A 461,373-nucleotide genomic window follows, 5' to 3' on the forward strand; every position below is an offset into this window, starting at 1 on the left:
ACAGCCGAGCGTTACTAATTGCCCGATGACTTTCTTTTATTGTCTTTTATGGTTTATATATCCGTTTAGCTTTCCTATCGGGTGATAGACGGCTAAGTTTACTTTTGTACATTATGTCTACCTTATTCAGGTGACTATAGCATCAGGGTTCCACCTCTTCCCATTCCGAACAGAGAAGTTAAGCCTGATCACGCCGATGGTACTGCGTAACAGTGGGAGAGTAGGTAGTCGCCGTTTTCAGAGAGTTCATCCCCTCGGGTCAGAAGACACGAGGGGATGACTTGTTTATAGACGTAGGAAAAGAAGGAGGGAGGATAACAACCGAACTGATGCACTCGTTTATAAATAAAGAACTTTACTCTTCCGGATAAACAACATTCCCTGTCAATCATTTTATCAGCTTTATTCGGAATGTTTCTGGTTAAAAGAAGCTGTGTGGGACAGAACCCTAATGGCGAAAGTCAAGGAGGCTATGAGAAAAGCCTCCCTGTTATTAGTGATAAATGAAATATTATACTCTGCTGTCAGCTCCCCACATCATTTTAGTGCGAAGAGTGTCGAAAAAGATGTGATTAAAGCGTTTTACTACTTTAATGCTATAGTCAGCTCTCCGGATTGTGAGGCGGGTTGTTTCCTTACAGGTTTCGCTACTGCCGTCAATTGCAACCAGGAAATTGTGGCTACGACTTTCTACATCTAAAGTGATTTCCCAGTCATCACAGATCACTATAGGCCTTACGTTTAAACTGTGTGGAGCAACCGGAGTAATTGCGATGGTTTTGGAATGGGGAACAATGATAGGACCACCTACGCTTAACGAATATGCAGTGGAACCTGTTGGAGTGGCGATAATGAGCCCGTCAGCCTGGTAAGTCGTGAGGTGTGCTCCGTTAATAGCAGTACGGATACTGATCATGGATGAACTGTCCCGTTTTAATACGGCTATTTCATTGAGCGCATAAGGTGAATCTTGCAAATGTTTGTCGTCACAAAGCAATTGGAGTACACTCCGTTCTTCAACTGTATAATGGTTCTGGTAGATTTCTTCAATCGTTTCTTCCATTTCTTCCGGGGATACATCTGCTAAGAATCCTAATCGTCCGGTATTGATACCCAAAATAGGGATTCCTTTGTTACCTACCCGTCGTGCCGCTTTTAGAAAAGTACCATCTCCGCCGATACTGATCACCATGTCTGCATCAAAATAGTCTTCATCGAACAAATTATCCGCCTTGACGTTCAGTTTTAAGTCGGATTTCAGGAAACGATGAAATTCTCTGCATACACAGATTTCTGCTCCATGTTTTTCGAGCAAATTGAACAAAGTAGCAGCATGTGAAGACTTCTTGGCTTGGTATGTATTTCCGAAAATGGCAAATTTCATGTTGATAAAAGTTTCTAGTGTGTCGCAAATTTGGGATTTTTTTTCGGTATTGCTGTTATCTTATCACTAATATTTGTACTTTTGCGCAAAACATATGGGTAAAAGGTCCGTATTATATTAAGACATGGAACTATGACTAAATTAAGTGTGAACATAAACAAAGTGGCTACCCTTCGGAATGCCCGTGGGGGAAATGTTCCGAACGTGGTTAAGGTGGCGTTGGATTGTGAGAGTTTCGGTGCTGACGGCATAACGGTTCACCCACGTCCGGATGAACGTCATATCCGTCGTTCGGATGTGTATGATTTGCGTCCGTTGCTTCGGACTGAATTTAATATTGAAGGATATCCTTCTCCGGAGTTTATCGATTTGGTGTTGAAGGTGAAACCTCATCAGGTGACTTTAGTGCCGGACGATCCTTCTCAGATAACTTCTAATTCAGGATGGGATACAAAGGCTAATTTTGATTTTCTGACGGAAGTCTTGGACGAGTTTAACGGGGCAGGTATCCGTACATCTGTATTTGTGGCAGCCGATGCGGAAATGATTGAGTATGCGGCAAAAGCAGGTGCCGACCGTGTAGAGCTATATACCGAACCTTATGCTACTGCTTATCCGAAAGATCCGGCAGCGGCTGTTGCTCCTTTTGTTGAAGCTGCTAAAGTGGCCCGCCGGTTGGGAATTGGTCTGAACGCCGGTCACGACTTGAGTTTATTGAATCTGAATTACTTTTATAAAAACATACCCTGGCTGGACGAGGTCTCTATCGGTCATGCTTTAATAAGTGATGCGCTGTATCTGGGATTGGAACGTACCATTCAGGAATATAAAAACTGTCTTCGCTAATGAATGCAATGCTACTATTAGCCCAAGTGGCTACCAACCTGGCTGATTCCGTTGCATCGGCCAACCCTGTACTGACTCCTGTATCTGCTCCGGCTGAAATGAATATGCTTGATATGGCTATTAAGGGTGGATGGATTATGATTGTTTTGGGAGTACTGTCTGTAGTTTGTTTCTACATCCTGTTTGAACGTAACTATGTGATCCGAAAAGCCGGTAAGGAAGATCCGATGTTTATGGAGAAGATCAAAGACTATATTCATAGTGGTGAGATTAAGTCGGCAATTAATTATTGCCGAACGATGAATACCCCTTCCGCCCGTATGATCGAAAAAGGGATTAGCCGTCTGGGACGTCCGGTAAATGACGTACAGGTTGCTATTGAGAATGTGGGAAATATTGAGGTGGCTAAGTTGGAAAAAGGCCTGACTGTGATGGCTACTATTTCAGGTGGTGCTCCGATGCTCGGTTTCCTGGGTACAGTAACCGGTATGGTGCGGGCTTTTTATGAAATGGCAAATGCCGGAAGCGGTAATATTGATATCACACTGCTTTCAGGAGGTATTTATGAAGCTATGATTACTACCGTAGGTGGTCTGATTGTCGGTATTATTGCTATGTTTGCTTACAACTATCTGGTGATGCTGGTAGACAGAGTGGTCAATAAGATGGAGTCCAGAACCATGGAGTTTATGGACCTGCTTAATGAACCTGCACAGAAATAAGGTGCTGAGATAAAATAGAGTGCGTAGCCAATTGGCACATTGACATATTGGCATATTGAAGAATTATTTTATGGCATTAAAGCGTCGAGCAAAAATATCACCCAACTTTAGTATGGCATCTATGACGGACGTCATATTCCTGTTGCTTATCTTTTTTATGATAACCTCAACTGTTGTGTCGCCCAATGCGATTAAAGTGTTATTGCCACAAGGCAAACAGCAAACTTCGGCTAAACCGTTGACAAGAGTTATCATTGATAAGGACCTGAACTATTATGCAGCGTTCGGTAATGAAAAAGAGCATGCTTTAGGCTTGGAGGAATTGACTCCATTCCTGCAAAGCTGTGCGGATAAAGAACCTGAGATGTATGTTGCTCTCTATGCGGATGAAACTGTACCTTACCGTGAGATCGTTAAGGTGCTGAATATCGCGAATGAGAATCATTTTAAAATGGTGCTGGCTACCCGCCCGCCGGAAACAAGGAAGAAATGAACATAAAAAGAAAGAGTGAATATATAGGGGCGTTGGGTGCATTGTTGGTGCATGTGGCTATTATTGCTCTTTTGATTCTGGTAAGTTTTGCTGTTCCACGTCCGGACGAAGAAGCCGGCGGTGTACCGGTGATGATGGGAGATGTGGATGCGGCTTATGGAAATTATGATCCCTCCACTATGGTGGACGTGGAAGTAATGCCTGAAGAAGTGCCGGCTCCGCAACCCGTACCCGAAGTGGAAGCCGAACAGGAAATGATTACGCAGACCGAAGAAGAAACGGTTGCTATAAAACCCAAGGCCGAGCCTAAGAAGGAGAAGCCGAAAGTAGAGAAGAAGCCTGAAAAAACAGCCGAAGAAAAGGCTGCCGAAGCTAAAAAACTTGCTGAAGAAAGGGCAGAGCGTGAGCGCAAGGCCGCTGCAGAAGCTGCCAGTAAACGAGTAGCCGGTGCCTTTGGTAAAGGCTCGCAGATGGGGGGAAGCAAAGGTAGTGCTACTTCGGGTGAAGGAGTAGAAGGAAGTAAAGATGGCAATTCGTCGACCGGAGCAAAGTCCGGAGTCGGGGGATATGGAACATTTAATCTTGGCGGACGTTCTATAGGAGAGGGAGGTTTGCCCCGTCCCGTATACAACGTTCAGGAAGAGGGGCGAGTAGTTGTTTCTATTACCGTGAATCCAGCTGGTCATGTGATTGCTACCAGTATCAACCGATTGACTAACACGGTAAATTCGACTTTGCGTAAAGCTGCTGAAGATGCGGCTAAAAAAGCACGTTTTAATGCCGTAAACGGAGTGAACAACCAGACAGGAACGATTACTTATTATTTTAATTTGAAATAATTAATGCTTAAAGTACCGTGTTTTTAGAAAGGTGGGCTTTGAGTTTATAACATCTAAATGATATAGATTATGGGAACAGTTTATGCATTTTTCGCAGACGGATTTGAAGAAATTGAAGCGCTTACTACAATTGATACATTGAGACGCGCTGGTTTAGATGTAGAAATTGTATCTGTTACGCCAGACGAGATTGTAGTCGGAGCGCATGATGTATCTGTGCTTTGCGATAAGAATTTTGAGAATTGTGATTTCTTTGATGCTGAGTTGCTGTTTTTGCCGGGAGGAATGCCGGGTGCTGCCACTTTGGACAAACATGAAGGGTTGCGTAAGTTAATTCTTAGCTTTGCGGAGAAAAACAAGCCTATTGCCGCTATTTGTGCCGCCCCGATGGTACTTGGAAAACTGGGACTTCTGAGAGGTCGCAGAGTAACCTGTTATCCCAGCTTCGAACAGTACCTGGAAGGTGCGGAGTGTACTAACGAGCCGGTTGTCAGAGATGGTAACATCATTACCGGTATAGGACCGGGTGCTGCGATGGAATTTGCATTGACTATTGTAGATACATTGTTAGGCAAGGAAAAAGTAAACGAGCTGGTAGAGGCCATGTGCGTAAGACGTTAAGCCTATGTATCGGACTGCTTTGATTGTAGCCGGGGGGAAGGGACTCCGCATGGGAAGTGAACTTCCCAAACAGTTTCTTCCCATTGGCGGAAAGCCTGTATTGATGCATACGTTGGAAGCTTTTCATCGATTCGATAAGAGAATGCAGCTTATTCTCGTATTGCCCCGGGAACAGCAGGGGTTTTGGCGGGAACTGTGTGAAACGCATGGATTTAACATCAGGCATGAAATTGCCGATGGAGGTGAAACCCGTTTCCACTCGGTTAAAAACGGATTGGCTTTGATAAACGGTATCGGTGGTATGGTGGGGGTGCATGACGGTGTTCGTCCTTTCGTATCGCAGGAAGTGATTGCCCGTTGTTTCCGGGAAGCTGCTGTGCGAAAAGCCGTAATTCCTGTCATCGATGTTGTAGAAACCGTGCGCCATCTCACAGGATCAGGCAGTGAGACTGTAAACCGTAATGATTATAAACTGGTTCAAACTCCCCAGGTATTCGATGCCGATTTACTGAGAAGAGCTTATGAACAAGAGTTTACTCCCTTTTTTACTGATGATGCCTCCGTGGTAGAGGCTATGGGAGTTCCTGTCCATCTGGTGGAGGGAAACCGTGAAAATATAAAAATAACTACTCCATTTGATTTGAAAGTAGCTTCAGCCTTGTTGTAATGTTCGATTTAGCTACACGAGACATAAAGTACTTATCCGGTGTTGGTCCGCAAAAAGCTGCGGTTCTGAATAAAGAGTTGGAGATTTATTCATTGCATGATCTGCTCTATTATTTTCCTTATAAATATGTAGACCGGAGTCGCATCTATTACATTCATGAAATAGATGGTAATATGCCGTATATACAGTTGAAGGGAAAGATACTTGGCTTTGAAACTTTTGGTGAAGGGCGCCAGAGAAGATTATTAGCACATTTCTCGGATGGCACAGGAGTCGTTGACCTCGTGTGGTTTCAGGGTATAAAGTATGTCACAGGTAAGTATAAACTTCACGAAGAATATATTATCTTTGGTAAGCCGACCGTGTTTAACGGAAGAATTAACGTAGCCCATCCCGATATAGATAATCCCGCTGATTTGAAATTGTCATCAATGGGACTCCAACCTTATTATAATACAACGGAGAAGATGAAACGTAGCTTTCTCAACTCCCATGCCATTGAAAAGATGATGGCAACCATTATCGGACAGATTCAGGAGCCTTTGCCCGAGACACTTTCACCTAAACTGATTGCCGACCATCATCTGATGCCTTTGACGGAAGCTTTACGGAATATTCATTTTCCTTCTAATCCGGAGCTGTTGAGGAAGGCGGAATATCGTCTTAAGTTCGAAGAGCTCTTTTATGTACAGCTCAATATTCTGAGATATGCCAAAGACCGGCAACGTAAATACCGCGGTTATGTTTTCGAAACAGTCGGTAAAATCTTCAATACATTTTATTCTAAGAATCTTCCTTTCGAACTGACCGGGGCTCAAAAGCGGGTTTTGAGAGAAATCCGGCAGGACGTCGGTTGCGGAAAGCAAATGAATCGCCTGTTGCAGGGGGATGTGGGAAGTGGGAAAACACTGGTGGCCTTGATGAGTATGCTGATTGCCCTTGATAATGGTTTTCAGGCTTGTATGATGGCGCCTACTGAGATTTTGGCTAACCAACATTACGATACAATCAAAGAGTTGTTGTTTGGAATGGATGTGCGGGTGGAACTCCTGACAGGTTCGGTGAAAGGAAAGAAACGGGAAGCTATCCTTGCGGGACTCCTGACCGGAGATGTACATATATTGATCGGTACCCACGCCGTTATTGAAGATACTGTAAATTTTGCTTCTTTAGGATTGGCCGTAATTGACGAACAACACCGCTTTGGTGTGGCACAGCGTGCCAGACTGTGGAGCAAGAGTATTCAGCCGCCCCATGTATTGGTTATGACTGCTACTCCGATTCCACGTACGCTGGCAATGACACTTTATGGTGATTTGGATGTCTCTGTCATAGATGAATTGCCTCCCGGACGTAAGCCGATCTCTACTATTCACCAGTTTGATAACCGGAGAGAAAGTTTATATCGTTCGGTACGTAAACAAATTGAAGAAGGGCGCCAGATTTATATTGTATATCCCTTGATTAAGGAGAGTGAAAAGATTGATTTGAAAAATCTTGAAGAAGGGTATTTGCATATTTGTGAGGAGTTTCCCGACTGTAAGGTTTGTAAAGTGCATGGCAAAATGAAACCTGCCGAGAAAGATGCGCAGATGCAACTTTTTATTTCGGGTGAAGCGCAGATTATGGTAGCTACTACAGTGATTGAAGTAGGAGTGAATGTGCCTAACGCTTCGGTGATGATTATCGAAAATGCCGAACGCTTCGGACTTTCACAGTTACATCAGTTGCGTGGCCGGGTAGGGCGTGGAGCCGACCAATCATATTGCATTCTGGTCACTACCTATAAGCTGACTGAAGAGACCCGGAAACGTCTGGAAATAATGGTACGCACCAATGACGGATTTGAAATAGCTGAAGCCGATCTTAAACTCCGGGGACCAGGTGACCTGGAAGGTACACAGCAAAGTGGTATTGCTTTCGACTTAAAGATTGCGGATATTGCCCGTGACGGTCAACTCTTGCAATACGTGCGTAATATCGCAGAAGAAATAACGGATGCCGATCCGGGTGGCGTGTTGCCGGAGAATGAAATTCTATGGCGGCAGCTGAAAGCATTGCGCAAGACGAATGTTAACTGGGCTGCCATTAGCTGAAAAACGGTTAAACATGTAGCTTTTTTACATAAACATGTTGCATAACATATTTCTCTTTATTTCCTCTGTTTATGGAGGTTTAGAGAAATATTTCTTTAATTCTGCTATTTATCCTTATAAAAAATAGTTAAGAGGATACCTGCCGTTTCGCTTAGAAATGCTATCTTTGGAGGAATTTTAAAATAAATGAGCACTTTAACCTTTTGAAACTGTACGTTATGATGGAAAAAACATTGGTCATTCTGAAACCTTGTACTCTTCAGCGAGGACTGGTTGGCGAGATTACTCGTCGTTTTGAGCGTAAAGGATTGCGTTTGGCAGGAATGAAAATGATGCAGTTGACAGATGAAGTGTTAAGTGAGCATTATTCACACCTTAGTTCGAAACCATTCTTTCAGCGAGTGAAAGATTCTATGATGACGGCTCCCGTTATCGTTTGTTGTTTTGAAGGTGTGGATGCTATTCAAGCCGTTCGTGCATTGGCAGGACCAACTAACGGACGTCTGGCAGCCCCGGGGACCATTCGCGGAGATTATAGTATGAGCTTTCAAGAGAACATTGTTCATACCTCTGATTCGCCGGAAACCGCAGTTGTCGAATTAAACAGATTCTTTAAACCGGAAGAAATATTCGATTACAAACAGGCTACTTTTGACTACCTGTATGCAAATGACGAATATTGATTGAATTGAATTAAACAAGACGAATGAATTTCAATTGCATTAAAACAGTAATGATTGCCGCTGCGGCTATGATCAGCCTGAACTCTTTTTCTCAGGATTTGATTGCCCGTCAGGCACCGATTGACAGAAAATTAAAAAGTGTAGATTCATTAGCATTGCAGAAACAGATTCGCGCAGAACAGTCTGAATATCCTGCACTGAGTCTGTATCCTAATTGGAACAACCAGTACGTACATGCTTACGGAAAGGATGCTATAATTCCCGATTCTTATACAATCGATCTCACGGGCTTCCACATGCCTACTCCCAGTACCCGTATCACTTCTCCCTTCGGACCACGCTGGAGAAGAATGCATAATGGACTTGACATCAAAGTGAACATTGGAGATACTATTGTAGCTGCTTTCGACGGAAAGGTACGTATTGTGAAGTATGAACGTAGAGGTTATGGTAAATATGTCGTTATTCGTCACGACAATGGACTGGAAACCGTATACGGTCACTTATCCAAACAGCTTGTAGAAGAGAACCAATTGGTAAAAGCCGGTGAACCCATTGCCTTGGGAGGAAATACCGGACGTTCAACGGGATCTCACTTACATTTTGAGACCCGTTTCCTGGGTATTGCCATCAATCCTGCATTAATGTTCGACTTCCCGAAACAGGATATCGTTGCCGATACATATACATTCAGAAAAACAAGAGGTTACGAACGTAACAAAGCCGGTTCACATGATACTAATATAGCATCGGACGGCGAAATCAGATATTACAAGGTTAAGAAAGGCGACAGTTTGTCCAGAATCGCTAAACTGCGCGGTGTTTCAGTCAGCACACTTTGCAAGTTGAATCGTATTACCACGAAGACAACACTTCGTCCGGGTCAAGTATTGCGCTGTTCATAATAGTTATACTACATAGACGGAAGAGGGCACTTTAATATTATTTAGAGTGCCCTCTTTTCATTTTTCTTTAATTATTGTTACCTTTGCACACTATTTGTAAGGAAATGAAAGATACCAGGCAACAATTTGAACATGTCATAGCATTATGCCGTGACCTATTCTCTAAGAAACTGCATGATTACGGTCCTGCATGGCGTATTCTGCGTCCTGCTTCTGTAACAGATCAGATATTTATCAAAGCCAATCGTATTCGTAGTATTGAAGTAAAAGGGGTGACTCTTGTCGACGAAGGAATCCGTTCCGAGTTTATTGCTATTGTCAACTATGGTATTATCGGGTTGATACAATTGGAACTCGGATATGCAGAGTCGGCTGATATAACAGTAGATGAAGCATTGGCTTTGTACGATAAGCATGCAAAGGAAACATTGGAATTGATGCTTGCCAAGAATCATGATTATGATGAGGCATGGCGCAGTATGCGCGTTAGCTCGTATACTGATTTGATACTGATGAAGATTTATCGTACCAAGCAGATAGAGAGCCTTGCCGGTCAGACATTGGTATCAGAAGGCATTGACGCCAATTACATGGATATGATTAACTATTCTGTTTTCGGATTGATTAAGATAGAATTTGAAGGATAAGGAGCTACATATTATTCAGAAAGTATGGACCAATCTGTGCCGCTTCGTGCTGGCAGGGGTGTTCATCTTTTCAGGATTCGCGAAAGCAGTCGATCCGTTGGGATCGGAATATAAGATACAAGATTATCTGGATGCTTTCGGGATGGGAACGTGGTTTCCGGCCTTTTTCCCTTTGTTGGCGGGTATTGTTTTGTCAGCTGTCGAGTTCTCGGTAGGTGTGTTTCTGTTTTTGGGTATCCGGAAAACAACCGCTACCTGGTTGGCTTTGTTGCTGATGATCTGTATGACTCCTCTTACTCTGTATTTGGCATTGGCTAATCCGGTATCCGATTGTGGTTGTTTCGGTGACGCCTGGGTATTGACAAACTGGCAAACATTTTGGAAGAATGTTATTCTGCTGATTGCAGCAATTTCCGTTTTCCGGTGGAAGCATCAGATGATCCGTTTTATCAGTGCTAAGATGGAATGGCTCGTATCTCTATATACTTTCCTGTTTGTGTTTGCGCTTTCGTTCTATTGTCTGGGCAACTTGCCGATACTGGATTTTCGTCCTTATAAGATAGGGAAGAATATTCCGGAAAACATGAGTATTCCGGCAGGGGCAAAGCCGACGGTTTACGAGAGTGTTTTCGTGTTGGAGAAGAATGGTGAAAAGAAAGAGTTCTCGTTGGAAAATTATCCCGATAGTACCTGGAAATTCATTGAAGCGCGGACCGTTGTGAAAGAGAAAGGTTATGAGCCTTCTATCCATGATTTCTCAATGACTAATCTTGAAACAGGTGAAGATATTACAGATAAAGTACTGGCAGATAAAAACTATACATTCTTATTGGTAGCCCATCGGATTGAAGAGGCAGATGACAGTAACATCGATCTGATAAATGAGATTTATGATTATGCGGTAGAGCATGGTTATGGCTTTTACTGCCTGACCTCTTCGCTGGATTATCAGATAGAACAATGGAAAGATAAAACCGGAGCGGAATATCCGTTCTGCCTGATGGATGATATTACGTTGAAAACGATGATACGTTCCAATCCGGGACTGATGCTGATTAAAGAAGGTACCATTTTAAATAAATGGAGTGATAGTGAATTGCCTGATGAATATGCCCTGACTGACAAACTGGAAAACCTTGAACTGGGAAAACAGAAACAAGAGAGCGATGTGCATACGATCGGTTATGTACTCCTTTGGTTTGCTATCCCTTTATTGATGGTTTTGGGAGTTGATATTCTGGTTGTGAAGCGTCTTGAAAAGAAACGTAAAAAGGCTGCAGACAAAGCTGCCGGAAATTCACAAGTCTCTTCTGAAACGCAGAAGAATGAATAATTGAATCGTAAATTTATTAACCCTTTTAATAAAAAACAAAATGAGAAAAAACATTGTTGCAGGAAACTGGAAAATGAACAAAACCCTCCAGGAGGGTATTGCTCTTGCAAAAGAACTGAATGAAGCATTGGCTAACGAAAAGCCTAACTGTGATGTTATCATCTGTACTCCGTTTATCCACCTTGCTTCTGTAACTCCTCTTGTAGATGCTGCCAAGATTGGTGTTGGTGCTGAAAACTGCGCTGATAAAGAATCAGGTGCTTACACAGGTGAAGTTTCAGCCGCTATGGTTGCTTCTACAGGTGCTAAATATGTCATCCTGGGTCACTCAGAACGTCGTGCTTACTACGGTGAAACAGTTGAAATCCTGAAAGACAAAGTGAAATTGGCTTTGGCTAACGGTTTGACTCCTATTTTCTGTATCGGTGAAGTTCTGGAAGAACGCGAAGCTAACAAACAGAACGAAGTGGTTGCTGCTCAGTTAGAATCTGTATTCGATCTTTCTGCAGAAGACTTTGCTAAGATCGTTTTGGCTTACGAACCGGTTTGGGCTATCGGTACAGGTAAAACTGCTACCCCTGACCAGGCACAGGAAATCCATGCATTTATCCGTTCTGCTGTAGCCGGAAAATATGGAAAAGAAATTGCCGACAACACTTCTATCCTTTACGGTGGTAGCTGTAAACCTTCTAATGCAAAAGAACTGTTTGCCAACCCGGATGTTGACGGTGGCTTGATCGGTGGTGCTGCTTTGAAGGTTGCCGATTTCAAAGGTATCATTGATGCATTCAACTAATTAAAAGATTAAGAACTGGAAGTTGGGAATGTTGGTTATACCAATCAATCCATTCTCAATTTTCAGTTCTCCATTCCTCAATTGACAAGCTTATGAAGAAATTGAGCTTACTGTTTTTACTATTGGTTCTTGCGGCAGGTGTACAGGCTCAAAGCGATATTGTGAAGAGTCTGGAACGTAACGTGCCGGGGCAAGGGAAAGTGACCATTCATCAAGATCCACGCATTGCAGCTTTATTGGGTAGTGTTCCTCCCAGTACCGGTGAACAGAAGATACTCAAGTCTTCCGGATACCGGATACAGACTTATGCCGGCAACAATACTCGCCAGGCCAAGAACGAGGCGCATAACGTAGGCTCCCGGGTTAAGGAGTATTTTCCGGAACTTTCCGTTTATACCTCTTTCAATCCTCCCCGCTGGTTGTGCAGGGTAGGCGATTTTCGTAGTATCGAAGAAGCTGATGCCATGATGCGCAAGCTGAAAGCAACCGGTGTGTTTAAGGAAGTCTCTATTGTTAAAGATCAAATCAATATCCCCCTGTAATTATGTTAGAAAAAGAAGAAATCAATTCTCCGGCTTTGGAGGATTTAAAGAAGCATTATCGCAGTATTATCACTCTTTTAGGTGAGGATGCCGAACGGGAAGGTTTACTGAAGACCCCCGAACGTGTTGCTAAAGCTATGTTGACTCTGACCAAAGGTTATCACATGGATCCGCATGAAGTGCTTCGTTCGGCTAAGTTTCAGGAAGAATACAGCCAGATGGTGATTGTGAAAGATATCGATTTCTTCTCTCTTTGCGAACATCATATGCTGCCTTTCTACGGCAAAGCGCATGTGGCTTATATTCCTAACGGTTATATCACCGGACTTAGCAAGATAGCCCGGGTGGTAGATATTTTCTCTCACCGGTTGCAAGTGCAGGAGCGCATGACGCTCCAGATTAAAGAGTGCATCCAGGAAACCCTCAATCCATTGGGAGTGATGGTTGTCGTTGAAGCCAAACACATGTGTATGCAGATGCGTGGTGTTGAGAAACAAAATTCTGTAACTACTACTTCCGATTTTACAGGTGCTTTCAACCAGGCTAAAACCCGCGAAGAGTTTATGAATCTGATTCGTCAGAGATAAGTCTGGTGTAGTATATTATTGGTATATAGGGGCAATCGCGCTGAATTTATTAGTATTTAAGTTTGTTTATATAGCTTTTGTTTTTTATTTTTGTGCTAAATGAATTAACTTTTATTTTAGCGTATGCCCTCCAATTCCAGTGACTTAATCCGGTTCAACAAGTTCTTTTCCGAAAATCAGCAACGGTTTATCCGGTTTGCATGGACTTATACGCGTGACGAGATCGTAGCCGAAGATATCGTTATGGAGGCTTTAATGTCCTATTGGGAAAACCGTCTTAAGATCTCTTCTGAGATCAATCCTTCTGCCTATGTCCTTACGGTCGTAAAGAATAAGTGCCTTAATCATCTCCGCCATTTACAATTGGTCAATGAAGTGTCCGATCGCGTCAGTTCTCATTCAGAATGGGAGTTGTCCAATCGTATCGCCACTTTGGATGCCTGTGAACCCAGTGCTTTATTTGCCGGAGAGGTGCAGAACATTATCGATCATGTGATTTCCCGTCTGTCCGCCAATACCGCCCGGATTTTTGTTCTGAGCCGTTACGAAAATAAATCCCACAAAGAAATAGCCGAGATAATGGGAATGACTGTAAAAGGCGTTGAATTTCATATCTCCAAAGCCACTAAAGAGCTTCGTGTAGCTCTGAAGGACTATCTGGTCTTGTTCCCTTTCTTATATGACTTCCTCACTTAAAAACCATTCAGAAAAATGTATTCCGGGTATCCGAAGAAGGTACTGCCCATAAAAAAAAGAACTTTTTTACTAGGGAGGCAATCTGTTTGCGTGTTATTAAGATGAATGCAGATAAAAACAGACCTATGAAAATAGAAAAAGAAATATTATATCGCTACTTTAACGGGGATGCCGGCCCTGAAGAAGAAAAGAAGATCCGCCAGTATATTGAAGCTTCCGAAGAAAACTGGAAGGAATATCTTCGGGAGAGGAAATTCTTCGATACGATTATTCTGAAGGAGCGGGCCGTTTCTGTCCAAAAGCAGGCCGGGCGACGACGGATGATCCGTAGAATCGGTTTTGAATGCCTGAAGGTGGCGGTTGTTCTGCTGATTGCCTTGGGGACAACGTATTTTTGGCTTAACCGACCCTCCGAAACAGAATCGAGAAGTGTGGTCAGCACTTTGAAGGGACAGATGGCGAACATCACTCTTCCCGACGGCAGCCGTGTCTGGCTTAACTCCAATACCCGAATTGAGTATCCGCAAAACTTTGCAGATAAAAGACGTGACGTAGAGATAGACGGCGAAGCCTATTTTGAGGTAACGCATGATGCAAAGAAACCCTTTGTGGTACATACTTCCGAAAAAGAACAGATTGAAGTACTCGGCACCCGGTTTTATGTAGAAGCCTATTCGGGTACCAAGGAGTTTGAGACAGCCTTGATAGAGGGAAGTGTCCGTGTGAAAGCAGGCAATTCCCAGTTAACGCTGCGTCCTTCGTACAAAGCCGTACTTAAAGGGGGCAAAATGACTGTCGAAAAAATCACTGATTTTGATACTTACCGTTGGCGTGAAGGACTGATTTGTTTTAAGAGTAAACGGTTTACTGAAATACTGCGAGAGTTTGAAAAGTATTATGGTGTCGGGATAGGATTTGATGCCGCCAAAGTAGACAATCCGGTACTTACTGTCAAGTTCCGCTTGTCCGACGGAATAGAATATGCATTACGTGTTTTGCAGAGGGACGTGAACTTTAAGTACGTCCGGGATGATGAGAAGAATACATTTACCATTAAATAAATTGTTGAACCTTTAATAAGAATACTGCCTATGAAGAATACCGCTTAAATCTGATTGAAACAAAAGGCCGGTAAGTACTGCAATACCTACCAGCCTAAAGGAGAAACATTCTTCTTTTACCTGAAAAAGAAAAATATTAAATGAATTTATAAAGCAAAGATATGAAAAATACTCGTTGCACGGATTTTTATGTACCTAAAAATTCGTCAATCAAACCATTATTTAAAACTATGAGAGTCACTACATTCTTACTTTTCTTTTGTGTATTCGGTGCCATGGCAGGTACTGTCAATTCTCAGAATGCAAGAGTGTCCATTAAAAAAACGAATGTCCCTTTAGAGGAAATACTGAATGAGATAGAACGTCAGACAGATTACCTGTTTATGTACTCGAATGCTGTCGATGTGAAAAGACACGCATCAATCCATGTTTCAGAGAAACCCGTATCGGAGGTCCTGAATCAGTTGCTTGGAAATCAAGTCTTGTACGAGATGGAAGGAACACACATCATTTTGTCCGACAAGCACAGCCCCCGGAATACGATAATCGTACAGCAGGAAGACAAAATTCCGGTGAAAGGGAAGATTACCGACATGGCGGGTGAGCCCATCATAGGTGCCAGTATACTTGAGAAGGGCACTACCAACGGAATTATAACAGATCTCAACGGCGGCTTTTCGTTGGATGTATCTCCGGGAGCCATACTTGTCATCTCGTATATCGGATATGCCAAACAAGAAGTCAAAGTGATTCCCGGCAAGACTCTGAAGATAAAGATGAAAGAAGATGCCGAGTTGCTGGACGAAGTTGTTGTCGTGGGTTACGGTACGCAGAAGAAAGTAAACCTGACAGGTGCTGTTGAGACCATCGAGTCGGATGTCATTGAAAACCGTCCCATCCGTAGTGCCACGGATGCACTTCAGGGAACAGTATCGGGGCTGACAGTCAGTTCGGGTACCGGAAAGCCCGGAGAGTTTGCCTCTTTCAAGATACGTGGAAACACTTCCATCAATAGCGCCGGTGCTTTAGTGATTATCGACGGTATGCCGGGAGATATTAATGTGGTAAATCCACAGGATATTGAAACCATTTCAATATTGAAAGATGCCGCTTCTGCTGCTATTTATGGTGCACGTGCTGCCGAGGGAGTGGTATTGGTGACTACTAAGAAGGGGGCTTCGGAGAAGGTGAAGGTAGAGTATACCGGTAATTTTTCTTTTAATTCTCCTACGCGTTTACCTGAAAGCAATACGGGATTGGACCATGCATTATTATCCAACGTTGCATTTGCCAATGCCGGATTGGCTGCTCCTTTTTCACAGAAAGCAATTGATGCTATTAAAGATCCCAATACCATTGCTATTCCTAACGGTAAAGAGTGGATATATACTTCGGATGTGGACTGGATTGGTCTGATGATGGATCATAGTTTTCAGCAGACCCATAACTTAACTATTTCGAAAGCATCTGATCGTTTGAAGTATCTCTTTTCCATCGGCTGGCTTGATCAGAATGGAATGTTTTCTGAATATGGTCCTGACAATTATGACCGTATTAATCTCCGCTCAAATATCAGTGTTGAATTGATAAAGAACAAGCTGTCGTTTGATAGCCGTATCAGCTATTCACGGGGAGTAAACCTCTATCATGCTGCCGAAGGTTCGTGGTCAATTCCTTATATCACTTTTATACAGGCCGGTCCCAATATGCCTATTTATGATCCGAATGGAAATTATTCCCGCCACCGAATGCAGTTGAATCCGATTCAGGCCTTGAAAGAAGGCGGTGAAGGGCGTACCCGTAATCAACGGATTGAAGGAGTATTTACTTTAGAGTATAAACCGGTGAAAGGTCTTTCTCTACGGGCCGTCGGAGGTGCGAATATTCTTGACGGACAAAAAAAGGAATGGCGTAGAGCTTATGGAAAATATGGTGTGGAAGGTTTAATCTCGACTGCTTTTGGACAGAAAAGCCCGAACTCTGTAACGCAGAACAATTCCCATCGACAATATCTGACCGGGCAACTGATTGCCGAATACAAAGGTGTATTTGGAAAACACGATATTAATGTTCTTGGAGGATGGTCGGCAGAAGAGAATCTGTATGAAGATCTTCAGGGAAAACGTACCGATATCATAGGAAATGAACTGCCTGCGCTTAATCTGGGTGATACGGACGGATGGTCGAATGGTGCCGATGAAAATGAATGGGCATTGGTTTCAGGATTCATGCGTATGAATTATGCGTTTGCTTCCAAATATCTGGTTGAGGCCAACTTCCGTGCGGACGCTTCTTCACGTTTTTCAAAAAAGCACAGATGGGGTGTATTTCCTTCCGCTTCGGTCGGCTGGCGAATTACGGAAGAGAAGTTCATGAAGAATCAGCGCATTTTCGATAACCTGAAGTTGCGTGTTTCCTGGGGACAGTTGGGAAACCAGAACGGGTTAGGAATGTATGACCATATTGCCAGTTATAATATTAAGGGGTACTATCCGTTTAAGTCGGAACTCGGACAGTGGGCCGTCATTTCCAAACTGCCATCGGAAACAAGAACCTGGGAAACGGTAGAAATGAATAATTTTGCGGTAGACATGGCGTTTCTCAGAAACCGTCTGACAGTGACCGGAGAATATTTCATCAAACGGAACAAGGACATGCTGGTCAATGTCGAGGTTCCGAGTGTGATTGGAGTTGATGTGCCTACCGGCAATTATGGAGAACTTGAAGTGAAGGGCTGGGAAGTGACCGTAGGCTGGCAAGACCGGATTAAAGACTTTTCCTATAGTGCCCGTTTCAACTTATCCGATCAGAAAGATAAGCTCGTCGATTACGGAGTGGAGTATAACGGATTTGTGGCCGGTGTCAATCAGAAAGTTCAGGGATATTCTCTGGGGTCAATCTTCGGATACCGCACCGACGGATATTTCACGTCTGAAGAGGAAGTTAAGAATTCGGCTGCTTATAATAAATCTATTACCGGTGTAGGTGATATTAAGTATGTTGATAAAGACGGAGATGGTAAGATTTCAGCTCCTAACGATCTGGAATATCTGGGGACCACCACTCCGCGGTATACCTTTGGATTGAATCTGACTGCGGCATGGAAAGGGTTCGACCTGGGAATACTGTTCCAGGGCGTAGGCAAAAGAAATTTCTATTTGTCGAGTGAGGTGATGAATCCCTATTATGCTACCTGGAATAACTTCTCCTATAAGATGCACAATGATTATTGGACTCCGGAGAATCCGAATGCAGCCTTTCCGCGCTATTATGCCGGGGCCAATCATAACTATCAGATTTCCGACCACTGGTTGCAGAATGCGGCTTACGTACGTCTGAAAAATCTGCAACTGGGATATACGATAGACCCGAAACTGACCAAATCATGGGGCATCCAGCGCTTGAGAGTCTATTTTAGCGGCGATAACCTTTGTGAGTATAGCAAACTGAACGATAACTTCGATCCGGAGCTGTCTAATGTAGACGGATATGTATATCCTATCATGAGAAACTTTTCATTTGGACTAAACGTGACATTTTAATTCTTGAATTATGAAGATGAAAACTATATATCTTTGGTTGCTGACTGCAATCGTATTGTGTGGCTGTAGCGATTTCCTGGATCGGGAACCTAAAACCAATCTTTCACCTGCTAGCTTCTGGAAGTCGGAAAGCGATTTGAGACTGGCCACCAATGTGTTTTATCAGAATATGAATCGTTCGTATACATTAGATAACCAGAGTGCGGACGGTTTTGCTAACGTGAGCAATCAAGTCAGTTCGGGAACTCAGAGTCCGGGCAATACAGATGCTATCTGGACTGCGGCGTATAAGCAAATCCGGAATGCCAATAATTTTCTGGAGAATTATCAGAATGCCGAAGTCTCGGATGCCGTCAAGAACCGTTATGCCGGTGAAGCCCGGTTCTTCAGAGCCTATTTCTATTTTAATTTAGTGAAGCGTTTTGGCGATGTTCCCTATGTACTGAGCACGCTCGATATGGACTCGGAAGAATTGATGGGCCCCCGCACTCCTAAAGAACAAGTGATTGCAGGTATCATCGAAGACCTTGAATTTGCGGAGACCCACATTCCGCTGAAAAGCAAATTGTCTACCGACGTGGGACGACTGACCAAGGGAGCCGCCCAGGCAATGCTTGCCCGTGTGGCGCTCTATTGCGGCACGAGAAATAAGTTCCACGGTGACGGAGAGTATAAGAAATATCTTCAGATGGCCAAAGAAGCCAGTAAGCGGCTGATTGACACGAAAGAATATTCTTTGTATAAAGATTACCGCGATCTGTTCCTGCTGCCCGGAGAAGACTCAGACGAGCACATTCTTTCATATCGTTATTCTGCTGAGGCCGATACATACAATTCCCGTATCCGCGCTACGATAGCCGATCCCTCTCACACCCCTACCAAAGTGCTGGCCGATGCATTTCTCTGTAAAGACGGGCTTCCTGTGGAGAAGTCTGCTTATAAAGTAGAATATCTGCCTGCCGGTAAGGAGTTTGAGAACCGCGACCCGCGTATGGCACTTACTCTCTGGAAACCGGGAGATCCGTTCCTGGGAAAACCGTTTGTGCCCAACCTTTCGAGCCAGACACGTACCGGATACATGTTCAAGAAGTATGGTGACGAAGAATCTTACTCGAATATGAAGTCGCGGATTGATGAAATACTGATTCGTTATGCCGAAGTGTTGCTTATCTATGCTGAGGCCTGTTTTGAACTGGAAGATAAGATCTCGGATGCCGACCTGAACCTTTCCGTCAACCGGCTCCGTGCCCGTTTCGAAGGTCATCCCGACCAATTGCCTGCCTTGACTAATGCTTTTGTAGAACAGCACGGTTTGAGCATGCGCGAAGAAATCCGCCGGGAACGCAGGGTGGAACTGGCTGCCGAATCGTTCCGTTACGATGACATTATCCGCTGGAAAACAGCCGAATCGGAATTACCGGTAGCCATCTTGGGTGCGAAGTTTGACTCGGCGCTCTATCCGACAACTATACCGGGAAAAGACGTAACTTTGGATAAGAACGGATTTTTGTTGGTACAGAAAGCAGAAAGCCGTACATTTGATGTTTCGAAACACTATCTCTTCCCATTGCCGCTTCGTGAGGTATCATTGAATCCGGCATTGGTGCAGAACCCCGGGTGGTGAGGCCGGATGACTGATATCGAGGATATATTCCATAAATAAAAAAGTATGTAATGAAAACAAATCGAGCTTTTAAAGAATTTTGTGTGTTAGGCGGCTTGGCATATTCCGTTTGCGGAGTGGCTCAGGAGCGTCCGAATATTATTGTTTTTCTGGTTGATGATATGGGACTGATGGATACTTCCGTCCCCTTTCTGACAGATGAAAATGGTCAGCCGACGCGCCATCCCCTGAATGACTGGTATCATACTCCGAATATGGAAAGACTGGCTAAACAAGGTATTTGTTTTTCTACTTTTTATGCGCAAAGTGTAAGTTCCCCCTCCAGAGCTTCAATTATGACCGGACAAAATGCGACAAGGCACGGTGTCACCAACTGGATTAATGCCGAAAGCAATAACCGGACTCCTTTCGGGCCGCCCGAATGGAACTGGAAAGGTCTCAGGGAAGATATGCCCACTATGCCGAAAGTTTTGCAGCAGGCCGGGTATAAGACCATCCATGTCGGAAAGGCACATTTTGGTTGTATGGGTAGCGAAGGAGAGAATCCGCTGCATCTTGGTTTTGATGTAAATATCGCCGGTTCCGGCATAGGACATCCCGGCAGCTATTATGGCGAATGGGGATATGGGCATATCAAGGGGGAAAAGGCCAGGGCGGTTCCCGACCTGGAAAAGTATCATGGGACGGACATCTTTCTAAGTGAAGCTTTGACGATAGAAGCGAACCGGGAGATAACCAAGGCGGTAGAAGAAAAGCGTCCTTTTTATCTGAATATGGCTCATTATGCGGTCCATGCGCCTTTTCAGGCAGATAAACGCTTTTTGTCACGGTATACCGATCCGGATAAGAGCGAACAGGCAAGGGCGTTTGCTACTTTAATAGAAGGCATGGATAAATCCTTGGGGGATATTATGGACCAACTTGAGAAGTTGGGAATTGCCGAAAATACCTTGATCTTCTTTTTAGGAGATAATGGTGGCGACGCCCCTCTGGGAGATGAACGCGGATATGGCTCTTCTGCTCCGTTGAGAGGGAAAAAAGGTACGGAGTTCGAAGGAGGTATGCGTGTTCCTTTTATTGCGGGCTGGGCAAAGCCTGAGAAAGAGAGTAAAGTGCAGAAGCGTTTACCGATTGAAGCGGGAGGTATGCAGACACAGTTGGGGACAATAATGGATATTTATCCGACAGTGCTGGCCGTGGCCGGATGTAAAGCTCCTCAGGGCTATGCGATAGATGGATTCGACCTCAAAAAGCAATTAAGCGGTAAAGTAAACCGGAGGCGTCCCGAGTCTTTCTTGATGCACTTTCCGCATGCTCACCGTGGCAACTACTTTACGACATATCGTATGGGGGACTGGAAACTGATTTATTATTATCTTCCCGAGACCCCGCAACAACCGAAGGCTCTGCTTTACAATCTGAAGGATGATCCTGAAGAAAGGAACGAACTCTCTTCTGCGTATCCCGATAAGTGTAAAGAGATGATCCGGAAAATGTCTGACCAGTTGGTAAAGGAAGGAGCTCTTTATCCGGTAGATAAGCAAGGAAATGAACTGAAGCCCTTTGTCTACTTCTGACAAGTGAAGGTTTACTGATACATCAAGAGGGTGTGTCGAGACTCACATTTTTTCGACGCACCCTCTTTTTAGTTCGTTACAAACTGTATGTGTATCCGCTTCTTTAAGAAAACGATGGCGGTGCATAACCGGATGTGGTCAGCGCAACACCACCCGGTCGCCCAGGCGTTTGGCCATCAGGTTCTGTATTTCCTTCATCTCCTTATACCGTTGCATGACGGCGTCACATTGAGCGTTGTCATTGGCTATCGCAGGATCTTGCAGCGCATACATGATGTGCTTCAGTTCTTCTGCCACGATGGCATTCTTGAAGTTGATCATCAGCATCGGAACCATTTCGTACAAACGCTCTTCGTCCGTTACCAGCTTTTGTGTTTTCGAGTGATATTTACTCAGTTGATACCGGTCGCTTGCCAGTTCGGTGGCTATTGTGCTGATAGCCGGATCGGGGTGCGCCACAAAGAAACGTTCGGAGGCGAACTCCTGTTCGCGGATATGTTCGGCGGCTTCCGAGAGGATACGGCGGTGCAGCGGGTTATGGAACGCCAGTTCGTCTTCTTTCAGGTCGTTGATGACATACTCCACCACTGTGACCGGTACTTCGTTCCCCTCTTCATCCGTCATGTTGCACATCACCCTTTCTCCGTAGCGGATGATCATCTGGATGATAAGGCGTTCGTATTTGTAGAACTCCTGTCCCTCTTTGCCCTCCTGGGGGATAAACGACTGGTAGGTATCGATTTCTGCCTCTTCCGGCGGAAATGGAGGAGGTATCTCGCCTGCTTCCGGTACCGGAGCATGGTTGGCGACGGCCGGTTTATTCCCTTTCTCGGCCTGAAGTTCACGGCGCTTGGCCACTTCCGAAACCAACAGTTTGTCTTCTATCCGCAATAACTGTCCGCACTCTTTGATATAAACATCCCTGACGATGGCTTCCGGAATGACCGCGATGCTGCGTACGATGTCGTTTATCAGTTCCGCCCGTTTCATCGGATCTTTGCCCGCATCCTCCATCAGGAGTTGTGCCTTGAAACGTATAAAGTCCGTTTCGTGTTCCTGTATAAAGTTCTGGAACTCCGTGGCGTTGTGTTTCCTTGCAAAAGAGTCCGGGTCGTCGCCGTCGGGCAAGAGGCATACTTTGATGTTCATTCCCTCTTCGAGCAACATGTCTATGCCTCGGATCGACGCTTTGATTCCCGCCATGTCGCCGTCATAGAGCACGGTGATATTGTTGGTGAAACGGTGAATCAGCCGGATCTGTCCCGGTGTCAGGGACGTACCGGAAGAGGCCACTACGTTTTCCACCCCCGACTGGTGCATCGAGATCACGTCCGTATATCCTTCCACAAGGAAGCAGCGGTCCTGCTTTACGATGGCCTGTTTGGCAAAGTAGATGCCGTAAAGTTCGTTGCTTTTATGATAAATTTCCGACTCCGGAGAGTTGACATACTTGGCGAGTTTCTTGTTTTCCGTACTGAGCACACGCCCGCCGAACGCAACCACTTTGCCCGAAAGCGTGTGGACCGGGAACATGACACGTCCCCAGAAGCGGTCACGCAGTTTATGGTCGTCCGTCTCATAGCAAAGCCCCGTCTTTACGAGAAACTCTTTTTTGAAGCCTTTGCGCATCGCCTCCTGTGCCAGAGCGTCACGCCCTTCGGTGCTGAACCCCAGTTGGAATTTGTCGATAATATCATCACGGAAGCCTCGCTGGCGGAAGTAAGCCAGTCCGATGCTGCGTCCGTCTACGTGGTTTTTCAGGATGTTCTGGAAATAGTCGCGGGCGAAGTTGTTGACAATGAACATACTTTCTCGGTTGCTCTGCACCTCTTTCTCTTCATTGGTCAGCTCCCGTTCCTTGATTTCTATATTATATTTCTTGGCCAGATAGCGGAGTGCTTCGGGGTAGGACATCTGTTCGTGCTCCATGATAAAGTGCACCGCGTTACCGCCCTTACCGCAACTGAAGCATTTGCAAAGTCCCTTTGAGGGAGACACGCTGAACGAGGGTGTTTTCTCGTTATGGAAAGGGCAAAGTCCCACGTAGTTCACACCGCGTTTGCGCAGCGTGACGAAATCCGAAACCACTTCTACGATTTGTGCGGCATCGAGTATACGGTCTATGGTTGCCTGGTCTATCATTGTTTTATCTCCTTGCGGATGCAAATGTACGTGATATTTCTTGGATAATCAAATGGCTTTTCAGTGGATTCGGCAGGCCGTGCCGATTTATCGGATATTTGCTTTATGTCGCAAATACGGATTGTTTTGCATTAAAAAGTCAGCCAATAAGGCTTTTGTCTGGCGGATGCCCGATTGTTTTTGATCCAACGGGAGGAAGAAAAAGGAAATCGGCGGGCTTTTTCGGTTGGAGAGCCGGGCTTTTGAGTGGGCAGAGCCTTTGTCCGGGGTAAAAAGAGCCTTTGTTTTTCGAAAAAGACGGTTGTATTTCCACCGAAAGACGGTTACATTTTCCGAAAATGATTACTTCTTTTTCAAATATCTCTATATGTTTTTCATAATTACATATATTGTTCCGTTTAAGATCCGGATTTTCCCTGTTTTTCTCTCTGGTTGCTTGCCCGTCCCGGAACTTCCTTTTCTACCAGAAAGGTACTCTTGTCGCTTCTGAGTGGATAATATGATACAGGGAGAGTTCTTTTCTGCTCAATATGCTTCTTATATCGATAAATGCGATCAATCGGATCGGAGGAAAAATGAATTAGAGCCGTTTTTTCCTTCTTGCCTTTCCCTCGGGACTAAAGAATGAAAACTGAGCGTTTCTTATTATCATTTTGACATTTTGCTCATCCCGCAAATAATAAAAGAAAGGAGAGGGGTGTCTGTGGTGAATGATGACACCCCCTCATACTTATGATAAAGATTCTTATTTAATCTTTTCCCGTATCTTCGTCAGATACTTTTTCATTCCTTCCGCATCTTTGCTTGTGATAATTTCAAGCAACTGTTTCAGCTCTGTGCGGATGTTCTCTACCTGTGACGGCGTGCGCGGATTGAACAGGATTTCCTGCAATAAGTAATCATCTTCGCTCAAAAGCCCTTTTGCAATAGCCATGTGCTTCTTGAATGTGGTTCCCGGTGCCTCTTGGTGTTTCATGACAGCTGCGAAAACAAACGTCGAAACAAACGGGATGGACAAGGAGTAAGCCACTGTTTCATCATGCTCGTCGAAGGTATACTCAAAAATATTCAGGTTCAGGCTATTGTATAAGTCTTTAAAGAATACTTTCCCCAAATGATCGCTCTCACTGATGATGATGGCACTTTCGCTGCTCAGATTGCTCAGACTGGCAAAAGTAGGGCCAAACATCGGGTGAGTGGAGACATAACGGAATCCGCTTTCTTCGTAGAACTTCTTCAGTCCGGTTTTCACCGAAGCGATATCACTCAGGATACAGTCTTTGGGCAAAACAGGCAGAATTTTGCGGAAAGCGTCCAGCGTATACTTCACTGTGGCAGCATTGATCACCAGTTCCGGTTCGAACTCCTTGATCTCCTCCAATGTTGTGAAGCGATACGTGTTGTACACGAACCGAAGCTGATGCGGGTTGACGTCGAACACGGCCGTCTCGTGCTGGAAACTTAGTATGTCAGTAAAGAAGGAGCCCATCTTGCCGGCTCCCAAAATTAGAATTCGCATAATATGAATGATTTGCTATTTATTGATAATTTCCATCTGTTGACGAACCGATTCTTCGTGGATGGCTTCGAAGATCACTTTCACAAACTCTGCACTCATGCCGCACTGTTCGCCCTGGGCACCGCGTTTCTCAAGAATCTCGTTATAACGTCCGGTCTGAAGTACTGTGATATCGTGTTCTTTTTTGTAAGTACCGATTTCGCGTGCTACGCGCATACGTTTTGCCAATTCCTGTATGATGTTATCATCGCATTCGTCAATCTGTTTACGCAGTACGTTCAGGTTCTCCGTTGTTTGTGTCTCTTTACGGATGACGAGCAGGTTGAGGATGTAGTCCAGTACGTCCGGAGTTACTTGTTGTGAAGCGTCGCTCCATGCACAGTCCGGGTTACAGTGACTTTCCACTATCAGTCCGTCGAAGTTCAGGTCCATAGCCTGCTGGCAGAGAGGAGCTACCAGTTCGCGCTTTCCGCCGATGTGGCTCGGGTCGCAGAAGATAGGCAGTTCGGGGATGCGGCGGCGCAACTCGATAGGAATGTGCCATTGCGGCAGGTTGCGGTACAGCTTCTTGTCGTAGCTGCTGAAGCCGCGATGAATGGCTCCCAGACGTTTCAGTCCGGCATTGTTGATACGTTCCAGAGCACCGATCCATAATTCCAGATCCGGATTTACCGGGTTCTTCACCAGCACAGGGATGTCTACACCTTTCAGTGCATCGGCTATTTCCTGTACGGCAAAAGGATTGGCAGTGGTACGTGCTCCTACCCAGAGTACGTCGATACCCGCTTTCAGGCATTCGTATACGTGCTTGGCTGTAGCCACTTCGGTAGATACGTACATGCCGGTTTCTTTTTTCACCTCTTTCAGCCAGGCGAGGCCTTCTACGCCGATACCTTCGAAACCTCCTGGTTTGGTGCGCGGTTTCCAGATTCCCGCACGGAAGATTTTTACTCCTTTGGCTGCCAGTTGTGTGGCGGTTGACATTACTTGCTCTTCTGTTTCGGCACTGCAAGGGCCGGCTATCACCATCGGGCGTTTATCTTCCACGCCCGGCAATAAGATTGATTCGAGTTCCATATCGATCTAATTCGTTTAGTTGTTATTTCATTATTGATTTGATTCTTTCCAGCGCTTCTGCTAACTTGGCGTCTTTGCAGCAGAGAGAGATGCGGATGTATCTCGCTCCGTTGCTTCCGAAAATAAATCCCGGAGTGATGAAGACGCGTGCCTCCTGCAGCACTTTCTCTGTCAGTTCTTCTACATCGGCGCAACTTGCGGGGATTTTTCCCCAGAGAAACATGCCCACCTGCTTTTCGTCGTACGTACATCCTAACGTTTTCATAATCTCTCCGGCCAGGTGGCGGCGGTTCCGGTAGTTGACATTGTTGCCTTCGTACCATTCTGCATCCGCTTCGAGTGCTTTGGTAGCTGCCAGTTGCATGGCACGGAACATTCCGCTGTCGATATTGCTTTTCACCTTCAGAATCCATTGTACACACTCTGCGTTCGAAGCTAACATACCGATACGCCATCCCGGCATATTGTGACTTTTACTCATGGAGTTGAATTCGATACAGCATTCTTTGGCGCCCGGCACACTCAGGATACTGATCGGCTTATCGTTCAGGATAAAGCTGTACGGATTGTCGTTCACAATCACGATATTCTTGCGGAGGGCAAACTCCACCAGGCGTTCGTAAAGTTCCGGTGTGGCATTGGCACCGGTCGGCATATTCGGATAGTTGGTCCACATCAGTTTCACGCGGCTTAGATCCATCTTTTCCAGTTCATCGAAGTCCGGCATCCATCCGTCCTCTTCTTTGAGGTTATAGTTCACCACCTCGGCACCCAGTATTTTGCTTAACGAAGTGTAGGTGGGATATCCCGGATTGGGTACCAGTACCTGTTCTCCCGGATTGACAAAAGCGAGTGTCACGTGCAAGATTCCCTCTTTCGATCCGATCAGCGGCTGAATTTCTGTTGCCGGATTCAGTTCCACTCCATACCAGCGTTTATACCAGTCGGCAAAACCCTTGCGAAGTTCCGGTATGCCCACATACGGTTGATAACCGTGTCCGTTCGGGTCGTGAGCATTGTTACACAGCGTTTCGATGGTTTGCTCCGAAGGGGGCATGTCCGGGCTTCCGATTCCCAGGCTGATTACGTCTTTACCTTCTGCGTTCATCCGTGCCACTTCTTTCAGTTTCTTCGAAAAGTAGTATTCGCTTACACCGCCCAGTCTGTCGGCCGGCGCTACCTTATACGTTTGATTTTCCTTCTGCATATTCGCCTAATATTTTAAGTTCTTTCGTCAATGGAGTGATTGCTGTAATCGATTGTTTGTATCTCAGATAATCGTTGAAAGCCACATCTACGTAGAACTGGTATTCCCATTCCCGTCCGATGATAGGGAGCGATTGTATTTTTGTTAAGTTGATGTTGTAAAAAGATAAGATAGACAGAACCTGTGAGAGGCTTCCTTCGGAGTGGGGGAGAGTGAAAACGATGTTTGCTTTGTTGAGAACGGTGTTTTGTTTTCGTATCTCGTCCACCTGCCATGGATCTGCCACTACCAGAAAACGGGTGAAATTATGTTTGTTTGTTTCTATGCCTTCTTGTAGTACTTTCATTCCGTACCGTTCGGCGGCGGCATGTGAGCAGATGGCGGCATGTCCTTTCAGGTTTTCCCGTTTGATGATTTCAGCACTCAAGGCCGTATCTTCAGCTTCTACCACTTTGATACGCGGGTGTTGGTTCAGGAATTCCCGGCATTGCATCAGGGCGATCGGGTGTGAGTTCACTTCGGTGATGTCATTCCAGTCCTCTTCGGGCAGGCAAACGAAGCTGTGCGAAATGCGTAATTTGTATTCGCCGATAATCTGCGTGCCGCTTTGGCGCAACAGTTCGTTGTTGTGCAGCAGGCTTCCTGCAATCGTGTTTTCAATGGCCAGCATCCCGATTGTCTGACTATCTTTCCGGATGGCAGCAAACACATCTTCAAAGTTGGCGCAACAGATTAACTCTATTTCTTCCCCTTCGAAGTACTTGTGTGCGGCTATATCGTGATACGAGCCCAGTGTCCCTTGAATTGCTATTCTTTTCATTCCTAATTGAGTATATGGTATAAAAAAATCCCGCGTCCATGTCGGAGCGGGATTCATATTATTAGTTTCTCTTAATCTCAGTTCTTAAGCACCCTGTCACTTGATACATACAAACTCCCGCTCTACTTTCTGGCTAAAGTAAAAGTAAAAAAAGAAGTAATATGTAAAAGTGAATACGTTCATCAGATCTATTTTTCTTTTTGTTTTAAATCTGAGGCAAAATTAATGCTTTTATCTTAAACACAAATAAAAAACGGACTTTTTTTTGTGATTTATATATTTATATTCCCAATTTGTGCTTTTATATCTGTAAATGTTATCTGTTTGTAACTTCTTCATCTCTTATCTTTTTCTTTTTCTATATAATATGGTATAGAGGCTTAGTTGTGTTAATATTTACTAAATGGAGCGTTTCAGTTCTTAAGATGTTAGTTTTTCTGCGAAAAACTTCTTTTATTTGTCAGACAAATAAGATTAATCTTATTTTAACTAAACTGAATTGTTATACTATGGATACATTAAAACTACATGGTCAGGCGATAACTTTGGTCGATCAGGTCGAAGATAACCTACTTACTTATTTTAGAACTAAAGATCTGCGGGCAGGAGATGCCATTCCCAATGAGATGGAACTGGCCGCCGCTTTGGGTGTGGCGCGTAGTGTGCTGAGGGAGGCTCTCAGCCGATTGAAAATGGTAGGGATGATAGAAACACGTACCAGACGAGGCATGATTCTGACTGAGCCCTCTATTCTTGGAGGTATGAAGCGAGTTGTCGATCCGCGTATTCTAAGTGAACATTCTCTGTTTGATCTTTTAGGTTTTAGAATTGCTTTAGAGTTGGGAATTTGCAGTGATCTCTTTCAGAATATAACTCCGGAAGATATTATTGAACTGAAAGAGATTGTCCGATTGGGTATCGCTTTTGAGAATAATGAATATGCCCCTATCAGTGAATTTACTTTTCATGCTAAACTTTATGAAATAACCGGCAATGCCACTATCCGTGAGTTTCAGGAGATTATTCATCCCGTAATGGTTTTTGTGAAAGATAAATTCAAAGAGTTGCTCGAGCCTATTAATATAGAGATAAAAGAGCGGGGAGAATTGGTAACTCACGCTGACCTTCTCGACTTTTTGGAGAAACATGATGAGCCCGGTTACAGAAAGGCGCTTGAGAAACATTTTGCCGTATATAAGATTTTTATGAAACGTAGAATCGTTAACGAATAATCGGGGGATTGCAAAAAGTCAAACAGAATTTTAGCATTCCCTTGGGAAATATCTGGAGGATGGCCGTTCTTTTATTGCGGGTAACCGGGTAAATAACAATTTATTATAGCTGCGCAGCCATTTTATACCTTTGTTATCGACGCAGAGAAATGGGTTTCCAATCAGAGATTCCTTATTCTTAATTAATATCTAATTAAATAATAAAATGAAACATTATCAACGTTTGGAAGGAATGGTTGCCGCCACTTTTACTCCTATGGATGCGCGGGGAGATATCAATCTTTCTGTTATAGACAAATACGCCGACCTGATGGCTGAATCAGGAATGGCAGGTGTATTTATTTGTGGAACCACAGGAGAATCTCATTCACTGACTACGGATGAGCGTAAAGTTATTCTTGCTCAGTGGATAAAGTCTGCCCGGAAACGCTTTAAGGTGATTGCGCATGTGGGTAGTAACTGTCAATTGGAAGCTATGGAGCTGGCTCGGCATGCACAAGAGGTGGAAGCTGATGCTTTTGCCGCTATGGCTCCCTGTTTTTTTAAACCCTCTTCGGTAAAGGATCTGGTGGACTTTTTTACTCCAATTGCTCAAAGTGCTCCCGATCTTCCTTTCTATTATTATAATATGCCGTCTATGACGGGAGTATCTCTTTCGGTTCGCTCTTTTCTTATAGAGGGAAAAAAAACGATGCCTAATCTGGTTGGAACGAAATTCACACACAATAACCTGATGGAGATGGGTGAATGCTTGGAACTCAATAATGGAGAATTCGAAGTGCTGCATGGATACGATGAAATTCTGATTGCCGGATTGGCTTTAGGAGCCGTTGCCGGTGTTGGTAGTACCTACAATTATTTACCTGTTGTATATCAGAATCTTTTTGATGCGTTCAAGAAAGGTGATATCTGTACTGCTCGCCGGATGCAGCAGAAGTCGATTGAAATAGTAAAAATAATAATTAAATATGGAGGAGGTGTACGTGGAGGAAAAGCAATAATGAATTTAATAGGTGTTGATTGCGGCCGGTGCCGTCTGCCCATCACACCGTTTGGCGATGATGAATATTCTTCGCTCAAAAGAGATCTTGAAAAAATAGGTTTCTTGAATTAAAAAATAAAAGTAGGGAAGGGGAAATAGACTTTGGACGGAATATACCCCCTTCGCTCTACGCCTTAAATTTTATATTAAAAGCATACAAAGATGAGAAAAATTACTCGAATTAAGTGTCTCATTGTTGTTTTATTGACATTTATTGGGACATTAGCACCCGTTCATGCTCAACAAAGTGGCAATTTTGAGATTAGTGGTGTTGTTAAGGACACATCCGGAGAACCGGTCATAGGTGCTACAGTTATTGTAAAGAACACACAAATAGGTACAACTACCGATGTCGATGGAAAATTTAAATTAAAGGTCCCACGTAAATCTTTGTTACAAATCTCCTTTGTTGGAATGAAAACCAAGGATCTGAAAGTAACCAATAATACATTTTATGAAATTACTTTGGAAGATGAGTCGGTTCTACTTGACGAGGTCGTAGCCATCGGTTATGGAACTCAATCTAAGGCAACTGTTACTTCAGGAGTTGTATCTGTGAAGAAAGCGGAGTTAATGTCTTCTGTCTCTGCATCTCCTTTGAACAATCTACAGGGAAAGGTCGCTGGACTGGATATTCGACAGACTACCGGACAGCCTGGTGCACAGCCGGTAGTGCTGATCCGTGGCGGGTCAACCGATCCGGCTAACGACTCTCCTCTTTTTGTCATTGATGGGGTTGTCCGTAGCAATATGAATGGACTCAATCAGGAAGATATTGAGTCTATGGAAGTATTGAAAGATGCCGCTTCCGCTGCAATTTATGGTGCTAAGGCTGCCAATGGTATCATTCTTATTACTACCAAGCAAGGTTCTTCAAAAGATGGTAAAGCCACTATTTCCGCTTCCTACCGTTTGGGAGTTGAGCAGATTCGGCAGCATTATCCGTTTTCTGGTGCACGCGACTATCTGTATGCTTCCCGCTTAGCCGGTTCCCGCGGAATCAATGACGCGAATGTCAGCGGACGCCTGGAAGGCGGCGCATATCCTTATTCAACAGGTAATATCAATTATAAAAATGGAGCCTTGGAAGGATATGGCTATTCTCGTTTCACTACCGAATATTTAGATGATTTGATTTCCAATATGGGGCAGTCTTATGTCGACGATTTGCTGAACAGACAAGGATATGAAACGATGACCGATCCTTATTCGGGAAAACAGTTGATATTTAAAGACAATCACTATCAAAAAGATGTATTGTTTCAGACTGCATTGACACACAACTACGATCTGAGTGCTTCCGGTGGAAATGACAAAGGTAATTATTATGTGAGTCTGGGGTATATTAATTCAGAAGGTATTGTTCTGGGTACGGGGTACGATCGTTTCAGCCTTACTGCCAATGGAAATTACAATCTTCGCAGTAATTTAAAATTAACCGTCGGATTGAAACACTCCACAATCTCGAATAAAGCGACTGATCCGGAGAACTCGGGCACAAGCACAATGGACCGTTCTTCTCGCTATCCTACGACCTTCCGTCTGTATTATGACGATGGAACTCCCGGTATTGGTGAAGCCGGAGGCTCACCTCGGAATAGACTGCACGAATTATATTATCAGGATATTTCGGACAAAGCTTATCGAAACACGATTCAGTTAGGATTGGATTGGGAGATTCTGAAGGGATTGCATTTTAAACCGTCAGCCTCCTATTATATGCAGGAAAATATCTATCGTTTTTTTGAGAAGTATAACGAGTTTAATAAAGGTCGTAAAACACTCGAGAAACACGATCAGTATAAGCAAATCATGGCAGACGCGGTGTTTACCTATGATAAAGTATTCAGTGATAAGCACACTTTTAATGCAATGATAGGTATGAACTATACCCAGGACGATACCTATAAATTGAAGGGAACAGGCTCGGAAGCCCCTACGGATTATGTACCTACGTTGGCGCCTACCAAGCCCGATTTACAGCGTACCACTTCCTCTTTGGATAAAGAAGTACTGGTAGGTTTCTTTGCCCGTGTCAATTATGACTATAAGCGCCGCTATTTGCTGACGGTTTCAGCACGCTATGACGGAGCCTCCCAATTTGCCGAAGATCATAAATTCGCATTGTTTCCGGCCGTATCCGGAGGATGGAATATGCATTATGAAGACTGGTTTCCCAAAACCGTTGTCAGCCGGATGAAGTTGCGGGCGAGCTGGGGACAGACCGGAAATAATAAGTTGTCGTATTCTAATACACAAGGCGAATATGCTTCATATATTTATGCCGGAAATCCGGGGGTACTGAATAGTGTACTTGCCAATAACAGTTTGGTATGGGAAACAACCTCTAATGTGGATTATGGTTTTGATGCCGGTTTCTTTGATAATCGTCTTGAACTGTCGGTAACCGGATATAATAAATTGACTTCCGATCGTTTGTATGACAAAGCTCTTCCGGCACAGACAGGTTTTAGTTCTATAAAGGCCAATTTGGGGACTGTACAGAACAAAGGTTTTGAGTTATCGCTGACAGCACATCCTCTTTCAACAACTTCCCCCGTGAGTTGGGATGTTACGGGTACTTTCAGTATGAACAGGACGTATATGAAAAAGCTTCCTTATAATGGGAGAGACAAAAATCGGGTACAGGGCGGACTTGTATGGGATGCTAAATCCGGTACTTATGTTGAGACCGGCGGCCTGGCCGAAGGCGAGAGGATAGGTGGACGTTGGGGATATAAGTATCTGGGGGTATACGATACAGATGAAGAAGCTGCAAAAGCTCCGGTCGACACCAAGGTTTCCGGTTCTAAGATGAATAAGAAAAAGGTTGCCGGAGATGCTATCTGGGCCGACCTTGACAATAATGGAGTTATCGATGATAAGGATATTACTTTTATTGGCTGGGCCAATCCGGATAAGAAGGGAGCCTTGATTAATAATTTGTCTTACAAGAATTTTTCTCTTCGTTTGGTTGTCGATTTTGCTTTAGGACATTCCATTGCCAATATATGGAGATGCCGTGCCAATGCCAATGCACGCAATGCTATTATAACGACTACTGACGTTACGAATGGAAACATCTGGTGGCAGACTGGTGATGCTGCAACAGCCAAGTATCCGCGTTACGATGTTGCTTCGGACTGGGATAACGGATATCGCAATCACATGCGTACAATAGCTTATGCCGGGATGAATTCAAATGGAAATGCCGACAATACGGCTTATTATTCAAAGGGAGATTATTTGTGCTTCCGTGAGGTTTCGTTAGGTTATGAACTACCGCGTTCCGTATGTTCTAAAATGAAGGTGAAAGGGGTTTCTTTGAATGCCGGTGTGACAAATATCGGATACATTACAGCCTTTGACGGATTAAATCCTGAACAGTACGATGGACAAGAGACCGGTGAATACTTCCTCCCGATTCAATTTAACTTTGGTGTAAGACTAACTTTTTAAAATGATTTTCACTATGAAAGCAACAAAAATATTGATCTGTATTCTCTGCTGCACATGGATTTGCAGTTGTAGCTTGTTGGAGGTTGATCCGGTTTCTACCATCACTTCACAGTCGTTCTGGAAAACTCCGGGAGATGCCAAAGCTTATCTTACGGGCATTTACAATAAGGTGCGTGACCTGAATAATACTTCTTATTACGGTGAAGATCGAGGAGATGCTTTTAAAGCCGGTGAAATCGGCCCTACAAGTGTGGCATGGGCTCACACATTGCTTGAGAGCAATGCTCCTTCTTATCGCTCGGCTTATAATATCATTCATCACGCCAATCTTCTTTTCAATAAAATTGAAAGTCTGAAGTTTACTAATGAGACTGAGAAGAATCGTATAAAAGCTGAGTGCCATTTCTTAAGAGCATATACTTATTTTCTTATAGTACGCATTTGGGGAGATGCTCCCATCATTACTGATCCTGTGCTTTCGGACAACGTTGAACTAAAACCTCGCTCTCCCAAAGAAGACGTCATGAAGTTGATCCTTGAAGATATAGAACAGGCTGTCCTGTTATTTCCGGAGGATGGATATATCAATAAGAATTTAGCTTCAAAGCCGGCTGCCTATGCTTTGAAAGCCGATGTTTTAATGTGGAAGGCAAAGGTCCTGAATGGTGGAAATGCGGATATGGAAGAAGCGATCAAGGCAATCGATCAGGTAGGCGGGAGTGGAGTGTCTTTGCTACCGGATTATGCAAAGGTATTTGCCAATGATAATAAAAAGAATAATGAGATCATTTTCTCTTTTTATTTTGAACGTTATGAAACTGGAAATCTTTCTATTGCAACCAACACTACATCGAGAACCGATAATTTATCGATGGCTGTCAACTTGGCCGATGCGGCAACTTCACCTAATCAGAGCCGCCATGTCTATGCCCCAAGTGACAAGGCCAGAGAGTTGTATCTTAAGTATCCGGGCGATAGGCGCTATAAAGTCGCCATGATTGATTTGGTGGATAAAGATGGTAACCTGATTTTAACCCAGACAAACAAATTCAGGGGGAAGGCCTATTCCGACGATCGTTATTTTGACGATGACTTGATAGCTTATCGTTGGGGAGATCTTCTTCTGTTGCGTGCTGAGGCCAATGCTGCACTCAATAAGATATCTGAGTCTCTTGTCGATTTGAATGAGGTTCGTGACCGGGCGGGCCTGGAGCCCTATGATGGCCCGAAAGATAAGATTGCTGTAGAGAAAGAAATCTGTGACGAACGTTTAAGAGAGCTTTTTATAGAGCAAAAACGATGGTTTGATTTGGTGCGTTTCCATTGTGGCGGGACCATTGACATTTATAAGGAGGTGCCCAATTTGAATGACAAGCCCGGTTATCCATTGTATTTCCCAATCAATTATAATGATATGGTCTTAAATGACAAACTGGTGCAGACAGATGGGTACGAAAGTAATGTAGAGAGATAGAATATAAAAAGAAGGAACTGTGTGGAGTAGCTGTTATATACTTTTACACAGTTCTTTTGATATGGAAGTATAATAATTTAAAGCATAAGTTTATGAAGAACACAATCTTGAAACTGTTTCTATTGTTTTGTGCTGTTCCTTCAATCGGACAAAATGTCCATCCCAATCTGCCTTGGATCGACATATCGGGGCAGCGTGAACGGCAGGTGACAATAGCTCCGGGCAGACCGGATTTATATAACGGACATCCTACTACTGTAATGATGGATGATCATAAGACTATTCTTTGTACCTGGTCTTACGGGCATGGAGGTAAAGCGTCTTTCATAGCCGAAAGTAAGGATGCCGGGCTGACTTGGAAAAATGGTAAAACCCCTGCTGACTGGCAGACGATGAGCAATTGTCCCAGTATTTACAAACTGACGGATAAGCAGGGGAAAGAACGTGTCTTTGTGTTTAGTGCCTGGCCGGACATGCCTATGACTTATAGTGAAGACGGAGGGAAGAGCTGGAGTCCGGTCCGTAGTTTGAATAAACCTTGTGTGATGGCGTTTTCAAGCATTGTAAAATTGAAGAATGGCGATTATCTCGGGTTGTATCACCGTGGACTGAATGATCGGGACCGTCCTCCGTTGACTTTGTGGCAATCTGTCTCACATGACGGAGGATTGACCTGGAGCGAGTCGGTGAAAGTAGGCGAGATGGAGGGGCGTTCACCCTGTGAACCCTGTGTCTTCCGTGCTCCCGATGGCAAACGGCTTGTCTGTGTAGCGCGTGAAAATAACCGGGTAGGCAATTCTCTGATGATGTTTTCTGATGATGAGGGAACCACCTGGTCTCCTTTGCAAGAAACTCCCTGGGGCCTGACCGGAGACAGGCATGTAATAAAGTTTACTCCTGACGGTCGTATGATTGCCGTCTTTCGGGATATGGCTCCCAACAGTCCGACGAAAGGGCATTTTGTAGCCTGGGTCGGTAATTATAAAGATTTGCTTGAGGGAACTTCCGGACAATATAAAATAAAGCTTTTACATAGTTATGCCGGTTCGGATTGTGGATATCCTGGTCTCGAAATCCTACCGGATGGGACTATTGTCGCCATCACTTATGTTAAGATGCGGCCGGGCCCCGAACAACACTCCATTGTCGGCGTACGCTTCAAACTTGAAGAAACTGATAAAATGCTATATTAACTTTTATCCCCAATTTTACCAATATGCGTTATATTTCGATATTGTTTTTATTTAGTTGTTTTTTACTCAGTACTCCGTTACGTGCCGAGCGGGTGAAAGTTATTGTTCGACAGCCCATAGTACCGGTCTTGACAAAAAAGGAGATTAATCCGGTTTTGCAATTAAAGTTGATAAAGAGCTGTCCGGGACCATGTTTTGTAAAGGAGATCGGATTATCCCTGAAAGGTACTACTTTGTTGACCGATTTAACTCATTTGAGTTTATATAGAGTTGCCGGAAAGAGGGGGCTTTCTGACTGGGAAAAGTGTGTCGACTCAGTTGCTCCCGCTTTAAAAACGGTTTTAGACACTCCGTTGGAATTGAAATCAGATACTACCATACTGTGGGTAACTGTTAAATTGAAAGATAAAGTTGACTTAACCCATCGTGTGACGGTCAGTTGTGATCATGTGACAACGACTTGTGGTAAGGCTTCTGTAACTTCCGTTCGTCCGATTGTCGCACTCCGTACCGGGGTTGCTGTACGGCAAAGAGGGGAAGACGGAGTTCATACTTCGCGTATTCCCGGCATTACTACTTCCCTGAAAGGAACTTTGATGGCCATATTTGATGCCCGTTACGATAGTTCGCGTGACTTGCAAGGTGATATCGATATTGCGATGATGCGAAGCCTGGATGGTGGAATGAGCTGGCAGCCGATGCAGATAGTGCTCGACCGCAAAAAGTGGGGTGGATTGCCAGAGAAATATAATGGAATCAGTGATGCTTGTATCCTGACCGATGAAAAGAACGGTACTATTTATGTGGCGGGACTCTGGATGTATGGAGTCTTAGATCCCCGATCGGGTAAATGGGTGGAAGGAATGACGCAGGACAGTACCCGTTGGATACACCAATGGCATGCGAAAGGTTCTCAGCCCGGGCTCGGGGTTAAAGAGACCTGTCAGTTCTTGATTACGAAAAGCGTGGATGACGGACTGACTTGGAGTGACCCTGTAAATATAACAGCACAAACCAAGAAACCGGAATGGTGGCTGTATGCTCCGGCACCGGGGCATGGCATTACTTTGAAAGACGGTACATTAATATTTCCCACACAAGGCCGTGATAAAGATGGAATACCATTCTCTAATATTACGTATAGCAAGGATGGGGGAAAAACATGGATAGCCGCTAAGCCGGCTTATCACAACACTACGGAGTGTATGGCAGTCGAATTACAGGATGGCAGCGTCATGTTGAATATGCGTGATAACCGTAATCACGGTAATAAAAAGGTCAATGGGCGCCGTATTTGTGTCACCGCCGATCTGGGAAGCACATGGACGGAACATCCCACTTCCCGAAAAGCATTGATAGAGCCTACTTGTATGGCAAGCATTCATCGACATACTTATCAGGAAAACGGCAGACAAAAGACTCTTCTTTTATTCTGCAATCCGGAGTCTTATGACAGTAGAGACCATATGACGTTAAAGTGCAGCCTGGATGATGGAAGTACCTGGGATTCAGGCCGGAAAATCATGTTGGATGAGTTGGGAAGTTTTGGCTATTCCTGTATAACCTCGGTCAATGATTCTACGATTGGTGTCTTTTATGAAAGTAGCCAGGCACAGATGGTTTTCCAACAAATACAGTTGAAAGAGCTCATTGATAAAGGTAAATCATATAAAGAGAGATAGTTGGTATGAAAGATAGAAAAATATATCCTTGGATCGTTGTCGGACTTTTATGGTTTGTGGCATTATTAAATTATATGGATCGTCAGATGCTGTCAACCATGAAAGATGCGATGCAGATAGATATTATAGAATTGCAGTCGGCTACCAATTTTGGGCGGCTAATGGCAGTTTTCCTTTGGATTTACGGTCTTATGAGTCCGATGGCAGGAATTATTGCCGATCGCGTCAGTCGTAAATGGTTGATTGTCGGGAGTCTTTTTGTCTGGTCGGCAGTCACTTATGGCATGGGGTATGCCGATACATTTAATCAAATCTACTGGTTGCGCGCATTGATGGGAGTCAGTGAGGCATTATACATTCCTGCGGGCCTCTCTTTGATAGCCGATTGGCATCAGGAGAAATCACGTTCGCTGGCAGTCGGTATCCATATGACGGGATTGTATGCCGGTCAGGCCATTGGCGGGTTTGGCGCTACGGTAGCTGCGGCCTATTCGTGGCATACTACATTCCATTGGTTCGGTATTGTAGGCATTGTCTATGCATTGGTCTTGATTATATTCCTTCGTGAGAATGAAGAGCATGCCAGGGTCATTCGGGCCATGCATACAGATAAATCAAAAAAGATTCCGTTGTTTAAAGGAGTGACTCTTTTATTCGGTAATATTGCTTTTTGGATTATTCTGTTCTATTTTGCAGCTCCCAGTCTTCCCGGATGGGCTACGAAGAATTGGTTGCCTACCCTGTACGCTGAGAATCTTGATATCCCTATGGCTGAGGCAGGTCCTATATCCACTATAACGATTGCTGTCTCTTCTTTTATCGGAGTTATTCTGGGAGGGTTATTGTCAGACCGTTGGGTATGCAAAGACATACGCGGACGTATCTATACAGGCGCAATCGGGTTAGGGTTGACCATACCTGCGCTTCTTTTATTGGGCTTAGGCAATGGTTTCATCAGTATAGTAGGTGCGGGATTTCTGTTTGGTGTCGGTTTCGGTATGTTCGATGCCAATAATATGCCTATTTTGTGCCAGTTTGTTTCGGCCAAATATCGGGCAACAGCCTATGGTATAATGAATATGACCGGAGTTTTTGCCGGAGCAGCTGTAACAAGCTTGTTTGGAAAATGGACGGACGGTGGCAATCTGGGATTGGGATTTGCTATTCTGGGAGGTATTGTATTGCTGGCTTTGGGTATGCAGTTGTGCTTTCTTCGTCCACACACGGATAATATGGAATGATACATAATCGTTTCCCGGACAGGGAGTAAGATTCCGGTCCGGGAAATGACTGTATCAGAACGGTTAGTTTACAATCCCAATACGTTTGGAGTAGTCTCTGCCTGCTGATTATTGAACTGTCCGTTCAGGTTCTCCCCTTCTTTCGGGTTCAGTTCCAGCGATTTCTTCATATCTTCTACTGAGCCTTCTTTGTCACCGTTCAGCAGTTTGGCACGTCCTCTTTCGTGGTAGGCCGCAGCAAAGTTCGGATTCAGGTCTATTGCTTCATCGAACAGTTCGATAGCCGCAGACAGTTTCTTCTGTGTAATGAACAATTGTCCCAGATATAGATAGGCCTGTTCGTTGAAAGGGTTCATTTCCGTCACACTGAGGTAATCGTTTTCGGCTTCTTCCTGCTTTCCGGTGGCTTCTTTTATTTTGCCACGTAACAGGAGGGCAGCTTCTTCGTCCGGATTCTGCGCAAGTATGGCTTCAATATCTTCCATAGCCTCTGCGAATTGCTGCATTTTGTACAGTGCTTCGGCACGAAGCAGCCGGGCTTCCGTGAAATCATCTTTCAGCACAATGGCCTTTGTCAGATGGGCAATGGTCATTATTCCGTTATCCAATCCATGATTGGCTTTACCTAACAGGTAGTGTGCCATTGCGTTACCCTCTTCCAATGCGATGGCCTTCTGGGCAGCATCGGCCATTTCCTGATAATTTTCTTGCATGAAGCACAGGTTGGCCAGCGTCAGGTACGTGCTCGTCAGTTCCGGTTCCAATGCAATCATACGTTCCAGCAGTTCATGTGCTTTCACGAACTCTCCGGTCTGCATGTAAATCTGGCTCAGATAGTTCAGTGTTTCGAAATCCTCTTCGATGGCCAGTGCTTCGTTGAAGCATTTAATGGCATAGTCCGGGCGTCCCATACGTTGAGCACGCAGGCCGTCATATTTAAATATCTCAAAGTTCTTTTTGGCGTTTTTCTGTTTTTCCTCCTCAGGGTTTTCTGTTTTACCTGAGAAAAAAGATTTAAAGAAGTTTGGCATGATCGATGTTTTTTTAGTTTGGTTGCAAATGTAGTAATTTCATCACATACCCTTACTGCTTTTCAGGAAGTTTTTTCGGTGAGCAACCCGTTCTCTGAACTTAGCAAGCCCTCGTCCAGCATAAACCGTACCACTTCGCCCAACTGTTCTTTATCTGTATTTATGTGCGAAGCTATCTCTGCCGGAGTCATCGGGTGTTCTTTCAGCAGGGTCGTTATTTGTTCCTTTAATTCGTCGAAGCTGCTTTGTGGCACGTCCGGTTGTGTGCGGTGGCTGAGGCAGACATCACATTGTCCGCAGTTGTGTTCGTTCTTCTCTCCGAAGTAGCGGAGCAACATCCGGCTGCGGCAGACATTCTCTGAAGTAACATACTCCACCATGGCATGAATGCGTTTCTCGTAGCGCTCTTTCCTTTCTTCGTATACCGCCCGGGGAATCTGCAGATAATGCAAATCTACCCGTTCGCGCGTATATATAATGTAAGGTGTCTTTTTATGCGGAATGTAGTCGACGATACGGCGCTTGCTCAGCATCACCAGCAAGTCGTAAATCTGCTGCCGGGTCAGTCCCGTACGTACCGCCAGAGTCTGCTCGCTGATGTAGGCATAGTCTGTAAAGACACCCGTGTAAGATCGCAGAATCATTTGTATCAGTTTCTCTGCGGCTTCCCCCATCTCACGGAGTTTATACAATTCATCCCGGCGGATCGTGAAGATGATTCGTGAGGCATTGTCCTGTTCGTCGGTATATTCCAGGTATCCGGCCTGTGTGAGTATCTTCAGAGCACTGTCGGCAGGTACGGGGAAATATTTGAATTTACGGCAGAATTCTTCCAGGCTGAAGTCATACATGCATCCCAGTCCGTCGCCCATCGCCATTTGATAGTGGTATTGCAGATGTTCGTACACATCTTTTATATAATCCTTATCCGGAAAGGTATCCGTAATACGTTTGTTGAGTGTCGTTTTATCCGATTTTGCGTAGAGTATGACTGCGTATGCTTTCTGACCGTCACGCCCTGCCCGTCCGGCTTCCTGGAAATAAGCTTCGGGGGAGTCGGGGAGGTCCAGATGGATCACGATGCGTACATCCGGTTTGTCAATACCCATACCAAACGCATTGGTGGCTACCATTACCCGGCTCTCACCGTTTTGCCATCGTTTCTGGCGGAGATCTTTGGTTGCATTGTCTAACCCTGCATGATAAAAGTCGGCAGTGATTCCTTCATTTACCAGCAGCTCGGTCGTTTCTTTGGTTTTCCGCCGACTGCGTACGTATACGATTGCACTGCCCTGTATCCGGTTCAGGATGTGAAGCAATTCTCCGTTTTTATTATCGGTGGAGCGGACAATGTATGCCAGGTTTTTCCGTTCGAAACTCATACGGAATACATTTTCCCGGCGGAAGTGGAGACGTTCCTGTATGTCTTTCACCACTTCGGGGGTGGCGGTAGCGGTCAGTGCTAGCACCGGAGCATCCGGCACCAGTTCTCTGATATCTGCTATTTTCAGGTAGGCCGGACGAAAGTCATATCCCCATTGCGAGATGCAATGGCTTTCGTCCACGGTGATCATGCTGATTTTCATTGACCGGAGTTTGGCCCGGAAAATTTCCGTATCCAGCCGTTCGGGAGAGATATAGAGAAACTTATAGTCTCCAAAGATACAGTTCTCTAATGCCACTACAATCTCTTGCCGTGTCATTCCGGAATAGATGGCTACCGCTTTGATTCCGCGTTTTTTCAGGTTCTGCACCTGATCTTTCATTAAGGCGATCAGTGGAGTGATGACAATGCACAATCCCTCTTTGGCAAGGGCAGGAACCTGAAAGGTGATTGACTTTCCGCCTCCGGTGGGCATCAGTCCCAGTGTGTCTTTGCCATTGCCAATGCTGGTTATGATGTCCTCCTGCAAATCGCGGAAGGAATCATAACCCCAGTATTGTTTTAAAATCTCTTGGTAAGTCACTCTATCGGCATGATATCTTCAATCTGCAACTGTACTTCCCCTCGTTTGTGGGTGTTCTCCTCAATGGTGTAGCAGATATCAAATGAGCGTTTGGTTTTGATGTATCTTACGTGCGAACTTTGTCCGAAAGCGATTCCGTTCATCACGTTGTTCGATTTGTTATCTACCAGTTCCAGCTTGATATGTTCCTGATCGCGTCCGACCACTTTGCTTGTTCCATAATCGTACACGTGGTGCGTGCAGAACACCGGTTTCTGATTATCGGGACCGAACGGGTTGAATCGTTTCAATTCATTGAAGAACTTCGGAGTGATGTCTTTAAAGTCTATTTCGGCATCGATGTCGATCACTGCACTGGTCTGTTCAGGCAGTATGTGTTCCGACACGAAACTTTCGAATCGTTCGGTGAATGCCTGTACGTTTTCCACTTTCATCGAGAGTCCGGCAGCATAGGTATGCCCTCCGAAGTTTTCGAGCAAGTCGCGGCAATGCTCGATAGCTTTGTAAACATCGAAGCCGGATACCGAACGTGCCGAACCTGTCGCCATGTCATCTGTCCGCGTCAATACCACTGCCGGACGATAGTAAATTTCTGTCAACCGTGAGGCTACGATTCCGATCACTCCTTTATGCCAGTCTTCATTGTAAAGCACTATGGAACGGCGATCCACTAATCCTTCCAGCTCGGCTACAATCTTATTGGCCTCTTCCGTCATGCTTTTATCCAGATCCTTCCGGGTTTCATTGTATTGGTTGATTTGTCCGGCTTTCTCAAGTGCTGCCGAGAAATCCTTCTCAATCAACAGGTCTACCGCTTCTTTCCCGTTCTGTATACGTCCGGAAGCGTTGATACGCGGACCTATTTTGAATACAATGTCGCTCACCGTAATTTCTTTCTCCGATAATCCGCATACATCGATAATCGCTTTCAGCCCTACGCTCGGATTGCTGTTCAGCTGTTTCAGTCCATGATAGGCTAAGATACGGTTTTCGCCCATGATCGGTACAATATCCGATGCAATGCTTACAGCGGTCAGGTCGAGCAACGGAATCAGATGATGAAACTCGATGCCGTTACTGATGGCAAAAGCCTGCATGAATTTGAACCCCACGCCACATCCCGAAAGATGGGTGTATGGGTATGTATTATCCAGTCGTTTGGCATTCAGAATGGCAACGGCCGGCGGCAATACATCGTCCGGTACATGATGGTCGCAGATGATGAAGTCAATTCCCTTCTCTTTGGCATACGTAATCTCCTCCACTGCTTTAATTCCGCAGTCCAGCACAATGATAAGTCCCACTCCTGTCTCTGCGGCATAGTCAACTCCTTTTTTGGAAATTCCGTATCCTTCGTTGTAACGGTCGGGGATGTAATAGTCAAGGTTCGAGTAGAACTGTTGAATGAACTTGTAGACCAGTGCCACAGCGGTGGTGCCGTCCACATCGTAATCTCCATAAATCAGAATGCGCTCTTTCTTTCCCATTGCCATGTTCAGGCGTTCCACTGCTATGTCCATATCCTTCATCAGGAATGGATCATGCAAATCGGGCAATTGTGGACGGAAGAATTTCTTGGCATCCTGTGCCTTTGTAATTCCCCTTTGCACCAAAAGTTGTCCCAGGACCGGGCTAATACCCAGTTCCTGAGCCAGTGCCCGGCTTGTCTCTGCCTGTTCTTGTGTAATGGGTCGATAATTCCATTTGTGATTCATTTTATATATTGTTTTTTCTTTTTATCTGTTCTCAGATGCCGGAAGTGCATAACTTTCCAACAAGCTGTAAAAGTACGAAAAAAACCGGAAGTGAGGGGTATATACTGAAAAAAATAATTGCCATTGTCCGAGATACAAAATACTATTTGCGCACATTTTAGAAAGATATTACCGGGACTTCGAGGCTTTTATACCGATATGGGCGAGATGTCCGGGCATTCATACGCCTTGGAAAAGAGAAGTGATGCAGGAATTGTCCGAAAGCCAAATACAAATCGGCTGGGGCAACAATGCGTTGGAGCAGTTGTCCGATTGTCTTTCATAATTCTTTATTTCAACAGCTTACGATTCCGATTATTACCATTTTCCAATATGCTCATTTGATGGATAGCTATTTGGTTTAGCTTAACAAGACGTTCCCTTTGTGTCATATTCTGTTCGATAAACACAGCATTTAGATTCTCCATATTCGACAAACAGATAAGTTCATTGATAGTAGCATAATCACGGATATTTCCTTTCAGCTCGGGATTCGCTTCTCTCCATTGTTTTGCTGTCATACCAAACATTGCCACGTTCAGCACGTCGGCTTCATTGGCATAAATAATGCTTGCTTGTATCGGTGTGACTTCCATTGGAATAAGGTTTTGCTTTATGGCATCAGTATGTATGCGGTAGTTGATTTTCGACAATTCACGTTTCGCTGACCAACCGAGCAGCCTTTGTTCTTCTGTCTTTAGCCGCTGATACTCCTTAACAAGAAGTAATTGGAATTTAGGAGAAATCCACATACCAAAATGATATGCTATATCCCGATGTGCATATGTACCGCCGTAGCGACCAGCCTTAGAGTGAATCCCGATTGCACTAGTCCGTTCTATCCACGTTTTCACCGAAAGTACAAAATTATTGCTTCCTGCCGCATTTTTAATTGTACCGAATTCGGTACAATTAAAATCGGGATTATACAACATTTCCCATTCGCCAAGATACTCGATAGTGCTTTTAAGGCTAAGCCAACGGAAGATAATATGCTCTTGCAGTTGGCTTCTTGCCATGTCTGTAAGGCTGATGTAGTCTTCTTCATTGTACTTGACAACGCTAATATCTGTATTTTGAACGGTAATTTTTGCCATTGTAATTGATGCATTGAGTTTCAATCACAAAGGTCGCTATAATTTGTGAGACTGCATCCTTTTTAATGGACTATTTACAAAGATAGGATGCCGTTTTTTCGATAGTAGGCATTATTTTCCGAATAATTGTTATACCTTTGTAAATGCAAAGAGTTATTTGACAGTATAGCACCGTAAATCGCTGAAAATTGCATGGCTGCTAAATCGTTACCTCTATATCTCAAATGCTCCGTTAAAAGTTTATTCGGTTGAGTCCGAATCCCCGTGCCATTTGCACCTGCTTGTCTGACAAGTGATGCCTCTTTTGAGCTGTCAGCCATTTTTCAATTTGTAAATATCACAAATATGGTTCGTTTATTCCAGAGATTTCTGTAAGTTTGTATCGTACTATTAAGTGTTATGATTATGCAAGATATAATAAACGGACGTTGCGGTTGGTGCGGGAGTGACGAACTGTATGTGAAGTACCATGATCAAGAGTGGGGAAAATTGGTGACCGATGACAAGACGCTGTTTGAGTTTCTTGTATTGGAGAGTGCTCAGGCTGGCTTGAGTTGGATAACCATCCTTAAGAAACGTGAGGGGTATCGCAAAGCCTTTTGCAATTTCGATGCTGAGTCGGTGGCACAAATGACCGATGAAGATGTTGAACGGTTGATGCACTTTGATGGCATTGTGAAAAATCGTCTGAAGATCAAATCGACAATCACAAATGCAAGGTTATTTCTCGCTATACAAAAAGAGTTCGGTAGTTTTTATAACTATACACTGTCATTCTTTCCCGACAGAAAACCAATAGTCAACAGTTTTCAGTCATTAAGTGAGATTCCGGTATCATCTCCCGAATCTGATGCTATGAGTAAGGATATGAAAAAACGGGGATTTAAATTCTTCGGAACTACGATTTGTTACGCCCACTTGCAGGCCTCCGGATTTATTAATGATCATCTGGCGGATTGTGTCTGTCGAAAAAGATAAATAACAATATAACTATGTACAGTGATAGAGGATATCTTATGCCTTTTGCCCGTTAACATTGTTAATGCCATTTTCCGATGGTTTTGTTCTTGTCTGCAAATAACAAGTCTTTTGCATTTAAAGAATTTGTTATTTGCAGACGAAAAACGAACTTTAACTCTGTGTTAAAACAAAGCTTTTACTGACAGATATTTTGTACTTTGAATATCTTGTTTTTCAGTTTGTTAAGTTCGATCTTCACTTCTTAGCCTTACTGAAGGTCTTTGCGGGCTATAACCGATATACTTGCTTTTTTATCAACTATAAACGGAGATCTTGCACTATCCGTTTATTTCCTTTTTGCCTTATTCAGTGCCGCAATCAGATACCTTCCTTTCGCCCCAATGTCACTCCAGCAAGTGTTGGCAATCAGCCGCCACACCGTTGTTCCCTTTCTTCCATAGTCCGACAGCCTGAGAATGGCGTTTACTTCGCTCACTTCGTTTATTCCCAATCTTTTTAGTGTGTCCGTCAGTCCCGGATAATTGTGCGTCATCGTATTGAAAGCGTATCCCGGTATCGGGAGAGAAGCAGAATCCTCCTTCCTTTCTTCCTCCTTCCCCTTGGGGGGAGCTGAGGGGGGAAATTCTTTATTTTCCTCTGCTTTATTTTCTTTTACTTTACTTTGTCCGGAATTGCATGCATTTTTTGCGTTAACGGCTACATCATGTACTACATTTCCCGGATTAACGGTTACATTTTCACCTTCCGGCGCTTCATCTTCCTGCTGAGTCAAGTCTTTCACCAGCAGATAGGGCAATGCTTTCAGATCCCTTTTTCTTCGCTTTGTCGCCTCCATCCATACCTTCTGTATGTTTGCCGAAGTCAGTATTCCGTTTTCCAGATAACTGTTTCTGTCCAATATTCCTTTGATGAAGAGAATTTCGATGATCCCCTGTACCTCAGCTACCTGCACTTCCCTTCCCGTCTTGTTGGCAAAGATCAGGCACTGTTCTTCATCCCAACGGATGAAGTATCCCTCCTTGTATATTTTACAAAGCAGCTTCAGTACGATTGCCGCCCCCTTTATTCCGTATTTTGCCTCTATCACTTCCATTGCGTTCTCTTCCATGAAGTTTACGCCTACCGGGAAATAGTTGATTCCGTCGTATGCTATTGCCATTGTTTTTTTAGATTAGTTGTTTTTTTATCCGTAATACTTTTATACCGAATTACCCCGGATTCCCAAAGATGTTTTCATTTGATTCCTCAAAATAGAAATAATTCATCTGTGAAAATCCGTGTAATCTGTGGTGTCCGATCTATACTGTCGGTCTCCATTCCATAAAGTTCTCCACCTGGAATGTTGTCCATCGCTGTTCGTCCACATTCCAGTAGACTACGGCACCTTCCACAGCCATCGGATCGTACTTTTTGCGGAACTCCGTCTCGTAGTGGATCAGTGTTGCCTTTACCATCCGGAAACTTCCGTCCTGTTTTCGGTAAGCCACCGTCGCATGCCCGTATAGCATATGATCTAATAACGCTTCCAATCGTTCCGCCATCCATTCTGCACAGGACTCTGTGTATCCTTTTTCGAAGATGATGCGTCTTTTCCATTTCAGTCTCAGTGATTCGCTTTGTGAGGCGTGTCTTTTTCTCTTTTTCATATTCCTATGATTTAAAAGGTTAATAAATAGATTGTTGCCTCAAAGATAAGTGGGTCCGGACGTACTCCGGTTCAATAAAATTCATTGTACGTATTTCGGCGGTTGATCTTCGGTTTCGTATTTTCCTTTTCTACCTCTTTCCACAGGCTATTTATATAAGTCTTGATTGTGCTATAATCCAGTGGTTTGAATACTCCACCTCTGAGCTTTCCGAAGAGTTCTTTTTCATAAATGTAGCGTGTTAGTGAAGCCTGACATGTATTGATGTTTTGTAGCTTTGCATCTATGATATAGGATCTTATCAACGCTTTTATGATCCCTTCATTGTTGGAGATAATCCCTTGTATCGGTACTCCCTTTTTTCTTCCTCTTGTTTCTATAACTGTTTCTGTTATAGTTGATTGTGTTTTCTTATTGGCGTTTTTTTACACTTTTGTTCATGACTTGAGATAATACCTTTTCTTTCTTCATTGGATGATTTATTTAGTTAATATTTAAATGAAGTTAATATGTTGCAAAGGTAGAAAGGAATCTGTCAGTGAACAAGTAAATGTGAAATTAAAGGGGAAATGAATACTCTTCTATAATTTAATTATTTGATATACAATGTCGTATTGGATAAAAAGATAAGTGTTTCAATAGACGTTCGTTTAATTGAACGCAAAGATAGAGGGTATTTTTAGAACTACAAAATGTTTAATAAAAAAAATGATTTTGCTCTTTTGATCGTTGTCTTAATATACTAAGCAATAGGTGTTTATGAATTAATAAAAAACGGCTTATTATCTGTCTGATTTTGTTTTCTGCCCTCTTCTGATTTATATACAAAAATCATGTGTTTTTAAACGAACGTCTATTGAAACATTTCTGCTTCATAATACGCTTGTTTACAAAATCTAAGATCAAAAATTCCCTGCTTCTTTGTGAAGATGGTCTTTTTTGCTCTGAATCCCTTTTCAAACCGTCTCTCCTGCGATAGGGGAGTACCTGATGAAATGATATACGCTGCAAGGCAAATAACAGAATTAGCAAACTTGACCGGAAGGTATTTCACTACCCCGGTGTCCCCCAATCATATCCTTTCGTGAACAAGAGTATTGATAAATCCTGGTACGCCCTTCGTATCACCTATAGCCGTGAGCTTGCCTTTAAGGAATACCTGGACTCCCGTGGAGTGAAGAATTTTCTTCCCATGCGCTACGAATACGTATTCCGTGGTGAGCGTAAGATCCGCAAACTGGTTCCTGTTGTTCACAACCTGGTTTTTGTTTATGCCACCCGCAGTGAGGTTGACGAAATGAAATCCACTGTCGGCGCTTCTCTTCCCATTCGTTATATCATGGACCGTGAGACCCGTCAGCCCATTACCATTCCTGAAGTCCAGATGCGTAGTTTTATTGCTGTTGCCGGTAATTACGATGAACAGGTTGTTTATCTGGATCCTTCCACCGTTTCCATGAAGAAGGGAGACCGTGTCCGTGTCACCGGTGGCATCTTTGAGGGTGTCGAGGGTGAGTTTGTCCGTATTAAAGGTGACCGCCGTGTGGTGGTTTCCATCCAGGGGGTTATGGCAGTTGCCACTGCTTTCATTCATCCCTCTTTAATCGAACTAATAAAGAATTAAAAACTCAGTGAACTCTGTGCCCTCTGTGGTGCATATTCCAATACGTAAATAAATCACCATGTTGTCTTTGCAATCAGAAATCGATTCTTTGTGCGCTGTTTCGCACGAACTTCTCCATTTAGGTCTGGATGGCGAACCCATCTACTCCGACCGTTTCCGTCAGTTAAATACGGATGTGTATCATCGTTGTGAGCATCTTTTCGGTTCACATGGACGTACCCTCGAAGAGGAAGCTTCTCTTTGTATTGCTTTGTTGACCGGCTATAATGCTACCATTTATAATCACGGTGATAAGGAAGATAAAATCCAGTCGGTTCTCAATCGTAGTTGGGATATCTTGGATACACTTCCCGTCTCGCTTTTGAAATGCCGTTTGTTGGTAGCCTGTTACGCCGAGGTCTTTGACGAAGAGCTGGCAGCGGAGGCACACGCAATAATAGACGGTTGGAAGGAGCGGGAATTGACGAGGGAAGAGTTTGAGATGGTGGAGCATTTAAGGCGTTTGGAGGAAAATCCGTATCCATATGTGGATATAGTTGATTAATTTATTGTAATAATCTATTGTAGATTGTGTTCTACATGTTTTAGGTGTAATTGTGTGATTTATAACTTATGTATTTTGAACTAATTTATTGAAAGAAAATGGAAATAATAGCTCATAGAGGATTCTGGAATAAAGAGTCTGAGAAGAATACCTTAACTGCAATCAAGCGTGCTATTGATAATGGTTATGGCTTTGAAACAGATTATAGAGATAATAACGGTACAATTGTAATATCTCATAATATGCCGTTGGGTAATGAGCCTACTGCTGAGGAAATTTTCAGATTGTATCGTGATAGTGGTACGGAAAGCACCCTAGCTTTGAATATAAAAGCAGATGGCCTGCAAGAGTTATTAAAGGACATGCTAAATACATATCAGATAAAGAAATATTTTTTATTTGATATGTCTATACCTGATACAATAGATTATATTCTTGATAATATGAATATAGCTACCCGGCACTCAGAATATGAAAAAGAATTTCCTTTTTACAGTCAATCCTCTTATGTTTGGATGGATTGTTTTAAAAGTGAGTGGATTAGCTGGGGTAATTTGGAAGAGCATCTTAAAAGTGGTAAAAAAGTATGTATTGTCTCACCAGAATTGCACAGACGTCCATATAAAGAAGTTTGGAACAAGTATGCAAGTTTCAATCATGCTAACTTGATGTTATGTACAGATTTTCCTATGGAAGCTGACTTTTTTTTTAATAAATAAATAATGTAAAAATGGATAAAATTAAGGCTGTTATATTTGACATGGATGGGGTTCTTATTGATGCCAAAGAATGGCATTATGAGGCTTTGAATAAGGCTTTAAGGCTTTTTGGATTTGAAATATCTAGATATGACCATTTGGTTACATTTGATGGTTTGCCGACAGCGAAAAAACTCGAAATGATGACGGTAGAGAGGGGGCTTCCGAAAAGCTTACATCAATTGATCAATGATATGAAGCAAATATATACGATGGAGTACGTATATATGAAATGTAAGCCTCTTTTTGTTCATCAATATGCTTTATCACGCTTAAAATCGGAAGGTTTTCGTTTGGCACTGGCCTCGAATTCGGTACGGGTTACCATAGATATGATGATGGAGAAAGCAGATTTGAATCAATATTTAGATTTCTCTTTATCTAATCAAGATGTAAAAAAATCCAAACCTGATCCGGAAATTTATATTACGGCAATAAACAGGCTGGGTTTGTCTCCTGAAGAATGTCTGGTAGTGGAAGACAATCAGAATGGGGTTAAAGCAGCTTTAGCCAGTGGAGCTAATCTTCTCAAAGTAGAGACAATCAATGACGTCACCTACTCGAATATAATTAATCGTATAAATGAAATAGAGAATAATATATGAACGTAATTGCATTGATGGCTGGAGACAGTAATGACTTCAAAGAGAAAGGCTATACTTATCCTAAATATTTTTTAGAACTAGATAATAAACCTCTTGTACAGAACATTGTGGAGTCTCTTAAAAAGATAGACTGTAAAATCACTTTTATTATTCGTAAGGAAGATAATGATCAGTTCTTCTTAGGAAGTTCATTGAAGATTTTAGCACCATTTGCGGATGTCGTTTGTATTTCTGGTTCCACAAAAGGAGCTGTATGTACCACTTTGTTTGCTATTGATTCAATAAATAATGAAGATGAGGTATTGCTGATTAATGGGGATCAATTGGTGAAGTACGATATAAATGATATTATTGCTGATTTTAGAGAAAGAAACTTAGACGGCGGCATAGTTACTTTTGAGTCCGTTCATCCCAGATGGAGCTATGTTTGTTTGGACGAGCAAGGCTTGGTGGTGCAAACAAGTGAAAAACGTCCTATTTCTAATGTTGCAACAGCTGGAATTTATTATTATAAAAGGGGCTTGGATTTAGTGGAATCATGCTTTTCGGTTCTAAAAAAAGATGTTCAGCTAAATGGTAGTTATTATATAAGCTCTACTTTTAATGAATTGATATTGAGACAAAAAAAAGTAGGTGTATATAAAATTGATAAAAAGGAATATATATCGTTTGCGACGACTCAAATGTATGAAAACTATATAAACAAGAAATAAAGATGATTAATATTGTGATTCCTATGGCCGGAGCGGGTAGTCGCTTCGCACAAGCCGGTTATAAAAAGCCAAAGCCATTCATTGATGTATTAGGTAGGCCTATGATTTGTCATGTTTTGGATAACTTGAATATGCCTGATGCTAGGTTTATTCTTTTAACTCGTAAAGAGCATTTTGAGAATGAACAAGAAACTGTGAACTGGATAAAATCAAAATACAATGTCGAATTTGTGTTAATAGATAATTTGACGGAAGGAGCAGCCTGTACAGTGCTTCATGCTCATAAACTTATTGATAATAATACTCCGTTATTAATTGCTAATTCGGATCAGATAGTGGATATGAACATTGCTGAATTTATCAATGATAGTGAGAATCGAAATTTAGATGGTTCAGTGTTGTGTTTTAAAGATCATGATACAAAATGGTCTTATGCCAAAATAGATGGTGAAGGTTTAATAACTGAGATAAGAGAGAAAGTTGTTATTTCGGAATTTGCAACTGTCGGTATCTACTATTTTGCGAAAGGAGGTTTTTTTGTAAAAAATGCAATTGATATGATTATACGTAATGAACGTGTAAAAAATGAATTCTATGTTGCGCCGGTTTACAATTTTGGAATACAAGAGGGACTTAAATTCGGAATATTTAATATAAACATAAATCAAATGCATGGAATCGGCACTCCAACAGACTTAAATGTATATATTGATTTAGTGCAGAGAAATAAATGAAAACAGCGAAACTTGAGGATATGATAAAAGGTTGGTTTATAGGAAATTTTGAACCAACTCTTTTAAGAACGAACGATGTTGAAGTAGCAGTTAAGTCTTATAACAAAGGTGACTATGAAGAGAAGCATTATCATAAAATTGCTACGGAAATAACTGTTATCGTCAGTGGTAAGGTGAAGATGAACGGAATAGAATACTCCAAAGGAGATATAGTAGTTATGGAGCCCAATGAGGCGACTGATTTTGAGTGTCTAGAAAATGGTACACAGAATGTAGTTGTGAAATTACCTGGAGCAAATGATGATAAATACTGCCTGTGATTATCAGTGATAAATTGAGATGAGGACAAATAAAGCTTTAAAGAATATATTTTACTCTGTCTTTTCATACGGTTCTTTGTTTATTTTGTCCTTAATATTGCGAAAAGTATTTTTAAAATATATAGATATTGAATATTTGGGGCTTGACAGTGTGTTTGAGAATATGTTTTCTCTGATGGCACTGGTAGATGTAGGGACAGGGTCGCTAATATCATATTTACTGTATAAAGCTTTTTCGGAGAATAATAGAAGGGAAGTATCTGTTTTAATGTCAATGTACAAAAAGATGTATCTATTCATAGCTGTTGCTATGGGGATAATTAGCATCTTTTTAATCCCATTGTTGCCCATTTTAATTAAGTCCAAAGGGTTTGATTGGAACTATATTATAGTAATATATCTTATTAGAGGAATAGCTATGGTTGGTTCTTATTGCTTCTCTTATAGAAGGCTTTTATTTAAAGTTGATCAATGTGAGTATGTATGTACTAAAATTGATACAATAACTAATTATTTTAAATATTTGAGTTGGTTTATTGTAATTATTGCTACTCAAAGCTATATCGCATATTTGATTATTCAGACTATTTCTGTATTTGTTGCCAATATCATTATAGCTAGAATGTCTTATACGAAATATCCATACTCAAAAGAAGTCAAGGTTAGTATTCCTGATTTTAGGGAGAGAAATTTTTTCATGGATATGAAGAATGTATATATGTCTAAAATAGCTGGTACAATTTTTGGCAGTACTAATAGTTTGGTTTTATCTTCATCGTTAGGGGTAAAGTCTGTCGCAATGTTAGCAAATTATACATTGATATCAGAAGCTATTGCCGCTGCGTTCTCAAAGATATTTTCACCTTTGCAAGGCAGCATAGGAAACTATGTGTATTCTGAAGATAAAGCGGAAGGATTTAAACTGTTCAGAATGTTTGAATTACTTTCTTTTATTATTGGATCAACTGTTTCTATTTGTTTTGCAAATTTAATAAATCCTTTTATATCCATTTGGATAGGCGAGAAATACGTATTGTCCCTTTTCGTTGTAATATTGATATCTATGAAATTGTATATTGGTTTTGCCTCTCATTTTGTTTCGTGTTATAGGGAGGTTTTTGGCAGATTTGAAATTGATAGATTTTACAATTTGGGAGGTGCGTTGTTAAGCTTATTTGTATCGATTATGTTAGTTAATAGCTATGGTATAGCTGGGGTATATATTGGAACTATTATAGCTATGTTGGGGTTTTGGATTGGTCGTTATAAAGTTCTGAAAGAAGAATATTTTGGTAATATATCTACCGGATATATAAAAAGGCAGTTGTTGAGAATTATTGTTTTGTTTATTGGCTATTTTATAACATTTGTAATTTGTTCTTTTTTGGGGAATGGTATAATTTCTTTTATTGCTAAATTATTTGTTTGTATTTCTGTGATTAGCGTGATGAATTATATTATATACCGGAAAACAGAGGAGTTTCAACGTATGCTGTTTTATTTTAATAGAAGTAAAAATGTCATTATAAATAATTTAAATAATCATCGATGAAAATACTAAGTAGTTTTTTAAAGAACATTATTCAACATACTGTTTTTGTAAGGTATTTCTTAGACTATATCGAACGCCGATGTAATATAAACTCTGGTATGGAAAATGATTTATATCATGAAGGATGGTCATTCATAATTATAACAGATGGGAAGAATAAAAAATTGTTAAATTCTTCTATTAAAAGTATTTTAGACGAATTTGGTGAGGATCGCTATGAGATTATTGTTATTGGTCAAAATAGAGATTACCCTCAATTAAATAATAAAATTAGGTATATACCATATTATAGCTTTCCATTTTTGGCCGGTTGGATAACAATTAAAAAAAACATAGGTGCTAAAGTTGCTATTTATAATAAACTAGTAATAATGCATGATTATGTATCTCTAAATAGAGGTTGGAAAGTAGGTTTTGATGAGTTTGGCCAAGATTATGACATCTGTATGAATAGAATCAAATTGAAAAATGGGAATAGAACCAGGGATTGGTTAGTCTATGATTATCCTAACTTAGGGCCGGCTCTATTGCCATATAAGATTCAGTGTAAAAAATATCAATATATTAGTGGTACCTATTTCGTAGTGAAGAAAGACTTTTTTATTCGCAATCTGCTTGACGAAAAATTAAGATGGGGTGAAGGAGAGGACGTTGAATGGTCAAAGAGAGTAAGAGAAAAAGCTAATATAGTTTTTAATAATAATAGTTGTGTTTCTTATTTGAAAGATAAGTTACCAAATGATGCACCATACTGTGATAACTGGATAGAAAATACGATTAAATTATATGGTATGTATTCCATTAATATTAATAAAGGAAATTATGCCGAAGATATTGCCAAATATTAAGAAGTGTATAAATTAGGTTTTGCTTGTTTTATATAGAGCAAATGTAAGGTTTAAGTTGAGAAAAAAGTAAAAACTCTTTTGGCTCATCTAATTATTTGTATGAAGGTAATGATATTTGTTCTTCAAAAATAGAATTAAAATAGTGATGAAAATTGGTATTGTTCCATTTTATGATGGATTACTAAACAATAAGTTGTTTGACATAACGGACTGCAATTTAAATGCGGATAATTTGATAACTCCTTATTTTGAAATAAAGGAAAAGTTAAAGGATACTTATGATATCAATACTATTGATAAATACAGTGATTTACAGGATGTTGACTGTGTACTATTTTTCTATCTTGATTATAAACTTTTGCTCCGATGTATTAAAAACGGGGTTAAGAAGTTAGTTTATTTTGCTTGGGAACCAGAAGTGGTGGATGAAAGGCATTCTAAGAAGAACCTAAAAAAGATAGAATCGTTTTTTGACGCAATAATGACGTGGAACGATGATATTGTAGATAATATAAAATATTTTAAAATCAATTATCCGTACTTTTTTGACAAACTGATTAGCGTATGTACAATAGAGGAGTTTAATAAGAAGAAATTGTTAGTGAATATTTCAGGGAATAAGTTTTCTTCCCATAAAAGTGAATTATATTCAGAGCGCTTGAAAGTTATTCGATTTTATGAACAAGGTTGCGGAGATACTTTTGAATTATATGGAAGAGGGTGGTCAAAAGGCATGAGAACATTTAAAGGAGAATGTTTAAGGAAGAGTGATGTTTATAGAAATTTTAAGTTTGCTTTATGCTTAGAAAATATGTGTAATGTTAATGGTTATATTACGGAAAAAATATTTGATTGCTTTATCTCTGGGGTAGTACCTGTTTATTGGGGGGCAAACAATGTGTTAAACTATATTCCAAAAGAATGTTATATTGACTACCCAAAATTTAATAATATATGTGAACTGGATAATTTTTTATCTTCTATGACTTATCAGGATTATGTAAAATATATTGATAATATAAATAGGTATTTGCAAAGCTCTAAGAAAGACTTGTTTACTTCTTCCTTCTTTTGTGAGAGTATGGCAATTGTTTTGCAAAAAGAATTTTGTAAAAGAGGCAAAGCTAATATATGGAAATTAAATTATTATAGAATATACTATGTTATTAAAGGAATACTTAAAAAGGTGGATGTGGTTTAAAAAGAAAGTGAAAGTAATGCCTGGAACAATTATTAATGGAAATACTACTATTGGATTTAATAGTTATGTTGGGTACAATTGTATTATTTCATGGAGTACCATAGGGAATTATGTCTCCATTGCTAATAATGTAAATATAGGCCATGGAGAGCATTTGACGAATGATATATCTACAAATGTGTTTTTCTATAAAGATAAAAGCGTATTAACTCAACTTCCAATAGTTATAGAAGATGATGTCTGGATTGGGACAGGTGCTATTATTTTGAGAGGATTAAAGGTGGGACGTGGTGCAATAATTGGTGCTGGTGCAGTAGTGACGAAAGATGTACCACCCTATGCTATTGTTGTAGGAGTTCCTGCACGTATATTAAGGTACCGTTTCGATTCTTCCTGCATTTTAAATATCGAAAAAACGAGTTGGTGGAATCTGGATGTAGATGAAGCCAATAAGGTTATTGAAAAGCTGAGGGAAGAGAATATTGAATAGATCAGCTATATTTAAAAAAAACGTATGAAAATAGTACAAATAATTGGTGGATTAGGCAACCAAATGTTTCAGTTCGCATTTTATTTAGCATTAAAGGAAAAGTATGTTAATGTAAAATTAGACACTTCTTCGTTTGGTACTTATACGCACAATGGATTTGAACTTGATAAAGTTTTTCATGTTGAATATCTAAAGGCGTCCATCCGAGAAAGAATAAAATTGTCTTACCAGGGAAGTGAAATATGGATAAGGGTGTTGCGTAAACTATTGAAACGAAAAAAAACAGAATATGTAGAGCCATATTTGTGTTTTGATGAGAATGCTATATCATTATCGTGTGATAAATATTATATAGGATATTGGCAAAGCTATAAATATTTTACGAATATAGAAGCGGCTATTCGTGGACAGTTTCATTTTTCTAAAGTTTTAAGCGATAAGAATGAGTTCATAAAGAAGCAAATGCAAAATTCAAATTCAGTGAGCCTTCATGTTCGATTAGGAGACTATGTTAATAATCCTGCTTATTCTAATATTTGTACTTCTGCTTATTATAATAAAGCCATAAATATAATTCAAAGCAAAGTCTCAGAACCAAAATTTTTTGTTTTCTCAGATGATACTGTGTGGTGTAAGGATCATCTAAAAATACCTAATTGCCATATTATAGATTGGAATAACAAAGAAGAATCGTATTGGGATATGTGTTTAATGACTTATTGCAAACATAATATAATAGCAAACAGTTCTTTTAGTTGGTGGGGAGCTTGGCTTAACACAAATCCCGAGAGGATTGTTATTGCCCCTGGGAAGTGGATTAATGATGACAGAGTACAAGTAAGTGATATTATTCCTTCTGATTGGATTTGTGTATGAATAGTAATCCTTTTGTCTCAGTTGTAATGTCGGTATATAATGGAGGGGAGTTTTTAAAAGACGCTATCAATAGTATACTTAGTCAAAGTTATAAGAATTTTGAATTCATTATAATAAATGATGGCTCCTCGGATAATTTTTCGGAGATATTGGAATTATATGATGATGAAAGAATTAAAGTCCTAAATAATCAAGAAAATAAGGGTCTTGTTTATTCATTAAATAGGGGATTACTGGAATCTATTGGTAAATATATCGTTAGAATGGACGCTGATGACATCAGTTTGCCAAATAGAATTGAAAAACAAGTCGAGTTTATGGAGAGAGAGCCTGAAGTTGGGGTTTGTGGCTCTTATATTGAGATCTTTGGTGATACAATAAAGCGGAAAGTACAAAGATTCCCAAGTAATGTCAATGTGAATGAAGCTTTTCTATTATTTTCTACTTGTTTAGCTCATCCATCCGTTATTATCCGTAAATCTATTGTAGATAAATATAAGTTACGTTATGATGACCGATATTTGCATGCAGAGGACTATGCTATTTGGTGTCAGGCAGTTAAATATACTAAGATTTCTAATATTAGGGAAGTATTATTGAAATATAGAATATTAGAATCAAGTGTCACTAGACAAGCAAATAAAAATTTTCAGTCGCGTTTTGATGTTCACAAGTCAATTTATAAAGATATTTTTAGAAATAAAGGGATAGATTATACGGAAAAAGAGTTGTATTTGCATTTCATCATTTCGGATAATAATAGATTTAGAAATCAAGCTTTAACAATAAGACCATCAGAAATAAATGCTCACCTTACAAAAATATTGTCTCATTATAGAGGGGCTAGCAATTATAAATATATTGCTTTCTTAGTGAATAAAAGAGGGTTGAGTTTGTCGAGATGGTACTCAGAGAGCAGAGGTTTCTATTTTATTATGTATCTTTTTAAATTCTTGTATTATAAGATTCAGATAAAGAAATGATACCTTACGCTTTCATTATATTATTAGTTGTGTTTTTCAGTGTTTTTGATTTTTCTAATTTAAATGTTTTTAAAAAGAAAATATTATTATTTTTTCTTTCCTTTATTCTAATATTATTTGTTGGAACACGATTTGAAACAGGTGATGATTGGGGCGAATATACAAAGGTGTTTGATAAAATTCCACTAGTAAGCGATTTATGGAATGATAACGGTATGTTTCTTTTGTTCAGAATGGAACCTGGTTACATTTTATTTAATAGTGTAATTAAATCTTTTGGTGGGAGTATAAATGAAGTCTTTTTATTATCGTCAATAGTTGTTATTTCCTTATTTTTTGTATTTCAAAAAAGGTATACACTACTTCCTTTTTTAGCTGTATTACTTTATATGCGTTATGGGTATATGCAGTTTAATATGATGTTTGTCAGACAAGGAATAGCTATATCTATCTTCTTTTATTCTTTAAAATATATAGAAGATAAAAAAATAATAAAGTATTTATTAATCAATATATTATCCTCTCTTTTTCATTCGAGTTTATTAATAGTTCTTCCTCTGTATTTTGTTATTAACAGAAGATATAGTAACATTTTTTTTTGTACAGTTGTATTTATTTCTGTACTATTGTCTTTCTTTGACTGGATGGGAGCTATTCTTAGTTTTTTTCCTCCTTTTATACAGAGCAGTTTAACAAGCTATACAGAATCAGACGTGTGGGGCGGTATGACTGGTAAGATAAATATAGCAGTTGCTGAAAAATTTATATTACTTTTAATGTGTTTGAGGCTTCGGGAAAAATTGGAGCAAAAAAACATCTCATTTAATCTGGTTTTTAATCTGTTTGTATTGAGTATTATTTGTTATTATGCCTTTTTCCAAACGTATGTATTTCAGCAGAGGACTGTACTCATATTTCAACTGTCGACAATTTTTATTATTTCGCAATTGTTTCTGTTCTTTTCTGTTAAGAATAGAATGATGGTGCTTTTTATATTGAATTTGATGGTAATCTATTTTTTCTTTAGATATATAAATATAGGGAAGGATGTTTATCTGCCTTATAGGTCGTGGTTGATTTAGAATTAGATTACTGAGCATCTATAATCTAATGACAATGCTTTTATCTATTATTGTTCCCACATTTAAACCTCAAAAAACTTATTTTGAGGAGTGTCTTTTTTCGTTATTTAACCAAACGATGTTTCACTATTTATATGAAGTGATAGTTGTATTGAATGGTGATATTGACACACAGTACACGGATATGATATTAGATATATTTGCTTATAAACCAGCTGGCTTGTATTGTAGGTTGATAAAAACTGATCAAGCAGGCGTATCTAATGCGAGGAATCTTGGCATTGATGCTGCAAAAGGGCAATATATTGGTTTCGTTGATGATGATGATATTGTCTCTTCTGATTACCTTGAAGAATTGTGTAAAATATCTTCTCGGAATATAGTTGGAGTTAGTAATGTGCATACATTTAGAAAAACGATAGAAGAGAAGGAGGATAATTTTTTTGCTTGCCGAATTATTCAACAAAGAGAGTGTCAGTATTCTTTGTTTAGAAATCGAGCTATATTAGCATTTCCTGTCGCTAAATTGATACATCGAGATATTATTGGAAATAGAAGGTTTAATCCACGATTTAAAAATGGAGAGGATGCGCTTTTTATGACCGAAATATCGGATTTGATTGGAGGATTTCGTTTTACGAAAGAAGATACTACTTATTATGTGAGAGAGAGAGCTGGCTCTGCTTCAAGAAGACCTCTTAAACGAGGACAATTGTGTTGGGATACTTTTATGCTAATAAAAGCATATGTATCTATTTATTTGTCTTCTCCTTTCTCGTATAATTTCTTACTTTTTGCTTCTAGAATTCCAGGGTCCATTAAAGGGGCCATAAAACTGTCACGTAATACAGCTTTTTTTTAGTAAAGTTTTGTCTGTCTTGTGTTTTTGTTTAATATTGTTGAATAATGAATGAACTTGTTTCTATTATTACTCCCTGTTATAATTCTGCGGCTACTATACGAGAAACGATCCGATCTGTCATAGCACAGAGCTATGTTAACTGGGAGTTGTTGATAATTGATGACTGTTCAAATGATGATTCTGTGAAAATTATAATGGAATTTATGGATACGGATTCTCGAATTTATTATTTGAAAACAGAGCATCCTTCTGGGGGACCAACTCTTCCTCGTAACGTCGGGATACAAGCTGCAAAAGGACGTTTTATAGCATTTTTAGATAGCGATGATATTTGGCTTCCTAATAAATTGTCTACTCAACTTCCTTTATTTATTAATGATAATGTTGCAATTGTCTATTCTGATTATGAGAAAATATCTGAAGAAGGAAATCGTACGGGAAGAATCGTTAAATCAGATCCCTATCATCATTATAAATCTTTATTGTGTGGAAATGAGTTAGGATGTTTAACTGTGGTTTATGATACGCAAAAAATAGGGAAACGTTATTTTAAGTTTATTGGACATGAGGACTACAATCTTTGGTTAGATATTCTCAAAGAAGGTTTTATTGCTATAAATACAAATATTTGTTTGGCGTTGTATAGAATACGCAAAGGTTCTGTCTCTTCAAATAAATTGAGAGTTATAAAATGGATTTGGCATATTTATAGAGTGGAACAGAAAAAAACAATCTGGTTAAGTTTGTATTACTCATTGTCAGATTTGAATAAATCTCTTTTTAAATATTTAAAATGAATCTTCTTTTTACGGGTGCTTCTGGTTTTCTAGGGAGAAATATTTGTTTTTTGCTAAAAGAAAAATATAAGATAGATACTATGGGACTTGCTCTGCAGGATAATTACAAAGTGGATATAGCGCAAGAAATCCCGACACTAAATATGCCATATGATGTTGTTTTACATGCTGCAGGAAAAGCCCATTCAATACCTAAAACGGAGGTAGAAAAACAAACCTTCTTTGATATCAACCTGCAAGGTACAAAGAATTTGTGTACGGCTTTGGAAAATTTTTGTACGCCTAAGGCCTTCATTTTCATTAGTACTGTTGCTGTTTATGGCTGTGATTTTGGTGAGAATATTACCGAAGAATATTCGTTGAATGGAACTAGCCCTTATGCTTTAAGTAAGATCAAAGCTGAGAAATATCTCGAAGGGTGGTGTAGTATGCACAATGTAAAATTGAGTATACTTCGTCCTTCTTTAATTGCCGGGCCTAATCCTCCGGGAAATTTAGGGACAATGATCCATGGTATTAAGAGTGGCAAGTATCTGAGTATTGCGGGAGGAAAAGCCCGGAAGAGTGTTTTGATGGTGCAGGATATTGCCAATCTTGTTCCTTTATTAGTAGAAAAAGGAGGGATATATAATGTTTGCGATACTTATCAACCTAGTTTTCGTGAGTTGGAAGAGATTATATGTAATCAGTTAAATAAAAAATTGCCTTTGTCTATTCCTTATTATTTTGCTAAAGGTATGGCAGTTGTTGGTGATTGTTTGGGAGAAAAAGCTCCGATTAATTCTTTGAAGCTCCGTAAGATTACGAACTCTTTGACTTTTAGTAATGAAAAGGCAGTACGGGAGCTTGGATGGAAACCTGTGAATGTGTTAGAGAGTTTTCGGATAGAGTAAATTGAATTATGACTATTATTTGCTGGATTTTGGGAATACTTATTGTAATTATTCTCGTAGCTTTTCTTTGTGTTCAATTTTGGTTTTATCTGATTTATAAAAACGGTTAACTTACATGTATTATATTCTTATATTAGTTCTGCTATTTCTGGCAGAACTTTTTTATTTTCGTATTGCTGATAAATGTAATATTATCGACAAGCCGAATGAACGGAGTTCGCATACCCGTATTACTCTGAGAGGTGGAGGAATCATTTTCTATTTGGGTGCATTGACTTTTTTCCTGACGAATCAGTTTGAATACCCTTGGTTTATACTGGCTTTGACCTTGATCACTTTTATCAGTTTTGTAGATGATATCCGTTCTACTTCGCAGGGTTTGCGTTTAGTCTTCCATTTTACGGCAATGGCCCTGTTGTTCTATCAATGGGGATTGTTCAGCCTGCCTTGGTGGACGTTGCTTATCGCTCTGATCGTCTGTACGGGGATTATCAATGCCTATAACTTTATGGATGGCATTAACGGCATTACCGGCGGGTATTCATTGGTTATCCTGGTTTCTTTGGCATATGTGAATGCGGAAGTGATCTCCTTCACAGAACAGAGTTTTATTTATACGATGATTTGTTCTGTGTTGGTGTTTGACTTCTTTAATTTCCGTAAGAGAGCGAAATGCTTCGCCGGTGATGTGGGTTCGGTCAGTATAGCTTTTGTGGTCCTGTTCCTGATCGGGAGTTTGATTCTTCAAACTAAGGATTTCAGCTGGCTTGTATTGCTTGTTGTGTACGGGGTGGATAGTGTGTTGACGATCGTACACCGCCTGTTACTACATGAAAATATTGGTTTGCCTCACCGGAAACATTTGTATCAGATCATGGCCAATGAACTGAAGATACCACACGTGGCAGTGGCATTGACCTATATGTCGGTGCAAGCTGGGGTTGTAGCAGGATATTTGGCATTGCGGGAGTATGGATATGAGTATTTATTAGGGAGCATCTTGGTGTTGGGGCTATTATACTTCCTATTTATGAAGAGATTCTTCTATTTACATAAATCAAATTAATTACTCCTGGAAAACTTAACAGAGAATGATTTTCAACGTGTGGCAGATTGGCTTGGCGTTGAAGTGGCAGTGATAAAAGCCGTACAGACAGTTGAAACCGGTGGTCGTGGGGGCTTTGTGGCTCTGGGGTGACCGATGATCTTATTCGAAGGACACATCTTTTGGCGTGAACTCCATGGGGAATGTTTCAGGTGATGGGCTTTAACTATGTGATGTGCGGGTATGGCTGTGTAAATGAAATGGTGAAAGATATGTGTACCGGAGAAGATAAGCAACTGGAGGCATTTGCGAGGTTCATTAAACTTGCTGGGTTACGGCCCAATCTGGAGCGGAAAGACTGGACCGGTTTTGCCAAAAGATATAATGGTTCCGGATATGCTCAGAATCAGTACGATAAAAAATTAGAAGAGGCTTATCGGAGATTTACGAAGTAGAAAAGAGATATACCCGGTTTTCGGGTGTAGATTTTTGTTTCGTCCCCAGATTTATACTATATCGGGTATAAATCTGGGGACATTCCGTTAAACGGATATAATATGAATAATCGAACCATAGCAGAGTATGTGAAGTAGATGTATGAGAAAGAATTAAGTAATAACTCTGATAATGTGATGATTATAACTTGTTCTGTATAACTTGATCCGGACGCCTCATTTTCCTTTGTCATCTTCCTGCAAATGTTCACCTTTGCAATGTTGATCAACGCAATGTGAATAAAATCAGTGGTAATAACATTAAAAAAAGGAGATTAGGAATATGGCATTATTTTATAAAGCAGTAAAATCGACTATGGCAACTAAGTCCGGTGATAAGAAATGGCACTTGAACTTGGTGAAGGTAGGCAAGGTGGTATCTACTCAGCAATTGGCTGAAATGATTGCGGAAAAGTCGTCGTTGACTCCGGGTGATGTGCATAATGTGGTTCGGAACTTGATGACAGCGATGCGTAGTGCACTGCTGGACAGTAAGACGGTACGCCTGGACGGATTGGGTACTTTTACGATGAAAGCGCGTACACGGGGAAGGGGAGTGGACAAAGAGGAAGAGGTGAATCCGAATCAGGTGGCAGCCCTTCTTTGTCATTTTACTCCTGAATATACTCGTCCTGCGGCTATCGGTACTACCCGGGCTTTGTTTCAGGGAGTTGAGTTTCAGAAGGCGAGTGGGATCGGTGCTTCGGGCAATAATGGTTCCGGAGGTGGTGATGGAGACATAGTAGATGATCCGACTGCGTAGTTGCATTTTTAATAGGATGAAAAAGATGAAGAAAAATAATTGGAACGTTATTTTGAAAGTGATTATTGCTGTAGCAAGTGCTATTGCCGGGGTGATCGGAGGGCAGGGATTGCTTTGATAGGTGGCTGACAGCTTCGGTTGGAATGATAAATGCCGGTGTCCGTTTGGAAGAATGGATGCCGGCATTTTATTATATTACCTGTAGAACCGGGAATGTAAAAGAGCATTAATAATAGGGCCTATATAGTGGTGTGAATGATATTATAGGATAAAGGAGAATGAAATCTACATTAAAATGATCAAATTTTGTAAGTTTCTGTTTTTTTTGATATTTTTGTACAGTGGAATGGATTACTGAGATTACTGATATATGGTGACCTCGCACAAACGAACAAACAGAGTCTTATGGGAAATAATGTATCATTGCTGAAGTATGCACCGCTGATAGTACTTTTTTGCACCTCATGTGTAAAAGAAAAAGATTTGTATGAACCGTCGGGTAAGAATCCTGATGATACGGAAGAACTGGATTTATCATTTAAATTCTCTTTGAGAACCGATAAGCAGATCGGTGTGATGGCTACCTCTGCGGATGAGAAGGTGGCTGAAGGCATCTTGATAGGGATTTATCCCCAACAACCTTATGAGGAGGATGGGACTATTGTCATTAAGCCTCTTTATGTTGGTTATACAGATGTGGATGGATGCATTTATGCTATTATATCTGTTCCGGTAAATGTCGATAAGGTATATATAACTTCATTGACTGCCGGTTTTCCCGGTGTGCAGGAGGTTGATGTGCAACCGGGAATGACGTGTGTCTTGTCTGCCGTACCCTTTCAAGTCAGTACCAATGCTTCTACTCGCATGGCTGTTGCCCGGAGCGGGGCAGAGTTGGAGATTCCTGTCAGCCAGAAGCTAAGCAATCTTTATGAACTGTATAGTCCATATGCGGATGCAGAAGTTGGGAAAGACGGCATCCCGCTTTTAAATGCTTCGCCGCTTGTTTCAAAAGAAGAATTGTCACCTAAATTTTTAAACCGGGTGAATAGTTGGTATCCGGAACAGAAGAATGTACAGGATGTGGATCTGAATAAGAGTTCGGATCTGGTGGTTACTGACGAACTGGGAGCAGAAGTGTGGGCTACGTATGTTGGTGATGGGGGATTCTATGTAAATAATAGGACTGTTTACAATGTTTTGACTTACTATAGTTATAAAGAAGGGGAACTCAATAAACGCGAAGATATACAGGGACATCGTATGACCTTGCTGTTGCCGAACACCCATCAGGAAAAATGTCCATCGGGACTGAAAGTGCAATTATTATATTGGGACGGAAACAAGTATGATACAATATTTCCGAAGGGTACACGTATCGGTTTTGCCGTGGCACGTGACGGGTTAAACATGACGAATATTGCTACTGGCGGTGTAAACTCGAAGAGCGCCTATAAATTCCAGAATCAGACATTTCCTAATGCGAATGTAAACGGATTCTATTATTCTACTCCAACTTTGAATACAACTAAAAAAACAAATGCCGTGATCCGTAGCATGTCCGATTACAACTGCTGCATTATGGGGTTTGATATCCGTCCTTATGGCGATGCGAAGGCTGATTATGATTTCAATGACGTGCTGATAAAGCTTACCGCATCACCGGTATCTGCCGTTAAACCGGAAGAAGATATTCCGGTAATTGATGAATTCGCTCCTTCGGAGGCTGTTTATGGAACACTTGCTTTTGAAGACCAGTGGCCTAAGATGGGAGATTATGATTTCAATGATTTTGTGATGAATTATGCTTATGAGCTGGAGAAAGGAGATGGTAATTCTATTACTGCCGTGAAATTGACTTTCACACCAATTGCGAAGGGGGCAGCCCCGTGGACGCATATTGGGGTCGGGATTGAACTTCCGCTTTCTGAGGACATTATTGATCGGTCAAAACTGGAAGGTGCTATTATTGAGGAAGGGAATGAATGGGCCACTTTTATTGTGTGGAACGATGTAAATGTAGCTTTGGGGACTACTGAGGGATATGTGAATACGGAAGGGACGGCAACCGGAATTTCCGGGACTCCCGCTGAAATAACCGTTCGGTTGAAAACTCCTGTCAGCAATCTGCAGACTCAAAAATTTAATCCGTTTATCTTTGTCAACAGCCGTCAAAAAGAGATTCATCTGGTAGATTATAAACCGACAAAGCATGCGGATGTTTCACTTTTCAAAACAGAAAATGATCGCTCGGATCCTGAGTCCGGAGTTTACTATCGCATGGACAACCGCTATCCCTGGGCACTTGATTTCCCACGTAAAGAAGCCTCCTCACCGGCATGGAAGTATCCGAAGGAGAGAATTAATGTCATACAGGCATATCCTAATTATGAAAAATGGGTGCTTGATCAATCGAACCTTTCGTGGTTTGATGCGAGTGTGTCGGGGAACGTGAATAAGGAATTCTTATATTAAGGAGAAAATAAAATCCTCCGTAGAAAAAGGCATCTACGGAGGATTATTTATTTTTTCTTTCTCAAGTCTCTTCCTTCAAATCGGCAAATTGCCTCTATCCACTCTTCGGTCAGTGGCTTGGATTGATGTTTCTCCAAGTCGAATGTCACCATGACCGAGCGACAAATACATTTCACTTCCATTGTTTCGGTATCGATAACCCGTTGCATCAGATGAAAACTTTTGGTTCCGATCTCACAGACGGCAGTTTGAACGGCAATGTGGTCGGATGAAAAAATCTGTGCCAGAAAGTCGGCTTCAATGTGTACTACTACAATACCATCTTTTTCCCAGTCAACACCCGGACAAACCGAGGCAAAGTATTCTGTTTTGCCGAGGTCGTAGAATGAAAAATAGACGGTGTTGTTGACGTGTCCGAACTTGTCTACGTCATTGAATCGTAGTTGTATAGGTAAACTGTGATGAAATTCGATTTCTTCCATTTGTTTTCTCTTAACCTTTGTTATTATTGGGCAAAATTAGTATTTTTGCACGTTATTCTCACAAGAAATAGATCAAGAAATGATAGAAGACATTAAAAAAGCTTGTCAAGTGATGAGCGAAGGCGGGGTGATTCTCTATCCCACCGATACGGTTTGGGGAATTGGCTGCGATGCTACCAATGAAGACGCTGTGCGCCGGGTGTATGAGATAAAACAACGTGCTGACAGCAAGGCGATGTTGGTATTGGTGGATTCGCCGGTGAAGGTCGAATTTTATGTGCAGGATGTCCCTTCGATTGCTTGGGATTTGATGGAAGTTGCCGATAAACCATTGACTATCATTTATTCCGGTGCTCGTAATTTAGCTTCAAATCTGCTTGCCGAAGACGGTAGCGTAGGCATCCGGGTGACGAACGAAGCATTCTCCCGTCGTTTGTGCCAGCAGTTTCGTAAGGCTATTGTTTCGACATCTGCCAATATCAGTGGACAGCCGGGAGCTGCCAATTTCAATGAAATCAGCGAAGAAATAAAATCGTCGGTAGACTACATTGTCAATTTCCGGCAGGATGATATGAGTCGTCCTAAACCATCGAGTATCATTAAACTGGATAAAGGTGGAGTGATTAAGATTATTCGCGAATAATGGAAAAAGAAAAGATAAGTTTATTACAGCGCTTTATTATTTGGCGCGAGAATAAGATTAAAGAAAAGCAGTTTATTCTCATTTTAAGTTTTCTGGTAGGTATTTTTACAGCTATTGCTGCATTGATCCTGAAGTTCTTCATTCATACGATACAGAACTTTCTCACAGATAATTTTAATACGACAGAGGCCAACTACCTTTATCTGGTCTATCCGGTAGTCGGTATTTTCCTTGCCGGATGGTTTGTGCGCAATATCGTAAAGGATGATATCAGTCATGGGGTTACGAAGATCCTTTATGCAATTTCACGTCGTCAAGGACGTATCAAACGCCATAATATCTGGTCGTCGACCATTGCCAGTGCCATTACCATCGGCTTCGGCGGATCGGTAGGAGCCGAGGCCCCTATTGTACTTACCGGATCGGCTATCGGATCGAATCTGGGAAGTATGTTCAAGATGGAACACCGTACGTTGATGTTGCTGGTGGGATGTGGTGCTGCCGGTGCCATTGGAGGTATTTTCAAAGCGCCGATAGCGGGATTGGTATTCACTTTGGAAGTATTGATGATTGATCTTACCATGTCATCCTTGTTGCCGTTGTTAATCTCGGCTGTTACGGCTGCTACTGTTTCGTATATTACAACCGGGCAAGAGGCTATGTTTAAATTTCATTTGGATCAGCCTTTTGAGTTGGAACGTATTCCTTATGTGATTCTCTTAGGTATCTTTTGCGGATTGGTATCACTCTATTTCACACGTGCCATGAGTTCTGTAGAAGGGGTATTTGGTAAACTGTCCAATCCGTATAAGAAGTTGGCATTGGGTGGTGTGATGTTGAGTGTACTCATCTTTCTTTTTCCGCCTCTTTACGGTGAAGGTTACGATACGATTGAATTATTGCTGAACGGTACGAGTAATGCCGATTGGGATACGGTATTGAATAACTCCTTGTTCTATGGATATGGCAATCTGCTGTTGGTTTATCTGGTATTGATTATCCTGTTGAAGGTATTTGCATCGAGTGCGACTAACGGTGGAGGCGGATGCGGTGGTATTTTTGCTCCTTCGTTGTATTTGGGATGTATTGCCGGTTTTGTTTTCTCCCACTTTAGCAATGATTTTGATTTTACTTCCACTTTACCGGAAAAGAACTTTGCTCTAATGGGAATGGCAGGAGTCATGAGTGGGGTCATGCATGCCCCGTTGACCGGTGTGTTTCTGATTGCTGAACTGACCGGTGGATATGACCTTTTTCTGCCTTTGATGATTGTTTCGGTCAGTTCTTATCTGACAATCATTGTGTTCGAACCCCACAGTATTTATTCCATGCGTCTGGCCAAGAAAGGACAGTTGCTGACCCATCATAAGGATAAGGCTGTACTGACATTGATGAAAGTGGAAAATGTAGTCGAAACAGACTTTGTCTGTGTACGTCCAGAAATGGATTTGGGTGAATTGGTAAAGGCTATTTCGACCTCCCATCGTAATATGTTTCCTGTGACAGACAAGGATGGAATTCTATTAGGCGTCGTGCTGCTGGATGATATCCGGAACATCATGTTCCGTCAGGAACTTTATCATCGTTTTACCGTTAGTAAATTGATGACTTCCGTTCCTGCCCGTTTGTATGATACCGACAGTATGGAACAGGTGATGCAGACGTTTGACGATACAAAAGCGTGGAACTTGCCGGTAGTCAACGAAGAAGGAAAGTATCTGGGATTTGTTTCAAAATCTAAAATATTTAATTCGTATCGCCAGGTATTGGTGCATTTCTCGGAAGATTGACGGGTTACAATTTCCGGAAACTTATAACTCATAGCTTTTTAAATATGAAAAAAGAAGATTTAAGAATCGTATATATGGGGACTCCTGATTTTGCAGTGGAGGCCCTGCGCTGTCTGGTGGAAGGCGGCTATAATGTAGTCGGGGTGATTACAATGCCTGATAAACCTGCCGGTCGTGGACACAAAATCCAATATTCTCCGGTAAAGCAATATGCGCTGGATCATCAGTTGCCTTTATTACAGCCGGAGAAACTGAAAGATGCAGAATTTGTTCAGGCACTTCGCGAATGGAAGGCCGATCTGCAGATTGTTGTGGCTTTTCGGATGTTGCCGGAAGTGGTATGGAACATGCCTTGTTTTGGAACTTTCAATCTTCATGCTTCTTTGCTTCCGCAGTACCGTGGGGCAGCTCCTATCAATTGGGCGGTTATCAATGGAGATACGGAGACGGGGATTACTACTTTTTTCCTGAAACATGAAATCGATACAGGTGAGGTGATCCAGCAGGTGCGCGTTCCTATTGCTGATACGGACAATGTGGAAGTGGTGCATGACAAATTGATGCAGTTGGGCGGACGGCTGGTGATAGAAACGGTAGATGCTATTCTGGAGGGAAATGTAAAGGCAATTCCCCAGGAAGAAATGGCAGTGGTCGGCGAGCTTCGTCCGGCTCCGAAAATCTTCAAAGAAACCTGTAGGATTAATTGGAATCAACCGGTGAAACGGGTTTATGATTTTATCCGCGGGCTTTCTCCTTATCCTGCTGCGTGGAGTGAATTACTTAATCCGGAAGGTGAAGCGGTTGTAGTGAAAATCTTTGAGAGTGAGAAAGAAGAGAAAGTACATGCACTGACTCCGGGGAGCATTATTACAGATGGAAAGCACTTCCTGAAAGTAGCCGTGTCGGATGGGTTTGTAAATATCCTTTCTTTACAGTTACCGGGTAAAAAGAGGCTGAAGACAGATGAACTTTTGCGTGGGTTTCATCTGACTGAGGCATTTAGGATGAAGGCGGAATAATTGGCGGTGAGGCTCTCTATCTTATGCTTTGATAGTGTAAAGGCAACGTACTGGAAAGCAGAGTCTGTCACTTGCAATTGTGGAATTGGAATAGAAGGAAAGAATTTCTGCCAAATAAACTGTTATAGAAGAGGGAGCTCTGATGTTTTTTTGTTAATTTTGTGCTATTATTAAAATATTGATGAATATGAAACCTATTATATCCCCTTCTATCCTTTCGGCAGATTTTGCATATCTGGCAAAGGATCTTGAGATGATTAACCGTAGTGAAGCCGACTGGGTGCACATTGACATTATGGACGGAGTATTTGTTCCGAATATATCCTTTGGCTTTCCGGTGCTGAAGTATGTTGCTAAGTTGACTCAGAAACCGTTGGATGTACATTTAATGATAGTCAATCCTGAGAAGTTTATTCCTGAAGTAAAGGCATTGGGGGCGCATATTATGAATGTACATTACGAAGCATGTCCACACCTTCATCGGGTGGTGCAACAAATCCGTGAGGCCGGTATGCAGCCTGCTGTTACCATAAATCCGGCCACTCCGGTAGCTTTGTTGCTGGACATTATCCGGGATGTATACATGGTGTTGATCATGAGTGTGAATCCCGGTTTCGGAGGACAAAAGTTTATTGAGCACTCGGTAGAGAAAGTACGTGAACTTCGTGAACTGATTGAGCGTACCGGATCGAAAGCGCTGATCGAGGTAGATGGTGGAGTGAATCTGGAAACAGGTGCCCGTCTGGTGGCTGCCGGGGCGGATGCGTTGGTAGCAGGAAATGCCATTTTTGCTGCTGAGAATCCGGAAGAGACGATTCATGCCATGAAAGGGCTGTAAGGCCGGCTTGTGAGCTTCCGGTATTTACATCGATATCCATTTTTACGCCTGCTATTACCTCTGATAGCAGGCTTTCTTGTTGGTAATTATTTGTTTTTCAAGGAGGTGTATGTTCCGGATACCGTGTTGGTGGGAGTTTCTGCCGGATTATTTTTTCTGCTGCTGGCAGTCTATTTTTCACGTCGCTATTCGTTTCGGTGGATATTCGGCAGTGTTGCCTATCTACTTGTTTTTGGGGCCGGAACCGGCGGCATGAATCAGGTTTTACAACAAACTGTATATGCTTTCCAAAAACAAGAATGCGTTTATCGGGCTATCCTGACTGATCGGCCCGACGAGAAGGAACATACTTTTCTCTGTCCGGCATTTCTGACAGAAAAACAAGACTCAGTGGGAGTCGTACCGGTGAATCGGAAAGTATTGCTTTACATTTCGAAAGATTCACTCGCCGGAAGTTTACATAATGGGGACGAGTTAGTATTGATGGCGCGCGTATCTCCACCTTCCAATAATGGTAATCCCGATGAATTTGATTATGCCCGTTATTTACGTTACAGAGGGATTGGAGGAGTTGCTTTTGTTGCAGAGGGAAAATGGCAGATAATCGGACACAGGATGTCCCGTTCCTTTCGGCAGATTGCATTGGACTGCCGGGACCGGATTCTGGATAAATATCGTGCTTTGAAGTTCGAACCGGATGAGTTTGCCGTACTTGCCGCGCTTACTGTTGGCTACAAAGAGGAATTAGGTGAAGATATTAGGGAGACTTATTCCGTGTCAGGGGCCAGTCATGTACTGGCACTTTCCGGACTTCATATCGGATTTTTATATATGCTGCTTCTTTTACTTCTGAAGTGGTTGCCGGGGAATGTTTGGGGGGTGAGGCTGTTTCGTGCGATAGTGATAATTACTGCATTGTGGGGATTTGCTTTCATTACAGGGCTGTCCCCTTCTGTGGTTCGTTCGGTTATTATGTTTTCATTGTTGGCTTTGTCGGTCTTATCCGGGCGTACGGGTATTTCACTTAATACGCTTGCGCTGACTGCATTTATTATGTTGGCGGTTCATCCTTTCTGGCTGTTTGATGTTGGATTTCAACTCTCTTTTTCGGCTGTTACTGCCATTCTACTGATATATCCCCGGTTGTTCAGGTTGCTTCCGATTGGTAATGGAGTATTAAAAAAAGTCTGGGCATTAATGTGTGTTTCGCTTGCTGCGCAGATAGGTACAGCCCCTTTGGTATTGTTGTATTTTTCCAGATTTTCCACCCATTTCTTATTGACTAATCTGTTGGTAATTCCACTTGTGTCGGTGATTATGTATTCAGCGGTTATTCTGCTGGTGGTCAGCCCTTTTTCTCAGCTTTATACCTGGTGTGCTGTGGCGGTGAAGTTTCTTATCGATTTACTGAATGCTGCGGTTCGTTGGGTAGAGCATCTACCGTTGGCATCTATCGATAATGTTTGGATTTATCCGGCGGAAGTTCTTGCCTTTTATCTGGCTTTGTTGGCCTGTATGCGTCATATGATGGTTCGTAGTGCGAAAAGTTTGTACCTTGTAGGTGTTTGCCTGTTGGTTACAGGTAGTCTTCATTGGGCATGGAGGATGGCTGACCGACCGGTGCAGAGCATTGTTTTCTATAATGTCCGGGGATGTCCGGTTGTACATTGCATTGAGTCTCAAGGTAAATCCTGGCTTGCCTATGCAGATAGCATTCCGGATGAAAGACGGCTTTCGCGTGCGGTAACCGGCTATTGGAATCGGTTACACCTGAATACCCCGATACCCATAACAAAAGACTATCGCTCTTCCGGCTTCTGGATGCAGGACCACCTGCTTCTGTTCGGTAATAAACGTATTTGTATGGTCAGTGATAACCGTTGGCGGAACAAAACTGTCGCTGAACCGTTAAACATAGATTATTTGTATTTGTGTAAGGGCTATACAGGACGATTGGAGTCATTGGCCCAACTGTTTCATTGCCGGGAGGTTATTCTGGATTCTTCCCTGTCCGCTTATTATAAGGGAGTGTTCAGTGAAGAATGCCGTCGGTTGGGATTGCATTTTATCTCCCTTTCCGACGAAGGTTCTGTGAGGTTTTTGCTCTAAGTACAAAGATTTATCGTATTTTTGCCAACTCATATTTATACAAACAAGTTATGCTGACTAAAGTAATTGCTCAAACCCATATTGATCATTTTACTAAATGGTTTGAACGGGCCGACAAAATAGTAATCGTATCCCATGTGTCGCCTGACGGAGATGCCATTGGCTCATCGTTGGGATTGTATCATTTTCTGGATTCTCAAGATAAAATTGTAAATGTAATTGTCCCTAATGCTTTCCCCGATTTCCTGAGATGGATGCCGGGTAGCAAGGATATTTTGCTGTATGACCGTTATAAAGAGTTTGCCGATAAGTTGATTATGGAAGCAGACGTTATCTGCTGTCTTGATTTTAATGCATTGAAGCGCATTGACGAGATGGCTGATATAGTAGCTTCCTCACCGGGACGTAAAATAATGATAGATCATCATCTTCATCCCGAAGACTTTTGTCGGATCACTGTTTCACATCCTGAAATTTCTTCTACTTCCGAATTGGTGTTTCGCCTGATTTGCCGGATGGGATATTTCAGTGACATTTCCAAAGAGGGGGCTGAATGTATTTATACCGGTATGATGACAGATACCGGAGGATTCACTTATAACTCTAATAATCGTGAGATTTATTTCATTATCAGCGAACTGCTTTCAAAAGGAATCGATAAAGATGATATCTACCGGAAAGTCTACAATACTTATTCCGAAAGCCGTTTGCGTTTGATGGGATATGTATTATCGAATATGCGGGTGTATAAAGATTACAATTCTGCGCTTATATCGCTGACCAAAGATGAACAGGGAAAATTTGATTATATCAAAGGCGATAGCGAAGGGTTTGTAAACATCCCGCTTTCGATTAAGAATGTCTGTTTCTCTTGTTTCCTCCGTGAGGATACGGAAAAGAAAATGATTAAGATTTCACTTCGTTCCGTAGGTAAGTTTCCTTGCAACCAGTTAGCTGCCGAGTTTTTCAATGGTGGTGGGCATCTCAATGCGTCAGGCGGAGAGTTTTACGGTACGATGGAAGAGGCTGTGAAAGTGTTTGAACAGGCATTGGAGAAATATAAGCCGCTTCTGAAACAATGAGGCTGCGGGTTGTCGGTTACAATTTATGAATAAGGAATGACAAGTGTATAACTTCTTGTTACTTTTGACTTATAGCCCATGGCTCCTTGCTCTTCCGTTAAAAGTTGAAAGTCAAAGGTTAAAAGACTTGAACTTTCTGCTTTTAAATCTAAAGATTCGACTAATTTAAAATACATTTGTACGGAATATACATAAGATACAGAAATGAAAAAACTTCTATTGTTATTTTTTTCCTTGTTAGCCTTCGGATATATGTTCCAGGCTTGCGACAATTCGAAGACTTATGCAGAAATGCTGGATGAAGAGAAAGATGCGGTAAACGCTTTTATTAAAAAGCACGATATCCGTACTATTTCTGAGAGTGACTTTGAAGCAAACGGATATAAGACGGATACGACCAAGAATGAATATGTAGCTTTCTCAAACGGAGTCTATATGCAGATTGTGGATAAAGGTATTGTTACCGATAAACCGGAGAACGATTCTATCAAAAATAATAATATTGTAGCCGTACGCTTCGTGGAGCATGATATTAAGGCCAATGATACTACTTGCTTCAATGTGGTGCTTCCCGGTTTTGAAAACTATCCGAACTACTATACTTATCCGGATGTATTCCGTTACGTAGATAATGGAACTTCGGTGGCCGGTGTATTCACAGAAGGTTCGATGTATGCCAAATATGGTACGACAGACGTTCCTCCCGGATGGCTGCTTGCTTTGAAATATGTTACCAACTATGCCCATGTGAGAATGATTGTACCTTCAAAGATGGGACATCAGAGTGCAAACCAATATGTAAACCCCTATTTCTACGATATTCGTAAATTCCAGAAAGCATTGAACTAAAACTACTAAATAACCAATTTTCTAAAACAACAACCTATGACTCTAATCAAATCTATCTCTGGTATCCGTGGAACCATTGGCGGAGGCGCAGGCGAGGGACTGAATCCGCTTGACATTGTAAAATTCACGTCGGCTTATGCCACTTTGATTCGCAAGACATGCAAATCGAACAGTAACAAGATAGTAGTGGGCCGCGATGCCCGCATCTCGGGTGAGATGGTGAAGAACGTTGTAGTCGGTACCTTGATGGGTATGGGCTGGGACGTGGTTGATATCGACCTTGCTTCTACCCCGACAACAGAATTAGCTGTGACAATGGAAGGGGCTTGCGGAGGGATCATCCTGACTGCATCACACAACCCCAAGCAGTGGAATGCACTGAAATTACTGAACGAACACGGAGAATTTTTGAATGCAGCCGAAGGACAAGAAGTGCTTCGCATTGCTGCGGCTGAAGAATTCGATTATGCAGATGTTGATCATCTGGGTTCTTATCGCAAAGATCTTACTTATAACAAAAAACATATCGACAGTGTATTGGCGCTTGACCTGGTAGATGTAGAAGCTATCAAGAAAGCTAACTTCACTGTAGCCATCGATTGCGTAAACTCCGTAGGGGGTATTATTCTGCCTGAACTGTTGGAACGTCTGGGAGTGAAACACGTAGAAAAACTCTATTGCGAACCGACCGGTAATTTTGCCCACAATCCCGAACCTCTGGAAAAGAATCTGGGTGATATCATGAACCTTATGAAGGGGGGAAAAGCAGATGTCGCATTTGTTGTTGACCCTGACGTAGACCGTCTGGCCATGATCTGCGAGAACGGTGTGATGTATGGTGAAGAATATACATTGGTCACAGTGGCCGACTATGTACTGAAACATACTCCGGGTAATACGGTATCTAATTTGAGCTCTACACGTGCTTTGCGCGATGTGACCCGTAAATATGGTATGGAGTACAATGCTTCTGCAGTAGGTGAAGTGAATGTAGTGACCAAGATGAAGGCAACCAATGCGGTGATCGGAGGTGAAGGTAATGGTGGAGTGATTTATCCTGCCAGCCATTACGGACGTGACGCTTTGGTAGGTATCGCATTATTCCTTAGCCATTTGGCTCACGAAGGCAAGAAGGTGAGCGAGTTGCGTGCAACTTATCCTCCTTATTTTATTGCTAAGAATCGTGTAGATCTGACTCCGGAAATAGATGTAGATGCTATCCTTGCTAAGGTAAAGGAAATCTATAAGAACGAAGAAATCAATGATATCGACGGTGTGAAGATTGACTTTGCAGACAAGTGGGTACACTTGCGTAAGAGTAATACCGAAGCCATTATCCGTGTATACAGTGAAGCATCGACTATGGAGGCTGCTGAGGAAATAGGACAGAAGATTATGGATGTAATCAATGAATTGGCTAAGTAAAGATTCTAAAAAATAATCGAAGGGCTGCATTGACAACGATGCAGCCTTTTTTATGAATTATAATGGAATAATCTTTTAAAAATCATAAGATTGTCCATCTTTTAAGAAATAAAGTCTATTTTTTGCGAATGATATTTCTTGTTCCTTTGTACCTTTAATTAACCTTCTTATATCGTATATCATGAAATTGAGACTTTCTTTGTTTACTGTAGTGGTCGGTCTATTTTTCTTGTTTTCTGCTATGTCGGCTACTGCTGCACCTTTTACCTCTTCTTCGTATCCTGCTTATACTATCCCTGTGGAACAGGAAGGAGTTCGACAGCCTGTAATACTGCTAAATGGAATCTGGCAATTTAAATATTCACCCCAAAGCAAATGGACTACAATTAAAGTTCCCGGTGAGGCAGCTATGCAAGGATATGCCATAGAACACGACAAGCCTTTTTTCTACCGGAAATCGTTTACTATTCCTGCCGATTATGCCGGAAAACGTATTATTCTCCGTTTTGACGGAGTTTACAGCCATGCCAAATTAAGTGTCAATGGGCAGTTGGTGCGCGAACATCACGGTGGCTTTACTCGTTGGGAAACCGATATAACAGCACAGGCCCGTCCAGGGAAGAAAAATGAAATACAGTTGGAAGTGACCGACCGGCTGGATGAAATCTCTTATGCTTCGGGATATGCACATCACCCTGTTGGAGGGATTCTTCGGGATGTGACTTTGTTCACGTTACCTGTTACCCATCTTTACGATATTAGTGTAGAGACTCATTTGGACTCATTGTACCGAGATGCTGTCCTTCGTTTTGCCTGTACATCTGCCGGAAATGAACCTGCTGAGGTCCGGTTGCAGCTGACAGCTCCTGACGGAAAACCTGTACAACTTCCTCAGGATTGTTTTCCGTTGAAGGCAGGAGCAGAAGAACAGGTCTGGTCACTGCCTGTTTCAAGTCCGTTGAAGTGGGATGCTGAACATCCGAATTTATATACCCTGACTGTTGTACTTCTGCAGGATCGGAAAGAAATCAGCCGTTTTATCCGTAAAGTGGGATTTCGTGAAGTTAAAATAGCAGGTAATCGTATGTTGGTGAACGGACAGCCTGTGAAATTGCGCGGAGCCTGCCGGCATGATATTCATCCCACTCTGGGACGAACCACTACCGCTGAATTGGACAGCCTTGATGTACTTCTGTTCAAAGAAGCGAACATGAACTTTGTACGTACGTCGCACTATCCTCCTTCTGAAAGATTCCTGGAATACTGTGACCGTTATGGGGTGTATGTCGAGAGTGAGACTGCTGTCTGTTTTGTAGATACTTATCGGCAGAAAAATTATGCTCCCGGTAAAACGCAAAGCAATCCCGAATATACTGACCGTTATCTGGGACAGTGTCAGGAGATGGTGAAGAGTTTCCGCTCTCATCCGTCTATTTTGTTTTGGAGTATCGGTAATGAGAGTGTGTATGGTACTAACTTTCAGCTTTGTTGGGACTGGGTGAAGGCAACAGACACGACTCGTCCCGTTATTTTCAGTTATCCGGGATCGGTAGACACAAAGGAGAAAATTTATGATATACTCAGTATGCACTATCAGGATGTGAACGGTAACCTTTCGCAATGGGGAATGAATACCCGCCACTTTCAGGGACATGGGATTCCTGCTCTTTTTGACGAATGGGCACATCCGGCCTGTTATACTTATTCTACTTTGCAGACTGACCCGAATATCCGTGAGTTCTGGGGAAAATCACTTGACATGATGTGGAGTGGACTGTTTGATGCGCCTGGAGGATTGGGAGGAGCTATTTGGGGATATGTAGATGAAACTTTTGCTTTGCCTGTGCCCAAGGCCGGTATTTCGTTCTGGAAAGAGTTTGCCCACACAGCCAAGCCCGAAGGCTATCAAGGTAATTGTGTAGGTTATGGTGAGTGGGGAATCGTAGATGTATGGAGACGTCAGAAACCGGAATTTTGGGCTACGAAGAAAGCGTATTCGCCGGTGCGTCTGTTAGTTGATGATATTCGTAACTTCACTTCCGGACAGCGTTTGGTGCTTCCGGTTTATAATCGCTTTGATCATACGAGCCTGAACGAACTTCAGATGAGTTATACTTATCGGGGGGTGAAGAAGAATTTTGCACTTCCGGCCATTCCGCCCCATCAGAAAGGGAGCATAGTGATCCCCGCTGACCGGTGGGAAGAAGGTGAGCATCTGTTGATTGAATTTTGGACGGCCGATGGAAGCCTGATCGACACTTACCGTCCGATACTCGGAACGGAGAAGATTGTTTTTCCACCTGTGCTTGACGGAAATAAGCTATCGGTGGAAGAAACCGGTGATTGGGTGATCATTCGTGGGGAAGGTTTTGAAATACCGTTCAGTAAAGAGACAGGGTTGATTACACAAGCCAAAGCCGGCGACCGGGTACTGATAGAAAAAGGACCTTTCCTGAACTTGTATATTAACCTGAATCATTTGACAGGAGCGGAAGTACGCAAAGCAGCTACGCGGTTTATGATTTTGGAAGAGGACTGGAAGAAAAGTGCATTCAGTTACCGGCAGGAAACAAACGGAGATGTATATATCGACCTTGCCGGAAATTATAAGGAGGTAACTGTTGATTTTTCGATAAAAATAACTCCCGATGGACAGTTGGAGGTGGATTACCTGACAGATGGAGCTCCCAACGGATTTCTGCGTGAAACAGGTTTGTCTTTCCATCTGGCAGATGCCATACAGCAGTTGGACTGGAAACGTAAAGGGTATTGGAACTATTATCCGGAAAAAGCTTTTGCTGGAAATGAAGGAAAGACTGCTTTATACATTTCGAAGCAGGCTGCTTACGGTAAAGAACCCCTTCAACCTTGGGGAGACGATACACACAACTATTATTATTGGGCAGATGCAGGAGCCAATTGCCGCTACCCGTTGACTCAAACCGCTAAGGGGATGAAAGAAAACATCTATTATTATACTCTTTCGACAGCTTCCCCTTCTATCCATCAGCTTTCGGTTTTGTCTACAGATGCTTCGGTGGCATGCCGGATCAATAAACAACCGGATGACCAACTGATCCTGTATGTCAACAATTGCTGGGATTATCCCGAAATAGCATGGGGGAATTTTTGCAAAACCCTTGAAGCGCTGCCTTGCTTCGGAAAAATAAAGATGAGGCTTAAATAATAATAATTCAATAAAACCCAAGAACAATACAATAATAACATGAAAAAACTGATTTTACTTCTCGTACTGATTTTTTCGTTGCCTGTCGCGGCGCAGAACTTTACGATCGGGAAGAATACCTTTCTTTTAAATGGCAAGCCTTTCACCGTAAAGGCTGCCGAGTTGCATTATACCCGTATTCCGGCACCTTACTGGGAACATCGCATCGAGATGTGTAAGGCATTGGGCATGAATACCATTTGTCTTTATGTGTTTTGGAACATTCACGAGCAGACTGAGGGTAAATTTGACTTTACCGGACAAAATGATATAGCAGCTTTCTGCCGTTTGGCACAGAAGCACGGAATGTACGTTATTGTCCGTCCAGGTCCTTATGTCTGCGCCGAATGGGAAATGGGCGGACTTCCCTGGTGGCTATTGAAGAAGAAAGATATCGTTCTCCGTACACTCGATCCTTACTTCATGGAGCGTACAGCTATTTTTATGAAGGAAGTTGGCAAGCAGCTCGCACCTTTGCAAATTACCCGGGGAGGGAATATCATTATGGTACAGGTAGAAAATGAATACGGTGCCTATGCTGTTGATAAACCTTATGTCTCGGCGATTCGTGACATCGTGAAAAGTGCCGGGTTTACTGAGGTTCCCCTTTTCCAATGTGATTGGAGCAGTACTTTCGACCGGAATGGTCTGGACGATCTGCTTTGGACTATCAACTTTGGTACGGGAGCCAACATTGAGCAACAATTCAAACGTCTTAAGGAGGCTCGTCCGGACACACCGTTGATGTGCAGCGAGTTTTGGAGTGGGTGGTTTGATCATTGGGGGCGCAAACACGAGACTCGTCCCGCCAAGAGTATGGTACAGGGCATAAAGGATATGCTCGACCGCAATATCTCTTTCAGTCTTTATATGGCACATGGGGGTACTACTTTCGGCCATTGGGGAGGTGCCAACAACCCTGCTTATTCTGCTATGTGCAGTTCGTATGATTATGACGCTCCAATCAGTGAACCGGGATGGGCTACAGATAAATATTTCCAACTGCGTGATCTGCTGGAAAACTATTTGCCTGCAGGTGAACAGTTACCGGCTGTTCCCGTAGCTTTTCCGGTCATAGAGATACCCGAGGTGAAGTTTACGCGGGTGGCTCCCCTCTTTGCCAATCTGCCGGAAGCGAAACAGAGCACGGATATACAGCCGATGGAAGCTTTCGATCAGGGATGGGGAACTATTTTGTATCGGACTGTTTTACAGCAGCCTGTAGATGCCGGTACGACGATGAAGATTACAGAAGTACACGATTGGGCACAGGTTTTTGCGGATGGTAAACTATTGGCTCGCCTCGATCGCCGTCGTGGTGAATTCACTTTGCAGCTGCCGGCTTTGAAGAAAGGGACCTGCATCGATATTCTGGTAGAAGCTATGGGGCGTGTCAACTTCGATGAATCCATCCATGACCGTAAAGGTATCACTGAGAAAGTAGAACTTGTCTGTGATAAGCAAACCACGGAGTTGAAGAACTGGACAGCTTACAATTTCCCGGTCGATTACTCATTTGTGCAAGACAAAAAATATAAAAGTGGAACGGCCCAGACAATGCCTGCTTATTATAAGGCCACTTTCCATTTGGATAAAGCCGGCGATACGTTCCTTGATATGAGTACCTGGGGTAAAGGTATGGTATGGGTCAATGGTATTGCTATCGGACGTTTTTGGGAGATCGGTCCGCAACAAACACTTTTTATGCCCGGTTGTTGGCTGAAAGAGGGAGAAAATGAAATAATTGTCCTCGATCTGAAGGGACCTGAGAAAGCCTCTGTTCGCGGTCTGAAGAAACCCATACTGGATTGGTTGCGTAATGAAGGTGCTTCTACCCATCGAAAGAAAGGTGAACAACTGAATCTGAAGCAGGAAATTCCTGTTGCTACAGGTACGTTTACTCCGGGTAACGGATGGCAGGAGATCCGTTTGGATCGTCAGTATACCGGACGCTTCTTCTGCCTCGAAGCTCTTTCGGCCCAAGACGGAAAGAAGGTCGCAGCCATTGCCGAACTCGATGTGTTGGGAGCAGACGGCAAACCGATTTCGCGTGAAAAGTGGCGGATACGTTATGCCAATAGCGAAGAGACGCGTAGTGGCAACTGTACGGGAGATAAAGTGTTCGATCTTCAGGAATCTACTTATTGGATGACTGTTGCCCGTGATGCTTATCCGCATCAGTTGGTTATTGATTTGGGAGGTGACTATACTGTAACCGGTTTCCGCTATCTGCCCCGTGCGGAAAAAGGATACCCTGGTATGATAAAGGAGTATCGGGTGTATGTCAAAGGGGAAGAGTTTCAATACTGAAACAGGAATTTCCACTGAAGATTAGGTAGATAGATTGTGAATGTTATAAGATCCAATTATAACATTCACAATTTATTACTCTATGCTGTCTGATTTCAAAATTACAGAGATGTTTTCTTGAACATATCTTTTCGGTTCATAGAAAAATATTCGGGGGAAAAATGGTAACATAATAAATGTTTTGTATCTTTGACCAAAACATAACTTTAAAACATGATGAACACAAAATCTTTTTTCATGGTTGCCATTAGCGTATTTGTTTTGGCATCTTGTAATTTAAATCAAGTCAACCAAACGGGTCTATTAACCGCTTCCGTTCGTGAAGCACTTCGTTCGCCGGCAACTTTGTCTATTGCTGATGAGATAGAGTCAGTCGAATATATCCCTTTAGAAATGACCAGTGACAATGCTTCATTGATAGACGGTGTAGTCGATTTTGCCATCACAAGCAAATATATTTATGTATTGGTGGGCAAGGAAGCTCGTATTGTACTGTTCGATCGCCAAGGACACTTCTTGCGTACATTTCTTCGCCAAGGTCAAGGTCCCGATGACTTTAATGGTATGATAGGTTTTATACAGGCTGATGAGACTGATAACCGTTTCTACGTCATCGGCAATAAGGTTGGCGTATATACATTGGAAGGCACGTTTGTGGAAGACCTACCTATAAATTCTCCCATCATCTATGCTCATCACCTCGGTAGTAAGCGCATTGGCGCCATCGCCATGCCTCTTATGCCTTTCCAGGGTGGCAGTTTTGGTATTGGTATATTTCAAGAGGATGGCGAGGCGATAATCACCAAGAATGATTTCTATTTGCCGTTGGTGCCTCGAGAAGATTCAGGCTTTACATTTGGAGTAATGGGTTCACCTTCAGGTGGAAAGCAGTCTTCAGTCTTGTTTAAAACAGCCAGTAACGATACTGTTTTTCGTTTGTCGGCAGACACCATACAGCCTGTTTTAGTGGCCGGATTAGGCAATTCGGATGAAGAGGTTATTCGTGGACTCAATATTCGAGATATTAAAAGGTTTCCTGCTGATGGCGATATTTTTGTAAGCGATATTTTTGAGACACCTCGTCGTTTTTATTTGCGCATGATGTTGAATAAGAAGTATTATGTGGCTTCGGTGGATAAACACAGTGGAGAAACAGTTGTGGAACAGTGTGATATTCCTGAGACAAGTGCTTCCAACTTAGCTGATATCAATATGCAGTTAGGCATGGTAGGTAGTAAGGGGTATAACCAGTTTCCGGTATGGGGGCGTTCTTTAGGAAATAATCTGGTGCAGGTTGTGACACCTTACGAGATAGAGACGTTTGAAGAACATACAAAAATTACTATACCACAAGAATTGCAAAAGAGAAACACGAATGAAAACCCGATTTTTATCATATATAAGATAAAATAATATTCTTAATATATCGGACTCCTTGGATAAATTCCCTGTTGTTTCAGGTTATGGTTTGATTGCACTTTTGCATCTGTAACATTGCAATAACCTTTTTTCTGAGCTAATACTATTAGGGTATTGGGGATAGCCTATTTATCTATCTGTTCTAAAATACCATTGATATATGCGATAACTACCCCATAGTTAGTCATCGGGACACCTTGCGTTTTAGCTTTGGCTATCCGGTTCAGAACGTGTTTGCGGTTGAACATACATGCTCCACAATGGATAATCAGGTCGTAGCAATTCAAGTCCTTAGGGAAATCATTTCCGGAAACAATATCGATATGCAGTTGCTCTCCGATCCGTTTGCGCAACATTCGCGGAAGTTTCACTCTGCCGATGTCTTCGGACAGGGGAGCATGGGTACAGGCTTCGGCTATCAGGACACGGGAGTTTTCCGTCAGCTGGTCTATGATATACGCTCCTTCGGTATAGTAGTCAATGTCTCCCTTGTACCGGGCGAATAATACCGAAAAGGAGGTCAGCCGGCTTTGTGGCGGCTTTTTCTCGTATACGGTCCTAAAGATTTGTGAATCGGTGATGATCAGTGCAGGAGGGGCTGACAAAACATTCAGGGCACTGTCTAACTGGTCGGTAGTGCAACTCAGGGTGATGCACTTCTTGTCGAGCAATTCGCGTAGCGTCTGTACCTGTGGCAGGATGAGCCGTCCTTTGGGAGCTTGAATATCTTGTGGCATGACGAGTAGAACTACATCGCCTTTGTTAACCAGATCGCCCACAATATCCGGCTGTCCGCCCAGTTCCGGTAGTTTTTGGAGGATGGACCTGCAGATAGAGTCCATGCCTGTTTTCTCTTTGGCGCTGACAATCAGAGGACGTTCTCCTGTCTGCCGTTCCAGTTCGTTGGCTGTTTCTTCCGGGTTTTCTGACAGATCGGCTTTGTTCAGTATCAGTAGATAGGGGATGCCTTTTTCTTTCAGCAGTTCTATCCATCGCTTCTCTTCGGATAACTCCGTATCACAACAAACCATCAGTGCAATGTCGGTTTTGTCCACTGCTTGCACAGTCCGTTCGATACGCAGGGACCCCAGTTCACCGTTGTCATCGAATCCGGCCGTGTCGATGAATACACACGGGCCGATGCCGTGTATCTCCATCGGTTGGTATACAGGGTCGGTAGTGGTACCGGCGATATTCGATACCAAAGCAGCATTTTGATTGGTCAGTGCATTGATCAATGACGACTTGCCACTGTTTCGCTTACCAAACAGGGCAATATGCAGGCGGTTGGAGAGCGGAGTTGTTTTCAAAATCTGAAATCCCTTTCTCCCGCTGCTATTTGCTTCAGGTTTTCCAAGGCCCTTTCCCGGATTTTGGGATTGGGGATGTGTTGCATTTCTTGTTTTATCATGGCCGCTCCGCGGACTTTCGTTTCTTCCGAAGCATAATCTTCCAGATACTCCTGTAAGGTCATCAGCGCATTGGGTGAACAGCAATTGGCTATTTGCCCCGATTTGACAAGTGACATAAACCGGTCACCTGTACGTCCCGCACGATAGCAGGCTGTACAGAAACTGGGAATATATCCGAGTTTCAGAAGCCAGTTAACTACTTCGTCCAGTGTACGGGTATCGCTGACATCGAACTGCGCAGAATTTTCCTCCGGAGTTTCCGTTTCGGCATATCCACCTACGCTGGTCCGTGAGCCTCCGCTTATCTGTGAAATGCCCAGATCGAGTACTTTTTCACGGGTTTTTTGTGATTCGCGTGTAGAGATGATCATGCCGGTATAGGGGACGCTGATGCGAATGACCGCTACTATTTTCCGGAAGATTTCATCGGAAATAGCATTCTCGAAGTCTCCGGCATCGATGTCGTCTGCCGAACAGATACGTGGAACGCTGATGGTATGTGGTCCCACACCATAGACAGCTTCCAGATGTTCGGCGTGCATCAGCAGGCCTACAAAATCGTAACGATATGTATTCAGTCCGAACAGGACTCCCATTCCCACATCGTCAATTCCCCCTTGCATGGCACGGTCCATGGCTTCGGTGTGGTAGGCATAGTTGCTTTTGGGGCCTGTGGGGTGCAACTGTTCATAGTTCTCTTTATGATATGTCTCCTGAAAGAGGATATAGGTGCCGATACCCGCCTCCTTCAGTTTGCGGTAATTTTCCACTGTTGTGGCGGCGATATTTACGTTCACCCGGCGGATAGCTCCGTTTTTATGATGAATGCTGTAGATGGTGCGGATAGATTCCAATATGTAGTCGATGGAGTTACGCACCGGGTCTTCGCCGGCTTCAAGTGCCAGACGTTTGTGTCCCATATCTTGCAGGGCAATCACTTCCCGGCGTATTTCTTCCTGAGTCAGTTTTTTGCGGGCGATAGTTTTGTTTTTGAGATGATACGGACAATATACACAACCGTTGACACAATAATTGGATAGGTAAAGCGGAGCAAACATTACGATGCGGTTGCCGTAGAATTTTTGTTTGATTTCTTTGGCAAGACGAAATATTTCTTCAGTCAGGTCCTCTTCAACACATTCCAGCAATATGGCAGCTTCCCGGTGGGTGAGTCCTTTGCAAGTGCGGGCTTTCTCTATCAGTTCCCGAATCAGTTTCCGGTCATTTCGGTGCGCACGGGCATACTCCAGAGTTTCAATTATTTCCTGATGGTCGATGAAGTCGGTGGCATCAGGTGAATCTACTTTATACATATCGTTTATTGATTAGTCGTTATAGTCTCCCCTGCTGTAGTCGATGTGGTATCCGACATCTGCCAGTTGCTTTTCCAGCAGGGCAAGTCCTTCGGCAGCTTCGGCACCGAAAGCTACTTTCTGGTCGTACAGGTCATATTTATTTCTCACAATAATGGGTGACAGATTGGGCATGACCACATTGGCTCCGGCAAGGATGCCACGTACTCTTCCATCCGGTGCCAAGCTTGCCAATGCCGTTGTCGAAGGGATCAGCGCCTGGGGGTGCATCAGCCTGAAGATGGAAAGCAGTAACAGGGTCAGTTCCACGCTGCCCGGATTTTCGTCACAAAATGGAGTTCGCTGATGGGGAATGAAGGGGCCGATGCCAATCATTTCCGGATGAAAACTTTCAATAAAGCGGATATCTTCTATCAAGTATTCTACAGTTTGAAGAGGGCTGCCCACCATGATACCTGTTCCTGTCTGATAACCGATTCGTTTCAGCTCGTGGAGGCATTTGATACGCCTCTCGTTGGACATTTCGTAAGGGTGCAGACAATAGTAATGTCCCCTGTCGATTGTTTCGTGACGTAACAGGTAGCGGTTGGCTCCTTTCATGAAATAGCGTTCGTAGGCTTTCGATGGTTTCTCGCCGATGGATAATGTAATGGCACACTCCGGATAGCACCGGCGGATTTCCGCGATGATCTCCTCCATGTCGTAATCAGATCGTTTCGGATCTTCTCCTCCCTGAAGAACGAATGAGCGAAAGCCGAGCTTGTAGCCGTGTTCGCAGCAATCCAGAATCATTTCTTTGCTGAGGCGGTATCGGTCGGCTTGCCAATTATCTTTCCGGATACCACAGTATTTGCAATTGTTCCGGCAGTGATTACTTATTTCAATGAGTCCGCGTATGTAGACCCCTTTTCCAAAGTGTGCGTTTGCCACTTCGCGTGCCTGCAGGTTGATGTATGCCAGAGTTTCGTCATCATAATGCGATAGCAGGTGTGCAAACTCTTCGTTGGTGAGGGTGTGTTCCTCTTTTAATTTATCTATGAGTCTCTTCATATGATTCGCGGCGTTTTATCAGTTCCTGGTTCAACTGCCGGCGTCCGCCGACAGCGTCATTATGGGCGCTGGGGCCACTGATACATCCGCCTTCGCAAGCCATGACTTCGATGAATTGTCCTTGCGCTTTGCCTGTTTTGGCAGCAGCACGCAGTAAACCTATGTTTTTCTTATTCAGGTCTGAAACCTGGATGGCAGAGAATCTCTTTGCCTCTTCGCCCAGATATGCCTGAATCGCTCCCATCACGCCTCCGGCTTGTGCGAAGCCGTGTGCTTCGCGCACTGAAGTGTAGAGTACAGAGAACGGTTGTGTCTGTTCAAGCTGGATATCCAATCCTTCGAAGATGGAAGCCATTTCCTCAAAAGTGAGTATATAGTCTACACATTCGTCGCGACGGGCTTCTTTACGTTTGGCTACGCATGGGCCGATGAATACGATTTTTGCGTCCGGATGGCGTTCTTTGGCGATACGGGCGGCATAATACATCGGTGATCCGGTAGAAGAAACATAAGGCTTCATTCCCGGTATATGCTTGTTTACCAGTTCGATGTAGGATGGGCAGCAAGAGGTTGTCATGAATGGTTGTCCCTCTTTCAGCTTTTCTTTCAGTTCGGCAGCTTCGTGGCTTACGGTATCCATGGCTCCTTGAGCCACTTCGACCACATCGGCAAATCCCATTTGGCGGAGTGCACCGTATACTGCCTCGATCGATGTGTTGAATTGTCCGAGAATGGAAGGAGCGGGAATCGCAACCATTTTTTCACCGCGGCGGATACCTTCGAGCACATCAAAGGCTTGTGAGATTTCGAAGATAGCCCCGAAAGGACAAGCGTTGAGGCATTTGCCACAGTAGATGCATTTGTTTTCGTCAATGTGTTCGATACCGTTTTCGTCTTTGCTGATGGCTTTCACAGGGCAGGCTTCTTCGCAGGGTACCGGAATGAATACGATAGCGTGGTACGGGCAACTTTGATGGCATTTTCCACAACTGATACAGGCGTCATGGTCGATCTTTGCCTGTCCGTTTTTCCGGAAGCGGATAGCGTCTTTAGGACAGTTCATGTAGCAACTGCGAGCCACACAACCACGACAGAGGTTGGTTATCTCGTAATTGACCTGTACACAGGATGAACACGCCTCGTCGATGACACAGAGTATGTTTTCTTTTTGTTCGTTTTTACGCTCCAGGGCGTGACGGGCATACTCTGAAAGCGGAGTGAGTTCATCTGTTTCATCTGTCATGTCGAAGCCCAACAACGGGAACAGCTTGTATTTGTACACTGCACGCTCTTTGTGGATGCAGCAGCGTCCGAGCGGGCGTGAACGGCGTGGGCTCAGTTCAATGGGAAGTCTGTCAATTTCATTAGTCAGTTTGTTCTCTTTCCAGAGATTTACCAGTTTTGCCAGCAACTTGTGGCGTACAATCATTACGTTGTTGGTGAAAGCCATATTTGAGTATTTAGAATTAGGGTTACAAAGATACGGCTTGCAGGGGTATCCTGCAAGCTTGCATTAATATTTGTTTTTTATTCCTTAATTATTTAACACAGAACCACTCTTTAAACTCGGCTACACGTGCCTTGCTCACCAGAATCTTTTCCCCCGCAACCGGATGACGTAGATTGATGGAGAGGCGGCTGTTGAACCAGAGGTCTATATCTTTGATAGCTTCTCGTGAAAGCAGGTATTGTCGGTTTGCGCGGAAAAAGAGTGCCGGATCCAGACATTCCGTCAACTCATCAAGAGTCTGTGGAAAGGAGTATTCCGTATTATCTGTCAGGACAGCTTTCACCTGGCAGTCTTTGATATAGAACAACATGATCATATCGACCGAAACCGGGAGTAGTTTATCCCCTTTCACTGGAATCAGGAAATGGGTTTTATAGCTTTCTTGTTTTTTTAATGAACGTATCAGTTTCAACAGTTCGTCTGTTTCCAGGCCAGCGGGTCCGGATGTGTTGGAACTGAAGAGAGATAACTTTTCCAGTGCCTGTTCTACATCTTTTCGTCCGATGGGTTTCAGCAGATAATCGATACTGTTGACTTTGAAGGCCCGTAAAGCATATTCGTCGTAGGCAGTCGTGAAAATAATGGGACATGTGATGTGGATGTGTTCGAATATCTCAAATGCCGAACCGTCCGCCAGATGGATATCCATAAATATCAATTCAGGCATAGGGTGGCTGGCAAACCATTCGATGGTGCCGGCAATGCTGTCGAGTTCCGTCACCATTTCTATTTGCGGACAGACTTCGGTGAGGAGTGAAGTCAGATTCCGTATTGCTGCTTTTTCGTCTTCAATGATAATTGTTTTCATGGGTATTTCCGGATGAGGGGTATACGAACGGTAAAGTTACTATCTTCTGTGATTTGTATTTCCTGCCGGAACAAGAGATGGTAACGTTTGTCGAGGTTAGCCAGTCCGATGCCGGTACCGGTGGCTGCTGTCAGTTTAGGTTGGATAGGGTTACTTACAGAGAGGCTGCCCTCCGGATTGGTGACGATTGTGATGGTGAGCGGACGACGGTTACTGATTTCATTGTGTTTTACAGCGTTTTCAATTAACATCTGTATCGACATAGGTGGTAGAAAATAGTCTTCAAGGTTACATTCTATGTCAATTTCGAATTGCAGATTATCTTCAAAGCGCATTTTTAAAAGAAAGATGTAGGCCGATACAAAATCCATTTCTTCACGTAAGGTGACAGATTGAGATTCGTTGCCTTGCAATGTATAGCGTAATACGCGTGACAATTCTTGAATGTAATCTTGTGCCCGGTCCTGATTTTCACGGACGAGTGAACGCAGCGTGTTGAGCGAATTGAATAGCATATGTGGATTCAGCTGGTTTTTCAATACTTCGAACTGGTTGCGTATGTTCTCTGCCTGCAATTGTTCATTCTCAATGATTACTTGTTGTTGACGGCGGATCAGGTAGATGATGTAACAACTGCTGGTGACAAGGCATGACATGATAAAATCGCGTAATGGGTGCAGGTAGTGGTGTACCATGGCATCGATTGCGGGAATATCGAATGTTTTGTGCAGATAGACAAAACATTGTCCCAATAGGTTACTCAATATCCAGGTCAGTACAAAAGAGAGAACAATCTTTTGCCACGTGATTTTCATCGAGGTCTGATTGAAATGAAACAATCTTGTGTTGACAGCGAACAGGGCCAATAGTGAGAGGAAAGTGAAGATAATCTCGTTGGCTACATCTGCAAATTTCATGCCCGGGAAAAGGGTATGGCTCTCAAACCCGTCAAAGAGGGAGACGGATTCGGGGAAGTGGATAAGTACCGCCACAGCCATTGAAATGATAACCGTGGACAGAAGGTATTTATCGTTATATAGAGCTCTGATTCTTTTCATGGGAACAAAGATAAGATAATCTACCGGATTATTTCTGTATTCTTGCTGTTACATACATGCCGGGACGGAACTGTGGAGCGGTGCTGTCAATCCGGGCGTATACTTCGAGTGAACGACTCGTTTCATCTACTTTCTGCCCGATTGAGACCAAGGTAGCTTTAAATACTGTTTTGCCCATGCCGTTTACCCGGAATTGGACGGGGCTGCCTACCTTCATATCTGCCAGGTCTTTTTCATAAGTTGTCAGGCAGAGTAGGGGAGATGATTTGTCAATGACCTCACAAAGCGCTTCTCCGGGTTGAATGTATTTGCCTATATTCATGGTTACATCACTGATATAGCCGCTTATAGGAGCTTTCACCTGCAACAGAGGCTGTATACCACTTTTCAATAATTCTTCAGGGGTAATACCTAATAAGGAAAGTTGTGCAGCTGTAGCTTCCAGTTTGCTTTTCATTGATAAGTAGTCTGCTTTGCTTTGTTGAAACTTTTTTTGCGAAGCGGCCTGTTCGGCTGAGAGTGACTTTTGGCGTTCATATTCCGCTTGCAAATACTCTGTTTGGGCATGACTGTCAAGGTAGGTCTGTTGCAACATGATGAAGTCCGGATTCTCAAGGGTTGCCAGCAGGGTACCTTTCTGCACCTGTTGTCCCGGTAAAAGTGAAGTGTTTCTTACTACTCCTCCCATGGTAAGGGCTACGGTGGCCTGGCGTTGGGGAGATAGTACGATAGTTCCGTTGAAAGATACTTGATTGGGTTTTGAGGTGGCTGATGTAATTCCATCCACTTGCGTAGCAGTAGTATCTGTTTGTACCTTAGCGATGGAAGGAGCTGTTGTTGCTGTTTCGGAAGTTTGTTTTGTCTCTTTGCATGCTATAAGAGCCAACAAGAGAATGGGATAAAATATTCTTTTCATATTATTTATGTTTCAACAGGTTATTGATAAAGTTCATACTCCAGTGAGGCGATGTTATATTGATATACCGTTTCGATATAACCTTTGCGTATTTCACGTGCGGCACTGACCGATTGGATAAATTCCGCGATGCTCGTTTCGCTGTGTCGCAATTGTAGATTAGCCACCTTGATTAATTCGTCTGCTTCTTTGAGTGCAGACGAAGTATAAAACCGGAGACTCTCTTCGTGACGGCGTAAGGTGGCACTCAGTTCAGTAACTTTATTGTTCAATTCGCGAATATTGGCTTCTGCTTGTATTTGTGCGGCAGAAGCGGCAAGTTTTGCTTGTCTGATCCGGCTCTTTTGTGGTAAGAAGTAGATAGGAAATGATACCCCCACCATCCATGCATTCAGATTTTTCAGGGGCAGAATATTTTGGCGGCTATATCCTATGCTGAGTTCCGGAAAGAAACGACTGCGCTCTACGTTCAGTGCTGCCCGTGTTTCGGAAATCTGGCTGTTGAAAAATCCGAGATGGGCTTCGGATACGCTTCCTGGCTGAATATTTGTCGGGAAGAGCTGCATGCTCGTGTTTTCCGGTATGATGGGCGCATCTGCGTAGCAACTCCATTGAAAACGGGTAAGAGCCATTTTTTCTTCTTCTTGTGCCTGAAAGAGTCGGTTGTGCAGGTCCGCAGCCGATGTAGCCATCATGTTTTTTTCCAACAGGGTGATTTCTCCTTGTTCGTATCTCAGTTCGCTGATGCGCTTTAATTCAGCAGCCATGCGATCTTGGTCGCGATAAAGTGAACATATTGCTGAAGCATACTGATAATAAGCCCATGCACGTTTTACTTCTGCCGTTACTTCTTTTTCTACCATTTGGCGGTAGTAAGTGCCGGTTTGTACTTGACGGTTGACAAGAGTATTCTTGTAGAACGGTGTCAATAGTGAACCCAGGTTTTGTTCGAGAACCATTTCTTTATCTTTCTTGTTTTCGCCGTTCAGTTGTCCCCAGGAGTAACTGAATGTGGTAGGGGAGGCTTCTACAATCTCGCCTCTTGTGGCCTGTGCCTGCCGGATGGCGGTTGTGGCTGTCTTAAGCCTTGGATGGTTCTGTCTGGCTATTTTTATTGCTTGTTCCAGGCTGACGGTTTGTGGCGCTTGTGCTGTGACGGTGGCACTCAGCAGAAGTGCCGGTAGCAGGATGAACAGATGCAACCGTCTCTTAGGTTGTTTCCAACCGGCACTTGTCGCATTTACTATTTTATAAAAAACCGGAAGGATAATCAGGGTCAATATGGTTGATAGAATCAAGCCTCCGATTACAACAGTTGCCAGTGGGCGTTGTACTTCAGCTCCGGCGGATGTGGCAATGGCCATCGGTACGAAACCCAATGAAGCTACCAGCCCGGTTAGGAATACCGGACGTAGCAGGTGTGGTGTTCCTTTTTTTATAATCTGATTAGTGGTCATGGCATATTTATTTTGTTTTCTTAAGTCGTTGAAGTGGTTAATCATCAGAATTCCATTGAGCACAGATACCCCAAACAATGCGATGAATCCTACTCCTGCCGAAATACTGAACGGGAGTCCGCGTAGCCAAAGAGCCAGGATACCACCTATTAATGATAATGGCACTGTAGAGAATACCACCAGTGTATAGGTTACATTCTTGAAAGCGAAGAATAAAATCAACAGGATCAACATCAGGGCTACCGGTATTACGATAGTCAGTGTACGGATGGCGTTCTGCAGATTTTCAAACTGCCCCCCGTATTCAAAATAATATCCCGGTTTCAACCGGATGTTTTTGTCCAATGTTTGTTGGATTTCTGATACTACCTGTTGAATGTCGGCATCGCGCACATTGACTCCGATCACGATGCGGCGTTTAGTGGCATCCCGGTTAATTTGGAGCGGACCGCTTACCAGGTCAATACTTGCCACTTCGCTGACAGGAATCTGTACTCCTTCTGAAGTACGGATAAAGAGTTTGTCGAGGTTCAGGTCTGCCACTTTCTCTTGATCGAGGCGTACTACCAAATCGAATCTTCTTTCGTTTTCAAATACTACTCCGCTTACTTCGCCGGCATAAGCTGTACGGATCATTGTGTTTAATTCCTCGATGTTAATGCCATAACGGGCTATTTTCCCCCGGTTGTATTTTACTACCAGTTGGGGTAATCCCATGGTTTGCTCGACAATGACATCGGCAGCGCCCGGAATCTGTTCGACAAACTTTGCAGCCTCTTTCGCTTTTGCATAAAGTTCGTGAGTGTCTTCGCCGTATAGCTTGACCGCTATGTCAGCCTTAGCTCCGGTCATCAGCTCGTTAAAACGCAACTGAATGGGTTGAGAGAAGTTGAATTCTGCACGGTTCTCTAAAGGCAGGAGGGCTTCTTTCATCTTTTCTACCATTTCTGCCCTGCTCGAAGCAGAGGTCCATTCCTTGAAGGGTTTCATTACAATCATCACATCGGCATCTTCCACAGCCATTGGATCGGTAGGAACCTCGGCAGTTCCGATTTTGGCAACTACATGTTTGATTTCCGGAAATTGATCCATCAAAACCTTTTCGGCCTGGTTGGATACTTCAATACTTTCAGAGAGTGAACTTCCGGCCGGTAATGTCATTTGCATGGCAAAATCGCCTTCGTCCAAAGTAGGGATAAATTCTGCTCCCAAACGTCCGAAGAGTAAGAAAGAACCTATTAAAGCAGCGAAAGCTATAGTGACTGTCTGCCATTTGAAACGCAGGCAGAAGCATAGGCAACGTTGGTATATGACATTAAGTTTTTTAAAGAAACGGTCGGCAAACGTAGGTTTTACCACAATGGTGTGTTTCAGGAAGAGGGAAGCCATCATCGGTACATAAGTCAGAGAGAGTAATAGGGCTCCGATAATGCAGAATACCAGTGTCTTTGCCATTGGAGTGAAATATTTTCCTTCAATTCCGTTCAGAGTCAGGATGGGGAAGAATACGATCAGGATGATGAAAACGGCAAATGTAGCCGAACGTACTACCCCCGAAGCACCCTTCTCCACTTCTTCATCCATTTCTGTTTTTGATAAAGTGCGGCCTTTTAGTTTATTGCCGTAGAGGTGAGCTAATATACCTTCTACTATTACAATAGAACCGTCTACCACAATACCGAAGTCGATGGCACCGAGACTCATCAGGTTGGCTGTCACACCGAAAATACGCATAAGGATAAATGCAAACAGCATGGCCAGTGGGATAACTGAGGCTACGATGAGCCCTGCACGTACGTTACCCAGGAAAATGATAAGTACTACGAATACGATAATTGCACCTTCTATCAGGTTGTGTATGACGGTGGAGATATTTCGGTTGACAAGTTCCGAACGATTCAGATAAGGCTCTATACTTACCCCTTCGGGTAATAGTTTCTGTATTTTTTCTACCCTTTTTTCCAACTCTTGTGTCACAACGTTGGCGTTGGCTCCTTTCAACATCATCGCAATGCCTCCTACACATTCACCATTTCCGTCTTTGGTCATTGCGCCAAACCGCTTTGGAGCTCCAAAGCGGACAGTACCTACATCACTAATGTGCACAGGAATGCCGTTGCGGTTGGCAACAACAATCTGCTCGATGTCTTTAGTGCGGCTGATCATTCCCTCTGAACGGATATAATAAGCATTTCGAGCCTTCTCAATATAGCTTCCTCCGGTGTTCTGATTGTTTTTGCTTAAAGCTTCGAACACCTCACCGATGGTAATATTCAGCGAAAAGAGCGCATCCGGATCAACGGCTACTTCATATTGTTTCAGGTATCCGCCAAAACTATTAATTTCCACAATACCCGGTATGCCGGATAATTGGCGTTTCACCATCCAATCCTGAATTGTGCGGAGTTCCATCGCATCATATTTGTTTTCGTAACCGGATTCTACCTTTAGGATATATTGGTAGATTTCTCCCAATCCGGTAGTGATGGGCATCATTTCTGGCATACCCAATTCCGATGGAATTTCTCCTGCTACGGATTGTATCTGTTCGTTAATCAGTTGCCGGGCATCCAAGGTCGGTACACTCTCTTTAAATACAACTGTCACTACCGATAGTCCGAAGCGACTTACCGAACGGATATCTTCCACATTCATGATATTGCTCATGGCAATTTCGATGGGCATTGTGATCAGTTGCTCTACTTCCTGTGGGGCAAGTGTCGGCGAGACAGTTACGATTTGTACCTGATTGTTGGTGATATCCGGTACGGCATCAATTGGCAAGGTCATCATCGCATAAATGCCTCCGATAAGAAGAAAGAGGGTAGTGAGTCCTACGAATAGTTTCTTCTTTATAGAAAAACGTACGATAGCTTTAAACATAATCCTTAAGTGTTTGAATATCGGTACAAAGGTAGATCGCTGAAACTTTTGTTGTTGATGAAAAATTGCGAGGTGGAAAGATTGGCAGGTGAAATGGCAAAATGTGGGAATGAAGTGGAACGGAATTGTTGAAAAAGGCTATCTTTGCATATCAACAACACATCACAATAATATGATTATGAAGAAAAAAGCACTTTCCTTGCTGGCATTCATCCCGGCATTTACGACAGTGACGGCTCAACAGCCGGCGGTACCGGATGTATGCGCACTTGTCAATCCCATTATCGGAACCAATGGTATGGGGCACACCTTTCCCGGGGCCTGCGCTCCGTTCGGACTTGTACAGTTGAGCCCTGATACGGATACAATTCCTCACAATGTGGATGGAGTTTATCAAAAAAATGCATATGAATATTGTGCCGGGTACCAGCATCGCGATCAAACAATAGTAGGATTCAGTCATACCCACTTGAGTGGTACGGGACATTCTGATCTGGGGGATATCTTGATTATGCCTGCTACAGGTGAATTGAAACTGAATCCCGGAAGGGCGGACACCCCAGACGAAGGATACCGTTCCCGTTTCAGCCATGAAACTGAAGTGGCTCGTCCGGGCTATTATGAAGTGGAGCTTACAGATTACGGTATAAAAGCACAGTTGACAGCTACCCAACGGGTAGGGATACATAAATATACTTTTCCGGACGGTGCCGACGGACGCATTATTCTTGACCTGGTACACGGCATCTATAATTATGACGGGAAAACGTTGTGGGCTAATATACGCGTAGAAAATGATACATTGCTGACGGGGTATCGTATCACGAACGGGTGGGCCCGCACCAACTATACTTATTTTGCCATATCCTTGTCTCAACCCATCAAAGACTATGGATATACAGATAAAGAGAAGGCTTTGTATAAAGGATTCTGGCGACGGTTCAATACCGACCGGAATTTCCCGGAAATGACCGGACGAAAACTGGTGGCTTATTTCAACTTCGATACCCGGCAGAATCCGGAACTGATAATTAAAGTCGCTCTTTCGGCAGTGAGCACAGAAGGGGCTTTAAAAAATTTGCAGGCTGAGGCCGGCGGAAAGACTTTCAGCCGGCTGGCAGCCGAGACACATTCGGCATGGAATCGTGAATTGGATGTGCTTGAGGCCAAAGGAACCCCTGACCAGCTTGCCATGTTTTATACTTCACTGTATCATACGATGATTAATCCGTCTGTCTATATGGATGTAGACGGTAGTTATCGCGGGCTCGATCATAATATCCATACAGCCGAAGGATTTACCAATTATACTATTTTCTCCTTATGGGATACGTACCGTGCAGAACATCCTTTTTTGAATTTGCTTAAACCCCGGCAGAATAGAGACATGGTGCAGTCTATGATTCGGCATCAGCAGCAGAGTGTGCATGGCATGTTGCCGGTATGGAGTCTGATGGGGAATGAAGGCTGGTGTATGAGCGGTTATCATGCTGTATCTGCTTTGGCTGACGCGATTGTCAAAGGTGCCGGAATATCCGTCCGGGAGGCTTTGCCGGCGATGGATCATACGGCAAATGTGTCTTATTATGAAGGCATTGAATCGTATAAACGATTGGGATATGTGCCTTTTGATCAGAGTGGAACGGCTGCATCTACTACGTTGGAATATGCTTATGACGACTGGACCATTTACCGGGTGGCTTTGTTGGCGGGAGATAAACGGTTAGCCGATATTTATAAGAAAAGGGCGGATAATTATCGGAATGTTTTTGATGCTTCTGTCGGTTTTGCCCGCCCTCGCTATAGCAACGGTGAATTTAAGAAAGAGTTTGATGCTATGCAGACCTACGGTGAAGGTTTTATTGAAGGAAACTCATGGAATTTCTCTTTCCATGTGCCGCATGATGTAACCGGATTGATCGGGCTGATGGGTGGTGAAAAGAAATTTGTCAACCGGCTGGACACACTCTTCTCTATGGCACTTCCCCGGAAATATTATGAAAAGAATGAAGATATCGCCGAGGTGAGTTTGGTAGGAGGGTACGTGCATGGCAACGAACCCAGTCATCATATTCCCTATTTGTATGCATGGACTTCCCAGCCCTGGAAAACACAATATTGGGTGCGTGAGGTGATGAACCGGATGTACAAAAATGATATTGACGGTCTGGGGGGCAATGACGATTGCGGGCAGATGTCTGCCTGGTATCTGTTTACGGCAATGGGATTCTATTCCGTTTGTCCGGGTACCGATCAATACGTGTTGGGAGCACCTTATCTTCCATACATCCGTATGAATCTGCCTAATGGAAACACTTTTGAGATAAAAGCGCCGAAAGTGAACGATCGCAACCGCTATGTTCGACAGGCAAAGCTCAACGGAAAAGTTTACGATAAAATGTATATTACCCATGCCGATCTCTTGGCAGGGGGAATACTTGAATTTGAAATGTCTGCTTCTCCAAACAAGAAGAGAGGGCTTGCCAAGGAGGCTAAACCTTATTCGATGTCTGAGGAGTAGAACGTTTTCAAACATTCTGTCCGGGCTGCTTGTTAATTATTTGATGAACCAAATAATAGAATATGAAAGCAATTTTTTCTTTTGTAGCAGTCTTGGTACTCTCATTATCGATGGCTGCGCAGAGTAAATCGTTCTATGACTTCTCTGTGAAGACCATAGATGGCAAAGAGTATAAACTGGCAGACCTTAAAGGCAAGAAGGTATTGGTGGTTAATGTCGCTTCCAAGTGCGGACTGACGCCGCAGTATGCCGAGTTACAGGAATTGTACGATCAGTATAAAGATCGAAATTTTGTGATTATAGCTTTTCCTGCCAATAACTTTATGGGGCAAGAACCGGGTACGAACGAAGAGATAGCCAAGTTCTGTTCGGCAAATTATGATGTTACTTTCCCGATGATGGCCAAGATTTCGGTAAAGGGTAAAGATATGGCTCCACTTTATCAGTGGCTGACTGAGAAGAAACTGAACGGGAAGCAGGATGCGCCCGTACAGTGGAATTTTCAGAAGTTTATGATTGACGAAAACGGAAATTGGGTCGGTTTCGCAGCTCCTAAAGAAAGTCCTTTTTCTGAGACTATTATCAGTTGGATAGAAAAGAAGTGATTTAATGTGTCAAAACTCACCACAGAGGACACAGAGTAACACAGAGACGATTTTAAGTTGTTGATTATTAATAAAAAGACTCTGTGCTACTCTGTGTTACTCCGTAGTGAAAAGAGTTTCTACACAGCCTCTTTGGGGGAAGTAGAAGAGAAAATCCCTGCTTTTTCTATTTCACTTTCAAAGTTCGGTGTGAAGACACCTTTTCCTAAATTCGTTTTGATTTCTTCATGGCTCCAGAAACGTCCGCCGTCTAATTCATCGCTGGGATGTATTGCTCCGTCGTATACTGTTTTATGCACAAAGACTAACTCCCGTTCACGGGAAGACTCAAAGACATAGCTTGTCAGGAGTTCCGGTGTGAAGTCCGTGATACCTAATTCTTCGGCGACCTCTCTCTTTAAAGCTATTTCTACACTCTCTCCCAGATCGATGTGTCCGCCTACGGCGGTATCCCATTTGCCCGGCTGTATATCCTTCCATTCAGGGCGTTTCTGCAAGTAAAGTTCACCTTTTGAGTTGAATACGTGCAGATGGACAACCGGATGCAATAGCTTGCTTCCGCTATGGCATTCGCCGCGTGTAGCAGCTCCTGTAATAGTTCCCTGTTCGTCTACGATGGGAAACATTTCCTGATTATTATCGCTTTGCATATCTTAAGGTATTAATAAGGATGAATCGCCGTAGCTCAGGAAGCGGAAATCGTGGCTGAGTGCATAGTCGTAAATTGTACGCCAGTTCCCTTTGACAAATGCCGAGACCAATAATAGCAGGGTGCTCTGTGGCTGATGAAAATTGGTAACCATTGCTTTGACTATTTTGTATTCGTACCCCGGAGCAATAATAATTTGTGTACTGGTGTGCAATGCTTCCATATCGTGACGGTCGAGATAACCTAATATTTTCTGTAAAGCTACAACAGGGCGTACGTCACATTCCGTTTCGTAAGGTTGCCACTGTTTTACACGCAATTGTTCTTCCGTAGCTTCCGGGTTGTTGGCCAGCGTTACACCGATGTGGTAGAGACTTTCAAGGGTACGTACGGAAGTTGTTCCTACAGCAATGGCACAAGCGTCGTGGTCTATCAGTTTTTTGATAATACTGCGTGATACGGATATATATTCCGTATGCATTTCGTGCCCCTCTATCTCTTCACTTTTTACCGGTTTAAAAGTACCGGCGCCAACATGGAGGGTCAGTTCCTCGAGGTCGATCCCTTTTTCGGTCAGGGCATCCAGTACACGAGGGGTGAAATGTAAACCTGCCGTAGGAGCGGCCACCGAGCCTTTTATTTTTGAATAGACTGTCTGATAGGTCTCTTTATCACTTTCTTCCGTATCCCGGTTGAGATATGGAGGGATGGGTAACTCGCCGAATACTTCAAGAATATTGGCAAAGGTGACTTCCGGATTATCCCAGTTGAAATCTATCCAATGACTGGTTCCACGACACTCGCCACGAGTAGCCGTCAGGGTGATGGGGAAACCTTTTACAGTCATTTCACGACGTAACGGACCGTCTTTCCATTTTTTCAGGTTACCGATCATGCAAAGCCACGCCGCATGTTCCGTTTGCTGGAAATTGAGTACATAGTCGTTAGGTTGAATCGGTTCCAGACAAAAAACTTCGATTAAGGCTCCTGTCTCTTTGCGGAAATGGAGTCGTGCCTGAATAACCTTGGTATTGTTGAATATCATCAGACTTCCGGCAGGCAAGTGTTCCGGTAAGGAGGTGAATACATCTTCGCTGACTTCGCCGTGACGGTAAATAAGTAACTTAGACTGGTCCCGCATAGGCAACGGGAATTTAGCGATGCGTTCATCCGGCAATGGATAATTGTATTCGCTAATACGGATATGTTTCGGGTTTTCTTTCATCATTTCTTTCTTTGCGACGACAAAAGTAGTTATATTTGCCTTAATTTGTAGATTGTAAATGGTAAATTGTAAACAGAACGATGAAAATAGGTGATAAAGTGCGCTTCCTCAGTGAGGTGGGCGGAGGAATCGTAAAGGGATTCCGGGGAAAAGATATTGTATTGGTGGAAGATGCTGATGGATTTGATATCCCGATGCAGATACGCGAGTGTGTGGTGATCGATACGGATGATTATAATATGACCCGGAAGGCTGCTCCTGCGCCAAAGAAACCCGAAGAACCCGTCAAACCGGTAAAGCCTGAGATTCCGGTAGTTCGTCCGGCCGAAGTGCGGGGTGGCGATGTCTTAAATGTTTTTCTGGCTTATGTGCCCGAAGATGTGAAAGCTATCAGCAGTACTCCATTCGAGGCCTATCTGGTGAATGACAGCAATTATTATTTGTATTATACGTATCAGAGTGCCGAAGGAAAGGCTTGGAAAACCCGTTCGCATGGACTGGTGGAACCCAATACGAAGCTTTTGCTGGAAGAGTTTACTAAAGATATGCTGAATGAAATGGAGCATGTAGCCGTTCAGTTCATTGCTTTTAAAGATGGACGGACAGCGCCTTTGAAACCTGCGGTTTGTGTGGAGCTGCGTATCGATACGGTGAAGTTCTATAAACTTCATACTTTCCGTGAGTCCGATTTCTTTGAACAACCGGCACTGGTTTATGACATTGTGAAAGACGATGTTCCTACCCGTCAGGTATTTGTTTCGGCCGAAGAATTGCAATCCGTATTGATCCAGAAGAAAGAAGTGGATAAACCCAAGTCGCAGCCTATCGTAAAACGTGGCGGGAAAAATGATATTCTTGAAGTGGACCTGCACATCAACGAGTTGCTGGATGACACACGTGGCATGGGGAATGCCGAGATACTGAATTATCAGTTGGATAAATTCCGTGAAGTGATGGAGAAGTACAAAACCAAACGTGAACAAAAAATAGTTTTCATTCATGGTAAAGGTGACGGAGTGCTTCGCAAAGCATTGATTGACGAATTAAAGCGAAAATATAGTAATTGCCGCTATCAGGATGCTTCTTTCCAGGAATATGGTTTCGGAGCAACCATGGTGACCATAAAATGATGCTTCTATGCCTGTTATTGGGATGTGCGTGTTTCTGAAATTAGAGAGGTGACAAAAAAGGAAATTAAGTGAATTGATGCAGTGTAAACGGGTGGAAGGATGAAAGAAATGTGGATAATTACTAAAATTATACATTGATGTATTATACATTGATGTATAATTTGTATCTTTGTTCTATGAAGTTACGAAAATAGTGTATTTTATTGGAAATGAGCATATGTTAATCGCTCATGATAGTAATAGGTTACGATTTAGTTAGTTATCTGCTGCATTATTCTTCTGCGCGTTGCGTAACCTTCAAAGAACTCTTCGTATGCAAAAGTAACAATAAAACGGGAGATTTTGATATGAATCTCCCTGATTTTTTTCTATCTCATACAAGTTTTTCCGTAAAAGCGGCTTTATTCGTCGGCACACCATCGCCCAAAAGGATTTTGAACGAACGTGTGCCGACTACTGCATAAGCGGAGAAAAGAGCTTTGCCTCACGCCTAAACGACAGTTTAGACTGATGAGGCAAGGCCCATTTCTTTTGTGCTTATGCCGAAGAGGTGCTTTTACGGTTTTTCAGATGATTTTTCTTTTTCGCTGTTCTTTTGAGCCGGAAGCGGAAAGCCGTGTATGACCGTTTGCCCATAAATGGAACAAGCCGTCACCCACAGCTGGCAAACCGGGAAGAATGATTTTATCTGCCCGCCCCGACACGTCCGGCCAGACAGATAAAACCATACTTCCTTGCAGGTGGTTTGCCCGGTTTCACGCTACCGACTATGTCCTTTTTTGGGGGGACTTCCTTTTTTCACGGATTTCTCTTTTGAAGTTTTCTGTCTAATCTGCCTCTACTTCCGTTTACCTCCATTTTCGCGCCTTTCAGTGAGTCGCATCAGGCAGTCATTTCCGTTCTGGGCGCAAAGGTAACTCCGGGATTTGACGGGAAAGCAAGGTCAAGCCTCCTGTTTTCGGGAAAAATCTCCAGCCCTTCGGGTAGTATTTTTCCCGAAAAAACTTGCATTCCCTAATCCCTACCTTTTTAAGCACCCGAAACGAAAACGACCGATGCGACAGAAAGACGCATAAAAAAAATGTCGGATAAACGAGAGGCAGATAAGATAGTTTGAAACTCAACTCCCTCAGCTCTTGAATCCGCATTAAAAACAAAAAATCAAAAACAGAACGGATATGGGAACAACAATGGCAACAAAATTCGTGGCTTGGGAAGTGCCAACATTGGAAGCACTAAAAGGCAGTAAGGTTTACATTCTTCGTGAGAAACTGAACAACGGAGGACAGATGAACCGAGAGGAAAAGGATTGGCTTACACGCAACGTGAACAGCAACACCTATTTCAAGAGCGCAATACTCCTGCAAGGCTGGAGGTTTGACTTCTCCGATGTACTCCGCACGTTTATCGTGTGCCAATACGGACATTGGACGGAATACAAGGCAACAGACAAGACCGGACTTCGCAGATACCTATACGGCAGGATAGACAACATTGTAGAACTTGAAAAATAGCGAGGATATGACAGCAACGGCAGACTTCAAACAAGTGGCGCAATACATAGGGCTTGCGATATGCACCCTAATCATGCGCATCGTCCTTTGGGTATCCGGCATCCTTTGGGGCATCGTCAGAGAGATAGTAAACGGAGTGTTCCGAGTGGCGATAGGCATAATCGTGGCTATCCTCTCCACAATCGCCTTATTCGGCTTCATCCTTTGGTTATTCACCCTTTAATCTTACCGACAGCGATATGAAAACGACAGACCATTTCAAGAGAACGATACAGATGTATTTGGAGCAACGTGCAGCGGAAGATGCGCTCTTTGCGAAGAACTACCGCAACCCTGCCAAGAACATAGATGACTGCGTGACCTACATTCTGAACTATGTGCAGAAAAGCGGTTGCAACGGCTTCACGGACGGGGAGATATACGGACAAGCCGTACACTACTATGACGAGAACGAGATAGAGGTGGGCAAGCCTATCCAGTGTCAGATAGCCGTGAACCACGTGGTGGAACTCACCACAGAGGAAAAGGCGGAGGCACGTCAGAAGGCTCTCCGACAATATCAAGAGGAGGAAGTCCGCAAGTTGCAGAACCGCAACAAGCCGAGAACCGCCACCAAAGCGACCACCCAAGAAGTACAACAACCCTCATTATTTGATTTAGGCTTATGAAACCGAGAACACAGATACAGCAGGAAGTCGCACGGCTGAGCAAGCGACTACCGAGATTGACCGCCACGCAAAAGGCATACGCTTTCCGCCATTGCTTCAAGCATTACGCAATCAAGAGAGCGGACGGCACGAACATCTGCACTGAGTGCGGACATTCGTGGAAGAGCGACCACGACCTTGCGGACACCCTTTGCGGATGTACCTGCCCCCATTGCGGTATGTCATTGGAAGCGTTGCGCACCCGAAAGAGCGTTTTCAGCGAAAACGAATACTTCTCCATCGTCACCACCAGCAAGCAATACCAAGTGATACGCTTCTTCTTCGTCAAGTCCCGATACAAGGCAGGGCAGGCAGCCGAGTATTCCATTTATGAAGTGGTGCAGAGGTGGATTTCGCCCGATGGAAAGACAACGACCGTTGCCCGACTGCGTGGAATGTCAATGTTGTATTATGACCAATGGTCTGAATACAGCGACATGGAGGTACGCAAGAACAACAGGCTTCACGCATACGATATAGCACCTATGTGTACCTATCCCCGACAGCGTTTCATCCCCGAACTGAAACGCAACGGCTTCAATGGGGACTATCACAACACACTGCCGTATGACCTTTTCACGGCTATCCTTTCCGACAGCCGAGCCGAAACACTCTTGAAAGCAGGGCAATATGCCATGTTGCGGCATTATATCCGTAGTTCCTTTGATATGGGACGGTATTGGGCATCCGTCAAGATTTGCATCCGCAACGGTTACACCATTTCGGACGGCTCCGTATGGTGCGACACCATTGACCTCCTGCGTCATTTTGGCAAGGACACGAACAGCCCGAAATACGTCTGCCCTGCCGACCTCAAAGCGGAACACGATAAGTTGGTGAGAAAACGCAACCTGCAAAGGGAGCGTGAGCGGACGGAACAGCAACGGCAAAAGGCGATTGAAGACGAGAAGAACTATCTGAAAGCCAAAGGCATCTTCTTCGGACTTGTGTTCTCTGACAGCCTTATCTGCATCAAGGTCATAGAGAGCGTTGAGGAAATGGTAGAGGAAGGACGGATGATGCACCATTGTGTGGGCGGTTATCATAACAAGGCAAACTCCCTTATCCTATCCGCCACCATTGACGGCAAACGGATTGAAACGATAGAAGTGTCACTGAAAACGCTGAAAGTGGTACAGAGCAGAGGGGTATGCAATTCCAATACCGAGTACCATGACCGCATCATCCGGCTTGTGGAGGACAATACCGAACTTATCCGTCAGCGGATGAACGCAGCATAACATTAACCTATAATACAGAACAATATGGAAGTAAGATTTGAAAGTATGGTTTGCTTGTGGGACGATAAAATTCCCACGATGTTCCTTGAGTTTATGAACCTCCTCACTTTTTGTCAAAGTGAGGAGCAGTTAAGGGCAAGTGTCAAGGACTTTGCCGAGAAGCACGAACTTGACAAGTTCTTCCTTTACGGCTTCGGCTCACACCATTTCTACATGCACCAACGCTACACAAGCAATCCCGAAATGGTGATGCAGAACAGAGTTTTGTCAGTACATTTCTAACCATCTAAAAAAACAACGATTATGAGTACACGGATGACCATCAACGGAGTAAGCACCTGCACGAAAGCAGGGACAGAGAAATACGAGAAGTTCCAAACAGGCATCGGCAGACGCAAGCGGACACTTGTGCAATACGACTACCGCCACACGGACGGGGAATTGTTCTCTTGTGTGAAACCCACGTTGGACGAGTGCCGAGCCACACGGGACAAGTGGCTGACGGCAAAAAGAGGAAAGGAGGACAAGCAATGAACGAAGCAGGCTACCAAACGCTGATAGTCAAGTTCGGCAAGCCTATCACGGAATTGGACGGCATCTTTGACGATGCCGAAGCGTGGGGAGTGGAAACCCTTAAAGGGTGGATAGAGGACTATGAGAGCAGTCGGTTTACCGCCATTGACAGCCACACGGCAGTCATAACGAGCGAGTACAATATGGAGTGTGTGAAAACATGGTTGGAACGGAACACACCAATAGCCGAGAAAACAGAATTTTGAGCGTTTAGGCGGTGTCCGCACCGCCCGAACATAACACCCAAAGAAGAATGAATATGATAGCAAAGACGATTTTGGAGCAGATAGGTGGCAGACGCTTTGCCGCCATGACGGGAAGCAAAGACTTCATAGACATGGGCAACGGCTTACGCATGAGCCTTGCGAGGAACAAGACGAGTGCCAACCGCCTTGACATCATCTATGATGCAGGGGCAGACCTCTACAATATGCGCTTCTACCGCAGGACGTTCAGTAAAAAGACATTCGAGTGTAAGACGAAGGACATTGAAACGCACGAGGGGATATATTGCGATATGCTGGAGGAAATGTTCACGATGGTGACGGGGCTTTACACCCGTTTTTGAGAGGTGGGCGGCGAAAGCCGCCCTACTTTCTTTCAGTGAGCATGATGGCGGACAAAGAAAGTAGCAAAGAAACCTCTGTGCCAATCTTCGATAAAACCAGTCTTATAAAGATATGATTTGTTCCCAATTGTAATTAGGATTAGAGAAATGTCCGTATATAGAAGTTGGTTGATATATAGGATTCTTTAATTTTAACAACTCAATTATTGCATTAGGTCTAAAATCGAATTTTGATAGAATAAATTGTTTCAATTTTGTAGAATTGGATTCTTTGTCTGTGGAAACATTTAGCATGGTAGGCTGTTCTTCTCCAAACAAATAAGCCACTGCTATTTTGCATTCTTTTTCTAATCCGTTTGCGACTATGTTTTTTGCAACAAATCGAGCCATGTAAGCAGCACTTCTATCTATTTTGCTCGGATCCTTTCCAGAAAAAGCACCTCCGCCATGTGTTACCAAACCGCCATAAGTGTCTATCATTATTTTACGACCAGTTAATCCTGTATCGTTAACAAACCCACCTTTATAAAATTTTGATTTCCTATTTATCTGAATATCTACATTTATACAATCAATCAGTTGAGTTAAAACCTTCTGTTTTATTTCATTTTCAATGAAATCTGGATGAATATTCTCCTTATGCTGTACATTGATTATCAATTGTTCAAGATTATTTTCGCTAATTGTGACTTGTACTTTCCCATCAGGGAGGAGATAATCTACGCTCTTTCTATACGTATCAATCTCTTTGGCTATTAAATTAGATAAATATACACCATACGGAAGATAATTATATTGATTGTTTATAGCATAACCATACACAATACCTTGGTCGCCAGCTCCACCGTTCATAACAGCATCATTTAGTTGTCTTGATTGTGAAGTCAAAAAGTTCAGTATGTTTAATTTTTCACAATAGCCTATGGATTGATATACATCATTGACAATTTTCTCAATATCAACCCTTTTATTTTGAGTACTAATTTCTCCAGCAACAATTAAATTATTACCACTTCCCAAGCATTCTATTGCTGTATGGGCATTACAATCTTGCATCAAGAAAGCATCCAAAAGAGCATCACTTATTTGGTCGCATATTTTATCGGGATGTCCTTGTAATACACTTTCTGTTGTATATTTGTCTAAATTATCGAATATCATAATTCTGTTTTATACAGCTCCATTCTTCTGTTAATTTATTGTTTAGTTTTTTGTACACAGAATTACTATTCGGAGATTTATTATATGCCAATGTCGTTTCATATTCAAGTACCATATATATAGCATCCTGAATAGTTTTATTTTTAGTTGATTTAGGTGTGCTAAAAATTTGTTTGAATTTATCACACAAATTCTTTAATCTAAAAAAGAATGCTATGTGGTATATCAGTTCTATTAAGAACAATGACGATAAAAATAGTTGCAAGAATGGTATGGCAACGACGTTATCTTTTATTCCGTAGTATGCAAATATCAAAAGCAAACCAAATAGTATTGTGTTCTTTATTGCCATTTTAGGCAACATCACTTTAATGATATTATATGTAAAAAAACAATTCTCATAACAATTAACCAACATTTTATATGGTCCTTTCTCAATAGAATCATTATCGTAATAATTCAAAACTGGCTTTTCCAGCAATTTCGTGCCTAATGAATTGTCGATAAATCCTTTCCGTCTTTCATTAGCAGCCATAGGTTGCATTATAATTTCTACGATTATATATAATATACCATACCCTATAATAGAAATATAATTCAAAACATTAAACAAATTAGCAATCCATTTTATAGAATCTAATGAATGGCTTATACAATTTATTTGGAACGTTTGGAGTAATATTGAACATATGAATGTACTCCAGAGGAATCCATTTTCGATATTGCGCCAAAAAGCAATCGTCTTGTAGCTTATCTCATACGGTAATTGTCTATCCATATCCTTTATTTTTTGCAAAGTTACATGAAAAAAGCGAAACTACTTGAATGAGTCACTTGTAAAATCAAGTACTGACCATCAATTAAAATATTGATATAACATAAACTCCGATAAAGCATCCCCAACTTCATCGGAGTTTATGTTGTCGGACACTTACTTTTTATGGTACATACAGTAGCGCAAACTCCGCCTTTCTCCGTTTGAGCAGCATGGCATGACGTTTACCCTTGTAGTTGCAGAAAGCGATATACTCCCGATAGATGTTCCTATCGCCTGCCTCCAACTTTCGGATCAGCGTGCTTTTGGGTATCTTTCCGCTTCCCAACAGACGGTACGGACCGACATTGTAGGCGAGCGTGGCAAGCAAGAGCGAATCCTTCCCGAACTGCCGGAACATCGCGCAGAACTTCCGCAGGTCTTTCCGCAGAAGCGCGTCCGCCTGCCGCTTCGTCATGGTGCGTGCCGAATACCTTTCGCCCGGCTGCAACCGATGTCCATATCCTACATACGGGTGATGTTTTTCCGAATGCCAGCCCTCAAAATACTTCGTGCATCGTACTGCCCTCTCGAATGGTGGCAGCCGGTAGATAGCCGCCTGCCCGTCCGTTCCCTCATGGCGGCTGTCCCGTGCGGACACGGAACAGACCGTCAGAAGCGAACAGAGGATAGCCATGAATACACGCATCATCGTGTAAGGGGCTTGAAGTTCCCGATGGGGACAACAGTGATAACCCCGTCATCCTTCACGTTTCGGTTGTTGAAGTCAAATTCCAACTCATAGGAGTTGCCGAAATTGTCCTCCACTACCACGATGAAGTTGTGCGCCTCCTCACCATCCGCCGTGTAGTACAGCCGGAACTTCTCGTTTTCGAGCAGGTAGCGGTCATTGGGCAGGAACGTGATACCGTTGTCCATTTTCAGCGTTCCTTCTCCCTCGAACTGGAAATACCGGATAGTATAGAGGGTATTGGCGAAGTCGCCCGTCTTTTTCAGCTCACAGCGTATTTCAACCGTCTGTCCCTTCGTCACTTTGTTCGGCACAGGCATAGTTTCCACCGTGAAAGGATAGGATTGCTGGATGTCCATATCGTCGTCACACGAAATAAGCGTGAGCGACACGGCGGCGAACAGGCAGAGTGCCAACGCCTTGAAGATTGATATTCTCTTGTTCTTGTTGTTCAGTATGTTCATTGTCTTTTGATTTATAAGTTATTGTTCATTTCTTTTTTCGTTGTCAGTTGCAGATACTCGTTCAAGTCCTTGCAACCGTCATAGAGGGCGGAACGGTCACAGACACGTTCCCCATAGTGTCCTTTCAGCATTTCCAACGTCCGCCGTCCGGCTTCGTCACGGTCGAGGTAACAGTCTATGCGCCCGTAACCGTCCAGATACCTCATAGCCTTTTCCACATTGGCGACGGAGTTCAGCACAAGGCAGTCGCCCGTTTCCAATCCGAGCGTGACGGCGGAAAGAAAGTCCATGAAGCCCTCGAACACGCTGCACACATCAGCCTGAGAACTTTCCATTTTGACCAGCGACACATCCTTCGGAGGCACGCTGCCTTTGAAAAAACGGCTGCGGATTTCAAAGCCGCCCGCTACGTTCGGAAAACCGACGGCGAAATACCGCTTGCCACGCACTCTATAATTCAGTCGGCAACAATACCGGGATGCAATGCCGTAAGGGATGCCACGTTCCGCCAGATAGTCCGTCAGTGGAGAATGAAGCAGTGGGGCGGTTTCCATACCCTCAAAGGCAGGTTCTGACCGTTTAGGCAGGAAAGTCGGTTTACTCACTTCGGGAACAGGCATAGGCATATTGGCGGTTTCCGCTATGAACTTCACTTGTTCCATGAAGTCGTTGCTTCCGATAAACTCCCCGGCAAGCGTGAAGATGTCACCGCCCTTGCCCGTTCCGAAGTCGTACCAAAGCTGTTTTGCCACGTTCACACGGAAAGAGGGCGTGCGCTCATTGCGGTATGGCGCACGATACCACAACTCGTTGCCGCTTCTTCGGACAGGCTCATGTCCTAACCGTGCGAGGAAGTCCGCAAGGGGTATCTGCCTCATGGCGTCGATTTCCGTCCGTTCCATGCAGTGCGTTAGTTAATGATAAACTTGATGCCCACGCCCCACTGCGTATGAAACTTCCTCGTGTCGCCACCCCACAGGCAACGCTCCCGGAGATTGGCAAGCAGAGCAATACGGTCAGCCACGTAAAGCTCCATATCGAGCGTCAGCGCACCACCGTAGATGAAGGCGTCCCGGTCATGGAGCGTGGAGCCGTCATGCAGCACCTTCTCGCCCCAGTTCACTGATTCATATCCGGCAAGAGCCGAAGCCCCTGCATAGACGAACACGATTTTTCGGGCATCGGAAAGTATTTTGAAGTAGTATCCGCCCTCCGCCGTGAACTGCGCCACGGGTATTTTCCCGTCCTTGTAAGGGTTGTTCTTCAACAGGTATTCGCCACCGAACACCCATTTGTTCCCCTTTTTCGTGTAGGTGGAAAGAGCCGCCCCGAAACTGTATCCGCCGTCGTTGCCGCCGGGATTGAAGCCGTCCGCCATATTCGCCCTGACCTCGATGCCCTGCATCTTCGGCAGGCATCGCTGGGCGTGCGCTTGCCCCGTACACAGGGCAAGCGACGCGATGATTATTGCGATGTACTTTCTCATGGTCAGCGCACTTGAAGTTCGTTGATGGTATTGGCACGTACCAAGTCCTCGTTTTCAATCACGAAAGACTGGTGGCGACCTCCGTTCTTCTCGTTGAGTTCCACCACGATGCATTTGTCATCGGGGATGGTGAACTTCGCCATCGTGAATACCGTGCGCTCGCTCTTCTTGCCCGGCACGAGCGTGGCGTAATTCTGCGCACGGAGCGGCAAGATGATCTGCTCCTGCACGGCGGTACGCTTCGCCACCTTCTTGTCCACGATTTTCCATGTGACGTAGTCCACATCGAAAGGCACGTTGCTCTGGTTCTTTATCTCCGTATGGAAATAGAGCAAACCGTTATGCGTGTAGATACCTTTAAGCAGGTACTGGATGCCGAATCGCTTGCAGCCGATGTGCTTCACCTCGCGCTTGTTCTGCTTGTGGATGGACTTCATGATAAGGCGCACCAGCATCGGGCTTTCGCTACCCAGTTCCTTCAGATAGATTTCCTGCGCGTTGTTCGGGCGGTTTACCTTCTCGCCGTCATGGATGAAGTCGCACATCTCCACGTTGAGCAGCAGCGGTTCGGCTGCATATTTCACGTTGAAGGTATAGAAACTACCGTCCTCCGTTATAACGGACATATTGGTTTCGTTCGGGAAGTTCCTCACGGTAGCTTTCACGCGGATGACGTTCTCCGCTCCGTCGGCTTTGCCCGCAATCAGGTCGGGCGAGCCTAAATCGACATAACGCACTTCCGAGGGGAAAATGACGTGGACGGTCTTGTCGTAGGTCACTTCCAAACCGTGCGGGGGAACCATGCGGTCGAAGGTCAGCTTCTTTGTCAGCCCGTGATACAGGTCGCCGTCCGCCTCCTTCTGCGGATAGACCTCCTTTGTCAAGGTCGGTTGTTGGCTTTGCCTTCCTCCTCCTTGCAAGGCATAGTCAAGCGAGCTTGCCTCTGCTCTCGCTTCGTTCGTCGGTTCACTTCCATTGTCCGTTCCAACGGTTACGTTCTCCTGCGCGTTGGCAGTTACGATGCCCATAGCGAGGGCAAACATGATGATTACTTTTCTCATTACTTTGGATTTTAGTGGTAAATAAAAATTGGATTGTTGTTGCTTTTTCTGTTTTCAATTTCTGTCCTGATAGAGCATGACCTTGTACCCGGCTTTCAGATGCACTTTGACGGTACGCATCTTCTTGGCGATATACTGGCTCGTGCCTTGTATCAGCCCCTTGCCCAAGTCGGAGGCGAGCTGTGCCCCTGCGTTGGTGGATATATTGATGCTGCTGCCCAGCGATCCGCCCATGTTGGCGGCAACCTCCCTAACGGCATTCATTTCCATAGAGTTCGGAATGAAGATACCGGGCTGCCCGTCCGTGTCATACACCTCCAGCTCTACCGGGATAATCGTACCAGCATATTCCAGCGACGTGATTTCAATATCAAGCCGTTCGCCCTGAATCTTTGCCGTGCCTACCACCACCGCATTACGGGGGATGATTTTGTCCGCTACCGCCATCGGCTCCAACAGACGGAGCTTGACAGCCTGCCCGTCCGTCACACTCTGCGCCCCATAAACGCACGCCGATATGGTGTTTTTGTCCGATACGGTCGTGACGCCCACCGCCGTATTGAAACTGCGGTTACGCTCTTGCGAGAAGGAGGCGACAAACTCGGCGTTGCTCATCGGCTGTGAGAGCGAGGATACAACCTGATGCGCCACCAGCCTGACAGGTGCAGCCGTGTTCTTTCCGGTTTTCTGCACGGGGCAAGGCTCTGCCGCCTGTCCGACAGGTGGCTGTGTGCCGTTCTGTCCGCCCATGTACTTTGCCGCCAGTTCATAGGACTTCTCCATGAGTGCCACTTGGTCATCCATAGCGGACACCTTGCCTTTCTCGCTTTCCAATTCCGATTCCAGCGAGGCGATACGCTCCAACAGTTCATCCATTTCCGCATTGTCGTTCTTCGGTTGCTCATAGAAGTTGCCGAGCGTGGCATTGAGGTCGCGGTAGGCGGCTGCGGAGGATTGGATGGTCTTCGGTGCGGACTTCACGTTCTCTTCCGTTCCTCCGGGATTGGCAAGGTCGAAGTCCCTGCCGCTGTCCGTTTCCGCCACCTCGCGGTCGAACATATCGCCCAGTTCCTGCATGGCGCGGCTGCGGTTCTCCTGCCGTTCCTCCATCGCCCCCTGTTCGTATGCTTTCGCCTTGTCGCCGATAATCTGACGGTTCGCCTTGTCTGCGTCGGGCATTTCGATGTTGTAACCTCCCGTCCCCGGTTGCTGCTCCTTGTCGGAAGATGGGGCGAATATCAGCCACATCGCCCCGATGAATACCAGCACCATAGCGGGCAGCACTATCATTTTCTGACGTTTCAGCCTTTGGGCTTCGGTCAGCGGCTTGCGCTCCTTGGCTTTGCCTTCCTCCTTCGCGCCTTGGCCATTCAAGCAGGCTTGATGGCTCTCGGCTTGGCGTCGGTTCTTCGGTTTCCCGTTGTCGGGAGCCGCCTTGTTCTCGTTTTTAGGTTCATTCTTCGTCTGTTCCATATAAATAAAGTATTACATTATGATTGTTGTCCGGCTTTACGGACAGTTCCACCTGTCCGGCATGGTCTGTTGCTATCCGGCTGCCGTCATTCCTGCCGATGTCATAGACGGCTTTGCCGAAGGTGTAGAGGGCAAGCACCGCGAAAGCGGCGAGCATCGCCAGCACGATGCGTTTGCGTGTCTTCGGGGGCAAACCGTCCAGATAGCCTTTGAGCCTTGCCACCAGCATTTTCTTTTTGTCGTGGATCCTCCAGTACGCACGCCAAAATGATTTTCTGATTTTCTTCATATCCGTTTACCTTTTGATGGTTTGTAAATCCTTGTTCTCGATGATGGTGAATCCCTCGATGGTGAAACCGTTGGGATTGTCGTCCGAACGGGACGAGTTCAAGAGGCGGCACGTGGTCACGAGGCTGCGCTCGGTGACGTTGCTTTGCCGGATGATCTTCTGTGTGGCGTAGGTCACGGCACGGTAGGGATAGCCGTTGAAGTCGCATACCACGCTGTCCACCTTCAGCACCTGATTGATGTTTCCGGCGATGATGCGGTTGTAGTATCCCTTCTCGGCGAAGTCCGAATAGTAGTTGTACACGCTTTTGTCTGCCAGCAGCAGGGCGCGTTTCACGTTATGCTCTATCGCGCTCTTTTCGGGTGAGAGTGTGAAGAAAAGCTCGTGGAAGCGGCGCACGTGTTCCCTTGCCTCCGCCGGACGATTCTGCGACAAGTCCTGCGAGAGAGCCAGCATCAGCGACTTGCCGTTGTCCAGCACGTAAATCTTTTCCCGTTGCCGTTCCGCAAAGCGGTAGGAACTCCACACGCTCCATACCGTTATCACGGCGCACAGCGAGAGGAAGACGATACCGAACAGGCGTATCTGCCTGAACGATGATTCGATGTTTTTAAGTGACTTAAATTCCATTGTTATTTATTCGTTTTTAATTGTCAGTTGATTATTTCAGCAGTTTCCCGGCACGTCCGACCACGTTTCCTGCGGTTGCACCCGCCACGCTGCCCGCCATGCTTCCGGCTCGTCCTGCCGTCTGGTTCACGTTGCGACCGTAGCTTCCCATGCCTCCGGCTTGGATAATCCAGCCTGCTACCGTGGGGATGGTGAAATAGCCGATGATTCCTATGATCATGAAGACGATATACACACCGTCGCTCGAATCCAGCGAGAAGTTCGGGTCAGCCTGCATGCGCTCGATGTCGCTTTGCAGCATCAGCACCTGAATCTTCGCCAGTATGGTGCTGAACATATCCGACACGGGCAGCCACAGATAAACCTGTATGTAGCGGCATATCCACTGTGTGAGTGTACTTTGAAAGCCGTCCCATACCGATATGGCGAAGGCTATCGGACCGAGTATCGCCAGCACCACGAGAAAAAAGGTGCGGATGGTGTCTATCACGAGGGCGGCGGCTTGGAACATCAGTTCCAGTATCTCGCGGAAGAAATCGCGGATGCCTTTCTTCATGTTGTACATCCCACGTTCGATATACATTCCCGCCATCGTTACCATGTCGCCGGGCGACCAGCCCAGTTCCTCCAGCTGTTTGTCAAACTCCTCGTTTGACACAAGGTAGGCGGTTTCGGGGTTGCGCATCATCGCCTCGTATTCCAGTTTGTCTTTCTGCTCACGGTACTGGTTCATGTCCAGCGTTTCCGCCTCCAGCATCTTTGCCGTGCCCTGCACAACGGGCGACATGATACTGTTTATCGTGCCTAATACCACCGTCGGGAAGAACATGATGCACAAGCCTATCGCAAAGGGGCGGAGCATGGGGAACACGTCTATCGGTTCGGCTCTCGCCAGCGACTGCCACACCCGGTAGGCGACGTAGAACAGCGCACCCAGCCCGGCGATGCCTTTCGCCACGCCCGCCATGTCCCCGCATAGCGGCATCATCTGCTCGTAGAGCGAGCGCAGAATCTGGTGAAGGTTGTCGAAATTCATAGGCTACCAGTATCTTTCGTTCATGTTCCCGTACAGCCCCATGATGCGGTCGAGGTCGTTCTTCTTCTTCGCCCGCAGGTAGCTCACGCTGATGTTCTTGTTGGTGTAGTAGCTCACGAGGTTGCGGTAATGCTTCATCTTGGAGTAGCAGCGTTCCACCACATCCATGCGCTCCTTGTCCGTCATGGAGAGCGTGGTGATGTTCACCACGTTCCTCAGCTCCGTCAGCACGTCGTTGGATTCCTCCAACAGCTTGGTGTAGCCAAAGGCGATGGCTCCCAGTTCCTCCACCGTGAAGTTGTCGTCACGCATCATCCTCTGGAAGCTGGTCACATAGGTGTCGGTGATGTCACCCACCATCAGGATGGTCTGCTGCACCTTCCGGGCGTCCTTTACCAGATTGTTCACGGATTTGAGTGCGTCGTAATACTTCTTGCCCTGCTCGTAAATCTTCACCGTCTCTTGAAAATTTTTTATCATATTCTGGGCGGTCGTGGAAGTGTGTACCACGTTCTTGGAAGTGTTCACGATGCTCTGCGCGATGTTGGACGGGTCTATCACCGCCCACTGTGCGCTTGCCCTGCCGACTGCAAACAGGCACAGGCAGATAATAAATGTTATTCTTGTTCTCATGTTACTTTGGATTTTAGTGGTTATCGTTATTGCTCGCTTATCGGATGGTCCGGTTTCGGATTCACACGCACGTAGTCCCCGTTCGGCGAGAAGGTCAGGATGTCCGTCGCTTCGTTGTAGGACACGTCGATACGGAAGCCGGTGTTCATGAACAGGTTGCCGTTCTCCTCCTGCAAGAGATAGGTTTCCGGCTTTAGTTTGCGGCGGATGCCGCTCCGCTTGAATACCGTCACCTTATAGGCTTCGCCCTCCTTGTAGATAAGCACGTCGGGCTTGCCTTCCACACTTTCCCAGTTCCCGCAAAGCAGATCACGGCGATTGTCCGCTACATCGCAGGATTGCAGCATCATGACCGCCAGCCCGATTAAACACTTGCTGACTTGCAGCATTTTCGTTCTTGATATACTCATACGCATTTTCTTTTTTAGTTGATGAATCTGTTTTTACTTATTCCTTCGTCTTTCGGCAAGCTGCCGGATGGCGGCTTCGATGTCGCCGCCCAGCTGCTCCGCCAGACGGTAAACCTCCACCTTCTCCGTTTCTTCAGTGGTGTACGCCAGATACTCTTCAGCACTAACTTCGGTGGCATAGACCGCCGACTGCGTGCCGCCCAGTCCGATCCAGACTTCCTTGTAGAGCCTTGACGGGTTGTTCGCCATGTTGATGGAGAGTATCTGCGACTTCTCCTTCTCCGTCAGCCCCAACAGGGACTGTATGGCATCAAACTTGTTCATGTACTTCCGCTGGTCGAGGAGTATCTTGCAGTCGGAATTATTGATGATGCTCTCCTTGACGACGGGCGAGGAAATGATGTCGTCCACCTCCTGCGTCACCACGATTGCCTCCCCGTAATACTTGCGCACGGTCTTGTACATATAGCGCAGGTACTCAGCCATGTTCGCCGAAGAGAGAGCCTTCCAAGCCTCTTCCACTATCAGCTGTTTGCGCACGCCTTTCAGACGGCGCATCTTGTTGATGAAGGCTTCCATGATGATGATTGTTACCACAGGGAAAAGTTCGCGATTTTCCTTAATACTGTCAATTTCGAAGACAATGAACCGCTTGCCGAGCAGGTCGATGTTCTCCGTGGAGTTGAGCAGGAAGTCGTAGCGTCCTCCCCGGTAATACTGCCGCATGGTGGTGAGCATATTGTCGATGTTGAAATCGGACTTCTCCACCTTTATCTCACGTTCTGCCAGTTCGCGGCGGTAGTCGTCACGCATATACTCGTAGAAGGTGTTGAACGAGGGGATGATGCTCCTGTCAGCCCTGATACACTCGATATAGGCGTTCACCGCACTGCCCAGTTCGCCGCTCTCCGTCTTCGTCACTTTGTCGTCCTCCGACTTCCAGAGCGTCAGCAGCAATGTCTTGATACTGTCCTTCTTCTCCACGTCGAACACGTAATCATCGGTGTAGAACGGGTTGAACGAAATCGGTTTCTCCTCCGTGTAGGTGAAGTACACGCCGTCCGCCCCGTTTGTTTTGCGCCGGATCATCTCGCACAAGCCCTGATAGGAGTTTCCCGTGTCCACCAGCACTACGTGCGTACCCTGCTCGTAGTATTGCCTCACGAGGTGGTTCATAAAGAAGGATTTGCCGCTGCCCGAAGGACCTAATACGAACTTGTTGCGGTTGGTGGTGATGCCCCGCTTCATCGGCAGGTCAGAGATGTCGAGGTGCAGCGGCTTTCCCGTTAGCCTGTCCACCATCTTGATACCGAAGGGCGATAGCGAACTGCGGTAGTTAGTTTCCTCCGTAAAGAGGCACACAGCCTGCTCGATGAAGGTGTGGAAACTCTCTTCCGCCGGGAAGTCCGCCGCGTTGCCGGGCATCGCCGCCCAGTAGAGCGTCGGGCAGTCGATGGTGTTGTGGCGCGGCACGCACTCCATGCTCGCCAGCTGGCTGCCCACGTCGTTCTTGATATGTTTCAGTTCCTCCGTGTCATCGCTCCACGCCATGACGTTGAAGTGCGCCCGTACCGATGTCAGCCCGTAGGAATGGGCTTCGTTCAGGTACTGGTCTATCCACTCGCGGTTGATGCTGTTGCTCCGGCTGTATCGGGATAGCGACTGCATATTCCTCGCGGACTTCTCGAACTTCTGTAAATTTTCCTCGCTGTTGTCGATAATCACATACTGGTTGTAGATGTGGTTGCAGGAGAGCAGCAGCCCCACGGGTGAGGCGAAGGAGAGACGGCAGTCCGAGCGGTCGGTGGAGAGTTTCTCGTAGCGGATGTCGGTAGCCACCTTTCCGGGCATATCCTCCGCGTCGGAGAGGGTGTGCAGGCACAGGCGGTTGTCGCCGATGCGCATTTCCTTTGCCGAGAGGTCGATGTCCTGCAAGGTCGTGTCGCCTTCAGGCATGAGCGAGAAGTAACGCTCTATCAGCCCGGCGGACTTCTCCGTCCCGACAATCTCATCGATGGAGAGGCGGCGGAGTCTCACGAAGCCGCTGTCGTTCATGATGCGCTCGAACTGTTCAGCGGCCTCCATGAACTTCCCGGCGGTTTCCTTGTCCAGCTCCTTCGGGATGATATGCCCACGGCACAGCGTGCTGAAATTGCTCTGCATCCGGTTACGCTCCTTTGTCGTCTTGGTCAGGTAGAGGTAGCAGGAGTGTTTCAGGTACGGACGCTCGTTGAAGTGTCGTTCAAATGAACGGCTCAAGAAACTCATGTCGTCTTTCTGTAACTCCGGCTTGTAGCGTTCCTTGATGAACCAGTCCTGCTTATGCACGACGCAGAAGTCCGGCAGTACCTTGATAGCCTTGCACCAGCAGCCGTGTATCGCCTCGTACTCCGCGCCCGTCACGGTATAAAGCTCCGGCAGTTCCACCTCAAAAGCCACCGTGATGTCGGCGTCTTTGGAAATGATGCAGCCATGTTCCACAGCCAGCAGGGGGAACTTGTTTTCCAGTGTTGTCATTTTGGATGTATTTCTCATGTCGTTTCTTCCTTTCGTTGCCGTTTGAATAATCGGGTGATCCGCCGCCGGTTGATAAGGTATCGGGGATGGCTCCTTATAGCTCCTAATTTCATAAGCCCGTGTTCGCCGTACCGGGCGTTCAGCGCGAAGGTCTGCCATACGAGGACGGAAGACGATGCCGCGCCGAAGCCGATACATATCCACTGGTCGATGCCGACCATATAGAGGATGACGAACAGGATGAAGAGTGCCAGCAGGCCTCCGCAGAAGATGAAGAGGTACTGAGCCTTTAGACCCTTGAACTCGACCGGACGACCGATACCCTTGTTTATCGGGTATTCAGCCATACATTGTTTATTAAAGGAAGAATGAGCGCAGGATAGTCGCAGCTACAATTAAAAAAATACATGCGCCGAACCACGAGGCTGCGGTTTTCGAGGTATCCGGGTCGCCGGATGAAAACTTGCCATAGACTTTTACGCCTCCGATAAGACCGACCACCGCGCCGATGGCATAGATAAGTTTCGTGCCGGGGTCAAAATACGAACTCACCATAGAGGTGGCTTCGTTGATGCCTGCGATGCCGTTTCCCTGCGCAAATGCGGAGGCGGTTGCGGCAATCATAAGTGCCGCAGAGATGATGAACTTTTGTCTGATGTTCTTATTCATAAACTGTTCTTTTTGTGCCGTCCAAAGGGTGGATAGTCCTTTTTCGGGCGGTTGATACTTGATTACTTTACTTTGGTTTAGTGGTTGCCCGTTTGTTTCCACGGACTTGGGTGTGTCCGTTGCGGGTTGGCTGTACCTTGTACTGCCGTGCGCATGGTGTGATGCCGTCTTACGTTTTCATTTCCACTCTTTTTTAGCCGTTATACATAGTCCCGGATATTGAACTCGTCAATGTTGTCGGGTACGGTAAATTCCTTTTTCGGCTTCTTCAGCCGGACTTCGATAAGCCCCTTGATACGGATGCTCAGTTCCGTCGAGCCGGACATCAGTTTCTCGTACAGTTCCGTTCCTTCCATATCGGAGAAGACCTTTGCCGCACGTTCCCGTTCTGCCGTTGTCGCTTCCGGGTTCTTGGCTGCCCTGACCGCATCGTCTATCTCGTCAAAACTGCTTCCCGTAGCTCTCGGTGTGTCGGGCGTTCCGTCCTCCGGTTCATCCTCCCCGAACTCCAGTTCCGAAGGCGGGATGCTCGTGAAGGTTTCATCGAGTTTTTCCTCCGGGACTTGTGCCGGGTGGGACACGGTTTCCGTGTTTCCATCGTCAAAAGTAGCCTCTTCCTCCGACAGCTCAATGCCTTTTTTCGAAGTGGCGGCTTCTTGCGTCAGTATGGCAGCGGTTGTCCGGGTTGATGCCATCTTGAAATGGCTCCTGCCGATGATGTCCGATGTTTCTCCGGGAGGTGTTTCCCGTGCCGTTTCCTGCTTCACCTCCGTGCCGCCCAATGACCGCCAAAACCCGGCAATGCCTTTAAGGAAGCGGACGAATCTCGTTTCCATGATGCGGTCGTAGAGCAGCAGGAACAGGAACCACAGGTTGCAGCCGACCGATACGGTCAGGAGAATGTCAGTCATGTTCATAATTCTACTCTGGGGACTGCGTTTAACATACGGTTCAGTTCGTCACGGTGTGTACGGAGAAACTCGCTTACCACGTTCTCAGTGAAGTCGGCCATTGTGACTTCACCATCACCCAGCCAGCGGACAATCATGGCAACCTTGTCATGGGTCTCTTTGCTGATGGACACTTGTTTCCCTTCCCTTGCCTTGAAACCTGATTTTTTCAGGAAGGCACGATAATCATTCTTTTTTCTTCTCATTTCTTTTTCTTTTTGATGATTAAAATACTGCGTCGTAATTCCGGGCGTAAAGGCTCTTTATCGCCTCTTCGCACTGGTTGAAGTGGTGTGTAAGCACATGGTCGATGTAGGCGGACAGCGAAAGCCTGTCATGCCCGATTACACGGGTTATGCGCATGATGCGGTCGTGATACTCCGGGCGCACGTATGCCATCTTCCCCTCGCGTGCCTTTACTTCGGGTTCACGGATGAAAAGCCGTTCATAGTCCTTTTCTCTGCATTTGCCGCCTACCGGCACGGGCGACAGGATTTCCACACTCGCCTGCACTTGGGCAAGCAAACCTCCGCCGTCATGGTGCGGACTTCTGTTTTTCTGATTCTTTTCCTGATTCATATCCATTGTATATTATTTACTCTTTATACTTTTGCATAAACATTCAACATCAAAGTGTGGAATAAGACCGAGTATCCATTAGTCAAAAAGACCGTAGAATATGTTCTGCCCCCACACTTTTACATCAGAAACCGGATAGTTCAATGGGCTTTTGACCCCGCATTCGCAATGGTGGTTCAAGATGTATAGATGTTGTCTCAATAAATTGTTAAGACTATGACCTACGTTGGAATTGATGTCAGTAAGGCTACTTTCGTCGTGGCTTATTCTTCTGCCAAGAACAGTAAGACCAAGACTTTCAAGAACACGACCAAAGGTGTTCATATTCAAATTAAGTCTTCACGTTGTTTCTTGTACAGTTCGTTTATTTTCTCCTTGTGCTGTTCCAGATGTTGGCGCAGCACGGTGTCCACGTAGCCGCCTACCGAGATTTCCCGTCCGGCGATGTCATTCACGATTTTAAGAATCTTGCTGTGTACGTCCCGGCTGATATAGACGCACTGGCGTGTCTTTATCTCGTTGCGGCGGAGGAACAGACCGGAATAGTCGTCCTCTTGCCGTTTGCGGCGGGCGATGTCTTTCTGCACCTTCTCCCTTGACGGGGATGCCGTGGGCGGTGGTTCCGTTTCCGGGACGCTCTCTTCTTCGGGGGCAGGCACGGGCGGCTCCTGTGCGCGGTACAGAGTCCCGTCCTGCTTGCGCCTGCCGATGGAGGCTATCAACAGTTCCTCGTCAATGCCTTCGGTGTTCACTTTCCTGCTGCCCATGCTCATTGAGGTTTGATGATACGGCTGATTTCTTCCGAGAACTCACGGATACCGCTCCCTTTCAGAAGGGACACATCCATCGGGAAGATGGTAGAGCGGAATACGCTCTTGCGCTCTTCCGAGAGGTCACGCCGGAACTTCTTGCTGTCGGGCAGGCGGGTGGACAACACCGACAACCCCATTTCGGCAATCACATCTTCATACAGGTCGTACAGCCCGTTCTTCTCCCTGCCGTCCACCATCGTCCAGAACAGGTACAGCCCTTTTGTTTTCGCCTGCCCCGTCGTCATGAGGTTGTCACGGAACATCACGGCGAATTGCAGGGTGCTTTCCACGACAAAGCGGTCGGCACTCATGGGCGCGAAGATGTAATCCATCTGTGAGAGGGTCTTTACCACACCGTTGCTTTTCAGCGTTCCCGGCATATCGAAGAACACGATGTCCGGTTTCGCATCTTCTTCGGCAAGCATCCTTTCGGCATCGTCAAGGGCGTTGAGGGCGTCGCTTGCAATGACCGGATAGGCGTTCTTTTTTATTTTGCGGAAGTGGTCACACGCGAGTGCCTTGAAATAGAGGCTCTCGTCGATAAGTTTCGTTTCACGTTCACGCAGTCCGTGGATGCTGTGTTGCGGGGCGTCGCAATCTATGACGGCGACATTGTGACCTTGCACGTTGTGGAGGTAGCTGGCGGCAAGAGCCGTGACGGTCGATTTTCCAATACCTCCCTTTTGTGTTGCGAATGCAACGAAGATTTCATTACTCATGGTTCTATTGCTTTTAATGGTTGATAAATTGTTTTCCTGTTCCTGTACGGAAGCGGTGACATACATATCCGCGTCCGTGAATCATTATCCGGGCGGTCCGTCACGTATCCGCTTCAATGGCGAAGCCGGGATTCGGATAACCGGTGAATGACGGCATTGCGTCATGAAGTCATTGAATCCGTGAATCACCACGTCACTGGAAAACCGGGTATCCGACGGTTCGGATATTCGGTTTGGCAAATATCCGCCGAAGCGGTTTGCCGGGTATCTGAAAGTTCCTTTTTCCATATCTTCAAATCGTTCGTTTCTTGAATCATGCTGCAAATAAACAAGGATATTTTTGAATCTGTATCACTTCTCCGGCAAGTGGCAGCACGTTGCGCCGGTTGGCACTGATTGTCCGGGTCAAGCCTCTGTCCGATACCGCGTTAAGGGCGTAACTTTGCACCCGAACGGCAGGGTTCGCCGCAGGTGGCGCAGCCCGGGGTTTGAAAGGCATTCCCCCAATCCGTCCCCGACGGATTTTTATGTTCACCTGAACATAGCAAGGTATGTTTTCAGCCGCTCAAAATATTTTGAGCAGCCACGAAAACGCCTTGCCCTTGCAGGGGGGCGGGCTTACCCTCCGAAGTCGGGAAGCCTCTCAAACCTGCGGTGCTGTGCCTCGAAGCGGCGGCTTATGCCGTCAAACCGCTAAATCCAAAGTAATATGAGTGAAAAAAGAAGAAACAAAGGCGGGAGAAATCCCAAACTCGATCCGGCGGTGTTCCGCTACACCGTCCGTTTCAGCGAGGAGGAACACAACCGTTTCCTCTCCATGTTCGAGAAGTCGGGCGTTTACGCCAAGTCGGTCTTCCTGAAAGCGCACTTCTTCGGGCAGCCGTTCAAAGTGCTGAAAGTGGACAAGACGCTGGTGGATTACTACACCAAACTGTCCGATTTTCATGCGCAGTTCCGCGCGATAGGCACGAACTACAACCAAGTCGTGAAGGAACTGAGGCTGCATTTTTCCGAGAAAAAGGCGATGGCGTTGCTCTACAAGCTGGAGCAACAGACCGTCGAACTCGTGAAACTGAGCCGCCGGATTGTGGAACTTTCAAGAGAGATGCAGGAAAAATGGTCGCAAAAATCAGTGTAGGAAACTCGTTGTACGGCGCACTTGCCTACAACGGGGAAAAGATCAACGAGGCGAAAGGGCGGCTTCTGACAACCAACCGCATCTACAATGACGGTTCGGGGACGGTGGATATCCACCGGGCTATGGAGGACTTTCTCGCTCTGATGCCCGTGCGGTCGAAGGTGAAGAAACCGGTGGTGCATATCTCGCTCAATCCGCATCCCGACGATATTTTGACGGACACAGAACTTCAGGACATCGCACGGGAGTATCTGGAGAAGATGGGGTTCGGCAACCAGCCGTATCTCGTTTTCAAGCATGAGGACATCGACCGCCACCATCTGCATATTGTGACGGTCAGGGTGGACGAGGAAGGCAGGAGCATAGACACCCGGAATAACTTTTACCGGAGCAAGCAGATAACACGCGAACTGGAACGGAAATACGGGCTGCACGACGCGGAACGCAAGAACCGCCGTCTTGATACGCCGCTGCGCAAAGTGGACGCTTCTGCGGGCGACGTGAAGAAGCAGGCGGGGAATCTGATTAGAGAACTGAACCGCAGATACAAGTTTCAGACGATGGGCGAATACCGCGCCCTTCTTTCCTTATATAATATGACGGTGGAGGAAGCGCATGGCAATGTGCGCGGACGTGAGTATCACGGGCTGGTCTATTCCGTCACGGACGATAAGGGTAACAAGGTCGGTAATCCTTTCAAGTCCTCACTGTTCGGGAAGTCCGTCGGCTATGAAGCCGTACAGAAGAAGTTTGCCCGTTCCAAGCAGGAGATTAAGGACAGGAAACTTGCTGACATGACGAAACGCACCGTCTTTTCCGTGCTGGAAGGCACGTATGACAAGGAGAAGTTTGTTGCCACGCTCAAAAGGAAGGGCATCGACACCGTGCTACGCTACACGGAGGAAGGGCGCATCTATGGAGCCACGTTCATCGACCACCGCACGGGCTGCGTGTTAAACGGCTCACGCATGGGCAAGGAACTTTCTGCCAACGCCTTGCAGGAACACTTCACGCTGCCTTATGCCGGACAGCCGCCGATTCCGCTCTCCGTTCCGGTGGAGGAACTGGAGAACAGGCAAGGATATTCCGGAGGGGAATACGAAAGCCATTCCAGCGGCATGAACCTGTTTGCCCCCGAAGGTCCGGCAGTGGACGCTGAAGAGGAAGCCTTCATCCGGGCGATGAAGCGCAAAAAGAAGAAAAAACGCAAGGGCTTGGGTATGTAATCAGAGTATCAACAATTAAAAAATCAATGTATGTCACAACAAGAAGACGATTTGAGGGCATTGGCGAAAATCATGGATTTTCTGCGTGCCGTGAGTATCATTTTAGTGGTCATGAACGTGTACTGGTTCTGCTACGAAGCCATCCGGCTGTGGGGCGTGAACATCGGCGTGGTGGACAAAATCCTTCTGAACTTCGACCGCACGGCGGGGCTGTTCCATTCCATTCTCTACACGAAGCTGTTTTCCGTCCTTTTGCTTGCCTTGTCCTGTCTGGGTACGAAGGGTGTCAAGGGTGAGAAAATCACTTGGGGGAGAATCTGGACAGCATTTGCCGTCGGGTTCGTGCTGTTTTTCCTGAACTGGTGGTTGCTGCCCCTGCCGCTGCCGCTTGAAGCGGTGACGGGACTGTATGTCCTTACCATTGGAACGGGCTATGTCTGCCTGTTGATGGGTGGTCTGTGGATGAGCCGCCTGTTGAAGCACAACCTCATGGACGATGTATTCAACAACGAGAACGAGAGTTTCATGCAGGAAACACGGCTCATAGAAAGTGAGTATTCGGTCAATCTGCCGACACGTTTCTATTACAGGAAACGCTGGAACAACGGTTGGATCAATGTAGTTAATCCCTTCCGTGCGTCCATCGTGTTGGGTACGCCGGGCAGCGGCAAGTCCTATGCCGTGGTAAACAATTTTATCAAGCAACAGATTGAAAAGGGCTTTAGTCAATACATCTACGATTTCAAGTATCCCGACCTATCTACTATTGCCTACAACCATTTGCTGAACCACCCGGACGGCTACAAGGTAAAGCCGAAGTTCTATGTGATCAACTTCGACGACCCGCGACGCTCTCATCGGTGCAATCCCATTCACCCGGATTTCATGGAGGATATTACAGACGCTTACGAGAGTGCGTACACGATTATGCTCAATCTCAATAAAACGTGGGTGCAGAAGCAGGGTGACTTCTTCGTGGAATCACCTATTATCTTGTTTGCCAGTATTATATGGTATCTCAAAATCTATAAGGGTGGTAAGTATTGCACGTTTCCCCATGCCATTGAGTTCCTGAACCGCCGTTACGAGGATATTTTCCCGATTCTTTCTTCATATCCCGAACTTGAAAACTACCTCTCACCATTCATGGATGCTTGGCTCGGTGGGGCGGCTGAGCAGCTTCAAGGGCAGATAGCATCGGCGAAAATTCCGCTCTCGCGCATGATTTCCCCGCAACTCTATTGGGTAATGTCGGACAGCGAGTTTACGCTGGATATCAACAATCCCGAAGAGCCGAAAATCCTGTGCGTGGGTAACAATCCCGACCGTCAGAATATTTATGGTGCGGCTCTCGGTCTGTATAACTCCCGTATCGTAAAGCTCATCAACAAGAAGGGGATGCTGAAGTCGTCGGTCATTATAGATGAACTACCGACGATATATTTCAAGGGGCTGGACAACCTTATTGCCACCGCACGAAGCAACAAGGTTGCCGTGTGTCTGGGCTTTCAGGATTTCAGCCAGTTGGTGCGCGACTATGGCGATAAGGAAGCTAAAGTCGTGATGAACACCGTCGGTAATATCTTCTCCGGGCAGGTGGTGGGTGAAACCGCCAAGACGCTATCCGAACGCTTCGGAAAGGTCTTGCAGAAACGGCAGTCCATTTCCATCAACCGGCAGGACGTTTCCACCTCTATCAATACGCAGATGGACGCGCTTATCCCGCCCAGCAAGATTTCCGGCTTGACGCAGGGAATGTTTGTCGGTTCTGTGTCCGATAACTTCAACGAGCGCATTGAACAGAAGATTTTTCACTGCGAGATTGTCGTGGATGCAGAGAAGGTGAAACGCGAGGAAAAAGCCTACAAGAAGATACCCGTCATTACCGACTTCACGGACGAGGATGGCAACGACCACATGAAGGAAACGGTGCAGGCGAATTACAGGCGCATCAAGGAGGAAGTCAAGCAGATTGTTCAGGAGGAACTGGAGCGGATTGCCAACGACGACAATCTGAAACACCTGTTACAGCAGAAATAACCGGGCTGACGTGAGGCAATGAAAGCGGGCGGAACAAAGTATCAAACTTGCTCCGCCCGTTATTCTTTAGGGATTCTTAGTCTATCTTCTCATACGCTCCATCTCTTCGTCACGGAGCATCTTCTCGTTCAGTTTTTCCTGCATTTTGTCAAGGAAGTAGGTGCGGCTTTCGTTCTTCCGGCGTTTGATATCAGTGTAGAAGCGGTAGCAGTCTTTAGAATCAACCCCGAATATCTTATAGAGAAGTGGGGCGAGCTGTTTGAGCGGCATATTGCCGTTGTTGATGCAGCCCATCACGTCTATGCCGTAGATAAGTTCCACGAGGTCGATGGCATTGCCCGTCCATTGAAGAAGGCTGGCGGTGGTTTCTGTTGCGTTGTTGGCGGATATTAGTGGTGGCACTTGGGGCGTGGCAAGGAATTTCTGCATCTTTCTTACGAAAGACAGAGCCTTGCTGACGTAGGCGGCAATCTCTCTTTTTTCTTCTGACAGATTACGTACGGGATGGTGCTGCAACTCGATTTCGATGTAGGCAAGCGCGATGACGGTAAGGTTCATGTCCATGCCGCCGTTGCACAGTTCGATCACTTGGGTGGCGAAAGCCGTGTATGCCGTTTCCATATTGCAGTCGCCGGCTTCGTTTATCAGGCGGAAAAAGTCGGTTTCCGCCAGCAAGAAATAATTCATGGTTCTGTCAATTTTGAAAATTACACTTTGTTTTCTGCGTGCGCACATGAATATAATTGGCAAAAAACGCGGCAGAAAATAAAAAATCCAACACTCAATTTTACAAAGTGCTGGATTTCAGAGGTATAAAATTCAGTATTTTTTCACAAGGACAAATTATCTCCGACTTAAATTGTTTGTAATCGGAACATTTATTCTATTCCTGAAAATAGAAATGTATGCTTGCCGCACATTTTGGCTATCTTGCTTTTTTATCAAGGATATAGATAATGCGACATACACCGTTGGGATAGCTTTTCAAAGAGGAAAGCGTCCAGTGTTGCTCTGGCAGAGCCGACTTAAAAAAATGTCGTCCGCTTCCGGATATGAAAGGAACGGTGTATAGTATGATTTCATCCACAGCGTGCATCCGCAGCAGTCCGTTTATATAGTCTGCCGTGTCCGGTGTGGCTTCCGCGAGGTAACGGATGTTTGTGCAGTCTTTTCTCCATTCGTGCAGCATTGAAATGGAATAGTCCGGTGTCACACGGTAAAAGGCTTTCTTCCTGATTTCATCAAGACCGCAACGGTCAAGGCACAAATCCTGATGTGCTTTATCATATAACTCTGAAGAAAGACATCCGTCCATCGTCAGTACGGCGAGAATCTGAACTTTACCCATAATCGTTTCCTTTCGTTAGGCAAGGGTAAAAAAGTAGCGTGCAATTCACACTACCTTCAAGCGATGGCTCTGGTAAAGCCTTTACGGAGAGTACGTGAATGCACGCTATGCGTAAGCATAGCATAAGCATCACGCAATCGTCTCCGTAGTTCCAATTTACCAGATTTTCGCTTGAAACGCCTTGCGGTCTTATCCTATATGTTGGCGGCGAAAAGCTCCTGCCAATCGCCGTTTTTCTCAAATGTTATGCAAAGATAGCCAAATTCAGTGAATTACGGGCTATGATTGCTTGAATTTATATTTAATCTCCTATGCGCACTTTATCTCCTATCGAAACATTAATCTTGTCCAGGACTCCCGATATCTGCGATTTTATTTCGATCTCCTTCATCGGAAAAACATTGCCGGATATGTTTATTTCCTCTTTGATCTCGCGATATTGTGGTTGTGTAGTTTCGTAAATTGCCTTTGTACCTCTTAGCGAAGAACGAAAAGCAACAAATGCCAGTGTGGCGGAAAAGATGCAAATTAATATAATCTTAAATGTCTTCATTATCCTATATTTTCGTTTCTAATGGCGTCAATGGGTTGTATAACAGATGCTTTCATAGCCGGAAATGCTCCGGCAATGACACCGGACAAAATCAAGATAACCAAAGCGAGAACAGCTACATTTATATCTATTTCTGCATGCTTTATCATTGTCGCGTGACGGGCGCTTTCGAGCAACCAATTTATAATCTCAAGAATAGCTGCACCTGATATCAATCCGATGATACCGGAGATTACAGTTATGATGACAGATTCCGTCAGCATTAACACAAGAATGGATTTAGGAGTTGCTCCTACAGCCTTACGGATGCCTATTTCGCTACTCCTTTCTTTGATCACGACAAACATGATGTTGCTTACTCCAACAATACCACTTATCAGAAAACAAATTCCTACGATCCAGATAAACATTTTCAATCCATCAAAGAGTCCCTCAAAAGCAGATGTTTGTGTCTCAAAATTGATTATCTGTAAGGCTTGCTTATCAGAATAAGCAAATTGGTATTTATTAGCGATGAAGGCTCTCAGCTCATTCTCAAATCGCTTGGAATCAACTTCTTTGTTCAGATATAAACAGAAAGCGCGCAATGGAGTCTTATTGTCAATACAGTTTATGTAACTTGAGAAGGGCACATATACCGAATTGATTTCCGAAGCGCTGAAAATATCATCATTCTTTAGTACGCCTATCACCTTAAAATCAATACCGGCAATGTTGATCGACTTACCCAACGCTTTTTGATTATTAAATAAGGTCGTACTGACATTTTCGCCGATAATGGTAACATTACGGGTATTCTCGTCATCTCCTTTATTAAAATATCGTCCATCTTCGTTGATTTTAAGTATCTTAATTCCCATATAGTTTTCATTGATTCCTATAATCTTAAAAAGTCCGCTTTTAGCTTTATTCATCACTTGCGAATAAGGTCCTGTTATTTCAGGCGAAATAGCTTTTATCCCCGGGAACTGTTTCTTTATGCGGTTAAGAAAATGCAAATCGAAATGCAATTGTTCCCCTTCTCTGATATTCTTATACTTCACCCAGAATCCTCATCATTCCATACCATGACGGATTCACCATAAGTTACTAACGTGGTCACATAGCGGTGTGTGGTATTGATATTGTGCTGGGTTTGAAAAATAGCGATTGATTCATTCTCTATTTTCTGTACACGACTACGCTCGTGCAGAACAATAGCGACCATGCTGCCAATGATCGCCATTAAAAGAAAGTATCCTATAAATATTTTATGCTGCAAAAGTATTTTCATTGGCTTGATATTTTACAATCCAAATATTGCTTTCGTACAATATCTACATGCGGCAGAATCACGAAAAATATCCGAGATGAATAACACTAATAATAATTTCAAATTTTTCTATTTATTGCAGTTACATTCCTCCTCCCAACACATGATAAAGTTTGATTACACTTTGTATGCGTTCAAAACGAGTTTGTAGCTGTTGCACTTCCGCTTCGAGAAGAGACTGTTGGGCGGTCAACACTTCCAGATAGGTGGCATTGGAATGACGCATAAGCGATTCTGTCTTTCGCACAGCATCGCATAATGTTTCAACCTGTCGAGCATTGATTTCAATTTGCGATTTTGCCGTCTGCCATGCAGTCAGAGCATCGTTCACTTCTTTTCCAGCGTTCAGCAATGATTGCCGGAACAACAGTTTGGCTTCTTCCTGACGGCTTTTGGCTATCTTCAAGTTGGCGATGTTTGTGCCCCGGTTGAATAAGGGCTGTGTCAGGGAACCGATGGCATTGAGCAACCATTGTCCGGGATTTACGATTACGCCACCGCCGTTATTAGTCCATCCAAGAGTCCCCGAGAGGGTAATATTGGGATAGAAGGCGGCACGAGCCGCATTGGTGGCGTAGAACGCCTGCGCCAGTTCCATTTCAGCCTGACGCACGTCGGGACGGTTGGAAAGCAGTTGCAAAGGGACTCCAATCGAGACAGTATCGGGGAAAGCAGCCTCGGCCAGATTACTTCGTCCAATCGAGTGTGACGGCATGGCAAGTATCGCAGACAGGGCATTTTCTGTTTCGGAAATACTCTTGCGTATGGATAACAGGGATGCTTCGAGTCGCATCACGTTCGCCTTTGCCTGCAATACGCCGGCTTCGTTTGATTTCCCCACTTTTTTCAACGCTTCAAGAGTACGTACGGTAGTCCGCCAGTTCTCCAAAGTCCGGTTACTTATTGCCATTTGTGCGTCAAGCATGGCAAGGGTGTAGTAACTGTCTGCAATAGTGGCGACAAGCTGTGTCTGTACGGCCTGCCGGTAGGCACGGCTTCCTTGTAACGCGGCGGCTGCACCACGCTTTGCCGCCGTAAGTTTGCCGAAGATGTCCAGTTCCCAGCTTGCCGACGCTCCCACATTATATGTCTTTGCCGTTGCTCCGTCATGTTTATTGGCATTACCTTCGGCAGTCAGTCCCAGTGATGGAAGATATGATAGTCTGGCAGTCATCAGGACGGCTTCTGTCGCTTCCACGCGTAACCGTGCCACATTGAGGTCTGTGTTCCGTTCAAGTCCGGTTTCAATCAAGGACTGGAGTTTCGGGTCGGTAAACATTTCCCGCCACGACAGGGACGCGATGGTCGTTGTATCAATGTCCGCCGGTACGTCCCGATACAGATTCTCCGTTGAGAGGTCAGGACGATGATACCGGCTGTATGTGCCACAACCGGCAAACATCCATCCTGACAATATGATATATATTACTGTCTTCTTCATTTAATTATGCTTAACACGTTCTTGAATATATTGGAATACAATAAACAATGACGGCACAAGGAACAACAGAGCCAAAGTACCGACAATCATTCCACCGATTACACCTGTGGCAAGCGAACGGCTGCCGTTGGCACCCACTCCGTGCGCCATCATCAGCGGGACAAGACCGAACACCATGGACAGCACAGTCATCAATATAGGGCGCAGGCGGACTTTTGCCGCACTGTATGCTGCCTGTGCCAGCGTCATGCCTTCCGACCGCCGCTTGCCGGCGTATTCGGTAAGCAGGATGGCGGTCTTGGCAAGCAGGCCGATAATCATGATTAATCCGGTCTGCATGTAGATGTTGTTCTCCAGACCGAAGAGCCACGCAAACAGGAAACTGCCCATTAGTCCGCAAGGCACCGACAACAGAACCGCGAAGGGTATGAACACGCTCTCATACAAGGCGCACAGAATCAGATAGACCAGAACCATGCAGAGCAGGAATATAAGCGTGGCATTGTTGGTCGTCTTGCTTTCCTCACGCGAAATGCCGCCAAACTCGTATGTGTAATTTGACGGAAGCACTTCACGTGCCGTCTCGCCGATGGCTTCGAGCACCTGCCCTGAACTGTAACCCTGCGCCGGCGACCCGCTAATCGAGATGGCGTTGAACAGGTTGAAACGGGTGAGGTCTGACGGGCCGTTGGTCTTGGTCAGGCGCACGAACCGGCTCAAAGGCGACATGCCGCCATCGGAGGCGCGCACATACATGTGGTGCAGGGATTCCGCATTCACACGATATTCCGCCGGAGCCTGCATGGTCACATGGTAGAGCTTGGAGAACCGGTTAAAGTCGGAAACATATTGTCCGGTATAATAGCCCGACAATGTGGAAAGCACATCTGCGGGCGACACACCCGACTGCTCACATTTGGCGGCATCGATATCCACCCAGTATTGCGGATAGTCCGTGGCAAAGGAGGAATAGACTTCGCCGATTTCGGGTCGTTGCGACAAGGCTTCGACAAACTTGTCCGCCTCTTCCTTGAAAGCGGCGATGTTTCCGCCCGCCTTGTCCTGCAAATAAAGCTCGAAACCGTTTCCCATGCCGTACCCGGCAATCATCGGAGGCGACATGGCGAACACCGTGGCATCGGGAATATCTGAAGTGGCGGCATAAATCTTTCCGATGACATCATTCACCGACTGCCCCTCTCCCTTACGATCCTCCCAGTCTTTGAGTGTCACGAAATACATCGCCTGCGAGGGACCGGAACCGCTGAAAGAGAAACCGGCTACCGCACCGCTGTATTCAATCTCGCCGATGCTGTCGAGACGGCTGTTGATACGCTCCATCACCTTACTTGTCTGAGCCATGGATGTGCCGGGCTTCGTGTTCATGCTCACCATGACCGTCCCGGTGTCCTCTTCGGGAATAAGTCCCGTCTTTGTGACATTGACCAGCAGCACCAGCAACCCGAAAGAAATGCCTATGATGCTCCACAACAGCCATCGGCGATGGATAATGAACATCACTCCACGTACATAGCGTCGGCTCAGACTGTCGAAGACGGCATTGAACGCTTTACGGAAACGGGCTGCAAAATTGTTCTTAGTGTTGCCCTGCTCATCGATATAGGGTTTCAGCAGCAGCGCGCAAAGTGCCGGTGAGAGTGTGAAGGCATTGACTGCCGAGATTCCCACGGCAACAGCCATCGTGATACCGAACTGCGTGTAGAACGCTCCCGAAGTCCCGCCCATCATGGCTACGGGGAAAAACACTGCCATAAAGATTATGGTAGAGGTCAGGATAGCCGACGAAACGCCTTTCATGGCATCATCAGCCGCGAGAACTGCTGATTGATAGCCCTCATCGAACTTCGCCTGCACCGCTTCCACCACCACAATGGCATCATCGACCACGGTTCCGATGGCAAGCACAAGCGCGAACAGGGTGAGCAGGTTGATGGAGAATCCAATCATGGACATCACGGCAAATGTGCCGATGATGGAAACGAAGATGGATATGGTAGGGATAAGCGTTGACTTGATGTCCTGCAAGAACACATACACCACCACGATGACCAGAAGTATCGCTTCCAATAAGGTGCGGAGGACAGAGTGGATGGAGGCATACAGGAACTTGTTGGTATCGGTAAGCACCACGAATTCCGTCCCTTCGGGCAAGTCCCGGCTAAGGTCGTCAAGCACTTCGTGAATCTCCTTGATGGTGCTTGATGCATTGGACCCGGCTTTCTGGTTGATGAGCATCATAGCTGCCGGATGCCCGTTCACCTCGGAGGAATAGTTGTAGTATTCATCGCCCAGTTCCACATCGGCAACCTCTTTCAACCGAAGCACATTGCCGCCCGGCAGTGACTTGACGACCAGCTCACCGAACTCTTCCGCTCCGGACAAGCGTCCGCGGTATTTCATCGTGTATTCATTGGCGGTAGGATGATTGGCACCGAAGGAGCCGGTGGCGGCCTCGATGTTCTGTCGTGCAAGTACGGCAGAGATGTCATCGGGGATAAGCCCGTATTGCGCCATCTTGTCGGGACGCAGCCAAAGTCGCATGCTGTAGTTGGAACCGAACAACTGTGCCTTTCCCACGCCGCTGATACGTTTCAGCCTCGGCTCGACATTGATTTTCACGTAATTGCTCAGGAAGGTCTGGTCGAAGCGGTCATCGGGCGAATAGAGCGCGAAAGTCATCAGTTCGGCATTCTGCTGCTTTTCAGTGGTGACACCGGTCTTGGTGGCTTCCGCCGGAAGTTGGCTCAGTGCGCCGTTCACGCGGTTCTGCACGTTTACCGCCGCCATGTCCGCGTTGGTTCCCTGTTTGAAATAGATGTTGATGGAAGCATCTCCCGTATTCGATGCCGTGGAAGTCATATAGGTCATGTCTTCCACTCCGTTGATGGCTTCTTCCAGAGGGGTTATCACTGCCTTCTGCACGGTTTCAGCGTTTGCTCCCGGATAAGTTGCGAATACGTTGATGGTCGGAGGTGCGATGTCGGGGTATTGTTCCACCGGCAAGGAAAACATGGAAATCATGCCCAACAGTACAATCACCACCGAGATAACGCCCGAAAACACCGGGCGGTCTATAAAAAATCGCAGGTTCATTTCGTTTCGTTTTTAGGGGTTATGCTCATGCCTTCTCTCACCAGTCCCACGCCTTCGGCGACAATGGTGTCACCGACCGAAAGACCTTCTTTTACGATAAACCGGTTGCCGTCGTTCAGGCGGTCCACCGTGAGATAGGCGGCTTCCGCCTGTCCGTTTTTCAGACGGTAAGCGATAATCTTGTCCTGCAGTTCCACGGTGGCGGTCATGGGAATGGTTACGGCCTCCGTTTTCGGGTTTTGAAGGATGACATTGCCGATGCTGCCACTCAACAGTTCGCGGTCGGGATTGGGGAACAGGGCTTTGATTTGTACCGTTCCGGTAACAGGATCCACCACGCCGCTTACGGTTTCAATACGTCCTTTCGCCTTGTACAGGCTGCCGTCGTTGAGTTGCAGGCCCACTTCCGGCGTCCCGGCTATCATGCTGTCAATCGAGCCATAGCGAGCCGAATATCGCCGTAGCATATTCTCCGAAATGGAGAAATAGGCATACATCTCCGCATTGTCGGACACGACCGTGAAAGGCTGTGCCATATTGGGACCGACAAGCGCACCGATGCGATAGGGCAATGTGCCTACTACTCCGTTGCTCGGGCTTTTGATTTCCGTATAGGAGAGATTGTTGCGTGCATCCGATTCTTGTGCCTTTGCCTGTTCGAGTTCAGCACACGCCACTGCCAGTTGGTTCCGGGCGAGAGAAAGCTCGTAGTCGGATATGACCTTCTCGTCAAACAATGCCTGCTTGCCCCGCAGCTCGATTCTTGCCGTTTCCACTTTTGCCTGTGCCGCGCTGACATTGGCCTGCGCCGTGCGTAATGCCGCCCGATAGGGCACTTGGTCAATTACAGCCAATACTTGACCGGTCTTCACCCGTTCACCCTCTTTCACTTTCAGACGGATAATGCGCCCGGATATTTGCGGCAGGATGTCCACATCCTGCCGTCCGCGTATGGCGGCGGAATAGGACTCGGAGATTTCCACCGGACTTGCCGCGACCTTTATGACCCGATAACTCTGCACCGCATCCTGCTTGCCGTCCGCCTGCCTGCATCCGGTCGGCAGGAACAGCATGAGAGCAAATGCGGCGAAATTCGTGATAATGAATTGCTTGTTCATATTTTCTTCTTGTTTTGTATTAATTCATAAATTGATTTTTGGAACATGAATAAAAGTTTATCTTTTTCGTTCATGCGGATATTATCAGAATAATCGCCTTTTGTTATTTGATACCCGCATGGCTTGACCATAAAAACGCCTAAGCCCTTAGTGTATGAACTTACTTCTGAGGCGTAGTCTTTACTTGTATTTAATGGAACTTTCCCTTTAATATGACACCACTCATTATTGCAACTGATGTCTTCAATCTCAGACATCATTTTTTGCAAATCTGTAATAGCTTTGGAACTTGCCGCTTGGGGTATCTGCAACTCAAAATAGAGCATCGGTTCGAGAATGTCCACACCTGACTGTTGCAAGGCCAGCCTGAAGACATAAGGGGTCAGCTGTCTGAAATCAGCAGGTGTACTTACCGGGCTATAATACTCGGCTTGAGTAAAAGTTACTTTCAGATCAGTCACTTCCCATCCATGTAAACCAGATTGGCAAGACATACGAATCCCTTCAAAAACGGCATTTTGAAAAGAATGGTTCAGATAACCATAGGAGATGTCACTTTCGATTTGCAACCCTGTCCCTAACGGCAAGGGTTCAAGCGTCAGCCCTATTGTGGCCCAGTAAGGGTTGGGTGGCACTTCGATCTGAATAATCTTATTGACCTTTTTTACAGGTCGTTCTTTGTAGATAGTCTTGATCTCATCAAAATGGACCTTTACGGAAAATCGTTCTTCCAGCAATGTCTGTATGATTTCCTTTTGTGTCAAACCATATAACGAGATTTCCAATTCATCACTATATGAGTTTATGGAAAAGGACAAAGACGGGTCTTCAATCCACAATGTATTCAGAGCGGATATCACCTTGCTTCTCTCTTCGGACCTGTCTGGCCGGACGGAGGATTTGAGAGCGGGATGCTGATGAGATAACCCTTGAATCAAACAAGGTTTAGTACCTAAATAATCTCCGATTCGAAAATCTTCCATATCTTCTACAATCGCGATATCATTGGCCCCCACTTCATCAACATTTATCTCTCTGCCCTGATAAATAGTCTTTAGATTTTTAATCTTGATGAATTTTTCCGAATCGTTGATTCTTACAATGTCTCGAAGTCTCAGACTTCCGTCAATTATTTTTAGAAAACTTCTTTTATGTCCTTTGGGGTCATGCTCTATCTTATAGAGATAAGCTGAAAGTCTGTTTGAGACTGATTCTGGAGGAAGTATAAAAGAAGAGATGGCGTCCAACAACTCATTGATACCGATATTGAACATTGCTGATCCATGTAGTACCGGATAGACTTTGGCTTTTGCCACAAGATCGATTATCGTATTCCAATAATCAGCCGGTGAAATTTCGCTATCCGCCAAATATCGTTCTAATATATTGTCGTCATGGTTGCATACAAATTCTTTGTATTCTTCCTTTATATATGTTTGGGAGCAAATCGGATAAACCAATCCATCGACAACAGTTTGCATAAACAGGACATCTTGAGACAGATTTGTTTTTATATCCAGATACAAACGCTCTAAATTCACACCGTCACGGTCAATTTTATTGATAAATATAATTGTCGGGATTTGCAGTTTTTGTAAAGTATTGAACAGCAACTTTGTTTGCGCTTGTATGCCTTCCTTTGCGGATAAGATGAGGACTGCTCCATCAAGCATTTTGAATGTCCGCTCCACTTCCGCAATAAAATCCATGTGTCCCGGAGTGTCAATGATATTGCATTTCACTCCATTCCAGATAATAGATGTCGTAGAAGCCCGAACAGTAATTCCTCTACGTTTCTCTATATCCATAGAGTCTGTTATGGTGTCACCATTATCCACACGGCCGCACTTTTCCGTTGCTCCACTGGCAAACAGCAGATTCTCGGTTACGGAAGTTTTTCCTGCATCAATGTGAGCAAGAATTCCTAAATTTATAATATTCATTTGGATTAAGCAATAATATACTACAATAGATGCATTGTCGAAACGCACCTTTTAATACCTCCTCGTAGCATGTGAGAACTACAGGATTACTAACTCGTATTAATATGTATATTATTACTGCCGCATAACGATTGCAAAATTACACAAAAAAAATATATCTAACAAAAGTGGGAGGATTTTTTAACTTTTTTTACCATAGACATTTTATTAGGGAAGCGTAGGTTCAACTGGTAAGTACAAATAAGTAGAAATGTTTGAACAACAACGTTTTAGGAAGTTGAAAAAAATCAAGTTTCTCTCTCGGTATAACGTTTATTTTGGCCAATATCTTCTTTAGTTTGGCATTTGAGTATTTCCCATTCGTGTTCTATTTAGCTCCTTATTATGAGTATGTAGCAAGTTGCTTATCAAATTCAGCCTCTTTGAGGGTCAAATATGGTTTTGCAAATGGTGACTGACAAGACATAAACAAGGTCAGCAGGATTTTTTACATAAATGGACATGAATGTATATAACCTAAAATAAGAATAAATTTTAATAAGGGCTGCCCAAAAAGAAAAAAAATGCAGTTGCCATCCTACAGATACTTGCAGAAAGGATAAAATTTACTTTTAGACCTTTTGGGATAGCCCTTATTAATACTTCAGATAAAATTCCTAAGGTTATATTTTCAATCCTTTGGACCGGGTTTCCTCCTTGGCATACAGCCCCGGATGCCCAGTTATGGTGTGATTGGCGATAATACTTTCCGATGGATTGCGTATTTGCGGTGATGTATCTTCGGGATATTGCCTGATACCGTTTCGCACACCTTTCGCTTCCGGTTTGACCTGTTGCCCTTCATGCTCCTTTTCGGTGATTTCGGGTGTAGGCGGCGCAAGTTCCAGCTGTATCTTGCGGTCAAGGGCGGCAAGTTCGGACTTCAACTGTTTCAGTTCTTCCTCCTTCTTCCACACCTTGCCTGCTATCTCCTGCAACTGCGGTATCTCACGTTCCAAGACCTCATTCTTCGCTTTATACTGGTCGATGATGGAGGGGATTCTCTCAATCGCGTTGAGGAAGTTGCGGGCGGCGGCCAACGGGTCAGCCAGCGCCAGATGCCCGTTGTTGTAGGTGTACTTGTAGTTCCCCTCGACCACGAAGCGGTTGTCGGTAAACTCCAATCCCTCTTTGAGTATCCTTTCGCTGACCACCTTTATCGGGAAACCGTAAAACTCTCCAACCTGCGTGTACAACCCTCCGGTCGTGGCATTCTTGGCTATCTCCTGCAAACGCTTTCCGATGACTTTCTCATCGGCGGAATCCACTCCGTCCACCTTTATTATATTAAGGTGATTGCCCTCCTTGTCGGTCTGCACCACAGAGAGGAAGCGGTTCCAGTCCTCCGTCATGGCATCTATGAAAGCTGTGTTGTTGCCCAGCTCGCGGGTCTTCGATTCCAGCTTGAACTCCGAATCACGCTTGCCCTTGTTGAACGACTTGCGTTCCCCTTCGAGCGAGGCGATACGTTTTTCCAGTTTCGCCTTGTCCAGCAGGTCGGTGTTGCCGGATAGCAACGCCATATATTCCGAGAAGTTCATGCCCGATTTCTCGTCCATTGCCCCCTCGTCGATGGTACGCGCTTCCATAGCACCGCTTTTAAGCTGGCTGATGAAAGTCTGCTTGCAGTGCAGGAGGTTGAACTTGTAACTGTCCAGTGATTTTTCCACCGCGTAGATTATTACGTCCACGTTGTTCCCGGCGAAATGCTTGGCTATCTCGTTGCCTGCTCTAACTCCCCGTCCGTCACGCTGTTGCAGGTCGGACGGTCGCCACGGCGTATCAAGATGATGAATTGCCACACACCGTTTCTGTGCGTTCACACCCGTTCCGAGCATGGAGGTGGAGCCGAACAGCACACGCACCGTCCCGGCGTTCATGGCGTCTATCACCGCCTTCCGCGCCTTGTCGGTCTTGCACTCCTGAATGAAGCGCACCTCGCTTGGCGGTATACCGTAGTCCTCCGTCAGTTTGCGCTTGATTTCCGAATAGACGTTCCACCCGTCGCCCGGCTGGTATGTCCCCAAATCAGAGAAAACGAACTGCGTGCCTTTCTGGGCGTCGTATTTTTGATAATACTCCGCGATCATCTTGGCACAGTGACTCGCTTTGTTGTCGGGATGATCTTCGTAATTCGGGTCTATCATGCGCATGTCGAGTGCCATTTTCCGGGCATAGTCCGTGGCGATGAGCATCTTCGCCTTTTCTTCCGTTTCCGAAAGCGGCAGCCTGCCCAACAAGGTGGCATCGCCCGTCTTGGCGAACTGCATCAGTTTCTGTATGAAGTCCTCCTGTTCCGGCGTGGGCGGTATATGGTGCAGTATCTCGTTCTTGGCAGGACGGTCAACGCCCACATCCTCCGCCGTGCGGTAGTCCGTGATTTCATTATAGAAGGCGGCAAGCTCCGGCACTTTGATGAAGTAGCGGAAACGCTCCTTCTGGACCACATTGTTCGTCACGTTAAATTCAAAATCCGTCGTCTTCTTGGCAAATATCGCCGCCCAAGCGTCGAAACACCTTATGTCCTGCCGTTCCAGCTCCTTCGGGCGCAGGTACTTGAACAGCAGGTACAATTCAGTCAGTGAGTTGCTGATAGTCGTGCCGGAGAGGAAGGTCGCACCCAAGTCTTTTCCTGTGCGCTCCTGTATGGTGCGTATGGCAAAGAGCATGTTAAGTGCCTTCTGGCTTCCCTCGCTGTTTCCCAATCCCGCCACACGGTCGTGGCGCGTGTTGAAAGTCAGATTCTTGAACTGGTGGCTCTCATCTATGAAGATGTGGTCGATGCCCATCTGCTTGAAATCCACCACGTCGTCCGTGCGTGACTTTATGGCGTGTTCCACCTTCTCCAGCTTCGCTTCAAGGTTGTGCTTGCGCTTCTCCAATCCTTTCAGCATCGCCCGCGACACGTTCTTTCCCTGCTGCCGTAGCACTTCGAGGTTTTCCTCCACCGTGTCAAGCTCTGCTTGCAGGATGCGCTGCTGCAATTCCGGCGACTGCGGTATCTTGCCGAACTGGTCGTGCGACATGATGACGCAATCGTAGTCGTTGTTCTTTATATTATTGAAGAAGCGCACACGGTTGGCGGTCGAAAAGTCCTTCTCCGAAGCGTACAGAATACGTGCGTTGGGATATGCCGCCTGATAGGTGGCTGCAATCTCCGCAACGTTGGCTTTCAGCCCGATAATCATCGGCTTGTGTGCCAAATTCAGACGCTTCATCTCATGCGCGGCGATGCACATTATCAGCGTCTTACCGGTTCCCACCTCGTGGTCGCAAATTCCGCCGCCGTTCTGTTTCAACATCCAGACGCAATCCATCTGTGAGGGATAGACGCTCTTGATACCCCGGCTTGCCAGCCCTTTCAGGTTGAGGTCGGGAAAGGTCTGATGGGAGCCGTCGTAGCGCGGGCGCACGAAACAGTTGAACTTGCGGTTATACATCGTCACAAGCCGCTCCTTGAACTGCGGCGACTGCTCTTCGAGCCATTCGGAGAAGCCGTTTCGTATCTCGTCAATCTTGGCGTTGGCGAGTTGTATTCCCTCGCTGTCGCGCATCTTGATGTCGTTGCCATGCTCGTCCTTGCCGATGGACTTCATCATGTCAGGGCAGGTGTTGTGCAGGGCGTGTTTTAGGAGGTGCATACCGTCATAGTTCCGGTAATACCCCTTCACCAGAAACTCGTCCGTGATTTTCATGGTGCGGTAGCCGCACACCACCGAAAACTCGTCCATGCTTGCGGAATAGGCGATTTTCACCTCCGTGTCGAACAGCCGGCTCATGTAGGCGGCATAGACACCCGTCGGAATCCAGCGTTCCCCGAAATTGAAGTCCAGATCCTCGAAGGCGATGCGCTGCGGCTCGGCATCTTTCAGAGCCTCCAACGCCTGCTTCACCTCCGGCATACGCTCATTTTCGGGATTGTCACCCATCCATGCCTCTATGCGTTCCGCTTTCTCTATGACATTTCCGGCGATGAAACGGTCTTTGATTTCGTAACCGGTCACGAGCGGATTGTAGTAGATGCGCCCTTGCAGGGCAGTGAGCAAATCCTCCGCCGTGCTGTCGGTTATCTCCCGCATATAGTCGAGATTGACCGTACCATATTTGTTGAGCGACGCAGACAGGGCTTCTTCGGGAGAGCCTACGTTGGCATGGCTCTCCACCGCGAAGGAAACAGGATGCTCGAAGATGTCCGCCTTGACGAACTTTCCGTTTTCCATCCGTTCCAGCGAAAGGATGTCGCGCCCGCCCGCATCCATCATCACTAACTTCACGTTCTGCTTGGCGTTGAGGTTGCCGTAGCGCATGACAAACTCATCGTAACAGGTATTCAGATGCTCTCGCCACGGAACATTTGCCTCGCGCCGGAGCGATTCATAACGGTACAGACGCTCGTAGGCGTCACGCAGCGACACATACAACAACGCCTTTTCCTTCTGGTATCCTTTCAGGTCGAGCGGCTGGAATGTCGCCCCGTATGGCGTGATGTCTTTCAGGTAGCCGATGTTATGACGCCCCCGGTCAGCCACCAGCGACCCTTCGCGCAGGTGCATCTCCGGCGTGCGGTGGTAGGCACGCGGAGAAAGGTCCACGACTTCCTCCTTCGGCTTTTCCGCTTCGATGTCGGGGAAAAGGAAAGTCCCCACCGCTTCCGATGGGGTATCTGTAACGGCAGGTGCGGCGACTGCCTCCGGCTGTGTTTCCTCCTGTCGTGGCTGCTCACGGGAAGTTTCCGGCACGGCTTTCACTTCCGTCTTTTCCGCCACTTGTTTCTCGTTATGCTGCCTTGCCAGTTCCCGAAGTTCTTTCCTACGCTCCGGCGTCAAACCCATCATCATTTCATAGAAACCGTTGATGGGAGGATTGGTATCCCAGTCCAGTGTGGCATAGATGTCGTCCGGGTCGGCAGGCTTGGCGGTGTTCTCCGCTTTCACCTCCTTATTCTCCATTGCGGGTTTTGCAGTTGGAGCTGTCGGTGTAACCGTGACTTTCGGTTTGGGCGGAGTGGACTTTGCCGTAACTGCCTTTTTCACCGTCTTTTTCTTTTTGGAGGTTTTCGGTTGGCTGACCTCTTCCGTCATCCCCCAGAGGTCAAGCAGGGTGAGCTGCACGCCTGCGGAATATTGCGGGCGCGGTTCTATCTCCGGCTTTTCATCTGCGGGTTGCGGCTTTTCTGTCGGAGTTTCCACCGTCTGCGCCGAGGATACTGTTTCCAATTTTATGGCAGGACGCTCTACTTTATTTTGAACGGCAACTTTTTCTTCCGTTCCTGCCTGCCGGATTGAACCCGAATACAAGCGCATGGCAAGCCTGTAATGGAAATCCTCGTCGAGCATACGGCGCAAATCCCCGGCGATGCCTGCTGCCTTGCCCTCGTGCAGATAAACCATAGCGGGCTTCCCGTAGGGGTCTGTGTCAAGTTTCGCCATCGTATGCACGATGCGTTCCGGGTGGTGGATGAAATAGGCGTTGTCGGTCAGGGCGGTTTTCGTGTCCGTCTGTATCACGGTCATCAGCCGCTCGTCCTGCGACATTTCCTTCTTGCTGAGGTTCTTTTGCAGGACAATCAGGTCACTGCCCACCTCCGTGCCCGCGTTGTCCGTGAACAGGTTGTTGGGCAGGCGTATCGCGGATACCAGATTGGCCTGACTGAACAGCTCGTTACGCACGGAGGTCTTGGTGCTATTCAATACCCCTTGCGAGGTGATGAACGCCACGATACCGCCGTCACGCACGGCATCCAGTCCTTTGAGAAAGAAATAGTTGTGGATGGTTTTCTGGGCGGAGCGTCTGCCGAAAGAGTCGCTCCGCTGAAACTCCGCGTCGAACACGGCAATGTCACCGAACGGAATGTTGGACACCGCCAAGTCGAAATAATTGTTGAACGGTCTTTCGATTTTCTCAAAACCGCAGGTGCGCATTTTCTGGTCGGGATAGAGATGCCTCAAGATTGTACCCGTGAGCAGATCCTTCTCGAAAGCCATCACATCCGCATTGGGGCTGTGCCGCAGCATGGAATCCACGAACACGCCGACACCTGCCGACGGTTCGAGCATACGGGCGGGGCGGACGCTGTAATCTGCCAGCACGTCCGCGATGGTGTCGGTTATCTCTTTGGGGGTGTAGAAAGCGGTCAGCACGGACGCTTTCAGCGAATCCACAAACCGCTTGTACTCTGTTTCGTCCTTGCTGTTCTCACGGATAAGCCTGTGCAGCTCCACCGTCGGGGCGAACAGTTCGAGGTCGGATTTCGCCCACCGGACGGCATCCGTCAGTTCCTTTGCAGGGTTGAGGATACATTTCAGACCGCCGAAACCGCAGTACCTTTGAAGTATGGCACGCTCTTCGGTTGTCGCTGTCCTATTTTCCCTGTCAAGGATGAATGCCGTCCGTATCGCCTCGATGTTGTCCCGCAGTTTCTGTTTGCGGTTAAACGCCATATTCGTCTAAGTAAAGGACGGTTGCTCCCGTCAGCTCCGTGTAGAGCAGGTCGTAATCGGAAGACAGGGCGAAATTGTCATCCGAGAGGTCATAGACGGAGAACACGTTGCCGACAAGCGGCAGCAGTTTCAGGACAAAGGCTTCACGCTTCTCTTCCGGCACTTCATCGGCAAACTCGTTTTCCACGACTTCGCGGAGGATGGCGTAACGGGAATAATGCAGCCCGCGCAGCAGCGTGTCCATCGCCAGTTCCTGCGCACCATCGGCGGGATAGCCTTCAAGCCGTGCCCTCTCATACGTTTCGGCGGCACGGTCGGCCCGTTCCCGTATGAAAGCGGTGTCGTCAGCCTGTTCAAACTTGTTCGTGCGGAGATAGTCCAGCAGGTACAGACCGTAATAGGAAAAGTCGGTCTGACCCTCGTTTTTCTTCTTGTTGTTCATTACTTTGGATTTAGCGGATTGATAATTAACGGGATAATCGGTTGGAAAAAGGAAGAAAAAGGCACTCGGTATCCCTCCGAGTGCCACCACTAAATCCAAAGTATGAGTGTAATCCGGTATCGAAGAACAATTCATTACTCTGAACAAGTGGCAAAGTTAATACTATTTCTTCCGTCCTGAAAATTTCTTGTCCTTTTTAGCCTCCGGGAACACAAAAGTCGTGTTATATTCCCCGTCAAAGGCGACAACAGCATCGAAACTCTTGCCCTGTTTGCTCTTGAACCCTTTGAGCAGCTTGGTATGCCCTTCGGTGAGCAGGTCTTTGATTTCATCGTCGGACAGGGTGCGTCCCGCTTTCAGCCGGAACACGGGCAGTCCGCACTCCGTGTTGTCGCAGCGTACCACCTTGCCGTAGAACCGCATCCTGCCCGTGCCACACTTGGGACACGCGCAGCCGGAGTCACGGCTGCCGAAGAGCTTGTCGCACGAGATCAGTTCGGAGGTTATCTCACGTGTGTACGCCTCTATCTCCTTGCGGAAGGTGTCGTCGGACAGTTCCCCGCGCTCGATACGCGCCAGCTCCTTTTCCCATTCGCCCGTCATGGCAACATCGGCGATGCGCATCGTCTTGACGACGGAATTGAGGGCAAGTCCTTTTTCGGTGGGAACAAGCGACTTCTTGCAGCGTTCCATGTAACCGCGCTTGAAAAGCGTTTCGATGATGGAGGCGCGTGTGGCGGGAGTACCGATGCCACAGTCCTTCATCGCCTGCCGCAGTGCGTCGTCCTCAATTTCCTTGCCCGCCGTTTCCATTGCCGAGAGCAGGGTGGCTTCGGTATGCAGCGGCTTGGGTTTGGTCTTTCCTTCGGTAATGGACGAGCCTTTCGGTGTCAGCGTGTCGCCTTCCTGCCAGCCGGGGATGGTAATTTCCTCTTTTTCCTCGCCATAGACGGCACGCCATCCGGTTTGCTTCACGACGCTGCCTTTTACGGTAAACTCCACTCCGGCACATTCCGCCGTGACAGTGGTCACATCCTTGACGCATTTCTCAGAGAATGCCTCGACCATGCGCCCGGCAATCATCTGATAGATGGTATTGTCCTCTTTGGAGAGGAAGAGCGGTTTCTCACCCGTGACGAGCAGGGCATGGTGGTCTGTCACCTTGCCGTCGTCCACGCTGCGGCGTGTCGGGGCGGCTTTTGCCCGCACCTTGTCTTTCCATTCGGGCTGTGTGCCGATGAAAGCGAGCAGTTTGGGAATTTCGGCAAACACGTCTTCGGGGATGTAGCGGCTTCCCGTTCTCGGATAGGTTATCAACTTCTTTTCGTAGAGTTTCTGCGCGATTTCAAGCGTCTGTTCCGCCGTGAAGCCGTGCTTGGCGTTGGCTTCCTTCTGGAGCGTGGTCAGGTCATACAGGAGCGGAGTTTCCTCTATCTTCTCTTTACGTTCGGCTTTTGTGACAGTGGCAAAGCCGGCTTCCTTTACCTTATTATATAGTGCTGTGGCAGGTTCTTTCTCTTTCCATTTCTTGGAAGATGAGAGTTTCACCACTTCGCCGTCGCCTGTGTCTGCGGCGATATGGAGCTGCCAGAAAGGTTCCACCGTGAAACGGCGGTTTTCCCAATAGCGAGCGCACACCATCGCCAGCGTGGGTGTCTGCACCCGTCCGACGGAATATGTGCCGTGTCCGGCTGCGATGGAGAGTGCCTGCGTGCCGTTGATGCCCACAAGCCAGTCGGATTCGCTCCGTGCTTTGGCGGCAAGGTAGAGGTTGTCGTATTTGTCGCCCGCTTCGAGGTTACGCAACCCCTCGCGGATAGCCTTATCGGTGAGCGAACTTATCCAGAGGCGCACGAAAGGCGTGGTACATCCGATATAATGGTAGAGGTATCTGAAGATAAGCTCACCTTCGCGTCCTGCATCGGTCGCCACAATGATCTGCTCGCTTTCCTTGAAAAGACGGGCGATGATTTTTATCTGCGACACCACGCCGCTGTCGGGTTTGTAGCCCTTCTCTGTCTTTTCCTGACGGGGAATGAGCGTGAAGGTTTCGGGAATGACGGGCAGGTTGTCACGGACGAAGCCGCGTATGCCGTAGCCGTCGGGCATGGCAAGCTGGACGAGGTGTCCGAACGCCCATGTCACGGCATAGCCGCCTCCCTCGAAATATCCTTCCTCTCTCTTTGTCGCGCCTACGATGCGGGCGATTTCACGTGCCACGGATGGCTTTTCTGCAATGATTGTCTTCATGCTGTTTTACTTTTTAATGGATTATTACTTTGGATTTAGTGGCGGACACGGGATGTTACATCTTCATGCCCTTGTTGTTTTTCTTCTGAGGCTTTTCCTGCTGCTTTTGCTGTTTGTCGTCTTTCGGAGCGGTCTGCCCTTTCAGCAACGGCTCTTTCAGGTTCTTGGTCGCCTCGTTGGTCTTTCCTTCGCTGTTCACCGCCACCTGTGTGCGGCTCTCGTTGGACGGGGCGACCTTCTGCGCGTTGTCGGGGTTGGTGTCGTAGCGGTACGGACGTCCCTTCTCCGGGTTGAACTTGATGTACATCGTGGCGTGGAAGCCTTGCTTGTCGGTCACGTTCTCCAGTTTGATGGCTTTGCCTGCCGCGTAATCGGCTTTCTGCTGGTCGGTGAAGTTCACACCGCTCCATTTGCTGATGGGGCGGATGCTGCCGTCGGCGTTCGTCCACGTGTTGCGGCGTTGCTCTTTCTGTGGGGCTGCGGAGTTTTCCATGCCCTGAGCCTGTCCCTGCGTGGGATTGTTCTTGGCTTCCTGCGTCTGGGCGGTACGGGGCGACCTGCCGGTTCCCGGTACGAACTCCACGCCTCGCTGCTCTACATTCACTTGGAGGGTGGTGACGAACTTCCTGCCGTCGTTACGCTCGATGAGCTTGTCGCGCACGGGCAGCCCGGCACGCAACATATCCTGTTCCTGTTTGGTGATTTCCGTCTTTCCGATGCGCTCCGGTATGCGTACCTTGTTTGCTGGTATGTCTGTGATTTCATTCGTCTTGCGGTCTATGCTGATGAACGAGGGGATGATTTCACCCGTTTCCCTGTCCACGATGTCCACGACCCTGCCGAGGTTGCCCGTTTCGCGCAGGTTCTTACGGTCTTCGTCGGAGAATTTGTGTTCCTTGTACTCATCTAACTTCTGCTCCTTGCGGATGAAGTGCGGCACGAGGCTGACATTTCCCTCGCCGTCTTTCTTGAAGGAAAGGCGGGCATCCAGCTCGAAAGCCTCGCCGCCGAACTTGGGCGACACTTTCACCAAATCGGACTTGCCGTAGTTGAGCATCTTCTGAAGGTCGCCGGACTTTTCAAGGTCGTCACGTTTCACGCCCCATTTCTCTTCCAGCTCCTGCCAGTTGATTTTGCTCTCGTCAATGGGCTGGTAGCCCCGTCTGCCTTGCGTCTGTTGTTGCGGGCCTTCCTGATTCTGTTCCTGCTTCTTTTCCATTTCTTCCTGTTTTGGGGTTTCTTTGGGCTGCTCTTCCTGCTTTTGTTCCGTCTGCTCCGTCTTTCCGGCGGTCTGTTCTTCCTTCACCTGCTTTTCGTAGCCGGAAGTGTCCACCTTGTGGGGCGCAAGCAGTTCCTTGTTGGCTTCGGGGTCTTTCAGCAGGTCTTTCATCACCTCCATCAGTTTGTCGGCTTGGTCTGCCGCGACACGGTAGAAACCGAAGCGGCTGGGTTCCTTGCACTGCCGGAAGAAGTTTTTGAAGAAGTTGTCCAGCACGTCGCCGTGGCGGTCGAATTGCAGGAAACTCTGCGCGTTCTCCGCTTTCGCGGGGGTGCGCTTGGGGGAACCGTCGGCATCCAGCCCGGCTACCACGCTGATCTCGCCCGTCTTCTCATCACGGACTATCAGCACGTCCTTTTCGCTTTTTTTCTTTGCCATTTGAAAAATGTTTTAATGGGTTATTTTTGAAAGAAATTATGGATACGAGCCTTGTAGAAGGCTATATCTTCCTTTTTGAAGTCCTTTACGTGTCCGGAAAGGAACGTCAGCACGTCCTCTTCGCTGTAATAGGTCTTTTTGCCGAGCGTCTTGTACGGCAACGCGCCGATGCTGCGGTAGCGTTGCAGGGTACGCTTGCTTATCTGGAGCAGCATACAGAGGTCTTGGTTGTCGAACATCCTGATACGCTCCATCGGGTTCGGGGCTTTGCCGGACGGCTGCAAGGACAGCAGCAGTTCGTCCTGACGGTCGAGCCGTTCCATCAGCTTCCGCATCCAGCTCTCAAAATTGTTTCGGGTAAGCAGTTCCATATGTCACGTCCTCCTTCTTTTGGGTTTGCCGCCGCCCGTGCGTAGCGTATGGTTGCGTTTCAGTTCCGTCGGTGTCGCCGCGTCTTCCATGACGGTGCAGTCCGCAAGCAGGCGGTCGATTTCAGACTGTCGGTAGCGGCATTTGCCGCGCAGCACTACATAGCCGATGCGATGCTCGTTACGCATACGCTGGAGGGTGCGGGTACTCACATTCAACAGGTGCGCCGCCTCACGGGTGGTGAGCAACCTGTCTGCGGATTTTTCCTTTCTTTCGCCGGAAACGGCACGCACGTGTGCCGCTATCTCGGCTATCTGTTCCGTCAATGCGGTGAAAGCGGAACTTTCCATCGTTATTACTTTCATATTCAGTCCTTTCTTTTGGTTTCTGCGGCAAAATTCGGCAATAAACAAAAGGGGCTTTAACAGCTCACTACGTGTCTCACGTAAGATTTTTATTGGAAATGGCTCCATTACCCGGACAGACGGCGCAACATACAGCCTTTCAGCGGGAAACGATATGCGTTCATGAGGATGGCGTTACCTTTGCGGCAAACCTGAAATGTTTTGAATATGGAAATTGTATCTATCGAGAAAAAGACCTTCGAGATGATGGTGGCGTCCTTCAACGCCCTCTCGGAGAAGGTTGCCGCCCTGAGGCGCAAGAGCGACGGCGGGCGGTTGGAAAGATGGCTCACGGGCGAGGAAGTCTGCGGGCAGTTGAGAATCAGCCCGCGCACGTTGCAGACGTTGCGCGACAAGCGGCTTATCGGCTACTCGCAGATAAACCGCAGGTTCTATTACAAGCCGGAAGAAGTTAGGAGGCTGATTCCGCTTATCGGTACGCTCTATCCCGGCGGCAGGTAATCTTATTATTCACCCACTGAATCCAAAGTTATGATGAACGAGAACAACGATGTTTTTACACTGGAGGACGAGCCGCTTGCCACCGTGGTGCAGAATATGCGCAAAGGCTCTAAATGGCTCTCTGCATTTTTGGAAAACTACCGTCCACCGCTGGACGGGGAACGTTACCTGACGGACAGGGAGGTGGCGGAGTTGCTCCGTGTGAGCCGCCGTACCTTGCAGGAATACCGTAACAACAGAGTGTTGCCCTTTATCCTTTTAGGCGGGAAGGTGCTTTACCCCGAATCGGGATTGCGTGAACTGCTGGAGGCGAATTACCGCAAACCGATGGAGTAATGTCCTGACATTCCGGAATAAAATGCGTACCTTTGTGGTTAAAACGAATACCATTATGCTTCGGAGTGAATTTGCAAAATTGTTAGAATCCACAATAATTCCTGAAGGAATTGAGCAAGAGGACATAAAATCCCGAATCTATCCTATAAGTGCAGCATTGATGTCAATGTTGCCACAAAAACTGTATAGATATAGGAGTTGTTCAACATTAAACCTTGATGCTTTTGACAAGGATCTGGTTTATGCTGTTACTGCTGATAAGTTTAATGACCCCTATGACACTCTTGTTTATTATAGTTTGGATAATATTCAAGAGCAAATGAGAGCTTGTTGTACAGAAGAATTTCTTGAACAATTCAAACAGATACTTGAAACTAAAGATTTCGAATTTCCTCCAAGTGTAATCCAATTTTTCGGAAGAAACAATTTGACAGGTTTAAAAAAACAGGTAATATCGTGTAACGGCATAAATCCATTGACATTAGCTCTTTTTAGTGTTGTAATGGAAAACATATTGAAAGAAATCCTATTAAAAATGGGGGATACATTAAAGGTCGTATCTACAATAGCATGTTTAAGTGAAAGCATAGATTCTGTTATAATGTGGAGTCACTATGCCCAAAATCATGAAGGGTTTGCATTGGAATATGATTTAAGGTTCTTATTAGAACAAGGAGAAATGAATTGTTGTATCTTGCCTGTTATATATGATAATAACCGCTTTGATGCAAATAGTTTTATTCAATGGTATATAGCAAAGAGCTTGGGGCTGGATGTTAAAAATATAGATTCACTATCGCATTTGAAAATGGCTATTCACAAATCCACACAGTGGGAATATGAAAATGAATGGCGTATTATTCATTCAGAGAAACAACCTGCCGCACATTCTCGTGCAACAAGCCTGAAAATTGTTCCTAAAGCAATCTATTATGGAGAGAGAATTTCAAACATCCACAAGAAAACTTTGCATTATATAGCACAAGAAAAAGGAATTGCGGAATATGATATGTACATTGATTGTGGCTCGTTAAAGTATGAGATGTTATATAAGCCATCTCAATTTTGATACCTCATATTCTTTAGCACATAATTTGTATATTCAAAATTGACTATTTTAAAGTTAAAACGGACAGCTTGATGGTTGTCCGTTTTTAATTGATTTTCATCGTCTTTTCAGCAGTAACCGCCTTTTCCGCTATGTACGAATAACATGTAGGCGGTATGCTTGTCTTTTGCAAGTGCCTTGTCCATCAGCCAGCGGCGGAAAAGATGGGCATGGTATGTGCTCAGCCGAAAGGTGACGGGGATGATTATCTCAAGCGAGTAAACATCCGCATACAGACCGTTTTCAAGTTGGATGTAGCGGCATGCCTCGTAGTCGTTCAGCACGTCCGTTTTGAGGATGGCTTTGATGGCGGCGTTCACTGCCGGGACACCCGTGTGGAACAGTCTGGCGATTTCTCCGGCGGTCATCCATACATCGTTACCGGTTACGCTGACCGCCTTGTCCTCAATGATGATTATGTCACGTTTCATGGCTTCTCTGTTTTAGATGGTACGACCTGCAAATTCTTCGATTTGGTTCAATCTCGCGGCAAGGTTCTCCATGTCTTGATTGAGCTTCTCTTTGGTTATTTTCGCGTATATCTGCGTTGTCTTTATGCTTTTGTGTCCCAGCATGGAACTGACCGTTTCGATGGGTACGCCGTTGGAGAGGAACACCGTCGTGGCGGCCGTGTGGCGGCTTTGATGCCATGTAATATGCTTGGTGATACCGCAACGCTTGGCGACGGCACGGATTCCGGCAAGGCACGTGTTATAGTGGGGTACGGGGAATATCCTGCCGTCCCCACACAGCCCACGGTATTTGTCGATGATGCGCTTCGCTATGTCGAGCATACGGATGTTGGACACCACACCCGTCTTCTGGCGGTTGATGTTTATCCACTCGTGTTCGTCAAAGTAGGTGCGGATATTCTCTTCCGTCAGGTTGCGCATATCGGCGAACGACAAGCCCGTGAAGGCGCAGAACAGGTATAAATCACGATACAGTTCTTGCTTCGCATTCTTCAGCTTACCTTCCATCAGCAGGCGGATTTCATCTTTCGTCAGAAAGCTGCGGGTCGTTTCCTCCTTCTTGATTTCATACTCGCGGAACGGGTCGCGCGTGAGCCACTCATTGTTGATGGCGATGAACACCATCGTCCGAAGCGGGCAGACATACAGCCACACGGTGTTGGTGCAGCAGTGTTTGTCCGTGCGCAGGAACATTTCAAAATCGGAAATGAAAGCGGGGGTAAGCTCTTTCAGGGCGATGTCCTTCACGTGGTAGCGGATGGTGAGGAACTCTTGCAGGTGCTTGTAAACGATCTTGTATTTGTCAAACGTGCCTTTGGCTTTCATGCCTGCCTCCACCTGCTTGGCATAGTCCTCGTTGTGTTGCCGGAACACCTGCAATAGCGTGTGGTAGCGGTGTTCCAGTCCAAGAAAGGCGTTTTTCACCTTTTCCGCAGTGACGAAGTTGTCACGCTCCATGATTTCCTGATAGTGCTTGTTGATGCGTACGCGCATCTTGTCGAGCATACGGTTCGTTTCGAGTGCAGCCGTGCTTCTGCCCGTGACACGTCCTCCTTTGGTGTCCCACAGCTTAGGATCGACGGTCAGTTTGCAGCTGAACTGTGTTTGGCTGCCGTCCACCGTGATACGTCCCATGACGGGTACTGTCCCGTCCTTTTTCACTACCTGACGTTTGAGGTAGTAGATAACTGAAAATGTACTCTTCATCGTCCTTAATTTTTTTAGGTTCAAAATTAGTCGGTGAAGAATCCTTCGTCGGTACGCAAAACACGGAGGAACGACGCAATCTTTTTCCGTAACTGGATTTGTCGCGTGAGTTGTTAGTAACTCACTATATCACAACGCCTTGTTTTGCCATTCGTGCCAATTTCGTCACCTATATGGTGTGGTTACGAACAAGTAACGTTGCGACGTCTTGACTTGGCTTCGGCAAGGATTGTGGTGGCGTTGGAGATAATCGGCTGCTTAAATGAAACCTCTGTAAATCAATTCTATTACTTCATTCTTCTGTATTCCACTTTTTTGTAGTATCTTTGTAATGTGATAAAGAAGGAAACAGCTTATGAAATCACCTTTTCAGTATGGTACACTGGTCGATAAAGAGAATTTTGTCAACCGGGTAGAAGAACGCAAACAACTGAAAGAGTTGTTAGGTTCGGGTATTAACGTAATGCTCATCTCTCCACGTCGTTGGGGAAAATCTTCACTTGTCAAAGTAGCGATGGACGAGTTGATGCATGAAGATAAACAGGTTCGTGTCTGTTATATCGATGCATTCAGTATCAAGACCGAATCCGAGTTCTACCGGATCTTTGCCCGTGAAGTCATCGCTTGCGCTGCATCTACGCTTGAAAAACGATTGGAAGATGTAAGACACTTTTTAAAAACTGTTTCACCCAGTATCACGCTGAAAAGCACCCCTACCGATACGATGTCTTTTGACTTGAAATTCGAATTGGAAGAAAGGGATGTTATGGAAATACTGAAATTGCCCGAAAAGATAGCCATAGCCAAAAGCATACGGCTGATAGTCTGCATCGACGAATTTCAACAACTGGCACAACTATCCGGCTACAGAGATCTGGAAGGTAAAATGCGTTCTGTCTGGCAAAAACAGCAACAAGTATCTTATTGCTTCTACGGAAGCAAACGACACATGATGCTGGATATTTTCAACAACTCATCCAATCCTTTCTATCGTTTCGGGCAGGTACTATTCCTGCAAAAGATTAAGAAGGAGGAGTGGGTACCTTTTATCGTCAATGCCTTCAAGCGGACGAATAAAGAAATCAGCAAAGAGCAAGCCGAACAGCTGTGTGACATCGTGAAGTGCCATTCATGGTATCTGCAACAGTTGTGTTACTTCGTCTGGAGTGGCACTTCCGACAAAGTGACTGACGAAACCATTGAAATGCGTACCCGGCAATTGATAGATACCAATATGCCTATGTTCATGAATGATACTGAAAATCTGACCGCTGCGCAAACAGCCATGTTACGTGCCGTAGCCAATGGTGAATACCGCTTCAATTCTATTCCTGTAGTGCGGAAATATGAATTGGGAAGTGCACAAACCATCACCCGCAACAAACGTATGCTGACCGAACGTGATTTTATTGAGAAGGAGGGGGAACTATATGTGTTTTCTGATCCTGTATTCGAACTTTGGTTTAAGAGGGAGTATTGTTGAGCTGAATTGTATGGGGAAAACCGACTGTTTAACAATGTTAATGTCAATTTCCGTTTATTTTATTCTTGTGTGCAAATAATAAGTCTTTTGCATTTAAAACACTTGTTATTTGCATCCAAAGAATAAACTTTAACTCTGTGTTAAAACAAAGCTTTTACTGACAGATGTTTTGAACTTTGAATAGTTTGTATTTCAGCTTGTTAAGTTTGATTTTTACTTTTTAGCCTCACTGAAGGTCTCTGCAGTATAGAGCCAATATACTTGCTTTTTTGTCAACTATACACAGGGGATTTGCCCTATCCGTTTATTTCCTTTTTGCCTTATTTAGTGCCGCTATCAGATACCTTCCTTTTGCCCCTATGTCACTCCAGCAAGTGTTGGCAATCAGTCGCCACACCGTCGCTCTCTTTCTTCCATAGTCCGACAGCCTGAGAATGGCGTTTACTTCGCCCACTTCGTTACCTGGTAAACTTTGACTTTTACCGGGTATTTACCTTCTTTGTTAAATGATTAGAGACTACATAGGAGATGACCTCGTTTTAAGAGTGTTGAACTAAATTTTAAACGGTGTTTGGATATTTATAAACAATTAGACGGAAATGTATTTGGATATTCATCCTTTTATATCGCATTTTTATCCAGCTCCAATGTTTTATTCATCTGTGCGTATCAATCGGGATAAATGATTTCATAAAAAATAAGGTCACATTCTCTACAATTGATAACGATGGAACATATATACTTGAAATATGAATAGGCAATCAAGACACTACTTATTTTCAAAATATTCTATTAAAACTTAAGCCAATTTGAAAATAAAATGTTACTTTGCAGAAAAAAGAGAAGTATGCGCACAAAATATCAATATGAGAACTTAAATGAAATAGATTTTGAGAATCTTATTATTGCTATATGCCAGAATATATTGGGTATAGGATGCAAAACATTCTCCCAAGGAAAAGACGAAGGGAAAGACAGTTGGTTTGAAGGAAAAGCTGAAAATTTTCCTTCATGTGCATCACAATGGGAAGGGGTGTTTGTGATACAAGCAAAACATACAACTTCATCGGAAGCTAGCTGTTCAGATAACAACTTTTATAAAAATCAAACTAGCATAGTTTCTAAAGAAATAAATCGTTTATTAGAAGTTCAAAAGCAACATCCTTTTGATAACTATTTACTCTTTACTAATAGAAAATTAACAGGTGGTGAACATCCTGAAATTACCAATAGATTGATTTCGGAGCTAAATATAAAGAATGCAGATGTTGTAGGAAAAGAACAACTTGATTCATATTTAGCATCATATCCCAAAATTGTCCAACAATTTGGTCTACACAAATTTAATGCTCCCGAACGATTTTACGAAAAAGATATTCAGGAAGTCATTTTACTTTTTAGTGATGTAAATGATTATTTAAATTTCACTCCATGCAATAGTAGTAACTCTCTTTTGAATATTGATAAAAAGGAAAAGAATCTATTGAATGATTTAAGTGATGAGTATTTTGATTTTATTAAAAAGCAATCGTTACCATATTTTGTTGAGATTGAAAAGTTTCTCAAAGACCCCAAAAACAAGCGGTATACTTTAAAATATCAAAATACAATCGCTGACTTACAAGCATATATAATACAACATAGAGGGGAATTCCCTTCTTTCATGGAGGTAATAGAACATATCGTTAACACTATTGTTGATTTAGACAAAGAAGAAATAAAAGATAGAAGAAACTTGTTTCGAATATTTGTTCATTTTATGTATTTTAATTGCGATATAGGTAAAATTAAATGATAGCTCCTAATAAATATTTAGATTTAAACCTCTCTATTCTCAATTTAGGAGGTATAATCTTGAAGATTCTTCAATCCTCAGGAATAATGAGATATGATGATCTTCTTGATAGATTAGTTTTTGTTCAAGGAGAAAATACCAAAGAAGTATTTTCATCAACTCTTAGTTTCCTATATTTATTAGGGAAAATACAATATAATAAGAATTTAGATACCATAGAATTACTACGATGAAATTGAGTCAATTATATTCTAATACAAGTACTTTTAAAGATATTGTATTCAACAACGGTATCAATCTAGTAATAGGTAAAGTTACTAAAAAATATGACCTTACCAAAGATTCACACAATCTTGGAAAATCAACATTGATTGGAGTGCTAGATTTTATGCTTCTGAAACAGATTGACAACAAGCATGTCTTTAAAAAATTTGAAACTAAATTTAATGGGATTGTTTTATTTTTGGAGATTTTTTTAAATTCAGGCGACTATTTAACTATTCGCCGTAGCATTAATGAACCTAACAAAATATCATTCAAAAGAAACAACCAAAAAACTCGTTTAAGTGAAGATTCTGACTGGGATATCCTTGACATGGGGCTATCACCAAGCATAAAGGCTTTAAATGCCTATCTTGCTTTTGACATACTCACTAATTGGAATTATAGAAAATCTATAACATACTTTTTGCGAGGTCAAAATGATTACAATGACGTATTCCAATTAGGAAAATTCCAAAATGGGAAACATGTTGATTGGAAACCTTTTATGTTTGATCTACTTGGATTTAATGGAAAGCTGTTAACTCAAAAATATAATTTTGACAGTCAAATTGAAAATCAAACCAAATTTATTAATAGTATTAAAAATGAATTTTCTGTAGATGAGGGAGAAATAGACAAGATAAAAGGACGAATAGCATTAAAGCATTCAGAATTAGAAGAGACTAGGAAACAAATAGATAGTTTTAATTTTTATAAACAAGAACGTAGTTTAAATAAGAATCTCGTTGATAATATTGAGAATTCTATCGCAGAGTTTAACTCTTTGGAATATAGTCTTTCTTATGAATTAGATAAGGCTCAAAAATCCATAGCTAATTCAGTTTCATTCGACATGGAACAGTTGAAAGACATATATTCTGATGTAGAAGTCTATTTTCCTCAATCTTTGAGTAAAAGCTACGAAGAATTGGTACAATTCAATAATGATATTACCAAAGAAAGAAATAAGTATTTAAAAGAACGTATTAAGGCTATTACAGAAGAATTACAAGAAGTACGTCAAAAGTTACAAGAGTTAAATGCCCAAAGAAATGAAACTTTAAATGTTTTACAATCTAAGGATTCATTTAAGAAGTTCAAGACTTATCAAATTAATCTTGCAAGACTTGAAGGTGAAATCTCGAAATTAGAAGAACAACTTAAAAGTATTGATAAAATTGCAAACTTAAAGGATATTGTATCGGAAATCGATAGTAAACTTGAAGTTACGATAAAGGAGATAAATGATAATATAAAGTATCAAGATAACCCTATTAATGCAGAAATTAAGAAAATCTTCAATGAGGTTTTCCGCACAGTGTTTAATGTCGAAGCATTATTATATGTCACACAAAACACTAATGGTAATGTAGAATTCAAAACTGATGTAGCTGAGTCATCAAGAATTACAGCTGAAAGTAATGGATATACCTATCGAAAAATGCTTTGTGTAGCTTTTGATGTGGCTGTTTTAATCGCATATCGTAAACATTCATTTTATCGTTTTGTTTATCATGACGGAGTTTTAGAAGGATTGGACAATCGTAAGAAGAAGAAATTCATAGAACTCGTACAAGAATATTGCAAACTATATGATATTCAATATATATGTACTTCAATAGAAGACGATTTGCCCATTGAAATTCTAGAAACGTTCACCACAGAAGAGAAGTGTTTAACCCTTGATGATTCTGGTGATGATGGCAAATTGTTTGGTTTCAGTTTTTGATATTTAATAACATTCTATGTCTCTTAAGGAAATAGAAAATTCCGTTGAGAGACATAGATATAATCATATAAACGAATAGAATACGATTACTATGGAAATGTTTTTAAACCACAACTGTTTAAAATGCGGTTACCCCTTATATGATAGTGTAAACGACTATGCAGTAAGTAGATATGGTTTTCCATTATGTAAAGTATGTCAAAACTGGCTTACAGAAAAGTCTAAAGCTACCGAATATGCTAAAAGGTTATATCTAGCTTTGAAACAGAGAAATGTACCTGCGGAACTTGAAAAGTACGATGGACATAAAACAATTGATATAGCGATAACATGTCTTAAAATAAATATAGAAGTTGACGGGAGTCAACATAATATGGATTCGAGACAAGCTTTGTCTGACCTAAATCGCACGAAATTCTCATTAGATAAAGGCTTTTTCACATTAAGAGTTCCTAATTCATTGGTAAAAGATAATATAGAAAAAACCGCAGATATAATTGTTGATATATTGCAGAAGAGGAAAGAAGAAATAGAGAAATCTAAACATGCAAATGAAACCGATATATCGCCTAAAGAACTGCAACTTCATGAATTAGTAACGGATTTTCTATCTTGGTTCTATATCGTATTTGAACAAGATTGGGCATATGGAAAAGAATGCATTAAATATCAAGATTGCGATGGGCTATTATCTACAAATCACGAAAATTGGGGAAATAAAGAGTATATGTTGATGTCTTTTTATAAATTGATTGAATATATGACAGAAAATAAGATATTTAATTCTACTATGCCTAATTGTTCTGACAGTGACGCAGATAATGAAGTGTGCTTTAATATAATAAGATGTTATTTTGGAGAATTCATAGACAATCTTCCTCAAAATTTATTCAAATCCTAGCAATACAGTATAAAACCTAATTGCACACAATTTGCACACATCTCAGGAAAATAAAGGAAAGAGGGAGATAGTACTTGAAAAAGAAATAAAAAAGAGGAGAATGAAGTGCATTGATAATCAATTATTTGCGACTCAGGGGTCTGGAGGATATCAGGTGTATGATAGACTTTTCAATATTTGGCTTAGGAGGAATTACTGATTTAACCGGAAACATCAGTGCTAACCATCTTCGCGGCTGTCGGTGATTGGTATAAAAATAAAAGACCGGTGTCAGTTCATTCGACGACACCGGTCTTTTATCCTTTTATTCATCAATCAAGTTTCTACTTTACTTCGATGCCCTTGTTTTTCAAAGTCATATTCAATATTGTAGTATACTTCGTGTACTGAGCATCCGTCAACGTTTTTTTCATCAACTTCAGATTTCCGTAGACAGCGTTACGAACCAGGGTGTCTTTATTCTTTTTTGACGTAGTGGCTCTTCCCATCTGCTCGTCAAAGTAGTTACAAATGTTGGCTACTTCTTCTGCCTGTACAGAAGATAAATTCAGGTATTTACCCAATTTATTCACATTGATGTTACCTTCCCATTTTGCAACTGTAGGTTGATTTTCTGCTGCAAATGTGGTGGCAGCAAGGCAGAGTGCTGCTACTAATGTTAATCCTAATCTTTTCATAATACCTACTTTTTTAATTGTTATTCCTGAAAACTAATCTTTGTCCCTATCCTTATCATAAGGACCCCTAATACCTATTAAAAACAATTGTTAAGCTCTTAGCTTTTTCTTTTTACCTATGCAAATATACAAATATGTTGTTCAACATAAAAGGGATAGGGAAGGGAAGTAGGCAATAAGGTGTCATTTCTTGATGTATATCAAGAAAGAAGTGTGAAAAAGATAACATTATTGCGAAAATTGAAACAGTTTTGTAATAAGATACCTATATGGAACAGAATAGTGTCACCAGAAACGGCACGCTAAAGTCCACAATGAAACCATGAAAGATAGAGACTATGACGAATTCCTGCCCTGAACAACGGGTGATAATGGGAAGAGTCGTATCCATAGTGGTAGCTCCTCCGACTGAAATGGGGGCCAGTTTTCCGAAGAACTTTACCAATAAAGGAGCACAAAGCAAGGCGATGATTTCGCGCATGATATTTGAGAGCAGTGCGATGGTTCCCAGTTCGGCTCCTTTGTATTCGGTGATGAAAATGCTTGAGAGTGAATAATACCCGAATCCGGAACCCACTGCCATGCAATCGGCCGGTGAGCGATGCGATAGAAAGAGACTGACTACGGCACATCCTGCCAGTGTGCCCAGAATGGTCATTACGGGTAGGAAGAGTAAGCGCGGATTCAGTGACCGGAAACTTTTCAATGTTTGCGGATCATTGCCTATACTGATACCGACACAAAACATCAGCCCGCATAAAGCATAAAAACTGAGTTTGCTTTGGCTGAAATCATATGGAATCAGATGAAAAAGTCCGCACAGGGTGCCGACGATAAAAAAAGAGACGATAATAAGGCTGCCTTTCATGGCTTCACCTCCTTTTTCTGATAACGTGCATAAAGCAGATACCATAGTCCCCATGCAGCCAGTGTGCTTCCGGCTACGGCTGCTGTGGTGATGATGAAGGCTTCCAGCCCGATGGCGTGCAGTCCTTTCACGATGGCTTCGTTGCCTCCTACATCGATGCCGAGGAGGAAGAGCAACAGCCATATTAATAATGTGATGACTTTATGTATCCATGTGAGTCTTTTGCTACGTAACAGGTAGCCAAGCAGCATACCTGTAAGCATGATTCCGATTATTATAAACATATAAATGTGCTTTTAGGGCACAAAGATAGTGGTTTCTTTATAAATCCGGCATCGTTGGGGGAACTGCGTGGTTTTTAACCGTCAGCATGTAGTTGGTTTCTGCGCTGAATCCAACCATTCCGGTACCGCCGTTCACATTGCTGGGGAAAGCAATGGGCTCACTTAAGGTATTGTCATAGGCATCTGAGTCGAGCAGGTTCAGTGCTCTCAGATAATAATATTCTTTTTCGGTGATGCTGAGTATGCGGATATAGACATCTGTTTTTATCCATGTATATTCACTTCCCCAGAATCCCCATCCGTAAATATCGTTATAGACAGTCATTGTATAACTTCCGTCCGCGAAACGTGAGTCGTCAAATACGGCATACTTGTTAGTGACACTGCCGAACAGGCCGTTTTCGTCATCTTCTTCCGTACTCGGCTTGCCGTCGGTCAATACCACATCTTCGTTTGTCTGCAACTTAAAACTTTTCGACATGGCCGATTCCCAGTTAATCTGGTCACCCTGTTGCCAATAGTATTTCCAGTATTTCCGCTGTTCCACAATGATCCGATAGAAATTCTTCTCCCCCGGACGGTCGTTTATTTGGATTTGATAACGGAGATGTCTTCTCGGCGGAGTCCCGTAACCATAGTTACTTGGTATTCTCATGATAGAGACTGTATCTACCTTTTCTATCTTCCCGATAGGTTGGGGGACGGTGACTTCCGCCCATGCATGATATGCACCGTCATCTGTCATGGCGTCTATGCGGACTACATCGCCCGGACGGAAAGTACTGTTGATATAAAAACGTCCTTTATCGCTGCTGTACGGATCGGGGCGCAGCGTTTCGCTGAGAGAACCGTTAATGCGTACTTCCACAGTGGCTCCGTTGATTTGTCCGATTTGGTTTCTGCCGGTAAAGTTCAGGAACAGTTCGTTGTAAGTGCTATCGGCGTTGATGATGGCGTTCATCACCAGTTTAGGCGGATTCTCCTTCAGATCGAAAGGGAGATCGTGGTTGCAGGCTGTGGCAGATATAATAACCAGCAGGAACAGGAGTATGTCGTGAATGGATCGTTTCATAAATACTTAGAATTTATATGTATAACTGAATGAAGGAATACAAGGCAACAAGGTGAATTTCCGGATGACCGGTATGCGGTTGCCTTGTGCTTGTTCGCCTTGAGTATATTCGGTCTTTTTGTAGGTGCGATATACCAAGGTAGGGTTCATGGCATTGTATACATTATATATACTGACGTTCCAGATACGCATGCCATGTCGTGTTTTCTTGCTGAAATTAACACCTACATTGAGCCGGTGCGTGGCGGGAAGGCGATAGTTGTTGCGGTGCTTGACATAATCTCCTTCTTGTATCGATGAATTGTTATCGCCCGGACGGATGATAGCCGTCAGTTCAGTGGGGATTGTGGTTGTACCTCCGGTGGTAAGTATCCATGAGGCACTTACGTCGATTCGTTCGTTGAACCGGTGGTTGAGGGTCAGGTCTATATTGTGCCTCCGGTCATATTTATATGGAAAGCGTGCCCCATTGTTTATCCCTCCTTTGGCAAATTTACGGTCACTCTTGGCCAATGTATATGCCAGCCATCCGGTTGTCTTCCCGATGGTTCTCTGTGCCATGAATTCTATACCCATGGAGCGTCCGCGTCCCATCTCCACTTTGTCTTCCCATCCGGTGGAAGAGCCGAGGAAACTGACTCCGTCTTTGTATTCAAGCACATTTTTCATTCCTTTATAGTAGCTTTCCACCGAGAATTCCCATCCGTCGATTCCTGTGTAATAGCCACCCAACGATACCTGATGCGCCTGCATAGGTTTGATTTTATTGGTCACCGGCACCCACAGGTCGGTGGGCATGGCGAACGGCATGGATGAAATCAAGTGTACATACTGGCTCATTTTGGTGTAAGAAGCTTTGATTACGATGTCCTTGTTGAGCTGATAGCGTGCGGAGATGCGGGGTTGTATGGAGAAATAGTTTTTCTTTTGCACTTGGAAAGTCGAGAAGTGCAGGCCCAGGTTCATACGCAGGCGACTGCTCAGGTTGAAGTTGTCTTCAAGGTAGGCAGATGCTTCGTGGGCAAGGATTTCGCTGTTAGAGGCGGTATAATACGTCGTATCCCGCTCGATGGTTTCTCCGGTCTTGTCGAATATCTTTGAGGTGGATACTTCCGGGCGGAAACTATGGTGCAGGTATTGCATTCCGAACTTGACATGGTGTGCGGGGATAGGATTATAGTCAAAATCTATCTGAGCACTCCAGTCCCGGATTCCCGATTTATAGTCGGCTTTATAGCGGTTCCAGGTTATTTGGTTGTTTGTATGTATCTCGTTCTTGGTGAACGTGCTGACGTCAAACTTATAGTTATTGAAAGCGACTGTGGTATTGCTGAACAGTTTGTTGTTAAAGATGTAATTCCAGCGTCCCGAAACGATGGTGTTGCCCCAGTTCATTTTTCCGCCGTCCCTGTACTTGTCTTCGTCACCGTAGTAAGTGTCGTCATACTTTGTCATGAAATGGTCTTTGCCATTGTATGCACTGAGGAAGAGGCGGCTCCGGTCGGAGAATTTATGGTTGATTTTGGCATTGATGTCATAAAAGTAATAACTGTACTTTTCTTCTTTTGGCATGAAGGGTTTGGCCAGCAGGTCGATGTAGGAGCGGCGGGCAGAAATGTTGAAAGAAGTCCGGTCCTTGATGATCGGCCCTTCGAAATTGAGTTTGCTGGTCAGGAGTCCTATACTGACTACGCCATGATAGTTCTTCATGTCGCCATCATTGGTGCGTACGTCAATTACGGAGGAGAGGCGTCCGCCGAAGCGGGCGGGGAAAGAACTTTTGAAGAGGGTTACTTTCTTTACGGCTTCGGGAGTGAAGACAGAGAAGAATCCTAATAAATGATCTACGTTGTACACCGGTACACCGTCCAGCAAGATCAGGTTCTGGTCGGGGCCACCACCACGTACATACAATCCGGCAGATCCTTCCATTCCGGCCTGTACGCCCGGCATCAACTGGATGGCTTTCATTACATCTGCTTCTCCCAGTATGCTGGGAGTGTTTTTTATTTGTGTCATCGGTATCTCGCTGGCACCCATTTGAGTGGCCATGATCCCCGATTCGGTCTTGTCCGACACGACGACCACTTCTTGCAGCATGTTGCTGTCTTTCATCCGGATGTTCAGCAGGGTGTCACGGGTCAGGGTCAGTACGTGTTGCTGGCTGGTGTAACCCAAATAGGAGAAGCTCAACTGAGCTTCTCCTTCTGGCAGCGTAATGCTGTAGAAACCGTAAGGATTGGTGGTGGTTCCTTGATGATGACGACTCTCAAGAATATTGGCACCAATCAGCGTTTCGGCAGACGCCCCGTCAGTTACGTATCCACTGATAGTAAACCTGCGGCTTACGGGTTTGGGGGGGATTTTTTGTAACAGGATGTGCTTTCCTGTTATTTTATAGCTTATCGGTTCGTTGGCAAACAACTGGTTCAGAACCTCTCCGAGAGGTTTCTTCTGTACGTTGAGGCTGACTTTATGGTCGAGTTTCACTTCTTCACCGTAGATGAAAGAGAAACCGGTGGCTTGTTCTATATGCCGGATAATCTCTGAGAGGCTGGTGTTTTGCAGCTTGAGGGTGATCCTGGGCTCCGGTGTCTGCGCGTTGATAGTCGAAAAGAATATGGAAACCACACACATCAGAATGTAACTTCTGATGTGGTGGAAATCCGGATTGGATTTTCTCATGTTTAGTTAAGTTTAGTAGTAATCGTTATTTCTTCATTGTTGTGTGAATAGTTGAATTTACCGACTGTATGCAGCAGATCGAGAATCTGATCGAGTCCTTCTCCGTCGGAGAATCGTGCCGTGATCCGGTAGTTCTGCAATGCTTTGTCTGCTATGGAGATGTTTACACCAAACGTGTTGGACAACTGTCGGGCGATCTCCTGCAGGGGAAGGTTGGTGAAGACTAATTCGCCATTCCGCCAGGCTATCTCTTCGGCAGCGCGATCTGAAACTTCAAGGGTCATGCTCTTTTTCACCTTATTATATATAGCACTTTCGTTTGGCTTCAGAACCATGCGCACAGAATTGGCTTTATTGCTCACCACCACGGAACCTTCGAGTAGGGTGGTTTTCACTTCCGGATCGTCCGGATAGGACTCTACGTTGAAGTGAGTTCCCAGTACCTCTACATTGACCGACTCTGTCTGTACGATGAAAGGGTGTTCCCGATTCTTCGTCACTTCGAAATACGCTTCTCCTTTCAAGTCCACTTCCCTGTGTTTCCCCTTGAATTTCTCGGGATAGGTGAGAGAAGAGAAATGGTTCAGCGTCACTTCCGTTCCATCGGGTAACTTTATAGTCCGTGTGTCGGCCAGTGTAGAAACGGTTTGCAAGGCGGCAGGTTTCAGATAGCAATAAGTGCTCCATCCGATGTAGCAGAACAAAGCGATGGCGGCTACTGCCGAGAAAATGCGTATAGAGAAAAGCCGGTGTGCCGGACGTGGCAATCGCTTCTCTAATATCTGATAGCTTGCCGCTGCCGAGAATCTTCCTCTGGGCGAGCGGGTGGAGGCTATGAGTTTCTCCAATAATCGGTTAAGTTCCTGGTCGGTATACTTCATTTTTTATTTCGTTATTTTTTCACCAGCCGGATAGACATTTGGGTCGTTTCCGACTTTCCGTTCTGAGGCCGGCAGATAAGCTGAATGTATTCATTCGTTCCCACTTTCTGGGGATAGACCAGAATAGTGGCTTTGGCCGATTTACTGCCTCCCTTGATGGTGACTTTATTATCTTTAATCTTAAAAAACTGTGCCGAAGAACTTCCGGGTTTCGTCGGACGTGAGGGTGATTCGATGAAGACAATCCGGTCTTCTTTCGTTTTATCAACCGCAATGATCTTTACCTGGAATTCGGCTTCCGCAGTATTCTTTGGGTAAGAGAAGTCCTGCGCTTTCTTTTCGAATCCCAGATATTCCTTGGGATAGGAGTTGTTGCCGTTTTCGCATGCAGTGAAACACAGTGCCATCGTAAACAATGCAAAGGTTGTAGGTCTTAATAACTTCTTCATAAGCTAAGTCTTTGTGTTTTGATTAAAATGAATTTCACTGATAAAGACAGAGCGTTCGAAGGATCTCCCTATCGGGAATGTGCAAATAAAAGTTAAATCTTGTCCATCGTTTCCGGCCGGTGGTTCATTGTTTATCGTTCATCGTCAATATCGCTTCTTTCAGTCGGATTGTTGCTTTCTGGAGTTGGGCGTCTACGGTCTTTGTGCTGATGCCCAATTCTTCGGCCACCTGTGCATAGCTTTGTTTTTCTTCGCGGACGCGGATGAACACTTCTCTGCAACGTTCGGGCAGGCGGTCGAGCGCCTTCACATAGATGGCGAACAGCTCTTCACTGATCATTGATTCCTCGGGCGAATCGCTTTGTGCTTCCGGTTCCGGCAATACTTCGGTGGATACGGTTGTGCGCCTGTTCTCTTTTTCCAGATAGTTGAGTGAGGCGTTTTTCACCAGTATGAAGCAATAGTCCTCAATGCTTTTGACTTCGGGCAACGAACTGCGTTGTTCCCAGAGTTTCAAGAATACATCAAGTACGATCTCTTGCGACCATTCTTCCCGCTTTACGTAATAGTAGGCAATGCGGTAAAGCCGGTCGTACGTCATATCGTAGAAGGATCGGAACGCCGTTTGCGAGTCCAGCTCCTTCATTCGTCTTAATAGTTTTCGAACCTCTGATTCGGTCATGACTTTATAATTTTAGTTGTCCACCCGGAGAAGATCGCTCATGATGCTGTCGGAAATAAAAATTCCTTCTCGGGTGAGGCGCAGAGCACCTTCGTGTATTTCTAATTTGCCGTTTTCTAAAGAAGGACGTGCCATCTTGAGGCAGTATTGTTCCAGTTCGGTTCCATAATCGTTGCGGAGGCGTTCGAGTGAAATTCCCCATTGAGTGCGGACGGAGGTAATGACAAATTCATTGTACCGGGTAGTCAGATCCCGTTCTTCCCGTTCAAAGTCCCGTTTGCCGCTTTTGATGCCTGCTATGTATTTCTCTATCGACGAACAGTTCCATTCGCGTGTTGCTCCGTCGAAAGAGTGTGCCGACGGACCACAACCGAGGTAACTGGCCCCTTGCCAGTACGAAGTGTTATGGCGTGAATACATTCCCGGCTTGCAAAAGTTGGATATTTCGTAGTGCTCATATCCTGCTTCCTGCAGCCGGTCTATCAATAAGGTGAAGAACCGGACACTGCTGTCCTCGTCCACTTCTTCAACCTGGTGTTTTTGCAACATTCTATAAATAGGAGTACCTTCTTCATAAATCAGGTGGTAGGCCGAAACATGCTCCACATTGAGGGCAATGGCCTGTTGCAGGTCCTTTTCCCAACGCTCTGCTGTCTCACCGGGAAGTCCGTAAATCAAGTCGATACTGATGTTGCGGAACCCGTAGGTACGGCATAATTCTACTGCACGAATGGCTTGAGTGGCATTGTGGCGTCGCTTCAATAACGTAAGCGTGGCATCATCAAAAGTCTGGATACCCATACTGATGCGGTTGAATGGCAAGCGGGAGAGCATTTGCACATATTCCGGACAGAGGTCATCCGGATTGGCTTCAAGCGTTATTTCATGGCAATTTTCCATTCCGTATACACGCCGGACGGTGTCGAACACTTTCCGGAAGTCCTCTTCATCAAGTTGCGAAGGAGTACCTCCACCAAAGTAGAGCGTTTCTATGGGCTCTCCTTTCAGGTAAGTATATCTCATTTCCAGCTCCTTGCAGAGGGCTTCGATGTAGTGTCCTTTCCGTTCGCTTCGCGTGGTGGAGTAAAAATCGCAATAAATACAGCGTGTCTTACAGAAGGGGACATGTATGTATATGCCTGCCATGATAGTCTGAGTTATTTTTGCGTTTTAAATTGCAAAAGTAAGGTTTTCGTTTTAGTAAACAACTTTGCAGGGCATATATTCTTTCTTATTTAACGGGAGGAAAGTTCCTTTTTAACCATTTGACAATCTGATTATCTGATGATCTCAGAATGCTTTCGTTTTGTGCCGCTCTGAAGGTTGGAGAAAAAAACGCCTGCATTTGCCGGTAGGATTTTCCCATGTGTCGCAGATCTGTGATATCTGTTCTCCAATAGATAGCTGTGCGGCGGAATCCTGCCCTTTTTCTTTTATTTTCCTCTTCCTCCGGTGATTCTGTTATATATGGTTTGACTGGCTTTACAGAACAACCGGAGGAGAAAGAGGCATTCATACGGCCTTTTTGTTATAACAATATATGTAATGTGGCAAAACATGAGGAGATTTTCGGAAATGAAGTAAGCATTTCCGGAAAGTGCTTACTTCTTTGGGTCCGAATGCTTACTTCTTTTTCCGGAAATACACCGTCTTTGTGCTGAAAAACCGCCGTCTTTTGCCTCAAATACTCCCGTTTTGCGCCGAAAACTCCGTTACTGAATCCTATTTCATTCAGTTTGGCAGAAGGTAGTGTAAGCAGATGTGAGGTGGATAATGCTTTTTAATAGATAATAAAGGAAAAGACTTTCATTCTGACAAACGGTTTATTCTCTTCCCGTTTGTATCAACATGTTACATAACATTGTTTAGTAACACTGTCAGTTTTATTGCTTTTCATTTGATTAATGCCTAATTTGCGCCTCAGTAAAAAAAGGGTATGCGAAAAACACATACTGAATCATTCATTTAAATCTTATATATCATGAAAAAGACCTTAAGAATTTGTTTAGGAGTGACTTTCTTTTTATTTGTTTCTGTTAATGTCTGTTTGTCTGCGTTGAAAAACAAAGATAAAAAAGCGAATATGAAGATGCTTACTTTAGAGTGTCTTGCAATGGGAGAAGGTACTGATACCGGAGAAGGAGGAGGAGGCAACTATTCATGTACAGTAACTGTAGAATGTGGATTTCCTCTATCTGGTTCAGTATCTTGTAGTGGTAAAAAATGTAGTAGAGGGCTTGATTGGTTAAATGGTGCCTATGTTGAATGTGATGGAAATAAGACTTATTGCTAAAGGGTAATGAATAGAATATTGATTCTTATTATCGCAATTTTATGTTTTTCTTCTTGTAACAACAAGGAGAAAAATCGTAACTTAATGTATTGTCAGTCGGAAATTAAGATAGAAGAATATCCTGATTCTAGTTTCTTCTCCAACATTACGTGTATGACTTATTATAAGAATAAGATATATGTTTTGGATAAAAAACGGGGAGACATTGTGGCGTTAAGTGATAACTTAAAAGAGATGGAATATGTTAGCAAACATGGTGAAGCCCCTTATGAAACAACATGGCCATTTACCTTTAATGTACTGAATGACACGGTATATGTTGTTGATTTTGGAACAAAGTCAATGAAAAAATTTCATGGAGGAGTTTTCTATGGTGATTTTTCACTTTCAAATGCAAATGAAAACAGATTTAGTCTCAATGATTCTTTAATCTTTTTATCTGCGAATACGGATTCGACAAGTTTTCTAATGATTGATAAATATCACCCAAACAAACAAATCCCAATGGGAAAGGTTGTACGAGAAAAAACTCCTTTTAAAACCATTATATCTAACAAGAAACATATTCTTTATGATCAAGGCAAAGGAATATTTTCGATTTCAAATTGCTACCCTTATATAGAGCAATATAATATTCATGGAGAATATATTAAAACATTTGATATCTCTTCAATTCCTATAATAAAAGAAGCAACAGAAATTGCTAAAAAGAATTCTAATAAAGAGAAATCTGTCTATATATACATACGTGATGCTTATCTTGCAAATGACCATATATATATACTGTGTTCATCACGGAGCTCATCAGGCGATTATCGTGTAAATACTATTTTGAAATTATCAATCAATGACGAAATGAAGCATATCTCTACCTACATTCTTCCACATGATATATATTCTTCTTTTTGTGTTTCAGACACATATCTATTTGCTTCACAAGAAGTGGCAGGAGTAACCATTGAAAAAATAAAAATAGGTGATGCGAAAAAATAAATTCTTTACCTTATTTATATTGCTTTGCATTATATGGGGATGTAGCAATAATCAAAAAAAAGAAAATGATGTTACTAAAACTCCCCAAAAGGATGTTTATAACTTAATAGGGAAAAGGGTAACCTCCATTGATTCTATTGTGTCAAATAAGACTTGTAGAGTTATTTTTCTATTTAACTATTATGATTGTGGGAGTTGTATAGATTTAGGATTCTCTATTACAAAAAAAATAGATTCTCTTTATAGAAATAATAAAGTAGCTATTATTTCAACTATGGGAAGCCCTTCATCTTTCCAGAAACGTAATAAATATTATGAGTATATATATCTTGACTCAAAAGATCTGATAAGAAAAGAATTGAAATATGTTCCAACACCTATAATGCTTTTATTGGATTCTTCAAACTGTATAAAAGACTATATATTCCCTAATACATCAGATGATAGAGAAGTTGTTCCATTTATAGAATCTGTTTTATAAGGAAGCATAAGCCAAGAGGTATATTATATTGGTGTTACCAAGTTCGATAATACGGAAAGTTGTTATCCTAATTCAACTTCGTTTAGAGAGTGCCAAGAGTTTGTGACACTGTGATATCTGCTTAATAAACAGATCCTGTATGTTACATAACATTGTTTAGTAACACTGTCAGTTTTATTGCTTTTCATTTGATTAATGCCTAATTTGCGCCTCAGTAAAAAAAGGGTATGCGAAAAACACATACTGAATCATTCATTTAAATCTTATATATCATGAAAGTATATCAGACTAACGAAATTAAGAACATTGCCCTTCTTGGCAATGACGGCTCAGGAAAAACCACTCTCACAGAAGCGTTGCTCTATGAGAGTGGTATTATAAAACGTCGCGGCAGGATTACTGCCAAGAATACCGTAAGCGATTACTTTCCGGTGGAACAGGAATATGGATATTCCGTCTTTTCAACTATTTTTCATGTGGAATGGAATGGAAAGAAACTGAACATCATAGACTGTCCGGGCAGCGATGACTTTGTAGGTGCTGCCATGACGGCACTCAACGTAACCGATACAGCTATTTTGCTGCTGAACGGACAATATGGACCGGAAGTGGGAACACAAAATCATTTCCGCTATACCGAAAAACTGGGTAAACCGGTAATCTTCCTGGTGAATCAACTCGATAACGAGAAGTGCGATTATGATATGGTGCTTGAACAACTGAAGTCCATTTACGGACCGAAAGTGGTTCCCGTCCAGTATCCTTTGGCTACAGGCCCGAATTTCAACTCACTGATCGACGTGCTGCTGATGAAGAAATACTCTTGGGGACCCGAAGGTGGAGCACCCACTATTGAAGAGATCCCGGCCGAAGAGATGGACAAGGCTATGGAAATGCACAAAGCCCTGGTAGAAGCCGCTGCTGAGAATGATGAAGGCTTGATGGAAAAATTCTTCGAACAGGATTCACTGACAGAAGACGAAATGCGTGAAGGTATCCGCAAAGGATTGGCTGCACGTGGCATGTTCCCCGTATTCTGTGTCTGTGCAGGCAAAGATATGGGTGTACGTCGTCTGATGGAGTTTCTGGGTAATGTAGTGCCCGGTGTATCCGAAATGCCGAAAGTGCATAATACCCGTGGTGAAGTGGTGGAACCCGATCCCGATGGGCCTACTTCACTCTATTTCTTCAAAACAGGTGTGGAGCCGCATATTGGCGACGTTCAATACTTCAAGGTGATGAGCGGAAAAGTGCACGAAGGAGATGACTTTACGAATGCCGACCGCGGTTCGAAAGAACGTGTGGCACAGATTTATGCTTGTGCCGGTGCCAACCGTATCAAAGTAGAAGAGATGGTGGCCGGTGATATCGGCTGTACCGTGAAGCTGAAAGATGTTCATACCGGAAACACGCTAAATGGTAAAGGTGCCGAAAACCGGTTTAATTTTATTAAATATCCGAATTCTAAATATTCACGCGCCATCAAACCGGTGAACGAAGCCGATACAGAGAAGATGATGGTTATCTTGAACCGTATGCGCGAGGAAGATCCGACTTGGGTCATCGAACAATCGAAAGAATTGAAACAGACCATCGTACATGGTCAGGGTGAATTCCACCTCCGTACTTTAAAGTGGCGTCTGGAGAATAATGAAAAACTTCAGGTGAAATTCGAGGAACCGAAGATTCCTTATCGTGAGACCATCACTAAGGCGGCCCGTGCCGACTATCGTCATAAAAAACAATCGGGTGGTGCCGGACAGTTTGGTGAAGTGCACTTGATTGTAGAACCATATTATGAAGGAATGCCGGTGCCCGATACGTATAAGTTCGGTGGACAGGAATTTAAGATTAATGTGAAAGGTACCGAAGAAGTTCCATTGGAATGGGGCGGAAAATTGGTATTTGTTAACAGTATTGTCGGTGGTTCTATCGATGCCCGCTTCCTGCCTGCTATCCTTAAAGGTATCATGTCCCGTATGGAGCAGGGACCTCTCACCGGTTCGTACGCCCGCGATGTACGTGTCATCGTATATGACGGAAAGATGCACCCGGTAGATTCTAATGAAATCTCGTTCATGCTGGCCGGACGCAATGCTTTCAGCGAAGCATTTAAGAATGCGGGACCGAAGATTCTCGAACCTATTTATGATGTAGAAGTCTTTGTGCCTTCCGATAAGATGGGTGATGTGATGGGAGATCTTCAGGGACGTCGTGCCATGATCATGGGCATGAGCAGCGAAAACGGTTATGAAAAGCTGGTCGCTAAAGTGCCTTTAAAAGAGATGTCTTCTTATTCGACAGCGCTCAGCTCGCTTACCGGAGGTCGTGCTTCGTTCATTATGAAATTTGCAAGTTACGAACTTGTTCCGAGTGATGTGCAGGATAAATTAATAAAAGACTTCGAATCCAAGCAAACAGAAGAATAATGTGGTTACAGCCTGCCGGACTGCGGGCTGCAAATGGCTGAACTGCTGAGTTATAAAGCTATGAGGAGTGTACAATGTATGTGCAACTGCTCGTAGCTTTATTCTTTTAAGGCATTCTGCTTGTGGTTGTAGCTGCCGTTACATGCCATTGACAGTTCGTCGGTCGCCTCTTGAAACCTGCTTACTCATTAACAATGATTAAAGAAAGTAGATTTTCTGAAGAGAAATCTTTAATTTTTTATTAAATTTGCAAACCAAAGGCATATACGTTTTGTTATAGTGGTCAGAATACGACCTAAAAAACGTCTTTCGGTTAATTATAGAGAACATCCTGTTAAAACAGGTTAAGCTGTTAGGAGTGTTAATTAGGGAGTGTTAATTTTGTTGCTATGAAAAAGTCAACAATCTGGATATTAGGCATTATTATGGGTCTTTCCTTTCTGAGTTTGCTCTATTTACAAGTGAGCTACATCGAAGAAATGGTGAAGATGCGTAAAGAACAATTTAATACATCCGTGCGAAATGCTTTGTTTCAGGTTTCAAAGGATGTGGAGTATGATGAAACGCAACGTTGGCTGTTAGAAGACATTACTGAAGCGGAACGTAGAGCACTGGCTCAGTCTTCTTCTACTACCGAACAGAAAAATGGTTTGATTCAGCAATCGGAGCGTTATAGGTTCAAGTCACCGGACGGAACCCTGTATTCGGAGTTTGAACTAAAGATGATTACCACCGAGCCGTCGAAGGTGCCCAAAGCCATGATTTCGGAGAGACATGGCCGGAATACCATTCCGCAGACATCGCGAAGCTTGACCGACGCTATTAAAAATAGGTATATGTATCAGCGTTTCCTGCTCGACGATGTAGCTTTGCGGATGATTTACAAAGCAAGCGATAAGTCGATTGGCGAACGGGTGAACTTTAAGAAGCTGGATAATTATCTGAAGTCTAACTTTATTAATAATGGTATAGAGTTGCTATATCATTTTTCGGTAATCGATAAAGATGGACGTGAGGTATATCGCTGTTCGGATTACGAAGAGGGAGGAAGTGAGGATTCTTATACCCAACCTCTGTTCCAAAATGATCCGCCTGCGAAGATGAGTATTGTGAAGGTGCACTTTCCGGGAAAGAAAGATTATATCTTCGACTCGGTTAGTTTTATGATCCCTTCGATGATATTCACTTTCGTACTGTTGATTACATTCATCTTCACTATCTACATCGTCTTCCGCCAGAAGAAGCTGACAGAAATGAAGAATGACTTTATCAACAATATGACACACGAGTTCAAGACACCGATATCTACCATCTCGCTTGCCGCGCAGATGCTGAAAGATCCCGCAGTCGGGAAATCACCGCAGATGTTCCAGCATATATCGGGAGTCATTAATGATGAAACGAAGCGGTTGAGATTCCAGGTGGAGAAAGTTCTTCAGATGTCTATGTTCGACAGACAGAAAGCAACACTGAAGATGAAAGAACTCGATGCCAATGAGTTGATTACCGGGGTTATCAATACGTTCGCTCTGAAGGTGGAACGCTATAATGGTAAGATTACATCGAACCTTGAGGCTACCAATCCTGTTATATTTGCGGACGAAATGCATATCACCAATGTGATATTCAACCTGATGGATAACGCGGTGAAATACAAGAAGCCCGAAGAAGACCTGGTGCTCGACGTGAGAACTTGGAACGAACCCGGTAAACTGATGATTTCGATACAGGACAACGGTATTGGTATTAAAAAAGAAAACCTGAAGAAGGTGTTTGATAAGTTCTATCGCGTGCATACAGGTAATCTGCACGATGTAAAAGGTTTCGGTCTGGGACTGGCTTATGTGAAAAAGATTATTCAGGATCATAAGGGAACCATCCGGGCGGAGAGTGAACTGAATGTAGGAACTAAATTTATTATTGCATTACCTTTATTAAAAAATGATTGATATGGACGAGAAACTGCGTATTTTATTATGCGAAGATGATGAAAATCTTGGCATGCTTTTAAGAGAATATTTACAGGCGAAAGGTTACTCTGCTGAGTTGTATCCTGATGGAGAAGCCGGATTTAAGGCTTTCCTGAAGAATAAATATGACTTGTGCGTGTTCGACGTGATGATGCCTAAGAAAGATGGTTTCACGCTGGCACAGGAGGTTCGTGCGGCCAACGCTGAAATTCCGATTATCTTCCTGACTGCAAAGACACTCAAGGAGGATATTCTGGAAGGATTTAAGATCGGTGCGGATGATTACATCACCAAACCTTTCAGTATGGAAGAACTTACTTTCAGAATTGAAGCGATCTTGAGACGTGTTCGTGGAAAGAAGAACAAAGAAAGCAATATCTATAAGATCGGTAAGTTTACGTTTGATACACAAAAGCAGATTCTGGCTATCGGTGACAAACAAACTAAGTTGACTACCAAGGAATCGGAATTGCTGGGATTGTTGTGTGCACATGCCAACGAGATTTTGCAGCGTGACTTTGCTTTGAAGACTATCTGGATTGATGATAACTATTTCAATGCCCGTAGTATGGACGTATATATCACCAAACTGCGTAAGCACCTGAAGGATGATGATTCGATTGAGATTATCAACATCCACGGAAAAGGTTACAAGTTGATTACCCCCGAACCGGAATCATAATGGAGAGGGGGATATACAGAAATAAAAAAGCCGGAAAACATTCGTTTTCCGGCTTTTTTATTTCTGTTGAAAATATTAATCCGCAATTCTTTTATTGATCGCAATGTAAGAAATGAGTCCGAGTACCACCAATACTATCGAGCCTCCCAGGATAGCGTTGTTGTTCACGTCTCCGGTCAGAGAACAAACAATCAGAATGATTATTCCGACTAAGATTAATATCAATCCTAAATTCTTTAATAAGCCTTTCATGTGTGTGTATTTTAATAGATTATTATATTCCAGTCACAAATTAACGCATAATTCTTTAACGAGCGAAATTATTTTCGCAAAAAAACCATTAATTAGCCATAAATAGTTGATTTGGTTGCTTTCACTTCTCCGTATTGATTAATCTTTGGTATTGAAAAATATCTTTCTCAATACTTCCTGGCTTACGCTTAATTCTTCGACTGTGATGCCGTGCAACGCCTCTTTCAGTGTCCGGTTGGCTATAACACGGGCTTTTTCTTCCAGTTCTTTTCCTGTTTTGGTCAGGTGGATCAGATTGGTACGACGGTCCTTTTTGTCGGAGATACGGACAACCAGATGCTGGCGTTCCATATTGTCGATTAAGCGGGTCATACTCGGTTTATCTTTAAAAGTTGCATTGCACAACTCTTGTTGGGTCACTCCGTCTTTTTCCCAGAGAAAAATAAGAACCGTCCATTGTTCCGGGCTGATCTCCAGACCGTTCTGTCTGAAGTTACGGTATAGCTTACGGTTGATGGCGGCAGAAACTTTGCCATTCAGGATAGCAAAGATTAGTCTGATATCAAAATTAAATTGTTCGATCATGAAATTATTGTTTAAGCAACTTTGCAAAGATAAATGTCTTCTTCGACAAATCCTATCCCGTGGCATAAAAAAAGATTAAATGTTTGCAGTTCAAAATAAAATGCCTACCTTTGCACCGCATTTTTAAAATCAAATAATTTATTTATTTAATTAAAACGAGTATGAATCAATACGAAACCGTTTTCATTTTAACTCCCGTTTTGTCTGATGTTCAGATGAAGGAAGCGGTAGAAAAATTCAAAGGCATTCTTCAGGCTGAAGGTGCTGAGATTATCAATGAAGAAAACTGGGGACTGAAGAAACTGGCTTATCCAATCCAGAAGAAGTCTACAGGATTCTATCAGCTGATTGAGTTCAATGCAGAACCTACTGTTATTGACAAGTTGGAATTAAATTTCCGTCGTGATGAACGCGTAATCCGTTTCCTGACTTTCAGAATGGATAAATACGCTGCAGAATATGCTGCAAAGAGAAGAAGTGTTAAATCAAACAAAAAGGAGGATTAATCATGGCACAACAAGTTCAATCAGAAATCAGATATTTAACTCCGCCTTCAGTAGACGTTAAGAAGAAAAAATACTGCCGTTTCAAAAAGAGTGGTATTAGGTATATCGACTACAAAGATCCTGAATTCTTGAAGAAATTCTTGAATGAGCAGGGTAAGATCCTTCCGCGCCGTATCACCGGTACTTCTTTGAAGTTCCAGCGTCGTATTGCGCAGGCTGTGAAGAGAGCACGTCACCTGGCGTTACTTCCATTTGTAACTGACATGATGAAATAAGGAGGAAAAGTATGGAAATTATATTGAAAGAAGACGTAGTAAACTTGGGTTATAAGAATGACATCGTAACTGTTAAGTCTGGTTATGGTCGTAATTACTTGATCCCCACCGGAAAAGCTGTTATTGCTTCTCCTTCTGCAAAGAAAATGTTGGCTGAAGAACTGAAACAGCGTGCTCACAAACTTGAGAAAATCAAGAAAGATGCTGAAGCACTGGCTGCTAAGTTGGAAGGTGTATCTTTGACTATCGCTACAAAGGTTAGCTCAACCGGTACTATCTTCGGTTCTGTTGGTAACATCCAGATCGCTGAGGAATTGGCTAAGTTGGGTCACGAAATCGACAGAAAGATCATCGTTGTAAAAGACGCTGTAAAAGAAGTTGGTTCTTATAAAGCTATCGTTAAACTGCACAAAGAAGTTTCTGTAGAAATTCCTTTTGAAGTAGTAGCTGAATAAGCCTATCATATGACATTGAGAAGGGACATTCCAAAACGGGATGTCCTTTTTTTTTTGAGAGATTATTGGGAGAGTGTCTTTGTTTATAAATAAAGAGATACCCGGCAGAGGTGCCCAGTGTTGAAGAAGGGGAGATGTGGAGGAAACGACTTCCGTAATGGAAAGGTACGGATATAAAAAAAGTCTGTACGTGCTTTTGCACGGCAGACTTTCAATTCTCTCTAATGTTGTTCGAGATTATTCAGCTACAACTGCTTCAGTTGCAGTAGAGTCAGTTGCTGTAGTATCAGCTACCTGAGCTGCTGCTTCAGCTGCAGCTGCTTCAACTGCTGCGATAGAGTCAGCGATACGGATAGAATCTGCAGTTGCTTTTTCAGCGTCAGCTGCTTTGTTACCACAAGATGCGAATGATACTGCTGCGATAGCTACGAACATCAAAACTAATTTTTTCATTTTCTTTGCTTTTTAAATCTGTAATACAATCAATTGCTTATTAAAACGATGCAAAGGTATGTACTTTTTGCATATGTTGTACTCCTAAACCCAACTTTTTTTTATTTTTTTTTTAGAAGAATGTTTCATTATGTTTTTTTGTATGTTTTAAAACATATCTAATCTTCTGCTATACTGTTATATAGATAGCGTTTGATACTTCTTTTCGGAGTCTTCTCAAACTCAGTGGGGTAGAGTTGAATCTGGCTTACTTTTTCGTAGGCTGCCACGCTATTATTCAAATTCTTCAGGTTTTCGTCCATAATCGTTTTCAGGTTATCTTCGTGGTTGAGTCCTAAAGAATCCAGCGCTTCATAATCGGCATATACCAAGGCAACCAGTTTCTTGTTTCGTTCTATGATAAGACTTTCGAGAATGAAAGGCAGATTATTAAGTTTAGCCTCAATTTCTTCGGGGAAGATGTTCTGTCCGCTCGAACTGAGTATCATCGTCTTCAGGCGGCCACGGATGAAAATATTACCTTCATCGTCCATAGTGCCTAAGTCCCCGGTGCGCAACCAACCGTCTTTAGTGAAAACTTCGCGGGTGGCTTCCGGATTTTTATAATATCCCGTCATTACGTTTTCTCCACGCACTTGTATTTCTCCGGTACCGGCTTCCGGATTCTCCTTATAAATACGGGCTTCCATGATATCGAGTATTTTACCTGATGAGGAAGGGACGAATTTATCCCAGGGAGCATAACTGATGAGCGGCCCACATTCCGTCATGCCGTAGCCAATGGTGAAAGGGAACTTGATTTTATGGAAAAACTCTTCTACTTCCGGGTTCATAGCGGCTCCGCCGATAATAATTTCCTTGAAACGTCCTCCAAGGGCATCGATCAGCTTCTTGCGAATCTGTCCGTATATCTGGCTGTCGAGAAGGGGGATGCTCAACGCCCATTTCATGCCTTTCTTGCTGATGATGGGTTGGATTACATTTTTATAGATCTTCTCGATGACAAGCGGTACTGTGATAATCAGGTTGGGTTTGACCTCTTCGAAAGCTTTCATTATGATTTTGGGGGAGGGAACTTTGCCAAGCAGGGTTACGTGCGTGCCAACTGCCGTAGCTGTCAGAAAGTCGAAAGCACATCCGTAAGCATGGGCAAGTGGGAGGAAAGAGAGCACTTTATCACCTTTTTTTAGCAATTCCGTTCGGATACCGAAAGTCACATTACCGGCCAGGTTGTTGCCGGTCAGCATTACTCCTTTACTGAATCCGGTAGTGCCGGAGGTATAATTCAGTAACATAACCTTGTCGTTGGACAAGGTGGTGTAAAGGACATCTTCTTTTTGGAATCCTTTCGGGTAAGTTTCTTCCATGCACTGATTGATATGTTTCAGGAATTTCTGAACCGTTTCGCCATCGCGTTGGTGCAGGCAACGGAAGTCTGTCAGTGAAAAGACGGCACGGATGCCGGTCAGTCGTTCTTCTTCCAAAGTTTCCCAGATGGTGTCGCTGGTGAAAAGGAAGACAGATTCAGAATGATTTACGATATGGTGTACATCATTCGGATTGAAGTCTTGCAAGATAGGTACTACGATGGCCCCGTAGGTAATGGTCGCCATGTAAGCGATGCACCAACGGGCATTATTTTTTCCGATGACTGCGATTTTATCTCCCCGGCGCAAACTACAGTGCTTGAAAAGCAAATGAAGTTTGGCTATTTCTTCGGCTACTTCACCGTAAGTATAACTTTCCGGTTCACCATAATTGGTGTAGCAGGGCAAATCCCAGTTTTCACGGAAACTATTTTCGTAGAGTTTTATAAAGTTTTCTTTTATCATTGCACGTTTTTTGAAGATTTGTGCAAAAGTAGGTATAAACTTTCAGAATAGAAAACCTCTAACTCCTTTTAACTCCTTCTGCATCTTTACTCCTAATAATAATGTGTAACTTTGTACCGAATATGCGTTTTTACAGATTATGATAGATACCACTGTATTTCAAGATAAGACAGCCGTTTACTATACTTTAGGCTGCAAGCTGAATTTCTCAGAGACTTCGACGATTGGTAAAATCCTGCGTGAGGCAGGTGTGCGTACGGCCCGGAAAGGTGAAAAGGCTGACCTTTGCATTGTCAATACCTGTTCGGTGACCGAGATGGCGGACAAGAAGTGCCGTCAGGCTATTCACCGCCTGGTGAAACAACATCCCGGTGCGTTTGTGGTGGTGACAGGTTGCTATGCCCAGTTGAAACCCGGTGATGTGGCAAAGATAGAGGGAGTGGACGTTGTGCTTGGTGCGGAACAAAAGAAAGACCTGCTTCAATACCTGGGCGACTTGCATAAACACGAAGGAGGAGAGGCTTATACAACCGCAACGAAAGATATCCGTTCCTTTGCCCCGTCTTGTTCAAGAGGTGACCGTACCCGCTTTTTCCTGAAAGTACAGGATGGGTGCGATTACTTTTGTTCTTACTGTACCATTCCTTTTGCCCGTGGACGGAGTCGCAACGGGACTGTCGCATCTTTGGTGGAGCAGGCACGGCAGGCTGCTGCCGAAGGTGGGAAAGAGATTGTGCTGACCGGAGTCAATATCGGAGATTTCGGAAAATCTACCAGCGAGACTTTCTTCGATTTGGTGAAAGCGCTCGATCAGGTAGAAGGCATTGAGCGTTATCGCATTTCTTCTATTGAGCCCAATCTGCTGACGGATGAGATTATAGAATATGTGTCCACCTCCCGTAGCTTCATGCCTCATTTCCATATCCCTTTGCAGTCCGGTTGCGATGAAGTGCTCCAGTTGATGCGCCGTCGGTATGGAACGGAACTTTTTGCTTCGAAGATTGCAAAGATAAAAGAGGTGATGCCTGATGCGTTTATCGGCGTGGACGTAATTGTGGGTACACGTGGCGAAACCGACGAGTATTTTGAGAAAGCCTATGAATTTATTTCCGGACTGGATATCACGCAATTGCATGTGTTCAGTTATTCGGAACGTCCCGGTACCCAGGCACTGAAGATAGACCATGTGGTGACTCCTGAGGCGAAGCATCAGCGAAGCCAGCGTTTGCTTGCGTTGTCGGATGGGAAAACGAAGGACTTCTATGCCCGTCATATCGGCCAGACTATGCCTGTCCTGATGGAGAAACCTAAGGCAGGAGCGCCTATGCACGGCTTTACGGCAAACTACATTCGTGTAGAGGTGGAAAGTGACCCGGCATTGGATAATCAAGTTGTAAATGTTCTCTTGGGAGATTTTAACGAAGATGGCACTGCACTGAAAGGAACTATAACACAATAAACATGAAATCGAAACTTCTTTATTTGTTAACCTATGTGGGGATGTGGCTTTTGGCTATTCTTCCGTTTCCGGTGTTGTATGCTCTGTCCGATTTTATTTACTTCTGGTTGTACCACGTGATCGGTTACCGGAGAAAGGTGGTGGGTACCAATCTGAAGAACTCTTTTCCGGAGAAGTCGGCAGCAGAATTGAAGGCCATTGAACGTAAGTTCTATCATTACCTTTGCGACTATATGCTCGAAGATGTGAAAATGTTGCGCATGTCCGAGAAAGAGCTTTGCAAACGTATGACTTACGAAAACAAGGAAGCTTATCTCCGGATGATTGACGAACGGGGCGGGATTGTCCTGCTGATCCCCCACTATGCTAATTTCGAATGGATTACGGGGATGGGAATGATTATGCGTCCCGGCGATGTACCTGTACAGGTATACAAACCTTTGAAAGATGTTTATCTGGATGGTCTTTTCAAGTACATCCGCAGCCGCTTCGGAGGGTACAATGTGCCGAAGCACTCCACCGCCCGCGAAGTGATCAGGCTGAGACGTGACGGCAAGAAGATGGCTATCGGACTGATTACCGACCAATCGCCCAATACGAACGAGGCGCACCATTGGACTACTTTTTTGAATCAGGACACGGTGTTCATGGATGGTGCCGAGCGCATTGCCAAGATGATGGACTTTCCGGTTTTCTATTGTGAGTTGCGCAAGGAGCGGAGAGGGTATTGCCGCGTAGAGTTCGATCTGGTCACCGATCGTCCGAAAGAAACCGCCGATGGTGAGATTACCGAAATCTTTGCCCGCAGATTGGAGCAGACCATCCGGAAGGAACCTGCTTACTGGCTTTGGTCACATAAGCGCTGGAAGCTGAAACGCCCCGAAAAGAAAGATGAATAAGATATCTGTCGTTATATTGAACTGGAACGGTTGCGAAATGCTCCGTTCGTTTCTTTCCTCCGTACTCCGGCATTCCGAGGCGGAAGGTGTGGAAGTTTGTGTGGCTGATAATGGTTCTACAGATCAGTCGGTAGAGATGCTGCGGCACGAGTTCCCTTCGGTTCGCCAGATTCTGCTGGATGAAAATCATGGTTTTGCCGACGGTTATAACTTTGCCCTCCAACAGGTGGAAGCCGAATATGTAGTTCTGCTGAATTCTGATGTAGAAGTAACAGAGCACTGGCTGCAACCGATGGCTGATTATTTGGATACCCATCCGGAGGTTGCTGCCTGCCAGCCTAAGATACTCAGTTGGCGACAAAAGGACCTGTTTGAATATGCCGGCGCTTCCGGCGGATTCATCGACCGTTATGGTTATCCGTTTTGCCGGGGACGGGTGATGGGAGTGGTCGAGGCGGATAAAGGACAATATGATACAGTATTCCCCGTGTTCTGGGCTACCGGTGCCGCCCTGTTCATTCGTCTGGCAGATTATCGTGAGGCAGGCGGGCTTGACGGGCGTTTCTTTGCTCATATGGAAGAGATAGACCTTTGCTGGAGGCTTCGTGCCCGTGGACGGGGGATCGTTTGCATTCCTCAAAGTACGGTGTATCATGTAGGAGGGGCCACATTGAAAAAAGAGAATCCGCATAAAACCTTCCTCAACTTTCGTAATAATCTTGTCATGCTCTATAAGAATCTTCCGGATGAAGAGTTGCCCGGAGTGATGCGGGTACGTTGCTGGCTCGATTACATTGCGGCAGCTACGTTTGTTCTTAAAGGACAGCTGCCCAACGCAAAGGCCGTTCTCCATGCCCGTCGTGAATTTAAACAATTGCGCGATAGCTTCCGGGATGCAAGAATGGAGAATCTCAGAAAAACTTCCTCACACTTTATTCCCGAACGGATAAAAAGTAGTATCTTAGTGCAGTTCTATGTGAAAGGGCGGAAGTTCTTTTCGCAATTACCAGATTTTAAAGGATAACGTTATGGAAAAACTAATTCGAAGAATCGGGCTGGTAGCACACGATGCTATGAAAAAAGACCTGATTGAATGGGTTCTTTGGAACTCGGAGTTATTGATGGGACATAAGTTTTATTGTACAGGTACCACCGGTACGCTGATATTGGAAGCATTGAAAGAGAAACATCCCGATGTGGAATGGGATTTTACCATTCTGAAGTCAGGTCCTTTGGGGGGTGACCAGCAGATGGGATCGCGTATTGTGGACGGAGAGATCGATTATCTTTTCTTCTTCACTGACCCGATGACCCTGCAACCGCACGACACGGATGTAAAGGCACTGACCCGTCTGGCAAGTGTAGAGAACATTGTTTTCTGCTGCAACCGTTCCACTGCCGATCATATTATTTCGAGTCCGCTCTTTGTTGATCCGGATTACGAACGGACACATCCGGACTACTCCGGCTATACGAAACGTTTCGAAAACCAACCGGTAGTTACCGAAGCAGTAGAATCGGTAAAGAAAAGAAAGAGAAAGAAATAAGAGCCTATTCGGCTGCAAGTATATTTCACTACAGAGTACACAGAGGGCACGGAGCTTTAATTATATAGAATTACTATATAATAACTCCGTGCCCTCTGTGCGTTCGGTGGTACATCTACTTTGTGGCGTATCGGTTTTGCCTGTCGTTTATCTTTCTGTTTTTGTCAAGAGCAGATTTATGTATTGTTAACTTCCAAGCCTTCATCTTTCCCGCCGTTGATTATCAATAGGAGAAAAAAGATTATCTTCTGATGAAAACACATTTTCATGCCGGGAAATGTGTCCCGACATACCGGGAAAAGTATCGGAAGCAACCGTCTGAATGAGTAAAACTCAGGCTCTAAATGGGGGAAACACCGGCTCTGCAGGCTTCAAACCAACGCTCTTCCGGAATTTTTTGATGCAGGTACAAAAAAATAGGGAGAAACATTTATTCCTCCCTATTACCGTATTCTAATTCGAATATACTTTATGACTACATAGGCAAAGATACTCTGTTTTCTTGCAGAAGTCAAGCTTTTGCCTGTTTTTATTTTTCCAATGATCCGGTCGAGAATATGTTTTCACTCATTATAATAGGTGCTCAACTGTTCTATTACCTTTTCCGGTTCGTCCGGGGCGGCTGCGTGTCGGATAGCTATTTTTCCTGTTTTATCAATAACTACAAAGCAGGGGATACTCAGTATTTGCCGTTCGTTTCCAAGTTCGGCATACAACGATTTTCCTAACTTTTCGTTTACCAATAAGTGATAGCCTTTCAGTTGGTGATATCCGATGGTTTTCTCCCATTTCTCCTTGTCCTGAGGGCGGTCTATCGAGATGTATAGGTACACAATGTCCATGTTATGTGTTTTTTCTTTGAGGGCGGGTAGGTATTGGAACTTTTTGATGCATGGGGCGCACCAGGTAGCCCATACGTCGATATAGACCACTTTGCCTTTGAAGGGTTTTACCGCATCTTCCAGATTTTCAACTGTGGAGTCGCAAGGCAGAATGTGATAGTCCTTGTCGTCGATGCGGCTGTTTTGGAAGCGGAGGTTTTTATTAACGCCCGGTTCAAGAACAGATAGAAAGGGGCTATTGGGGAATTCGGCCTTATATCTTTCGTATAGTTGGGGGATTGAGGGAGTATTTCTTGTTTGAAATTCGTCTTCGTAGATAAGTAGCGCTTGTGCATATTGCAGATTGTCGCCTTTGAAGAATTTCCGGTAGCGGTCGAAGCGGAAGGCGCAATAGTCCTTTATCTCTTCGGGTTTGCCATTTTCCAGTTTTATGAATTGTGCGCCGATCAAGTCGTTTATAAAGAGTCCGATTCCGCGGTAGGAACGCAGATAATCACTGTCTACGGGTTGATTGATGATTTCTGCAAGTTCTTTACGCCAATTTTCGGTAAAGTTTTCATTTTTCACCAGATACATTGCGACGTGCAGAAAGATAGACCGATGGGTGTAATCGATGTGTGCATGCTGCTCTGCGAGAAACTCTTTATCAAGTCCGGAGGCATTTACAGAGTCGAGTGCCTGTTTCATCCTGGCATCTGCCAACTGATGATATTGTTCCAATGAAGTCACCCCTTCGAGTTCGTGAGGCTGCATGTATATCAGATTGTCGCTATATTGCTGATAGTCGTCCACCGCTTTCAGACATCGGTTGTAGACCCGGTTGGTGCCACTGAAGTTGATCGTGTCTTTGGCCACAGCGATAGTATCTTTGCTTCCCGGTGTCAGGTAGAGCGTGAAAGAATTATTCCCTTTGGCCCATACATGAATCGTAGTGGGACGGCTCACGCTGAATTCATGAATGAACTGCCCTTGAGGGTCAGCTTGTGCCTTAGTGCCCAAGGTAATGAAGAACAGGTGATCTTTTCCTGTAGGCCAGTAAGCGATTTCGTTGTCCGGGGTGGTCTTGACTACAATTGTCGCAGTTTGTCGTGCGCTGATTTCTCCCGTTAGCAACAACAGGAGGATTAATAAAAGGTTTTTCATCGTATTAGTATATTAATGTTGATTCAGTCTCTCGTGCAATGCATCTCTACTCCGGCAGAGTCGATGTCTGCTCCCATGGGCGGATTCCTTTTCGACAGTTTGATTTCTATTTCCCTGATTTTCGGGAAGTCCCGGAAGAGCCTTTTCACGATTCGTCCGCAGGCGTGTTCCAGCAGTTTAGAGGGAATATCCATTTCTTCTTTCAGCGCGGCGTGTATGTCTGCATAGCTGACGGTATCTTCTACTTCATCCGTTTCGGTGGCTTTGCCAAAATCGGTTTTCAACCTCAGGTTGATGATGAACTCGTTACCAATCGCAGTCTCTTGTGGAGCTACTCCATGATAACTGTAGAAACGGACGTTTTCCAAAAAGATATAATAGTGGGTAGTCATAAATATAAAGATTGATATTGTCTTCTGGCAAAGATAAGATAATAAATGCAATTATGATTCCTGTTGTTGCGATTGCTTGGTCTTGATAAAGTCTTTTTGCGCCACAGCCTGCGGAATCAGTTTCAGAAATATGGGAGTTGCGGCAATGCAGATTGTCAGGGTGAGCAATAGCAAGACAATGGCTTGTCCCCATTCATTATGGATAAACCGGCTGACAACCGGATATTCGAAATGTAAAAGGGGGGCATGTATTCCCAATGTAATGACCGAGTAACGTCCCAGATAAGAGATGACAGGGAGCTTTTTAAACTTTTTGCAGAAAAGCATAATCATAAAGATGCCGGCAAACGCTGAGGCCCAGAACTGGAAAATGTTGCCTGCATAATTGTTGGTACGCATACCGACAAACGTGGCGGTGAAGTACATCACGACCAAGGCTGCCAGGATACATAGCGGAATCAGTTTGTCGAAACGGTGGGGAAAGAGGAAAAAGTTGTAACGGCGAATCCAGAATCCGGCCACATAGAAGGGCAGGGCGGTCATGGCTATGTCTATGTACAAGGGCAGTTCGATCTGGTGTTTACCCATATAGAATCCGGCGATTCCGATCAGGAGGGTGAGGGCAAACATCAAACCTAACTTCCGGTCGCGCAGGCTGTGGACCAGATAGAACAGGATATTGCAATTGAAAAGTGCCAGCAAAAACCAGATAGGAGGATTGAACTTGATCAGGGCATGATCATGAAACACAACTAAAAGCTCTGTCCAACTGACCGGGAGTTGAAATACACCCGGAGCAATTCTCCATACAATATACTTCAGGAGGAATGCGCTGAGATAGAAAAAGAGGAAGGGGACGATCAATTTGTTTATCTTCCGGATGAAGAATCCGAAAAGCCCCTCGTACGACTTGAAGAAGATACCTGAGATAAAGAAATAAAGGGGCATACGAAAACTGGCGATCATCGAATGGTAATCGAGCTTTTCGAAAGCTCCACCTATGTGTGCCATCACCACCAGGATGATGCAGACTCCTTTCGTCAAGTCTACAAAATCAATTCGTTTGTTTTTGTCGTCTCCCATTCTGACTGTTTGTGCATTGGTGCAGCAAAGATACTGAATATTACTGAAAAGCAAGAGAGAAGAGCGAAAAACACACCGGTTCGCTCTTCTCTCTTTGTTCTTTTTCTTCCTTGGGAAACTGACGGATATTATTTTTCCGGATTTCTGCCGGTTTGCTTAACCAGTTCTCTGATTTTCTCATTCAGGCTTTCGGCTTTCATGAGCTGTTCCAGTGTCAGATGCATCCGGTAACGCCAGTAGTGACGGGGATTGGCAGGGACATTGATCCGTTCTTCCTGCACATTCGGGTTGCGCCATCTTCCGTCCATCGACAACCAATCTTGTAGTGACAGGATGCAAAGGATGGAGTTACTGTAGAGGTGGTTGCGGACCACTTCTTCACATAGTTCCGGTGTTGCTACGGCAGGGGCGGCACCATAATGCCCCAGCATCTGATTGTAGTAACGTTGAGTCTGTTGATAATCCTCTTCCCACCATCCGCGTAAAGTCGACATGTCATGGGTAGAGAATGTGCAAACCGAGCGATACGGATATTCGTTCAGACGACCGAACTCTTCAGCCGGGTTTTTGGGCATCCGCTGGATTTCGAGACTCAGAATGCGTAGGTCGTTCATCACCCATGCCACGCAATCCGGTATCATTCCCAAATCTTCACCACATACCAGCATGCGGGTCGACTGAGTCAGTTGTGGCAGTTTCTTCATGGCTTGTTGTTGCCAGAAGTCATTATGGCGATGATAATAATACTGATCGTAAAGCCGGTTGAATGCTGCTTTCTCCCAATCGTTCAGGGCACGGTAGATGAAGTCGTGCTGTACTCCGATACGCGGATGAAAGAGGTTCGTGTCTTTACGGTCGGGCACAAACAGTACGTCGCTTATCAAGGCGTACAATCCGTCTCTGATCCATATGCTGTCTTCATCGTTCTTGCCGGCAAAGAAAGCTTCCACTTTGCGTTGAGTGTCGAACTCCGGACGCATGCGGTACACTTCGTACGTGTCGGTCGGCTCAATAAAGGTTTGTTTGACGTAGTCGGTGTGGGGACCAAACACTTGTCCGAGAAAGTACTCGTGGATATAAGGCGTCAGGAATTCTTCGCGGAAAGGTAGTCCGTAGCTTTCTATCTCTTCACGGCTCATGGGCAGTGCGGGAACAAACTGTCCCAGTAATCCATGCACGGCATTCATCGGGATTTCCCAAATGCGGAAAAATCCCAGAATATGGTCGATGCGGTAAGCGTCGAAATACTCGGCCATCTTTTGGAAACGTTTCATCCACCATTTATAGCCATCCTTTTCCATTACGTCCCAATTGTAGGTGGGGAAACCCCAGTTCTGCCCGTTGACAGAAAAATCATCGGGTGGGGCACCGGCCTGTCCGTTGAGATTGAAATAATAGGGCTCTGTCCAGGCTTCCACACTGTTGCGGCTGATGCCGATAGGGATATCTCCCTTTAGTACCACTCCGTGCTCGCGGGCATAAGTGGTTGCTTCCTGCAGTTGTAAGTGGAGGTTGAACTGTATATAGAAATAGATGGCGATATTGGGGTAGACTTCCGTACCGGGACGGCAAAGCTCTTCAATCTCTTGTGCATTATATTCCGAATATTTAGGCCATTCGCGGAAGTTTGGTGTCCGGTATACGTCACGCAGATAACTGAAGGCAGCATAGGGTTGCAGCCATTCTTTGTTGGCCTCAAAGAAATCACGGAAGGCTTTCGAAGCCAATACTTTTTCTCCTTCTTGCTTGAATAGCTGATGGAAATATTCCCATTTTCCCCGGTTCACTGCTTCGTAGTCGATGGCAGAAAGTGAATTCAACTCTTTCTGTTTTTGGTTGAAAGCGGTAGCGACTTCTTTATCTTTCAGGGTACCCATCTGTTTAAGGTCGGCATACATCGGGTGGAAAGCATAGATGGAAATACTATTGTAAGGGTAGGAATCTGTCCATGTATGGGTCATGGTGGTGTCATTGATCGGTAGGATCTGTACCACTTTCTGGTTGGTACAGACTGCCCAGTCTACCATTCGTTTCAGGTCTCCGAAGTCTCCTACACCGAAGCTTTTCTCCGATTTGAGTGAAAATACGGGGACGGCCACTCCTGCACCTTTCCAGGCCGGAACGTCAAAGTAGACATATCGGTCGGAAATAACCAGTGTTTCGTTTGCTTTAATCTCGGGGGTAGCCATGTAACGGTTAGGATTGTTTTCCCAAGCTTCAGCTTTCTTCTCTTCCTTATTATATAATACAAATTTGTACTCTAATGGAAATTCCAGTTTAGATGCATCCAATTCGGCTTGCCATTCCGGAAAGTTGATGTCGCTCATAGGCCATGCTTTGTCCGGGTTCCAGTTGCCAAGGACTTTCTGATTGCCACAGATGGCCAAACAGTAGTTGCCGTTGATGCGTGGAGCATAAGCCTTGATCATCAATCCTTTTTTGTAACTTTTGGGGGTTGCACTCCGGTCACGGTGTGCCAGAAGCGATTCGGTGAATGCCGAACTGTAGAAATACTGCTGCTCCGGAAGGTTCTTCCAGCAATCATTGATGCGCAGACTTTTTTTGTCATCCTCAGGCAGGTAGGCACGCCGGGGGAAAGAGTTCCATTCAGTACGGATGTTCTTATTGTCGCGATAAATGTGATAACTGTATTCTATAACTCCTTCTGCCGGTGATTGAAGAGCTATTTCACTGCTCCAATGGATACCGTCTACTGTGGTGAGGGAGATAGCTTTATCCGGATCATTGTTTCCAAGTTCGGGTACAGAACCTAATATTCTGACTTCTTCTCCCCAACTTGTGCGATACTCAATATGAAATGATACTATCATATATATTAGATTTAATTTTTGACTAATGATTTTGCAAGTATAGAAATATTCTACGTATGTCGTATCTTTACTTTCATCGAACTACTTTAAAATAGTATGCAAACGTTTGTGTTGTTTATGTTATTAAACATTGAAAGGAGCCAAGAGGCTCCTTTCAACGCTTTTGCTTATATATTAATCATTTACAGGTTTGTTTTTTATCCGCACCTGGATGCACCGCAAGTGGTACAGATGAGACAACCTTCCTGATAAACCAATGTCTCATTTCCGCAGTTCGGACATTTTTTGCCTTTAGCTTCCGTTCCGTCCTGCACATATTTCTTCAGCGCACGTTCTACACCATTCTTCCAGGTATTGATGTTTTCGCTGTCCAATTGTAGCGAACCTACCAGTTTGATGACTTGTTCGATCGGCATTCTCCAGCGGAGCACACCTGAGATCAGTTTGGCATAGTTCCAATATTCTTTGTTGAACTTCTCGGACAGACCTTCGATTGTCATTTTGTATCCGCGTTTGTTTTCAAACTGGAAGTCGTAACGTTTGTTTCCGTTCTCATCGACATTCTTGATGATGCGTCCGGTATTTACACTTTTCGGAATAATGATTCCTTCGTCATCGTCTTGCAGACCGGTGAATATTTCGTAAGGTCTGCCGTCGAGCAGGCCGACCAAAGCTACCCATTTCTCTTTATTGTTCTGGAAACGCACAACATCAGCTTCAAGTACCGGCGGACGTACTTCAACTACCGTTGGCGGCTTGCAAGGAGGAAGCTCTTCTTTCTTGTCTTTGTCGGACTTCGCAGAGATAAGCACTCCTGAACGGGAACCGTCACGGTAAACCGTACAGCCTTTACAACCGGACTTCCATGCTTCGACATACAGGCGGTTCACCAGTTCTTCGTCTACATCGTTCGGCAGGTTAATGGTCACACTGATGGAGTGGTCTACCCATTTCTGGATTTTGCCTTGCATACGGACTTTCATCAACCAGTCTACGTCGTTTGAAGTTGCTTTATAATAAGGTGACTTGGCCACCAGTTCGTCCACCTCTTCCTGAGTATATCGTTTGGCGGGATCGTAACTGTTCGCTTCCATCCAGGTCACGAATTTGTGGTGGAACACGATGTATTCTTCAAAAGCGTCTCCGGTTTCGTCTACAAAGTCAACGCGTACGTTGGTGTCATTCGGGTTCACTTTTCTTCTGCGTTTATATACCGGGAGGAATACAGGCTCGATACCTGAGGTTGTCTGAGTCATCAGACTGGTTGTTCCGGTAGGAGCGATGGTCAGACACGCAATGTTACGGCGACCATATTTCTTCATGTCTTCGTACAATGCCGGATCAGCTTCGCGCAAACGGTTGATGAACGGGTTGTTCTTTTCTCTTTCCGTATCGTATACATCGAATGCACCACGCTCTTTGGCCATATCCACCGATGAACGGTAAGCACCCAGTGCTACGGCTTTGTGTACTTTCTCAGAGAAGTCAGTCGCTTCTTCTGTTCCATAACGCATTCCGAGTGCGGCGAGCATATCGCCTTCGGCAGTGATACCGACACCGGTACGTCTTCCCTGACCGCTCTTCTTATAAATCTTTTCCCACAAACCGCGTTCAGTGTGTTTCACTTCTTCGTTTTCCGGATCCAGATCTATCTTCTCCATGATGCGTTCTATCTTTTCCAATTCCAGATCGATGATATCATCCATGATGCGCTGAGCCAGTGCTACATGTTTATGGAAGAGCTCAAAGTCAAAGTAGGCATCTTTAGTGAATGGGTTGACTACATATGAATACAGATTGATGGCCAACAGGCGGCAAGAATCATAAGGGCACAAAGGAATTTCTCCACAAGGGTTTGTCGAAACCGTTTTATATCCCAAATCTGCATAACAGTCGGGCACTGATTCACGGATAATGGTATCCCAGAACAATACGCCCGGTTCAGCCGATTTCCATGCATTATGCACAATCTTCTTCCACAAGTTGGAAGCATCGATCTCTTTCACCGTAGTGGGATGGTCAGAGTCAATGGGGTATTGTTGGGTATACTTTCTGCCTTCTACAGCTGCTGCCATGAATGCATCATCCAGCTTTACTGAAACATTGGCACCTGTAACCTTGCCTTCTGTCATTTTTGCATCAATGAATGCTTCGGAATCCGGATGCTTGATCGATACACTGAGCATCAACGCACCGCGGCGTCCGTCTTGGGCAACTTCACGTGTAGAATTAGAATAACGTTCCATGAATGGGACCAGCCCGGTAGAAGTCAGGGCTGAGTTTTTCACAGGAGAACCTTTGGGACGGATATGGGAGAGGTCATGACCTACACCTCCGCGTCTTTTCATTAGTTGCACCTGCTCTTCATCTATTTTGATGATAGCTCCGTATGAATCGGCAGAACCATCAATACCAATCACAAAGCAATTGGAAAGTGAAGCAACTTGATAATCGTTACCGATACCTGTCATCGGACTGCCTTGCGGCACGATATACTTAAAATGGTCAAAAAGCTCAAACAGCTGTTCGGAGCTTAGTGCGTTTGGGTACTTTGCCTCGATGCGGGCCACTTCGTTAGCAAGTCTCCAATGCATGTCCTTCGGTGATTTCTCGTAAATATTTCCGAAAGAGTCTTTTACTGCGTATTTGTTTACCCAAACTCGCGCAGCAAGTTCATCGCCCTGAAAATATCGTAAAGATTCTTCGTAGGCTTCCTCGTAAGAGTAAATTTGCTTTTCCACGATGCAATGTGTCTTAGATATCATTATTAATAAGTAAATATGTAGAAGCTTACTTATCATTAACAAACGTGCCTGCAAAGCTATGAATGTTTTTTGGTATATCAAAATAAAAACGAGATAATTTATTAACCGGTACTAAGTTATCCGTTTATAAATGATAAGCAATTGATAAACAAATGAATGATGGTTTTGTTCAGTGCCTGAAGTTTTCCAAAAAGAAAATTAATCTAAATTGGAAATGAGATAGAATGATTATTCTTTTTATATCTTTGCAGAAAAAAGATATGATGGATACAGTTAAGAACAGAAGAACTATCCGCAAATATCAGCAAAAAGATATTACGTCGGATTTGTTAAATGATTTGCTTGAAACTTCATTTCGTGCTTCTACGATGGGCGGAATGCAGCTTTATAGTGTGGTTGTCACTCGTGATGCCGAGAAAAAAGAAATACTTTCTCCGGCTCATTTTAACCAGCCGATGATAAAGTCTGCGCCGGTGGTGTTGACATTTTGCGCAGATTTCCGTCGTTTCTGCAAATATTGTCAGGAAAGGAATGCGGAACCGGGATATGATAATTTAATGTCTTTTTTGAATGCGGCTATGGATACTTTATTGGTTGCACAAACCTTTTGTACGCTTGCCGAAGAGGCCGGACTGGGTATTTGTTATTTGGGTACTACTACTTACAATCCTCAAATGATAATTGATGCTTTACACTTGCCGGAACTGGTATTTCCCATTACTACTGTAACAGTGGGATATCCGGCGGAATCTCCTAAACAAGTAGATCGTCTGCCTATAGAAGGTATCATACATGAAGAGAGTTATCACGATTATACAGCCGAAGATATAAACCGGCTGTATGCTTATAAGGAGTCCTTACCTGAGAATAAGCAGTTTATAGAGGAGAATCATAAGGAGACTTTGGCTCAAGTGTTTACAGATGTTCGTTATACAAAGAAGGATAATGAATTTATGTCTGAAAATCTGTTGAAAGTACTTCGCCAACAAGGCTTTATGAATGATGGGCAATAACTGGCGGTGATTAATAAACAGCGAACGATGAACAGCTTGCATGATTGGTTGCAAATGTTCATCGTTCACTGTTTATCGTTCACTGTTTATATTTCTTTTCTTTAGTAAAGTTTCTATGTTTTCCAGATCGGACCGGAAGCTTTTATCAACTTCGCACTGGCCTTTTACTGTTTTGCATGCATGTAATACGGTGGCATGATCTTTATTGCCTATGAATTTTCCGATTTTGGAAGTAGAGAAGTCTGTATGTGTCTTGGCTAAATACATGGCAACCTGACGTGCCTGTACCACTTCTCTTTTTCTTGATTTGGTGTGGATGGCTGATGATTCCAAGTCGAAATGTTTGCAGACCACATTAATGATATCATCGATGGTCACAGCTTTCGTTTCACTGCGGACTACTTTGCGGACAATGCGTTGTGCCAGATCCAAATCGATTTCTTTATTGTAAATAGTCGAGTGGGCCATGATAGAAATAACAATGCCTTCCAAATCACGCACGCTTTCGTTTACATTCTCGGCAATGTAGTCTATTACTTCAGAAGGGAACTGTAACCCATCCCTATGAATCTTATTTCTTAAAATGTTCTTTCTGAGTTCTACAGTCGGTTTTTCCAGTTCGGCTACCATACCCCATTTGAAGCGGGTTAACAGACGCTCTTCCATGCCTTGCAGTAATACGGGAGCACGGTCGGAAGTCAATATCAACTGTTTGCCGTTTTGGTGTAGGTGATTGAAGATATGGAAGAAAGTATTTTGTGTTTTGGTGACACCGGCAAATTCTTGAATATCATCAATGATCAGTACATCGATTGTCTGGTAGAAGTTGATAAAATCATTCGTTGTATTATTGCGCACAGAATCGGTGTACTGTACCTGAAATAAATGTGCTGAAACGTAAAGCACTCTTTTGTCCGGATACAACTCTTTTATACGAGTTCCGATGGCGTTGGCCAAATGGGTTTTTCCTACTCCCGATGCTCCATGAAGAAACAACGGATTAAAGACCGTCTTGGCCGGATTTTCGGCAACGGCCTCGGCAACACTTCTTGAAAGTTTATTACTATAACCTTCAATAAAGGTTTCGAAATTATAGTTCGGATTTAGATGTGGGTCAAGGTCTTGGACAGCCGGAGCACGCAATAACCCCGGAGCTTTCCTTTCGTCAACCCGGGGGAGTCCGGACTGAGGGATAGCCGTAGAGCGGGTAGTAGACTCCTGGTTCACGGTTGTCCCTGAACTTTTGTCTACCAGCACATTGTACATCAACTTAGTGCCGTCTCCTATAACCTTATATAACGTCTTACGTAGCAAGTCCACAAATTTATCTTCCAGAAATTCATAGAAAAACTGGCTGGGAACTTGTACGATTAACGTTTTGTCCTCATATTTTAAAGGAACAATGGGAACAAACCATGTTTTGTATGTCGACTCAGGAACATTGTCTCTTATAATTTCAAGACAGCGGTTCCATAGGCCGACATGACTCGATTCACTCATAGCGGCTGTAATACATTTATTAATTAAGCAAAACTTCTACGATTGCAAAATTGGGAATCTTATTTGAGAAAAACAAATCTCTTTTTTCTTGTATTTCTCACTGAAAGAATAATGTGTTTACTTTCAATGACTTATCATTTTCCTGTAAAATACCCCTTGCCGGAAGCTATTGCTTTTTTGTAACTACTTATTAATTAATTGTTTATCAGATAAATTTCCACATACTATTCTTGAACCTGATAGCCGGTACAGATATCCTTTCTGTCTATGGATAGACTTTTAAAGGATTTCATCCTGTCCTTGTTTTGTAGGCGCTTATTTAGATAAATTCTATTTAAGAGGTTTCACCTACTTATCTTTTTTGCCAAACAGGGAGAAGTGGACATATCGTTTGGGATGTTCCTTCAGGTCTTCAAGCAAACTTGCTGCATTGATGGTAGTTTGGTTCAGGTTATTGTATAATTGTGGATCGTTTAGCAGCAAACCAACGGTGTTGTCTTTGCTGTTAAGCTTTTCTGTAAGCATTTTTACGTTACTGAGGGTTGCGTCTATTTTTTTGAACGTAGTGGCATAATCAATTTCTTTCAGATTGCCACTGATTACGATAAAGTTGTCTCCGATGGTATTCAGCTTCCCTGTTAATTGTGGAATATCATTATTCATCAATACTTTCAGCTGGCGGCTGGTAACTTCCAGATTGGCCGTCGTCTTTTCAATAGAATGCAGAGTTGCCGGGATACTTTGATCCGCCATAATCGTGTTCAGTGAAGTGAGGATAGAATCTAATTTAGGCAGCATCTTTTCTACGGCGGGCATCATAGCTGCTACCTTTTCCATCATTCCGTTGTTCAGAGTTCCGGGAATTGTATCACCTACCATATAACGTTCGCGCGGATTATTAGCCAATAAGATATTCATTCTTACTCCTCCCATCAGTTCGGGCACCAATTCGGCAGAGCTTCCTTTCGGTATGCGAAGATCAGTGTCTACTTCTACTTCCACGATGACATTTTCCGGTTGGTTGTAATCATAGGCAATATCACGGACAATACCTACACGGACACCGTCGGCAAATACCGGGCTGGACTGTGCCAGACCGTTTACATTATGGAATTTTACATAAAAATAGCTGGCAGGCTTAAACATATTAATGCCCTTCAGATAGTTAATTCCGAAAACGAGTAAGCACAAGGCTGCAATACCTGCTATTCCTATTCTGACTTCTTTCGTAATGAGTTTCATGTTTTGTTATTTAGTCTTTTTATTTATTTCTTCTTTTCTTAAATTCGGCTATAGCCTCATTGATATTCATTTTCTCTCCGTTGCGGAATGCAATGATGAAAGCATCCTTAAATAATGGAGTCACCGTATTACGGCGCGTCCGCAGCACCTTGTTATAATCAGGAGATGCCCCGTAAGTGTATTTGTATATTCCGCCTTCTTTATAGTAATCTACGTCTTTCAATCCCTTCAGTCGTTTGTCATTTTTGGCCAATGGACGTGAGGAAGTAAGTATTTGTATCTTAAACGTAATTTCGGAGTCGTTTGTTGTGCTTTCTGCAACAATTGGACGTTGAGTTTTCGCTTCTGCCATTAACTCTTTGGGGCGTGAAGAGTTTTTAGGTCTTTCTGCTGCTTTTTCTTGTGTACTCTCTGTCTGTGCAATCACAGGTGCTTCTGTAGCTTCTTCGTCATCATTTGGCAAAATGGTACGACTGGCACCGGTCAAACGGATTTCGTGTTCTCTTTTATAAGCCAGAAATGCCCGATAGATTCCTCTTGCCAAAGTAGTAGTTCCTTCATCCGTATTCAGATAGCGTTCCTCTTCAGGAGTGGAAATGAAACCAAGCTCAACGAGAATACTTGGCATGGCACTGGCCTTTAATACCAGAAACCCGGCTTGGTGTACACCACGGTCTATCCGTTTGCAATGATGGCGAAACTGTTTTTGAACCAGAGATGCCAGATGCACACTCTGCTCCATATATTTATCTTGCATGAATTCGAAGATGATATATGATTCTGCAGAATTAGGGTTGAAACCTGCGTAACGGGTTTTATAATCATCTTCATATAGGATTACAGAGTTCTCCCGTTTGGCGACTTCCAGGTTGGCATCCGATTTGGCCAGACCTAATGTCCAGGTAGAAGCACCTTTGGCTGTCCGGTTATTGGCTAAAGCATTGGTGTGGATTGAAATAAATAGATCGGCTTTGGCATTATTAGCAATTTCGGCACGGCGATCCAGTGGTATAAAAACATCTTTGCTGCGGGTATATACTACTTTTACGTCGTTGCAGTTTTGCTTAATCTGATTTCCCAATTTCAATGCTACCTTCAGATTGATGTTTTTTTCTTTAGATATCTTTCCGATGGCTCCGGGATCATGACCGCCGTGTCCGGCGTCAATAACGACAACAAAATCTTTTGCCCAGGTACTACCGACGTTTAGTGGAGAAACGAGTAGCCAAAGGCAAATCAGTATATATAATATGTGTGGTCTACGTAGTTCCATATAAAAATAATGTGCAAATGTAGCAGAATTTTGTTGAAAACTCACTATTTAGTGTTAAGTTTTGAGTTTTTTACCTTACTTTGCACTCGAAACTTAAATGATATAACGATGCTGAAGTTCTTGAAAAATTGGACGCTTCCGGTAGCGATGTTGTTAGGCGCCATTGGTTATCCTGTATTTATCAGCCTTTCTTTTTTGACTCCGATACTGATTTTCACTATGTTACTGCTTACTTTTTGTAAAGTATCTCCTTGTGATCTAAAGCCTAAACCCTTACATTTGTGGCTTTTGTTGATCCAGATATTCGGTTCATTGGCGGTTTATCTTCTTCTTTATCGTTTTAATAAAATTGTAGCGGAGGGAGCAATGGTTTGTGTCATTTGTCCTACAGCTACGGCAGCGGCGGTCATTACTTCTAAATTGGGTGGAAGTGCTGCCAGTCTGACTACTTATACGTTGATTGCAAATATTGGGGCAGCTGTTGCAGTTCCTATTTTCTTTCCGTTAATAGAGGCAAATCCGGATATTAGTTTTATAGATGCATTTCTGGTTATTTTGAGTAAAGTCTTTCCATTGTTGATTTGTCCTTTTCTGGTGGCCTGGTTTCTGCAGAAGTTCATTCCCAAAGTTCATCAGGTATTGTTAAGCTATCACGAATTAGCATTTTATTTGTGGGGTATTTCTCTTGCCATCGTAACGGCACAAACTATTTATTCGCTGATTAACGATCCGGCGGACGGACTGACGGAAATCATGATTGCAGTAGTTGCTTTGATAACTTGTTGCTTGCAATTCTTTTTAGGGAAAACCTTGGGTAGTGTCTATAATGACCGAATCAGTGGAGGACAAGCTTTGGGGCAGAAGAATACGATTCTTGCCATTTGGATGGCTCATACTTATCTGAATTCACTTTCGGCTGTGGGACCGGGGAGTTATGTTTTATGGCAAAACATTATTAATAGCTGGCAATTGTGGAAAAAGAGAAAGAATGATATGAAATAGAGAATGTAAGATACCGATTTGAAGCTGTTGGACTTTGTTTGTCCCTTTGTTTTTCCTTTTTCCTACTTATTACTGGATTACTATACTGGCGATGTCGTCAGAAAATAAATAAGGATGTAATTATGGATATTGTTTCATTGCGAAAGAATCCTCAATATTTAGAGGAAGCGATTGCTTATTTCCAAAGTAAATGGGCTGACGAAAACAGTAAAATGGTCTATGACAACTGTTTTAGAACCTGTGTGGTGTCAGAATCTCCCTTACCACAGTTCTATCTTCTGATGGATAACGAAGAAATAATAGGTTGTGCCGGACTTGCAACAAATGATTTTAATTCACGAATGGATTTGTATCCGTGGCTGGTTGCCTTATTCATAGAGGAGCGATATAGAGGACATAATTATGGAAGATTATTAATCGAAACCGTAGAAAAAGATACCCGACAATTGGGGTTTGGGGATTTATATTTGTGTACAAAACATATAGGCTATTACGAACATTTCTGTTTTAATTATATAGGAGATTGCTATCATCCGTGGGGGGAGCATACACGAGTTTACCAAAAACATATCACTTTCTCAGCTGATCTTTAGAGATACTTCTGGCATTTACACGTTTGCCACAAGTTTAGTATATTCCTTTGTTTATATAGCAAACTAAACCTTACTTCTATTGGAGCCAAAATATCTGTGGTAGTAAAAAGAAAAACAATCTTTTTCTTTTTACCAGCTTTGTTTTTATGATTGGCTACCTTTTGTTACCTTTGTGTATCAGGCTCATTATTCGGTGAATATTTTTGTTTTCTTACTATCTTATTACCCCGTTATTAATTATAAGAGTATATTTAGTTTGGTATATCTATAGCCGGTATAATGTACAGTGGAGATAAAGAATTTAAAGTGCCCTCTATCCGGTGGGACGGAACTATAAAATATTGGATTATGGATAAAATATTGCGAGCTTTCTGGAATCGTTATTTTCATTATGATTGGGCTTTTGGTCTGTTCCTGATTTTATTATTCGGTGTTCCCCGGTTTGTTATTGTCCTGCAATCTTACGTGACAAGAAGTTATGGTATAGTGATGTTTGTTTTTTTAGCCATGTGGTTTGTACCCTTTATTTTCCTTACCGGATACGGACGAAAATGTATTGGCATAAGGAAGCCTGATCACTGTGGACGTTTGTTTTTGTCTTTTATTGCGGGAGGGATGTCTTGTGCTGTTATATTTGCCCTTTTCTTTTTATTATATGATAAAACAATAGATAACGCGTTTGTATATATAGGAGGGAATAATCCCGGGGCATTCATTTCAGGACCTGATAAGCAGCTTTATTTTTGGATAGCTGTTATTCCAAGTATGATATTTAGCCCGATAGGGGAAGAGTTTCTATACCGTGGGATGATACATGGCAGTTTTGTTCAAAGGTTTGGTGAGTCGAAGGCCTCTGTTTTAGATTCATTGGCCTTCGCTGTTACCCATGTTGCCCATTTTGGTATTGTTTATGTTTCTGGTATTTGGCAATTTCTTCCTTTTCCGGCTATTCTTTGGGTTTTATCCATGTTTGTAGTCAGCCAAATTTTTTTCAGATGTAAGCAGTTTTGTAATTCCATTTGGGGAGCCGTGTTTGCACATGCGGGTTTCAATTGCTTTATGATGTATTTTATTTTTTATCAGTTATAGAACACACTCTCACTTTCTGAATTTAGTTAAGTTCTGATAGTTTCATGTGCTCTACATCGAATACTACTTTTTTGTTTGCTCTGCTTAATTCCTGCAAAGAAATCTGTTGGGCATTGGGAGTGGGATTACCTATCGAATACCGTTTTGTATTGTCGTCCGGATCACGGAAACAGAATGTATAGTTTATCAACAGTAGCGGGTATTGTTTGGCATTGGGATAGGTCTGAGGGTGTTGTACCAATACGATCCTTTGATTTTCAATAGAAAACTGAGGAAGCAGGCGTATGAAAGTGTTCCCTAATACAATTTCTATTTCCTCTGCGATGTCGAACTGTACATTGTTTATCAATAGGTCACCTAACCTCAATTCATCGGCTATTGCCATGCGCTTCTTGCCACCTTTACCAGTACTGTCTTCAAATTCAATGATTTTCATTTTAAGTTTCTGGGCATCGGCTTCCGATATGCTTGAAAAACTGTGGTCTGGAGCAAAGTAGAGTTTACTTTTTATTTCATTTATCTTTCCCCTTACTAAAAGTCCTTTTTCGTCAAGAGTAGTACTGATAGATACTTCCGGTTTTGTCCAAATGAGCCGCTGTGCCCCGAAAGGCTCTAAAGCTACGCATTTATTGTATCCGTTTATTATGTCAGGGACAGCTTGTGCACAGATTTTCATTAATTCGCCTGCCTCTTTATACATTCCCAGATAGGCTAATGAAGCGGCACGCAGGTTGAGTACAGAAAGTATACTTCCCCCAAGCTCCTGTTGGTATTTGCCTAACAAACTGTCTGTGTAGTGGATACAGCTTTCCGGATTATTTTTCATAAACCCGATAAATGCATTGGTAAGCCATCTGCCTATTTCGTCGGTAGTTTTCTCTATCCGTTCATATTGAGCATCCAAGCCCATAATGTCTCCGCTATTGATATATTCTGAATAATTTTTACGTAACTGATAATCTTTGCCGGAGAAGTTCATACGGTCGAAGTTGAGTGTACAGGTTTCGAATCCGTAGAAGAATGGGAACCCTAATAATCCGGATTGTCTGGTTATGGAATCCGCTGTATATGTATTGAAGAATTGTACCGGACAATCATTCACGTCCATCACTTTGACGGAAGCCGTGTCCGGTGTGTGTATGAAACTTCCTTCTCCGCCTGTGTCTAATAGATAACTCCGGTTGTTCGCGAATAGAAAAACACAACCGGTTTCTGCGAAACATATATTGGGATCGATGGGCTGCCTTTGCTCCTCTTTTTTGAAAGTTAATTTGCCAAATTCGAATTCTATTTTAGAGATTCTCCGGAGTTCTTTTATTCCTAAGATGGCGTCGTGACCGGAAAAGATAGGATCCTTTTCAACAAGAGAAACATGGACTACCGTGTTGTGGAAAGTGATATTACCCAATTGTAAAGTCTCTACGAAACCGGTGGTAGCTTGTGAAGTACCGAACATGCTGTTTACGGATATGGTATCTCCCATACATGTCACGTTACATTTGCGTGCCATCTCCTGAGTGAGAAAAGTATAGGGTGCTCCTGTATCGAAGATGGTGTTAGGCAATTCGGTTTCATTTATTGTCATTGAGAGTATTAACGGATATGTATAACTTGTAGGAAGTGTACAGGATGTTCCTGGAAAATCTATCCGGAAATTATTTTTTTCCGATAAACCTTGGATTGTTTTTTCTGAACAAAGGAAGTTTCCTTTTCCTTCTATCGCCTGGTAGAGCTTTTTATCTTTGCGCAAGGTCTGCCACCAGGAATTGAGTTGTCTGTAGTTCCCTTTTTCCAGAAGTTTCTCTGTTTGGGCATAACAATAGGCCAACTTTTGTTCCGGAGTACATTCTTCCGGATATAGAGTGAGGAGAGAGTCTACGCATTGAAGCATTTCGTCGGGGCGATTAAAATAATAATTCAATGATACTTTTGCATGTAACCGGGTTGCTTCATCCATCACAGAAGAAGAATCGTTATACAATTTCCACAGTTGTGGAGCATCCTGATAATCGTCTAATGCTAATATTTTCGACCTTAAAGAAGTGGTTGTTTGTGAAAAGGCAGTCATTGAAAAATAAATTGTACAAGTAAGAATGCCGAGCTTTAGTCTTGCTATAGTAGTATATGTTATAATTCAATTAGTTCTTGTGAGTTTATGTGTTTTTTATGCGGAGTCATCAGTGTCGGCATCAGAATCCGGCATCCTTTTTATATAAGCCATAGATTACACTAAATGTAGATAATCTGTCAGTTCTACCTTCAATGTAATCTATGGCATATTAATGTAGTTTTGTTCGTTGACCCGAATCTTTAGTGTGCGAACAAGTCGTTTGTCGGAATTTCATTTCTTTCGCTACCTGTTACAGTCATTTTCAGTTGTCCACCGTTTTGGTCAAAGTATCGTACTTCTATTGGGTGATATCCTTTGGCCAATGCTTTCTGTCCAATCACTTCGCGCGGTCCGTGCGGTCCGTCGTTGTTGATGACTTCTTCACCGTCTATCAGTAAGGTACTGCCGTCATCAGACAGCAGGGCAAAAGTGTAAATGTCATCTTTCGGAGCATTGATAAATCCCTTGATTACCAAACCGATGTTTCCCTTTGCTTTTTCTGGGATCATTATTTTCTCAATGACATAAGTTCCGTTCAGTGGAGCTTTGGGGATGTCATCGCATTTGCTGCCTTTAAATTCATACCATTCAGCTTCCAGACCTTTGTTGGAAGGAGTGGTAGTTGTGGCTGGAGCATATTCGCTCTTAATGAAACGCGTACGTGCGATATCACCGGCTTTCCCGTTAGGACGGAACGTACGGAAGGTAAAATCGGTTGTTTCTTTCACTGGGATAGGACCTTCGTATCTGGATGATTGCAGCGTCGGAATGCTTCCGTCGGTAGTATAACGAATATCTGCACTCGGATCCAGGCAAGTCACACTAACACTTCCCTCACCAATGAAAGCGTTGTTGCGGTGGAAACCTTCCAGATCGGGGATACGATAATTGATACCCATGATGTTGAGGCGTTCGAACTGATTGGCCAACCGTTGCGCGAAGGTATTCCAGTCTTTCTGCGAAGCCTGGCTCCATCCCAATTCGGCAATAGCCAGCAGACGTGGAATAGCCATGTATTGCATCCGTTCGCGTGAGGGAATCCATTCGCACCAAATGTTTCCCTGTACGCCTTTGATCAGTCCTTGTTGTTCAGGAGTCGCTCCCTCGATCGTCAGGTCGAGATCGTAAATGTTGCGTACAGAATTCTTATCTTGCTGATAATCCAGGTAGAACTGGCTGTTGGGGGAGAAGATGATTGGGTTGCCCTGTTGGGTAGTCTTTTGCGGAGCATCCTTGACCCAGCTTCTCCACCACATGACGGTAGCAGTCGGGCTTAATCCACCTTCGATGATTTCGTCCCAACCGATCATCTCTTTGCCTTTTGAGTTGAAAAACTTTTCCATGTTATGGATAAACCAGGCTTGCAGTTCTTCTTCTGTCTTCAATTGGTTGTCTCGCATACGTTTCTGGCAGTCGGGACATTTTTTCCAGTTTGTCTTTTCCACTTCATCGCCGCCGATGTGCACGTATTTATAAGGGAACAGGTCTATCAGTTCGCTATATATGTTTTTACAAAACTCTATTGCCGATTCTTTTCCGGGGCAAACAGGAGAGGAGAAAGTGCTTCCCCAACCTACTTTGTCTGTACAGGCTACTCCGGAATAATTGCTGACGGCTGCCAGCATGTGACCCGGCATATCGATTTCGGGAACAATATCGATGCCGCGTACTTTGGCATATTCTATCACTTCTTTTATATCCTCTTGTGTATAATATCCGCCATACAGCGTGTCACCTTCCACGATGCGAAGCTTGTTTACCGGAATCTGATAATCGAAGTTATCTTCCGATTTAGCCAGTTCCATGCATGACCGGTCGTGTGAATTGAACGTACGCCAAGCTCCTTTTTCGGTGAGTAACGGATATTTTTTGATTTCAATGCGCCATCCCTGGTCATCTGTCAGGTGCCAGTGGAACTTATTCATTTTATAAAGTGCCATTACGTCAAGCAGTTCTTTTACTTCTTCTTTGGTATAGAAGTGGCGGGATACGTCGAGCATAATACCACGCCATTCGAAGCGCGGGGCATCTTCAATCTGTACGGCGGGTATGGCCCATGTCACGCTGTCCACCACCTGCTTCGATTCAATCTGAGGCGGAAATAACTGGCGGAGTGATTCGATACCGGCTATCACACCGTTATAAGAATTTCCCGTAATCTCTATTTGATCGGGTTTTGCGGTGAGCGTATATGCCCCCTCCTTGCCTTCTATGGCAGCGGTAGAAAGAGTGATGTTTCCTTTGCCTTCTTTCACCTGGATGTTATATCCGGTGGCTACTGACAGAATACCTTTCAGGTACTCTGCTGCTGGAAGCAGTTCTGGATTGGTGGTACCGATGATGGTGTTTGGGGTTAATACAAACGCACCATGGTTCTGTTGCACTTTGTTTGGCAACGGTACAATAGAAACATCTCTGGTAGCGGGAGTGGGGCTACAGCCCGTCAGCAGTAATGCGCCGGTGAAAGCACAGGTTGCTAACCATTGTTTGTAAGATGGTTTTGTCATAAGGATAATTATTGGATTGTTTTTCAAATTAGTTTTAGTCTGCTTACTTTTACTGTATGAAAAGCACAAATATACAATCAATTCTTTTGATAATCTTCATTCCTGATTGAAAAACTGTTGCTATCTTTGCTCTTACGTAAACTTTCGCAGTCGGCTGTATGTTTCTTCTTCAGAAGAAATCGGTTTATTAAGTTGCTTTTTGCCTGTTTGTCAGTGTTTGTCATGGGATGGCTAATGTTTTGACGTATTGCTTCTTTCGATTTATGTACGTGCCTTCTTGAGACCACGGCTGTGATTCAAAGAGATCGCAATTGTGAACTGATGGAACCACAGTTGCAGATTGAACTGAATAACAAACTAAAAACTGTTGATAAATGCGTGAAATTGATAAGATAAACAGTGTGAATTTGCTTACTGAATAAGGAATGAGCAAGCCGGAAATTATAAAAAGTGAATAGAATATGGGAGCGCTTGATTTAATTGATAAATATTATCCTCAGGATAATGAGTTAAGAAATATATTGTTGGTTCACAGTCGTTCGGTTGCCGATAAGGCATTATGGATAGCCGATAAGCACCCGGAGTTGAACCTTGATACTACTTTTCTGAACGAAGCTGCCATGTTGCATGATCTCGGAATTTTTCTGACACATGCTCCGGGCATTAAGTGTTTGGGTAAGGAGCCATATATTTGTCATGGATATCTGGGAGCCGAGCTGGTGCGCAAAGAAGGTTTTCCGCGACATGCTTTGGTTTGTGAGCGTCATACCGGTGCGGGACTTTCACTGGAAGAGATTATTAAACAGCAGCTTCCTATTCCGCATCGTGAAATGTTGCCGGTCAGTATAGAAGAACAAGTGATTTGCTTTGCTGATAAATTCTTTTCGAAAACACATCTTGATCGTGAAAAATCGGTGCAAGATGCCCGTAAAAGTATTGCCCGGTACGGTGACGAAGGACTTCGACGCTTTAACAATTGGTGTGAGCTGTTTCTTTAGTGCCTAAAAAAGAATTAAAAATCAAGATTCTCAAGTATATTTGGTGAAGATTGTGTACTTTTGCCCCTTCAAGCGTAAACTATTAGTTAATGACGCCATTGAAAGCAAATACAATACTATCATTTATACTATTATTGATCCTCTTGATGCTTCCGGATGAAGCGATGGCTCAACGTCGCCGTGTCAGAGAGGTGAGGGGGCCTATCACTTATTCGCCCCAGCAAACTGATTCATTAAAAGCAGATACGTTGAAGGCTGATACCTTGTCGTTGCAATCTGCCAGGAAGAAGAAACAACCTCTGGATGCCCCTGTGGTTTATTCGGCTAACGATTCCATTGTTTTTACCGAAGGTGGCTTTGCACATCTGTATGGTGATGGTAAAGTGAATTATGAAAAAATAGAATTGGGAGCACAGATCATCACCATGAATATGGATAGCAGTACGGTGTATGCTCGTGGTGTGACTGATTCGTTAGGGGTTGAACAAGGCAAGCCTGTGTTTAAGGATGGCGATACGCCTTATGAAACCAAAGCAATCCGGTATAATTTCAAAAGTAAAAAAGGATTTATCAATAACGTTGTAACTCAGCAGGGTGAAGGATATGTTGTGGGTAATAATGCCAAGAAAGGAGCTAATGATGAACTGTTTATGGAAAACGGACGCTATACGACCTGTGATCATCACGATCATCCACACTTCTACATGCAGTTGACCAAGGCCAAAGTTCGTCCCAAGAAGAATGTGGTGACTGGGCCTGCCTATTTGGTGGTAGAAGATGTACCGTTGCCATTGGCTGTACCTTTCTTTTTCTTTCCTTTTTCCAGCAGTTACTCTTCTGGTTTTGTGATGCCAAGCTACATGGACGATTCCAGTCGTGGTTTCGGATTGACGGGAGGTGGTTATTATTTTGCCATCAGCGATATAATGGATCTTAAGTTGACCGGAGATATATTTACGAAGGGGTCATGGGCCGGTAATCTGGAGACTAATTACAATAAACGTTATAAATATTCCGGTTCGTTACAGGCCGGCTATCAGGTTACTAAATTGGGAGATAAGGGATTGGCTGACTATTCGGTTGCCAAAGACTTTAAGATTGTATGGAATCATCGGCAAGACCAGAAGGCCAGTCCGAACAGTACTTTCTCGGCAAGTGTGAATTTTGCAACCAGTAGTTATGAGCGTACCAATATCAATAACCTCTATAATTCTCAGCTAATGACTCAGAATACGAAAACTTCGAGTGTCAGTTACTCTCGCAGTTTTCCGGATCAGAAGCTGACGCTTGCAGGTACTTTCAACATAGCCCAGACCATGCGTGATTCTTCAATAGCTGTCACTTTGCCTGACTTGAATATCACTCTTAGTACTATTTTCCCTTTTAAACGCAAACGTGCGGTAGGTGAAGAGCGTTGGTACGAAAAGATTTCCTTGCGTTACTCGGGGCGTCTGACCAACAGCCTGAAAACCAAAGATGACCGCTTGTTTAAAGCAGGTTTTAGAGAGTGGGAGAATGCGATGCAGCATAACATTCCAGTGCAGGCTACTTTTACTCTTTTCAAGTATTTGCAGGTAGTGCCTTCATTCAATTATACAGAGCGTTGGTATACCCGTAAGGTGATGAAGAGCTATGATGAAACTACTCAGAAATGGGATACACACCCCGGTGATACGATTCATGGGTTCTACCGGGTATTTAATTATTCGGCCAGTTTGTCGTTGAGCACAAAGATGTATGGTATGTATCAACCTCTGTTTATGAAGAAAAAGGAAATACAGATTCGTCACGTCTTTACACCGCAGATTTCGTTGAATGGTTCTCCAAGCTTCGGACAGTTTTGGGAATACTATCGTGATGCAGACGGTAATGACCAGTATTACTCTCCTTATTCCAGCCAGCAGTTTGGTACGGCTCCGCGTGAAAAGTCTGGAACGGTTAGTTTCGATGTATCGAACAACCTGGAAATGAAATACCGTAACAAGAAGGATTCTCTTATGAAAATAAGTCTGATCGATGAGATAGGCTTTAATCTTTCTTATAATATGGCGGCAAAGAAACAGCCGTGGAGTAACCTGAATATGCGTTTGCGTATGAAGTTTAAAAAGTTTAATAACTATACGCTGAACATGAATGCGGTGTTTGCCACTTATGCTTATACATTCGATAAGTCGGGTAATGTAATAGTCGGTGATCGTACAGAATGGTCTTACGGACGTTTCGGACGATTCCAGGGATGGGGATCTTCTATCAACTATACTTTTAACAATGATACTTGGAAGAAGTTGTTCGGAAAAGATAAAGATAGCGATCAAAAAAAGAAAAAGGATAGTGCTGACGACGAGGGAGGAGATTCAACCGGTGACGAAGTGGTTACTGAAAAGAAAGTTGAGAAAGCACAGGCAGACAGTGACGGATATCAGGTTTTCAAGATGCCATGGTCACTGAATGTTAACTATTCGTTCCGTATTAGTGAGGACCGTAGTAAGCCGATCAACCGTAATACCATGCGTTATCCGTTTAAGTATACGCAAAATATCAATATGTCGGGTAATCTGAAGATTTCCAATAACTGGTCGTTTACATTCAATTCCGGATATGATTTCGAAGCGAAGGAGATCACTCAGACCTCTTGTACGATTACTCGTGATTTGCACTGTTTCAATATGTCCGCCAGTATTTCTCCTTTCGGACGTTATCGCTATTATAACTTTACGATCCGTGCAACGGCCAGTATCCTGCGTGATTTGAAGTGGGATAAGAGAAGCCAGACTCAAAGCAACATCCAGTGGTATTAATAAATATCTATGAACGATAAACGGTGAACAATTTGTAGCACGAAGGCGTAAATTGTTCACCGTTTATCGTTCATAGATGGCTGTCTTCACTACCAGTTTATCTCTGTTTTTCCGTGGGTTTTCAAGTATTCATTCGTTTTGCTGAAATGCTTATTCCCAAAGAAGCCGTTGTAGGCAGAGAGGGGAGAAGGGTGTGCCGAACTAAGTACCAAATGCTTGTTACGATCAATAAAGGCACCTTTCTTCTGTGCATAACTTCCCCATAGGATGAATACCAGATTTTCTCTTTCTTCCGCCAGAACACGGATAGCAGCATCTGTAAATTCTTCCCATCCGTGGCGTTGGTGCGAACCGGCCTGATGGGCACGTACTGTCAAAGTAGCGTTGAGCAACAGGACACCTTGTTCAGCCCACCGTGTCAGATTACCTGTGGGAGGAGTTGCCGTACCAATATCTTCTTTTATTTCTTTGAATATATTCACCAAAGAAGGTGGAAAGGCTACTCCATCATTTACCGAGAAACAAAGACCATGTGCCTGTCCGGGACCGTGGTAGGGGTCTTGTCCGATAATGACTACTTTTACTTTGTCAAAGGGACATAAATTGAATGCGTTGAATATCAACTTTCCAGGAGGAAAGATCTGGTACTGGCTATATTCGCTTCTGACAAATTCGGTCAGTGTGCGGAAGTAGTCTTTCTCAAATTCTGGTTGTAAATGAGCTTTCCAGCTCTCTTCTATTTGTACGTTCATAGGCTATTAAATAAGGTGTATATTAAGGGCGGTACATTCACGACGCATTTCTTCAGGCCAGATACTTGCTTGAATCTCACCGATATGCGCTTTGCGCAAATAGAACATGCATAAGCGTGACTGACCGATACCTCCACCGATAGAGAGTGGAAGGGTATCATCCAATAATCTCTTATGGAAATAGAGTTCCAGTCTTTGTTCTTGATTTTCTTGTTTTACTTGGCGCAAAAGAGCTTCTTTATCCACACGGATACCCATGGAAGACAATTCAATGGAACGTTGTAGTACATCGTCCCATAATAGCAGGTCACCGTTCAGGCCAGGTAAGTCGTTCAGCCCTTTGCTGGTATAGTCGTCATAGTCCGGGGCACGTCCGTCATGTTTTTTACCATCACTCAGTTTGCAACCGATACCAATGATGAATACGGCTCCATACTTTTTACAGATGGCATGTTCACGGCATTTAGGTTCCATATCCGGATATAACTGGCGTAATTCTTCAGAGTGGATGAAGTGTAACTTTTGTGGCAGGCAAGGTTTGATCTGCGGATACATTTCGTATACCATATATTCCGTACGGATCATGGCGGCATAGATACGGTTGACAATCTCCTTAAGGAAGTCTGCATTGCGGTCCTCGGCAGTAATCACCCGTTCCCAGTCCCACTGGTCTACATAAAGTGAATGCAGGTTGCCCAGTTCTTCGTCCGAACGAATTGCGTTCATATCCGTATAGATACCATAACCCGGTTCAATGTGATAATCTGCCAAAGTAAGTCGTTTCCATTTAGCAAGTGAGTGGACTACTTCAGCTTGTGCATCACCCAAGTCTTTAATAGGAAATGAGACCGGACGTTCTATGCCATTCAAATCATCATTGATACCCATTCCTTTGAGTACAAAGAGTGGAGCTGTCACACGTCGCAGACGTAATTCCGATGAAAGATTCAACTGGAAGAACTCTTTAATTTGTTTGATGCCCAATTCTGTCTGTTTCAGGTCAAGCAAAGGTTTATAATTCTGAGGTTTTATTAGGTAACTCATAGGTTTATTGATTGTTATTTGTCGGCAAAGATATGAATAATATCTATATCTGTACGAATAATTGGCTAAAATGTTATCAAATTGATCGTTTTATATGGTATAAGAGTTGCAAAATAATATTTGAGGATATGGCGTTCGGTAGATAGATACTACAAAAAATGGTGAATCATTAGGAAAATGCGAAGTTTTTTTATACTTTTGTCGTCGCATAAAACAATGCTCCTGTAGTTCAACGAATAGAATGTAGGTTTCCGGTACCTAAGATAAGGGTTTGATTCCCTTCGGGAGTACGAAGATATAGCTGATAATTATTTAATTATCAGCTATTGTTGTTTTAAGGGGCGGTTGATGTAAGAACCGGGCTAACGCTTCCCATGACTCACATAGAGCTTGCATGGAAGGAAAGAGTAAATCGGCTCCGGAGTTTAACAGTACCTGCCCATCCAATGGACCAGTATTAACAGCAATGGTGAATATTCCGGCTTTGTGTCCGGCCTCTACTCCCAAAGGGGCATTTTCAATAACAATGGCTTCATAAGGCTTTAATCCTCCCTTTTCCAGTGCCATCAAATAGGGTTCCGGATTCGGTTTTCCGTATTTGACGTCGAAAGCAGTTACCATCAGTTCTTGTCGGAACATTCCCGGAAAATTGTGTTCAAGTCTGTCTAATAATGAAGCTTGTCCGGATCCGGTGACTACAGTCGGAATGATACCTTCAGATTTAATTTTTTGTAGTAATTCCCAGGCACCCGGCATACGTTCGGCTTGGGGATGCTTGTTGAACTCAATGCTCTTTTCATGATAAATACTCTCTATCTCTTCCGGCGTGGCGTCGCGTCCCAGTTGACGCTGACATACGATGTTGATGGTTCCCGCTCCGGTGCGGCCTTCGTGCAAATAAGCTTCTTCTTTACTCAAATGAAGTCCGTGAGCTTCCATCGTTTTGTGCCATGCTTCGGCGTGATAAGGCATGGAGTTGAAAAGTACGCCGTCCATATCGAAAAGTGCGGATTTCAACTGAATGGATTGATAATGATTTTGTTGGAGATATTGCGTAATTGCTTCCTGAAACATGATATATACCTATTGATTTGGAGTGCAAAGATACGATTATTTTGGTGAATCGAACAGAATATGTATTTTTGCAAAATCTATAAAGTGATATGATTGCATGAGAAAACTATTTTTTCCTTTACTGTCGTTATGCTTGCTGACTACTGCTTGCAAAGATTCTGTTCCCAGTCCTACAATCGAAATGGAAGGGCTTTATATCAATGACGGAGAGATGGATTATGCCCGGCAAATGGAGGCATTACCCCCTCTAAAAGTAGATGATGAACTTGAAATTTCGCTGAAACTGGATGGAAACGGAGAAGAACTAAATACGTTTCTGGTGAAGGAAGAGACTTTGGGCAGTGAGGTAAACGCTGTGGCGATTGATTTTAATGAATTGCCGGAAGAAGCTCTCAGTGATGATAAGGAGTTTACGGATAAGGATAATGGTAAATTAGGTTTTAAAGATGGAGTCTCTCAGACTAAAGTGGGGCTGCGGGCAAAGGTGCAGCAAGTCACCGAGGATGGAGTGAAGCTTAAGTTTTACCTTTTTTCCAAGCCCGTCAATTGCGAGGGAGCTAAGTATGAACTGGAAATTAAAACTTCCGAGAATCAAACAGATTAATTGGATGACCCGATATATAAAAAGAGCGATGCTGTTGGAAGCATCGCTCTTTTTATATATCGGTAATCTTATAGCTTTTTACAGTTTCGCCCGGATTGCTTTTGATTCTTCTTCATATCCCGGCTTGTTCAGCAAAGCAAACATATTCTTTTTGTATGCTTCCACACCCGGCTGATTGAATGGGTTTACGCCCAGCAGATAACCACTGATACCACATGCTTTTTCGAAGAAATAGAGTAGCTGTCCGATGCTGTATTCACTCAGTTCAGGAATGACAATACGCATGTTAGGAACACCACCGTCTACATGAGCCAATTGAGTTCCCAGTTCGGCCATCTTGTTCACTTCGTCTACACGTTTGCCTGCCAGGAAGTTTAAACCGTCCAGGTTAGCTTCGTCCGAAGGAACTTCTAACTTATGATTCACTTTGTCTACAGAGATCACTGTTTCGAAGATTGTGCGTTCGCCTTCCTGAATCCACTGACCCATCGAGTGCAGGTCTGTAGAGAAGTCTACTGCTGCCGGGAAGATACCTTTGTTGTCTTTTCCTTCAGATTCTCCGTAAAGCTGCTTCCACCATTCACTCACGTAGTGTAGTTTCGGACAGAAGTTTACAAGAATTTCTATCTTCTTTCCACTTTTATACAGTTCATTGCGGGTAGCGGCATAGATTGCTGCGGGATTTTCCGCAAAAGGAACCTCGGCTCCACAAGTTTTTTCCATATCGGCGGCACCTGCTACCAGTTTTTCAATGTCGAATCCGGCTACTGCAATAGGCAGCAAACCTACCGGAGTCAGTACAGAAAAACGTCCTCCGACGTTGTCAGGGATAATGAATGATTTGTATCCTTCTTTATCTGCGGTGACGCGGGCTGCGCCTTTCTTTGCATCTGTAACGGCAACGATTACTTTTTTGGCCATCTCTTTGCCGCGTTGGTCTTCGCATTGCTTCTTCAGCAAGCGGAACGCCAAAGCTGTCTCTGTAGTCGTACCGGATTTGGAGATATTGATCACACCGAATTTCTTGTCTTTCAGGAATTCTGTCAGTTCATACAGATAATCTTCACCGATATTATGGCCGGCATAGATGATGACCGGAGCTGTTTTCTTTTCCTGCAACCAGGTGAAGCTGTTTGACAATGCCTCGATCACCGCACGGGCGCCCAGGTAACTTCCGCCGATACCGGCTACGATCACCACTTCACAGTTGTCTCTCAATACTTGTGCAGTAGCCTTCAGGTCAGCCAGATGCTCTTTGCTGATAGAAGAGGGCAAATGCAACCACCCCAGAAAGTCATTACCTTTACCTGTGCCGTTTTCCAGCGCTTCCTGTGCGGCTTTAACCTGAGCTTCGTAGGCAGAAACCGATTCTTTGGAGATGAATCCAAAAGTCTTTTCAATGTTCAAACTAATCATATCTTTTTTATTTTTACGTTATTAACTATCTAAACGAGTCAGTCAACAGTTTAATTTCAATCATCGGAGATATGCGTTCGTATAAGATGTTGTATACAGCATCGAGTATCGGCATATTTACATGATGATGTTTATTGATTTCCTTAATACATTTTGTTCCGTAATATCCTTCCGCTATCATTTCCATTTCTATCTGGGCACTCTTTACGGAGTATCCTTTCCCGATCATGGTACCGAACGTGCGGTTACGGCTGAAGTTAGAATAGCCTGTTACCAATAAATCACCCAAATAAACAGATTCGTCCACGTTTCTGTTTATGGGATGCACCGTATTTAAGAAACGGTTCATCTCTTGAATGGCATTTGATATCAATACAGCCTGGAAATTATCTCCGTATTTCAGACCGCTGCAAATACCTGCTGCGATGGCATATACGTTTTTCAGTACAGAACTGTATTCAATCCCTATCACATCGTCGCTGACAGACGTTTTGATGAAGCTGCTGCCCAGTCTACGGGCAAAAACACGTGCCTTATCCTTGTCCGGGCAAGCGATGGTGAGATAGGAGAGACGTTCCAGTGCCACTTCCTCGGCATGACAGGGACCAGCCAATACAGCGATGTTTTCGGGAGGAACACCATATTCTTTATTAAAGTATTCCGAAACAATCAGATTGTCATCGGGAACAATACCTTTGATAGCGGTAATAATGAACTTGTCTCTGATCCGTGTTTTCAGCTTTTTCAGGTGAGCTTTCAGATATGGAGAAGGAGTGACGAAAATAAGCGTATCAGATTCTTTCACTACATCGTTGATGTTAGAGCTGAAATTGATGCGCTTCATGTCGAACTTTACGCCTGTCAGATAGGCTGGATTATGTCCGAGTCGTTTAAAATCGGCAATGCGGTCGTCGCGCCTCATGTACCAATTGATAGACTCTTCTTGAGCCAGACACATCTTTGCGATGGCTGTAGCCCAGCTTCCTCCGCCCATTATCGCTATCTTACCGGGTAATTTCATTTCTATAAATTAAGAATTAAAAATGAAGAATGAAGAATGGTGCATGAAAGATAGGGAGACAAATGTTCCGGTTCTTCATCACCATTCTTCATTCTTGATTTATTTAATTTTCTGTATCCACTCGGCTACATCGTTTACTGACGGATTAGTCAGTTCCAATTTGTATTTCTTATTGATGCCACAAATATCCTGATGTAATTTCTGTGGATTTACATCTTTCATATCGGCTACCAGGTTGTATCCGGCTTTTTGAATTGCAGGCACCCAGTCTTCGGCAATGCCTAACTCCATGAATTTGGCGGCACTATCTTTCGGTACGACTTTTTCCGGACGCATCTGCGGGAAGAACAATACTTCCTGGATAGTTGATTGTCCGGTCATCAACATAGTAAGGCGGTCCATGCCGATACCCATACCCGAAGTAGGAGGCATGCCGTATTCCAATGCACGGACAAAGTCTTTGTCGATAATCATTGCTTCGTCATCTCCTTTTTCACTTAGCTTCATCTGATCTTCAAAGCGTTCCAACTGGTCGATCGGATCGTTTAACTCAGAATATGCATTACACAATTCTTTACCGTTTACCATCAATTCAAAACGTTCTGTCAGTTCAGGGTTGGTACGGTGCTTTTTGGTCAGCGGAGACATTTCGATCGGATAGTCAGTGATGAAAGTCGGCTGGATATAAGTTCCTTCACAGAACTCACCGAATATTTCATCGATCAGTTTACCTTTACCCATCGTTTCGTCGATTTCCATATTCAGTTTCTGGCATACTTCGCGGATTTGTGCTTCGTTCATACCTGTCAAGTCGTAACCGGTATGTTCCTTAATGGCATCCAGCATGGTGACGCGTCTGTACGGAGCCTTGAAGTTGATGATATTGTCACCTACTTTTACTTCAGTAGTACCATTTACGTCCAGACAGATCTTTTCAATCATCTTTTCGGTAAATTCCATCATCCAGTTATAGTCTTTGTAGGCTACATATATCTCCATGCAAGTAAATTCTGGATTGTGCGTACGGTCCATACCCTCGTTACGGAAGTTTTTACCGATTTCATATACTCCCTCAAAGCCACCAACAATCAGACGTTTCAGATACAACTCGCTGGCAATACGCATATAGAGTGGGATGTCCAAAGCATTGTGATGGGTCATGAACGGGCGTGCGGCAGCTCCTCCGGCGATGGCCTGGAGAATAGGAGTTTCTACTTCCATGTAGCCTTTCGAATTGAAATATTCGCGCATAGAACTGTACACCTTGCTGCGTTTCATGAATATATCTTTGATACCTTCGTTTACGGCCAGGTCGACATAACGCTGACGGTAACGGAGTTCAGGATCTTCGAAAGAGTCGTAAGCCACGCCGTCTTTGTATTTTACGATAGGCAGTGGTTTGATCGATTTGGCAAGTACAGTCAGTTTCTGTGCATGAATACTGATTTCGCCCATCTGAGTGCGGAACACGAAACCTTCAATTCCGATAAAGTCGCCTAAGTCGAGCAGGCGTTTGAACACAGTATTGTACATCTCTTTGTCCTCTCCCGGACAGATGTCATCGCGAGTGATATACACCTGAATACGGCCTTTAGAATCCTGTAGTTCGATAAAAGAGGCTTTGCCCATCACGCGGCGGCTCATCATGCGGCCAGCTACAGATACCTGGCGAGGTGCTTCGTCGTCTTTGAATTCGGCTTTAATATCGGTTGAGAAAGCGTTGGTTACATACTCTGCTGCGGGATAGGGTTCGATGCCCATCGCGCGAAGTTCATTCAGACTGTTACGTCGGATGATTTCCTGTTCACTTAGTTCTAATATGTTCATTTCGTTAGATATTAACTCAATTTTGGAGGCAAAAATACGAAACTTTTCTTAGAAATACGGCATTGTAACTCTTATTCTTTATTCTTCACCTTTAATTCTAAATAGATTTGTATCTTTGCACCCTCAAAACAATAGGTATGACAGGACAAAAAACACCCACTGCGCTGGGTACTGAAAAGATTGGAAAACTTCTGATGCAGTATGCCATTCCGGCTATTATCGCCATGACTGCATCTTCTCTTTACAACATGGTGGACAGCATTTTTATAGGTCACGGAGTGGGTCCGATGGCTATTTCCGGACTTGCTCTGACTTTTCCCCTTATGAATCTTGCCGCTGCTTTCGGCTCCTTGGTTGGAGTGGGAGCCGCTACGCTGATTTCGGTCAAACTGGGGCAGAAAGATTATGATACGGCACAACGGGTATTGGGCAATGTGCTGGTACTGAATATCATCATCGGGCTTGCTTTCACCATATTAACCCTTATTTTTCTTGATCCTATTCTTTACTTCTTTGGAGGCAGTGACGAAACGGTGGGCTATGCCCGTGACTATATGAAAGTGATTCTTTATGGGAATGTCATCACCCATATTTATCTGGGGCTGAATGCGGTACTTCGTTCAGCCGGGCATCCGCAGAAGGCGATGGTTGCCACCATTGCTACAGTGGTTATCAATACCATTCTCGATCCTTTGTTTATTTATGGTTTTGGTTGGGGCATCCAGGGAGCGGCCATTGCTACGATTACGGCACAAGTGATTGCCCTTGCCTGGCAGTTCAGGCTCTTTAGCAATAAGGAGGAATTACTCCATTTCCATCGAGGAATTTTCCGGTTGAAGCGAAAAATAGTTTTCGATTCGCTGGCTATAGGTATGTCTCCTTTCCTGATGAACCTTGCATCGTGTTTCATTGTGATTCTGATAAATCAGGGTTTGAAACGGTATGGGGGTGATCTTGCCATCGGGGCATTTGGCATTGTCAACCGTCTGGTATTTCTATTCCTTATGATTGTGATGGGACTGAACCAGGGTATGCAGCCGATTGCCGGATATAATTATGGGGCAAAGCTATATCCCCGTGTCACCCGTGTGTTGAAACTGACCATCTATGGTGCGACCATTGTCACCACTACCGGTTTTCTGATGGGGATGTTTATTCCCGACCTGGCTGTGTCCGTCTTCACATCGCACGAAGAGCTGATTCGCCAATCTGCCGAAGGTCTCCGCATTGTGGTACTCTTTTTCCCGATTGTCGGCTTTCAGATGGTCACTTCCAATTTCTTCCAGAGTATCGGGATGGCAAGTAAAGCTATTTTCCTTTCCATTACCCGTCAGGTACTCATCCTGATTCCTTGTCTGTTGATTCTACCGCGTTTTTGGGGGCAGACAGGTGTCTGGATCAGTATGCCGACTTCTGACCTGATAGCCAGCCTGATATCGGCTGCCATGTTGTGGTGGCAGTTCCGTCAGTTCCGTAAAGCGGCTGCCCGGACATAGGATTCTTCAGCTTGTGCTAAACAAATCATTGCCTGCATTTGTCTTTTATCTGTAACGATCTGAAAGCAATGTAACAGCCATGAAAAAGTATGTAAGTTTCTTGTTGGTTTTATTTGTCAGTCTGTTTCTTTTTCTGCCCGCGCATGCGCAGCAGCGCAAATCAGTAGCTGTGGTGCTAAGTGGGGGAGGAGCGAAGGGGGTAGCCCATATCGGTGCCCTCAAAGTGATTGAGGAAGCAGGTATTCCTATCGACTATATCGTAGGTACCAGTATGGGGTCTATCATCGGCGGACTTTATTCCATCGGATATACCCCCTGTCAGCTTGATAGTATGGTCAATCACCAGAATTGGTCTTTTCTGTTGAGTGACCGTATCAGTTGGGAAGATCAAACAATGACTGAACGGAAGAATTCTGAAACTTATATTCTTTCTGTTCCTTTGAAAAAGGATTTGAAGGCGAATGTGTTCGGAGGGGTCATTAAGGGACAGAACCTGGGTAATCTTTTCTCCGAACTGACTGTAGGCTATCACGATTCCATTAACTTCAACAAGTTGCCTATTCCGTTTGCTTGTGTCTCCGAGAACATTGTGAACGGTGAAGAAGTAGTGTTTCACAATGGTGTATTGGCTACCGCTATGCGTGCCAGTATGGCTATTCCCGGTGTATTCACGCCCGTCCGTATGGGCGACGAGATACTGGTTGACGGAGGAATGAAAAACAACTTCCCCACGAACATAGCCCGGGCTATGGGAGCCGATGTGATTATTGGTGTCGATGTACAGAATGATCTCCGGACTGCGGATGAACTGAATAATCTTGGTGAGATATTCAACCAGATCATCAATCTGACCGGCCAAACCCGATATGAAGAGAATATTAAATTGGCAACGGTGTATATTAAAGTGGACGTAAAAGGCTATTCTGCCGCAAGTTTCAACATTCCCGCACTCGACACATTGATGCACCGTGGCGAAGAGGCAGCCCGCGCGCAGTGGACTGCTTTGCGCAGACTGAAGAAAGAGATCGGTCTTCCCGAAGATTACGTTGCTCCCCGACACGGCCCGTTTACTTCTTTATGGTCCGAGAAAGATATATTTGTGAAAGAGATCACCTTTGACGGTATCGAAGACAGTGACAAGAAATGGATTATGCACCGTTGTCACCTGAAGGAGAACAGCCGGATGCGTATGGAGCAACTTTATGAAGCACTTGCTACGTTGCGCGGAAGCCAGGCTTATTCCAATGTCAGTTACAAACTGACCGATACCGACCAGGGATATCTGCTACACTTTATTTTGGAAGAGAAGTACGAGCGTAATCTCAATCTGGGGATCCGTTTCGACTCGGAAGAGATCGCTTCATTGCTGTTGAATGTGAGCACCCGCCTCAATACACGTATTCCATCGTGGCTTTCACTGACCGGACGTCTTGGAAAACGCTACTTGGCCCGGGTGGACTATACATTGGCTCCGATGCAGATGCGAAATTTCAATCTCGCTTATCAGTTTGAGTATAACGATATTAATATTTACGATCACGGGAAACGTGCTTATAACACTACTTATAAATACCATTCCGGTGAGTTGGGGTTTTCGGATGTGTGGTATCGTAACCTTCGTTTTGGAGCCGGACTGCGTTTTGAGTTCTTCAAGTATAAGGACTTTCTATATAATGCGGGCGGGCAACAGTTGAAGGTGAAACCCCAACACTTCTTCAGCTATTATGCCCAACTGCATTATAATACATACGATAAGGGATATTTTCCCTCGAAAGGGATCGATCTCCAGGGGAATTATTCACTTTATACCGATAACCTGACACAGTATAAAGGTCATGCTCCCTTTTCTGCTTTGACCGCCTCGTGGGCCAGTGTCTTTTCGGTTACCGACCGTTTTGCTTTGATTCCTTCTTTGTATGGACGTATTCTTATAGGCAAAGATATCCCTTATCCCTATCTGAATGCCATCGGTGGAGATAATTTCGGTCATTACTTGCCTCAGCAACTTCCTTTTGCCGGGATCACCAATCTGGAGATAGTCGATAATTCTGTTATCATAGCCGGTTTGAAGGTACGTCAGCGTATTGGGGGTAAGAATTATGTCACTCTCACCGGGAATGTGGCGTTGCGGGAAGATAACTTTTTTGATATCCTAAGTGGTAAGCCGGTTTGGGGAGGCAGCCTGGGATATGGTTACGATAGCTTGTTCGGTCCGTTAGAGGCCTCTTTCGGCTATTCAAGCAGGGCACACGATGTAGGATTCTATGTGAATCTGGGATATGTCTTTTAGAGTTTTCATCCTTTGCCGTTGATACCGGAGTTATCTTCCTGTTCTTGAGATTCTTCCTCCTCGGCCGTTCCTGCCCGCAGTAAATGCCCGGGGAAGTATTTGGATAGTGGGTAACAAGATATATAATTTTATAATCAACTGATTTGCTATAATTTACAATACCTATTAAAGAGTAATTTTATAATTTAGTACCATTTTAGTATCACTATTTAGCCATCGTAAATAAATCAAGAGATGGTGCAAATGGCATTGGATAATTAACTTCTCCGGCTGCATAAACCACATTCGTTTACCGTCCTCAAATCTGCAAACACTTTCCAGAGATAATCAGACGGTTTATTTAAATCTCCAACAAATGATAAATCACTAATTTTGTATCCGTATTTCGTAGTTTTTCTACAATAATTGCATTTATGATTTGTTGTATGAGATTTTATTTGTACCTTTGTACCATGCAATAGATAAAATCAACGATTATGATAGCAGAGTTTAGCATTGAGAATTTTTTCTCCATTAAATCGGTTCAGAAAATCAGTTTTGAACCATCGGCAGATGCTTTTATGTCTGATGAGTATTCGCATGAAGTTAAGGACGGGGTAAGATTACTGAAAGTGGGAATCATCTACGGTGCCAACGCTTCCGGTAAAACGAATATATTGAATGCCATCGAATTTTTCAAGATGCTGGTTTTGAGAATGCCTAAAGACCGGACCGAGAAAACCGGGGTTGTCCCTTTCATGTTGGATGATACTTCAAGGAACGAAAAGACAAAGATGTCAATGGTATTCTATATCAATCAGTCGAAGTACATCCTCAGTTTTGAATTGGACGCAAAGCATATCTATTCCGAGACATTGATTGTTTATGATTCCATTCGTCCTACCAAGCTGTACAACCGAAGTTATGATACCGCAACAGATTCTACTACCATCGATTTTGGTGTAAATCTGAAAATGACGAAGAAAAGCCAAGATGTGATTTCCGGTAACACAATCAACAATTGCAGTGTGCTTGCCGCATTTGGCAAAAGCAACGTGGAACGTACTAAGCTGAATGATGTGTATGATTATTTTGCCAAGCAGGTAAAAGATGTACTGGCTCCCGGTATGCTGCTTTCGGGATATGTCAAATCACGATTGGATAAAGACGAGACAGGAGATTTGAAGAAATTCATTTTAAATTTCTTGAAAGCGTCCGATTTCAATATAGAAGATGTGGTATTACACGAAGAGGAAGAACTGATTACCCCTGAATTGGAACAACTGATACAGAATGCCCCTATTGATAAAGACGCAAAGGCAGAAATGCTTAGAAAGGGTAAAATTACAAATACGGAACTGACCTTCAAGCATAAGGCAGGCGATAAAGTATATGACTTATCGGAAGAATACGAGTCCAACGGCACCATGAGGTTCTTGGGAATGGCGGTGATTCTGAATTACTTGTTAAAGACCAATCGGTTTGTGCCCATTGACGAAGTGGAGACAAGCATTCATTATGAACTGTTGGCTTATTTCATAAAAGTATTTTTGGCAAACAGCGACGGAACATCCCAAATGCTCCTGACAACGCATGACATCAATCTTCTCAACGAGGATTTCATTCGCCGTGATACGATATGGTTCACCGACAAAGACGAACTCGGCGAAACTAAAATTGTGCGTCTGTCTTCCCTTGGACTGCATAAGAATCTTTCACCATACAATGCTTACAAGCAGGGGAAATTGGTGAAGTTACCGTTCTTGGGTAGCCAGTATATCAACCTAAACGACTAATGATATGCGGCGGACAGTAACAAAAAGTATCGCCATCATAGGCGAGGGAGAAACGGAATGGTTCTATTTCGACTCTCTGAGGATTGCGTGCCGTTATCCTTTCAAGGTCGCTCCGGATTTTCCGCAGCACAGCGACATCAATCATATACTGAAACTGGTAGAATCTTACTTGAACAAGCAATATGATTATATTGTATGCCTGTTTGATATGGACAGGCTGTATCAATATCCTTCCGAAATGCAACTGTACCAACGAGCAAAGAAAGAGTATAGCAAGAAGAAATATGCCGGAAAGGTGATGTTTGTAGAAACGAATCCTTGCACGGAATTTTGGTTCCTGCTCCATTTCTTGCCTAATGTGGTCTGTCGGCGATACGAGAGTTACGAGCAACTGCTTCCAGAATTGCAGAAATATATGCCGGGGTATGAAAAGACAAAACGCTATTTCATACGCACCAACCTCTATAAATACCTGACAGAGAATGGTGATTTGGAACGGGCAATGTCAAATTCCGAAAAGCTGTGCCAACTCTGTAAGGAATCGCCGGAAGATTTGAAGGCATATTCGGAGATGTATAAGATAATTAAGTTGCTAAGTGAAATAGTTATAAGATAGATATAATATAAACAGAAAAATGAAACAAATAAGAAATGCATTGAATTGGCTATGGGAAGAGATTGGTAGACCAATATTTCTTCGCCACCTTCAACAGACAGAACTGAAACTTATAAGGCTATGCATTACTGGCATGGTTACAATTGCTGTGGGTAATCCCTTGTTAAGTTGGCTCGTCAATTTAAGTGTTAATGTAGAGAATGGCCAATGTCAAGCTATACTTAACTTTGTGGACAATGATCTTGACCTTTGGACATGCATCATTGAGGGCTTTCTTTTTCTTATTACACTGATATTGATATGGATAAGATACCAATCTCTTAAAAATCATAAGCTACAGAAGAGTATAGTCGTAATGTATGGAGCAAAGATTGCTTCAGATACTCCCTTACTTAGTTACGAATTAGCCAGTAAAGCTTTGCCTGATGATTATGAGCCAGCAGAAGGTTCTCCATTTACTATTCAAATAGAATCAGAACGAAATGAACTCGTCCCCCAATATTGGGAGATTGAATCCGAAAATTTGAAACACCAAGTTCTTAGTAAACTTGTGCCAACTATGCAAGTAAGTAAAACTATGCACATATCACTCTTTGCTTTAGCTCCAATGCCTCTACTTGTATTGTTAGGTACACTGTTGAATGAGAAGTATTCCGTAGAAGTTTATCAATTACATCGTGAACCCAAGAACTGGAACAGACTTAAAGAACTGGGGCAGAAATACATTGTTCTTAGACCTGAAAATGCAAATATTGATAAACAACCTGTATTAGTATTTTCCTTAAGTGATACAATCATTGGTAGGATTAATAAATTATATAACGACAATGCCAATATTTGGGAAGTGACAGTGCCAAACCCTAATATGGACATGATGCGCTCCAGAGAACAGCAAATTGAATTTAGGGAAGTAGTAAGAGAGTTACTTTCAGAAATAAGCAGGTATAGTAATTATCCTGAAATTAATGTTCATATGGCCATGCCAATAGCATGTGCCGTAGAATTAGGTAGGGTATGGATGCCTAAGGCGCATAAACCATTGGTACTCTATGATTACCAAAACAAGAAAGAAGGTAAAACAATCACTATAAAAAATGTATAAAATGTTGGATGCAGATCAAAAGAAACAATTTAGCGAGATCTTAGAAGAACTTGCTCGACAACTGGATGTGACACAAACGGAGTTTGAAACAATAACTAAGAGTTATGAGGCGGTCGGCAGTTATCTTGCAGAAACTGATAGCCTATTAGCATATAAACCGTCAATACATCCACAAGGTTCATTCTTATTGGGTACTGTCGTAAGACCTATTTGTGAAAATGATGATTTGGATATTGATTTAGTATGTGAGTTAGAGAGAATACCGGACAATTGGACTCAATACCATTTAAAGAATGTCATAGGAGACAGATTAAAAGAGAGTGAACGTTATAAGAAAATGCTTGATGATGAAGGAAAAAGATGTTGGACGCTTCTCTATGGTGACAATAAGTATCATTTAGATGTTCTACCCGCTTTAGTATGTGAGGATTACTACGAGGTAGTTAGAAAGTATTTTTCAGCAGAGGTGGAGAAGAATCCTGAAACTTTAGCCATCCATATAACAGATAATACAAGAGAAGACTATACTAAAGAGACAAACAAGAATATGTGGATGATTAGCAATCCTTTTGGCTATGCCCAGTGGTTTCTCTCATTGGCAAGGAAATCTTATATTCAACAGAGGCAGTTCTCTGCTGAGGCTAAAATAGATCCGGTACCTAGATATTCTGCGGATAGATATGTATTACAAAGAGTTGTACAGCTATTAAAACGACACAGAGATAAGATGTTTGGAGGTGATGAGGATAAGCCTATTTCTATTATCATAACTACGTTAGCTGCTCGCACTTATGAACAGGAACGTGACCTTTTTACTGCATTAAGACATATTGCAGATCATATGGTGCAGAATATAACAGTTAAGAGAAATGAAAAAGGAGAATATGTAAAATGGATCGAAAACCCTGTCAACCCAACAGAAAATTTCGCCGACCGTTGGCCTGGCACTAAAAAAGAAGAGGCTTTTTACAACTGGATTGAAAAACTTCGTAAAGATATGGATAGACTCGAACTTGCTGCAGGTAAGGGGTTAGAAGCAATCAAGAGGATACTGGATGATATGTTTGATGAAAAAGTGTCAGCAAAGACTTATGCAAAGTATGCCAAAGATCTTTTAGAGAAAAGGAAAAAAGGTAATATGAAGATTGCCGCTACCGGCACTCTAGGATTAACAGGAACACTAAAAGTGGCAGCACATAGTTTTTATGGTAGTAAAGAGAAGTAAACTAAATCCGGCAGCGCAGATAACCGCAGAACTTATACAATTACGTCATTACTTTCCAAACGGTAAAGTTATTCGTAAAACTATAAATTCTCTTGAATGGGAAGTTGACTTACAACCAACGTCATTAAGTAAAACTTACAGAATTAGATTACAATATCAGGTAGGAAATACACCTAAAATATATGTGGTTATTCCTGAGCATTTGGAGAAACATTCTTGTGAAAAGAAATTACCTCATGTCTATTCAGATGAAAAGCAACAATTGTGTTTATTCTTTCCTAAAGCTCATGAATGGAACGAACATATGATGATAGCTAAAACTATTATTCCTTGGGCATCAGAATGGTTTCAATTCTATGAATTGTGGTTGGCGACAGGGGAATGGTTTGGAGAGGGATTTCATCCGAAAGTTAAAGAAGATGCGGCATCAAGATATTGTCCCCAAAGCAATAATCGCTAATCTGTATATAATTTGAAGATGTGTCAAAACTGAAGTACCCCCAAAAAGTTGAAGAACTTAAACATTATTCCGTAATAGAAAGAGTTCGGTATTTGTACCGGGCTCTTTCCTTTTATTGTTTACATCGGTTTTATCATTGATTCAATAAATGATATTTCTTTGTCTGTTAAATTGTATTTGGCATACAGTTGTTCATCAATTTGAACGGGTGAAAGTGACCAATCAATATCACTTTCATTCGAAAAGTCTTGCATAGGGACAAAACGGAATGTTTTGGCAGTAGCATCTTGGCTTGATTTTGCCTGACAGTGCATGAACCTCGCAAAGCGAGATTTGAGATATGTGCAAATATTTACGCACTCGTCATACGAAACATCAGAATCTGCGAATATGCAAAGGTAAGATTCAGTACAAATTTCGTTAGGATTTCCAACAAAGGCATTAAGATTGTCATCGTTGGCCTCAGTACCTATATTATTCGCACGAGGAATGATTACCTTGAATCTGTCAATCCAATTTGTGTGTAGAGGAACAAGATTGCGTTCTACATAACCCTTTTTGAGACCTTTGCCGATACAGACAACAGGAGCTGTTAGCCCGTCAGATGTCTCATGAAAATTGGAGTCGCTCACGAAATAACCACGCAAGCCGAATGGTCTCAAAGGCGATACAAATGATTGGATGTATTCACTACTCAGTTCCGTTACTTTGGTGATGATTGAAATGCTTCTACCATCTCGGATAAAAATATCAGAGGAATTCTGAGAAAGGCTTCTTTGAGAAGCATATACACTAGTTTCTGTATGAGAACTTATGGTAGGTGCAGTTTTTATGTTATCATATTTTGAGTCCATTAGGAAATAGCATAATCCACCTTTGATTTCCACGTTGCTGAAAAGGTCTGATGCTTTCGGAAAATCGTGCAAACTGCGAATAGTTTTGTCTGATAGCATATCAGCTCGAAAGTCATCAAGACCTCGTCCGCCTGCATACCAACGAGCAGGCATAATCATTGAAATAAAATTGGGCTGAACTTTTTTAGCTATAGAAACAAAATACTGATAAACTGGCACAGAACTAGCTTGTGCAATCTACATCCGGTCCCGGGCAGGCGTGCCCATGGGCCCGTGTGCCTGGGGTTATGAGCCCGCGTACACGGGACCGGATAAAGACACCTATATGAATGGTTAAATGTTGATAATTAATGAATTAAATATGTAATAGAATAAAGAAACGATTCATGTGAACTGGTTAAATGAAAGAAAAAGAACCGCTGTCCTCCGGGGGGTAGAGTGGCAGCGGTTCGGCGAGTCAACTGGTTTGGTGAGTCGGATTTAGATTTAAAGTCAATTATAAAAGAGAATTTATTATGAAAGATCAAAGTACTATAGTCCGTCTATAATGACAGGCGTTTTGTGATAATGGTTCTTTTTGCACATTTGATTGATCCGGGATATATATTTGGAAGTGGCATACGCCTGGCTTGGTGTACGTTTCAAGCATGAATATTTCACTTTGTGAATTTCTAAAAAAAGTTCGGCCACAAAGACAATCATGTCTGCACGTTCGATATGGGAGGGTGAACAGAAACACTCTGCATATTCGTAATCCCGGGTAGAGAGTGTATAATGCAGAATCTTTTTACCTCGCTGAAAAATAAAATCCAACCGATACCAACCGTTTGCGTTGGTTCTTCGCCGGTGGAAATACAAGATTTTGATAATAGATTGTTTGCCCATAGCTCAAACGTATATCGGGCAGGGAAGAATGAACGGCCCTGCTGACCCGTTTGAACTATTTGACATTCGATGCCGAAACAAGGAAAGAAATATGCTAACCCATTACGAAGTTAGACACGGGGGCAGAGCCGTCTTTATCCAGAAACTGTAGGTATATAAAATTATACACCTACAGCTAGTGTAAAAACAAAGGTTATTTATTTCCTTTGTTTCTGCCTTATAAATATCAAATAGTTCACCACAAAGATGGTGATTATTTCTGAAATAGCATAGCAAACGGACGAAAAATGTTCAATGAAACACTTTTATCAGGAGGATTGTTTACTGAACGCCGTTAGTATGGGGAGATTTAACGAAAAGAGAGCGGATCTGTGTTTACCCGCTTGCGTTATGTAAATTCAATGCAGAACAAGGAAAAAATATATGCCGACCCATTTTAAACATTCATCAGGACATGGACAGGCAGCCGGCCACCTTCGTGCGAATAAAGAACCTGCTATATTATAATAGATTAGTGAAATGCCATTGCGTCATATATTTCAATTCCCACCGGCTGGCTTGCATATATACTTTCTGTAAACAGGAGTTGATCCTGTATCAGGTTTGACATTTCTTTCTCAAAAGACGATTACATTTTTGGGGGGGAGGCCGATCACATCTTTATTTCTCCTCGGATTCTGCTCAGTGACTGTGGCGTTATCCACAGATAGGAAGCTATGTGTTTCAAAGGTACGTTTTGTAGCAGTTCGGGATGTTCTTTGATAAGTGTCAGGTAACGCTCTTTGGCTTTTGGACTTCCGGCACTGATCAACCAATTTTCAGTGCTGAGTAATTGTTGCTCCATCAGGCGGCGTCCCAGATTGGCAAGACCGAGTGATGAGGTATAAAGACCGTTCAATGTTTGTCCGGATATACAATAGGCTATGCTGTCGCACATCACCTCGATGGTGATGTGCGATGCTGTATTTTCCACGTATCCCCATACCGAAAAAGCGGCTTCACCCTCCCCGGCAAACCAGATGGTGGTATCAACCCCGTCTTTCAGATAATGAGCGCGCCAGATGCCTTGCTTTATCAGATATAAATTTCCGTTTCTGGAACCTTCATGAACAATGACTTCTTTCTTTTTGAAACGCACCTCCTCCATATAATTGAGAAGAGTCTGCGTATCGGTTTCCGAAAGACGATAGCTATTCCTGAATTTTTCAATAAATGTTTCCATAAGGCTCTTTTACATCTGTTTGAACGATGCAAAGATACGCATCATCGGCGAATGGCGAAAGAGTCTTTCAGGTAAATTCCAATAATCAGCAACAAAGTCAGCAGTTCGGCAAGAGGGACGGCAAGCCAAATACCTTTTATTCCCAGTATCGGAGGCAGGAGCAGGAAGCCTGTCAACATAAACAATGTTCCCCGGAAAAGGGTGATGACAGTGGCTCGCCGGGCACGTTCAATACTTTGATAATAACCGATACCAACTATGTTGAGTGCAAAGAACAGATAACCGACTGCAAAATACGGAATTCCATCTACTGCAATGTCATATGCTTTGTAACTTTTGTCGATGAATAGTCCTACTATTTCGTGATTGAATACAAGAGTTGCAGTAAAGAATAAAATACCACATCCCAAAGCTGTTTTCAATGCCAGTCGGATGGTACGTGCCACTCTGCCCGGATTCTGTTGCCCGAAATTGTAACTGATGATGGGCTGTGCCGATTGGGCGATGGCGTTGTATACCATAAAGATAATAGGAAAGAAGTAACACACGATACTGAATGCTGCTACACCACTTTCTCCCAAATGGCTGATAAATACGTAATTCCCCAAAAACATCATACTGGCTATAGATGCTTCGCTGATGAATGCCGAAGAGCCGAGCCTCACCATATAGCCGATATTGCGGAAGGTAAGCTGCATACTTTTCCGGCTAAGTTTGATACGATAAATGCCCACGTTGCGGGAAAAACGGAGTAGATAAATAAGAGTCATCAATCCGCCGACCATAGTTCCCAAACTGGTGGCAAAGGCAGCTCCCATCATCCCCCAACCTAATTGGAAGATGAAAATATAATCGAGTACGATATTGATAATGGCTGACACGGCATTGCACATCATAGCATAGTTGGGCGATCCGTCCAGACGGATATAAAACATGCCGGCACTCAAAAGCAGATAGAAAACGAGAAAAGGAACATACCAGTTCATGTATTCCACTACCAACGGCAGCAATCGTTCCGAACTGCCGAGTAATCGTCCTATCGGTTCTGCAAAGTAGCAGCAAAGTGCTGATAATATCAGGATCAGGAGGGATGAAAAGGCAAGTGCCTGTGTGATATTGATACTTGCCACTTTTCGTTTGCCTTGTGATAAATGGATGGACGCCACGACAGATGCACCCACTCCGAACATCAATCCGATGCCGGTGGTGATCATAAATAGCGGGGCCGTGATATTGACTGCCGCCAAAGCATCGCTACCAATTCCTTTACCGACAAAGATACCATCGGTAATTACAAAAATGGCGGAAAAAACCATTCCGAGTACTGTTGGGATCAACAACTTCCTGAACAGTCTCGGGATTTCCATGTTTCCGAAATCAATACTGTCTTTCATAAAATCTATGTTTTTTTAGCGGATGCAAAGATACGTCTATGGAAAAGAAGAAAAGTTACCAATTGATAAGAAATGCGATGTGCCGGATATTGGTACATTATTTATTTCCTTCTTTCGGAAATAATGTGTATGTTTGCTATTGAACCAATATACAAATGTACTATGAACGGTAATTATGTCATCAATATCGGCCGTCAATTGGGCAGTGGCGGAAAAGAGATCGGGGAAAAACTGGCAGCCAGGTTAGGCATTGATTTTTATGATAAAGAGCTGATTAATCTGGCTTCAGAGGAGAGTGGACTTTGTCGGGAATTTTTTGAGAAAGCGGATGAAAAAGCTTCCCAAGGTATTATAGGTGGATTGTTTGGGATGCGTTTTCCTTTTATCAGTGATGGTGCCATGCCCTGTACCAATTGTCTGAGTAATGATGCTCTCTTTAAAATTCAGAGTGATGTCATCCGGCATCTTGCAGCAGAGAAATCTTGTGTATTCGTGGGGCGCTGTGCCGATTACATTTTGCGCGAACATCCCCGTTGCGCCAATATTTTCATTTCTGCTTCGCACGAAGACCGCGTGGCGCGTTTGTGCCGTATTCATGGCATTTCTGAGGAAGCTGCTGAGGAAAAAATGAATAAGGCAGATAAGAAACGCTCCGAATATTATAATTATTACAGTTATAAAACTTGGGGAGCGGCTGCAACCTATCATCTTTGCATTGACTCTTCGGTATTGGGAATCGATGAAACGGTAAGGTTTATAGAAGAGTTTATAGTTAAAAAACTAAATTTATAAATCAGAATCGGGCATGCTATAATATGTTAATGGCCAATTACGGTGTAAATGAAAACACAGTAATTGGCCATTGCTATTTTTGATTTGTTACATCATTAACAACAAAATCATTTGTCCCGCAAGGATACGGAGGAACATAGACAGTGGATATACTGTAGAATAGCCTACTGCCGGAGCATCGCTACCGGTTGCCTGGTTGGAATATGCCAATGCGGGAGGGTCTGTATTACTACCCGCAATCAATCCCATCAGCATGAAATAATTAATTTTATAGTATGATCGTGCTATAATTCCGATAATCAGCAAAGGGATAATCGTAATCAGGAAACCACAACCTACATAAAGCAGACCGTCTCCATGGATCACAGTATCCACAAAATTAGCTCCGGCTTCGATGCCCACACTGGCAAGGAAAAGAACAATGCCGATTTCACGTATCATCAGGTTGGCACTTTGAGTTGTGTAGGTTACCAGATGTAATTTGTGTCCGAAACGTCCTATCAGGATAGCCACCACCAATGGTCCGCCGGCAAGACCGAGTTTTACCGGAGTCGGCATGCCCGGGAATGCAATGGGAAGGCTGCCGCAAAGGATACCCAGGAAAATACCTACGAACAATGTGACAATGTTCGGTTCGTTAAGGCGCTTCAGTGAATTACCCAGTACACTCGCTACTCGTTCTACAGCATCTTCGGAGCCTACCACCATGACACGGTCACCTACCTGAAGTACCAGATTCGGGTTGGCAAAAAGATCGACACCCGAACGGTTCACACGCGTGATGTTGACATTGTACATGCTGCGGAAGTTCAACATACCAAGTTTCTTTCCATTAATTTCCGGTTTGGTTACCAAAATACGACGGGATACCATCGGCATATCTTGCTTTTCCCAGTCTACTTGCACTTCACGTCCGATAAAGGCTACAATAGCATCTGAGTCTTCTTCTGAACAGACCACAAATAATTGGTCGTTCTGTTCCAGAATAGTACTGTGATTCGGAATGCTGACGTGTCCGTCTTTACGGATACGTGAACAAACAAACGGACGTCCGAGGAAGCTGCTGATTGTGCCCAGAGTTTTTCCGTAGATGGCTTCATTATGCACTTCCAGGCTCATCAGGTGTGGTTTGTGGTGTGTACCGTCAGTTTCTTGATTCCAGTTTTCTTCTTCTTTGGCGAAATTGATACGGAAGATGTAGCGGACAGCAATGATGGAGCCTATAATACCCACTACTCCTAACGGATAAGCACAGGCATAGCCTAATGCGATCTGTGGCCCGGAGTAGCTCAATTGATTCAGTGCTTCTTGTGCGGCACCGAGCCCCGGGGTGTTTGTGACTGCGCCGTATAGGATACCCACCATCATAGGGAGCTCGATTCTGCCTCCCAGAATGAAATAAAGTGCCATTGCTACGGCGATGTTTAAGACCACAATTCCTACGGCCAGCATGTTCAGGGTCATTCCGCCTTTCTTGAATGAAGAAAAGAAAGAAGGCCCCACTTGGAGACCGATACAGAATACGAACAATATCAATCCGAATTCACGGATGAAATGTAGGATATGGGTATCGCCTGTGAAGCCAAAATGTCCCATCAGGATGCCGGCAAACAAAACAAAAGTAACCCCTAACGAAACTCCGAAGATTTTGATTTTTCCCAAATAGACACCTGCTGCCACTACGAAGGCGTAGAGGAAAACAATGTGGGCTACGGAGTTGGGGTTCCATAATAAATCTTGTAACCAATCCATAATATAGTAGTTTATAATTTTTTGTAAACGGGTGCAAAATTAGCTATAACCTCGGAGGTAATCAAATATTTGCCTGCCTTTTATTTTAAGGGAAGCGCGGGGGGACGGCTCTTTCATTTTACAACCGTCTTCCTCCCTTGTCTTTCCTCCCCCCTCAAAAAAAAGCCTTCCATTCGCACACGAGGCTGTGTCGAAACTTTTTTCACCACGGAGTAGCACAGAGTCTTTTTGTTAATAATCAACAACTTAAAATCGCCTCTGTGTCACTCTGTGTCCTCTGTGGTGAGTTTTGACAGCCTCTCGTTATTTCTTTTTTAAGAAAGAATTCGGGCGGCTATTACCGGAGAAGTGTAGTAGATTAACCATTGTCATAAAACTCTTTAGTCCATCCTGCATACCCGGGCCGGTGAGCCCGCATACCCGGGCCGATGGGCCCGCACACCCGGGCTGATGAGCCCGCATGCCCGGGCTGAGATAAAGATCCGGCCATTTGTACTAAAGATAGTAAGGAAAATGAAATGCTTTTAGAGAGATAAACGGATAAGAAATTGGATGTATCCATTTGATTTACAGTTCGTTATCACTGAAATATCCCCTAAAACAATGGGTGGAAGATGGAAGATAGGGGTGGAAGATAAATGGCATAAAAATCGCATCTTCCACCAAGTTATACATCTCACAATCAGTAATATGTGTTCTGAAAGATGGAAGATGGAAGATCGAAATGCGTTTTTTGTATGAGAGCAAGGCAGGTTAAATGAAAGAGCCGTGGTACGGAGGCGGTGGGTAGTGCGAATTTTCCCTAAAAAAAGCGTAGGGTTTAGACTATTTCAGTATATTTGCAAGTCGCAATCTTACATTTTGATAAAGGATTCAGAGAAATAAATTGAGATAACAATCTTATTTTAATTTTAAATAAATAAACTATGGCAGACAGTAAAGAAAAACTCTTCTCAGATTTTTCTCCTGTTTCCACCGAGAAGTGGATGGAGAAGGTCACAGCCGACCTGAAAGGAGCTGATTTTGAGAAGAAACTCGTTTGGAAGACAAACGAAGGATTCAAGGTAAAACCTTTCTACCGGATGGAAGACCTGGAAGGACTGAAAACAACCGATGCGCTTCCCGGAGAATTTCCTTATTTAAGAGGTACAAAGAAGAACAGTAATGAGTGGTTGGTTCGCCAGGAGATTAAGGTGGAATGTCCGAAGGAAGCCAACGCCAAGGCTCTGGATATTCTGAATAAAGGTATCGATTCTCTTTCTTTCCATGTGAAGGCTAAAGAACTCAATGCGGAATACATTGAGACTTTGTTGAACGATATTTGTGCAGAATGTGTTGAGTTGAATTTTTCTACTTGTCAGGGGCACGTGGTAGAACTGGCTGATTTGCTGGTAGCTTATTTTCAAAAGAAAGACTATGATTTGACAAAGCTGCAAGGCTCTATCAATTACGATTTCTTCAATAAAATGCTGACAAAAGGCAAAGAGAAAGGGGATATGGTACAAACAGCCAAAGCGCTGATCGAAGCTACTGCCCAATTGCCTAAATACCGTGTACTGAATGTGAATGCCCTGACACTGAACAATGCAGGTGCTTATATTTCTCAGGAATTGGGATACGCATTGGCATGGGGTAATGAATATATGAGTCAGTTGACCGAAGCTGAACTTCCTGCTGCCATCGTAGCCAAAAAGATTAAGTTTAATTTCGGTATCAGTTCTAATTACTTCCTTGAAATTGCAAAGTTCCGTGCTGCCCGTATGTTATGGGCTAACATAGTGGCTTCTTACAACCCGGAATGTCTGCGTGATTGCGAAAATAAAGGACCTAACGGAGAATGCCGTTGCGCTGCTAAAATGAAGGTACATGCTGAAACATCTACTTTTAATCTGACTCTGTTTGATGCTCATGTAAACTTGCTTCGTACACAAACTGAGGCAATGTCAGCTGCTCTGGGTGGCGTAGATTCAATGACGGTGGTTCCTTTTGACAAGACCTATGAAACTCCGGATGAGTTTTCCGAACGTTTGGCCCGTAACCAGCAACTGCTATTGAAAGAAGAATCACATTTTGATAAAGTAATTGACCCGGCTGCCGGTTCTTACTACATTGAAAATCTGACAGTCTCTATTGCTAAGCAGGCATGGGAAATCTTCCTTGCCATTGAAGAAGAAGGAGGCTTCTATGCAGCATTGAAAGCCGGTACTGTTCAGGCTGCTGTGAATGAAAGCAATAAAGCACGCCATAAAGCTGTGGCTCAGCGTCGCGAGATTCTGCTGGGTACTAACCAGTTCCCAAATTTCAATGAAAAAGCGGGTGATAAGAAGCCGGTAGAAGCCACATGCTGTTGTGGTGGACACGATACTTGTGAAAAAGATGTTACTACATTGAACTTCGATCGTGCGGCAAGTCAATTTGAGGCGTTGCGTCTTGAAACCGAAGCCAGTGGGAAACGTCCGAAAGCATTTATGCTGACGATCGGTAATCTGGCTATGCGGCAGGCACGCGCACAATACTCTTGTAATTTCCTGGCTTGTGCCGGATATGAGGTGGTTGATAATCTTGGTTTTGAAACGGTTGAAGCAGGCGTAGAAGCTGCGATGGCTGCAAAAGCCGATATTGTGGTGCTCTGTTCAAGCGATGAAGAGTATGCACAATATGCTGTTCCGGCTTTCCAGGCTTTGAATGGCCGCGCCATGTTCATCGTTGCCGGAAATCCGGAATGCGCCGAAGAACTGAAAGCAGCCGGTATTGAGAACTTCATCCATGTACGTGTAAATGTACTGGAGACACTTAAAGAGTTCAACGCTAAATTATTGAAGTAAGATGAGAAAAGATTTTAAAAACTTAGATATCTACGCAGCATTCCAGCCCGCTAATGGTGCAGAATGGCAAAAGGCTAACGGAATCGAGGCCAACTGGAAGACTCCGGAACACATCTGCGTAAAGCCTGTTTACACAAAAGAAGACCTTGAAGGAATGGAACATCTGGACTATGCTGCCGGTCTTCCTCCTTATTTGCGTGGTCCGTATTCGGTGATGTATACCCTTCGTCCATGGACTATCCGCCAGTATGCAGGGTTCTCTACAGCTGAAGAGTCGAATGCTTTCTATCGTCGTAACTTAGCTTCCGGACAGAAAGGCCTGTCGGTTGCTTTTGACTTGGCTACACACCGCGGTTATGACCCTGACCATGAACGTGTGGTAGGTGACGTTGGTAAGGCCGGCGTGTCTATCTGTTCGCTTGAAAATATGAAGGTCTTGTTTGATGGCATTCCTTTGAACAAGATGTCTGTATCTATGACAATGAATGGTGCCGTACTTCCGATTATGGCATTTTATATCAATGCCGGATTAGAACAGGGAGCCAAACTTGAAGAGATGGCCGGAACGATCCAGAATGATATTCTGAAAGAATTTATGGTGCGTAATACCTATATTTATCCGCCTGCATTCTCTATGAAGATCATCTCTGATATTTTTGAATATACTTCACAGAAGATGCCGAAGTTCAACTCTATCTCCATTTCTGGTTATCACATGCAGGAAGCAGGTGCCACAGCTGATATTGAGTTGGCTTATACGTTGGCTGATGGTCTGGAGTATCTTCGTGCCGGTGTTGCTGCAGGTATCGATATCGATGCTTTTGCTCCGCGCCTCTCTTTCTTCTGGGCTATCGGAACAAACCATTTTATGGAAATTGCCAAAATGCGTGCTGCACGTATGTTATGGGCAAAGATTGTGAAACAGTTTAATCCGAAGAATCCGAAGTCGCTTGCATTGCGTACTCACTCGCAGACTTCCGGTTGGTCATTGACTGAGCAAGATCCGTTTAACAATGTAGGACGTACTTGTATCGAGGCTATGGCTGCTGCGCTGGGACATACTCAGTCGTTGCACACCAATGCGCTTGATGAAGCTATTGCTTTGCCGACAGACTTTTCTGCCCGTATTGCCCGTAATACTCAGATTTATATTCAGGAAGAAACTTATATTTGCAAGAACGTAGATCCGTGGGGTGGTTCTTACTATGTAGAGTCATTAACTAATGAACTGGCTCACAGTGCTTGGGAACATATTCAGGAAATTGAGAAGTTGGGCGGTATGGCGAAAGCTATCGAAACCGGTATTCCGAAGATGCGTATTGAAGAGGCTGCTGCCCGGGCACAAGCTCGTATCGACAGTGGTTCACAGACTATCGTCGGTGTAAATAAGTATCGTCTTGAGAAAGAAGACCCGATTGATATTCTTGAAGTTGACAATACCGCTGTTCGTAAAGAGCAGATCGAGAACCTGAAGCGTTTGAAAGAAGGCCGTAACCAAGCTGAGGTGGACAAAGCATTGGCTGCCATTACCGAATGTGTCAAAACCGGTAAGGGCAATTTACTTGAGTTAGCTGTAGAAGCTGCTCATGTTCGTGCAACATTGGGTGAAATCTCGTATGCTTGCGAACAAGTAGTAGGACGTTATAAAGCAATAATTAGAACTATATCAGGCGTGTATTCATCAGAAAGCAAAGGCGACGCTGACTTTAAGCGTGCTTGCGAACTCACTGAGAAGTTTGCAAAGAAAGAGGGACGTCAACCTCGTATTATGGTTGCAAAGATGGGCCAGGACGGTCACGATCGTGGTGCCAAGGTAGTAGCTACCGGTTATGCCGACTGTGGTTTCGACGTGGATATGGGACCGTTGTTCCAGACTCCTGCGGAAGCAGCTCGTGAAGCGGTAGAGAATGATGTTCACGTAGTCGGAGTTTCTTCGTTGGCTGCAGGGCACAAGACATTGGTTCCGCAGATTATTGAAGAATTGAAGAAGTTGGGACGTGAAGATATCGTAGTAATAGCCGGTGGTGTAATTCCTGCCCAGGATTATGACTTCTTGTATAAGGCCGGTGTAGCTGCGATCTTTGGTCCGGGTACTCCGGTGGCTAAGGCTGCTTGTCAGATTCTGGAAATTCTGATGGATGAAGAATAAAAAAACAGTCTTTGAGAAATGATAAACGAAGAGGCGGAGTATTGCAATACTCCGCCTCTTTATGATTTTAGTTCTATCCCGGTCAATATCATCTACGTATTATTTATGGAATAAATGGTTGCATGACTATTATTGGGGGGTGAAGGAGAATGCAAGCGCGTTCACCTCTGTTTTCAGATTCTGAGGTAAATAGACACGTACCCGATTGTTCTTTATTTCCCATCTTACTTTTTTACCGTTTTGAAGGCAGTAAACAGCACTTCCTTTAGCAGGAATATTATTTTCCCATTCTATGTAGTTAGGAAGAGTCCGGGCTTTCGGATCACTGTATAATGCATACATTGTTTTTTTGTTTTTGTTCATGGTAAACCAGATGCCTTCACTATGATAGTCAGGAGTCGTAACGGTATTGTAGATAGCCGGGCCGTTTTTCGTCATCCATTCTCCTATAGTGTCCAACCGGCTGACAATTTCTTCTTGTAATATTCCTTCAGGGGTAGGGCCGATACCGAGTAGTAAACTTCCGCCTTTAGCTACGATTTCCATTAACTTTGCTATCACTGTAGTGGGTGATTTGAATACCGCATGTGGAGTGTATCCCCAGTCTACTCCCAGTGTCATGCAAGTCTCCCATGGGTAGGGAAGTTGTTTGTCCGGGATTTGTTGTTCCGGGGTCTGATAATTTTCGTATTTACCATGGATGGTGCGGTCTACGAATAAAATACCCGGTTGTGCTTTTCGTGCCATTTGCGATATACGGTCCATGTCCAATACCGATTTGGTTCCGGGGTTATTTACCCATCCTCCGTCTAACCATAAAATGTCGATAGAACCGTAGTTGTGCATCAACTCGCTGATTTGGTTGTAAGTGAACTCTTTGAATTGATTCCAGCGCCAGGGGTTCTTTTCTATATTGTAATTCTGTGTACGGCGGGGAGTAGCGTAGCGGGGCCACCAATAATATTCCGAGTGCCAGTCCGGTTTAGAAAAATAGGCTCCTACCATTAAGTCGTTGTTGCGAAAAGCTTCAAACACATATTTGGCTACATCTGCCCGGGGATTTGTTTTGAAAGGACCCTTTGAAATTGAAAAATCGGAGTAAGCCGTGTTGAACATATTGAATCCATCGTGATGTTTGGTGGTGAAGATGGCATAACGCATACCTGCCGCTTTGGCAGCCTGTGCCCACTGTTCCGGGTTGAAACGGGTAGGATTGAATGAATCTTTCAATCCCCAGTACCATTTTTTATAATCTTCATAGGCAATGGTACTATCACGCGGTATCCAATCCGCTTCTTCCGAACAGATGGACCATGATTCTACAATTCCGGCAACGGAATATAATCCCCAGTGAATCAGCATTCCGAACTTCTGGTCCTGCCAGTGATGGAGTTTCCTGACCACCAGAGAATCTTCGGGAGGTGTATATTGGTCAGAGCGTTCATGGACATATTGTGCTTTCGCATTGAAAGCAAATACAAAGAGTAAGGTAAGTGCAAATAATAATTTGTAGCTTTTCATGTCTTTTTAAATTTTAAAGATTGTACAGAGCAAAGCTACAAAATAAATGGCGATGGATTACTACTTCCCCCTTTCTATTTTTTTGTATCTTTGTCTGCTCAATTCTCATTATAATAAAAAACAAATGATAGTTTGCATTGCCGAAAAGCCCTCTGTGGCACGTGATATTGCTGATATATTAGGAGCCCGCGAACGGAAAGAGGGGTATATTGAGGGGAACGGATACCAGGTAACCTGGACGTTCGGCCATCTTTGTACCCTGAAAGAACCCCATGAATATACTCCCGGATGGAAATCATGGAGTTTGGGCAGTCTGCCTATGATTCCTCCTCGTTTTGGCATCAAACTGATAGAGAACCCTACTTACGAAAAGCAATTCCGTATTATTGAAAGGTTGATGCAACAGGCCGATGAGATTATCAATTGTGGTGATGCCGGCCAAGAAGGAGAGCTGATTCAGCGGTGGGTGATGCAGAAAGCCGGAGCGCGGTGTCCGGTAAAACGTTTGTGGATTTCTTCGCTGACCGAAGAGGCTATAAAAGAGGGTTTTGCAAAGTTAAAAGATCAGGATGATTTTCAACCGCTTTACGAGGCAGGTATGTCCAGAGCCATTGGCGACTGGCTGCTTGGGATGAATGCTACGCGGCTTTATACCGTAAAATATGGACAGAACCGACAAGTGCTTTCTATCGGACGTGTTCAGACACCTACTCTTGCCCTTATTGTCAATCGGCAGCTTGATATTGAAAATTTTCAGCCAAAACAATATTGGGAACTGAAAACAATGTACCGTGATACGACTTTTTCTGCCCTTATTCGTAAGAGTGATGAAGAGTTGGCTGCTGAAGAAGAAAAAGCCGGTGGCAAGACTAAGAGAACAGAGAACCGGGGCATTGACCCGATAGCTAACCGTGACGAGGGGATGGCATTGGTAGAACGTATTAAAAACCTGCCTTTCGTGGTAACTTCTGTGGTTAAGAAAGATGGGAAAGAGTATGCTCCCCGTCTGTTCGACTTGACCTCTCTTCAGGTGGAGTGCAATAAGAAATTTGCCTATTCTGCTGACGAGACCTTGAAACTGATTCAGTCGCTTTATGAAAAGAAAGTGACTACTTATCCGCGTGTAGATACTACTTTCCTCAGTGATGATATTTATCCCAAATGTCCGAATATCTTAAAAGGGCTGAAAGATTACGAAGTACTGACTGCACCGTTGTCCGGAACTTCATTGCCTAAGTCAAAAAAAGTTTTTGATAGTTCGAAAGTAACCGATCACCATGCCATTATTCCCACAGGGGTTCATCCGCAAAATCTGACGGATATGGAACGTAAGGTTTTCGATTTGATAGCCCGTCGGTTTATAGCCGTTTTTTATCCTGATTGTAAAGTCTCTACCACGACTGTAATGGGGGAGGTAGATGGCATTGAATTCAAGGTGACTGGCAAGCAGATTCTGGAACCGGGATGGCGTGTGGTCTTTTCCAAAGATGTGAAAGATCCGAATGAAGAAAAAGAAGGTGAAGAGGAGAATGTACTTCCTGTTTTCGTGAAAGGAGAAAGTGGCCCGCATCTACCCGACTTGAATGAGAAATGGACTCAGCCACCTAAACCTTATACCGAAGCCACTCTGCTTCGTGCGATGGAAACTGCCGGTAAATTGGTTGACAACGATGAACTTCGAGATGCGTTAAAAGAAAATGGTATTGGTCGGCCGTCTACCCGTGCAGCTATTATCGAGACCCTTTTTAAGCGTAATTATATCCGTAAGGAGAAAAAGAACCTGATAGCTACCCCTACAGGAGTGGAATTGATCCAGTTGATTCATGAAGAGTTGTTGAAATCAGCTGAGTTGACGGGTATTTGGGAGAAAAAGTTACGTGAGATAGAGAAGAAGACTTATGATGCACGGCAGTTTCTTGAAGAGTTAAAGTTGATGGTAGCCGAAATAGTCAACAGTGTTCTGTCTGATAATACGAACCGCCGTATCACTATTCAGGAAGCGGCAACGGCGGAAGAAGAAAAGAAGAAGAAAGAACCGAAGAAACGAGAACGTAAACCCACTACTCCGAAAGAGAAAAAGATGAAAGTCATTTCTGCAACTGAGAATGCGTCTCCTGCCACCGGATCGGCTCAACCGGATGTGCTGACAGGGGCAGACTCTTTGGTGGGACAACTTTGTCCGCTTTGCGGAAAAGGAACGATTATTAAAGGTAAAACTGCTTATGGTTGTTCCGAATGGAGAAATGGATGCACTTATCGGAAAGCCTTCGAGTAGTCTTGTTGTTTTGTTAATACATAATTTTAACTGAACTATTTTGCAAAAGGCTCGTTATTAATACCACTTATCAATTAATAATGAGCCTTATGAATACAATGTTCTTCAATGCAGTATCTTGCTTTTTCGTATGTGCCGGTCTTATCATAGCCCTTATTCTGGCAATTAATGTAATATTTCACAAACAATCCATGAAGATAATGAATATAGTCTGGGTGCTTACCGGGCTGTGGGGACATTATTTTGCGTTGTTTGCCTATTATACTTTTGGTATCCGGAAAGATAGCATGGTAGAAGTGGCTCCCGTAGAAAGTATGAAGATGGATATGAAAATGCCGATGGAGATGGACATGCCTGATATGCGTCCCAAATGGCAGTCCATCACTTTGTCTGCTTTTCATTGCGGGGCGGGTTGCACGCTGGCAGATCTTATTGGAGAATGGTTTACTTACTGGGTACCTCTACGGATAGGGGGGAGCTTGATAGCAGGCAGCTGGGTACTTGATTTTGTTTTAGCATTGGTTATAGGCGTTTTCTTTCAATTTGCCGCAATCCGTGAAATGGAGAAAATCTCTTTTAGTAAAGCTGTTTCGCGTGCCTTTAAGGCCGATTTCTTTTCATTGTTAGCCTGGCAGGTGGGTATGTATGGTTGGATGGCTGTTGTTACTTTTGTACTTTTTACAGATGCACCTCTTGAGAAAACATCCTGGACATTTTGGTTTATGATGCAGATTGCCATGCTTTTTGGTTTTATCTTATCCTATCCGGTGAACGCATTGTTAATCAAAGCGGGTATCAAAAAAGGAATGTAATTTTCTGATTCAGGAAAAATAGCCCAAAGAGCATTGATTCTTAGAAAATATCTATATATTTGCAGATACACACCTCCTTAAATTATACTATTATGGACCGATATCTGCTTTTTGACCGGTTTTCACAGCAAGCGTTGCAGACTTTGCATCGCTATCGTGCCGTTATGTTCAGCCCTACCATGTTTCTGTAATTGTAAGTTGAGATTATTTTCTGATTCAATACATTACTTTAACATTGATTTCTTATGGACAGACCAACTATTGCTGAAGTAAACGAATGGGTACTGAAACTCTACAATACCTGTGAAGCAACCATTACAAGTGAAGAGCGTCGTGAGCAACATAAATATGCCGTAATGGTGCAGCGTCCTCAAGATAAAAAATTCCTGGTGAAAATGCTGGACGAATCTTCCCAGATACGTGACCGGAAGAAACTTGCCAAACGAATCAAAACACTGATAGATGAATATGGAGTTCCTGAATTTCTAAATAAAAGGGATACTTTTCTTTTTAAAATGTATCAGGCTTTCGGACATCATTTTGATTTTATCGCTATCCCTATTATCAAGAAGCGATTGCGTACGGATACCTCTAAAGTGATTATTGACGAATCGCGTCCGAACCTGACAGAACATTTAGCGACTCGTTTTAAAGAGAAGATCGGACAAAACGTCAATTTGTTGGGGGAAGTGGTTTTGGGTAATGGAGAGGCTGATCATCGGTATCATCATTATCTGGAAGCTTTGGAATCTCCGGATATAAATTATATATCGGTTAAAATCTCCGGCATCTATGCTCAGACACATGCATTGAATTATCGGGAGAGTTTTCCTGAATTGGTCAGACGCATGTCTGCTCTTTATCAAAAGGCGATCGATAATCCATATGTAGACGAAGACGGGCTGAAACGTGCTAAGTTTATCAACCTTGATATGGAGGAGTATAAAGATGCACATTTCACTATGCGCCTGTTTAAAGAGGTGCTGAGCAAACCCGAGTTTAAAAATTATTCGGCCGGTATTGTCGTTCAGGCATACTTGCCCGACGCTTATGATTTTCAGACTGAGTTGCTTGAGTTTGCCAAAGCACGGGTAGAATCCGGGGGGGCACCTATCAAGATGCGTCTGGTGAAAGGCTGTAATCTGGAAATGGAAACCGTTATTTCTTCACTTCGTGGATGGCCTAATCCGGTACGCCCGTCAAAGACGGAAGTAGATGCCAATTATTTGCATTTGTTGGAGCGTGGCTTACAACCCGAAAATGCTGAAGTGCTTCATTTGGGAGTTGCTTCGCATAATCTGTTCTCTATAGCATATGCCTATTTGTTGAGCCGGAAATTGGGTACATCAGACTATATGACGTTTGAGATGCTTGAAGGAATGGCCAATCATTTGTGGCGTGCACAGTCTATGTTAGGTAACCGGGTGATTCTCTATACTCCGGTTGTGAAAGACGAACATTTCCTCAATGCAGTGTCTTATCTGGTGCGGCGTATGGATGAAAATACGGCTCCTGATAATTTTCTGACCCATTCGTTCAATTTGAAGCCGAATACCGATACCTGGAACTTTCTGGCTCAACAGTTTGAAGATGCTTATGCGATGAAAGATCATCTGACTCATACTTCGCCACGAGTACAGGATCGGAATAAACCTTATACGCCGGCTATGCCTTCAGACCGAATGGAAAATGAGCCGGATACAGATTTCGACCTGAAGCAAAACCAGGAGTGGGTGGAGAAGATATTTGCCAAATGGAAAAAGTCGAAAGAGGATGTGCCCGAAATTATTCCATTGCAAATTGGAACTGAAAATATAATTACGGAGAAACGTTATAAATATCTGGATCGTTGCCAGGAAGAGGATGTTTGTATATGTGAGATGTCACAGGCCAATGCGGAGCAGGTGGAACGGATACTTTCTATAGCCGAAGCCGATCCTGCCGGATGGAGAAAAACCGAATTGGAAGACCGGCATAAGATAATGTATGCTGCTGCCAATAATCTGGCGGAGATGAGGGGAGATTTGATAGGCTGTATGTGTGCAGTAACCGGAAAAACAGTTGTTGAAGGGGATGTAGAAGTATCTGAAGGAATCGACTATGCACGTTTTTATACTACAACGATGAGAACTTTTTCGGAGTTGGGTGATGTTAGTTTAACAGCAAAGGGGACTGTACTGGTTATTTCTCCATGGAATTTTCCTTGTGCCATTCCCATAGGTGGCATTGTTGCCGGCCTGGCCGGGGGAAATACTGTTATACTGAAACCCGCTACGGTGGCAGCTCCGGTGGCTTGGTTGTTTGCCAAAGCTTTTTGGGATGCGGGAGTACCCAAAGAAGCATTGCAAGTGATCATAACTGATCGGGAGGCTTTGAAGCTGCTTACCACTTCTCCGATAGTGAAACATATTATTTTGACCGGTGGTACAGATACAGCCCGTAGTATAGCAAAATCAGTTCCGGTTACTCCGCTTTCGGCAGAGACCGGAGGAAAGAATGCCATTATACTTACCGCTTCCGGTGATCGTGACCATGCTATTATGAATATTGTTTCTTCTGCTTTTGGCAATGCAGGACAGAAATGTTCTGCCTGTTCGTTGCTGTTAGTGGAACGTTCGGTCTATGAAGATAAGAGTTTCCGTGAGAAACTGATTGATGCGGCTACCAGTCTGAAAGTAGGGAGTGTCTGGGATCCGGGCAATGTAGTGGGGCCTATGATAACAAATAAAAATGAAAAATTACTGCAAGCATTAGTGCTGGAACCTGGGGAGACTTGGTTAGTGCCGCCAAGATTCATTGATAAGAAGCAATATATACTGGCTCCTACTGTAAAGTGGGGAGTGAAGCCGGGTAGTTACTCTTTTCGCACCGAGTTGTTCGGTCCGTTGTTGAGTGTGGCTTGTATTGAAGATTTACAGGAAGGAATTGATTTGGTGAATGGATTGGATTATGGCTTGACATCCGGCCTCCAGAGTCTGGATGAAACCGAACAAAAGATCTGGAAAAATTCGTTAATGGCCGGAAATCTGTATATCAATCGGGGTATAACAGGGGCTATTGTCAACCGGCAGCCATTTGGCGGGATGAAACTTTCGGCTTTCGGTGGAGGAGTGAAAGCAGGTGGCCCGAACTATTGCAGTTGCTTTGTGAAAATAGCCGATAAACCTGATAGTAAAACCGACTATCGTCAAAGCTATACTAAAGCCTTTCAGGAGGAATTTTCAAAGCCGAGGGATATAAATAATCTTTATGGTGAACAGAATTTGTTCCGTTATTTGCCACTGAAGAGTATGGTATTGAGGCTTTTCCCGGATGACAGGAATGAAACAGCAGAGATGATAGTATATGCTGCCCGGTTGTGTGGAACTCCACTTACCATTAGTTATGACCCATCGGACGATCGTACCGAAGCTTTGGCAGACACAGGTTGTTGGTTGAGGAAGGAGACAATGGATTCATTTATCAGTAGTATCTCCGAATACGAACGTATCCGTACCTGCTCACCGGAAATACCCGTGAAAATATACGAAGCAGCTGTACAGACTGACAAGTATATTGCTACAGCACCTCCGGTGAAAGACGGAAGGGTAGAGTTGATACATTATATTAAAGAGCAAAGCATTGCTTTTGAATACCATAGGTACGGAAGTATTTCGGAAGTACCTGCCTGTGAATAAAACTAATACTCCATGGTTTTGTTATCTAAATGCAGATAACAAAACCATTTTAATTAATAAAAAGAGTATGAGAAAGAAAATTATGATGGCAGCTTTGGTTACTATAGCTGTCAATTTGATCTGGGGTGGACAGCCTGCGAAAGCATGTACACGTGCAGTTTACATTGGACCGGATAATATGGTGATTACCGGACGTACGATGGATTGGAAAGAGGATATTCAGTCTAATTTATATCTTTTTCCCCGTGGTATCAAACGTGCAGGATACGATAAAGGAAATACGGTAGAATGGACTTCGAAGTATGGTAGCATTGTGGCTACCGGGTATGATATCGGTACTTGCGACGGCATGAATGAAAAAGGATTGGTTGCCAGTCTCCTGTTTCTACCGGAGTCTGTCTATACCCGTCCCAATGACACCCGCCCTGTAATGGGGATTAGTATTTGGACACAGTATGTGCTTGATAACTTTGCAACAGTACGTGAAGCTGTTGAAGAGCTAAGTAAACAAACCTTCCGCATTGATGCTCCGAACATGCCTAATGGCTCTGCATCTACATTGCATATGGCTATCACTGATGAAACGGGTAATTCCGCTATTCTGGAGTATATCAATGGAGACCTGATCATCCATGAAGGTAAAGAATATCAAGTAATGACAAACTCTCCCCGTTACGATCTTCAATTGGCTGTGAATGATTATTGGAAAGAGGTAGGCGGTTTGAATATGTTGCCGGGAACCAACCGTTCAAGTGACCGTTTTGTGCGTGCTTCTTTCTATATTCATGCTATTCCGCAGACATCGGATGCGAATATTGCTGTACCGAGTGTATTGAGCGTGATGCGGAATGTATCTGTTCCTTTCGGAATCACAACTCCGGACAAGCCGTATATTTCTTCCACACGTTGGCGTTCGGTTTCTGATCAGAAAAATCGGGTATACTACTTTGAGTCGACTTTGACTCCCAATCTGTTCTGGGTAGATTTGAATAAGGTTGATTTTAGTCCGAGTGCAAATATCAGGAAATTATCTTTGACACACGGGGAAATTTATACAGGAGACGCAGTGAAAGATTTCAAAGACAGTAAATCGTTCACATTTATGTTTGAGTTGCCATGATAAGTCTTACCACAAATAACACGGATTAAAACAGCATTCAATTTTAGGTCGCAACGGAACCTGATTGATATCTGTTTTAATCCGTGTTATTATTTGTGATAAGAAGCTTACTTTTTACTGTATGTCAGATGAAATTCTACAACTGCCTCGATCCCTTTTCTGAATATATCCAGAGAGAAGTTTTCATTAGGCGAATGGATAGCATCCGATTCCACTCCGAATCCCATAAGTACGGTTTTTATTCCTAACACCTGTTCGAAGGTTGATATAATAGGGATACTCCCTCCGCGACGTACGGCCAATGGTTTTTTACCGAAGGCTATTTCAAATCCTTTTTCTGCTGCCTGATAGGCCGGTAGTGATATAGGGCATACATATCCTTGTCCTCCATGCATTGGTGTCACTTTTACATCCACTGTAGCCGGAGCGATCCGGCGGAAGTAGTCTGCAAAAAGCTCGGAGATTACATGATGGTCTTGGTGCGGAACCAGCCGACACGATACCTTGGCATAGGCTTTTGACGGGAGTACGGTTTTAGAGCCTTCACCGGTATAGCCACCCCAAATGCCACAAATATCGAATGAGGGGCGGCAACTGTTTCTTTCCAGGGTACTGTATCCCTTTTCACCAAAAAGCTCTTTTACACCGATGGCTGCCTTGTATTTTTCCTCATTAAAAGGAATATGGGCGATCATTTCCCGTTCTGCTTGTGGAACTTCTTCCACGGCATCATAAAATCCGGGGATCGTGATGCGTCCGTCAGCGTCAATTACTTTACTCAACATGCCGCAAAGCACATTAATCGGATTAGCTACAGCCCCACCGAAGTGCCCTGAATGCAAGTCGCGATTTGGACCTGTTATTTCGATTTCCCAATAGGCCAAACCACGCAGCCCGGTAGTTAATGAAGGAAGATCGGCACCCAACATACTGGTATCTGATACCAGTATGATATCGGCCTTTAGTAGTTCCTTATGCTCTTCACAGAAGGCTTCCAAGCTTGGTGAACCGATTTCTTCTTCTCCTTCGAAAATAAATTTCACATTGTTTTTCAGCAGATTGTATTTTACGAGATACTCAAAAGCTTTTACTTGAATAAATGCTTGTCCTTTGTCGTCATCGGCACCTCGCGCCCAAATATGTCCGTCACGTATTTCCGGTTCAAAAGGTTGGCTTTTCCACAAATCGAGAGGTTCGGCAGGCATCACGTCATAATGCGCATATATCAATACCGTTTTAGCGTTAGGGTCTACTATCTTTTGTCCGAATACGATAGGATTTCCTTTTGAAGGCATAACGATGGCTTCATCTGCTCCGGCTTCGAGTAATAATTGTGTCCAGCGTTGTGCACATGCCAGCATATCGTCATGATGTTCCGGTAATGCGCTGATACTGGGAATACGGATGAGGCTGAATAAATCCTCCATCATCATCGGTTCGTTCTCTGCAATATATTTCTGAATTTCGTTCACGTTGAATAATTATTAAAGTTGTGTCATTCTATCCAATAAATAATAGTCGAGTATGGTCATTGCTGCCATGGCTTCTACAATAGGTACTGCACGTGGCAATACACATGGGTCGTGGCGTCCCCTGGCTTTCAATGTGGTATCGATGCCGTCGATATTAACAGTTTCCTGTTCCATCAGTACCGTGGCTACCGGTTTGAATGCTACCCGGAAGAAGATATCTTGCCCGTTACTGATCCCCCCTTGGATTCCTCCGGAGTGGTTGGTTCGTGTTTCTATCCGCCCATTATTGTTGTAGAACACATCGTTTTGCTCTGATCCTTTTTGTTTGAGTCCTTTGAAACCGTCTCCATACTCAAAAGCCTTTGCAGCATTGATACTCAGCATGGCATTTCCCAATGCGGCATGTAGCTTACCGTATACAGGCTGTCCAAGTCCGATAGGACATCCTTTGATGACACAAGTCAATACGCCTCCAATGGTATCTCCTTCACCCTTGATTTTATAAATCAAATCCTGCATTTCTTTTGCTTTTTCGGGGTCCGGACAACGCACCGGATTGCTTTCAATCAAGTCAAGGTCGTAATCCGTATAATTACCCTCCAATTTAATTGGACCTACCTGTGAAGTATAAGCTGTGATGTGAATTCCCAATTGACGCAATGCGAGTTTTGCCAAAGCACCACCCACTACCCTTGAAATGGTTTCACGTGCAGAAGAACGTCCTCCACCACGGTGATCACGGATTCCATACTTTACAGTGTATGTATAATCGGCATGTGACGGACGATATACTTTTTCCAGGTTATTATAGTCGTTTGAATGTTGGTTCTCGTTCCATACGATAAACCCGATGGGGCATCCTGTAGATTTTCCTTCGAAAATGCCCGAAAGAAATTCTACCTTATCAGCTTCTTTGCGTGCAGTGGTAATGACCGACTGCCCCGGGCGACGGCGGTTCAGTTCTTGCTGAACGAACTCCTCGTCGATAGTGATACCTGCTGGAAATCCATCAATCACTCCTCCGATTCCTTTACCATGAGATTCGCCAAAGCTGGTTAGTCTGAAAATATTGCCAAATGAATTGAACATATTGAATAAGGCTTTAAAGTTTAGTATATGCAAATATAACAATAAATTTCAGGAAAGAGTTGTTCTCTTCGGTTTTCCTTCATAAGGGGAGATTGAATTTCGCTGTAATAGATGCCGGCTTTTGTTTGTCTTCTAATTAGTACAAGAAAGAAGATTAGCAATTATAAAGGAATTTTATAGTTAAAAAGAGAGGTCTCTTGACTACCTTTAATGAATTTTTGCTTATTTTGCGCAACTGATATTGTCAGAAGTCATGCGATATGTATAATAATGATCCCGTTGAGAGTAGTAATGCGAAGTGGCAGTCATTTCTGGAAGGAGATGACAATGCTTATGCATGGCTGTATTCTCAATATGTTCAGCAACTCTATCAATATGGGTGTCGCTTTACTACAGATACAGAGATGGTGAAAGACTGTGTCCAGGATGTTTTTGTGAATATCTACAGACAGAAAGGTAAATACTCTTCTCCTCCTGCCAATATTAAAATCTACTTAATGTCTTCGTTAAGGAATTCTATCTTTAATGTCTTTAATAAAGGGAGTTTACATGACACTTATATCTCTAATATAAATTATGAGTTCGATTTGTCGGTAGAAGAAAAAATTATTGAGACCGAAGATGAAACATCTCAGAAACATACTGTTGCCCATTTGTTGAATACGCTTTCTCCCCGACAGCGTGAAATCATCTATTATCGTTTTTTTGAAGGGCTGGATTACAGTTCTATTTGTGAGCTGATGGGGCTTAATTATCAGTCAGCCTATAATTTACTTCAGCGATCTCTCACCCGATTGCGTGAAATGTATGGTATATTGCCATTTTTCTTTCTATTCTAATTCCTTGTTTTTCAGCTGGTAATAGAAATTCAATAAAAAAATCCGCTTTTCACTGAGTAGATTTCAGAGTTCTGTCTGTCTTTTTATAAAAAGAAGAAAATGGAGCGAAATCACTATATACACTATACCGCAGCTGATTTGTTGGACGACGGACCTTTTCTGGACTCAATGCAGCATCCTACGGAACAAAGTGAAGATTTTTGGGCAAGATTGGAGAAAGAAGACAGCGATTTTGCCAAAGAGTTACATATGGCTCGAAGTTTTTTAAAGATTGTAGCCGTAAGTCCTCAAAAGCAGATGACAGACGATGAAGTGGGAATACTTTGGGAACGAATCAGCTATCAGGTAGCGGTTGAGAAAAAAGCGAGAAGAGGAAAAAAACGATTAATTTTCCTGCGTGTAGCGAGTATTGCTGCCTGTATATCAATGTTGGTCTTGAGCAGTTATTTTGTTTTTTCCCTTATTGCTTTTTATGAAGAAAGTTCATTTTACAGTTTGGCCAGTATCTCCCAACCGGATCATAGCGATGACATACAGTTAGTCTTGTCGAAAGGGCAGAAGGTGGTTATGGATGGGAAAGAAAGTAAATTACACTATAAGAAGGGTGGTAAAATAGCCATCAATTCCGGAACGGCTCAGGCAGATGAAGAAGGGGGCGCAGGTTATAATCAGTTAATAGTTCCTTCCGGAAAACGTTCTTTTATAACATTTTCCGACGGGACACGAATAGCCGTGAATGCTAATACCCGTGTGGTATATCCGACAGAGTTTGCGGCACATAGGCGGGAGATTTATGTGAATGGAGAAGTCTACCTTCAGGTATCTCCTGATAAAACCCGGCCTTTCATCGTAAAGACCAATCGGATGGAAGTAGAGGTGCTGGGCACGAAATTTAATGTGAGTGCTTATGATTCTGCAGAGGAACAATCGGTGGTTTTGGTATCCGGTAAAGTGAAAGTGGATACACATAAGCATCCCGAGAAAGTTCTTAACCCCAATGATATGTTAACTTATGATGACCAAGGGAACGAGTTGCGGATAAATACAGTGGATGTGTCTGAATATATCAGTTGGGTAGAAGGCTATTATTGCTTTGAACGTGAAAAGATTGAAGTAATCATCGAAAAGTTATCTCAATATTATGGAAAACACATCACAGCTGATTCGGGGCTGATCGGGTTAACCTGTAGTGGTAAGCTTGATTTACGGGAAGATTTATGGGATGTTTTGGAAATGTTAAGTAAAACCATACCTGCGAAAGTAGAGATCAGAGAGAACCATTTTTTATTAACCAAGTAATTTCTAATAGTATGAAACAAGGACCTTAAATTTTTTAAGAAAGGGTTGGATAATACCCTCATATCATCCAACCCCTGATTAGATTAAACTACGTAAAAACAAATTTGTTAATCAAATCGTACAAATGTATGAATAATCATGGAATATTTAGTCCCAATAGGACTAAAGTAGGAACTTTATTATCGATAAAAAGTATTTTTTTATTTTTGTTATTCACTTTTGCATTCGAAATAGCTTATGCTTCAAGTGTTTACTCGCAAACCAAAGTCTTTACTATGCAATCTGCCGGAAAAACCGTACTACAGGTTTTTAAGGAGATAGAGAAGAATAGTGAGTTTATCATCTTTTACAGGGATGGTGTTATTGACTTGAACCGGAAAGTCAGTGTAAATGTGGTTAATCAGTCGGTCGAAAAAATATTAGAGCAATTATTGGCACATACCGATAATGGATTTACCATTAAAGACCGTCAGATCATTATTTATAAAAAAGAAACTTCCGAGTCCGCCTCTGCCCCTCAGCAGAAGGCTAAAATCAAAGTTACCGGAGTCGTTACCGATGCAAAAGGAGAGTCAGTCATCGGTGCAAACGTAGTGGTAAAAGGAAATCCTGCTATCGGTGCCATAACCAATATGGAAGGACGTTATGAAGTCATGCTTCCGTCGGATGATGTGATTTTGCTGGTCTCATACCTGGGATATAATACCGAAGAAATCAAAGTGAAAGGACGTCGTAACATCAATGTCGTATTGCACGAAGACTCAAAAGCGCTTGATGAGGTAGTGATAGTCGGTTACGGTAAACAGAAAAAAGAGAGCGTGGTAGTATCTATGAGTTCGATAAAACCCAAAGACATTGTCGTTCCTTCCCGAAGCCTGAATAACAGCCTTGCCGGTCAGGTGGCAGGTCTGATTGCGGTCCAGCGTTCCGGAGAGCCCGGTTATGATAATGCCGAATTCTGGATTCGCGGAGTCAGTACTTTTGCCGGAGGAACTTCTCCGCTTGTACTTGTCGATGGAGTTCCCAGAAATATGAGTGATATTGAACCGGATGAAATAGAAACATTTTCTGTACTGAAAGATGCGGCCGCTACTGCCATTTATGGTGCGGAAGGAGCTAACGGTGTAGTACTGGTGACTACTAAGCGCGGACGGGTTGAGAAGGCTAAAATATCTTTTAAGACAGAACATACGATTTCGTCACCTACTCGTCTTCCGGAATTTGTTGGTTCTGCCGATTATCTGAGCCTGTATAACGAAGCATTGCGCAATGATGGAGAGGGACCTCAATTTTCTGATGAACTGATAGCTCATTACCGTAACAACGATGATCCGGATCTGTACCCTAATACCAATTGGATTGACGAACTTCTTCGTAAGAATACCTTCAGCCACCGTTATACACTCAATGTACGCGGTGGTACGGAAAAGGCCAAGTATTTCGTATCAGGTGCCTATTTTAATGAAAGCGGATTGTTCAAGAACAGACCGAATGGGATTTATGATACCAATATCGGTATTGACAGGTTTAATCTGCGTTCTAATATTGATATGGCTGTATCTTCTACTACTACAGTAGGAGTAGATCTTGCCATGCAATATCTCATTAATAATTATCCGGGAACAGGTACTTCCACCATTTTCCGTTCCATGTTGATCACTCCTCCCTATGCTTTCCCGGCTGTGTACAGTGACGGAACAGTAGCTACTTATGCTCAGGAAAGAGATGCCAATATGCGTAACCCTTATAACTTATTGATGAACTCCGGTTATGCAAAAGAATACAGAACCGGTATCCAGTCAAAAGTAAATGTCAATCAAAAACTCGATTTCATTACCAAAGGTTTGTCTGCCAACCTGAATATAAGTTATGACTATGACAGCGAGATGATTATCCGTCGTGAATATAATCCGACACGATATCATGCTACTGGTCGTGATGAATTGGGACAACTGATTTTCTCTACGGTTGTATCGGGTAACCCGGATATTCAGGATCCCAAAAACAGTGCGACGTCTGCCACCAAGAAAATTTATATCGATGCGTCTGTCAACTACAAACGTACGTTTGGAAAACATGACGTGGGGGCCATGTTGCTGTATATGCAGAAAGAGACACAACAGCACAATGTTCCTCTTCCTTTCCGTAAGCAGGGGTTTGTGGGCCGTGCCACTTATGGCTATGACGGACGCTATTTTGTCGAAGGCAACTTTGGTTATACCGGTTCCGAAGCATTTGCCGAAGGTAATCGTTTCGGCTTTTTCCCGGCAGTCGGTGCCGCTTACTATCTTTCTAACGAATCATTCTATCCGGAAGCGGTAAAAAAGATAGTTAATAAACTAAAGTTGAGAGCATCTGTCGGACGTACGGGTAATGATAAAACGGGACAGGAACGCTTTTTGTATCGTCCTACTTTCACGACCAATGCCGGTGGATTTACACAGGGTATCGGAGATACTGGCGGAACCAACGGAATAGGTAACGGTATTGTTGAAGGACGTTTTGCAGCCCCCTATCTGGCTTGGGAAATTGAAGATAAGCAGAATTATGGTTTTGATCTTGGATTGTTCGATAACCGTATTGATATTATTTTCGATTATTTCCGTTCCGAACGTAGAGATATCTTGCTGCAACGCCGTACTGTTCCCCAGTTGGGCGGACTTCGTCAAGACCCATGGCAGAATTTTGGTAAGGTACGTAATCAGGGTGTGGATATGTCAATGAACCTCAATCAGCAGATAGGTAAACTGAAACTCAGCGCCCGCGGGACATTTACCTTTACGCGCAACAAAATTCTTGAATACGATGAGCTACCTCAGAAGTACGATTATCAAGCAGTTACCGGTACCCGGGTCAGCGAAAATACTCTTTATATTGCCGACCGGCTTTATACCGAGGACGATTTTATAGTCAGTACCAATGCCAACGGATTGAAAACCTATAAACTTCGTTCGGAACTTCCGCGTCCTACTTTGGGAGGATTGGTTGGTCCGGGTGATATCAAATACGTCGATGTAAATGGTGATGGTGTGATTGACTCTTACGACCAGGTAAGAGGAGTAGGGAACCCGAGTACCCCTGAAATTATTTATGGATTTGGCCTTAATGCCGAGTACAAGGGTTTCTATGCAAGTATCTTTTTTCAAGGGGCAGGCAATACATCTGTTCTTCTGGGAGGGGCTACTTCAGAAGGATGGTACCCGTTCTCCTGGGGTGTAGACCAGTCCAATTATCGTACGTTTGCTTTAGACCGTTGGACCGAGAGCAATCCCAGCCAGGATGTCATTATTCCGCGTTTGCATAAAAACAATGCCAATAATGCCAACAACCGGGTGGCAAGCACCTGGTGGCTGCGTGATGGTTCATTCTTACGACTGAAAAACATAGAGTTCGGTTATCAGCTTCCTAAGAAATTTATGGATAAGATTGGTTTTGAGGCTGCCCGTATTTATATTATGGGATATAATCTTGCTGTGTGGGACAAGATTAAGTATTTCGATCCGGAAGCCGGTAATGCCAACGCAGGTTTGAATTATCCTCTGCCACGTACTTTCACACTCGGTTTAGACTTTACATTCTAAAAAGAAAAAACAGATTAATAAATAGAAAGATGAAAAAGCAAAATTCTATATATACTTTGCTGATAGCGCTATTGTGCTTTGTTAGTTCTTGCGACTATCTGGGAGTTTCCGACCAACTTGCGGGAGGTTTGCAGAATACCGAACAGGTATTTGATAACGTATCGTATACAAAAAGATGGTATGCCAATGTTTTTGCCGGCATCCCCGACTATTCGGGAATAAACAGCGTGAATGTGGGAGCTTTCAAGAATCCTTGGACGGGTATGTGTGATGAACTGGTCGTAGGATATGGAAACTCTTCCAAATACAATAATTCGGATAGAAATGCTTCCAACATGGGATTTCATCGTTATGGCGACTGCTACAAATACATCCGTCAGGCCAATATCTTTTTGCAGAAGGCCCATCCGATCGTGACTACAGGTACTCAGGGTGACCAGTTGCTGGAAGACGAGCTGACGCAGATGAAAGCCAATGTACGTTTTATGCGGGCATTTTATCATTATTTGTTGTTTGAACAGTACGGTCCGATCATTTTGGTGAAGGACAAGATATACGATGCAACTGAAGATCAGGACGTACCCCGGAATACGGTGGACGAAGTGGTAGCGTACATTGATTCCGAACTGACAGCAGTTGCTTCAGAATTGACTCAGGAGCCCATTTTTGAAGATAAGGATTATCGTGCCTGGCCGACCAAAGGAGTTGCTCTGGCCGTTCGTGCTAAGTTGTGGCTGTATGCTGCAAGTCCTCTTTTAAACGGAGGATACAGAGAAGCTTTGGCGGTGACGAATCCGGATGGTACCCGCCTGTTTCCCGATTATGATGCCGGTAAGTGGGAGAAAGCTCTTGCTGCTTGCAAAGACTTTATCGATTATGCCGAGGCCGGAAGATATGAATTGTATAAAGAATATAAAGACGACAACGGTGCTGTCATTGATCCGGACAAGTCTGTATATAATCTGTTTCAGAAGTATACACACGAAATTATTTGGGCCACGGCAAATAATGATTGGGGAGGGATGAATGGCGATGCTTTTGATCGTCGTATCGCTCCGCGTTGTGAAAAAAATGGTTTGGGTTCCACCGGAGTTACGCAGGAATTGGTAGATGCTTTTTATATGAAAGACGGGCTTCCCATTTCGGCTACGGCTTATTTGCCGCAATCCACACTTTATCAGGAAGAGGGATACGGGACTTACAAAGATCAGAATGATAACTTCTCCAAGAAGTATACCAACGTGTCTGTCAGCAACCGTTACCTCAATCGTGAACCTCGTTTTTATAACACTGTTTTCTTCAATGGACGTCAATGGCCTGTGAGCTGTAATCAAGTGTTGTTTTACAATGGTGGAAACTCCGGTGTGCAAGAAGGACAGGCCACGCTGACCGGTTATATGCTTTTCAAACGTTTCAACCGTTCAGTCAGTTTGACCAATCCAGGGGTAGCCTCTCAGTTCCGTCCTTCTATTATATTCCGTTTGGCAGATTTTTATTTGATGTATGCCGAGGCAGCCAATGAAGTCAATCCTAACGATGAGAGAGTTTTGAAATACCTCAATCTCGTGCGTGAGCGTGCAGGATTGCCCGGTGTAGAGACCTTGAATCCTGCCATTCGTGGTAATCAGGAATTGCAGCGGGCTGCTATTCAGCGCGAACGTCAGGTGGAACTGGCCACAGAAGGGCAACGTTATTTTGATGTAAGAAGATGGATGATTGCCGATAAAAACGGAGAAGGTCGTCAGAACGGTTATGCACATGGAATGAATGTGCGTGGCGAACCGAATGATATTGACGATTTCAATCGTGTAGTGGAAGCAAGTCAGATTGTATTTAACCGGAAAATGTATTTATATCCGATGCCTGACTCGGAAATGCGGAAGACCAAGAATCTGGTACAGAATCCGGGATGGTGATTTTGAACGAATAAAAAGACTAACTTATGAATAGATTTAATTATATAGCACTGTCAGCTTGCGTTGCACTGTCGGTAAGCAGTTGCGATGACAGTTTTGATGTAAGTTCCAAAGCCGATGGAGTTTTGGCTGTATCTCAGGAAGGATTCAACACACTGCAATCCTATAATGTAGGTGAAAAGTATACGGCAGATTTATGGATACAACAGGGAGGATTGAAATCAACCGCCAGTGTGGTGAGTTTCTCGGTGGACAAAGCTCTGCTCGATTCGATGAATGCAGCTGATGGAACGTCGTACGAACTTCTACCGGCCGATTGTTATCAACTGACAAAAGGGACAGTCGATATTCCGGCAGACGAAAGACTGCTGAAAGGTGAACTTACTTACGATCCGGCTAAGATACAACAGCTTTCCGGATACGATCACTTGAAATATGTGTTGCCTTTGCGTGCCACATCCAACGGGATGTCTTTGGTTCCGGGACGTTCTGCTTTGTTGTTGGGATTTAAGGTCTCAGAACCGATTGTAACCATTATGAATGCCGGAGTCGAAGAAATCAATCTGGTAGACGTAAAAGAGTTGCCTGTACAGATTGGCGTTCCGTTTACCAATAAATGGGAAATAACCTGCCGTTTGGAAAACCGCCAGTCGGTGATAGATGCTTATAACACAGCCAACGGCACTTATTTCAGTATGCTTCCGTCCGATGCTTATGTAGCACCCGAGACCCCGGTTCTTCAGAACGGAGTAAATCAGGTAACAGCAACTTATAAACTGAAGGATGACATTCTGCCGGGAAATTATATGTTGCCCGTACAGATAGCAGAGGTAACTTCTGACGCCACTATACGGGCGGATAAGGATACTTATGCTGCTTATAGCATCATAAAAGAAGGAGATAAACTTTCTAAAACGGACTGGAAAATCGTGTCGTTCACTACCGAGGAACCTTCGGGTGAAGGTAGCAATAACGGACATGCCAAACACCTGATCGACGGAAACGCCGAGACCTTCTGGCATTCTCGCTGGCAAGGAGGTTCCGATCCTCTCCCCTACGAGATAATCATTGATATGAATCACCGCGTTAAGATAGCTCAAGTGGAACTCTTGCCACGTGGGCGGGGAAGTAATAATCCGATTAAAGTGGTACGTTTTGAAGCCAGTGAGGATGGAAACAACTGGGAGTCGATTGGTCAGTTTGGCTTCACCAATCAGGATGCCGCATTGAAATATTATGTAAAATCATCAACGGCACGCTATATCAAACTTGTCATTCCTGATGGGGTAGGCAACGGTACGGTGGCTGCTATCCGTGAGTTGGACGTAAGAGGTACGGTAATCAACTGATATAAATAAGTAATCATGCGAATCAATAGTTGGGAGAATTCATCCAATTATTGATTCGCATTCAAGAGAATAATAGCCTGATAAAGATAAAAAGAATGGGTAAAGATCTTGATGTGATGATATTAATATGCTGTCGGGTTGTTTTTATGCTACCAAAGATGTACCGTTGACGTTCTTTGATTAAGTAATTATTTTACAATACTTTTCTATAAAAATGTTATTGATATGCGGTTCTGTTTGGAAATAAATAAATTCAAAAGTACTTGAGAAAAGTTCCTGTAGAACTTGGAAAGTTTTATGCGCAATACATACAGATGCTACCTTTTAGATTATCGAGTTAACAGTTTTAAAAATACGTAATAAATGGTCCATTTTCGTGGCAAATATAGCAATAACTTTAATAAAACGCTTATTTAAGCATGTCTTTTTTTAAAATATCGTAATTGCAACTCTGAAAATTCTTCTTTATAAGATGGTTTTCTATACTATTTAATATCAATGATTTGATCTTTTCTCTCTCCATTATGTGTTTTTTCTTGTGATATATATCGAAGTATACAGAGGTGGAAAATAGGTATATCTCTTTCTCGTTTTAGACTACATTTTACAAATACTCCTTTTCGTTTACATCATTTACCTTTAAGTTCAGTTGTCTTTCTTCTTTCTTAAGTTCTACAGGAACTCTGATAAAATCAGGCGTTTTGCGTAAATCAATATCAGCATGGTTCAGTATAGATGACGTGTTAACCATATTTATTACGCCTATGAAAACATAAGAAAGACCGGATTTCAAACAGAACTATGCATCGATAGATGGATAGTATCACTTTTTCCTGAAAATTAATTTAAAACCTACACAACAAAAAAGATTTAAGCTTATGAAAAAACCTTTTATGCTAATATCAGTTTTGCCGATGACTGCTCATATTAGTAATGATGCTGATACTGCCGGTGATCGTACCGGGAGGATGCCAGAAGAATATGCGTTTAAGAATAAAGTATTGAGATTGATCTGCTTTATCCTGTTTTTATTGTCTTTCGGGCTGAATTCAGTCTTCGCCCAGGTTCATAATGCCACCGGACTTGTGGTGGATGAGAACGGTCAGCCTTTGATCGGAGTACAGATTAAACTGGAAGGGACTACTACAGGAGTTATTACTGACGTAAATGGTAACTTCTCGATAAGTGCCAAGAAAGGAGATATACTTCTTTTCTCGTATGTGGGCTACGAATCACAACGGATCACCTACAAAGGTGAAAAGATTCTGGCCATAAAGATGCTTCCCAATACCGAATTGCTGGATGAAGTAGTGGTTATTGGTTACGGTAAACAGAAAAAAAACAGTGTCGTAAGTTCTATTAATGCTATCGGACCTAAGGAACTGGCTGTATCGTCCAATAGAAATCTGACTAATACCCTGGCCGGACAAGTGCCGGGTTTGATTGCCGTTCAGCGTTCGGGTGAACCGGGATATGATAATTCCGAGTTCTGGATCAGAGGTGTAAGTTCCTTCAAAGGAGGTACAAATCCGTTAGTTTTGGTCGATGGTGTGCCCCGTAATATGCAGGATATAGAACCCGATGAAATCGAATCGTTTACTCTGCTGAAAGATGCCGCGGCAACTGCTGTGTATGGTGCCGAGGGTGCTAACGGAGTGATCTTGATCACATCTAAACGTGGTAATTCGCAGAAACCCAAAATATCCCTTCGTGCCGAATCTACCTTGCTCACTCCGACTCGCCTGCCTGAATTTATGAATTCGGTAGAGACGCTGGAACTGTATAATGAAGCTTTGAACAATGAAGGAACAGCCAGTATACGTACAGCGGAAGAAATTGCCAAATACGGTCCGGGAGCCGATCGCGACCTTTATCCCGACACCGACTGGTTGAAGGAGATGCTGAGAGAGCATACCTATAATATGCGCTATACCCTCAATGTAAGAGGCGGATCCGAGCGTGCACGTTACTTTGTTTCCGGAGCCTTTTATCAGGAGAACGGTATTTTTAAAGAGGGCAAGAAAAACGAGTATGACAATAACATCGGGCTGAAACGTTATAATTTGCGTAGTAATATCGATTTCGACGCGACGAAAACAACATTGGTGAAAGTAGATATTAGCGGACAATACCTGCAAACCAATTATCCGGGTACAGGCACAAATACAATTTTCAATTCGATGTGTCGCACTCCCTCTTACCTGATGCCTGCTGAATACTCGGACGGAACGATTGCCGGACATCCGCGTCCTTCGGGTAACCGTGTGAATCCATATAACTTATTAGTAAATTCCGGATATGCCAAAGAGTGGAGAACGTCTATCCAGTCGAAACTGGAAGTAAACCAGAAGTTGGACTTTATCACCAAGGGGCTGAATTGGAAAGGTCTGATCAGTTTTGATGCTGATATGAAATATACGGCAAAACGAACCAAGACACCTACTCAGTATCTGGCAACCGGACGTGATGAAAACGGGGCACTGCAATTTAAGAAAGTTGTGGAGGGCAGCGACGTATTGACCGAGAAACTGGAAAACTCTTCGAATAAAAAAATCTATTTCGAAACTTCGTTTAACTACAATCGGACTTTTGCGCAGAAGCATGATGTGACCGCTATGGTTCTTTATATGCAAAAAGAGACCCAATACCACGACAATGCTTTGCCTTACAGAAAGCAGGGGCTTGTGGGACGTGCCACTTACGGTTATGACGGACGTTATTTCGTAGAGGGCAACTTCGGTTATACAGGTTCCGAGACCTTTGCAAAAGGATTTCGTTTCGGCTTTTTTCCGGCAATGGGATTGGCATGGTATGTCAGCAACGAACCTTATTATCCGGAGGCGTTGAAGAAGGTAGTCAACAAGTTGAAATTCAGGTTTTCTATCGGACGTACGGGAAATGATGACACCGGTGGTGACCGTTTCTTGTACCGTGGTACGATGAAACAGAATAATGGAGGGTATAATCTCGGCTTCAGTGATACGGGAGGCATGGGCGGTATCGGTAATGGAATTACCGAGGCCCGGTTTGAGGCTCCCTATCTTTCATGGGAAATTGAGGAAAAGACGAATTACGGTATTGATCTCGGCTTATTCGACAACCGCATCGATTTGCAGGTAGACTATTTCAACAATAAGCGTAAGAGCATTTTATTGCAACGCAACACGGTGTCCAACGTAACCGGTTTCCAACAGATGCCTTGGCAGAACTTTGGTATTGTGAAGAATCATGGAGTAGATGCCAGCCTCACCCTTAACCAAAAAATAGGGCAAGTCAACCTGAGTGCACGCGGAAACTTCACGTTTGCCCGTAATGAAATTATCGAATACGATCAGGTGCCGCAGGTGTATCCCTGGCTGGAAAAGAAAGGTACCCGTCTCAACTCGAACAAGCTCTATATCGCCGACGGTTTGTATACCTATGATGACTTTATCATCAACGGTGAAGGGCTCAACCGCACTTATGAATTAAAACCCGGAGTTGTTTCCGGTCTTTCGAGCGGCGTTCGTCCGGGTGATATCAAGTACAAAGACCTGAACGGTGACGGCAAAATTGACAGCAATGACCAAATGGAAGATGTAGGAAATCCCACTGTTCCCGAAATTGTCTATGGTTTCGGATTTAATGCCGAATGGAAAGGTTTTTATGCCGGTATCTTTTTTCAGGGAGCCGGTAATACGTCAACTGTATTGGGAACCGGAGCTGATGCGACCTTCTTTCCTTTCCAGTGGGGAATCGAAGAATCTGCGGTGCGTTCGGTGGTAGCCGATCGTTGGACAGAACAGAATCCAAGTCAGAATGTGATGTTTCCCCGTATGCATAGTAATAACTTCCAGAACAATACGGCAGCCAGTACGTGGTGGCTGCGTGACGCCGGTTTCCTGAGGCTGAAAAATATCGAATTAGGTTATAATTTCGATAAGAAGTTATTGAAGAAGTTGAATATAGAAGCATTGCGCTTTTATATACAGGGAAACAATCTGTATGTATGGGATCGTATCAAGATGTGGGATCCCGAGCAGGGAAACAACAATGGAGGTTTCCCTTATCCGCTGAACCGTACGTTTACTTTTGGTCTTGACTTTACATTCTAACTTAATTAATAATAGTATATATATGAAAGTTTTTAAGAATTTACCGACCTTTATACTGGCACTTGGATTGAGTGCGACTCTCCTTTCCGGCTGTAAAGATTATCTAAATGTATCAGATGATCTGGCTGCCGAAATGACTATGGAAGAAGTATTTAATAACACAAGTTACGCACGCAGGTTTCATCGCTACATCTATACCGGTATCCCCGATATGTCGAACATCATCATAACGGATGCCTATGCCAGCCTGACCGGTTTGGATAATCCCTGGCCGGCTGTTTCAGACGAATTGAAGTCAGCACAGAACAATGTGAAAACGATTCCAACGATAGGCTATCATGCCGGATCGGCCGATTTGTCACGTTGGAGCCTTTACAAGCAAATCCGGCAGGCAAACGAATTCATCGCATACGCCCATGTCATTCCTCAGAACGGAGATGTAGCCGACTTCATTGATGAAAAAGAACTGGCTCTTCTGAAGAACGAAGCACGTTTTTTACGTGCTTATTATCATTATCTGTTGTTCGAGTTATATGGTCCCATTCCTATTATGACCGAAATAGCCGATCCTTCGGCTGCTGACTTGGATTATTACAGAAATTCGGTAGATGAAGTAGTTGCCTTTATTGATAAAGAACTTAATGAATGCTACGACTTGCTACCGGAGAAAGAACTGAATCTGGACGGTACTATTAACAATGAACGTGCGGCGGCACCGACCAAGGGGGCAGCGTTGGCCATTTTGGCCAAATTGCATGTGTATGCGGCAAGTCCGTTGTTCAATGGTGGTTATCCCGAAGCTGTTGCTTTGAAGGATAATCAGGGCAAACAACTCTTTCCGGCAAAGGATGACACGAAATGGAAAACTGCTCTGGACGCTCTGCAACGCTTTATTGATTATTCAAAAGGGCGCTACTCTTTATACCAGGTGGTGAAGGACGGTGAGATCGATCCGGCAGAATCGCTTTATCAGTTGTTTCAGGTAAGCGTTAACAATTCGGAGGCGGTTTGGCAAAGCAGTAAGAACTCCTGGGGCGGAGTAAACGGTGAAGGCCGTGAACGCAGATGTACTCCGCGTGCTATTTTTAGTGGATTCAGTTGTGTCGGAGTTCTTCAGGAAGCTATTGATGACTTCTTGATGAGTGATGGTAAAAGCATTGATGAATCGGGTTTGTATAAAGAAGAGGGCATCGGTGAAGACGGTATACCCAATATGTATAAGAACCGTGAACCGCGTTTCTACCAGGACATTACTTATTCCGGCAAAATATGGCAAACGACCGATAAGAAGATTTATTTTTATAAAGGAATGCCGGATGACAATTCGAAGGCAGATATGAGTTATTCGGGATATTTACTTTATAAAGGTATGAACCGTGATTTGCTGAATCAAGGCAACAATCCGAAATCCAAGTATCGTGCAAGTATGTTGTTTCGTCTGGCCGATTTTTATTTGTTGTATGCAGAGGCCCTGAATCATGTGAATCCGGGTGATGCGCGTATTATCCAGTATGTGGATAGCATTCGTTATAGAGCCGGTATTCCCTTACTGAAAGACATTAAACCGGAAATTATCGGCAACCGGGAGTTGCAGGAGAAAGCCATACGTCACGAGCGCCGCATTGAATTGTTTGCCGAAGGACAGCGTTATTTTGATGTACGTCGTTGGATGTGTGCCGAAGAAGAAGGGTATAAACAAGGCGGCCCTGTTCATGGTATGGATATGAATGCCACCGATCTTGAGGGATTTATGAAACGCACTGCTTTTGAGACCCGTATTTTTGAGAAGCGTATGTATTTGTACCCCATTCCGTTGGCAGAGATACAAAAGTCGAAGAAATTGGTACAAAACCCCGGCTGGTAAGGAAACACACGTACAATAGGTATCCGATATAAATAGAACCGGGTTGTAGACAGATAGACTTCACATCTGTTTACAGCCCGGTTTCTCGTAATGCGTAATCCCGGTATATCAATTATTCGGTAATTGCATCGTTGCCTGACGAACTTAAGAAGAGAACTTCCATAAGTACCCGTATAAAGTGGTTCCGGTGCCCGAAAGAAATGTTTTTATTCATATCATTTACTTCATCTTGCGCCGAAAGATGTGCATCTTGGCCGTCAAGATATAGATCTTAGCGCCCAAGATGTACATCTTAGCTGCTAAGATGAAGAAGATTTGCTGTTAAGGATAAGTTTATTCCCGTTACTTTACTATTTTATATAGAAGTAAATCACATAAAGTAATTTGTTTTGGGCATTAAAGGAATTATCGGCTTGCAGGTTCATTCGCGGGTTAAAATTGGTACTGAAACGGATTCTTAAAATTTTGAGATTATTATTATTATTTGTTACTTTGCCAGTGTCTTTTTATTAACTAATACTTTAAATGAAGAAAAACGCAATGTATTCGAACCTTGAGTCGGTAGAGCAACTGTTTCGGCAATATTATAAAGTGTTGCGGGTGTATGCGTTTCGCTTTGTGAATGATTGGGATGTTGCAGAAGACATCGTTCAGGATGTTTTTGTTGCTTTATGGAATAAGCGTACAGATATTGAATTCGATGGAGCAGTAAAGGCCTATCTTTTTAAGGCCGTCTATAATAAATCTCTCAACTTTCTCACCAGCAAGAAATATACTGAAGAAGAGTCCATGGAATGTTTTTCAGATCAGATCGATGCGTTGCAGATTCAGGAAGATAATCAGGAGAACTCATTATTCATGAAGGAACTTCGGGGTGAAATCGAAGCTTTTGTCGAAACACTGCCTGTACAGGTAAAGAAGGTATTTATACTAAGCAGAAGCTACGGCCTGAAGGTAAAGGAGATTGCCGTTCAGCTCGATCTGTCACCCAAGACTGTAGAAAAGTATTTGACCCGTGCTCTGTTGGAGTTGCGTACTCATCTTAAAAATAAAGGTTTAATGAGCCTTTTATTCCTACTCTGTCTCTGCTCAAAATAATATTTTAAAAATAAGTATGTTTTGGAGGAGGGGTTTTTAAATTTCACTTGTATTACTTATAGAGGAGCTAAAAATGAAGAATGAAATAGGAGACATAAACGAAGTGATTATACGTTTTCTGGATGGTACGGCTACCTGTGAAGAGAAAGTTTTTCTTTTGAACTGGCTGAAACAATCGGAAAAGAACCGGAACGAGTTTTCCGAAGTTCGTGATTTATGGCTTTTAGGCAATACGCTGGCTACTGATGATGTTGAAACGGAAGTGGCACTCGACCGGTTTAGGTCACGGATACAAATACCGGAATCCGGTTCCCGTAAAAGCAGATTTGTTTTTCCGGAACATTTCAGTCTGTTCCTGCGGGTGGCAGCCGTCTTTCTGATACTGTTTGCTGTCGGTTCTGCTTCTTATTATTGGGGTAGCAGTTCGGTTCCGGGGCAGAAGGAAGTCATGAACCGTTTGCTGACTGCCAATGGAAGTAAAGGCCGTTTTGTATTACCGGATAGTACGGTTGTATGGCTCAATTCAAATAGTTTGTTGGAGTATCCGGAAACGTTCAGTGCATCAGCCCGTGAAGTCAGTTTGTCCGGTGAAGCTTATTTTGAAGTGCGGAGAAATGAGAAACTTCCATTCCGGGTGCAAGCCGGAGAAATGAAAGTGGAAGTGTTGGGCACCCGCTTTATTGTCGACAATTATCAGCGGAAATCCGGAGTCGAGGCAGTATTGGTAGAAGGTAGTGTGAAGATTGCCGGTTGCAAGATGAACCATTCGGTGGTACTGACTCCGGGGCAGTTGATAAATTATGATAAGAAGAGTGAGCGGACCAAGGTACAGATGGTCAATACGGATGATTATATCAGTTGGATTCAAAATGAACTGACTTTTGATAATGATAAGTTGGCCGATATTATCATTAATTTGAATAAATGGTATGGGGTGGATATTGAATGTCCGTCAGAGTTTGCTGAAAAAGTATTTATGTCGTTCTCTGTCAGGAATGGAGAGAATCTGGATGAAATTCTGAAAGCGATGACTTTGGTTGCTCCAATAAGATATTACTGGGAGAATGGTATCTTACATATTCTTCCCAGAAAGCGATAGGCAACACAAGTATTAACCTTAAAAATTGAATGAAAATATGTAGAGACACACAACCAGACAAAAAAATAGGTAAATGTTGCAGCACTTACCTATCTCAGATTTCTTTTAATCACGTCTCTTGCAGGAGACGCAATTATTTACTTTAAATCTTTTACAAAGATATGAATAAATTTAAATGGAGGAGCTTTTTGAGCTTTTTCTTAACAGAAAGAAACATTCGTTTAGCAAGACTTATGTCTTTTATTATGTTCCTGTTTGTTTTTCAGGGAGTTTATGCTCAGCAGACACGTATTAATCTCCATGTGAAACAAGTTCCCCTGAAGCAGGTTCTTAAATCGATTGAATCGAAGAGTGAGTACACTTTCTTCTACAATGATGCGGAAATTGACATGAACCGTAAAGTAACGGTTCAGGCCGATAATGAACGTATTGACGTAATTTTATCTCAAATTCTGCCGGACTGCAAATGCGTAGTGGAGAATAGAAAGATTATTCTGATTCCCGGTGCGGAGAAACAAAATGTCCGGAATGACCACGTTGCAAAAATGAAAGAGATAACCGGTACCGTTACAGACGCAAGGGGTGAAACCTTGATCGGGGTAAATGTAACGATATTGGGAACAACTACCGGTGTCATAACCAATATCGACGGCAAATACTCATTGAAAGTTCCGGTAGGCAAGTCGCTTCAGTATTCGTATGTCGGCTATATCACCCAGACGGTGAAGGTAGGCGATAAAACAGTGATGGACATTGTAATGCAGGAAAACAGTAAAGCACTGGACGAAGTTGTGGTAGTGGGATATGCTGTCCAGAAGAAAGTCAACCTTTCGGGTTCGGTAGCGACCGTATCTACTAAAACAATCGAAGACCGTCCGGTACTGAACATGGGGCAGGCTTTGCAAGGTGCCGTTGCCAACCTTAATGTATCTGTCGGTGATGGTGAGGCAGATGACTCCCCTTCCTATAATATTCGTGGTACTACTTCTCTGAATGGAGGTTCTCCGTTGGTAGTCATTGACGGGGTTGTTTCCACCAGTGATCAGTTGAATCGCATGAATCCTGTTGATATAGCCAATATTTCTGTACTGAAAGATGCCGCATCCTCTGCTATATATGGGTCGCGTGCTGCGTTCGGTGTTATTTTGGTTACAACTAAAAATGGCAGCAATGAAAAACTTACTGTTAACTATAACAACAATTTTGTATTGCGTACCAACACTCGTATGCCGGAAATTATAACAGACCCTTATCTGGTGGCAACTACGAGAAATACAATGGCATATCCGTGGTATAACCTTTATAACGAGGAACAACTGGCCTATGCGAAAAAATGTTCCGAAGATCCTTCCACTTCTCCCTACTTCCTGAATCCGGATGGTTCTTATACTTATTTTGGACGTACAAACTGGGTGGACGAGGCTTACAATGATGTAGGTTTCTCTACGATCCATAATATTGATATTTCCGGTAAAACAGACCGTATCTCTTATTACTTTTCGGGAGGATACAATCGTCAGAACGGTATGTTAAGATATGGAAACGACATTTATAACCGGTATAACCTGCGTACCAAGTTACAGTTTAAACTGACGGATTGGTGGAGTCTGAGCAGTAATGTGAGCCTGACCACTTCCGATTATGACTATGCGAATGCCATGACCAACACCTATAAACAGATGTACCGTAAAAATCCGATGGATATGGTTAAGAATCCTGATGGAACCTGGACAGATGCCAGTGTAGGTACATTGGGGGCATTGGCCGAAGGCGGACGTGCTACAGACTGGAAAACAAATACGAATATCAATCTGTCGACTAAGATGGATATAGTCAAAGATGTCTTTTGGGTACAAGGAACCTTTGCTTTTGCAAATACCAAGACCAGAAGTAACTGGTATAACCTGCCTGTCACTTATCGCAATGGACCCGAGTTGCCTGTCCTGACGTTTAATCCTATTTCTACCGTATCGGATGCTTCGAGCAGTAATTCCGATACAAAGCACATCTTGTTTGATGTTTATGGTACTTTCCAGAAAACATTTGCGAAGAAACACGCCATTACTGCTGTTGCAGGTTTCAATCAGGAAGAGTATAAATATGATTATGTGAAAGCGAATCGTAAAGAGCTGATTTCAAGTTCACTTCCCACCATTAATCTGGCCACGGGAGATATGAATATGTCTCAAAGTATAACGACTTGGGCTTTAAGAGGTGCGTTCGCGCGTTTGGGCTATATCTACGACGATAAATATATCTTCGAATTTAACGGACGTTATGACGGTACTTCGCGTTTCCCGAAGAATGATCGTTTTGTATTTAATCCTTCCGTATCATTGGGCTGGGTCATCTCGCGTGAAAAGTTCTTTGAGCCTTTGAGTGATGTGGTTAGTTTCTTGAAGTTGAGAGGTTCTTATGGTAGTCTGGGAAATCAGGATGTGGATGCGTATGCATATCTTGCCACGATGGGATCGGGAAAAATCAGCCAGATCCTGGAGAAACAACAGCCGGTATATGTGGGAGCTCCCGGATTGGTAGCCGGTAACCTGACCTGGGAAAAGGTAACTACCACCAATATTGCTTTAGACGCTAATTTTTTCAATAACCGTTTAAGCATAACGGGTGAAGTATATGTACGCCGAACAAAAGATATGTTGACGGCAGGAGTGACACTGCCAAGTGTTCTGGGAACGGATGTCCCCAAGCAAAATGCAGCCGACTTGAAGACAGAGGGCTGGGAATTGACCGTAGGTTGGAAAGATCAGTTCAAATTGGCCGGAAAACCATTTTATTATGATGTGAACTTTAATCTGGCAGATAGCCGTGCCTATATTACGAAGTACGAAAATCCAAAAGGATTGTTGGGTGATTACTATGTAGGAAAAGAGATTGGTGAGATATGGGGTGTAGAGACTTTAGGCTTTTTCACTTCCGAGGAAGATATAAAAAATCATGCAGACCAGTCATGGTGTACTTCCTATCCGGGTACCCGTCCGCTGGCTCCCGGTGATCTGAAATTTAAAGATGAAAATAAAGACGGTAAAATAACCGATGGAGCATGGACACTGGAAGACCATGGTGATTATAAAGTCATTGGTAACAGCCGTGCACGCTATACATTTGGTCTATCGGCCAATGCACAGTGGAATGGATTCGATCTTAGCCTGTTTGCCCAGGGGGTAGGTAAGAAAGATTATTATCCGGGCACAGGCGACCTTTATTTCTGGGGTATTTATGCACAGCCCTGGACTAATATTACCGTGGGTAATATGTACGACCATTGGACAGAGGAAAATCCGGACGCGTATTTCCCGCGTATGAAAGCTTATGTGGCGGAAAATACAGACAGGGAGTGTGGAGTTGTTCAGACCAGATACCTGCAAAATGCGGCTTATGTCCGTTTGAAAAACCTCACCGTAGGTTATACTCTTCCTAAAGTACTGTTGAATAAGATAGGAATTGAACGTTTGCGTATTTTCTTTTCCGGTGATAATCTGTGTGAGTTTTCAGGCTTATACAAACATTATAAGGTAGATCCGGAAAGTTTAGGTAATATTGTTTATCCTCTTCAGCGTTCTTATTCATTTGGTTTAAATCTCACATTCTAATTAAGATAAGTTATGTGTTCAAAAATAAAACATATATTACTGACTGCGTGCTATCTGACAGGCGCAGCTCTGATGACAAGTTGTAATGACGGATTCATGGATCGTTTTCCTGAGACCAGTATCACGGAGAAGGTATTTTTCTCTTCTCCCGCCGATTTGGAGACCTATACCAATGGCATGTATGGCTATATTGGTGCAAGTTACTCGGATACGCCTTCTGACAATATGCTGTATCCGGAAGATACTGATATTTATAAGATGATGCGTGGTGAATATAGACCCGATAACATCGGTAAATGGAGTTGGACGAATATCCGTACGGTCAATTTTATGTTGGCAAGGACAGACCGTGTGGAGGGCGACCGTGGTGAGATTAATCACTACATCGGGCTGGCGCGCATGTTTCGTGCATTAATCTATTATTCAAAGGTGAAAGACTATTCGGATGTGCCATGGTATAGCCATGACCTGCAAACGACGGACACCGAATTACTATATAAGTCACAGGATCCTCGTTCCCTGGTCGTAGATTCCATAATGGCCGATCTTGATTTTGCCGTGACCCACATGAAAACAAACAATAGTACGACCCGTATTTACCGGAATGCTGCTTTGGCTATACAGGCGCGGATTGCTTTGCATGAAGGGACATTCCGTAAATATCATCCCGAGTTGAAACTGAATGATGGCGATCGGTTCCTGAAAATAGCGGTAGAGGCCTGCCGGAAGATTATGGACACAAAACATTACAGCCTGTCGACTTCCAAAGAGAGTGGACTGCCTGCCTATCAGTCACTTTTCTGTAGTGCGGATCTTACGCAAAACCCGGAAATGATTCTGGTGGCTGATTACGATAAGGCATTAGGACGCCTGCACAATGCTCAGGCTCAGTTTGACTATAATACGGGACTTTCCCGTAGTCTGATGGAAGATTATTTAGTCGTTGAGGACGGACAAACCAAATATTTTCATGAAGTGGAAGGTTACCGGACCAAGACGGTACTGGAGATCTTTGAGAATCGGGACCCTCGTCTGGAGCAGACTTTTATGAAACCGGGTGTCCTGAACGTGGGTACTACCGAGCCTCACCGGGCTAAACTGAATCTGGGTGGATATCCGCAGATCAAATTCCGCCCGTTGACATTCGATCAGATGGATTGGGGAAAATCTTATACTGATTTACCTATTATCCGTTACGCTGAAATTTTGCTGATATATGCTGAGGCAAAGGCCGAATTGGGTACGCTTACACAAGATGACATCAACAATACAATCAATCTGATCAGACAGCGTGCCGGTATGCCGGATGCTTCGTTGGACGACTGGCTGGCTAATATTGATCCGGTACAGGAAGAACGTTATTCCAATGTACAGTCTTCACAAAAAGGTGCTGTGCTGGAAGTGCGCCGTGAACGCAGAATCGAATTGGCCTGCGAAGGGTTCAGATATGGTGATTTAATGCGTTGGGGATGTGGAAAGTTGTTTGAGGCTGCTCCGGAAGGGGCGTATATTCCGGGAATGGGCTATTATGATGTAACAGGTGATGGTACACCGGACATTGCAGTAGTGGAAAAGAAAGCGGATGTAGATAAGATACCTGAGGAGGACAAGCAAAAGTATAAATTGACGGTTTATGCTTTGGAAGGTAACACGATAGGGCTCACCGAAGGGACAAAAGGCTATATCTACCTGATAGCCCAACATGGTAAGTATACTTTTGTATCTCCGAAATATTATTATTATCCGGTTGCTACCAAAGATATTACTGTTAACGAAAACCTCTATCAGAATCCATTCTGGGAATAGGTTTATCATATCGAAAACAGAAAGGCTGCTCCGGCAGTAGCGGGAGAAGCCTGCTGTTTTCGTTAAGAGACAAAACTGATTAATATAGTAAAACAATAAATATGTTGAAATTATTTGCAGGTATAGCGGCTTTATTCCTGGGAGTTGGCAGTTCTGCTTTCGCACAGATAGAAGGCGGGGTTTATATCGACACAAACAGAAACGGCATTCGTGATGCCGGAGAGAAAGGGATCAAGGGGATCTGTGTGCAAGATGGGCTCCATGTGGTGCAAACGGCGGAAGATGGTAGCTTTATACTTCCGGGACATAAAGACACCCGGTTTATCACTTTGACCGTGCCCGATGGATTTCAGGCATCTGCTTCCCATTATTTACCTTTCGACGGGACCGGGAAAAAGTATGAACTGGGAATTTGCAAGAGTCCGGTAAGGACAGGAAATGGATATTCGTTTGTGCAAATCACAGATACAGAGACATCTCTGTATGGTGACTGGATAGACAATCTGAAAGAGTATGTGAAAACAAATCCGACTGCTTTTATCATCCATACAGGTGATGTTTGTTATGAAGCCCATCAGGATTTTCACGGACGTTATCTTCGTTCTGAGGATTTGGGGGTTCCGACTTATTATTGTGTGGGTAATCATGATTTGCGTGCCGGAAGGTATGGTGAAGAGCTATGGCAGAGTCATTTCGGTCCTTCATGGTATTCGTTCGACGTTGGTAATGTGCATTATGTGGTTACTCCGATGCTGGGTGGTGATCATGCACCCTCGTACAGGCGTGCTGATATCATTCGTTGGCTGAAGAATGACCTTGCACAAATAAATAGAGATAAAAGGGTAGTTTTATTTAATCACGACTTATGGTTTTGGGGAGACGATTTGCTCTTCAAGGATAAAAACGGCGAACGGATAGACTTTGCAGATTATAATCTGGACGCCATGATTTACGGACACTGGCACAATCATTATTATAAGCAGTTGAAGTCGGGACTTCATACCTACTGCTCATCCACTCCGGATAAAGGAGGAATCGATCACGGAACGTCCTGTTTCAGGATTTATCATGCTGATACCAAAGGTAAACTCAGTTCGGAAACCCGTTATACTTATATCGATGGAATCTTGACTTCTGCTTATCCGGCAGAAGGTGAAATTGTTTCTGTCTCTGATGGTAAAATGACAGTTCGGATTAATGCTTATCGTACGGTGTCGTACGCAAAAAAAGTAACGGCTTCTGTTGAACGGAACGGGAAAATCATATCGTCTGTCACATTGTTACCCGAAACGGACTGGGAATGGAGCGGAACAGTCCGTGTGTCCGATGGCAAGCAGCGCTTGTTGGTGACTGCCGAGTTTGAGGATGGAACCTGTTTGACGAAAAGGGTGGATTACATCGTAACCGGGCAGCCGGCTGCTTCGGCTGTGACATCCGCCATTTGGGCGGGACTTCGTGGAAATGCTGCCCACAATCAACTGGTGAATGACACAGTGTCTTTGCCCCTGCAAACCAACTGGGTCCGAAATGCAGGCAGCAATATTTATATGTGTTCGCCCATAGTGGCACAGAATAAAGTGTTTATAGGAACCATTGACGATGATAGGGCAGAGAAATGCTTTATAAAAGCCTATGATGCTGCAACAGGAGGTCTTTGCTGGACTTTCAGTGCTTCTAATTCGATAAAGAATACCATTGCTTATGAAGACGGGCGCGTGTTTGCTTCGGATGCTTCGGGGATGCTTTACGCCATAGATGCAGAAAAAGGAACGGCTTGTTGGCAAACACAGTTGCCGGTTTCTCTATTGCCACTTCTTGATGAAGGCTTGGCGGTTGTCGATGGTGTGGTGTATGCCGGACATGCAAAAGGAACTTGTGCCGTACGGACTGCCGATGGAAGGATCCTGTGGCAGAACAAAGCCTGGGATGGAGGTGAGGGAACCACTTCTACTTTGACTGTAGGTGCAGGAGTATTAGTGGCGTCTGCACATTGGAACGGACTCTTCGGACATGACATCAATGACGGTACTTTATTGTGGAAGAAGCGTGACAGTAAAATTCGTTTCCGTGACGGATCGGCAACTTTTTACGATGGTAATTTCTATCTGGCCTCATGTGAGAATTTATATGTGATCAACCCACGTTCCGGAGATATTCTGAAAATGGCGGAAACTTCTTATGAGTTTAATTCGGCCTGCGCTCCGCTTGTGACGGATAAATATCTGGTTGTTTCCACTTCCAATAAGGGAGTGGTTGCATTTGACCGTCTTACTTTTAAAGAGGTCTGGAACTATCGTACCGGAACAAGCCTTTTCTATACTGTCCCTTATTCTCATAGCCATGAATGCACAGTCGAAGTTTCGCCTGTACTTGTGGGAGCAACCGTTTTCTTTGGGGCCAGTGACGGGTATTTGCATGCCGTTGACTTGGACACAGGCGCCTATCGTGGAAAACGTGCTTTGGGAGCTCCGGTATTCTCGAGTGTGGCAGTAAGCGGTAACTGTCTGTTCGTTACCGATTTTGGAGGTAATATTTATAATTTTAGGTTACACGATTAATTGTATATACAAAATGAAAAAGATTTCGATATTATTCATATTTTCTGTGATTCTTAGTTTATTTGCCGGTGAAGTAAATGCAGCCGGTCCCCGTTTGAAGAAACATCCGAAGCATGTAGTATTAATTGCTTTTGACGGTTTAAGTGCCGTTGCTATCCGCAATCATCCCATGCCCAATTTCAACCGGTTGATGGAAGAAGGGGCTTATACACTGAACAACCGTTCGATTCTGCCATCATCGAGTGCTCCAAACTGGGCCTCTATGTTTTCCGGAGCCGGACCGGAACTTCATGGATATACGACCTGGGGAAGCAAGACACCCGAGATTCCTCCTTTTATAACCAATCAATACGGTCGTTTTCCGGGACTTTACGGATTGATACGCGATACATATCCTAAAGCAGAAGTAGGCTATATTTATGAATGGGATGGAATGAGATATCTGGTTGATTCGCTCGCTATCAACTACTTCGTACATGCTCCGCAAACAAAGGAACATCCTAAGGGAGCGACACAATTCGCCGTGAATTATCTGAAAGAGAAAAAGCCTATGTATTGTGCCGTTATATTTGAATATCCTGATCACACCGGACACAGCTACAAGTGGGAATCCAAAGAGTATTATGAAAAGCTCGATGAATTGGACGGTTATTTAGGTGAAATAGTAGCAGCCATTGAAGAAGCCGGTATGATGGATGATACTGTAATTATACTGACTGCGGATCATGGCGGAATCGGTACTAATCATGGCGGAAAAACTCTCAATGAAATGGAGACCCCGCTTGTATTTTATGGAAAGGGTGTGAAAAAGAACTATAAGATAACTGAGAGTACAATGGTGATTGATGTGGCTGCAACGGAAGCTTGGCTGCTGGGGGTTGAGCCTCACGAAGCCTGGTTGGGCAATCCGGTAACGACAGCATTCTTTACTAAATAATTAAAATGTACTTATCCAATGGGGGAAATAGCCCCCCATTGGATGATACCTGTATAAAAGATTGATATGAAAAGATTTATATATATGCTAATTGCGTCTTTGGCAATTAGCTTTGTCTCTTGCACACCTGTGGAACGTGCTAAGGAGAAGGAATTAAAAGTTTTGTCATGGAATGTATGGCATGCAGGGCATGCTAAAAACTATCCCGAAAAGGGCTGTGAAGGAACTATAGGGATTCTGAAAAAAAGTCAGGCGGATGTTATTTTGATGATTGAGACTTATGGTGCGGCTCCAATGGTGGCAGACTCTTTGGGATATGATTACGTATTGTTATCAGACAATCTGTGTATTTATAGTCGCTATCCGATAAAGAAAACGTATCTTTTTCCTGATTCCATTTCTACATTCAATTTCGGAGGAGTCGAAATAGATATGGATGGTACGCCGGTCCGTTTATTCGATACCTGGCTGCATTATTTACCCGATATGCGATTAGTGCCTACAGAGCAATCAGAAGCCGATATTTTGGCTTGGGACGATGCCGGAACACGAGATGATGAAATACGCCGCATACTTTCTGTTTTGCAACCGATGATTCGTCAGACTGACAGTATTCCCATGATTATGGGGGGAGATTTCAATGTACATTCCCATCTTGACTGGACAGATACCACGAAAGATATGTATAGCCATGGTGGTGCCGTTGTGGAATGGACTGTTTCTAAAGAGATGCAAAACGCAGGTTTCAAGGATAGCTTTCGTGAAATTCATCCCCAACCCGAAAAGAATATAGGAGCTACCTGGATCTACGATAATGAAGATAAGCCTGTCCGGTCCGACCGTATTGATTTTATCTATTATCAAGGTAAGACTATTCGTGCGGTAACGTCTGAATCTTATAACCAGGAGCTGACTAAACCTCTGGAGTTTATGGGAGAAAAATTCTTTTATCCTTCCGATCACGGTTTTGTATTGACTACTTTTAAAGTGTCATCGTTGGAAAAGTAGTGCCGGATTATCATATATTGAATTTTTATGAATATTAGATTTGTATGTTCTGCATTGTTGGTACAAACAGCAGGACTCCAGATGGTGTATGCGGGGGATAAGGTTACCGATTCTGTCCGTCCCAATATTATTTTTGTGCTTGCGGATGATTTGGGTTATGGAGATCTGGGATGTTTCGGACAGAAGCGGATCGAAACTCCCCATATAGACCGTTTGGCTGCCGAAGGAATGGTATTCAGTAATTATTATACCGGATCTCCGGTTTCGGCTGCTGCCCGTTGTGTTCTTTTGACAGGAAAACACAGTGGTCATTGTGGCATCAGGGGGAATGATGAAGCTCCGGAACGTGGTAGAGTATGGGATTTTCTTGCGGCTGAGCGCGATTCAACCTTAGAAGGTCAACGCGGATTGCCATCCGGTACGAAAACATTTGTGTCAATTTTGAAGGAAGGAGGATATCGTACAGGGATAGTAGGAAAGTGGGGATTGGGTGCTCCGGGTACTGAAAGCCTGCCTTTGAATCATGGTTTTGACTTCTTCTATGGTTATAATTGTCAGCGTCAGGCACACACTTACTTTCCATTGCATTTGTATCGGAATGAACAGAGGGAGTATCTGGCAAATGATACGGTGATACCGCATACCAAACTTGACCCCGGAGCCGATCCTTTGAGCCTGAGCAGCTATGATAAGTTAATCTCACATGTTTATTCGCCCGATAAAATTCAGGAAGAAGCATTGCGTTTTATGGAGGAGAACAAAAAACAACCCTTTTTTCTTTACTACGCTACTCCTTTGCCACATGTTCCAATTCAGGCTCCTCAACGTTTGATTGATCATTATGTCAGAAAATTTGGTGACGAGTCCCCTTATTTAGGACAGGCCGATTACTTTCCGGCACGTTATCCACATGCCGGATATGCGGCAATGGTGACTTACATCGATGAGAAGGTAGGTGAGATTATAGATTTTTTAAAGAAGAAGGGATTGTATGAAAATACGGTCATTATCATTTCAAGTGATAATGGCCCGACCTTTAATGGTGGAGTCGATTCGCCTTGGTTCCGGAGTGGAGGTCCTTTCCGTTCGGAATATGGATGGGGAAAGTGCTTTTTGCGTGAAGGAGGAATCCGTGTACCGTTGATTGTAGCATGGAAAGGACATATCCGGGCAGGAGCACACACTACATTACCATGTACATCTTATGATTTTTACTCAACGATATGTGAACTGGCAGGTGTGAATCCGGCCACAGAGACCGATGGAATCAGTTTTTATCCGACTTTAATGGAGAGTGGAGATCAAATGAAGCATTCTTATCTCTATTGGGAGTTTATGGACATAGAAGGACAGCAGGCTGTACGTATGGGCAAATGGAAAGGATTGCGTAATGGACTGAAAAGAGGAAATATGAAGATCGAGCTATACGATCTGGAAACAGATTCTTGTGAACAGAGGGATGTTGCTCTTAAGCATCCTGAAATCGTCAAAAAGATTGGTGAGATTATGAAAAAAGAGCATACTGTTCCCGTATATCCTGCATTTCGGGTGAAAGTATTGGACGAATTATATTGATTCTTAAAAAATAGGATAGTCGGTAGTGGCAACTTAGAATGTATATATACGATTATATTATTATGTATAAAGACTGAAAGGGAGTAAGAGATCTTTTTTGATAGAAAGGGACTCTTACCCCTGTCTTTTTATAACCAGTGTAATATAAGTAATTAGCATAAGAAAACTATTCTGCCATTATATTATTAAAGATGATGATTGAGAGATGTTATATCTGATGGATTAGAATCATAGATTGAATTTTTTATGATACGATTTCGGCCAATAAGCAACTTAATCTTAAATTTAGAACATAAAATACGTAAGATAGACCTTGTTTGGATGGAAATAAAGCAGTTACTTTGCTCCGTTTTAGAATAAAGATTAAAAATTACTAACTAAACGTGATTAATTTATGAAGAAAAATTTATTGTATCTCTTCGCACTGATTTGTTCAGTGAGCTTGTTCACTGCTTGTAGTGACGATGATGATAACAGTTGGCAAGAACTTCCTAAAGGTGAAATTAAGGCAGAAAATGTAGATTTCCAGTTGAATGGAGCAAGTACCACGGGAACTGTAAACTTTGAAGCTACAAGTCTTCAGTCTGCAACAGTAGGTTTTAAAAATGTGATTGATGGTTATAGTGATGTAACTGTTGATGTTGCAATGGAAAAACAAGCTGACGGCTCTTTTAAATTCAATGGGACGAAAGATATTATGACTAAACCTGTAACAAGAGAAACGGCTAAACCGACTCCATTGTTAAAGGTTACAGTTGATGGTACAATTACACCTGAAGGTAAGGTTACCTTGAATGTTAGTGCAACAGGTGCCGGTCTTTATATCGGAACATATAAGGATGAAACTTTAGTGCTTTCTTATGGAGAAACTTTATTAACAGGTAAAGAGGTTGTGTTTGATGCGACTGATGGTGATAATGTTACCATTCTTTTGAAGAGTGTAATTCCTGGAGAGGAAGAAACTAATTTGACTGGTGTGAAAGTAAATGGTGATGGCTTTAGTGGAACTGCTAAAACAAGTAATGCTTCAGTTGAATATACAGGCTCTCGCAAAGATAAGGTGCTGACTTTAGCTTTGAAGGTTACGATGAATGATCCAAAAGGTTGGGCTAAAACTTATGGATTAGCTGAGTATACAACAGGAGAGTTGACTTATAATGATTATACTAATCCGAATGCTGTAATAGCAGGTGCTGGTTATGTAAATTATGTATGTGTAACTGAAAGTTCTGATTATGGAACTTCTTATGGTGCGATGTTTAGAGGAATTTTCGGTGTATTATTGCCTCAGGTGTTACAATCAGTAACTCTTGGTGCTGACGGAAATGTAACAGCTTCTTATAATTCGGGAGCTATTCAATTCCAGCCAATGTGGGCTTTAATGCCTCCAACTGCTGATGTTGCAAAAAAACTGATTCCAACAGAGGGATGGTTGCAATCTCCTAAAAACTTGGCATACTGGTTTGAAAAAGATGGTAAGTTATATGTAAAACTTAATATTCCTGTAATTGTGGCTCAGGCTATGGGAAGTGGAGCTGCTGGACTTGATGGAATTATTGATCAAATATTGAAAGGTGACCCCGCTACAATTAAAACATTGTTAGCAAAACTTTTAAAAGTTGAATCTATTGCTATTAGTGATGAATCAATTGCGATGTTATTGGACTGGGTTAACAATGGATTCCCTTTAAATGTGAAAGTAGCTAATGGGCATAGCTATATCTATTTAGATAAGGCTTCTTTTGACCCATTAATGGCTGTACATGAAACTGGGGAAGTTGATAGTTGGGGAGATCCTGTGAAAACATCTGATATTTTAATTTTATGGGAATTGTTGAGTAATAGTGGTATTCTTCCTCCGGAAGCAGGAATGGCGTCTATGTTAATTGGAGCTATAAGTGGTAATTGGGCATCAACAGATGCCTTTGAATTGGGACTGGATTTGCAGGAAACTAAATAAATATAAATAATAGAAAAAAATGAGACGAATATTCACAATATTAATGTTGCTATGTACAATTAGTGTTTTTGCGGCGAGTGTGACGAATACATATAGCGGAAAATTAACTGTATCGGTTGATGGAGCTACTCCTACAATTGTAGATCCTCAAAGTGTGAAGGTTATAGAAAATGGAACGGTTGTTAAAATGACTATTGCTAATTTTAGTTATGCAGGTTTGACAGCTGATGTTAATATAACGGCATCTAAAGACTTGAATACAGGTGAACTAACTTTAAATACAATTTCTTATGCGGGATTACCACTTAGTGGTAAGTTTAATTCGGGTTCGAAACTTATAAATAATGATTGTAAGATTGTATTGTCTATTTCAGCGGTATTTCAGAAGATAGAGGTTACTTTTGTTGGAACTAAATAAAAGAATCTAATTTTCCTCTTATAATAAATGAGGTTGTGTCAAAACGTTGGCACAACCTTTTTTATAGTTTACAGTTCTGCTATATTTTCTTTTGCCTATACTGCTTTTTCTCATCCATTTGGCCACAAGTTTGTATATTCCAATTATACCGGGTTATAAATAGTCCCATAAACATATATTTGACAACTGTAATGAGCCCTTTCCCTGCTTTTAGCAGTTTAGCACACATTTGTTTGATATTAAAGGCTATAGCAAAGAAAGCAAAGTCCATTGTAACCTTGTCTTCTCCAACATGCCGGAAGCGTCGGTATGCCATGTTGGATTTCATTTGTCCAAATACAGCCTCCGGTTCTATACACCTCCTGCCTCTATGCTTGATACCTTCTTCTGAGAGCAACCTTTCCCGTGCCTGCCGTTTGTATTGATTTAACCGGTGGTTGACTTCTATAATACGGTTCCCCCGGGCTTTAAAACAACTGCCACGCAAAGGGCAACCTTGGCATCTTTTGGCTTTATACCGGGCACTTTCGGTGATGTATCCGCCCGCTGTTTTATCACATTTGGTTCCTATACGGTTCATGTGCTGTCCCATAGGGCAAACGTAATAATCCTCTTCCGCATTGTAATGGAGACTTTCCGCCTGGAATGGATTGGGAGTATAATGGGGACGCTGTTCTTTATGAAAGTAGTTGTACTTGAGAAAGGCTTCTATCCCATTCTCCTGCATGAACCGGTAATTTTCTTCCGAGCCCGTAACCGGAGTCTGCCACATCGATACTGGGTAAGCGGTTATAGCGGTGCCGGAAGGAGTGGAAAAAAGGTATGAGGGTCAGTGTATCGGTAGGGTTGGGAAACAGCCGGAAGTCTATGATGAATTGGTTCTGGGTACCTGTTTGCAGATTATATCCGGGCTTGGTCTGCCCGTTCCTCATGGCGTCTTCTTTCATGCGCATGAATGTGGCATCAGGATCGGTTTTAGAATAGGAATTACGTTCCCCGAGGGTATCAAGGTGATTATCGTATTCTATCAGCTTATCACGGTACCCCTCGAGTTCCCTGATCTGTTTCTTCTTTTCGCGCAGGGCTTTCTTTTGTTCCTTATCCTTTGTTATCGGGTGGTGTTCCAGGGCTTCTTTAAGTTCATCCACTATGTCTGAGAGCATGGAGGGAGTGAATTGAACGGGCGTGTCTTTTACGGAGTTCTCCTATGCAATGGCCTCATCCACCTGCTCCAGAAGGATGCGAATCTTATCCATCAGCTTTGAACGGTTCCTTTTGACAGTCTTGTGTCAGACAAAAGTATATTTGTTGGCTTTGGACTCAATCTTGGTGCCATCAATATACTCCACGTCAAGACTGATGAAACCTTTATCGGCAAGGACAAGAACCAACTGAGTGAATACGGTATTTATCTCCTCTTTTACACGATTACGGAAACGGTTGATGGTAATAAAATCCGGATGCTCGTTGCCGGAAAGCCAGATATAATGAATGTCACGCAAAAGAAGATTCTCTATTTTATGGCACGAATAGATATTGTTCATATAGGCGTAGATAATCACTTTAAGCATCATTTTAGGATGATAAGGACAACGACCGCCTTATAAAGCTTCTTGAAATTATCAAGATTGAGATTATCTACAACAGCATTGACAATGCGCACCGGGGCGTTCGCAGCTATGTTTTCATCGATTCTTTGTGGAGAAAGAACGGTTTGGTTGGGAATGTAAGGACGAAAATGTAACTTTGCCATAACGAAAACTTTATGCCTAAAGTTACAAAAACTTTTTATTATGTAGTATTAATGCTTAGGATTTTTTTGTTAATTGTTTGGGTTGTTGGAATTCAGTGGAATCTATTGTTATGCTTCTTTTTTAAAGTGATATTATCTGTATGTTGTTAGTTTGTCTTCAAAGAAGTGTATTAGAATATTATTGTATAAAAAACTCGTATAAAGTCCAAGGTATTAGGATTTATACGAGCTTACTAAAATGAAATATGTCTTTTTTAATTAAAATGCATATCCAAATCCTATATTTAGATATATGGGATACATATTGAATGTAATTGTTTTGAAGTCTTTTTTAAAGATATCATTTAATCCCCAGACTAAATCTGCGTATACATTTAGATGTTTGAATGCTTTCCATTCGGCACCAGCTTGAAATCCCCATTGAAAATTGCTTAGGTCCTTAGAGAAGTCATAAGGAGCTATTTTATCTCCTTCGAATTCTGCTTTTTCTCCAGTGGGGGTGTCTTTGCGTAGATATCCATCATGCACATGTCCATTGAAGTCACCACTGGTCATAAATGAAACATAAGGACCGGCATTAATTCTAACACGTTGGCTAAGTTTATAAGCGGCTGTTACTGGAATTGAGAAATAAGAACCTCTATATTTAGTTTTTACTTTTCCTGTCCAGTAGCCTGCTAAAAGTTCGCCGCCATCCCCTATAATTTCCATACTGTAATTCTTTACACGTGCTTTGGCTTCCATACCTTTAGTTTCAAGACGTAATCCTAAAGTCATTCCCCATTTAGAGTCTTTACCAAACCATTTGGTTGTATTGCCTTCTATAGCTAAGCATATAGTAGGGCTATACCCTGTGAGTGCACGTATTTCTGCAGGTAATGGGAGTGGTGAAGCACCTCCAACGTTGAAACCTGCTTTTATTTCATATTCAAGCCCATGTAGTGCAGACCAAATAATACCATGATTCCGTTCTTCTTGGGCTTTTAAAGTGTTGATTGTGCCGATAAAAGCGAGCAGGCCTATAAGTATATACTTTTTCATTTTTTCATTTTTACTTGTTAGTGAAATTTAATAGAACCTCATCAATGTAAAGTGTACTTCCTGGAGCACCTTCGAAATGATCTCCGCGTATACTTGAAGAAAATACAATAGCTAAATTATATTTTCCAGCTTTGAGTTTCTCCATATCTACTGATTTACCAGTACGATATTCAAATGGTAAGTCAAACTTAATCCATTCATCAGTTTCTTTTGCATCTTTAATCCGAGCTACTGATACGATATAAGTATTATCTTCTGCCAATACGTTAGTTCCGTCAAGTGTAGACAATTTTTCATCTGTTTCATAAAATACGGCATAAATATCACAGATATCTTTTTTGTTATCTACAGGTTTACCATCTATTTGGAATGACTTTCCTGCCTTATATTTATAATATCCGGTAATTGAAGTTGGAATATTTGAAAAAGGGGTTCCGAATTTGGTTGAACGGAGAATATCGGTAGGCTTTACTTCAAAACTACCTAAGAATAGATTACCCGCTGCAATTGGCATTCCAAGCAACGAGCCCCAATAACCTGTTTCGCAAGTTGTTAGTTTTAAGCATTTCCCTTCGACGCCATTGTTTGCTTGACTTGTTGGATATTCTTCTGCTTTTGCTTTTACACCGGTAAAAGCAAAGCCGGCATTGCCACTTGCCCAAGTCATGGTTTCTTTCCCTTGTGCATCTGTTTCGTAGAAAATATGGTATTTTCCCTCTGAGTCGAACTTAATATTCTCAAAGTGATACATTGTGTTAGTAATACCTGAGAAAGTTACTCCTACTTCATATTTTTTCTTCCATTTTCCATCTTCAGAAGTTACTTCATAATATTGAGGTGTGGTAAAATCAAGTATAGTTCCACTATTAGGGACAATAGAAGCTCCCGGAGTCAAAGTAAACTTAGGTGCTAATGCGGTTATATCTGTTCCTGTTTTTACAATTAATGTAACTTTCTTGTTTTCGATGATGGGATCACGATTGAGAACATCACCCGGTACAGTGCATGCAATGATGTCTGCTTCTGCATTAGGTGCTTCGTCTTGTATGCAAGAAACCATTATAAAGCCCAGAAAGAAACAGGCTATCAGATTCTTTAATTTCATTCGATTCTGTTTTTGATTAATAATCCTTTTAGTTTAGTTGATTTTTTGTAAACTTGGCTGCAAAGTTAAGTTTCTTTTTTGAAAAGATACATTTGAACACCTACAATACAACATTTTATAACGGTCATAATGTTCAGAATGGTGCGTTTTTAGTCTAAAGTCCATGAATCTTTCCATTTGATAACAGGTTTTTCGCCTTCAAAATAAATTGGAAGCCAAATATAACGTCCGTCTATTGCATTTTGGGGTGTCCAACGGTCGCCCATGTATATAAATTGGTCTTTCTTACCCCGCACCGGAAGAATATAAGTACTTTGCGAATGGAAAGTCAGGTCCGCATCCTGACCTACGCAGGGATTCCCTAATTCTTTCCATTCTCCCCAAATGGAGGAAGCTATTGCAGACCGTGCTGCATTAGGACTCCACCCGGTGCATCCGGACATGATAAGGTAATAGTTACCATCCTTCTTAAACATGGCGGGAGCCTCCATAAATCGGTTGATAAAAATTCGGGTGTACTTTCCTGTATAGCCGGTATAAGATGAATCAAGTTCGGCAATATGTAAGGTGCTGTTTTCTTCGGAAGAATAGATGTGATAGGCTTTGCCGTCATCATCGACAAACAGATTCATATCACGTGCCATCTGTCCCCGTTCCATATCGCGTCCCAATATATTGAGGCTGTCGGGATGTGCAGGAAGACTACCACCTGTGCATTGACGTTCTTCTTCGATAGAAGGTCTGCGGGCGGTTTTATGGACCGGCAGTACGTTGACAGGCCATGAACCTGCATTGGGGCGGACGGCTTTTAAGAAGGTGTAAGGACCTGTCACCCGGTCACTTACGGCGATTCCGCTTAAAGCTCCCGAATATCCGGCTCCTTTGGGCTCGAGATGGAACCACATGACATATTTTTTAGTGTGAGGGTTGTATATGACTTTGGGACGCTCAAGGATACATCCTTTAGAAATGATATGTTCGGGGTTATTTTCGATCACTGACAGTGCTATTCCACAATCATTCCAATGATATAGGTTATCGGAAGAGTAGCAATGCACTCCTACATTGGCAACGTTGCCGGTGTCACCTTCTGTTTTGTGTTCGCCAAACCAATAGTAGGTTCCGTTGTCGTACAAAATACCTCCACCATGTGCGTTGATATGGACCTGATGATTGTCCGGCCATATTTTTCCGGGAGTGAAGGATTGCCCTTTGGCTGTTTGCGAGAAAAGAAAACATAACAGAAAGAGGGCTTTTAGTGTAAATCCTTTATTCATTGCTCTTTTTTATTAAGTATTTGTAATTGAGAGACAAAGATACATGATAATTCTTAAATAACCAGTAAACCGATTGTAAAACTCTTAACTTGTCCGGGTGGGATATTCTTTAGTTAAATGAATGGTTTATAAGAGGATATTTCCTACTTTTGTGCAAAATATAAACCTTGAATAGATGACTGAGTCAGAAAGAAAACAGATAATTGCTTTAGTGCAGCGGGAAGTGATTCCGGCTATCGGATGTACAGAGCCGATTGCAGTTGCGCTGTGTGTAGCAAAGGCTACAGAAACCTTAGGAGCTAAACCGGAAAAAATAAAAGTATTATTGAGTGCTAACATCCTGAAGAATGCGATGGGAGTGGGAATTCCCGGTACGGGGATGATTGGGTTGCCTATTGCAGTGGCTCTGGGAGCGTTGATCGGAAAGTCGGATTATCAACTTGAAGTGTTGAAAGACAGCTCTCCGGAAGCTGTGGAAGAAGGGAAGAAGTTGATTGATGAAAAGCGTATCTGTATTTCGCTGAAGGAAAACATTACGGAGAAACTTTACATAGAGGTGATGTGTGAAGCCGGTGGAGAGCAGGCAACAGCTATTATTTCCGGGGGACATACTACATTTGTTTATGTAGCCAAAGGAGATGAAATACTATTAAATAAACAGCAGGTTTCCGGTGAAGAAGAGGAAGAAGAGGAACTGGAACTCACTCTGCGGAAAGTGTATGACTTTGCACTGACTGCTCCGCTGGATGAAATCCGTTTTATTCTTGAAACGGCAAGGCTTAACAAGAAAGCTGCCGAACAGTCTTTTCAGGGAGATTATGGTCACGCATTGGGCAAGATGCTTCGCGGAACCTATGAACATAAGATTATGGGCGACAGTGTGTTTTCACATATTCTTTCGTATACATCGGCTGCTTGTGATGCACGCATGGCAGGAGCGATGATTCCTGTTATGAGTAACTCGGGTAGTGGTAATCAAGGTATTTCTGCTACATTGCCTGTAGTGGTTTATGCCGAAGAAAACGGAAAACCGGAAGAGGAACTGATCCGTGCTTTGATGATGAGTCATTTGACTGTGATTTATATTAAGCAAAGTCTGGGACGTCTTTCTGCACTTTGCGGTTGTGTGGTAGCTGCTACCGGTTCCAGTTGTGGAATCACCTGGTTGATGGGAGGCAGTTATGAGCAAGTGGCTTTTGCTGTTCAAAACATGATAGCCAACCTGACCGGAATGATATGTGACGGTGCGAAACCGAGCTGTGCCTTGAAGGTGACGACAGGAGTGTCAACAGCTGTGTTGTCCGCTGTAATGGCTATGGAGAATCGCTGCGTAACTTCGGTAGAAGGAATTATTGATGAAGATGTTGATCAAAGTATCCGCAATTTGACGCGGATTGGATCTCAGGGGATGAATGAAACAGATAAGGTGGTGCTTGATATTATGACCCATAAAGGGTGCTAATGTTAAACAATGTGTTAAAAACCAGAAGATAAGCAGTAAAAGGCTAATTCTTTCATTTTCTTGATATAAAGAACTTTGACGGAATGACGAACTATTAATGCTGAATATATGAAAAATTACTTTGTATGGTTGCTTCTATTGCTTCCGCTTCTGGCAACCGGTTGTTATGGAGAAGAAGAGAAAGAGGACGGCCCGGGGGATTATATCTGGGATTTCATAAACTATAATATTTATTTTTCGGTGAAGGATGCTGCCGGGGCTAACCTGTTGGACCCGCAGGTTTCATCAAATTTATTGGCTAATGAAATTACGGTGGAATACGAAGGTAAGACCTTTCCGCTGGAAAACTCTGTGGATACGCGGTTTAATATGCCCCGCTCTTTAGGATTAAGAAAAGAGCTACTGGGTAAAGAGAAAAAGCGTGTTCTTTCTTTTGGTGAGTTTTCTCCGGAACATCAATATAAGGGAGAGACTTTTACGATCCATTGGGGAGACGGGACAAAAGACGTGGTGAAATTTGACTTATACATCACCTGGAAGAAACAGGATCCTACGATACATAAGAAACTTTATTTGAATGGTAAGGAATACAGTGAGGACTCTTTTTTGATAGAGATCGTGAAATAGGTGTGCTATACACATTTTGATATAATAAAACGGTGAACATACCATGCATGTGCAGTATGTTCACCGTTTTTTATTTTATAGATAATCGCTCAATTAATGGCAATGCCCGCAACCGCAGCTGTCTCCACAGCTATCTCCGCAGTCGTCACCGCAACCGTCACCACAACTTCCGCAGCTGCAACCACCTTCACCGGTCATCATTTTAACCATTTCCTGGATTTCTTCGTTTGTAGCCGGACGGCTTTCAACAACTTCACCCGCGAAAGTCAAATCTTCACCTGCCAACGGATGGTTCATATCCATTACCACAGTGTCGGCTTTTACCTCAACTACGCTACCGTTCAGGCGCTGGCCTTCTGAATTCATCAGAGGGATGATATTTCCCGGATAGATATGTTCGTTATCGAATTTTCCGTCAATCTCAAAGATGTTTTTCGGAAGATCAATCACATGTTCTTCATCATATTCACCGTAAGCTTCGGCAAAAGGAATGGTAAATTCAAACTTATCTCCTTTATTGAGGTTTGCTATCTGTGATTCAAAAGCTTCAAGCGTAGTACCCAAACCGGAAATGAACTGAAAGGGATGTTCGGCTGTTGCTTCTTCTACTAAATCTTTTTTGCCATCTTCTGTTGTATACAGTTTGTAAGCTACAGTGATGTACTTGTTTTCTGCTGTTTCCATCTGTTCTTTATAATGTTATTAATAAAATTCGGATTTTCCGTGGGGACAAAGATACGAATTAATCATCAGAGATTTGTGGACTGGTATGGAGTTTATTCTTTCGTAGTAGAAATTAATACCTGTTGGCTGATAGGCGGTGATTTTATGAAAATAAGGAATGCCATGTCTCAATTTTACTTAAATGAAAAAAAGTATTTTATTTCGTTATTATATATAACAAAATAAATAAAATGTATAAACGGATTGAGTTGTCAAAGGGTTTTCTTTGTATTATTTATTAATAAGATGTTAGTGTGTCTTTTGTTTTTTTTACAACATACATAAACCTATGAAAACCTTACTGGACAATTTATCTTCTGATTTACTGCAAAATCAGGTCTTTCAAACAGGATTTAGATTTTTAACCATTGTGCAAGGAAGCCATTTGCCGAAAATGGATAGCAATGTTTTAATTTTTATCATGAGTGGCACTATGAAAGTTTTTTCTGGTGAGAAAGAATTAGCTATTATTGACGAGCGGCATATCTTCTTTTGGGATAAAGAAAATGATCATGTTTGTGAGATGCTTTCAGATACACAAGTCATTCTGTTTGCATTCGGCGATTTAATTGTACATGATTTGCTGACATTTAGGCCTTATGCTTCCTTTCAGGACAAGTCTGCTCTGAAAGGTACAGGACTCAGATTCGCGGAGCCATTGAACTCTTTTCTACAGCTTCTGGTGCTGTATCTGGAGATGAAATTAGATGATGTCTCCTTGTATATAACGAAACGGCAGGAACTGTTTTATATTCTGAATTCTGTTTATAATGAGCAGGAACTTGCAATTTTATTCAGCTCTTTGACGGAACAGTCATCCAAATTCAAAGAACAGATACTGGAAAACTATCTCAGTGCAAAAAATGTAGGCGAGTTGGCCAGTCTGTTAGGATACGGGGTCACCAATTTCCGGGTTAAATTTAAAGAGCAATTCGGAGTATCGGTTTATCGTTGGCTCCTCAATCGGAAATCACAACGAATTATTTATCGCATTACCGTATATGGTGATGAGTTTAGCCAGATTATCGATGACTTTGGGTTTTCGTCTCCTTCACACTTTAATAAATTTTGTAGGTCACAATATGGACTTACACCTTGCGAACTTCGCAAGAAACTGAAAACAAACAATAATTCTTAAATTGGAGCTTATGTTAAAAATTCGTTGTTGTATGGAAACAGAATGTAAAAGAGTCATTCTTTTCCTTTTCTTGTCTCTGCTGTTTTGTAACGGCTTTGCCCAGACAAAAACATCGGTTGGGGCCGATGAACCTCTCAAATCGTATTCCCATTGGTACTTCGGGGCAGAGTATGCTACTCCCTTTTTATTCGGTGATTTTACTTCATTTTCGGCAGATAAAACTTATGTCGGGTCTCAGTTTGGGGGATTTGCAGGCTATCAGATCAATTCGTGGATAGGTATAGAGGCATCCGCACGGACCGGATATACCAGAATGGGCGCAAAATCTTATGCGTCCGATTACCTCCTGAGTGCTGACGGAATGACTTATTATACCAAGCAGGACTTTACTACCTGGAAGTATAAGGATGTGTTTTCGAAAGTACACTTCACCAATCTTGGCTTACAGATGAATCTGAATGTAAATAACTTCTTTGGACCCAACCGGGGCAACCGGCGTTGGACGGTATTGCTGAGTCCTGCTGTTTATGCACAACGTTTCTCTACGGAGTTAGTAAATAAGGCGGATAAGAGCCCGTTGTCAGGCAAAAAGACTGATGACTGGAACTTTGGAGTAGGGGGAGATCTCTCTTTGCGTTACAAGATTTCACGCGCTTTTGACGTACAGTTGCGTACGGGAATTATATGGGTCAATAATAATAAGATGGATGGTGTGTCGACCCTTATCAAGTCAAAAGACCATTTTATGACGAGTGCCGGGCTTTCCTTGATATGGAAAGTGGGTAAGAAGAAACAAGATAATGCCCTTTATGCCTCAAAGCATGTGACAGATATTGCGGTAAGATATATAGAGGAGCGCGCGGTGAACTTACCCACACCTGTTTGCTGTACGGAGGATTCGATAGAGAAGAACCGGATGAAACAGGAAATAGCTTCCTTAAATATGCAGTTGCAGCAAGCGCAAACGGATGCGAAAGAGAGAGTGGAATCCAATCCGGTGCTGGGATTCAATGAGTTGCCTCCTGTCTACTTTAAGAGGGGATCGGCTTATCTGAATGTAGCTTTATACAAAAATGAATTATCCCGCATTGTGGAAACCCTAAAAAAGTATCCTGATCTGAAAGTCATTCTTTTGGGTTATGCCGATCATACGGGTAATCCGGATATTAATCAAAAAATCTCTTTACAGCGTGCGGAGGTGTTGGCAGCTTACCTTGAAAAGAAGGGAATTGACAGCAAACGTATCAACGTGAAAGGAGAGTGTATAGATACGCTTACTTCCGATCCTAACAGCTACAGTGTACTTGCCAGGCGAGTTATTGTTGAAATTCAAAAATGAAAACTATGATTAGAAAGAGAATATATCTGTTGTTGTTATTGATTCCGTTGCTGCATGGCTGTAAGGAATCCGATTTCAACGATTTACTTGACAGACAAGGCGATCAGAAGAAAGAACTGCAGGAGCTGACAGAGTTATGCAGAAAATTGAATGAAGATATTTATAATCTTCAGGTGATTGTCAATATTGACAAGATAGGAGACAACATCACTCACATTGAGGAGTTGGCGGATGGTACGGGATATACCATCTCCTTTTCCAGAAGTGCCCCGATCACTATTCGTAACGGAAAGAAGGGAAATACGGGTCCCGATGGAGATGCCGGCAAAGACGGTATTGACGGTACGGACGGCAAGGATGGTGTAGATGGTGCGGACGGCAAAGATGGCGTAGACGGTGCCGATGGTACGGATGGTAAAGATGGAGAGAACGGCACCGATGGTAAAGATGGTGTGGATGGAACGAATGGCTCCGATGGCAAGGATGGCGTGGATGGAACAGACGGTAAAGATGGAGCTAATGGTACGGACGGAAGCAAAGGAGAACAAGGTGATCCCGGACAGAATCCGGTGGTCGGCATTATGCAGGACCCCACTGACTCGGAATATTACTGGACTGTAAAAGTCGGTTCCGGTGAACCATATTATCTGGCGGACAATGACGGAAACCGGATAAAGGCAGTCTCTGCGGTCCATGATGGACGGACTCCTCAGTTAGGAGTGAAACAGTGGACGGTGGCTGATGGCGGTGACGATAATTATTACTGGACACAGAAGATAGGGTCCTCCGATCCTGAAACATGGATTGAGGCGGGTGGAAAGAAAATAATTGCCAACGCAAAAGATGCCGTGTCTGTGTTTGAGAAGGTGGAATATAATGATCCGGATTATATAGAGTTTACTTTAAGTGGGGGAGCAACCCAATTTAAAATACCGGTGGGAAAACCTTCTATTGAGGTGCCGGAGGGACGCAAACTGCTCTTCTTCAGTCGTGGCGAGTCCCGGGTGATTGCTTTCAGTTGTAAGGGTATCTCTAAGGAACGGCTATCGGTAGATGTTCCGGAGGGATGGAAGGCAACGGTTGATTTTGATGCAGGTACACTGGCCCTTGAAGCTCCTTTGGCAGGAGCAGCGGGCGTAGCATTATCCGGAGATGTAGTACTGAGGAGTACGAATACCACAGAAGAAGCAGCACGGAGCTCTTTCGCCGTGAGTATGCTTTATAGGATAATGCTTCCGGATTTCAAAGGCTCTTATGTCTACAACATCCGTCTTTGGGGTAAAAAGGTGGGAGAGCTTTGCCGGGAATATCAGCGGGAGTTAAAGCAGTCTGCAACGATTGTCTATCCTTATCTGACAGGAGGAATTTATGGGGCGGGGCTTATCACGAATACAGGAGGCACGGTGCAGCACGACGGTACGGGCTATCATGCTCCTGCTGCCGACCGGCCGGCAGTCATGTATATCTATACTGAAGACGGGGCGGAATTCTATACCGACAGTTCGTTGAAAGGACGGGAACCGGATTTCGGAGATGGCCTGCAAGCGGAAAAACTGACTGATGTGGATGGTAACACCTATCGCATCGTGAAAATAGGTAAACAGTATTGGACCATGGAAAATTTACGGACGCTTAGTTATCCTGATGGAAGTCCTGTCGAAACTAACTTATCGGGGCATGCTTGGAAAGAAAGTGGATTTGAAGATACAGGTTCAGGTGCTTGTGCCGTGTATGATTATCAGGATGCCTCCGCTACGGGAGCTTTTGCCAATAAAATATCTTATGGCGTTTTGTACAATTGGGTGGCAGCAAAGAAAGTAGTACCCGACGGATGGAAACTTCCTACGGAATCTGATATCGTATCTATATTGAGGGCTTTTCTGGGCACCAATGCCGGTACGTTATTGAAGGAAGCCGGGACAGAACATTGGAATGTTGCCGGCGGAACTGATCTCACTGGTTTTGGCGGTTTCGGAGGGGGATATAGGGCTGCTGACGGTCTTTCGTTTAACGATCTTCAGCAAGCCGGTATTTGGTGGAGTAGCGCCAGCCTGGAGAGTGTCGGTGCTGTATTCAGGTTATCTGCAACTTCTTCCGAGCTTGGGTTTAATAGTGGAGATAACAATTCGGTGGGGTATAGCGTACGGATTTTGAGAGAAGACTAATCTTTAAAACAGGAAATCATGAAGAGATATAAAAAATATATATTTATCATTTTGTCGGTTTTGTTGGCAGGAGGATGTGTTCAGGAGGACATTAACGAAGCCTTGCGCCGGGAAGCTGAATTGAATGTCCGGATGGGAAAGCTCCGGGAATGGATATCCGATACCAATAATGAAGTACGGCTGCTTGCCACGATAGTGAATACGATACCGACTCATGATTACATTGAAAGTGTGACCGAGTTGCCCGATGGGAGCGGTACACTGATCGTTTTTCATAAAGGGGGAGACATGCTTGTAAAGAATGGCCTGGTAGGGAATAAAGGAGAAAACGGTAATGACGGAACCGATGGCAGTAATGGCAATGATGGTCAGAACGGCACAGATGGTACAGATGGCAAGGATGGTGTTGACGGTGAAGATGGGGCAGATGGCCAGAATGGCTCGAACGGAACTGACGGAACCGACGGTAGTAATGGCAATGATGGTCAGGACGGCGCAGATGGTACGGATGGCAAAGACGGAGTTGACGGTACTGACGGTAAAGATGGTGTGAAAGGTCCGGCCGGAGATACTCCGTTGATGGGTGCTAAACAGGATACGGATGGTAATTATTACTGGACTGTACAGATAGGTGCCGGAGTGGTAGAGTGGCTGACGGACGGAGAGGGTAATAAAGTGATTATGACTCCGGTAAATGGTATTACTCCATCTGTCGGTATAGCTAAAGATACGGACGGAGAATATTACTGGCAGGTTACTGTCGGAACTGTTACGAAGTGGATGACAGGAGCAAGCGGAGAGAAAATTGTAGCCACCGTGACAGATGGCAGCCAGTCCATCTTTACGTCTGTGAATCCGGGAGATCCGGAGTATGTCATTTTTACAATGACTGACGGAAGTGTCTATAAGGTGGCTAAATTCGCAGATAATAAACTGATATTCAATGAAACGGGACCTCTTTTCTTTCGTCGTGGAGTAGCACTGGACATTCCGTTTGATTGTAGTAGTTTCCGGCAGATAGTAAAGGTGGCAGGAACATGGGATGCTACGATTAATTATCAGCCGAAAGCTTTGCAAGGGGTGCTGACTGTGAAAGCGCCTGCTGCCGGTTCGGCTCTGCCGGCTTCGGAAAGAATAACGATAGAAGGCACAGATGCCTTGGGAAATACTGTCCGGGCAGACATCTTGGTAACGTTGTATTATCGTATTGAGCTTCCGAAGTTCAATAGTTCCCTGGTTTATGATATTTTGATGGAGGGGTTTAAAGTAGGAGAAATATGCCGGGAATATGTGCCGGCTTATTCCACGACGGACCGGGCTACTGTAGTCTATTCTTATAATGCTGCTTCGCGTGTTTTTGGTCCGGGGATTATTCTGGAGAACGGAGCGTCGATACAGCATGACGGAACAGGGTATACTCCGGTTACGGGTAATCCGTCATCTACTGCCATACTGACGGAAAACGGCGGTCAGTATGTAATGCCGGCAGATGGAACAGACGGGCTGGTGAACGGGACTGTTTGCGGGCTGAAAGCTTCCTTGGCTGTCGATGTGCAGGGATATGCTTACCGGGTTGTGAAAATAGGCAGTCTCTACTGGATGGGAGAAAATCTGAAGACAACCCAATTTAATGATGGTACTCCTATTCCTACCGGTTTTGCCACGTCTCTGGATTGGATGGTTCAATGTGGAAAAAGTCTTCCTGCATGTCAGGTCGACCGGGCGGCTAATGCCGATGCTCCGGGTGCTATGCAATATCGCAACCTGTACGGTGTGCTTTACAATCAGTTTGCGATGAAAGGAAATATAGCTCCCCAAGGATGGCATGTTCCTTCTAAAGCAGAACTGCAAGAATTGGTAGACTTTGTGGGGGCAGATGCACGTAAACTGAAATCGACAGCTATTGGGAAAGGGCTCGGAAGCTGGATGGAGAGTGCCGGAATAGAGGGAGACAATCTGACCGGTTTTACTGCTTTACCTGCTAATGCGGTCGAGGGTAGTAATGGCAGTACCGGAGCTTCGGAAACAACAGGGCAATGGTGGTCGACGGAAACGGATTACCGCATCCGGATGAGTTATAATTCCAATTCTGTAGAGCAACTGACTTCCGGTGCTGTCGGGTTGGGCGAAGGTAACAGTATCCGTTGTGTCCGGGATGCAAATTATTAATTTAACTCTAATAAATATGAATCATATAATCAAACTATTGTTTCTCTGTTTGTTCCTCGTTGCTTCCTGTAGCCAGGAAGAGATAAACGAAGTGCTGAAGAATCACGCGGAAATGGAGGAACAGGCAAACTCTATCGAAGAGTTATGTAAAAATATGAATAGGGATATTGTTGCCTTAAAGCTGATCATAGACTCGTCTGAATCCGGTGATTATATTACCGGATTCAACGAACTTGCGGATGGAAGCGGCTATACGATCAGTTTCTTTAAGAGTGGCACCATTGTCATCAAGAATGGCGAGAAAGGAGATGACGGCAAGAAAGGGGAAGACGGTAAAGATGGTCAGAATGGTCAGGACGGCACCGATGGCAAAGATGGTCAGGATGGTACCGATGGCAAAGACGGAGTTGATGGTACCGACGGCAAGGATGGTCAGGATGGTACCGATGGTAAAGACGGAGTTGACGGTACCGACGGCAAAGACGGTCAGGATGGTACCGATGGTAAAGACGGAGTTGACGGTACGGATGGTAAAGACGGTGCGGAAGGAGATAAGGGAAAAAATGGTATAGCTCCCGTCATCACCATGAAAATGGATACGGACGGGCATCTGTATTGGGCTAACAAGGCTCCGGATGGAACTTCTTCTTTTCTTTTGGATAACAACGGGCAAAAGGTCAGAGCTTCGGGAACCGATGGCATTGTTCCGGTCATTGGGGTCAATGCGGCAGGATACTGGACGCTTGACTATGGGAGTGGTCCTGTTGAATTGGAAGATGCTGCGGGTAATCCGATGAAAGCGAAAGGTGCATCCGGCGATCCTATGTTCCGGAAGGTGGTCAGTGAAGACGGTTATATTGTATTTTATCTGAGTGATGGAAAAACTCTTAAAGTGCCGGAATGGCAAGGATCACAGGTCGGACTGGAGACTTCGGAAGTGGCATATTTCCATCGGAGCGAATCCCGGACCTTTGCATTTACTTGCAGTGGCGTGAATAAAGATATTGCTCCGGTATGTACGGCTCCGCGCGGTTGGACAGTTACGGCAAGGTATACATCGGCCACCGATGGCGAAGTAACAGTGATTGCCCCTGATAAAGGTTCGGCTGATGGAGCATTGTCCGGTACTGCTGTCCTCGAACTGACTGCTAAGGATGGTAAGAAATTGCCGGCAACGCTTGAAACTACCTTATTACTTGAATTTAAAGTGCCCGATTCTTCCCGTTCGTTTGTTTATGAACTTTATGTTGAGGGAGTGAAAGTAGGAGAACTATGTCATGAGTTTATTCCCGATTATTCATTTGGATCGGGTAAAAGTGCCTCGGTCTTTTATCCTTATAATGTTTATAACAAGGCGTTTGGTGAAGGAGTGGTTCTGGACAACGGAGGAAAGGTGGATTATCTGACTACCGTTTATACGCCGGGTACTAATACGGAGCCATTCACCTCTTTGTTTACCGAAGACGGAGTGAATTTTATTACCGGTGATTATATCGGTTACTCGGGCAATCAGGCAAGCGGACTCCGTCCTTATCAGGCTACCGACAATGAAGGTAACTCGTATCGGGTGATGAAAATCGGTACACAGTATTGGATGGCGGATAATTTGCGGACGATAACAAACAGTGCAGGAGTCATTTCCTCAGAATGGAGAAAGGATGGTATCCCGCGATATGCTGTATATGGTTTCCCCGCTGGCATTACGGAAGATAGCCGGACCATTCGCAATCAATATGGACTGTTGTACAATGCAGGTGTGTTTTCCAGTGGCACGTCCTTGGTCCCTAAAGGCTGGAAAATACCGAATCATTTGAGAGACTGGGATACATTGCGGGATTTCTTAGGTGGGGATCCTAAAGTAGCCGAGGCATTGAAGATTGCCGGATTTGTCGGGAAACCCGGTGGACGGCGCAATGCTGATGAGCCTTTTGCTTTTCAGGAAAAAGATGAAGTTGGGTATTGGTGGTTTGACAGTGTTGATGGGAATGATTGCTGGGCGCTTTCCATCAATCCTTCGAATGTAGCCGTACCACAATGTACGAATACATATAGTCGTGGCTTCGGATTTAGTATACGTTTTATTCGTCAGTAATATGCCATTGTTTACTTTGAAACTTTAAACTCTTGTTGCGAAAACATCCGGGTGTTGTTGTGCGAAACATCCGGATGTTTTGTGCTATAACATGGGGGTGTTTTACGATACAACATCCCCATGTTTTATTGGTTTGACTTTAATCTAATCTTTCCGCTCTTTTCTTTTTCCTTGATTTCTATTGATGTTTCTTTGTTTTCTTCCTTGAAGAGTTGTCGCATAATTGGTATGTTTGTGCTGTTTATATTCAATTTGTATATATTCTGAAAGCGGATTTTTATAAGGAATAGTTCGGAATATAGTATTCTGAATGATAAATGCGTATTTAATGATGGGCTTTGCTTACAATTATTTTGTTTTGAGTGATTTTTTTCTTCAATTTGTTTGGAGTTTATAAAAAAGCACTTACCTTTGCAGCACATAAAGAAAGAAAAACAGAAGTTATGAATAATCATACATCAATTAACCTGGCAGTCCTGCATATTATTCGCGTCGTGGTGATTCCATCAAGAGCGTGAGAAAGGTTATGTATGTATTCGTACAGATAGAAGATATGATTTAGAGCCTTTCTCACTACGGTGGGAAAGGCTCTTTACTTAAAAGGAATATTGAAATGAAAAAGCAGTTACGCAGTTCGTTCAGCACACAAGGCCGTCGCATGGCGGGTGCCCGGGCACTTTGGGCAGCCAACGGTATGAAAAAAGAGCAATTAGGCAAACCTATCATTGCCATCGTCAATTCGTTCACTCAGTTTGTTCCGGGACATGTACATCTACATGAAATAGGCCAGCTGGTGAAAAAAGAAATTGAGAAGCTGGGATGCTTTGCTGCAGAGTTCAATACGATTGCCATTGATGATGGCATTGCTATGGGGCACGACGGAATGCTCTATTCCCTTCCCTCCCGGGATATCATTGCCGATAGTGTAGAATATATGGTGAATGCCCATAAAGCGGATGCCATGGTGTGTATCAGCAATTGTGACAAAATCACTCCGGGAATGTTGATGGCGGCTATGAGGCTGAATATTCCTACTGTATTTGTATCCGGAGGCCCGATGGAAGCCGGTGAATTGGACGGGCAGCATTTGGACCTGATTGACGCGATGATTAAGTCGGCCGACGAAAGTGTGAGCGATGAAGAAGTTTCCAAAATTGAGAATCGGGCCTGTCCCACTTGCGGGTGCTGTTCAGGGATGTTTACTGCCAACTCGATGAACTGCCTCAACGAAGCGATCGGTCTGGCACTCCCCGGAAACGGAACGATTGTGGCGACTCATGCCAACCGTACCCAATTGTTCAAAGATGCTGCGAAACTGATTGTGGAAAATACCTATAAATATTATCGGGACGGTGATGAAAGCGTACTTCCCCGGAGCATTGCCACCCGTGAGGCATTCCTGAATGCCATGACGCTGGACATCGCGATGGGAGGATCTACCAATACGGTACTCCATCTGCTGGCGGTAGCTCATGAAGCAGGAGCGGACTTTAAAATGGATGATATCGATATGCTTTCGCGCAAAAGCCCGTGCCTGTGCAAGGTAGCGCCGAACACTCAGAAGTATCACATTCAGGATGTGAATCGTGCCGGGGGTATTATGGGGATTATGGGACAACTTGCCAAAGCAGGATTGATAGATACATCTGTGGCCCGTATCGATGGGATGACATTGGGTGAAGCAATTGATAAATATGATATAACAAGCCCGAACGTGTGTGAAGAGGCTATTAAGAAGTATAAGAGTGCGGCTGCCGGGAAGTTCAATTTGGTGCTCGGCTCTCAGGACGTCTATTACAAAGAACTGGATACGGATCGTACCGAAGGGTGCATTCGCGATATGGAACATGCATATAGCAAAGACGGAGGACTGGCCGTACTGAAAGGAAATATAGCTCAGGATGGTTGTGTGGTGAAAACAGCGGGTGTGGATGAGAGCATCTGGAAGTTTACCGGTCCGGCAAAGGTCTTCGATTCACAGGAAGCCGCCTGCAATGGGATACTCGGAGGAAAAGTTGTCAGCGGAGATGTAGTCGTCATCACGCACGAGGGTCCGAAAGGAGGTCCCGGTATGCAGGAGATGCTTTATCCCACCTCTTATATTAAATCGCGCCATTTGGGCAAGGAGTGTGCGCTGATTACCGACGGCCGTTTCAGTGGCGGTACATCGGGACTCAGCATTGGTCATATCTCTCCCGAAGCGGCCGCCGGAGGTAATATCGGGAAGATCAAGGATGGTGATATCATCGAAATCAATATCCCCGAACGGACTATCAACGTGCGACTGACCGATGAAGAACTGGCTGCACGTCCGATGACTCCGGTCACTCGTGAACGCTATGTGCCTAAGAGCCTTAAAGCGTATGCCAGCATGGTAAGCTCTGCCGATAAAGGGGCGGTGAGACTGATTGATTAACTATGGGGTTGTTTCAATCGAAATCATAAATCGTTAAATTGTAAATTTTAGTACATGAGTAAAGATATAATTTCAGGCGGTGAAGCATTAATGCGTTCTTTGGAATATCATGGTGTAAAGACGATCTTTGGTTATCCCGGAGGTTCCATCATGCCGGTATTCGATGCCTTATATGACCATAGGGAGACTTTGAATCACATTCTGGTTCGCCATGAACAGGGAGCGGCACATGCTGCTCAGGGGTTTGCCCGTGCTTCGGGTGAAGTAGGGGTTTGTCTGGTGACAAGTGGCCCCGGAGCTACTAATACCATTACCGGTATTGCGGATGCGATGATTGACAGTACACCGATTGTGGTGATTGCCGGACAGGTGGGAACGGCTTTTCTCGGTACGGATGCTTTTCAGGAAGTCGACCTGGTAGGTATTACACAACCGATCACAAAGTGGAGTTATCAGATTCGCCGTGCCGAAGATGTTCCGTGGGCAGTGGCCCGTGCTTTTTATATTGCCAAAAGCGGACGCCCGGGACCGGTAGTGCTTGACTTCGCGAAAAATGCTCAGGTGGAGAAGGCGGAATATTCTCCTGCAAAGCTTGATTTTATACGCAGCTATGTGCCTGTACCCGAGACTGATCCGGAGGCTGTGAAAGTAGCTGCCGAATTAATTAACGGTGCGGAACGGCCGTTGGTATTGGTAGGTCAGGGTGTAGAGTTGGGCAATGCTCAGCAGGAACTGCGTGCTTTTATCGAAAAAGCAGGCATGCCCGCCGGATGTACGCTGCTGGGACTGTCGGCCTTGCCGACTGAACACCCTCTGAATAAAGGTATGTTGGGAATGCATGGTAATCTCGGACCGAACATGAACACCAATAAATGTGATGTCTTGATCGCTGTCGGTATGCGTTTTGACGACCGTGTGACCGGCAATCTGGCCACCTATGCTAAACAGGCTAAAGTGATTCATTTTGATATTGATCCGGCTGAGGTGAATAAGAATGTACATGCGGATGTGGCAGTACTGGGTGACTGTAAAGAAACACTTGCCGCGGTAACGGCATTGCTTCAACCCAATGAGCATAAAGAGTGGCTGGATAGTTTCTTGCCTTATGAACAGGTGGAAGAAGAAAAGGTGATCCGTCCGGAATTGCACCCGATGGGCGATACGCTTTCAATGGGAGAAGTGGTGCGTGCAGTAAGCGATGCAACGAATCATGAAGCAGTATTGGTAACTGATGTAGGGCAGAACCAGATGATGTCTGCCCGATACTTTAAATACTCAAAGGATCGTAGCATTATTACCTCCGGAGGGCTCGGCACTATGGGATTCGGGCTTCCTGCCGCTATCGGTGCTACTTTTGGCCGACCGGACCGTACGGTTTGTGTATTTATGGGTGACGGTGGTTTGCAAATGAACATTCAGGAGCTGGGAACCATTATGGAACAGAAGGCACCGGTTAAAATCATCGTATTGAATAATAATTTTCTGGGAAATGTACGCCAATGGCAGGCAATGTTTTTTAACCGTAAATATTCGTTTACACCCATGTTGAATCCTGATTATATCAAGATTGCTTCTGCTTACGATATACCGGCCAAAAGGGTTTTCACCCGTGAAGAACTGGCTGATGCGATAGAGGAAATGATTGCGACAGAGGGTCCGTTCCTGTTGGAAGCCTGTGTGATTGAAGAGGGGAATGTATTGCCGATGACTCCTCCGGGAGGTTCGGTTAATCAGATGTTGTTGGAATGCTAATAATTTAGAGGTTATGGATAAAACATTATATACGTTAATTGTTCATTCAGAGAACTTTGCCGGATTGTTGAATCAGGTTACGGCGGTATTTACCCGTCGGCAGATTAATATAGAAAGTCTGAATGTTTCGGCTTCTTCCATCAAGGGGGTACATAAGTACACCATTACAGCCTGGACTGACAAGGATACGATTGAGAAGGTTGTCAAGCAGATCGAGAAGAAAATAGACGTGCTTCAGGCGCATTATTTCACTGAGGATGAAATTTATTTCCATGAAATAGCACTTTACAAAGTGTCTATGCCGGAATTTCAGTCACAACCGGAGGCGTCGAAAGTGATCCGTCGTTACAACGCACGGATTGTAGAAGTTAATCCGGTATTTGCCATTGTCGAGAAGAATGGAATCAGTGAGGAAATTACTTCCCTCTACGAAGAATTGAGCGTATTGAACTGTGTGTTGCAGTTTGTGCGTTCGGGGCGGGTGGCCATCACTACCAGTTGTTTTGAACGCGTGAACGAATTTCTGGCAGATCGTGAAACCAAATATAACTTAAGCAAAGGAGAGGAAAAGTAGATGAGTGATGCGAATAAGATAGGAAGTTATAAGTTTATTGCGGAACCTTTTCATGTCGACTTCAAGGGGCGTTTGACAATGGGGGTGCTCGGTAATCATCTGTTAAATTGTGCCGGTTTTCATGCCAGTGAACGTGGGTTCGGGATTGCTACATTGAATGAAGACAATTATACCTGGGTACTGTCCCGTCTGGCCATCGATTTGGAAGAGATGCCTTATCAATATGAAGAGTTTACCGTACAGACGTGGGTGGAGAATGTATACCGTCTTTTTACAGACCGTAATTTTGCTATCCTGAACAAAGATGGCAAGAAGATCGGGTATGCCCGTTCGGTATGGGCTATGATTAATTTGAATACCCGTAAACCTGCCGATTTGCTGACATTGCATGGCGGCAGTATCGTGGATTATGTATGTGACGAACCTTGCCCTATTGAGAAACCTTCGCGCATCAAAGTGACAACAGATAAGCCTTCTGCTAAGTTGACCGCTAAGTATAGTGATATTGATATCAATGGCCATGTGAACAGTATTCGTTATATAGAGCATATCTTGGATTTATTCCCCATTCAATTATATATGAGGAAACAAATTCAGAGGTTTGAAATGGCCTATGTGGCAGAGAGTTATTACGGTGACGAACTTTCTTTCTTTGAAGAAGAGGTGAACGAAGATGAGTATCACGTAGAGATAAAGAAAAACGATTGTGAAGTGGTTTGCCGCGCAAAAGTGAAGTTTGTATAGTTTAAAATATAATAGGATGAAAAAAATAGTTTTTCTTTTACTGCTTTTTGTTTCTTGCCGGGTGGGTGCCCAGCAGTTTCATTTGATTCCTAAAGTTGGTTTGAACTTGGCCAACACTACCGGAGAAGTGGATTCTAAAGTACGTCCCGGACTTAATGTGGGATTGGGTGGCGATGTGATGCTGACTGAACGGTTCGGAATAGAAGCAGGAGTGTACTACTCAATGCAGGGAAGTAAATATAACGGTAATGGGGTTTCTTATACAGACAAGTTGGATTATATAAACATCCCGGTATATGCGAAAGAATTCATATATAAAGGATTGTATCTATTCGGAGGTCCGCAGTTTAGTTTTAATGTGAACTCAGAGAATAAAGCATCTTCCGATCATGCGACCACAGTCATAGGTATGAACGTGATTCGTACGTTTGATTGTGGTGTGGGACTTGGCGCCGGATATCAGTTTGAGCGTGGCTTGCTGGTTTCTCTTAACTATAATATCGGATTGATTAATGTGAATAAATCGTGGGCAAGTAATTCTAATCCGAAAGCAAACAATAGTGTGGTGCAGCTTAATGTAGGCTGGCGGTTTGCACTATAATAAATAAAGAATATAAGTTTAATTATTAATAATCGGTTTTGCTTCCTAAATAAGATGGAACAGGACTTTTAAAACAAAAAAGAAAAATGGCACAATTGAATTTTGGCGGTGTTACGGAGAATGTAGTAACCCGTGAAGAATTTCCTTTGGAAAAAGCTCGTGAAGTATTGAAAAATGAAACAATCGCTGTTATCGGTTACGGTGTGCAGGGACCGGGTCAGTCACTGAATTTGCGTGATAACGGTTTCAATGTGATCGTTGGTCAGCGTCCGGGAAAAACATATGAAAAAGCAGTGGCAGACGGCTGGGTTCCGGGTGAAACACTGTTCGGCATCGAAGAGGCTTGCGAGAAAGGTACTATTGTGATGTGTCTGTTGTCAGATGCTGCCGTAATGTCTGTATGGCCTACTATCAAACCTTACCTGACTGCTGGAAAAGCGCTCTACTTCTCTCATGGTTTTGCAATCACCTGGAGTGACCGTACCGGTGTCGTTCCACCGAAAGATATCGATGTGATCATGGTTGCTCCCAAGGGATCGGGCACTTCACTTCGTACGATGTTCCTTGAAGGCCGTGGACTGAACTCTTCATACGCTATCTATCAGGATGCTACCGGAAGAGCTATGGAGAGAACCATTGCATTAGGTATTGGAGTTGGTTCAGGATATTTGTTTGAGACTACTTTCGTTCGTGAAGCTACTTCTGACCTTACAGGCGAACGCGGTTCACTGATGGGAGCTATACAAGGACTGCTGCTGGCTCAGTATGAGGTTTTGCGTGAAAACGGTCATACTCCATCTGAAGCATTTAATGAAACAGTAGAAGAGCTGACTCAGTCATTGATGCCTTTGTTTGCTAAGAATGGTATGGATTGGATGTATGCCAACTGTTCTACGACAGCTCAGCGTGGTGCTCTTGATTGGATGGGCCCGTTCCACGACGCAATCAAGCCCGTTGTTCAGAAATTATATAATAGTGTCAAGACAGGTAATGAAGCACAAATTTCTATTGATTCCAATTCAAAACCGGATTATCGCGAGAAACTGGAAGCAGAACTGAAGGCATTGCGTGAAAGCGAAATGTGGCAGACAGCCGTAACAGTTCGTAAACTTCGTCCGGAAAATAATTAATCAGAATATACAAGTTTTGATAAGAGGGAGAATGATTGTTCTTCCTCTTTTTATTTTATTGGTATTTAGTGTTTTATTGGTTTTGTGTGAAGTGTATATGTTGTATAATATAAAAAATAAGTCTGTTTATTGGATAAATGTATCAAGTTTTATATATATCTTTGTAGTCTAATTCACAAACAAACTATTTGTCAATATGAAAAATCGTGTTTATGCAACGAAAAAGATGCTGAGAGTATTATTAAGTACTCTTTTATTGGGATGCGTGGTTGTAGGATGTATTGATGAGAAAGATCATTATAAACCAGATGAAAAACCGTCCGGGGTAGCTAATTCCTTTGATTTTGCAACTACACAAGATGTTCAATTGGATCTGAAGTATGATATTCCTGCAGAGAATTATCAGGTATTATTTGAACTGTATTTTGAGAATCCGTTGACAACTGATGCTGACGGACAGGTTGTGAAACGCACTGATATCGACCCCAAGGTAGTGAGAATGACTGATGGAACCGGAGTATATCGTGCTAAAGAAACAATCCCGGCTTATGGCGAGGAAGTATATATTTATACCTCTTATATCGGAGTACCAATGTTGTATAAAACTAAAATAGAAGGGAATACAATAACGGCTGATATAAACTGGGATACGGCTGCCGAAGCATCTGTGCAGACGCGTGTAGGTGGTGAGTATCAAACGGTGCCTGAAGGATTTTATACTTTGGGCAGTTGGGATATAAAAGGACGGCCTAACTATTTGGATAATGAAGGTGTTATTGAATTGACGCCCGCATTTTACAGAACAATTAATAAAACTATACCGGAGGATGGAAACTGCCCTCAGAAATATCGCCAGTCGGTTGATTTTATGATTAATGACGAACATGGTGCCGAAGTGAAGGTGCGTTTTATCGGAGGGACAAGTGCGGCATATAGTGCGTTTGGCTATTATTGCTATTCGGAAGGGGCAAATGTCGCTCAGATTCGGAAAGCTAAAAAGTACGTTGTATTCCCCAATACTAAAACGGGAGTCGGTATTAAAGGCGGGGAGTGTGTAAAACTACATTATATTGATGCTGACGGAGAAGATAAGGGAACTGTATTCCCAAAAGGGACTAAAATAGGCTGGTTTATTAGTAATGATGCTTTTACGAGAAAAGGGACGACTACTAATGGTAATGTAGGTAAAGGACGGGGAATGTTCTATTCAACTACTGCATTAAATAACGATCAACGTAAGCATACAGCTGCATTTAAAATAAATGAATTTATTGTATTATCGTTTGAAGATTGGGCAAGTCAGGATTATAATGATGTTATGTTTAATGTCTGGTCAAATCCGATAGAGGCTATTATCCCTCCCGATATGCCCTCGGTTGATCCGGAAGATCCGGACGATCAGTCAATAGCCTATAAAATGACGTATAAAGGAATTTTGGCTTTTGAAGATAATTGGCCTTCTAAAGGTGATTATGACCTGAATGATGTGATTGTGAAATATAATTCGGTTTTGAGTTTTAACACCAAAAATCAAGTACTTTCTACTGAGGATACTTTTACTGCTATGTGGTCAGGAGCGTTATTTAAGAATGGCTTTGCTTACCAAATGAATACAGAAAGGGCAAATGTAGAAGAGTGTGACTTCACCGAGGGGAAATCGGCTTGGGGAAGTCAGGGGTTGGATAATGAATTAGGCCAGGCTACTGTTGCTGTATTTGCCAATGCTATTGAAGAGACCGGTAGCAATACAAAGACCTCTGCATTTAAGATACGGAATAAATTTAAGCAACCTGTAGATCATGAAACTTTTGGAGTGGCTCCCTACAATTCATTCATCTTCTTGCACCAGAATACAGGAAAGGATCGTACGGAAGTACATTTGGTAAACCATAAACCAACTGATAAGGTAAATACGGCTCTCTTTGGAAGCCAGCAGGATTTATCGGATACAGATAAAGGGATCTATTACGTGTCAGACCAGAATTATCCGTTTGCTATTCATTTGGCAGATGTTGAAACATTCAATACGGAAGAGAAGGAATCTATTGATCAATCATATCCGCGTTTTGCTTCATGGGCAAAATCAGGTGGAAAGACAGATAAGGATTGGTATTTGAAGAAATAAGCAGACTGCTCTTTATTGTAAACGAGGTTGTCAAAACTCATCACAGAGAACACAGAGTAGCACAGGGGTAGTTTAAGTTGCTGATTATTAGTAAAAAGACTCTGAGATACTCTGTGTTATTCCGTGGTGAGTTTTGACATAACTTCGTTTTTTGTTATCGGTATTCTTATGAATTTTGCCTGAGTCCATTGATATACTCAATTAACTTTCTGTAGAAAGCGTGTTTGCTCATGGTTGTGGCATCACCCAATATTACCAGTTTCATTCTGGCACGGGTGATGGCTACGTTCATTCGCCTTAAGTCATTGAGAAATCCGATCTGTCCGTTTTCATTGGCTCGTACCAAACTGATAAAGATAACATCACGTTCTTGTCCCTGAAAACCATCTACTGTGTTGACAGTGATTCGGTTACGGTAGGGGCGAAAGAATGGATTTCCTTTTATTTTATTCCGTAAATATTGTACCTGGGCTTTATAAGGTGAAATAAGTCCAAAGTCTATACACTCTTCTGCCACTCGGTTTTCTCCGATTTTGCGGATATAATTTTCCAGTTCTTGCAACAGCAGATTGGCTTCCGGTTTATTGATACGTCCGAAACTTTCTCCAACGAACTCTTCATGAAAGTCCATTTCCGAAGTATCGATCCAATTTATGGGAGTGTCCAGCTCGAGTATTCCCCGGTGAGAAATTTCCGGTGCGGCTTCCAGCTCACCTTGATAGAACCAGGCGGAAGGAAACTGCATGATGGAGCGATGCATGCGATATTGTATTTTCAGCAGAGAAACGGCTTCTTGCTTGTTCATTACGACTTTTTCCATTAATGTGCGGTCTAAACCGCTTCGCGCGGCCTCCATACATTTAATGGTCGGAGGGAGTTGGCAATGATCTCCTGCGAGGATTACACGGTCTGCTTTTCGGATAGCTATCCAGCAGGCAGCTTCCAGGGCTTGTGCGGCTTCGTCGATAAAGAGGGTGCTGAAATGCCGTCCGGTGAGAATCCGGTGATTACTGCTGACCAGTGTAGATGCAATGACACGGGCACTGGAAAAGAGGTCTTCGTTGATTAGTATTTCAAGTTCAGTGGCACGTTCTTTCAGGCGGAGTATTCGGTTACGTGTGGATTCGCGTTCAGAATATCCTCCTTTACGCATATGATTCCTCATGTCACGAATGGATTTACGAATACCCCATAACTCGGTATATGCCGGATGACTTTCGAAACGGCGTTCGTAGGTAAACGAAAGCATTTTGTCGTTTACCCGGCTGGGATTGCCGATGCGTAGTACAGGCACTCCGCGGTCTACCAACTTTTCCGCAATCCAGTCGACGGCCGTATTACTTTGCGCACATACCAGCACTTGGTTTTCACGATGCAATGTTTCGTAGACAGCTTCTACGAGGGTAGTGGTTTTACCTGTTCCCGGAGGTCCGTGTACGATAGCCACGTCTTTGGCACGTAGCACTTTGTTAACGGCTTCCTCTTGTGTGGTGTTCAGCCAGGGGAAGCGTACCGGATATATCTCTCTCCATTGCGAGGGTTGTTTACTAAGTAAAATATCACGTAGTTGGGCGAGGCGATTACCTTTTGCACGAATCACGTCTTCCAAGGCTTCGAACATACTGCGGTAGGAAGTTTCATCGAAATACAACTGTACACCCAGTCTGTCTGCTCCTTGTATTTCAAGAAGTGCACCTGCTCCGGGTACCACGACTACCATACGCTCTTCATCTGCATAGCTTACGGTATAGATGGAATTGAAATAATGTATGCTGCCATCATAGCCCTGTTCGAAAAAGCAGACAGGACGTCCGAATTCAAATGCATGTTCTATCTCTTTATCTTCTTGACGTTCTATTTCTATCACAAGTTGGTTCAGCGAATTATAAAAACTTCTGCCTGTACTGACGGGATACCAGCAAAGCCCTCGCTTCACTTTCCTCGCAATGCCCATCGTTTCTGTCTGCTTGCGAAATTCTTCTTTTTCATATTCATATTCCATACGTAGCAAAAGCTGTTGGCGCTGAAGATCGCTAAGCGGGGAAGAAGAGTTTGTATTATAATCGTTCATGCTAATGGGGTGCGGGTTAAATTTCCGGCAAAGATAACAAATCTGTTTCCGGATTGGAATAAACATTTCAATTTGTTAAACCTTTCTTTCGTATAATTGGTTATAATAAATAGAAGAACAGATAAAACCAGAATTGTTATGGTATATGATTTGAATATGTTAAAGAGCTTCTATACATCCTATAAAGGGAAAATGGAGCATGTTCGTGCAGCACTGAAGCGTCCTTTGACGTTGGCTGAAAAGATTTTGTATGCACATTTGTATAATGTGGCGGATTTAAAGAATTATGAACGGGGAGAGGACTATGTCAATTTTCGTCCGGACCGTGTTGCAATGCAGGATGCAACGGCTCAAATGGCCTTGTTGCAATTTATGAATGCCGGGAAAGATACAGTGGCAGTACCTTCCACGGTACACTGCGATCATTTGATACAAGCTTACCGGGGTGCTGAACGTGACATTGAAACAGCTACACAAACCAACCGGGAGGTGTATGATTTCTTGCGTGATGTTTCCTCTCGTTATGGCATTGGTTTCTGGAAGCCGGGAGCGGGCATCATTCATCAGGTGGTGCTTGAGAATTATGCTTTTCCGGGTGGGATGATGGTCGGTACCGACTCGCATACCCCGAATGCCGGAGGGCTTGGAATGGTGGCGATCGGTGTAGGTGGTGCCGATGCTGTGGACGTGATGACAGGTATGGAGTGGGAACTTAAGATGCCGAAATTGATCGGGGTACGTCTGACAGGAGAGTTGAATGGATGGACAGCTCCCAAAGATGTCATACTGAAATTGGCCGGTATCCTGACCGTGAAAGGAGGGACAAACGCTATTATCGAATATTTTGGATCGGGTACGGCTTCGTTATCGGCCACGGGAAAGGCTACAATCTGTAATATGGGTGCTGAAGTAGGAGCTACTACCTCTCTTTTTCCTTATGATGAACGTATGGCTGTTTATCTGAAAGCAACCGGACGCGAGGAAGTGGCTGTGATGGCCGACAGTGTAGCTGCCGATTTGCGTGCAGACGACGAAGTAATGGCACGTCCGGAAGATTTTTATGACCGGGTTATCGAAATAAATCTTTCAGAGTTGGAACCTTATATTAATGGTCCGTTTACTCCGGATGCCGCCACTCCTATTTCAGAATTTGCTGAAAAGGTAGTAATGAATGGTTATCCCCGGAAAATGGAAGTAGGTTTGATAGGTTCCTGTACCAACTCTTCTTATCAGGACATCAGCCGTGCGGCTTCCGTAGCCCGGCAGGTGAATGAGAAGAACTTGGGAGTGGCATCACCACTGATTGTAAATCCGGGTTCCGAACAGATCCGTGCGACAGCCGAGCGTGACGGTATGATGGATGTATTTGAAAAGATGGGTGCTACTATCATGGCTAATGCCTGCGGTCCTTGTATCGGCCAGTGGAAACGCCATACAGACGATCCGACCCGTAAAAACTCTATTGTGACTTCATTTAACCGCAATTTTGCCAAACGTGCTGACGGTAACCCGAATACTTTTGCTTTTGTGGCTTCACCCGAGATTGTTCTGGCACTGACTATTGCCGGCGATCTTTGTTTCAACCCGTTGAAAGACCGTTTGGTTAACCATGACGGTGAAAAGGTGAAACTTAGTGAACCTACGGGGGATGAACTGCCATCTGCCGGATTTGTTGCCGGCAATCAGGGATATCAGGCTCCTACGGGTGAGAAAGCTGAGATTAAGGTTGCTCCGGATTCTCAGCGTTTACAGTTACTGACTCCTTTCCCTGCATGGGACGGCAATGATTTTCTCAATATGCCGCTGCTTATCAAAGCACAGGGAAAATGCACCACAGATCATATCTCGATGGCAGGTCCCTGGCTTCGGTTTCGTGGCCATTTGGAAAACATTTCCGATAATATGTTGATGGGAGCGGTGAATGCATTCAATGGCGAAACGAATAAGGTCTGGAACCGTTTGACCAATACATATGAAACAGTTTCGAGTACCGCAAAACAGTATAAAGCGGATGATATCTCTTCCATTGTAGTAGCCGAAGAAAATTATGGAGAGGGGTCAAGTCGTGAGCATGCTGCCATGGAACCGCGTTTTCTGAATGTGAAGGTGATTCTGGCCAAAAGCTTTGCCCGCATTCATGAAACCAATCTGAAAAAACAGGGTATGTTGGCCGTTACTTTTGTAGATAAAGCCGATTATAACCGGATTCGTGAGCAAGATTTAATCTCGGTAGTTGGATTAAAAGAGTTTTCGCCCGGACATAACCTGGAGGTGATTTTGCATCACGAAGATGGCACTGAAGAACGGTTTGCGGTACAGCATACTTACAATGAACAGCAGATTGACTGGTTCCGAGCTGGATCGGCTTTGAACGCCAAATAGCTTGTAGATAGCTTTCCGGGACTTGTTTTAGGTTTTAAATCAATAAATCTTTGGTTTTAAACCAATGGAACCTGACTTTGGAACACGATTGGAGGAGTATATAAAAAAATAAATCAATGAGTAAAATTACCAAACAGAAAGATGGGGGATTGTTGGTGCCGGATGTACCGACAATACCTTTTATAACAGGTGATGGAGTAGGGGCGGAAATCACTCCTGCCATGCAGGCAATAGTAAATGCGGCGGTAGATGTATCGTATGGTGGCAGCCGTCATATCGAATGGAAAGAAGTATTGGCCGGTGAACGTGCTTTTCGGGCAACGGGTTCATGGTTACCTGATGAAACGATGGAGGCTTTTAAGGAATATCTGATCGGCATCAAAGGACCGTTGACAACTCCGGTCGGCGGGGGAATCCGTTCGTTGAATGTGGCTCTCCGCCAGACGCTCGACTTATACGTTTGCTTGCGTCCGGTGCGCTGGTTTCGTGGAGTGGTGTCTCCCGTCAAAGAGCCTGAGAAGGTGAATATGCACATCTTTCGTGAAAACACGGAAGATATCTATGCCGGGATCGAGTGGGAAGCAGGTACTCCGGAGGCAAGAAAATTCTATAAGTTTTTGCACGATGAGATGGGAGTCAGTAAAGTACGTTTTCCCGAAACCTCTTCTTTCGGGGTGAAGCCGGTTTCGCGTGAAGGTACAGAGCGTCTGGTACGTGCCGCGTGCCGCTATGCATTGCAGCATGAACTGCCTTCGGTCACTTTGGTGCACAAAGGCAATATCATGAAATACACCGAAGGAGGTTTTAAAAAATGGGGATACGAGTTGGCTGAACGTGAGTTTGCCGATGCGATTGCTTCAGGCAAACTGGTGATTAAAGATTGTATCGCTGATGCCTTTTTGCAGAACACTCTCTTGATTCCTGAAGACTATTCGGTTATCGCCACTTTGAATCTGAACGGAGATTATATTTCCGATCAGTTGGCAGCCATGGTAGGAGGTATCGGTATCGCGCCGGGAGCCAATATCAACTATGACTCCGGACATGCCATTTTTGAGGCTACCCATGGGACGGCTCCCAACATTGCCGGAAAGGGAGTAGTCAATCCTTGTTCATTGATACTTTCAGCCGTCATGATGCTTGAATATCTGGGCTGGCAGGAGCCTGCCGACCTGATTGTAGAGGCGCTTGAAGCCAGTTTTGCCGAAGGGAAAGCCACCAATGACCTGGCGCGCTTCATGCACAAAGGGCAGCCACTTTCTACCTCCGAATTTACAGAAGAAATCATTAACCGAATTAAAAATTAATACCTTCAGGACATGAAAAAAGAATATTTGATTTATAAACTTTCCGAGGCAATGAAAGATTGTACCCGGATTGACACCGATTTATTTCCGAAGTTTGACGTAAAACGGGGGCTTCGTAACGAAGACGGTACAGGTGTGTTAGTCGGACTGACTAAGATTGGTAATGTCGTAGGTTATGAGCGAATTCCCGGAGGGGGATTGAAGCCTATTCCCGGAAAGCTGTTCTATCGGGGATATGATCTGGAAGACTTGGCACATGCCATTCTGAAAGAAAAACGTTTTGGATTTGAAGAAGTTGCTTATTTATTGTTATCCGGCAGTTTGCCCGATAAAGAAGAACTGGCTTCGTTTAGGGAACTAATCAATGATAATATGCCTTTGGAACAAAAAACCAAGATGAATATCATTGAACTTGAGGGGAACAATATTATGAACATTTTGGCTCGCAGTGTACTTGAAATGTATCGTTTTGATTCCAATCCGGATGACACTTCACGTGATAACCTGATGCGTCAGAGCATTGATCTGATCTCAAAGTTCCCCACAATCATCGCTTATGCCTTCAATATGTTGCGTCATGCCACTTTCGGCCGTTCGTTACACATCCGTCATCCGCAGGAGAATTTGTCGATTGCCGAGAATTTCCTTTATATGCTGAAACGGGATTATACCGAACTGGACGCGCGTACACTTGACCTTTTGCTGGTGCTCCAGGCGGAACACGGAGGAGGTAACAACTCTACTTTTACGGTTCGTGTAACTTCATCTACCGGTACAGATACATATTCGGCTATTGCCGCAGGTATCGGTTCGTTGAAAGGTCCGCTCCATGGAGGTGCCAATATTCAGGTGGCCGACATGTTCCATCATTTGCAGGAAAATATTCAGGACTGGACCAATGTGGATGAGATTGACACTTACTTTACCCGTATGCTGAACAAAGAGGTTTATAATAAGACCGGATTGATCTATGGTATCGGGCATGCCGTGTATACCATTTCCGATCCTCGTGCCGTATTGCTGAAGGAACTTGCACGTGACCTGGCACATGAGAAAGGGCGTGAACGCGAATTTGCTTTCCTTGAACTTCTGGAAGAGCGTGCCATTGCCACATTCGGTAAGATTAAGAATAATGGAAAAACGGTGTCCAGCAACGTCGATTTTTATTCCGGTTTTGTATACGAAATGATTGGCTTGCCACAAGAAATCTACACTCCTTTGTTTGCTATGGCACGTATTGTCGGTTGGTGTGCCCATCGTAATGAAGAATTGAATTTTGAAGGCAAACGTATCATTCGTCCGGCTTACAAGAATGTGTTGGAAGAAGAAAAATATGTGCCGTTGAAAAAAAGATAAAAGAAAAGTCTGAGGGTGTGGCAGATCACTTTGCAGCACCCTTACTTTATTTCCGTAAACTATTTGTCTCTTTAAAGTTTTTCTTTTAACTTTGTCCATTGTATAAAATCTTGGATATGAGTATAGAAGGCTTTAATCTGCTTCTTTTGATAATGAGTCTGGTGGCTCTGGTCGTTTTCATAGCCCTTTATTTTATCAGGGCGGGATACGGTATGTTCCGCAGCCGTTCCTGGGGTATCTCGGTAAACAATAAGTTGGCCTGGATACTTATGGAGGCCCCTGTCTTTTTGGTCATGAGTTGGTTGTGGTGGCATTCCGACCGTCGTTTCTTTCCTGTAGAACTTACTTTCTTTCTCTTCTTTCAGTTGCATTACTTCCAGCGGGCCTTTGTTTTTCCCTTCTTGATGAAAGGAAAAAGTAAGATGCCGATACTCATTCTTTTGATGGGAGTCCTCTTTAATATCCTCAACGGACTGATGCAGGGTGAATGGATATTTTATCTTGCGCCTTCAGGATACTACACAGCTGACTGGTTGCTGTCACCTTGTTTTTGGATAGGAACACTTTTATTCTTCAGCGGGATGCTAATCAACTGGCATTCCGACTCAGTCATCCGGAATCTGCGTACTTCCGGAGATACCCGCCATTATCTTCCTCAAAGGGGAATGTATCGTTACGTGACTTCTGCCAACTATTTGGGTGAGATTGTTGAATGGATTGGTTGGGCTGTCTTGACCTGGTCTTTGCCGGGATGTGTCTTTGCTTGGTGGACTATTGCCAACCTTGTTCCACGGGCAGATGCTATTTGGCATCGTTATAAGGAAGAGTTCGGGTCACAGGTCGAGTATAAGAAACGAATTTTTCCCTTCTTATATTAAAAAATAAAATACTTATGAATACACACCTTGCTTCTAAGCTTTTCACACCGATTACCATCGGACCGCTTACATTGCGCAACCGTACTATTCGTTCGGCAGCTTTTGAAGGTATGTGTCCGGGAAACGCCCCTTCTCCGATGTTGCTTGATTATCATCGTTCCGTTGCTGCCGGAGGTGTAGGGATGACTACGGTTGCCTATGCTTCGGTGACCCGTAGCGGATTATCATTTCCAAGGCAATTGTGGCTTCGTCCCGAGATCATTCCCGGCTTACGTGAGCTAACCGATGCCATTCATGCGGAGGGTGCCGCTGCCAGTATACAGATAGGGCATTGTGGCAACATGTCTCATAAAAGTATTTGTGGAGTTACGCCTATTTCTGCTTCATCAGGCTTCAATATTTATTCGCCTACATGGGTACGGGGGATGAGGCGGGAGGAATTGCCGGAAATGGCAAAAGCCTACGGACGTGCAGTCTGTCTTGCTCGTGAAGCCGGCTTTGATGCTGTTGAAGTTCACGCAGGACATGGGTATCTGATCAGCCAGTTTCTTTCACCTTACACCAACCGCCGGAAAGATGAATATGGAGGATCATTGGAGAACCGGATGCGGTTTATGATGATGGTAATGGAAGAGGTGATGAAGGCGGCCGGCAGTGATATAGCCGTGTTCGTGAAGATGAATATGCGTGACGGCTTTCGTGGTGGCATGGAAATAGAGGAGACCCTTGAAGTGGCCAGACGGCTTGAGTCATTGGGGGGGCATGCATTGGTTCTGAGTGGAGGTTTTGTCAGTAAAGCTCCTATGTATGTTATGCGTGGGGCGATGCCTATCAGGACGTTGACGCACTATATGGATTGCTGGTGGTTGAAGTATGGTGTTAAGTTGGCGGGACGGGTGATGATACCGACTGTTCCTTTTAAAGAAGCCTATTTCTTGGAAGATGCTTTAAAGTTCCGCTCTGAGATTAAAATTCCTTTAATTTATGTTGGCGGGCTGGTGTCCCGTGAGAAAATAGATGAGGTGCTGAATGAAGGGTTCGAGGCTGTACAGATGGCACGTGCTTTGCTTAATGAACCCGGGTTTGTCAACCGGATGCGGCGTGAAGAAAAGGCCCGCTGTAATTGTGGGCACAGTAATTATTGCATAGGAAGGATGTATACCATTGAGATGGCTTGTCATAAGCATTTGGCAGAAGAACTTCCTCTTTGTTTGCAAAAAGAGATCGAACACTTGGAAAATAAATGATGGAACGTAAGCTTGCTATTATTACCGGCGCCGATGGTGGGATGGGGATGGAGATCACCCGTGCCGTGGCTCGTGAAGGTTATGCAGTAATCATGGCCTGTTGTTCGCTGTCGAAGGCGGAACCCAAATGCAGGGAGTTGGCGAAGGAAACAGGAAATAAGAATATGGAAGTGTGGGAGATAGATCTTGCATCACTGGCTTCAGTGAAAACTTTTGCAAACCGGGTATTACAGCGGAACACTTCCATAGCTTTGCTGATGAATAATGCCGGGACGATGGAAACCGGATTGCATATTACAGAAGATGGGCTGGAGCGTACGGTCAGTGTAAACTATGTAGGTCCCTGTCTGTTGACGCGGCTTTTGCTTCCGTTGATGGGACAGGGAACACGTATTGTCAATATGGTGTCTTGTACCTATGCAATTGGTAAGCTGGATTTTCCCGATTTTTTTCTTCGTGGTAAAAGGGGAAATTTCTGGCGAATCCCTGTTTATAGTAATACAAAACTCGCTTTGTTGCTTTTTACTTTTGAACTGGCAGAGCGTCTTCGGGTACGTGGAATAACGGTCAATGCTGCTGATCCAGGAATTGTGTCTACCGATATCATCCGGATGCATCAATGGTTCGATCCATTGACCGACATTTTCTTCCGCCCTTTTATACGGACACCTCTTCAGGGAGCCTCTACTGCAATCGGACTATTACTTGATGTGGAAGCAGGGAAACAGACTGCGACATTTAATTTGAATAATCATTTGCATCCTCTTTCCGAAAAATATACTCACCATGTTCAAAGGGTGCAATTATGGGAGGAAACAGAAAGAATCTTGTCAGAGAAGGGGTTTACCGTAAATGATAAACAGTGAACCATAAACATTTTGTATGTTTACCGTCCACCGTCTGTCTTTTTCTGTTGTATACTGTTATCAAATAGACAGTTCTCTCAACACATTGACGAGATCTCTTTTGACAGGTTTATCGTTTTTGATGGCTTTGCTGAACGGAACATAAACAATTTCGTCGTGCTCTATGCCGATCATGACATTACGTTGGTCTTCCATGATAGCATCGATAGCTGCCGCACCCAGACGACTGGCCAAAATACGGTCATGTGCCGTCGGGCTGCCACCACGTTGCAAGTGCCCCAGAATGGTGACGCGAACATCATATTGTGGATATTCGTTTTTCACACGTTCGGCATAATGCATGGCACCTCCGGTAAGTTCACTTTCGGCTACCAGTACGATACTGCTGTTTTTTGATTTGCGGAAACCGCTCTTTATAAATTCCTCCAGTTGGTCGACTTCTGTACTGAATTCCGGAATGATGGCGGCTTCTGCTCCCGAGGCAATCGCACCGTTCAATGCCAGAAAACCGGCGTCGCGTCCCATTACTTCTACAAAGAACAAACGCTCGTGCGAAGTAGCTGTGTCACGGATCTTGTCGACTGCATCCAGAATGGTATTCAGCGCCGTGTCATATCCGATAGTGGTATCTGTGCCAAAAAGGTCATTGTCAATAGTACCCGGAAGTCCGATACAGGGAACGTCATATTCTTGTGCAAAGATGCGTGCTCCGGTCAGCGAACCGTCACCACCAATTACAACAAGGGCATCAATCCCTTCTTTTACCATGTTATCGTATGCCATTTTGCGTCCTTCGGGAGTTGTAAACTCTTTGCAACGTGCTGTTTTCAGGATCGTTCCTCCCAGTTGAATGATGTTACTTACATTCTGGCTTTTAAATTCTTTGATCTCCCCTGTTACCAAGCCTCTGTATCCTCTATATATACCTTTTACTTGCAGTCCGTTATAGATTGCTGCACGTGTCACTGCACGAATAGCAGCGTTCATTCCCGGTGCATCACCACCGGAAGTTAAAATACCAACACACTTAACTGTTCCCATAACAATCTTGTTTTTTAATTGACGTTGCAAAGATAACAAAAAGGAGTGCCCTGTATGATTAAATAACGTTAATTCATTGTCTTTTAATCTGTGCCTTTATGGCTTCGGAGATTTCTTCCATCAGCCATTTGGGAGTGGATGTAGCCCCGCACACGCCGATAGAATTGACTCCGGGGAGCAAAGAATCATCGATTTCCTCAGCACTGTCTATCAAATGTGAGTTTGGGTTGACTTTTTTGCACTCTTCGAATAACATTTTGCCATTTGAACTTTTTTTACCACTGACAAAAAAGATCAGATCGTGTGAAGCGGCAAATTTTCGCAGGTTGGGCATGCGGTTGGCTACCTGGCGGCAAATGGTATCATAATATTCAAAAGTCGCGTCAGGCGAAATGTGTTCTTTGATGTATTCCACAATTTCCCAAAACTCATCGAGTGATTTGGTAGTCTGTGAGTATAAGCGTATGCTTTTGCTGAAGTCCAGCTGACGGGCTTCATCGAGTTTTTCTATCACAATCGCCTTGCCGGTTGTTTGTCCGACCAATCCCAGGACCTCTGCATGTCCGTTCTTACCGTAGATCACGATTTGTTTCTCATCAGAGTCCTCCTGCATGTATTCTTGTTTGATCCGTTTTTGCAAACGGAGTACTACCGGACAAGTGGCATCAATGATCTCGATGTTATTCTCTTTGGCGATGATATAGGTCTCAGGCGGTTCGCCATGGGCGCGTAAAAGTACTTTGGCGTTATGAAGTTGCTTGAATTCCTCATGGTTGATGGTAATCAGTCCCATTTCCTTCAGACGCTCCACTTCGCGGCTGTTGTGTACAATATCTCCCAGGCAATAGAGCGTCACCCCTTTTGTGAGTTCCTCCTCGGCTTTGTGGATGGCTGTGACCACTCCGAAACAAAAACCGGAACCTTCATCTATTTCTACTTTTACCATATAATTACAAATCTGTGATTAAAAAAGGGTGTAGCCATACTGACCGGATGGCTACACCCTTTCCTCAGGATGGCTACACCCTATGGGGCGTATGGCTACACCCTTCCGTTTTTACTTTTTTATTGCTTTTTGATATTCGGCTGTCAACCACTCCCTCTGCTCGGCAATGGTGAGATGACTGTTGTCTAATAGTAAAGCATCGTCGGCTTTCTTTAGCGGGCTCACTTCACGCGTCTGGTCTATATGGTCACGTTGTTTCACGTTCTCCAATATTTCTTCGAAACTGGCCTCCTGTCCTTTGGCTTTCAGTTCGTCATAACGGCGCTGGGCGCGAATCTCCGGTGAGGCGGTTACGAATATCTTTAATTCTGCATCCGGAAATACAGTTGTACCGATATCACGGCCATCCATAACAATGCCCTTGGCTTTGCCCATTTCTTGTTGCTGGGCCACCATGGCTTCGCGGACAAAACCGAGCGCACTGATCGGACTTACTTTAGAAGAAACTTCCATGGTGCGGATTTTGTTCTCTACGTTCACTCCATTTAAGTAAGTATTCGGGCGACCGGTTTCCGGATCAATCCGGAAAGAGATGTGGATATCGTCGATACGCTGTTTCAGTTTTTCAGTATCAATCGTATCTCCGCTGAAGATGCCGTTCTCTATACTGTATAGTGTAACGGCACGATACATAGCTCCACTGTCGATATAAATGTATCCGATTTCTTTAGCCAAATCTTTAGCCATGGTACTTTTCCCGCAAGAAGAAAAGCCATCAATTGCAATTGTTATCTTTTTCATGATGTTATGCAGCAGGTTTATTCCCTTTTTTAACGTCTTATCTAAATTTTTTCGCCAAATATACTGCATTTTTAAAATATCTGCGTTATATTTGTGGCACAAAAGCAATAACAGCTTAAAAACCAGAAGAACACCAATTTTTATATAATAATTTTATGGAAGTAAAAAAATCGCCCAAAGCAGACCTCGAAGGTAAGAAGACCCAGTGGCTGCTGATCGGTTACGTTGTGGTGCTCGCCTTTATATTCGTTGCGTTCGAATGGACGGAGCGTGATATAAAGATCGATACAAGCCAGGCGGTAGCCCAAATTGAGTTTGAAGAGGAAATGATTCCTATTACACAACAGGAAGAAAAACCGGCCCCACCTCCCGTTGAGGTTCCGAAACAGGCTGAAATCCTGAAGATTGTTGATGACCAGGCTGATGTGGAAGAAACAGCTATTGCTTCAACAGAGGATACCGGACAGAAAGTGGAAGTAAAATACGTGCCGGTTGAGGTGAAAGAGGAAGAACCGTCGGAACAGGAAATTTTTGAGGTAGTAGAAGAAGCTGCTGAGTTTCCGGGTGGTATGCCTGCTTGTTTGCAGTTCCTGTATAAGAATATCAAATATCCGACCATTGCTCAGGAAAACGGAACCCAGGGACAGGTTGTTCTTCAGTTCGTTGTTGAACGTGATGGTAGTATTACTGACATTAGGGTTGTAAAGAGCGTTGACCCATATCTTGATAAAGAAGCTCTTCGTGTGGTTAAAACCATGCCTAAATGGAAGCCGGGTAAGCAGAGAGGTAAACCAGTTCGTTGTAGATTTACATTACCTGTACGATTCAGACTGCAATAATCATTGTATAGTATAAGAAGAGAGGCTGCCGTCCAAGCAGCCTCTTTTCATTCAATCCTCTTTTTATAACTTATTACTATGTATACAGCATTTCAGCTTCTTGATAAAATAAATTCTCACATTTCAGATATCCGGTTTACACGCACACCGGTTGGTTTGTATGACCCTGTTAAATACGTACTTTCTATGGGGGGAAAACGCATTCGCCCTGTTCTGATGTTAATGGCATACAATCTCTATAAGGAGGATGTTACTTCTGTTTATGATCCTGCTACGGCAATTGAAGTTTATCATAATTATACTCTTTTGCATGACGACTTGATGGATCGGGCCGATATGCGCCGTGGAAAAACAACGGTTCATAAAGTCTGGAATGACAATACTGCAATTTTGTCGGGAGATGCCATGATGGTGCTGGCTTATCAGTATATGGCAAGCTGTTCTTCAGAGTATCTGAAAGAGGTTATGGACTTGTTTAGCCTGACAGCACTTGAGATTTGCGAAGGTCAGCAGATGGATATGGGGTTTGAGTCCCGCGATGATGTGAAAGAAGAGGAATATCTGGAAATGATCCGTTTGAAAACTGCCGTTCTATTGGCGGCCAGTTTGAAAATCGGAGCTATTTTGGGAGGAGCTTCCCGTGAAGATGCTGAAAATCTATATGATTTCGGCATGCAGATTGGGGTTGCTTTCCAATTGCAGGATGATTTGCTGGATGTATATGGCGATTCAGCCGTGTTTGGTAAAAATATCGGTGGTGATATTTTATGCAATAAGAAAACATATATGTTGATTAAAGCATTGGAACGGGCCGACCGGAATCAGTTGGATGAACTGAACCGTTGGTTGAATGCGACTTCATTCTGTGCCGAAGAAAAAATCGGTGCTGTAACCGAGTTGTACAATCAGATAGGTATCAAAGCTGTCTGTGAAAACAAGATGCGTGAGTACTATACTCGTGCGATGACCAGTCTGGGGGCCGTATCTGTCATAGAAGATAGGAAAAGTGAGCTGAAAAAGCTGATGAAGCATTTAATGTACCGCGAGATGTAATATAACGATGCCTTATAGACGTTTGCCAAATACTGATCAAGCCAGGATACGGGCGCTGAAAGCAGCGGTCGTAAAGGGGGACGTATGTAATGTCTATGATTTGGCCGTTTCGTTAAAGACATTGGGGGAAGCACGTATGTTTCTGGCTAAATTTGAGGCTGCGCATTCTTATTATGTACACTGTTATGGCGAACAGAGCAGAAACAGTAAGAAGCATCAGGCCAATGTAAAAGCGGCCCGTCTTTATATTTCTCACTTTATACAAGTTTTGAACCTGGCAGTGATTCGAGCCGAAATTAAAGAATCCCATAAAGATATGTACAGCTTGCCTATGGATAATTTCGGCGTGCCCGACTTGAACAGTGAGGCTTCTATAGCCGAGTGGGGACAGAAAATCATAGAAGGAGAGCGGCAACGTACTTCCCGGGGAGGCATACCTATCTATAACCCGACGATTGCCAAAGTGAAAGTACATTATGATATATTCATGGAAGGTTATGAGAAGCAGAAAAACCTTCAACTCCTCACAAATCGTAGCTTAGAACAACTTTCGTCTATGCGTGCGCAGGCTGACCGGTTGATTCTCGATATCTGGAATCAGGTGGAGGCCAAATACCAGGAGGTACTGCCTAATGAAAAGCGGTTGGAGAAATGTCGTGATTACGGTCTGATTTATTATTACCGGACCGGTGAAAAACAAACTAAAGAGATTCTTTAAAATATGCTTGTCGATTCACATTCCCATCTTTTTCTGGAAGAATTTGCCGAAGATTTGCCTTTGGTAATGGAGCGTGCCCGTGCTGCCGGTGTTACGCATATTTTTATGCCCAATATAGACAGTACGACAATCGAACCTATGTTGTCGGTTTGTGATACCTATCGTGACTTTTGTTTCCCGATGATCGGGTTGCATCCTACTTCCGTGAACGATTCGTATGAAAAAGAACTTGAAATAGTGGCTAATTACCTGGCAACTTCGGAACGATTTGTGGCCGTAGGAGAGATCGGGATCGATCTTTACTGGGACAAAACCTGGTTGAAAGAACAGTTGATTGTTTTTGAGAAACAGGTTCAGTGGGCCCTTCAGTACCAGTTGCCGATTGTCATTCATTGCCGTGAAGCTTTTGATTATATATATAAGGTATTGCAGCCTTATAAAAGCAGTGGCTTGACCGGCATTTTTCATAGTTTCACCGGGACGTCCGAAGAAGCTGCCCGGATGATGGAGTTCTCCGGGTTTAAGATTGGCATAAATGGTGTGGTCACTTTCAAAAAGTCAACTCTGCCGGAAGCGCTTAAACATATTCCGTTGGAACGCATTGTGCTGGAAACGGATTCTCCTTACCTCACGTCGGTCCCTAACCGTGGGAAGAGGAATGAGAGTGCGAATGTGAAAGATACATTAATAAAAGTTGCCGAAATATACAAGGAAGATCCCGAAAAAGTTGCGGAATTGACTGCTATCAGCGCATTGAAAGTGTTTGGAATACTCAAATAAGCTCTGTTAGATTTTAAATTTTATTAATTTAGTGGATTTATTAAAGATAAAAGAAGGATAATGCTGCAGAAGAAGAAAAAAAAGAATACATTTGTAGCTGAAAACGCTTGTGGTTCGCATTTTTTTTGTAATTTGCACCCGATTTGAGGAAAGCACCAATTGGAGAGATGCTCGAGTGGTTGAAGAGGCACGCCTGGAAAGCGTGTATACGCCAAAAGTGTATCGCGGGTTCGAATCCCGCTCTCTCCGCAGGAAATATTAAACAAAAGACGATAAGTAAATACAATAATAATAATTTAATTAATTAATCTTAAAAATTAGACACACAATGAAAAAGTTATTTGCAATTGTTGCTGTGATGGGAGTCTTAACATTTGGCTCAACTCAACTCGTTCAGGCTCAGGATGCTGCTGCTACCGAACAAGCTGCTCCTGCAGCAGACAAACCGGTTGCTGAGGCTGCTGAAGCTTCTGCTCCTCTTGCTGGTGCTGAAGAAGAAGGTGGTATCCACAAAGAAATTAAAGTAAAATTCATCGAAGGTACTGCATCTTTCATGAGTTTGGTTGCTATCGCATTGGTTATTGGTTTGGCTTTCTGTATTGAACGTATCATTTACTTGAGCTTGGCTGAAATCAACACAAAGAAATTTATGTCTTCTATCGAAGCTGCTTTGGAAAAAGGTGATGTTGAAGCTGCTAAAGATATCGCTCGTAACACGAGAGGTCCTGTTGCTTCTATCTATTATCAAGGTTTGATGAGAATCGACCAAGGCATCGACGTGGTTGAGAAATCTGTAGTATCTTATGGTGGCGTTCAGGCTGGTTACCTTGAAAAAGGATGCTCTTGGATCACACTGTTCATCGCGATGGCTCCGTCATTGGGATTCTTGGGTACTGTAGTAGGTATGGTTATGGCATTCGATAAAATCCAACAGCAGGGTGATATCTCTCCGACAGTTGTTGCTGGTGGTATGAAGGTTGCCTTGATTACTACTATCTTCGGTTTGGTTGTAGCTTTGATCCTTCAGGTATTCTATAACTACATCCTTGCTAAAATTGAAGCTCTTACAAGCGAAATGGAAGACTCTTCTATCTCTTTGCTTGACATGGTAATCAAATATAACTTGAAATACAAAAAATAATCTGAGATGAGTAAGTTAACATATAAAGTATCGTATTACGTACTATACGCGATGTTTGCTCTTATCGTGATCGTATTAGGTCTTTTCTATTTTGGTGGACAAATGGAAACTCCGCTTGTATACGACATGGATAATCCTGCAAACACAGATGCCTTGCTGTACCTGATGTACGGTCTGTTTGGCATTGCTGTAGTTGCAACTGTTGTTGCTGCTATCTTCCAGTTCGGTTCTGCTTTGAAAGACAATCCTAAGGGTGCTATCAGATCATTGCTCGGACTTATTCTTCTTGTTCTTGTATTGGTTGTAGCATGGTCTATGGGTAGTGGTGAAACACTGACAATTCAGGGATATGAAGGAACTGACAATGTTCCTTTCTGGTTGAAACTGACTGATATGTTCCTTTACAGTATTTATTTCTTGTTGTTGGTAACAGTTGTTGCTATCATCGGAAGTAGTATTAAAAAGAAATTATCATAACTAATTGGGGAAACTCAATAAAATACAGTAACTACAATGGCAAAAGGAAATAGAAAAGTTCCTGAAATTAATTCAAGTTCAACAGCGGATATTGCATTCTTATTGCTTATCTTCTTCTTGATTACGACATCTATGGATACTGACCGTGGTTTGGCAAGACAATTGCCTCCACCTCCCGATAAGGATCAGGTTGACAATGACATCGTTGTTAAGGATCGTAACGTTCTGCAGATTTTTCTGAACTTTCAGAATCAGTTGATGTGCGGTGGCGAAGTTGTTGATGTGAAGCAATTGAGGGAAAAAGCCAAAGAATTCATTGCCAATCCATATAACGATGAAAAATTACCGGAAAAACATGCGAAAGATGTGCCTTTCTTTGGTAATACCATGGTTACGGAGAATCATGTAATTTCTTTGCAGAGTGACCGCGGATCTTCTTATCAGGCTTATTTTGATGTTCAAAATGAGCTGGTTGCTGCTTACAACGAGTTAAGAGATGAATTGGCTCAGGAAAAGTGGCAGAAGAATTATGCTGAGTTGAATGAAGACCAGCAGAAAGCTATTCGTGAAATTTTTCCTCAGAAGATCTCTGAGGCTGAACCTAAAGGAGTTAAAAAGAATAATTAATGGGAAAATTTAATAAAACAGGTAAGCGCGGGATGCCTACGCTGAATACTTCTTCTCTACCTGACTTGATCTTTACATTGTTGTTCTTCTTTATGATTGTAACAACAATGCGTGAAGTTTCTTTGAAGGTTGAGTTTAAGATTCCGCAAGGTACTGAGTTGGAAAAGCTTGAAAAGAAATCTTTGGTTACGTTTATCTATGTAGGTAAACCGACAGCAGAGTTTCGTAAAAAACTGGGGTCTGAAAGCCGTATCCAGTTGAATGACGCATATGCTGAAGTTGACGAAATTCAGGCTTACGTAACTAACGAGCGCTCAAGTATGAAAGAGGAAGACCAACCCTTTATGACTGTGTCTTTGAAAATTGACCAGGATACAAAAATGGGTATCGTTACCGATATTAAACAGGCTCTTCGTCAAGCTTATGCACTGAAAATTAACTATTCTGCGAGAGCTCGCGAATAAGTTATTCTATACATAGAAAAGGCCGTCTGATTTGTTTCAGACGGCCTTTTTTTATGAGATACCCGGGCTTATCGCTTTCAGCCCTTATAGGACTAATATCCCTTGGGACTTATATGGGTTGCCTGTATGTATTTAGTGGCGATATCGTAACTCCTGTATGGGCGATTACACAGACTCACATGCAGATATAAAGATTGAAATAGTCGATAATCTTGATAAGACCTGTGAAGTCTGTGTAATTCGTACAGTGGTTAATGTATTCCTTTTCGTTGGTTTGAGATGATCTTATTTACCTGTATAGAATTCTATGATTCGTTTGATGGATCTCTGGCAAACCGGACAGAATGTGGGATATTCATTTGTGCGCATGCGGCAATCGAATGCCGGACGATAGATACCTTTAGCTGAGTAACCTCCTCCTTCGTATACACCTGTGGGGTATTTGGCCTTATCTGCTACCGGAGTCGGAACCGGGGTGTCTTTAGTGAGCATATCTTCCCATTTGGAAGCGAAGTTGACACGTGTGGTTATGTTTTGTTCCCATGGTTCGATATTGAGTGGATAGAGGCCGTTCATCACATCTTCGTCATAGAAGTATTCATCGGCCAGACCACCGAAACTATGTCCGAATTCGTGTACCACTACCGGGCGGAAATTGGGGTGGTGTGCGGTGGTTAATGTGAAAGCATTGTAGATGCCGCCTCCGCCATATTGCTCTGTATTGGCGAGGATTATGATATGTTCATAGGGAATGCCTGCCAATGCGTCGTTAATTGCTTTTACACGACTGGTAGTCAGATAGCGGTCAGAGTAGAAAGTATCGAAGTGCGAACCGAAGGCAGTATGTTTCCATGCTCCCTGTTTCGGAGCACTGACTCCGCTGTCTGCGGAAGGACTGGCTACGGCTATGATATTGAAACGGTTCTTCATAGACTGGAACGGTTCGTGCGAAAATAGTGCTTCGCATGCCACGGCTGCATCTTTATAGAAAGTTTCCATTTCGGCTGTGGTATATCCTTCGGCCAGGATTGCCACATCGATACATTGTTCTTCGTTTCCGCTTTTCAGCAAATATTTGTGTGGGGTGATGTGTGTGAGTCCTTTTTTATGTATCAGGATATCATCGGGCTTGACGATATGTTTCAGGCTTGCGCTTACTTCGTGTTTGTTGTTGCGCAGCGTGATTTCTACTTCCGCCGGTTTTACAGGGTAGGGCAGGAGATAAGTATTCTCAAATCCTTTGGTTACTTCTTTAGCTTCGTCTGTCTCCAGCCATTCCTGGAATAGTGAGGAAAACGAAGTGGTATAGATAACTTTTCCGCTTTCCACATCACGCATGACAATTTGCCCGTTTCCTTCCAGTGGTAATTCTGCAAGATGATGCCGTCTGCCTGCCCATGTGGGCAGTTCCGAAAGTTCGTCGAGACAAATTGATTGCTTTTCCGCATTTCCGGTGAAAAGATAATCGACGCGCAGTGTTTTGTTCGTAAAGTAGTCCGAAAAGTTTTGTGCGTATGCACATCCTGTCACGAAAAGACAGGTGAATAAGGTCAATATTAGCTTCATATCGTGTGAATTTATTGTTTTTACAAAGGTACGAACTATTGCCGATTTATTCTATTTTTACAAATAAAAGTAATAAACTATAGTATTTATTGCCGGGGAAATAACTAACTTTGCATTAGTGATTGATATATTAAAACAAATTGATTTAAAATGGGACATCATCAATTAGATACTTTAGACGAGCAGATTCTGAAGTTGATTGCCGACAATGCCCGCATTCCGTTTCTGGAAGTGGCAAGAGCGTGCAACGTTTCGGGTGCGGCTATTCATCAACGCATACAGAAGTTGACTAATCTGGGTATATTGAAAGGTTCGGAGTATGTTATCGACCCGGAGAAGATTGGATATGAGACATGTGCTTATATTGGGATTTATCTGAAAGATCCTGAGTCGTTCGATTCTGTGACCAAAGCTTTGGAAGCGATTCCGGAAGTAGTGGAATGCCATTTCACCACCGGGAAATATGATATGTTTATCAAGATATACGCAAGGAACAACCATCACCTTCTCAGTGTGATCCATGATAAACTTCAACCGTTGGGATTGGCTCGTACGGAGACGCTTATTTCATTCCATGAAGCTATCAAGCGGCAAATGCCGATCATGGTAGAAACGGACGAGGATTAAGTTTATCCCCGAACGTAATCTACGAAAGCATATGAGCAGAGATGTTTCTCATCCGCAGGATGGACTTCTCTGCTTTTTTCGTGCCATATGGCTGTATCTACAGCCGGGAAAAAGGCATCTGCTTCCGGAGCTGTGTCATCAACTTCGGTCAGGCACAGTTCGTCGGCCAAAGGCATGGCTTGGCGGTAGACACTTGCTCCTCCGATGATGTATACTTTCTCTTCTTCCTGACAGCTTTTCAAAGCGGCCTCCAGCGAAGTGAACACCTCTGCTCCGGGACATTCGGTTGCCGGATTGGAAGAGAGTACCACATTCCGTCGATTGGGTAACGCTCCTTTAGGAAGCGATTCGAAAGTTTTTCGTCCCATTATGATTGTGTTTCCTGTGGTCAGCGCCTTGAAACGTTTCAGGTCGTTGGGCAGCCAGAATAAAAGCTTGTTTTGAAATCCTATGGCCATTCGGTGGTCTACAGCGGCAATAATGCTAATTCTACTCATAGTCCGGTGGAGTTATGTTATACCGCAACTTTCCCTGCAATGTGCGGGTGCGGATCGTAGTTTACTAATTCAAAATCCTCAAACCGGAAGTCGAAGATACTTTTCACATCCGGATTTATTTTCATCTGCGGCAGTGTACGGGGCTCCCGGCTAAGTTGCAGTTTCACCTGTTCCAAATGATTCAGGTAGATATGCGCATCACCCAGCGTGTGGATGAACTCTCCCGCTTTCAAACCGGTGACTTGCGCCATCATCTGTAGCAGCAGTGCATAGGAGGCTATGTTGAACGGTACACCCAGGAAGATATCGGCGCTGCGCTGGTAGAGTTGCAGGCTCAATCGTCCGTTCGCTACGTAAAACTGAAAGAACGCGTGGCAGGGAGGGAGGTTCATGTGATCCAGATCACCGACGTTCCAGGCACTGACGATGATGCGGCGTGAATCCGGATTGTGCTTGATGGCATCCACCGCTTCACTGATCTGGTCGATGAATCCGCCGTCATAGTTGGGCCACGAACGCCACTGATAACCATAAATATGTCCCAGGTCGCCCTTCTCGTCCGCCCATTCGTTCCAGATGCGTACACCGTGGTCCTGCAGATATTTCACATTTGTGTCTCCTTTCAGGAACCACAACAGTTCGTAAATGATCGATTTCAGATGAAGTTTCTTGGTAGTGAGGCAAGGGAAGCCTTCGTCCAGGTCGAAACGCATCTGGTGTCCGAAGACACTGATGGTTCCCGTTCCGGTGCGGTCACCTTTTTCTGTTCCTTCTGCCAACACCCGGTTGAGCAGATCTAAATATTGTTTCATATGGATGGTTATACTTTTTGAGTTACTAAAAATTCCTGCCAAAGTTACAAAAACAGCCCGAATAACTTACAGGAACGGTGTGAATAAGTTCGCAAACCAACATTTAAACTTCTTCCAGGCCGATTTTTGTCTCCACATTTCCGGAGTCAGACGGGTGCAATGCAGGGTGTCGGCTTCAAAAACGTCATTCAACTGCCGAGTGATGTTCTTGTCGAAAATGAAGGCATTCGTTTCATAATCGTATCGCAGGCTCCGGCTGTTCAGGTTAGCTGTACCTACGGTGCAGAACAGATCGTCCACCATCATGATCTTTGAGTGGTGGAATCCGCCGTTGTACAGATAGATATTTGCCCCCTTTTTCATCAGTTTCTGCACGGCATAAAGCGAGGCATCCGGTGTGAAAGGGATATCCGATTTGGAAGAAATCATGATCTCTACTTTCGTTCCCCGGTTCAGTGCCCTTTTGAGGGCCTTGCGGATGGATGAAGTCGGAACGAAGTATGGATTCACGATGCGTACATCGTGTTGCGCGGCATAGATAGACATGGCATACGTGTGGCTCAGCATTCGGGAGTTCCGTTTGGGAGTGCGGTCTACGATTGCGATGATTGTGTTGCAACTGTCTGCACGTTCCGGATGATTCGGGAAATATTCTTCGCCCACGATGTTTTGTTTGGTAGTCTTGTTCCAGATGTCGAGGAAGATTTCTTGCAGAATATTCACCGCGTCGCCTTCGATCCGGATGTGCATATCGCGCCAGGTACCTATCTTGGGTAGCCCGTTGATGTAGTAATCCGCAATATTCATTCCGCCCGTATATCCTATTTTTCCGTCGATGACCGCAATCTTCCGATGGTCACGATGGGCTGCATGATTGATATACGGGAACTTGAACGGATCGAATTTTACGATTTCGATTCCCTTTTCCCGGATTGCTTTCAGATGCTTCTTCTTGAGCGGCTTGTTGTTCGACCAGTTACCGAATGCATCGAACAATGCCCGTACCTTGACACCCTCTTTCACTTTTTCGCCGAGCAGGTCGAACAGTGCATTGGCTATGGAGTCGTTACGGAAATTGAAATATTCCAGATGAATGTGATGCTTCGCTCCGCGGATGGCTTCGAACAAGTCTTCAAATTTCTCCCGCCCGCTTTTGATAAGTTTCACCTTATTGTTGTCAGTGATAGGGATGTTAGAGTACTCGAGGAACTGCATGACAAGGGAGTCGCTTCGAATAAATTGTGTAGTGTCCTCCCGCTGCATCAGCAGGCTGTCAATATTCTGTGTTCGGGCAGTGCCTATAGAGAGAATGGTCGCTATTATTAAAACGTATAATTTCAAAACCTCAGTCTTTATTTAGTTTACAAGGAAACAAAGATACAACATCTCTGTTCTTGGCTTCTTTTTGTCAAGAGCAGATTTAGTATATATTAACAGTTGGCCGCTTTTTCAGGAAAGAATAGGAGTAATGCTTGATAACATCAGGAGATAATTGATTTACTCCTGATGTTATCGGGTGGAAGAGCCGGGCTTCGGGGGCGAAAGCTTACTGCTTTTGGCAGGAATACACCGTCTTCCGGACCGAAAGACACCGTCTGTTTCCTCCGGACGCACCGTCTTCCGGAAGATCTGCCGGTGATACCACAAAAAAAGGGAAGAGTTGCAACTCTTCCCTTTTACCTCATATTAAATTGAATATATTGTATGTATCTTGTTTACAAAGATAACATATTTTGATCCCGAAAGCAAGTTTTTCACCTGTTTTTTAGGGCTGTTGCGCACAAATCTCTGTACGGCTTCCGGATTATCTCCGCATCAAGCCATAGACCATACCTTGCGTGCTCCGAAGAAAGCGAGTACCAGAATGGCGATATAGAGAGATTTCGGATCGAATCCCGCCGTAAGCCCGTGTTGTACCATGGATACAAAAACTTCGCGCAGCGTACTGATAGTGGCTTGCAGACCTCCGAAGGCGAAGAACAGGATGACGCACAATACTGTGCAGACCGTTCCCCATATCTGGATCAACCGGTGGTTTCGTCCCGGTAGATTACGCATGACGCGGCGGCTGAACCCATTATCTTTTACTTCTTGTTTTTGCTCGCTGAAGAATTGCTTCAGGAGTTTATCATCTGTTTCCGTCATAACCGTTTTGTTTTAAGTAAATTGCCAATTTGTCTTTAGCCCTCGACAGGTGCGATTTGACCGTTCCTACCGGGCATCCCGTTATTCCCGCAATCTTTTCTATACTGACATCTTCCATATAGAACAAAGTGATACAGGTGCGTTCTATTTCTTTCAGCGTTCTGAGTGATTGGTAAACATCCATCTGTTCGCCCACGTTCACTTGTTCGGTGCTGTTGACAGCATCCACTTCACGGGCATCCAGATCCGTTGTTTCCTTTCGGCTGCGAATATAATCATAAAATACGTTATAAGCAATTCTGTAAAGCCATGTTGAGAAACTTGAAAGGTTTTTAAAGTTTGCAATGTTTGTGTAGGCTTTTATAAACGTATCTTGTGCCAGATCGTCGCTCAGTTCGCTGTCGCCGCAGGTCAGGTTCAGGAAGAAGCGCCGGACGGGCGACTGATACTTCTGTACCAATTGGTCGAAGGCCCTGGTGTTTCTGAACACCACGACCTGTGCGACTAACGATATATCATTGAGCTGGCTCATTTCTGTTCATTCTGGGTTTCGTCTCTGTGTGTAGGAGTTGTGAAAGGGTCTTCCGGGCGTCCGTGCTGCTGGTTGCGTGAGATGATCCACTGCCCGATTCCGGTGAACAACACCAGCAATCCGATACATCCTATGCTGAATTCGTCTGTGATGGTCCAAAGGAAGATGAACAGTCCGATTCCGGTACAGATGTTCTTGATGCCTTTCGTCCGGTAGTCCTGTGGCAGGCTATCTTTGAAGATTCCTTCCGGCAGGGGTTGTCCGGTTGCCAGTGCCTGTTCCATCAGTTTGTACTTTGCTTTCCGGTTTTTGTATCGGAAGTAGAAAGCAACGAATACGATAAAGAAAGGGAATCCGAATATCAGTATGACGACTATTAAACCTGTCAGTATACCTCCGTTAATAGCTCCTTTGCCCATATTGAACGGAAATTCGTTTCCGAAATCGAAGCTGCTGCTCTGGTAGTCGGTGTCTACGGTACTGCTGTCCACAATGTCCGTGTATTCAGCAACGAAGGTAGAGTCTGAAGAGTCATTGTTGTTTTGGGTGATGGTTTGGTTCTGTGCCATTGCCAGCGAACAGAAGGTCATAGCTACCATCAAAGCGATAAAGATACGTTTCATATTACTGTTGTTTTTTAATTGTTTTTGTTTATTTGTCTGTTAGACGTAGTTCATAGCGCAGAAAGTTGCAAAGAGACGAAATATTTTTGATATTTGCAGCTATTAATACACAAAAGTGATGGAGCTACAAATCATACAGAGCAAGATTTACGAGATACGGGGGCAGAAAGTGATGCTGGATTTTGATCTGGCAGGGTTGTATCAGGTAGAAACCCGTGTTCTGAATCAGGCAGTAAAGAGGAATAGTAAAAGGTTTCCTGTCGATTTTATGTTCCAATTGAATGCGGAAGAATGGGAAATCTTGAAGTCACAAATTGTGATATCAAGTTGGGGAGGTACCCGCAAGCTTCCTTTTGCTTTTACCGAACAGGGGCTGGCCATGCTTTCCGGGGTGTTGAACAGTGATATTGCCATCGAAGTGAATATCTCCATTATGCGCGCTTTTGTGGCTGTCCGCCAATTGGTTTCGGCTCTTCCGGTGAATGATATCACCAGGTTGCAAAATGAAATCAAAGAATTAAAAGAATATGTAGAAGGGGCATTTGCCGATTACAATGACATCAATGAAGATACGAGGATGCAATTAGAATTGATTAATCAGGCAATTGCCGAGTTGCAGGTCAATGACAAACGACCGGACGGGAAATCCCGTAATCCGATCGGTTTTATATCTTATAATAAAGGAGAATGAAATTACCTATATCATTTATCGAATCGACCCGTGCGCTGATGGGGGATGAAGAGTATCAGAAATTATCCGTTGCATTGGAGCAAGAGCCGCCTGTTAGTGTCCGGCTGAACAGCAAGTTTACTGATTCGCTGTCCTGTTCTTCCATTTCAGGGCGCATTCCCTGGGCGGCAGGAGGATATTATCTCAATCAGCGGCTGACGTTCACCTTCGATCCCCTTTTTCATGCCGGATGCTATTACGTGCAGGAGGCCTCGTCGATGTTTGTGGAACAGGTGTTGCGCCGGTATGTCACGGCTCCGGTGAAAATGCTCGATCTCTGCGCCGCTCCCGGGGGGAAGTCTACTCATGCCCGCAGCCTGTTGCCGGACGGGAGCCTGTTAGTGGCCAACGAGGTCATCCGTAACCGCTCGCAGATATTAGCAGAGAATCTGACGAAATGGGGACATCCCGATGTTGTGGTTACCAATAATGACCCTTCTGATTTTTCGCGGATCGGTTCCTTCTTCGATGTCATATTGGCTGATGTGCCCTGTTCGGGTGAAGGGATGTTTCGTAAAGATCCCGGTGCCATAGAAGAGTGGAGCCCTGAAAACGTGGAAATCTGCTGGCAACGCCAACGCAGGATTATCACCGACATCTGGCCTTGTCTGAAACCGGGAGGAATCCTGATTTACAGTACCTGTACCTATAATACTCGGGAAGACGAAGAGAACATTGCCTGGATCAGGCAGGAATTCGGAGCAGAACCGCTGCCACTTACCGTTCCCGAAGAGTGGAACATTACCGGTGGTTTGCTCGTCGGGGCCGATGCGCCTGTCTACCGCTTCCTGCCTCATAAAACACAGGGAGAAGGTTTTTTCCTCGCCGTGCTTCGCAAGCCGGAAGAAGCAGAAGAAACGGATGGAGGCTTCCATTTTCCGAAGAAAAAGAAGCCGAAAGGTGAAACGGCTGCTTCATCGGTATCCAAAGAGAATCTGGCCGTTGCCAGAGGCTGGTTGCCAGCTTCCGACAAGTATGATTTGTTGGTGAACGGTGCTGTGATTACTGCTTTTCCTGCACTTTTTCTGGATGATTTAGCTATGCTTCGTTCGTCTCTCCGCATTGTCCAGGCAGGCACGGAAGTAGCCGAAGTCAAAGGGAAAGATCTGATTCCGGCACATGGGCTTGCCATGAGCCGTCTGCTGGAAACATCGCTTTTCCCGACCGAAGAGCTGACTTACGAACAAGCCATTGCCTATCTGCGGAAAGAAGCCATCACTCTCTCACCCTCTGTTCCCAGAGGATATGTGCTGGTCACTTATAAAAAGACACCTTTAGGATTTGTGAAGAACATCGGCAATCGCGCCAATAATCTTTATCCGCAAGAGTGGCGTATCCGAAGCGGATATTTGCCCGAGGACATACGGACATTATGATAGTTCACTCAATATTCACACAAACAAGCTTATTAATGAAAACAAACTTTTATCATCTTTTGGTCTGGCTGGTTGCTTTTAGTATAGGTGTTCCGGCTATGGCTCAGACTGGTACGGAAAGGGTAAAACCTTTCAGTCATTTATCTGTTTCGCTGAATGCGGGAACACTGGGAGGAGGATTGCAGGTGGCTGCTCCGTTGAACGATTATCTGGGACTTCGTGCCGGATTCTCTTTGTTGAAGTTCAATTATAATTATGATTATGACGGAACCTATGAAGGTCCGTTGCCGGCAAATGCCCGTGTCGGTAATGAGGATACGGATAGATATTATACGGTTCCTTTGAAGGCCAAAGCAAATATGGCAAACGGAATGGTGTTGCTTGATTATTTCCCGTTCAGAAGATCAGTCTTCCATGTGACTGCCGGACTGCTTTTCGGAACATCGTCCATCCTGAAAGTGTCGGGTGAGACAGACGAACGGATTGAGGTGGGAGATATTATCATCGAGCCGGGAGCGGACGGACGTGTGGAAGCTGCTCTGAAAACCAATGCCGTGAAGCCTTACGTCGGACTCGGATTCGGGCGTTCGGTGGCTCACTCACGCGTAGGTTTCAAGTTCGAATTGGGAGCTATGTTCCATGGCAATCCGAAGATTGAAGCAACTACCGGAAAGATCGTGGAAGATGCGGTTGACCAGGAACTGAGCCGTTTCAATAAATTCCTGAAAAACTTTAAGGCTTATCCCGTACTGAACTTCCAGTTATCTTATCGGATATTCTGACGGACTTTCAGTTGAGGTGTCAAAAGTCTTTTTTACCACGGACTACACAGATTCTCATAGATAATTCATTTTGATAATCAACAGCTTGCAATTCAATCTATGTTAATCTGCGTAATCTGTGGTGAAAAGGGGGGCAACTCAACTCTTATAGTTTATTCTTATATATCTTTGCCATGGCCTTCTGATACTGGTTCTCCAGTTGCAGATAGTTCTGTTTGCTCTGATATACTACCGATACTTCTACAAAATATTCTATCATACTGATTTGTCCGCCTGTCAGTGCTTGTTTCAGCAAAGATAAATCCTGTTGCGCCTGAAAGGTTTTCTCGTATTCTTCCATTGAAGTACGTAGTGTGTGGGCTTCGCGGTAAAGTTGTGTCAGTTCCGATTCCACCTGTACCGAAGTATTGGCCCGTTGCAAGTCGATGTTCAGTGACTGTGCTTTGGCTATCTTCACTTTGTTGCGGTTTTCGAACAGGGGGAATGAGAAACCTACGACAACTCCGTTGAAAGGCTCGCCCGATTCGGTATTCCGACGGTATCCCAGTTCCAGCTTCGGAAGCCATTGCGATTTGTTGACTGTGATTTGTTTGCGGGCGGCGGCACTTTCACTGTTGAGAGCCTGCAGTGTGTAGTCCGATGCCAGAACTTCCGTTTTCAGTTCTTCGTAATTGGTAGGAAAGATAACAGCCGGATAGTCGGAGTCTTCAAACACGACCGGTATGTTTCCGTTCAGTGCCGTCAGCTCCTGTATTTTATTCCGAAGGGCCGTTTCGTTTAACGATGCTTCTGTTTTCACGTTCAGCAGTTCCAGATTGATCTTATTGGTTTCGATCACGTTGGCATCTCCTGTTTGCAAACGTTTGGCATACATGGCAGATAGCTCCTCGGCGTTTCGCAAACGTTCTGCCAGTATCTGTTGTTGCTTGCGCAACATGATGATATCCAGACAAACATCTTTAGCCTGTAACAGGATACTTTGGCGGAATACATTTTTTTGCCCGTCAAAAGCACCGGACTTCAGTCGGTTCAGTTGATTGCGGGTGGCATACAGGCTCGGAAAGTCGAAACTTTGGGAGACTACAAGCTCACCGATCGTATTATTCTTATCTTTGTTGTTCCACAAATGGGCATACGAAAGGGTAGGGTCAGGCAGATTATTGTCCGTCCGGGCTTCCAGCTTTTGTGAGGCAATCAATTGTGCGTTGGCTTGCAACTCTTTATTATTGGTTTCGATGTTGCGCAGTACCCCGTCTATACCGGTTTGTGCCTGCAATCCGGATAGCGCAAAGAGGGTGGCGGCAAGTATGGTTATTCGTTTCATATGATTATTGGGGTTTATGGCTTCACATCTCTGAGGGTATATCGAAATTCGTATTCACCACAGAGTATCACAGAGTTCCACATCTGTGGTGCATGATGACACACTCTCAGGAGTGAGGCCTTTTATTATTTTCTTTTTCCGTTCATCATCAGATAAACAATTGGGATAATAAATCCGTTCAGGAAAGTCGACGTCAACAGACCGCCCAGGATTACCTTTGCCATCGGACTTTGAATTTCGTTACCGGGCAGACTTCCGCTTAATGCCAGCGGTATCAGTGCCAGAGCGGACGAGAGGGCTGTCATTACAATCGGGTTCAGACGGTCGAGTGATCCACGGATAACGCTGTCGTATACTCCCAATCCTTCTACCTGTTGCAGGTGGTTGTAATGGCTGATAAGCAACATACCGTTACGTGTGGCGATACCAAACAGCGAAATGAAACCGATGATGGCCGGGATGCTGATTTCTCCCGTTGTGATCAGCAAGGCAAACACACCTCCGATCAGTGCCAGAGGCAGGTTTATCAGGATGACCGCCGACTCCTTCACGCTGCGGAACTCATGATACAGCAGCAAGAAGATCACTACAATGGACATGAATGAGGTCAGTGCCAGAGTGCGGCTGGCTGCCTGCTCGCTTTCAAATTGTCCGCCGTATTCGATGTGATAACCTTCGGGGAGCTTGATTTGTTCGTCCACCTGCTTTTGAATATCATTTACCACACTTCGCAAGTCACGATCGGCTACGTTGGCAGAAATGACGATTTTGCGTTTTACGTTTTCGCGGTTGATGGTATTCGGCCCCATAGCCGAAACTACGTCGGCAATGTAACTCAACGGCACTTTCTTTCCGTCCTGTGTGTCTACCATCAGGTTGCGTATCTTTTCGGCTTCGTCACGGAAATTGTTTTCCACTTTCACAATCAGGTCGAAGCTCTTACCCTGTTCGTATACTTGCGAAATCACTTCACCGGCCAATGCCACATTAATATATTCAGAGAATTCCGGCAGAGTAATGCCATATTTAGCCAGCATTTCCCGTTTGGGGGTGATCTTCAATTGCGGACGTTCGATCTGCTGTTCTACGTTCAGGTCGGCGATGCCCGGAATGTTGCCGATAGCCCCTTTTATCTGGTTGCCCAGAGAGAACATCTTGTTCAGGTCGTCACCGAACAGTTTGATGGCGATATTGGCTTTGGTACCACTGAGCATAGCGTCGATACGATGGCTGATGGGCTGTCCTATTTCGATATTTGCTCCGGTGATGGTACCTAATTTCTCTCGTACATCCGCCATCAGTTCGGTACGCGAGCGGTCTTTCAGTTCGAATGGCGCTTCTATTTCCGATACGTTCACACCTAAGGCATGTTCGTCCAGTTCGGCACGTCCGGTCTTGCGGGCCACTGTCTGTATCTCGGGGATGGATAGCAGAAGTTCCTCGGCACGGTGTCCCATCTTATCGCTCTCTTCGAGTGAGATACCCGGCAACGAACTGATGTTGATAGTGAACGACCCCTCGTTGAACGGCGGAAGGAACGAGCGTCCCAAAGTGAAGAAGAATCCCAGAGCGATGATGAATAGCCCGATGGTACTTCCCAAAGTTACGCGTTTGTGGGATAATACCCAAGTCAGTGCTTTTTTATACCCTCCTTTCATCCAGCGCGCTACGAGGGCCTCTTTCGGGAGTTTGTCCCCTTTGTCTTTACCCAGCAGATAAGAGCAAAGTACCGGGGTCAGTGTCAATGCCACTATCGTCGAGGCAAATAATGCTACGATGAAGGCAATGCCCAGCGGAACCAGCATGCGTCCTTCCATACCGGAAAGGAAGAAGAGAGGCACAAAGCTGACGACAATAATCAGCGTAGAGTTCAGGATAGGCATACGAACCTCTTTGGAAGCGTTGAATACCACCTGGATAACCGAAAGGCGTTCACTCTCGGGCAGGAGGCGGTTCTCACGCAACCGTTTGTATACGTTTTCTACATCGACAATGGCGTCGTCCACCAGCGAACCGATGGCGATGGCCATACCTCCCAGACTCATGGTATTGATGGTCAGTCCCATGAAGTGTAAGGTAAGGATGGAGACAAGCAGTGAGAGAGGCAGTGTCACCAGTGAAATGATCGTAGTCCGAACATTGGCAAGGAACAGGAACAAGACGATGACTACAAAGATGCCGCCCTCAAAGAGTGACTTCTTTACATTGCTGATGGAGCTCTCGATGAAACGGCTCTGGCGGAAAATGTCGGTAGATACTTTTACATCCGGTGGCAGATTCTTTTGCAGGTCTTTCAGTGAAGCTTCCAGTTTATCGGTCAGTTCCAACGTACTGGTGGAAGGTTGTTTGGTGACGGTCATCAGTACTGCGGGTTTTCCTCTTTCCGAGGCGGTACCCAGTTTGGGAGCTTTCGGGCCAATCCGGACGTCGGCTATGTCTTCCAGCAGTACGGGTACACTATTGATGCTTTTTACCACTGCTTTGCCCAACTGATCTACTTTGGCGGTAGAAAGTACGCCGCGTACAATGTACTCGTTGCCATACTCGTAAAGTACTCCTCCGTTTGCATTCAGGTTCATTCCCCGGGTGACGGTCATCACCTCGTTCATCGATACACCGTAATGACGCATACGTTCCGGATCGAGTTGAATCTGATATTCTTTCAATTCACCTCCCAATACGGCTACCTGTGCTACACCTCCGGTAGAGAGCAGGCGCGGACGGATGGTCCAGTCGGCAATGGTGCGCAGGTCGAGCATGGAAGTCGAGTCGGCTGTTAATCCGATAATCAGGACTTCACCCAGAATGGACGACTGTGGTCCCAGTGTCGGTTTACCTACATTCGAAGGAAGTTCTTCGCCTACGATGGCCAGCTTTTCGCTTACAATCTGGCGGGCGAGGTATATGTCGGTTCCCCAGTCGAATTCTACCCATACGACAGAGAATCCGTTGGTCGAAGACGAACGTACACGGCGCACACCGGTGGCACCGTTTACGGCTGTTTCTACGGGAAAAGTCACGAGTTGTTCCACCTCTTCGGCTGCCATACCGTTGGCTTCGGTCATAATGACCACCGTCGGGGCATTGAGATCGGGGAACACGTCTACTTCGGTATGCATGGCGGTATAAGTTCCGCCAATCAGCAACAGTACCGAGGCTACAAGCACCAGGATACGGTTCTGAAGTGAGAAATGTATGATTTTATTTAACACAATATTCTTTGTTTATAGTTTGTAACCTATGATTGCCGGACTTACTTCGATTGTAAATCTTCCAATCGTAAATCTTTTAATGTTCGTGACTGTGTGCAGGTATTGCGTTGCTTGCTGAAGCCAGTTTTACCTGATAAGCACCTTGGGTCACTACCCGGTCACCGGCTTTAACACCCGAAAGTATCTGTACGCTCTTGCCGTTATCGGCTCCGAGGGTGACTTCCTGTTTCTTATATCCTTCTTCATCCAGTTGCAGATAGACGAAGAATAGGCCCTGTTCTTCGGTTAGTGCGGTGCGTGGAAGCGATATCACGTTTTCCATAGGTGACGACAGCAGGTATACTTCAACGAACGAACCCGGAATGATGTCACCCTTATTGTCGAATTCGAAAGTGACCGGCACGTAAAATGAATTGTCGCCGGCCGATTTGCCGAATGACAAAAGGCGGCCGTTCAATCCTTTCAGTTCGTATACTTTATCATCATACGGTGTCTTGAAATTGGCCGAACCGATGGTGCGCAGAGACGGATAGTATTTCTCCGAAACTTCGGCTCGCAGGAAGAGACGGCGGTTCTGTGTAACGCTGACCAATGGCTGGCCGATGGTCACGTAATCTCCTTCTTTCACCAGGATATTCTTTACGAACCCGGCAATAGGGGAAACCACAGCTTGTCCGCCTGCCGAATGATTCTTGGCAAGTGCTTCATAACTGATACGTGCATTTTCATAATTTTGTTCTGCTTGTGCAAACTCTTTGTCGGATACTATTTTGTTTTTTACAAGTGCTTGCATACGCTCGTACTCCTTCTTGGATATTTCGTAGGCGATGCGGGCACGTTGTACCGGGTCGCCATCGGCAATGTTGCTGGATGAAATGGTCACCAATGCAGTGCCTTTGCCCACACTCATGCCCTCGGTCACTTTACCGCGAAAACTAACGACACCGGCCACAGTAGCTACCGCTACGGATTCGTCTCCTTGTGCAGCCAGCACTTGCCCGCTCGTTTTTATCACTTGTTCAAAAGCTTCCGGTGCGATGACGCTTGTTTTCACTCCGGCTGCTTCAGCTTTTACTTTCGGCAGGATGATCTCGTCACTGTGTCCGGCTGCCGGTTCGGTACCTTGGCTGTGTTCTTCACCCTCGTGATCATGTCCTTCATGATCTTCGCCTTCGTGATTGTGGTCTTCACCTTCATGGTCGTGGTCATGTGCTTCTGTTCCATGGTCGTGGCCTTCGTGGTTGCCACCCGATTTACTGTTGCAGGAACCCAGGATAAACAATCCGAGGATTCCCATAAAGATAAGTTTCTTCATGATGATATAAATTCTTTACTTTTGATGATTTTGGGAAGTATATCTGTGTAGGTTTTAAACCAAATGCCTTTGGTTTAAAAACAAGGCATTGTTGGTTTTAAAGGAATATCCCATTGATTTTAAACCAACGGTCAGTAGATTCCTAACCTTACGAAATAGGGCTTATAAGCCTATACAACAGGGTATGGAGGGGCACGAAGGCCGAAGGCACAGTTGATAACCGTGCTGTGAAGAGATTCCCGGTAGGCGTAATAATTCTTAATACGCCGCTCTTGGGGCTTGAATAAATTCTCTATGATAAGGTCCGTAAATAAGATGGCAGTAAACAGATAGTGAGGGCTGTGGTCTGCCTGTACGGATGGGGTTGGCGAATTGAGACGTGTCATACATCCGTCATTGCAGCACGAATCGTTGCCCGGATGATGATGGTGTCTGGGACACTGGGGTTCCGGTGTCACGTCGTTTTTCATGCAAATCACGCCGTTGGCATGGTGGTGATGGGGAATGACAGGTACCACCAGCATAATAATGCTGATGAAGAGCAGAAAAGAGAGTATGTACCGTTTATTCCTCATTCTTATTTTTATATTGAGCCACAAAGATAGTCTATCATCGGGTAAAAAACAAACAGTGTTACTTAAAAAACAAAAAGACAAGCAGATAACTACTTGTCTTTTCAGAAGAGAACGTCAGAAACGTTTATTTTTTCTTTCCTCCTTTGTCTTTGGTGCATTGGGCGTCTTTACATCCGGTTTTAGTTTTGCAATTGGCTTTTTCTTTGCATCCGTCAGATGTTTTCTTATCAGCTTCTTTTTTGCAACATGCTTTTTCTTCCTTTTTACAGCATGCTTTACCGTCTTTCTTGTCACATTGCTCTTTTTTGACTTCTTTCTTTTTCACGTCCTGAGCTTGGGCAGTAGTACCGGCCATACACATTGCTGCAACAAAAGCAGCACAGAAAACTAATTTCTTCATACAGTTTCTTTTTTAGTTGATTAAAATGGGGTTTGTACCTCTCTGTTTTAATTAAACGGGTAAAAGTTACCATATGTTAGTTATCAAATATTAAATAAGATAAGGTGCGGCAATTTTATTTCTCCAGCTCCCGCAGCGAATCCATTTTTTTCTTTTCAAGGAATTCATAAATGCCACACAGGTGTTCTGTTACTTTTTTGTTGCCAAATTCATATACCTTGGTCACCAGCCCGTCCAGGAAGTCGCGGTCGTGTGATACTACAATCAGTGTACCATCGAAATCTTTCAGCGCCTGTTTCAGAATGTCTTTGGTTTTCAGGTCGAGGTGGTTGGTCGGTTCGTCAAGAATCAGCAGGTTTACAGGTTCGAGCAACAGCTTGATCATGGCCAGGCGTGTACGCTCACCTCCCGAGAGTACCTTTACTTTTTTCATCGACTCTTCCGGTCCGCCAAACATGAATGCTCCCAGCAGGTCACGTATTTTATTACGTATCTCTCCTTTGGCCACGTCATCGATAGTCTGGAATACAGTCAGGTTCTCGTCCAGTAACGATGCCTGATTCTGCGCAAAGTATCCTATCTGCACATTGTGCCCCAACGTCAGGGTACCGTCATGTTCTATTTCGTTCATGATACATTTTACCAACGTTGATTTACCTTCGCCGTTTTTGCCGACAAATGCTACCTTATCTCCGCGTTCGACTGTAAGTGTGGCATTTCGGAAAACAACATGGTCACCATAGGTTTTACCTACTCCCTCCATAATGACAGGATAGTTTCCCGAACGTGGGGAAGGTGGAAACTTCAGGCGCAATGCTGATGTGTCTTCTTCGTCCACTTCCAATATTTCCAGTTTCTCAAGCATTTTTACACGGCTTTGTACCTGAAGTGTTTTCGAGTAGGTACCTTTGAAGCGTTCGATGAAGTCTTTTGTCTCAGCGATAAACTTCTGTTGTTCTTCATAGGCTTTCTGTTGCTGTTCGCGGCGTTCTTTACGCAATTCCAGGTATTTGGAATAGTTTACTTTGTAGTCGTAAATACGTCCCATGGTCACCTCTATGGTGCGGGTAGTAATGTTATCGACGAATTTTCGGTCGTGACTGATGACAATTACCGCCTTTCCGTTATTGATCAGGAAATCCTCCAGCCATTGAATGGATTCGATATCCAAATGGTTGGTAGGCTCGTCCAGTAAAAGTACATCCGGCTTTTGCAATAAAAGTTTTGCCAGTTCGATGCGCATCCGCCATCCGCCACTGAAGTCACTTGTTTGCCGGTGGAAGTCTTCACGCATGAATCCTAAACCGAGCAGTGCTTTCTCTACATCCTCTTCGTAGTTGGTGGCATCGATGGCGTAGAACTTTTCGCTGAGGGCCGACACATTTTCTATTAGCTCCATATAGCTGTCGCTTTCATAATCTGTGCGTGTTTCCAACTCTTTGTTCATACGTTCTATTTCGGCTTCCATCTCGTGAAGGTGGGCAAAAGCTTGCGCTGTCTCTTCGAAAACCGTCCGTCCGTCTTCTGTCATCAGGTGCTGGGGCAGATAAGCAATGACGCACTCTTTAGGGGCAGATATTCTGCCACGGGTAGGCTGGCGTACTCCTGCCAGAATTTTGAGCAAGGTACTTTTGCCGGCACCGTTTTTTCCCATGAGCGCGATGCGGTCTTTTTCGTTAATGACAAATGAAATATCGCTAAATAAAGTGGTTCCGCCGAATTCCACGGCCAATCCGTCTACTGAAATCATATCGCTTCTTTAAATTTTAGCCGCAAAGATAATCAAAACTATGATTTTTTTTTATACCTTGCGGGCTGAATCGAATAAGATTGAATGTAGAATTAAAAGTAAACCTATTATATAAAATGGAAAATGAAGAAATAAAAAGTCTTCGTCCTCTTATTCTTGTGGCCGAAGATGATGATAGTAACTTCAAATTGATTAAAGCTATTATCGGTAAAAAATGCGACATTCTATGGGCAAAGAACGGTGAAGAAATGCTGAATTTATACCGTGATCACGGAAAAGAAGCGTGGGCTATTTTAATGGATATTAAGATGCCGATTATGAATGGACTGGAAGCAACCCGGATCATTCGTCAACAAGGAGCTACCCTGCCTATCATCATGCAGACTGCTTATGCCTTCAGTTCGGACCGGGATAATGCCATCGAGGCCGGTGCAACCGAGGTGCTGGTAAAGCCCATTACGGTAAGTGCTCTCCGGAATTGCCTGAATAGTTATTTCCCCGAGATTAAATGGTAAGATTATATCCTCTTAAAATAAATAGGGCTGACTTCAATAATGAAATCAGCCCTATTTATTTTAAGAGGATATTTGTTTTCAGATTTCTGTTTCCATTTGGAATTTACGGCTTACCTTCATTAGATTGATCGTGTAAGTCACTACGTTTTGTGCTTCTTGAATCATGGTCAGATAAACCATGCTCACTTTAATACTGCCTGTTTGGCTCTGGATACGCTGTAACTCCTGGCGCTTCAGATGTGAGAGTTGTGAGTTCAGTTCGTTTGCACGGCGCAAATCTTCCTCAAAGTTATTGTAATTGTTGGTTTCTAACTTCTGGCGGCATTGCTGGATCAGATAGGTGATGTCCTCGGCTACATCTCCGAATTCACCTTTCTGGATGGCATCCAGCGGATTGAAGTTATTGTCGATATGTTCAAGGCAGGGCTCGCACAGACGGCTGATACTGTATACCAATTCACTGGCAAAGTCATTTCCCTGATAGTAATAAAGTCCTTTTTCAAGTACGGTGTTATTATCCAGTTTGCACATTGCTACAGTCCCGGTGCGTTTCATCTGTTTGATCAGTTGTTTTTCGAATTTGGTAGATCCCATTGCTCTGCGTAGTCCGCGGAGGTTTTCGTGTAAGAACGATGTGACGGTCAGTTCGAAGTTTTGTTCTGCATATTCCAATACTTTGCCCAGTTCTTCACGTGTATGTTTGCGCATCAACGACAAGGCTTCGTGGCTACTTGTAGCTTGCATCAGTTGTTTCAGGGTTTCATTGCCTTTTTCCTTTTCTTTTTTCTTCTTGTATATCAACTGGCTGCGGATCAATGTGAATGCTGCCAGTCCGATCAGTGCGATGATGGCAATGCTGCCTCCGAAATGGATGATCATAGCAACGAAGAAACAGATGGTGAAAGCGGCTCCGGCTGTGATGAACCATCCGCCAATGACACTTAGCACACCTGTGATGCGGTAAACGGCTGAATCACGTCCCCAGGCACGGTCGGCAAGTGAAGTACCCATGGCCACCATGAAAGTAACATAAGTGGTAGAGAGGGGGAGTTTCAGTGAAGTACCCACGGCGATCAGAAGGCCGGCAAGTACCAGATTGACAGAGGCACGAACCAGGTCGAATGCCGCTCCGTCGGCTATGATGGCTTCGTCTTTGCGGAAGCGGGTATCCATCCAGCGTTTGGCGCTTTCGGGAGTAATACGTGAAATGCCGTTGGCAAGCGTGAGGCTGAAGCGTACCAAGGTACGTGCTATCGGTGTGCTTCCGAAGTTCTCTTCTCCTTCATCCTGGCGGGAGAGGTCTACTGAAGTCTTGATTACTGCATGTGCTTTTTTGGAGGTGCACAAGGCATATACCATGATGGCTCCGGCACCTATCAGGAAGTACCACGGTGTTTTGGCTGAACCCATCAGTGAGGTCATCAGGAAACCATCAGGACCTACAGCGGTTCCGTTAGCTGTATAATCCATAAAAGAAGAGTAACCCGCCAAAGGTACACCGATGAAGTTGACAAGGTCGTTACCCGCAAATGCCAATGCCAATGCAAAAGTTCCCAGCAGGACAACTACTTTGAATACATTTACTTTCAACCAGTGTAATATCTGCATCAGGATGGTAGAGATGACGAAAAAACAGCTTACCAGCATCATTGTATTTTCTTGTACCCACTGCTTGTTTTCAGAAGTCATGAACGAGCTGTCCTTCAATCCTTTTATTACCATGAAATAGATGATGGCAGTGGAAGCGATGCCACCGAACAGGGCAATGCTGTATTTCATCTTGTTTTTATAATTGAATGTAAACACCATACGTGCCAACCACTGTACAAGCATACCGAAGAAGAAGGCAATGGCAACTGAGACAAAGATTGCCATGATGACGGACAGGGCTTTGTCGGTGTTGATAAGATCTCCCAGTCCCAGCGTGTCGCTGTTGTGCACTTTAATCAGTGCCAGGGCAAAAGTACCTCCGAGAAGTTCGAATACCATCGAAACGGTGGTGGAGGTAGGCATTCCCATTGAGTTGAAAACGTCGAGCAGGACGACGTCCGTCAGCATTACGGCAAGCAGGATGCACATGATTTCGGCAAAGTAGAAATGCTCCGGTTGGTAGATGCCGTGTCTTGCAATGTCCATCATGCCGTTTGATAAGGAGGCCCCGATGAAGATGCCGGCACCGGCTATAAACAATATTGTTTTGAAAGATGCCGCCTTCGCTCCGACAGCCGAATTCAGGAAATTTACCGCATCGTTACTTACGCCGACCATCAAATCGAATACGGCAAGCACGAATAGGAAGATAATGATACATAGATAAATTGTCTCCATAAATGTGTATGTTATTTCTGGCTGCAAAGGACGGATTTTCGTATTGCAGAGAAATGTCATACATGTTACAGAAATGTTTCATTCTTCTCTTTAAGGTAATTATAAAAGGTATACTGTGCCCTGACCGGTGCAGCACTTGCTTTGAATTTGAATATGTTATTCAGCTTTTCATCAACGAAGCAGGCCTTTTGATTGTCTGATAGCTGGATATGCAGCATGTCGACGATTTCTTCCCGTAATTCACTGTCGAGGACAGGCACCACGGCTTCTATTCGCCGGTACAAGTTTCGGCGCATCCAGTCGGGTGAACCCAGATATACTTTGGGATGTCCGGCGTTACCGAAATACCAGATGCGGGCATGCTCCAGGAAACTGTCTACAATACGGGTGACACGTATGTTACGGCTGTATTCCTGTCCGGGGATCAGGCAACAAATGCCCCGCACAATCAGGTCTATTTTTACACCCCTTTGTGACGCTTCATAGAGTCGGTCAATCATGATAGGGTCCTGCAAGGCATTCATCTTCAGAATGATCCTGCCGCCTCTTCCTTTCTCGGCCAGTTCGATCTCCTTATCGATCAATCGGTTTAGTTCGGGAATCAGATTGAAACGGGCCACGAGCAGCCGGGTGAACTTGGGATTTTCTTTACCGCGCAAGGTACGGAAGAGGTTGGTAAGGTCATGTACGATGACCGGATTGCTGGTGAATAATCCGCAGTCCGCATATAGCGTTGCTGTCTTTTCGTTGAAATTGCCGGTACTGATGTAAGCATAGCTGTGAATCTTTTCTCCGTTGAAACTACGGCGACGTATAAGGGCCACTTTGGCGTGAACTTTCAGTCCCGGTATACTATATATGATATTGATGCCGGCGGCTTTCATCATTTCGGCAGTGGCAAGATTATTTTCTTCATCAAAGCGGGCTTTGAGTTCTACAAATACCGTTACTTTCTTGCCATTCTGTGCCGCGGCAATCAAGGTATTGATGACAGCCGAATTTTCCGCTACCCGATATTGCGTCACCATGATCTCCCGGGTCTCGGGATCGTGCACGGCTTCGTAAAGGAAATGAATGAAATGGTCGAAAGAGTGGTAAGGGTAGTATAATAACAGATCTTTCTTTTCTACGTAACTGAAAATAGACTCCTTATCATTCAGCCGGTTCAGTTTCATCGGTACAGGTTTCTCCATCCGGGGAATAGAATGGCTGGGATTGGGCAGATGGCGCAGGTCTTCCAGATTCAGATGTTTGTCTCCCGGTACCAACTCTTCACGTTGGATTCGGAAGGCATCTACCAGAAAGTCCAGAAAATCGTCAGGCATGGCACGGTCATATACAAAACGGCATACGGCACCTATCTTGCGTTTTTTAATCTTTTTCTTTACTTGCTCCACCAAATCGACGCTGCTGATGGTATCGTCTATCATGATGTCGGCATCTCTCGATATCTTGATGCAATAACTACAGTCCACTTCGTAGCCCGGGAAGATGACACCAATATTGGCTTTGATGATATCTTCGATAAACATCAGGTAATAATATTTCCCATGTTTGGGCAGTTCGATGAAACGGGGCACTTTACTATATGGCAGTTTCATTACAAAGTATTGCAAATGGTTGGCATCTTCTTTCTTTGTGCCTTTCAGAAACAGGCGGACAGCCAGATAGAGCCGGTTGTCGCGCAGGAAAGAGATCACTTTGTCTTTGGATACCGGTACCGGTTGCAAGTAGGGAAATATCTCTTCGCGGAAAAAGTCTTTTACGAACTGCTGGTGAAAAGGCTCAACGTTACGGCTTTGGTAAAAGATGACATGGTTTTTGCGTAATGCAGGTATAATCTTCTTTTCATAAATGTGGATACGGTCTTCCAGTTGCCGGTTCACTTCCCTGTTGATTTCTTCCAGCAAAACCTTGGCTGATTGCTGAGATTCTTCTGATCCTTCTGTTACGCCGGAGGCAACAGCTTTGTGGTCGGCTACTCTGATTTTATAAAATTCTTCCAGGTTGGAAGAATAAATAGAGATAAAATTGATGCGTTCGTAGAGTGGCAATCGATCGTTATCAGCTTCCAGAAGTACCCGGTAGTTGAATGACAGCCAACTGATATCTCTCTTAAAGTATTGGTATTTGTTTCCCATTTGCATATAAGGTTTGCCCAAATATAGTTACCTTTGCAGAGATAAACAAAGAAAGTATGACAAAAGTTGGCTTATTGTCCGACACACACGGCTGGTGGGACGAAAAATACTTGCAATATTTTGAAACTTGCGATGAAATCTGGCATGCCGGAGATATTGGTTCAGTAGAGGTAGCGCAGAAATTGGCGGCTTTCCGCCCTTTCCGTGCTGTGTATGGTAATATTGACGGGCAGGAAATTCGCCGGATGTTTCCTCAGGTGAGTCGTTTTACGGTGGACGGTGCCGAAGTGCTGATGAAGCACATCGGGGGATATCCTGGAAATTATGACCCGTCTGTCAAGGGAAGCTTATTGGTGCATCCACCTAAGTTGTTTATCAGCGGACACTCGCATATATTAAAGGTAAAATATGATAAGACACTGGACATGCTTCATATCAATCCCGGTGCTGCGGGAATGTCCGGATTTCATAAAGTACGTACAATGGTCCGTTTTGCCATAGATAATGGTGTGTTCAAGGATTTGGAAGTGATTGAACTGGCCGGTTAATAAATTTGTATTTTTATTTTGTCACGTCAGATTTCTTTCCGTTCTTTGTCACAGGTTTGAGAGATGTAAGCCATAAGCAATGTGCTACAAATTACAAGTAACTGTGCGAGATACTTATGTATTGTTTATTACAGTATGTAATCTGTAGCCCGTAACTCATAATGTTCAAAATATGAAAGGAATTATTCTTGCCGGTGGCAGTGCCACCCGACTCTATCCGCTGTCAAAAGCCATATCGAAGCAAATGATGCCGGTGTATGACAAGCCGATGATATACTATCCGCTTTCTACATTGATGTTGGCCGGAATACGGGAAGTGCTGGTTATCTCTACTCCCCGTGACCTGCCGTTGTTCCGTGAACTTCTGGGTACCGGTGAGGAGTTTGGAATGTCCTTTTCATATCGGGTGCAAGAACAGCCGAATGGACTTGCTCAGGCTTTTGTATTGGGAGCTGACTTTCTGGATGGCGAACCGGGTTGCCTGATATTGGGAGATAATTTGTTTTATGGGCAGGGTTTCTCAGCCATGCTTCGCCGGGCGGCTACTCTTGAGAAGGGAGCTTGTATCTTTGGATATTATGTGAAAGATCCTCGTGCTTACGGAGTAGTGGAGTTCGATGAAAGTGGAAAGGTGATTTCGTTAGAGGAAAAGCCGGCTGTACCTAAAAGTAACTATGCGGTACCCGGACTTTATTTTTATGATGCCACGGTGACGGAAAAGGCACTTGCTCTGGAACCTTCTGTCCGGGGGGAATATGAAATAACTGATTTGAATAAATTATATCTCGGTGAGGGAACGCTGAAAGTGGAACTTTTCGGGCGCGGTTTTGCCTGGTTGGATACGGGAAACTGCAACAGCCTGCTTGAGGCATCCAACTTTGTAGCCACTATTCAGAACCGCCAGGGGTTTTATGTGAGCTGTATTGAAGAAATAGCTTGGCGTAACGGATGGATTTCTTCATCCCAACTGAAAGCTCTGGGCGAGAAGTTGGGAAAAACCGAATACGGTAAATATCTGATAGACTTAGTAAATTAATAAATCAATCATAAAGAATATGAAAACTTATCTTGTAACCGGTGCTGCCGGATTTATCGGTGCCAATTATCTGAAGTATATTCTGGCTAAACACAGCGATATCAAAGTGGTAGTGCTCGATGCACTGACTTATGCCGGAAATCTCGGAACAATTGCAAACGACATTGATAACGAACGTTGCTTTTTTGTAAAAGGTGATATTTGTGATCGTGAACTGGCTGACCGTCTTTTTGGTGAGTATAAATTTGACTATGTAGTTAACTTTGCTGCCGAAAGTCATGTAGACCGTAGCATTGAGAATCCTCAACTGTTCCTGATGACCAATATTTTGGGAACACAAAACCTGTTGGATGCGGCACGTCGTGCATGGGTGACCGGTAAGGATGAATACGGGTATCCTACCTGGCGTAAAGGAGTACGCTATCATCAGGTATCCACCGACGAAGTTTACGGTTCGCTGGGGGCTGAGGGGTATTTCCATGAAACAACTCCACTCTGTCCGCATAGCCCTTACAGTGCATCGAAGACCAGTGCCGATATGGTGGTTATGGCTTATCATGATACGTATAAGATGCCGGTGACCATCACCCGCTGTTCAAATAATTACGGCCCTTATCATTTTCCGGAGAAATTGATTCCGCTTATTATCAAGAATATTCTTGAGGGTAAGAAACTTCCGGTGTACGGCGATGGCAGCAATGTGCGCGACTGGCTGTACGTAGAAGATCATTGCAAGGCTATCGATTTGGTAGTTCGTGAGGGACTGGAAGGTGAAGTGTACAATGTGGGTGGACATAACGAAAAAACAAATCTTGAGATAGTGAAGTTGACCATTGCAACGATTCACCGCCTGATGTCGGAACATCCCGAATATCGTGAAGTATTGAAGAAGAAAGAAAAGAATGCCAATGGTGAAATCTCGGTTGACTGGATCAATGAAGACTTGATTACGTTTGTAAAGGACCGTCTGGGTCATGACCAGCGCTATGCTATCGATCCGACGAAAATCACCAATGCCTTGGGATGGTATCCCGAAACGAAATTCGAGGTGGGCATTGTGAAAACAATTGAATGGTACTTGAATAATCAGGAATGGGTAGAAGAAGTTACCAGCGGTGATTATCAGAAATATTACGAACGGATGTATAGCAAACGTTAACCGTTTATAATCAGTCCTATTGATAATAGGATCCCCATAAACAGCATATTTCGCGAAGTTTCGCCCAATATGCTGTTTAGCTTTTTACCGCTGTGTATCTGTACCATCTTTCTCCAGGTCCGGATATGAAAAAACAGGTAAAACTGAGGCAGGAGAGTCGCATATAAATGTCCGCTGAATAAAAACCAGAAACAGAGCCAAGCGGCTATGATGCCGAGCAACAGATAGAAATATCTTCCGAAAGGTTCACCGAAACGAACTACAACCGTCTTTTTCCCGCTTTTCCGGTCGGCATCCCGGTCCCGGTAATTATTAACTACCAGTAATGTATCTACAATCAGTCCGCACACCAATGAAGCAACCGTAACGTCCGGTGTCCAGTTGAGGGCCTGTACATAATAAGTACCTCCTACCGGGACAAAACCAAAAAACACGATGACTAATACGTCTCCCCATCCTTTGTAGGATAACGGGTAAGGACCTGTGGTATACAGGAAAGCAAATAAGACACATAGCGCACCTACAAGGATCAATTCCCAGCCGCCATATAATAGGAGGCTACAACCAATCAGGCAGGCGAGGGCTACTGTTATGAATATGCCCTTCTTCATGGCGTTCGCCGAAATCCAGCCTTGTGCACAAGCACGTTCCGGACCGAGGCGGTCTTCCCGGTCGGTACCTTTCAGAAAGTCAAATAAGTCGTTGATAAAATTGGCGGCAATCTGCATTAAGCCGGCAAACAAACAACAGATTAATGCCGGTATCCAACTGAATTTTCCGTCGGCATAAGCCAATGCACAACCAATCATTACCGGGGTAATGGCACCTGCCAATGTTTTGGGACGGGCAGCAAGTATCCATGCCTGTAACGAGTTCCGTCTTACTTCTTCCATTCTCTTTTTCTATATAATTCGTTTCAAGAGAACAAAGATAGGGCAAAAAAATGTATATTTTTGCTTTTTTGCCTATCTTTGCGCTCCTGATATTAGAGAATATGAAGAAAACAATATACTTATTGGCGGCACTTTTATTGCTGCTTTCGTCCTGTAAATCAAAGAAAAACCTGGTTTCTCCGATTGCCTGTCCGGTATTGAATACCGATTCCATTCGTCCGGACAGCTCCGATGTAGTGGCCCGGTTGTTTGCTCCTGATACTTCCGGACTCAAAAGACTTTCTGCCAGACGGAAAGCAGCAGAAAAGGGGCAGGTTGCCTCTTCCGGGATAACGCGTTCGATTCCGCCTGTTGTAGCCCGGGGAACAAATATCACCAGTTCTGCTGTCAGTGTATCTTCTGTTTATCCGGGGATCGACCGGGTGAAAAGATACGAGTTCACCCATCGTGATGTTCCCGAAGCCTTTGATGGTTTCCGTATCGCCTTTATTTCGGACTTGCATTATAAAAGCCTTTTCAAGGAGAAAGGGCTGGAGAGTCTGGTACGTTTGCTTAACGCACAGCATGCCGATGTATTGTTGATGGGAGGTGATTACCAGGAAGGGTGTCAGTTTGTACCCGAACTTTTTGCGGCATTGGCTAAAATGAAAACACCGTTGGGTACTTATGGTGTGATGGGAAATAACGACTATGAACGTTGTCATGATGAGATTATCCGTGAAATGAAGCGTTATGGCATGCGCCCTCTTGAACATCAGCTTGACACGTTGAGGCGCAATGGTGAGCAGATTATTCTGGCCGGTGTACGTAACCCGTTTGATCTTGCCAATAACGGTGTTTCTCCTACTCTGTCCCTCTCTCCGGCCGATTTTGTGATTCTGTTGGTACACACTCCTGATTATGCCGAAGATGTGTCTGTCGCTAATTCTGATCTGGTGCTGGCCGGACACACGCATGGAGGGCAGGTACGTATTTTTGGCTATGCTCCCATCATTCCTTCGCATTATGGCAGTCGGTTCCTGACAGGATTGAAATATAATTCAGCTAAAATTCCGATGATTGTAACCAACGGGATCGGTACTTCAAACAAGAATATCCGTATTGGAGCACCGGCCGAAATTGTGATGATTACATTACATCGTTTGCGGAATGAATAGCTTTGATTTTCGTGTACACAGCCGGGTGAAGGAAATAGCGCACATCTTTTCCGGCAGCCAGAGCTTGACGGATAAAGGTGGAACTGATTTCGAATATCGGAGAATGCGCTAAGTGTACGTTCGGGGGTAGTTGTGAGGCATCTACCGGAAAACCGGGACGAGGATAAACGAGTATTTTATTTTCTGAGACAATACGTTCCGATTCGAACCATTGGTCAAATACTTTCCAGTTGTCAGAGCCTATAATCAGTTGGAATTCCCTTTCGGGATATACTTCTTTCAGACGGTTGAGTGTGTGGACTGTATAGGAGGGACGAGGTAAATGAAATTCAAAATCGGATGCACGGAATCGTGGATATCCTTCAATAGCAAGCTGTACCAGTTGCAGGCGCAGCTCGTCAGACCATAAATCTGCTTGCTTTTTGAAGGGGTTGTGCGGAGTGACCATAAACCAAACTTCATCCAGCCCTTCAAACTCGCACAGATAGTTGGCAAGTGCCAAGTGTCCGATGTGTATCGGGTTGAAAGAGCCGCTGAAGATTCCGGTTTTAGTTTTTTCCATATGCTATAATCACAAATAAGAGAACACAGATCTTATTCCGCATCGATACCCAGAAACTCTTTAATCACTTTTAATGCCTGTGCCTTGGCTGTTGCCAGGTCATCATTGATGATTACTTTGTCAAATTTCGGAGCGAAACTTAGTTCATATTCGGCTTTGGCTATTCTACTCTCAATGACCTCGGGAGCATCTGTGCCACGCCCGATCAGGCGGCGACGTAACTCCTCGATACAAGGGGGCTGGATAAAAAGTGAAAGTGCACGGTCACCATAGAATTTTTTTATGTTACAACCGCCCACCACATCTACATCGAACACTACGTTCTGGCCGGCAGCAAGCTGTTTCTCTACCTGTTCTTTTAAAGTTCCGTAAAATCGATCGGTATAAACTTCCTCGTATTCCAGAAATTCATTGTTTGCAATGCGTTGGCGGAATTCGTCGGGAGTGAGGAAAAAATATTCTACTCCATGCTTTTCATCTCCTCGTGGCGGACGGCTGGTAGCTGAAATGGAGAATGCAAGATTCAGCTGCTGGCCCAACAAATAATTTATAATTGTCGACTTGCCCGATCCGGAAGGAGCAGAAAAGATGATGACTTTGGCTTCACCCTTTTGAGGTGGGGTAGTTATTCTTTCTGTTAAATTCATAATCTGTCGTTGTTACATCACATTCAGCACTTGTTCTTTGATTTGTTCCAGCTCATCTTTCATCTGTACCACAATCTTTTGCATTTCAGCATGATTCGATTTGCTGCCGAGCGTATTGATTTCACGTCCCATTTCCTGAGCGATGAATCCCAGCTTTTTACCTTGTCCGCTACCGTTTTCAAGGGTACTGATGAAATATTTCAGGTGGTTGCTCAAGCGTTGTTTCTCTTCATTGATGTCGAGTTTCTCGATGTAGTAAATCAGTTCCTGTTCAAGACGGTTTTTATCATAATCTACGCTCAGTGTTTTTTCCAGCGCATCTGTGATTCGTTCTTTAACTTTATCCACCCGTTCTTTTTCATAAGGTGTTACCGATTCAAGTAAACGATGAATGTTTTCAATCTTTTCACGGAACTTCTTTTCAAGGGCGGCACCCTCCTGCTTACGGAAATCTACTAAATGTGAAACAGCTTCCTTGACGGTTGCATATACTATTCCCCATTCTTCCTCACTTAACTCCTGTGTTTCGGTACGTGTCATCACGTCCGGCATGCGGAGCAGAGTCTGAAACCAGTCAGTGGGTACTGCAATGTGGAGGTTTTCGGAGATAGCTTTGATTTGGTTATAATATCCTTCTACCAATACCTGGTTGATGGGAGTGGCGGCTTCTGCGCACTCTTTCTTTTCCACCCAGAGGCTGAAGTCAACTTTTCCACGTTCCAACACACGTGCAATTTCATTGCGGAGTTCCATCTCTTTTTCACGGTATGCCGGTGCGATTCGTGCCGACAAATCCATCGCTTTACTATTGAGCGATTTTATCTCTACATTAATCTTCTTATCGGGAAGTTCGGCAGTTGCTTTGCCATATCCCGTCATGGATTGTATCATATTACCAAAAGTTTTGTGCAAAAATACGGGATAATTTTAAGATAACCGCTGTAAATGGATAAAAAAGACATTTTGTTTAATCGGGCGGCACGGCTCTTTCATTTAACAACCGTCTTCCTCCCATACAAAAAACACGTTTCGATCTTCCATCTTCCACCTTTTAGAGTGCATATCGTTGATTGTGAGATGTGTATATTGGTGAAAGATGCGGTTTTTATGCCATTTATCTTCCACCCCCATCTTCCATCTTCCACCCGCTGTTTTAGGGGATATTTCAGCAGTAACGGTTTGGAAAACAAATGGATATGTCCAATTTCTTATCCGTTAATCTCTCTAAAAGCATTTCATTTCCCTTACTCTCTTTAGTGCAAATGGTCGGATCCTTATCTCAGCCCGGGCATGCGGGCTCATCGGCCTGGGTATGCGGGCTCATCAGCCCGGGTATGTGGGCTTATCAGCCCAGGTATGGGGGCTGGGATAAAGAGTTGTATGACAATGGTTAATCTACTACACTTCTCCGGTAATAGCCGGTCGGATTCTTTCTTAAAAAAGAAACAACGAAGCACTGCTTCCGCATCGTTGTGTGCGAATGGAGGGTTTTGTGGGGGGGCAAGGGAGGAAGGCGGTTGTTAAATGAAAGAGTCGTGGTCCGGCGGAGCATCTTTTGCTTCTGCCGAACTTTCGTGGTAAGCCTTTTCGAGCATTTCATCCAATAGCGAAGTCAATTGCTGGCAGCTCTCTTTTATCTGTTCCGAACATTCTGCCTTTTGGGTGGGCGAAAGTGAAGTGCCTACTATCAGTTGAGTCTGTTTGTTGATGTGATTGAGAGGAATGTGCACATCGTTATACATCGACCGGATGAAGTTCGATTGCATTCGTTCGCTTTCCTGAGCCTTTTGGGTCTGGCGCAGCAACTCTTTTTGTAGTTTGCGGGTACGTTTCAGGTTGATTGAAAGATAAACAGTAAAGCCGATGACAACGAAAGTCAGTAGGATGGTACTGTAAAAAGCAATGTTCCTGATTCGGGTAATAATGTCCGCTTTTTCCAGTTCCAGTTGTGCGACTTCATTTTTTACCTGTATTTCTCCAAGTTCGCCGAGTTGTTCTTTACGGGTCAGTGAATCGGCCAGAAACATAGCCCGGTCGTAAACCTGACAGGATTCTTCGGCACGTCCCATTTCCCGGAGTAATTTGGCTTTGGTCTTATAGTGCGTCACCGAGGCCGTATTGATAGCCTTACCGGTTTCTACCATCTGGATCAGTGAATCACAAAAGGCGAGTGCTTGTGGATATTCGCCCAGACTACTGAAATAACTTTGACTTAAATCGTAGAAAAAAAGTTTATTGCGTAACAGGGCATCTCCTTTTCCGTGACGGACATAGTTACAATAACGCAGATAATATTCATGTGCTTTCTGTCGCCCTATCAGTTGATGGTTTAGCATCAGTTGCTGGTAGCACAGCACATATAAACTGTTTTTGTAGAAGTAAGGGCGCCGGTGGATTACATCTTCCCGACTGAAATATTCATCCAGTCTTTGCAAGTACTGGTTAGATACTTCCATCAGGCGTTTGCTGTCTTTCAGACTGCGGTAACTCACGCTTAGCATGATATATAGATTGCCTGTAAAGTTTTTGCGGGCAGTAGGTGGAAAACCCTCTGCCAAATTCCATCCTTCTTCCCAATAGGGGAGGGCATTTTTATAATCTATATTTTCGGTCATAGCCATTAACAGATAATGGATCACTCCGGTGAGGAATAGACGTTCGGCCTTTTCATAAGGCGTTTCCGACTCTTTCCGGTCGTTCAGTTCCTGCTGTATCCGGTTGCAGACTTTTACCCTTTCTTCCCGGGGAGCAAGTTGCAGGAGCCGGGCTTTATAAGTCATTTTGTAATAGGTGGCAAGTCCCTCTTCATCTGAGTTTTCCAGCAGCTTTTCTGCTTCGTTCAGCAGAAGGGTAAGTGAATCTTTCTTTTCCGGATCCTGCATATAGTGAATGGTGAGTGTGCTGAGAGATGCACCGATGGCCATTTTATCGTCCGCTTTCTTCCCTTCGGTATAAAGTTTCCGGGCGATTTCCAATTCATCGGGTGAGGAATCGGACAGGTCTAATATATTGATTAGTAATTTGGCACGTTGAGTAGGCTCTTTCGTTTTTTGCAGTATGTTTTGTAAACTGTCCTTGATCGAAGGGGCGGCTTGGGATATTGTTACAATGAATAGCAATATAATCCAGATGTAGTATTTCTTTTTCATTTCTTAGCGTTCTCCATCGGTAGGGTAAATATAAAGCGGGATCCTTTCGTATACGTCTTGTCAATGTAGATATCTCCTTGCATGTGCCTGATGATCAGTTTACAAAGGTAAAGTCCCAATCCGCTTCCTTGCCTGAAAGTATCCAGTTTGGTGAAGCGCCGGAAAACATATTCGTGCTTGTCCGTCGGTACTCCACATCCCGTATCTGTAACACTGACCATCAGCATCTTCCGTCTGCTGTCTTTCCGGCAACTGAGATTGATGAACCCCTGAGTCGTAAACTTATTGGCGTTGTTCAGCAAAGCCCGGAGCAATAAGCTAAGATATTGCGGGTGGGCATAGACTTTATAATCGTTCTCCGGTAAATTGAGTTGATAATCTATTTCCGGTTTTCCTTCCGTTTCTTCCAGATATTGCATTTCGAGACGGCAATAGTGGTTTATTTCTATAGGTTTCAGTGTGAGACTTGCTGTCAGGCTATCCAGATTGGCCACTTCTACCAGGCTATGGAGCAGTGAGGTGAGCAGACGGGTGTTTTCCTGAATAATAAGCTGGTAATCCTTTTGTTCTTCGGGAGTAGAGAAGTCATCGCTTAATATTTCGGAGAAGCCGTTGATAGAATTGAGTGGTGTACGTATTTCGTGACAGATGGATTTGATAAAAGATGCTTTCACCTCTTCGCTCTCCTGTGCTTTGATGCTCTGTTGCAATACCTCTTTCTGAAGTCTTTGAGTCTTGGCCAGTGTCTGGTAGTAATATAAGCTGATGCAGATAGCTATGAACAAGATGCATAGAGCAAAGATGAAAGCTACCTGACGCTTTTCTGACTGCAAATTTATTTTTTCAAGTAATAATGTATTTACATCATGTTTCTGGCGGAGGGAGTCGACCTGTGCACCATACTCTTTCTTAATTAGTGAGTCGGAAACGATCATTGATCGGTCGTAGGCTGCGCAAGCCTCTTTATATCGGTGAAGACAACGCAACAGATGCCCTCTGTTCTGGTAAATTTCGACGATGTTGATGTTTTCCGGAGCTTTTCCTGCTTCTATGCTGCGGATTAGTGAGTCATGCCGTGCGAGTGCTTTTTCTTTTTGTGCTTGAGTGAGTGACAGGTAACAATTGTCGGGAAGGAACTTCCCCTTTGCAGATGTACCGTAGTCACTGTACTTTTCTGCCGGGCTGTCATTTGACAAAACGGCAAAATGCTTCGTTTCGCTTGATTCTGTAGCTTGTACGGTCGTCGGGATACCTGCCAACTCTACAAATAATAACAGCATTATATAGTAGCATGCCTGTTTCATCTCTAATTTTAAAACTTGTTATATTTATCTTTTGCTTGTATAAAATAGTCTGCTAAAGTACGCAAAAACTTAATTTAATGCAATGATTTTGAATGGAAATGCGCTTTATTTATATCTCGGTGCGGTAATCTGAAAATAATCATGTAAATTTGCGTCAATTTAATAATCTGATTATTATGTCGTGTATCCTACATATTGAAACCTCTACCGCCGTTTGTTCGGTAGCTGTGAGTGAAGACGGGCAGAATATTTTTGTGAAAGAGGACCTTAAGGGGCCTTCACATGCTGTTTCGTTGGGAGTATTTGTAGATGAAGCATTGTCTTTCATCGATAGTCATGCTATTCCGTTGGATGCGGTTGCCGTCAGTTGCGGTCCCGGATCGTATACCGGATTACGTATCGGTGTTTCAATGGCAAAGGGCATTTGTTACGGGCGTAATGTCCCGTTAATCGGTATTCCTACACTGGAGGTACTGAGTGTACCGGTATTGCTTTATCACGAATTGCCCGAAGACGCACTGATTTGTCCGATGATCGATGCCCGGAGAATGGAGGTATATGCGGCTATATACGACCGTGCGCTGAATGTGAGGCGTGAGATTTCAGCCGACATTGTAGACGAAAATTCTTATCTTGAGTTTTTAGAGAAGCACCCGGTTTATTTCTTTGGGAACGGAGCAGCAAAGTGTCGTGAAAAGATTACGCATCCCAACGCGCATTTTATTGACGACATCCATCCATTGGCAAAGATGATGTTTCCACTTGCCGAAAAAGCGATTGCTATTAATGATTATAAAGATGTGGCTTATTTTGAGCCCTTCTATCTGAAAGAGTTTGTGGCTTCCCAACCCAAGAAGTTACTTTGATACTTTTCAACCCTTTGGATTTTCTATTTTCAAATTAAAATTTAACTACATGCAGTATAATACTCAACAGAAAAGAATGCCGCTGCCCGAATATGGGCGCAGTATCCAGAATATGGTCGATTTTGCATTGACTATACAAGACCGTTCCGAACGCCAGCGTTGTGCCAATACCGTTATCAATATCATGGGTAACATGTTTCCTCATTTGAGAGATGTACCCGATTTCAAACATAAGCTGTGGGATCATCTGGCCATTATGTCAGACTTTAAGCTGGATATAGACTATCCTTACGAGATTATCCGCAAGGACAATCTGGTGACGAAACCCGATTCGATTCCTTATCCGAGCACTAAGATCCGTTATCGCCACTATGGCCGTACACTGGAAGTGTTGATTAAAAAGGCATGTGAGTTTCCGGAAGGGGACGAAAAGAAGAATCTGGTAGCCCTTATCTGCAATCACATGAAGAAAGATTATATGGCTTGGAACAAAGATACGGTGGACGACCGGAAGATCGCTGAAGATCTGGCTGAATTCTCAGGAGGTAAATTGCAGATGGATGACGAGATTTTGCGTTTGATGTCTGAACGTATTGCCCAGAATTATCGTCCGCGTACGAATAACAACAATAACCAGAGAAATAATAATCAGAGAAGAAAATTCTAAGCAAGGAGATTATTATCATTAATCATTAACCACTAATCACCTAAAACATGGCTTCATTTGTAATCGAAGGAGGACACAGGCTCAGTGGGGACATTCATCCGCAAGGTGCCAAAAACGAAGTGTTGCAGATTATCTGCGCTACGTTGCTTACCGCCGAAGAAGTGACAGTAAATAACATCCCGGATATTCTGGACGTCAATAACCTGATTCAATTGATGCGGGATATGGGAGTAACGGTGGCGAAGACAGGTGTCGATTCATATAGCTTTAAAGCTGAAAATGTAGATCTCGCTTATCTGGAGAGCGATGAATTCCTGAAGAAATGTTCCAGCCTGCGGGGATCGGTGATGTTGATCGGACCGATGGTTGCCCGTTTTGGCAAAGCAATGATATCCAAACCGGGTGGAGATAAAATCGGTCGTCGGCGATTGGATACGCACTTTGTGGGGATCCAGAACCTGGGAGCTGACTTTGCTTATAATGAAGAACGTGGGGTATACGAGATTTCGGCACAAGAGCTGAAAGGTACTTATATGCTGCTCGATGAAGCCTCTGTTACCGGAACAGCCAATATAGTGATGGCTGCTGTGCTTGCCAAAGGGATGACTACGATTTATAATGCCGCTTGTGAACCTTATTTGCAGCAGCTTTGTAAAATGTTGAACCGGATGGGAGCAAAAATCAGCGGCATAGCTTCGAACCTGCTGACGATTGAAGGGGTGGACGAACTCCATGGAACGGATCATACCGTATTGCCGGATATGATTGAAGTAGGCAGTTTCATCGGTATGGCTGCAATGACCCGTAGCGAAATAACCATTAAGAATGTCTCTTACGAGAATTTAGGCATTATTCCTGAAAGTTTCCGTCGGTTGGGCATTAAGCTCGAACAGAGAGGAGATGATATTTATGTACCGGCTCAGGACTGTTATCAAATCGAATCTTTTATCGACGGATCTATTATGACCATTGCCGATGCTCCCTGGCCGGGGCTGACTCCGGACTTGTTGAGTGTCATGCTGGTAGTGGCTACCCAGGCGAAAGGGAGTGTGCTGATTCATCAGAAGATGTTCGAAAGCCGCCTCTTCTTTGTGGATAAGTTAATTGACATGGGGGCCCAGATCATTCTTTGCGATCCGCACCGTGCAGTCGTTATCGGTCATAATCATGGATTTACTTTGCGGGGTGGCAATATGACATCTCCCGATATACGTGCCGGTATCGCCTTGCTTATCGCTGCGATGAGTGCCGAAGGCATTAGCCGGATCCATAATATTGAGCAGATCGACCGGGGATATCAAAACATTGAAGGGCGTCTGAATGCCATCGGAGCCAGAATCACACGCATATGATAAGAAGAGAAGACGTATATAAGATCGGATTATTCAATAAACCGCATGGTATCCACGGAGAATTGTCGTTTACCTTTACGGATGATATTTTTGACCGGGTAGACTGCGATTACCTGATTTGCCGGCTGGATGATATCTTTGTTCCCTTTTTTATAGAAGAGTACCGTTTTCGGTCCGACTCTACCGCTTTGGTAAAACTTGAAGGGGTGGATACGGCCGAACGTGCCCGGATGTTTACCAATGTGGAAGTCTATTTCCCGGTGGAGCATGTAGAAGAGGCCGAACCGGGAGAACTGTCATGGAGCTTTTTTGTGGGTTTTCGGGTGGAAGATGTTCACCACGGTGCTTTAGGTGAGGTGACAGACGTAGATACATCTACCGTTAACACTTTGTTTGTGGTGGACCGGGATGGAGATGAACTGCTGATTCCGGCACAGGAAGAATTTATAGCCGGTATTGACCAGAAACACAAAATCATTACAGTCGATTTGCCCGAGGGCCTGCTGTCTTTGGACGAGTGCGATGATGAAGAAAGTTAAATAGCATAAAGAAACAGGCGGCAAGTAAAGCGAAATGCTTACATTTGTACGCTATATCCCTATAATAATGCCGAAAAAGAAACGCAGTAAAGCTTTTTGGAACAATATTAAGTTCAAGTACAAACTCACTATCATCAACGAGAATACGCTCGAAGAGGTGGTGGGACTTCATGTATCCAAGTTGAACGGGCTTTCCGTGTTACTTTCGGTTCTGACCCTGCTTTTCCTGTTTGCTGCTGCCATTATCACTTTCACCCCTTTACGCAACTATTTGCCGGGATATATGAACAGTGATATTCGTGCGCAGGTTGTAGAGAATGCCTTGCGGGTGGATTCTTTGCAACAGCTGGTGGACCGTCAGAATATGTATATCATGAATATACAAGATATTTTCAGCGGAACAGTGCGGGTGGATACCGTACAGTCAATGGATTCACTGACCACTATGCGTGAAGATTCGTTGATAGCCCGTTCCGAACGTGAAGAAGCTTTCCGTCGCCAATATGAAGAGACCGAAAAATATAATCTGACCTCTATTACCTCTCAGCCCGATGTGAACGGATTGATTTTCTATCGTCCGACCCGTGGTATGATATCCGATCATTTTAATGCTGAGAAGAAACATTTTGGAACCGATATTGCCGCTAATCCCAATGAAAGTGTTCTGGCCACCCTTGACGGTACAGTCATATTGAGTACTTATACGGCCGAAACCGGTTACCTGATCGAGGTACAGCATAACCAGGACTTTGTATCAGTCTATAAACATTGCGGTTCGTTGCTGAAGCGTGAGGGAGATACTGTGAAAGGCGGTGAAGCAATTGCTCTGGTCGGGAATAGCGGAACGCTCACTACCGGTCCGCATCTCCATTTTGAACTTTGGCACAGAGGACGGCCGGTTAATCCTGAAAAATACATTGTATTCTAATAATGAACGAGATAAAGAAAAAACAAATAGCTATCTTAGGTTCTACGGGCTCTATCGGTACACAGGCCTTACAGGTTATCGAGGAGCATTCCGAACTGTATGAAGTTTATGCACTGACTGCCTATAATAAGGTAGATCTCCTGATAGCTCAGGCACGTAAGTTCCTGCCTGAGGCTGTGGTTATAGCTAACGAAGAGAAATATGTACAACTGAAAGAGGCCCTCAGCGATCTGCCTGTTAAAGTTTACGCCGGTACTGCCGCTTTATGCCAGATTGTAGAGTCCGGTCCTATTGACGTCGTACTGACAGCTATGGTAGGCTATGCAGGGCTGAAGCCGACCATGAATGCCATTCGTGCCGGAAAAGCGATTGCGCTTGCCAACAAGGAGACGCTGGTTGTTGCCGGAGAGCTGATTAATCAGTTGGCACAGCAATACCGTACACCGATTCTTCCTGTCGATTCTGAACATTCAGCCGTGTTTCAGTGTTTGGCCGGAGAGGTGGGCAATCCGATCGAGAAAGTAATTCTGACTGCTTCCGGTGGTCCTTTCCGTACATGTACCATGGATCAGCTGAAAACCGTGACGAAGGTGCAGGCATTGAAGCATCCGAATTGGGAAATGGGAGCCAAGATCACCATTGATTCTGCTTCGATGATGAACAAAGGCTTTGAAGTGATTGAAGCTAAATGGCTGTTTGGAGTACATCCCAGTCAGATAGAGGTGGTAGTACATCCGCAGTCTGTTATCCATTCGATGGTACAATTCGAGGATGGAGCCGTAAAGGCCCAGTTGGGTATGCCGGATATGCGTCTGCCTATCCAATACGCTTTCTCTTATCCGGATCGTGTCAACTCGTCTTTTGACCGGCTTGACTTTTCGAAATGTACGAACCTTACTTTTGAGCAACCCGATACCAAGCGGTTCCGTAATCTGGCCTTGGCTTACGAATCGATGTATAGGGGAGGGAATATGCCCTGCATTGTCAATGCGGCTAATGAAGTGGTAGTGGCTGCTTTCCTTCGTGATGAAATCAGCTTTCTCGGCATGAGTGATGTGATAGAACAGACCATGGGACAGGTATCTTTTGTACAGACTCCTACCTATGATGACTATGTGGCAACCGATGCGGAAGCACGCCGGATTGCCCGTGAATTAATTTGTAAATAAATAAATTGTAAATAATCTGATGGAAACATTTTTAATCCGTGCCCTGCAATTGATTATGAGCTTATCTTTGCTCGTCATCATTCATGAAGGGGGGCACTTTCTCTTTGCCCGCCTGTTTAAAGTACGGGTAGAAAAATTTTGCTTATTCTTTGACCCTTGGTTCACACTATTCAAATTTAAACCTAAAAAAAGTGAGACAGAATATGCTGTCGGTTGGCTGCCTTTGGGAGGTTATGTCAAGATTGCCGGTATGATTGACGAGTCAATGGATACGGAGCAGATGAAACAACCCGAACAACCATGGGAGTTCCGCTCCAAACCTGCATGGCAGCGCCTGTTGATTATGGTAGGCGGCGTGTTGTTCAACTTCCTCCTGGCCTTGTTCATTTATTCCATGATTTTGTTTAAATGGGGTGATCAATACATTCCCGTACAGGAAGCTCCGTTGGGTATGGATTTTAATGAAACGGCCAAGGCGGTGGGATTCCAGGACGGAGACATTTTGTTGTCTGCCGATGGAGTGGACTTTGTACGTTATGATCCCGACATGCTCAGTCAGATAGCCGATGCTCGTGAGGTGACCGTGTTGCGTGAGGGTAAAAAGGCCTCTGTATACATCCCGGAAGATATGATGCAGCGTTTGCTGGCAGACAGTGTTCGTTTTGCCGAATTCCGCTATCCTTATGTAGTAGACAGTGTGATGGTCAATTCACCTGCGGCAATGGCCGGTATCCAGCAGGGAGACAGTATCATTGCCCTCGATGGAAAGTCGATTTCTTATTCGGACTTCCTGATGGCTATGGCTGACCGAAGAAAGAATGCAGCAGCATTACAGAAAGATAGCATCGATCCGCACCAGATCACGTTGACTTATGTACGCGACGGAAAGACAGATATGCTGACTGTGGTCACTGACTCCGCTTTCAAGATGGGGGTAGTGGCTATTCTGTATACAGATCAGCTTCTTCCTGTTATAAAGAAAGAGTATGGCTTTTTCGAATCATTCCCTGCCGGTGCGGCGTTGGGGGTGAAGACGTTGAAAGGTTATGTGGGTAATATGAAATATCTCTTCTCCAAGGAGGGTGCCAAACAGTTGGGTGGTTTCGGAACCATCGGCAGTATTTTCCCTGCAACCTGGAACTGGCACCAGTTCTGGTACATGACCGCTTTCCTGTCTATCATCCTTGCGTTTATGAACATCCTGCCTATCCCTGCACTGGATGGTGGACACGTACTGTTCTTGTTCTATGAAATCATTGCCCGCCGCAAGCCGAGTGATAAATTTATGGAATATGCACAGATGACGGGTATGATCCTGTTGTTCGGTCTCTTGATTTGGGCAAATTTCAATGATATACTGAGGTTCTTCTTTTAGACGGAAGTAACATCTTATAAATAAACTACGAGCTGCAAGTGATTGCGTGATTATTCCGCGGATACTTGCAGCTCGTGGTTTATTATCGTTAATGGTAGTTTTTTATATTTTCAGCATCTTCTTTTCTCTCTCCAGATCCGATTCATCCAACTTGGGTGACGGTACTGTACAGGTTTTTATGTAGTCGCCTTCCTGGCATGTATAGTTATAATAGATCTCTTCTTCCGGTGTCAGTTCCGCTTTGGGAATCAGTCTGCCTTCCATTTTCAGAAATGCGTCTATATCCGTGCTGTCCGATTGCTTCACCAGGACGATTCTCCGCGCTATCGGGTTGTGGTTGTAGTCCAGACATAGATACAATCCCTTTAGCATGTTGGGATATTCATAATGTGGCAGTTGCAGATAAATGGTGACCATGGCAAACTGTGGCAGTTCCCGTTCGTTGAACATCAGATAGGAGTTTTGATGATTGCTGATGATGCCGCTTCCCCAATGTACCGATTTATAAGCATTGATCATGCCTACTTTGACGTAATCATTATTCTCTGATGCGCAGATCAGATAGGGTTCTGCCTTGAGACTGTCAGTCGATGAAGAGAGACTGTAACTCAGATATGTACCGCTATAGTTATACACTTCTTCTACAGACCCCTGCATTTCTTTTTCCAGGAGTTTCAGGAACGTATTTCCCATGTTGTTTGTTTCCTGATCGGGTTCCAGGTCGAACAAGCGCTCCTTCATTCCGCTCAGATTGCCAAGCAGGCGTTTTTTCGACACATTGTTCACCAAAGCCAGTGCTTCGTCCAGTGCCTCTTCCTGTGTTTTGGTTTTTTGCAGATTCAGGTAAGCAGGAAGTACACTCGAATAGAGTGCGGACAACACACTGGGGGCCATATTGATCCAGTCGGCTATTTCCTTCATTTTCACTCCGTTGTTACGGAGGTATTCTATTCTTTTGTATATCTCTTCAAGTTCGTTCATGGTATATCGACACGTTGTTTGCATTGCAAATATATGACTTTTGGATTATATAATCATGATATGAATGTTACATTAATATTTCAGCAGAACCCTGCAGAATATAAATGAAATGAATCCTGCAAATTCATTTTTGCTCTGTCCGCTATGCCCTACATTTGCACCGGATTCAAAAACAAGGAAAAATAGATATAAAATGAAAAAGATTGAATGTATCATTATGGACTGGGCCGGAACTGCGGTCGACTACGGATGTTTCGCTCCGGTGGCCGCCTTCATCAAGGCCTTTGCCGAAAAAGGGCTGACGATTGACGTCGTGCAAACCCGCAAACCGATGGGGTTGCCCAAGATTCAGCACATTCGTGAACTGCTGACTATGCCCGAAGTGAACGAGCAATTCACTGCCCGCTATCAGCGTGACTGGACGGAGGAAGACGTGGTGGAACTGAACCGGCTGTTTGAGAAATATCTTTTTGCTTCTCTGAAAGAGTACACAGATCCTATTCCGGGTGTAATCCCTACCTTGGAAAAACTCCGTGCCGAAGGACTGAAGATAGGCTCTACTACCGGTTATACGCGTGAAATGATGGACGTGGTGCAACCTGCGGCTGAGGCTAAAGGTTATCGTGTAGACTATTGTGCTACTCCGAATCTGCTGCCTGCCGGACGTCCGGCTCCGTACATGGTTTTCGAGAATCTCACAAAACTGGGCGTGCCGTGTCTCGATACCGTGGTTAAAGTAGGTGATACCATTGCTGACATCAAAGAAGGTGTCAACGCTAAAGTATGGAGTGTGGGAATCGTGTTGGGCAGTAATGAAATGGCACTTACTGAGAAGGAGGCCGGCAGTCTGTCCGAAACTGAACTCGAGGCCCGCGTCTCCGAAGTCAAAGAACGTATGCTGGCTGCGGGAGCCTCTTACGTCATTCGTAGCATCGAAGAACTTCCCGCACTGATTCAAACTATTAATTCAAAACTCAATTCTTAAAACGATATGAAACCTTATTTGTTATTAACTCCCGGACCTCTTACCACATCAGAAACCGTAAAAGAAACCATGATGACCGACTGGTGTACATGGGACGAGGATTATAACCTGCACATTGTGGAGGAAATGCGTAAACAACTGGTAGGTATTGCCACTCGCAATACGGAGGAGTACACTTCCGTACTTTTGCAAGGTAGCGGCACTTATTGTGTGGAAGCAGTTATCGGTGCTGCCATCGGAAAGAACGATAAACTTCTGATTTGCAGTAATGGTGCTTATGGTGACCGTATGGGAAATATTGCCGAATATTATCATATCGACTATGATCTCCTTGCTTTTGAAGAAACGGAACAGGTATCGGTAGACTATGTGGACGATTACCTGAGCAATAACTCAGACATTACTCACGTGGCTTTCGTTCACTGCGAAACGACTACCGGTATCCTGAATCCGTTGAAAGAGTTGGCGCATGTCGTGAAAATGCATGGTAAGAAGCTTATTGTGGATGCTATGAGCAGCTTCGGAGGTATCCCGATGGATGTCAGTGAACTGGGAATCGATTTCCTGATCAGCAGTGCCAATAAGTGCATCCAGGGTGTGCCGGGTTTTGGATTCATCATTGCCCGTCGTTCCGAGTTGATGCGTTGCAAAGGAGTTGCCCGCTCACTTTCACTCGATATTTATGACCAGTGGGAGACAATGGAGAAAGGACATGGCAAATGGCGCTTCACTTCGCCCACCCACGTGGTGCGTGCATTCAAGCAAGCTCTTACCGAACTGATTGAAGAGGGAGGAGTAGAGGCGCGCTACCGGCGTTATTGCGAGAATCACCGGGTATTGGTGGAGGGTATGCGTTCGCTGGGATTCAAGACTTTGCTCGATGATGCTATCCAGTCGCCTATCATCACTTCCTTCCTTTACCCGAAAGCAGGATTCGATTTTAAAGATTTCTATACTGCTCTGAAAGCTAAGGGATTTGTTATCTATCCCGGAAAAATCTCAAAAGCGGATACTTTCCGTATCGGTAACATCGGAGATGTACATCCGGAGGACTTTGCCCGCTTGGTAGAAGTTGTGAGAGAAACTGAATACTAATGAATGATTATTGAGTTTTTGTCTTTAACGTAGAAGGTTGTGAAAGCCGCATACTACTCACTACTGCTGCGACAAAAGCAAATCCGCTGCCTGCTATCAGACAGACCGCTGTACTTTTTTCGTGTACTACGAAACTGAAGAGTAAAGCAACCAGCGTTGTACCGAATGTCTGTCCTAAAAGCCGTGCCATACCCAACATTCCGCTGGCTCCCCCCGAACGTTGTGTAGGAGCGGAAGAGATGATTGTACTGTTGTTGGGCGTCTGGAAAATACCGAAACCTGCACCGCAAAGCATCAATCGCAGAATGATACTGATGACCGATGAATCTGCTGTTAATGTAGATAAAGAATAAAGCCCGATGCAGAATAATGCCATACCGATACTGCCCAGTATGCCGGGGTGGATGCGCTCCACAAGGTATCCGGCTGCCGGTGCTGTCACCAATGTGGCGATGGGCCACGGAGTCAGCAGCAATCCCGTCATTACTTCGCTGTATCCCAGTGAGTTTTGCAGGAAAAAAGGAAGAGAAACCATAGCCAGCATCTGTGCCGTGAACGAACAGATGGAAGTCAGGATCGATAACCTGAAGATAGGTATTCCCAGTAGGTCGAGCGGTAAAAGAGGGGATGGCTGGTTCAGTTGCCTGTGGACATAATACGTGCCGACAATGGCCAATACAGCCAGTTGGATGGCTATATAATCGTTTTTCTCGTGATGGGCAAATCCGTCCAGTGTATAGATAAGTAGTCCGAAGGTGATAGCGTTGGCTATGGCACTGAGCTTATCGAATTTCCGGTTGGAACGTTCTTCTTTTCTCGGCAGGTACTTGCATCCCAATATCAGGGCTGCAAGCCCCAGAGGGACATTGATGGCAAACAACCAATGCCACGAGGCGATGGAAAGAATGCCGCTTGCCACCGAAGGTCCGGCTGCAGCCGATATGGCCACTACCATGGCATTGATCCCCATTCCTCTTCCTATCTGATTTCGGGGATAGATGGTACGTAACTGGGCAGTGTTGACACTTGTGATGGCTGAGGCGCTGAAGCCCTGGAAAATGCGGGCAAGGGTCAGAGTCCAGAACGAATGGGAGAGGGCGCATATCAGGGAAGTGACTATGAACATGGCAATGCCTGAAAGAAAGATCTTCCGGTATCCGTATATTTCGCCTAACGACGAAAACGAAAGCAGCGATATCACAATGGCGAGCTGATACCCGTTGATGATCCAGGTTGTGACCGCAGGTGAAGTTCCGAAGTCGTGCGAGAGGGTCGGGAGTACTACATTGATGATATTGATGTCGAGCACCGACATACATAAGGCGAAAGAGATGCCGACAACTGCCCAGATGCGGCGATGGAGGGGGAGACCGTCAGTTTCGTCAATTTCCGAAGTTTGTGTAAGCTGAGCCATAAAGAACCTTTTAAAAGAACTGCCACAAAGGTAAACAAAGTCAAGCTTCTTCGGTTTGAGAGGACAATGATATATAAGTTTTTTTAATTCATGAATTTCAGCGAGGCATGTAGCGGAAGTCTTTTTCGATACGGATGACACAGATTTACACTGGATCTTATTGTTGATAATCAGCAAAATGAATCAGCAATCCATGTAAATCTGTGTCATCTGTAGTTCTGCTTCCGATACGCCTTCATGTGTATGTCAGCCTGATAATCCTCTGATTGCTGCTACCTCTGAATTCCAGATGTGGAGAGTAAAGTTCTTGTCTGAAGCGTCCGTCCACCAATACATCTATATAAGGTAGTACGGCAGCCAGTGCCGGATCTGCCTGAATCTCTTCGTACGTATATCCTGTATAGCACCAGATATTCTGTCCTGTCTCTTCTTTTATCCTCCGGATAAGCGGAAGAAACGCTTCCGGGTTGTAAAGGGGATCTCCGCCGGAGAAAGTCACGCCATCCAGTAACGGATTCGAATTGATTTCACGGATGATGCAGTCCAGACGCTTTTCTGTCAATTCATCTCCGGCCTGCGGATTCCAACTTTCCGGATTATGACAACCCGGACAGCCGTGCCGGCAACCTGCCAGATAGATGGAATACCGGATACCTTCTCCGTCGACAATCGTTTCCGGATATGTATAAAGTATATTCATGACTTTATTACAGATGCTTCACGCGATCTCTCTCTTCTGCCCGTTTGGCAGAGTTCCACGAACTCAGGTCGCCCGTCAGATAACCTGTGATACGGCGCATGCGCAGGATATTCTCACTTTGGCATACGGGACATTTATCGTAAATCACTCCCTTGTATCCGCAGTTGTGGCAGGTGTCTACCGGGTGGTTGATAGAACCGTAGCCGATACCTTCGTCAAACATTACTTTTACGATCTTGGCAATGGCGCGTACGTTTTTCTGGGCTTCTCCGTCCAGTTCCACATATGTGATGTGTCCTCCGCGGGTGATGGCATGGAATGGAGCTTCCCGTTTGATCTTTTCTACAATGCTGATCGGTTCTTTTACATCCACATGGAAAGAATTGACATAATAATCGTTGTCTGTCACTCCTTTGATTTTTCCGTATTTACGGCGGTCCATACGGGTGAAACGTCCCGAAAGTCCTTCGGCGGGTGTAGCCAGCACCGAATAGTTCAGATTGTATTTGGCTTTGTATTCATCAGCCACCTTGTTGATTTCCAGCACGGCTTCATAAAGGGTGTCCCATGCCTTCTGGTTGTGTCCGTGTCCCTCTCCATAGAGAGCCACCATGGCATTGTGTCCACCCAGGAAGCCGATACCCAGCGTACCACTGCGCAGCACGTCGCCTACTTGTTCGTTCGGGTTCAGGGCAGCTCCTCCTTTCCATACATCATTTCCCATCATGAAGGGGAATTGGCGTGCCAGGGCTGTACGCTGATATTGATAGCGCTCGTAGAGTTGTTCGGCTATCAAGGTAGCCGTTTCATGTATCGATTCGATGAAAATTTCTTTAGCCTTTCTCTCGACGGCATCTTTATTGTGTCCGTCCTCCGTCATATTTTCTGCTTTGATACGGGCTTCGATGGCAAGGCGCGGCATATTGAGTGTAGTGAACGAAAGGTTTCCGCGTCCCAAAGACGATTTCTCGCCGGCTACGTTCTCAAACACACGTGTGCGGCATCCCATGGTGGCCAGTTCGTAACGGTAACGTTGCGGGTCGTTGGCGTCCCATTTTTCGTTTTGGTTGAACGGGGCATCCAGGAACATAAAGTTAGGGAAGAGTGCTTTTGCCGTAGTGTGGCAAGCTTTCAGGAACAGGTCGAAGTTGGGTGCTTCAAATTTTAATTTACCTTCCATGGCAGCATCGAAATTAGCCATAGCCTTTTCATAATCGGCTTCTGTGTACGATACTCCGTTTTTTATCTTGAATATCTGGATTGGGAATACCGGCACTTCTCCCCTTGTGCCCAGTCCCTCTACGGTTGCTTTCAGTAATTCTTCAATCACCATGCGTCCTTCGGCCGAAGTGTCTGTTCCATAATTGATCGAACTGAACACTACCTGGTTTCCACCGCGTGAGTGCATTGTGTTCAGGTTATGGATAAAGCCTTCCATGGCCTGGTGCGTATCTTTCTGAGTCTGCACAAATGCTTTCTCTATAATTTGGTTCAGATGTTCTTTGTCGATATTGATCTGCAGGGCAGTCAGGGCCATGCGCAATGTTTCGCGTTCCAGTTCCGATGCTTTGATGGACGACAGATGTTCGGCAATCACTGTACGGATAGCCTTTTCTTCTATTTCTTCACCCTTGTTCATCTGTACATAGAAGCTGATGAATGATGCCAGGTGTTTACGGAATGATTTGCTTACCCCTTTTGCCATAAAGAAGTCGAATGCCGGTATGGCCTGACCTCCGTGCTGTTCGTTCTGGTTAGTCTGGAAAATAATGGTAGCCAGGGTAGCATAACTTTGAATGCTTTGCGGGGTACGTATACTGCCGTTCTTGGTGCGGAATCCACGTTCGAAGAGGTCATCCATGTCATACTGGATGCAAGTCGTGGTTTTGGTCGGGTAGTAATCCAGGTCATGGATGTGGATGTCTCCCAATTGGTGCGCCTCGGCAAAACGTTTCGGCAACAGATATTTATATGTATAGTCTTTGGTTACTTCCGAGGCAAATGTCATCATCTGTCCGGCGGGGGTATGACTGCTCATATTGGCATTGCTCAGGTTGACATCGTTTTTATCGATAGCTACGATACCGTCCATCACATGCTTCATCTGAGTCTTTTTGTCTCGTTCGGTGTTTCGCCATTCCCGATAGATGATGTACTTTTTGGCTACTTCCGGACGAACCTTCATCAGCTCTTTTTCTACCAGGTCCTGAATTTCTTCTACCGTAATGGTAGGAGATGCAAATTGTCCGATTACGTTCATCGTGATGTCAGCAATCAATTGCTGTTCATCATTGATTCCTGTGGCACTAAACGCTTTTGATACAGCGTTCTTGATTTTACTGATGGAGAAGTCCTCCCTTTTACCATCTCGTTTGATGATACAAATTTCCGCGTAGTTCATAACTTTAACTCCCGAAAGCTTTAGATTTTTTTAATATGTTTACTTTTTCAGCAGGTCTTCTGACTTATCTCTCCCTCGCAACGCCTTCCCACGCTGGGCGCAGTGGCATAGTGTGCGGATTCTCAGAGAATTACAGCAGCGGGTACTGTCGCCGATTTGCACAGCGTTCCCTCGTGACTAAACCTCTTTTTAGTGCTGAAATCTGCTACAAAGGTAACAGTTAAAGCAATAAGTTGTTCTTGTTTTAACAAGAATTTTTGGAGAACTTTTCTTTCTTCCTGATACAGAAAGTTTTCCAAAACGGGAAACTTTCGGGCATGAAATTTAAATGAAGTTTGCTAAAGAATCAGCCAGATAGCTATGATATGCCCTATGCTTCCGCCCAGACAAAACAGGTGAAAAACAGCATGTGTATAAGGTTTTCGCAACGAATAAAATACGGCTCCCATGATGTAGGAAGCCCCTCCTCCGATAAGCCACCAGAAGGCGGGAGAAGCTCCGATGGCGGAGAGGCAGTCCATCAAAGGTTTCAGGGCTACCAGGATGGCAGAACCCATTCCGACGAAGCAGATTGTTTCAAGATTACTGTGTTCTTTCAGCTTTTTAAAAGCCAGTATGAAGCCTACGATGGCCGACAGCCATACGAAAGCGAATATTCCCCAGCCCCAGCCACCGGCATGGCGCAATACCAATAAGGTAAACGGGGTATAAGTGCCTGCTATGTGCAGGTAGATGGCGCCGTGGTCGAATTTGCGGAGAAGTTCTTTACGGCTGCCGGGTCTTGAACCGTGATACCAGGTCGAACTGATATAGGATGCCAGCATTCCCGCCAGGTAGACCAGTACACAACCTGTCGCCCAATAGGGATGTGGGTTGGCAAGTGCTTTTTCCAACAGAAAATATCCTGCGGTGATACCTAACAGAATACCTGCACCATGACTTAGGGTGTTGGATAATTCTTCGCCGTGTGAATATCGCTTGTTCTCCATTCGTGTGTATATAGGTGATGTGGTAGCAATTTAATAAGATGACCGCAGATTTGAGAGTTTCGACACACCCTCTTAAAATCTGCGGTCATCCTTTCCTTTTTAGAAGTATCTTGTATCAGGCAGCAGATTTATACCAGATGTCCGATCCATTCTTCGCGGTCGCCCGGCAACAGGTCGATTACCGGTACTTCCACCATGGTGTAGCATCCCGGTTGCTGCTTCATCGAAGCGCGTGCCACGCATACCAGTACCTGTGCGGTCAGTGCGGGATTATTGATGCGCATGTTGAATTCGAACAACTGATTCTGGGTTTTTCCCGATACACCTTTGCGGGTCAGGTTTACACCGTGTCCCATGTCCAAGAGTGCATCCACGCTCGGCACTTGCTTTACGTGGGTTTCGTCGTTCACGAAATAAGCGTCCGATTTGATTGCGGCTGCCACGTCTTCAAATTTATATCCGTCTTTCAGTTCGATGTATACCATGCGGCGGTGGATTCCCGTTCCTGTGGGGATGGTCATTGACAAAGCCGCTTTCACTCCGTCGATTGCTTTCACGGCTACCGTGTGGCCCATGCTCATACCCGGACCGAAGTTGGTGTAAGTGATTCCTTTGGGGGCGATTGCTTCGAGCATGGTGCGTACGATGGAGTCGCTTCCCGGATCCCATCCGGCCGAGATGATCGATACCGCCCCGTGTTCTTTGGCACAAGCACCCAGTTCACGGCGGAGATCTACGATTCCGGTGTGGATATCGAAACTGTCCACTGTATTGATTCCCATTGCGAGGATTTCTTTTGCGTATTTCTCAACGCTGCGGGTCGGAGTACAAAGAATAGCCACGTCTACTCCCTGAAGTTCCTTTATATCTTTAACTACTGCGTAATCATTCAGTTCAGCCGGTTTGTTCTCGGCACCTGCACGACGAACCACACCTGCTATCTCAAAATCGGGAGCCGCTTGGAGGGCTTCCAGCACATAACGACCAATATTGCCATAACCTACGATGGCTGCTCTTACTTTTTTCATCTTTTTATTGGTTTTGTTTAACACATTTCTTTATTTCGGTTGCAAAATTAGTCATTTTCTTTGTTTTCAGGTCTCTTAGGGGTGTTAAAGTTAGTTTTTGTTATTCAAGGTTCGTGAAGCACAATATTTATTATCTTTGCGTTCTGATTATAACCATTATGATAGAATACATCAAAGGCGAGATTGCCGAACTGAGTCCGGCAACCGCAGTTATCGATTGTAACGGATTAGGATATGCCGTTAATATATCACTCAACACTTATTCTGCCATTCAGGGTAAGAGCAGTTGTAAACTCTATATCTACGAAGCCATCCGCGAAGATGCTTACGTTTTATATGGCTTTGTCGACAAGCAGGAACGGGAACTTTTCCTGCTGCTGATTTCCGTTTCGGGCATTGGAGGAAACACGGCCCGCATGATTCTTTCCGCTCTTTCACCGGCCGAACTGGTGAATGTGATCAGTACCGAAAATGCCAATATGCTGAAGACGGTGAAGGGTATCGGATTGAAAACAGCGCAAAGGGTCATTGTCGATTTGAAAGACAAAATTAAAACGGGTGCTGTGGCTGCTGCCACCGGAGGAGTGACCGGTACATTGCTTCCGGCCATGAATGCGGAAGTGCAGGAAGAAGCCGTTGCCGCCTTGACGATGCTGGGCTTTGCCGCAGCGCCTTCTCAGAAAGTGGTGCTTGCCATTCTGAAGGAAGAGCCCGATGCTCCGGTGGAGAAAGTCATTAAGCTGGCTTTAAAGAGACTCTGAGAACAGTTCGGCAGTATAAGGAGGCTTATAAGATTTTCTGATACATCCTCAAATCCAGTTTTTTGCCGAACTTTTCCGCTACCTGCCGGATGTTTGCGCAACACTCGAAGCCACATCTCTCAAACAGGCGTATGCTGGCTTCGTTTTCTCCCGAAACCAGTGCCATTATATTGCTGAAGCCTTCTTGCCGGATGATCTCTTCCAGCCGGAGTATGGTTTGTTTTCCATACCCCTGACCTGTGAACTCCGGTTTCAGGTAGAGGGTCAGTTCTACCGAAATGCGGAAGGCTTCTCGGGGCTTGAAACGTGCGAAGTAGCAGAATCCGCAGGGAGTTCCTTCGGGAGTTTCAATGATGAACGACCGGTAGACGGGATCGCCTACGGGGATGTAGTTTTTCAGTTCGTCGATGGAGGCGCAGTGTACAAAGTACACCACTGTCGTGTGGAGAGTGTAATAATCGTAGATGTCTTTTACAAAAGGCAAGTCGTTTTCCGTGAGCGTTCTGAGCGTAATATCCATTGCCGTAAAGTTCATTAATTGCCGCAAATGTAGCTAATCTTATCAGAAAAGAAGTACATTTGTTTCCGTAAATCAACACTCCAATTCATGAAATTGCAAAAAATATATCGTCAACAGTGGATGGAAGCCCATCCACGCATGCAATCGGCAGATACCGATCAGTGGTACGTGGATTTTGCCAACAGGCTGTTGCCCGTATTTGAGAAGTCGGAGCTTACCGGACAGATGATTCATAAGAACCGGGCTGTTCTCTATTTCACTTGGTATCTGGAAGATTGTGTGAATAATTCCGGTAGCTGGAATACATTCATCCGGTTGCATAAACAGTTGTATGGACGTTTCCTGCCTTTTTACACACTGACAGAGTCGTATGCCGATGATGAAATAAATCCCGAGGATGTATCTTTTCTGCTGTGGACGCTTCTTTCTCCTGTCACGGATAGTTCTCCGTCTCCTTGGAATCCGTTTGACAGTTCTCTGCTTCAGCTCGCATCCGATGTATATGCGGTGCTCGATGCCCATTTTGAACAGGCTCCCCTTACCGGTGATGAATCCACGGAGTGGTTTCCGGATGTCCGTGCCTTGTTACCCCCTCCGGGTCCTGTTTTGGATGTCTTGCCGGAAATGAATCTCCCCCGTGATGTAGCGAACTTCCTGAGTGCTTCCGGAGGAAAACAGATTGTATATTTAAAAGACTATGTTGATTTGCGTCGCTTCTGTGTCGATGCGTTGAAGTGGGCCGATGAAGACGATTCGTTAATGCCCGAGTTGGCCGATGAAGAAGATTTTGTGTTTTTTGCCAATCCGAAAGGTGTCTTGCTGGCTCCCAATATCGGTGCTTGTTTCCGCGACGAACGAAATTCGGAATATAATCCGGAGGTTGCCGAACAAGAAGGGGCCGAATTGTTTTATATTCCGGGGCTTTGTCCCATCGACTTGTTGCACTATGCCATGCAGCACGGCTTATTGCCGGAGGTCGCTTTTCCTTTCGGGGATGGCAGGAGGCTGTTGCACGAGAACTGGGATTTCATAGCCCGCAGGTATTTAGGTAAATATTATAATGAAGATTTTTATGAAGAAGAGCGGAAATAGCAGTGACCGTCCGGGTAGCGGACGTCCCAAAGCTTCGGGAGGCAAGAAACCTACCGGTAAGCGGATCGGAAAGTCGAAACCCTCAAAAGCCAATAACCAGCTGAACCGTAGGGTGAAATAAGTTGTTATCTGTTATAAACAGGTTTTATTATGAAATGGGAAAGTAGTTTGATGGAACATCTCCAATGGTCGGACACGATAACCAACCGGGAGAGTAAAGAGAGGTTGGCCCGTATGATTGCTATGCGCGTACAAGAAGGCGAGGTCATTGGGGCTGGCTCCGGATCGACCGTATATCTGGCATTGCTCGCTATTGCCGAAAGGATACGTACGGAGAATCTGCACGTCACCGTGATTCCTGCTTCGATGGAGATATCGATGGAATGTGTCCGCTTGGGCATTCCGCAGACTACTTTATGGATGTGCCGTCCCGACTGGACCTTCGATGGAGCAGATGAAGTAGATCCCGATCATAACCTGATCAAAGGTAGAGGCGGAGCGCTGTTCAAGGAGAAGCTGTTGATAAGCAGCAGCAACCGTACTTTCATATTGGTGGACGAAAGCAAACAGGTTTCTTTTCTGGGAAGCCGTTTTCCTGTCCCCGTCGAAGTCTTTCCGATGGCTTTGCCCTACGTAGAGAGGGAAATCCGGGCAATGGGTGCTTCACATACCCAACTGAGGCCGGCTAAAGGTAAAGATGGTCCTGTGATCACCGAAAGTGGAAACTTGATTCTCGATGCCTGGTTCAGCAATATTCATTCGTCTCTTGAAAAAGAAATCAAGTCGGTGACGGGTGTTATAGAAAACGGACTGTTTATGGGATATGATGTCGAGGTAATGGTAGCAAAATAAGATCGGAAACGGTTGATAGTACGAAAGCTAAAGAGGATGTATCAAAACCCACCACAGAGTGACACAGAGGTGATTTTAAGTTGTTGATTATTAATGAAAAGACTCTGTGATGCTCTGTGCTACTCCGTGGTGAAAAGAGTTATGACACATCCCTTTTAGCTTTCGTTGCCTACAAGTTCATTGCATTTCCTCCAAGGACTCCCAGTATGGCAGATGCCACTGCGATCATTACTTTTAAAATTGTGTTCCAGTTTGATTTCTTCATTTTTCTACACCTCCTTTCATGTGATTCTGATTTATGCCGTCGGGTCATCCACAATGTCTCCGTCACCGTCTTTTCCCGTTTCCTTTCCTTCCAGTGCCGCTTTGATGTCGATAAACTCGATTCTGTCACCGGCCCGGGTCGATGTCAGGTTCGGACGTACGCTCGACGACGGACGAAAGTTTATTTTCACCGCCATTATGTTTTTGGCCGTACAGTCTTTTTCCGCATCCACCCCTTTGGTGCGTGCCGAAAGGCTGAATACTCCGAAATCCCGGATATTGACCGACTGCCCGTTGTAGAGTGAGGTACGCATCGCCTCTACAAAATTGGTGAGTACACTTTTGATATCTCCTAATGATAACGAACTTTTCTCCTTCATTTCGTACGCAATGCTTTCCAGGCTTGCGCTTTGACCTAAAGTGACCAGTTGCGGATAAAATTTCTCTATAGCATCCGCTTTTCGCGGATCCTTTCTCGCGATTTTTTTGTATGGAACTGCCATTGTCCGATAATTTTTTATGGTTAATAATTAAGAATGCATCCGGAAGGTCGGACGAGCTCTTTTCCTTTCTTCCGGTATGTCAAAGATACCGCTTTGTAACCCCTGTTTTGTGCTTGTTGACGTGGGTTGAGGCGGTATGGATAAAAGATTGAAAATCAATGAATGTTTTGTGAAATAGTATGACTTCTGCTATGATATGTCGTTTGTTTTTGTTATCTTTATGCTATTGTAAAGTTCCGATTATTTATTAATTTAAAATTGAAAAACATGAAAGATTTAGAAGATGACGAGAGAGAGTTTCCTATCCGTGTATATACAAAAGTCGAGTTGGCTCTGCTTTATGCACCCCATTTGTCTGAAAATGCCGCCCTCAATAATCTCAGCCGTTGGATGCGGCACAACAAACTCCTGATGGCTGCGCTCGAGGAGGTGGGATACTATAAATACCGCCATTCATTTACGCCCAAGGAAGTTCGTCTGATCTTTCGATATATGGGAGAGCCGGGAGCATAAAATTAGAGAGAAACCAATACCGGTATTGGTTCGGAGGATTTGATAAGAAGTTGAACTTGTGCAATTTATGCATAAGTTCAAAAATAATAGGTATTGATTTTAATCAAAACAGCTAATATCTTTTTGTCAATAAAACGCCAATATATGTCCTGCCCCGTAACAATATATGTAATCGAAATAACATATATTGTTACGGGGCATTTCTCTTCTATCTCCTTCTTTCCGATACTTTTAAAACGGTAACTCTTCCATCTCCTTTCCCTTCTCCCTTTTCCTGAAGTTTTCGCTCACCTCCTGCTGGCTGAGTTCCACTACGGCATACTCCGTAATGCCATGGACGTTTACACGCTTGCCGAAGGCATCCCTTTCCAGAATCTGTACCAACACTTGTTGCGTTTGCGCGTTGGCTTGTGTCCGTCCGTATACAGATAGAGTAGCCAGTATTGCGGCGGCGGGTTTCCATTTCACCTCAAAGTCCTTTTCTCCTGCCGGACGGAAGTAAACATACAGGTTCTCTTCCAGTGGGTCTTTCATGCGGTGGCGTTCGTTTCGGGTGTTGATGTCGTCTATCTCGTTTCCTTCAAACCAATAGCGGAAACCGTCTTCTATCAGTTGCACCGCCTGTGCGTATACTCCTTTGTGGTCTACCGGAGTGCGGTAGTCGATGGTTTTTACGGGAATGACCAGGAAGCGCCGGTTTCCCCCGTAATCCCTGAGGAACTGCATGTTGTTGGTGCTGCCAATGAACGATGCCCTCCGGGGATAAAGCTGCGCCTGAGTGTCGTATACTTTCCGGATGGTGACGTTCTCCTGTCCGATGATCCGTTTGAGTTCGGCGATGTCTCCTGTCTTCACACCTTCAAACTCCTCCATGTTGATCAGCAGCCGGGTGGATAGCAGCAAGAGGTCATCCTTGTTTGCCGGGTCTATCATTCCGTTGCGGTAATATTCTCCGAGTTCGGGGGGCAGCAGGTGCCGTATCCAGGTACTTTTTCCTTTTCCCTGCGCCCCGTGCAGCACCAGGGCTTGCTGGTTGGCTTTACCCGGTTGGAGCGCCGAGGCCACCATGGCTACGATCCAGCGCCGGAATCCTTCCCTCCAGAATTCCTGATCCTCCGCCTGTATGGTGTCCGCCAGTTTCCCGATGTGGTCGGTTGTCCTGTCCCACCGCACGTTTCCTCCGAAGTAGTCGGTAAAGGGATTGAACTCCGGTGTATAGTCCGAGTCGATGACCGACTTCAGGCTGTTGAGCGGATAGACGATGCCCTGTCTGCTGATGTTCAGGAAGATGGAGTTGAGATCCTTGTTCCGCATGGCGTAGAATGATTTTCCCTCCTTCGTTTTGGACAAGTCGCACATCTCCAGTCGGTCGAGTACCGTATTTCTCCTGAAAGCATAATTCTTGTTCAGATAGTCTATCACCTGTTCCACGGGCGGTATCTTTTTTTTCTCCTCTGCCCGTTCCGTTCTGTCCGTATATGTGTAGGCGTTCGCGATGGGGGTGTCTGTATCCATCTGTCCGTCCTCCCCTAATTTCACTGCTGCCAGACGCTTGACTTCCGCCTCTTCAAGTCCCTTTCGGAAACATTTGTTTCCCAGGGTGAAGAGGAACGAATTGCGGTTTCCCTCTGTGTATTTCATCAGCCTGCGGGTAGAGCTGAGGCATTTGTTGAATTCCATGCACGTGTAGGCGCTGACTTCCCCTGTTGGGTCCGTTGCGGGCTCTTCCTTCTGCCTTCCCTTCCGTGCAGGTTCGGGGGCTTCGATGGTGAATGTCCGTTCCGGGATGTGTGCCACCCGCCGGGGAGAGTAAAACGCCCTCGGGTCATATGAAGCGAAGACACCTCTCGACAAGTCCTTTCCGCTGGTGTCCACTTCCGTCTCCAGAAGTTTCTCGTAGTGTTTACGGGTCAGTTCGTACATTCCCGCGTGATACTGCTCCAACCGGCTGTAAGTGATTGCCGGTGTCCGGAAGAACGCGTTTCGCCACCCTTCCGCTTCGAGGCTTACCGGATAGGCGAGCACCTTGAATCCGTGTTGCTTGGCGGTGAGGAAACAGGCGAGTGTCGCTTCGTCTGTTTCTATCAGGGCCCGTATCCGGTCCAGCTCCTTTTCGGGCAGATGGTCCAGGTCGATGGTGATGATGTCATTGTATGCGGCGATACTATGCGCCAGCCTGCATTCGTGGTAGTTTGCCGTGACGGTGAAGTAGTCCAGCTGCCGTTTTACGTTCTCCGCTTCCTTGGTTTTCCCTTCACTGATAAGCCTTCCTATTTTCTCAATCAGGGCGGCATAGCGACTGCTGCGTACCTTTTCGATTAATTCATTCAGGGAGCATCTCCCTTTTACTTTGCTGAAGCCCCTGTAAGTAGTAATACTAATGTTTTCCATTTTTCTGTCTTTTTTAAAGCTCGACGTAAGTGTCTGCGGCTGTAAAATTAGGGATGATTTTATAAACCTTGTTAGACGTTTTCTTTGAAGAATGTCTTTATTTCGTCTAAGATGTTTGTTCCCAGATCTTTATCCGTTCCCTTTTTCTCCTCTTTCAGAAATTTTAGTGTGTTAAATATTTCTGTTTCAATGGATTGTACTGACATTTCCTTTGTGGGGTTTTGTTTCTGTCCGAAGTATAGCATACGGTACATGATATGTGCCAATTCACGGATTCCTTTGCGCTTTTTCGTTCCTTTTTGCTGGTAATTCAACCATAAGAAAAAGAGGATAACCAGCTCTCTGTGAGTAGTTATGTCGAGTTTTTCCGGTTTCTTTTCCAGTGTTTCTAAAATTCTCTTACTCTCGTCAGTTTTTCCGTTTGTAATTACTACATAAGGAATGTCTTCTATGTTGAGAATCATTCCTTCATTCGGTTTTTTTTGCTCATTTTGTCTAATATGATTTATTATTACGAAGGCAAAATTAACTGTTCTTAGTATATAATCCGTTATATACGCGTATATTGTTTACTTTTAATTGATGTTTCACCCCGTCCTGAAAATAGGTTAAGTATACCTGACCTGTTTTCAGGACAGGGTAAAATCAATTTAAAAAGAGAGTATTATGCGTGTACGCGTGTGCGCGATTATATAAAGGGCGTCGGTGAATAGGGGGATTTTAGTGTAAATAGAAAAGAGTATGTTTCAAAAAACGTTCGTTCAATGGAACAAAGGTAAACAGCATTTTTATTATAGCAAAATATTTTTATAAATAAATTTGTTTTCTCTTTTAATAGTACTTTTATCTATCTGTGAATCAATCAATTATTAAAACTTTTAAATTAGCTTTTCTTTTTTTGAATTTTTCTTTTTGGAGATTTTAAAATTCTGTCAAAAATGGTGTTTAAACAAACGAACGTTTTTTGAAACATCAATGACTTCTAATTCATTCGTTCATAGAACTTTATCTCTGAAATTCTTCTGTTTCTTGGAAATGGTCAATTTCAGGGTACTTACATAACATTTCATCGTTCTCCTGCTGTGATAGGGGAGAGTCTTGAGATCACATGAATGCAAGTAATACTGATATTCGCATTACATCATCTGACCGGGAGGTACTTTCGTACTCCGGTGTCCCCAAAGAATACCCTTTAGTGAAGGAATCCGACAACATCCATTGGTATGCTGTGCGAGTCACCTACAGCCGCGAACTTTCTTTGAAAACGTACCTTGACAGCGAATCCATCGAGAATTTCATCCCGATGCGCTACGAGTATATCGTGAAGAACGAACGCCGAGTGCGTAAACTGGTTCCCGCTGTTCATAATTTGGTATTCGTCCGTTCGTGCCGTGAACGTATCGACCGTATCAAAGAAGAGATGGGTGTATCCCTTCCGATCCGTTATATCATGGATCGGGAAAGCCGCCAGCCGATTGTTGTTCCGGACTCCCAGATGCGTAGCTTCATGGCGGTTGCCGGCAGTTACGAGCAGCAACTGGTTTACCTGGAGCCTTCCGCTGTAGCCTTCCGTAAAGGCCAGCGTGTGCGTGTGACGGGTGGTCTTTTTGCCGGTGTCGAAGGTGAGTTCATCCGTGTGAAAAACGACCGTCGCGTGATGGTTTCCATTCAGGGAGTGATGGCTGTTGCCACCACCTACATCCATCCTTCTCTAATTGAGCCGCTCGATCTTTAAACAGTAAAATAGCAGACAGTAAATCGTAAATAGTAAATATTCCCATGAACTCTTTAGATTCTCAAATTACCGCTTTGTACACCTTGGCGCACGAACTTCTGTATCTGGGTTCCGATGGCAGCCCCATCTACAGCGACCACTTCAGCCGGTTGAACGGTGATGTACTCAGCCGTGCCAACACTTTATATCCCCATCATGGCTCCACCGACGAGGAAGAAGCCCGTTTGTGCCTTTCGCTTCTGATGGGTTATAACGCGACGATCTACAATAACGGTGACAAGGAAGTCCGCATCCAGCAGATCCTGAACCGTTGTTGGGAAGTGCTCGACCGCCTGCCCGCTTCTTTGCTGAAGGTGCAGCTTCTGACTTATTGCTATGGCGAAGTATTTGACGACGATCTCTCCCGTGAGGCACACAGCATCATCGACAGTTGGGGAGGACGTACCCTTTCCGGCGATGAATGTGAGATTGCCGAACAACTCCGCAGCCTTGAAGAGAATCCTTATCCCAACTGGGAAGTAGAGGAGTGAACTCTTTTCTTTTTCGACACAACACTGTATATAACCTAAATCCCCTTTGTCTTGAATATCCTTTTCATCATATTGGCTTTTGTCATCTCTGCTTCGATTGCCCGGCTTATCATTCCCCGCATCCTGCTTATCTCTTTGCGGAAGAAGCTTTTCGATATGCCGAGTGAGCGCAAGGTTCATAAACGTGCCATTCCCCGTTTGGGCGGTGTCTCTTTCTTTCCCACCATCCTGTTATCCTCTTGCGGTGTGTTCGCACTTCGCATCCTGATGGGTTATGATGTTCCTGCCCTCCGTGCGGTGTACTTGCTGCCCGAGTGCATGTTTCTGGTCTGTGGGATGACTTTGCTTTATCTGACGGGTATCGCCGACGACCTTGTGGGAGTCCGTTATCGGCAGAAATTTGTGATCCAGATCATCTGTGCCTCGTTTTTCCCCCTGGCCGGCCTTTGGATCAATAACTTCTACGGGCTTTTCGGCCTGTATGCCCTTCCTGCCTGGATAGGTATGCCTTTTACGGTTCTTCTGGTTGTCTTTATCACCAATGCCATCAATCTGATTGACGGTATCGACGGTCTTGCTTCCGGTCTGAGCAGCGTTGCCCTGCTTGTCTTCGGCTTCCTGTTCATGCAGAAAGAACTTTGGACGTACAGCATGCTCGCCTTTGCCACGTTCGGTGTGCTGGTCCCTTTCTTTTACTATAACGTCTTCGGCAGTGCGGAACGTGCCCGTAAGATTTTTATGGGTGATACGGGCAGCCTGACTTTGGGCTATGTGCTCTCTTTCCTTGCCATCAAATACAGCCAGTACAATCCGGATGTCACCCCGTATACCGAAGGTGCTTTCGTGATTGCTTTCAGTACGCTGATTGTCCCTGCGTTCGACGTGATCCGTGTGGTGATGGTTCGTGTTCGCAGTGGCAAGAGCCCTTTCGAACCGGACAAGAACCATATTCATCATAAGTTCCTGGCAATGGGTTTCACACCAAGAAAGGCGATGATAACGATCTTGCTGATTTCTTGTGCGTTTAGTGCGGTGAATATTCTGTTGGTTCCGGTGGTTGACAACACGGTGATGCTTTTGGCGGATATTGCTGTGTGGGTGGGACTGAATTTATGGTTTGACAGGGTAAGAGATGGACGAAAGTAATATAGATTAAAATAAAAGATATTCTAATACTTAATAACTGTTTGTTCTAAAGATATTATCTAAGTATATAAGTCTTGATTTTGTATAGGGAGCAGAAAATAAAATTAGTTAGTATTTATAGAAATTATTTGAAATAATAGAATTAATTAAAAACGAATATTTCAGTGTGATAAAATATTGGATAAATGAAATGTTATTTAGTGTATTGGATTTAAACGGGATGATAATTTTGTTAATTAGATTTTAGTTGTGGAGGATAACAAAACTTCTTCGTATCGTAAGATAGTAAAAGGGACTGCTTTATTTGGAGGAGTACAAGTCTTCAATATCTTAGTTTCTCTGATAAGAGGTAAATTAATTGCAATTATTCTCGGACCAGAAGGTATGGGTATCTCCTCTCTATTAACCTCGTCAACAAATATGTTACAACAGTTTTCTAGCTTAGGACTAAATTATTCTGCAGTTAAAGATATTTCGTATGCCAAAGAAAATGGTGATCAAGAACGTTTGAGTTTGGTCATACACGTATTACGACGATTGTTGCATTTAACATCATTAATTGGTAGTTTGATCTCTATTTTGTTTGCAGAACAACTGAGTTTACTTGCTTTTGGAACAACTGATTATAAGTGGTCCTTTGTTGGATTATCAATAATGATTTATTTTACTACCTTATCTAATGGTGAGTTAGCTATATTGCAAGGTGTTAGAATGCTGAAGCAATTGGCATATTCATCTATTATAGGATCTTTGTTGGGATTAATGGTAGGCGTGCCACTTTATTATTACTATGGCTATGATGGTATAGTTCCTGCTATGATAGTATTATCTCTTATGACTTATCTTTTTAATCGGTATTATGCAAATAAAGTACAACACTATCACTTAAAAGCTAATTGGGATGTAACGAAAACTATAGGTAGAACTATGCTTGCATTAGGAATGATACTTTTGGTCTCTGGTTTGCTTACCACAATTTCTAATTATTTATTAAATACATTTATCAGTAACTTTGGTTCATTACAAGACGTTGGCCTTTATCAAGCAGCAAACTCTATAACGAATCAGTATGTGGGAGTTGTTTTTGCTGCTATGGGAGCAGACTTCTTTCCTCGACTATCAGGCGTTTCGAAAGACAACACAAAAATTAGGGCATTAGTTAATCAGCAATCGGAAATAGTAATGCTAATTGTTGCTCCTTTAGCTATATTATTGATAATGACAGCTCCTTTAATGATCCGATTGTTATTATCAAAGGAATTTTTACCTTTAATTTCTGTGGTTCGCTTTATGGGAATCGGATTGTTTTTTAAAGCTATGGCGTATCCAATGGGATATATTTCTTTTGCTAAAGGAGATAAAAAATTTTTCTTTTGGTTTGATGGAGTAACAGGGAATATAATGACGCTTATATTAAACATTATATTTTATTATAAATGGGGGTTGATTGGTATTGGTATTTCTTTTACAGTATCGTTCTTTTTATTTAGTGGCCTATATGTGTTAATAACTAGATGGCGTTATGATTTTTATTATTCATTGTCGTTCTATAAGATGCTGGTTCCTTTATTTATATTGTTATGTGTAGTATTTGGAACTTCTTTTATTTCTGATGTATATTTTTCATATATTTGTATGATATTAGCATCTATTATTTGCTTGTTATTGAGTTTATATGGTCTAAATGTTAGATTGCAAATAATAAAATTGAAAAAATGATTTCTTTTGAAAACTTTCGGAATACAAATAGAATATTGTAAAACAAATCTGTTAATCAATGTTTGTAATATTACTATAATCCATTAAAGATATTTATTTAGTAGATCTTTATGCCATATATTATCTTTCCTATCTTTTTTGTTAAATATGCTCTTGAGAAGATAAAAATGGATCAAATAAAGTTTTTTTGATTTTTTGATATAAATATATTATAATTATATTCATGTTATGAAAAAGAAAATATTGTTGACGTTTGGTACACGTCCAGAAGCAATAAAGATGGCTCCATTAGTAAAGGAATTGCAGGAAAAAAAGGATTGTTTTGAGATATTAGTTTGCGTGACAGGTCAACATCGTGAAATGCTGGATCAAGTGCTTCATATTTTTGATATTAGTCCAGATTATGATTTGAATATAATGAGACAAGGGCAAGATTTATATGATATAACTTCGCGTGTCCTCTTAGGAATGCGTACTATATTTATGGAAATTAAGCCAGACATTGTATTAGTGCATGGTGATACAACCACTTCAACTGCTACTGCATTAGCGGCTTTTTATCAACAGATACCTGTAGGGCATATAGAAGCAGGACTTCGTACTCATGATATTTATAGTCCATGGCCCGAAGAGATGAATCGTCAGATAACTGCAAGGATAGCCACTTACCATTTTGCTCCTACTATTTTAAGCAAACAAAATCTGATAAATGAAGGTGTAAAGGAAGATTTTATTTTTGTAACAGGCAATACCGTGATTGATGCTCTTTATTGGGTTGCGAATAAGATTAAAACAAATGAAGGCCTTAGTAAGGCGATAAAAGATGCTTTGAAAAGTTCTGGTTATAATATTGATAATCGGGGTACCGAAAAGAAGATTGTTTTAATTACAGGACATCGTAGAGAAAATTTTGGAGAAGGTTTCATTCATATGTGTCACGCTATAAAAACGTTGGCAGAGAAGTATCCAGATGTTGATTTTATCTATCCAATGCATTTGAATCCTAATGTTCGTAAGCCTATTAATGATGTATTTGGAGAGCAAAAATTCATTAATATATTTTTTATTGAGCCTTTGGAGTATCTATCTTTTGTCTATTTGATGGATAAATCATTCTTGGTGTTGACAGATAGCGGTGGAATCCAAGAAGAAGCACCTGGGCTGGGGAAACCAGTTTTGGTGATGCGTGATACGACAGAGCGTCCAGAAGCATTGGAAGCAGGAACTGTTAAACTTGTGGGTACTGATTATTATAAGATTGTGAAAGAAGTAAGTAAACTTTTAGAGAGTAAAACTTATTATGAATCAATGAGTAAGGCTGTTAATCCTTATGGTGATGGGTGTGCATGTTCTCGTATTGTTACCTTGTTACAAGAAGTATAGTGCTGTGGATATTTATAATAAGAAGATTTGTATAATTGTTGCTCTTAATTGTCCGTATGGTGGGAATATAATTCCTTCTCTAAGAACTTTAGCAGAAGCATTAACTAATAAGTATCAAGTGAAGGTTTGCTGGATTTTTCCAAAACAAGCGGATAGAGATTGGTTAAACGAACTGGAAAAAAAATATGAGGTGGAATTTACTACCCGCAGTTACGGGAAGTCATTTATTGAAATAAAACAAATTTTTGAAAAGTGGAAACCTGATTTGGTACATACGCACTATGAAGCTTATGATATTGTAGTAGCTAAAGTAGTGAAAAAGCTAAATTGGGATATTCGTATGATATGGCATATTCATGATTATATGACTCTTGATACTTCTGGAGAATCTCTGCCACTGTTGCGTAAATTAAAACGGCATTTTTCTCTTTTTTTACATTATGGCTTTTATGGGCAACATGCTTCTTTGATTGCTGTTAGTGACGAAATGGCCGCATTTTGCGGACATTATAAAATGAAGAAGTTGAGTTTTCCTCCCCGATATTTTAATAATACATCAGATCAGTCTTATATAGATCACGTAAAAGTCCTTCTCAATGGTATTGACCTTACACGGATAATAGGAAATCGTAGTCCATCCGTAATAGTTCCATTCACTTTTTTATCTTATGGTGGACAGAATGTACATAAGCGCATTGATTACTTGTTGATGGCAGGTGAGATATTGAAGGCAAAAGGGTGTACTTTCCGGATTTTATTAACTAAGGGCGTTGATACTATGCAAGTTGTACGTAGTATATACCATGAAAAGATTCCAGAGTGGTTAGTGTTGACAGAACAGACTGATAGAATAGTAGATATTCTTAAATTGTCATCTTGTTATGTTAGTACTTCAGTACACGAGACCATGTCTACTGCTATAGCCGAAGCTAGTATATTTGGGTTGCCTATTATTCAGAGTGATATTCCAGGTACAGATTGGAATGCCAAAACTCCCTCTGCTTTTCTTTTTAAAAGTCGTGATGAAAAAGACTTAGCTGATAAAATGGAATTAGTAATGAAGATGGATTCTGATTGTTTATTATGTGCATGTAAAAAAAGTAAGAAACTCAATAAAGAACGTTTGTCTTTGGAGAAATGGTGCGATAATATCATTGAGTTTTATCGTAATTTATAACTAGGCCTTTATATCATTATCTATAATTTTTTGAAAAGGAACAAATTTAGTTATCATTGTCTGAAATACGTAAAAGTGTATGCCTAAGATTTCTGTCATTATACCTATCTATAAATCGGAGAAATTTTTAAGAAAATGTGTTGATAGTGTCTTGTCACAAACTTTTAAAGACATAGAGATACTTTTGATTGATGATGGAAGCCCTGATTTATCTGGGGAGATTTGTGATCAATATGCTTCAAAATATTCTCGAGTGAAAGCATTTCATATACCTAATAGTGGAGTTAGCGCTGCCCGAAATTTTGGAATATCGATGTCGAGTGGAGAATATCTTTGCTTTATTGACTCTGATGACTATGTTGAAGATGAATATTTGGAGTGCTTTGGTTTTAATGTATACTTGGATTTAGACTTGTATATGCAAGGGTATCGTATGATTGGTTTGAATAAAAAGGAAGAAAAAAAGTTCCCTCAAAGTGCTGTTTATTATAATCAGAAGGAGCCTTATATTTATTCTGAAATGAATTTTATAATAGCCTCTCCTTGCTTTAAACTATATAGGAGGAGTATTGTTGTGGAGAACCATATACTTTTTGATGAATCGATTTCGTTGGGTGAAGATCATCTTTTCTCATTGAATTATTATTGTTATGTAACAAGTGTGTACGTTTCTACAGGGTGTTTTTATAATTATATTTATCATGGTAGTGAACAACATTTGACTAATAGATATGTGTCTTTAGAAAACATATTATATTATTCAGACCAAATTGAATTTTTTAGAAATAAGATATTTGCTAATCTAGGAATTATCAATACTTCGTTCTTAATTCCTTGGAAAAGAGCTTTTATATTTATTGTATTAGATTCTCTTATGCGTGTATTTAGAAGTGAATGGAGTTGGTCTGAAAAGAAAATGGAATATAAAAAGTATATTGCCTATTTGAAAAGTAATAAGAAGTTGTTTGAGGTAGGAACTGAGAATTATTCTACTAAGATTCTACAGCTAATTTTAAATTCTAAGCTGTTTAATTCATTTGTATTTGTATATGTGTATATCTATATACACAAGAAAACGGTTCTTTTTGTGGCATATTTAACTTCTCAATATAGGCGAAATTTTATAAGATGATTATGTGGATAAAACAATTCTTGATTCGTAAAATTCTGATATTTAGTAATGTGAATTTGAGATTAGCAAAAGACGTTTGTGTCGTGAAAGTGAAATTTGGCAAAAACGTCTTGTTGGAAAAAGGTGTCCAGCTTTCTTATTCAATAATTGGAGACTTTTCATATATTAATTATAATTCTTTTGTAAGCCATACTTCTATTGGGAAATTTTGCTCTGTTGGTCCATTTTGTGTTATTGGTATGGGAAATCATCCCTCTCACTCCTTTGTAAGTACTTCTCCTTATTTGTATGTTAAAGGAGATTTTTTGTCTGCATCTCTTTATAAAGAGAAACAAAATGTTAAAATAGGGAATGATGTTTGGATTGGTGCTCATGTTACAATTATTAATGGAGTCACAATTGGGGATGGAGCGATAATTGGTGCCAATTCTGTAGTTATTAGGGATGTACCTAGCTATGCTATTGTTGGAGGAGTGCCTGCGCGTGTTATAAGACAACGGTTTACCGACATGGAAATTAATCATTTGAATAAAATACAATGGTGGGATCAATCAGAGGTATGGTTAAAAGAAAAAGCTGAAAACATGTCTGATATAAAAAAATTTATAGAGAGTAATAAATGATACCTAAAAAAATTCATTATTGCTGGTTTGGTAAAGGTAAAATGCCAGAATTAGCCTTGAAATGTATTGAATCATGGAGAGTGAATCTCCCTGATTATGAATTGAAGGAATGGAACGAAAATTCTTTTGATATCAATTCTAATTTTTATGTAAAAGAAGCTTACGAGTCGAGAAAGTTTGCCTTTGTGACGGATTACGTGCGCCTATATGCATTGTATACAGAAGGGGGAATTTATATGGATACAGATGTGGAAGTATTAAAAAATATTGATTCTTTTTTAGATCTTCCTGCTTTTTCGGGCTTTGAAGATAATGTGCATATACCTACAGGGATAATGGCTGCTGAAAAAGGAAGCATATGGGCTAAATGGCAATTAGAATATTATAGCGATAGACATTTTTTGTTACCTGATGGTACATTGGATTTAACCACTAACGTAGATATTATAGGTGGATTAATGGAAGAAAAAGGATTCATCCTGAAGAATGGATTATATAACTTTCAGAATATAATAACTATTTTCCCAAAAGATTATTTTTGTCCTAAATCACATACCACAGGTAAAATAGAATTAACCGAAAATACTTATACAATTCATCACTTTGCAGGTTCATGGAAGAGCAGTTCTGACCGATTGAAAAGGCGTATAGTTCATTTAATTGGAGTAAAGACAGTCCATAGATTAAAATTGTTGATCAATCTTTTTAGATGATATTTTATATCCTTTTTGGGATACTGTTTTTTCTATCCTTGATTTATTATAGTGGGAAAAAGTATCCATTTGCTCAGACTGCCTATTTACACTTTTGTGTGTTCTGTTTGTTTTTAATTATAGCAGGCGGAAGGAATAATGTAGGTACTGATTGGTGGCAATACAAAGAAGTTTTTGACACTTATGTGATAGATTATAATTATGTGCATGGGAGTTTTGAAGTGTTATTTTATGGATTTACGGGATTTATAGCCAAATTTTCAAGTTCGTTTAATGTCTTTATTTTTTCTCTGTTTTTACTATCGTTCTTTTTGAAATATAGATTCATTATAGATAATTCATCAAATGTATTTTTTTCTTTTCTTATATATCTAAGTGGGGTCTTTTTGATATTTGATATTAATGCATTGAGGCAGGGAGTCGCCTTGGGATTTACGTTGTTAAGCTGTACTTTTATTTTTAAGAAAAATTATTTGATCTTTTTTTTATTAATTCTTTTGGCTACTTTGTTTCACTCTTCCGCTGTTGTTTTTTTATTAGCTTACTTTTTTACGAATTTTCGACTATCTAATAAAAAGTACGTTATTTGTACATTAGTTCTTTCTGTATTAGGATATTATATTTCTGCTTTTATTAGTGATATATTAGTGTTGGGTATATCAGATTCAAATATAGCGGATAAGTTTGAATATTATTCTTCTGGAAATTATTATGTATCAAAGGTTTCTTTTTTTTCTGTAAGTACTCTCAGACGTATTGTTTTATGGGGGGCTATTTTATATTTAACAAGAAATATAAAAGATAAAAATGTATATTTTTATAAGAATTGTCTTTTGTTCTCTTTTTTTCTTTATTTTCTTTTTGCGTCAAGTTTGGAGGCAGCATATCGGATTTCATATTATTTTTTTTGTTTTGAAATACTATTACTTCCATTAGGTATATCTCAAATTTTAAATAAGAATAATCGTATAATGTTGTTGACCTTTTTTTGTTGCTATTATTTTTATTTGACTTATAAATTAGTCTCTGTTCCTGATGGTGGATTATTTATATATAATAATATCTTTTTTTAATATATTGTAATATGACTTGTTCATTAATACTTTGTACTTTGAATCGAGTTGAGGAGGTCGCTGAGTTTTTTCAATCATTAGTAATTCAAACATTTAAAGATTTTGAATGTATTGTTGTTGATCAAAATGAAGATGATAGACTGGATTCTATTATAAAAGAATATTCTGATAAAATTACAATAAAACATATCAAATCTATAAAAAAAGGACTTAGCTTAAATAGAAACTTAGGTTTAACTTATGCTTTAGGTAGTATAGTTGCATTTCCAGATGATGATTGCGAATATTTGTCTATAACATTAGAACAGGTTGTTTCTTTCTTTTCTCATAATGAATGTTATAGGCTCTTTACGATCAATACAGTTAGTAAAACAAGTAATATATGGTATAATAGCCAGCGAAGTAAAGTGCAATTGAATAATAGAAATTATTATCGGTATGCTATTAGTATGGGGATTTTTGTAAGATATAGAAGCTTATCAGACTTGTCGTTTGATGAACAATTGGGTGTTGGATGTTATTTTGGTGCGGGAGAAGAAAGTGATTTCATTTCTAATTTATTAACATTGGGCTATGATGGTATATATGATGGAAGTATGTTTGTATATCATCCATCAGAAGTGCCTGTTGTAGCTCTTAAAGACCGGTATATAAAATATAGTTTAGGCTATGGTGCGTTAATGAAGAAAGAAATAATTTACAGACATAAATATTATATGTTAGTAAAATTAATCTTTGACTTGCTGGGGAGAATTGTTGCTGCATGTTTGCCTATAGAAAAGAGGAAACTTTATTGGTATTCTTTTAAATATAGATTATTGGGATATATTAAATATACTATAAAGAAATAATAGATGCTAATTATAATTTATGAACGTATTTTTTTACTCTAGTGTACGTACTAAAAAAATGTTTTCAATTCAGAGTTATTATAGAAATGATATCTGTATCTTAAGAAATTTAGGGTATAATGTTCATTTAAGTAACTCTATATGGGATTTTCTATGTTTTTGGAAATATGATATTGCTTTTTTATACTTTTATAAATATAGTTTTTTTGCTGCATTCTTTGCCAAATTATTTAGGAAAAAAGTATATTATACTGGAGGTATCGACTATTTGGAAAAAACATTTGCAACTGCAAAGCAAAGATTTCTTCAAATTATTTTTTTTAAATTATGTAATCTTTTGTCGGATAGAAACATAATTGTTTCATCAACTGATTGGGAAAATATTAGAGAAATTTATTATGATAAAATACCGAATAAATGTAGTCTAAGTTTTCACTCAATTGATTATTCTAAATTTGAATATACAGAAAATTTTTCAAGTAAAAAGAAAATTATTTCTACTATAGCTTGGATGGTTAATCTTGATAACGTGTTTAGAAAAGGAGTTGATAAATCTATCTTGGTTTTTTCTGATTTTATAAAGGTATTTCCTGAGTATAGGTTGGTGATAGCTGGCCCTCCAGGGGCTGGGAGCGAATATATTCTAAATATGATAAAGCAACTTGAATTGGAGAATGTGGTTATCTATAAAGGGGCTATTTCAGAGGACGAAAAGATTGAGTTATTAAAAGATAGCCGATGTTATTTGCAATTGTCAAAGTACGAAGGATTCGGCATAGCTGCGATTGAGGCTTTAGCAGCAGGAGATCAAGTGATTCATAGTGGAAATGGAGGTCTTAAAGATGCTCTTGGGGTATATGGGTATAAAGTTGATATTGAAGATAAAGAGCAGGTTTTGAACACATTATTAAATATATGTGAACATGATATTGATGTTGAGTTTACAAAAAAAGGAATAAAATACGTTGCCGATAATTTTAGTTATAATAAAAGGCTTTCTGATTTTCGGAAAATTATAGGTGAATACCATGCAAAATCTTAAGATATCTTTAATAACGACTTCTTATAATAGTGAGACTACCATTAGTGATACATTGTCTTCCGTTTTGTTTCAATCATATTCAAATATAGAGTATATAATTGTTGACGGTGGTTCAAGCGATGAAACGATTGCAATAATAAAAGAATACGAACCTCTGTTTAATGGACGATTGAAGTGGATTAGTGAAAAAGATGATGGTATTTATGATGCTATGAATAAGGGAATACAGATGGCTTCAGGAGATATTGTTGGGATATTGAACTCAGATGATTTTTTTACTTCTGATAATGTTTTAGCTGCTATTATTGCTGAATTTGACAGATATTCTCTTGATGCAGTATACGGTGATGTTCATTTTGTGAGATCTAATAATTTGCATAAATCTATTCGTTATTATTCTTCTAAAATATTTAAACCTAAACTAATGAGATTAGGTTTTATGCCGGCTCATCCAAGCTTTTATTGTTGGAAAGATTGTTTTCTGAAATATGGCTTTTATAAGATTGATTATAGTATTTGTGCTGATTTTGAACTCTTGTTACGCTTTATTTATGTTCATAAAATAGTCACTAAATACATCCCTATGGACATGGTGACTATGCGCGTAGGTGGTGTTAGTACTAATGGTCTAAAGAGTCATATTAAAATATTGAGAGAGCATTTACGTGCGTTTAAGGAAAATGGAATAAGGGCTAATCTTTTCTTACTGGCTATTAGATACTTTTATAAAGTAACAGAATTTATTAAATAGGAAAGAACTTTACTCTTTTATGATTTTTGGATTTTTTTCTTTGGTACATACCGATTTTCAGCCTTATTTACTTCCTAATACGGATGCATGGGCTTTGCCTGAGGATAAAGCGTTGGATTTATTGGCTTATCTTGAACAGCAAGGTGTCAGGCAGATCTACTGTGTACCTCCGGTAAAGGTGGAAAATGGAGGGAATGCTTTTTCTTTTCTGAAAGATGCCTTTCAATATTTACAGCAGCAATACTCCGGTAATATCTCTCTGCGTTTGTCGGCAAGATATCGTTTGGATGAAGGATTTCCGGCTTTGTTGGAGAAGGGAGATTTGTTGGCGATAGGAGGGGGGAAGGAGTTACTGGTAGATGTATCTCCTTTAAAACAGCCGGAAGGACTCAGTGAGATGATTCATGCCATCTGCCGGTCGGGTTATATCCCTGTCTTGATGCAACCGGAACGTTCACTTTATTGGGGAACGGAAGACTATCTGCACTTGCGGGAATCGGGATGCAGGCTGATGCTGAATCTATATTCCTTGTTCGGTTACAATGGTGACGGAGCGTTGAATTACAGCCGTATGTTGTTGAAAAAGGGTTGGTATACATATCTCTGTTCGGGCAGGGAGGATACAAAGGTGATGCGATACAGTGAATCGTTTTCGATGGAAGATGATGACGATTTGGCGATGAAATTGCAGGAGATAGAAAGAAACAGCAGGCTGTTGTGGTCTGCTACGGAAAACGGGTAACGGCGGTTATTCGTGTTTTAGGCGGCAGCCGGGATTACCGTAACAGGTGATTCCGGCTGTTTTTATATAATATCTTTGAGCCTCTTGAGAAATCAATATCTACTGATATGCTCAGTATAAATTAAAGGAATTGAAATTGTGCAAATAAGTAATTATCACGGGAAATATCCGTTACTTTGCTGAGAAGTTCTGTACTCACCCTGCCATAATAGTAGGAAGGTTGTAACATTTAAAGGTAATACCTTATTGGCAGGATCAGGAACTGATAGAGAAGGTCGATCTGGATAGTGCCGTTAAGTGATTGCGCTATCTGGCAATTCCGGTTCCATCACGATTGGGACCGGAGAATTAGGAATAACCGAATAATATGTGTATATTTGCCGTTACTAACATTGGGTTTATACTGAAATCTTCTTTGTGCGTGATTGTTTTCCGCTTTATTCTGCGGCTTATGGCATTCCCCAATCGACATCATTATTTGCTGCTTTGTTCAGGATAAAAGCATCGCGCCTATGTGCTGCTGGCATTCGGCGTAGCGTATGATCTGGATATAATGATGAAATCGTTTGTTTATTGGTGTGTGTGACATAAAACTGCCTATCCGGCAATCAACATGTAAAAGAACAGGCGGTATTGATTCAGACATAAAATTATTGAATGGTAAAAAAAATAACAACAAGTAAACGTGACAGGGAGAAGCTAAAGGAGCAGAAACGTAAGGAGAAGCAACAACGTAAAGAGGAACGCCAAAGCAGCGGTCCAAGTTCTTTTGAGGATATGATTGCTTATGTAGACCAATTCGGTGTTTTGCATTCAGTGCCGCAGGAACGGATTGAGGAAGAAGTCGATGCATCTCATATCGAGGTTTCTGTACCCAAACAAGAGAATGTGGAAGTGGCTCCTCACATGGGGCGTATCGAGTATTTTAATGCTGCGAAAGGCTATGGTTTTGTGAAAGATACGGATAATGGCGAAAAGTATTTCTTCCATATCTCTTCTGCCCCTGCAACAATTGCTGAAGGTGATAGAGTGACATTTGAAATAGAGCGCGGTATGCGTGGAATGAACGCTGTACGAATATCAGTAGTGACTGAATAGCAGGAACTTTCCGTAGCTTTATTCCCAGGCCCTAATCGTACCTTGATATTGAATTTTGCTTGAAATGAACGCTTTATAAGAATTTTGTTTGAACTTAGGTTATACAAAAAATGAAATACCAAAGCGATGATCCTCTTCTCCGGTATCGATATAGTGATTTTAAAAAACGATATTGATGCCGAAGAAGAGGCAGATATTTTATCCGGGGGGGGACGAAGGCTTCGGTAGTTAGTAACTGTTTACCATGTCTTCGGGTACGCAGATGTAAAAGTCTGCCAAGCCTTTATGATCGTCATCCAGTTTCCGGATGGATTCTTGACGTACCGAGGTTACCGTCACTATACTTGTATTGGGGCGGTAACGGAGCAGATAAGGGATGATGCCTCCCTGTCGGTTGGAATGATAACTGCCGTTGATATGCAGGAATTTATTTTTGATATTACGGGCTATGAACCATCCCATTGTAGCATCTTTTATGGCTTGTGCCTGTGCCAACTTCCGATTGTCGCCGGCACGGCGTCCTCCCATCATGTTCATCATACTGAAAGCTGCTGCGCTTTGGGCTTCATCATATTCGAAATCGATCGGTAAAGGAGCTATATATCGTTTGGCTTCCTCGGATAACGAGTCGAGTGCTTCGAACCCTTTATTTTTTACAATGTTGGCGTAGCGTCTCGGGATATTGGTTGCAATGAATGGAATGTGATGTTCTTTGGCAAAGAAAACAACCGGATAATAGTCAGTCCGGTAATTATCCCATAGACGGGCTTCGGCCTCAAAGCGGTCGTAAGAGATCTTTTGCTGCATGTATTCGTCAAAAATCAGTTGATTGTCACTTTCGAACATTTCGGCTCCCAGCATCAGTTGATCTTTATGAATGTTATAGATAGAACGGGTTATTTCGAATTCCAGCCAATGGGTGATGGGGCAGTTATGCAGTTCCCCGAGGAAGATAACATCATAGCCGGAGAGTCGTTTGATTAATTCTCCGTAGCTGATTTGTTTTCCTGTGTTGTCGAACAGGGTATAGGCCGGTTTGTCCTTATCATCCTGAGAGAAGGCTGACTGCTGAAGGAAACAGCACAGACAGAGCAGGCATAAAATCTGTTTAATGGTTTGAAGTATCATTTTTCAGTTTGTTTTTGCTTAAATATAAAAGGATATAATTCTCGGTATCCAGATAGCGACGGAATGCTTCGCGGAGCATGGCGGGAGTGATGCTGTCGAGACATTGTTCGTAGTGATCGAAGTCGCTGATGGTTTCACCGTTTTTTAGTAAACCGACCAAGGCGGTTCGCCAGGCAGAAGGTGATTCTTCGTTTAACGCTTCGCGTTTGGCTATCAGAAATGAACGTTTAAGGGTATTCAGTTCTTCATTATCCACTTCTTGCTGTTTTAATTGGTGGAGAATCTCTTTCAGCAGCTGTTCTATTTGAGGCATGTTATCGTTATCGGCGGATGCATTGATGTCAAAGTAGAAAGTTCCTTGTGGGATGCCTTCGTACATTAATGAAATGTAAGGAGAGTAGACAAGGGATTTTTGTTCTCTGAGGACGGAGATCAGACGGTTGCGAATAAGGTCACGCATCAATTTTAAAGTGAGTGTGTTTTTTAATCCCGGTTGATAGTGGCCGAGGAGAAGATAGTCGAACAGTGTCTGAGTGTCATTGTCATTGGGAAAGCCTTCTATATGCTTTCTGACGGGAAGATTGAAATGCGGATAAGAAAATCGGGATAAATGTGACGAAACGGGAATACGTCCGAAAACGGAGACAAACTGTTGCATGAGAGTGTCCGCATTGAAATTGCCGCAAATGACATAAGTGGTTCCTTGGGGATTCGTATAGAGTTTTTTATAAAAGGCTGCGATGGAATCCAGATTAAGACTTTTGATCTGTTCGGACGAAAGCTTCTGGGAAGAACGGGCGAAACCGGTTCCGGTCAACTCGTCCATACGGGCGGATAATAACCGGTCGGGACTTCGTCGCAGCATTTTCTCCAATATCGTTTCTTTGTCTTGATTTTCTAAAAGATCCTGGCGTATTTCCTCAAATTCGTCATATTTTAATTCGGGATCGAATATCTTTTCATAAATCAGATTGAATAGCTCGGGAGCATTTGCAGTGGGAGACATGCCTATGAAGCCATGCCAGTGATTCTCGACTGCCATGGAAAGTGAGATTTCTTTCCGGAAGAGGTAATCGGACAAAACTTGTCCATCTACTTTTGCGATATTTCCCATATCTATGTATCCGGCAAATCCCTCTAATAAAGGATACTCTTCGTCGGATAGGGAAGAAGTGCCGAAAGGTGCAAAAGAGGTGATCAGTAGGCTGGAATCTGCCTCGAGGGTAGGTTTGAGGACTAACCGTATGCCGTTCTTCAGTTCTACTTCACGAATCCTGTTTTGCGGATATTCTGTTTGTCGTAATATAGATGCGGAATCAAAAGGAAAACGGGCTGCCAGACATGGAGGAGTTTCTATGTCGATCTCTTCTTGTTTTTCAGGACGGAAATAAAGAAAGGGAGTGCATTCGACTTGCTCGCCTTGGGTCCATGCCGACGCTATTTCGGTTTCCGATAACGGGGCTCCCAGTCCCGGATGGGTTGAACAGGCTACTAATAGAGTTTCTTCGCGGTAAGACATCCACTCCTTGAGCAGTGCTTGCAAAGATTGGCCGGAGACACGGGACATGGCTTCTTTGAGTTGCTGCTGTTGGGATGGATCGGTCAGATAGCGGTCTCCCGATATGACGTAATCGGCGAAATCGTCACACCACATGGAGGAAGGACGCGACGGGGAACCGGTGGGCGATTTCATCCGGTGGCAAAAATTGTTTTTAATATCTTGTAATTCGTCCTCTTGCCATCCGTTGCGTATCAGATCATTCAACAGAGATACGGTTGCGGAAATAGATGTAAGTATTTCTTTTCTGTTTTCTCCTTCCACTGTCAGAACAAAGTGGTTCTTGTCACTTAAATACCATTGGTCTGTAACATCGGTTTTTAGTTTCCGGGCACGGAATCGTGAAGAAATGGCACTGACGAGCAGGCGTCCTTTTTCCTTTGTTATAGCGTCTTCCATGGTGCGCTCTACTGTGCAAGGGTGTGGAATCATTAATTCGACTTTTGTACGGGTTTGCAGCGAGTCTCGTATGGAGGCCAGATGGATTCCCCGGGTGTACTCTAACGGGTAGGTCCGGAAGTCATTGACCGGACGTCCGGGCAGGGATTTGAAACGTTCTTTGATTTTAGATTCGATCTCCAGGGGAGATATGTCGCCTACAATGACCAATGTTGCCAAAGAGGGTATATACCATTTGCGATAATAATTTTTGAGCACTTGCGGGGTGACCTTGCGGATATCGTCTGTTGTGCCCAAAGGCATACGGTGACTGAATATGCCTTGTCCGATTTTGAGCGGATAGAAATCGTCTTCCGGATCGAATCCGCGTAGTTCTTCAAGAATGATTCCTTTTTCATTCTCTACTTTTTCCGGATCTATAGTGACACCGTCCAACCAATCGCATAGGATTAGTAATGAACGATCGAGAACTTCGTCTTTGGCATGATCGGTGGGAACTGCGAACATATAGATTGTACGGTCGAAACCGGTGAAAGCGTTGATATCTTGTCCGTACTTCATTCCTAAGGACTCGAGATACTCTACTAAAGAGCGTTTAGGAAAATGACGGGTACCGCCGAAAGTTACGTGTTCGAGGAAATGGGCACAGCCTTTCTCTTGCTCCGTTTCTTGTACGGAACCTACCCGCATGATTAGCCTGAACTCTACTCTGGATGCCGGAGAAGCATTGTGCAGGATAAGATAGTGCAGTCCGTTGGGAAGGCGTCCCTCTATTGTTCCGGGCGGAAGAAGGATTGGACTGGACTGTGGGCAGGCTATACATGGGAGCATAGCAGCTATGAATATAGCTGCTATGTATAAATATCTGTTTTTATTATTTCTTTTCATAAACTACGGTTATGCGTGTGTATCCTCCGGCGTTGACATGGCTCAGGAGAAATTGATAAGTCATTTTATCTGTGGCAAAGTCTATGTTTCCGGTGGATTTGATAAAGTTTTCGGGGGTATCATAGTAGTCGGAATTGACAAGATCGTAGCAGTTGAGGTAGTAAGCCGGATCTGCGGAAGCTCCCTGGTCATTGATCTCTTTAATTTCTGCGTTTCCACTTTCCAGGAGCTTGTTTTGACGGTCTAAAGCACTGAATTGGTAGGTAAATGGAACGATGGTAATAGGAGCTCCATAATAGTTTTTTCCCGGACCCAGATATTCCAGCCGGGTTGAAGTGGAAGTGATGTCTTTGAGTCTGATTGCATCCAATGATACGGCAAATGTCTCTTTACTTTCTTTATTCCAGTTGAGTAGTTTCATCAGTTTTTGCGGTTCCGGCTGCTGAGTCCAGAATTCCGGATCTGCTACGGTCTCGGAACGAAGTACAAAGTATAAATATTCGGTTAGTCCGAATGGATTGTCTGTCATCTTTAATACCGGCATGTCTTCTGTGGCCTGCTCACTGAGAGTGATGACGGTCTTGCCATCATATTCTTTCGTAAATGCTGCTGCAAAGGGTTGGAGATACCCATCTGCAGGACTTTGCACAGTGGTATGGCAAGAGAGGACTCCGAGCCATTTATTCAGGTCAATGCCGTATTTGGTCTTATAACCTTTGATTAACGCTTTTTGCTGAGGGGACAATTCCGGAATTTTAGGGTTGGGCTTGACACGTACCTGCAATGTTTCGTTTAACATTAAATTATCGGTAGGGAATTGAGAAATTCCGACTTGAAAGTATGTATCCTCGGTTAATAAATTCTTTTGGTTGGAAACTACTTCGAATGTTGCAGAACGTTTTCCGGCTTTAATCGTGACGGGATTGTTCTCTAATTTTAGAACTCCGTTTTTATCATCGGGCAATTCAAAGTTGAGTACGAGGTCCTGTTCACAGGTCAATGTTAAATCTACATTTACTGTTAATGGAATGTTTTCGGACTCGGTAATAACCGGGGTTTCGGCAGACAGGTAGATTTTGTTGATTCCTGTATATTTATTTTCTTCTCTATCGTCTTTGCATGACGTGAAGGCAGGCAGTAGGCAGATGCCTACTGCGTAGATAAACAGCTTTTTCATTATAGTTTTTATTTAGTTTAGTATTTTATTTATTTTTCGATTTTGGTCCATCCTGCATTTTGCGATATATTTTCGTTATATAGATATTCGCCTTTCGGAATGGGGAAAAGCCAACGGTAGTCGTCTGGTTTGATTGGTTTATTTTTCATTGCGGCAGAGAGATTCCAATCGGAAAGCAGACTTTTCCGATAGCGCTTTAAATCAAAGTAACGTTCACCTTCACCGGCAAATTCTTTCCACTTTTCCTGAAGGATAGCTTTCAATAGGGGAGCACCGGAAAGTGATGTGTCGAGCAAGGGAGCTTCACGTTGGGCCAGGTAGTTGTTTATCACTTCCAGAGCCAATGCATCGTGACCTTTCTGGTCTTGACAATAGGCTTCGGCAAGAATAAAGCAGATGCCGGATACACGAAGTTTGTTGATATATTGTATAGGTTTATAATTCCAGTTCTGTTTGTTGTATTTTCCCAGATATAGTACCGGTAAGGTCTCGCCGATGCTTTCACCAGGCATTTTTTGGGGATAGACCGTTGCTTCGTAACGGATGTCATTGTCAGCATATAATTGGGTGAGTGTGGAGTTGATCGTGAAGTAGTCGCCTTTCTTCCTTTCGTAATTCATATCGGTATAATATGAATTGGTGGTATGCAGAGAAAAAATACATTCATCGCATGGTTCTTGTTCCCATAGTTTTTTATAATGTACGGGGGCCAGGACATCGTATGCATTGGTTGAAGACAGGATTTTTAAGGCATATTCTTCGGCTTTATCGTAATTTTCGGCATAGAGTTCTAAAGCTGCCAATAGATAATAAGCACTTTGCCGGGAAAACCAGTAGACCTGTGAAGGTCGGTTGTCTACAGTAACTGCTTCGGTCAGTAATTGGCGGATAGCATTCACACATTCACTGATGCTCGAGCGTTTTAGAAAGGCAAGTTCGAACCGCTCCTTTAAGATGATTCCGTCTTTTTCGGGACCTTCCGGATAGGTGGGGGCAAAAAGTCTGAGCAGATTGAAGTAACAATATGCTTTTAACGTTTTTGCTTCGCTAACGATGCATTGCAACTCTTGCTTGTCACTGTCTGAAATAGGGGATACATAATGGATGCGCTCCAGTACCGTATTGGCTATGCCTATGGCTGAGTAGTATTTTTCCCACAGAGAGTTCGATAAGTCCTCCATCGGTTTAGGATGCCATTTATATAGGTTATTCAGGTCGGCATTCAAGTTTATTAAAAAAGTAGGCTGGAAGTCGTCGCTCAATACGGATAAACTGAATTCCGGCTTGGGAATTGCATCATAGGCCGATGCCAATAGTTCGCGTGCGGCGGTTACTGTGGTAATGGCATCCGGATCTGAATACTGATTCTCGTAGGGGATATTGAGCGAACAGGCTGTACAACTGAGTATCAATATGCAACAGATTTGTACTTTGCGTATTGAGCGTTGGAAATTATTTATTATTGGGTTCAGGTTCATATATTACTTGTATTTAGAAAGTCAAACTAAGATTGATGGTTAATACGGGTTGCATAGCTCCGGCTAATGAACCTGTTTCGGGATCGGACTCTTTATAAGGAGTAATCATAAAAAGGTTGGATGCCTGAAAGGCGATATTGGCATATTTTATGAAATGACAGTTTTTCTCCAGAAAGGTGTGTGGAACCCGGTAGCGTAGCGACAACATGGCCAATTTCAGATAATCGCTTTTCCCGACGGTTTCTGTATTGGGCTGTTGGAGTGAAGCATTGGCAGGAGATATGTAAAATGGAGAATGGTATATTTTTCCTTCATCTCCTCGGTGGAACCACATGTTTTCTAATTGCTTTTGAATGGCATTCTTATTGGCACTGTCAGCTGAACGGATATAAGAATAATTGTAGGGTTTAATGCCGCCGAACACATAGTAAAAGTCCATATCCAAATCGAAATTCCGATAGGAGAAATTCAGGTTGAATGTACCGCTGTAGGGAGGAGTGCTATGCCCCAAAACGATGAAGTTTTCTCTGGCCGGATTTTGTGTCGGGGAAATCTCACTTCCATCGGCTCCTTGAAATACCGGAAGACCGGTGATAGGGTTTATGCCTAATGACTTCAGTCCATAAAGCATGTTATAGGCTTTTCCGACTTCATAGTCGGGAGTCAGGGCGGTTTCGCTGGTGTATAAACGGTCGGTATAGTACAGGCTGATTACCTTATTACGGTTGTAGGCCAGTGAACCGCGTAAAGATACACGCCAGTCCGGTGTATCGAGCACTTTTATTGCGGCGTTCAGTTCATAGCCTTCATTGCGTAATACACCGATGTTACGTTTCATGGTATTGAAACCGTTGGAAAGGGGGATGGGGACGTCCAGCAGTGCATCACTCGTTTCGCGGCGGTAGAGATTGAGACCTAATGTCAGCCGTTTGAAGAATTCGATGGATAGACTGAAGTCTGTTGTGGAAGTCTGTTCCGGTTTCAGATCGGTATTATAAAATCCGAGTAACTGTAGCAGACGGGCATTTCCGTAATAATTGGTGGAGTAGCTGAAGGTGCCGATTGTGGCGGAGGCAGATACTCCGGATAGGTTTGCCATACGTCCATGGGAACCTTTCAGGTTCAGGAGAGTGATGACCTTATTATTTTTCAGGAAAGGGTATCGGCTGAGGGTCCACCCCAAGCCTATGGCCCATGCTGCATTCCAGCGCTTGTCTGGAGGGAGAACGGAAGAAGCGTCGGCTTTGTAAGTAGCAAAAAGGTCATAGGTGGAATCGAAACTGTAGCCCATGACTACCCCGAATCCTAACTGAGCCGTTTTGTCCAGAAGCGAACTGGCTGTCGGCTTCCGGGCTCCGGTGATGGAGTGGTTGATTGCGTTTAGTGACATTTGTGTCCCCACTCCGTATCCGGTGGCAGATATGTTATCTGTCTGGGTCAGGTAGTAGTCCATGTTCCCACCGATTGTCAGGTCGTGTCTTCCGGCGAATGTCTTGTTGTAAGTGATACGTATATTGGAGGAAATATTGGTCGTTGTATTTTTTTCTTTTGTTAATTTTCCACGTTCGGCTATCGCGATTCCCATTTCCCGCTCTGCTATAGACGTGGAAGGAACAAGCGTAAGGGCTTCGTTCAGAAGGAAATCGATACCGGTCACTGCATCTATCTCCAAACCTTTGAATGGTCTTAAGTTGAAACTTCCGCTTACTCCGCCACGTTTATCGGTAGATTTACTATGGTATTGGCTCATCAAATCATTTAATGTGTATTCGGATGATTTTTCGGAGTAGGAGATTAATTTACCGGTTTTGGTTTCATAAGGGTTAAGTTGATAAACCAGATCTGTAGGGGAATGGGTACTGCCGTTGGGAGTATCGGTTGCCGAATAACCTGCATCGGTGCTTAAGGAAAAATATCCCCAGTTTCCCAGTTTCTGATCGAGGCTCATACGGGCGGTGAAACGTTGAGTGTCATTACCCGGTACTCGTCCTCCCTGCTTGGCATAATTGGTGGATATATAATAAGATGTCTTATCTGTTCCTCCTTTTATGCTAAGGTTATGGCGCTGGTAGATGCTGCGATGTATCAGTTCATCAAACCAGTCGGTATGGATATTCTTTAATGAATCGAGTACTTGTCGTCCTTCTGCGATTAACTCGTCGAGGTTGGGGGCGGTAGCATAATATTTCCGATAGTAATCTTCACTGTATCTATATCCCGGAGTCGATATATTCTGTAAACGTCTTTCCAATTCTAATTTTTCTTCGCTATCCATCATTTTGACTCCTCTGCGTCCACGGGTGGTGATACCTATATTGAAACTGTAACTGGTGGTTAACCTTCCGTCGGGATTGCCACGCTGGGACGTGATTTCTATTACACCATTGGCTGCTTTTATGCCGTATAAAGCACAGGCTACGGCGTCTTTCAGAACCTTTATTTCTTGAATGTCGGCCGGGTTAAGAGTCATGAAGGCATCGGATGATATTACTTTGCCGTCCATAACGTAGAGAGGTTCGTTGGCCATATCTCCTTTACGGAAAGATGAATTTCCGCGAATACGAATTTCCGGTTTGGAGCCCAGGTCGCCGGTATTGGTAATAATCAGGCCGGGTACGGCTCCTTGTAGGGCGAGGGACATATCGATCATGGGCTTACTGTTGAGACGTTCTACGTCGACTCGTTGTACAACGCCGGATTTGGCACGAATATCCAATTCGTTGATATTCTGCCGGGCAACGATGACCACTTCATCCAGTGCTTTGGGATCTTCTTGCATGGCTGCATCTTGTACTTTCTGACCGGTGTATTTCACACGTATCTCTTTCATTCCTATGAAAGAGAAAAGAATTAGATCGTTTTCTTTCCATTTGCCACGTAACAGATAATGCCCGTCGGTATCTGTTACTGTGCCGAATTGGGTACCTTTAATGCGGATAGTGGCACCGGGAAGCGGTTCGTTTTGATGATCCGTAACTGTTCCTGTCAGTACAATATCTCTTTGCTGAGCATAAGTAGTAAAGGTGGAAAGGATGATAAAAATAGAAATGATTACTGCTTTCATATTAGCGTTCTATCATATGTACTCAAATGTTTCGGGGGACAAAGATAGATACAATGAATAGTCTGTGTAATCGCTACACATAATGAACTTGTTCTTGAAAATACCTAAAAATTGCTATCTTTATTTTAATTTGAACTCTGTATTATTGGGGAAATTCATGGGATGAAGAGTGGGGGCATGGAATGGAGAGGTGTTCGATAATGGATACCGACAGGATAGAGGAGAATAATCGGGAAGGTGTTTTCGGAGGGAATGAAAATAGAGAGGTACAGGAAGAGTTCACCACAGATTGACAGATAGAACAAATAAATACGATAGCCTGTGAGCCGTATTTCTGTGTGATCCGTTAATCTGTGGTGAAACAGACTTTTGAGGCACTTTGTTATCTTTATTTTTCCGCTGCTTCTTCTTTTGCCTTTTGTTCCATCTTTCTTTTCACAAATTCTATTTTCAGGTTGGCTTCTTCTTTCTCCTGTTGAATTTGACGAATGGCTGAAAGGAGTTTGGACAGTTCGTAAGTGCCGACGAGTGCTTCTCGGTCGGACGGAGTCATGGTCGTTGTGAATTTACGTTCACCGATATATTCTATACGGATATTCTTTTTATCGCGGTTCATGTAGAGGAAACTGAGGACGTTGCCGTCTTCTCCCATTTTGTAGTCGGCTTTTTCGATTTTTTCTCCCAGATCGGTAGTCTCGTAACTGTCGTTGGACGCAGGGGTTTCAGCGAAACTTCCGTCTGGTGCTATCACTTTGACTGCTACGTGGTGGATATTGCTTGGGCCGCAATAGATGGATGTCAGTGTCATTACTCCCTGTTCGTTCACCTGGAAGCGGAGGAAGGAACGATGCAGGTTTTTCTCTACGGTTTGGGTAGGCCAAAAGTAGTTACCGATTTTTTGATATTCTTCGTTTTTCTCAAAAGTATATTTATTCTTGATAGCTTCGAACTCTTGCTGTTTGACTTGTAGCATGCTATCCAGATATATAAGGCTTTCTTGCTGTTCTTTCAGTTCTACCTGTTGCATCAGTTTGATACCTTCTTTACGGGTATCGAATGCCTTTGGATACAGAATTTTAATACTGTCGATCTGCAACTTGGCTTCGTTGTAGTCGTTGCGTTCAAAAGCTGCGCGGGCAGCTGCAAGCTTTTCACCCGCTTTCTTCTCGATGTTGTCACCACAAGCAGTCAGCAGTGACAATGTACATGCCAGGACAATCAGTTTTTTCATTTTGTTGTTCTTTACTTAGAAAGGGCAAAAATACAAATTTAGACTGAAGAGTGGAAAGTGAAGAGCGAAAAGTTGTACCTTTGCGGCCTAATTAACTGTAAGGTGTTAGTAACAGACTACCACCTTCAATCACTGTAAAAAAGAAAAATGAAGATGATAGAGTTGACTCAGGAGGAATTGAAGCAGCATTTCAGTGAACCCATTTTCGGACAGATCTCGGAGACGGCCGATATGTTGGGATTGGAATGTTATGTGGTGGGCGGATATGTCCGCGACATTTTTCTGCAGCGTCCCTCTAAAGATATAGATGTTGTTGTGGTGGGGAGTGGCATTGCTATGGCCGAGGCGTTGGGTAAACGTCTGGGACGGGGTGCGCATGTTTCTGTTTTTAAGAATTTCGGCACGGCACAAGTGAAATATCACGGAACGGAGGTGGAATTTGTAGGAGCACGGAAGGAATCGTATCAGCGGGATTCACGCAAGCCGATTGTGGAGGATGGAACGTTGGAAGACGATCAGAACCGCCGGGATTTTACGATCAATGCTCTGGCTGTCTGCCTGAATAAGGAGCGGTTTGGGGAACTGGTCGATCCGTTCGGAGGCATGAATGATTTGAAGGAAAAGGTCATTCGTACTCCTCTCGATCCGGACATAACGTTCAGTGACGACCCCTTGCGCATGATGCGCTGTATCCGTTTTGCTACCCAACTGAATTTTTACATAGATGACGATACATTTGAGTCTCTTTGCCGTAACCGGGAACGGATTGAGATTATTTCACGTGAGCGCATTGCGGACGAGCTGAATAAAATAATGCTTTCACCTATCCCTTCCAAAGGTTTTATCGATTTGGACAGGAGTGGGTTGTTGGCGTTGATTTTTCCGGAATTAGTGGCTTTACAAGGGGTGGAGACCCGGAACGGGCGTGCCCATAAGGATAATTTTTATCATACGCTGGAAGTGCTCGACAATATCAGCAAGGTGACAGATAATCTTTGGTTACGTTGGGCTGCCTTGTTACATGATATCGCCAAACCGGTGACTAAACGCTGGGAACCGAAGGCGGGGTGGACTTTTCATAATCATAATTTCATAGGCGAAAAGATGATTCCGAATATCTTTAGGAGGATGAAGTTGCCGATGAACGAGAAAATGAAGTATGTGCAAAAGATGGTAAGCCTGCATATGCGCCCCATCGTGATAGCGGATGATGTGGTGACGGATTCGGCTGTGCGTCGTCTGCTTTTTGAAGCCGGAGATGACATAGACGACCTGATGACACTTTGTGAGGCGGATATTACTTCAAAGAATACGGAACGTAAACAGCGCTTTCTAAATAATTTCCAGCTGGTTCGCCGGAAGTTGAAAGATTTGGAAGAGAAAGACCGTGTCCGTAACTTTCAGCCGCCTGTGAGTGGGGAAGAGATTATGGAGGTGTTTAATCTGGGACCCTGCAAGGAAGTGGGGTCGTTAAAAAGTGCTATAAAAGATGCTATTTTGGACGGAGTGATTCCCAATGAATACGAGGCTGCTTATTCATTTATGCTTCAAAAAGCTAAGAAAATGGGATTGAATCCCGTACGAAACGTGGATAAATAAATGCAATAAGTTTTTGTCTTTTTCGATTTCCGACTAATCACGTAAGGAAAGGGAATATATGCTATAGAGCAGGTTTGTAACGGAAAACCGTTACAAACCTGCTCTTTTTCTACAGTCTTTCTGTCTATTCTTTTTTCATTTCTATGTATTAACAACTAAACTTTACGGGAAATGAAAAAAAAGGAGTTTCTGTTTGTGATAGATTGCAGAATTAATGCTTATTTTGCAAAACACTATTAAACATAAACTAAATCATTTTAAGGTATGAATAGGATGAAATGTGGATTTTACACTTACAGAGGGATTGCTTTTTGTTTTGTCACCGCGATGTTCTGCGGACAAGCAATGGCACAAGTTGTAGAAAAAAGGGGGTTTGATTCTCAGAAAAAGATTAATGCGTTTGATAACACGACTTTTTGTACTGCTTATTTGTCTGACGGATCGTTGTATACCATGCGCGATATCGCGATTAATGATTTACGCAAAATTGAGCGTATCGTATTTAATCCGACGGGAAGTTCTATCGCCGTGTTGAGAGCGAAGAATCCGGTAAGCATTTACTCTTTTCGCGACAGGAATAAGAAGCTTTTCGAATTGAAAGAGAAACGTAAAAAATTGAAAGCCAAACCGCTGCCGGTATCCATGTGTTATGCTACCGATGCCCGTAGTTTCGTTGTAGGTAACTCGTTAGGGGAAATCGTTATTTATGATACGAAAGAATATATGCCATTGGCTTATATCCAGGGAGATGCTCCGGCTACTGCACTGGCTATGAGTTCGAACAATTATTTTATTGCAGCAGGGACAGGACAGACGATTAATATCTGGAACTTCCAGACAAAGGAGTTGAGAAAAGCGATTCCTATGTCGGCAGTTGTCAAAGAACTGACTTTCTCTCCGGATGCTTCGTTGCTGGCAGTAACCACGGAGGATAATCACCTGACCATTATCGATACGAAAAACTGGGATAAGGTGGACATCTTCGATAAGTTGGGGGGAACGCTTAGTTCTCCGTCATTCCATCCCGAAGGAAAATACATCAGTGTGGTAAAAGATGGGAAGAATATCGAGATCATCAACTTGAAGAATGGTGTCATAGAGCAGGAGATTGTAGATCCTATAGGCGGTGTTACCGGTGGACGTTTCTTTAAGAACAATCAGAATAGCGAGGTATTCATGCTAACCAATCGTACGAAGCAAATGGTCTTCTGGGATGCGAACGGGCTGAACCCATTCTATGGAAAGATTATGGGTAAGGAAGTAGACGCCAAGATGAATGAATGGGTGAAGATGATGCAGGGAGAATCGATGGAGGATTATGCTATCCGTGTGAACGATGAAACCCGTGTTAAACAGCAGCAGTTGTTTGCTCAGGAAGTTGCTACGGCATTGGCGGGTGACCGTATCTCAATGGATAATCCTTTTGTGGATGGATATGATGCTGCTAATAATATGTTGAATATCGGTTTTAAGGGGTTGCCGTCTATCGGACTGGAAGTTCCGGCTAACGAGGCAGGGGACTTTGAGGAAGGTAAAATGAAATTCTCGAATGCCGTATATGTGCTGAATGATAAAGATGAATTTGAGCTGGCCTATGTGGAGGTTACCAACGAAACGACCAACAAGGTTTATATCTATGACAATATCGGACGGACGAAGTTGACTGCTTTGGAAGCGGATGAAAACTTTGTCCCTCTGGAAATCATGCAGCAGGCTACCCGTGAGGAAGCACAATTGGCCGAAATAAAGGAACAGGTGATCGAAGAGAAAAAGCAGGATAAACTGATTACCGATAACACACAGATCAATGTGAAGACAGAGGTTATTCCGGGTGTGGATGCTAACGGCAAAAAAATTCTCAATTATAAAGTGGGTTATCAGTATGAGGTGATCAATAAAGAGTTTTCTGCTAAGGAAGACTTCCCGTCCGGTGGTTATAACATTGAACGCTCAAATGCCGCCATGTCTTTGATGAAGATTATCAAGAATGCTTTTGAAGGCGATTTCTCCAAATATTTATCAGAGGGTAAGCAGGTGAAAGTGATTATTACCGGTTCGGCCGATGCGGCTCCGATTCGTGGACGCCTGGCTTATGACGGACGGTACGGAGAGTTCGTGGACGAGCCATATTACAAAGATGGCAATCTCGACAATATCACGGTGACCAAGGCTGCCGGAATCACACAGAACGAACAACTGGCACTGATGCGTGCTGCCGGTGTGAAGAGTTATATCGAAAAGAATGTGACAACATTAGGTAATACGAAGAACGACTACGAATATCATGTGGAAGTAGCTAAAGAACGTGGTGGAGAATTCCGCAAGATCAATGTAGAGTTTGTAATTATGGATGCATTTCAACAATAAACGATGAAAAGATTTTTTTTACTGACAATCATTCTCACTGTTGTTATGGCCGGTAAAGTGGGGGCGCAGGATGCGTCCTCCGCTTCTAAGCGTGCCAACCAACAGTATGTGCTTTTTGAAAGCGAGCGCGATAAAGGAACGAATGTAACGGCTATGTATGACTATCTGCTGGACAGTTACGCGAATTTCATGAAGGTTGTGGAGGCACCGAATAACGGTCAGTATATAGGGGGAGCAAAGAATAGGCTAAAGGCATTGTATCCTTATCTGCTGAATGGGGCGGTATATTATTCGGAACAGAAACAGCCGGCTAAAGCATTGGATTTTGCCGCTGCATATATCGATATGCCGCAGATGCAGTTGTTCCGCAGTGAATTGTTGCCGAAAGATAACCGTTATGCTTCGGTGGTTTACTATGCAGCGGTATCGGCCTTTAATCTGGAGAAGAACGAACAGGCGCTGAGGTATTTTCAGGAGTATCTTAATACCGGTACGGAAGCTCAGCAGAAGGACTGTTATGTTTATATGAACATGATTTATCAGAAGCAGAAGAAATATGCGGATCAGGAACGCGTGCTGGAACAGGCTATTGCCAAATATCCGGTGTCACTCGATTTCTTGTATAATCTGGTGAATGTACATATCGCCACCAATAATATGGAAAAGTTGATTGGTGCGATTGACCGCATTCTGGCTGTGGATCCGAATAATGATAAGGTATTGCCTATCAAGGCGCGCATTCTGGAACGGCAGGGAAAGAATGTGGAGGCACTGGATATCTACAAACGCTTGTATGCACTTCATCCCGAGAGTTTTGAATTGATGACCGGTGTGGCACGTGCCAACTTCAATTGTGCTACGGAGATCGTAAACAATGGGGCTACCATTGCCAATGATACTGAATATGCATTGGTACGTCAGCGCGCATCGGGCTATCTGATGGACGCTAAAGATCTTTTCCTGAAGATATTGCAGAAAGATCCTTCTTCCAAATTGTATATGCAGGGACTGGCAGGCGTATATCAGTATATGGATATGAAACCGGAATATGAAGTGCTTTCTAAGATAGTTCAGGACGGAGCTTCTTATACCGCTTTTCCGTCCCGGCTGGCTGCTTACAAAGAGGCGTTGAAGAAGACTGAAAATATAGCTCAGGAACAGGAGTCTGTTCCGGTACCTGTGGAACCGGCCATGTTGGTAATCAAGATGGATCAGTTTACGGATGCCAATAATAATAAGGTAATTGATGCCGGAGAGAGTTTCGCTTTGCAGTTTACCATTGAGAACCAAGGTAAAGGAGATGCGTATAATATACGTATCCGTTTGGCTGAGCAGCAGGGATATGATCAGTATTTCGACGGTCCGCGTGAGTTGGACGGAGGCAATATTCCGGCCGGGAAGTCCAAACAGTATACATTCCGTTATCTTGCAAAGAAAGAGTTGCCCACGAGCCTGGCTAAGATCAACATTTATGCATTCGAAGCGAATGGATTTGATGCCGATCCTTCGGAGCTGATTGTGAATACTCAGGAATATGCAATGCCTCGTTTGCGCATTGCCGACCATCAGTTCTTTGCGTCTGAGGGTACATCTATTACTTTGGGTAAAAACGGAAAGCTGACGGTTGCCTTGCAAAACTTTGGAACACAGACTGCGCGTAAGGTGAAGGTGAATTTCACATTGCCGAAGAACATATTTACTACCGATTCTCCGGAAATGACAATTGATAGTATTGCTCCGGGGGATGTGGCTGTGCTCGATTACGGCTTCCTGGTGAACAAGCGTTTTGATGAAGATTCCGTGGCCGTAATGCTGGCGGTAACGGAGTCTACCCGTTCAACTTTCCTGAACGAGGCTTATAAAGTGAAAGTGGGAGATTACCTGTCTTCTGCCGCTTCTATCAATCTGAGTGGAAATGTGGCTGCACGGAAGGTGAATGTGAAAGACTTTTCGCTGAGTTTCAAGAGTGAGTTGATGGAGGATGTCCCTGTGGGAGCTGTGAACCGCCACCGTTATGCTTTGATTATCGGTAATGAGGATTATAGTATGACCGGTGCCAATGCTGAAATTAATGTGCCTTATGCCGTAAACGATGCTGTGCTGTTCCGTGAATATTGCGTACGTACCTTTGGGGTACCCGACGGGCAGATCAAGGTGGTGCCGAATGCTACTGCCGGTATGATGCACGAACAACTTGACTGGTTGGTGAACATGGCAAGCACCGATCCGCAAGCCGAACTGATATTCTATTATTCCGGTCATGGAAATAATGACGAGGCTACTAAGGAGCCTTATTTACTTCCGGTGGATATTACAGGTAAGAATATCCGTCTGGGTATTTCATTGTCCGGACTGTATAAAAAATTGGCTACTTATCCGGTGAAGGGGGCTTATGTATTCCTCGATGCTTGCTTTAGCGGTGGTTATAAGAGTGCTGCTCCGCTATTGGCACAGAAGGGCGTGCGTGTTGTTCCGAAAGTGGGATTGCCGCAAGGAAACACATTGAGTTTTTCGTCCAGCAGTGGCGATCAGACTTCAAGTGTTTACCATGAAAAGAAGCAGGGATATTATACGTATTTCCTGATAAAGACGATCCGTGACGCTAAAGGTAACCTTTCCATGAAAGAGCTGTTCGAAAGAACCAGTATTGCAGTAAAACGTGCTACTGCCTTGATCGATAAAATTCAGGAGCCGCAATGTATGGTTTCTCCTACATGGGTGGGATGGGAAAACATTAAGTTGGAGACTCCGGTAACAGAAATTCCTTAGTAAAGTTAATAGTGATATGAAAAAGACGGCTGTGGTGTGGAAAGCACAACAGTCGTCTTTTGGGTATCTATTGGGATTTGTTTTTATTGCAACTCAATAATCTCTTCGTTACAGATAGTAAGTTTCTCTACACCCTCTTGTGTTACTGTCCACGAGTTTTCGATACCTACGGGACCTACACCCGGAATTACAATCTTAGGTTCGAGAGCGAAGACCATTCCCGGTTCCAGTTCTTGTTTCATACGGGGGGCAAGCACCGGAGCTTCATTAATTTCCAGACCGATACCATGACCTATGAATTTTGCTTGCTGGCCGATACCCATGAACTTGTCGGCAAAACCGGCTTTGGTCACTATATCGATGGCTGTATTATATAAATCCTCGCATACAACTCCGGGCTGAGCCATAGATGATACGGCGTCCTGTATGTCGAGACAGACCTGATGGGCTGTATACGCTTCATCACTCAACTTACCAATGGAGAATACGCGGCTCATATCGCCCATATATCCGTTAAAGTTTCCTCCGAGGTCTACCATCACACTTTGACCTTCTTTTAGCAGGCTTCTGTTGAGTCCTCCCGGGAGAGCCGGATCCAGTCCTTCACCTCCTAAGGCGAAATCGTATGGAGAAGGGAAAGCAGCGTTGTCTCCGGTCAGTACACTGCCCATAAAGATTTCCATGCTCTGACCGAACACACGAAAGATTCCCAGGTTACCTTGCAGACGCATCAACCTTTCTATTTCGATTGAAAATTCCAGATCGGTCATTCCCGGACGGTAAACAGAAGGAATCTGTTCGTAAGCTTTGGCGTGAGCTACACCCGAACGGCGGAATAATTCCACTTCTACAGGAGTCTTGATGCTACGCGCTTCGCGGATTAACGGAGTTCCGTTTACAATTTCCGACTCTGGGAAAACAGCGGCAAGGCGATTGTACTCTGTATATGACAGTTCATCGCCTTCCAGCATCAGTTTCTGAGGGGCAGGCAATCCGCTTTCTTTAATCAGATCAAGAATCTGTTCCGGTTTTCGGATAGGGAAGACGTGTTCGCCGGTAATATTGTTGGGGCGTTTGATGAATAACAAGGCCGGTGAGTGGAGAGGTAAGTAGAGGTATCCGCTGACAACACGGCCATACGTATAGAGCAAGTTTACATTACAAGTGATGAGAGCGGCATCAATGTTTTGTTGAGCCATCAGCACGCGAATTTTATCGCGGCGCATCTTTAATTCGGGTTGTAACATTTCGTAACAATTATTTGGTTTCGAAATGCAAAGTTAGGCTATTTTAGTTGAAAATGAAACCTTTTCAGAAAAAAGTAGCGTTACCCACATCCTGTCTCAGGAAATGAGTAACGCAATTCACAAATACAACTAAACAAAGCTTTTTAGATGATTCCTTGTCCCATCATGGCATGAGCCACTTTCATGAAGCCTGCAATGTTGGCACCTTTCACATAATTGATATATCCGTCAGGTTCTGTACCATACTTCACACACTGTGCATGGATACCATGCATGATGGTATGGAGTTTCTCGTCTACTTCTGCTGCACTCCAGCTCAAGTGCATGGCATTTTGTGACATCTCCAGCCCGGACGTTGCTACACCACCTGCATTGACTGCTTTACCCGGTGCATACATCGTTTTGTGTTCGATGAAAAGATCGATGGCTTCGGGTGTACAACCCATGTTGGAGATCTCTCCGACACAAAGAACATTGTTATTAATAAGATTTTTGGCATCTTCGCCGTTTAATTCGTTTTGAGTGGCACAAGGAAGGGCTATATCGGCTTTCACTTCCCAAGGACGTTTACCGGCTACGAAAGTAGATCCCGGGAATTCGTCAGCATACGGAGCTACGATATCGTTGCCCGAAGCACGGAGTTCAAGCATATAATCGATCTTTTCCCCACTGATGCCGTTCGGATCATAGATGTAACCATCCGGGCCGGAGATTGTAACAACCTTTGCTCCCAACTCGGTAGCTTTGGTAGCAGCTCCCCAGGCAACATTTCCGAATCCGGAGATAGCTACAGTCTTGCCTTTTATATCGATACCTTTAGTCTGCAACATTTGGTTGACGAAGTACAAACCTCCGAATCCGGTAGCTTCCGGACGGATCAGTGAACCGCCAAACTCAAGTCCTTTTCCGGTGAAGGTTCCTGTAAATTCACGGGTTAGTTTCTTATACATACCGAACATGTAGCCTACTTCACGTCCTCCTACACCGATGTCACCGGCCGGTACGTCCATATCCGGGCCCAGATGGCGCCACAACTCAAGCATAAATGCCTGGCAGAAACGCATGATTTCAGCATCACTCTTGCCACGTGGAGAGAAGTCGGAGCCGCCCTTACCACCACCCATCGGCAGAGTAGTCAAGGCATTCTTAAAGGTCTGTTCAAATCCGAGGAATTTCAGGATAGACAGGTTGACAGAAGCGTGGAAACGGATACCGCCTTTATACGGGCCGATAGCGTTGTTGAACTGAACACGATATCCCAGGTTGGTTTGTACTTCACCTTTATCATCTACCCATGTCACGCGGAACGTAAAGATACGGTCCGGCTCTACCAGTCTTTCGATGATTTTGGCTTTTTCAAACTCAGGGTGCTGATTGTATATATCTTCGATAGAGAGAAGCACTTCTTTTACAGCTTGAAGATATTCTGATTCGCCGGGATGTTTAGCCTCTAAAGAGGACATGATTTTTTCGATGTTCATAATAGTATGTTTTAATAGGTTGATTCTGATAAAATGTCACTTTATCGTATCGCAAATATAGGAAAACTTTTCTAATGTTATTTGATTGTACGGAATATTTTGATTAAATAATGATAAAATGATAGAAAGAGCATTGGGAAATAGATGTCAGTTTTTCATTTTCATTCCCAGATTATACATGATAAATGCATAAACGTCTGCTTGCTCTTTTAATAACTTTGTTGTGGCTTTGTTGAAGCCGTGTCCGGCCTTGTGATCGATACGTATGAGAGTAGGATTGGTCCCATCATTTTCTGCTTGTAAAGTTGCGGCAAACTTGAACGAGTGTGCAGGGACAACACGATCGTCGTGATCGGCTGTGGTGATTAATGTTGCAGGATATCTTGTGCCCGACTTCAGATTGTGCAGCGGAGAATAGCTCAATAAGTAATCAAACATTTCTTTACTGTCGCTACTTGTGCCATAGTCTGTGCTCCATGATGCGCCTATGGTGAATTTATGATAACGGAGCATATCCATCACACCCACCTGAGATACGGCTACGCGGAATAGCTCAGGCCGTTGTGTCATGCAGGCACCCACGAGTAATCCTCCGTTCGATGCACCGGTAATGGCTATTTTGTTCGGATTAGTGTATTTTTCTTTAATGAGATATTCGGCGGCACTGATAAAGTCGTCGAAAACATTCTGTTTTTGCATTTTGACTCCCGCCTTGTGCCATGAATCACCATATTCGTTACCGCCTCGTAAATTGACCTGTATATAGATACCTCCGTTCTCGAGGAACGGGATACGTTCGATGGCGAAGGAAGGAGTGAGGGTGAGGCCAAAGCCACCATAACCATAAAGAAGTACAGGATTGTTTCCATCTTTCTTTAATCCTTTCTTATAAGTCAGAAACATTGGGATTTGCACACTGTCTTTACTGGTGAAGAATATTTGTTCCGTCACAAAGTCGTTTGCATTAAACTTTATTTTCGGAGCATAATATAGTGTATACTCTTTTTTATCAATGTCATATTGGTAAATTGTGTTCGGGGTGGTGAAAGAAGTGAAGAGGAAAAAACATTTTTTATCCTCTTTTTCTCCGCAAAAGAAGACGGTACCCAGTGAAGGAAGCTTGATCTCTTGTAGTTGTTTCCCATTTAAATTGTAGACATAGGCCCGGTCTGAAGCATCTTTATTATAGGTGAGAAACAATTTTCCACCAATTATTTCTGCTTTGGATAATACGGTATCGGATTCTGGAATCAGTTCTTTCCAGTTTTTCAACGTGGGACTGTTGATATCAGCCACCATGATACGTCTTTTCGGAGCTTTGTAGTTGGTAAAAATATAAATTTTATTATCAATGATGCCTATTGGGCTATATCGATAGCCCGTATTGGCCAGTTGTACCAGAGGTGCGTCTGTTTGGGTGAGATCTTTCATTAAAAGGCCGTTGTTTATGAAAAGAAAACGTCCGTCATCACTTGTTTGCCCGGAATGATTGCACTCCGGATAATATGGGTTTTGATAGATCGGTTTGTCTTTTGCTTGTGGTGTCTTTAGTTTATGATAATAAATCATGGAGTTTCCGTTTACGCTTGACAACTCTTTATCTTTTGGTGGAGCGTCATAAGCGCTATAATGAAAGCCTTTTTCATCCCAAGCCACTTCCTGAAACTTTACCCATTGAATGTGATCGTCCAGAAATTTCCCGGTTGTGGTGTCCATGATATATAGATCTTGCCAATCGGAACCGTTGCGTGAGATGCCACAGGCAGCATATTTACCGTTCTTGGAGAATGATATTCTACTGAGTGATACAGTACCGTCGTCAGACCATCGGTTAGGGTTTAAAAAAATGCGTGGATTATTGCTCAAAGAGTCTTGTATATACATCACGTTTTGATTTTGTAACCCATTGTTTTTAGTGAAATAGTACTTATTTCCTTTCTTGACCGGTAATCCAATTCTTTCATAGTCAGACAGGGTGGTTATTCGTTTTAATAATTTCCGATGGAAAGGGATGGCTTCCAGGTACTTGGCAGTGACTTTGTTTTGTGCTTCTATCCATGCGGCGGTTGCATCGGAAGTGTCATTCTCTAACCAACGATATGGATCGGGAATTTTTGTGTCGAAATATATGTCTATGCTGTCTACCTTTTTTGTTGCAGGGTAAACCGGTTTTCGGGGGCGTATGCATGAGGTGGCTGCTATACCTATTATAATTAATAAGGATATTGCTTTCATGTTTTTCAATTGGTTACGGTTAGTAAATTCACAAATATACAGAGTGTTTATTACAAAACAAATAGTTCGGTCATTTTCTGTTTTCGGATTTCTCGACTTTGATGTTTCGGTTTGTTTTCAAATCGGAAATGGGAAGATAATCTGTGCCTATATTGGAAGTTGGCAATAAAGTGAATTGCTTTTTCTTGCTTTTCCCAATAAAAACAGCGACTTTTGTCTGTTGAATTTTAAAACTACGGGAAACCCATGCTCAGCAAATTTAAATTAAACCAGCTCTATTTTAAAGATACTCAGTTTGCCAATCTGATGACAAGGCGAATCTTTAATGTTTTATTGATAGCCAATCCTTACGATGCTTTTATGCTGGAGGATGACGGACGTATCGATGAAAAGATTTTCAATGAATACACCTCGCTTTCGCTCCGTTATCCCCCTCGTTTTTCGCAAGTTTCTACCGAGGAAGAGGCGTTGAGACAGCTTGGGAGTGTATCGTTTGATTTGGTGATTTGCATGCCGGGTACGGGAGACAACGATAGTTTTGATATCGGACGCCATATCAAGGAGAAGTACGAACAGATACCGATCGTTATTCTGACACCGTTCAGTCACGGCATTACCAAACGGATAGCGAACGAGGACCTGAGTGCATTCGACTACGTGTTTTGTTGGTTGGGAAATACTGATTTGCTGGTGTCCATCATCAAGCTGATCGAAGACAAGATGAACCTGGAGCATGACGTGAAAGAGGTGGGCGTGCAGTTGATTCTGCTGGTAGAAGACAGTATCCGTTTCTATTCATCTGTGCTTCCCAATCTTTATAAATTTGTGTTGAAGCAGAGCCAGGAGTTCTCTACCGAGGCTTTGAATGCCCATCAACGTACACTCCGTATGCGCGGGCGTCCCAAAATAGTATTGGCCCGTACTTATGAGGAGGCAATGGATATATACGATAAGTATACCAATAATATACTGGGAGTCATCACCGATGTCCGCTTTCCCCGTGTGGAGAAAGGAGAGAAGGACGGCATGGCAGGAATCAAGCTTTGTGCGGAAGTCAGGAAGAAAGATCCGTTCGTACCCTTGATCATCCAGTCGTCCGAGACAGAGAACGCTGCCTATGCGGCTAAGTATGGAGCTACGTTCATTGATAAGAATTCCAAGAAAATGGATGTCGATCTTCGCCGGATTGTTTCCGATAATTTCGGTTTTGGCGACTTTGTGTTCCGTAATCCTGAGACGGGTGTCGAGATAGCCCGGGTTCGGAACCTGAAAGAGTTGCAGAATATTCTTTTTGCCGTTCCTGCCGAATCGTTCCTTTATCACATCAGTCGCAATCATGTTTCACGTTGGCTGTATTCACGTGCTATGTTTCCGGTTGCGGAATTCCTTCGTCCCATCACCTGGCATAGTCTGCAAGATGTGGATGCGCATCGTAAAATCATCTTTGAGGCTATTGTTAAATACCGAAAAATGAAAAATCAGGGAGTGGTAGCTGTATTCAAACGCGACCGCTTCGACCGTTATTCAAACTTTGCCCGTATCGGAGACGGTTCGTTGGGAGGAAAGGGGCGTGGACTGGCGTTTATTGACAATATGGTGAAGCGTCATCCGGAATTTGAAGAATTTGAGAATGCCCGTGTGGCTATCCCGAAAACAGTGGTGCTTTGTACCGATGTATTCGACGAGTTTATGGATAGCAATAATCTGTATCAGATTGCCCTTTCCGATGCTGATGACGATACGATTCTGAAATACTTCCTGAAAGCGAAGTTGCCCGACCGTCTGGTTGAAGACTTCTTTACTTTCTTCGATGTAGTGAAGTCTCCTATCGCCATTCGTTCTTCTTCCTTGCTTGAGGACTCCCACTATCAGCCTTTTGCAGGAATCTATAATACCTATATGATTCCTTATCTGGATGATAAATATGAGATGCTCCGTATGCTGTCCGATGCCATTAAAGGCGTATATGCGTCTGTTTATTTCCGCGACAGTAAGGCATATATGCAGGCCACTTCGAATGTGATCGATCAGGAAAAAATGGCTGTTATTCTGCAACAAGTGGTCGGCAATCAGTACGGAGACCGTTATTATCCTTCGATGTCCGGTGTAGCCCGATCTCTCAATTACTATCCCATTGGCGACGAGAAAGCTGAAGAAGGTACGGTAAACCTGGCTCTCGGTTTGGGCAAGTATATCGTGGACGGAGGTATGACTTTACGTTTCTCGCCTGCCCATCCTTCAAAGGTGTTGCAAACCAGTGAACTGGATATTGCCTTGAAAGAGACGCAGACCCGTTTTTACGCTCTCGATCTGAAAAATGCCGGTGATAACTTTTCGATTGATGATGGATTCAATCTTCTGAAGTTGCATGTGAAAGAAGCCGAAAAAGACGGTTCGTTACGGTATATCGCTTCTACCTATGATCCGTATGACCAGGTGATTCGTGACGGTTTATATCCCGGTGGGCGTAAAGTGATTACGTTTGCCAACATCTTGCAGCACGATGTATTTCCGTTGGCACGCATCCTGCGCTGGGTACTTCGTTATGGGCAGCAGGAGATGCGCCGTCCGGTAGAGATCGAATTTGCAGTGACACTCAATCATGACCGTGATAAGACCGGTACGTTCTATCTGCTTCAGGTACGTCCCATTGTAGACAGTAAAGATATGCTGGATGAAGATCTTACTACTATTCCGGACGAAGATGTGCTGCTCCGTTCCAATAACTCCTTGGGGCATGGCATTATGAACGAAATACATGATATCGTATATGTCAAGACTGATCATTACAGTGCATCGAACAATCAGAATATAGCTTGGGAAATAGAGAAACTTAACCAGCAGTTCCTGAATGAAGGCAAGAACTATGTACTTGTCGGACCCGGACGATGGGGAAGCAGTGACACTTGGTTAGGTATCCCGGTGAAGTGGCCGCATATTTCTGCTGCGCGTGTCATTGTGGAAGCCGGACTGACCAATTACCGGGTAGACCCCAGTCAGGGGACGCATTTCTTCCAGAATCTGACCTCCTTTGGTGTAGGTTATTTCACCATCAATGCGTTTATGAATGATGGAATATACAACCAGGAGTTTCTGAATGCGCAACCTGCCGTATTTGAGACTGAATATCTTCGTCACATACACTTTGAGAGGCCGATTGTTGTGAAAATGGATGGTAAAAAGAAACTTGGAGTGGTTCTTATGCCGGAGAAATAATAAAATAATATTGTATAAAAAAGTCCTGTTTTTCATAAGAAAGGCGGGACTTTCTTGTTTTAGCCCTTTTCTGTGGTCTGTTTTTATGATTAAACAACTATTTGTGGTCCTTTTTTCAGATTTTGTAAGGAATCGAAGGTTGTGTATTTATTATAATAAAAGAAAACTATAATTTTGCCTGCGGTTTTTATAACTTATGAATAATATTTAGTAGTTATCATTATGAAAAGACTCTCTTTTATGGTTAGTATGGCGATGCTAATTTCATGTATTGCCTCGTGTGATTCCGGCAGTGATGCTGTTTCATACGGTGTTGGTTCTTTAAGTCTTGGGCTTTCAGCCAATCCTTCTTTTGCAGAGAAAACCCGTTCCGTCAGCGAAGCGGAATACAAAAAAGTCGATAACTATCAAGTTACGGTCAACGAGGGCGACGGTACCTCTTTATACGATGGCCTGTACAAGGATATGCCTTTGTCTATCGATCTGACTGCCGGCAAAAAATATACGGTGAAAGCCTTCTACGGTGATAATGTAGATGCAGGTTTCGATAAACTGTATGTGGAAGGCAGCCAGGAGTTCACTGTCAGTGAAGGTGAACAAAAGAATGTTATTTTGTATTGTAAGCCGGCTAATGTTAAAGTATCAGTCGTTTATACGGAAGATTTTCTGAAATATTATTCGGATTGTACTGTCTCCCTTTCTACTTCACACCTGACTGCTCCTTTTGAAGTAAATATGAAAAAAGACTCCGGTAAGGATGCTTATCTGAAAGCAAATGCCGATGGTGAGAATGTATCTATCACTGTAGGAGGTTTCAAAGATAAAGAAGGCAATGCGGTGGTGATGGAAGCTTTGGTTGCCGAGAAAAAAGTAGCTCCCAAAACGCATCTTACTATTACAGTAGATCCGGAGGTGATTACTATTTCTACGGGTACTGCATCGTTGGACGTAACCGTGGATACCGGTACGGAAGATAAGGATGTGAATATTGAGATTCCGGAAGAGTATTGGCCGGGTAATGCAAGTAAGTAAATATAAAAGATTGGTATATATGAATGCGATAAGAAACATATATGCAGTGCTGGCATTGATAGCACTTTGTTTGAGTTCCTGCGAGATGAAAAATGAGCTGGAAGGCAAATATAATTTGAAGAATGACGAAGGACTTCTGACATTGGATCTGGTGAACAAGACGCAGGCTACGCCTTCTACAAAAGCTGAAAGTACGTCACTTACTGATGAACTGGATGTGAATACCTATAAAGTAGAGATTGTTGATAATGCCACTGAGGCTGTGGTTCGTTCGTTTGCCAGCTATGCGAAGCTGAAAGAGGCCTTGCCGTTGGTCGTTCCGGTAGGAAACTATAAGATTGTGGCTAAAAGCGGTGTTTTGCAAGATGCTTCGCGTACTCCTTATTTTGAAGGAAGCTCTTCTATTGAAGTGAAGCAGGGAATGGAATCTAAGGCGGAAGTTCTCTGTAAATCGGCAACGGTAAAGGTCAGTTTGAATGTATCGGACGAGTTTCTCAGTATGTTTGCCGACGATTATGTGTTCACCGTTTCAAATGGGATTGGCGGAGTTATTTATGTGAAGAAGGAAGATTTAGGTTCAATTTATCTCAACATTCCCAATGGAGCCACTTCGATCAAAATTGTGGCGAAAGTAACTGAGAAGGAAACAGGTAGAGACATTGAAACTATTTATACTGTGACCAAACCCGATGAAGAAGGCTTGGAGGGAGGTGATTCTTTTAATGTTACAGTGAAACCTGTAGAAGAGGGTGAGGACCCGGAAGATCCGGATGTGACCCCTTCTGATCCGAAATTGGGGATACAGTTGGATATTGACTTGACAATGGACGAGACCGGCATAACAGTGAAAGTACCAACTGAACTGATTGAAGAATCGAAACCGGAGGAGCCGGATCAGCCGGCAGAACCGGATCAGCCGGCAGAAGACGGACCGGAGATTATCGGAGCAGATGAAGTGGTGGAAGTGGATACGAACAATCCGCCGACAGTTCAGGTAACGATGAAAGCTCCGGCCGGAATCCGGAACTTGCTTGTGACTATCACTTCAGACTCTAATGAGTTTATAGGTTTGATTTCTCAAATGGGGTTGGGAGAAACATTCGATTTGGCTAATCCCGGTGATTTGGAAGATAAACTTGGAGGTAGTTTGGAAGACGGATCCGGTATCGGTTTGATTGATCCGAATGATCCGATTAAAGATAAAAAAGAGTTCATCTTTGATGTATCCGGCTTTATGCCTATGTTGTCACCGTTTGGCCTTCAGCAACATTATTTTACTATTAAACTGATTGATAATAATGGTAAGGAGTTAGCCAAGAAATTGACAGTAAAAGTGGTGAAAAACTAATTTGAATTTCCAATGAAAAGATATATATATTTGTTCGTCTCTGTCTTTACTCTTGTGATGGCATCATGCCAACAAGAAGAGACTTCTAACGGCAAGACTGGCTATCTCCAGTTTTCTGTGGAGAAGAATACAAGTACGATTTTGGTTCCGGCGACAAGGGCAGAAGAGTTGCCGATTGCCTTGCAGGTAGTTGACAGAGCAGGGACTGTTGTGAAAGAGACTGATGACTGGCATAACTGGACATCTGCTCCCCTTGAATTACCATTGGGTACTTATACCATTAATGCTTTCTCAAAAGGGGTTGATGTGGCGACGGCCGGATTTGACGAACCTTATTATTGGGGACAGACCGAAGTAACGGTTGTTCCGAAAGTAAATCAGAATGTGAATATAGAGTGCCGTTTGGCTAATGTGAAAGTGACAGTCAATTACAGTGCTGATGTGAAGAAGTATTTTTCGAAACTGAGCTGTTCTGTGGGTAATTCTTCCGGTAAACTGATTTTTGGTAAGGATGAAACACGTTCCGGATATTTTGCGGTGGATAATCTGAATATTTCGTTGGCATTGACAAATACGGATGGACGTTCTTTTGTTTTTGAATCCGAACCGATTACAGATGTAAAAGAACGTCAGCACTATCGTATTAACTATACTATGAAGGCCAATGGTGCTATTGGTGGTGTATCTGTTACTTTAGATCCTTCTACCAAAGAGTATAATGTGAATATTTCCATTCCTAAAGAAAGTAATCCGAGTGTAAATGTCTGGTCTGATTTTGCAGACGTAACTCTTCCTCTTCCTGACGGTGTTGTTACCAAAGAGTGTAAATATCGCATTTCCGGAACGGAAGATTGGAATACGGTGTCCAATGTTGAACAGGCCGATGGAAAGCTTATTGCAACCATAACCGGTCTGATTCCCGGTACGGAGTATGATTTCTGTTTTGCAATAAATGGAGTAAACGGAAAGATAACGACTGCGACCACCGAACTTCAGAAACAACTGGAAAATGGAAGTTTTGATGAATGGAATCAGAATGGAAAAACTTGGTTCCCGGGAACTGCGGCTGAGGCTTCTGCTAAGAATTCGTATTGGGATACCGGTAATGTGGGAGCAGCTACCATGAGTAAAAATCCAAGTATCGGAGAAAGCAACGATGTACATACCGTAGGTGGTAAATCGGCTAAATTGTCTTCGCAATTTGTGGGAGTGTTTGGTATCGGAAAATTTGCTGCCGGTAACATCTATATCGGGCGTTATATGGAAACGTATACAAGCCCGATGGGAGCACGTATACGTTTTGGTCGTGAGTTTACTTCACGTCCTACGCAACTGAATGGATGGTACAAATACACTCGTGGAACCAGTATAGATCGTGGAGATCATAATGTGGAGGAATTGAAAAACTCGGGTGGTGATAAATGTGCTATCTATATTGCCTTGACTGACAATGAAGGTTTGGTTGATGATAATGGAGTGAAGACAGCTTATGAAGTCAACAATAACAAAGAAGGCAGTCCCACGCGTTATACGGTCGATCTTTCTGAAGCCAATAAAGATGTCATAGCCTACGGTTCCATTACCGATGAAGAGTCCAAAGGTTCTTTCGATGAAAGCGGAAATGTAGTTTGGAAGCAGTTTACGATTGATCTGCAATATCGTGATTTGACCCGTAAACCCAAATATATTATCGTTGTTGCTTCTGCAAGTAAATATGGTGACTTCTTTACCGGCAGTGAAAGCAGTGTCATGTTGATTGATGATTTTGAATTGGTGTACGGTACACCTGTTACCGCCAACTAATCCATAGTGAATGAAAAAAATAATTATATTTCTACTTCTTCTTTGTCCGGTACTGGTCCAGGCAAAGAAGAAGTTTGACCGTGGAATCGTGAAGAGTGTGTTTGTCCCGAAAGGGCAATGGTTTATGGGTTCTACAGTTTCGTATTCGGAGCAGAGTGCTGATCAATATCAGTTTTTGGTATTGGCAAATATCGATGCCAAAGGTTATACATTCCGTTTGAGTCCCTTCGGAGGATACTTTTTTGCTGATAATATGGCAGCGGGAGGCAGGTTCACTTACTCCCGTACCTACTTCAATATAGGAAACGTAGACATTAATCTGGGCGATGATCTTTCGTTCCACATCAAAGACGATATGTATCTGGAGCATAACTATTCCGCATCCGGATTTCTGCGTACCTATATGGGGCTGGGCAGCAGTAAAGTGTTCGGCTTCTTCAATGAAGTGCGTCTGACTTATGCTTACGGGCAGGGGAAACATTCCAATGGTACGGGTAACGACTTGACGGGATACTATCAGCGTTCTCACACGTTTGAGATCGGTGCGGCTCCCGGATTGGCGGCATTCGTATCCGATTTTGCTTCGGTAGAAGTTTCGGTAGGAGTGATGGGATTCAGTTATAAATGGGTCGATCAGATACACAATCAGGTAAACAAGGCGTCCCGTCATAGTGCAAGTGGTAATTTCAAGATAGACTTATTCTCGATTAATCTCGGAATGACGATGTATTTCTAATTTAAGCAGTGTTTTGAGAAATGAAGAGTTTACAAATTTATCTATTCCTGTTTCTGTCGGTCTTTGCTCTGGGTGCTTGCATACAGAATGACATTCCTTACCCTTACATCAAAGGCGAAATTACAGCTTTCGAAGTAGAAGGGCAGACCGGTGATACCGAGATAAACAAGAACAGCCGCACCATCGTAGTGGAAGTAGGTGATGAAGTCGATATAGAAGAATTGCGTATTACCAGGTTCGTTGTGAACGAAGAAGCCACTTACAGCGTAGACGAACAATACTGCGTCAGCCCCAATAAATTTCCTTCGGCCGGCTTTTCTGCTTTAACCGACTTGCCGGCAGGAGCAGATACACGGGTCGATTTCAGTAAGACCGTTCCTGTTCTGCTGCGTACCTATCAGGATTATCAGTGGATGATAACCGTCCGTCAGACCATCGAGCGGGTAGTCGAAGTCGAGAACCAGGCCTTGCCTGCCATCATCGATGATAAGAATCACACGGTATTGGTGTATGTCTCGCAGAAGCAGGATCTGTCTGCTGTCAAGATAACAAAGATGATTCTGGGAGGCAGTAAGGCTACCATCACCCCCGATCCGTCCACCGTAACCAATTTCCGCAGACCGCAAGAGTTTGTTGTCAGCCGTTTCGATAAAGAAGAGCTATGGACGGTCGATGTGGTGCGTACCACATCGACAGGTACTACGGGCAGCGCCGATGTATGGGCCACACGTGCCACTCTGAATGGGGGCATGAAGCAGGGAACCACTCCCCGTGTGGAATACAGGAAGAAGTCGGAAGATACCTGGAGCGTTGTACCCGAGGCAGATGTGAAACTGGAAAGTGGTACTACTTTCAGTACGACACTGACCGGGTTGCAAGATGGCACCGACTACGTTTGGCGGGTAGTAGTCGAAGAAATTCCCAGTACGGAAGCCGCGTTCACAACCGAAAAGATACAAGAAATACCTAACTTAAACTTCGATACTTGGTCGCAGAATCCCACAGGAACCTTTAAGAAGAGTTGGTATCCGAACTCTGACGGAGCAAATTCCTATTGGGCGACCGGAAACGACGGAGTGACCTCTTCGTTGGCAGGCAGCCGTGATTCGAGCACCCGCCCCGAAGAGAAAGAGGCGGTAAGCGGGAAAGCCGCTTATATGGTTACTTTGGGCAGTGTGCCATTGGTAGGGGTTGCTGCCGGCAACTTGTTCATCGGTGATTATAAAACGAATGCTCAAAGCCCCAAAGACAGTCCCAAGTTTGGACGTTCGTTTACGGGAGCCCGTCCCACCGGATTGAAAGGATGGTATAAATATACTTCTAAGCCGGTTGATTATGTAGGCAATCCGGATAACTTGAAAAACGATGAATGCCATATCTATCTCCGTTTGTGGGACGATAAAGATAACGAGATCGGTTACGGAGAGTTTGTCGGAAAGGAGACAGTGACCAAGTACACTCAGTTCCGGTTCGATGTGACTTACTCCAATAAAACGGCGAAGCCCGCCAAGATAACGATTGTTGCCACTTCGAGCCATTATGGCGGTGACTTTACCGGGATGAAGGTGACCGGTTCGGTGGGTGTAGGCAGTGAACTGTGGGTCGATGAATTTGAATTATTGTATGAATAAGAAAGAGAGCTATGCATAAATCTGTTTTATCTTTAGTGTGTTGTTTGTTCTTTTTCCTGTCGTGTCAGGAAGAAATAGAAACGATGCCTAACGGCAGCCTGAATATAGTATTGACGGACGGAGTAGCGGTTACCCGGACTTTGCCGGATGCACTGTCGGATGAATTGCGGCAGCAGTTTACGATTGAGTTGCTGCGTGACAGAGAAGGGACAATCGTGCCCGAATACAAAGGTGCATTGAAAGATTTCGGAGATCAAAGGGTATTCAAGGTAGGCAGTTATCAACTGAAGGCTTATCTTGGAGAGAATCCGTCACTGGCATTGGATGCACCCTATTATTATGGAGAAGTTCAAGACATCACTATCGAGAAAGGTAAGGCAACAACGGTAAGCGTCGGCTGTAAGGTAGCCAATGCGCTGGCTACTTTTGAGATTGTGAATCAAGAGGCTTTCGATAAACGCCTGAAAGATTATTACGTAGAAGTTACCGTAGGTAGTGAGTCGGTTACGTGGAAACCGGGAGATGTCACACATCCCTACTTCAAAGCCGGAGGCCGGGTGACGATGGCGTTGATCGGCACTTCCGTAGAGACAGGGCAGGAGGGAAGTTATGCTTTGAATCCGATCGAGACAGTGAAAGCGGGCGTTAAGTATAATTATAAGCTCTCCATGAAAGCTTCCAATGTTGGTTTTGAGGTCACTACGGAAGCCCGGCAGGAACCTGTCACTATCAATGAAACCGTACCCGACAGTTGGTTGCCGAAAGCTAAGGTCTTCAGTGAGGATTTCGATGAAAATCATGTGCTGACTTATACGGAAACAGCGGACGCTTTGTCGAGAGCCGGCGTTTCGTATACTGCTTTGCGTCCGGTTCAGGATGTGGAGTTTGCCCTCAACTTTGCGGATAAGCATTTGGAACATCTGAATAAGACATATCTGCTGTCGGAGCTTTCCGAAGAAGATCGGCGGGCTTTGGCTGTTGTGAATATTGTGTTGCCCGACCTGGCAGCAGGAAGTACTGAGGGAGTTATCGACTTTGCCGGAGTGACTCCCGGCATGTTGACTCACGATGGAGGACAGGATACGGATAATATAATAGCCGTTCGCGTAAAAGCAAATGACCGTTGGAGTGATGCCGGGATGTATACCATCCGGACTGTGAAACCCATCTTTAAGGTTGGTTATTATCCGGGTAATGTTTGGACGAAAGAGTTTACTTTGAATACACTTACTGCCGATAGTGTGAAAACCGGTAACTTGGATAAGTTTACCGATATTGCTTACGAATTTAGTGCGGATGGTAATAGTTGGGAGGCGATGCCCGGAGATTTGCGAAAGGCAGGGCTGAGTCCGGGAACCTCTTATTATGTGAGAGCGAAATATAGGGGAGAGGTGCCGGGAGAGAAAGTGGAGGTGAAAACGTATCCTCAGACGATGCTGGAGAATGGGAGTTTGGAGGGTGCTACAGTGACAAGAGGTACTGATTCACCGGGATTTTTTGGTGCTGATTATGGTGCGCGCTATGAATGGAGTGGTTGGGGGACATTGAATAGTGTATCAGCATGCTATTCTTTAAGAACGGCTTATGCTTTTACTTCTCGCTCAGGCTGTCGTCCTACTTCTGATACCCCTACTGGTGAAGGAAATGCTATCCGTGTTATAACATTGGGGTATGGTGGAGGAGGTTGGGCAGTTCCTAAAAAGGCAATGCATAGTGAACTCTATCTGGGAGTTAATGCTGATGACGATGGTAACAGAACTTATGGTATTAGCTATAGCTCTCGTCCTACAGCTCTTCGTTTTTGGTATAAATGTATATCAAATAGAGGTAATGATGAATCTTTGGTGAAAATACAGCTATTTCATGATGATGTAATTCTTGGTGAGAGTTCTTTTCAAACTGGGGCTAAAAGTGCATATGAACGGTATACTCTTTCTATTAATTATGCATCGGATCCTGATAAAATGAAACTTGTTCCTAATAAATTATTAGTTCTATTTAAGTCAGGGACTAAAGAAGCATTGTCAATTGATGATGATTTAAAAAGTTTCAATAGTGGAACTACAGATAAGACTGCTGATGCAACATTTCGTGGAAACGAACTATTCATCGACGATGTGGAACTAATTTACGACAAATAAATATGAAAACCTATATATACCTCTTTCTCCTTTTGCTTGCTACAGCCTCTTGTAGCGAGCAAACTACTCCCGATCACTCTGTCGGTTATCTCCGCATAGAAAACATCACCCTCACTTGTGATACTGAAACGCTTCCCATCACTCGTGCCGTCGATGCCGGACTTAAACTTGAAATCTGGCAAGGTTCTGAGTGTGTACGTAGTTACGATCCGGGAGCTGCGGAACTTTCCAAAAGGATCGTTCTTCCGGTTGGTGAATATACCCTGAAGGCCTTTACTCCCGATCAGACCGAGGCGCCGGACAATGAATCGGGCACACCCACTTACAGCGTCGACTACCCTTTCGCCATTGTATCAGAGGATGTAACTCTGATTTCGGTGAAAGCACCGCAAGCTAATATCGGGGTTGGCGTTGAGTATTCGGATGAATTTATGGAAAACTTTACAGACTTCTCCATTACCGTAAGTAGTCCTACAGGACGTCAGGCAAGCTTGGCAGGTAATGTGACAGACCTTCTTTATTTTAATGTCCCGACAGGTGGAACCCATTTAAGTTATACACTTACCGCCACCAATGCCGATGGAGAAACAATGACTTCCGAAGCGCGTCCCATCCTTCAGGAATCGGGAGCGGAACTTACTTCCGGAAATTATAAAGTCCGGATCGGCCTGGTTCAGTAAGGAAGGTCGATGAAAAGTAGTCCGGTTACTCCTAAACTTCCTTAAACCTCCAAACTTTCTTCTTCCGGATTTGTCATATTGCCAATCTTTAAAACGTAGAAAGTATGAATAGAGACAGGCAATTGAAGAAGGACATGGAGAATCGGGAAGTTCAGATCCATGAAGAATATGAGAAGAACAGGCATCTGATGTCTGAGGACAAAGTAAAGGAAAAAGCTGCTGCATCCGGCAGTGCTGGCGATATCCATTCCGGCAAAGGAACGGGAAAGAAAAAATAGTGTAAAACAGGAATCGTTGCGAGATCCCTTTTTCACTACAGAGTACACAGAGGGCATGGAGGTTTTATTTATAAATAAGCCTTTGTGCCCTTTGTATGCTTTGTGGCAGGTAAAACGTTTTGTTCTCTATTATCCTATTAAACTATCAAAAAGGTGTGAAATACCTCTTTCCTCTGACTCTCCCAATTTTTTTCCCGGATGAACCGGAGGGAAAAGAAGCATATCAAGGAACTTCCGGAGGCGAAGAACCGGTCTTTTGAGTCGGTAGAGCCTTGCTTTTCCGGAAAACAAGTAAGTATTTACCCCAAAACAAGTAAGCATTTGCTTCGAAAGACGGTTACATTTTCCCAATTTGCTTACTTCTTTTTTAAATATCTCCTAATGTTTTGGCAGATTACATATATTGTTATGCAAATCGGGCGATAAGAGGACGTGTTTTCTTCCCGTTGCTTGCCGGGAAGTATCCTGTACGAAGTGTGTAAAGGAATGGTGTTTTACTCTAACAAGGAGATTTCGGCGGATAATTATCCTTTATTGTTTCTATTTGATAAGGAAGTAGTTGAACGACCTGTTAAAACGATAATCGGGAAATCGTCTGTGAGCCGTTTTTCCGAACTTCATCAGAGACGTGTCCGAAAGAACGGGATATAGAGCCATTGGATTATCATTTTGACATTTTGGCACTTTGACATCTGCTCTCAAACACTTCTCCAAATCTATCGATCTTTCGTTTGGCAATGCCCAATCTTGTTGCTAAAGTCGCCGTTCCGTAACGGGGTCATCACCTTTTTATCATCAGGAACAGCTGATTGTTATCAAATAGAGATGTTATTGATAATATTTTTAACTTCATGTTTTAAAGAATTTGGCGTTATTATTGTAGCAACATCTGCGAAAGACAAATACCAATGTGCAAATTTACTGATTGAAAAAGTAATAAAACGGTACTCAATCATATTGTCTATTTCTTTTTCGGATGTCAATCCGTAGTAATATTTATCATCATTTATCATGGATGTTTTATCTTTTTCTATTCTTATGACAACTTCATATAACTTTTCTTTGTCGTAAAACTCATCCAAGAACTTTTTAAAAGGTGGATGTTCTCGTGATTGAAATTCATTAAGAATGTGTATTTCTTGAATTCTATCTATACGAAATGTAAGATAGGCTTCTTTTTGAAGACAAAACCCTATCAGATACCAGTTAGTTCTCGAAAAGAAAATGCCAATAGCTTCAACCTTTCGTTCTGAAACACTTAATGTAGTACCTGTAAAATAAGACATTTCAACAATTCTCTTTTGATATATACTTTGCAATATTAGTAAAAGAATGTCTGGCTTATACGCAGATGATTTATAAGTATTTAAGACAGACAGGCATTCTTCCATTGTTTCCAACATCTTTTTATCTACAAAGCGCATGACAGACTTTATCTTTTCTATGCCCGACTTGTAATGTTCATTACTGTTTGAATCAGTTAGTTCATGTACTAATTTCTCTGCAATTAAAAAGGACAAGGCTTCTTTTTGAGTAAACATTAGCGGGGGCAATTTGAATCCTTCTGCCAGTGAATAACCAATACCGGGATTTCCAATAATCGGAATTCCTGCCTCTTCCAATGTTCTTATATCCCGGTATACAGTACGAATACTTATTTCAAAACGCTCTGAAATCTGTTGTGCTTTCACTAACGAATGCGATTGCAATTGAATCAATATAGCAGAAATACGGTCTATCCTATTCATCTTGCATCTTTAATTTGGATATTTGAGTCTTCAATAAAAATTGCTTGTTTATTACTTATTGGGATAAGCTGCAACTTTTCATTATATAGCTGAATTACTTTTTCACCTTTTTTCTTGAATGGGAAATTACCATAATGGGGAATTGTATAAAAATCAACCAAACCTAAAGAAGAATAGTCCTCCAATTCAGGAGCTTTTTCTATTGGGTCAAAGTTTACATTCTTCATATACTCTGTATCGGGAGATGCTATTATTGCTCCAGCAGACTCCCCAATATACAGTTTTCCCGATTTAACTTGTTCGGATATGATTTTATCAACACCTTTTCTTTTTAACTCTTGCAGAAGGAAGAATGTATTTCCACCTGTTATATAGATATAATCACATTTGTGTAATATAGAAGATATTTCTTCATTGGAAAATTGGGTAATCTCAACTTCTTCAACAATCATTCCTACTTTTTCAAGAGCTTTTTTTCCTGTTTTTACATAGAATCGTATTGATTCTGTAAGGCTTGCAGTTGGTATAAAAGCTATAATTTTTCCTTTTAAATCCTCATTAGCAAAATCAATAAGCAGATTGGCTACATCGGCAAAAGATGAGCATAAAAATAATCTTTTCATATTTAGTTATATTAAATTTATTATTGTCGGGTACTTGGTATTAGCAACCTAAAATCATCCAAAATCAACGTTGAATGCTTAATGGTGCAAAAATAACAACTTCTATGACAACCCTATGTCAGTAAGTCTAATATATCCAGATAACCATGTCCGGTATTGTAGTCGTCCTTGCAGATTAGAGGAAGTTATACTTTTATTGCTGGTTGGAAATTTTATGTTTTTAATAAAGCGCAGAAACATATTACCACTTCATATTAAAGGCCTGGGGTGTCTTCTTTCCTTATTAAAAAATGGTTTTGACAGGTTCAAGCTGAATCTGTCATATGTATGCAATGTCATGTGGAATGCATCCGGATCGAAGAATTGTCCGGAGAAACGGGTGAGGGATACCCGCCCCGATGGAACTTGCACATAATAATTAGGGTGTAGCCATCCGGGACGGATAGCTACACCCTAACCCCGGTATGGCTACACCCTAAGCGTCGGATGGCTACACCCATTTATATGGAGAGATATGTTTGCGGAATTACTTTCCGCTGTTATTTTGCTGTTCCAGACTTTGAATCCGTTTTTCAAGCGCGGCATATTTTTCATCTTTCTCTTTGAGAAGACGCTCGTAGAGTTCGGTGATTTTATCAATCGGATTAAAAGTGTTAGTTATACTATCGTTGTTATATCCTGTAGATCCCATTGAGCTGTCTTTATTGTCATGCACATTGTTTGTGATATTCTCAAATACCACAGAAGGTGCATCCTCTTCCAGCGTTTTCAGATATTCCACCGGCACATTCAGCGCCCTTGCGAATCTATTTAGCATTTCATCCTCAATCACCCGCATTTTCTCGTATTTGGATACATTCGGTTGTGTCATGTTTACGAGTGCTGCCAATGCGTCCTGCTTGATGTTTTTCTCGATCCGGGTGCGCCTTATGTTATGTCCGTGATGGACATTTACATTCTGTATTTCTTCTTCTGTTTCCATGTTCTTTTTGCTTTTTGAACAACGATTTCCGTTAAAATGTTCCGTTCGAAGCAAATATACGAAAAAATGGAATAAGATGAATAAAATGAATATTACTTTGCTCAAAAATAGAATATAAGGAATGTGTATATGCTTGCAGAATCAACTATTTTGCGCTTATTTTACGGCTATTGAAATAACAACAATCCTATTTACACACTATGATCGGACTACTGACAACTAAAGAAATTGATTTCCTCACCAAACTGGCTGAACTTTTAAAAGAATACTGCGCCGTAATTTCCCACGGTCATTGTGGTGAAGTGCATATTCTTGCTTATCACGGTGACAACGAAGATGCGGAAAAATATCCCATTATATTTGAGGATAGCTTTGATGAAAATGAGATTTATGATCTGTTGCGCAAAAACAGAAAACGGATCGGGGAGATTATCGAACGTGAAGTAGCTGAGGCTATTCCCGAAGGAGAACTATCTCAGCCGGACGATCAGGCCGGATCAATGGCAGACCATTTTCACTAAAGATAGTAAGGGATATGAAATGCATTTAGAGGCATAATATGGAGAAGGGTACAGCTTCACCTGTTTGTATATTAATGTGCTGTCACATGGTTTTAAGGAAGGGGCGGGACTTATGAATTAACAGTCCCACCCCTTCACGGTGTGAATAAAAAGTAATGAAATCTTGCTTTACCGGAAAGCTGTGACTTCATTTACATCAACGGAAAATCTGCCATTGAAGGCCATCATATTCTCGAAACGTACTTTAGTACATTCCACCGGTTTCTTAAAGCTTATATAAGCAATTCCATCCATGACCTTACGGTCGAATACTCCATGGTTCACCCAATTTCCGTCCGGTGTTTCAACCATCACTCTACAAGACTTAAGCATATACGAGCCGCTTGTCGATTTGTTGGTGTCCAGCCTGAACCCTTTGAGTAACTGTTTTTCCGGCAGAATAATCGTCAGATAGTTATGGGCGTTGGAGGTATACCAGTTGTTGGCTGTAAAGTTACCATCGTTTAGCGAACCTAATTTCTCCGGTCGTATATCCGATTTAAACCCGATTTCTTTGTTGAAGCCTTTTCCTTCGATCTTTTTATTGCTTGAATCGATATTGTCCAGGCGTATAGAAAGATTTAGTTTCACAAAGTATGCCGAGCGGGTCCGGGCGATTGCCAAATGTTCATGCGATCCTTCCATCGTCAGCTTTATTGCCATCACATAACCCGATAGGTTGTTTAACTTCTCAACATCCTTGAGGGTCAGTTTGACTGTCGTTTCCAGTTCACCCGCTTTCAGCACACTACCCTCAAAGGTGCAGCTTTCGTTCGGAAAGAGGGGGATACCTTCCACCATTTCAGGAAAATCGGCCATCAATTTGTCTTCTTTGATAAGATTGACCTGGATGTCTTCTTTGTAGGGCTTTGTCACTTTTACTTTGAACGAAAGTTCGTTCTTTCCTACCAGGGTGGTACTTACCAGGTCGTTGGTTGCTTCCAGCTGTATATAAGGCTTGCCATAGTATCCCAGGTACACCAGATCAGTGAACGGGTCGATGCCGAGTTGCTCACGGATATCTTCTTCGATATACTTATTGTCCATTTGCCAACTTGTATCCTGATCTACTATCTGTATTTCATCTTTACTGCACGATGCCGACAAGACGAGCAATAGAACCCATAAAATGCTTGGGGTGGATTTTATTCTTCTTTTCATTCTGAACTCTTTTTTATTCTTGATTTACAATTACTAATTCATCTGCCGGAAATTTAACGTTTTCCACATATTCAATACGGGCTTTCGTGGTCACATTCTCCATATCGGCGGGAGCTTTCAGGTCTTTGATCCCCGCCTCTTTGCTCAGTGGCAGATACGAAATGAGATGTGGTGTTTCCGGATCCATCGGGAGGTATAAGTAATCGTTGATTTCCGATTCTGTTAACGCTTTATCCCATAAGCGTATTTCGCGCAGATAGTCGTTCCGGTAACCGGAGTTTCCGACTATGATCATGCTGTTTTCACCAAAGGTGATGGCGCTGTTCTCGAAAACCTTCTGGACTTTTCCGTTGACATAGACTGTCGTTTTCTTATCCTTGTGCACATAGGTGATATGCAACCATTTACCCGCTTGCAGGGGTATTTGAGTCCATGTGTCGTCCCCGTCGCGTCCGTTTTTCACTTGTATACCGGCGGTAGATGAAATACGGGTATAGAATTCTCCTCCTGTTCCGTTGCTTAGATAGGCTGTGGTCAGGTTGCTGCGGGTCAGGCTTGAATAGATGGCACTCATTTGAATGGTCCATTCAGCCTTTGTGTGCATTCCGGCAGGTTTTATCCGGATACCTTCTCCACCGCTGACTTTGGCTACTGACGAAAGGATGGAGCGATTCAGGAGCAAGACCGCACTGCGTTGTGAGGGAATCAGCGAATATTTGGAAGCCCCCGTGATACTAAGAGGAATTGCATATTTCTTATTGGCGGGGAAATCCTTGGAATCCAGTTGTCCCACTTTCACCATTATTTTTGCTGAAAAGTCACCGGCAGGTACCCGTATGCCTTCGGAGCCGGATAGCTCGTTTCCCTCTGCATCTGCCAGTTTAAAAGCGGAGGGAGGCAGGGGCTCATACGAGGCTCCGTTGGCTTTGTTGTATTTGTCCAAAGCCTCTTTATCATAACTCACTTGTATGGTCACCGGACTTTGGCTGATATTGGCCAGTCGGGGTGTCAGATAGGTTGTTCCGCCATCGGGCTCTAAAGTGAAGTTGACGATGCCTTTATTGTCCGGTGTTTCCATGTATACTGCGTTTTCCGAGCCTGAACCTTCTCCGTCGGCATAGTCACAGGCAGAAAAGAACGGGCAAAGTATGCCGATCGCAATAAACAGATATTTGTAAGATACGTTACATTTCATGTTTCAAACTGTTTTTAGGTTAATTATTTTACGGGAGGATTCATGATAGAGATGGCCTTTCTGATGTTAACATAGGCTTCGTCTTCAAATGCGTCTTCATTAATATGAAAGACTCCGATTCCTCCTACATTGCCTTGTTTGGAAGCCACATAACCGGCGTATGTGTCCGGAAATCTGCTTCGTGCACCGGGCTTGTTCTGAAAGCTTTCCGTAAATACGAGCTGTTCGGGTTTGATATTCAACCGGTTTTGGATATCATTGGTCCATCTCTCGAAACTGGAAGCCGATCCGCTGTAAGATTGAACGACAAAACGGTCGAAATACTGTGCCGCACGCGGGTCCAGCCAATGGATAGAGCCGTTCAGATGAAACAGTTTGTCCGGTCCCAGCAGCTCGCGCATGGTCTTCATAAACAAGATTTCTTTCTCTTTATTATAATCGCGTGAGCAAGAAGTCAAATTACCGCAATGGTTGCCCGGCTTGAACGGCGATGCGTACGAGGGTTCATAGTCATAGTCGAATCCGTCGTAACCATATTTATTGATTGTATCTACGATGGCTTGCGCATACTCTTTGATGGCTTGTGTGTCGTCGGCGGGCCATTGGTCGCGCCCCCATTTTATCTGGTCACCTATGTCTTCTATAATCCAGCCGATAATGACTTTGGTCCCTTTGGCCTGCACACTCCGCAGCTCTTTGATTTTTTCTTCGCTCAAAGAGTGCCAGTTTCCCCATATCGAAACAACGTCCATACTGTCCGGTAAAAGAGACAGCCGGGGATATTTTCCCGCTCCGTCCGGTTGCCAGGCATTGAACCACCCGAACATAATGGGGTGTTTGGTGCTTTTGTAAGCTCTCAGGTTTTCCAGATATTTTTCGTAGGCAACTTCATTCTCTTTATGTCTTTTATCTTCTTCAGCCCATTTTACGGAGTCCCGTTTGGAATAAAGATCGCCCAGGGCTTCGTTTTCCACATCAAGTTTCTCCGGTGAGGTCCAGTCATCGCATGCGGCAAAGCTTACTAAGAGTGCCGTTCCAATAAATGCAAAAATGGTATTTCTCATATTCATGTTTCTTTAATTTTCAGGTTCATTACTATTTGCTTTTTTTGTCCCACCACACTTTAGCGGCGGCATTGTCTGCTCCTCCTAAATGCTGGTTGATGGCATTGTGCAGGTTTTCGCTGTTTTGTTCATACTCGGTGCGGGGGTAGGGCATTCTTCTTACACCTCCCACATCGTATCCGTTTCCGATCAATACCGCGGAGTTCGTTTTGTTTTCGGCAACGACTATTTGGCGGGGATATCCGGTACGTCTCCACTCTGTCCATGCTTCCTGTCCGTTGGGGAAGATGGCGAGATATTTTTGAGTGATGATACGTTCCAGCTTCTCTTCTTCCGTAGCTCCGTTTTCCCAGCGGATAGTGATGCTGCTTGGAGCGTTTGCACTTAACTCACCATTGGCGGTGTCGGTATAGTTGGCCGGTTTACGGGTGTGATCCTTCAGATAGTTCTCGGCCGATGAACTGCTCAGCCCATTTTCGCTGAACGACATACGGATGCCTGCGTTGTAGAAGTCACCGGCACTGCCGCCCATGTCGAATCCAGCCAATGCTCCTTCGGCTTTCAGAAAGCATACCTCGGACGCTTTCATCCAATAGAGGGGATCGTCTTCATGCACGTTGGGGCGTGTGAACCCGTTGTAAGCGTCTCCGGACTTGGCGATTCCGCACCGTACGGCCTTGAAGCCATTGTTGTTGACAAAGTATACGGAAGCACGGGCGTCATTATATCCTGCCAGATAAGAATAGATGGTGGCTCCCATGCGGGTGTCATTGTATTCTTCATTAATCACTTTCAGTGGATTTTTCATTTGCAGGCCGGCCCCTTTACCCATCTGGGCTGCCAGTTCTTTGCTGTCGATCATGCCTGCGGGATGTTTCACGGCTTTCTCCGCATATTCTTTGGCAAGTCCTGCATCGGCAAAGCGGACACGGATGGCCAGGCGAAGCATAAGCGAATTGGCAAAGCGCATCCATTTATTGACATCGCCGTTATAAACAATGTCGAAGGCAGGCAATACTTCTTTGCTCTTATTCGAGTAATCGTCCAAGGTTTGGACAGCCTCTTCCAGCTCTTTCAGAAAAGAGCGGTATACGCTTTCCTGAGAGTCGTATGCCACTTTAAAAGACCCTTTGCCCACTTGTGAGTAGGGAATCGGGCCAAACATATCCGTAGTGCGGTGCAGAGCCGCGATCTTAATGATCTGGGCTAAGGCATAAATCTCGTCATTTCTTGTTCCTTCATCCTGCGAGATGCGTTTTATCTGCATCCATGGCGAATAAACATCCGTCACCATAAAAGAATACACATAGTTCACCCAGTTTTCGTACATGAAGTAGTTGGTGAAGTTCTTGCTGCCGTTAAATTTGTTGTCGCGGGGAGACATGTAGCCCGCCCAGGCATCACCGGCCAGATTTACTCCGATCTGATAGCGGTTTACCGGTTCTGTGCTTTCTGAAGCGGTGCCGACGGGGATTACACTTTTCTCAAGATTAGGCAGGTAGGCCCCGTAAATAACTCCGTCCATCTTTTCGTCTTCTTTCGTCGGGAGCAACGGGTTCCGGTTGATATCTTCGGATATACACGAGGTGCATAGTGTTGAACCTAAAAGGGCTATGGCCGATAGCGTTCTACACATATTCTTTATTTTATTTAATTTCATAGTGTTGCATTTTTTAAAGGTTATAATTCAATCTTTACGCTAAATCCCACACTACGCAAACTGGGTGGCATAAAGACATCTCCCCGGTTATAGGTACCTGTCGAAGAGGTCATTTCCGGATCGAATGGAGCTTTATTATAGATCATCCACAAATTGCGTCCGATGGCGGAAACCGTCAGCCGGTTGATCACATTACCGAACCATTTGCCCGGCAGTGTATAGCTCAGGCTGGCTTCTTGAAGGCGGATGTTGGTCGCTTTATACGCGTAATATGCCATCAGTTGTTCGCCACCGATGGTCGTATAATATTTTTCCGCATCATATTGTGTTCCGTTCACCCATACACCACCGTTCTGACGCGCTTTATAAGTGTCTTTCGATACACCGTAGTCGTCGAGGAAGGCTTGGGTGGAAGAGGTTACGATACCTCCGAAGCGTCCGTTGAACAACAGGTCCAGAGTAAGGTTGTTCCAGGTTACATTATGTCTCCAGCCTATTGAAAAATCGGGGTTGACCGATCCTATCTTGATACGTTGTGAGCGGTCTACTTTATACCCTCCTTCTTCTTCGATCAGTTTACCGTCTTTGCCTCTGGCAAGGATACCTTTTACGTATACATCCCCGATTGCGTCCTTCTCCCGCAGGTAAACTCCTCCTTTATCCTGCAGGGTCAGTTCGGTGATGCTGAACAGCGAGCCGTCCGCCGGGTTCCTGTAGTCATGCACCATCTTCATGATTTTATTTCGGTTGGCTGTGTAAGTCAGATTGGTGGCATATCCCACTTTTCCGAACCGGTCGTTATACCCCAATGACAGTTCGATACCTTTGTTGCGTACCTTACCCGCCTGTACATAGAAACCCGAATATCCCGAAGCAGGAGACATACTGGAGAGGAAGGTCTGATTATAGGTATCTGTCAGATAAACCGTGGCGTCGATATTGATTTTATTGTTGAAAAGTCTCAGGTTAGTTCCCAACTCATACGATTTGGTTTGTTCTGCTTTGAAGTTCGGGAAGGGGTAAATCGATATCGGATTGATGACTCCGCCTTTCATGGGATCGGTGACGGTTCCGGGAGTCAATCCGGTATAATTGATCGGTCCTCCTACTTCGGCGAATGAAGCTCTCATCTTCCAGAATGAAATGAATTTAGGCAGACTTACCATTTCGGAGATTACGCCCGACACTCCGACGGAAGGATAGAAATAGGTGGGCTGGTCGGAGTTGACTAACTGGGAAGCCCATTCCTGCCGTCCGGTCAGGGTGAGATAAAGCATACTTTTATAGCCCAATTCAGTACTTACAAACACCGAATTGTTTCGTGTATGGATGTGCGATTGCGAACCGGGGCCGGAAGACGGATCGAAGTTATAGGCAGAGAACAGGTTGGGGACAGTAAACAGTTTCCCTCCGATGCCCATGCCGGTGGTCAGGTGATCTTCATAACTGAATCCGGCGTTTGCTGTCAGATTGAAGTCACCGAGATTTTTGTTCACATTCAGCATGATATCTGCATAGGTCTGCTGATACTCTTCCATACTTTGGTTATATGCTCCTTTGTCCGACTGGGCATGCAGCTTGATTGTCGAAGCATGCAGTTTACGTTCGGATGTGGTGTTGGTGTTATCCACTCGTATACGTCCTGCTATATTCAGCCAGCTCAGAATGTCGTATTTTACGTTGGCATAAAACATATAACGTTTCTTTTTGGAAACAAACATTTCGCGGTTCACAATCCAGTACGGGTTTTCCAGGTTCAGGCCCTGGTCACCATACGACCATTCCTGTATGGGGAACTTGCGGTTGGTGTCATATCGTTCGTACACTTTGACCGCTTCAAAATCTTCACCCCGCGGAAAGAGATACAGAGGTACCAGCGGATTAAAGTAACGTCCTGCCGACAGCATGTTCTGGTCACCTTGCAGAACATAACTGGCTCCCAGGTCAAGATGGAGTTTGTCATTCAGCATACTCGCAGTGTTGCGCAATGTGAAGTTATAACGATAGTATTCGTTGTTGGGGATGATGCCGGTGGAATTCGTGGTTGCCACCGATACGAACGTTTGATTATTTTTGTTTCCTACTGAAAAATTGGCGGCATTCATGATATTGGCGCCTGTCTTAAAGAAGTCTTTCGGGCGGAACGTTGAAGGCTGTTGCAGCATCTCACCCCAACTCTTGTAGGATCCTTTTGCATTACCGTATTGATTTTGAAATTCCGGCATTACATACGGGGTCATAAACTCCGTATTGTTGGAGATTGAGATTTTCAGTTTGCCTTCCTGACCTTTTTTAGTGTTGATCAGGATAACACCGTTGGCTGCCGATGAACCATATAAGGCCGCAGCGGCGGGACCTGTCAGTATCGATAAACTCTCGATGTCTTCCGGGTTGAAATCGGAAATGCCTTCACCTCCTCCCGGAGTACTGTAATCATTATTGATTTCACCTTTTGAGGGGTTGCCGATGGGCATACCGTCCACCACATAGAGCACATTATTGTTTCCTACAATGGACTTGGCCCCGCGCATGACTACGCGGGTTGCTCCGCCGATACCCGAGGAGCTCCGGTTGATGGACACACCCGCTACTTTTCCGGTTAATCCGTTTACGAAGTTGGCATCTTTCACACTGTTGATAGCATCTGACTTTACCTGCTGAACACTGTAACTCAGCGCTTTTTCTGCACGTTTGATACCCAGTGCGGTGACGACAACCTCGTCCAGCGCTTTGGCGTCTTCGTCCAATACGACAGTCAGTGAAGAAGCATCACCCACTGTAATATATTTGGTGGTATAGCCCACATAGGAGAATTCAATTACATTTCCTTTGGCAGCCAGGATGGAAAACCGGCCGTCAAGACCGGTGACGGTTCCGGTAGGGCTGTCTTTGAAAGAGACATTGACCCCGATCAAAGGATCTCCTTTGTCATCTTTCACTATACCCGACAGCTTCTTGTGTTCAACTTCCACTTTTGATTGCGGAATAATCATGATATATTTGTCTTTGATTTTGTAGGAAAGACCCGTTCCGGACAGGATAGAAGTCAGCGTCTTATCCAGAGATTCAGCATTAATATTCAGGTTAACGCGTTTGGTTTTCTCAAGTTTGGATTCGTTGAAAGCAATCAGATAATCAGATTGTTTCTCAACTTCCCGCAATGCTTCCTGCAACGTGATATTCTTTTTTTTGATCGTTATTTTTACGTTGTTTTGAGCAAAGGCAGCTGTTTGTAGAATAAAACAGCTAAAAATTATAAAAAAAATAGACTTTAATCGATAAAAATTCATAGATTTGAACGAATTTTAGTGTTAAATCATAATATTTATTTCCCAAAAAGTAAAGCATAAGCTTTAACGCTAAGAATTCAGATTTCATATCCGGAATTAGGTGGCCGCCTCTTTCCGGATACTTTTTTACATGCTAAATAGTTGTTTTTAAGGTTAAACAAATAAATATACTAAATCATTTTATTTTTTTTGCATCCCGTTTAATGTAACATATATTCCCTTTCAGTTCATGGTTGAATCCTCCCACGACTTCCTGCATGATATTCAGGATATCTTCTAAAGTGGATTTCTCACGGAAACGGAAGTTGAATTTATCATCATTAAATAAATTGGCGTTATACTGGAATGTGACTGCGTAGCGTCTTTCCAGTTCGTTCAGGATTGCCGACATAGTAACTCCTCTGAATACGTACATCCCTTTTTGCCAGGCCGTAACGTCTTCAATATTTGCTTCGGCGAGCTTGCTTTTTCCCGTGCTCTTATGGTAAGTGACCTGTTGTCCGGGAGTGACAATATAACTCTCTTTTCCATTGTCGCATTCCACTTTTATTTTTCCATGAATCAGGGTTGCAATCATTTCGTTCTCTTCCGGATAAGCGGCGACATTGAACTCGGTTCCCAAGGCTGTCACTGCCATGGTGGCCGATCTGACTATAAAAGGCTGGCCGGTGTTTTTCTTTACTTTGAAGTTGGCCTCACCGATTAAGTAAACCGTGCGGGTTTCACCTTTGAACTTTTCAGGATAAAGGAGGATGCTGCCTGAGTTAGTTTCCACTATACTGCCGTCCGGAAGCCGGAGGGTGCTCAGGCGCCCGTCCGGTGTTATGTTCTCAATTAGGGGAGTCTCGGTGAAGTGCTGTTTGGTCATTTGAAAAGTAACCGAAACAGACACGATCAACAACGCTATGGCAGCCGCGTAATATGCAAAACGGATGCGTGGCTGATGTCTGCCTCCGGAGTTGGCTCCGACTTTGGCATATACTGATGCGAGAGAGTCCCAGGTGGTCTGGTCGGCCTTTCCTTCCGTTTCGTTCCATAAGTCGTGCAGGGCAGTTTCCTTTTCCTCGGTATGTTCCTGGTCGAGCAACCATTGATGGATCTCTCCGGTGACTTTTTTGTCGGGATCGGAAGCTGCAAACAAACGGATGATTCTCTGAATATAATTCTTCATTTTTATAGCCTTTATATAGATAAGACAATTAGTTGTGGCTGATTACTCAACCGATGTAGAAAAAAAATAGGGTGAGGAGCACTTTTTTTAAGTCGATTAATGCCAAATAGATGTGACGCTCTACCGTACGAACTGAAATATTCAGTTCATCGGCAATTTCCTGATTGCTTTTTTCTTGTGTGCGGCTCATCCGGAAGATCTTTCTTCTCTGTTCGGGCATATTGGCAATCGTGAGTTTCATCAGAAGTTCGCTTTCCCTGGCATAAAGTTGATCGTGAATGTCGGCTTCGGATATAGACAGATCCTCTTTTGTATATTGCTCCTGATAGGTCTGTTCGATTGATTTATGTTTTAGAAAGTTATAAATATGATTGCGGACCATAGTGTAAATGTAGCTGTTCCAAGTTTCCTGGTTTTCCCAAATCTCAGGATGGGTCCATAATTTTGCGAATATATCTTGGGCAATATCTTCTGCATCTTCTTCTGATTTCAACAATTTCCATGCAAACGCTTTGACTTTTGGGTAAGTCATAATGAAAAACTGCTCAAATTTCTTCTTCTTAGGCTCGTTATTTAAAATCATTTAGTAGAATATAAGGCTGATTGTGATTTTTTCAAAAATAAGGCTTTGGTTTTTAAAATTCCAAAAGTAAATGGTTTAAAACAAACAAGCAAATTTTTAATGAACTAAAAAAAGAGATTACTTTTTCGTTTTATGAAAGATTGGGACGATTGTTTTTATTTTTTTGATGTCAATAAGTTCTTTTATAGCAAACTGTCCGGACTGTCTGTTTAAATAGTCTGTTAATATTATTTTTTTTGTTGCTGAACGATTAATGGAATGCGGAGGTGATGTTGAATAAGGAGATATTTTATTTTGCTGTTCCGGAGCTTGAGTACATTTTTTAGTATCCCATCTTTGTGCTCTTTCTCTTCAAGCACTTGCATTGACAGTTTGAAATGAAAATCCCCGTACTCCTGTTACAGAGATACGGGGACTTCTACTATGACATTATGATTGAATTCTTTGCTGATTATAAGATTCCCTGTGCCATCATTGCTTTGGCAACCTTCATAAATCCGGCCACGTTAGCACCTTTCACATAGTTTACGTATCCGTCCGGTTCTGTACCGTATTGTACGCAAGCTTCATGGATATTCTTCATGATGCTCTTCAGCTTTTCGTCTACCTCTTCAGAGCTCCAGCTCAGTTTGATAGAGTTCTGGGTCATTTCCAATCCTGAAACGGATACACCACCCGCATTGGCTGCTTTACCCGGAGCATACAGGATCTTGGCATCCTGGAACACTTTGATAGCTTCCGGAGTAGAAGGCATGTTGGCACCTTCGGATACTGCCATGACACCGTTGGCAACCAGTTTGCGTGCATCGTCACCGTTAAGTTCGTTCTGAGTGGCCGAAGGCAATGCGATATCGCCTTTCTCACCCCAAGGACGGGCTCCTTCAACGTATTTACATCCGTAAGTTTCGGCATATTCGCGGATGCGTCCGCGGTAGAGGTTCTTCAGCTCCATGATGTAGTCCAGTTTAGCGCGGTCGATACCGTCCGGATCGTAGATGTAACCATCGGAATCGGACATGGTAACCACTTTACCGCCCAGTTCCAACACTTTTTCGGCGGTATACTGAGCCACGTTACCCGAACCAGAGATCAGACAAACTTTACCTTTCAGGTCAGTTCCTTTTGTCTTCAGCATTTCCATCAGGAAGTAGATGTTACCATAACCTGTAGCTTCCGGACGGATCAGTGAACCGCCGAACTCGCGACCTTTACCGGTGAATGTTCCGGTGAACTCGTGAGAGAGCTTTTTGTACATACCGAACATGAAACCTACTTCGCGGCCACCCACACCGATGTCACCGGCAGGTACGTCGGTTTCAGGACCGATGTGGCGCCACAGTTCAAGCATGAAGGCCTGAGTGAAACGCATTACTTCGGCATTTGACTTTCCGCGCGGAGAGAAGTCCGAGCCACCTTTACCACCACCCATCGGCAGGGTAGTCAGTGAGTTTTTAAAGGTTTGCTCGAAAGCAAGGAATTTAAGAATACCAAGGTTTACAGAAGCATGGAAGCGGATACCTCCTTTGTACGGGCCGATGGCGTTGTTGTGCTGAACACGGTACCCCATGTTGGTCTGCACGTTGCCTTTATCGTCTACCCAAGTCACACGGAACTGGTATACTCTGTCTGGAATGCAAAGACGTTCAATCAGATTGGCTTTGTCGAATTCAGGATGTTGGTTGTATTCTTCTTCAATCGTAGAAAGAACTTCTTCTACTGCCTGATGATACTCCGGTTCGTTGGGGAACCTTCTCTTCAAATCTTCTAATACCTTAGCTGCATTCATAATTCTTTTTTCTTTTAATATGATTGTTTTTAAATTCTATCGTCTCTCTGTTGATGACGTTGCAAAAGTAAACATAAAAATCGAACTAACAAGCATTTTATAAAGAAAAACGGCATAAAACATCAAAATTGATATTTTATGCCGCAAAAAAGGAATAAAAAGATATTATTTATTCTTTTTAAGTGATTTGTAGACGGGAATAAAGACTAATGCTGCCGAAATGATAAGCATAAGTATGGTAGGACCGTCAATACGTTCGGCGTATACCAATACTATGTAACAAAGCGCCACCCAAAGCAGAATGATACAAACTATTTGTGATTTGGATAAAGGACGTTTCATTTATTAGCTTTTTTCTTTTCTACAATAGCGTCGATCACAGCCACGGCGGTGATGTTCACGATGTCGCGTACCGAGCTTTCGATATCTGTAAAATGGATCGGTTTGTTCAGCCCCATTTGGATCGGGCCGATAAATTCGGTATCCGGGTCCATGGCTTGCAACAACTGATATCCTGCATTGGCAGAGCTTAGGTTGGGGAATACCAATGTATTCACATCCTTTCCGTTGAGGCGGGTGAAGGGGTACTTGGAGTCACGGAGTTCGCGGTTCATGGCAAAATTCACCTGCATTTCACCGTCAATAGCCAGTTCGGGATATTCTTTCTGCATATAAGCTACTGCTTCGTGTACCTTCAGCGGGCTTCCTGCCTGGTCGGAACCGAAGTTAGAATAGCTCAGCATGGAGATCACCGGGGTATGATTGAAGAATCTGACAGTTTGGTCGGCCAGCTTGGCTATATCTATCAGAGTGGAAGTATCCGGATGGCGGTTGATCAAAGTGTCAGCCAGGAAGTAAGTTCCCTTTTTGGAATTCAGGATGTGCATGGTTCCGAAATGCTTGTATTCCGGACGGATGCCGATAACTTCTTTCGCTACTTTGATGGTATTGCTGTATTTGGTGTATAATCCGGTGATGAAAGCATCCGCGTCTCCGGTTTCAACCATCATCATACCGAAGTAGTTGCGCTCGAACATCTTGTCGTTGGCCTCTTCGTATGTAGCGCCTTCGCGGGCACGTTTCTGAGAGAGGATGTGGGCATAACGTTCGCGTCGTTCTGCCTCACGGTCGTGGCGAAGGTTGATGATTTCGATTCCGTCCAGGCTCAGGTCGAGTTCCTTGGCCAGTTTCTCGATGCGTTCTTCGTTACCTAATATAATAGGGTGGCAGATTCCTTCCGATTTAGCTTCGACAGCGGCTTTCAGCATGTTGGGGTGTCCGCCTTCGGCAAATACCACACGTTGCGGGTTACGGCGGGCGGTATCGTAGAGCTGGCGGGTCAACTGGGATTCCTGTCCCATCAATTCGCGGAGATGCGTTTTATATTCATCCCAGTTCTCGATATTCTTGCGGGCCACACCACTCTCCATAGCGGCACGGGCCACGGCGATAGATACTTCCGTAATCAGACGCGGATCTACCGGTTTCGGGATAAAGTATTCCGGACCGAAAGTGAAGTTGTTCACATGGTAAGCTTCGTTCACCACATCGGGCACGGGTTGTTTGGCCAGATTGGCAATGGCGTGTACGGCGGCAATCTTCATCTCTTCGTTGATTGCTTTTGCCTGAGTGTCGAGCGCTCCGCGGAAGATATACGGGAAACCGATTACATTATTAATCTGGTTCGGATAGTCCGAACGTCCGGTTGCCATCAACACGTCGGGACGGGCAGCCATGGCGTCTTCATATGAAATCTCGGGTGTGGGGTTTGCCAAAGCGAACACGATGGGCGAGGAGGCCATGCTGCGCACCATATCCTGGGATAATACATTTCCTTTTGACAGGCCGAGGAATACGTCTGCTCCCTTGATTGCTTCGGCCAGTGTATGAATGTCGGTACGGTCGGTTGCGAAATAACGTTTCTGTTCGTTCAAGTCCGTGCGTGCCTTGCTGATAACGCCTTTGCTGTCGAGCATGACGATATTTTCGAGGCGGGCGCCCAATGATACGTAGAGCTTCGTGCACGATACGGCGGAAGCACCTGCACCATTGACAACGATTTTCACATCTTCTATCTTCTTACCGGCCACTTGCAAGGCGTTTACCAGTCCGGCACTCGAGATGATGGCCGTTCCGTGTTGGTCGTCATGCATCACAGGGATGTCAAGCTCTTCTTTCAGGCGGCGTTCTATCTCAAAACATTCGGGTGCTTTGATATCTTCCAGGTTGATACCTCCGAAAGTAGGAGCGATGGCTTTTACGGCTTCGATAAATTTATCAGGATCTTTTTCGTTGACTTCGATGTCGAACACATCGATACCTGCATAGATTTTGAAAAGTAAACCTTTACCTTCCATTACCGGTTTACCGCTTAAGGCGCCGATGTCGCCCAATCCTAAAACTGCTGTACCGTTTGAGATTACGGCTACCAGATTACCTTTGGCTGTATATTTATAAGCATCCTGTGGGTTCTTTTCTATTTCGAGGCATGGTTCTGCCACACCGGGAGAGTAAGCGAGAGATAAGTCGGTTTGTGTACTGTAGGGTTTGGTAGGTACTACCTCAATTTTACCGGGTTTGCCCTGTGAGTGATAGAGCAAAGCGGCTTCTTTTGTTATTTTAGCCATGATTATGCGTTTTTATAAAGGTTATCATTTGCCCGCAAATGTAGGAATAAAACTTCGGAATCGTAGTCTATTTGATATAAATTCTATTAAATTAATAACAAAAAGGCACAGAAAGATGAAAATGTATTCAGCTTTTTCTCTTCTTTCTGCATATTTATTACAAACGAGATGATGATTCTGAATAATTGTACTTATACCCATACTCTTTTCTATAATGAACGTTTGTGTGCAGAAAATAAATATCCTTATAATAGAAGACATATAGCTAAAAAAAATAAATAAAAGTTGCCTCGGACAACTATTTTCACTATAAATGACTATTTTCCGCCGAAAAGTTTTTGTAATATCAGAGTTAATCGTATTTTTGTGTACAATTTTGGTGTAGTGATGACAGAAGAAGAAAAGAAGCTATTAAGTACCTTTGAAGCAAGGCTGCGGCATTTAATCTATCTGCATGATGAATTAAAGCGCGAAAATGCTGAGTTAAAGCAACTTCTCGAAGATGAGAAGGCCGAACTCGAAAAGGTGAAAGCTGAATACAAAGCGTTAGAATCAAACTACACAGACCTAAAAACAGCTACGGCAATCAGCCTTAACGGCAGCGACGTAAAAGAGACGAAGCTGCGATTGTCTAAATTAGTGCGTGAAGTCGATAAATGCATCGCTTTGTTGAATGAATAACATAAAAAAGGATGTATGAACGATAAAATAAAAATAAACCTGCAAATAGCAGATTCTTATTATCCCCTCACCATCAACCGTGACGAGGAAGAGACCGTAAGAGAAGCGGCAAAGCAGGTAAATATCAGGCTCAATGCGTATCGGGAGCACTACAGGAACATAGCTCCGGAAAAGATTATAGCTATGGTGGCATATCAGTTTTCACTGGAAAAGCTGCATCTGCTGCAACGTAATGATACCCAACCGTATACGGCCAAGATAGAAGAACTTACAGAAATGCTGGAAGAGTATTTCAGGAACGAGGAATAACTGTTTCCATTTTTATAAAAGAAAATCCACGCACTGCTAAAGATGCCCGGAAGAAGAAGCTTTCGAGTATTTGGCAGTGCGTTTTTATTTATATTTAAATTAAATTACAATGTTAGTAACAATAGTAGCATCCATTGCATGCTTCATCGTAGGAGGAATCTTATCGTACGTATTGTTTAAATACGGACTGAAGGCCAAATATGATAATGTCCTGAAAGAAGCAGAGACAGAAGCAGAAGTGATTAAGAAGAACAAACTGCTGGAAGTAAAAGAGAAGTTTCTCAATAAGAAAGCAGATTTGGAGAAGGAGGTAGCCCTGCGTAACCAAAAGATCCAACAGGCTGAAAATAAGCTGAAACAACGTGAAATGGTGCTGAGCCAGCGCCAGGAAGAGATTCAGCGTAAAAGAGCCGAAGCCGATGCTGTCAGAGAGAATCTGGAAGCACAGTTGGGAATCGTGGATAAAAAGAAAGAGGAACTGGACAAACTCCAGCATCAGGAAATTGAAAAACTGGAAGCACTTTCCGGGTTGTCGGCCGAAGAGGCAAAAGAACGCTTGGTAGAGTCGTTGAAAGAAGAGGCAAAGACTCAGGCGCAGTCTTATATCAATGATATCATGGACGATGCCAAACTGACTGCAAGTAAAGAGGCTAAACGTATCGTGATACAGTCGATACAACGTGTGGCTACGGAAACTGCCATCGAGAATTCTGTAACTGTATTCCATATTGAATCGGATGAAATCAAGGGACGTATCATCGGACGTGAAGGCCGTAATATCCGTGCTCTTGAAGCTGCTACCGGAGTTGAAATCGTAGTAGACGATACTCCTGAAGCAATTGTTCTTTCCGCATTCGACCCTGTTCGTCGTGAAATAGCCCGTCTGGCATTGCATCAGTTGGTTACTGACGGACGTATTCACCCGGCACGCATCGAAGAGGTGGTTGCCAAAGTGCGTAAACAAGTGGAAGAAGAAATTATTGAAACAGGTAAACGTACTACTATCGACTTAGGTATCCACGGATTGCATCCGGAACTGATTCGAATCATCGGTAAGATGAAATATCGTTCATCTTATGGACAGAACCTGTTGCAGCATGCACGTGAGACTGCCAACCTTTGTGCTGTGATGGCCTCTGAACTGGGCTTGAATCCGAAGAAAGCAAAACGTGCCGGATTGTTGCATGATATTGGTAAGGTGCCCGATGAAGAACCGGAATTGCCACACGCTTTGCTGGGTATGAAACTTGCTGAGAAATTCAAGGAAAAACCGGATATTTGTAACGCTATCGGTGCCCACCACGATGAAGTAGAGATGACCAGCCTGCTTGCGCCTATCGTACAGGTGTGTGATGCCATCTCCGGAGCACGTCCGGGTGCACGCCGCGAAATTGTTGAGGCTTACATCAAGCGTCTGAACGATCTGGAACAGTTGGCTATGTCTTATCCGGGTGTAACCAAGACTTATGCTATCCAGGCAGGACGCGAGCTTCGTGTTATTGTCGGGGCAGACAAAATAGACGACAAGCAGACGGAAAATCTGTCGGGTGAAATTGCGAAGAAGATTCAGGACGAGATGACTTACCCGGGACAGGTGAAGATAACCGTTATCCGCGAAACACGTGCGGTGAGCTTTGCAAAATAAAGACTGAAAAAGAAAATGTTTATGATAAGGGCGAAGCAATTCGCCCTTTTTTAATTCCTCGTTAAACAGTTATTTTAATATTCATGAAATATGAAGAACTACCTATTTGAAGTTTGTACCAACTCCGTAGAGAGTTGCATTGCTGCACAGGAAGGTGGAGCAAACCGCGTGGAACTTTGTGCAGGCATCCCGGAGGGCGGAACGACTCCCTCGTATGGCGAAATCGCGATGGCACGTGAGGTGCTGACAACTACACGGTTGCATGTCATTATCCGTCCGCGTGGAGGGGATTTTCTTTATTCTCCCATCGAAATAAAGACTATGCTGAAGGATATTGAAATGGCTCGTCGACTTGGAGCTGATGGGGTGGTGTTTGGATGTCTGACAGCAAACGGAGAGATAGATGTGCCGGTGATGGAACAGCTGATGGAAGCTTCTGAAGGTTTATCTGTCACTTTTCACCGGGCATTCGATGTGTGCCGTGATGCATCTAAGGCTTTGGAGCAGATAATTAACCTGGGATGTGACCGTATTCTGACTTCGGGGCAACAGGCAACGGCTGAACTTGGCATACCTTTGTTGAAGGAACTCCGTGAAAGGGCGAAGGGCAGAATCACTCTCCTTGCAGGTTGTGGGGTGAACGAAAAGAATATCTGCCGGATTGCAAAAGAGACCGGTATTCAGGAATTCCATTTCTCCGCACGGGAGAGCCTCAAAAGCGGAATGGCATACAAGAACGAGGCTGTATCTATGGGAGGAACTGTTCATATCAGCGAGTATGAGCGGAATGTGACAACTGTGAAGCGTGTGAAGGATACGATTGGAAACCTCACTTCTGTCCTCTGACAGTGTAGTGGTGGCAGCCTGAAACAAAGCAACCTTGTAAGTTGTTAGTTAGCGAAAAGTATTCATCCGATTAAAATGCTTTAGCTATGATAAAATTGAGATTCAGCTTGTTAATGGCTCTGTTGATGGTTGTCATGTCTGTTTGGGCAGATAATGCTCCTGCCAAGGCGCAGGCGGCTTTGAAAAAAATGTATCCCAAAGCTGATGGTATCGCCTGGTCACAGGACAGCGGTTACTATTGTGCCGATTTCATGATGAATGGTTATGAAAAGAATGTCTGGTTCAATGCGCAGGGACAATGGCAGATGACCCAGACGGAGTGGGGAGATACCGATGAACTTTCTGCTACGGTATATAATGCGTTTGCTTCCGGTCCTTATTCCGGCTGGCAGGTGGAAGATGTTACTTATGTCGAGTTTCCCAAATGGCAACCGATTATTGTCATCAAGGTAGGGCAACAAAATGTAGACATTCAATATCAGCTGTTTTATAGTCCGAACGGGGCATTGCTGCGTACCCGTAATGTGAGTTATATGGATGATATATTGGGACCGGGTACATTCTTGTAACTGTAGTCTCCTATCAATGACTTACGTGTAAGGTGCGAAGAGTTCTTAAACTCTTTCCACCTTACACGTCAATTGTTGGTCTTATCCCATAAGCCAGACAGCTTTTTGGGGCATAAGCTTATAAATGAACGCAGTGAATGCCCAGCTGCAGAGGAATATACAGATAGCCATCAGTGGAACCTGTAGAGGGATAGGTAACGATGAGGGCCCTATTAGAAGGAAAAAAGGACCTACGACGAAGTAGTGAACCATATAGATGCCGAAACCGCATTTGGTCATGTTGGCCAGTGCTTTTATGACAGTCTGATTGGTGATGACTACTTTTTGTAGCAGTAAGAAGGTGGCTAAGGTCATTAACAATACGTTGGGGCTACAGAAGGTAAAGAAGAGTTCCATTTCCGTTTCTGTTGCGTTAGGATTGGCTGCTGTGGTGCTGAAACCTGTATAAGTGACATAATATCCGACGGCAAACATGAGTATGCAAAGAGTGAATGTTTTCATCAGACTCCAGTTGTTACCCTTCTTGACGTAATGCCCCAGTAATAAATATCCATTGAATCCGGCAAAATAGTAGAAGAGTCCGAATTCATTCCATGTATCAGTACCGAATACATAACCGCTTCTGTCGAACAAACAATTGGCAACATACTCCTTTAGATAAGGAATGAAGAGTGAAATAATCCATATCAGGAGAAATGTTCGTTTGGTCTTTTGATCAGCGTTGTCTATCCATGCCGAGAAGAATGGCATATAGAGATACAGGCCGATGAGCAGGTAGATGTACCACATGTGGTTCTCTTTATGGCTGAAATTGAACGGAATCATGGCTACATCCTTCAGAGAATCTATCAGGCTTTGTGATTCTTGTCCTTGCGTATAACAGAAGAAGTCCCCGATAATTTCTTTCGGCAATCCGAGTACTCCCGTAAACCAGGGAAACAGACTATATAACACCGACCAGATGAGGAAGGGAAACAAAACACGATATATGCGTTTTTTGTAGAACTGACCTAATGGCTGTTTTTTCACAGGGAGCAGAAGTAGCCCGGTCATCATAACAAACAAGGGAACCGACGGGCGGAGGAGTGAACCATAAATTGCTGCCCAGTGCGTGTATTCGGGGATTGCCCGCATCGTGGGTGAAATGTAAAAAGGATCGATGCAATGAACGCCTATGACCATTATCATTGCAACGCAACGGATGACGTCGAGCCAGACAATACGATTGTCGGAGATAGAGTTTTGAATCATGATATTTTGTGTTTTAAGTTTCAGGCAAAGATAGGAAGAAAACAGGGCGGATATGTGCAGAATCTGACCATTTAAAGATAATATCTGGTCAAATTGTCTTTAATTGACTACTTTTGCATTCGATATAGAATGTATAAAATTAAAGATAGTATTTATGTTGAAGATATTAGTGACTTATGCCGTACAAGGCGAATTTACAGAAATCAAGTGGCCCGATGTGGAGGTATATTATGTACGGACAGGCATTGGAAAAGTGAAAGCGGCTTTTCATTTGGCGGAAGCCATTCAGCAGGTGAAGCCGGATATTGTGATCAATCAGGGAACAGCCGGAACGATTAACCATCAGGTGGGGGATGTCTTTGTCTGCCGTCATTTTGTCGACCGGGATATGCATAAAATGTCCGGATTAGGAATGGAGTGCCACATTGATTCGTCAGAGTTGCTTGCCGCCAGAGGCTTTTGCCGGCACTGGACCGAATCGGCAACTTGCAATACCGGTGATAGCTTCCTGACCGAACTGACGGATATTGAAGGAGATGTGGTAGATATGGAAGCCTATGCACAGGCCTTTGTGTGCAGGGCTAAGGAGATTCCTTTTATTTCGGTGAAATATGTTTCGGATGTGATCGGGCAGAATTCTGTGAAGCATTGGCAAGACCGGCTGGAAGATGCTCGTGCGGGATTGTCTCACTTCTTCAATGTTTTGAAAGAAAGTATATGATAAGTCACTCCTACGGCTATCAGGAAGAGGAGTACTTTGACCCAAACCAACGGAATCAGGAAAAAAATGCAATAAAGCATCGTGCCCCACATTAGCAGGAGTGAGATGATTTTAGCGCGTAAAGGGATTGCCTTATTTTCACGGAAGTTACGTATATAGGTACCGAAATATTTGTGATTCAGCAGCCATTGGTATAGGCGCGGAGATCCTTTGAAGTAGAGGGCGGCAGTGAGCAGCAAGAAAGGAGTAGTGGGTAACAATGGCAGGAAAATACCGAGAATGCCAAGTCCCAGCGAAAGAGTACCTAATATAATACAGATCGTTTTCATTCCGCAAAAATAGGAAAAATAACTTTTCTCGCTGAATGAAAACTATCTTTTGTATTATCTTTGTAGCCGCACCGAGGTGACATTAGGTGTAGTAACCATTAATAATACATATAACGATGTTTACAGTAATTAAACGAATGGAAATATCGGCTGCACATAAGCTGATTCTTCCGTACCGGAGTAAATGCGCCACTCTTCACGGTCACAACTGGATTATCACTGTCTATTGCCGTTCAGAACGGCTCAACTCGGATGGAATGGTAGTGGATTTTACCCAGATAAAACAGACCGTCAAGGAAAAACTGGATCACCAGAATCTGAATGAAGTACTTCCTTTTAATCCCACGGCGGAAAATATTGCCCGTTGGGTATGCAAGCAGATTCCACAGTGTTATAAGGTAGAGGTACAGGAG

Annotated in this window: 383 protein-coding genes, 2 tRNA genes, 1 rRNA gene, 4 pseudogenes and 1 riboswitch (1 of these 391 only partly in view); of the genes and pseudogenes, 223 read left to right on the top strand and 167 right to left on the bottom strand. The window is 43.7% G+C overall.

All coding sequences use genetic code 11. The features are described 5' to 3' along the window. The first annotated feature begins 126 nt into the window (after positions 1-126). Positions 127-237 (top strand): 5S ribosomal RNA (rrf, locus tag QK890_RS09170). A gap of 274 nt (positions 238-511) precedes the next feature. Here the strand turns inward: rrf and QK890_RS09175 are convergent. Next, positions 512-1,384 (bottom strand): NAD kinase, encoded by an 873-nt coding sequence (locus QK890_RS09175; protein ID WP_005781629.1) that lies wholly within the window; start codon positions 1,382-1,384, stop codon positions 512-514. Between the two features lie 132 nt (positions 1,385-1,516). On the opposite strand from QK890_RS09175, the gene QK890_RS09180 reads away from it, so the two are divergent. The 19 genes from QK890_RS09180 to QK890_RS09270 all read left to right on the top strand — a co-directional run bounded on the left by QK890_RS09180 (position 1,517) and on the right by QK890_RS09270 (position 21,661). After that, positions 1,517-2,230: a pyridoxine 5'-phosphate synthase gene (locus tag QK890_RS09180; protein ID WP_005781628.1), complete on the top strand. Its 714-nt coding sequence runs from the start codon at positions 1,517-1,519 to the stop codon at positions 2,228-2,230. Next, the gene (locus QK890_RS09185; RefSeq protein WP_005781627.1) at positions 2,230-2,952 is read left to right on the top strand and encodes a MotA/TolQ/ExbB proton channel family protein; all 723 of its coding nucleotides are present in this window, start codon (positions 2,230-2,232) and stop codon (positions 2,950-2,952) included. The genes QK890_RS09180 and QK890_RS09185 overlap by 1 nt, the downstream gene beginning before the upstream one ends. A 70-nt stretch (positions 2,953-3,022) precedes the next feature. Continuing rightward, on the top strand, positions 3,023-3,445 hold the full coding sequence (locus QK890_RS09190) for a biopolymer transporter ExbD (protein ID WP_005808668.1): 423 nt from the start codon (positions 3,023-3,025) through the stop codon (positions 3,443-3,445). Then, positions 3,442-4,284: a cell envelope integrity protein TolA gene (locus tag QK890_RS09195; RefSeq protein ID WP_032542721.1), complete on the top strand. Its 843-nt coding sequence runs from the start codon at positions 3,442-3,444 to the stop codon at positions 4,282-4,284. The genes QK890_RS09190 and QK890_RS09195 overlap by 4 nt, the downstream gene beginning before the upstream one ends. Positions 4,285-4,353: 69 nt before the next feature. Next, positions 4,354-4,905, top strand: a complete 552-nt coding sequence (locus QK890_RS09200) for a DJ-1 family glyoxalase III (RefSeq protein WP_367627312.1) — start codon at positions 4,354-4,356, stop codon at positions 4,903-4,905. A 4-nt stretch (positions 4,906-4,909) separates the two neighbouring features. Then, on the top strand, positions 4,910-5,572 hold the full coding sequence (locus tag QK890_RS09205; protein WP_005808662.1) for a 2-C-methyl-D-erythritol 4-phosphate cytidylyltransferase: 663 nt from the start codon (positions 4,910-4,912) through the stop codon (positions 5,570-5,572). Further along, positions 5,572-7,668 (top strand): ATP-dependent DNA helicase RecG, encoded by a 2,097-nt coding sequence (gene recG / locus QK890_RS09210; protein ID WP_005808660.1) that lies wholly within the window; start codon positions 5,572-5,574, stop codon positions 7,666-7,668. The genes QK890_RS09205 and recG overlap by 1 nt, the downstream gene beginning before the upstream one ends. Positions 7,669-7,886: 218 nt before the next feature. Further along, positions 7,887-8,351, top strand: a complete 465-nt coding sequence (gene ndk, locus QK890_RS09215; protein WP_005781616.1) for a nucleoside-diphosphate kinase — start codon at positions 7,887-7,889, stop codon at positions 8,349-8,351. A gap of 23 nt (positions 8,352-8,374) precedes the next feature. Beyond that, positions 8,375-9,256, top strand: a complete 882-nt coding sequence (locus QK890_RS09220) for a M23 family metallopeptidase (protein ID WP_005781615.1) — start codon at positions 8,375-8,377, stop codon at positions 9,254-9,256. Between the two features lie 104 nt (positions 9,257-9,360). Further along, a complete protein-coding gene (locus QK890_RS09225) occupies positions 9,361-9,903 on the top strand; it encodes a DUF1599 domain-containing protein (RefSeq protein WP_032531414.1) in 543 nt (180 codons plus the stop codon). Beyond that, positions 9,893-11,236 carry a BT_3928 family protein gene (locus tag QK890_RS09230; protein WP_234191719.1) on the top strand — a complete coding sequence of 448 codons (1,344 nt, stop codon included), beginning with the start codon at positions 9,893-9,895 and terminating at the stop codon, positions 11,234-11,236. Before QK890_RS09225 ends, QK890_RS09230 begins: the two co-directional genes overlap by 11 nt. Before the next feature lie 40 nt (positions 11,237-11,276). Next, entirely contained in the window at positions 11,277-12,032 is a 756-nt protein-coding gene (gene tpiA / locus QK890_RS09235) for a triose-phosphate isomerase (RefSeq protein ID WP_005781610.1), read from the top strand. A gap of 92 nt (positions 12,033-12,124) precedes the next feature. Continuing rightward, positions 12,125-12,574 (top strand): SPOR domain-containing protein, encoded by a 450-nt coding sequence (locus QK890_RS09240; protein ID WP_005781608.1) that lies wholly within the window; start codon positions 12,125-12,127, stop codon positions 12,572-12,574. A gap of 2 nt (positions 12,575-12,576) precedes the next feature. After that, positions 12,577-13,161: a GTP cyclohydrolase I FolE gene (gene folE, locus QK890_RS09245; protein ID WP_005821937.1), complete on the top strand. Its 585-nt coding sequence runs from the start codon at positions 12,577-12,579 to the stop codon at positions 13,159-13,161. A 123-nt stretch (positions 13,162-13,284) separates the two neighbouring features. Next, positions 13,285-13,857 (top strand): RNA polymerase sigma-70 factor, encoded by a 573-nt coding sequence (locus tag QK890_RS09250; protein ID WP_005781604.1) that lies wholly within the window; start codon positions 13,285-13,287, stop codon positions 13,855-13,857. A gap of 125 nt (positions 13,858-13,982) precedes the next feature. Further along, complete coding sequence (locus QK890_RS09255; protein WP_032541146.1) at positions 13,983-14,918, top strand: FecR family protein; 936 nt, start codon at positions 13,983-13,985, stop codon at positions 14,916-14,918. Positions 14,919-15,079: 161 nt separating this feature from the next. Beyond that, positions 15,080-18,460, top strand: coding sequence for a TonB-dependent receptor (locus QK890_RS09260; protein ID WP_122330686.1), 3,381 nt, complete (start codon positions 15,080-15,082; stop codon positions 18,458-18,460). 16 nt (positions 18,461-18,476) lie between these two features. Then, complete coding sequence (locus QK890_RS09265; protein WP_186993757.1) at positions 18,477-20,084, top strand: RagB/SusD family nutrient uptake outer membrane protein; 1,608 nt, start codon at positions 18,477-18,479, stop codon at positions 20,082-20,084. 50 nt (positions 20,085-20,134) lie between these two features. Further along, positions 20,135-21,661, top strand: coding sequence for a sulfatase (locus QK890_RS09270; RefSeq protein WP_032531407.1), 1,527 nt, complete (start codon positions 20,135-20,137; stop codon positions 21,659-21,661). A 138-nt stretch (positions 21,662-21,799) separates the two neighbouring features. On the opposite strand, the gene dnaG is transcribed toward QK890_RS09270, so the two are convergent. The 5 genes from dnaG to QK890_RS09295 all read right to left on the bottom strand — a co-directional run bounded on the left by dnaG (position 21,800) and on the right by QK890_RS09295 (position 28,426). Continuing rightward, a complete protein-coding gene (dnaG, locus tag QK890_RS09275; RefSeq protein WP_032531406.1) occupies positions 21,800-23,803 on the bottom strand; it encodes a DNA primase in 2,004 nt (667 codons plus the stop codon). 745 nt (positions 23,804-24,548) lie between these two features. Next, a complete protein-coding gene (locus QK890_RS09280) occupies positions 24,549-25,322 on the bottom strand; it encodes a prephenate dehydrogenase/arogenate dehydrogenase family protein (RefSeq protein WP_005781592.1) in 774 nt (257 codons plus the stop codon). Positions 25,323-25,337: 15 nt separating this feature from the next. Next, entirely contained in the window at positions 25,338-26,399 is a 1,062-nt protein-coding gene (locus tag QK890_RS09285; protein WP_005781590.1) for a bifunctional 3-deoxy-7-phosphoheptulonate synthase/chorismate mutase type II, read from the bottom strand. Between the two features lie 22 nt (positions 26,400-26,421). Beyond that, positions 26,422-27,606: a pyridoxal phosphate-dependent aminotransferase gene (locus tag QK890_RS09290; protein ID WP_367627313.1), complete on the bottom strand. Its 1,185-nt coding sequence runs from the start codon at positions 27,604-27,606 to the stop codon at positions 26,422-26,424. Beyond that, the gene (locus QK890_RS09295) at positions 27,581-28,426 is read right to left on the bottom strand and encodes a prephenate dehydratase (RefSeq protein WP_005781586.1); all 846 of its coding nucleotides are present in this window, start codon (positions 28,424-28,426) and stop codon (positions 27,581-27,583) included. Before QK890_RS09295 ends, QK890_RS09290 begins: the two co-directional genes overlap by 26 nt. A 509-nt stretch (positions 28,427-28,935) precedes the next feature. Here QK890_RS09295 and QK890_RS09300 point away from each other — a divergent pair. The 7 genes from QK890_RS09300 to QK890_RS09330 all read left to right on the top strand — a co-directional run bounded on the left by QK890_RS09300 (position 28,936) and on the right by QK890_RS09330 (position 39,749). Then, positions 28,936-29,658, top strand: a complete 723-nt coding sequence (locus QK890_RS09300) for a FadR/GntR family transcriptional regulator (RefSeq protein ID WP_005808628.1) — start codon at positions 28,936-28,938, stop codon at positions 29,656-29,658. Between the two features lie 205 nt (positions 29,659-29,863). Continuing rightward, entirely contained in the window at positions 29,864-30,772 is a 909-nt protein-coding gene (locus tag QK890_RS09305; protein WP_032536759.1) for a dihydrodipicolinate synthase family protein, read from the top strand. A 90-nt stretch (positions 30,773-30,862) separates the two neighbouring features. Next, complete coding sequence (locus tag QK890_RS09310; RefSeq protein ID WP_005817620.1) at positions 30,863-34,159, top strand: TonB-dependent receptor; 3,297 nt, start codon at positions 30,863-30,865, stop codon at positions 34,157-34,159. Between the two features lie 13 nt (positions 34,160-34,172). Beyond that, entirely contained in the window at positions 34,173-35,633 is a 1,461-nt protein-coding gene (locus QK890_RS09315) for a RagB/SusD family nutrient uptake outer membrane protein (RefSeq protein WP_005808623.1), read from the top strand. Between the two features lie 92 nt (positions 35,634-35,725). Next, a complete protein-coding gene (locus QK890_RS09320) occupies positions 35,726-36,826 on the top strand; it encodes a sialidase family protein (protein WP_005791096.1) in 1,101 nt (366 codons plus the stop codon). Between the two features lie 23 nt (positions 36,827-36,849). Next, positions 36,850-38,508 (top strand): sialidase family protein, encoded by a 1,659-nt coding sequence (locus QK890_RS09325; RefSeq protein ID WP_005808621.1) that lies wholly within the window; start codon positions 36,850-36,852, stop codon positions 38,506-38,508. 5 nt (positions 38,509-38,513) lie between these two features. Beyond that, positions 38,514-39,749, top strand: a complete 1,236-nt coding sequence (locus QK890_RS09330; RefSeq protein WP_005808620.1) for an MFS transporter — start codon at positions 38,514-38,516, stop codon at positions 39,747-39,749. Positions 39,750-39,817: 68 nt separating this feature from the next. Here QK890_RS09330 and QK890_RS09335 read toward each other — a convergent pair whose 3' ends face one another. From QK890_RS09335 to QK890_RS09355, 5 genes are all read right to left on the bottom strand, one after another. Next, on the bottom strand, positions 39,818-40,780 hold the full coding sequence (locus QK890_RS09335; protein WP_005781582.1) for a lipopolysaccharide assembly protein LapB: 963 nt from the start codon (positions 40,778-40,780) through the stop codon (positions 39,818-39,820). Between the two features lie 62 nt (positions 40,781-40,842). Then, a complete protein-coding gene (locus QK890_RS09340; protein WP_032536760.1) occupies positions 40,843-42,747 on the bottom strand; it encodes an ATP-dependent DNA helicase RecQ in 1,905 nt (634 codons plus the stop codon). After that, complete coding sequence (gene recJ / locus QK890_RS09345; protein ID WP_005808615.1) at positions 42,744-44,462, bottom strand: single-stranded-DNA-specific exonuclease RecJ; 1,719 nt, start codon at positions 44,460-44,462, stop codon at positions 42,744-42,746. Before recJ ends, QK890_RS09340 begins: the two co-directional genes overlap by 4 nt. Positions 44,463-44,791: 329 nt before the next feature. Further along, positions 44,792-45,598: a KilA-N domain-containing protein gene (locus QK890_RS09350; protein ID WP_032531397.1), complete on the bottom strand. Its 807-nt coding sequence runs from the start codon at positions 45,596-45,598 to the stop codon at positions 44,792-44,794. 74 nt (positions 45,599-45,672) lie between these two features. Continuing rightward, complete coding sequence (locus QK890_RS09355) at positions 45,673-45,918, bottom strand: hypothetical protein (RefSeq protein ID WP_122330685.1); 246 nt, start codon at positions 45,916-45,918, stop codon at positions 45,673-45,675. An 85-nt stretch (positions 45,919-46,003) separates the two neighbouring features. Here QK890_RS09355 and QK890_RS09360 point away from each other — a divergent pair, with 85 nt between their 5' ends. Next, positions 46,004-46,576: a DNA-3-methyladenine glycosylase I gene (locus tag QK890_RS09360; protein ID WP_044299982.1), complete on the top strand. Its 573-nt coding sequence runs from the start codon at positions 46,004-46,006 to the stop codon at positions 46,574-46,576. Between the two features lie 328 nt (positions 46,577-46,904). Here the strand turns inward: QK890_RS09360 and QK890_RS09365 are convergent, their stop codons facing one another. After that, positions 46,905-47,738, bottom strand: a complete 834-nt coding sequence (locus QK890_RS09365; RefSeq protein WP_367627314.1) for a DUF4373 domain-containing protein — start codon at positions 47,736-47,738, stop codon at positions 46,905-46,907. A gap of 139 nt (positions 47,739-47,877) precedes the next feature. Further along, positions 47,878-48,225, bottom strand: coding sequence for an SH3 beta-barrel fold-containing protein (locus QK890_RS09370; protein WP_005781572.1), 348 nt, complete (start codon positions 48,223-48,225; stop codon positions 47,878-47,880). A gap of 1,084 nt (positions 48,226-49,309) precedes the next feature. Here QK890_RS09370 and updY point away from each other — a divergent pair. The 22 genes and pseudogenes from updY to QK890_RS09480 all read left to right on the top strand — a co-directional run bounded on the left by updY (position 49,310) and on the right by QK890_RS09480 (position 67,884). Further along, positions 49,310-49,849, top strand: a complete 540-nt coding sequence (updY, locus tag QK890_RS09375; RefSeq protein ID WP_033572591.1) for a capsular polysaccharide transcription antiterminator UpdY — start codon at positions 49,310-49,312, stop codon at positions 49,847-49,849. A gap of 58 nt (positions 49,850-49,907) precedes the next feature. Continuing rightward, positions 49,908-50,393 (top strand): UpxZ family transcription anti-terminator antagonist, encoded by a 486-nt coding sequence (locus tag QK890_RS09380; protein ID WP_033572592.1) that lies wholly within the window; start codon positions 49,908-49,910, stop codon positions 50,391-50,393. Positions 50,394-50,491: 98 nt separating this feature from the next. Continuing rightward, positions 50,492-51,112 carry a hypothetical protein gene (locus tag QK890_RS09385; protein ID WP_010993531.1) on the top strand — a complete coding sequence of 207 codons (621 nt, stop codon included), beginning with the start codon at positions 50,492-50,494 and terminating at the stop codon, positions 51,110-51,112. 11 nt (positions 51,113-51,123) lie between these two features. Next, positions 51,124-51,756, top strand: a complete 633-nt coding sequence (locus tag QK890_RS09390; protein ID WP_010993530.1) for an HAD family phosphatase — start codon at positions 51,124-51,126, stop codon at positions 51,754-51,756. Continuing rightward, on the top strand, positions 51,753-52,469 hold the full coding sequence (locus QK890_RS09395) for a glycosyltransferase family 2 protein (protein ID WP_010993529.1): 717 nt from the start codon (positions 51,753-51,755) through the stop codon (positions 52,467-52,469). Before QK890_RS09390 ends, QK890_RS09395 begins: the two co-directional genes overlap by 4 nt. 2 nt (positions 52,470-52,471) lie before the next feature. Then, positions 52,472-53,203: a glycosyltransferase family 2 protein gene (locus QK890_RS09400; protein WP_010993528.1), complete on the top strand. Its 732-nt coding sequence runs from the start codon at positions 52,472-52,474 to the stop codon at positions 53,201-53,203. Beyond that, positions 53,200-53,523, top strand: a complete 324-nt coding sequence (locus tag QK890_RS09405) for a hypothetical protein (protein WP_010993527.1) — start codon at positions 53,200-53,202, stop codon at positions 53,521-53,523. The genes QK890_RS09400 and QK890_RS09405 overlap by 4 nt, the downstream gene beginning before the upstream one ends. Before the next feature lie 175 nt (positions 53,524-53,698). Then, complete coding sequence (locus QK890_RS09410; protein WP_137570164.1) at positions 53,699-55,075, top strand: lipopolysaccharide biosynthesis protein; 1,377 nt, start codon at positions 53,699-53,701, stop codon at positions 55,073-55,075. Beyond that, on the top strand, positions 55,072-55,923 hold the full coding sequence (locus QK890_RS09415; protein ID WP_033572606.1) for a hypothetical protein: 852 nt from the start codon (positions 55,072-55,074) through the stop codon (positions 55,921-55,923). The genes QK890_RS09410 and QK890_RS09415 overlap by 4 nt, the downstream gene beginning before the upstream one ends. Before the next feature lie 145 nt (positions 55,924-56,068). Next, the gene (locus tag QK890_RS09420) at positions 56,069-57,124 is read left to right on the top strand and encodes a glycosyltransferase family 10 (RefSeq protein WP_050503146.1); all 1,056 of its coding nucleotides are present in this window, start codon (positions 56,069-56,071) and stop codon (positions 57,122-57,124) included. After that, on the top strand, positions 57,084-57,614 hold the full coding sequence (locus QK890_RS09425) for a CatB-related O-acetyltransferase (RefSeq protein ID WP_052510079.1): 531 nt from the start codon (positions 57,084-57,086) through the stop codon (positions 57,612-57,614). The genes QK890_RS09420 and QK890_RS09425 overlap by 41 nt, the downstream gene beginning before the upstream one ends. A gap of 24 nt (positions 57,615-57,638) precedes the next feature. Then, positions 57,639-58,490: an alpha-1,2-fucosyltransferase gene (locus QK890_RS09430; RefSeq protein WP_032535382.1), complete on the top strand. Its 852-nt coding sequence runs from the start codon at positions 57,639-57,641 to the stop codon at positions 58,488-58,490. Beyond that, positions 58,487-59,473, top strand: coding sequence for a glycosyltransferase family 2 protein (locus tag QK890_RS09435; RefSeq protein ID WP_010993521.1), 987 nt, complete (start codon positions 58,487-58,489; stop codon positions 59,471-59,473). Before QK890_RS09430 ends, QK890_RS09435 begins: the two co-directional genes overlap by 4 nt. Next, positions 59,470-60,555 carry an EpsG family protein gene (locus tag QK890_RS09440; protein WP_367627315.1) on the top strand — a complete coding sequence of 362 codons (1,086 nt, stop codon included), beginning with the start codon at positions 59,470-59,472 and terminating at the stop codon, positions 60,553-60,555. The genes QK890_RS09435 and QK890_RS09440 overlap by 4 nt, the downstream gene beginning before the upstream one ends. A 34-nt stretch (positions 60,556-60,589) precedes the next feature. Then, a complete protein-coding gene (locus tag QK890_RS09445) occupies positions 60,590-61,417 on the top strand; it encodes a glycosyltransferase family 2 protein (protein ID WP_032535383.1) in 828 nt (275 codons plus the stop codon). Positions 61,418-61,461: 44 nt separating this feature from the next. Continuing rightward, positions 61,462-62,214 carry a glycosyltransferase family 2 protein gene (locus QK890_RS09450; protein ID WP_010993518.1) on the top strand — a complete coding sequence of 251 codons (753 nt, stop codon included), beginning with the start codon at positions 61,462-61,464 and terminating at the stop codon, positions 62,212-62,214. Further along, on the top strand, positions 62,211-63,107 hold the full coding sequence (locus QK890_RS09455; protein WP_010993517.1) for an NAD(P)-dependent oxidoreductase: 897 nt from the start codon (positions 62,211-62,213) through the stop codon (positions 63,105-63,107). The genes QK890_RS09450 and QK890_RS09455 overlap by 4 nt, the downstream gene beginning before the upstream one ends. Before the next feature lie 115 nt (positions 63,108-63,222). Continuing rightward, positions 63,223-64,173, top strand: coding sequence for a glycosyltransferase family 4 protein (locus QK890_RS09460; protein ID WP_044301453.1), 951 nt, complete (start codon positions 63,223-63,225; stop codon positions 64,171-64,173). A 6-nt stretch (positions 64,174-64,179) separates the two neighbouring features. Next, a pseudogene (locus QK890_RS09465) lies at positions 64,180-64,607 on the top strand (N-acetylmuramidase family protein). A gap of 322 nt (positions 64,608-64,929) precedes the next feature. Next, positions 64,930-65,409, top strand: a complete 480-nt coding sequence (locus tag QK890_RS09470) for an HU family DNA-binding protein (RefSeq protein WP_005791037.1) — start codon at positions 64,930-64,932, stop codon at positions 65,407-65,409. A gap of 25 nt (positions 65,410-65,434) precedes the next feature. After that, complete coding sequence (locus tag QK890_RS09475) at positions 65,435-65,527, top strand: smalltalk protein (protein ID WP_005781518.1); 93 nt, start codon at positions 65,435-65,437, stop codon at positions 65,525-65,527. Between the two features lie 287 nt (positions 65,528-65,814). Continuing rightward, the gene (locus QK890_RS09480) at positions 65,815-67,884 is read left to right on the top strand and encodes an LruC domain-containing protein (RefSeq protein WP_367627316.1); all 2,070 of its coding nucleotides are present in this window, start codon (positions 65,815-65,817) and stop codon (positions 67,882-67,884) included. A gap of 47 nt (positions 67,885-67,931) precedes the next feature. On the opposite strand, the gene QK890_RS09485 is transcribed toward QK890_RS09480, so the two are convergent. Continuing rightward, positions 67,932-68,366, bottom strand: a complete 435-nt coding sequence (locus QK890_RS09485) for a thioesterase family protein (RefSeq protein ID WP_005781514.1) — start codon at positions 68,364-68,366, stop codon at positions 67,932-67,934. A 79-nt stretch (positions 68,367-68,445) separates the two neighbouring features. Here QK890_RS09485 and QK890_RS09490 point away from each other — a divergent pair, with 79 nt between their 5' ends. The 11 genes from QK890_RS09490 to QK890_RS09540 all read left to right on the top strand — a co-directional run bounded on the left by QK890_RS09490 (position 68,446) and on the right by QK890_RS09540 (position 85,070). Continuing rightward, positions 68,446-69,009, top strand: coding sequence for an L-threonylcarbamoyladenylate synthase (locus QK890_RS09490; protein ID WP_005781511.1), 564 nt, complete (start codon positions 68,446-68,448; stop codon positions 69,007-69,009). Continuing rightward, positions 69,009-70,799 (top strand): chloride channel protein, encoded by a 1,791-nt coding sequence (locus tag QK890_RS09495; RefSeq protein WP_005781508.1) that lies wholly within the window; start codon positions 69,009-69,011, stop codon positions 70,797-70,799. Before QK890_RS09490 ends, QK890_RS09495 begins: the two co-directional genes overlap by 1 nt. Before the next feature lie 44 nt (positions 70,800-70,843). Beyond that, positions 70,844-71,818, top strand: coding sequence for a methionyl-tRNA formyltransferase (gene fmt, locus QK890_RS09500; RefSeq protein WP_080594326.1), 975 nt, complete (start codon positions 70,844-70,846; stop codon positions 71,816-71,818). Between the two features lie 187 nt (positions 71,819-72,005). Continuing rightward, entirely contained in the window at positions 72,006-72,656 is a 651-nt protein-coding gene (gene rpe / locus QK890_RS09505) for a ribulose-phosphate 3-epimerase (RefSeq protein ID WP_022011096.1), read from the top strand. A gap of 9 nt (positions 72,657-72,665) precedes the next feature. Further along, complete coding sequence (locus QK890_RS09510; RefSeq protein ID WP_195341768.1) at positions 72,666-74,765, top strand: ComEC/Rec2 family competence protein; 2,100 nt, start codon at positions 72,666-72,668, stop codon at positions 74,763-74,765. 50 nt (positions 74,766-74,815) lie between these two features. Then, positions 74,816-75,847, top strand: coding sequence for a bifunctional oligoribonuclease/PAP phosphatase NrnA (locus QK890_RS09515; protein ID WP_005781501.1), 1,032 nt, complete (start codon positions 74,816-74,818; stop codon positions 75,845-75,847). Between the two features lie 204 nt (positions 75,848-76,051). Further along, complete coding sequence (locus QK890_RS09520) at positions 76,052-76,696, top strand: DUF4827 domain-containing protein (protein WP_005781500.1); 645 nt, start codon at positions 76,052-76,054, stop codon at positions 76,694-76,696. Between the two features lie 36 nt (positions 76,697-76,732). Continuing rightward, positions 76,733-78,121 (top strand): phosphoglucosamine mutase, encoded by a 1,389-nt coding sequence (glmM, locus tag QK890_RS09525; protein ID WP_005808542.1) that lies wholly within the window; start codon positions 76,733-76,735, stop codon positions 78,119-78,121. 181 nt (positions 78,122-78,302) lie between these two features. Continuing rightward, complete coding sequence (locus QK890_RS09530) at positions 78,303-81,308, top strand: glycoside hydrolase family 2 TIM barrel-domain containing protein (protein ID WP_032542217.1); 3,006 nt, start codon at positions 78,303-78,305, stop codon at positions 81,306-81,308. Between the two features lie 39 nt (positions 81,309-81,347). Then, positions 81,348-83,657: a beta-galactosidase gene (locus QK890_RS09535; RefSeq protein WP_005821879.1), complete on the top strand. Its 2,310-nt coding sequence runs from the start codon at positions 81,348-81,350 to the stop codon at positions 83,655-83,657. 216 nt (positions 83,658-83,873) lie between these two features. Beyond that, positions 83,874-85,070 (top strand): 6-bladed beta-propeller, encoded by a 1,197-nt coding sequence (locus QK890_RS09540; RefSeq protein ID WP_005821878.1) that lies wholly within the window; start codon positions 83,874-83,876, stop codon positions 85,068-85,070. A gap of 131 nt (positions 85,071-85,201) precedes the next feature. On the opposite strand, the gene hydF is transcribed toward QK890_RS09540, so the two are convergent. The 8 genes from hydF to QK890_RS09580 form a co-directional block, all read right to left on the bottom strand. Then, the gene (hydF, locus tag QK890_RS09545) at positions 85,202-86,386 is read right to left on the bottom strand and encodes a [FeFe] hydrogenase H-cluster maturation GTPase HydF (protein WP_005821877.1); all 1,185 of its coding nucleotides are present in this window, start codon (positions 86,384-86,386) and stop codon (positions 85,202-85,204) included. Continuing rightward, a complete protein-coding gene (hydG, locus tag QK890_RS09550; RefSeq protein ID WP_005781494.1) occupies positions 86,383-87,801 on the bottom strand; it encodes a [FeFe] hydrogenase H-cluster radical SAM maturase HydG in 1,419 nt (472 codons plus the stop codon). The genes hydF and hydG overlap by 4 nt, the downstream gene beginning before the upstream one ends. Positions 87,802-87,813: 12 nt before the next feature. After that, positions 87,814-88,851 carry a [FeFe] hydrogenase H-cluster radical SAM maturase HydE gene (gene hydE, locus QK890_RS09555; RefSeq protein ID WP_005808535.1) on the bottom strand — a complete coding sequence of 346 codons (1,038 nt, stop codon included), beginning with the start codon at positions 88,849-88,851 and terminating at the stop codon, positions 87,814-87,816. Beyond that, on the bottom strand, positions 88,832-90,301 hold the full coding sequence (locus QK890_RS09560; RefSeq protein WP_005808533.1) for a monomeric [FeFe] hydrogenase: 1,470 nt from the start codon (positions 90,299-90,301) through the stop codon (positions 88,832-88,834). Before QK890_RS09560 ends, hydE begins: the two co-directional genes overlap by 20 nt. 88 nt (positions 90,302-90,389) lie before the next feature. Next, positions 90,390-91,169 carry a LytTR family DNA-binding domain-containing protein gene (locus tag QK890_RS09565; RefSeq protein ID WP_005781490.1) on the bottom strand — a complete coding sequence of 260 codons (780 nt, stop codon included), beginning with the start codon at positions 91,167-91,169 and terminating at the stop codon, positions 90,390-90,392. Then, complete coding sequence (locus tag QK890_RS09570; RefSeq protein ID WP_022011089.1) at positions 91,166-92,227, bottom strand: sensor histidine kinase; 1,062 nt, start codon at positions 92,225-92,227, stop codon at positions 91,166-91,168. Before QK890_RS09570 ends, QK890_RS09565 begins: the two co-directional genes overlap by 4 nt. Positions 92,228-92,255: 28 nt before the next feature. Further along, entirely contained in the window at positions 92,256-93,143 is an 888-nt protein-coding gene (locus QK890_RS09575; protein WP_005808529.1) for an efflux RND transporter periplasmic adaptor subunit, read from the bottom strand. 20 nt (positions 93,144-93,163) lie between these two features. Beyond that, positions 93,164-97,483: a CusA/CzcA family heavy metal efflux RND transporter gene (locus tag QK890_RS09580; protein WP_269096714.1), complete on the bottom strand. Its 4,320-nt coding sequence runs from the start codon at positions 97,481-97,483 to the stop codon at positions 93,164-93,166. A 178-nt stretch (positions 97,484-97,661) separates the two neighbouring features. Between QK890_RS09580 and QK890_RS09585 the strand changes: the two genes are divergently transcribed. Then, positions 97,662-100,004 (top strand): GH92 family glycosyl hydrolase, encoded by a 2,343-nt coding sequence (locus QK890_RS09585; RefSeq protein WP_234211869.1) that lies wholly within the window; start codon positions 97,662-97,664, stop codon positions 100,002-100,004. 62 nt (positions 100,005-100,066) lie between these two features. Continuing rightward, on the top strand, positions 100,067-100,609 hold the full coding sequence (locus tag QK890_RS09590; protein ID WP_005781482.1) for a glutathione peroxidase: 543 nt from the start codon (positions 100,067-100,069) through the stop codon (positions 100,607-100,609). A 119-nt stretch (positions 100,610-100,728) separates the two neighbouring features. Here the strand turns inward: QK890_RS09590 and QK890_RS09595 are convergent, their stop codons facing one another. Next, complete coding sequence (locus QK890_RS09595; protein ID WP_234164062.1) at positions 100,729-101,259, bottom strand: NUDIX domain-containing protein; 531 nt, start codon at positions 101,257-101,259, stop codon at positions 100,729-100,731. 3 nt (positions 101,260-101,262) lie between these two features. Next, entirely contained in the window at positions 101,263-102,483 is a 1,221-nt protein-coding gene (locus QK890_RS09600; protein ID WP_234211932.1) for an S-adenosylmethionine:tRNA ribosyltransferase-isomerase, read from the bottom strand. Between the two features lie 80 nt (positions 102,484-102,563). On the opposite strand from QK890_RS09600, the gene QK890_RS09605 reads away from it, so the two are divergent. From QK890_RS09605 to QK890_RS09645, 9 genes are all read left to right on the top strand, one after another. Then, positions 102,564-103,613, top strand: a complete 1,050-nt coding sequence (locus QK890_RS09605; protein ID WP_005808517.1) for a DUF2027 domain-containing protein — start codon at positions 102,564-102,566, stop codon at positions 103,611-103,613. Between the two features lie 1,178 nt (positions 103,614-104,791). Continuing rightward, positions 104,792-105,127 (top strand): hypothetical protein, encoded by a 336-nt coding sequence (locus tag QK890_RS09610; protein WP_005809162.1) that lies wholly within the window; start codon positions 104,792-104,794, stop codon positions 105,125-105,127. Positions 105,128-105,134: 7 nt separating this feature from the next. Further along, positions 105,135-105,350 (top strand): hypothetical protein, encoded by a 216-nt coding sequence (locus tag QK890_RS09615; protein WP_005809164.1) that lies wholly within the window; start codon positions 105,135-105,137, stop codon positions 105,348-105,350. Between the two features lie 16 nt (positions 105,351-105,366). Beyond that, positions 105,367-105,795, top strand: a complete 429-nt coding sequence (locus QK890_RS09620) for a PcfK-like family protein (RefSeq protein ID WP_005809166.1) — start codon at positions 105,367-105,369, stop codon at positions 105,793-105,795. Next, entirely contained in the window at positions 105,792-107,075 is a 1,284-nt protein-coding gene (locus QK890_RS09625) for a PcfJ domain-containing protein (RefSeq protein WP_036872219.1), read from the top strand. The genes QK890_RS09620 and QK890_RS09625 overlap by 4 nt, the downstream gene beginning before the upstream one ends. Before the next feature lie 24 nt (positions 107,076-107,099). Continuing rightward, positions 107,100-107,357 carry a hypothetical protein gene (locus tag QK890_RS09630; RefSeq protein ID WP_005809172.1) on the top strand — a complete coding sequence of 86 codons (258 nt, stop codon included), beginning with the start codon at positions 107,100-107,102 and terminating at the stop codon, positions 107,355-107,357. Between the two features lie 21 nt (positions 107,358-107,378). Further along, complete coding sequence (locus QK890_RS09635; protein ID WP_005809176.1) at positions 107,379-107,609, top strand: DUF3873 domain-containing protein; 231 nt, start codon at positions 107,379-107,381, stop codon at positions 107,607-107,609. Next, positions 107,549-107,854 carry a hypothetical protein gene (locus tag QK890_RS09640; RefSeq protein WP_080594362.1) on the top strand — a complete coding sequence of 102 codons (306 nt, stop codon included), beginning with the start codon at positions 107,549-107,551 and terminating at the stop codon, positions 107,852-107,854. Before QK890_RS09635 ends, QK890_RS09640 begins: the two co-directional genes overlap by 61 nt. Positions 107,855-107,907: 53 nt before the next feature. Then, positions 107,908-108,216: a hypothetical protein gene (locus tag QK890_RS09645; protein ID WP_008645427.1), complete on the top strand. Its 309-nt coding sequence runs from the start codon at positions 107,908-107,910 to the stop codon at positions 108,214-108,216. 102 nt (positions 108,217-108,318) lie between these two features. Here QK890_RS09645 and metK read toward each other — a convergent pair whose 3' ends face one another. From metK to QK890_RS09740, 19 genes are all read right to left on the bottom strand, one after another. After that, positions 108,319-109,377: a methionine adenosyltransferase gene (metK, locus tag QK890_RS09650; protein WP_005809183.1), complete on the bottom strand. Its 1,059-nt coding sequence runs from the start codon at positions 109,375-109,377 to the stop codon at positions 108,319-108,321. Further along, complete coding sequence (locus tag QK890_RS09655; protein WP_005809185.1) at positions 109,364-110,155, bottom strand: hypothetical protein; 792 nt, start codon at positions 110,153-110,155, stop codon at positions 109,364-109,366. The genes metK and QK890_RS09655 overlap by 14 nt, the downstream gene beginning before the upstream one ends. A 160-nt stretch (positions 110,156-110,315) precedes the next feature. Beyond that, entirely contained in the window at positions 110,316-110,843 is a 528-nt protein-coding gene (locus QK890_RS09660; RefSeq protein ID WP_005809187.1) for a glycoside hydrolase family protein, read from the bottom strand. Then, positions 110,840-111,346: a DUF3872 domain-containing protein gene (locus QK890_RS09665; RefSeq protein ID WP_005809189.1), complete on the bottom strand. Its 507-nt coding sequence runs from the start codon at positions 111,344-111,346 to the stop codon at positions 110,840-110,842. The genes QK890_RS09660 and QK890_RS09665 overlap by 4 nt, the downstream gene beginning before the upstream one ends. 11 nt (positions 111,347-111,357) lie before the next feature. Further along, positions 111,358-112,248: a toprim domain-containing protein gene (locus tag QK890_RS09670; protein ID WP_005809191.1), complete on the bottom strand. Its 891-nt coding sequence runs from the start codon at positions 112,246-112,248 to the stop codon at positions 111,358-111,360. An 8-nt stretch (positions 112,249-112,256) separates the two neighbouring features. After that, the gene (locus QK890_RS09675) at positions 112,257-112,832 is read right to left on the bottom strand and encodes a conjugal transfer protein TraO (protein WP_005809192.1); all 576 of its coding nucleotides are present in this window, start codon (positions 112,830-112,832) and stop codon (positions 112,257-112,259) included. Between the two features lie 2 nt (positions 112,833-112,834). Further along, a complete protein-coding gene (gene traN / locus QK890_RS09680) occupies positions 112,835-113,893 on the bottom strand; it encodes a conjugative transposon protein TraN (protein ID WP_005809194.1) in 1,059 nt (352 codons plus the stop codon). A 54-nt stretch (positions 113,894-113,947) separates the two neighbouring features. Beyond that, positions 113,948-115,366 (bottom strand): conjugative transposon protein TraM, encoded by a 1,419-nt coding sequence (gene traM / locus QK890_RS09685; RefSeq protein WP_005809196.1) that lies wholly within the window; start codon positions 115,364-115,366, stop codon positions 113,948-113,950. Further along, complete coding sequence (locus QK890_RS09690; RefSeq protein WP_005809197.1) at positions 115,347-115,655, bottom strand: TraL conjugative transposon family protein; 309 nt, start codon at positions 115,653-115,655, stop codon at positions 115,347-115,349. Before QK890_RS09690 ends, traM begins: the two co-directional genes overlap by 20 nt. Before the next feature lie 6 nt (positions 115,656-115,661). Further along, complete coding sequence (gene traK / locus QK890_RS09695) at positions 115,662-116,285, bottom strand: conjugative transposon protein TraK (protein ID WP_004308925.1); 624 nt, start codon at positions 116,283-116,285, stop codon at positions 115,662-115,664. A gap of 31 nt (positions 116,286-116,316) precedes the next feature. Further along, positions 116,317-117,321: a conjugative transposon protein TraJ gene (gene traJ / locus QK890_RS09700; RefSeq protein ID WP_005809199.1), complete on the bottom strand. Its 1,005-nt coding sequence runs from the start codon at positions 117,319-117,321 to the stop codon at positions 116,317-116,319. A gap of 3 nt (positions 117,322-117,324) precedes the next feature. Beyond that, entirely contained in the window at positions 117,325-117,954 is a 630-nt protein-coding gene (locus QK890_RS09705; RefSeq protein WP_005809201.1) for a DUF4141 domain-containing protein, read from the bottom strand. Positions 117,955-117,980: 26 nt separating this feature from the next. After that, a complete protein-coding gene (locus QK890_RS09710) occupies positions 117,981-118,364 on the bottom strand; it encodes a DUF3876 domain-containing protein (protein WP_005809203.1) in 384 nt (127 codons plus the stop codon). 33 nt (positions 118,365-118,397) lie between these two features. Continuing rightward, entirely contained in the window at positions 118,398-120,899 is a 2,502-nt protein-coding gene (locus tag QK890_RS09715; protein WP_005809205.1) for a TraG family conjugative transposon ATPase, read from the bottom strand. Next, positions 120,896-121,228 carry a DUF4133 domain-containing protein gene (locus QK890_RS09720; RefSeq protein ID WP_005809208.1) on the bottom strand — a complete coding sequence of 111 codons (333 nt, stop codon included), beginning with the start codon at positions 121,226-121,228 and terminating at the stop codon, positions 120,896-120,898. The genes QK890_RS09715 and QK890_RS09720 overlap by 4 nt, the downstream gene beginning before the upstream one ends. 10 nt (positions 121,229-121,238) lie before the next feature. Beyond that, positions 121,239-121,550, bottom strand: coding sequence for a DUF4134 domain-containing protein (locus QK890_RS09725; RefSeq protein WP_005809211.1), 312 nt, complete (start codon positions 121,548-121,550; stop codon positions 121,239-121,241). A gap of 200 nt (positions 121,551-121,750) precedes the next feature. Next, positions 121,751-122,467: a hypothetical protein gene (locus QK890_RS09730; RefSeq protein ID WP_005809212.1), complete on the bottom strand. Its 717-nt coding sequence runs from the start codon at positions 122,465-122,467 to the stop codon at positions 121,751-121,753. Continuing rightward, complete coding sequence (locus QK890_RS09735; protein WP_255419346.1) at positions 122,464-122,745, bottom strand: DUF3408 domain-containing protein; 282 nt, start codon at positions 122,743-122,745, stop codon at positions 122,464-122,466. The genes QK890_RS09730 and QK890_RS09735 overlap by 4 nt, the downstream gene beginning before the upstream one ends. Further along, positions 122,726-123,079, bottom strand: coding sequence for a DUF3408 domain-containing protein (locus tag QK890_RS09740; RefSeq protein WP_005809216.1), 354 nt, complete (start codon positions 123,077-123,079; stop codon positions 122,726-122,728). The genes QK890_RS09735 and QK890_RS09740 overlap by 20 nt, the downstream gene beginning before the upstream one ends. A 216-nt stretch (positions 123,080-123,295) precedes the next feature. Between QK890_RS09740 and QK890_RS09745 the strand changes: the two are divergent. Next, positions 123,296-123,403 (top strand): annotated as a pseudogene (locus QK890_RS09745) (IS110 family transposase); the annotation flags it as partial. Positions 123,404-123,405: 2 nt separating this feature from the next. Here the strand turns inward: QK890_RS09745 and QK890_RS09750 are convergent. From QK890_RS09750 to QK890_RS09760, 3 genes are read right to left on the bottom strand one after another with little or no spacing between them, the layout of a single operon-like run. Beyond that, complete coding sequence (locus QK890_RS09750) at positions 123,406-123,846, bottom strand: DUF3408 domain-containing protein (RefSeq protein ID WP_032538179.1); 441 nt, start codon at positions 123,844-123,846, stop codon at positions 123,406-123,408. Positions 123,847-123,848: 2 nt separating this feature from the next. Next, positions 123,849-124,676, bottom strand: coding sequence for a ParA family protein (locus QK890_RS09755; protein ID WP_229035918.1), 828 nt, complete (start codon positions 124,674-124,676; stop codon positions 123,849-123,851). 18 nt (positions 124,677-124,694) lie between these two features. Further along, positions 124,695-124,898 carry a hypothetical protein gene (locus QK890_RS09760; RefSeq protein WP_032538122.1) on the bottom strand — a complete coding sequence of 68 codons (204 nt, stop codon included), beginning with the start codon at positions 124,896-124,898 and terminating at the stop codon, positions 124,695-124,697. Positions 124,899-125,319: 421 nt separating this feature from the next. Between QK890_RS09760 and mobA the strand changes: the two genes are divergently transcribed. From mobA to mobC, 3 genes are read left to right on the top strand one after another with little or no spacing between them, the layout of a single operon-like run. Then, entirely contained in the window at positions 125,320-125,748 is a 429-nt protein-coding gene (gene mobA / locus QK890_RS09765) for a conjugal transfer protein MobA (protein WP_005809224.1), read from the top strand. After that, positions 125,727-126,974, top strand: a complete 1,248-nt coding sequence (gene mobB, locus QK890_RS09770; protein ID WP_032543188.1) for a conjugal transfer protein MobB — start codon at positions 125,727-125,729, stop codon at positions 126,972-126,974. The genes mobA and mobB overlap by 22 nt, the downstream gene beginning before the upstream one ends. A 30-nt stretch (positions 126,975-127,004) precedes the next feature. Further along, on the top strand, positions 127,005-129,014 hold the full coding sequence (gene mobC / locus QK890_RS09775; RefSeq protein ID WP_032543187.1) for a conjugal transfer protein MobC: 2,010 nt from the start codon (positions 127,005-127,007) through the stop codon (positions 129,012-129,014). A gap of 81 nt (positions 129,015-129,095) precedes the next feature. Here mobC and QK890_RS09780 read toward each other — a convergent pair whose 3' ends face one another. From QK890_RS09780 to QK890_RS09850, 15 genes and pseudogenes are all read right to left on the bottom strand, one after another. Beyond that, positions 129,096-129,701: an RteC domain-containing protein gene (locus QK890_RS09780; protein WP_032543186.1), complete on the bottom strand. Its 606-nt coding sequence runs from the start codon at positions 129,699-129,701 to the stop codon at positions 129,096-129,098. 238 nt (positions 129,702-129,939) lie between these two features. Beyond that, positions 129,940-130,362, bottom strand: coding sequence for a dihydrofolate reductase family protein (locus QK890_RS09785; protein WP_004291474.1), 423 nt, complete (start codon positions 130,360-130,362; stop codon positions 129,940-129,942). A gap of 301 nt (positions 130,363-130,663) precedes the next feature. Further along, positions 130,664-130,915, bottom strand: a complete 252-nt coding sequence (locus tag QK890_RS09790; RefSeq protein WP_005809234.1) for an efflux RND transporter periplasmic adaptor subunit — start codon at positions 130,913-130,915, stop codon at positions 130,664-130,666. Further along, complete coding sequence (locus QK890_RS09795; RefSeq protein ID WP_005809236.1) at positions 130,915-131,958, bottom strand: ABC transporter permease; 1,044 nt, start codon at positions 131,956-131,958, stop codon at positions 130,915-130,917. Before QK890_RS09795 ends, QK890_RS09790 begins: the two co-directional genes overlap by 1 nt. A 2-nt stretch (positions 131,959-131,960) precedes the next feature. Further along, a pseudogene (locus QK890_RS09800) lies at positions 131,961-132,188 on the bottom strand (hypothetical protein); the annotation flags it as partial. A 121-nt stretch (positions 132,189-132,309) separates the two neighbouring features. After that, positions 132,310-133,668 carry an efflux transporter outer membrane subunit gene (locus QK890_RS09805; RefSeq protein WP_005809240.1) on the bottom strand — a complete coding sequence of 453 codons (1,359 nt, stop codon included), beginning with the start codon at positions 133,666-133,668 and terminating at the stop codon, positions 132,310-132,312. Continuing rightward, entirely contained in the window at positions 133,669-136,782 is a 3,114-nt protein-coding gene (locus QK890_RS09810) for an efflux RND transporter permease subunit (RefSeq protein ID WP_005809243.1), read from the bottom strand. Further along, positions 136,779-137,900, bottom strand: coding sequence for an efflux RND transporter periplasmic adaptor subunit (locus QK890_RS09815; RefSeq protein ID WP_005809248.1), 1,122 nt, complete (start codon positions 137,898-137,900; stop codon positions 136,779-136,781). Before QK890_RS09815 ends, QK890_RS09810 begins: the two co-directional genes overlap by 4 nt. Beyond that, positions 137,897-139,843: a tetracycline resistance ribosomal protection protein Tet(Q) gene (gene tet(Q), locus QK890_RS09820; protein ID WP_117670051.1), complete on the bottom strand. Its 1,947-nt coding sequence runs from the start codon at positions 139,841-139,843 to the stop codon at positions 137,897-137,899. Before tet(Q) ends, QK890_RS09815 begins: the two co-directional genes overlap by 4 nt. A 662-nt stretch (positions 139,844-140,505) precedes the next feature. Further along, the gene (locus tag QK890_RS09825; protein WP_122246772.1) at positions 140,506-146,322 is read right to left on the bottom strand and encodes an N-6 DNA methylase; all 5,817 of its coding nucleotides are present in this window, start codon (positions 146,320-146,322) and stop codon (positions 140,506-140,508) included. Next, the gene (locus QK890_RS09830; RefSeq protein WP_004304266.1) at positions 146,312-146,764 is read right to left on the bottom strand and encodes a DUF1896 domain-containing protein; all 453 of its coding nucleotides are present in this window, start codon (positions 146,762-146,764) and stop codon (positions 146,312-146,314) included. The genes QK890_RS09825 and QK890_RS09830 overlap by 11 nt, the downstream gene beginning before the upstream one ends. Before the next feature lie 162 nt (positions 146,765-146,926). After that, positions 146,927-149,014: a type IA DNA topoisomerase gene (locus QK890_RS09835; RefSeq protein WP_032542968.1), complete on the bottom strand. Its 2,088-nt coding sequence runs from the start codon at positions 149,012-149,014 to the stop codon at positions 146,927-146,929. A 55-nt stretch (positions 149,015-149,069) separates the two neighbouring features. Further along, on the bottom strand, positions 149,070-150,671 hold the full coding sequence (locus tag QK890_RS09840) for a DUF3945 domain-containing protein (RefSeq protein WP_005809263.1): 1,602 nt from the start codon (positions 150,669-150,671) through the stop codon (positions 149,070-149,072). A 20-nt stretch (positions 150,672-150,691) separates the two neighbouring features. Beyond that, entirely contained in the window at positions 150,692-151,042 is a 351-nt protein-coding gene (locus tag QK890_RS09845) for a helix-turn-helix domain-containing protein (protein ID WP_032538123.1), read from the bottom strand. Positions 151,043-151,045: 3 nt separating this feature from the next. Continuing rightward, the gene (locus tag QK890_RS09850) at positions 151,046-151,405 is read right to left on the bottom strand and encodes a helix-turn-helix domain-containing protein (RefSeq protein WP_032538124.1); all 360 of its coding nucleotides are present in this window, start codon (positions 151,403-151,405) and stop codon (positions 151,046-151,048) included. Between the two features lie 207 nt (positions 151,406-151,612). Between QK890_RS09850 and QK890_RS09855 the strand changes: the two genes are divergently transcribed. From QK890_RS09855 to QK890_RS09865, 3 genes are read left to right on the top strand one after another with little or no spacing between them, the layout of a single operon-like run. After that, positions 151,613-151,906 (top strand): helix-turn-helix domain-containing protein, encoded by a 294-nt coding sequence (locus tag QK890_RS09855; protein ID WP_023056835.1) that lies wholly within the window; start codon positions 151,613-151,615, stop codon positions 151,904-151,906. Positions 151,907-151,936: 30 nt separating this feature from the next. After that, the gene (locus QK890_RS09860; protein ID WP_032538125.1) at positions 151,937-152,242 is read left to right on the top strand and encodes a helix-turn-helix domain-containing protein; all 306 of its coding nucleotides are present in this window, start codon (positions 151,937-151,939) and stop codon (positions 152,240-152,242) included. A gap of 55 nt (positions 152,243-152,297) precedes the next feature. After that, complete coding sequence (locus QK890_RS09865) at positions 152,298-153,311, top strand: DUF2971 domain-containing protein (protein WP_005809274.1); 1,014 nt, start codon at positions 152,298-152,300, stop codon at positions 153,309-153,311. Positions 153,312-153,418: 107 nt separating this feature from the next. Here QK890_RS09865 and QK890_RS09870 read toward each other — a convergent pair whose 3' ends face one another. Together QK890_RS09870 and QK890_RS09875 are read right to left on the bottom strand one after the other, a co-directional pair. Then, complete coding sequence (locus QK890_RS09870) at positions 153,419-153,781, bottom strand: hypothetical protein (RefSeq protein WP_005809276.1); 363 nt, start codon at positions 153,779-153,781, stop codon at positions 153,419-153,421. Positions 153,782-153,793: 12 nt separating this feature from the next. Continuing rightward, entirely contained in the window at positions 153,794-155,029 is a 1,236-nt protein-coding gene (locus tag QK890_RS09875; RefSeq protein WP_032542969.1) for a site-specific integrase, read from the bottom strand. Positions 155,030-155,384: 355 nt separating this feature from the next. Between QK890_RS09875 and QK890_RS09880 the strand changes: the two genes are divergently transcribed. Further along, complete coding sequence (locus QK890_RS09880; RefSeq protein ID WP_005781477.1) at positions 155,385-156,512, top strand: ATP-binding protein; 1,128 nt, start codon at positions 155,385-155,387, stop codon at positions 156,510-156,512. A 304-nt stretch (positions 156,513-156,816) separates the two neighbouring features. Here the strand turns inward: QK890_RS09880 and QK890_RS09885 are convergent, their stop codons facing one another. After that, the gene (locus QK890_RS09885) at positions 156,817-156,966 is read right to left on the bottom strand and encodes a hypothetical protein (protein ID WP_175413933.1); all 150 of its coding nucleotides are present in this window, start codon (positions 156,964-156,966) and stop codon (positions 156,817-156,819) included. A gap of 393 nt (positions 156,967-157,359) precedes the next feature. Here QK890_RS09885 and QK890_RS09890 point away from each other — a divergent pair, with 393 nt between their 5' ends. The 4 genes from QK890_RS09890 (at position 157,360) to QK890_RS09905 (ending at position 161,201) form a co-directional block, all read left to right on the top strand. After that, complete coding sequence (locus QK890_RS09890; RefSeq protein ID WP_032539709.1) at positions 157,360-158,307, top strand: ABC-three component system protein; 948 nt, start codon at positions 157,360-157,362, stop codon at positions 158,305-158,307. 86 nt (positions 158,308-158,393) lie between these two features. Then, positions 158,394-158,540, top strand: a complete 147-nt coding sequence (locus tag QK890_RS09895) for an ABC-three component system middle component 8 (protein ID WP_350448881.1) — start codon at positions 158,394-158,396, stop codon at positions 158,538-158,540. After that, positions 158,537-160,300 carry a DUF2326 domain-containing protein gene (locus QK890_RS09900; protein WP_032539707.1) on the top strand — a complete coding sequence of 588 codons (1,764 nt, stop codon included), beginning with the start codon at positions 158,537-158,539 and terminating at the stop codon, positions 160,298-160,300. Before QK890_RS09895 ends, QK890_RS09900 begins: the two co-directional genes overlap by 4 nt. Before the next feature lie 91 nt (positions 160,301-160,391). Next, positions 160,392-161,201, top strand: a complete 810-nt coding sequence (locus QK890_RS09905; protein ID WP_032539706.1) for an endonuclease domain-containing protein — start codon at positions 160,392-160,394, stop codon at positions 161,199-161,201. 323 nt (positions 161,202-161,524) lie between these two features. Here the strand turns inward: QK890_RS09905 and QK890_RS09910 are convergent, their stop codons facing one another. From QK890_RS09910 to QK890_RS09955, 10 genes are all read right to left on the bottom strand, one after another. Further along, positions 161,525-161,878, bottom strand: a complete 354-nt coding sequence (locus QK890_RS09910) for a hypothetical protein (RefSeq protein WP_005808506.1) — start codon at positions 161,876-161,878, stop codon at positions 161,525-161,527. A 265-nt stretch (positions 161,879-162,143) separates the two neighbouring features. Beyond that, complete coding sequence (locus tag QK890_RS09915; RefSeq protein WP_005808504.1) at positions 162,144-162,746, bottom strand: lysine exporter LysO family protein; 603 nt, start codon at positions 162,744-162,746, stop codon at positions 162,144-162,146. Beyond that, positions 162,743-163,030, bottom strand: coding sequence for a LysO family transporter (locus QK890_RS09920; protein WP_005808502.1), 288 nt, complete (start codon positions 163,028-163,030; stop codon positions 162,743-162,745). Before QK890_RS09920 ends, QK890_RS09915 begins: the two co-directional genes overlap by 4 nt. Before the next feature lie 37 nt (positions 163,031-163,067). Further along, positions 163,068-164,102 (bottom strand): DUF4249 domain-containing protein, encoded by a 1,035-nt coding sequence (locus QK890_RS09925; protein ID WP_032539704.1) that lies wholly within the window; start codon positions 164,100-164,102, stop codon positions 163,068-163,070. Positions 164,103-164,108: 6 nt separating this feature from the next. Beyond that, entirely contained in the window at positions 164,109-166,787 is a 2,679-nt protein-coding gene (locus tag QK890_RS09930; protein WP_032539702.1) for a TonB-dependent receptor, read from the bottom strand. Between the two features lie 2 nt (positions 166,788-166,789). Then, a complete protein-coding gene (locus QK890_RS09935; protein WP_005821859.1) occupies positions 166,790-167,668 on the bottom strand; it encodes a FecR family protein in 879 nt (292 codons plus the stop codon). A gap of 11 nt (positions 167,669-167,679) precedes the next feature. Continuing rightward, the gene (locus QK890_RS09940) at positions 167,680-168,117 is read right to left on the bottom strand and encodes a hypothetical protein (protein ID WP_032539701.1); all 438 of its coding nucleotides are present in this window, start codon (positions 168,115-168,117) and stop codon (positions 167,680-167,682) included. Positions 168,118-168,241: 124 nt separating this feature from the next. Next, positions 168,242-168,799 (bottom strand): RNA polymerase sigma-70 factor, encoded by a 558-nt coding sequence (locus QK890_RS09945; protein ID WP_005808492.1) that lies wholly within the window; start codon positions 168,797-168,799, stop codon positions 168,242-168,244. Positions 168,800-168,811: 12 nt separating this feature from the next. Continuing rightward, the gene (hemW, locus tag QK890_RS09950; RefSeq protein WP_032539700.1) at positions 168,812-169,945 is read right to left on the bottom strand and encodes a radical SAM family heme chaperone HemW; all 1,134 of its coding nucleotides are present in this window, start codon (positions 169,943-169,945) and stop codon (positions 168,812-168,814) included. Between the two features lie 85 nt (positions 169,946-170,030). After that, positions 170,031-170,315, bottom strand: coding sequence for a hypothetical protein (locus QK890_RS09955; RefSeq protein WP_032539699.1), 285 nt, complete (start codon positions 170,313-170,315; stop codon positions 170,031-170,033). A gap of 465 nt (positions 170,316-170,780) precedes the next feature. On the opposite strand from QK890_RS09955, the gene QK890_RS09960 reads away from it, so the two are divergent. From QK890_RS09960 to QK890_RS09985, 6 genes are all read left to right on the top strand, one after another. Further along, positions 170,781-171,092 (top strand): hypothetical protein, encoded by a 312-nt coding sequence (locus QK890_RS09960; RefSeq protein WP_005808483.1) that lies wholly within the window; start codon positions 170,781-170,783, stop codon positions 171,090-171,092. A 6-nt stretch (positions 171,093-171,098) separates the two neighbouring features. Next, the gene (locus QK890_RS09965) at positions 171,099-172,085 is read left to right on the top strand and encodes a hypothetical protein (RefSeq protein ID WP_005781464.1); all 987 of its coding nucleotides are present in this window, start codon (positions 171,099-171,101) and stop codon (positions 172,083-172,085) included. Continuing rightward, positions 172,072-172,566, top strand: a complete 495-nt coding sequence (locus QK890_RS09970; protein ID WP_005781462.1) for a hypothetical protein — start codon at positions 172,072-172,074, stop codon at positions 172,564-172,566. The genes QK890_RS09965 and QK890_RS09970 overlap by 14 nt, the downstream gene beginning before the upstream one ends. A gap of 272 nt (positions 172,567-172,838) precedes the next feature. Further along, entirely contained in the window at positions 172,839-174,995 is a 2,157-nt protein-coding gene (locus tag QK890_RS09975) for a translation factor GTPase family protein (protein ID WP_032532016.1), read from the top strand. A gap of 389 nt (positions 174,996-175,384) precedes the next feature. Continuing rightward, a complete protein-coding gene (locus QK890_RS09980) occupies positions 175,385-176,944 on the top strand; it encodes a sensor histidine kinase KdpD (protein WP_005781458.1) in 1,560 nt (519 codons plus the stop codon). Between the two features lies 1 nt (position 176,945). Continuing rightward, positions 176,946-177,647 (top strand): response regulator transcription factor, encoded by a 702-nt coding sequence (locus tag QK890_RS09985; protein WP_005781457.1) that lies wholly within the window; start codon positions 176,946-176,948, stop codon positions 177,645-177,647. A 75-nt stretch (positions 177,648-177,722) separates the two neighbouring features. On the opposite strand, the gene QK890_RS09990 is transcribed toward QK890_RS09985, so the two are convergent. Together QK890_RS09990 and QK890_RS09995 are read right to left on the bottom strand one after the other, a co-directional pair. Next, entirely contained in the window at positions 177,723-177,899 is a 177-nt protein-coding gene (locus QK890_RS09990; protein ID WP_005781456.1) for a hypothetical protein, read from the bottom strand. Between the two features lie 138 nt (positions 177,900-178,037). After that, entirely contained in the window at positions 178,038-178,484 is a 447-nt protein-coding gene (locus QK890_RS09995; RefSeq protein ID WP_005781455.1) for a MarR family winged helix-turn-helix transcriptional regulator, read from the bottom strand. A 161-nt stretch (positions 178,485-178,645) separates the two neighbouring features. On the opposite strand from QK890_RS09995, the gene rpsF reads away from it, so the two are divergent. From rpsF to rplI, 3 genes are read left to right on the top strand one after another with little or no spacing between them, the layout of a single operon-like run. Further along, positions 178,646-178,990, top strand: coding sequence for a 30S ribosomal protein S6 (gene rpsF / locus QK890_RS10000; RefSeq protein ID WP_005781453.1), 345 nt, complete (start codon positions 178,646-178,648; stop codon positions 178,988-178,990). A 2-nt stretch (positions 178,991-178,992) separates the two neighbouring features. Then, complete coding sequence (gene rpsR, locus QK890_RS10005; protein WP_005781450.1) at positions 178,993-179,265, top strand: 30S ribosomal protein S18; 273 nt, start codon at positions 178,993-178,995, stop codon at positions 179,263-179,265. Between the two features lie 11 nt (positions 179,266-179,276). Beyond that, the gene (gene rplI, locus QK890_RS10010; protein WP_005781448.1) at positions 179,277-179,720 is read left to right on the top strand and encodes a 50S ribosomal protein L9; all 444 of its coding nucleotides are present in this window, start codon (positions 179,277-179,279) and stop codon (positions 179,718-179,720) included. A gap of 237 nt (positions 179,721-179,957) precedes the next feature. Here the strand turns inward: rplI and QK890_RS10015 are convergent, their stop codons facing one another. Both QK890_RS10015 and QK890_RS10020 read right to left on the bottom strand, forming a co-directional pair. Next, the gene (locus QK890_RS10015) at positions 179,958-180,173 is read right to left on the bottom strand and encodes a hypothetical protein (protein ID WP_005808476.1); all 216 of its coding nucleotides are present in this window, start codon (positions 180,171-180,173) and stop codon (positions 179,958-179,960) included. 158 nt (positions 180,174-180,331) lie between these two features. Continuing rightward, positions 180,332-182,005 carry a long-chain fatty acid--CoA ligase gene (locus QK890_RS10020; RefSeq protein WP_005808472.1) on the bottom strand — a complete coding sequence of 558 codons (1,674 nt, stop codon included), beginning with the start codon at positions 182,003-182,005 and terminating at the stop codon, positions 180,332-180,334. A gap of 139 nt (positions 182,006-182,144) precedes the next feature. Here QK890_RS10020 and mtaB point away from each other — a divergent pair, with 139 nt between their 5' ends. The 4 genes from mtaB to QK890_RS10040 are packed head-to-tail and all read left to right on the top strand — an operon-like array spanning position 182,145 to position 185,910. Further along, positions 182,145-183,464: a tRNA (N(6)-L-threonylcarbamoyladenosine(37)-C(2))-methylthiotransferase MtaB gene (mtaB, locus tag QK890_RS10025; RefSeq protein WP_032539698.1), complete on the top strand. Its 1,320-nt coding sequence runs from the start codon at positions 182,145-182,147 to the stop codon at positions 183,462-183,464. 2 nt (positions 183,465-183,466) lie between these two features. Continuing rightward, positions 183,467-184,363, top strand: a complete 897-nt coding sequence (locus QK890_RS10030; RefSeq protein WP_032537576.1) for a lysophospholipid acyltransferase family protein — start codon at positions 183,467-183,469, stop codon at positions 184,361-184,363. After that, positions 184,356-185,387: a glycosyltransferase family 2 protein gene (locus QK890_RS10035; RefSeq protein WP_220576019.1), complete on the top strand. Its 1,032-nt coding sequence runs from the start codon at positions 184,356-184,358 to the stop codon at positions 185,385-185,387. Before QK890_RS10030 ends, QK890_RS10035 begins: the two co-directional genes overlap by 8 nt. 4 nt (positions 185,388-185,391) lie before the next feature. After that, a complete protein-coding gene (locus QK890_RS10040; protein ID WP_101603762.1) occupies positions 185,392-185,910 on the top strand; it encodes a methylglyoxal synthase in 519 nt (172 codons plus the stop codon). Between the two features lie 563 nt (positions 185,911-186,473). Here the strand turns inward: QK890_RS10040 and QK890_RS10045 are convergent. The 5 genes from QK890_RS10045 to QK890_RS10065 all read right to left on the bottom strand — a co-directional run bounded on the left by QK890_RS10045 (position 186,474) and on the right by QK890_RS10065 (position 194,942). Then, a complete protein-coding gene (locus QK890_RS10045; protein WP_367627317.1) occupies positions 186,474-187,895 on the bottom strand; it encodes a TlpA family protein disulfide reductase in 1,422 nt (473 codons plus the stop codon). A gap of 23 nt (positions 187,896-187,918) precedes the next feature. Continuing rightward, a complete protein-coding gene (gene folB / locus QK890_RS10050; protein WP_005808461.1) occupies positions 187,919-188,287 on the bottom strand; it encodes a dihydroneopterin aldolase in 369 nt (122 codons plus the stop codon). A 51-nt stretch (positions 188,288-188,338) separates the two neighbouring features. Next, a complete protein-coding gene (locus QK890_RS10055) occupies positions 188,339-189,370 on the bottom strand; it encodes an acyltransferase family protein (RefSeq protein ID WP_367627318.1) in 1,032 nt (343 codons plus the stop codon). Between the two features lie 128 nt (positions 189,371-189,498). Further along, a complete protein-coding gene (locus tag QK890_RS10060) occupies positions 189,499-192,201 on the bottom strand; it encodes a 4-alpha-glucanotransferase (RefSeq protein ID WP_367627319.1) in 2,703 nt (900 codons plus the stop codon). A 197-nt stretch (positions 192,202-192,398) separates the two neighbouring features. Then, a complete protein-coding gene (locus QK890_RS10065; RefSeq protein WP_032539721.1) occupies positions 192,399-194,942 on the bottom strand; it encodes an adenosylcobalamin-dependent ribonucleoside-diphosphate reductase in 2,544 nt (847 codons plus the stop codon). Between the two features lie 248 nt (positions 194,943-195,190). Between QK890_RS10065 and QK890_RS10070 the strand changes: the two genes are divergently transcribed. Further along, positions 195,191-195,979, top strand: coding sequence for an NADPH-dependent oxidoreductase (locus QK890_RS10070; RefSeq protein WP_005808456.1), 789 nt, complete (start codon positions 195,191-195,193; stop codon positions 195,977-195,979). Between the two features lie 72 nt (positions 195,980-196,051). On the opposite strand, the gene dnaA is transcribed toward QK890_RS10070, so the two are convergent. The 3 genes from dnaA to QK890_RS10085 form a co-directional block, all read right to left on the bottom strand. Next, positions 196,052-197,479 carry a chromosomal replication initiator protein DnaA gene (gene dnaA / locus QK890_RS10075; RefSeq protein ID WP_005781424.1) on the bottom strand — a complete coding sequence of 476 codons (1,428 nt, stop codon included), beginning with the start codon at positions 197,477-197,479 and terminating at the stop codon, positions 196,052-196,054. Between the two features lie 348 nt (positions 197,480-197,827). Continuing rightward, the gene (locus tag QK890_RS10080; RefSeq protein ID WP_005781423.1) at positions 197,828-198,721 is read right to left on the bottom strand and encodes an MlaD family protein; all 894 of its coding nucleotides are present in this window, start codon (positions 198,719-198,721) and stop codon (positions 197,828-197,830) included. A gap of 19 nt (positions 198,722-198,740) precedes the next feature. Then, on the bottom strand, positions 198,741-199,994 hold the full coding sequence (locus QK890_RS10085; RefSeq protein ID WP_032539692.1) for an N-acetylmuramoyl-L-alanine amidase: 1,254 nt from the start codon (positions 199,992-199,994) through the stop codon (positions 198,741-198,743). 108 nt (positions 199,995-200,102) lie between these two features. Here QK890_RS10085 and QK890_RS10090 point away from each other — a divergent pair, with 108 nt between their 5' ends. The 3 genes from QK890_RS10090 to QK890_RS10100 all read left to right on the top strand — a co-directional run bounded on the left by QK890_RS10090 (position 200,103) and on the right by QK890_RS10100 (position 202,678). Further along, positions 200,103-200,996 carry a transporter gene (locus QK890_RS10090; RefSeq protein ID WP_032532009.1) on the top strand — a complete coding sequence of 298 codons (894 nt, stop codon included), beginning with the start codon at positions 200,103-200,105 and terminating at the stop codon, positions 200,994-200,996. Positions 200,997-201,118: 122 nt separating this feature from the next. Then, positions 201,119-201,589 (top strand): GNAT family N-acetyltransferase, encoded by a 471-nt coding sequence (locus QK890_RS10095; RefSeq protein WP_032532008.1) that lies wholly within the window; start codon positions 201,119-201,121, stop codon positions 201,587-201,589. Positions 201,590-201,937: 348 nt separating this feature from the next. Continuing rightward, positions 201,938-202,678 carry a CPBP family intramembrane glutamic endopeptidase gene (locus tag QK890_RS10100; RefSeq protein ID WP_005808448.1) on the top strand — a complete coding sequence of 247 codons (741 nt, stop codon included), beginning with the start codon at positions 201,938-201,940 and terminating at the stop codon, positions 202,676-202,678. Between the two features lie 22 nt (positions 202,679-202,700). Here QK890_RS10100 and QK890_RS10105 read toward each other — a convergent pair whose 3' ends face one another. Both QK890_RS10105 and QK890_RS10110 read right to left on the bottom strand, forming a co-directional pair. Beyond that, on the bottom strand, positions 202,701-204,746 hold the full coding sequence (locus QK890_RS10105; protein ID WP_367627320.1) for a retroviral-like aspartic protease family protein: 2,046 nt from the start codon (positions 204,744-204,746) through the stop codon (positions 202,701-202,703). Between the two features lie 242 nt (positions 204,747-204,988). Continuing rightward, on the bottom strand, positions 204,989-207,295 hold the full coding sequence (locus tag QK890_RS10110) for a family 20 glycosylhydrolase (RefSeq protein ID WP_367627321.1): 2,307 nt from the start codon (positions 207,293-207,295) through the stop codon (positions 204,989-204,991). A gap of 461 nt (positions 207,296-207,756) precedes the next feature. Here QK890_RS10110 and QK890_RS10115 point away from each other — a divergent pair, with 461 nt between their 5' ends. Continuing rightward, positions 207,757-208,293, top strand: coding sequence for an HD domain-containing protein (locus tag QK890_RS10115; RefSeq protein ID WP_005808444.1), 537 nt, complete (start codon positions 207,757-207,759; stop codon positions 208,291-208,293). Between the two features lie 89 nt (positions 208,294-208,382). After that, positions 208,383-211,091 carry a putative LPS assembly protein LptD gene (locus QK890_RS10120; protein WP_032532005.1) on the top strand — a complete coding sequence of 903 codons (2,709 nt, stop codon included), beginning with the start codon at positions 208,383-208,385 and terminating at the stop codon, positions 211,089-211,091. A gap of 89 nt (positions 211,092-211,180) precedes the next feature. Here the strand turns inward: QK890_RS10120 and ung are convergent, their stop codons facing one another. Beyond that, positions 211,181-211,843, bottom strand: coding sequence for a uracil-DNA glycosylase (ung, locus tag QK890_RS10125; RefSeq protein WP_005781405.1), 663 nt, complete (start codon positions 211,841-211,843; stop codon positions 211,181-211,183). A 6-nt stretch (positions 211,844-211,849) separates the two neighbouring features. Further along, complete coding sequence (asnA, locus tag QK890_RS10130) at positions 211,850-212,887, bottom strand: aspartate--ammonia ligase (RefSeq protein ID WP_005781403.1); 1,038 nt, start codon at positions 212,885-212,887, stop codon at positions 211,850-211,852. 218 nt (positions 212,888-213,105) lie between these two features. Here asnA and QK890_RS10135 point away from each other — a divergent pair. After that, positions 213,106-213,177 (top strand) — tRNA-Arg (locus QK890_RS10135). 22 nt (positions 213,178-213,199) lie between these two features. Here the strand turns inward: QK890_RS10135 and QK890_RS10140 are convergent. After that, positions 213,200-213,961, bottom strand: coding sequence for an HAD family hydrolase (locus tag QK890_RS10140; protein ID WP_005781401.1), 762 nt, complete (start codon positions 213,959-213,961; stop codon positions 213,200-213,202). A 97-nt stretch (positions 213,962-214,058) separates the two neighbouring features. Between QK890_RS10140 and QK890_RS10145 the strand changes: the two genes are divergently transcribed. Continuing rightward, the gene (locus tag QK890_RS10145; protein WP_005781399.1) at positions 214,059-214,565 is read left to right on the top strand and encodes a DUF5035 family protein; all 507 of its coding nucleotides are present in this window, start codon (positions 214,059-214,061) and stop codon (positions 214,563-214,565) included. 78 nt (positions 214,566-214,643) lie between these two features. Here the strand turns inward: QK890_RS10145 and QK890_RS10150 are convergent, their stop codons facing one another. From QK890_RS10150 to lysS, 3 genes are all read right to left on the bottom strand, one after another. After that, a complete protein-coding gene (locus QK890_RS10150) occupies positions 214,644-215,981 on the bottom strand; it encodes a glucose-6-phosphate isomerase (RefSeq protein ID WP_005781398.1) in 1,338 nt (445 codons plus the stop codon). Positions 215,982-216,006: 25 nt separating this feature from the next. Then, positions 216,007-217,002 carry an NAD(P)H-dependent glycerol-3-phosphate dehydrogenase gene (locus tag QK890_RS10155; protein ID WP_005781396.1) on the bottom strand — a complete coding sequence of 332 codons (996 nt, stop codon included), beginning with the start codon at positions 217,000-217,002 and terminating at the stop codon, positions 216,007-216,009. A 99-nt stretch (positions 217,003-217,101) separates the two neighbouring features. Then, positions 217,102-218,829 carry a lysine--tRNA ligase gene (gene lysS, locus QK890_RS10160; protein ID WP_005781393.1) on the bottom strand — a complete coding sequence of 576 codons (1,728 nt, stop codon included), beginning with the start codon at positions 218,827-218,829 and terminating at the stop codon, positions 217,102-217,104. 107 nt (positions 218,830-218,936) lie between these two features. Here lysS and QK890_RS10165 point away from each other — a divergent pair, with 107 nt between their 5' ends. The 7 genes from QK890_RS10165 to QK890_RS10195 all read left to right on the top strand — a co-directional run bounded on the left by QK890_RS10165 (position 218,937) and on the right by QK890_RS10195 (position 227,793). Continuing rightward, a complete protein-coding gene (locus QK890_RS10165) occupies positions 218,937-220,325 on the top strand; it encodes an MATE family efflux transporter (protein ID WP_175413957.1) in 1,389 nt (462 codons plus the stop codon). Positions 220,326-220,404: 79 nt separating this feature from the next. Next, positions 220,405-222,615: a patatin-like phospholipase family protein gene (locus QK890_RS10170; protein ID WP_032539727.1), complete on the top strand. Its 2,211-nt coding sequence runs from the start codon at positions 220,405-220,407 to the stop codon at positions 222,613-222,615. A gap of 476 nt (positions 222,616-223,091) precedes the next feature. After that, the gene (locus QK890_RS10175; protein WP_220577116.1) at positions 223,092-224,390 is read left to right on the top strand and encodes an ATP/GTP-binding protein; all 1,299 of its coding nucleotides are present in this window, start codon (positions 223,092-223,094) and stop codon (positions 224,388-224,390) included. Between the two features lie 4 nt (positions 224,391-224,394). Further along, positions 224,395-225,006, top strand: a complete 612-nt coding sequence (locus tag QK890_RS10180) for an RloB family protein (RefSeq protein ID WP_220577117.1) — start codon at positions 224,395-224,397, stop codon at positions 225,004-225,006. A 19-nt stretch (positions 225,007-225,025) separates the two neighbouring features. After that, a complete protein-coding gene (locus tag QK890_RS10185) occupies positions 225,026-226,108 on the top strand; it encodes an SAVED domain-containing protein (protein WP_220577118.1) in 1,083 nt (360 codons plus the stop codon). A gap of 1 nt (position 226,109) precedes the next feature. Then, positions 226,110-227,333, top strand: coding sequence for a nucleotidyltransferase (locus QK890_RS10190; RefSeq protein ID WP_220577119.1), 1,224 nt, complete (start codon positions 226,110-226,112; stop codon positions 227,331-227,333). Then, positions 227,314-227,793 carry a hypothetical protein gene (locus QK890_RS10195; protein WP_250707363.1) on the top strand — a complete coding sequence of 160 codons (480 nt, stop codon included), beginning with the start codon at positions 227,314-227,316 and terminating at the stop codon, positions 227,791-227,793. Before QK890_RS10190 ends, QK890_RS10195 begins: the two co-directional genes overlap by 20 nt. Positions 227,794-227,912: 119 nt before the next feature. On the opposite strand, the gene QK890_RS10200 is transcribed toward QK890_RS10195, so the two are convergent. The 4 genes from QK890_RS10200 to QK890_RS10215 all read right to left on the bottom strand — a co-directional run bounded on the left by QK890_RS10200 (position 227,913) and on the right by QK890_RS10215 (position 232,148). Beyond that, a complete protein-coding gene (locus QK890_RS10200; protein ID WP_220577120.1) occupies positions 227,913-228,866 on the bottom strand; it encodes an Eco57I restriction-modification methylase domain-containing protein in 954 nt (317 codons plus the stop codon). A gap of 312 nt (positions 228,867-229,178) precedes the next feature. Continuing rightward, on the bottom strand, positions 229,179-229,532 hold the full coding sequence (locus tag QK890_RS10205) for a hypothetical protein (RefSeq protein ID WP_044300621.1): 354 nt from the start codon (positions 229,530-229,532) through the stop codon (positions 229,179-229,181). Positions 229,533-230,184: 652 nt separating this feature from the next. Then, entirely contained in the window at positions 230,185-230,754 is a 570-nt protein-coding gene (locus tag QK890_RS10210) for a Crp/Fnr family transcriptional regulator (protein ID WP_005781385.1), read from the bottom strand. A gap of 41 nt (positions 230,755-230,795) precedes the next feature. Continuing rightward, the gene (locus tag QK890_RS10215) at positions 230,796-232,148 is read right to left on the bottom strand and encodes an MATE family efflux transporter (RefSeq protein WP_044300627.1); all 1,353 of its coding nucleotides are present in this window, start codon (positions 232,146-232,148) and stop codon (positions 230,796-230,798) included. A gap of 162 nt (positions 232,149-232,310) precedes the next feature. On the opposite strand from QK890_RS10215, the gene QK890_RS10220 reads away from it, so the two are divergent. Beyond that, complete coding sequence (locus QK890_RS10220; RefSeq protein ID WP_005781380.1) at positions 232,311-232,940, top strand: AAA family ATPase; 630 nt, start codon at positions 232,311-232,313, stop codon at positions 232,938-232,940. A gap of 87 nt (positions 232,941-233,027) precedes the next feature. Here QK890_RS10220 and QK890_RS10225 read toward each other — a convergent pair whose 3' ends face one another. After that, a complete protein-coding gene (locus QK890_RS10225; protein ID WP_032536999.1) occupies positions 233,028-234,692 on the bottom strand; it encodes a putative transporter in 1,665 nt (554 codons plus the stop codon). Between the two features lie 926 nt (positions 234,693-235,618). Between QK890_RS10225 and mutA the strand changes: the two genes are divergently transcribed. Beyond that, positions 235,619-237,517 carry a methylmalonyl-CoA mutase small subunit gene (mutA, locus tag QK890_RS10230; protein WP_005808421.1) on the top strand — a complete coding sequence of 633 codons (1,899 nt, stop codon included), beginning with the start codon at positions 235,619-235,621 and terminating at the stop codon, positions 237,515-237,517. 1 nt (position 237,518) lies between these two features. After that, complete coding sequence (scpA, locus tag QK890_RS10235; protein ID WP_005781369.1) at positions 237,519-239,666, top strand: methylmalonyl-CoA mutase; 2,148 nt, start codon at positions 237,519-237,521, stop codon at positions 239,664-239,666. A gap of 129 nt (positions 239,667-239,795) precedes the next feature. Here the strand turns inward: scpA and QK890_RS10240 are convergent, their stop codons facing one another. Then, the gene (locus tag QK890_RS10240; protein WP_367627322.1) at positions 239,796-241,187 is read right to left on the bottom strand and encodes an alpha-L-fucosidase; all 1,392 of its coding nucleotides are present in this window, start codon (positions 241,185-241,187) and stop codon (positions 239,796-239,798) included. A gap of 124 nt (positions 241,188-241,311) precedes the next feature. Here QK890_RS10240 and QK890_RS10245 point away from each other — a divergent pair, with 124 nt between their 5' ends. From QK890_RS10245 to QK890_RS10260, 4 genes are all read left to right on the top strand, one after another. Continuing rightward, entirely contained in the window at positions 241,312-243,462 is a 2,151-nt protein-coding gene (locus QK890_RS10245) for a DNA topoisomerase 3 (RefSeq protein ID WP_005781365.1), read from the top strand. Positions 243,463-243,551: 89 nt separating this feature from the next. Further along, positions 243,552-244,274, top strand: a complete 723-nt coding sequence (locus tag QK890_RS10250) for a DUF4396 domain-containing protein (RefSeq protein ID WP_005808413.1) — start codon at positions 243,552-243,554, stop codon at positions 244,272-244,274. Between the two features lie 245 nt (positions 244,275-244,519). Continuing rightward, positions 244,520-247,951 (top strand): proline dehydrogenase family protein, encoded by a 3,432-nt coding sequence (locus QK890_RS10255; RefSeq protein ID WP_367627323.1) that lies wholly within the window; start codon positions 244,520-244,522, stop codon positions 247,949-247,951. A gap of 85 nt (positions 247,952-248,036) precedes the next feature. After that, positions 248,037-249,071 carry a linear amide C-N hydrolase gene (locus QK890_RS10260; RefSeq protein WP_229067014.1) on the top strand — a complete coding sequence of 345 codons (1,035 nt, stop codon included), beginning with the start codon at positions 248,037-248,039 and terminating at the stop codon, positions 249,069-249,071. 107 nt (positions 249,072-249,178) lie between these two features. Here QK890_RS10260 and QK890_RS10265 read toward each other — a convergent pair whose 3' ends face one another. Beyond that, positions 249,179-250,543, bottom strand: a complete 1,365-nt coding sequence (locus tag QK890_RS10265) for a dipeptidase (protein ID WP_044302078.1) — start codon at positions 250,541-250,543, stop codon at positions 249,179-249,181. Positions 250,544-250,555: 12 nt separating this feature from the next. Beyond that, complete coding sequence (gene aroC / locus QK890_RS10270) at positions 250,556-251,632, bottom strand: chorismate synthase (RefSeq protein ID WP_005808404.1); 1,077 nt, start codon at positions 251,630-251,632, stop codon at positions 250,556-250,558. A gap of 260 nt (positions 251,633-251,892) precedes the next feature. Between aroC and QK890_RS10275 the strand changes: the two genes are divergently transcribed. The 17 genes from QK890_RS10275 (at position 251,893) to QK890_RS10355 (ending at position 282,641) form a co-directional block, all read left to right on the top strand. Further along, positions 251,893-252,471 (top strand): RNA polymerase sigma factor, encoded by a 579-nt coding sequence (locus QK890_RS10275; protein WP_005781354.1) that lies wholly within the window; start codon positions 251,893-251,895, stop codon positions 252,469-252,471. A gap of 99 nt (positions 252,472-252,570) precedes the next feature. Beyond that, a complete protein-coding gene (locus QK890_RS10280) occupies positions 252,571-253,770 on the top strand; it encodes a FecR family protein (protein WP_005808401.1) in 1,200 nt (399 codons plus the stop codon). A 128-nt stretch (positions 253,771-253,898) separates the two neighbouring features. Further along, positions 253,899-257,351, top strand: a complete 3,453-nt coding sequence (locus tag QK890_RS10285; RefSeq protein WP_032531998.1) for a TonB-dependent receptor — start codon at positions 253,899-253,901, stop codon at positions 257,349-257,351. 29 nt (positions 257,352-257,380) lie between these two features. After that, positions 257,381-259,267, top strand: coding sequence for a RagB/SusD family nutrient uptake outer membrane protein (locus QK890_RS10290; RefSeq protein WP_367627324.1), 1,887 nt, complete (start codon positions 257,381-257,383; stop codon positions 259,265-259,267). Positions 259,268-259,293: 26 nt separating this feature from the next. Then, positions 259,294-260,616, top strand: a complete 1,323-nt coding sequence (locus tag QK890_RS10295; protein ID WP_032539733.1) for a DUF1735 domain-containing protein — start codon at positions 259,294-259,296, stop codon at positions 260,614-260,616. An 878-nt stretch (positions 260,617-261,494) separates the two neighbouring features. Next, positions 261,495-264,710, top strand: coding sequence for a TonB-dependent receptor (locus tag QK890_RS10300; protein WP_220576009.1), 3,216 nt, complete (start codon positions 261,495-261,497; stop codon positions 264,708-264,710). Positions 264,711-264,732: 22 nt separating this feature from the next. Then, entirely contained in the window at positions 264,733-266,574 is a 1,842-nt protein-coding gene (locus QK890_RS10305) for a RagB/SusD family nutrient uptake outer membrane protein (protein ID WP_367627325.1), read from the top strand. A 525-nt stretch (positions 266,575-267,099) separates the two neighbouring features. Further along, a complete protein-coding gene (locus tag QK890_RS10310; RefSeq protein WP_022011710.1) occupies positions 267,100-267,672 on the top strand; it encodes an RNA polymerase sigma-70 factor in 573 nt (190 codons plus the stop codon). Between the two features lie 73 nt (positions 267,673-267,745). Beyond that, positions 267,746-268,771: a FecR family protein gene (locus tag QK890_RS10315; protein WP_005821685.1), complete on the top strand. Its 1,026-nt coding sequence runs from the start codon at positions 267,746-267,748 to the stop codon at positions 268,769-268,771. 161 nt (positions 268,772-268,932) lie between these two features. Further along, entirely contained in the window at positions 268,933-272,379 is a 3,447-nt protein-coding gene (locus tag QK890_RS10320; RefSeq protein WP_032531992.1) for a TonB-dependent receptor, read from the top strand. Between the two features lie 12 nt (positions 272,380-272,391). Then, positions 272,392-274,185, top strand: coding sequence for a RagB/SusD family nutrient uptake outer membrane protein (locus QK890_RS10325; protein ID WP_220654353.1), 1,794 nt, complete (start codon positions 272,392-272,394; stop codon positions 274,183-274,185). A 101-nt stretch (positions 274,186-274,286) separates the two neighbouring features. Next, entirely contained in the window at positions 274,287-276,743 is a 2,457-nt protein-coding gene (locus QK890_RS10330) for a PQQ-binding-like beta-propeller repeat protein (RefSeq protein WP_367627326.1), read from the top strand. A gap of 13 nt (positions 276,744-276,756) precedes the next feature. Next, positions 276,757-277,680: an alkaline phosphatase gene (locus tag QK890_RS10335; RefSeq protein ID WP_032539738.1), complete on the top strand. Its 924-nt coding sequence runs from the start codon at positions 276,757-276,759 to the stop codon at positions 277,678-277,680. 66 nt (positions 277,681-277,746) lie between these two features. Then, positions 277,747-278,688, top strand: a complete 942-nt coding sequence (locus QK890_RS10340; RefSeq protein WP_005781322.1) for an endonuclease/exonuclease/phosphatase family protein — start codon at positions 277,747-277,749, stop codon at positions 278,686-278,688. Between the two features lie 81 nt (positions 278,689-278,769). Continuing rightward, on the top strand, positions 278,770-280,263 hold the full coding sequence (locus QK890_RS10345; protein ID WP_032539771.1) for an arylsulfatase: 1,494 nt from the start codon (positions 278,770-278,772) through the stop codon (positions 280,261-280,263). Between the two features lie 394 nt (positions 280,264-280,657). After that, positions 280,658-282,223, top strand: coding sequence for a DUF4925 domain-containing protein (locus QK890_RS10350; protein ID WP_032531983.1), 1,566 nt, complete (start codon positions 280,658-280,660; stop codon positions 282,221-282,223). 19 nt (positions 282,224-282,242) lie between these two features. Beyond that, entirely contained in the window at positions 282,243-282,641 is a 399-nt protein-coding gene (locus tag QK890_RS10355; protein ID WP_005808340.1) for a hypothetical protein, read from the top strand. Between the two features lie 79 nt (positions 282,642-282,720). On the opposite strand, the pseudogene QK890_RS10360 reads toward QK890_RS10355, so the two are convergent. The 4 genes and pseudogenes from QK890_RS10360 to QK890_RS10375 form a co-directional block, all read right to left on the bottom strand. Further along, positions 282,721-284,394: pseudogene (locus tag QK890_RS10360) on the bottom strand (IS1182 family transposase). Positions 284,395-284,652: 258 nt separating this feature from the next. After that, entirely contained in the window at positions 284,653-285,435 is a 783-nt protein-coding gene (locus tag QK890_RS10365; protein ID WP_032539739.1) for a porin family protein, read from the bottom strand. Between the two features lie 10 nt (positions 285,436-285,445). Next, a complete protein-coding gene (locus tag QK890_RS10370) occupies positions 285,446-286,540 on the bottom strand; it encodes a PCMD domain-containing protein (RefSeq protein ID WP_005808332.1) in 1,095 nt (364 codons plus the stop codon). A gap of 149 nt (positions 286,541-286,689) precedes the next feature. Further along, positions 286,690-287,817 (bottom strand): glycoside hydrolase family 43 protein, encoded by a 1,128-nt coding sequence (locus tag QK890_RS10375; protein WP_032539741.1) that lies wholly within the window; start codon positions 287,815-287,817, stop codon positions 286,690-286,692. A gap of 175 nt (positions 287,818-287,992) precedes the next feature. Between QK890_RS10375 and QK890_RS10380 the strand changes: the two genes are divergently transcribed. Both QK890_RS10380 and QK890_RS10385 read left to right on the top strand, forming a co-directional pair. After that, the gene (locus QK890_RS10380) at positions 287,993-289,279 is read left to right on the top strand and encodes a serine dehydratase subunit alpha family protein (RefSeq protein ID WP_005808324.1); all 1,287 of its coding nucleotides are present in this window, start codon (positions 287,993-287,995) and stop codon (positions 289,277-289,279) included. A gap of 108 nt (positions 289,280-289,387) precedes the next feature. Then, positions 289,388-289,906, top strand: coding sequence for a hypothetical protein (locus QK890_RS10385; protein WP_005781307.1), 519 nt, complete (start codon positions 289,388-289,390; stop codon positions 289,904-289,906). Between the two features lie 93 nt (positions 289,907-289,999). Here QK890_RS10385 and QK890_RS10390 read toward each other — a convergent pair whose 3' ends face one another. Then, positions 290,000-290,590 (bottom strand): peptidylprolyl isomerase, encoded by a 591-nt coding sequence (locus tag QK890_RS10390; protein ID WP_032539742.1) that lies wholly within the window; start codon positions 290,588-290,590, stop codon positions 290,000-290,002. Between the two features lie 328 nt (positions 290,591-290,918). On the opposite strand from QK890_RS10390, the gene QK890_RS10395 reads away from it, so the two are divergent. The 12 genes from QK890_RS10395 to QK890_RS10450 all read left to right on the top strand — a co-directional run bounded on the left by QK890_RS10395 (position 290,919) and on the right by QK890_RS10450 (position 308,874). Further along, positions 290,919-291,767 (top strand): AraC family transcriptional regulator, encoded by an 849-nt coding sequence (locus tag QK890_RS10395; protein ID WP_032531981.1) that lies wholly within the window; start codon positions 290,919-290,921, stop codon positions 291,765-291,767. 31 nt (positions 291,768-291,798) lie between these two features. After that, the gene (locus tag QK890_RS10400) at positions 291,799-293,106 is read left to right on the top strand and encodes an OmpA family protein (RefSeq protein ID WP_032531980.1); all 1,308 of its coding nucleotides are present in this window, start codon (positions 291,799-291,801) and stop codon (positions 293,104-293,106) included. 5 nt (positions 293,107-293,111) lie between these two features. Continuing rightward, positions 293,112-295,271, top strand: a complete 2,160-nt coding sequence (locus QK890_RS10405) for an FISUMP domain-containing protein (RefSeq protein WP_032539772.1) — start codon at positions 293,112-293,114, stop codon at positions 295,269-295,271. Between the two features lie 18 nt (positions 295,272-295,289). Then, entirely contained in the window at positions 295,290-297,440 is a 2,151-nt protein-coding gene (locus QK890_RS10410; RefSeq protein WP_032539743.1) for an FISUMP domain-containing protein, read from the top strand. 16 nt (positions 297,441-297,456) lie between these two features. Then, positions 297,457-299,532, top strand: coding sequence for a PL29 family lyase N-terminal domain-containing protein (locus QK890_RS10415; protein ID WP_032539744.1), 2,076 nt, complete (start codon positions 297,457-297,459; stop codon positions 299,530-299,532). A gap of 613 nt (positions 299,533-300,145) precedes the next feature. After that, positions 300,146-301,948, top strand: a complete 1,803-nt coding sequence (gene ilvD / locus QK890_RS10420) for a dihydroxy-acid dehydratase (RefSeq protein WP_032539746.1) — start codon at positions 300,146-300,148, stop codon at positions 301,946-301,948. Between the two features lie 54 nt (positions 301,949-302,002). Continuing rightward, positions 302,003-303,700 carry a biosynthetic-type acetolactate synthase large subunit gene (gene ilvB, locus QK890_RS10425; RefSeq protein WP_005808315.1) on the top strand — a complete coding sequence of 566 codons (1,698 nt, stop codon included), beginning with the start codon at positions 302,003-302,005 and terminating at the stop codon, positions 303,698-303,700. Positions 303,701-303,713: 13 nt separating this feature from the next. Continuing rightward, a complete protein-coding gene (gene ilvN / locus QK890_RS10430; RefSeq protein ID WP_005808314.1) occupies positions 303,714-304,274 on the top strand; it encodes an acetolactate synthase small subunit in 561 nt (186 codons plus the stop codon). Next, a complete protein-coding gene (locus tag QK890_RS10435; RefSeq protein WP_005781287.1) occupies positions 304,275-305,018 on the top strand; it encodes an acyl-[acyl-carrier-protein] thioesterase in 744 nt (247 codons plus the stop codon). Positions 305,019-305,034: 16 nt separating this feature from the next. After that, a complete protein-coding gene (locus QK890_RS10440; protein ID WP_005821653.1) occupies positions 305,035-305,619 on the top strand; it encodes a porin family protein in 585 nt (194 codons plus the stop codon). 86 nt (positions 305,620-305,705) lie between these two features. Continuing rightward, positions 305,706-306,749: a ketol-acid reductoisomerase gene (gene ilvC / locus QK890_RS10445; RefSeq protein ID WP_005808312.1), complete on the top strand. Its 1,044-nt coding sequence runs from the start codon at positions 305,706-305,708 to the stop codon at positions 306,747-306,749. A gap of 196 nt (positions 306,750-306,945) precedes the next feature. Further along, positions 306,946-308,874, top strand: a complete 1,929-nt coding sequence (locus tag QK890_RS10450; RefSeq protein WP_032539747.1) for an LruC domain-containing protein — start codon at positions 306,946-306,948, stop codon at positions 308,872-308,874. Between the two features lie 166 nt (positions 308,875-309,040). Here QK890_RS10450 and QK890_RS10455 read toward each other — a convergent pair whose 3' ends face one another. After that, positions 309,041-310,945 carry an AAA domain-containing protein gene (locus tag QK890_RS10455; RefSeq protein ID WP_367627327.1) on the bottom strand — a complete coding sequence of 635 codons (1,905 nt, stop codon included), beginning with the start codon at positions 310,943-310,945 and terminating at the stop codon, positions 309,041-309,043. A gap of 138 nt (positions 310,946-311,083) precedes the next feature. On the opposite strand from QK890_RS10455, the gene QK890_RS10460 reads away from it, so the two are divergent. The 6 genes from QK890_RS10460 to QK890_RS10485 all read left to right on the top strand — a co-directional run bounded on the left by QK890_RS10460 (position 311,084) and on the right by QK890_RS10485 (position 318,981). Beyond that, complete coding sequence (locus QK890_RS10460; protein ID WP_032539748.1) at positions 311,084-313,327, top strand: aconitate hydratase; 2,244 nt, start codon at positions 311,084-311,086, stop codon at positions 313,325-313,327. Positions 313,328-313,443: 116 nt separating this feature from the next. Continuing rightward, the gene (icd, locus tag QK890_RS10465; protein WP_032539749.1) at positions 313,444-314,634 is read left to right on the top strand and encodes an NADP-dependent isocitrate dehydrogenase; all 1,191 of its coding nucleotides are present in this window, start codon (positions 313,444-313,446) and stop codon (positions 314,632-314,634) included. Between the two features lie 12 nt (positions 314,635-314,646). Then, positions 314,647-315,990, top strand: a complete 1,344-nt coding sequence (locus QK890_RS10470; protein ID WP_005781276.1) for a citrate/2-methylcitrate synthase — start codon at positions 314,647-314,649, stop codon at positions 315,988-315,990. Between the two features lie 116 nt (positions 315,991-316,106). Next, positions 316,107-316,868, top strand: a complete 762-nt coding sequence (locus tag QK890_RS10475) for a DUF1295 domain-containing protein (protein ID WP_005808307.1) — start codon at positions 316,107-316,109, stop codon at positions 316,866-316,868. 14 nt (positions 316,869-316,882) lie between these two features. Further along, entirely contained in the window at positions 316,883-318,115 is a 1,233-nt protein-coding gene (locus tag QK890_RS10480; RefSeq protein WP_032539750.1) for an NADH:flavin oxidoreductase, read from the top strand. Next, positions 318,115-318,981 (top strand): SDR family NAD(P)-dependent oxidoreductase, encoded by an 867-nt coding sequence (locus QK890_RS10485; RefSeq protein ID WP_032536838.1) that lies wholly within the window; start codon positions 318,115-318,117, stop codon positions 318,979-318,981. The genes QK890_RS10480 and QK890_RS10485 overlap by 1 nt, the downstream gene beginning before the upstream one ends. A gap of 60 nt (positions 318,982-319,041) precedes the next feature. Here the strand turns inward: QK890_RS10485 and pfkA are convergent, their stop codons facing one another. The 3 genes from pfkA to cmk form a co-directional block, all read right to left on the bottom strand. Next, complete coding sequence (pfkA, locus tag QK890_RS10490) at positions 319,042-320,022, bottom strand: 6-phosphofructokinase (RefSeq protein ID WP_005781272.1); 981 nt, start codon at positions 320,020-320,022, stop codon at positions 319,042-319,044. Between the two features lie 73 nt (positions 320,023-320,095). After that, the gene (locus QK890_RS10495; RefSeq protein ID WP_005808303.1) at positions 320,096-320,968 is read right to left on the bottom strand and encodes a 4-hydroxy-3-methylbut-2-enyl diphosphate reductase; all 873 of its coding nucleotides are present in this window, start codon (positions 320,966-320,968) and stop codon (positions 320,096-320,098) included. Positions 320,969-321,079: 111 nt separating this feature from the next. Next, a complete protein-coding gene (gene cmk, locus QK890_RS10500) occupies positions 321,080-321,769 on the bottom strand; it encodes a (d)CMP kinase (protein ID WP_032539775.1) in 690 nt (229 codons plus the stop codon). Positions 321,770-321,924: 155 nt separating this feature from the next. Here cmk and QK890_RS10505 point away from each other — a divergent pair, with 155 nt between their 5' ends. The 9 genes from QK890_RS10505 to QK890_RS10545 all read left to right on the top strand — a co-directional run bounded on the left by QK890_RS10505 (position 321,925) and on the right by QK890_RS10545 (position 327,868). Continuing rightward, on the top strand, positions 321,925-322,608 hold the full coding sequence (locus QK890_RS10505) for an energy transducer TonB (RefSeq protein ID WP_005781269.1): 684 nt from the start codon (positions 321,925-321,927) through the stop codon (positions 322,606-322,608). Between the two features lie 78 nt (positions 322,609-322,686). After that, positions 322,687-323,661 (top strand): polyprenyl synthetase family protein, encoded by a 975-nt coding sequence (locus QK890_RS10510; RefSeq protein ID WP_005808299.1) that lies wholly within the window; start codon positions 322,687-322,689, stop codon positions 323,659-323,661. Between the two features lie 7 nt (positions 323,662-323,668). Further along, positions 323,669-324,379 (top strand): hypothetical protein, encoded by a 711-nt coding sequence (locus tag QK890_RS10515; RefSeq protein ID WP_005808297.1) that lies wholly within the window; start codon positions 323,669-323,671, stop codon positions 324,377-324,379. Positions 324,380-324,382: 3 nt separating this feature from the next. After that, positions 324,383-325,159 (top strand): TatD family hydrolase, encoded by a 777-nt coding sequence (locus tag QK890_RS10520; protein ID WP_367627328.1) that lies wholly within the window; start codon positions 324,383-324,385, stop codon positions 325,157-325,159. Positions 325,160-325,320: 161 nt separating this feature from the next. Beyond that, positions 325,321-325,408, top strand: a tRNA-Ser gene (locus tag QK890_RS10525). Between the two features lie 79 nt (positions 325,409-325,487). Next, positions 325,488-326,300, top strand: a complete 813-nt coding sequence (locus tag QK890_RS10530) for a MotA/TolQ/ExbB proton channel family protein (protein ID WP_367627329.1) — start codon at positions 325,488-325,490, stop codon at positions 326,298-326,300. A 6-nt stretch (positions 326,301-326,306) separates the two neighbouring features. Further along, complete coding sequence (locus QK890_RS10535; RefSeq protein WP_005781263.1) at positions 326,307-326,777, top strand: hypothetical protein; 471 nt, start codon at positions 326,307-326,309, stop codon at positions 326,775-326,777. Positions 326,778-326,813: 36 nt separating this feature from the next. Beyond that, positions 326,814-327,404 (top strand): biopolymer transporter ExbD, encoded by a 591-nt coding sequence (locus QK890_RS10540; RefSeq protein ID WP_005781261.1) that lies wholly within the window; start codon positions 326,814-326,816, stop codon positions 327,402-327,404. After that, a complete protein-coding gene (locus QK890_RS10545) occupies positions 327,404-327,868 on the top strand; it encodes a biopolymer transporter ExbD (protein ID WP_005781259.1) in 465 nt (154 codons plus the stop codon). The genes QK890_RS10540 and QK890_RS10545 overlap by 1 nt, the downstream gene beginning before the upstream one ends. 285 nt (positions 327,869-328,153) lie before the next feature. On the opposite strand, the gene QK890_RS10550 is transcribed toward QK890_RS10545, so the two are convergent. After that, a complete protein-coding gene (locus tag QK890_RS10550; protein ID WP_022011683.1) occupies positions 328,154-329,434 on the bottom strand; it encodes an IgA Peptidase M64 in 1,281 nt (426 codons plus the stop codon). Positions 329,435-329,584: 150 nt separating this feature from the next. Between QK890_RS10550 and QK890_RS10555 the strand changes: the two genes are divergently transcribed. Further along, positions 329,585-330,061 (top strand): Lrp/AsnC family transcriptional regulator, encoded by a 477-nt coding sequence (locus tag QK890_RS10555; RefSeq protein WP_005781250.1) that lies wholly within the window; start codon positions 329,585-329,587, stop codon positions 330,059-330,061. A gap of 2 nt (positions 330,062-330,063) precedes the next feature. Here the strand turns inward: QK890_RS10555 and QK890_RS10560 are convergent, their stop codons facing one another. The 6 genes from QK890_RS10560 to QK890_RS10585 form a co-directional block, all read right to left on the bottom strand. Continuing rightward, the gene (locus tag QK890_RS10560; RefSeq protein ID WP_005808285.1) at positions 330,064-330,558 is read right to left on the bottom strand and encodes a dihydrofolate reductase; all 495 of its coding nucleotides are present in this window, start codon (positions 330,556-330,558) and stop codon (positions 330,064-330,066) included. Between the two features lie 17 nt (positions 330,559-330,575). Further along, positions 330,576-331,370: a thymidylate synthase gene (locus QK890_RS10565; RefSeq protein ID WP_005781248.1), complete on the bottom strand. Its 795-nt coding sequence runs from the start codon at positions 331,368-331,370 to the stop codon at positions 330,576-330,578. A gap of 66 nt (positions 331,371-331,436) precedes the next feature. Then, positions 331,437-332,711 (bottom strand): cardiolipin synthase, encoded by a 1,275-nt coding sequence (cls, locus tag QK890_RS10570; RefSeq protein ID WP_005808280.1) that lies wholly within the window; start codon positions 332,709-332,711, stop codon positions 331,437-331,439. 474 nt (positions 332,712-333,185) lie between these two features. Beyond that, positions 333,186-333,515 carry a DUF5056 domain-containing protein gene (locus tag QK890_RS10575; protein ID WP_022011682.1) on the bottom strand — a complete coding sequence of 110 codons (330 nt, stop codon included), beginning with the start codon at positions 333,513-333,515 and terminating at the stop codon, positions 333,186-333,188. Next, the gene (locus tag QK890_RS10580) at positions 333,499-334,047 is read right to left on the bottom strand and encodes an RNA polymerase sigma factor (protein ID WP_005808274.1); all 549 of its coding nucleotides are present in this window, start codon (positions 334,045-334,047) and stop codon (positions 333,499-333,501) included. The genes QK890_RS10575 and QK890_RS10580 overlap by 17 nt, the downstream gene beginning before the upstream one ends. Further along, positions 334,044-334,670, bottom strand: coding sequence for a DUF6249 domain-containing protein (locus tag QK890_RS10585; protein WP_005808272.1), 627 nt, complete (start codon positions 334,668-334,670; stop codon positions 334,044-334,046). The genes QK890_RS10580 and QK890_RS10585 overlap by 4 nt, the downstream gene beginning before the upstream one ends. A 118-nt stretch (positions 334,671-334,788) precedes the next feature. Between QK890_RS10585 and QK890_RS10590 the strand changes: the two genes are divergently transcribed. Genes QK890_RS10590 through QK890_RS10600 form a run of 3 tightly spaced genes read left to right on the top strand, consistent with a single transcriptional unit; the run spans position 334,789 to position 337,558 of the window. After that, on the top strand, positions 334,789-335,361 hold the full coding sequence (locus tag QK890_RS10590) for an ORF6N domain-containing protein (RefSeq protein ID WP_022011680.1): 573 nt from the start codon (positions 334,789-334,791) through the stop codon (positions 335,359-335,361). Then, positions 335,358-336,776: an rRNA cytosine-C5-methyltransferase gene (locus QK890_RS10595; RefSeq protein WP_032539751.1), complete on the top strand. Its 1,419-nt coding sequence runs from the start codon at positions 335,358-335,360 to the stop codon at positions 336,774-336,776. The genes QK890_RS10590 and QK890_RS10595 overlap by 4 nt, the downstream gene beginning before the upstream one ends. A gap of 35 nt (positions 336,777-336,811) precedes the next feature. Continuing rightward, positions 336,812-337,558: a hypothetical protein gene (locus QK890_RS10600; RefSeq protein WP_005781237.1), complete on the top strand. Its 747-nt coding sequence runs from the start codon at positions 336,812-336,814 to the stop codon at positions 337,556-337,558. Positions 337,559-337,703: 145 nt separating this feature from the next. Here QK890_RS10600 and QK890_RS10605 read toward each other — a convergent pair whose 3' ends face one another. The 6 genes from QK890_RS10605 to QK890_RS10630 all read right to left on the bottom strand — a co-directional run bounded on the left by QK890_RS10605 (position 337,704) and on the right by QK890_RS10630 (position 346,134). Further along, positions 337,704-338,882 carry a TolC family protein gene (locus QK890_RS10605; protein WP_005781236.1) on the bottom strand — a complete coding sequence of 393 codons (1,179 nt, stop codon included), beginning with the start codon at positions 338,880-338,882 and terminating at the stop codon, positions 337,704-337,706. Between the two features lie 125 nt (positions 338,883-339,007). Further along, the gene (locus tag QK890_RS10610) at positions 339,008-342,094 is read right to left on the bottom strand and encodes an efflux RND transporter permease subunit (protein WP_032539752.1); all 3,087 of its coding nucleotides are present in this window, start codon (positions 342,092-342,094) and stop codon (positions 339,008-339,010) included. A 76-nt stretch (positions 342,095-342,170) separates the two neighbouring features. Further along, positions 342,171-343,409 (bottom strand): efflux RND transporter periplasmic adaptor subunit, encoded by a 1,239-nt coding sequence (locus tag QK890_RS10615; protein WP_005808262.1) that lies wholly within the window; start codon positions 343,407-343,409, stop codon positions 342,171-342,173. 170 nt (positions 343,410-343,579) lie between these two features. After that, positions 343,580-343,984, bottom strand: a complete 405-nt coding sequence (locus QK890_RS10620; protein ID WP_032531957.1) for a DUF6769 family protein — start codon at positions 343,982-343,984, stop codon at positions 343,580-343,582. 124 nt (positions 343,985-344,108) lie between these two features. Then, a complete protein-coding gene (locus QK890_RS10625; RefSeq protein ID WP_005781230.1) occupies positions 344,109-344,384 on the bottom strand; it encodes a hypothetical protein in 276 nt (91 codons plus the stop codon). A 115-nt stretch (positions 344,385-344,499) separates the two neighbouring features. After that, on the bottom strand, positions 344,500-346,134 hold the full coding sequence (locus QK890_RS10630) for an ABC-F family ATP-binding cassette domain-containing protein (RefSeq protein ID WP_005821617.1): 1,635 nt from the start codon (positions 346,132-346,134) through the stop codon (positions 344,500-344,502). Between the two features lie 116 nt (positions 346,135-346,250). Here QK890_RS10630 and QK890_RS10635 point away from each other — a divergent pair, with 116 nt between their 5' ends. Further along, the gene (locus QK890_RS10635; protein WP_005781227.1) at positions 346,251-346,649 is read left to right on the top strand and encodes a response regulator; all 399 of its coding nucleotides are present in this window, start codon (positions 346,251-346,253) and stop codon (positions 346,647-346,649) included. A gap of 78 nt (positions 346,650-346,727) precedes the next feature. Here the strand turns inward: QK890_RS10635 and QK890_RS10640 are convergent, their stop codons facing one another. Next, positions 346,728-348,977: an inorganic phosphate transporter gene (locus QK890_RS10640; protein ID WP_005808257.1), complete on the bottom strand. Its 2,250-nt coding sequence runs from the start codon at positions 348,975-348,977 to the stop codon at positions 346,728-346,730. A 65-nt stretch (positions 348,978-349,042) separates the two neighbouring features. Then, on the bottom strand, positions 349,043-351,118 hold the full coding sequence (locus QK890_RS10645) for an RNA degradosome polyphosphate kinase (RefSeq protein WP_005808256.1): 2,076 nt from the start codon (positions 351,116-351,118) through the stop codon (positions 349,043-349,045). Between the two features lie 56 nt (positions 351,119-351,174). On the opposite strand from QK890_RS10645, the gene QK890_RS10650 reads away from it, so the two are divergent. The 3 genes from QK890_RS10650 (at position 351,175) to rfbB (ending at position 353,861) form a co-directional block, all read left to right on the top strand. After that, positions 351,175-351,666, top strand: a complete 492-nt coding sequence (locus QK890_RS10650) for a metallophosphoesterase (RefSeq protein WP_122296283.1) — start codon at positions 351,175-351,177, stop codon at positions 351,664-351,666. A 172-nt stretch (positions 351,667-351,838) separates the two neighbouring features. Then, a complete protein-coding gene (gene rfbA / locus QK890_RS10655) occupies positions 351,839-352,702 on the top strand; it encodes a glucose-1-phosphate thymidylyltransferase RfbA (RefSeq protein WP_032539754.1) in 864 nt (287 codons plus the stop codon). Positions 352,703-352,721: 19 nt separating this feature from the next. Continuing rightward, positions 352,722-353,861, top strand: a complete 1,140-nt coding sequence (rfbB, locus tag QK890_RS10660) for a dTDP-glucose 4,6-dehydratase (RefSeq protein WP_022011673.1) — start codon at positions 352,722-352,724, stop codon at positions 353,859-353,861. Here rfbB and QK890_RS10665 read toward each other — a convergent pair. Beyond that, positions 353,858-354,754 (bottom strand): 1,4-dihydroxy-2-naphthoate polyprenyltransferase, encoded by an 897-nt coding sequence (locus QK890_RS10665; RefSeq protein WP_005808253.1) that lies wholly within the window; start codon positions 354,752-354,754, stop codon positions 353,858-353,860. The two genes, rfbB and QK890_RS10665, sit on opposite strands and share 4 nt — an antisense overlap. Before the next feature lie 101 nt (positions 354,755-354,855). Between QK890_RS10665 and QK890_RS10670 the strand changes: the two genes are divergently transcribed. Beyond that, complete coding sequence (locus tag QK890_RS10670; RefSeq protein ID WP_367627330.1) at positions 354,856-355,911, top strand: metallophosphoesterase; 1,056 nt, start codon at positions 354,856-354,858, stop codon at positions 355,909-355,911. On the opposite strand, the gene nadD is transcribed toward QK890_RS10670, so the two are convergent. The 5 genes from nadD to QK890_RS10695 all read right to left on the bottom strand — a co-directional run bounded on the left by nadD (position 355,883) and on the right by QK890_RS10695 (position 361,573). Further along, positions 355,883-356,473 (bottom strand): nicotinate (nicotinamide) nucleotide adenylyltransferase, encoded by a 591-nt coding sequence (nadD, locus tag QK890_RS10675; RefSeq protein ID WP_005808251.1) that lies wholly within the window; start codon positions 356,471-356,473, stop codon positions 355,883-355,885. The two genes, QK890_RS10670 and nadD, sit on opposite strands and share 29 nt — an antisense overlap. A gap of 32 nt (positions 356,474-356,505) precedes the next feature. Continuing rightward, on the bottom strand, positions 356,506-357,120 hold the full coding sequence (gmk, locus tag QK890_RS10680) for a guanylate kinase (RefSeq protein WP_317467303.1): 615 nt from the start codon (positions 357,118-357,120) through the stop codon (positions 356,506-356,508). 12 nt (positions 357,121-357,132) lie between these two features. After that, positions 357,133-358,011, bottom strand: coding sequence for a YicC/YloC family endoribonuclease (locus QK890_RS10685; protein WP_005781209.1), 879 nt, complete (start codon positions 358,009-358,011; stop codon positions 357,133-357,135). Between the two features lie 629 nt (positions 358,012-358,640). Continuing rightward, complete coding sequence (locus QK890_RS10690) at positions 358,641-360,269, bottom strand: hypothetical protein (protein WP_032531953.1); 1,629 nt, start codon at positions 360,267-360,269, stop codon at positions 358,641-358,643. Continuing rightward, positions 360,266-361,573 (bottom strand): sensor histidine kinase, encoded by a 1,308-nt coding sequence (locus tag QK890_RS10695; RefSeq protein WP_367627331.1) that lies wholly within the window; start codon positions 361,571-361,573, stop codon positions 360,266-360,268. The genes QK890_RS10690 and QK890_RS10695 overlap by 4 nt, the downstream gene beginning before the upstream one ends. Positions 361,574-361,749: 176 nt before the next feature. Here QK890_RS10695 and tsaB point away from each other — a divergent pair, with 176 nt between their 5' ends. The 7 genes from tsaB to rseP all read left to right on the top strand — a co-directional run bounded on the left by tsaB (position 361,750) and on the right by rseP (position 368,469). Beyond that, on the top strand, positions 361,750-362,439 hold the full coding sequence (gene tsaB / locus QK890_RS10700) for a tRNA (adenosine(37)-N6)-threonylcarbamoyltransferase complex dimerization subunit type 1 TsaB (protein WP_005808245.1): 690 nt from the start codon (positions 361,750-361,752) through the stop codon (positions 362,437-362,439). A 49-nt stretch (positions 362,440-362,488) separates the two neighbouring features. Further along, positions 362,489-363,106 (top strand): DUF4290 domain-containing protein, encoded by a 618-nt coding sequence (locus QK890_RS10705; RefSeq protein ID WP_005781202.1) that lies wholly within the window; start codon positions 362,489-362,491, stop codon positions 363,104-363,106. Positions 363,107-363,153: 47 nt separating this feature from the next. Continuing rightward, a complete protein-coding gene (murA, locus tag QK890_RS10710; protein ID WP_005808243.1) occupies positions 363,154-364,458 on the top strand; it encodes a UDP-N-acetylglucosamine 1-carboxyvinyltransferase in 1,305 nt (434 codons plus the stop codon). Further along, positions 364,455-364,997: a ribosome maturation factor RimM gene (rimM, locus tag QK890_RS10715; RefSeq protein WP_005808241.1), complete on the top strand. Its 543-nt coding sequence runs from the start codon at positions 364,455-364,457 to the stop codon at positions 364,995-364,997. The genes murA and rimM overlap by 4 nt, the downstream gene beginning before the upstream one ends. A gap of 67 nt (positions 364,998-365,064) precedes the next feature. Next, positions 365,065-365,925 (top strand): M23 family metallopeptidase, encoded by an 861-nt coding sequence (locus QK890_RS10720; protein ID WP_005821606.1) that lies wholly within the window; start codon positions 365,065-365,067, stop codon positions 365,923-365,925. Between the two features lie 2 nt (positions 365,926-365,927). Further along, entirely contained in the window at positions 365,928-367,094 is a 1,167-nt protein-coding gene (locus QK890_RS10725) for a 1-deoxy-D-xylulose-5-phosphate reductoisomerase (RefSeq protein ID WP_032531951.1), read from the top strand. A 19-nt stretch (positions 367,095-367,113) separates the two neighbouring features. Continuing rightward, positions 367,114-368,469 carry an RIP metalloprotease RseP gene (rseP, locus tag QK890_RS10730; protein ID WP_317467306.1) on the top strand — a complete coding sequence of 452 codons (1,356 nt, stop codon included), beginning with the start codon at positions 367,114-367,116 and terminating at the stop codon, positions 368,467-368,469. Positions 368,470-368,571: 102 nt separating this feature from the next. Here the strand turns inward: rseP and QK890_RS10735 are convergent, their stop codons facing one another. Then, on the bottom strand, positions 368,572-369,450 hold the full coding sequence (locus QK890_RS10735) for a hypothetical protein (protein WP_005808233.1): 879 nt from the start codon (positions 369,448-369,450) through the stop codon (positions 368,572-368,574). Between the two features lie 193 nt (positions 369,451-369,643). Between QK890_RS10735 and phnX the strand changes: the two genes are divergently transcribed. Together phnX and phnW are read left to right on the top strand one after the other, a co-directional pair. Then, a complete protein-coding gene (gene phnX, locus QK890_RS10740; RefSeq protein WP_005808231.1) occupies positions 369,644-370,435 on the top strand; it encodes a phosphonoacetaldehyde hydrolase in 792 nt (263 codons plus the stop codon). A gap of 6 nt (positions 370,436-370,441) precedes the next feature. After that, positions 370,442-371,530, top strand: a complete 1,089-nt coding sequence (phnW, locus tag QK890_RS10745) for a 2-aminoethylphosphonate--pyruvate transaminase (protein ID WP_005808229.1) — start codon at positions 370,442-370,444, stop codon at positions 371,528-371,530. Positions 371,531-371,537: 7 nt separating this feature from the next. Here the strand turns inward: phnW and QK890_RS10750 are convergent, their stop codons facing one another. From QK890_RS10750 to QK890_RS10770, 5 genes are all read right to left on the bottom strand, one after another. Continuing rightward, entirely contained in the window at positions 371,538-372,944 is a 1,407-nt protein-coding gene (locus tag QK890_RS10750) for an MFS transporter (protein WP_005808227.1), read from the bottom strand. Positions 372,945-373,179: 235 nt separating this feature from the next. Next, positions 373,180-373,644: an anaerobic ribonucleoside-triphosphate reductase activating protein gene (nrdG, locus tag QK890_RS10755; protein ID WP_005781186.1), complete on the bottom strand. Its 465-nt coding sequence runs from the start codon at positions 373,642-373,644 to the stop codon at positions 373,180-373,182. A 7-nt stretch (positions 373,645-373,651) separates the two neighbouring features. After that, complete coding sequence (locus tag QK890_RS10760; protein WP_005808225.1) at positions 373,652-376,045, bottom strand: anaerobic ribonucleoside triphosphate reductase; 2,394 nt, start codon at positions 376,043-376,045, stop codon at positions 373,652-373,654. Positions 376,046-376,076: 31 nt separating this feature from the next. Beyond that, a riboswitch (cobalamin riboswitch) is annotated at positions 376,077-376,260 on the bottom strand. A gap of 123 nt (positions 376,261-376,383) precedes the next feature. Beyond that, complete coding sequence (locus tag QK890_RS10765) at positions 376,384-377,034, bottom strand: hemolysin III family protein (protein WP_234069213.1); 651 nt, start codon at positions 377,032-377,034, stop codon at positions 376,384-376,386. A 128-nt stretch (positions 377,035-377,162) separates the two neighbouring features. Further along, positions 377,163-378,062 carry a diaminopimelate dehydrogenase gene (locus tag QK890_RS10770; protein ID WP_005821599.1) on the bottom strand — a complete coding sequence of 300 codons (900 nt, stop codon included), beginning with the start codon at positions 378,060-378,062 and terminating at the stop codon, positions 377,163-377,165. Positions 378,063-378,220: 158 nt separating this feature from the next. Here QK890_RS10770 and ruvA point away from each other — a divergent pair, with 158 nt between their 5' ends. Continuing rightward, positions 378,221-378,823 (top strand): Holliday junction branch migration protein RuvA, encoded by a 603-nt coding sequence (gene ruvA, locus QK890_RS10775; RefSeq protein WP_005821598.1) that lies wholly within the window; start codon positions 378,221-378,223, stop codon positions 378,821-378,823. A gap of 25 nt (positions 378,824-378,848) precedes the next feature. Here the strand turns inward: ruvA and QK890_RS10780 are convergent, their stop codons facing one another. Then, positions 378,849-379,358, bottom strand: coding sequence for a GNAT family N-acetyltransferase (locus tag QK890_RS10780; RefSeq protein WP_032531945.1), 510 nt, complete (start codon positions 379,356-379,358; stop codon positions 378,849-378,851). Positions 379,359-379,430: 72 nt separating this feature from the next. Here QK890_RS10780 and QK890_RS10785 point away from each other — a divergent pair, with 72 nt between their 5' ends. Genes QK890_RS10785 through rpiA form a run of 3 tightly spaced genes read left to right on the top strand, consistent with a single transcriptional unit; the run spans position 379,431 to position 381,287 of the window. Beyond that, complete coding sequence (locus tag QK890_RS10785; protein WP_296026908.1) at positions 379,431-380,435, top strand: DUF3843 family protein; 1,005 nt, start codon at positions 379,431-379,433, stop codon at positions 380,433-380,435. Continuing rightward, entirely contained in the window at positions 380,416-380,556 is a 141-nt protein-coding gene (locus QK890_RS10790) for a hypothetical protein (RefSeq protein ID WP_005808208.1), read from the top strand. The genes QK890_RS10785 and QK890_RS10790 overlap by 20 nt, the downstream gene beginning before the upstream one ends. Positions 380,557-380,585: 29 nt before the next feature. Continuing rightward, the gene (rpiA, locus tag QK890_RS10795; RefSeq protein ID WP_032542724.1) at positions 380,586-381,287 is read left to right on the top strand and encodes a ribose 5-phosphate isomerase A; all 702 of its coding nucleotides are present in this window, start codon (positions 380,586-380,588) and stop codon (positions 381,285-381,287) included. 169 nt (positions 381,288-381,456) lie between these two features. Here rpiA and QK890_RS10800 read toward each other — a convergent pair whose 3' ends face one another. After that, entirely contained in the window at positions 381,457-381,552 is a 96-nt protein-coding gene (locus QK890_RS10800) for a smalltalk protein (protein WP_156127618.1), read from the bottom strand. A 31-nt stretch (positions 381,553-381,583) separates the two neighbouring features. Further along, the gene (locus QK890_RS10805) at positions 381,584-382,054 is read right to left on the bottom strand and encodes an HU family DNA-binding protein (RefSeq protein ID WP_005781170.1); all 471 of its coding nucleotides are present in this window, start codon (positions 382,052-382,054) and stop codon (positions 381,584-381,586) included. A gap of 267 nt (positions 382,055-382,321) precedes the next feature. On the opposite strand from QK890_RS10805, the gene QK890_RS10810 reads away from it, so the two are divergent. Continuing rightward, positions 382,322-382,567 carry a DUF4248 domain-containing protein gene (locus tag QK890_RS10810; RefSeq protein WP_005790540.1) on the top strand — a complete coding sequence of 82 codons (246 nt, stop codon included), beginning with the start codon at positions 382,322-382,324 and terminating at the stop codon, positions 382,565-382,567. 231 nt (positions 382,568-382,798) lie between these two features. On the opposite strand, the gene QK890_RS10815 is transcribed toward QK890_RS10810, so the two are convergent. Beyond that, a complete protein-coding gene (locus tag QK890_RS10815) occupies positions 382,799-384,958 on the bottom strand; it encodes a VapE domain-containing protein (RefSeq protein WP_032531941.1) in 2,160 nt (719 codons plus the stop codon). Positions 384,959-385,029: 71 nt separating this feature from the next. Continuing rightward, positions 385,030-385,422: a hypothetical protein gene (locus QK890_RS10820; RefSeq protein ID WP_032531940.1), complete on the bottom strand. Its 393-nt coding sequence runs from the start codon at positions 385,420-385,422 to the stop codon at positions 385,030-385,032. A gap of 731 nt (positions 385,423-386,153) precedes the next feature. Here QK890_RS10820 and QK890_RS10825 point away from each other — a divergent pair. From QK890_RS10825 to QK890_RS10895, 15 genes are all read left to right on the top strand, one after another. Further along, positions 386,154-386,693, top strand: coding sequence for a UpxY family transcription antiterminator (locus QK890_RS10825; RefSeq protein WP_005781154.1), 540 nt, complete (start codon positions 386,154-386,156; stop codon positions 386,691-386,693). A gap of 44 nt (positions 386,694-386,737) precedes the next feature. Continuing rightward, entirely contained in the window at positions 386,738-387,223 is a 486-nt protein-coding gene (locus QK890_RS10830; RefSeq protein WP_032531938.1) for a UpxZ family transcription anti-terminator antagonist, read from the top strand. Positions 387,224-387,274: 51 nt separating this feature from the next. Then, positions 387,275-388,369, top strand: coding sequence for an MraY family glycosyltransferase (locus tag QK890_RS10835; RefSeq protein WP_367627332.1), 1,095 nt, complete (start codon positions 387,275-387,277; stop codon positions 388,367-388,369). Between the two features lie 249 nt (positions 388,370-388,618). Continuing rightward, positions 388,619-390,088, top strand: coding sequence for an O-antigen translocase (locus tag QK890_RS10840; RefSeq protein ID WP_044302021.1), 1,470 nt, complete (start codon positions 388,619-388,621; stop codon positions 390,086-390,088). Between the two features lie 228 nt (positions 390,089-390,316). Further along, complete coding sequence (wecB, locus tag QK890_RS10845) at positions 390,317-391,471, top strand: non-hydrolyzing UDP-N-acetylglucosamine 2-epimerase (protein WP_032543074.1); 1,155 nt, start codon at positions 390,317-390,319, stop codon at positions 391,469-391,471. A 4-nt stretch (positions 391,472-391,475) separates the two neighbouring features. Next, complete coding sequence (locus QK890_RS10850; RefSeq protein WP_234059034.1) at positions 391,476-392,648, top strand: glycosyltransferase family 4 protein; 1,173 nt, start codon at positions 391,476-391,478, stop codon at positions 392,646-392,648. A gap of 79 nt (positions 392,649-392,727) precedes the next feature. Next, positions 392,728-393,780, top strand: a complete 1,053-nt coding sequence (locus QK890_RS10855; RefSeq protein WP_137569271.1) for a glycosyltransferase family 2 protein — start codon at positions 392,728-392,730, stop codon at positions 393,778-393,780. An 83-nt stretch (positions 393,781-393,863) separates the two neighbouring features. Continuing rightward, positions 393,864-394,403 (top strand): CatB-related O-acetyltransferase, encoded by a 540-nt coding sequence (locus QK890_RS10860; RefSeq protein ID WP_234059035.1) that lies wholly within the window; start codon positions 393,864-393,866, stop codon positions 394,401-394,403. Then, positions 394,400-395,116 (top strand): glycosyltransferase family 32 protein, encoded by a 717-nt coding sequence (locus QK890_RS10865; RefSeq protein WP_032543694.1) that lies wholly within the window; start codon positions 394,400-394,402, stop codon positions 395,114-395,116. Before QK890_RS10860 ends, QK890_RS10865 begins: the two co-directional genes overlap by 4 nt. Continuing rightward, complete coding sequence (locus QK890_RS10870) at positions 395,113-396,189, top strand: EpsG family protein (RefSeq protein WP_137569269.1); 1,077 nt, start codon at positions 395,113-395,115, stop codon at positions 396,187-396,189. The genes QK890_RS10865 and QK890_RS10870 overlap by 4 nt, the downstream gene beginning before the upstream one ends. Before the next feature lie 11 nt (positions 396,190-396,200). Continuing rightward, positions 396,201-397,040 (top strand): glycosyltransferase family 2 protein, encoded by an 840-nt coding sequence (locus tag QK890_RS10875; RefSeq protein ID WP_032543466.1) that lies wholly within the window; start codon positions 396,201-396,203, stop codon positions 397,038-397,040. 19 nt (positions 397,041-397,059) lie between these two features. Further along, positions 397,060-398,082 carry a glycosyltransferase family 4 protein gene (locus QK890_RS10880; RefSeq protein WP_032543465.1) on the top strand — a complete coding sequence of 341 codons (1,023 nt, stop codon included), beginning with the start codon at positions 397,060-397,062 and terminating at the stop codon, positions 398,080-398,082. Beyond that, positions 398,069-398,833, top strand: a complete 765-nt coding sequence (locus QK890_RS10885) for a glycosyltransferase family 2 protein (RefSeq protein WP_032543464.1) — start codon at positions 398,069-398,071, stop codon at positions 398,831-398,833. The genes QK890_RS10880 and QK890_RS10885 overlap by 14 nt, the downstream gene beginning before the upstream one ends. 19 nt (positions 398,834-398,852) lie before the next feature. Beyond that, a complete protein-coding gene (locus QK890_RS10890) occupies positions 398,853-399,575 on the top strand; it encodes a CpsB/CapC family capsule biosynthesis tyrosine phosphatase (RefSeq protein ID WP_032543463.1) in 723 nt (240 codons plus the stop codon). A 657-nt stretch (positions 399,576-400,232) separates the two neighbouring features. Beyond that, entirely contained in the window at positions 400,233-400,673 is a 441-nt protein-coding gene (locus tag QK890_RS10895) for a cold-shock protein (protein WP_005781122.1), read from the top strand. A 228-nt stretch (positions 400,674-400,901) separates the two neighbouring features. On the opposite strand, the gene QK890_RS10900 is transcribed toward QK890_RS10895, so the two are convergent. The 6 genes from QK890_RS10900 to QK890_RS10925 form a co-directional block, all read right to left on the bottom strand. Then, positions 400,902-401,801 (bottom strand): ChaN family lipoprotein, encoded by a 900-nt coding sequence (locus QK890_RS10900; protein ID WP_122142522.1) that lies wholly within the window; start codon positions 401,799-401,801, stop codon positions 400,902-400,904. After that, complete coding sequence (locus QK890_RS10905) at positions 401,782-404,646, bottom strand: pitrilysin family protein (RefSeq protein WP_250716886.1); 2,865 nt, start codon at positions 404,644-404,646, stop codon at positions 401,782-401,784. Before QK890_RS10905 ends, QK890_RS10900 begins: the two co-directional genes overlap by 20 nt. Then, a complete protein-coding gene (locus QK890_RS10910) occupies positions 404,633-405,823 on the bottom strand; it encodes a DUF4929 domain-containing protein (protein ID WP_122296292.1) in 1,191 nt (396 codons plus the stop codon). Before QK890_RS10910 ends, QK890_RS10905 begins: the two co-directional genes overlap by 14 nt. Positions 405,824-405,852: 29 nt before the next feature. After that, entirely contained in the window at positions 405,853-407,301 is a 1,449-nt protein-coding gene (locus QK890_RS10915; protein WP_367627333.1) for a RagB/SusD family nutrient uptake outer membrane protein, read from the bottom strand. Between the two features lie 13 nt (positions 407,302-407,314). Next, complete coding sequence (locus QK890_RS10920) at positions 407,315-410,365, bottom strand: SusC/RagA family TonB-linked outer membrane protein (protein WP_122296294.1); 3,051 nt, start codon at positions 410,363-410,365, stop codon at positions 407,315-407,317. A gap of 388 nt (positions 410,366-410,753) precedes the next feature. Next, the gene (locus QK890_RS10925) at positions 410,754-411,596 is read right to left on the bottom strand and encodes a hypothetical protein (RefSeq protein ID WP_122142527.1); all 843 of its coding nucleotides are present in this window, start codon (positions 411,594-411,596) and stop codon (positions 410,754-410,756) included. 153 nt (positions 411,597-411,749) lie between these two features. Here QK890_RS10925 and QK890_RS10930 point away from each other — a divergent pair, with 153 nt between their 5' ends. From QK890_RS10930 to QK890_RS10940, 3 genes are all read left to right on the top strand, one after another. Beyond that, positions 411,750-413,195 (top strand): CCA tRNA nucleotidyltransferase, encoded by a 1,446-nt coding sequence (locus tag QK890_RS10930; RefSeq protein WP_022010978.1) that lies wholly within the window; start codon positions 411,750-411,752, stop codon positions 413,193-413,195. 264 nt (positions 413,196-413,459) lie between these two features. After that, a complete protein-coding gene (locus QK890_RS10935; RefSeq protein ID WP_022010977.1) occupies positions 413,460-415,562 on the top strand; it encodes a WD40 repeat domain-containing protein in 2,103 nt (700 codons plus the stop codon). Positions 415,563-415,565: 3 nt separating this feature from the next. Continuing rightward, positions 415,566-418,331 carry a caspase family protein gene (locus tag QK890_RS10940; RefSeq protein ID WP_032543456.1) on the top strand — a complete coding sequence of 922 codons (2,766 nt, stop codon included), beginning with the start codon at positions 415,566-415,568 and terminating at the stop codon, positions 418,329-418,331. Between the two features lie 83 nt (positions 418,332-418,414). Here the strand turns inward: QK890_RS10940 and QK890_RS10945 are convergent, their stop codons facing one another. The 3 genes from QK890_RS10945 to QK890_RS10955 form a co-directional block, all read right to left on the bottom strand. Next, complete coding sequence (locus QK890_RS10945) at positions 418,415-419,578, bottom strand: Xaa-Pro peptidase family protein (protein WP_005781100.1); 1,164 nt, start codon at positions 419,576-419,578, stop codon at positions 418,415-418,417. Between the two features lie 143 nt (positions 419,579-419,721). Further along, entirely contained in the window at positions 419,722-421,059 is a 1,338-nt protein-coding gene (gdhA, locus tag QK890_RS10950) for an NADP-specific glutamate dehydrogenase (RefSeq protein ID WP_005781098.1), read from the bottom strand. Between the two features lie 147 nt (positions 421,060-421,206). After that, on the bottom strand, positions 421,207-423,294 hold the full coding sequence (locus tag QK890_RS10955; RefSeq protein ID WP_296026270.1) for a prolyl oligopeptidase family protein: 2,088 nt from the start codon (positions 423,292-423,294) through the stop codon (positions 421,207-421,209). A gap of 246 nt (positions 423,295-423,540) precedes the next feature. Here QK890_RS10955 and QK890_RS10960 point away from each other — a divergent pair, with 246 nt between their 5' ends. The 9 genes from QK890_RS10960 to QK890_RS11000 all read left to right on the top strand — a co-directional run bounded on the left by QK890_RS10960 (position 423,541) and on the right by QK890_RS11000 (position 436,159). Next, positions 423,541-426,510, top strand: coding sequence for a PEP/pyruvate-binding domain-containing protein (locus tag QK890_RS10960; RefSeq protein ID WP_032535458.1), 2,970 nt, complete (start codon positions 423,541-423,543; stop codon positions 426,508-426,510). A 222-nt stretch (positions 426,511-426,732) separates the two neighbouring features. Then, on the top strand, positions 426,733-427,542 hold the full coding sequence (locus QK890_RS10965) for a DUF4493 domain-containing protein (RefSeq protein WP_005781092.1): 810 nt from the start codon (positions 426,733-426,735) through the stop codon (positions 427,540-427,542). 19 nt (positions 427,543-427,561) lie between these two features. Then, on the top strand, positions 427,562-428,890 hold the full coding sequence (locus tag QK890_RS10970; RefSeq protein WP_367627334.1) for a DUF4493 domain-containing protein: 1,329 nt from the start codon (positions 427,562-427,564) through the stop codon (positions 428,888-428,890). 12 nt (positions 428,891-428,902) lie between these two features. Further along, the gene (locus tag QK890_RS10975; protein ID WP_032539542.1) at positions 428,903-430,693 is read left to right on the top strand and encodes a DUF4493 domain-containing protein; all 1,791 of its coding nucleotides are present in this window, start codon (positions 428,903-428,905) and stop codon (positions 430,691-430,693) included. A 10-nt stretch (positions 430,694-430,703) separates the two neighbouring features. Next, the gene (locus QK890_RS10980) at positions 430,704-431,429 is read left to right on the top strand and encodes a hypothetical protein (protein WP_005781085.1); all 726 of its coding nucleotides are present in this window, start codon (positions 430,704-430,706) and stop codon (positions 431,427-431,429) included. 20 nt (positions 431,430-431,449) lie between these two features. Beyond that, a complete protein-coding gene (locus QK890_RS10985; protein WP_367627335.1) occupies positions 431,450-433,060 on the top strand; it encodes a PCMD domain-containing protein in 1,611 nt (536 codons plus the stop codon). 11 nt (positions 433,061-433,071) lie between these two features. Next, positions 433,072-435,201 carry a DUF4493 domain-containing protein gene (locus tag QK890_RS10990; protein ID WP_367627336.1) on the top strand — a complete coding sequence of 710 codons (2,130 nt, stop codon included), beginning with the start codon at positions 433,072-433,074 and terminating at the stop codon, positions 435,199-435,201. A gap of 2 nt (positions 435,202-435,203) precedes the next feature. Continuing rightward, positions 435,204-435,881: a DUF4493 domain-containing protein gene (locus tag QK890_RS10995; protein ID WP_367627337.1), complete on the top strand. Its 678-nt coding sequence runs from the start codon at positions 435,204-435,206 to the stop codon at positions 435,879-435,881. Between the two features lie 104 nt (positions 435,882-435,985). After that, positions 435,986-436,159, top strand: a complete 174-nt coding sequence (locus tag QK890_RS11000; RefSeq protein ID WP_165016622.1) for a hypothetical protein — start codon at positions 435,986-435,988, stop codon at positions 436,157-436,159. An 815-nt stretch (positions 436,160-436,974) separates the two neighbouring features. On the opposite strand, the gene QK890_RS11005 is transcribed toward QK890_RS11000, so the two are convergent. The 3 genes from QK890_RS11005 to QK890_RS11015 form a co-directional block, all read right to left on the bottom strand. Beyond that, complete coding sequence (locus tag QK890_RS11005) at positions 436,975-437,907, bottom strand: YafY family protein (protein ID WP_032539537.1); 933 nt, start codon at positions 437,905-437,907, stop codon at positions 436,975-436,977. Further along, positions 437,904-438,530, bottom strand: coding sequence for a Type 1 glutamine amidotransferase-like domain-containing protein (locus QK890_RS11010; RefSeq protein WP_005781062.1), 627 nt, complete (start codon positions 438,528-438,530; stop codon positions 437,904-437,906). Before QK890_RS11010 ends, QK890_RS11005 begins: the two co-directional genes overlap by 4 nt. 526 nt (positions 438,531-439,056) lie before the next feature. Further along, positions 439,057-439,512 (bottom strand): helix-turn-helix domain-containing protein, encoded by a 456-nt coding sequence (locus tag QK890_RS11015; RefSeq protein WP_005781059.1) that lies wholly within the window; start codon positions 439,510-439,512, stop codon positions 439,057-439,059. A 200-nt stretch (positions 439,513-439,712) separates the two neighbouring features. Between QK890_RS11015 and QK890_RS11020 the strand changes: the two genes are divergently transcribed. Continuing rightward, positions 439,713-440,033 carry a hypothetical protein gene (locus QK890_RS11020; protein ID WP_032539535.1) on the top strand — a complete coding sequence of 107 codons (321 nt, stop codon included), beginning with the start codon at positions 439,713-439,715 and terminating at the stop codon, positions 440,031-440,033. 168 nt (positions 440,034-440,201) lie between these two features. Here QK890_RS11020 and QK890_RS11025 read toward each other — a convergent pair whose 3' ends face one another. From QK890_RS11025 to QK890_RS11070, 10 genes are all read right to left on the bottom strand, one after another. Continuing rightward, positions 440,202-441,233 (bottom strand): DUF1735 domain-containing protein, encoded by a 1,032-nt coding sequence (locus tag QK890_RS11025; protein WP_005781056.1) that lies wholly within the window; start codon positions 441,231-441,233, stop codon positions 440,202-440,204. A gap of 13 nt (positions 441,234-441,246) precedes the next feature. Then, entirely contained in the window at positions 441,247-442,428 is a 1,182-nt protein-coding gene (locus QK890_RS11030; RefSeq protein WP_032539534.1) for a DUF1735 and LamG domain-containing protein, read from the bottom strand. Positions 442,429-442,451: 23 nt separating this feature from the next. Next, positions 442,452-443,492 (bottom strand): endo-beta-N-acetylglucosaminidase family protein, encoded by a 1,041-nt coding sequence (locus QK890_RS11035; RefSeq protein WP_032539557.1) that lies wholly within the window; start codon positions 443,490-443,492, stop codon positions 442,452-442,454. Between the two features lie 31 nt (positions 443,493-443,523). Beyond that, on the bottom strand, positions 443,524-445,152 hold the full coding sequence (locus QK890_RS11040) for a RagB/SusD family nutrient uptake outer membrane protein (protein WP_032531648.1): 1,629 nt from the start codon (positions 445,150-445,152) through the stop codon (positions 443,524-443,526). 20 nt (positions 445,153-445,172) lie between these two features. After that, entirely contained in the window at positions 445,173-448,442 is a 3,270-nt protein-coding gene (locus QK890_RS11045) for a SusC/RagA family TonB-linked outer membrane protein (protein ID WP_032539533.1), read from the bottom strand. Between the two features lie 175 nt (positions 448,443-448,617). Continuing rightward, positions 448,618-449,613: a FecR family protein gene (locus QK890_RS11050; RefSeq protein ID WP_367627338.1), complete on the bottom strand. Its 996-nt coding sequence runs from the start codon at positions 449,611-449,613 to the stop codon at positions 448,618-448,620. Positions 449,614-449,659: 46 nt separating this feature from the next. Further along, a complete protein-coding gene (locus QK890_RS11055) occupies positions 449,660-450,196 on the bottom strand; it encodes an RNA polymerase sigma-70 factor (RefSeq protein ID WP_005781047.1) in 537 nt (178 codons plus the stop codon). Positions 450,197-450,647: 451 nt separating this feature from the next. Next, on the bottom strand, positions 450,648-451,982 hold the full coding sequence (locus QK890_RS11060; protein ID WP_005781046.1) for an NADP-specific glutamate dehydrogenase: 1,335 nt from the start codon (positions 451,980-451,982) through the stop codon (positions 450,648-450,650). A gap of 165 nt (positions 451,983-452,147) precedes the next feature. Continuing rightward, positions 452,148-452,324, bottom strand: coding sequence for a hypothetical protein (locus QK890_RS11065; RefSeq protein WP_002562412.1), 177 nt, complete (start codon positions 452,322-452,324; stop codon positions 452,148-452,150). Further along, the gene (locus QK890_RS11070) at positions 452,321-454,609 is read right to left on the bottom strand and encodes an NADP-dependent malic enzyme (RefSeq protein WP_005781044.1); all 2,289 of its coding nucleotides are present in this window, start codon (positions 454,607-454,609) and stop codon (positions 452,321-452,323) included. Before QK890_RS11070 ends, QK890_RS11065 begins: the two co-directional genes overlap by 4 nt. A gap of 387 nt (positions 454,610-454,996) precedes the next feature. On the opposite strand from QK890_RS11070, the gene QK890_RS11075 reads away from it, so the two are divergent. The 5 genes from QK890_RS11075 to QK890_RS11095 all read left to right on the top strand — a co-directional run bounded on the left by QK890_RS11075 (position 454,997) and on the right by QK890_RS11095 (position 458,659). After that, positions 454,997-455,290 (top strand): hypothetical protein, encoded by a 294-nt coding sequence (locus QK890_RS11075; RefSeq protein WP_005781040.1) that lies wholly within the window; start codon positions 454,997-454,999, stop codon positions 455,288-455,290. Between the two features lie 15 nt (positions 455,291-455,305). Then, on the top strand, positions 455,306-455,599 hold the full coding sequence (locus QK890_RS11080; protein ID WP_005781039.1) for a cell division protein ZapA: 294 nt from the start codon (positions 455,306-455,308) through the stop codon (positions 455,597-455,599). A gap of 109 nt (positions 455,600-455,708) precedes the next feature. Then, positions 455,709-457,244, top strand: coding sequence for a ribonuclease Y (rny, locus tag QK890_RS11085; protein ID WP_005808123.1), 1,536 nt, complete (start codon positions 455,709-455,711; stop codon positions 457,242-457,244). A gap of 90 nt (positions 457,245-457,334) precedes the next feature. Further along, positions 457,335-458,090 carry a copper homeostasis protein CutC gene (locus QK890_RS11090; RefSeq protein ID WP_032539529.1) on the top strand — a complete coding sequence of 252 codons (756 nt, stop codon included), beginning with the start codon at positions 457,335-457,337 and terminating at the stop codon, positions 458,088-458,090. A gap of 86 nt (positions 458,091-458,176) precedes the next feature. After that, entirely contained in the window at positions 458,177-458,659 is a 483-nt protein-coding gene (locus tag QK890_RS11095; RefSeq protein ID WP_032539528.1) for a PepSY-like domain-containing protein, read from the top strand. An 81-nt stretch (positions 458,660-458,740) separates the two neighbouring features. Here the strand turns inward: QK890_RS11095 and QK890_RS11100 are convergent, their stop codons facing one another. Next, positions 458,741-459,910 (bottom strand): acyltransferase, encoded by a 1,170-nt coding sequence (locus QK890_RS11100; RefSeq protein WP_032539527.1) that lies wholly within the window; start codon positions 459,908-459,910, stop codon positions 458,741-458,743. Between the two features lie 154 nt (positions 459,911-460,064). Between QK890_RS11100 and QK890_RS11105 the strand changes: the two genes are divergently transcribed. Further along, on the top strand, positions 460,065-460,631 hold the full coding sequence (locus QK890_RS11105) for an MTA/SAH nucleosidase (protein WP_005808116.1): 567 nt from the start codon (positions 460,065-460,067) through the stop codon (positions 460,629-460,631). On the opposite strand, the gene QK890_RS11110 is transcribed toward QK890_RS11105, so the two are convergent. Continuing rightward, entirely contained in the window at positions 460,598-460,960 is a 363-nt protein-coding gene (locus tag QK890_RS11110) for a YbaN family protein (protein WP_005781029.1), read from the bottom strand. The two genes, QK890_RS11105 and QK890_RS11110, sit on opposite strands and share 34 nt — an antisense overlap. Positions 460,961-461,076: 116 nt before the next feature. On the opposite strand from QK890_RS11110, the gene QK890_RS11115 reads away from it, so the two are divergent. Further along, a protein-coding gene (locus tag QK890_RS11115; protein ID WP_005781027.1) for a 6-carboxytetrahydropterin synthase crosses the window boundary here: on the top strand, positions 461,077-461,373 show its 5' portion. It continues 36 nt past the right edge of the window; the window shows 297 of its 333 coding nt (coding positions 1-297); it begins with the start codon at positions 461,077-461,079; the stop codon falls past the right edge of the window.

The sequence above is a fragment of the Bacteroides sp. NGMCC 1.200775 genome, assembly GCF_040798045.1.
Lineage (GTDB): Bacteria > Bacteroidota > Bacteroidia > Bacteroidales > Bacteroidaceae > Bacteroides > Bacteroides hominis.

Bases quoted from the DNA above. Each gene is read 5' to 3' on its own strand.
- QK890_RS11075 (WP_005781040.1), top strand. From the start codon at position 454,997: ATGACAGAAGAAGAAAAGAAGCTATTAAGTACCTTTGAAGCAAGGCTG.
- gmk (WP_317467303.1), bottom strand. From the start codon at position 357,120: ATGAATTTAACAGAAAGAATAACTACCCCACCTCAAAAGGGTGAAGCC.
- QK890_RS09195 (WP_032542721.1), top strand. From the start codon at position 3,442: ATGAACATAAAAAGAAAGAGTGAATATATAGGGGCGTTGGGTGCATTG.
- recG (WP_005808660.1), top strand. From the start codon at position 5,572: ATGTTCGATTTAGCTACACGAGACATAAAGTACTTATCCGGTGTTGGT.
- icd (WP_032539749.1), top strand. From the start codon at position 313,444: ATGAGTAAAATTACCAAACAGAAAGATGGGGGATTGTTGGTGCCGGAT.
- QK890_RS09480 (WP_367627316.1), top strand. From the start codon at position 65,815: ATGGGAAATAATGTATCATTGCTGAAGTATGCACCGCTGATAGTACTT.
- QK890_RS09910 (WP_005808506.1), bottom strand. From the start codon at position 161,878: ATGAAAAGATTAGGATTAACATTAGTAGCAGCACTCTGCCTTGCTGCC.
- QK890_RS09390 (WP_010993530.1), top strand. From the start codon at position 51,124: ATGGATAAAATTAAGGCTGTTATATTTGACATGGATGGGGTTCTTATT.
- QK890_RS10055 (WP_367627318.1), bottom strand. From the start codon at position 189,370: ATGGGAGACGACAAAAACAAACGAATTGATTTTGTAGACTTGACGAAA.
- QK890_RS09620 (WP_005809166.1), top strand. From the start codon at position 105,367: ATGAAAACGACAGACCATTTCAAGAGAACGATACAGATGTATTTGGAG.
- murA (WP_005808243.1), top strand. From the start codon at position 363,154: ATGGCTTCATTTGTAATCGAAGGAGGACACAGGCTCAGTGGGGACATT.
- QK890_RS10310 (WP_022011710.1), top strand. From the start codon at position 267,100: ATGAAGAAAAACGCAATGTATTCGAACCTTGAGTCGGTAGAGCAACTG.
- QK890_RS10435 (WP_005781287.1), top strand. From the start codon at position 304,275: ATGAGTGATGCGAATAAGATAGGAAGTTATAAGTTTATTGCGGAACCT.
- QK890_RS10750 (WP_005808227.1), bottom strand. From the start codon at position 372,944: ATGGCTCAGCTTACACAAACTTCGGAAATTGACGAAACTGACGGTCTC.
- QK890_RS10910 (WP_122296292.1), bottom strand. From the start codon at position 405,823: ATGAAAAAGCTGTTTATCTACGCAGTAGGCATCTGCCTACTGCCTGCC.
- QK890_RS09595 (WP_234164062.1), bottom strand. From the start codon at position 101,259: ATGCAAAGCGATAATAATCAGGAAATGTTTCCCATCGTAGACGAACAG.
- QK890_RS09490 (WP_005781511.1), top strand. From the start codon at position 68,446: ATGATAGAAGACATTAAAAAAGCTTGTCAAGTGATGAGCGAAGGCGGG.
- QK890_RS09405 (WP_010993527.1), top strand. From the start codon at position 53,200: ATGAAAACAGCGAAACTTGAGGATATGATAAAAGGTTGGTTTATAGGA.
- QK890_RS09750 (WP_032538179.1), bottom strand. From the start codon at position 123,846: ATGGGCAGCAGGAAAGTGAACACCGAAGGCATTGACGAGGAACTGTTG.
- QK890_RS10770 (WP_005821599.1), bottom strand. From the start codon at position 378,062: ATGAAAAAAGTAAGAGCAGCCATCGTAGGTTATGGCAATATTGGTCGT.
- QK890_RS10365 (WP_032539739.1), bottom strand. From the start codon at position 285,435: ATGAAAAAGTATATACTTATAGGCCTGCTCGCTTTTATCGGCACAATC.
- QK890_RS09660 (WP_005809187.1), bottom strand. From the start codon at position 110,843: ATGATGCGTGTATTCATGGCTATCCTCTGTTCGCTTCTGACGGTCTGT.
- QK890_RS09300 (WP_005808628.1), top strand. From the start codon at position 28,936: ATGGATACATTAAAACTACATGGTCAGGCGATAACTTTGGTCGATCAG.
- QK890_RS10875 (WP_032543466.1), top strand. From the start codon at position 396,201: ATGACTTGTTCATTAATACTTTGTACTTTGAATCGAGTTGAGGAGGTC.
- QK890_RS10285 (WP_032531998.1), top strand. From the start codon at position 253,899: ATGAATAATCATGGAATATTTAGTCCCAATAGGACTAAAGTAGGAACT.
- QK890_RS10145 (WP_005781399.1), top strand. From the start codon at position 214,059: ATGAGAAAACTATTTTTTCCTTTACTGTCGTTATGCTTGCTGACTACT.
- QK890_RS10585 (WP_005808272.1), bottom strand. From the start codon at position 334,670: ATGAAACGTATCTTTATCGCTTTGATGGTAGCTATGACCTTCTGTTCG.
- rseP (WP_317467306.1), top strand. From the start codon at position 367,114: ATGGAAACATTTTTAATCCGTGCCCTGCAATTGATTATGAGCTTATCT.
- QK890_RS10720 (WP_005821606.1), top strand. From the start codon at position 365,065: ATGCCGAAAAAGAAACGCAGTAAAGCTTTTTGGAACAATATTAAGTTC.
- QK890_RS09255 (WP_032541146.1), top strand. From the start codon at position 13,983: ATGAAAATAGAAAAAGAAATATTATATCGCTACTTTAACGGGGATGCC.
- QK890_RS09965 (WP_005781464.1), top strand. From the start codon at position 171,099: ATGAATAGAATATTGATTCTTATTATCGCAATTTTATGTTTTTCTTCT.
- QK890_RS10300 (WP_220576009.1), top strand. From the start codon at position 261,495: ATGAAAAAACCTTTTATGCTAATATCAGTTTTGCCGATGACTGCTCAT.
- QK890_RS10150 (WP_005781398.1), bottom strand. From the start codon at position 215,981: ATGATTAGTTTGAACATTGAAAAGACTTTTGGATTCATCTCCAAAGAA.
- QK890_RS09425 (WP_052510079.1), top strand. From the start codon at position 57,084: ATGTTATTAAAGGAATACTTAAAAAGGTGGATGTGGTTTAAAAAGAAA.
- QK890_RS09845 (WP_032538123.1), bottom strand. From the start codon at position 151,042: ATGGAACTGCTTACCCGAAACAATTTTGAGAGCTGGATGCGGAAGCTG.
- QK890_RS09295 (WP_005781586.1), bottom strand. From the start codon at position 28,426: ATGAAAAGAATAGCAATTCAAGGGACACTGGGCTCGTATCACGATATA.
- QK890_RS10335 (WP_032539738.1), top strand. From the start codon at position 276,757: ATGAAAAAGATTTCGATATTATTCATATTTTCTGTGATTCTTAGTTTA.
- QK890_RS10245 (WP_005781365.1), top strand. From the start codon at position 241,312: ATGATAGTTTGCATTGCCGAAAAGCCCTCTGTGGCACGTGATATTGCT.
- QK890_RS11040 (WP_032531648.1), bottom strand. From the start codon at position 445,152: ATGAAATTAAATAAAATAAAGAATATGTGTAGAACGCTATCGGCCATA.
- QK890_RS10560 (WP_005808285.1), bottom strand. From the start codon at position 330,558: ATGAGTAGAATTAGCATTATTGCCGCTGTAGACCACCGAATGGCCATA.
- QK890_RS10790 (WP_005808208.1), top strand. From the start codon at position 380,416: ATGAAGAAGAGCGGAAATAGCAGTGACCGTCCGGGTAGCGGACGTCCC.
- QK890_RS10725 (WP_032531951.1), top strand. From the start codon at position 365,928: ATGAACGAGATAAAGAAAAAACAAATAGCTATCTTAGGTTCTACGGGC.
- QK890_RS10595 (WP_032539751.1), top strand. From the start codon at position 335,358: ATGAAATTACCTATATCATTTATCGAATCGACCCGTGCGCTGATGGGG.
- QK890_RS09335 (WP_005781582.1), bottom strand. From the start codon at position 40,780: ATGCCAAACTTCTTTAAATCTTTTTTCTCAGGTAAAACAGAAAACCCT.
- QK890_RS10800 (WP_156127618.1), bottom strand. From the start codon at position 381,552: ATGAAGAAATCAAACTGGAACACAATTTTAAAAGTAATGATCGCAGTG.
- traK (WP_004308925.1), bottom strand. From the start codon at position 116,285: ATGGAATTTAAGTCACTTAAAAACATCGAATCATCGTTCAGGCAGATA.
- QK890_RS10785 (WP_296026908.1), top strand. From the start codon at position 379,431: ATGAAATTGCAAAAAATATATCGTCAACAGTGGATGGAAGCCCATCCA.
- QK890_RS10345 (WP_032539771.1), top strand. From the start codon at position 278,770: ATGGTGTATGCGGGGGATAAGGTTACCGATTCTGTCCGTCCCAATATT.
- mobB (WP_032543188.1), top strand. From the start codon at position 125,727: ATGGTCGCAAAAATCAGTGTAGGAAACTCGTTGTACGGCGCACTTGCC.
- QK890_RS09400 (WP_010993528.1), top strand. From the start codon at position 52,472: ATGATTAATATTGTGATTCCTATGGCCGGAGCGGGTAGTCGCTTCGCA.
- QK890_RS10535 (WP_005781263.1), top strand. From the start codon at position 326,307: ATGAGTAAGTTAACATATAAAGTATCGTATTACGTACTATACGCGATG.
- QK890_RS09395 (WP_010993529.1), top strand. From the start codon at position 51,753: ATGAACGTAATTGCATTGATGGCTGGAGACAGTAATGACTTCAAAGAG.
- QK890_RS09590 (WP_005781482.1), top strand. From the start codon at position 100,067: ATGAAAGCAATTTTTTCTTTTGTAGCAGTCTTGGTACTCTCATTATCG.
- QK890_RS10565 (WP_005781248.1), bottom strand. From the start codon at position 331,370: ATGAAACAATATTTAGATCTGCTCAACCGGGTGTTGGCAGAAGGAACA.
- QK890_RS10105 (WP_367627320.1), bottom strand. From the start codon at position 204,746: ATGACTGCCTTTTCACAAACAACCACTTCTTTAAGGTCGAAAATATTA.
- QK890_RS10880 (WP_032543465.1), top strand. From the start codon at position 397,060: ATGAACGTATTTTTTTACTCTAGTGTACGTACTAAAAAAATGTTTTCA.
- QK890_RS10380 (WP_005808324.1), top strand. From the start codon at position 287,993: ATGACTGAGTCAGAAAGAAAACAGATAATTGCTTTAGTGCAGCGGGAA.
- QK890_RS09305 (WP_032536759.1), top strand. From the start codon at position 29,864: ATGAAACATTATCAACGTTTGGAAGGAATGGTTGCCGCCACTTTTACT.
- QK890_RS10020 (WP_005808472.1), bottom strand. From the start codon at position 182,005: ATGATAAAAGAAAACTTTATAAAACTCTACGAAAATAGTTTCCGTGAA.
- QK890_RS10915 (WP_367627333.1), bottom strand. From the start codon at position 407,301: ATGAACCTGAACCCAATAATAAATAATTTCCAACGCTCAATACGCAAA.
- QK890_RS10260 (WP_229067014.1), top strand. From the start codon at position 248,037: ATGGCAGCTTTGGTTACTATAGCTGTCAATTTGATCTGGGGTGGACAG.
- QK890_RS09265 (WP_186993757.1), top strand. From the start codon at position 18,477: ATGAAAACTATATATCTTTGGTTGCTGACTGCAATCGTATTGTGTGGC.
- mutA (WP_005808421.1), top strand. From the start codon at position 235,619: ATGGCAGACAGTAAAGAAAAACTCTTCTCAGATTTTTCTCCTGTTTCC.
- QK890_RS09455 (WP_010993517.1), top strand. From the start codon at position 62,211: ATGAATCTTCTTTTTACGGGTGCTTCTGGTTTTCTAGGGAGAAATATT.
- QK890_RS10115 (WP_005808444.1), top strand. From the start codon at position 207,757: ATGGGAGCGCTTGATTTAATTGATAAATATTATCCTCAGGATAATGAG.
- mobC (WP_032543187.1), top strand. From the start codon at position 127,005: ATGTCACAACAAGAAGACGATTTGAGGGCATTGGCGAAAATCATGGAT.
- QK890_RS10970 (WP_367627334.1), top strand. From the start codon at position 427,562: ATGAATGCGATAAGAAACATATATGCAGTGCTGGCATTGATAGCACTT.
- QK890_RS09975 (WP_032532016.1), top strand. From the start codon at position 172,839: ATGAAAGTATATCAGACTAACGAAATTAAGAACATTGCCCTTCTTGGC.
- QK890_RS10225 (WP_032536999.1), bottom strand. From the start codon at position 234,692: ATGGATTGGTTACAAGATTTATTATGGAACCCCAACTCCGTAGCCCAC.
- QK890_RS09990 (WP_005781456.1), bottom strand. From the start codon at position 177,899: ATGAAAGGCTTATTAAAGAATTTAGGATTGATATTAATCTTAGTCGGA.
- scpA (WP_005781369.1), top strand. From the start codon at position 237,519: ATGAGAAAAGATTTTAAAAACTTAGATATCTACGCAGCATTCCAGCCC.
- QK890_RS09835 (WP_032542968.1), bottom strand. From the start codon at position 149,014: ATGAAGACAATCATTGCAGAAAAGCCATCCGTGGCACGTGAAATCGCC.
- QK890_RS10470 (WP_005781276.1), top strand. From the start codon at position 314,647: ATGAAAAAAGAATATTTGATTTATAAACTTTCCGAGGCAATGAAAGAT.
- QK890_RS09825 (WP_122246772.1), bottom strand. From the start codon at position 146,322: ATGGCGTTTAACCGCAAACAGAAACTGCGGGACAACATCGAGGCGATA.
- QK890_RS09495 (WP_005781508.1), top strand. From the start codon at position 69,009: ATGGAAAAAGAAAAGATAAGTTTATTACAGCGCTTTATTATTTGGCGC.
- QK890_RS10325 (WP_220654353.1), top strand. From the start codon at position 272,392: ATGTGTTCAAAAATAAAACATATATTACTGACTGCGTGCTATCTGACA.
- folB (WP_005808461.1), bottom strand. From the start codon at position 188,287: ATGACTACCCACTATTATATCTTTTTGGAAAACGTCCGTTTCTACAGT.
- rimM (WP_005808241.1), top strand. From the start codon at position 364,455: ATGATAAGAAGAGAAGACGTATATAAGATCGGATTATTCAATAAACCG.
- QK890_RS10210 (WP_005781385.1), bottom strand. From the start codon at position 230,754: ATGGAAACATTTATTGAAAAATTCAGGAATAGCTATCGTCTTTCGGAA.
- rfbA (WP_032539754.1), top strand. From the start codon at position 351,839: ATGAAAGGAATTATTCTTGCCGGTGGCAGTGCCACCCGACTCTATCCG.
- QK890_RS09250 (WP_005781604.1), top strand. From the start codon at position 13,285: ATGCCCTCCAATTCCAGTGACTTAATCCGGTTCAACAAGTTCTTTTCC.
- QK890_RS09720 (WP_005809208.1), bottom strand. From the start codon at position 121,228: ATGGCTGAATACCCGATAAACAAGGGTATCGGTCGTCCGGTCGAGTTC.
- QK890_RS09515 (WP_005781501.1), top strand. From the start codon at position 74,816: ATGCTGACTAAAGTAATTGCTCAAACCCATATTGATCATTTTACTAAA.
- QK890_RS09355 (WP_122330685.1), bottom strand. From the start codon at position 45,918: ATGGCTGACAGCTCAAAAGAGGCATCACTTGTCAGACAAGCAGGTGCA.
- QK890_RS09710 (WP_005809203.1), bottom strand. From the start codon at position 118,364: ATGAGTATATCAAGAACGAAAATGCTGCAAGTCAGCAAGTGTTTAATC.
- QK890_RS10030 (WP_032537576.1), top strand. From the start codon at position 183,467: ATGAAATCGAAACTTCTTTATTTGTTAACCTATGTGGGGATGTGGCTT.
- QK890_RS09900 (WP_032539707.1), top strand. From the start codon at position 158,537: ATGAAATTGAGTCAATTATATTCTAATACAAGTACTTTTAAAGATATT.
- QK890_RS09570 (WP_022011089.1), bottom strand. From the start codon at position 92,227: ATGAAAAGAATCAGAGCTCTATATAACGATAAATACCTTCTGTCCACG.
- QK890_RS10545 (WP_005781259.1), top strand. From the start codon at position 327,404: ATGGGAAAATTTAATAAAACAGGTAAGCGCGGGATGCCTACGCTGAAT.
- QK890_RS09875 (WP_032542969.1), bottom strand. From the start codon at position 155,029: ATGAAGAGTACATTTTCAGTTATCTACTACCTCAAACGTCAGGTAGTG.
- QK890_RS11015 (WP_005781059.1), bottom strand. From the start codon at position 439,512: ATGGAAACAGAAGAAGAAATACAGAATGTAAATGTCCATCACGGACAT.
- QK890_RS10805 (WP_005781170.1), bottom strand. From the start codon at position 382,054: ATGGCAGTTCCATACAAAAAAATCGCGAGAAAGGATCCGCGAAAAGCG.
- QK890_RS09895 (WP_350448881.1), top strand. From the start codon at position 158,394: ATGAGATATGATGATCTTCTTGATAGATTAGTTTTTGTTCAAGGAGAA.
- aroC (WP_005808404.1), bottom strand. From the start codon at position 251,632: ATGTTCAATTCATTTGGCAATATTTTCAGACTAACCAGCTTTGGCGAA.
- QK890_RS09970 (WP_005781462.1), top strand. From the start codon at position 172,072: ATGCGAAAAAATAAATTCTTTACCTTATTTATATTGCTTTGCATTATA.
- QK890_RS10665 (WP_005808253.1), bottom strand. From the start codon at position 354,754: ATGGAAGAAGTAAGACGGAACTCGTTACAGGCATGGATACTTGCTGCC.
- QK890_RS10590 (WP_022011680.1), top strand. From the start codon at position 334,789: ATGGAGCTACAAATCATACAGAGCAAGATTTACGAGATACGGGGGCAG.
- ilvD (WP_032539746.1), top strand. From the start codon at position 300,146: ATGAAAAAGCAGTTACGCAGTTCGTTCAGCACACAAGGCCGTCGCATG.
- rplI (WP_005781448.1), top strand. From the start codon at position 179,277: ATGGAAATTATATTGAAAGAAGACGTAGTAAACTTGGGTTATAAGAAT.
- QK890_RS09460 (WP_044301453.1), top strand. From the start codon at position 63,223: ATGTATTATATTCTTATATTAGTTCTGCTATTTCTGGCAGAACTTTTT.
- QK890_RS10220 (WP_005781380.1), top strand. From the start codon at position 232,311: ATGAACGGTAATTATGTCATCAATATCGGCCGTCAATTGGGCAGTGGC.
- QK890_RS09535 (WP_005821879.1), top strand. From the start codon at position 81,348: ATGAAAAAACTGATTTTACTTCTCGTACTGATTTTTTCGTTGCCTGTC.
- QK890_RS09670 (WP_005809191.1), bottom strand. From the start codon at position 112,248: ATGGAACGGACGGAAATCGACGCCATGAGGCAGATACCCCTTGCGGAC.
- wecB (WP_032543074.1), top strand. From the start codon at position 390,317: ATGAAAAAGAAAATATTGTTGACGTTTGGTACACGTCCAGAAGCAATA.
- QK890_RS09780 (WP_032543186.1), bottom strand. From the start codon at position 129,701: ATGAATTATTTCTTGCTGGCGGAAACCGACTTTTTCCGCCTGATAAAC.
- QK890_RS09430 (WP_032535382.1), top strand. From the start codon at position 57,639: ATGAAAATAGTACAAATAATTGGTGGATTAGGCAACCAAATGTTTCAG.
- QK890_RS09420 (WP_050503146.1), top strand. From the start codon at position 56,069: ATGAAAATTGGTATTGTTCCATTTTATGATGGATTACTAAACAATAAG.
- QK890_RS09310 (WP_005817620.1), top strand. From the start codon at position 30,863: ATGAGAAAAATTACTCGAATTAAGTGTCTCATTGTTGTTTTATTGACA.
- QK890_RS09870 (WP_005809276.1), bottom strand. From the start codon at position 153,781: ATGAAACGTGACATAATCATCATTGAGGACAAGGCGGTCAGCGTAACC.
- QK890_RS10995 (WP_367627337.1), top strand. From the start codon at position 435,204: ATGAAAACCTATATATACCTCTTTCTCCTTTTGCTTGCTACAGCCTCT.
- QK890_RS10080 (WP_005781423.1), bottom strand. From the start codon at position 198,721: ATGAAACTCATTACGAAAGAAGTCAGAATAGGAATAGCAGGTATTGCA.
- QK890_RS10965 (WP_005781092.1), top strand. From the start codon at position 426,733: ATGAAAAGACTCTCTTTTATGGTTAGTATGGCGATGCTAATTTCATGT.
- QK890_RS09840 (WP_005809263.1), bottom strand. From the start codon at position 150,671: ATGGCAAAGAAAAAAAGCGAAAAGGACGTGCTGATAGTCCGTGATGAG.
- QK890_RS09540 (WP_005821878.1), top strand. From the start codon at position 83,874: ATGAACACAAAATCTTTTTTCATGGTTGCCATTAGCGTATTTGTTTTG.
- QK890_RS10215 (WP_044300627.1), bottom strand. From the start codon at position 232,148: ATGAAAGACAGTATTGATTTCGGAAACATGGAAATCCCGAGACTGTTC.
- ilvN (WP_005808314.1), top strand. From the start codon at position 303,714: ATGGATAAAACATTATATACGTTAATTGTTCATTCAGAGAACTTTGCC.
- QK890_RS09925 (WP_032539704.1), bottom strand. From the start codon at position 164,102: ATGAAACGATCCATTCACGACATACTCCTGTTCCTGCTGGTTATTATA.
- QK890_RS09830 (WP_004304266.1), bottom strand. From the start codon at position 146,764: ATGAACAACAAGAAGAAAAACGAGGGTCAGACCGACTTTTCCTATTAC.
- QK890_RS10495 (WP_005808303.1), bottom strand. From the start codon at position 320,968: ATGGTAAAAGTAGAAATAGATGAAGGTTCCGGTTTTTGTTTCGGAGTG.
- QK890_RS10375 (WP_032539741.1), bottom strand. From the start codon at position 287,817: ATGAATAAAGGATTTACACTAAAAGCCCTCTTTCTGTTATGTTTTCTT.
- QK890_RS10480 (WP_032539750.1), top strand. From the start codon at position 316,883: ATGAATACACACCTTGCTTCTAAGCTTTTCACACCGATTACCATCGGA.
- QK890_RS09690 (WP_005809197.1), bottom strand. From the start codon at position 115,655: ATGAAGAAAATCAGAAAATCATTTTGGCGTGCGTACTGGAGGATCCAC.
- QK890_RS10515 (WP_005808297.1), top strand. From the start codon at position 323,669: ATGCCTTATAGACGTTTGCCAAATACTGATCAAGCCAGGATACGGGCG.
- QK890_RS09560 (WP_005808533.1), bottom strand. From the start codon at position 90,301: ATGGCTTTCACCAACAACGTAATGATTGTACGCCACAAGTTGCTGGCA.
- QK890_RS10295 (WP_032539733.1), top strand. From the start codon at position 259,294: ATGAATAGATTTAATTATATAGCACTGTCAGCTTGCGTTGCACTGTCG.
- QK890_RS09270 (WP_032531407.1), top strand. From the start codon at position 20,135: ATGAAAACAAATCGAGCTTTTAAAGAATTTTGTGTGTTAGGCGGCTTG.
- QK890_RS10395 (WP_032531981.1), top strand. From the start codon at position 290,919: ATGAAAACCTTACTGGACAATTTATCTTCTGATTTACTGCAAAATCAG.
- QK890_RS10070 (WP_005808456.1), top strand. From the start codon at position 195,191: ATGATTATTCTTTTTATATCTTTGCAGAAAAAAGATATGATGGATACA.
- QK890_RS10035 (WP_220576019.1), top strand. From the start codon at position 184,356: ATGAATAAGATATCTGTCGTTATATTGAACTGGAACGGTTGCGAAATG.
- QK890_RS10045 (WP_367627317.1), bottom strand. From the start codon at position 187,895: ATGAAAAACCTTTTATTAATCCTCCTGTTGTTGCTAACGGGAGAAATC.
- QK890_RS10305 (WP_367627325.1), top strand. From the start codon at position 264,733: ATGAAAGTTTTTAAGAATTTACCGACCTTTATACTGGCACTTGGATTG.
- QK890_RS10520 (WP_367627328.1), top strand. From the start codon at position 324,383: ATGCTTGTCGATTCACATTCCCATCTTTTTCTGGAAGAATTTGCCGAA.
- QK890_RS09985 (WP_005781457.1), top strand. From the start codon at position 176,946: ATGGACGAGAAACTGCGTATTTTATTATGCGAAGATGATGAAAATCTT.
- QK890_RS10945 (WP_005781100.1), bottom strand. From the start codon at position 419,578: ATGTTACAACCCGAATTAAAGATGCGCCGCGATAAAATTCGCGTGCTG.
- QK890_RS10615 (WP_005808262.1), bottom strand. From the start codon at position 343,409: ATGAAGAAACTTATCTTTATGGGAATCCTCGGATTGTTTATCCTGGGT.
- rpsR (WP_005781450.1), top strand. From the start codon at position 178,993: ATGGCACAACAAGTTCAATCAGAAATCAGATATTTAACTCCGCCTTCA.
- QK890_RS10140 (WP_005781401.1), bottom strand. From the start codon at position 213,961: ATGTTTCAGGAAGCAATTACGCAATATCTCCAACAAAATCATTATCAA.
- QK890_RS10650 (WP_122296283.1), top strand. From the start codon at position 351,175: ATGACAAAAGTTGGCTTATTGTCCGACACACACGGCTGGTGGGACGAA.
- QK890_RS10640 (WP_005808257.1), bottom strand. From the start codon at position 348,977: ATGGAGACAATTTATCTATGTATCATTATCTTCCTATTCGTGCTTGCC.
- QK890_RS09530 (WP_032542217.1), top strand. From the start codon at position 78,303: ATGAAATTGAGACTTTCTTTGTTTACTGTAGTGGTCGGTCTATTTTTC.
- QK890_RS10315 (WP_005821685.1), top strand. From the start codon at position 267,746: ATGAAGAATGAAATAGGAGACATAAACGAAGTGATTATACGTTTTCTG.
- QK890_RS10455 (WP_367627327.1), bottom strand. From the start codon at position 310,945: ATGAACGATTATAATACAAACTCTTCTTCCCCGCTTAGCGATCTTCAG.
- QK890_RS10190 (WP_220577119.1), top strand. From the start codon at position 226,110: ATGTTGGATGCAGATCAAAAGAAACAATTTAGCGAGATCTTAGAAGAA.
- QK890_RS09905 (WP_032539706.1), top strand. From the start codon at position 160,392: ATGGAAATGTTTTTAAACCACAACTGTTTAAAATGCGGTTACCCCTTA.
- QK890_RS10960 (WP_032535458.1), top strand. From the start codon at position 423,541: ATGCTCAGCAAATTTAAATTAAACCAGCTCTATTTTAAAGATACTCAG.
- QK890_RS10275 (WP_005781354.1), top strand. From the start codon at position 251,893: ATGTATAATAATGATCCCGTTGAGAGTAGTAATGCGAAGTGGCAGTCA.
- QK890_RS09415 (WP_033572606.1), top strand. From the start codon at position 55,072: ATGAAAATACTAAGTAGTTTTTTAAAGAACATTATTCAACATACTGTT.
- QK890_RS09410 (WP_137570164.1), top strand. From the start codon at position 53,699: ATGGCACTGGTAGATGTAGGGACAGGGTCGCTAATATCATATTTACTG.
- QK890_RS09725 (WP_005809211.1), bottom strand. From the start codon at position 121,550: ATGAATAAGAACATCAGACAAAAGTTCATCATCTCTGCGGCACTTATG.
- QK890_RS09615 (WP_005809164.1), top strand. From the start codon at position 105,135: ATGACAGCAACGGCAGACTTCAAACAAGTGGCGCAATACATAGGGCTT.
- QK890_RS10370 (WP_005808332.1), bottom strand. From the start codon at position 286,540: ATGAAATTAAAGAATCTGATAGCCTGTTTCTTTCTGGGCTTTATAATG.
- ung (WP_005781405.1), bottom strand. From the start codon at position 211,843: ATGAACGTACAAATAGAAGAGAGCTGGAAAGCTCATTTACAACCAGAA.
- QK890_RS10250 (WP_005808413.1), top strand. From the start codon at position 243,552: ATGAATACAATGTTCTTCAATGCAGTATCTTGCTTTTTCGTATGTGCC.
- QK890_RS10780 (WP_032531945.1), bottom strand. From the start codon at position 379,358: ATGAACTTTACGGCAATGGATATTACGCTCAGAACGCTCACGGAAAAC.
- QK890_RS09325 (WP_005808621.1), top strand. From the start codon at position 36,850: ATGCGTTATATTTCGATATTGTTTTTATTTAGTTGTTTTTTACTCAGT.
- QK890_RS10940 (WP_032543456.1), top strand. From the start codon at position 415,566: ATGAAAAGATTTTTTTTACTGACAATCATTCTCACTGTTGTTATGGCC.
- QK890_RS11055 (WP_005781047.1), bottom strand. From the start codon at position 450,196: ATGATTTTAAATAACGAGCCTAAGAAGAAGAAATTTGAGCAGTTTTTC.
- QK890_RS10855 (WP_137569271.1), top strand. From the start codon at position 392,728: ATGCCTAAGATTTCTGTCATTATACCTATCTATAAATCGGAGAAATTT.
- QK890_RS11000 (WP_165016622.1), top strand. From the start codon at position 435,986: ATGAATAGAGACAGGCAATTGAAGAAGGACATGGAGAATCGGGAAGTT.
- QK890_RS09605 (WP_005808517.1), top strand. From the start codon at position 102,564: ATGAAAATAGGTGATAAAGTGCGCTTCCTCAGTGAGGTGGGCGGAGGA.
- QK890_RS10205 (WP_044300621.1), bottom strand. From the start codon at position 229,532: ATGGGCAAACAATCTATTATCAAAATCTTGTATTTCCACCGGCGAAGA.
- QK890_RS09955 (WP_032539699.1), bottom strand. From the start codon at position 170,315: ATGAATGCCTCTTTCTCCTCCGGTTGTTCTGTAAAGCCAGTCAAACCA.
- QK890_RS10255 (WP_367627323.1), top strand. From the start codon at position 244,520: ATGGACAGACCAACTATTGCTGAAGTAAACGAATGGGTACTGAAACTC.
- QK890_RS10620 (WP_032531957.1), bottom strand. From the start codon at position 343,984: ATGAGGAATAAACGGTACATACTCTCTTTTCTGCTCTTCATCAGCATT.
- QK890_RS11105 (WP_005808116.1), top strand. From the start codon at position 460,065: ATGTTGAAGATATTAGTGACTTATGCCGTACAAGGCGAATTTACAGAA.
- QK890_RS09920 (WP_005808502.1), bottom strand. From the start codon at position 163,030: ATGTTTATAATAATCGGAATCATGCTTACAGGTATGCTGCTTGGCTAC.
- hemW (WP_032539700.1), bottom strand. From the start codon at position 169,945: ATGGCAGGCATATACATACATGTCCCCTTCTGTAAGACACGCTGTATT.
- QK890_RS09575 (WP_005808529.1), bottom strand. From the start codon at position 93,143: ATGAAAAGAATATTTTATCCCATTCTCTTGTTGGCTCTTATAGCATGC.
- QK890_RS10330 (WP_367627326.1), top strand. From the start codon at position 274,287: ATGTTGAAATTATTTGCAGGTATAGCGGCTTTATTCCTGGGAGTTGGC.
- QK890_RS10920 (WP_122296294.1), bottom strand. From the start codon at position 410,365: ATGAAAGCAGTAATCATTTCTATTTTTATCATCCTTTCCACCTTTACT.
- QK890_RS09260 (WP_122330686.1), top strand. From the start codon at position 15,080: ATGAAAAATACTCGTTGCACGGATTTTTATGTACCTAAAAATTCGTCA.
- nrdG (WP_005781186.1), bottom strand. From the start codon at position 373,644: ATGAATATACTTTATACATATCCGGAAACGATTGTCGACGGAGAAGGT.
- QK890_RS09635 (WP_005809176.1), top strand. From the start codon at position 107,379: ATGAGTACACGGATGACCATCAACGGAGTAAGCACCTGCACGAAAGCA.
- QK890_RS10605 (WP_005781236.1), bottom strand. From the start codon at position 338,882: ATGAAACGAATAACCATACTTGCCGCCACCCTCTTTGCGCTATCCGGA.
- QK890_RS10460 (WP_032539748.1), top strand. From the start codon at position 311,084: ATGGTATATGATTTGAATATGTTAAAGAGCTTCTATACATCCTATAAA.
- QK890_RS10385 (WP_005781307.1), top strand. From the start codon at position 289,388: ATGAAAAATTACTTTGTATGGTTGCTTCTATTGCTTCCGCTTCTGGCA.
- hydE (WP_005808535.1), bottom strand. From the start codon at position 88,851: ATGAAGAGACTCATAGATAAATTAAAAGAGGAACACACCCTCACCAAC.
- QK890_RS09790 (WP_005809234.1), bottom strand. From the start codon at position 130,915: ATGAAGACATTTAAGATTATATTAATTTGCATCTTTTCCGCCACACTG.
- QK890_RS10540 (WP_005781261.1), top strand. From the start codon at position 326,814: ATGGCAAAAGGAAATAGAAAAGTTCCTGAAATTAATTCAAGTTCAACA.
- QK890_RS11080 (WP_005781039.1), top strand. From the start codon at position 455,306: ATGAACGATAAAATAAAAATAAACCTGCAAATAGCAGATTCTTATTAT.
- QK890_RS09665 (WP_005809189.1), bottom strand. From the start codon at position 111,346: ATGAACATACTGAACAACAAGAACAAGAGAATATCAATCTTCAAGGCG.
- QK890_RS09675 (WP_005809192.1), bottom strand. From the start codon at position 112,832: ATGAGAAAGTACATCGCAATAATCATCGCGTCGCTTGCCCTGTGTACG.
- QK890_RS10505 (WP_005781269.1), top strand. From the start codon at position 321,925: ATGGAAGTAAAAAAATCGCCCAAAGCAGACCTCGAAGGTAAGAAGACC.
- QK890_RS09175 (WP_005781629.1), bottom strand. From the start codon at position 1,384: ATGAAATTTGCCATTTTCGGAAATACATACCAAGCCAAGAAGTCTTCA.
- mtaB (WP_032539698.1), top strand. From the start codon at position 182,145: ATGATAGATACCACTGTATTTCAAGATAAGACAGCCGTTTACTATACT.
- QK890_RS11010 (WP_005781062.1), bottom strand. From the start codon at position 438,530: ATGAAAAGATTATTTTTATGCTCATCTTTTGCCGATGTAGCCAATCTG.
- QK890_RS09630 (WP_005809172.1), top strand. From the start codon at position 107,100: ATGGAAGTAAGATTTGAAAGTATGGTTTGCTTGTGGGACGATAAAATT.
- QK890_RS09485 (WP_005781514.1), bottom strand. From the start codon at position 68,366: ATGGAAGAAATCGAATTTCATCACAGTTTACCTATACAACTACGATTC.
- rpiA (WP_032542724.1), top strand. From the start codon at position 380,586: ATGAAATGGGAAAGTAGTTTGATGGAACATCTCCAATGGTCGGACACG.
- rny (WP_005808123.1), top strand. From the start codon at position 455,709: ATGTTAGTAACAATAGTAGCATCCATTGCATGCTTCATCGTAGGAGGA.
- QK890_RS09880 (WP_005781477.1), top strand. From the start codon at position 155,385: ATGAAATCACCTTTTCAGTATGGTACACTGGTCGATAAAGAGAATTTT.
- QK890_RS11045 (WP_032539533.1), bottom strand. From the start codon at position 448,442: ATGAATTTTTATCGATTAAAGTCTATTTTTTTTATAATTTTTAGCTGT.
- QK890_RS10900 (WP_122142522.1), bottom strand. From the start codon at position 401,801: ATGATACTTCAAACCATTAAACAGATTTTATGCCTGCTCTGTCTGTGC.
- QK890_RS09740 (WP_005809216.1), bottom strand. From the start codon at position 123,079: ATGAATCAGGAAAAGAATCAGAAAAACAGAAGTCCGCACCATGACGGC.
- QK890_RS11025 (WP_005781056.1), bottom strand. From the start codon at position 441,233: ATGAAAAGAAGAATAAAATCCACCCCAAGCATTTTATGGGTTCTATTG.
- QK890_RS09520 (WP_005781500.1), top strand. From the start codon at position 76,052: ATGAAAAAACTTCTATTGTTATTTTTTTCCTTGTTAGCCTTCGGATAT.
- QK890_RS10625 (WP_005781230.1), bottom strand. From the start codon at position 344,384: ATGAAGAAATTAGTTTTCTGTGCTGCTTTTGTTGCAGCAATGTGTATG.
- dnaG (WP_032531406.1), bottom strand. From the start codon at position 23,803: ATGATAGACCAGGCAACCATAGACCGTATACTCGATGCCGCACAAATC.
- metK (WP_005809183.1), bottom strand. From the start codon at position 109,377: ATGATATTCGATAATTTAGACAAATATACAACAGAAAGTGTATTACAA.
- QK890_RS10815 (WP_032531941.1), bottom strand. From the start codon at position 384,958: ATGGAAAACATTAGTATTACTACTTACAGGGGCTTCAGCAAAGTAAAA.
- QK890_RS09915 (WP_005808504.1), bottom strand. From the start codon at position 162,746: ATGAAAGGCAGCCTTATTATCGTCTCTTTTTTTATCGTCGGCACCCTG.
- QK890_RS09785 (WP_004291474.1), bottom strand. From the start codon at position 130,362: ATGGGTAAAGTTCAGATTCTCGCCGTACTGACGATGGACGGATGTCTT.
- QK890_RS09755 (WP_229035918.1), bottom strand. From the start codon at position 124,676: ATGTATGTCACCGCTTCCGTACAGGAACAGGAAAACAATTTATCAACC.
- QK890_RS09850 (WP_032538124.1), bottom strand. From the start codon at position 151,405: ATGAAAGTAATAACGATGGAAAGTTCCGCTTTCACCGCATTGACGGAA.
- QK890_RS10630 (WP_005821617.1), bottom strand. From the start codon at position 346,134: ATGATTTCAGTAGACGGATTGGCCGTGGAATTCGGCGGAACCACTTTA.
- QK890_RS09440 (WP_367627315.1), top strand. From the start codon at position 59,470: ATGATACCTTACGCTTTCATTATATTATTAGTTGTGTTTTTCAGTGTT.
- QK890_RS10935 (WP_022010977.1), top strand. From the start codon at position 413,460: ATGAATAGGATGAAATGTGGATTTTACACTTACAGAGGGATTGCTTTT.
- QK890_RS10865 (WP_032543694.1), top strand. From the start codon at position 394,400: ATGATACCTAAAAAAATTCATTATTGCTGGTTTGGTAAAGGTAAAATG.
- mobA (WP_005809224.1), top strand. From the start codon at position 125,320: ATGAGTGAAAAAAGAAGAAACAAAGGCGGGAGAAATCCCAAACTCGAT.
- rfbB (WP_022011673.1), top strand. From the start codon at position 352,722: ATGAAAACTTATCTTGTAACCGGTGCTGCCGGATTTATCGGTGCCAAT.
- QK890_RS09200 (WP_367627312.1), top strand. From the start codon at position 4,354: ATGGGAACAGTTTATGCATTTTTCGCAGACGGATTTGAAGAAATTGAA.
- QK890_RS10350 (WP_032531983.1), top strand. From the start codon at position 280,658: ATGAAGAAAAATTTATTGTATCTCTTCGCACTGATTTGTTCAGTGAGC.
- QK890_RS10510 (WP_005808299.1), top strand. From the start codon at position 322,687: ATGTATACAGCATTTCAGCTTCTTGATAAAATAAATTCTCACATTTCA.
- QK890_RS11070 (WP_005781044.1), bottom strand. From the start codon at position 454,609: ATGGCTAAAATAACAAAAGAAGCCGCTTTGCTCTATCACTCACAGGGC.
- QK890_RS09980 (WP_005781458.1), top strand. From the start codon at position 175,385: ATGAAAAAGTCAACAATCTGGATATTAGGCATTATTATGGGTCTTTCC.
- QK890_RS09730 (WP_005809212.1), bottom strand. From the start codon at position 122,467: ATGAACATGACTGACATTCTCCTGACCGTATCGGTCGGCTGCAACCTG.
- QK890_RS09350 (WP_032531397.1), bottom strand. From the start codon at position 45,598: ATGGCAAAAATTACCGTTCAAAATACAGATATTAGCGTTGTCAAGTAC.
- QK890_RS11020 (WP_032539535.1), top strand. From the start codon at position 439,713: ATGATCGGACTACTGACAACTAAAGAAATTGATTTCCTCACCAAACTG.
- QK890_RS09470 (WP_005791037.1), top strand. From the start codon at position 64,930: ATGGCATTATTTTATAAAGCAGTAAAATCGACTATGGCAACTAAGTCC.
- lysS (WP_005781393.1), bottom strand. From the start codon at position 218,829: ATGAACATATTAGAACTAAGTGAACAGGAAATCATCCGACGTAACAGT.
- QK890_RS09995 (WP_005781455.1), bottom strand. From the start codon at position 178,484: ATGATCGAACAATTTAATTTTGATATCAGACTAATCTTTGCTATCCTG.
- QK890_RS09190 (WP_005808668.1), top strand. From the start codon at position 3,023: ATGGCATTAAAGCGTCGAGCAAAAATATCACCCAACTTTAGTATGGCA.
- QK890_RS10895 (WP_005781122.1), top strand. From the start codon at position 400,233: ATGGTAAAAAAAATAACAACAAGTAAACGTGACAGGGAGAAGCTAAAG.
- QK890_RS10175 (WP_220577116.1), top strand. From the start codon at position 223,092: ATGATAGCAGAGTTTAGCATTGAGAATTTTTTCTCCATTAAATCGGTT.
- QK890_RS10635 (WP_005781227.1), top strand. From the start codon at position 346,251: ATGGAAAATGAAGAAATAAAAAGTCTTCGTCCTCTTATTCTTGTGGCC.
- recJ (WP_005808615.1), bottom strand. From the start codon at position 44,462: ATGAATCACAAATGGAATTATCGACCCATTACACAAGAACAGGCAGAG.
- QK890_RS10925 (WP_122142527.1), bottom strand. From the start codon at position 411,596: ATGAAAAAACTGATTGTCCTGGCATGTACATTGTCACTGCTGACTGCT.
- QK890_RS10685 (WP_005781209.1), bottom strand. From the start codon at position 358,011: ATGATACAATCCATGACGGGATATGGCAAAGCAACTGCCGAACTTCCC.
- QK890_RS10400 (WP_032531980.1), top strand. From the start codon at position 291,799: ATGGAAACAGAATGTAAAAGAGTCATTCTTTTCCTTTTCTTGTCTCTG.
- QK890_RS09580 (WP_269096714.1), bottom strand. From the start codon at position 97,483: ATGTTTAAAGCTATCGTACGTTTTTCTATAAAGAAGAAACTATTCGTA.
- QK890_RS10575 (WP_022011682.1), bottom strand. From the start codon at position 333,515: ATGACGGAAACAGATGATAAACTCCTGAAGCAATTCTTCAGCGAGCAA.
- QK890_RS10355 (WP_005808340.1), top strand. From the start codon at position 282,243: ATGAGACGAATATTCACAATATTAATGTTGCTATGTACAATTAGTGTT.
- QK890_RS09365 (WP_367627314.1), bottom strand. From the start codon at position 47,738: ATGGCAATAGCATACGACGGAATCAACTATTTCCCGGTAGGCGTAAAC.
- QK890_RS10280 (WP_005808401.1), top strand. From the start codon at position 252,571: ATGGAGCGAAATCACTATATACACTATACCGCAGCTGATTTGTTGGAC.
- QK890_RS09185 (WP_005781627.1), top strand. From the start codon at position 2,230: ATGAATGCAATGCTACTATTAGCCCAAGTGGCTACCAACCTGGCTGAT.
- QK890_RS09380 (WP_033572592.1), top strand. From the start codon at position 49,908: ATGTTGTCTTTGCAATCAGAAATCGATTCTTTGTGCGCTGTTTCGCAC.
- QK890_RS10085 (WP_032539692.1), bottom strand. From the start codon at position 199,994: ATGGAACTACGTAGACCACACATATTATATATACTGATTTGCCTTTGG.
- QK890_RS11035 (WP_032539557.1), bottom strand. From the start codon at position 443,492: ATGAGAAATACCATTTTTGCATTTATTGGAACGGCACTCTTAGTAAGC.
- QK890_RS10240 (WP_367627322.1), bottom strand. From the start codon at position 241,187: ATGAAAAGCTACAAATTATTATTTGCACTTACCTTACTCTTTGTATTT.
- QK890_RS09645 (WP_008645427.1), top strand. From the start codon at position 107,908: ATGATAGCAAAGACGATTTTGGAGCAGATAGGTGGCAGACGCTTTGCC.
- QK890_RS10060 (WP_367627319.1), bottom strand. From the start codon at position 192,201: ATGATAGTATCATTTCATATTGAGTATCGCACAAGTTGGGGAGAAGAA.
- QK890_RS09655 (WP_005809185.1), bottom strand. From the start codon at position 110,155: ATGGATAGACAATTACCGTATGAGATAAGCTACAAGACGATTGCTTTT.
- QK890_RS09930 (WP_032539702.1), bottom strand. From the start codon at position 166,787: ATGAGAAAATCCAATCCGGATTTCCACCACATCAGAAGTTACATTCTG.
- QK890_RS09240 (WP_005781608.1), top strand. From the start codon at position 12,125: ATGAAGAAATTGAGCTTACTGTTTTTACTATTGGTTCTTGCGGCAGGT.
- tsaB (WP_005808245.1), top strand. From the start codon at position 361,750: ATGTCGTGTATCCTACATATTGAAACCTCTACCGCCGTTTGTTCGGTA.
- QK890_RS10180 (WP_220577117.1), top strand. From the start codon at position 224,395: ATGCGGCGGACAGTAACAAAAAGTATCGCCATCATAGGCGAGGGAGAA.
- phnX (WP_005808231.1), top strand. From the start codon at position 369,644: ATGAAAAAGATTGAATGTATCATTATGGACTGGGCCGGAACTGCGGTC.
- phnW (WP_005808229.1), top strand. From the start codon at position 370,442: ATGAAACCTTATTTGTTATTAACTCCCGGACCTCTTACCACATCAGAA.
- QK890_RS10885 (WP_032543464.1), top strand. From the start codon at position 398,069: ATGCAAAATCTTAAGATATCTTTAATAACGACTTCTTATAATAGTGAG.
- asnA (WP_005781403.1), bottom strand. From the start codon at position 212,887: ATGAGTTACCTAATAAAACCTCAGAATTATAAACCTTTGCTTGACCTG.
- QK890_RS09855 (WP_023056835.1), top strand. From the start codon at position 151,613: ATGGAAATTGTATCTATCGAGAAAAAGACCTTCGAGATGATGGTGGCG.
- QK890_RS11110 (WP_005781029.1), bottom strand. From the start codon at position 460,960: ATGAAAACGATCTGTATTATATTAGGTACTCTTTCGCTGGGACTTGGC.
- QK890_RS09810 (WP_005809243.1), bottom strand. From the start codon at position 136,782: ATGAACCTGCGATTTTTTATAGACCGCCCGGTGTTTTCGGGCGTTATC.
- QK890_RS10415 (WP_032539744.1), top strand. From the start codon at position 297,457: ATGAATCATATAATCAAACTATTGTTTCTCTGTTTGTTCCTCGTTGCT.
- fmt (WP_080594326.1), top strand. From the start codon at position 70,844: ATGAAAAAAGAAGATTTAAGAATCGTATATATGGGGACTCCTGATTTT.
- QK890_RS09285 (WP_005781590.1), bottom strand. From the start codon at position 26,399: ATGGAACTCGAATCAATCTTATTGCCGGGCGTGGAAGATAAACGCCCG.
- traJ (WP_005809199.1), bottom strand. From the start codon at position 117,321: ATGAATTTCGACAACCTTCACCAGATTCTGCGCTCGCTCTACGAGCAG.
- QK890_RS10195 (WP_250707363.1), top strand. From the start codon at position 227,314: ATGGTAGTAAAGAGAAGTAAACTAAATCCGGCAGCGCAGATAACCGCA.
- QK890_RS10040 (WP_101603762.1), top strand. From the start codon at position 185,392: ATGGAAAAACTAATTCGAAGAATCGGGCTGGTAGCACACGATGCTATG.
- QK890_RS11060 (WP_005781046.1), bottom strand. From the start codon at position 451,982: ATGAATGCAGCTAAGGTATTAGAAGATTTGAAGAGAAGGTTCCCCAAC.
- QK890_RS10555 (WP_005781250.1), top strand. From the start codon at position 329,585: ATGGGACATCATCAATTAGATACTTTAGACGAGCAGATTCTGAAGTTG.
- QK890_RS10985 (WP_367627335.1), top strand. From the start codon at position 431,450: ATGAAGAGTTTACAAATTTATCTATTCCTGTTTCTGTCGGTCTTTGCT.
- QK890_RS09625 (WP_036872219.1), top strand. From the start codon at position 105,792: ATGAAACCGAGAACACAGATACAGCAGGAAGTCGCACGGCTGAGCAAG.
- QK890_RS10830 (WP_032531938.1), top strand. From the start codon at position 386,738: ATGAACTCTTTAGATTCTCAAATTACCGCTTTGTACACCTTGGCGCAC.
- QK890_RS10550 (WP_022011683.1), bottom strand. From the start codon at position 329,434: ATGAAGCTAATATTGACCTTATTCACCTGTCTTTTCGTGACAGGATGT.
- QK890_RS10990 (WP_367627336.1), top strand. From the start codon at position 433,072: ATGCATAAATCTGTTTTATCTTTAGTGTGTTGTTTGTTCTTTTTCCTG.
- QK890_RS09180 (WP_005781628.1), top strand. From the start codon at position 1,517: ATGACTAAATTAAGTGTGAACATAAACAAAGTGGCTACCCTTCGGAAT.
- traM (WP_005809196.1), bottom strand. From the start codon at position 115,366: ATGGAACAGACGAAGAATGAACCTAAAAACGAGAACAAGGCGGCTCCC.
- QK890_RS09890 (WP_032539709.1), top strand. From the start codon at position 157,360: ATGCGCACAAAATATCAATATGAGAACTTAAATGAAATAGATTTTGAG.
- QK890_RS10735 (WP_005808233.1), bottom strand. From the start codon at position 369,450: ATGAACGAACTTGAAGAGATATACAAAAGAATAGAATACCTCCGTAAC.
- QK890_RS10975 (WP_032539542.1), top strand. From the start codon at position 428,903: ATGAAAAGATATATATATTTGTTCGTCTCTGTCTTTACTCTTGTGATG.
- QK890_RS10980 (WP_005781085.1), top strand. From the start codon at position 430,704: ATGAAAAAAATAATTATATTTCTACTTCTTCTTTGTCCGGTACTGGTC.
- QK890_RS09610 (WP_005809162.1), top strand. From the start codon at position 104,792: ATGGGAACAACAATGGCAACAAAATTCGTGGCTTGGGAAGTGCCAACA.
- QK890_RS10905 (WP_250716886.1), bottom strand. From the start codon at position 404,646: ATGAAAAGAAATAATAAAAACAGATATTTATACATAGCAGCTATATTC.
- traN (WP_005809194.1), bottom strand. From the start codon at position 113,893: ATGAGAAAAGTAATCATCATGTTTGCCCTCGCTATGGGCATCGTAACT.
- QK890_RS11065 (WP_002562412.1), bottom strand. From the start codon at position 452,324: ATGAAACGTCCTTTATCCAAATCACAAATAGTTTGTATCATTCTGCTT.
- ruvA (WP_005821598.1), top strand. From the start codon at position 378,221: ATGATAGAATACATCAAAGGCGAGATTGCCGAACTGAGTCCGGCAACC.
- ndk (WP_005781616.1), top strand. From the start codon at position 7,887: ATGATGGAAAAAACATTGGTCATTCTGAAACCTTGTACTCTTCAGCGA.
- ilvC (WP_005808312.1), top strand. From the start codon at position 305,706: ATGGCACAATTGAATTTTGGCGGTGTTACGGAGAATGTAGTAACCCGT.
- QK890_RS09715 (WP_005809205.1), bottom strand. From the start codon at position 120,899: ATGAGAAATACATCCAAAATGACAACACTGGAAAACAAGTTCCCCCTG.
- QK890_RS10930 (WP_022010978.1), top strand. From the start codon at position 411,750: ATGATAGAGTTGACTCAGGAGGAATTGAAGCAGCATTTCAGTGAACCC.
- QK890_RS11005 (WP_032539537.1), bottom strand. From the start codon at position 437,907: ATGAATAGGATAGACCGTATTTCTGCTATATTGATTCAATTGCAATCG.
- rpsF (WP_005781453.1), top strand. From the start codon at position 178,646: ATGAATCAATACGAAACCGTTTTCATTTTAACTCCCGTTTTGTCTGAT.
- QK890_RS10110 (WP_367627321.1), bottom strand. From the start codon at position 207,295: ATGACAAAACCATCTTACAAACAATGGTTAGCAACCTGTGCTTTCACC.
- QK890_RS09320 (WP_005791096.1), top strand. From the start codon at position 35,726: ATGAAGAACACAATCTTGAAACTGTTTCTATTGTTTTGTGCTGTTCCT.
- gdhA (WP_005781098.1), bottom strand. From the start codon at position 421,059: ATGAACATCGAAAAAATCATGTCCTCTTTAGAGGCTAAACATCCCGGC.
- QK890_RS10810 (WP_005790540.1), top strand. From the start codon at position 382,322: ATGAAAGATTTAGAAGATGACGAGAGAGAGTTTCCTATCCGTGTATAT.
- QK890_RS09205 (WP_005808662.1), top strand. From the start codon at position 4,910: ATGTATCGGACTGCTTTGATTGTAGCCGGGGGGAAGGGACTCCGCATG.
- QK890_RS09565 (WP_005781490.1), bottom strand. From the start codon at position 91,169: ATGAAAACAATTATCATTGAAGACGAAAAAGCAGCAATACGGAATCTG.
- QK890_RS10090 (WP_032532009.1), top strand. From the start codon at position 200,103: ATGCTGAAGTTCTTGAAAAATTGGACGCTTCCGGTAGCGATGTTGTTA.
- QK890_RS09815 (WP_005809248.1), bottom strand. From the start codon at position 137,900: ATGAACAAGCAATTCATTATCACGAATTTCGCCGCATTTGCTCTCATG.
- QK890_RS09370 (WP_005781572.1), bottom strand. From the start codon at position 48,225: ATGAAAAAGAGAAAAAGACACGCCTCACAAAGCGAATCACTGAGACTG.
- QK890_RS09600 (WP_234211932.1), bottom strand. From the start codon at position 102,483: ATGAAAGAAAACCCGAAACATATCCGTATTAGCGAATACAATTATCCA.
- tpiA (WP_005781610.1), top strand. From the start codon at position 11,277: ATGAGAAAAAACATTGTTGCAGGAAACTGGAAAATGAACAAAACCCTC.
- QK890_RS10475 (WP_005808307.1), top strand. From the start codon at position 316,107: ATGAGTATAGAAGGCTTTAATCTGCTTCTTTTGATAATGAGTCTGGTG.
- QK890_RS10695 (WP_367627331.1), bottom strand. From the start codon at position 361,573: ATGAAACAGGCATGCTACTATATAATGCTGTTATTATTTGTAGAGTTG.
- QK890_RS10690 (WP_032531953.1), bottom strand. From the start codon at position 360,269: ATGAAAAAGAAATACTACATCTGGATTATATTGCTATTCATTGTAACA.
- QK890_RS10185 (WP_220577118.1), top strand. From the start codon at position 225,026: ATGAAACAAATAAGAAATGCATTGAATTGGCTATGGGAAGAGATTGGT.
- QK890_RS10320 (WP_032531992.1), top strand. From the start codon at position 268,933: ATGAATAAATTTAAATGGAGGAGCTTTTTGAGCTTTTTCTTAACAGAA.
- QK890_RS10870 (WP_137569269.1), top strand. From the start codon at position 395,113: ATGATATTTTATATCCTTTTTGGGATACTGTTTTTTCTATCCTTGATT.
- QK890_RS10645 (WP_005808256.1), bottom strand. From the start codon at position 351,118: ATGGGAAACAAATACCAATACTTTAAGAGAGATATCAGTTGGCTGTCA.
- folE (WP_005821937.1), top strand. From the start codon at position 12,577: ATGTTAGAAAAAGAAGAAATCAATTCTCCGGCTTTGGAGGATTTAAAG.
- QK890_RS10760 (WP_005808225.1), bottom strand. From the start codon at position 376,045: ATGAACTACGCGGAAATTTGTATCATCAAACGAGATGGTAAAAGGGAG.
- QK890_RS09385 (WP_010993531.1), top strand. From the start codon at position 50,492: ATGGAAATAATAGCTCATAGAGGATTCTGGAATAAAGAGTCTGAGAAG.
- hydG (WP_005781494.1), bottom strand. From the start codon at position 87,801: ATGTATAAAGTAGATTCACCTGATGCCACCGACTTCATCGACCATCAG.
- QK890_RS10670 (WP_367627330.1), top strand. From the start codon at position 354,856: ATGAAGAAAACAATATACTTATTGGCGGCACTTTTATTGCTGCTTTCG.
- QK890_RS09280 (WP_005781592.1), bottom strand. From the start codon at position 25,322: ATGCGAATTCTAATTTTGGGAGCCGGCAAGATGGGCTCCTTCTTTACT.
- QK890_RS11050 (WP_367627338.1), bottom strand. From the start codon at position 449,613: ATGAAGAATTATATTCAGAGAATCATCCGTTTGTTTGCAGCTTCCGAT.
- QK890_RS10155 (WP_005781396.1), bottom strand. From the start codon at position 217,002: ATGAAATTACCCGGTAAGATAGCGATAATGGGCGGAGGAAGCTGGGCT.
- QK890_RS10820 (WP_032531940.1), bottom strand. From the start codon at position 385,422: ATGATTCTCAACATAGAAGACATTCCTTATGTAGTAATTACAAACGGA.
- QK890_RS10580 (WP_005808274.1), bottom strand. From the start codon at position 334,047: ATGAGCCAGCTCAATGATATATCGTTAGTCGCACAGGTCGTGGTGTTC.
- QK890_RS10290 (WP_367627324.1), top strand. From the start codon at position 257,381: ATGAAAAAGCAAAATTCTATATATACTTTGCTGATAGCGCTATTGTGC.
- QK890_RS09865 (WP_005809274.1), top strand. From the start codon at position 152,298: ATGCTTCGGAGTGAATTTGCAAAATTGTTAGAATCCACAATAATTCCT.
- QK890_RS10095 (WP_032532008.1), top strand. From the start codon at position 201,119: ATGGATATTGTTTCATTGCGAAAGAATCCTCAATATTTAGAGGAAGCG.
- QK890_RS11095 (WP_032539528.1), top strand. From the start codon at position 458,177: ATGATAAAATTGAGATTCAGCTTGTTAATGGCTCTGTTGATGGTTGTC.
- QK890_RS09220 (WP_005781615.1), top strand. From the start codon at position 8,375: ATGAATTTCAATTGCATTAAAACAGTAATGATTGCCGCTGCGGCTATG.
- QK890_RS10170 (WP_032539727.1), top strand. From the start codon at position 220,405: ATGAAAAAGTATGTAAGTTTCTTGTTGGTTTTATTTGTCAGTCTGTTT.
- glmM (WP_005808542.1), top strand. From the start codon at position 76,733: ATGACTCTAATCAAATCTATCTCTGGTATCCGTGGAACCATTGGCGGA.
- QK890_RS09225 (WP_032531414.1), top strand. From the start codon at position 9,361: ATGAAAGATACCAGGCAACAATTTGAACATGTCATAGCATTATGCCGT.
- QK890_RS11090 (WP_032539529.1), top strand. From the start codon at position 457,335: ATGAAGAACTACCTATTTGAAGTTTGTACCAACTCCGTAGAGAGTTGC.
- QK890_RS11100 (WP_032539527.1), bottom strand. From the start codon at position 459,910: ATGATTCAAAACTCTATCTCCGACAATCGTATTGTCTGGCTCGACGTC.
- pfkA (WP_005781272.1), bottom strand. From the start codon at position 320,022: ATGGGAACAGTTAAGTGTGTTGGTATTTTAACTTCCGGTGGTGATGCA.
- QK890_RS10485 (WP_032536838.1), top strand. From the start codon at position 318,115: ATGGAACGTAAGCTTGCTATTATTACCGGCGCCGATGGTGGGATGGGG.
- QK890_RS10410 (WP_032539743.1), top strand. From the start codon at position 295,290: ATGAAGAGATATAAAAAATATATATTTATCATTTTGTCGGTTTTGTTG.
- QK890_RS09475 (WP_005781518.1), top strand. From the start codon at position 65,435: ATGAAGAAAAATAATTGGAACGTTATTTTGAAAGTGATTATTGCTGTA.
- QK890_RS09585 (WP_234211869.1), top strand. From the start codon at position 97,662: ATGAAGAAAAAAGCACTTTCCTTGCTGGCATTCATCCCGGCATTTACG.
- rpe (WP_022011096.1), top strand. From the start codon at position 72,006: ATGAAACCTATTATATCCCCTTCTATCCTTTCGGCAGATTTTGCATAT.
- QK890_RS11030 (WP_032539534.1), bottom strand. From the start codon at position 442,428: ATGAAATGTAACGTATCTTACAAATATCTGTTTATTGCGATCGGCATA.
- QK890_RS10955 (WP_296026270.1), bottom strand. From the start codon at position 423,294: ATGAAAGCAATATCCTTATTAATTATAATAGGTATAGCAGCCACCTCA.
- QK890_RS09945 (WP_005808492.1), bottom strand. From the start codon at position 168,799: ATGACCGAATCAGAGGTTCGAAAACTATTAAGACGAATGAAGGAGCTG.
- QK890_RS10440 (WP_005821653.1), top strand. From the start codon at position 305,035: ATGAAAAAAATAGTTTTTCTTTTACTGCTTTTTGTTTCTTGCCGGGTG.
- QK890_RS09935 (WP_005821859.1), bottom strand. From the start codon at position 167,668: ATGAAGTATACCGACCAGGAACTTAACCGATTATTGGAGAAACTCATA.
- QK890_RS10765 (WP_234069213.1), bottom strand. From the start codon at position 377,034: ATGGAGAACAAGCGATATTCACACGGCGAAGAATTATCCAACACCCTA.
- QK890_RS10600 (WP_005781237.1), top strand. From the start codon at position 336,812: ATGAAAACAAACTTTTATCATCTTTTGGTCTGGCTGGTTGCTTTTAGT.
- QK890_RS10120 (WP_032532005.1), top strand. From the start codon at position 208,383: ATGACGCCATTGAAAGCAAATACAATACTATCATTTATACTATTATTG.
- QK890_RS09940 (WP_032539701.1), bottom strand. From the start codon at position 168,117: ATGAAGAAGTTATTAAGACCTACAACCTTTGCATTGTTTACGATGGCA.
- QK890_RS09290 (WP_367627313.1), bottom strand. From the start codon at position 27,606: ATGCAGAAGGAAAATCAAACGTATAAGGTAGCGCCGGCCGACAGACTG.
- QK890_RS09360 (WP_044299982.1), top strand. From the start codon at position 46,004: ATGCAAGATATAATAAACGGACGTTGCGGTTGGTGCGGGAGTGACGAA.
- QK890_RS09705 (WP_005809201.1), bottom strand. From the start codon at position 117,954: ATGAGAACAAGAATAACATTTATTATCTGCCTGTGCCTGTTTGCAGTC.
- nadD (WP_005808251.1), bottom strand. From the start codon at position 356,473: ATGGAAAAAACTAAAACCGGAATCTTCAGCGGCTCTTTCAACCCGATA.
- QK890_RS09330 (WP_005808620.1), top strand. From the start codon at position 38,514: ATGAAAGATAGAAAAATATATCCTTGGATCGTTGTCGGACTTTTATGG.
- QK890_RS10450 (WP_032539747.1), top strand. From the start codon at position 306,946: ATGAAAAATCGTGTTTATGCAACGAAAAAGATGCTGAGAGTATTATTA.
- QK890_RS09445 (WP_032535383.1), top strand. From the start codon at position 60,590: ATGCTTTTATCTATTATTGTTCCCACATTTAAACCTCAAAAAACTTAT.
- QK890_RS10100 (WP_005808448.1), top strand. From the start codon at position 201,938: ATGGATAAAATATTGCGAGCTTTCTGGAATCGTTATTTTCATTATGAT.
- QK890_RS09960 (WP_005808483.1), top strand. From the start codon at position 170,781: ATGAAAAAGACCTTAAGAATTTGTTTAGGAGTGACTTTCTTTTTATTT.
- ilvB (WP_005808315.1), top strand. From the start codon at position 302,003: ATGAGTAAAGATATAATTTCAGGCGGTGAAGCATTAATGCGTTCTTTG.
- QK890_RS10015 (WP_005808476.1), bottom strand. From the start codon at position 180,173: ATGAAAAAATTAGTTTTGATGTTCGTAGCTATCGCAGCAGTATCATTC.
- QK890_RS09450 (WP_010993518.1), top strand. From the start codon at position 61,462: ATGAATGAACTTGTTTCTATTATTACTCCCTGTTATAATTCTGCGGCT.
- QK890_RS10890 (WP_032543463.1), top strand. From the start codon at position 398,853: ATGATTTTTGGATTTTTTTCTTTGGTACATACCGATTTTCAGCCTTAT.
- cmk (WP_032539775.1), bottom strand. From the start codon at position 321,769: ATGAAAAAGATAACAATTGCAATTGATGGCTTTTCTTCTTGCGGGAAA.
- QK890_RS10530 (WP_367627329.1), top strand. From the start codon at position 325,488: ATGAAAAAGTTATTTGCAATTGTTGCTGTGATGGGAGTCTTAACATTT.
- QK890_RS10405 (WP_032539772.1), top strand. From the start codon at position 293,112: ATGATTAGAAAGAGAATATATCTGTTGTTGTTATTGATTCCGTTGCTG.
- QK890_RS10340 (WP_005781322.1), top strand. From the start codon at position 277,747: ATGAAAAGATTTATATATATGCTAATTGCGTCTTTGGCAATTAGCTTT.
- QK890_RS09805 (WP_005809240.1), bottom strand. From the start codon at position 133,668: ATGAAGAAGACAGTAATATATATCATATTGTCAGGATGGATGTTTGCC.
- dnaA (WP_005781424.1), bottom strand. From the start codon at position 197,479: ATGAGTGAATCGAGTCATGTCGGCCTATGGAACCGCTGTCTTGAAATT.
- QK890_RS09435 (WP_010993521.1), top strand. From the start codon at position 58,487: ATGAATAGTAATCCTTTTGTCTCAGTTGTAATGTCGGTATATAATGGA.
- QK890_RS09315 (WP_005808623.1), top strand. From the start codon at position 34,173: ATGAAAGCAACAAAAATATTGATCTGTATTCTCTGCTGCACATGGATT.
- QK890_RS10705 (WP_005781202.1), top strand. From the start codon at position 362,489: ATGCAGTATAATACTCAACAGAAAAGAATGCCGCTGCCCGAATATGGG.
- QK890_RS09760 (WP_032538122.1), bottom strand. From the start codon at position 124,898: ATGGAAAAAGGAACTTTCAGATACCCGGCAAACCGCTTCGGCGGATAT.
- QK890_RS10390 (WP_032539742.1), bottom strand. From the start codon at position 290,590: ATGGAAACAGCAGAAAACAAGTACATCACTGTAGCTTACAAACTGTAT.
- QK890_RS09860 (WP_032538125.1), top strand. From the start codon at position 151,937: ATGATGAACGAGAACAACGATGTTTTTACACTGGAGGACGAGCCGCTT.